This is a genomic window from Metapseudomonas boanensis, assembly GCF_042232855.1.
Lineage (GTDB): Bacteria > Pseudomonadota > Gammaproteobacteria > Pseudomonadales > Pseudomonadaceae > Metapseudomonas > Metapseudomonas boanensis.
In genome coordinates, this window is record NZ_CP113889.1 from 5,216,839 (window position 1) to 5,678,211 (window position 461,373).

Below are 461,373 nucleotides of genomic sequence, written 5' to 3' on the forward strand. Positions count from 1 at the left end.
AACTCGAGGTCAGACTGAATGAAGTTGGCCATTTTTTGAATCCTCAGTTCCTACAGCAAAAAGTCAGGCTGAATCACATCCACGCGGGAGCGATTCCACGTTTGAAATGGAGATGTTGTTCAGAAGACCGGATCGAATCCGCGAACGAACCCGCTGAACCCATACAAGGGCTCAGGTGTCAGGGGATGATTCGGATCGTTGGCGCGCCGCACTACAATTGGTGGCGGCCTGGCTCAGGCAGAGGGTGGTCCGTGGACCCGGGCGGAAATGAATGCGTGCATCGGCGGGTGTGTCCCCCTCCAATGCAAAGACGAGTCGATAGCCATGACGACGTTCTCCCTAGCAGATCAATCAGGCTAAGGCTGCAACGTCCCTTTTCGGATGCAGTCTGCCAAAAAACAGTCACGCTCACTTACATCCTGACTAAAGTTCCGACCCCAATTAGTGTCAAGTAACCGTCAATAAGTATTTCCAAATGTAACTGAATACTAAGTGCATGAAATTTGTAAAAAAACTTCACTTATCTGCGATGAACGGTTCGACATCCATCGCCATCCCCCCTCCCAGCGCCTTGAGACACACCTCGCGATGACACTGAAATGCCCGTTCTAGAGCTGCCTAAGCCAACCCAATCCACTTATCACAGGAAAACAACCGTTAGCTCATATGGTCAAATCGAGTTAATTGAAGGCATCGATCTTGCTTGTGGCGCAAACCAGCGCGCGTTCGAAACGGCGGAATGCTGACACATCGGTCGTTAGCAAGCCGGCAGGCAGGCAGGCAGGCAAGTAGCGAAGCAAAGCAACGGAGAAAACGCGGAAGGCCCCGTTCGCAAGCACAAATTCGGTATCCCTTTGCTCCTACAGAGACTCAAGTCCCGTCCGAAACCTGACGCAGGCAGAGCCAAAAGAAACGGGGTGAAGTGCCTGGCACTTCACCCCGTCAGGGGAGCTGGAGCTAATCAACCCGCCAGGATGAAGTCGCTCTGGTTGATGGTAGAGGCATCGGCAATACCCACCAGGGTGATGCTATCGGCGCCGATGGTGACCACGGTGCTGCCGGCTACTCCTGCGACGCCCACATTGGCGCCGAAGGTGGCCGCCGTGATCCCCAGGTTCTCGATATTGAGCCGGTCCTGTCCACCCACCGGATTGACGTCGAAGTCCGCGATCATGTCCTGGCCGAAGCCCGCACCGAACACGAAGATATCGTTGCCAGCGCCGCCGACCATGTAGTCGTTGCCGGTCATGCCGAAGATCGCGTCATGCCCCGCCCCGCCGACGATGGTGTTGTCCAGCGCGTTGCCCATGCCCACGTCGAAGTTGCCGGCGCCGCCGAAGAACAGCCCTTCGAGGTTCGCCCCCAACTCGAACACCGAGAGCGAGGTCGACACCGAGTCGATCCCGGCGCCGGCCAGCTCCAGGACCACATCCCCGGCCTCGGTCATCTCGTACATGTCGTTGCCCTGGCCGCCGGCCATGGTGTCGTTGCCCGCCCCCCCGATCAGCACATCATTGCCTGCACCGCTGACGAGGACGTTGTTCAGCGCATTGCCGATACCGGTGAAGTTGCCGCTGCCGCCGTAGAACAGCCCTTCGAGGTTCGGCCCGAGGACATAGGTCAGCAGCGAGGTCGACACCGTGTCATGCCCGGCTCCGCTCAGTTCGTTCACCACATCCCCGGCGTCGGTGACTTCATAGACATCGTTGCCCAGACCGCCGCTCATGGTGTCGGCTCCGCCACCGCCGATCAGCACGTCGTTGCCGCTACCGCCCACCAGGGTGTTGTTCAGCGCATTACCGCGGCCCGTGAAGTTGCCAGTACCGTCGTAGGTCAGGTTCTCGATATTGGCCCCCAGCGTGTAGCTGGCCAAGGTCGTTACCAGCGAATCCTGTCCGCCGCCGGCCGCTTCGATCACCACATCCCCGACGTTGTCGACGTTGTAGCCGTCATTACCCTGGCCGCCGGCCAAGGTATCGGCCCCGGCACCGCCGATCAGCACATCATTGCCGGCGCCGCCCACGATGACGTTGTTCAGCGCATTGCCGGTGCCGACGAAGTTGCCGCTGCCGCCGAAGAACAGCCCTTCGACGTTAGCCCCCAGGGTGTAGCTGCCGAGCGAGGTCGACACCGTGTCATGCCCGGCACTGCCCGCTTCGACCACCACATCCCCGGCGTCGGTGACTTCATAGATGTCGTTGCCCAGACCGCCAATCATCGCATCGGCCCCGGCCCCGCCCATCATCACGTCGTCGCCGCCATCACCGTTGAGGGTGTCGTCGCCCAGCCCCCCGAGCAGCGTGTCGTTGCCGTCGAGGGCATTGATCAGGTCGGCGCCGATAGTGCCGATCAGGTTGTCAACACCTGGCGTGCCAACGATCAGGGCGCCGACTACCGCCGTCACAGCAGACGCGAGCGAGTTGATCGTGCCGAAATCATCGGTGAAGGTGGCGATGACCCGCAGTTGCTGGCCGACCTGGGTCGCGGTCGGCGTGAAGCCACGGTTGGTCGCCCCGGCGATATTGGTGAAGGTGACGCCATCGCTCGAGGACTGCCACTGGTAGGTGAAGATCGCGGTGGTGAGGCCATCCGGATCGTCGATGGTACCGGGCGAGGCCGCCAGCGACAGCGACTGGGTCGGCGACATGTCGCTGATCGCCGGAGCGCCGGTAGCCGCGTCCGGGGCTGGGTCAGCCAGGATCGCTGCGCTCGGTGCCGAGAACGCCGTTTCCAGCACACCATTGGCGTCCTTGTAGATCGCCTTCACGCGGATCGACAAGCCGGCCAGGTCAGCCGTGGGTTTGAACCGTTCACCACTGGCACGCGAGAACGCGCCAGCAGCAATCGAGGTGATGTCGGTGAAGATTCCGGAACCCGGCGCGGTCTCTACTTGCCAGTAGTAAGACACCGGCCCGGTAACGCTACCACCTGGATTGTCGCCATCCGTGACCTGCGTAATGAAAGCCCTGAGACTTGAACCCACCTCAGGCGTCGCGTCATTGATCGTGACCTCACCCAGCGGTGAAGCATCCATTCCGGGAGTCAGGTCGAGCATGCCATCGGCAAACTGCAGTCGCTCGACATTGGTGAGACGGTCCACACCGTCACGGCCGGCTTGAAGGTCAGTCACTGTGACCGAACCATCGGCATTGAGGGCCACGTCGTACTCGGAGTTGAGTCCCGAGAAGACCGCAGTGTCGAAATCGGCCGCTCCCGTCAAAATCTCCCGCACGATGACCAACTGGCCGGCGTGGTAGGTGCCATTGAGCATCTGCGGCAGCATCTCGGTCATGCTGTTGAAGCTGGCGATTTCCGGCCCGCTACCATCCAGGTTCTGACGCACGCTGATGCGTACGTTCAGCCACTTGTCGCCGTCGATCAGGTCATCGCCGCCACGGCCCTCAAGGATGTCGCTACCGCTGCCACCCAAGATAATGTTGCCGCCATCGTAGAAGGTGACGCCGGCTCCCAGGAACTCCTGCAACCCTGCTATCAGCGCGATGTTGGTCAGGACGCTGCCCTTGGCACCTGCAGTGGGTAATGTCGTGGCATTGGCATTATCGCCCTGCAAAACATCGGCGAAGGACGAACCGGACAGCCCTTCGACGAAGTCGAAGCGCGTCAGCACCGAGGCACCGGAGCCCGGCACTAACGGTTGGTCGAAGAAGATACCATTGATATCGATGGTCACACCCTTGGTGTCATTCTTGAACGTGGCCCAGTCGTAGCCGGAAGCACCGATGTACCGGTCTCCCTGACCCGTACTGCCGGCCATGATGTCGTCGCCGCCTTCGGCATTGAACTTGTCGCCCTCACCGGCACCGATGTACACATCATTCCCGGCAATGGGGTCATTACCGGCAGGGTCGAAGTTGTCGCCCGGTGCCCCATCCGAGGTTCCGAACTCGATCCAGTCGTCGCCCTCGTTGCCCATGTCCTGCTCGTTGGCCTTGGACCCCAGGATGAAGTCGTTGCCCTGGCCACCGAAAGCCTCGCTGGCGTCTTCACCGGTGATGATGAAGTCGTTGCCGAAGCCGCCAAGGATCAGGTTGACACCGTTGCCACCGTGGATGACATCGTTGCCGTTGTCGCCCTTGATGTTGTCGTCCCCCCCAAGGTCCGTGATGATGTCGTCACCATCGCCCCCATTGAGGAAATCGTTGCCGTAGCCGCCATCGAGTCGGTCATCGCCGCCGTCCCCGTAGAGAGTGTCGTCACCTTCACTGGCGCGCAGGATGTCATTGCCCGCAGAACCACCGAGTACGACATGGTCCGGTCCGGAGTACTGGAGGTAATTGGTATCGGCGCCTGGCGTAGCCGGGTTGTCGCGGCTCACCAGCGCTAGCAATGGATCGACGCTGAGCGGGTCGGAATTACCGAGTATTCCGTCCGCGCCCGCCACGTCATCTGCAGTGCCCTGGATACCATCCAAACCTGGGTCATTGAGCCCTGTGTGCTGCAGTAGCGGATTGACCTCCAGCGTATAGGCCGGGGTCAGGAAGACGATGCCCGGGAGGTGGGTGGCTTGGGTATTCGCCATGATCAGCTTGGCGAAGGAGTTGCCTTCCAGCTCAGCGTTGAAGTTCAGGCCAGCGGTGCGCTCCAGGTAATAGAAGCGGTCACCATCCTGCAATTTCTCCAACTGGTTCTCGAACACGAAGTTGAAGGTCGAGCCGAGCATGCCGCCGAAGGGCGTGACCTTCTCGGCCAGGCCACCGATCCAGAAGTCGATGTTGTCGACCCCGGTCGTGGCTGCCGGTCCATTGAGGAAGTCCAGCCGGTCGGCTGGGGCGCCTGCCCCGCCGAGGACGATGGCGGTCGCTGCCGCACGCTTGTCGGCCAGCGTCGTGGCGCTGGTGATGGACGCGTGCGTGCCATAGGCCGCGATGAAGTTGATCACGGATTCCGCGTGCTTGAGATGCAGCACCAGGTCAGCCCAACTGGTGTAGGGCTTGAGGTTGATGTCGCCGGTCGCCTCATAGAACTGCGCACGCGCGTGGTTCAGTGAAGCCACGCCGGTGTCGCGGCCGCGGGCAATGTTCAGCGCCGCCAGGTCCAGTGGCAGCCCCACCAGGTTGTTGCGCAAAGCCTCGGTGACGAACTCATCGATCTCGTTGCCCACCGTTCGGGTCACGCCACGCACGATGGCGCTGGTGGCGTCTTCCGGAGTCAACCCACTGGCCGCGTAGGCCAGCGGGTTGAGGAAGGCAGCGATCAAACCCAGTTGCTGGTCGTTGGTCGGGTGCAACGGGTCGACCGTAATCGGATTGAAGCTGGCGTCAAAGCGATCGACCGTCTCGGTCAGCATCGAGTGGCCAAAACGGTAAACCGTGTGGGCGAACTCAGCGACGATCGAGGGATCGAGGTTCACGTCATAGACCTGGGTCGGCGCGAAGAACGGGTCGATGTTGGGCTGGATAGTCCGTGCAAACTCCTCGAACACCAGGTGCTGGTACTGCATTTCGGTGCCGAACTTCGCAGTCTGGAACAGCCGCTCGCCATTCCACAGCAGGGCATTGATCTCGGCCTGGGTGGTCGGGAATGAGGTGACGGGCGTAAGCAGCCACTCGTTGATGAAGGCCAGATCATTGCTGGCCAGCACCGTGCTCTTGGTCTGCTCGACCAGGCGATTGTGTTCGGAGTGGAAGATCGCATGCACGGCGGTCAGGCCGATGTTCTCGTTGACCCGGCCGTCACCGGCCATGTAGTGCGCATCCAGCAACTCGTTGTCATAGGTCCCCGCCGCCGGTGGGGTTCCGATGTTGATGATGGAGTCGAGGTCTGCCGTCAGGCCACCGGTAGGATCGGCGCTGTGGGCGATGTCGATGAGGAACTGGTGGCCAGTCCGCACTGCATCGGCCAGGTTGATACCCACGCCGCCATTGGCCGCCGGATCACCCTCCACCAGTACGTCGTCAGCGGTGCCAGGCAGACCGTCCGGACCGACCATCACCACCTGCGGGAAGCCGTTCGGCCCCTTGATGAAGTTGCCGTAGGCATCGGTCGCCAGCAGCGGAACGTCGAACACGTCGTCATCAGTCAGGTTGATCCCGAGGATGTCTCGGGCTTGGGCCTTGACCACTGCCCAGGTGGCCATGCCGCCGATTTCAACATCATCCGCAGTGCCGAACTGGCCATCAGCCCCCAGGTTGCGGTTGGTGATCAGCCCGCCGGTCGCCACCGGGCCATTCGGCGTCGAGATGTAGGCGCGGAGGAACACCTGGTGCGACGGGTGCGAGCTGTACGTCTGGTTCTGGTCGACGAAGGGCGAAGTAGTGTTCTCGTTCACCCCGGGCGCGCCAAGCTGGGTGGCGCGGGTCAGGACCATGAAGTTCGTCGGGCTGCCGGGAACGAAACGCGGGTCATCAGGCTGCAGAGGAATGAATACATTGCCACTGCCACCCTTGGTCACCAGGTCCAGGCCATGGTCGAAGAACTGACCAAAGAAGGTCATCCAGGCGTTGAAGGGTGCGGTCAGCCCGCCGTCCGGAGCGATGTTCGGGATGAAGTTCACCTGCTGGTCATCCGCCGTACCGAACAATCCGTCCAGGCCTGGACTGGTCACCAGGGTCGAACCATCGGTGCCCAACGCCGCGGCCACTACCGCCGGATTGTTGTTGGTCTGATCGACGATCAGATTAGAGATCGTGCGCGGATCGCTGTCCACCACGTCTACGGCGGTGTTGTAATCGGTATTGGTCACACCCAGGAAAGCGGCTTCGTCCAGCTCGTTGGTGAACTCCGCCGGCAACAGCCGCGGGAAGCTATTGTCCGCAGCGCCGAACTGGCTCTGGTCGATCCCGGAGAAGTTCACCAGGTTGTTGAATTCACCCGTGACGGTACGCAGACCGGCCGACGCCCGTACGTTGGGCACCAGCGACAGCAGGTCGGCGCCTGCTGCATGGGCTTCGGCGATGCGAATCTGGGCAAGGATGAAATCCAGGTCGGAACGCACCAGTTGTATGCCCCGCCCGCTTTGGGTAACGCCCGGCCCCGGGTCGACCGCTAGCGTCGGCGGGGGTGGAGTGAACGGGTCGACTGCCGCCGTGGGATCGGAGAACACCTGCTCGGTTACACCGTTGGCATCCTGATAGACGCCCTTGACCCGGATCGCCAACCCGGCAATGTCCGGAGTAATCCTGAAGCGTTCACCGTTGGCGCTCTGGAAGGCCAGGTCGCCTGCCGGTGCAGCGACGATATCCTCAAAGATACCCGTGCCCGGCGTGCGTTCGACCTGCCAGACATAGGTCACGTTGGTGAGGGTGCCCCCCGGATTGTCAGCATCGGTCACACCCGCGTTGGATACGGTCAGGAAGTCACCGACCTGGAACGTGCCACCATTGGTGTCGGTGATCGTCAGCTGACCGACCGGCTCGGCGTTCAAGCCTGGAACCAGCACCAGCGCACCATCGGCGAACTGGATGCGCTCGATGTTGGTCAGGCGATCCGAGCCATCGCGTCCGACCACCAGGTCGGTTACGGTGAATGAGCCATCACCATTGTCGACCACGTTGTACTCGGAATTGAGCCCGGTATAGTTCGCAGTGTCGAAGTCCACATTACCGGTCAGCACTTCTCGCACAGCGACCAGTTGACCGGGGTTGAAGGTGCCGTTCAGCATTTGTGGGATCAGGTCCAGCATGCTGTTGAAGGAGGCGATCTCAGCCCCGGTACCATCGGCATTGGCGCGCACGCTGATACGCACGTTCAGCCAAAGGTCGCCATCGATCAGGTCATCGCCACCACGCCCTTCGATGATGTCACTGCCGCTGCCGCCGAGAATGATGTTGCCGGCGCCGAACTGGTCGTCAGCCGTTCCGGTGATGCCGTCCGCACCGGCGGCCGCCGTGCCGAGGAAGGCGCGCAGGCCATCGACCAGGTCGAGGTTGCTCAGGATATTCCCGGTGATCGTGGTACCGGCAAGCAGCGCTGCGTCGGCATTATCGCCACGCAGGATGTCTGCAAAATCGGAACCTGAAAGCCCTTCCACCTCAGCGAAGCGATCGAAGATCGAAGCCGGGGACTGAGCGACAGGGAAGGCAATGTGGTCGCCCACTTCGCCAATGCCGAGGAAGTTTGCCAGGGTCAGATCAACAGTGACGCCCATGTTGTCGTTCTTGTAGGTAACCCAGTCGAAGCCGGACATGCCATCCATCTTGTCCTGGGCATCACTGCCGACAAAGATGTCATCACCACCTTCGCCGATGAACTCATCGAAGCCGCCACCTCCGATGAAGACGTCGTTACCGACCAGCTCGTCAGCCAACAACGGGCTGAAGTTGTCGCCCGGAGCACCATCCTGGGTGCCGTTCTCGATCCAGTCGTCGCCCTCGTTGCCGGTGGGCGGCAGGCTGGTCTTGGCGCTGTAGATGAAGTCGTCGCCGCGGCCGCCAAAGGTAGTGGACATGTCCTCGATGGTGACGATGAAGTCCTTGCCGTCGCCGCCAAGAATCAGGTTACCGGCGCCTGCCGCCATCATGTTGCCGACTTCGATCACGTCATTGCCTTCGCCACCTTCGATACGGTTGTCACCGCCCGCATCGGTGAGGATGTCGTCGCCGGCGCCGCCCATGATGACGTCGTTTCCGTAGCCACCTTCCAGTTGGTCGTTGCCGCCGTCGCCGTAGAGCGTGTCGTCGCCTTCGCTGGAAAGGATGATGTCATCGCCTTCGGTGCCAGCCAGCACCACATGGTCAGGCCCCGTATAGCGCAGGTAGTTGGTATCTGGCCCGACCGTATCCGGATTGTCGCGGATGACCAGCGGGGTCACCTCGACACCATTGATGAGGATGCCGCCGGTGGGGTCTGCACGACCGTCGACACCGAGGCCGGTATGCTGCAGCGCTGGATTGACCTCCAGCGTCCAGGTGGGTGTCGAGAAGATGGCATTAGGCAGGTGCGTGACATCAGTGTTGAGCATCACCAGCTTGGCGAAGGAGTTGTTTTCCAGCTCGGCACCGAAGTGCAGCCCTGCGGTCCGTGACAGATAGTAGAAACGATCGCCGTTCTGCAGACTTTCCAACTGGGTCTCGAAGACGAAGTTGAAGGTGGAACCGAGCATGCCGCCGAAAGGCATTTTCTCTTCAGCCAACCCACCAATCCAGAAATCGACCTGGTCCAGGCCGGTGGTGGTCACGCCATCCGCGCCGCTGGCCCAGGCACCGGTGCTGTGCAGGAAGTCCATACGGTCCAGCGGCTCGCCGGCGCCGCCAAGCACCAGCAGGGTCGCTGCGGCGCGCTTCTCGGCCAGGGTGGTCGCATTGACAATGCTGGAATGGGTGCCGTAGGCGGCGATGAAGTTTATCAGCGACTCCACGTGCTTCAGGTGATCCGCGAAGTCCACCCAACTGGTGTAGGGCGTCAGCTGTTCATCACCGGTCATGCGGTAGAACTCACGACGCGCGGCGTTCAACGAAGGAACACCGGTATCGCGCCCACGGGCGATGTTCAGCACGGCCAGGTCCAACGGCAGCCCCACCAGGTTGTTGCGCAAGGCCTCGGTGACGAACTCGTCGATCTCGTTACCGACCTGGCGGGTCAGCCCGCGAACGATGGCGCCGGCCGCTTCCTCTGCGGTCGGGCCGCTGGCGGCAAAGGCCAGGGGGTTGAGGAAGGCGGAGATCAGGCCCATCTGCTGGGCATTCGTCGGGTGGAGCGGGTCAGTGAGAACCGGATTGAAATTGACATCGAAGCGATCCACGGTTTCCAGCAGCATCGAGTGGCCGAAGCGGTAAACCGTATGGGCGAACTCGGCGACTATGGATGCATCGATGGTGGTGTCGTAGCCATTAGGTGCGAGGAACGCATCGACTTGCGGCTGGATGGTACGGGCGAACTCCTCGAACACCAGGTGCTGGTACTGCATCTCGGTGCCAAACTTGGCGGCCTGGAACAGACGCTCGCCGTTCCATTGCAGGGCGGCGATCTCAGCGGCGGTGGTGGGGAATACAGCCGGTGCGGTACCCGGCATCAACCAGGGGGTCAGTTCGGCCAGGATCCCAGAGGCGAGCAGTGTGCTCTTGGTCTGCTCGACCAGGCGGTTGTGCTCGGAGTGGAACACGTGGTGCACGGTGGTCAGGCCGATGTTCTCGTTGACCCGGCCATCGCCGGCGATGTAGTGCGCGTCCAGCAATTCGTTGTCGTAGGTTCCTGCCGGTTGCGGACTGCCGGCGTTGATCACAGTGTCGGCGTCGGCCACCAGGCCACCGGTGGGATCGGCGCTGTGGGCGATGTCGATGAGGAACTGGTGGCCGGTGCGCACGGCATTGGTCAGGTCGAGCGGGGCCAGCCGGTTGCCTTCCACGAGAACATCATCGGCAGTACCAGCAATGCCATCGAACCCCTTCATCACCACCTGCGGGAAACCATTCGGGCCCTTGATGAAATTGCCATAGGGGTCGGTGGCCAGCAGCGGCAGATCGAATACGTCGGCATCGGTCAGATTGATCCCGAGGATGTCGCGGGCCTGGGCCTTGACTACCTTCCAGGTGGCCATGCCACCGATCTCGACGTCGTCGGCCGTACCGAACACCCCGTCGGCACCGAGGTCACGGTTGGTGATCAGCTTGCCGGTAGCTTCCGGCTGGCCAGCCGCGTTCAGCTCATACGCGCGCAGGAACGCCTGGTGCGACGGGTGCGAGGTATAGGTCTGGTTCTGGTCGACGAAGGGCGAGGTGGTGTTCTGGTTCAGGCCCGGCCCGCCGAATTGGGTGGCGCGGGTCAGCACCATGAAGTTGGTCGTACCGCCAGGTACGAACAGCGGGTCGTCCGGCTGCAGCGGAACGAACACGACATCGTTGCCGCCCTTGGTCACCAGGTCCAGGCCGTGGTCGAAGAACTGCCCGAAGAAGGTCATCCAGGCGTTGAAGGGAGCGGATAGCCCGGCATCCGGCGCAACGTTCGGGATAAACAACGTCGAGGTGTCATCCAGAGTGCCAAAGATCCCGTCGAGACCGGGGCTTGCCACGGTACTGGAACCGGGTGTCTGCGCAGCTGCTGCCACAGCCGCCGGGTTGTTGGCAGTGAAGTCGACGATCAGGTTGCTGATGATCCGCGGCTGCGGATCGAAAACTGTGCCGCTGGTCTGCGCATAAGAGGTCGTCTGGACACCGGGGACGAAGGGGTTGTCACCCGCCGTTCGGAACACAGGATCGAGCAACCTCGGGAAAATGTTGTCTGCCGCACCAAACCCACTCTGGCCAAACAGCAGATTGTTGAATGAGCCATCGATGGTACGCAGTCCGAAGGGCACCTGGACATTCGGCAGGAGGTCAAGGAGGTCCTCGCCGTTCGCATGGGCCTCGGAGATGAGGATCTGCTGCAGGATGAAATCCAGGTCCGACAAGTTGAAGTTGGCCATTTTGCTGTTTCCTCATTTCCAAGCACACAAGGACCCGCGCGTGGCTGCCGGCATATGGCGCCACGTTTCGATTCTTATTGGGGGCTTTCAGGACACCGGCTTTGCTGCTGCGAAGCTCACACGCTCAGGTTGATCAGCGCAGGCCAGGCTCTCCCCTGACGACACCGCTAGAGGTTCAGCGGTCCGGCGGCCCGTGAATGGAAGTAAGGTGACTGGCGGCTGGCGGAGAAGCCTTCCGGAGGGTCAGACGCAAGACGGTACACATGGTGTTCTCCCTAGCTTTTATCCCCCCCGGACCAATGCTGCAGAGCCCTTAAATGCAGCCGACCCACATTTGAAATAATTTCTTACATAAGTGACTAAAGTTTCGCCAGAAAAGACTGTCAAGAGACCGTCAAATCACCAAATTCAAGGCAATTAGTGACATCAAGCCATTGATTAACAATGACTTGCGAATGAAACATATACTTACAAAAATGATGAAATGTGAACTATTCCGCTCTCAAGAGGCCCGATCAGTGGGACAGACCCATACTGAAACGCGCGGAATAGAGCCATCCCAAAAGACCAACCCCACTAGTCAGCTATTTGACACCGCCCGGAGGACGGAGCCAGAACTTGCCATTTTTGAGGTGCTGGTCTAGCAAAATCGCCAAAAACATGGCCCTCTGCCTGCTCGACAGCCCCCTTAATCCTCTCGCGGCGAAGGCGCAGGTCAAAGGGGATTGAAAACGGCTTGCCCGAAGGCAACTTGCTCGCGCCCTTCAATTACGGGCATAAAAAATGCGGTGCTCCGCGGGCAGGCGGATCACCGCAAGGGAGGAGACAGCAATCTGACGAAGTCGTTAGCAGTGAGCGTGATGTGCCCGACCCGGTCGATCTGGATATCTGCAGCAGTGTTGTTGACGTTACCCTCCACGTGGATGTGATCGATTCCCCCAGTTACACCCTTGAAACCTGAAACCTGAAACCTGAAACCTGAGCTTTGCCTGTTCGCAGAAATGTCTGCCAGTAGCATCTCAATCCTCCAGAAAGTTGAAGTCATGGTTGACGATCAAACCAGTTGCAGATTTCTGGACATCAGGTCACTGCCGACTCCACCGACCAAGACATCTCCGGCGGACCACTCGGGCACTACGTTCTAGGCTTAGTGCATTCATCGAGTCAGGCAACCAGCATGCCGCAAGCATTGGAGCCAGAGCGGCCGAACACCGCCCCACCATCGAACTCGTAGCCCGTGATGTGCGGGATGACAAACTGATCTGCTGCAGCAGCGAGCTAGTATCCTCCACATCAAACGCGAAGCTTCTCAGGCTATGCAGGCAGCTACCCCCTACCCTGATTCGGGCTGGCTACAGGGTTCGAGTAAAAGCATCAAGGAGATCAGCGAATGCCCATAGATGCGAAGGTCGAACCAAATCAGCTGACTTGCGGCCGGGGCTCTGACCCGACCTTGGTCCAATCCCCCCCTGGACCAAAGCCAGGACGGAACAGCAGCTGGTGGCGCCGCTTGTGCAATCGTGCAGGACGCCTGAAGCGCTCCACCCAATTCGCGATCGCGGCCGGCTTCATCCTGAGCCTGACCATGTCACTGGTCGGCAACCTGGTCGGCCAGCGCATCGAACGCGCCGCCGTGCAATCGGCAGCTGAGGCCGGCGCGCTTTACATGGAGAGCTTTCTGGAACCCTTTGTCCAGAACCTGGCTACCACCGGAACAATTCCTCCCGCCAGCGCTGCCGCCATTGATCAATTGCTGCAGAACAGCTCACTGAACCGCCATGTAGCCTCCGTGAAGATCTGGAGGCCCGATGGCACCGTCATCTACAGCACCGACAAATCGATGCTGAACCGTCAGTTCCCCACTGACGAGATTGACGAAGCCTTGCAAGGCCGGATCGTGACTGGGCTGGAGGATCTGGAGCAGGATGAGAACGTCTTCGAACGCAGTCTCGAAGTGCCGCTCTACGAAATCTACGCGCCCCTGCGTGAACACGGGACGGGCAAAGTGGTTGCAGTGGGCGAGTTCTACGAGCATGCCGACAGCCTGGAGCAGGAAATCAACACCGTGCGCCTGCAGGTCTGGGCCGTGGTTGGGTCGGCCACCCTGGCGATGCTGGGTTTGCTGTTCTTCGTGGTACGCCGTGGCGAACGCATCATCGACCAGCAGCAGGTAGCGCTAAAGCAACGGATGGTCGAACAGGCAATCCTGCATGCGCAGAACGCCCAACTGCAGCGCAGCATCACCAGTGCCAACCTGGAGTTTTCGCGGGTCAGCGAGCTGACTCTGCGGCGTCTCGGTGCAGACCTGCATGACGGTCCGGCGCAGTTGCTGACGCTGATCCTGGTGAGGATCGATGAACTGGCCCAACTCCGCGATCGCCTGAAGGAGCATGGGGAAGAGCTTGAGGGCGATGCATTGGAAACCATCAGGAAAGCCGGCCAGGATGCATTGCGTGAGATTCGTGACATTTCCCGCGGACTGGCCCTGCCGGAGATCGGAGAGCTCAGCCTCGAGCAGTTACTCCATCTGCTGGTACAACGCCATGAACAACGCAGCGGCACCTTTGTCGAACTGGACTTGGGGCCACTGCCGACGCAGGCTTCCATGTCACTGAAGATCTGCCTCTACCGATTCGTCCAGGAAGCCCTCAACAATGCCTTCCTGCATGCAGGAGGCAAGGGCCAGCGAGTCTCGGCACACCTGGCGAAAGGAGAGCTGGTGGTATGCGTGAAGGATGCTGGTGCCGGCTTTGCGCAAACGAGCACCGCCGAGGAGGAGCACGGCCGCAGGCGACTTGGCTTGGTGGGTATGCGGTACCGTGTGGAAGCCTTGGGCGGCACTTTCCAAATCGACTCCCGCCCCGGCGCAGGAACTCAGGTCACTGCACGCTTCAAGCTTCCCACCACTGAATCCGAAGCCCTGTAGCCGCTCTAGTCCGGCTTCTCCTGTGCATCGTGATCCGCCGACGGAGCACCTTCGACTTCCCACTGCCGGCGTGCGGCAGTAACCGCCTCCACGCGATTTCGTGCGTGCAGCTTCTGCATGACATTGGTCATGTAGTACTTGACCGTCTTCTCACTGAGACCGAGCTTGTTGGCCACTTCACGATTGGTCAGGCCCTGGGCCACCTCGCGGATGATCTGTTCCTCGCGATGGGTCAGCTCGATCCGGTGCCGCTCATGCTCTTGGAGCTGTCTCAGGCGGTTCAGCAAGCGGCTGGCGAAAGCCGGGGTTATGAAACTTTCGCCTCCCGCGACTTTCCGGATTGCCTGTACCAACTCCGGCCCGCTAACGCCTTTAAGCACGTAGCCTTGAGCCCCCGCTTCCAGCGCTGCGTAGGCATCGTCCTCGCACTCGGATACCGTCAGCATCATGACCCGCACCCCAGGAGCGGCAGAGCTGATGGAGCGAATGGCGCCAAAGCAATCACCCGGCATGTTGACATCCATCAGCAGCACATCCGGGGCGAAGCGTACGGCAATGTCGACTGCATCATCGGCACAGCTACCTTGCTCCACCACCTGGAAGTCCGAAATGCGCTTGAGCGCCGATACCACCCCCTGCCGCAGCAACGGATGGTCATCAACAATGCCGATCCTGATCTTGGCGACCAAGGCCAAATCCTCAAGGCTGAACAGGCTTGCCCCCCGCACCAACAAGAACGCATGGGGCGCTGATTCAGTATTAGCATCAACGCCGCCCCCAAGCTGCGACCAAGCGGCACATGACGTCGGACGAGGCTCTTTTCCGACCAATCGCGCGGGCCATTGCGGCCAAACGTCAGCCAGCCCTGAAAAAATCGACGAAAGCCCCTACGCCTGTCGCCCACCAACTGGTAAAACATCTCTCAGCACGCTCCGGAGACCGCGCTGACGCTATGTCCGGCCAAACGCACGACCGACTGATCGCCCCCTACCCGCCGCTGCTCGAACAGCCAGTTCAACTCACCCTCGCCGAATTGCACGCCTCGCTCGACGCCACCATGGCGCAACACCGTGGCGGGCCAGTCTGGCTGTTTGCTTACGGGTCGTTGATCTGGCGTCCGGAGTGCCCAGCCGTCGAAAGTCGCCGCGCGCGCATTCATGGCTACCACCGGGGCCTATACCTCTGGTCGCAGCTCCATCGCGGGACGCCGGAAACCCCCGGCCTGGTGCTGGGCCTCGATCGCGGCGGCTCTTGCGCTGGATTTGCTTATCGCCTGCCCGAAGAGGGGCTGGAACAACACCTCTTCGCCCTCTGGCAACGCGAGATGCCCGACGCCGCCTATCAGCCCAAATGGCTCAACTGCCAGTTGGCTGGCGGGGCAAAAGTGCAGGCACTCGGCTTCGTCCTGCGACGTGAACTGTCCTGCTATGCCGGCGCCCTGCCCGACCATGTGCTGCGCCTGGTCTTCACCCACGCCAGCGGCCATTACGGTAGCACCCGCGATTACGTCGAGAAGACCGTCAACAGCCTGCGCGCACATGCGATGCCGGATCGCAAGCTGGAAGATGCCCTTGTGCGCTGCTGCAAACAGGGCGTCTTCAGCTTCACTTGAATCGCACTCAACCTTCGCTGGTGCGATGCGTGAGGATGTTCAGCACTACGCCGTAGGGATCGCGAACGAAGAAGCGCCGCACGCCCCACGGTTCGTCGATGATCCCGTAGAGAATCTCCAGCTGCGCCGAACGTGCCCGCCGGTAGATCAGGTCGACGTTGTCGACCTCGATGGACAGGTCCGGTACCGGCGTGCCGGAGCCACCCTCTTCCGCCACATTGAGCTGCGGCACGGTGCTCGCGCCGGAGCCCAGGGTCATTATCCAGCCATGATCCATCACCAGATCGAGCCCAAGCAGTTTCTGGTAGAACTCGCGGGCGAGCTCCGGATCAGGGACGGCGATATTGGCCACGATGCGTAGGACGGTCATGGGCGCTCCGGCTTGTCGAAAGTGCTTGGACGGTCCAAGCATAGTCCAGCCCCTCGCCCGCTCCATGCCGGTCGTCGACCGTCCCACCCCTCAGGCCAGGTCGATCTCCACCGTTTCGCCGCGCAGGCGCACCGGCCAGACACGCAGGCGTTGCTCCGGGTACTCCAGGCAGGCACCGTCATCCAGGCGGTAATGCTGCTTGTACAAAGGCGAGGCGATCACCAGCGCACCACCCAAGTGGCCGACGATGCCCCGGCCAATCACGTTGGCGCCAGAGAGCGGGTCGCGGTTGTCCACCGCGAACAGGCGTTCGCCCTCCGCGTCATGCAGGTAGAACAGCGCCACTTGAGCACCGTCCACCCAGGCCACCACGCCGGAGTTCGGCACCAGGTCAGTACGACCGCAAAGGGCCCGCCACTGGCCGCCCTGGGCCAATTGATAATCGATGCGTTGCGCGCTTACTTGGGCCATCAGACCACCTCCTCGGCTACCGGAATCAGGTTGAGCTCTGCCGCTTTCACCGGGCGGCGCTGCCCGCGTTCGTTGACGAAATGGATGTCAGGGTCTCCGCGCTGGTCGTTGACGAAGGTGCGGAAGCGCTTGAGTTTTTCCGGGTCCTGGATGGCATTGGCCCACTCGCATTCGTAGCGGTCCACCACCGTCTGCATCTGCGCCTCCAGCTCCGCAGCCAGGCCCAGGCTGTCGTCAATGATCACCGCCTTGAGATAGTCCAGCCCGCCTTCCAGGCTCTCGCGCCAGACCGAGGTGCGCTGCAGCTTGTCGGCGGTGCGGATATAGAACATCAGGAAGCGGTCGATGTAGCGAATCAGCGTTTGGTCATCCAGGTCCGTGGCGAACAGTTCGGCATGACGCGGGCGCATACCGCCGTTGCCACAGACGTAGAGGTTCCAGCCCTTCTCGGTGGCGATCACGCCGACATCCTTGCTCTGCGCCTCAGCGCACTCACGGGTGCAGCCGCTTACTGCGAACTTGAGCTTGTGCGGCGAGCGCAGGCCCTTGTAGCGATGCTCGATGTCCAGGGCCATCTTCACGCTGTCCTGCACGCCATAACGGCACCAGGTGCTGCCCACGCAAGACTTCACGGTACGGGTGGACTTGCCGTAGGCATGGCCGGTTTCGAAGCCGGCGGCGATCAGCTCGCCCCAGATGTCCGGCAACTCGTGGAGCTGCGCGCCGAACAGGTCAATGCGCTGGCCGCCGGTGATCTTGGTGTAGAGGTTGTATTTCTTCGCCACCTCGCCGATGGCGATCAGGCCCTCCGGCGTGATTTCGCCACCAGGGATGCGCGGCACTACCGAGTAGGTACCGTTCTTCTGCATGTTCGCCATGAAGGTGTCGTTGGTGTCTTGCAACGGCACCAGCCAGGGCTCCTGGATCGGGCGGTTCCAGCAGGACGCGAGAATGGAGCCGATGGCCGGCTTGCAGATCTCGCAACCGACATGGCCGCGGCCATGCTTGGCGAGCATCTCCTCGAAGGTCTCGATGCCTTCTACACGGACGATCCCGTACAGCTCTTGCCGGGTGTAGGCGAAGTGTTCGCAGAGGCTCTTGTCCACCGCCACGCCACGGGCAGCGAGCTCATGCTCGACGACCTGCTTGAGCAGCCCCGCGCAGCCGCCGCAGCCGGTAGCCGCTTTGGTGCAAGCCTTGACGCCGGCCAGATCCGTACAGCCACCCTCGATGGCGGAGCAGATCGAGCCCTTGCTGACGTTGTGGCAGGAACAGACCGTGGCGGTGGCCGGCAACGCGTCCGCGCCCAGGGCCGGGGCCGCCTCGCCCAGCGGCAGGATCAGGCTGGAGGGATCGGCTGGCAGCGTGATGCCGTTCTGCACGTATTGCAGCAGCGTGTCGTAGTAGCTGTTGTCGCCAACCAGCACGGCGCCCAGGGCCTGCTTGCCGTCGGCGGAAACCACCAGGCGCCGGTAGCTGGAGGTGGCTTCGTCGATGAAGCGGTAGCTGCGGGCGCCCGGCAGCGCGCCGTGGGCGTCGCCGATGGAGCCCACGTCCACACCCAGCAGTTTGAGCTTGGTGGACATATCGGCGCCAATGAAGGGATCGGCGGCTTCGCCGCAGAGTTGCGCGGCCACGCCGCGGGCCATCTGGTAGCCCGGCGCAACCAGGCCGTAGATACTGCCATTCCAGGCCGCGCATTCACCAATGGCGTAGATGTCCGGGTCGCTGGTCAGGCACTGCCCATCGATGGCTACGCCACCACGAGGTCCCAGCTCCAACCCGCATTGGCGGGCCAGCGCGTCCTGCGGCCGGATGCCGGCGGAGAAGACGATCAGGTCAGTTTCCAGGAAATCGTCGCCGGCGAAGTTCATCCGGTAGCGGTACTCGCTGCCCGCGCTGATGGACTGGGTTCCCTTGGACAGGTGAACGCCCACGCCCAGCGCTTCGATCCGCGCCTTGAGCGCCTGGCCACCCTGATCGTCGAGCTGCACCGGCATCAGGCGCGGGGCGAACTCCACTACATGGGCATCCAGGCCGAGGGATTTCAGCGCGTTGGCCGCCTCGAGGCCGAGAAGGCCACCGCCCACCACCACACCACGTCGCGCCTTTTCAGCAGCCGCGCGAATGGTGTCGAGGTCGGCCAGGGTGCGATACACCAGGCGCGAATCGCCCTCAGCGCCCTCGATCGGCGGCACGAAAGGATAGGAACCGGTAGCAAGCACCAGCTTGTCGTAATTCACGCAACCCTCGGCGGTGATCACCTCGCGGCGCTCACGGTCGATCTCCAGCACCGGCACGCCCAAGTGCAGGGTGACGCCTGGGCGCTGATACAGCGCGGCTTCGCCCAGCGCCAGCGACTCGGCATCGCGTCCGCCGAAGTACTCGGACAGATGCACGCGGTCATAAGCACGCAGCGGCTCTTCGCTGAATACATGCAACCGATAGCGGTCCAGTGCACCGCGCTCGATCAGTTGTTCGACGCAATGGTGGCCGACCATGCCATTGCCGATGACGACCAGCGTTTGCACATCATTGAAGGTAGCGACGTTGGAGTTCATAAGTAGCACCCGGACCAAGCCAATCACGTTTTCGGGGGCAAAAAAAAACGCCTGGAACCAAGGGGTTCCAGGCGCCTTTGCCTGTTCGTTCTTGGGTGCCGCCGGGCCTCGCTGCCGGGCGCACCTTCAGGAGCCTGGGGTCCTGATGGGACCTGCGATCGCCATTGATCGTCCAGGCTGCCCAACCGCCTGTTCGGGGAGGGCTCGGTCAAGGCTATGCAGCGGTTGTGCCAGCTTTCGAAATACCTCGCCAATAGACCGGCCAGGCCTGTCTATTTCGGGACTTTCAGCACCGAATGACTCTATTCCAGGAAACAAGCAGTGCATCTCGGCAAGTCTACTGACAGGCCCCAAAAAAGTGCGAGCACGCTGCCGACGCCCCAACCTTGCGCCGAATCCAGCAGCCAGATCTGGTCACAATGAGCTTTGGCTCAAAGAAAGCTCAGTCGGCTAATCTGCATGGACCAATGGGTTCCGCGGGGGAACGCAATGTCATTCGTCGATGGGATAGTCGCCCAGGTTCTGATTCTGGAAACCGGGCTTTACCACGCTTACATGCGCCTAGCCGCTGGTACTGACGATGAAGCCCTGCATGACTTGCGAATCAATCTGCGCCGCTTGCGCAGCCTGCTTCGCCCGCTGCGCGGCAAGGACGGCGTGACAGATCTAGACCAGGCCGCAGCCGAGGTCGGCAAAATGACCACGCCCGTGCGCGACTTGGAAGTGCTGATCCAGGAACTCCGCCGCAAGGGGCTCAACGGCCCCGCCAATGTGCGCCAGGACACCCTGGCTGCCAGCTACGCCGCGATTATCGAGAGTTCGACACTCCAGCAATTCTTTACCTGCCTGGATGAATGGCCGACGGCATTCCGTGCGGCTGAACAGGACGGGGAACTGCGCGGCATGAAGAAACGCGTACTCAATCGCCTGGAAAAACAGGTGGAATCGCTGAAAGCCGCTTTGTCAGATCCGGCCCATGACCGGCACCAGATACGCTTACGGGTCAAACGCACTCGTTATGCCGCCGACGCTTATCCTGATCTTTCGCCAATCTCGACCGAAACAGCAGCTGCACTGAAAACCCTCCAGTCGGCGCTGGGCACCTGGCATGACCACTTCCAGTGGTGCCTGAAAGCCAAACAGGAACCGGACCTTCACCCCCTGCTCCACCGCTGGCAGACGGAAGGCAATGCCGCGTTGCTGCAGGCAGAAGCGGACCTGGTGCGTTTGGCCGAGTGCCTGGAATAATCCTGCCAGTTCAACCCAGACTGCCGGCGAACCGCTCGGCCAGGCGCTCGCGGGCAAAGTTCTCGGTGACGAAGTCGATGAACGCGCGGGTCTTGCCCGGTAGCAAGGTGCGGCTGGCATAGTAGATCGAGATCGACCCGGCATCCGCATACCAGCGCGGCAACAGCCGCACCAACTCGCCACGTTCCAGCCAAGGCAACACATCCGGCACCGCCAGCAGCGCGACGCCCTGATGCAGCAGCGCAGCCTCGCGCATGGCGGCAGGGTCGTTGAGCATGATGGTCTCGGGCAAGTGGGCGGCCACTTCCGCGCCAGCCACATCCCGCATCGTCCAGTGGCGGACACGGCCGGTGCGGGGCGAGCGCATCACGATGCCGTCAACGTCAGCCAGCTCCTCAGGGCTGGTCGGCACCGTACGGCCGGCCAGGTAAGCGGGTGAAGCGACGGCAATGATGTGAGCCGGTGCAACTGGCCGCGACACGATGCCCGAAGAGAGCTCGAAACCACCACCGATGGCCACGTCATAGCCCTCGGCGATCAGGTCCACCGAGCGGTTCTCCAGATGCCACTCCGGTCGCACCTGCGGATATCGCGCGCGGAACGCCGGTAGCAGCGGTAACAGGTGCGTCATGCCGAAGCTCGGCGCCATGCTCACCTTGAGCACGCCAGCCGGCTCGCCCTGATCGGCCCCCACGCTGGCAATGGCCGCCTGCAGCGCCTCCAGGTTGCCACCAATAGCTTCCAGAAAGCGCTCGCCCGCCTCGGTCAGGGTCAGCTTGCGCGTCGAGCGCTGGAACAACCGCACGCCGATGTTGCGCTCAAGCATCGCCACATTGCGGCTCACTGCTGCCGGTGTCAGGGCGAGGCGGCGTGCCGCGGCGGAGAAGCTGCCGGTCTCGGCACTGCGGACGAAGGACTCCAGGTTGGCGAGGGTTTCCATGGGCATCCTTAAACAAATGCTTGAAGATCATTCAATCCATTAGCGTCTAATCAAAGAGTAATCGACGAGCGATAGTGACTCCACCCCCAACCCATGGAGTTCATCGAAATGATCACTACCCTTCCCCTTGCCGGCAAGACCGCACTCGTCACCGGCGGCTCCCGTTCCATCGGCGCCGCCATCGCCAAGCGCCTTGCCGCTGATGGCGCCGCCGTCGTCCTGACCTACAGCGCATCGCCGGAAAAAGCCTTTGAGGTCGTACGCACTATCGAAGACGAAGGTGGCCGCGCCGTCGCCATTGCCGCCGACGCGGGTGACCCCTCCGCCGTACGTGCAGCTGTTGCCGCCACCGTCGAATCCTTCGGCGGTATCGACATCCTGGTCAACAACGCTGGCCTCGGCCTCGGTGGCCCCATCGAAGACATTCCCTTCGAGACCTACGAGCGCATGATCGCGGTCAATGTCACCGGAGTGTTCGTCGCCACCCAGGAAGCCGTGCGTCACATGAAGGCCGGAGGGCGGATCGTCCATATCGGCTCGTCCATGACCCACTACGCAGCCTTCCCCACCGCGTCGCTCTACACCCTGACCAAAGGCGCCGTCGCCGGCTTCAACCGCAGCCTGGTCCGGGACCTCGGCCCGCGTGGCATCACTGTCAACACCGTGCACCCTGGCCCGACCGACACCGACATGAACCCGGATGGCGGCCCGGTGAGCGAAATCGTCGGCCCCGGCATCGCGATCGGTCGCTACGGCAAGCCCCATGAAATCGCCAGCGTCGTCGCTTTCCTCGCCAGCCCGGAAGCGGCCTTCGTCACCGGCGCCGACATCATCGCCGACGGCGGTTTCACCGCCTGACCTACTGATTCCTGCCCCCACTGAAGGAGCATCACCATGAGCACCATCGGCATCATCGGCGCCGGCGCAATCGGTTCCGCCTTCGCCAAGGCCCTGGCCAATCAGGGCATCGCAGCAGTCATCGCCAATAGCCGCGGGGCGGAGTCCCTGGCGGATCTGGTTCGCGAACTGGGTCCCAGCATCAAGGCTGGAACACGTGAAGAAGCCGCCGCCCAGGACATCGTGCTGGTCGCGGTCAACTGGTCCAGGCTACCGGCAGCCCTCGACGGTCTGCCGGACTTCGGCGGACGCATAGTGATCGACGCCAACAACCCGATCGAAGCACCGCTGTTCAAACCCGCCGAGCTGAGCGGCCGGCTGTCCAGCGAAGCGTTCACCGACCTGGTGCCGGGCGCACGCGTGGTGAAGGCCTTCAACCACCTGCAACCACACCTGGTATCCGGTGACCCGAAAGCCGAAGGCGGCCGGCGCGTTCTGTTCTACTCCGGCGACGACGCCCGCGCCAAAGCACAGGTGGGCGGGCTCATCGAGCAGCTGGGCTTCTTCGGCATCGACCTCGGGGCCCTCAGCGTCGGCGGCAGCCTCGTGCAGTTCCCCGGTGGCCCGCTGCCGGGCCTCAACCTGGTCAAGTTCGGCTGAAACCCGACTGCGCCACCCTCGGCAACTATGCTTAACCTGCTGCCTGGCAGCAGGTTGGGAGGCGCTCGACATGCAACTCATCTCCGTGAAGATCGACAAGCCGGACGACACCAATTTCGTCTTTGGCCAGACCCATTTCATCAAATCCGTCGAAGACATCCACGAAGCGCTGGTGGGCGCCGTACCCAGCATCAGATTCGGCCTCGCCTTCTGCGAAGCCTCGGGTAAATGCCTGGTGCGCTGGTCCGGCACCGATAGCGCGATGGTCGAACTGGCCCAGAAGAACGCCATGGCCATCGGCGCGGGACACAGCTTCATCCTCTTCCTGGGCGACGGTTTCTACCCACTCAACGTGCTGAACACGCTGAAGATGGTGCCCGAGGTGTGCCGCATATTCTGCGCCACGGCCAATCCGACAGAGGTGATCCTTGCCGAAACCGGGCAAGGCCGCGCCGTGCTCGGGGTGGTGGACGGCCTGCGTCCTACAAGCATCGAAGGTGACGACGATATCCTCTGGCGCAAGGGCCTGCTGCGGCAGATCGGCTACAAGTTGTGAGGGCCAAGCCGAGCGACGGAATGTTTTTCCTGTAGGCGCGAAACCATTGGCTCTGTCTGAGCTAGCTGTTGCCAGGAATAGACCGTCGAGCGAAGCGTCTTGTAGCAGCAGGGGGACGCCGAGTCCTTGCTCGCGAAAAGGTCCGATTCGCGAGCGAGCTCGCTCCTACAGCAAATGCAGCCAGTTGCAACACATGACTGGGACATAGCCAATTCATTCACCAAGCTGGCCTGCCCATCGCCCACCACAAACACAGCAGCCCCCTCCGGTTACGCGTAAAATGCCGCACGCTCTTCCACAGACAACGAACCATGACCCCAGAAGCTCTCGGCACCCTCCTGCACCATCTCACCACCGCGCTCAGCACCGTCCCCGACGAGGCCCGACGCCTCTTCCATGGTCGCGGCCGACGCTGGGAAGGCCTCGAACAGGTCACTGCCGACTGGCTGCAAGGCGTCTTGCTGGTCTCCCTCTTTCGCGAACCCGCTGCCGACGCGTTGGCCGACTTGAAAGCCATGTTGCTGGCCTTGGCCAATTCCCCCGCCTGGAATCAGAGCAAGGCCCACACCCTGTTACTGCAGCACCGCTACCAACTGGACAGCACCACGGAATTCCTGGTGGGGGATGAGATCGAGGAGTGGCACATCACCGAGAGCGGCCTGCGCTTCAAGCTGGACATCGGCAAGAAGCAGAACAGCGGCCTGTTCCTGGACATGCGCTACGGTCGTCGCTGGGTACAGCAGCAGGCTAGCGGCAAGCGCGTGCTCAACCTGTTCGCCTACACCTGCGGCTTTTCGGTTGCCGCCATCGCCGGCGGGGCCGAACACGTGGTGAACCTGGACATGGCCAGGGCTGCCCTTAGCCGTGGGCGCGACAACCATCGACTGAACCAGCACGACCTTGGCAAGGTTAGCTTCCTCGGCCACGAGTTGTTCAAGTCCTGGGGCAAGGTCAAGAAAGAAGGCCCTTACGACCTCGTCATCATCGACCCTCCGTCGTTCCAGAAAGGCAGCTTCGCCCTGACCCGCGACTACCAGAAGATCCTGCGACGGCTGCCGGAGCTGCTGAGTGAAAATGGTGTGGTGCTGGCCTGCGTCAACGACCCCGCCATCGGCCCGGACTTCCTCATCGCGGGTATGGCCCAGGAAGCGCCGAGCCTACGTTTCGAACAGCGCTTGGAAAACCCGCCGGAATTCGCCGATGTCAGCTCCGACAGCGGCCTCAAGGCCCTGGTATTCGTCCAGGGCTGATCGCCTTTCCTTAAATGCAATCACTTTGCCTACCTGGCTGCATTGACAGCCGGGTACCGCCTACCCACGCCTTCCCTCCCACCCCGTAAACGGGCGCACAATCCTTTGCCCCCAGCCGTGCTTCGGTGCCCTGGAATTGTCCGATAAATTCCTCTTGATTATGGTTGTATAGACATGTTTATATGCGTCCATGCCCAAGCGGCAAATCCAACAACAACAGGCAACCAGTCTTCTCGGAGCCCACGATGAACAAGCCAACCCGTTTCCGTGATGTCGAAATCCGCGCCCCGCGTGGCAACCAGCTGAACGCCAAAAGCTGGCTGACCGAAGCGCCGCTGCGCATGCTGATGAACAACCTCGACCCCGAGGTCGCGGAAAACCCGAAGGAACTGGTGGTCTACGGCGGCATCGGCCGTGCCGCGCGCAACTGGGAGTGCTACGACAAGATCGTCGAGACCCTGAAAGAACTGAATGACGACGAAACCCTGCTGGTGCAATCCGGCAAACCGGTCGGCGTGTTCAAGACCCACGCCAACGCCCCGCGCGTGCTGATCGCTAATTCCAACCTGGTGCCGCACTGGGCCAACTGGGAACACTTCAACGAGCTGGATGCCAAGGGCCTGGCCATGTACGGCCAGATGACCGCCGGCAGCTGGATCTACATCGGCAGCCAGGGCATCGTCCAGGGCACCTTCGAGACCTTCGTCGAAGCCGGCCGCCAGCACTACAACGGCAACCTGACCGGTCGCTGGGTCCTCACCGCCGGCCTCGGCGGCATGGGCGGTGCCCAGCCGCTGGCCGCGACCCTGGCCGGCGCCTGCTCGCTGAACATCGAATGCCAGCAAAGCCGCATCGACTTCCGCCTGAAGACCCGTTATGTCGACGAGCAGGCCAAGGACCTCGACGACGCCCTGGCGCGCATCGCCAAATACACCGCCGAAGGCAAGGCGATCTCCATCGCCCTGCATGGCAACGCCGCTGAAATCCTGCCGGAACTGGTCCGCCGTGGCGTCCGCCCGGACATGGTCACCGACCAGACCAGCGCCCACGACCCGCTCAACGGCTACCTGCCGATTGGCTGGACCTGGGAACAGTACCGCGACCGCGCGCAGACCGAGCCGGCTGCCGTGGTGAAAGCCGCCAAGCAGTCCATGGCCGTGCACGTGCAGGCCATGCTGGACTTCCAGAAGCAAGGCATCCCGACCTTCGACTACGGCAACAACATCCGTCAGATGGCCAAGGAAGAAGGCGTGGCCAATGCCTTCGACTTCCCCGGTTTCGTGCCAGCCTATATCCGCCCGCTGTTCTGCCGTGGCATCGGCCCATTCCGCTGGGCCGTGCTGTCCGGCGACCCGCAGGACATCTACAAGACCGACGCCAAGGTCAAGGAACTGATCCCGGACGACGCCCACCTGCACCGCTGGCTGGACATGGCGCGCGAGCGCATCAGCTTCCAGGGCCTGCCGGCACGTATCTGCTGGGTCGGCCTGGGCCAACGTGCCAAACTGGGTTTGGCGTTCAATGAGATGGTCCGCTCCGGCGAGCTGTCGGCACCCATCGTGATCGGCCGCGACCACCTGGACTCCGGCTCGGTCTCCAGCCCCAACCGCGAGACCGAAGCCATGCAGGACGGTTCCGATGCCGTCTCCGACTGGCCCCTGCTCAACGCCCTGCTGAACACCGCCAGCGGTGCCACCTGGGTTTCGCTGCACCACGGCGGCGGCGTGGGGATGGGCTTCTCCCAGCACTCCGGCATGGTGATCGTTTGTGACGGTACCGACGAAGCGGCTGCGCGCATCGCCCGCGTGCTGACCAACGACCCTGGCACCGGCGTGATGCGCCATGCCGACGCCGGATACCAGATCGCCATCGATTGCGCCCACGAGCAAGGTCTGAACCTGCCGATGATTGGCAAAGGAGCTTGAGAATGAACCAGCTGAACCTGAAACCCGGACACCTGACCCTGGCCCAGCTGCGCCAAGCCTACCTTGCACCGCTGCAGGTAACTCTGGATGCCAGTGCCGCTGAGCCCATCGAGGCCAGCGTCGCCTGCGTCGAACAGATCCTGGCCGAAGGCCGCACCGCCTATGGCATCAACACCGGCTTCGGCCTGCTGGCTTCGACCCGCATCGCCCCGGCCGACCTGGAAAAGCTACAGCGCTCACTAGTGCTGTCCCACGCCGCCGGCGTGGGCGAGCCGCTGGACGATGCCATGGTGCGCCTTATCATGCTGCTCAAGGTCAACAGCCTGGCCCGCGGCTTCTCCGGCATCCGCCGCAAGGTAATCGACGCGCTGATCGCCCTGATCAATGCCGAGGTCTACCCGCACATCCCGCTCAAGGGTTCTGTAGGTGCATCCGGTGACCTCGCACCGCTGGCGCACATGTCGCTGGTACTGCTGGGCGAAAGCAAGGCTCGCTACCGCGGCCAGTGGTTGCCTGCCACCGAAGCCCTGGCCGTGGCCGGCCTGGAGCCGCTGACCCTGGCCGCGAAGGAAGGCCTGGCGCTGCTCAACGGTACCCAGGTATCCACCGCCTACGCCCTGCGCGGCCTGTTCGAAGCAGAAGACCTGTTCGCCGCTGCCACCGTCTGTGGCGGGTTGAGCGTCGAGGCCATGCTCGGCTCTCGCGCGCCCTTCGATGCCCGCATCCATGCCGCTCGCGGCCAGCGCGGACAAATCGACGTCGCCGCCGCCTACCGTGACCTGCTCACCGCCAGCAGCGAAATCGCCCGCTCCCACGAAAAATGCGACAAGGTGCAGGACCCTTACTCCCTGCGCTGCCAGCCACAAGTGATGGGGGCCTGCCTGACCCAGCTGCGCCAGGCTGCCGAGGTGCTGGAGATCGAATCCAACGCTGTCTCGGACAACCCGCTGGTGTTCGCTGCCGAGGGTGATGTGATCTCCGGCGGCAACTTCCATGCCGAGCCGGTGGCCATGGCCGCCGACAACCTGGCGCTGGCCATCGCTGAGATCGGCTCGCTGTCCGAGCGCCGCATTTCCCTGATGATGGACATGCACATGTCGCAACTGCCGCCCTTCCTCGTGGAAAACGGCGGGGTCAACTCCGGCTTCATGATCGCCCAGGTCACCGCAGCCGCCCTGGCCAGCGACAACAAGGCTCTGGCGCACCCGGCCAGCGTCGATAGCCTGCCCACCTCGGCTAACCAGGAAGACCACGTCTCCATGGCACCGAACGCCGGCAAGCGCCTCTGGGCCATGGCCGACAACGTGCGCGGCATCCTCGCCATCGAATGGCTGGGTGCCTGCCAGGGCCTGGACTTCCGCGAAGGCCTGAAGAGCTCGCCGAAGCTGGAAGAGGCCCGTGGTCAGCTCCGCGCCAAGGTCCCGTACTATCAGGAAGACCGCTTCTTCTCCCCGGATATCGAGACGGCCAGTGAACTGCTGGCCAGCGGCTGCCTGAACGGACTGATGCCGGCCAAGCTTCTGCCGAGCCTCTAACCCCAACTCAGTGAAACCCAGCCTGCTCCGGTGATGGATAAACCCACCGGAGCGGGATGGTGTCGCTCATCCATAAGAACAATGAGGAGAGCAGAAGGATGAAAGATCAAACAGGCCTGCAGCGTGGCCTGAGCGCACGCCATATCCGCTTCATGGCCCTGGGATCGGCCATCGGTACCGGGCTTTTCTACGGTTCGGCATCGGCGATCCAGATGGCGGGTCCGGCGGTTCTGCTGGCTTACCTGATAGCCGGCGCAGCGGTGTACATGGTGATGCGCGCCCTCGGGGAAATGGCCGTGCACAACCCGGTTTCCGGCTCCTTCGGCCACTATGCCAGCAGCTACCTGGGCCCTCTGGCCGGCTTTGTCACCGGCTGGACCTACGCCTTCGAGATGATCATTGTCGGCCTGGCCGACGTCACGGCGTTCGGCATCTACATGGGCTTCTGGTTTCCAGAGGTGCCCCGCTGGATCTGGGTGCTGTCGCTTGTCTTCTTCCTCGGTGGACTCAACCTGTGCAGCGTGAAGGTCTTCGGCGAGCTGGAGTTCTGGTTGTCGCTGCTGAAGGTCGGCGCCATCGTCGCGATGATCCTCGCCGGATTGGGCATCATGGTGTACGGCTTCGGCATAGCCGATACCGGCGCGGCCACCGGTATTCATAACCTCTGGGAGCACGGCGGCTTCATGCCCAACGGCATCAGCGGCCTGATCGCGTCGTTTGCGGTGGTGGTATTCGCATTCGGCGGCATCGAGATCATCGGCATCACCGCCGGAGAAGCCAAGGACCCGCAGCGGGTACTGCCCAAGGCGATCAACGCAGTGCCAGTGCGCATCCTGCTGTTCTACGTGCTGACACTCTTCGTGCTGATGGCGATCTTCCCGTGGCCGCAAATCGGCAGCAAGGGCAGTCCGTTCGTGCAGATCTTCGACAGCCTCGGCATCAGCTCGGCCGCTACGATTCTCAATATCGTGGTCATCTCCGCAGCGGTATCGGCTATCAACAGCGACATTTTCGGCGCCGGTCGCATGCTCTATGGGATGGCACGCCAGGGGCAGGCACCTGCCGGCTTCGCCAAGGTCTCGCGCCATGGCGTGCCATGGATGACCGTGGTGGTGATGGGTGTCGCCCTGCTGATCGGCGTGCTGCTGAACTACCTGATCCCGGAGAACGTCTTCCTGTTGATCGCCTCCATCGCCACCTTCGCCACCGTCTGGGTGTGGCTGATGATCCTGTTGGCCCAGGTGGGAATGCGCCGTTCGATGAGCGCTGACGAAGTTGCCGCACTGAAGTTCCAGGTACCGCTGTGGCCGGCAGCACCAGCCGCAGCCATCGCCTTCATGCTGTTCATCTTTGGTGTCCTGGGCTACTTCCCTGATACCCAGGCTGCACTTGGGGTCGGGGCAGTCTGGATCCTTCTGCTGGTAGCCGCCTACTGGCTCTGGGTGCGCCCCAAGAACCAGGGAGTGCCAAGCGCCGTGGCAAACCTGGCGGACTGATGGCTAAAGCCCGGCCACGTCGCCGGGCCTTAGCCCCACCCAGGTCGAGAGCCTGGGAGTACCCTTCTGCCCGGGTAGGTCCACACTTCAATTGGTACGGCCCTCCTCTAGCGGAGGGCCTTGGCTCGAATCAAGAGACGATACATGCCATCCCACATCCACGCTTCCGCGTTGCCGATCGCCAGAATGGCAAGGCAGCACTCGAGCCGGGAGAACTGAAATGAAGCATCTCTGGCATAACTGCCACGCCGCCACCATGAAGGACGGCAAGTACAGCATCATCGAGGACGCCGCTCTGGTGACCTACGCCGGCCGCATCGAGTGGATCGGCCCATACGAACAACTGAAGTCCATCCCCTACGACGTGGAGGTCGACCTCGACGGTGCCTGGGTAACTCCTGGCCTGGTCGACTGCCACACCCACCTGGTGTTCGGCGGCGACCGTAGCGCCGAGTTCGAGCAGCGCCTGCAAGGCGTCAGCTACGCCGAGATTGCCGCCCAGGGCGGTGGTATTGCCAGCACCGTGCGCGCCACTCGCGAAGCCCCCGAGGACGAGCTGTTGGCCAGCGCAACCCGCCGCGCAGAGCAACTGCTGCGCGATGGCGTCACCACCCTGGAAGTGAAGTCTGGCTACGGTCTGGACCTCTCCAGCGAACGCAAGATGCTGCGTGTCGCTCGGCGCCTGGGCGAAAACCTGCCACTGACGGTTCGCGCCACTTGCCTGGCCGCCCACGCGCTGCCACCGGAATACGCTGGTCGCGCCGATGATTACATCACCCACATCTGCGACGAGTTGCTTCCTGCCTTGGCCAGCGAAGGCCTGGTCGATGCCGTGGATGCCTTCTGCGAGCATCTGGCCTTTTCCCCAGCGCAGGTGGAACGGGTGTTCAAGGTCGCCAAGGGCCTGGGCCTGCCAGTGAAACTGCACGCCGAACAGCTGTCGTCCTTGCATGGCTCCAGCCTGGCCGCGCGCTACCAGGCGCTGTCCGCTGACCATCTGGAATTCATGACCGAGGAAGACGCCATCGCCATGGCTGCTGCCGGCACAGTTGCCGTGCTGCTGCCGGGAGCCTTCTACCTGCTGAGGGAAACCCAGCTCCCCCCCATCGACACCCTGCGCCGCCACGGCGTGCCCATGGCGGTCGCCAGTGACCTCAATCCCGGCACTTCGCCCGCCCTGTCGCTGCGCCTGATGCTGAACATGGCCTGCACCTCATTCCGCCTCACGCCGGAAGAGGCCCTTGCCGGGACAACACTGCACGCCGCACGTGCCCTGGGCCTGGCCGACAGCCACGGCAGCCTCGAAGTGGGCAAGGCCGCCGACTTCGTCGCATGGGACATCCAGCGCCCTGCCGAACTGGCCTATTGGCTGGGCGGCGATCTGCCCAAGCGGGTGATTCGACACGGAAAGGAGATCAACTTTGGCTAAGGTACTGACCTTCAATCGCGGCCGCGTGCCGCTGCTGATCAGCATGCCCCACCCTGGCACCCAGCTCACCCCGGCAGTAGAGGCCGGCATGGTTGCGGCTGGCCTCGAGCTGGCCGATACGGACTGGCACATCCCGCGCCTGTATGAATTTGCCGTCGAACTGGGAGCCAGCACCCTGGCGGCCGAGTATTCGCGCTATGTCATCGACCTCAACCGCCCGGCCGACGACAAGCCGCTCTACACGACCGCCACCACGGGCCTCTACCCGGAAACCCTGTTCGATGGCGCGCCGCTGTACCGCGAGGGACTGACTCCTTCTGCCAACGAGCGCGCACGCTACCTGGCCGAGATCTGGACGCCCTACCACCAGACCATCGTCGACGAGCTGGCGCGAATGAAGGCCGAATTCGGTTACGCGCTGCTGTTCGATGCCCATTCGATCCGCTCGCTCATCCCCCACCTGTTCGAAGGCCGCCTGCCGGACCTCAACCTGGGCACCAACGCCGGCGCCAGTTGCGATCCGAGCCTGGCTGAAGCACTGGTGGCCACCTGCGGCGAAGCTCGGGACTACAGCCATGTGCTCAATGGGCGCTTCAAAGGCGGGCACATCACCCGTCACTATGGGCAGCCGGAGCAGCACATCCACGCCGTGCAGCTGGAGCTGAGCCAACGCTGCTACATGGAGGAAGCCCCGCCCTACCCCTACGTCGAAGACCGTGCACAGCAACTGCAGGCTGTTCTCCGGAACCTGCTGCAAGCCATGTTGAGTTGGGGCCAGCAACGCTACGGCCGCTGATCCGCTACTCCCGGCAAACGCACTTCAACCGGCCGTCTGGCGGGTTGAAGTGCCGGGCCTTTTCAACCCGCCCCTCCATTCGGACTAGCCAGCCTGCATCAGGCGCGGAGCGGCGAGCCATGGCTTCATGACGCCCTATCGGCAGCTGGCACCGAGCGATCTCGCCCCAGCTGCCGCCACCACAAGGGACGCCATGATCGACATCCACACATCCAGAACCCAAGACCGCCTGCGCCAGGCCGCGCTGGACCTGTTCCTGGTCAACGGCTACCAATCCACCAGCCTGCGCGACCTCGCCAGTTCGATTGGTGTGCATGCCGGCTCCTTGTACAACCACATCGAGAACAAGCAGAGCCTGCTCTTCGAGTTGATCGAAGAGTGCATGGACGACCTGCTCAACCTGACCCGGCGCCGCCTCAAACGCGCACTTCCTGGCCAATCACGGGTTCATCTGTTCATCCAGGCGTTCATCGACTTCCAGGCCGGAGACAAGAAAAGACTGATTCTTCTGGGTCGAGAGAAGAACAATCTCTCCAAGGAGCAGCAGCAACGGATCTACAACCTGCGCGGTGACTACCTGGACTGCTTGAAGCGGGTGATCCATGCCGAGGCCGGTATCCCGGAACGGGAGGAGATCGAGCTGAGGTTCCTCGCCAGCAGCGTAATAGGCATGCTGGAGAGCTTTGTCCTGTGGGACCACAGCTTTCAGTCCCTGTCGAATCAGGAAGTGGTGGAGCGTTTTACCAACATGGTTGCCAGAGCGATATCCCCTCCTCGGGAACAGCGCTCTCACCTACCGGGCAACGAACCCACCAGGAAATCGCCTGCTTCTAGGCAGTTGCCGTCGCCAACGAGACACTATCCGCAAGCCGGCCCGCCGGGACGGGACGGCTGAACAGATACCCCTGGAACGCCCGGCAGCCGTGTTCCATCAGGAAGTCATCTACTCCACGGTTTCCACGCCTTCGGCCACGACGCTCACGTTCAGATTGTCGGCCATTGCCATGATGGTCCGCGTGATCGCCGCATCGTTCTCGTCCGTCGGCACGTCTTAGACAAAGGACTTGTCGATCTTCAACTGCTCCAGCGCCCTTGAGGAGCTCCGCATTTAACGTCAGGCATATCTCATTTCATTACAGATCGTTAACTCACGATCATTGGGACCAATGCATTCACATCCGTTGCGCAACCCTACTTTTTCAGAACAAACCAACGTCATCCACTACAGGCGCAAGTAAGCTCCAAACTCGAAGGGACCGCACGGCGGCTTTTCACCATCCATGATCGGGACCGTCTTGCCAACCGAGCCAGGTCGGGGCCAGAGTGCCCGCAAAATCATCGCGTAGAACCGCACACAGCGAGTATCTTCGCCAGCCTTTGGAATGCATGCGTTAAGGAAGTGTCGTCGCATGATGAGAACAACAATTCGAACCGCCATCATCTGCGCGATCGCACTGTGCTCGGCAACGGCTATCGCCAAGGTAGAAGTACAAGCCGTCCAGCATAAGACCATCGGCCTGGTGCTTGCGGCCAAGATTTCCGAAGACATTGCCCCCGGCGACTATGAGGCGCTGATCAGTGGCATCAGGGCCAACCCGGGCAAGTACGCGAAGAAGGTCGTGATCCTGGACAGCATTGGTGGCAGCGTGCCCGAGGCTATCAAAATGGGTCGCCTGCTGCGTGAGACAGGTTTCGATGCCCTGGTTCCCTCCAGCAGCGTCTGCCAGGGCACCTGCATCTACCTGCTGGCCGCCGGCCGCGAGAAAACTGTACGCGGGTATGTCGGCCTGCACCGACCGTACTTCCCGAGCGGCGACTCCGCCCTCGCCGACCTCACCCATAAGGGCGTGCGCTACAACCCGACAGACTACTTCCGGGAAATGAACATTCCCACGAGTCTGGTTGAAGAGATGCAGGCGATCGAGCCATGGAAAATGCGCGTGCTGACATCGGAGGACCTGGCCAGATATCGGCTCAACTAGATTGCAGCCGGGCGGGCCAGCTTCCCCGAGACCGATGCGCGCCTTTGCGCCGAAGTCTGCTGCCGCCGCTGTCCGCACCTATACTCGAAACACCGAGGTCGGACGTGCTGAGTGCTCCGCTGGAAAGATGGCTGCATCTCGTCTATCAGCGCACCGAGGCAGACTTCATCCCGTGATTCAACGGCGACTGGACTCAACTATGGCTGACCATGACGGTGGCTTGGTACAAGCTGAGCGGCAGTGGGGGCAACTCCGCCCCTTCTGCCTCATCACCACGCTGGTTGCTTCGCTGACGCTCCCAGGTTGCACACGCATTGGCCCCGACACGGTGACGCTGGATCGCTTCGACTACAGCTCTGCCATCGCCGACTCCTGGAAACAACAGACACTGCTCAACATCGTCAAGTTGCGCTACATGGACATGCCTGTATTTGTCGATGTCGCCTCAATCGTCGCCGGTTATTCGCTGGAAACCGGCGGCAGCATCGGTGGACAGATCTCGTCGGCCGATGCGATTCAAGGCAACAGCGTCGTGTTGGGTGCCAACGGCAAATACACGGATCGCCCCACGATTACCTACGTGCCGCTGACCGGTGAAAAATTCCTCATCGGACTGCTGACGCCCATCGATCCGAAGAATATTTTCTCCATGCTCCAGTCAGGCTATGCAGCGGATTTCATCCTGGGCCTGACTGTCGAGTCGCTCAATGGTGTACGCAATCGCTCGGCAATGGCGGGTGCCCTGCGCGAGGCTGAACCGGAATTCTTGCGTGCGCTGGAGTTGATTCGCGATATCCAGGCCGCCGGCGCCGTGGGCATGCGCGTAGAAGAGGACAAGGTCAAAGGCAGGACCGCTGTTCTATTCATGCGCCGCGATGATGTCGCTCCCGAGATTCTGGAAAAACAGAAAGATGTCCGTCGCTTGCTTCACTTATCGGAAGGTCGCGAGCGGTTCGTGCTCAAGTATTCACCGGCACGCGGAGAAGAGGACGAGCTGGCGGTGAACAGCCGTTCGATGCTGCAGATCATGACAGCGTTTTCCAGTTACATCGATGTGCCCCAAGAGCACCTCAACGATCAAAGTGCGGTGCCTACCGTCGAAAAGGGCAGTGTCGAGAATCGCGTGTCGCGAATTTTCATTCGCAGCGGCAAGGAAAAGCCCGAGCACGCTTACACGACGGTGCATTATCGTGATCACTGGTTCTGGATCGATGACACCAACTGGCAGGCGAAACGTGCACTGGCGGCCATCATGTTCTTCTTCACGCTGTCGGAAACCGGCAGCAATGACAAACTGCCGTTGATCACAATCCCAGCGCAGTGATTGGACGTGTCAGTACTGATTTATCCTGCGGTACGGCCAATAGGCTAAACCAGCACTTGGCGGGTGCTGGCAATCAGCTCATGGACCTGGCGCTCGACATGCGCCTCAATGGGTACTTCCGGACCACGGCCGCGGGGACATGGCAAGCTGGGGGTCGTCCCGAACAGTCGGCAGATCAGCGGGCGTTGATCGTACACTTCACAGCCGTGCGGGCCGAGGTGCACGCAGTTCCATTCGGCAAGCGCTGCGTCATGTTCAGCGTCGCTCTTCACGGGCAGTCGTGATAGCTCCTCGGACGACGCCGTTACCGGCCCGCAGCAATCATGGCAGCCAGGCACGCAGGCGAAGCTGGGGATCTGGCGGCGCAACTGGTCGATCTTTCGGCTGGTACAACTCATGGAACGGTCTCTCTTGTGATCGCCTGCATTCTAACTGCCAGCTGGCGAATGTCTCCTTCTATATTGCGCCGGTGCGTGAGGCATCTACATGGCCTCGACCATCCTGCACCTATCGGCCGCGACCGACTTATGCTGCCGCCGAGCGGTCTGCGCCTTGGGCGAACTATCGCAGTGACTTGTGGATGTGCCCTTCCCATTGGTGCCGACGGCTCTGGTTGTAGCCCAGAGCAAACCAGCGATCGGTATCATCGAGCGCACGACTGAAGGTTTCGAGCACTCGCCGAATCTTGGCTTCCCAATCGCATTATTGCGAGACCAGATCAGCTTCACGACGGTGTCGCTTGCGTCTGAACCCGAGTTCGTGAAGAACACCTTGCTCATCGGAACCGGCGTCATCTCGATCAATTTCTCTGCCAGCTCAATGCTTGGGCTATGCGCCTTGTGACTGAACAGGTGATAGAACGGAAGCTTCCGCAGCTGTTGATCAGCCGCCTTGATCAGGCGTTCGTTGCTGAAACCCAGCGCCACACCCCCAAATCCGACGTGGCCTCGATGTACTGCTTGCCTTGATCATCGTAGACGTAGACGCCCTCCCCTCGTTCGATGATCAATGGGCCTACTTCCTGGTGCAGCCGAGCATCCGTGTAAGGGTGTAGCTGATACTCAACATACTTTTGAGCGAGTGTGAGATCAGGCATGTTCATGATTGGGCACTCCCGTGAATTCGTGCCTACGGAGCAAGGCATTGTTGTCTATAGGCATGGCCTGCTCATTACAGCTTGATCCACGTGGCCTTGAGTTCGGTGTATTTGTCGAACGCGTGCAGCGACTTGTCGCGACCATTACCCGATTGCTTGAAGCCACCGAATGGTGCGGTCATGTCACCACCGTCGTACTGGTTGACCCAGACGCTGCCGGCACGAAGCGCTTTGGCGACCAGATGCGCTTTGGAGATATTGCTCGTCCATACAGCAGCGGCCAGGCCATAGGGCGTGTCGTTAGCGATCTGGATCGCCTCTTCGGCACTGTCGAAGGTGATAACGGAAAGTACGGGGCCGAAGATTTCTTCTCGAGCGATCCGCATGGAGTTCAAGACGCCTTCGAAGATGGTCGGCTCGACGTATACCCCGCCCGTTTCTTCCAGCACCCGCTTGCCGCCGATCAGCAGCTTGGCACCATCGGCATGGCCCGCCTCGATGTAGGAAAGGACGGTGTTGAGTTGCTGGGTATCGACCAGGGCACCGACATTGGTCGCCGGATCAAGGGGATTACCCGCTTTCCAGTTCTTGATCGCCTCGACAACCAGAGGCACGAAGTCGTCCTTGATCGAGCTCTCGACAAGCAGGCGCGAGCCAGCGGTGCAGACTTCACCCTGATTGAATGCGAAGGCCGCAGCTGCAGACTCCGCAGCTGCCTGAAAATCAGGCGCATCGGCGAATACGATGTTGGGACTCTTGCCGCCAGCCTCGAGCCAGATGCGTTTCATGTTCGACTGACCGGCATACACCAAGAGTTGCTTGGCGACCTTGGTCGAACCTGTGAAGACCAGGGTATCAACGTCCATATGCAGAGCCAGAGCCTTGCCGACCGTATGACCATAGCCCGGCAGCACGTTGAGAACGCCTTTGGGGATACCAGCCTCTACGGCCAGCTGGGCAACTCGGATCGCGGTCAGCGGGGACTTCTCAGACGGTTTGAGAATGACGGAGTTGCCTGTAGCAAGAGCCGGCCCCAGCTTCCAACAAGCCATCATCAACGGGAAGTTCCAGGGAACGATTGCGGCAACGACTCCGATCGCCTCCCGAGTTACCAGACCAAGCTGGTCATGGGGCGTGGGCGCCACTTCGTCGTAGACCTTATCAATCGCCTCACCACTCCAACGAAGAGCAGACGCGGAGCACGCCACATCAACATTCAGCGAGTCGCTGATCGGCTTGCCCATATCCAACGTTTCCAATAGGGCCAGCTCCTCGGCGTGCGCCTCGACGAGCTCAGCAAACCGGATCATGACCGCTTTTCGACTGGCAGGTGCAAGCTGCGACCAGACTCCGGAATTGAAGGTGGCACGAGCATTCACAACAGCACGATCTGCATCCGCCTGATCGCAGCTGGCGACCTCGGCGAGCAGACGACCATCCACCGGGCTTATGCAGTCCAACGTCTCCCCATCAGTTGCATTGGTGTACTCGCCATTGATGAATGCGCGACCTTCGATCTTCAGGGCCTTTGCTCTGGATTCCCAGTCGGTGCGGGTCAGGTTGATCATGTCGTTTCCTCTCATCGTATTGCTGCAACGCATGGCTAATTCTGGAAAAGCGCAGGCACAGGAGCTGATCCAGGTCCTTATTGAGGCAAGCCTCAGATGTTGTTCAAAAAGTCGCGAAGTAGCGCTTTGCAGTTGGCCTGGTTCTCGGGCTCTCGAGCCTGAATCTCGGCACGCATCCGCTCCGGCAGATCGCCAGCCGACGCAAGGAATCGCTTGCCTTCTTCCGTCCCATGCCAATAAGCCGTCCAGGTATCGAACATCTCCGTATCGATTTCCGGATGAAACTGGACCCCCATCGCCCGTCCTTTCCGATAAGCCTGGGGGGCGAGATCCGTCAGTCCCAGCAAGGTGGAGCCTGGTGGCGGAGTGAACGCATCGAAATGAAAGTTGAGCCATGGCCCTTTGTGTGCCCAGCCATCAGGCGTCTCAAGCGGCGTCCAACCAATCTCCGGAACAGCGTTTCGATAAACCTGTCCACCCAATGCTCGGGCCAGAAGCTGGCTGCCGAAGCAAATCCCTAATGTCGGAACACCCCTCGCCTGGACGGACTGGAGCCAGGTCAGTTCATTGGCCAGCCATGGCAACCGGTGATCGTAAGCAGACTCGGGACTGCCCATCACAACCGCCAGGCCGAGGCTATCTGGATCGGGCAAGCCTGCAGATACCGGAATGACCTCTAGCTGGACACCTAGATCGGAAAACAGATCCGGAAGGCTCCCAAGGACATCGGTATCCGAGTGAGTGATGGCGACAGCACGTTCGGGTCTCATGGGGCGCTCCTGAGGGGCAAGCAAATACTTATGAAACCATATCTTAAAGCTAATTAACTGCCAATCCCTCTTCTGCTAGACGCCAAAACCGGGCCGAGAGATCGCCGACGAGGGCAACAGAAAAGGTGGACTAGAGACCGAATCGGACAAGCGGGCGTAAAAATCCGGTTGAAAGATATGAAACCATATTTTAAATTGAAATCACCTCACTCCCTCGACAGGCGGCTACAGACAGCTTCCTCGGGAGAGACGAATGGCGTAGCGCAGGGCCTTGGGCTGTTGAGCCTCTGGCGAGATGTCCACTCAAGAAGCCTTTAACAAAAATCGGAGGTGTCTAAATGTCATCCAGTGTTCCAACTACGCTTGAGGCCGCCCCTTACCTAGATGTGGCTGACCCTTCATTTTCAATCCGCTCCCAGGCTGTAATCGATGCCCGTGAGGAAAGCTGGTTTGCGCGCACGCCCTACGGCATCGCGATTCTGCGATACGACGAAGTTAACGCTCTGATTCGCGATCAGCGACTGCGTCAGGGCAGTTACGCCTGGCCGGCGCACAACAAGGCGACCGGAAGCTTTGCGGACTGGTGGCTGAGAATGCTCCTGAGTCGAGAAGGCGCGGACCACTCCCGCCTTCGCCGCCTTGCGAATCCGGCCTTCTCCCCGAAGCTGGTCCGCAAGATGACCCCTGAATTCCAGGCAATGGCCAACGAGTTGATCGACAGCTTCATCGATGTCGGCCATTGCGAGTTTGTCTCCCAGTTTTCCGAACCCTACGCAACTCAGGTGATCTGCTCCCTGCTCGGCCTGCCTCGCAGTGAGTGGCGCGGGCTGGCAGAGCTCGCCGTCGATATGGGCCTGGCCTTGGGCGTCACGTTCAAGCAGGACGAGGCCAAGATCAATGCTGCGACCGACAAGCTGTTCGGCTATGCAGCAATGGCCGTCGAGAATCTCAAGAAGAACGGTCTGGGTGATGACTTCCTCAGCATGCTGGTCAAGGCCAACGAGGAAGACAAGGCAGCGCTGAGTGATCAAGAGCTGTACGACATGATTGTTCTCGCGATCTTTGGCGGGATCGACACCACGCGTAACCAGATCGCATTGGCAATGGACACCTTCATCCAGCATCCAGAACAGTGGAAGCTTCTGGGGGAACAGCCCGACCTGGCCCGAGCGGCGGTCGAGGAGGTCATGCGAGTTCGCCCGACTGTCACATGGGTAACCCGGGAAGCGCTCGAGGACTTCAACTTCCAGGGACTGGAAATCAAGAAAGGCACCACTGTCCACTTGTTCAGCCAAGCCGCCGGCACTGACCCCAAAGCCTTCGAGAACCCAGAGTTCGACATCACGGCCAAGCGCCAGCCGCACTTCGGCTTCGGCGCAGGCGCTCACCATTGCATCGGCCACTTCATCGCCCGAGGTGATATGACCGAAGCTCTTAGCCTGCTTGCCCAGCGACTGAAAGGCCCCTCCTACAACGGTGAAGTGACGTGGCTGCCTGATAGCGGCAATACCGGCGCCACTGCACTGCCGATCAAGTTCGACCGAGGGGTCTGATGATGGCGACTCCAACTGTGGCGATTGTGGGCACCGGCCCGTCGGGTTGCTACGTCGCGCAGGCGCTCAGAAAGGAGTGGCCTGAGGCAGAGGTCGTAATGATTGACCGACTTCCCGTGCCATACGGGTTGGTGCGCTATGGAGTGGCCCCAGACCATCCGGGAACCAAGGCAGTAACGCGACAGTTCGAAAGGTTGTTCGAACGGGAAAACATCCGATTCATCGGCAATCTCGAGATCGGAAAGGATCTTGCGCTGGATGAGTTACGCCAAGCGTATGACATTGTCGTTCTTGCAACGGGGCTCTATGGCGACCGCAGACTCGGCATTCCGGGCGACGACCTCACGCATGTTTACGGTGCAGGTCGAATCACCCGACTGCTCAATGACCACCCTGACGAGGTCGACTTCGCTCCCCGACTTGGCAAGCACACCGTCATTGTGGGGAACGGCAACGTCGCCATCGACCTGCTGCGTCTGATCGCCAAATCGCATGACGAGTTCGATGGGTCGGATATCTCGGATGAATCCCTGTCACACCTGCTGGCTGACCCAGTCGAGACCATCGACATTGTCGGGCGCTCGCCCGCTGCACTGGCGAAGTTCGATACGGTGATGATCAAAGAACTGGCCAAGCTCAGCAATGTGCGGTTCAAGATCGGCCCGGACTCGTCACTGACATCCGCCTCCAATCCGCTGGAGCACGCAAAAATCGAATCGCTTCTGGCTTTGCAAGAAATCCAAAGCGTTGCTGCCGGCCATAGGAAAATGGTGACCTTCCACTTCGGGTGGGCTCCCGAGGAGGTTCACGGCACGGATGAAGTCCAGTCGATCACCTTCGTTTGCACTGACGGTACCGGGAAACGCATTCAACTCAAAGCGGACAGCGTTATCACCGCCATTGGGTTCGAAGAGCGGAAAGGGACTGATCTGAGCAGGGATGCACTTACCAGCGCGGCATCACATATCGAAGCCGGCTATATGGACGCTGGTCTTTATTGTGCCGGCTGGTTCAGAAGAGGCCCGCGCGGAACAATACCTGAAAATCGAGCTGACTCTAAGCGTGTCGCGGACTCGATAGTTCAGGCAATTAGCGCCGGCACCCTCTCGATTGGCAAACCAGGATTTTCCGCAATCCCAACTCGAATAAAGGATCTCTTGGTTAGCTACGACGACTGGAAGCGTATCGATGCCAAAGAACTGCAAAGTGCTCCTGACGGAAGAGTTCGGCGAAAAACAAGAAGCAAATTTGAAATGTTGAGCATCGCTCAAGAGAACCCCCAGGGAGTCACCCAATGAAAATACAAGTACTTTTCGGCACCGAAACTGGCAACGCAGAAATGGTTTCCGATGACATCGTAGATGCTCTCGCTCATGAAATTGATATTTCTGCCGCAGACATGTCCAAGTTCCAGATCAGCGAACTGTCCCCTGAGAATTTCTACATTATCGTCTGCTCCACCTACGGCGACGGAGAGCTCCCGAACTCAGCGCAGCCTTTCTTCTCGGCCCTGGGAGCTCAAAAGCCCGAGCTCACAGGTCTGCGCTTTGCCGTCTTTGGCTTGGGTGACAGCTTCTACGCTACCTACAACCGGGGCAGCGAAATCATCTCCGAGCAGCTTGTAGAACTGGGTGCGAATCAGATTGGGAAGCGTGGCCTTCATGATGCATCCAGTGGCGAACTGCCAGGCGATATCGCCATGCAGTGGGCGAAGGAAATCCTCTCGGAAATCTAAAACTCATCAAGTTAAGTGCCGCCTCGGATTCCAATCTCAGGCGGCATGTTAATTTCTGAATCAACAGTCGGCGTCTGACCTCCCCTTGCCAAAGCTGCAATAAAGCCAAACAGCCGACAACCGATCAGAACTTCGCAGAAGGTAGAACATGAAATCTGAACCGCTCAAGATCTGCATCCTTGAAAATGGACTGACGCCCGCCGACCTGATTGATGAGTTTGGATCTTATCCTGCAATGATTGAACGCTGGATTTCTCCGTTCTTGCCAGGAGCGGCCTTTACCTACATTTCCCCAGTGCGGGGAGAAGCACTCCCCAACCTTGAAGCGTTCGACGGCTACATCCTTTCAGGCTCCCGCTACAGCACTTACGAAAAAGCTCCGTGGATGTTGAGCCTTATTGACTTCCTACAAGCGCTCAAGGAGAAACGAATCCCTGTATTTGGTATCTGCTTTGGCCATCAAATCATGGCTGATGCGTACGGTGGCCAGACGACAAAAGCCAAGAACGGCTGGGGTGTTGGGGCACAAGTCTATGAGTATGTGAACGGTGCGCCCCCTAAGGCAGCAGCCTCTTTCATTTTCCACCAGGACCAGGTCACAACCCTGCCTCCCAGTGCGTCGTGCATTGGAGGATCGTCCCACTGCACGAATGGAGTTCTAGCCTACGATTTCCCAGCCATCTCGGTTCAGTTCCATCCGGAGTTCACTACCGCGTACATTCAGGCCCTGGCAACCAAGTTCCGAGGCACATTGCTTCCGGAAGAAATCTCCAGCAAGGCGCTGGATAGCATTGAGAGTCTGGAAGTCGATAACAGCCAAATCGCACACTGGGCTGCATCTTTCTTCAGGAAACATGCGTATAGCATCCCCGTCTCTTGATCCCCGCTCCCTGAGTCACTAGGCCTCCGCACCCTGCGGGGGCCCATCCCCGCCCACCTCCAACTGCCATTCCACCAGGCGGAATGGCCGCGCTCTGCCCCAGCGCAGGACGCCAACCCTGCGATCTCAGCAGCCCCAACAGGGACCCCACCCATCGGTATCCAGAAAAAAATCTGTTGAAAGATATAAAACCATATTTTAAATTTAATTCGCCCCTGCCAGGTGCTTACGGCAAGCCGTTAGAGCAGGGAGTAACAAGAATTAAGCAGCTGCAGAGCCTTGCGAATGCTGCGCCAGAGGAGAACTCGAATGACAGCGTTAGACCTTCACAGAGAACACAACACCAGCTCCAGCACTGCACAGGAGCTTTCCGCCCGAATTCGTGAAGCTGGTGTGGAGTACCTCTACTACCAGGTGGTCACCCTTTCCGGCCGCGTCATCGCCAAGGTTGTCCCGGCCAAGCACCTGCTCCGCAACCTGGAAAAAGGCGTTCAGTTTCACCGCACCGCCATCTCCGATCTGCAAACAACGCGCGCTGGCGAACTCCTGGGCGGCGGAGCCCAGGCTGCAGAATTCACTGCGATGCCGGATATCGACAGCTTCCACGTCCTGCCGTGGGATCGTTCCATCGGCTCATTCTTCTGCCGCCTGTATGAGCCGGATCACCGCCTGGAAAATGGCGGTGATCCGCTGGCAACCGACGCTCGCGGCCACCTGATTCGTACCCACAAAGCGTTCATCGAAGAAACTGGCATGCGCCTGAAGTCGGGCTGCGAGCCCGAGATGACGTGGTTCGGCGAGAAGCTGGAAGTACAAGTCCGTCCTGGCGCCAGCCCTGCCTACCATCTGGGCAACCTGGAGCTGATGCGCCCGATCTACAAGCGCGTCATGGAGTACGCGAACGCAATGGGCCTCGACATGATCGAGGGCGATTACGAAGACCCGGGCCAGCTCGAGCTGAACTGGATGTTCGACTCCTGCGAGTTGACCGCTGATCGCCTGATGACTTATCGCCTGATCTGCCGCCAGGTAGCTCGCGAGTTCGGCGTCACTGCCAGCTTCATGCCGAAGCCGAGCACCGGCAGCATGGGCAACGGCTGCCACCACAACGTCAGTCTGTGGAAAGGCGACCGCAATGCCCTGGCCGAACCAGGCCGCCGTGAATTGCACCTGACCGATATAGGTTTGCACGCACTCGGCGGCATGCTTGCGCATGCTCCAGGTTCGATGATGATCATGGCGTCGACCGTAAACTCCTACAAACGCTTCTGGGACACCGGGCAGTTCGCTCCGACCCGCCTCAACTGGGGTATGGACAACAAGACCTGCACTGTCCGCCTCTCCGCGAACGGGCGCCTGGAATACAAACTCCCTGACGCCAGCGTGAACCCGTACCTGTCTCACTCCCTGTTGCTGGCCGCCATGCTCGATGGCTTGCGTAACAAGATCGACCCGGGCCCGTCCGAGAGCAAGGACAGCTATGCGCAAGGTGGTAACTCGGCGCGCCTGCCGCTGACCCTTGGTGAAGCCGTCCAGGCTTTCGACGCCGACGAAGTCATCCGTGCTGCGCTGCCGCCGGAGATGACGTCGCTCTATCGCGACCTGAAGGCTGACGAGTGGGCCCGCTCCTGCGGCGTGGTCACTGATTGGGAGCGCAAAATGTACCTGGACTACCTGCCATGAGCCTGATTAATCAAGAAGCACTGCAGGAGTTCCGGATCATTTGCGCCGACCTGCCTGCGCCCCCCCTGTTCTGGAAGGATGGCGAGGGCTACCGGCATGGGTACGAGTCAGATCTCGGTCGCCTTCTGGCAAACACGCTGGGGCGCTCCTGCAAGTTCGCCTATCAGAACTGGGCTGACTTCTACCCTGCACTGCAGGCCAACCAAGGTGAAATGATTCTGTGTGGCCAGGGCATATCCGACTACCGGAAGACGCTCGCGGACTTCACCGAGCCCTATGCGGTCTTTGACGAGGCCGTGATGGTGCTGCGTGGCAGCCCGGTACGAAGCCCTGCTGATCTTGTCGACAAAAAGGTTGGAGCCATCGCCAATAGCCTGAACATGGCACTGGCCGAAACCTTTACCGGTTGCATTTGCGTGCCGTTTGGCGGCGACAGCGATGACGTCCTGGGTGACATGGTTCAAGCCCTGCGCGAAGGCAAAATCGACGCGTTTGTCGACGATGACGTCGCGCTGGTACCTCTGGCTGAAGAGGCAGACCTGGGCATTGGTTTTAGCATGCCGACCCAGAACAAGTGGGGTATTGCCGTGAAGAAGGGAAACGGGCAGTTGCTCGCAAGGGTCAACGACGCCCTGGCGACAGTGAAAGCCAACGGGCAGTTGGAACAGATCTGGCGCAAGTGGATGCCTTCCCTTAGCTACCCGTTCGGGAACAACTGAGCGCAGCCCTCACCCTGCGCCCAGATGGTCAAAGCTCGTTTTGATCAGGCGGGCTTTTTGAGGCCGTTCCCGCAAGGAGGCGGCCTTTTTTCTTGCAAGTACAATCAAAACATCTGGAAAGAGGTTATAAGAGCGTGAGAGACGGCAAGTCTGATAAATTCCAACACGCTTCAAGCGTACAGAGAACGAGGATTAGCGCGGGGGAATGGTCACCTGGTCACAGGTGAAAGCACTTCAGGCCAACAGAATACGTATGAACGAAACTACGAGTGCACGGACAGCCACTTTCATGCGGCTGCGTCAGGAAGGGCGAACCGAAGAGGTGGTACGCCGACTGATCGAGGTCATCGACCTTGGACTTTTCGCAGAGGGAGAGCAGCTACCCAGCGAGAACGAGTTGGCGATGCAATTTGGCGTCGCGACCGTAACGCTCAGGGAAGCATTGGCCTACCTTCGGGAACGAGGCGTGATCGAAACCCGCCGGGGACGTAACGGCGGAAGCTTCGTCTGCCCTCCTGTCGAGATATCGGAAGACCTTCTGTTCTCTCGATTGAGTGAGATGAGCGCATTGGAACTGCGAGATCTTTGCGACGAGCACGTCGCTATCTCCGGTGCAGCTGCACGTCTTGCAGCAAGACGTTCATCAACGGAACACCACGCTCGCTTCGAGCACTACATCAAGGCACTAGGGGAAGCGACGACAAGACTGGAAAGGCGTCGCGCCGATGCGCGATTCCACATCGAAATCGCCGTAGCCGCCCAATCCGTGAGACTTACTCACGCAGAGATGAGCTTGCAAGCCGAGATTGGTGAGCTGCTATGGATTCCTGTCGAAGGCGCACAACGGCCCGAGGCCGTGCAGTACGAACATCGCGCGATAGCTGACGCGATCATTGCAGGTGATTCGAACCTGGCGGGAGCACTGGCCGAAGCTCACGTGACCCGTGGGATCAAACGTTTAATAGATCTGAGACTAAATCTTTTAGCGCAAGAAGAGGGGTGACTGGCACGTCACTTGCTCCCCGTTTCTTGAGCAAATCTGATCACGGTTTGTGTGTGAAACGTACCCACAATAACTAATATTCAACGACACGCAGCGGGACGCTAAGCCATGCCAGAAGATATTCTCCGAGACGAGCTTGATGAATGTGCAACACGCATCAACGCCTCGATCGGTAACGTATTTAGCCAACTGACCGCGCTCGCGGATGAGGTTGTCGACATCTGGAGGCGACTCAGCGCGGAAGGGAGGAAGCCTACCTCCAAGGATCTGGCCACGCTGAAGCCCAAGATCGACGCCCACCTCCAGGCCGAAAGAACCTCTGTACATGGCACGGGGGTTGTGATCGAGCCGGGAGAACTGGCCGATCAAGAAATGTATCTGGAGTGGTGGCGAGTGGGGGCGTCGGGCAAAGTCGTTCCCATGACCCTCAACTTCAACCGTCGAAGCGAAAGCTATTACAACTATCAAAGCATGCCTTGGTTCGCCCGCCCGAGAGACACAGGGCACAATATTGTCGTTGGCCCCTATGTCGATCTGTACGGCGCCGACATGTATATCCTGACCTTCTCCATGCCTATCTATGTCGACGGCCGCTTTGTCGGCATTGCTGGAGCGGATATAGCCCTGCACCGGTTCGAGCGCGTTCTGCTCTCAAGCCTGATGAAGATGGAGCACGAAGCCCTGATAGTGACGGAAGAAGGGCGAGTCGTTGCAGCCAACACCGCCAACTGGACGGTCGGGGAAATGGCACATCATGCGTTCAACCGCACAGAAGCGGACTGCAAGATAATCGAGCTCGGTGAAGCTGCGGCTCACTGGTCACTCATCCGGCGGCCCAATCGACGGAACATGACAGGGGCAGCATAAATCACTTTGGCTAGCTTGCGTCCGATGAGGGGCGAGGCTGCGATATCAGCACCTCACCACGAAGCTTCGGCGGGCTATTGAACCGACTCTAACGATACCCATGCCGCTTTGAGCGCCCCCTCTGATCCCTGGATAGTCTCTCCAGCAAATACAGCCCAGCTCTTCGCCTGGAACATCCAGATTCGGCAACAGCGCTATTGCCCTGATGATCTTGGGCAAGACTAGGAGTGAATTGCGTTGCCTTAGGATTTTGCACCGCACTTTTTGCCTCGAGCCTCGGCCTGTCGGTGCTGCCACGATCAAACTGCACAATGAAATATGCCCTTGAGGACAAGGGCATATTGGCATCCAAGAATAAGTGGAAGCAGGATCAGGCTTGGCGATTAGGCCGCATCCGCGCTCACCGCTCGAAAGGAACTGCCAGGAACGGCATCCCCATGCGGTGCATCGCTACGGTGATGGGGGCGAGAAAGCGCCATGTAAACGAAGCCGATTGCAATTACGGCTGCCGCCGAGAGCAGGACTATCCAGTTGTCGTACCAAGCAGCATCAGGAGTCCGAGGCCAGCAGATATTCACGATAGCTGCCACGCCGTACACCAGGGCACCAATATTGATCAGCAGGCCAAAGCGGCCAAGCTGATATTCACCGGAGGGCTTCCATCCCTTCAGACGTGCTCGCAGGGACGCAAGAATGACCATCTGGAAGGCAATGTAGATACCGACTGACGAGAAGGAAATGATCTTCAGCAGTGCATCAGCAGAAATCATCGAGCCCACGACGATGATGCCTGGAACGATTGCAGACAGAAGCAGAGCGTAGGGCGGTACATGCTTCTCATGAGAGAACTTCGCCAGCAGAGTGCTACCGAACACCATCTTGTCGCGGGCATAGGCATAGACCAGCCGACTGGCGGCAGCCTGCAGGCTCATCGCACAGGACAGGAAGGAAATCAGCACGACACCCAATACCATCCAGGCGCCGACGGTGCCGAATGCAGACTTCAAGACACCCGTGACCGGGTCACCCGCAGTGCCATCGATCACAGCGCGGAAGTCCACAACCGAAAGGGTCAGCGCCAGGCACACAAAGGTTGCTGCAGCGCCACCGATGTAGATCGTGCGACGCATGGATTTGGGGATACGAAGCCCGGGATTCGGCACCTCTTCGGCGACGTCACCGCAAGCTTCGAAGCCGTAATACTGGAACACGCCAATCAAGCTCGCCGCCAAGAACGCGCTGAGGTAGGTGCCACTCCCTTCAGCACCAAACGAGTCGAAAAGGACACTGAAGTCATGATGGCGCTCGAAGATCAGCAAGTAGCCGCCGACCACCAGAGCACCAAGGATCTCCGCCGTAAAACCAATGATGGCGGCCTGAGCCAAGATGCGAGTTCCCATCAAATTGATGATGGTAGCCAGCGCCAGCACAGCCAATGCACAAATTACCGTTGCTTCGGTGGTCGGCTCAAAACCAATGATTGAGGCGGTGTAGGGGGCAGCACCATAGACCACACCCGCAATGGTCGAAAACAGCGCCATCACATACACCCATCCGGTCATCCATGCCCACTTGCGCCCCCACAGGCGACGGGCCCATGGGTACACGCCCCCCGCCAAGGGGTACTGGGAAACGATCTCGCCAAACACCAGCGCAACCAGCATCTGGCCAAAGCCGGCCACGAAAAGAGCCCAGATCATCGGCGGCCCTCCCAGTGCGAGGGAGGTGGCGAAGAGGGTGTAAATGCCTACGACTGGCGAAAGGTAAGTAAAGCCCAGCGCGAAATTCGCCCACAGACTCATGTCCCGCCGGAATTCAGATTTGTACCCAAGCGATGCCAGGCGTGCGGCGTCAGCATCACCGGGGATGTTCTTGTGGTGATCAGTCATCATGCTACCTCGTGTCTTTTTTGTGCTTCTAGGCAGTGACGTAGTGGATAGAGCCCTTTCTATCGATACGCAGGCTTCAGGAGATGCGCAGGTGTTATTGCTGCACATCTTAGAAATATCTGCTTAAACATATTAGGTCAAATGAAATATTTTTTCTAACACCTAATCACTTATGCCCTGAAAGGATAGAAACCCTAGAGAAACGACGCAAAACAGATGACCAACCTCCTGGAAAAGCCGAAAGATTACCTACCAAGCCCTATAACCGACGTCGATTAATCATGTTATTCCATATTTTTATGGCTGAGATGCCGGTTGCTTCCTAGCCCCCTGCCCAACAAGCAGGCGGGCCAACAACTCGAGGCGTTTTATTAGCGCTGGTCTCGCCTCGCCCAATCGATAGGAGACAGCATTACTGGATCCAAGTGCCTTCGCAGGGAGTGATTCTGGCCGCACCGGTGCCCCACGTTGACCTCGCCTCCGGTGATCTTGAAGGCCACCGGCAATCCATGCGCATTCGATAGAGCCCCCTCAACCGTCCTGCGCAGATCCGGCTTGTAGTGAATGACTCGGCCCCAGCCATTTGCAACCATCCCAAAGCTGCCTGTCGTATCAGGCTGAAACCGGCCAGAATCCGACACACCTCTCAAACCGCAAATTTGTCCCCTTTGCCCGTGAACCTTGCGTTGCGGCCCGCAGTCTTACCCCGGCCTCGGAGTCCAGTTGCCAGCGACTCCAGCAAGTCGCGTCTCCGGTCATTCCTCCGCACCTTCGACGCCAATGCCACCCATCAGAGCCGTTCGCCGTCCATGCGCCAAACCGCCCGCACCTCCTGCTTTGTCTCGCTCTGCGTCGTTCCGTTGCTCCCGCTGTTCGCCACCCCCGCCCATGCCAGCGGGGAAAGGCAATTGCAGGCAGCAATCAACAGCTACCGTGCCCACCCCCAGCGCTGCGAGCGACGCACGGTCCAGGCGTTGGCGCCGCTGGCGCTGAAGACGAGCCTGGCCTTGCCGGTCGGCTATAACGGCCGTTTACGGGAGGAGTTGAAGGCTTCCGGATATCAGGCCGTGACGGTGCGCACCATCCGCCTGGTCGGGGCAGAGGACGCCGAGGCAGCCTTCAGCCAGCTCCGGAGCGGTTACTGTGGAGCCCTGCTGGATAAGCAGTTCACCGATATCGGCGTCAGTCGCAGAAGGAACGAGTGGCGGGTGGTGCTGGCGCGGCCAGTGCTCAATGAACATCTGGGCGATGCGAGAGCTTCGGGCAAGACTTTGCTGGCCCAGGTCAACGCAGCGCGAGCGAAGCCACGCATGTGCGGTCGTCAGCGCTTCGCCGCCGCACGGCCGCTGGCCTGGAATTCCGCCTTGGGGGCGGCGGCTCAGAAACACAGTCGGGCGATGGCCAACGGAAACTACTTCGCACACCGAGGCCACGACGGTGACTCGCCTGCGGATCGGGCGCGGGCCGCAGGCTATCGGGGCCGGCAAATCGGCGAGAACATCGCCGCCGGACAAGGCTCACCGAGCAAGGCGATGGAAGGGTGGCTCGCCAGCCCCGGGCATTGCGCGAACCTGATGAACCCGCGGTTTACCCAGGTTGGCGCGGCCTATGCGACGCAATCGCGTAGCGACGCGGGCATCTACTGGACGATGCTGTTCGGTGCGCCCTGAGTTGCGGCCGCGGATAGCCCGTGCGTGAGCAATTGCATGGCCGTTCGCGAGAACAGGACTTTTTCCAGAAGGTTCATGTCGACTCAGATCCAGTCATTCGCAACCGGCAGCACCGGCCCAAGACTGTCGGTGTCGACCAGTCGCGATCAGCCAGTAATGGAGATCCTGGTTATCAGGAGGCCGTTGACTCTTACAGTGCTTCCGTATTGAAGCGATCAGGCGTAATGTAGCTTTCTCAACATTTTATGTTTTGAGCTCTACATGAACGATTGGCTTGCACTCGTCATCGGCCTGCCCACCGCCAACGCCACCGCACGCATGCGTGCCTGGCGTGCCTTGAAGGCCTGCGGCGCTGCCGTGCTGCGAGACGGCGTTTACTTGCTGCCCAATAGCGCAACCTGCCACGAATCTCTGGTAGCCATCGAACGAGACATCCTTTGCATCAAGGGCACCGCTTATCTGCTGCCGATCAACGATCCCCAGGGCGAACGCTTCCTGGCGCTGTTCGACCGGGTCGAGGAGTACGCCGCGTTGCGGGTGGATATTGAAGAATGCCGTGAACAGCTGACTGCGGCGAATGCGCTGACCTCCACCAGGCAGATTCGCAAGCTGCGCAAAGCGTTTGCCCAGCTCTCCGCCATCGACTTCTTCCCAGGAGACGCCCGGCAACAGACCGATTCAGCTCTGCAGGAGCTGGAGGCCGCCGTCAGCAAAGCCTTGTCGGCGGACGAGCCAGGCAGCCATGACCTGCCGATCAAGGTACTTAGCCGTGGGGACTTCCAGGGCCGTCTCTGGGCCACCCGGAAGCGACCCTGGGTCGACCGCCTGGCCAGCGCCTGGCTGATCCAACGGTTCATCGACCGTGATGCGCGCATCCTCTGGCTCGATGCGCCCGGCGATTGCCCTGCTGATGCGTTGGGTTTTGATTTTGACGGCGCCGCCTTCAGCCATATCGGCCATCGCGTCACCTTCGAGACCCTGCAAGCCAGCTTCGAACTGGAGATGCTTGGGCTGGACCGGATCGCGGCCCTCGTCCATTACCTCGATGTGGGCGGAGCTGCGCCTGCGGAGGCGGCCGGTATCGAGCGGGTGCTGGCGGGGCTGCGTGAAACCATTGCCGATGACGATCAACTTCTGGCCGCGGCCGGCGCCATCTTCGATGGGTTGCTGGCCGCTTTCGTAAAGGATGAAAACTCCAATGAGTGAAACCACTGTGCCGCCAGCAGAACAGGGCCAATCAAGCACCGCCCCTGTCAGCCTGCTCCAGGCGTTCCTGTTCTGGCTGAAGCTGGGATTCATCAGTTTCGGCGGCCCGGCCGGGCAGATATCGATCATGCACCAGGAGCTGGTGGAACGCCGCCGCTGGATCTCCGAGCGCAGGTTCCTGCACGCGCTGAACTACTGCATGTTGCTGCCCGGGCCGGAAGCCCAGCAGTTGGCCACCTACATTGGCTGGCTGATGCACCGCACCTGGGGCGGGGTGATCGCAGGCGCCCTTTTCGTCCTGCCTTCGCTGTTCATTCTCATCGCTCTGTCGTGGGTCTATATCGCTTACGGTGATGTGCCTGCGGTGGCAGGCTTGTTCTATGGCATCAAGCCGGCGGTGACCGCCATCGTCGTCCAGGCGGCCCATCGCATCGGCTCGCGTGCGTTGAAGAACAACTGGCTGTGGGCGATTGCTGCAGCGTCTTTCGTGGCCATCTTCGCCCTCGATGTGCCGTTCCCGATGATCGTGCTGGGGGCTGCAGTGCTCGGCTATTTCGGCGGCCGGTTCGCGCCGACAAAATTCAGCGTCGGCGGTGGCCATGGTGCAGCGAAGCATTCCTTTGGCCCGGCGCTGATCGATGACGACACGCCGCCAGCGGCACATGTCCGTTTCCGCTGGTCACGCCTGGTGCTACTGCTGGTAGTCGGAGCAATCCTCTGGACCTTGCCCATGGGCCTGCTGACCGCGGTCTTCGGCTGGCAAGGCACTCTGACCCAAATGGGCTGGTTTTTCACCAAGGCGGCGCTACTGACATTCGGCGGCGCCTATGCGGTGCTGCCTTATGTGTACCAGGGCGCGGTGAGCCACTACGGCTGGCTGACCCCAGCCCAGATGATCGATGGCCTGGCGCTGGGTGAAACCACGCCAGGCCCGCTGATCATGGTCGTCGCCTTCGTCGGTTTCGTTGGTGGCTACGTGCAGCCGATGTTCGGAGCCGAGCAGCTCTTCCTGGCTGGTGCGGTGGCCGCGGCCCTGGTCACCTGGTTCACCTTTCTCCCCTCTTTCCTTTTCATTCTCGCGGGCGGCCCGTTGGTGGAGTCCACCCACAACGAGCTGAAATTCACCGCGCCGCTGACTGGCATCACCGCAGCCGTGGTCGGGGTGATCCTCAACCTGGCGCTGTTCTTCGGCTACCACGTGCTCTGGCCGCAAGGCTTCAGTGGTCGCTTCGACTGGCCCTCGGCGCTGATCGCGTTGGGGGCGGCCGTTGCCCTGTTCCGCTTCAAGCGGAGCGTAATCCAGGTGCTGGCCGGCTGTGCCCTGGTCGGGCTGGTGGTGCACCTGCTGCAAAACTGAGAGGTGGACGATGAGTCGTATCTCGATCTGTGAATTGGCGGAATGGCGGGCCGCCAGCCGAACCTTCACCCTGCTGGACGTGCGCCGCGCGAATGCGCGGCAGACCGACTCAGCCGAGATTGCCGGCGCGCAATGGCGTGACCCTGAGGCCGTGTTCAGTTGGAAAGATCAGATTCCGCGCGACCGGCCGGCGATTGTGTATTGCGCCCATGGCCGCGAGATCAGCCAGGGGATTGCTGCCACGCTGGAGGCACTGGGGCTCGACGCACGCTACCTGATTGACGGATTCGCCGGTTGGCGCGATGCCGGCCAACCCACCCAGAGCCTATCCACATAGGCGGCAGGTGCTTCACGAATGCTGCCCCGACGTCGCTCAATAAAGCCGCCGCGCCGCCGCGTTCAGTGCAGTGCACTACACCACTGCGCGCAGCAGATGCAGGGCCATCAGGTGCCCCGGGTAGAACAAATAGCCCCAGCGCTTCACGGGCCAGACGCTGAAGTTGGCCTGTTGGCGCAGCAGCCAGAGACCAAGGATAGGTGCCGCAAAAGGCGTGGTCAGGAGCAGCAGCGGGTAAAGCTGCAACTCCGCTACTCCGGTCAGCAGATGGCTCCGTGAGTTGATCAGCACGCACAACACAGCGGGCAACAGCCATAGCCAGCCAGGCTGTTTGATCGCCAGCAACAATGCAGCAGGAATCAGCGCACCGATGAAGCCATACATCAGCGGGGCACTCAGCATATAGGCCAGGACGGCGGCAGCCGAGGCCATCACGGCGCCGGGCAACGTCCGGTGATGGACGCCCCAGGCGATCACCAGCCCGAGTGCCAGAGTGGGTAACACGTTGAGTGAGGCCGAATGGTCGGAGTAGATCCGGTAAGGCACCTCGGACAGTGCCGCAAACACCAACAGCCACCCCAGATAGCGCGCATTTTGCGAGGTGAAGAGATCGCCAACGTTCGAGCGAGCGACATTCGCAGCGATGGCCAGGCAGAAGAACGGATAGGCAATCCGCCCCGGCACGAACAGGCCGCTCAACTCGGGCCAGACGTAGCGCAGGTGATCCAACGCCATGGTCAACATGGCGAGCCACTTCACCAGATCGAGGGTGCCGTTTCGGCATTGGACCTCAAGATGTCGATCTACCAGGGCGGTCATCCTGCCCAGCCCAGGGTCAGTGCGGTAAGCGCCACGTAGCGCGCCCCCTTGGCGAGGGTAACGATCATGAGGAAACTCCAGAGCGGCTCTCGCATGAAGCCCGCAACCACGGTGAGTGGGTCACCGATGATAGGCACCCAGCTCGCCAATAGCGACCAACGTCCGTACCGGTGGTAAGTCTGCTGGGCTCTGTCCAGGTTGCTTTCGCTGACGGGAAACCAGCGTTTGTGGCGAAAGTGCTCGACATAACGGCCCAGCCACCAATTCACCGTCGAACCCAGCACGTTGCCCGTGATTGCGACAGCCAGCAACACCTGGGCAGGATACTGGTCCGTAAGCAGCAGGCCGACCAGTACGGCCTCCGATTGCAGGGGCAACAGCGTGGCGGCACCGAATGCCGCCAGGAAGAGCCCGAAATAACCCGTTGGTTCCCACATTTGAAAGCAGTCCTGTGCGCTCAGCCCTATCCAGTCACGCGCGACTGTTTTCGATCATGGTGACGATGCAGCGCAACGGCCTTGTGTCCGACTACGCCATGACGAGGGTGTTGATGGTCGTGTTCCAGACTGTTAGCAGGCCGTGCTCTCTGTGCAAGACGGCTGACGGCCGCACACTATCCTTCTCGGAGGACAGGATCAATTTCGTCGTTCCTCTCGTTGGCCTCCTGGGGCACCGAATGCCCTGCTGTTGACAGACGCCCGAGCCTTGTACAAAGCAGCCTATGACCTCGCCCGGACAGGAGGCCATCCGCAGAAACTGCCGCTATGAACATGCCGTAAGGCGAAGTGCCACCAGGGCAGGAGGAACGATATGCGCCGGTCATACGAGGGAAGGGGCAATCCGCGTAATGGCTTCTGCCAAAGCCACCCAAACTCAACGGAGGCTCTTTCCATCCAGTAATTGCTGGAGTTCGTCGGCGATTGGCATCGGCGCGAAAGCGCTGACCCGCGCGCGCCCCGTATTTCCGGCCGGCACCCAGATTCTGGAAAACAACAGGGCGGCAACGATACGGGGTAACTGGCCTGCCACCTCCCGGTAATCACGGGCCTGCCAGCCCAACTGCAACATCATCCAATGGGACTTTGCGTGCAGGTAGGGCCGAGTCTGCGTGAGGATGTGGGCCCGCTCCAGCCAGCGAAAGGCATCGTCGCTCTGCTGTTTGCGCATCGAATGCCCGGCTTGCTCGAATGCTTCGTTGATCGCGGAGTGCAGTGCATCTTTCATAGTTACCTCTCGGTTCAAAGGCTGCAGAGAGCGCTCAAGGCGAGCCCCTCACAGTAAAAGTAAAAACCCTGTAGTTACTAAAGGGTCAAGAGCCCTGCCGCGAGGGGCCGCTTGCATCACGGCATAGCGATGCATACCTACCTTAAGGTTTCTTCAGAGTCCCTTAAGACTTCCTCCAGATACTGCCCACATTCCCACTGTTGCCTGGAGGGCAGTCATGAACAGTGTCGAGTGGCACGAAGCGTTCCCCTTTTCTTTCGGACATGAGCCACAACAGCACTACCTTTCCCTGATGCAGCCTAGTGACCACGGGCGCACCAACGTCGAATCCTTCATTCAAAACCGTTTTCGGCACGTGCACGGCGCAGATGTGCGCCAGTTCATGCCTGAGCTGCTGGCCATGCGTAATCACCATGGCGCACTGAATGCGGCGGTGGGCATCCGTCTCGCCGACGGCAACCCGCTGTTCCTCGAGCAATACCTGGAGTCTCCCGTGGAGAACCAGTTGTCCGCCTTGGCGTCCAGGCCGGTGGGACGTCATCAGGTAGTGGAAGTAGGCAACCTGGCGTCCATGAGTGCCGGCAATGCCCGGTTGATCATCGTCGCCGTGACCTGGCTGCTGGCCAGGCGCGGACTGGAATGGGTGGTGTTTACCGGTGCCACAACCCTGATCAACAGCTTCCGCCGTCTGGGTCTCGACCCATTGGTGCTCGGCCAGGCAGACCCGCAACGCCTCGGCCAGGAGCGCGAACTCTGGGGCACCTATTACGAGCAGCAGCCTCAGGTCTTTGCTGGCAACATCCTTTACGGCTACGCACAGCTGGAGCAGTGCGGGGTCTTCGACCGCCAGGGTTTCCCGCAAACCATGCTGGAGGCTGACCATGCGGCCTGAGCTTGAGCGCTTCCGTGAAACGCTGCATGAGCATGCACGCATGCGACCCAGCAGCCCAGCGCTGCGCGGCGAAACGGAGCGTTATGACTATGCTGCGCTGCTGGCCGAGGTCGAGCGGCGCGAACGCATGCTGCGCCAGGAGCCTGCAGGCGTATTCGCGCTGGGTCTGGAAAACGGCCCGCAAGTCGTCCTCTGGGACCTGGCCGCGCTGCTGGCCGAGCGGCCTTGCCTGATCCTGCCGCCGTTCTTCAGCCCGGCGCAACGCGCCCATTGCCTGGAGCAAAGCAGGGCCAACCTGCTGGTGGCCGGTCCGGAACTGGCCGACGAGTTGAAAGCCGCCGGCTACCAGCCCGACGGAAGCTTCTGGCGCAAGCCCGTTGAACCTGGCGATGGGCTGCCAGGCGGCACTGCAAAAATCACCTACACCTCTGGCACCACCGGCCAGCCAAAGGGCGTCTGCCTCAGCGCCGAAGCCCTGCTGCGAGTGGCGCGTGAATTGGAGAATGTCAGTCGCCCGGCCCAACCCCAGCAATATCTGGCCGTGCTACCTCTCGCTGTGCTGCTGGAGAATCTCGGGCTTTACGCGGCCCTGATCGCCGGCGCCACACTGACACTTTTGCCGCAGCGGCAAGTAGGCATCCAGGGCGCCAGCGGTGTGGATTGGCAACGTTTCCTGGGCACCCTGGTGCTCAGCGGTGCGCAGAGCATGATCCTGGTACCGCAACTGCTGCTCGGACTGGTCACCGCCCTGGAGCGCGGCTTGTTGCGTACCGACCAGTTCCGCTTCGTCGCCGTGGGCGGTGCGCGGGTATCGCCAGCGCTGCTGGCCCGCGCGGCCAAGCTGGAGCTGCCGGTATTCGAGGGCTACGGCCTCTCCGAGTGCGCCTCGGTGGTGTGCCTGAATCGCACTACTGCTAACCGCCCAGGCAGTGTCGGACAGCCGCTACCCCATGTGCGGGTGAAGCTGGCGAACGACGGCGAAGTGCTGGTCAGCGGCTCGCACCTGCTGGGTTACCTGGGCGAAACCCCGTTCACGGGGGAATGGTGGCCGACCGGCGATATCGGCGAGTTCGATGCCGATGGCTATCTCTACCTCAAGGGCCGCAAGAAGTACCAGTTCATTACCAGCTACGGCCGCAACGTGAACCCGGACTGGGTCGAAGCCGAGCTGACCCAGCGCGGCGTGATCGCCCAGGCATTCGTCCATGGCGAGGGCTTGCCCGGCAACCTGGCGTTGCTGCTGCCGCTGGACCCGACCTGCGATGACGACACCCTGGCTCAGGCCGTATCCCGCGCCAATGCCCAGCTTCCGGACTACGCGCGCGTACACGCCTGGCACCGGCTGAGCGAACCCTTCACTCCGGCCAACGGGCTGCTTACCGCCAATGGCCGACCACGTCGCGAGGCGATCCTCGCGCGTTACCGAGACACCCTTTTCGAACTTGAAACCAGTGAGGTTGCACCATGAATTTCTTCGACGAACTGCAAGCAGCCACCGCCCGCGAACGGGAAGCGCTGTTCAGCGTCCCGGTGATCCGCGAAGCACTGGCCGGTGAGGTCAGTCTGGAGGGCTATCGCGCCTTCCTCGCCCAGGCCTACCACCACGTGCGCCACACCGTCCCGCTGATGATGGCCTGTGGCGCCCGCCTGCCCGCGCGCCTGGAATGGCTGCGTGGCGCGGTGTGCGAATACATAGATGAGGAGTACGGCCATGAGCGCTGGATCCTCAACGATATCGCCGCCTGCGGCGGAGACGCCGAACAAGTCGCCGGCAGCCAGCCCACGCTGCCCATCGAACTGATGGTGGCCTACCTCTACGACTTGATCGCACGCGGCAACCCGGTCGGGCTGTTCGGCATGGTCAACGTCCTTGAAGGCACCAGTATCGCCCTGGCCACCCAGGCTGCCGGCACCATCCAGAAAAGCCTTGGCCTGCCCGAGACCGCCTTCAGCTACCTGTCCTCCCACGGCAGCCTGGATCAGGACCATATGGTCACCTACCGGAAGCTGATGAACCGTCTGGAAGATGAAGACGACAAGGCCGCCGTGATCCACGCCGCCAAGGTGGTCTATCAGCTCTACACCGAGATGTTCCGTGGCCTGCCGCGCGCTGTTCCGGTGACCGTCAACGAGGTGCGCCATGCAACTTGCTGATTGCCGGGTGTTGTTGACCGGTGCCAGCGGCGGCATCGGCCTGGCGCTGGCGGAAGCACTTTGCGCGGGGGGCGCGCGCGTGCTGGCTGTGAGCCGCAACCGCGACGCTCTGGAGGACTTGCTGCGTCGCTACCCGGACGCGATGTCCTGGGTTGGTGCGGACCTGCGGGAAGCGCATGAGCGCAAGCTGGTGGTGGACGCGGCGCGCCATCTGGGCGGAGTCAATTTGCTGATCAACGCCGCCGGGGTGAACCGCTTCGCCCTGCTGGAGCAGATCGAAGAGAGCGAAATCGAAGACATGCTGGCGCTCAACGTCTGCGCCACCTTGCAACTGACCCGCGCAATGCTGCCCATGCTGCGCCAGCAACCCCACGCACTGGTGGTGAATGTCGGCTCCATCTACGGCTCCATTGGCTATCCCGGCTATGCCGTGTACTGCGCCAGCAAGTTCGCCTTGCGCGGCTTCTCCGAAGCTTTGCGCCGCGAGTTGGCGGACACGACGGTGAACGTGCTCTACATCGCCCCACGGGCTACGCGCACCAGCATGAACAGCAGTGCGGCCATGGCCCTGAATGCCGAACTCAAGGTCGGCATGGACGAGCCGGCGTATGTCGCCCAGGCGGTCATCGCCGCCATCGAGAAAGACCTTTCCGAACTCTACCTGGGCTGGCCGGAAAAACTCTTCGTGCGGATCAACAGCATGCTGCCCGGGCTGATTGATCGAGCCCTGCACAAACAGTTGCCGATCATCCGTCGCTTCACCTCCCCTACTCATGCCAAGGAACACTCATGATGAAAAAACTGCTCTGCTCCCTGGGCCTCCTGCTGGCCCTCAGCGGCCCGACCTGGGCCCTCGACGGTGCAAACGGACAACGCCTGACGGAAATCCAGCAGCGTTGGGCCGAAATCCAGTACCAGACGCCCAAAAAGCAGCAAGCCGCCGAGTTCGAGAAGCTGGCTGCGCAATCCAACGCCTTCACCCGTAGCGCACCGAATGCCGCCGAAGCCTGGATCTGGCATGGCATTGTCACCAGCAGCTGGGCCGGTGCCGATGGCGGCCTGGGTGCCCTGGGCAAGGTCAAGGACGCCCGCGCCGCGCTGGAGAAAGCCATCCAGCTCGACCCGAACGCGCTGCAAGGCTCGGCCTACACCAGCCTCGGTGCCCTGTATGACCGCGTGCCGGGCTGGCCCGTAAGCTTCGGCGATGAAGATGAAGCGGAAAAACTGCTGCGCAAGGCCCTGCAGCTCAACCCCAACGGTATCGACAGCTTGTACTTCTGGGGCGACCACCTTTACCGTCAGGGCAATGACAAGGAAGCACGCGAAGCGCTGCTCAAGGCCAAACAGGCAGCCCCCCGCCCCGGCCGCGAACTGGCCGACCAGGGCCGGCGCCAGGAAATCGATGCTTTACTGCAGGAAATTCAAAAGTAAAAAAGGACTGCAATGCGACTCTTGCTCGTCGAAGACGATAACGCCCTGGGGGCCGGCGTTCGCGCCGGCCTGCGCCAGGAAGGCTACACAATCGATTGGTTGACTGATGGCGTCAGCGCCCTGCACGCTCTGCTCAATGAGAACTTCGACCTGGCGGTGCTCGATCTGGGGCTGCCCCGGCTCGATGGCGTCCAGGTGCTCCGGCAACTGCGTGCCAGCGGCTCGAACCTGCCGGTGCTGATTCTCACCGCCCGTGACGCCACCGATGACCGCATCATCGGCCTCGATGCCGGGGCCGATGATTACCTGGTCAAGCCGTTCGACCTCAACGAACTGAAAGCGCGCCTGCGCGCCCTGCTGCGGCGCAGTGCCGGGCGCCCACAGCTGCTCATCGAACATGCTGGCGTGACGCTCGACCCCTCCTCGCAACAAGTCACCTACGACGGTCAGCCGATACAGCTGACGCCCAAGGAATATGTGCTGTTGCACGAACTGCTCTCACAGCCAGGCAAGGTGCTGACCCGCGAGCGGCTGGTGCAGAGCCTCTACGGTTGGGACGAGGAAGCGGAGAGCAACACCCTGGAGGTGCATATCCACCACCTGCGCAAAAAACTCTTCAGTGAGCTGATCCGCACGGTACGGGGCATCGGATACGTGGTGGAAGCGCGCCCATGATGTCATTGCAACGCCGCATCCTGTGGCTGGTAATGTGCCTGCTGTTGCTCGGCAGCCTGCTGATCGCCCTGTTCAACTACCTCGACAGCAGCCACGAGGTGGCGGAAATCTACGATGCACAACTGGCGCAGAACGCTCGGATGCTGCAGGGCATGATGCACCTGCCCATGGCCAGTGCCGAACGTGAGCAGCTCTACGCCGCATTCAATGACACCTTGAGCAAGGTCGGCCCACATGAAGTTGGCCACCCCTATGAGAGCAAGCTGGCCTTCCACATCTGGAGCCTGGATGGCCAGAGCCTGGTGCGCTCAGCCAGCGCACCGGCCTTCAACACACGGCCACAACGGCCTGGCTTCCACGATTACACGCAGGGCAGCGAGCGCTGGCGCGGATTCGTCTTGCCGGACCCGGCCAAGGGCTTGCTGATCTGGGTTGGCGAGCGAGACGACGTTCGTCAGGAACTGGTGGAACGCATCGTCCGCCACACCCTGACGCCCAACCTGATCGGCGTGGTGATACTTGCCGCCCTGGTTTGGAAGGCCATCGGCTGGGGCCTACGCCCACTGCAGAACATGGCGGAAGTCATCCGCAACCGCAGCGCGGACTCCCTCGCCCCGCTGCAGATCGTGCCCCTGCCGAAGGAGCTTGAGCCCATGCAGGCTGCGCTCAACCGGCTGCTCGGGCAGATCGACCAGGTGCTGCAGCGAGAACGCCGCTTCATTGGTGATGCTGCCCATGAGATGCGCACGCCACTGGCCGTGCTGCGCCTGCATGCGCAGAATGCCCTGGAGGCCACCAGCGAAGAACAACGCAACGAGGCCCTGAAATTCCTGACCGTGGGTGTCGACCGCCTGGCACGGGTGTTCAACCAGCTGCTGACCATGGCACGGGTCGAGCCGGAACTGGCCTGGCAGAAATGGCAACCCATCGAACTGGGCTCGGTGGTACGCGAGCACCTGGCCGAGCTGACGCCGCTGATCTTCGACAGGGGCTTGGAGCTTTCCCTGGAAGTCCCCGAGCGAAACTTCAGGACGACCAGCGATGCCGCGGCCATCGGCATCGCCCTGCAGAACCTGATCACTAATGCCGCAAACTTCTCCCCACCCGGTGGGGAAGTAAAAGTCAGCCTGGCGGACGACGAGGCAGACCAGTTCGTGATCCGTGTCGAGGACCTGGGACCAGGTATCGACGAGAAGAAGATCGAGCGCCTGTTCGAGCGTTTCTACAGCCAGGACAACCCGCAAGGTGCTGGACTTGGGCTGGCCATCGTCGAGATGATCGCCACTCGCCTAGGCGGCAGCATCAAGCTGCGCAACCGCGCCGAAGGCGGACTCTGCGCTGAGTTGCGACTGCCGAAGCGGTCGCCCGGGTAGTAACGCGCCAGGAGTGCAGGAAGCGGCTTGCCGAAAGCCGGCGTCCCGGGGTCAGCCTGGCCAAGGGCAAAGCGCGTCATGTGGCCCCGCAGGAATCAAGCAGGAGTGCTTGCTGCAGGTACTCCATAACGCCATCAGCGGTGGCTCCACCGCCCATCTGAATGTTCTCCTCCCGGACGACGTGGCGCTGGTCGCGGCGTGATGCTGCTATGCGGCGAGCAGGCGGCCGCACCAGCAACATCTATATCGTCCGCAATCCCTTGAAGTTTTCGGGGTTTGCGCCGATCTGCTGAACGCCCGTTTGAATCGTTTCGTCACAATCACCCAGCCCAGCATGACATTTTCTTCACACGCCATCTGGCACTGTCCCCCACCGGCCCCGGTACCGACACATACCTGTAATATGTCCTGCCGTGAACCCGTCCGCCGTTCAGAGGCTTTCTCCCTCCGACAATGCTGGCATTTCGCCCGCCGGATTTTTTTTCAGTTGCTTTATGGATGTTTGATCGCATGACTGCCAAGGAATCAATCACCTCTCGCCCGACGTTGGCCCGTCAGGGGATCCCGACCGTCAAGGGACACCTGACGTTTACCCTGCTCAGCGCTGCTGCGCTGATGGTGATGTACAGCCTGCTGCGCCTGGCCCTGCTGGTTTACAACCGCGAGCTGATCGGTGATAGCCCGGCCTCGGTATTCGTCGAGGCATTCCTCAACGGGGTGCGCTTCGACCTGCGCGTGGTGGTGTTCGCCTGCATTCCGCTGATGTTGTCGCTGCTGAGCACGCGTGCGATGGCCGCCCGAAACCTGCACAAGCTCTGGCTTACAGCCTTTGCCAGCCTCACCCTGCTACTAGGCATCAGCGAACTGGACTTCTATCGGGAGTTCCACCAACGCTTGAACAGCCTGGTATTCCAGTACATGCAGGAAGACCTGGGCACCGTCGGCAGCATGGTCTGGAACGGCTTCCCGGTAGGTCGCTACCTGCTGGCCTGGGTCGTTGCCACCTGGCTGCTGTACCAGATGTTCCGCGGCCTCGACCTGCTTAGCCGCCCGCAGTCCAAGGCTGTATCGCACCACACTGCACACCATTCCCCCGCGCACTGGGCCGCACGTTCGGTCGTCTTCACCCTGTGTCTGGTGGTAGCCGTGGTCGCCGCCCGTGGTCACGTGCGCCAGGGCCCTCCGCTGCGCTGGGGCGATGCCTTCACCACCGAATCGATGTTCGCCAACCAGTTGGGTCTCAACGGCACCCTGACGCTGGTGGACGCCGCCAAGAACAGCTTCTCGTCCCACCGCGACAATGCCTGGAAGGCCACGATGCCCGATGAGGATGCACTGGTCGCCGTTCGGGAAATGCTGTTGACCCCCAACGATACGCTGGTGGACGCCGACACCGCGGCAATCCGCCGTGACTTCACCCCTCCGGTCGAAGCCACCCTGCCGATCCGCAACGTCGTGGTGATCCTCATGGAGAGCTTCGCCGGCCGCTACGTCGGCGCCCTCGGCAACACTGACGGCATCACCCCCAACTTCGACAAGCTGGCCAAAGAAGGCCTGCTGTTCGACCGATTCTTCTCCAATGGCACGCACACCCACCAGGGCATGTTCGCCTCCATGGCGTGCTTCCCCAACTTGCCGAGCTTCGAGTACCTGATGCGCACCCCCGAGGGTGCACACAAGTTCTCCGGCCTGCCGCAGCTGTTGAGCGCGCGCGATTTCAACGACGTTTATGTCTACAACGGCAACTTCCAGTGGGATAACCAGTCCGGCTTCTTCGCCAATCAGGGCATGACCCGTTTCGTCGGCCGTGAAGACTTCGTCAACCCGGTATTCATGGACCCCACGTGGGGCGTATCTGACCAGGACATGTTCGACCGCGCAGCTGTGGAGTTGGACAAGTTGCCCAGCGACAAGCCCTTCTACGCCTTGCTGCAAACCCTCTCCAACCACACGCCCTACGCCCTGCCCAAGGAGCTCCCAGTGGAGCCGGTCACCGGGCACGGCTCCCTGGATGAGCACCTGACCGCCATGCGCTATGCCGACTGGTCGCTCGGCCAGTTCTTCGAGAAGGCGCGTCAATCGCCTTACTTCAAGGACACCCTGTTCGTCCTGGTCGGCGACCACGGCTTCAGCAGCCCTCAACAGCTCACCGAGATGGACCTGTTCCGTTTCAACGTGCCACTGCTGCTGATTGGTCCGGGTGTGCAGGAGAAATTTGGCAGTCGCAACCATAGCGTCGGCACCCAGATCGACGTGGTGCCCACCATCATGGGCCGCCTGGGCGGCGACGTACGACATCAGTGCTGGGGGCGTGACCTGCTGAATCTGCCGGAAGGCGATCCGGGCATTGGCGTGATCAAACCGTCCGGTAGCGACCAGACCGTTGCGATCGTCAGCAGTGACCGCATCCTGGTGCAACCGAGGGACTTGCCGCCGCGCCTTTACCAGTACCAGCTGGGCGCCGATGCCAAGGCCGAGCGCGTACCTGGCGACAGCGACCCGCGCCTGCAGAAGTACTTGGAAGCGTTCCTGCAGACCGCGACCAAGAGCCTGTTGGATAACACCGCAGGCGTCGTGAACGGTGTGCCAGACAAGCAGTAAGGCCTGCGCGGCCACTTGCGAGTGAATTGACCCTCAAGGTCGAGGCTGCTCCACATGAAAAAGCCCCCGCTGCCTGACGGCACCGGGGGCTTTTCAATGGCCATACGCGCCGTTGCCAAGAGCCCCTACTCGGGTCGCACAACGCAAGGGGGGATGGTGACGCGTAACCCATACGGGCCTGGCCGCCCCCCGCAGCCGCTCGTCCACGGGAGAATTGCCGCTGAGGCCCCAGGGAAGGGGGTGGTCAGAACACCTGCAACAAGCGGATATTCACCCGGTCATCCTCCCGAAATCCGTTCTCCACCTCAAAGTCCCGCCCGTAGGTGGCCGCCACCTGCGTCTGAGGCAGGAAGAACCAGGAGAAACCCAGCGACCACTTGCCGTTCTCTTGCCGGTCATCCAGCCATTGTCGATCGACCTGGTTCTCGCCGCCGTCGAGCCACGAGAGGCCCGCGCGCAAGTCCAGCGTCGGGCTGAGCTGATAGCGCAGAAACCCCTGGTACTGGTAGCTGGGCTTCTGCCGATGGGTCCAGCGCCCGCTGCCGTAGTGGCGGTTGCGGCCGTAGAACATCGCATCAGCCGAAAGATCCAGCGATAGCTTCTCGGTCAGCCCGGTTACATAGCCGGCCTGAAGATTGAACTTCCAGCGATTCTCACCAAGATTCAACGGGTCATCGGAGTCATACTTTCCCAACGGCAGGAACAGGTACGGCGTGATACCGAAGTGGCGACGATTGTCGGGGTCGTTGACTAGCCAAAGCGGCATGGCGAGGATGGGGTCGGCCAGGCCCTCGGTATCTTCCAGGCCATTGCGCCCGTCGAGCCGGCCAAAGGGCACCAGCACCTGCGGCGCCACCCGGTAACCGGCAAGGTCGGTGTAATGGACCAGACGCAGGATGCCGATCTCCGAGTCCAACCCGGGCGAATCGGGAATGCGCTCTCCCTGCTGGTAGAGGTGGTCGCGTTCGGCGCCTTGAAGATAGAGCAGGCCCAGCGTGGTGCCGGCAGGTGCCGGGACGTAATCGCCGGCATCCAGATCCAGCGCACGGGCTGGCTGGAGGGCCGACAGGCAACACACCAACAACCCCAGGCTCCAGGCTGCAATCCAGGTTCTGTTTTCGATTGTCGACGGGCCAGCCAGGCTGGTCCCTTGGTAGACAGGCAGCATCGTGCATCCTCGTTTCTTGTTGTTCTACCCCGCCAGGGGGCCGGACAACCCTGGCGCAGGATGCGTGCCACGCCTTACCAAACACATCTATCCGATTGAATTTCATCATTTTTCCAAGATCAATCGGTGACAAAAACCTGCCCATGAACATCATTGGAAGTTACAGGTGTAAGGCCAGCTGTAAGGCCGCTTTACAACCATCGGGCAGGTGACGACCACGGTCTAAACTCGTAAGGTGTGGTCGAACGTGCCAGCCCGCTCCGCCACGCGCTGCCGCCGAACAAGAACAAGATCGTCATCACGGATACCGGGGACACCGCGTCGCCCGCTATCCGAGGAGGCTGCATGAGCACCATTTCGACTCCGAGCCTGCATATCGACACCGTGTTGTCCTACGCCGCCGACGCCATCGCCACGCAGCAAGGCCCGGGCCGCGAGCCCATCATTACTCGCTCGTGGAAGCGCTGTATCCAGGACTACGGCCTCGATCCGTCCAAGCCTGCACCACCTCGCTTCGTTCCGCGCCAGGTGCTGCGCGAGCACCAGGACCAGGCCGACGAGTTGATCAACGTCGCCCGCGCTGGTGTCGAGCAGCTGTACCGACACATCGCCGAGTTGGGTTACGTAATCCTGCTCACCGACAACCGCGGCATCACCGTGCAGTTCCTGGGCGACCCGCTGGATGAGGCCAGCCACCGCAAGACTGGGCTCTACCTCGGTGCGGACTGGAGCGAAGACCACGCTGGAACCTGCGCCGTCGGCACCTGCATCAAGGAGCAGCAGCCGCTCACCTGCCACCACCACGATCATTTCAGCGCCCACCACATCGCCCTGACCTGCACCGCAGTGCCGATTTTCAACCCCCAGGGCCAGCTGCTGGCAGTACTCGACATCTCTGCGCTCAACTCGCCTCCCTCGAAGGACTCCCAGCAATTCGCCCTGCAGTTGGTCAAGCAGTATGCGCGGATGATCGAGGATGCCTACTTCCTGCGGCGCTACCGCGAAAGCCACATCCTGTGCTTCGATCGCTCGCGCGAGTTCGTGTTGATCAATCGCCAATACCTGCTCGCGCTGGCCGGTGACGGCACGCTGCTCGCAGCCAATACCGCCGCCCGCAACCTGCTCGCCGAATGTGGCCTGGCGCTGCCCGAACGCGCCTCGGCGCTAGCGCGTCAAGTGCGAATCCAGGACCTGTTCGACTGCGAGCCGGATGATATTTTCAGCATTCCCCACGCCAGCCCCGACCAGGTACGCGCCTTTCGCACCCACCGGCATAATGCACTGTTCTTCGCCGCCCTGATGGAGCCCAGCCGGCAGCCGGTCGCGACTCTGGGCAACCCCGCGCAACAGGCGCTGTGCCCACTGGACGAACTGGCCGATGACGACCCGGCCATGCGCAAGATGCTCGCCCGAGCCAAGCGCCTGTGCAGCGAACCACTCAACGTGCTGCTCAACGGCGAGACCGGCACCGGCAAGGAGCGCCTGGCGCGGGCACTGCACGACAGCAGCAACCGCCGCAAGGCCCCCTTCATCGCCATCAACTGCGCGGCGATGCCCGAATCCCTCATCGAAAGCGAATTGTTCGGCTACCAGCCTGGCACCTTCACTGGTGCACGCAGCAAGGGCATGCGCGGACTGATCCAACAGGCCGATGGCGGCACCCTGTTCCTCGACGAAATCGGCGACATGCCACTGCACCTGCAAACCCGCCTGCTGCGCGTGCTGGCAGAACAGGAGGTGATGCCGCTGGGTGGCGAGAAACCGATCAAAGTCGACATCCGCGTCATTGCCGCCAGCCACCGCGACCTGCGGCAGATGATCGAGGCCGGGCAGTTCCGCGAGGACCTGTTCTACCGGCTCAACGGCGCTACCCTTCGCCTGCCCCCACTGCGCGAACGCGCCGACAAGGGTTATCTGATCGAACGCGTGTTCAGGGAGCTCTGCGAGCAGCGTCAGCGCATTGCGAGGATTCGCGGCGATGCCATGAGCGCCCTGCTGGGGTATGGCTGGCCAGGCAATATCCGCGAACTGCGCAACGCCCTGCAGTACGCCCTGGCGACTGCCGAAACGGAAGAAGTCACAGTCAACGACCTGCCCGACGAGTGCCTGCCCAGCGTCCATCCCCGCCAGGCCGAACGCCCCCTGCCCCGCCAGGAACAGCAGGGCAGCCAGGCCCGCGACCTTGAGGACACCCTGCGCCGTCACCGCTGGAACGTCAGCGCCGCGGCCCGCGAGCTGGGGATGTCGCGGCCGACGCTTTATCGCTGGATGAAGGTCTTCGGCATAGTCGCGCCCAACGCTCAGGATTGATTTTGATGCGCGTCATATTGCGGCCGGTTGGCCGCTGCTAGGCTTCGCGCCCATGACGCAGGAGAACGCATGAACGACTCACCCGATCACCGCTCCGTAGACGTATTTCCCTACCTCCAGCAGCTTTACGAGCGCGGAGGGTCCGACCTGTTCCTCAGCGTCGGCGCTCCGCCGCACATGAAGGTTGAAGGGCACAGCCAGCCAGCGGGCGAAGAGGTGCTCAAGCCAGGCGAAGTCCAGCTGATGGCCTACCAGCTGATGACCCAGAAGCAGATCGCCGAATTCGAGCGCGACCTGGAGATGAACCTCGCCGTCAGCGTGCAGCGCAGCGGGCGCTTCCGGATCAACGTCTACTACCAGCGTGGCGAGGTCGCCATGGTGGTCCGCCTGATCAAGAGCGACATCCCCAGCATCGCCGCACTCGGCCTGCCGCCGATCCTGGAGAAACTGTCGATGCAGGACCGCGGCTTGATCCTGGTGATTGGCGCCGCCGGCTCCGGCAAGTCCACCACCCTGGCGGCGATGCTGGACTACCGCAATCGCCACCGCAGCGGCCATATCGTCTGCATCGAAGATCCGATCGAGTTCCTCCATTCGCACCAGAAGTCCATCATCGATCAACGCGAGATCGGCCTGGACACCCACAGCTTCTCCGATGCCCTGCGCAACGTGCTGCGCGAAGCCCCGGACGTGATCATGCTTGGCGAGATCCGTGACCTGGATACCATGCAGCACGCCCTGCACTACGCCGAAACCGGCCACCTGTGCCTGGCCACCCTGCACGGCACCAGCAGCAGCCACGCCATCGAGCGCATCGCCCGTTTCTTCCCTGAAGAGGCGCGGCGCCAGGTGCTGGCAGACCTGTCGCAGAACCTGCTGGCGATGATCGGCCAGCGCCTGGTGCCAGGCCTGGCGCAGAAGCGGGTGGCGGCGGTGGAGCTGATGCTGGGCACACCGTACATCCGCGACCTGATCCAGCGCGATCAACTCGATGACCTCAAATCCGCCACTGAGCGGGCGCTGGAACAGGGCATGCAGACCTTCGACCAGCACCTCTACACGCTCTTCCAGACGGGGCGAGTCTCCCTGGCCGATGCGCTGAAGTTCGCCGATTCGCGCACCGACCTGGGCCTGAAGATCAAGCTTGAGCGCGGCTTCGGTGCCGCCGATGCGGAAATGAAGGTTCTGCGCGACGGTTGAGCCTTGAGCTAAACAGCCATGCTGGGTCCTTGACTCGGGGCACGTCTTGCCTGCTTCGCGTGTCCGCAACGCCATTGGTCGACCAGATGACCGGCTTTCACCTACGGCAGCAGGCAATGGGCACCCTGCTATCGTTTTTCAGGTAGTTTCATTGTCACGACTGCGGTCGTTGCCGGCCGTAGTCTTACCCGCAGCGGATCGCCGCCATGAAGCCAGCCCACCTCGCACACCTGGGTCGTTCAGCTACCCAAAGTACGCCCATTGCTTACAGACACCGCCACACGACAGGCAAGTACGGAAGCATCATCGCCCTGCTGATGCTGTTCACGGCCGGCAGCGCCTGTGCCGATCTCAAAGCAGAGTCCGACGTTCAACGCGGCCGCTATCTGATACAAGTCTCCGGCTGCAATGACTGCCACACTCCCGGCTACATGGAGACCGACGGCAAGGTCGACGAGAAATTCTGGCTCACCGGCAGCCAGCTCGGTTGGCGAGGCCCCTGGGGGACGACCTATGCCTCCAACCTGCGGCTGGTGGTGCAGAACCTCACGGAGCAGCAATGGCTGAGCCACGCACGCGGCCCATGGCGGCCGCCCATGCCCTGGTTCAACCTACGCAAGATGCGCGATGAGGACCTGATGGCGATCTTCCGTTACATCCGCCACCTCGGCCCCTCAGGCGCGCCGGCGCCCCTCTACTTGCCCCCGGACCAGATGCCGAAGATGCCCTACGCGCAGTTTCCGGGCGCGGTGCCCTGAGCGACGCTTGGACGATCGACATGCTCCAGGGCCTCCGATTTCGCTGCCGTCCGACGGCTCGAAAATAAAAAGGTTAGGCATTCCTCGAAAGCACAGGTATTGTGTCGGGCGCTGTGATGCATGTGTCGCCGGGAAATGGTCTGTACTCAAGCGGTCCCCTCTTCATCGGTTGCTGACCTTCTGCACTCAGTGACAGGCTGGAAAGATCCAGCCGAGCTTTAACTCAGTTTCTAGGAGACATTCCAATGTCCGAGCGCCAAACCGGCACCGTCAAGTGGTTCAACGATGAAAAGGGCTACGGTTTCATTACCACCGATAACGGTCCGGATCTGTTCGTTCACTACCGTTCTATCCAAAGCGCCGGCTTCAAAAGCCTGAAAGAAGGCCAGAAGGTCTCTTTCATCGCTGTGCAGGGCCAAAAAGGCATGCAAGCCGACGAAGTGCAAGTGATCTGATCACGCACAGAATGAAGAAACCGGCCTTCGGGCCGGTTTTTTTTTCCCGGATACCTTCCAGGGCTGCCCCATCACGGCGGGCCCGGAACGAGGATGTGACATGCGAATCAAGAACTCCCACAGCCGCACCCCGAAAGCACCGCCGGCAACGGCCACCAGCGAGTCGCTGGAAGCCCAGGTAGCGGCCTTCCTCAAGCAAGGCGGGGAAATCCAGGAAATCGCCAAAGGCGTCAGCGCCCAGGTGACCCCGAGCCGCCATATCCGCATCGGCAACAAGTAAGACGCTTGCGCGCCCCCGGGCGGAAGGGTGCAATGCCCCTCCGCCGGGCGCCAGGGCCGGGCTGAACCGGCCCACGTCTGCCGATGGGCAGGCGCCGCTTGACCAGCATCAGTCAGGGCTACACTTCCACGCAGGCCACATTGGCCGCAAGGGGACAAGCCAGTTGGGGGCTGGAAACAGCGAGATGGGAGGTGTGCCATGCAGCGGCATTACTACGTCAGCGACAACCTCAACGATCTGGAAAAGGTCGAAAGCGAACTCGAAGCCTGCGGCATCGATCACGAGCAGATCCACGTCCTCAGCGAACGCGACGCCGAAGTCGAAAAGCACCAGCTACACGACGTTTCGTCCGTCATGAAACGCGACCTTGTACATTCCAGCCTGATTGGCGTTGGCATCGGCCTGGCGCTGGCAGTACTGATGCTGCTGGTGGCCTGGTTCAGTGGCTGGACCGAGACCTCCGTCGGCTGGGTCCCATTCGTTTTCCTGGCTGTGGTCCTGTTCGGCTTCAGCACCTGGGAAGGTAGCCTGTTCGGGATCCAGACGCCCAATCCCATCGTCAAACGCTTCGAGCAACTCCTGCGCGATGGCAAGCACATATTCTTCGTGGATGTGAAGCCAACCCAGGAGGAAATCCTCACGCGCGTGGTCAGCCATCACCCAATGCTGAAACGGGCGGGTACCGGGCAGGCTACGCCCGACTGGGCCGAAGGGTTGCAGCACAGGCTGCATCAGCTGCGCCGGATGGTGTAAGCCTGGAGCGGATGACCGTCAGCCGCCTTCCCCCTCTGAATCCGGCCCGGCGCTGGCTCGGGCTTCGGCCGCCAGCCAATCGATCAATCGGCGGACCTTCTCCGCCGGTGTCGTTTTGCGGCTCCACGCCAGGCGGTACTCCCAGGGCGTGCGCAGCCTGCAGCGTTCCGCGAACGGCACCACCAGACGGCCATTGGCGATGTCGTCACTGGCCAGCGCCGTGGTGCCCAGAGCGAATCCCTGGCCGCTTACCGCGCCCTGGATCGCATGGCCGATCAGGCCGAATCGCATCCCCCCCGCCTGAGGCTCTGCTTCACCGACATAGGCGGCAAACCAGTCATCCCATCCCGGTAACCTCAAATTCGCGGCATTTCTCCAGTGCGTGTGGATCAGCCGCGCCTTTAGCAGGTCGCGCGGCGCGTCGAACGGCCCGAATTGTTCAAGGTACGCTGGGCTGCACACCGGAAAGAAGGTTTCGCAGAACAGCCGCTCGCTGGCCGGAGCAGGGGAATCAGCCGTGGTGAAACGAATCGCCAGGGTGGCCTCTCCGCGTTCCAGGTCGGTGAGCTGCTCTGTGGCTTCGAGGCTGAGGGTGATGTCCGGATTATCGGCGGCGTACTGATTGAGCCGGCGCATCAGCCAATGGCTGGCAATGGAGGGTGCACAGGTGATGTGGATCGGCCCGTCGTCTTGGCCCCGCAGCTCATCGGCACCGCGAATCAGCAGGTCGAAGGCCTGGGAAACGGTAGCGGCCAGCTTTCGTCCGTTTTCGTTGAGGCTGACCGTATTGCGCGTGCGGTCGAACAGGCTGACCCCGAGTTCGGCCTCCAACAGACGGATCTGCCGGCTTACCGCGCCAGGGGTGACGGACAACTCTTGGGCAGCTTCGGTGAAGTTACGGCGGCGAGCAGCCACCTCGAAGGTACGCAGGGCAATGAGGGACGGAAGACGCATGGCGGTTCGCTTTGAGTTTTGCTCAAAGCATAATGACAAAACATCGTTTGAATGCAAGGCACGGCAGTCCGATCCTGCGCACATTGGCCGCACCTGCGGTTTCCCTGCCTAGCGAGTTCATTGATGAAAGCTTCCCGCCTGCCCCTGGACTGGTTCGCCTGTGGCTTGATGTTCCTCCTCTGTATCTGCTGGGGATTCCAGCAGGTGGCGATCAAACTGGTGCTGGATGACGTACCGTCGATCCTGCAACTGGCGATCCGCTCCGGCGGCGCGGCCCTGGTGCTCGGGGCGCTGGTGCTGTGGCGTGAAGGCCGCAACGCTTTCAACGACGGCACATTGCTGCCCGGCATCAGTGTCGGGGCGCTGTTCGCGCTGGAATTCCTTTTCATTGGCCAGGGCCTGAACCACACCAGCGCATCGCACCTCTCGGTGTTCCTCTACACAGCGCCAATGTTCGCCGCCTTGGGCCTGCACCTGATGCTGCCGGAGGAGCGCCTGTCACCCTTGCAATGGGCCGGCGTGCTGGTTGCGTTTGGCGGCATCGCGCTGGCGTTCCTGGGACAATCGACGGATGCGCCCGGCAGCATGCTGCTCGGCGACGCCTTCGGGGTTTTGGCGGCGCTGGCCTGGGGCGCTACCACACTGGTGATCCGTGGCTCGTCCCTGTCGGACGCCTCGGCGGTGAAGACGCTCTTCTACCAATTGTTCGGTGCTGCCTTGCTGCTGTTCTCCGTGGCTTTCGCCACCGACCAGACGCAGATGATCTTGACCCAGGACGCCTTGCTCAGCCTGGGCTTCCAAGTGGTGGTGATCGCCTTGGTCAGCTACCTGGCCTGGTTCTGGCTCCTGCGCAAATACCTGGCCTCGCGTCTTTCGGTGTTGTCCTTCATGACGCCGCTGTTCGGCGTGGCCTTCGGTGTGCTGGTGCTGGACGAGAGCATCGAGCCCTCGTTTGCGATCGGTGCGGCCCTGGTGCTCGCCGGCATTCTCCTGGTGAGTGGAACCGAGCTTCTGCGTGAGCGCCTGGCGCGCCGGGCGGTTGTCGCATCCGAAGCCTGATGGGGCGATAGCCGCCATGAGCCGGCTGGATATCCACGGGTGCCGTCCCTCCACCGGAGCCAGCTTGCCGGCGAAGGCGCGGGGGGATTCGCGAGCAAGCGCGCTTCGACGCCAGTAGAGCCCTCAACGCCGCCGGATACGCTCCACCATTACCCTACCGTCACCACCCAAACGCCCTCGCACTTCGACGTAATCACCCACACCAGGGGACTTGTCGATCCGGCTGTCTGGACCGACCACCAGCGGCAGGCCATCGAGGGTCCAGCCCTCCCCCAGCATGCCCTGAAGGCGCACCCGTGAGCCGACCGGGTTGGATGCAGGGCGGCCCAGGGCGTCGCGGGCGCCTTGATCGACCCAGTCGACAATGAGCTGGATCTCCACCTCGCTGAGGTACGGTGGGCCGTCATAAGGCATCTGTGGCCGGGACTGGCCACGAATGCGTCGCACCAGCTCGCTGGCACCGGCCGAGCCCGGCACGATGCGCGCTCGCTCGCCGTGATCCAGGGCAGTTTCATAGGAGATCAGCAGGAAGCCTTCCGGCGCCGAGCCCATCAGGCCGTAACGCGAGTGGCACTTGGTGCAGCGCATGGCGAAGATCGGCGCGACATGCGCATAGGTGACCGGCTGCCCGGCCGCCGGGTACTGCAACGGCTGCGTCTCGACAGTGCTGGACGAAGGCCGTGAGCCTGGTTGCAGGCCCTCGGCTATCCAGCGCTCGAACAGGGCGATTTCCGCATCACTGAGAAACGGTGGTCCGGTCATCGGCATCCGTGGCAGGCTGATGCCCTTGAGGCGCCGGATCAGCTCACTGCCCGACGGATCGCCGCTGACCACCACCGGTCGAACCTTGCTGCCCTTGAGCAGGTCATCGAGGCTGGTCAGCCGCAATCCCAGAGGCGCCGCATCTCCCGCATGGCAAAGCACACAGCGACTTTGCAGGATCGGCTGGATATCGTCGAAGGTCGCCGCCGGCACTCGAGCGCCGCCAGCCAGGAGGGCAAGGAAAAACGGCAGCCACAGCAGTATCCGCCTGGTCATGTTGCCTCTCTCTCGCCCCCGAATATGTCGCTAAGCCTAGTGAAGCCATCCCATTCACGCAGATTCTCGGGAACCCTGCCCCGATCTCCCAGTCTGTCCTTCTGAGGCTGGCGGACGTCGGCCCCAAGCCCCGGGTTCGAATCAGTCGCCGCTGCGGACCTGGGGCTTTTCCCTGCCCGCCTTTCACGGAAACGTCTGCATACAGAATCCCAACCCTGGCTGGTTTTCCAGACGACAGGTCTAGGCAATGATGGCGACCGCGCCGGACAATGGCCGGTAGCTGAATGAGCTGCATACCGCATCACTGGAGAATCACTGCATGAAACCTGCTTCACGTCTTGTCGCCCTGGTCCTTGCAACGAGCCTGCTGGCAAGCCTCGCCGGCTGCGAGCTAGCTGAGGAATCTGCCGACAAGCTGGCGCGCAAGGCCGAGGAAGCCGCCCAGGACATCGCCCGGGAGGCGATCGGCGACGCCGTCAACGAGTTGAACAAGAAGGTCGATGAAGTCCAGGCCTCGGCCAAGGAGTTACTCAACGAGCCCCGGAAACAAGAGCAACGAAGGGACGAAGAGCCGCGCACCGAGCAGCACCGCGGCCAGGAAGACGAGAACATGATGCCGCCGTCCGGCGTCGAGACCTGAGCTGAATCACTCGCCGCGTAGCGCATCTACAGGATGCAGCCGTGCAGCGGCGCGGGCCGGCGCAATGCCGGCCATCACGCCAATCACCCCGGATAGCACCATCGCCAGGATCAGCACACCCGGGCTCAAGGCCAAAGGCAGCCCCGGCAGGGCGAGGTGCAGCCCGCCCAGCAAAATCCCCATCAGCACCAGTCCCAGGAGGCCGCCGGCCAGCGAAAGCAAGATTGCCTCCGCGAGGAACAGGCCCAGCACCTGTCGCGGGCTGGCGCCGACGGCCCGCAGCAGGCCGATTTCGGCGGTGCGCTCACCCACGGTGGTGGTCATGATGGTGAGGATGCCCACCGCCCCGACCAGCAGGGAGATGCCGCCCAGAGCGCCAATCGCGATGGTCAGCACTGAAAGGATGCGCCCGAGGCTGGCCAGCATGTCGTCCTGGGTGGTGATGCTGAAATCCTCCTCGCCATGGCGCTCGATGAGCGCGGCACGGATGCGTTCGGCCATCTGGACCGAGCCGATGCCGGCGTTGAACACCACATCGATCTCCATCAGCCCCTCCCGGTTGAACAGGCTTTGCGCCCAGTCCACGGGAATGTAGGCGATGTCGTCGAGGTCGAAACCGAGCAACTGCCCCTTCTTTTCCATGACTCCGATCACCCGGAAGCGCGTACCGCCGATACGCACGAGCTCCCCCAGCGGATTGGCGTCCCCGAACAGTTCGGTCCGGAGCTTCTGGCCCAGCACCACATAGGGAGGTGAGCGCCCGTCGCGCGCTGGCGGCAGGAACTGCCCCAACGCCAACTGGAAGCGCCAGGCCTCAGCGAGTTGGTGGCCGCCACCGATGATGTCGCTGCTACGGCTGAACTGCTGGAACTGGATGTCGCCGGTACCCTGAATGATCGGCACCACCGCTTCGACATGTGGTAGACGACCGAGCGCCTCCGCATCAGCCGGGGTCAACGGGCGCACGCTGCTGAGAATGCCACCCAACCCGCCGGTCTGCGTCTTCCCCGGGTGGATGGCGATGATCCGCGTACCGAACTGCGAAAAATTATCCAGTACGTAGCCGCGCAGCCCTTCGCCAATGGCCGTGAGCAAGGCTACGGCGGCGATGCCGATGGCCACTCCAAGCATCGTCAGCAGGCTTCGCAAGGGCCGGCTGGTAAGCGCCGAGGCGGTCAGGGCGAAGCCATCCTGGACGCGCATCATGGCTGTCATCGCCCCGCCTGCGGCCGCAAGGCATCTACCGGCTCCATCGCGGCGGCGCGGCTGGCCGGTAACCAGGCGAACAGCAGGGCCGTCACCAGGCTCAACCCCAAGGCGCTGGCCTTGGCCCACCAGGGCGCATGTAAGGGGAAGTCCCAGAGCTGGCGCCCCGCCCATAGCAGAACCTCCCCCAGCAGTAGGCCGCTCACTGCCCCTGCCAGGGCCAGCAAAGCCGCCTCGCCCAGGAACAGCAGACGCACCTGGGCAGCGGTAGCGCCTATGGCCTTGAGCAGGCCGATCTCTGCCGTGCGCTGGTTCACCGATATCCAGGTCACGTTCATGATCAGGATTCCAGCCACCATCAGGCTGATGGCCGCGATGCCTGCCAGCGCCAGGGTCAGGGCGCGGAGGATGTCGGCAAAGGCCGCAAGCATGGAGTCCTGCCCGATCAGGGTGATGTCCTCCTCCCCTTCATGGCGCTCGCGGATGGTCGCGCGGATCTGCTGCTTGCCGCTCTCCAGCAGGCCAGGTCCACGCATCTCGGCAAAGATGCGGAACAACCCCTCGCGGTTGAACAGGGCCTGGGCGCTGGCCACGGGAATGATGAGCATCTCGCCGAAATCCATGCCCAATGACTCGCCACGCTCAGCCAGGATGCCGACCACCCGGAAGCGCCGGTCGCCCGCGCGCAGCCAATGACCCAGCGCAGGCTGGGTACCGAACAGCTCGCTGCGCAGCTTGGCGCCTATGACGCAGACCGCCTGCGCCTCACCGAAATCGAGCAGCGGCAACACCTGGCCCTGGCTGACCTCCAGTTGCCGAATGGCGAAGAAATCGTGACTGGTTCCTAGTGTGAAAGCTTCGCGGTTGCGGCTGCCGACGTTGACCTCGACCTGCCCGGCCTGCAGCGGCGCTACCCGCAGCACTGACGGCAGCCGGGCGATGGCGGCTGCATCCTGCAGAGTCAGGTCGCGCGGCGCCAATCCGGTGATCGGGGGCATTCCACCACTGGTTTCCTTGCGCCCAGGCAGGACGATCACGGTGTTGCGCCCGAGCACCGAGAACTCACCCAGGATGTAGGTGCGCGCACCTTCGCCGAGCCCGGTGAGCAGACTTACGGCGATCACTCCGATGCCCACCGCCAGAAGCAGCATCAGGCTGCGTGAGCGGTGCCCGCGCAGCGCTCCGAGCCAGAGGCCAACCGCGTCGGCAGCACGCATCATTGCCGCCGGTCCTCGACGATGCGTCCATCACGCATCGCCAACTGGCGGCTGGCACGCGCCGAGAGCTGGCTGTCATGGGTCACCACCACCAGGGTCAGCCCTTCGCGGTTGAGTTCTTCGAGCAGGTCAATCACTTCGCCTCCGGACTGGCTGTCGAGGTTGCCGGTGGGCTCATCGGCCAGCAGCAGCGAAGGCGTCATGCACATGGCACGGGCAATGGCCACGCGTTGGCGCTGGCCTCCAGACAATTCGCCGGGGCGGTGAGCCAGACGATCGGTCAGGCCCAGCCGTTCAGCCAGGACGGAACTGCGGCGGTGCCGCTCGACCGGTTCGATACCCGCCAGGAGCATGGGGAGCTCGATGTTCTCCCGGGCATTGAGCCGAGGGATCAAGTGATAGGACTGGAACACGAAGCCGATCCAGCGGCTACGCAACTCGGCCCGGCGTCCTTCGTCCAACCCAGCCGTGGCTTCGCCACGCAGCCAGTACTCACCAGCATCCGGCACATCGAGCAAGCCGAGGATGTTGAGCAGGGTGGACTTGCCGGAGCCGGAGGGACCGGTAACGGCCAGGTACTCGCCAGCCAAGACGTCCAGGTCGACGGCATCCAGGCCCATCACCCGCTGCTCGCCCAACTGGAAGCAACGCGTCACTCCGCTCAGGCGGATCATGGCTCGGGCTCCACCGCCTCCTCTGGGACCACTGCCAGGCCATCAGCGAGTTTCTCCACGTCGAGGCTGGAGAGGATCCGCTGGCCCGGCTCCAGGCCGGCGGTGATCTCGGTCCAGCGCCAGTTGCCGAGGCCGGTCTTGACCTTGGTCTCACGCAGTACGCCGGCCTCGGCGTCGTAGCGATAAACGCGGCGGCCCTCGAATAATGTCTCGGTGGGGATGCGCAGCACCTCGTCTTTGTGCTGCAAAAGGATTTCCACGTCGGCGCTGTAGCCCGTCAGCAAGGTGACGCCGGACGGCACGCCGTCGAATTGCACCTCGACGTCCACTGTTCGCGCCTGTTTTTCCAGATCGCGAACGAAGGGGGCAATGCGGCTGACCCGTCCTTCGAAGTGGCGGTTGCGGAAAGCGTCCAGACTGATCCGGGCCGGCATGTCCAGCGCCACACGAGCAGCGTCCACTTCGTCGATCGGCGCCTCGACATACAGGCAACTGTCATCGATCAGGTCCACGGCCGGTGGCGTGGGAATACCCGGTGGCGAGGGGGTGACGTATTCCCCCAGCTCACCGTTGATCTGCGCCACGATGCCCGCGAAGGGGGCTCGCAAGGTGGCTTGGTCGAGCAAGGACTGCTGCAGAGCCAGTTGCGCCTCAGCCTCATGGATCAGGACATCGCTTGCATCACACACCAACTGCGCCAGGTTGGCCCGGGTTTCGGCCTGGTCCAGTTGATCGGCGGCGGCCAGCTTGCGCTCGGCCAGGTGACGCAATCGTTCCAGGTCGCGACGGTTCAGCTGGGCCTGCTGGCAACGCTGCTCGCGGGCATTGCGCTGGCCCGCCAGGCGCGACCGTGCTTCAGCGACGCGCGCCTGTCGATCATCCTGGCGCAAGCGCAACAGGACCTCGCCTGCCTGGACGCGCTGGCCCTCGTCGATCAGCAATTCGGTCACCTGCCCTCCCAGATTGAAGGACAGTCGCGAGCGCCGGCAGGACTTCAATGTACCGGCACGGGTATTGGCCACCAGGGTTTCAACGGTTCCTTTCTCGACCGTTACCAGTCGCACAGGCAGGGGCTGCGGGCGACTCCACCACCAGAGCAGCAAGCCCAGAACCGCCAGCGCAGGCACCAGAATCAGGAGTTTGCGCATGCCCTCCTCCCACGAAAGCTGATTCGATCAGCCTAGGTGCTGGGGCTGGATATGCGCCAGAGAAGACGTCGAAGGTGAGGCCGGAACCTGTTGGTTTCCAGTCTCATTGGTTGATGCGATGCGCCTCAGGCGCGCAGGTAACGCGGCAGTGGCTTGCGGTGCAGCACCTTGAGGGATTCAACCGGCGGCACCTCGCCAAACTCAAGCGCCAGGTCACGCTTCAGGGTGCTGATCAGCCAGTCCAGCTGGGCTGCGGCGCCGATGCGTGGCACGACCCGTTGAAAGGATTTGCCCTCCCGCTCCAGCGTCAGCACGTAGCCACCATCAGGGCGGGGCGCGGTGCTCAGCTCATAGTCAGGAAAGGCGTTGGCAAGTGTTCCGATGTCCAGGTTCATGTGTTTCTCCCAGGAAATAAGTGCTCCTGCACCTCGCTGCAGCATGCATGCCTGCGGTATGACAACGGAATCGCCAAATAAATCAGTCGCTTGCAAAACTTTTAAACAAATTTCGCAGTGCATTGCGCACGATTGAGGCGCTTGGCAGCGTGCAACCTGCAAGATCGAAACCTTGCAGGACCACGCAAGATGCGCTCAGACCAGTTCGATTCGGTCTTCGTGGATACGGATCAGACCCTGCTTGTAGAGCCCGCCGATGGCCTTCTTGAAGTTGCCCTTGCTGACGCCGAACAGCTTGCTGATCAGCTCGGGCGGGCTCTTGTCGCTGATCTGTAGCACGCCGCCTTCGCTGCGCAGCTTGTCGAGGATCTGTTCGGCCAGGCCGGTGGTTGCGCGCTCGCCGATAGGCTGCAGGCTGAGGCTGATCTTGCCGTCCGGGCGGATTTCCTTGATGTAGCCCTGCTCGCGCATGCCGCTGCGCAAGAACTTGAAGACTTCGTTCTTGTGGATCAGGCCCCAGTGCAGGCCATTGATGATGGCCTTGAAACCCAGGTCCGTCGCTTCGACAACCAGCAAGTCGACCGCTTGGCCGGGCTTGTAGCGTGGCGGGGTGTTGTCGAGGTAGCGGTCCAGTCGTGCAGTGGCGGTGATCCGGCGGGTGCGCTTGTCCAGATAGACATGCACGACGCAGTAGTCACCGACCTGGAGCGGGCGCTTCTCTTCCGAATGCGGCAGGAGCAGGTCCTTGGGCAGGCCCCAGTCGAGGAACAGGCCAACCCGGTTGATTTCCACCACCTTGAGGCTGGCGAAACCCCCGACCTGGACCTTGGGCGTGAGCGTGGTGGCGACGGGGCGGTCTTCGCTGTCCAGATAGAGGAACACATTCAACCACTCGCCAACCTCAGTGGGCTCGTCCTTGGGCACATAGCGCTTCGGCAGGAGGATCTCACCGTCCGGCCCGCCGTCCAGGTACAAGCCGAAGTCGGTGTGCTTGACCACCTGCAGTGAGTTGAAACGCCCGATCAGTGCCATATCCGCTACCTCTTTGAGTCGAGGCGGCATTCTACCCGTTGGCCACGTTCCAAGGGGACGGATGGTGCTTCCAGAGCGAAGAAATGCATTGGGGCGACGCGAATTTTCGCTCAGCGATGTGGTCTATCAACTCGGAGCACGATGATGTTTCAGTATCATGTCGCCATGCCGTGAAATTTAACCCGTGACCGTTATCGTCCGGATACTTACTGCCTGATTTCGGGAGTCCCTGTGCGCCCATCCAGCCGCTGGCTGCCACCATTCCTATCGCTAGCAAGCCTTGGCGTGCTCTTCCTGGTGATTCCCCTTGCCTGGCGCTATGCGCTTGGCTGGTCCGATCACTTTGGCTACCTGTCCGACCTTGTCGTGGGTAGCTTCCTGATCGCCCTGATCTACGGTCGCCCGTGGTGGCTGGGGCTACCCGTGATGGTGGCTTGGAGCCTGATGACCATGGGTAACATCGAGCTGGTAGGTGCCGTCGGGCGTATGCCTGAGCCCAGCGACCTGACCTATCTGCTCGATCCGCAATTCGTCAGCAACTCCACCCAAGGCGGTGGCGTAGGGCATCCGAAGCTGGCCATCGCCTTGGCCATCAGCGTTCTTGCCTGCCTGATCTGCTGGCGACGCTCGATAAATCCGCTGCCGCGCTATTGGTTCGGTGTACCAGCCGCCCTGCTGGCCGGGCATGTATTCCTGCAATACAGCCAGCCGAGCGACGCCGACCAGTGGCAGCAGTTCAACCTGCCGCACAAGCTCCTGGCCAGCATCGCCAGCACGGGGCAATTGGCATTCGAAGACTGGCTGGACGGCAATCAGCCGGATACCCCGCCAGACATCAGCGGTCTTGCCCGTCTGGACCTCGACGGTATGCCACTCCTGCCCGGACCGGGGCAGGCACGCAACGTATTGGTGATCACTCTCGAAGGCATTCCCGGCGCCTACCTGGCTGCCAACCGAGCAGCCATCAACAGCAGCTACGACGTCGCCATGATGCCCAAGCTCAGCCAATGGGCAGAGCGCGCCATGACGACGCCGGACTATGTCCTGCATAGCCACCAGACCATCCGCGGCTTGTATGCCATGCTCTGCGGCGACTACAGCAAGCTCGACTCGGGCACACCGAAAGGCCTCGAATTGCTGAACAACCCAGCTCGCGCCAAGGCCTGTCTGCCCGCGCAAATGCGCCAGCACGGGTTCAGCACGCACTTCCTGCAGGGCGCAGGGCTGCGCTTCATGGCCAAGGACAAGATCATGCCGCAGATGGGCTTCGACAAGACCCTGGGGCGCGACTGGTTCCCTAACAAGGCCTATCTGGAGTTCCCCTGGGGCATGGATGACAAGGCGTTCTTCGAGGGCGCGCTTACTTATGTGAAGCGACTGCGCCAGCAGAAGAAACCCTGGATGCTGACGCTGCTGACGGTTGGGACCCACCAGCCCTACTCCGCCCCGGCCGACTACCTGGCACGCTACCCGGACGCGAAACAAGCCGCCATTGCCTACCTGGACGATGCCGTGGACAGTTTCCTGCAGGGCCTGGAGAAGCAGGGTGTGTTGAAAAACACCCTGGTGATCGTCACCTCGGACGAGTCCCACGGTATCGACAAGGTGCGCCTTGCCTCGGCCTGGGGCTTCAACCTGGTACTGGCGCCGGAGCAGGCCGCGCTCCCGCCAATCAAGGCCGGTGTCTACGGGCACGTCGACCTCGAGGCCTCGATCCTCGACTACTTCGGTTATGAGGTCCCGCAGAACCTTGCTGGCCGCTCGCTCTTCCGTGAGTACGCAAGCGGACGCGAGATCATGTCCTACACCAATGGCAAGCTGCGCCACCATGACGGAAAGGACACCTTCACCGAGTGCGACTTCCGACAGGTATGCCGCCGTTACCAGAGCGAAGGCTTCATCGCCGACGAAGCTCGCTACCTCGGCAGTTTCAGCGGCAAGAAAGCCCGCCTGATGGCTCAGCGCGGTGCGCTGCTGGACCAATCGCTGCAGGGCGGAATGCTTGGCCAGGAGTACCAGTTCGCCACCCGCGAGCGCATCAAGCTGAAAGAGAAGTCCCGGGACGATTGGGCGGACAACCTGATCGGCGCGCAGTATATGGAGCTGCCGAAGAACAGCCGCACGCACGTGCAGCTGCAGATCCGCGTCCTGCGGATGGCGCGCGAGGGTGCCCAGATGCAGCTGAAAGCCAAGGAATTCGAGCGCGACGTTGCCCTCGCCATACCCGAGCTGCCCCGGCTGGTGCAGGGCAAACCAGTGAAACTCAGCTTCTCGTTCGATAACCCCGAAGCCCGCAAGGCCTTTTCGTTCCACCTGCTGGCCGAGGGTCGTGGCGTAATCGAGATCAGCGACTTCCGTGTGACCACCGAAGCCTTGCCGCCGCCAAGCGTTGGGACAGGCGAGCAATTGGCGGAGCAGAAACGCCCACTGAATCCGATCAAGAGCATCTTCGGCATGCTGGCCCGCAAGCAGGGCGGTCGGGCGGACGACTTGGAAAGTCCCGACGAGGAGCACACCGCAATTCCGGAAGGTAGGGAACTGCGCCTGCCGCAGTACCACTAATCACCGTGCCACCCACGCTATCGACGCGCGGGTGGCATCATCCGCTCAAGGCAGCACCGCTCTCACAACATTGCGAGTGTGCGCACCGAAGTGCTGGAGGAGGCGCACCAGTGCTTCATCCAGGCGAGAGTCGCGCAATGCTGGCCGCAAATGATTGCCCTGGCTGAAGCTCATTGGGGGGCGGTTCGCGCTTTCCAACCATTCGCCCAGGCGCTGGTCAAGGTCATCAGCCCCTTTCGAAGCCTCCAGGGAAACCACCCAGCGCAGGTAGCGACGGTCGTCGTAGGCAGGGTAATCACCATCACGCGACTGGTCGGCATAGGCGCGCATCAGCGGGCTCTCTGTGTTGCCATCACGCAGCAATTGGCCGAGTTCTTCCACCTGGTACTTCTCGAGCTCGGTGTGCCGCTTGGCGACCTGAGCCATGACCGCTTGCCGTTCGTGATCCAGGCCCACCACATCCTTCAGAGCGGCCCAGAGCAAGCGCGTGTCACTGTGCCCCGGCAGTGCCTTGGCATGGTAAGGCTGGGTGAGGTCCTGAACGTAGTGCAGTCCCCAGCCAAGGAAACGATAGCCCCAATAGGGATGACCACTTTCAAAGGCAAACCGGGCCAGACCGATGTACTGGAAAACGCGCATTTCAGGGTAGGTTCGTGTCAGGAACGGCGCACCACGATAGACCAGCTCTGACTCGTGGTAGTAACCCATGTGGAAAGGAGCCTGGGAGGAATACTCGTAACGCGAGTCACCGAACGGCTGTGGGCCGAAATTGTATCGGGCACCAGCCTCCCCCGGGTTGTCACTGAACAAATTGATATCGTGGCCGTAATCCGGCTCATCCGAGGCACTGGCCAGCACCGCCAGTGCCGGTAATCGTTCGCCGGGCTCGACACGGTAGAAATGCCAGGCAGCCCAGAGGTTAGGCTTGCTGAACACCATGACTTCGGAGGCATCCAGCGGCGCCCGGCCCTGCCAGTCCATTCCCGGCAGCGCCTGAACGAAATACGCGAGCCTGGTTTCCGGGTTCGCCCGCAGCGCCATGAGGAATGCTCGACGCCGGTCACCACGGTGCAGCGGCAGCCAATGCAGTTCATCGGGCCGAGCCGGGTAGCCTGGATAGGTCTCGCGCATGAATGCTTCTTGCTCATCCAGCAGCTGCTCCAACGCCACCCCCTCCTCCTCGAGAAAGGATTCCAGCGTCTCGACCTCAACCTGCGGAGCATCCTTGATCGACACCAGCTCGGCGAGTGCCAGGGCTGTTCCCAGAGCATGGTTGGACCAGGCGAGCGCAGCGGCCGGCAAACCGGCCAGGCTCAAGCCAAGGATGAATAGCAGATGCTTCATCGACCACTCCACTCAAGGTTCGGACAAGGCCGGCAGGCTACCAGCCGGGGCTGACGTCTCCACTGTCCAGCCAGGACAGGCGGACTCACCAATCGAGCCGTCACAGTTGCCTTTAGTGCAAGCGTCAATGAGCCCCAGCTGAGGAGCGGTGCAGATCGCCCGATCAATGCAACCCGGGCAAGAGCACAAACCCCACTCCCGCCGGGAGTGGGGTTGGTGTGCGGGATGATGGGCTGTCGTGTGATAGCCCCGAGAAGGCAGACGGCCGCCCACTGGGGGCGGCCCTTGGGTTCACTGGATGTCTTCGGGGGTCACCACCACCCAGTTCTTGTCGGCCGTCACCGGCAGACCCAGTTTGGCCTGGGCCTCGGCATTATCCTTCTGCATGCCGCTGATCTGGTCCATGTACTTGGCCTTGCGGTTGATCCAGAGGTTGATACCGCCTTTGCCGACGTCGGTACCGTGGAACATCATGTAGCCGTCGCTGATGGGCGTATCGCCTGCTACCAGGATGGGCTTCTTCCACTGATCGATGTAGGTGAGGACAGCAGCGTGCTTGCCCGACATCCAGGTCGCCGGGGTCCAGAGGTAGGGCGTCAGTTCAAGGCTCAGGTTGGCCTTGGGGTCATATTTGCCTTCTTCGATCTGCTTGCGACTGGTCGTCACTGCGCCGGTCTTGCGGTCCTTGAGCAAAGTAGTCACACCAATCACGTTTTCCGGTTTGACGTTGTAACCGTACTTCGGATCAGAGGCGACCATGCGTACCAGCTCCTCCAGCGCGGCGGTCATGATGTAGACCTCGATGCCGTTCTCGCTGAGCTTGTTCATCAACTCCTTCTGCCCACTGAACACCTTCGGCGGGTTGATCTCGATGGTCTTGACCTCATCGCCTTCGTAATAGGTGCTGGGCACGGGCTTGCCATAGGCCATCAGCTCGTCGACGTAGCCCTTGAGCTCGCGCAGGGTGAAGCCGGAGAAGACCTGGGCAACCCAGGGATAGCAGATCAGGTCATCGATCTCGCAGAGCCGGAAGTAATAGCTGTTGAGGCTTTCCTTGTGCCCATTCACATCCTTGAAGGGAATCAGCTTCAGCGAAGGGTCGAGCTTCTCGCGGGTCAGCACCCCCTTCATCTCCAGAAAGGGCAGCAATGACTCCTCGAGGTCATAGCGGTAACTGGTGTTGTCCATGTCGAAAACCGCAAAGTTGCCTTGGTTGGCATGCTTGGCGATCATCGCGTCGAGTTGCTTGGCGGCCGGTTCCGGCCAGTGCTTCAGTTCGGTCGCGGCCTGGGCGGCTCCTATCATTCCCAGGCACAGCACAGCAGACATCAGTGTCTTGGCGATCTTCATCTTCTTGTTCCTTTAGGGTGTGAATGCATCCAAGGAAGCTCGCGACTCCAGCTTCGCCGCCGACCCTAGCAAAGGCCCTGCCCGCCATCGCCACCAATACGACCTCCGCCATTCTCTCTGCGCCATCTGCCCCGTTGTGTAATCAGCCGGGTAAATAGCTCGCGATTCAGCCCATTGCGGGGTCAAGGCACTAGACTCATTCGTTTACCTGCCCAGGAGAAGCGCCATGCTCAAAGCCGAATACAGGACCCGCGGTCCGGTGCCGCAAGATGTGATCGAAGCCGTCGAGTTCCAACTGCCGCCGCTCAGCGCAGGTCAGGTTCTAGTGAAAGTGCTGGCCGCGCCAATCAACCCTTCGGATGTGCTGACCTTGACCGGCGAGTACGGCATGTTGCCGCCGCTGCCAGCCATTGGCGGCAATGAGGGCGTGGGCGAGGTCGTCGAAGCCTCTTCTGACGTGGCCCAGTTCAAACCCGGCCAGACCGTGCTACTCCCCGTTGGCTGCGGTACCTGGCGCACGCACCTGATCGCCGAGGCCAAGCAGCTCGTCCCACTGCCCAGCGCTGATCCGCAGCAACTGGCGATGCTGAGCGTCAACCCGCCCACTGCTTACCTGATGCTGCGCGATTTCGTCGATCTGCAGCCGGGCGACTGGGTGATCCAGAACGCCGCCAACTCCGGCGTCGGCAGCTACCTGATCCAGCTGGCTAAGATCCGTGGCCTGAAAACCGTCAATGTAGTCCGGCGCGAATCCGCCGTGGCCGCTATACAAGCCGAAGGAGGCGACGTGGTGCTGGTGGATGGCCCGGACCTGCCAAAACGCGCCCGCGAAGCCACGGGTGGCGCAGCCATCAAGCTCGGCATCGACGCCGTGGGCGGTGCCTCGACCGACCACCTCGCCTCCAGCCTGGCGGAGGGTGGCGTGCTGGTGAACTACGGACGCATGAGCGGCGAGCCCTGCCAGGTGAACGCAGCTTCCTTCGTCTTCCGCGATGTCACCCTCAAGGGCTTCTGGCTGGCCCGCTGGTTCCGTCAGGCGACGCCACAGCAGCAGATGCAGCTCTTCGGTGAGCTGATCCAACTGATCGCCAGCGGAAAGTTGAAGGCCCGCATCGCGGCCACCTACAACATCAGCCAGATCAAGGAAGCCATCGCCGCTGCGGCCAGTGGCGAGCGCGATGGGAAGATCGTGCTGGTGCCGTGAAAGGAGGCGTCCCCGCTCTGTAGGAGTGGCTTCGTTCGCGAAGGCAGGCCAGAGGCCTGCCCTGTCGCCCTCACCCAAAGCCCCGGCTCCGTAGAGTCAGCCGAACAGCCAGTAGCCCAGCACGGAAAGATGGACGGCCACGATCAGCCAGAACTTGAATTGATATGAGAGCTTGCGGTTCTTGTGGCGGATGAGGCGTTGCGCCAATAGACCGCCGGGCCAACCGCCCAGCAGCTCCAGAAGGTGCAGCCGGGTCTCGGGAGTCCGCTGCTGGCCGGCGATGGCGAATCGCTTGTCCCGCCAATACGCCACAAAGCACAGCAGGCTCATCAACGCGTACGCCAGCAGCAGGAGTTGCACAGCGCCAAAGCCGCTGAGCCAAGGCCCTAGCAACTGTTCAGGCCCCTGCCCCATGAGCTGGACAAAGTAGGCGGCGAGGCTCTGACTTTCAGAGGCGAGCGGCTGCGATGCCTGTAGCGAGGCGCAGCCACGGTCGCTGAACTGCACGACGCCATCTGGCTGCACGCAACGGTAGACCTCAGCCCGGAGCGCCTCCGAGAAGTACCAGGCCCCGGCCGCCAACACGGCCTTGCGCATCGGCGACATTCCTCCGCCCGCTCCTTTATTCCGCTGCCGGCTTCTTGCGCTTCAGCGGCGCCAGGCCATCGCTGCTCACCACCTGCGACTCTCCACGCGGCGCGCGGGAGGCGGCCGGCTTGCGCTTGGGCGCGGCGGACTTGGCGGACGGCTTCTTGTCGCCCTTCTTGTCGACCTTTTTCTTCTTCACACCAGCGGCCTTGCCGGAAGCTTTCACCTTCTTCGGACCGCTGTAGCTGCCCTTGAGCTCCTTGATCACCCGGCGCTCGAAGCTCTGCTTGAGGTAGCGCTCGATGCTGGACATCAGGTTCCAGTCGGTATGGCAGATCAGAGAAATCGCCAAGCCCTCGCCACCGGCGCGGCCAGTACGGCCAATGCGGTGCACGTAGTCATCGCCAGAACGTGGCATGTCGAAGTTGATCACCAGGTCCAGACCATCCACGTCAAGGCCGCGCGCGGCAACGTCGGTAGCCACCAGCACCTTCACGCCGCCCTGCTTCAGGCGGTCGATGGCCAGCTTGCGATCCTTCTGGTCCTTCTCGCCATGCAGCACGAAGGCCTTGAAACCACCCGCCACCAGGCGACCGTAAAGTCTGTCCGCCAGGACACGGGTATTGGTGAAGACGATGGCCTTCTGGTAGGTCTCGTTCTCCAGAAGCCAGTGTACCAGCCGCTCTTTATGGGCCGGATCGTCGGCGGTGATGATCTGCTGGCGGGTGCCCTCGTTGAGCTCGGCAATTGCATTCAGGCGCAGGTGCAGCGGGTCACGCAGGACGCTGGCGACCATTTCGCGCAGACCCGCTCCGCCTGTTGTAGCGGAGAACAGCAGGGTCTGGGCCCGATTGGAACATTCGCCTGCCAGACGCTGCACGTCCTCGGCGAAACCCATGTCGAGCATGCGGTCCGCCTCGTCCAGCACCAGTACCTCCACCTGTTTCACGTCCAGATTGCCAGCGTTGAGGTGCTCCAGCAGACGCCCAGGCGTGCCGATCAGGACATCCGGCACCTTGCGCAGCATGGCCGCTTGCACCTTGAAGTCCTCGCCACCGGTGATCAGGCCCGACTTGATGAAGGTGAACTGGGAGAAACGCTCTACCTCTTTCAGGGTCTGCTGGGCGAGTTCGCGGGTCGGCAGCAGGATCAGTGCGCGAACACGCACGCGCTTCTCGGCATCACCGATCAGGCGATTCAGTAGCGGCAGGACAAAGGCAGCGGTCTTGCCGCTGCCGGTCTGTGCGGTGACACGCAGGTCGCGCCCTTCCAGGGCTGGCGGAATGGCCGCCACCTGCACCGGAGTCGGCTCGACAAAGTTCAGTTCGGCAACGGCCTTGAGCAGACGTTCGTGCAGGGCGAATTGGGCAAACACAGGACTACCTCGGATCGAAAACGTAAATAGCTGCATAGGTTACCCGGTGTCGCGGCGGAAAGCCCGATTTCCGCACAGAGTGCTGACCTGGCGCAGCTCGAAACTGCGGTTAAGCTAAACGCTTGTCCCGGAGAACAACGCCATGAAGCCGACTTTGATCTACTACGTCGCCGCCAGCCTGGACGGCTACATTGCCCGCCCGGACGGCAGCGTCGACTGGCTGGAGGCTGTCGAGAACACCGATGAAGACCATGGCTACCAGGCCTTCTACGACAGTGTCGACGGCTTGCTGATGGGGCGGGCGACCTATGAGTCGGTCCTCGGCTTCGGTGGCGACTGGCCCTACCCTGGCAAGCCCTGCACCGTACTGACCCGAGCGAAACTACCGCGCAAGGCTCCAGAAGTCCGGATCAGTCATGCCTCGCCGAGCGACGCCCTTGCAGCACTCGCCAGGAAAGGCTGCAAGCGCGTCTGGTTGGTCGGGGGCGGTTCGCTGGCCGGAAGCTGCTATGCTGCCGGACTGCTCGACGAGTTGGTGGTCAACGTTATCCCACACTTGCTGGGCGCCGGTATTCCGATGTTCGCAACCGGCCTCGAACGCCGTCTCCAACTCCGCGAGCAACGTAGTTTCAGCACCGGCGTGGTGCAACTGCACTATCAACTCCTCCCCGAAGCCGAGGTCCCATGACCACCCTGAACATTGCTGCCGCCTGCTTGCTCGACCCGCAAGACCGCCTGTTACTGGTGCGCAAGCGCGGCACCCAAGCCCTGATGCTGCCGGGCGGCAAGCGCGAGGCGGGCGAAAGCGCCGTGCAAGCCCTGCTTCGCGAACTCTGGGAAGAACTGCAGTTGCGCCTGGATGCAGCGGCGCTGCAGCCACTCGGGCAGTTCCGCGCTCCGGCCGCCAACGAAGCTGGCACCTGGATCAACGCTGACATTTTCGTCGCTCGCCTGCCCCACCCGGTGGAAGCGGCGGCGGAACTGGAAGAACTGGCTTGGCTGGCACCCGGCCAAGTCCATCCCAGCAATCTGGCTCCGCTGCTGCGGGACCATGTGTTGGCGGCGTTAAAGCCCTTGCCGAGCCTGCTTGCGCAGTAACTTCGCACTGTCCCAGCCAATCAGCAACACGGCCAGCCAGATCGGCAGGTAGGTCCAGAGCTGAGCCGGATTGAATGCTTCGCCCAGGAAAATCACCGCCACGGCGAACAGCAGCACCGGTTCCACATAACTGAGGATGCCGAACAAGCCCAGCGGCAGCAGGCGGCTGGAGGCCATCATCGCGGCAAACGCCAGGGTGCCGAGTAGCCCCAGGCCAGGCAGCAGCCACCACAACTGCGGTACCAGGGTGAAGGCACCAGGCGGCGACCAGTTGACGATCATCCAGATCGCCAAGGGAGCCAGGACCGCCATCTCCAGGATGAAACCGGACAACGCATCCAGTCGCATCCAGCGGCGCAACATGAAGTACGGCGGATAACCCAACGCGGTAACCAGGGTCAGCCAGGAGAAGGCACGGGTCAGCCAGAGCTCGTGGAACACACCCAGCACGGCGCAGATAACCGCCAGCAGCTGCAGGGGGCGCAGGCGTTCGTTGTAGAACACCCTGCCGGCCAGCACCATCGCCAGCGGTAGGAGGAAGTAGCCAAGGGACACCTCGAGCATCCGCCCTTGCAACGGTGCCCAGAGGAACAACCCCCACTGCACGCCAATCAACACCGCAGCCAGCGGCAATGCTGCCAGCAACAAGGGTTCACTTCGCAAACGCCCGAGTACCCCGATGAACGCGGGCCATTGGCGCGTCAACAGCAACAGGGCCAGAACCGCCGGGATCGACCAGAGCACGCGCTGGGCGAATACCTGAACACCATCCAGCGGGGCCAGCGTTTTCACGTAGCCGGGCATCAGGGCGAACAGCACAGAGGCTATCAGGGACAGCACAACACCGCGTCCGGACAATCTCATGGCTGCCTCGGCGCGCGGGTTTTGGAATGAAACTGAGTCATCTCGGACCTCGAAAAGCAGCCGGCGAAAATACGCCTTCCTTGCCGCGGGAGGAAGCTTAACAAGGGGAAAAACTGACCATCTGGGCAGGGACGCCTTCGACATTGCGGAAAACGGCAGGTAAGAAAACCCCTCTGATCTGCGGGAGCTGAATCATTCTCAAGGCGGGCTGCTCCGCGGCCATCAAGGTCACGTCACCAACAAAAAGACCGGCCTGAACCATCAGGCCGGTCTGGCGTGCGCGCTCAAGGAGCCACGGCGCGCAAAGGGGAGCATTGGAGCGGAGCTGGAGTCAGGCCACCTTGGCCAGTTGCGACTTGGCGGCGGCCAGGCCTTTTTCCTGGAACTCGGCGCCCATGTTCAGGCCCTCGGCATGAATGAACGTTACGTCATGGATGCCGATGAAGCTCATGGCCTGGCGGAGGTACGGCTCCTGATGGTCGACCGGGCTACCGGCGTAGATGCCGCCGCGGGCCGTCAGGATGTAGGCGCGCTTGCCAGTGAGCAGGCCTTGCGGGCCGGTCTCGGTGTACTTGAAGGTGACCCCTGCACGCAGCACATGGTCCAGCCAGGACTTCAGGGTGCTGGGGATAGCGAAGTTGTACATGGGCGCCGCCATCACCAGCACATCTGCCGCCCGCAGCTCCTCGGTCAGCAGGTTGGAGAGCGCCAAGGCAGCCTTCTCGCTTTCGCTCTGCTGGTCTGCAGGCTTCATCCATCCACCCAGCAGGTCGGCATCGAGATGCGGCACCTGGTCGATCGCAAGGTCGCGAACCTGGATGTCATCGGCAGGATGGGCGGTTTGCCAACGGGCGATGAAATCCTGGGTCAGTTGACGGGACACGGAACCTTGCTGACGGGCACTGCTTTCGATGACAAGAATGCGGGACATGGTGACTACCTCCATCGGGGGTTGTTGTGCGTCGATGGGAGGCAGATTAGGCGGTCACATATCGATAAAAAAGCGTAAATATTCGCTACAAAACATCAGGAAAGTTGATTTATCAAAAGCTCGGCACTAGGCTGTTTTCTGTGCCCAAAGCCCCTGCCCCTTCACTTGGGGTTGCAGGTCAACTTGATCCGCAGCTTGATCACGGCACGGTTGAACTTGGCGGTGAGATAAGCGCTCTTGCCACCGTCGATCACAGCCTTGCGTACCCTTGGAGTTTCCGGCCCGTTGATGAAACGCACCGTGCACTCGGCGCGGGCCTCACCTAGGTTCTGCAGGTTGATCGCCGCCATGTTGCCGTCGATATCAGTGGTGTCATAGACGATTTCGGCACCGTTGTACTGCTTCTCCACCTCGATCGGGTAGGCAAGGGCGACAGCAGGTAGTAGAGCGAGCAAGGCACAGCAAAACTTATTCATAGGTGGTCTCCAGCGCAGAGGCCGCCAGCTTAGCAGAGCGCTGCGGCACGCAGCACGCCACGGGGGCTTGGGTCCTCGCGGCCCTGGCGACTAGAGGACCGATCTCGCATGAAAGCCCCCCGTGTCACGCTGGACCAGTGGCGAACCCTGCAGGCTGTGGTGGACCATGGTGGCTTCGCCCAAGCCGCAGAAGCGACGCATCGATCGCAATCCTCGGTGAGCTACACCGTAGCCCGGATGCAGGAGCAACTGGGCGTGCCGCTGTTGCGCATCGAAGGCCGCAAGGCTGTGCTGACCGAAGCCGGTGAGGTGCTCCTGCGCCGTTCACGGCAACTGGTCAAGCAGGCCAGCCAGCTCGAAGAACTGGCCCACCACATGGAGCAAGGCTGGGAGGCAGAAGTGCGGTTGGTGGTGGATGCCGCCTATCCCAATGCGCGCCTGGTCCGCGCCCTCTCCGCTTTCATGCCGCAGAGCCGCGGCTGCCGCGTTCGCCTGCGTGAAGAGGTGCTGTCCGGCGTCGAGGAAGTCCTGTTGGAGGGATCGGCCGACCTGGCCATCACCACTCTGGACATTCAGGGCTATCTGGGCGCCGCGCTCTGTTCTGTAGAGTTCATCGCCGTCGCCCACCCGGACCACCCGCTGCACCGACTCAACCGCCAGATCAACTTCCAGGACCTTGAAAGCCAACTGCAAGTGGTGATCCGCGATACCGGCCGTACGCAGCCGCGCGACGTTGGCTGGCTGGGCGCGGAGCAGCGTTGGACCGTGGGTAGCCTGTCGACCGCCACCAACTTCGTCAGCAGCGGTCTAGGCTTCGCCTGGCTGCCGCGTCACTTGATCGAGCGTGAACTCACCGAAGGCGTGCTCAAGCCGCTCCCACTCGAGCAAGGCGGCAGCCGCCATCCATCTTTTTATCTTTATGCGAACAAGGAGAAAGCCCTGGGCCCGGCCTCGCAGATTCTGGTCGAACTGATCAGGACATTCGATTCCGCGCCCCTGGATGCCCCCTTCGCAGCCCCGATGCCCAGTGCCTGACAGGAGGTCGTGCATGTCCTACTTCAATAACGACGGCTGCAGCTTGCATTACGAGGACTACGGCCACGGCACACCGTTGCTGCTGGTGCACGGCCTGGGGTCGAGCACCCGCGACTGGGAGTACCAGATTCCGGCCCTCAGCTCGCGCCACCGCGTCATTGTGCTGGACGTCCGCGGCCACGGTCGTTCCGACAAACCCCGCGAACGCTACAACATGGGCACGTTCGCCGACGACGTCGCCGCGCTGATCGAGCACCTTGGCCTGGCGCCGGTGCATCTGGTGGGCATCAGCATGGGTGGGATGATTGGCTTCCAGCTGGGGGTCGAGCGCCCGGAGCTGCTGCGCAGCCTGACCATCGTCAACAGCGGCCCCGAGGTGAAGCCGAAAACCCCGCGCGACTACGTGGAAATCGCCAAGCGCTGGAGCCTGTCGCGGTTGCTGAGCCTGGAAAGCATCGCCAAGGGCCTGGGCCGCCTATTGTTCCCTCACCCGGACCAGGCAGCCTTGCGGGCCAAGATCGAGGAGCGCTGGCCGCAGAACGACAAGCGCGCCTACCTCGCGGCCCTGGACGCCATCATCGGCTGGGGAGTGCGGGAACGCCTGGCGCGGATCACCTGTCCTACGCTGGTGGTCAGCGCTGACCGCGATTACACCCCTGTCGCGCAGAAGCAAGCCTATGTGAATGAGCTGCCCAATGCGCGGCTGGTCGTCATCGAAAACTCCCGCCACGCCACTCCGCTGGACCAGCCGGACCGATTCAACACCACCCTGCTCGACTTCATAGAAGAAGTGGAACGTACCTAGGACCCATGCTCATGCTGAAGAAACTCGCCCTGACCGCCAGTGCCCTGCTGTTCTCCCTGAACCTGATGGCCGCCGACAACCCACACGTGCTGCTGACTACCAGCGCCGGTGAGATCGAAGTGGAGTTGGAAGCCGAAAAGGCCCCCGCCAGCGTGAAGAACTTCCTCGAATACGTGGATGCCGGCTTCTACAACGGCACCATCTTCCATCGCGTGATTCCCGGCTTCATGATCCAGGGCGGCGGCTTCGATGCCGATCTGCAGCAGAAGGAAACCCGTGGTCCGATCAAGAACGAGGCTGACAACGGTCTGCACAACGTCCGCGGAACGCTGGCCATGGCCCGCACCCAGGAGCGCGACTCGGCCACCAGCCAGTTCTTCATCAACCACAAGGACAACGCCTTCCTCGACCACGGCAGCCGCGACTTCGGCTACGCAGTGTTCGGCAAGGTGGTGCGCGGCCTGGATGTTGTCGACCAGATCGCTTCCGTGCCCACAGGTAATCGCGGCATGTACCAGAACGTGCCGCTGAAGCCGGTGATGATTCTCTCAGCCAAGCGCCTCTAAGACCGCTGGCCCGGACAGGAAGTCCGGGCCATCAGCCTTCCGCGAAGGCAGCCTGAGCAAGGATGAGCCACTATGCTGTTCCGACGGTTTGAACGCCTGATCGATATCTTTCGCCAGGTGCCCGACGAAACGCCCCCGCGCAGCGTGTTGCACTTTTACGCCTACTATTTGCGCCAGGTCTGGCCGATCTTCAGTGCCTTGCTGCTGGTCGGTCTTATCGTCGCCTTGATCGAGGTGGCTCTGTTCAGTTTCCTCGGCCGCATCGTTGACCTGGCGCAAAGCACGCCCGCCAGCCAATTCTTCGAGCAGCACGGCCAGGAGCTGCTTTGGATGGCGCTGGTTGCCCTGATTCTGCGGCCGCTGTTCAACGGCCTGCACGACCTGCTGGTGCACCAGACCATCAATCCCAGCCTGACCAACCTGATCCGCTGGCAGAACCACCGTTATGTGCTCAAGCAGAGCCTGGGCTTCTTCCAGAACGACTTCGCCGGCCGCATTGCCCAACGCATCATGCAGACCGGCAACTCCCTGCGTGACTCGGCGGTGCAGTCGGTGGACGCACTCTGGCACGTGCTGATCTACGCGGTCAGCGCCCTGGTGCTGTTCGCGGAAGCGGACTGGCGCCTCATGGTGCCGCTAGCGCTCTGGATCGCTGGCTATCTCGCCACCCTCGGGTACTTCGTGCCCAGGGTCAAGCAACGCTCGGTGGAGTCTTCCGACGCGCGCTCACGCCTAATGGGCCGCATCGTCGACGGCTACACCAACATCACCACCCTCAAGCTCTTCGCGCACACCCGTGAAGAAGAGGACTACGCCCGCGAGGCAATCCGCGAACAGACCTACAAGACTCAGCTCGCCGCGCGGGTGGTGACCGCAATGGACGCCACCATCACCAGCATGAACGGACTGCTCATCGTCACCACCTGCGGCCTGGCCCTCTGGCTCTGGAGCCAGGGTCTGATCACCGTCGGCGCCATCGCCCTGGCCACCGGCCTGGTGATCCGCATCAACAATATGTCCGGCTGGATCATGTGGGTCGTCAACGGCATTTTCGAAAACATCGGCCAGGTGCAGGACGGCATGCAGACCATCTCGGTGCCACGCCAGGTAATCGATCGCACTGGCGCCTTGCCGCTACAGGTCAGGCGCGGAGAAGTACGCTTCGAGCGGGTCAACTTCCACTACGGCAAGGGCAGCGGCGTGATCCAGGGCCTGGATCTGCGCGTGAGGCCAGGCGAGAAAATCGGCCTGGTGGGCCCCTCGGGTGCCGGTAAGTCGACCCTGGTCAACCTCCTGCTACGCCTCTATGACCGGGAGGGCGGTCGCATCCTGATCGATGGCCAGGATATCGCCGAAGTGACCCAGGAGAGCCTGCGTGCGCAGATCGGCATGGTGACCCAGGACACCTCGCTGCTGCACCGCTCGATCCGCGAGAACCTGCTCTACGGTCGGCCCGGCGCCAGTGACGACGAGTTGCGCGAAGCCGTGCGCAAGGCCCGCGCCGACGAGTTCGTCCCGCAGCTCAGCGATGCCCAGGGGCGTCGCGGCTTCGACGCCCATGTGGGCGAGCGCGGCGTCAAGCTGTCCGGCGGACAGCGTCAGCGCATCGCCATCGCCCGGGTGCTGCTCAAGGATGCCCCCATCCTGATCCTCGACGAGGCTACCTCGGCACTGGATTCGGAAGTGGAAGCCGCAATCCAGGAAAGCCTGGAAACCCTGATGCAGGGCAAAACGGTCATTGCCATCGCCCACCGGCTTTCGACCATTGCGCGCATGGATCGGCTCGTGGTGCTCGACAAGGGCCACATCGTGGAAAGCGGCACCCACAGCGAGCTGCTTGAGCGAGACGGGCTGTACGCGCGCCTCTGGCTGCACCAGACCGGTGGATTCGTTGGCGTGGAGTGAATTTTCGAGCCGCCGCTAGACCATCTCAGCCTATTTCGCCTGGAAATCTCACGGCGTGCGACAAACGGTTTCACCACCTCAAGCACGGGTGATTGCGAGCAGCCAGCCCCCGTTCGAAACGGCCCCTCCCGGAGCGATGGTTGAACTAACCGCCTCAGTCGGGTCACATGAAGTCCCTTGAAAGCGATACCCAACAGAGGAACAAAAGCCTATGAAAATGGCCTCGGTTGTCAGCGCCGTGATCTCCAGTCTCGCGCCCAGCGTATTCGCCCAGGATGGCTTGCAAAACCACGGTGCGGGTCTACCCGTTGTGGAATACCACTACGGAATGGACATCGACGTTCAGAAGGTGCTGCACCGCACCGACACTTCCGACAAGACAGGCGTCGTGCCGGTCACCCTCGTCTATGAAGACAGCCAAGGCGAAGTGCACAAGATCCGCTTCCTCGAATGGGGCGGCACCACCACCGACACCAGCACACCGACCAGTATCGGCTGATTAGCCCTGGCGATAAGGAAGCAGGCCACGCGCCTCCTCGGCGTAGGCCTGTATCCCATCACGCTCCTGGCGCAAGAAGTCATCTACCGCGGCACGCAACCCCGGGTGGGTCAGGAAGTGCCAGGAGCGCGTGATCACCGGCTCGAAGCCTCGAATCAACTTGTGCTCCCCCTGGGCGCCGGCATCGAAACGCTGAAGCCCACTGACGATGGCCTGGTCGATGCCCTGATAGAAGCAGGTTTCGAAATGGAGTCGATCGAACTCCGCCAGGCTGCCCCAATAGCGGCCATAGAGCGTATCTCCACCTTGCAGTGAAAATGCCATGGCCACCGGCCGGGTACCTTGCAACGCCAGCACCACGCGGATGGCCTCAGGCATACGTGCCGCCAACAGACTGAAGAAAGTACGCGTCAGATAGGGGACTTGGCCGCGCACGCGGTAGGTATTGGCATAGCATGCATAGACGAAGTCCCACTCCGCCTCGCTCAACTCACTACCGGCGCGCCAGTCGAACGCGATCCCCTGCCCCGCCACCTGTTCACGCTCCTTGCGCAATTGCTTGCGCTTGCGTGAACTCAGGGCGTCGAGGAAGTCCTGGAAATCCCGGTACCCCTGATTACGCCAGTGGAACTGGCAACCCAGGCGCTCCAGCCAGCCGCGGCGACCGCACAGGTGAAGATCGGCAAAAGCATCAGTGAAATTGATGTGCACGCCCGACAGCCCATCTGCCGCCACGTCGCGCTCCAACGCATCAAGCAACTGAACGGCAGACGCATCGTCCACAGCCAATAGCCTGGCCCCACCTACCGGGGTGAAGGGCACCGCCGCCAGCAACTTGGGGTAGTAACCGATCCCGGCACGTTGGCAGGCATCAGCCCAAGCCCAGTCGAACACATACTCGCCATAGGAATGGCTTTTCAGGTAAACCGGCATGGCCGCCAGCAATTCGCCACCCGCTCCACGCAACAGGTGATGCACAGGACTCCAGCCGCTGTGCCCACCCACGCTGCCGCTCTCCTCCAGCGCACTGAGAAAAGCATGGCGCATGAAGGGCTGGGCATCCGGCAACAGGGCATCCCATTGCGACGGTGCAATATCGGAGAGACGAGCAAGGGTCTGGATTGGCATGTCGCAAGTCTGGCCTGCGGTGCCAAGGAAAGAAAGCATCCGAAGCCATTACTGGCAGTTCAGACGCGCCCCGAACACCAGCAATATGGGCACGGTTTGCTTGAAAACCGTGCCCAGGAAACGCTGGGCCACGCCCGAAGGAAAAGTGGTGCCCCTCCTTGTGGGGGTGAATTAATTGGCTCTGTACCTGTTAAGGATTGCATCCGGATGGATCTCTTGTAGGAGCGAGCTTGTTCGCGAAAAGATCGCGGTTCGCGAGCAAGAACTCGACGTCCCCAGTCCTACAAGGCTCTCAGCCCGGCCGTTGATTACTAGCAACAGCTAACGCAGACAGAGCCGATTCATTTGCCCCAACGTGCTCCTCAAAGCACCGCTGCGCGATGGGCTCGAACAGCGACTGGAAGCCTTTCTAGAGTGGTTCGACACCCGCCGCAGCGATGCCCGCCTTGAGCCGCCACTACCACCCGGACGAGGTGTTTGCCTAGACGCTTTCCGGAAAGTGGGACTACCTCGAACATGACTGCACCACCGCCGCCGGTTTCGCCGCCGACTGCTAGGGCCTGTCCATCGTCATGTGGATGAGTTGCGGCAGTGGACTTGCTCATAGCACGCAGCCAAGCATTGGAGCGGACAACACAAGACTTCTACAAAGCCCATTGACTTGTACAAATTTCGCGTTACTCTCCCCATCAAATTGTACAAATACAATTCCTGTACAAATATTCGGGAGTACCGAAATGCGTGCTTTCTTGCAAGATTTTGCGCAGACGTTCTCCACACTGGATGCGAGCCGCTTGGGCGCTCTGGAGGAGTTGTACACACCTGATGTTCACTTCCGTGATCCGCTACACAGCCTGAATGGACTCCCGGCGCTTCGGCGCTACTTCGGGCAGATTTACGCCAGCGTGCGAGATCTCCATTACGAATTCCAAGGCTTCGATGAAGTTGGTCCTGATCGAGGCTACCTTCGCTGGACCCTGCGTTTTCGTCACCCACGTTTGGCCGGAGGTGAAGTAATCCAACTGGAGGGCTGCAGCTACCTGCGCTGGCATGAACGGGTTTACCTGCACCACGACTACTTCGATGCCGGCGCTTTGCTTTACGAACACCTGCCATTGATGGGGCGACTGATTGCGTGGCTCAAGCAGAGGCTCGCATGAGTCGCATATGGCTGACTGGCGGCAGCAGCGGCATAGGGGCTGCGTTGGCGGAAATCCTGCTCGAAGAGGGCCATCAATTGGCACTGAGCGCCCGCCAGATCGCGCCACTGCAAGCAATAGCGGAGCGCTTTCCCACCCAGGTGTTGGTTGCCGCAGGCGATATCAACGATCGGCAGCACGTCGCAGAGATCGGCCGGCGCATCGAACACATGTGGGGCGCCCTGGATCTAGCGATCCTCAATGCCGGCACCTGCGAGTATCTGGAGCCGGGGCGCTTCGACGCAGAACTGGTGGAGCGAGTGGTTCGCACCAATCTGCTCGGAGCCAGCCACTGCGTGCAGGTAGCGTTGCCTCTGCTTCGCCGCGGCGAGCGCCCGCATCTCGCAGTCGTTTGCAGTGCGGTGACCTGGCTGGCGCTACCGCGTGCCGGGGCCTACGGCGCGTCCAAAGCGGCCCTGCGATATCTCATCGAGTCCCTGCGCATCGACCTTGCCGCCGAGGGCATCGACGTGACTCTGGTCAGCCCTGGCTTCGTCGACACCCCGCTCACGCACCGCAACGACTTTCCCATGCCCATGTGCTGGTCAGCACAGCGCGCCGCCCGACGTATAGCAGCTCACCTGCGGAAACGGCCTCTTGAGATTGCCTTCCCGCTGCCCTTCATCCTTGCCATTCGCCTACTCGGCAGCTTTCCGGCGCGCTGGCGCCTGGCACTGGGCCGACGCCTGGCACGGCCCCAACAAACGGATTGAAACGTGCGCATCGCGATCATCGGCAGCGGCATATCCGGCCTCACCTGCGCGTACCTGCTGGCGCGCCGCCACGAAGTGGCTGTATTCGAGGCCACGGACTGGATCGGCGGCCACACCCATACCATCGATGTCGAATGGCAAGGCCGAAGCTACGCGGTGGACACCGGCTTCATCGTGTTCAACGACTGGACCTACCCGAACTTCATCCACCTCTTGAAGCAGTTGGGCACAGCCTCACGGCCTACTGAGATGAGTTTCTCGGTGCACGATCCGGCCAGTGGCCTTGAATACAACGGCCGCGATCTGAACAGCCTTTTCGTGCAACGCCGCAATCTGTTGTCGCCTGCCTTCTGGAAAATGCTGCGCAACATTCTGCGCTTCAACCGCGAGGCCATGGCCGACTTGCAGGAACAGCGCATCGACGTTGCCACGCGGCTTGGCGAGTACCTGCACATGCACGGCTACGAGCAGCGCTTCATCGAGCACTACATCGTTCCCATGGGCTCGGCCATCTGGTCGATGTCGCGGGCACAAATGCTTGACTTCCCACTGCAATTCTTCGTGCGCTTCTTCCATAACCACGGTTTGCTCTCGATCAACAATCGCCCGCAATGGCGAGTGGTCGAGGGAGGCTCACGCAGCTACATCGAGCCGCTGTGCGCCGGTTTCCAGTCGGGACTACGGCTTAACTGTGCGGTACAGCGAGTCAGCCGGGACGTCGACGGAGTGCGCTTGCTCAGTGCTGCTGGATGGGAGCGCTTCGACAAAGTCGTATTCGCCTGCCATAGCGATCAGGCCTTGGCCCTGCTGGAGACCCCAAGCGTGCATGAGAGAAAGGTGCTTGGCGCCTTGACCTATGCCAGCAATGAGGTGGTCCTGCATACCGACGACAGCCTCCTGCCGCGACGGCGAAAGGCTTGGGCCAGCTGGAACTATCGGCTAGGTGGCCCACCCGAATCTCCGGCCACGCTGACCTACAACATGAACATCTTGCAAGGACTGGAGGCCCCGGTGACGTTCTGCGTCAGCCTAAACCAGGGCACGGCGGTCAACCCAGCCAAGGTACTGGCACGTTTCAAGTATGCACACCCTCAGTACACTCAGGCAGCGATTGCCTCTCAAGCCTGCCGGGAAAGCCTGCAGGGCTACCAGCACAGTTACTTCTGCGGTGCCTACTGGGGCAATGGTTTCCACGAAGATGGCGTGGTGAGCGCTCTCAAGGTCGCGGCCCATTTCGGAGAAACGCTGTGAACAGCAGCCTCTGCGACGGGTGGGTCAGCCATCGGCGCTTCGTGCCCTGCCCGCACACCTTTCGCTACCCCGTCGGAATGCTCTACCTGGACCTTGCCGAACTGGAGCGGGTACTGCGCATCTCGCGTCTGCTGCGGAGCTGGCGCCTGGCGCCGCTATGCTGGCGTGAGCGCGACTACCTACCGGCCTGGACTCGCTTCGGCGTTCCATTGGCCGAGGCTGTGCGTGAATTGCTGCGCGAAGCTTTGGGCGAGGCCCCCCAGGGCGCCATCCACCTGCTGACCCAGCCACGCAGCTGGGGTCTGTCCTTCAACCCGGTGAGCTTCTACTTCTGTCATGACGACACAGGGCGCCTGGCGGCGATCCTCTGCGAAGTGCGCAACACCCCCTGGCGCGAACGCTACAACTACGTGCTGCCAGTGCGCCCCGGAGAACCATCCGAGTTTCGGGTGGCCAAGGCCTTCCACGTATCGCCATTTCTGTCACAGGACATGGACTACCGCATGCGCTTCCTGGTCGAGGGCCCGCACCTACGCGTACACCTGGAGAACTGGCGCGAGGGGAAAAAGCTGTTCGAGGCCCACCTCAGCTTGCAGCGCCAGACACTCGACGCTGCGGGCCTGCGCCGGCACGTTCTGGCCTTCCCGTGGATGTCCCTGCGTACCTTGACCGCCATCTACTGGCAGGCCCTGCGGCTGCTGCTCAAAGGCACCCCCTTGCACGCCCACCAGGCCAGCGAGCGTCACCTAAGCGTCGGCCAACCCGCTAACGAGGACTCCAAGCATGTCCGACCCCATCCTGAGCGCTAGCAAAGCCGGCAACCTCGGTCCGCTCGCAGGCGGCCTTTTCAAGCAGGCCGTTCTCGCCCAACTGCGTCGCCTGCGCCATGGCCACTTACGGATACTGTTTCGCGGCGGGCAACTGGATTTCGGCGATCCAACCAGCTTGCAGCAGGCCCAAATCGAAGTCCTGGACGATGCGGTCTGGGGACTGGTCGCCAGCAATGGCTCGATCGGCGCTGGCGAGGCTTACATCCTGGGCTACTGGCGCAGCCCCGACCTGGCTGCAGTGACCCGCTTGTTTGTCTCCAACCTTGCCGTGCTCGACGCCATGGAGGGCGGCTTGGCGCGCCTGGGCCGTCCAATGTTGCGTTTGCTCCACTGGCTCAATCGCAACAGCCGAAACGGTTCGCGCCGCAACATCATGACGCACTATGACCTGGGCAACGCGCTGTTCGAACGCTTACTCGATCCCACCATGATGTACTCCGCCGCGATGTTCGAAAGCTCCGAGCAGAGCCTGAAAGAGGCTCAGTTGAACAAGCTCGAACGTATTTGCCGCAAGCTCGACCTGCGCCCAGGCAACCACCTGCTGGAAATCGGCACCGGCTGGGGCAGCCTGGCACTTTACGCAGCCAGCCGCTATGGCTGCCAGGTGACCACCACCACCTTGTCGGAGGCGCAATACGCACACACCGTAAAGCGTGTTGAGGCCCAGGGCCTGCAGCAACGTGTTCGCGTGTTGCGAGAGGACTACCGCGACCTCGAGGGGCGCTACGACAAGCTGGTATCCATCGAGATGATCGAGGCGGTCGGCCACCGCTACCTTCCGGAGTACTTCCGCCGTTGCGCTGAGCTGCTCAAGGATGACGGCCTGATGCTGCTGCAAGCCATCACAATCCGCGATCAGCGCTACGAACAGGCTCGCCGCTCGGTGGACTTCATCCAGCGCTACATCTTCCCTGGCGGTGCCCTGCCCTCGCTGACCGTGATGCTGCAGACCGCGAGCGCCGAAACTCAGCTCAACCTTCTGCACATGGAAGACTTCGGCCTGCACTACGCCCGCACCCTGCGGCTGTGGCACGACAACCTCCGGCAATCACGCCAGGCCTTGCTGGAGCTTGGTTACGACGAGACCTTCCAGCGCCTCTGGGAGTTTTACCTGTGCTACTGCGAAGGCGGCTTCGAAGAACGCTCCATTGGCGTCGCCCAGTTGCTCTGGGCAGGCCCGGCATCCCGAAGCGCTCCCTTGCTGGAGCGACCATAGGCCGAGGTATGGACCGGGCCTGGCTGATAGGCAACGCGCTCTGGCTGCAACTGGGCTGGTGGGGTTGCGTTCTCGGCGCACAGATATCCTGGTTACTGTTCGCAGTCGCCGCCGGGCTGTTCGCACACTTGGTGCTATGTCCTCACCCCCGGGCGGAGGCCGGTGCATTACTGCGCGTGGCCCTGGGCGGCTGTGCGATGGACACGACACTCGGCGCGATCGGTGTATTCGGCTTTGACCAGTCCCCTCTTCCGATCTGGCTTTTCCTGCTCTGGCTGGTATTTGCCTGCGGCCTGCGCCACAGTCTGGCCTGGGCCGCGCGGCCAGCCTGGCGAGGAATATTACTGGGGGGGATCGGCGGGCCACTGGCATACTGCGCCGGCGCGCCATTGGCTGAGGTTTCACTGCCGCTTGGCATCGCCGGTACAACGCTGGTGCTGGCACCGCTTTGGGGGGCTTGGATGCCTCTAGCATTCCGCCTGTCGGGCACGCGCTGAGCGGCAGCAACGCTCCGAGCCGTAGCGAACTTCGTCCCAACAGCGCGCCCAGCGCCTGTGCCGGAAGAACGGGCGACCACACACCGGGCAAACTTTGCTCGGCAGTTAAGCCTTCTTCACAGGGCCTCCCCGGCGTCCAGCTGCGCCAGCAGTTCCTCGCCACGCAACCAGAGTGCCTTGCGCCGCGGCTCATCCATGTTCAGCAAATTGCGGTAGACCATGGCCAGGCGCGGGTTTGACCCCAAACGATCGCGGTGGCGCATGAGGAAGTGCCAATACAACGCATTGAACGGACAAGCTTGTGGCCCCGTCGACTCGTCAACCCGATAGCGGCATCCCTTGCAGTAGTCCGACATTCGTTGGATGTAGCGGCCGCTGGCGCAATAGGGCTTGGAGCCAAGGTATCCTCCGTCCGCGTGCATCGCCATGCCCAGGGTATTCGGGAGCTCGACCCAGTCAAAGGCATCCAGGTAGACCGCCAGGTACCACTCGCAGACAGCCTTGGGGGCGATGCCGGCGAGCAGCGCGAAGTTGCCGGTAACCATGAGCCGCTGGATGTGGTGGGCATAACCCAACTCGAGGGTTTGGCCAATCACCTGGGCCATGCAGCGCATGTCGGTGGTGCCCGTCCAGTAGAACTCAGGCAACGGACGGTGATTACCGAATGCGTTGAGTTCGGCGTATTCCGGCATGCGCAGCCAGTAGATACCGCGCACATACTCGCGCCAGCCGATCAGTTGGCGAATGAATCCCTCGGCAGCATTCAGCGGCACCCGCTCTCGGCGGTACGCCTCTTCAACATCCGCGCACAGCTGGCGCACATCGAGCAGCCCAATGTTCAGCGCCGCACTGATTCTCGCATGGAACAGAAACGGCTCGTCGGTGGCCATGGCGTCCTGGTAATCGCCGAAGGCGGCCAGAGAGAAGTCGAGAAAGTGCAACCACAGAGCCTGTGCTTCGGCGTGGGTCACCGGGTAGTCGAAGGCAGCCAGGCCGCCGTAATGGTCGCTGAATCTCGCCCCGACCAACGCCAGTACCTCTCGGGTAATGGAATCCGCCTCGAAGCTCGCCGGAAAGGGACCACGTTGGCCACGCGGCAGTGCCTTCCGGTTCTCCGCGTCGAGATTCCAGGCGCCTCCCAGCGGGCTGCCGTCGGGCTCCAGCAGGAGTCCGCTGCGTTTGCGCATCCCGCGATAGAAGTGCTCCATCCGCAAGTGGCCGCGGCCGCCTGCCCAGCGCGCGAACGCCTCGCGAGAGCATAGAAAGCGGCGGTCGGGGTGCCACACCAGCGGCAGGCCGCAGCCCTTGAGCGCCTGCTCCAGGCGCCATTCACCACACTCAGTGATATGCGCCTCCTCAGCCCCCAAGGCCTCCATCCAACGACACAACTCACCGGGCAGGCTGCCGCTATTGTCTGCGTCGTCCAGGCGCACGTAGATCACCCGCCAGCCGCGCTGGCGCATGACCTCAGCGAAATGCCGCATGGCACTGAATATCAGAGCGATCTTCTGTGGGTGGTGAGCAACGTAACGCGCTTCGGCATCCACCTCAGCCATCAGCAATGCGTCCTGTCGGGCGTCCAGGGCGTCGAACAAGCTCAGGTCGAACGACAACTGGTCGCCGAGCACCAGCCCAAGGCGGCAGGCGGGCATCGTCATTGGGGGACCGCCTGCTGCAGGCATGCCATATCGCAACCGGCAACCAGCGACGCCATCTCGGGCTTGTAAATCCTCGGCCAGGCGTTCAGGTTGGCCAGCGCTTTCAGATTCATACTTCCTCCACGCTTACCAGGGCAGGCGCTCACCGTCGTATGCAAAGAAACCGCCGCTCTCAGCAGGCCCGAGGCGATCGATAAGGTCCAGCAGATCTGCTGCTGCCTGCCGCGCCGGACGCGCCAGCGCCGCACCTCGGAAAGGCTCGGACAGTTTGGAAATCACCGTACCGGGGTGCAGGCTCAGCAGGCGCGCCTGAGGTCGTTGGCGAGCCAGTTCGATGGCAGCGGTTTTCACCAGCATGTTCAGCGCCGCCTTGGAAGCGCGGTAGGCGTACCAGCCACCCAGGCGATTGTCGCCGATGCTCCCCACCTTCGCCGAAAGCAGCGCCATCGCCCCCCTTGCATGTAGCAACGGCAGGAAGTGGCGCAGGAGCAGCGCCGGCCCAATAGCATTGACCTGGAACACTGCCTGCATGGTGTCCGCTTCGATCGCGGCCAGGCACTTTTCCGGCTGCACGCCCGGACGGTGCAGCAAGCCGGCTGAATGCAGGATCAACTGATACGGTGCCTCGACTGAAAGCTCGGCCGCGGCCCGGGCGATGCTCGGCGGGTCTTCCAGATCAAGCCGAGGCAAGCTCCCGCGCCCTAATTCTCGCACTGCGACGCAGCGTGGGTCTTCTCGTAGCAGTTCGCAGAAGGCGGTACCCAATGCGCCACTCGCGCCAATCACTAGTGCACGGTAACCATCGTCCATCGACTTAAGACTCAGGGTTTCTCTCATACGCCCTGCCCGCCCGACTGCCGGCGGAAGAACAGGATCACCTGGCCTAGTTCTACACCGAGCTTGCTCATGTTCGATCGGTTGATGAGGGTGTCCTCGTCCATGAGGTACATCCAGTCGTCAAAGGTCACCTCGAGGGGCCGACCGTCCACAGGCAGATTCATTTGGTAGCGCCATTGCAACGCATTACCCGCCACTTCGCCGTACGCCTCACCAATCACATCGGCGGCACGGCCACGCCAACGTCCAGGAGCATCCGGAGTCAGGGTCCAGACCCTACGCTGTCGGAAGCCGTCGCTATAGAGGAAACGTTCATCGAGGATCAACTGGTCACCGTCGCGTCGGCTGGTGATCTGTGCCTGGAAGCACTTGACCACCTCGCCCGACCACGCCTGGAAGATCGCACAGGCTTCCACCGGAACAGCGAAGAAATGCACCAAGTCCTGGGACGGCTGGTCGCGGGCGTAGCGTTCGACGCTGGCGCCGGCGCAGCCGCCTAGGCACATCCAGGCCAAGAACAGCAGCATGGGCCTCATGAGCAAGCGCTTCATTCGGCGGCTACCTCAAAACCAAGCAGCCGGCGGCGCAGCTCGGGGTTGCGAGTGCGCGGGTCCAACCAGATTGCAAAGAAGGCGCGGGCGAAGTCCGGGTCCGCCACCTCCCGCCTAAGCTGTCCATCCACATAAAAGCGGCAGCCCCGGCCTGGCAAGTACAAGCCAGTAATGCTCTGGCCGGGGACCACATCGACAAATGCTTCATGCATTTCAAACGTCCACTGCGCCAAGCGCTTCGGGTCGAGCCCTTCGCCACCGAGCCGGCGTATTTCCTCCAGGCTGACCTCGACCAAGGTGTCACGCTTGAACTCGCGGTGGTAGGTCAGCTCCAGGGCGAAGGGCTGGTCCAGCGCTGGACTCACCTCCCGGCTCCAGAGCCTCGCCTCGTAGATTGCAATGCCGAACCATTTCAGCTCGCCGGTACCAACAGCACGCGCTCCTGGCAAGTCGTCACGCCAGTCTGCCAGAGCCGCTGTCGTGCCCAACAATAGCGCCAGGGCGAGACCGCTCACCTTGCTGAGCATGTGCTCAAGCACCCAGCCTAGTGCCACCTTGCTCCTCCGCCTGCCCGGCCTTGCGATCGCTACAAATAGTTGTACAATTGTTAATCTTGTACAGTTTATAGCGCGACCAGACTGCGCAGTCCAGCTGTGGCTGCTCCCAACCGATGAAGCAGCCAATCACCAGGGAATGGTTGGATGACGCTGTGCCAAGCTGGCAAGGACGTCGATGCCTCGATCAACCCGAGCCATAGGCAGTGCCCAGCTTGACGAGGCGTTGCTTGGGAGGGTGAAACAGCTATCGAGCTTTCACACAGAATTCCTCGATGCGAACTGGGGTAGAACCCGGCACGAATCCTTGTACCCATGCATCGCGACCGATGAGCTTCAACCGCCTCCACTGTGTGACCCATACGTTCCAGAGTGTATTGTCCATTCGAGTCAGTTCGGACGTGAATCCATCGGCAGGCGCAGGTAAGAAATCATGACTTGCCCTTCTAAAGCGCCCAAAACGCGCTGTTACTCCAAGAGAGAGGAAACGCCGATCCTGCACAGTTTTAGCGGACTCGCCCTCCCCTGACGCTTACACAATTGGCGATCAAGGGTTACTGTCTGGCCCTGTTGCTCTGATCAAGCGCGGCAACCTCCAACCTCCACATTTCCGCTGTTTAAGAACTGCCCGCCCGCAAGTTTGTCGCGGGCGGGCTGCCTTGGTGACGAGGCACTTTCGCTTACCTGTGACAGGCAAGATGAACGCCAGGCATCGCAGTGTCAGCCCGAGCGAACCTCAATGCGTCGGCCACGCACGCGCTCCTCCTTGGGCAGTTCGACACGCAGCACGCCGTTGCTGCATCTGGCTCTGGCTTTCTCAGCAATGACGGGTGCAGGAAGCTGGAAGCTGCGCCGGAAACTGCCGAAGGTGCACTGGCGGACTCGATAGCGCCCATTGCCCTGTTCTTGCTCGACCCGCTTTTCACCGCGGATGATCAGAACATCTCCCCTCACCTCTAGATCCAGATCCTCCTTCACCATGCCTGGCACCTCCAGGCGGACGACGATCTGCTCGCCGTCCTCGTAGAGATCGCCGGCCAGCAATCCCCAGCTTGAAGCAAGTGCCGGTGGCGAGTGAGCATCTTCCAGCGAGTTCCTGCTCCGGTTTACCGGCGTGAAACGTGTCAGCGCCTCGCTGGCGCGATCACGCAGCTGGCGCCAGCCCTCACCCAGCGAATGCCAGGTTTCCTCCAGGCCCTGCTTGAGTTCAGCTAGTTTGTCCATGGGGTCGACCTCCAAACACTCAAGGCCCTACTCGCTTTTCACGACGATCTTCCGAGGCTGGGCATGCGCATGCTTGGGGACACGCAGGTTCAGCACACCGTCCCGTAGCTCAGCATCGATCTGTGTAGTATCCAGCTCGGAACTCAAGGTGAAGGCTCGCCGGAACCGCGACAGCTGGACCTCGGCATAGACGGCCTCCAGGTGTTCGGACATCTCCGGCATGATCTCCCCTTCCAACAAAAGCGTGTCACCTTCCACATTGACCACGAGTCGCTCCCTGGGCACGCCCGGAAGGTCCGCAAACAATTGGATTCCGTTGTCATCTTCGAAGACATCGACACGCGGCAGCAGTGTTTGGGTTTCAGTCTCGCCGCGCACGACCGCTTGCTTGTCGTTCATGGTGATTCCTCCTTCAAACCGATGCTGTTACTGAATGGTTATGCGCCTGGGTTGCGCAGCCTCCCGCCGAGGTAGCGAGATGCGGAGAACGCCGTCGCAATAATGAGCTTCGACCTTGTCGGTATCGACCTCATCGTTGAGGCTCACGGTACGCTTGAAGCGTCCGGAATAACGCTCGTTGGCGTACACGGAGCAATTGCCATCCTCCGCGCTCCGTGCCGGCCGGCGCTCGCCGGATATCGATAGCAGACCTCGATGGATCTGCAGATCAAGGCTGCTCGGATCGACACCGGGAACGAAGGCATAGACTTCTATGCTGGACGGCGTGCTTCCCACATTGATCGCCGGGAAAGCACCACTGGCCAGCGCGCGAATGCTGCCTGGACGCCCCAGTCTTGTGCCTAGGACTTGTTGCAGTTCGCGCTGCAGCCTCTCGAACTCGGCAATGGGATCGCTCGACAGATTAAGAAGGGACTCGTACATGACAAACCTCCTTCTGGCTGACTGACATGATCTCGACCAGGAAGCCTCACAGTTGTTCGTATGGCCCCTGCGACAGGAAATATGCAAGCGATTTCAAGGTTTTCAAGTCCTGGCTTAGTCGATTATGGAATTAGATATTTCCACCCTTTTGCACGTTGAATCTTTGCCCTGGCCCCACTGGATGTAGCCCGGGGAACGGCTTAAATCCGGGCTTCTCGAGCTCGGTCAGGTTCGGCGGTGCAGCCAAACGCACCTCGCCTTCACTCGTCCGGTCCGGCCTAAAAGCCGGACGAGGCCGGCAAGAGTTTCAGGCCGGGCGGAAGAGGTGGCAAGGATGGCATGGACGGAGGGGACGGTAGGGTCGGCAAGGATCCAGGCGATGGCAGAGCCGAGGTGGACGGCAAGGATTGCGGCGATGGAGAAGTCGGAGGGGACGGCAAGGACGGCGGCGTCGGCAGGGGCGGAGCCGACGGCATGGACTTCGGTAGCTGACCCGCGCGCGGCTTGAGCCCGCCGACAACGGACTTGAGCTTCTGGGCGAGGATCTTGGCAACCGCTTTCTTCGCTTCCTCCGCAATCGCCTCACTCACGGCGCGGATGATCGCGGGCGGCGTGGCGCCATTTGTCGACGCGCCGATGTCGGTGAGATGCAGCGGAGGCAGCGGCACCACCAGCGCACCTCCAGGCAGGGGGACATCAAGAGAGATCGAGCCGCCCATGACGATAATCTCGCGGAGGATGATCTTGCGTGCGTGGCTGCCGGCCCGAATGGCGGCCGGGGTGGAGGAATAGGTCCTGGCTGTATTCTTGATGGTTTCCAGGTTGCTGGTGGCCGAGGGGCTCCGCGCTGAGTAGGTAATCTGCGGCGCGATGACGGTCACGGACTCAACGATGATCGGCCCATCACCGAGAAGGGAGCCGCGTTCCACCTGCAGGGCGACACGGTCCACGACTACGGCGTAGGGCGAAGCGAATTCGGTTGGGTTTCCCACGGTAAACCCATCGAGCCCGCCCAGACCGGTGAAGGGCGAGAACTCGACGCTGCCCACAAGCACCTGCGTCTGCGTGGCCAGGGCACCCTCGGTCTCGATGGCGGATTTGATGGAGGGCTCGAACTGGCCAAGCAGGGTCCACAGCGCAATAGCGACAACGGCAAGCAAGACGGTCAGGGTAAGCCCGAACATTTTCAGCATGGTGTTGATGCTCCAAAAATGGCGGAGGCGCGCAGCGACTGGTTGGCTGCCCGTCGAACGCAACTCAGCAATGTCGCGACCAAGCCCCGGCCTTGACTCGACGAAGGCTGATCGGACCTGATCAGCCTTCGTCGATGAGGTTGAGGCGCAGTGCCGCCGCGCCCGTCACTCAGGAATTGAGCGCGGCACCGGCCGTCACCTGCTGGTCACCGGCAGCCGCATGGCGGCGCACTTTGAACCAGGCGGCATACAGCGCTGGGACGAAGAAGATCGTCAGCAATGTCGCCACGGTGAGGCCGCCCATGATCGCAATCGCCATCGGCCCCCAGAACACGCTGCGCGTCAGCGGGATCATCGCCAGCACGGTAGCCAGCGCCGTCAGCATCACCGGGCGAGCCCGGTGAATGGCAGCATCCAGCACCGCATTCCACGGGTCGCGGCCCTGGGAGATCTCGATCTGCACCTGGTCGATCAGGATCACCGAGTTACGCATGATCATGCCGCCGAGGGCGATGATCCCCAGGATCGCGACGAAGCCCAGCGGCGACTGGAATACCAGCAGCGCCGGCACCACGCCGATCAGGCCCGGCGGCGCCGATCCTGTAGTTGCTTGGCATGGGATACTGTGAGTTCCGCAGGTAGAGCGACGGCGTTCTTGGCAGCGAGAACGTCCGCCATGACACTGACTGCGATTTCCGGCGGGGTCTTGCTGCCGATATAGATGCCGATGGGCCCGCGCAGGCGCTGCAGCGATTCCTGCGTCTCGCCAAAATGCTCGATCAGGCGAGCGCGCCGGCTTTCGCTGTTGCGCCGCGAGCCAATGGCCCCGATGTAGAACGCCGGGCCACGCAGCGCCTCCAGCAAGGCCAGATCGTCCAGCTTCGGATCGTGGCTGAGCGCGATGACGCAACTGCGGACATCCGGCGCAAAGGCTCTGACGACGTCATCCGGCATGTCCTGAATGCGCTGCACGCCAGCAACGCTCCAACTCTCCAGGTACTGAGGGCGAGGGTCGCAGAGGGTGACCTGGAACCCATTGAACTGCGCCATAGTGGCGACATACTCGGCCAGTGCGCCGGCGCCGATCAGCAACATGCGGTAGCCCGGGCCGAGCGTGCTGATCATCCGCCTGCCGTCAAAGATGAACTCATCCGGTGTTTCCGTGCTTTCAAGGCTCGTTCGCCCCGTCTCGATGTCCAGCTTGCGCTGCATCAGTTGCCCCTGATCGAGGCACCCCAGCAGTTGTTGCAGAGCAGTCAGGTCGGGCTCGAACTCCAGGATCAGCTCCAGCGTACCGCCACAAGGCAAGCCAAAACGGTGCGCTTCGTCAGCACTCACGCCGTAGCGAACCAGCTGGGGGCGAGCTTGTGGCAACCCTGTTCCGCCGTAGGCGGTGGTATGTCGATGAATGAGGTCATCCTCGATGCATCCGCCCGACACGCTGCCTACAACGCGGCCGTCGTTGCGCAGGGCCATCATCGAGCCCACCGGCCGCGGAGAAGAACCCCAGGTGCGCGCCACCGTCACCAGCATCACGCGTTCGCCTGCGGCCAGCCAGTCACGGGCGGTTCGCAGGACCAACAGATCGATACTTTCCATCCAGGCTCCGCAACCTCATTGCCCAGCCGGCACGAAAGCGTGCTCGCTGGCGGTGTCGTTCAATCGGATTCCCCGGCGCTGCAGTGAGTCCTCCAACGCCGTCCCCTGCACCTGTACGGTCCACTGCGAAGCGATCACCGGCCGCTGCGCCGCGGCGGAATAGGCTTCGACAAGACGTTGCCGCTCTGGCAGGTAAAGAGTCAGCCCATTGCCTTTCCAACCCGCAACCGAATAACCCAAGGCCTGGCAGATAGGCAGCTTCGATGCAGCATCGCGTCGATCCGCCTCGCGCGAATCCTCGATCAACGCCGCGAACTCGGGATTCACACGGCGGTCGGTGGCTATCAGCACTTCACTGTCGGCGCTGCCCCAGGATTCCGGCGGACAATCCTTCGCCGAGGGGTTCAACGGGATGAAAGGATTGATCTCCATCGGATAGATCCGGCAAACCAGGGGCCGCTCCGCATAGATTGCGCAAAGGTTATTTGCGCCCAGGTTAGGACACTGCGGCTGCGCCACGCCGGCGAATATGGCGATGACATTGAGGTCTGCAGAGCCCGACCTGCCGATGCCAGCGCGACCACTGTCATGGGCATAGCGTGGTTCATGGCTTCGCGCGGGCTCGAGCAGGAATGCTTCGAGCAGGATCGCCACCTCCCCACCCCGGGCAAGCCAGGCAAAGGCTTCGTCCTGGGGCAGCGGTACGAATCGGCCACGGCAGCAGGCACCGCATCCCACGCAGGCGAACTTCACTGCGCCGGCACCATACATACGACAGCTCCCGCGAGCAGCACGCTCGTATTCCCGACCATGACGCGGCGGTGCCTTATATGAAGCGGATTGCCCACGTGGGCGGCGCCAACCTTGACATGCATGGAGTTGAATATTCCTCACTTCAAGAAGGCTATTGTCTTGGCAGGCGCGGCTGATTCAGCACCCAATTCGCTGGATTACTTGCCTGATCCTCTGAGCGTGCAAATTTTGGCTATTGGAAAGGGCAGTAGGTCCCGACAGGGGTTTAAACCACCTTGCGCACCGGCAGGCTGCGCACCCGCTTGCCAGTAGCGGCAAAGATTGCGTTGCAAAGCGCCGGCGCCACCGGCGGGACCGGCGGCTCGCCGACACCGCCAGGCGGCAGGTTATGATCGTCGTTGACCAGATGGGTACGTATCGTGCGTGGTGAGGCGTTATGTCGTAACACCTCATAGTCGTGGAAGTTGCTCTGGACGACGCGCCCCTTCGCGAAGGTGATCTCGCCCAGTAGCGCCAGGCTCAACCCCATGATGGCGCCGCCTTCGAGTTGCGCGCGAATACGCTCGGGCTTGATCTGCGGGCCGCAGTCGATTGCCATATCGACGCTCAGCACGTGCACCTCGCCCTTGTCGTCCACCGCCACCTCAACCACGGTGGCGGTATAGCTCAGGAAGCTGTAGCAGAACGCCAGTCCCAGGCCGTGGCCTTCGGGCAGCTTGCGGCCCCACCCCGCGCCCGCGCATGCGGCTTCGATTACCGCGCGCAGGCGCCCGGTATCGTAGGGGTAACGCTCGGGCGACTCGGTGTAGTTCCAGGTGTCGGCCATCGCTCCCGGGTCGATCCGGCGCGCGGGGCCGATCAGGTCAAGGGCGAACTCTCGATGATCCTTGCCCGCTCGCAGGGCCAGTTCAGCGATAAAACACTGCGCTGCAAAGGCATGGGGGATGTTGGCCACCGAGCGGAACCAGCCGATACGAGCGTGAGCAGGAACCGCGGCAGTTTCCACGCGCACGTTGGGGATGCGGTAGGGCATGTTGATCGCCGACATGGCAGATTCAAAAATCTGCTGTCCCATCGCGTTCTGTGTGAACAGTGACGCAATGGTGGGCGCGGCACTGCGGTGCAGCCAGGACCTGACCTGCCCGCGGCTATCGATCACTGCCTCCAAGCGCTCGACCGAGACGGTGTGCAAATAGTCATGCCGGATGTCATCTTCCCGCGTCCAAACCAGTTTGACCGGGGTGCCCTCGGGCATTGCCTGCGCGACAACGGCGGCCTCGTCCACGAAGTCAGGCTTGGACTTGCGGCCAAAACCACCGCCCAGCAGTAGTACATTGACCCTGATGTTTTCCGGCTTGAGCTTCAGGCGCGCCGCAACCGCATCACGCGCCGCAACCGGATTCTGCACCGAGGTCCAGACCTCGGCCTTGCCGTCGTTTATTCGCACGGTGGCTACCGGCGGCTCCATCGAGGCATGTGCCAGATGCGGCACGTGGTACTCCGCAACCAGTCGTTGATTCTCGGGCGCCTGGCTCCACGCCTGCGCGACGTCGCCCTGGTTGCGCACCACCTTGCCAGACGTGCGGGCGGCGGCGGCCAGAGTCTGGCGAAATTCCCCGGAGTCGTAACCGCCATTGCCGCCGCCGTCCCATTCAATCTGCAGGGCGTCACGCCCCTGCCGTGCAGCCCAGGTATTGCGCGCGACCACCGCCAGGCCACCCAGTGGCTGGAAGGCCGGCGCGCCGCTCATGGCCGGTATCTCCACGACCTTCAGCACCCCGGCTACGGCCAGCGCCTTGCTGGCATCGAAGCGACGCAGCCTGCCACCAACCACAGGTGGCCGCGCCACGACGGCATACACCATGCCGGGCAGGCGCATGTCCATGCCGTAAGTAGCCTGCCCCTTGCCAATGGCCTCCAGGTCGACCAGGCGTACCTGATCCTTGCCGATATAGCGAAAGTCCTTCCGATCCTTGAGGTTGAGCACCTTGGCGTCAGGCACAGGCTGCTTGGCTGCATCGACTGCCAGCTCGCCGTATCGCAGGCGACGACCAGTGCGCTCGTGGACCACCTCATGCTGAATGGCCTTGACCTCGGACACGGGGACCGACCAACGTGCTGCCGCAGCAGCCTCGAGCATCTGCCGCGCCGCGGCCCCGACACGCCGCATGGGCATCAGGAAGTGCCGCACGCTGCGTGAGCCATCCACGTTCTGGTTGCCGTAGCGTATCTCGTCGGCCTCGGCCTGCACGACCCTGACCTGCTCCCAGCGGGCTTCCATCTCATCGGCAACCACCATCGGCAAGCTGGTGCGCACGCCTGTGCCCATCTCTGCGCGGTGCGCAACGATGGTGACAGTCCCATCGGCGGCGATGGAAACAAAGATCAGCGGATCGTCCACCGTTCCTCCCGACATGCCATCGGCGCCATATCTCGGGGTACCCTCTTCTGCCCAGGCGGCCGTAATCAACCCCTTAGCCGTCACTGCCAATGTCAGCGCTGCGATACTGCCTTGCAGAAAGCCCCGACGGGAGAGTCCAGAATTGATGCTCATCGCGGGTCTCCCTGCGCCAGTTGGCCGGCCGCCTGCTGGACGGCTGCGCGGATGCGCGGGTAAGTGCCACATCGGCAAATGTTGCCGCTCATTGCCTGGTCAATCTGCTCCTCACTGGGGAGCGGATTGGTCTTCAGCAGACTGACAGCCGTCATAATCTGGCCCGCCTGGCAGTAGCCGCACTGGGCAACGTTGTTCTCGATCCAGGCCTGTTGCACGACCTGACCGACAGGGTCGCGCTGCATGCCTTCGATGGTCGATATCGCTCGACCCGCCAAAGCCGAGATCGGCGTGACGCACGAACGAATGGCTACCCCATCCATGTGTACTGTGCAGGCTCCGCACATTGCCATGCCGCAACCGAACTTGGTGCCTGTCATGCCGAGCTCATCGCGCAACGCCCAGAGCAAAGGCATCTCGTCGGGCACATCAACGTCTGTCGATTGGCCATTAATTTGAAGACGTATCATGGGCGAACTCCTGTCAGGAAGACTGCATTGCTTTGAATGCAGACCAAAAAGATCGGGCTTTCACTGCCAATCCACCGCAACCGTCAAGCCAAGTGCAGGCTCCCGAGGGTGGTGAGCGGAAAGGCTGCCGCTCACGGGTAAACCGGCATCACGACGAAGCCTGCTCATTTCATTTCGTCTCAACGCCGATCAACGTTGCAGGTTCTTGGTGAAGAACGCGGTGATTGCGTTGAAGGGAATCTTGTCCAGGCGGTCGTATAAATCGACGTGGGTGGCATCTTTGACGATCAGAAGCTCTTTCGGTTGTGCAGCAGCCGCATAGGCGGTTTCAGAGAAGTAGCGCGAGTGAGCTTTCTCACCGTGGACGAACAGGATCGGCCGGGGAGAAATCTCCTGGATATAGCTCAGGATCGGCATGTTCATGAACGCCTGCGGTGTGGTGACCGACCAGGAGTTGCCTGAATTGACTGCCCGCGGGTGATAGCCGCGCGGAGTCATGTAATAGTTGGCGTACTCAACCAGGAACTGTGCTTCGCCGCCGCTCAGTTTGTTGTAGGCCGGTTGATAGGCAGGCTTTCCGCTGGCGGCATCTTCCCAGCGCTGCAGACTCATGTGCTCCAGCGCCTGCGCACGCTGTTCTGCAGTCATGCTGTCGTTGTAGCCTTTAGACATGACCCGACTCATGTCGTACATGGTGCTGGCGACAACGGCTTTGACACGTTTGTCAGCCGCCGTAGCGTTTAATGCCATACCCCCCATGCCGCAGATGCCGATTACGCCAATACGCTCGCGATCCACGTAGGACTGCAGCCCGATAAAATCCACCGCCGCCATGAAGTCCTCAGTGTTGATGTCTGGCGAGGCGATGTTGCGCGGCTCACCGCCACTCTCCCCTGTATAGGACGCGTCGAAGGCCATGGTAACGAAGCCACGTTCGGCCATTGTCTGCGCATACAGCCCTGCGGCCTGTTCCTTTACCGCACCGAACGGGCCACCCACCACGATGGCTGGCAGTCGTTGATCCCCACGGTTCTTCGGCAAGTACAGATCTGCGGCAAGCGTGATCCCGTAGCGATTTTTAAAGGTGACCTTCTGGTGATCAACCTTGCTGCTCCTGGGAAACGTCTTGTCCCACGTCTGGACCAGCTGTGCTGCGGTGACATCCGCACTCGCCTGGGCCTGAGCGGTGACAGACTGTACGCTCATCATCACTACAACACTTGTGATGATGCCGACTTTGAAAAGACGCGCGGGCGCGAGGCAAGAGGCCATGACCGTTCTCCTTCAAGTGCTGACTGTGTTGGGCTTGCCTTACAAGGCGCGCTTGAGAATGTCCGTGACGACATGGGGCGGGTAGGCATCCGCGATGCCGAACGCCTTGACGTTGATCTGGACGTTGTCGACGATGGCGGGCAGGTCCGACTCCGCAATATCCAACTGGTGGAGGCGAGTCGGCGTACCGATTTCATCGAACCAGCGCTCAAGCGCCGCGATGCCTTCTTCGGCCGACTCCAGGCCGAATACGGACTTCGCAAAGCGTTCGAATTGCGGTTTGTTCTGATCCTGATACCACTTCATCCAGGCAGGCATGACGACCGACAGCCCTGCCCCGTGCGGCACGTTGAACAGTGCCGACAATGAATGCTCGATCGCATGGTTGGGATAGCTGAAACCGGCACAACCGGAGAAGGTCAGACCGTTCTGCGCAAGCGTGGCGGCCCACGCGAACTCCCCACGTGCCGCCTCGTCGGCAGGGTTATCCAGCAATATCTGCGTGGTATCGATAACGGTATTGATCAGCGACTCCACCAGACGCGATTGGAGCCTGGGCTGAACCGTGGCGGTGAAGTACACCTCAATGAGGTGGGAGATGATGTCGGCGGCGGAATATACGAGGTAGTGACGTGATACGCCGGCCATTCTCGCAGGGCTGAGAATGGAGACTTTCGGTCGAGTGTGGTCGTTGCCGATCGACAGCTTTTCGTTGGTCGCCTCGTTTGTCACAACACCGTACGGGTTCATTTCGCTACCGGTTGCTGCGAGCGTCAGGATGGCAAACAACGGGAGTGCCGACGTCAGAGCTCCTTCGCCGATGAACAGATCCCATACATCCCCTGCGTACCTGGCTCCGGCCGCAATCGCCTTCGCACTGTCGAGGACAGATCCGCCGCCAACGCTCAGCACCGCACCGACGTCATGCGCACGGGCGAGCTCTACACCTTCACGAACTTTCGAGAGAACGGGGTTGCTGACGATGCCGCCCAGCGCCACGAACTCGATTCCTTGCCCCGCAAGGCTGTGGGCCACGACATCGAAAAGCCCGTCGTGCCTGATGCGCTCGCTTCCGTAGCAGAGCAGTACTTTACTCACGTTGCTGGCAGCAAGGTGCTCGCCAATGGTGGCTTCCTTTCCGGAGCCGAATTCGATTCGCGTTGGGTTATAGAAGCTGAACGGATTCATTTTGACTCCTTTTGAAACGTTGTATTTGTCGAAGGGAAAATACGAGCCGTGTCACGGCTCGCTCACCACAAGCGGGCCTGCAGGGCGGTTCTCAGCGTCTCCGGCAGCCTTGGCTGCCGAGCGACCTGCCAGGTAGGCAAGAACACTGGTGACCACGAGCAGCAGAGCACTCACTTTGAATGTTGCGCGGTAGCCAACCGAGTCGAAGATGATCCCGCCCACGGTGCCTCCAAGGGCAATCGCGAGCTGGCAGATGGCAACGAACAGACCACCGCCCGCCTCGACGTCGTCCGGAACAATGCGCGCAATCCAGGTGAACCAGGCCACCGGCGTCGCCGTCGCGATCAGGCCCCAGAATCCAAGCAACGTAGCTGTGGCAATGAGGGTGTCGCCGTACGCCACAAGCGCCATGGCGATCACCGCCATCACCACCGGAACGCCGACCAGAATTCGGAACAAGCCGCTTTCTCTGAGGAAGGCACCGATCAGGAACGTACCCACGAGACCGCATATCCCGATCAGTAGCAGCACGAAGGAAACCAGGGAGACGTCAAGCTGCGTCACGGTCTCGAGGAACGGACGCAGGTAGGTGAAGAGCATGAACTGGCCCATGAAGAAGCCCGCGACCGCCAGCATTCCCAGGGCAACCGGTGGCCTCTTCAGGAGCAAAAGAACATTGCCTGATCCCGACGATACGGGACGCGGCGTCAGCTTCGGCATGCTGATCATCAGCCAGGCGAGCGCCAGAATGGCAACCGGTACGACGATGAAAAACGCCCAGCGCCAACCGATGAAGGCGCCGAGGTAGCTACCCGCCGGCGCGGCGATCACCGTAGCGAGTGCGTTTCCGCCGTTGACCAGAGCCAGGGCACGCGGCACGTCCCGGGCAGGCACGAGACGGATCGCCGTCGCGGTGCTCAGAGACCAGAACCCACCGATTGCCACCCCGATCAGTGCCCGCCCGACCATGAAGATCTCGTAGTTGGCAGCAAACGCGACCACCGTCCCAGAGATGACCATGACCAGGATCATGCACATGAGCACTCGCTTGCGCTCCATCTTGGCGGCCACCGGAGCGATCACGAGCGCCACGAGCAAGGCGAACAGGCCCGATACGGAGATGCCCATCCCTGCCTGACCTTCGGAAATCCGCAGGTCACTCGCCAGGGGCGTAAGAAGGCTGACCGGCATGAACTCCGAGGCGACCAGGGCAAAGGCGGCAAGAGAAATCGCCAATACGGCGCCCCATGCTTGCCGTTCTTCGCCGCGATCATGTTGTGAAATGTTCTGTGGCAACACTGGTCCTACCCTCATGAATCGTGCCCGGGAACGCTGGAAACGCCCAGCGCGACAGGGCGATGTGATCCACCTGGCTGCTGGCAACGGGCTTTGCCCCATCGAGGCTCTGCTACCGGGCTGGGGCGTCCTGAATGCCCCATGTACTCATCGCCTTGGCAGACCGGGCTTATTGATCCTGTTTAGATGGGCATTTTGGAGGGAGGGCCTCTACGGCCAGTAGCGGATTTCTCTGCCTTACTTGCCTGATCCTATGAAAGTGCTGGTGTTTTGTAGGCTGGCGAAGCTCGCGCAGATACAGTGCTATCCAGACGGGAGGAGCCACATGAAATCTGCACAGACCGCTGGAAATCCAGTGGGTGATAACTTGAACGCGCTCATCAGGCATATCGGCAGGCGAACGCCTGATACCGGTGACTTCGGTACGGCAATAGCGAGCCTGGAACTCTTTCGTCGTAATGAGACGGCGCCCCCGTACAGCTGCATGGTGCCGCCGAGCATCGTCCTGGTCGTGGAGGGGGCGAAGAGGATGTGGATTGGGGGCGATGCCTATGACTACGACCCGTCGCGGTTTCTGGTGACCTCGCTCGACCTGCCTGCAAACTCCGAAGTAATCAAGGCGAGTCGTGATCGCCCGTGCCTGGGGCTGGCGTTCAAGCTGGACCAGCGCATCTTGGCCGAGCTCATTGCCAGCGGCACTTTGCCCCCGAGGAGGGATCGCGCAGCAACGGCCGGCGTCGGCATAGGCACGGTCACCGACGCAATACTGGGCCCGTTTTTCCGCTTGGTTTCCTTGCTGGACGAGCCCGAAGCTATCCCGACTCTCGCACCGCTCGTTCAGCGGGAAATTCACTATCGTTTGCTGATGAGTGACCAGTCTGACCGGTTAAGACAAATTGCCGCCGTCGATGGTCATGGATACCGAATAGCCAAGGCAATCGATTGGCTGAAGCTCAACTTTGCCTCACCGCTGCGGGTCGATGACCTCGCGAGCCGCGTTCAGATGAGTACGCCTTCGTTTCACCACCACTTTCGGCAACTGGCATCAATGAGCCCGCTTCAGTATCAGAAGTGGCTGCGCCTCAATGAGGCAAGGCGCCTAATGCTAAACGAGCACCGGGACGTTTCGACGGCAGCGTTCGAAGTCGGATACGAGAGTCCATCCCAGTTCAGCCGCGAGTACGCACGTATGTTCGGCGTTGCGCCGAAACGAGATATCACCGCGCTGCGCGAAAACGCGGCGAAGCCGAGCGGCTGACCGTAGTAGCTGCAGAACGCATTGCCCGACGACCATAGAGCGTCGTATTGGGTTGGAAGCTGCCTCTCGGCTAGGGCAGAAATCGGCCAAAAGCAGCCGTTTGTCATCGGCCCAATTCGCTCGAAAACAGACGGATCGATTCACTTGCCACTACGAAACCGACATCCCGTAATTGCTCCACCTCTTAGCCAACGACTAAACTCCCCTGCATGAAACGCCGCCTTCGGTTCCTCCTCGTCTTTCTGATCAGCCTGGCGCTTCCCCTGAGCGGGATGGCGGGCATCGAGGCGCCGGCCGAGGCCTGTCCGATGCAAGCCGCCGGCATGAGCCAGATGGCGGACATGGATATGGCCTGCTGCCATGACCTGGACAAGATGGCCGAGCATGGCAAGAAAGCCTGCAAGACGGGCCAGGAATGCAAGACCGGCAGCATGCTTCAGGTTTCAATCCTGAAACCACCGGTCACCCTGACCGGGCCTGTGCTCGCCGACTCCTACCCTGTAGCTGTTCCCGACCGCTCCCCTGCCGATCTCTGGCGACCTCCCTGCGTCTGATTCCTCTCCCTGTCTGAACTCCCCACCTGCATCGCTTCCGACTGCGGGAGGGCACGCGCCTACGCGCTGAATATTCAGAGGAATCGTCAGATGACTTCCTTGAGTCCTTGCCCCGGGCTGCCTGTTGCGGCCGCCCTGGCAATGATGCTGTTTGCCTTGCCAAGCCAGGCGGCCTCGCTGTCGCTGGACGACGCGTTGCAGCTGGCAGAGCGCAATGCACCGTCCTTGTCCGCTCAAGCGGCCAAGTTGGATGCGGCGAAAAATGCCGCGATACCCGCCGGCGAACTGCCGGACCCCAAGCTCGCCCTGGGCGTGCAGAACGTCCCCATCGAGGGCGAAGACCGCTGGAGCCTGGACCGCGACTTCATGACCATGCAGATGGTCGGCGTGATGCAGGAGATGCCCAATCGTGACAAGCGCAAGGCGCGGGTCGAAACGGCCCAGGCTTCGGTGGATCGGGCTACAGCCGAGGCGGAAGCCGAACGCGTGAAAGTCCGCCGGGAAACCGCCCTGGCCTGGATCGCGACCTACACCGAGCAGCGCAAACTCGCCCGATTCGACGACTTCTTCCGGGAAAACCGACTGCTGGCGGAGACCGTTCGGGCCCGCCTGGCGGGAGGACGCGGCCAGGCGCTGGACGCGGTCGAGCCCAAGCAGGAAGCGGCCCAACTGGCGGAGCAGCAGGACGATCTGGCACTCCAGGTGGCCCAGGCGCGAGCGGCACTTAAGCGCTGGGTCGGCCAGGAGGCTGCGCGGCCCCTTGCCGGTGACTTTCCGCACTGGCCCATCGATGCTTCCAGGTACCTGCACGCCCTGCATCGCCATCCCGAACTGGCGACCTACGAGCCGATGGCGCGAGAAGCCGAAGCCCAGGTGCGCGAGGCCGAAGCGGAGAAGAAATCCGACTGGAGCTGGGAGGTGGACTACCAGCGCCGTGGGCGCGAATTCGGCGACATGATGACCGTGCAATTCACCTTCGACCTGCCGCTTTTTTCCAGTACTCGCCAAGACCCGAAGATCGCTGCGCGACGGGCCCAGGTCGGTCAGCTGGAGGCCGAGCGCGAAGCCCTGCTGCGCGAGCACGCCCAGCAACTGGAAGCGGATCTGGCGGACTACCAGCGCCTGGATCGGGCGGTGGCCCGCAGTCAGTCCACCCTGGTGCCCCTGGCCGAAGAGAAGGTGGCGCTCGCCCTGGCGGGTTATCGCGCCGGGAATACCGAGCTGGCCAGTGTCATCGCGGCACGGCGCGAGCTTGTCCAGGCCCGACTCAAGGAGCTCGACGTGCAAGGCTTGAAAGCACTGGCTGGCGCCCGCCTGTACTTTACCTACGGGGAGGGCCGCCCATGAGCCGCGCAGCCTGGAAGGTACCCGCGCTGATGGGGCTGGTCCTGCTCGTAGGCGCGGCAGGCGGTTACTGGTTTGCCACCCAAGGGCGTCCGACGGGAATACCCGGGGTCGCCACCCCCGTCGACGAGCGCCAACCGCTCTACTGGTACGACCCGATGTTCCCGCAGCAGAAGTTCGACAGCCCCGGCAAGTCGCCCTTCATGGACATGCAGTTGGTTCCAAAATTTGCGGATGAAGCGAATGACAGCTCGTCTGTCCGCATAGAGCCGGGCATCCAGCAGAACCTCGGTGTGCGGTTGGCCACGGTCACCAAGGGGAAACTGGAGCAAAGCCTGCAAGTAAGCGGCGTCCTGGCCTTCAATGCGCGCGAAGTGGCATTAGTACAGGCGCGGGCCGGTGGTTTCGTCGAGCGCACCTACGTCCGCGCACCTGGCGATCTGATTGCGGCCGGCGAGCCCCTCGCCGACCTGTTGATTCCCGAGTGGGCCGCCGCCCAGGAAGAGTTTCTCGCGCTGCGCCGCAGCGGCGACCCGGCCATGTCGGCTGCGGCTCGCCAGCGTCTGCGCCTCCTCGGGATGCCGGCGGAGCTGATCACTCAGGTCGAGCGCGGCGGAAAAGCCAGGCCGGTCATGACGCTGACCAGCCCCATCAAGGGTGTGATTCGCGAGCTGGAGGTGCGCATTGGCATGACCCTGGCGGCCGGACAGACCCTAGCCCGGATCAACGGCCTGAAACACGTCTGGCTGGAGGCGGCCATCCCGGAGTCCCAGGCTGGGGCCTTGCAAATCGGGCAGACGGTCGAAGCGCGGCTGCCAGCCCTACCCGGCGAGGTGATCCACGGGGCGCTTTCCAGCGTGCTTCCCGAGAGCGACCCGCAAAGCCGTGCGCTGCGCGTGCGCATCGAGCTGGCCAATCCCGACGGCCGCTTGCGGCCAGGCATGAGCGCCCAGGTTCGGCTGAACCAGCCAAGCCAGACCGACCTGCTTCTGTTGCCCAGTGAAGCGGTCATTCGCACGGGCAAACGCGCGCTCGTGATGCTTGTGGAAGAAAACGGTCGCTTCCGCCCGGTTGAAGTCCAGCTGGGCCAGGAGAGCGAAGGTCAGGTAGCGGTGCTCGAAGGATTGGCCGCCGGCCAGCAGGTCGTCGCCTCCGGGCAGTTCCTGATCGATTCGGAAGCCAGCCTGCGGGGTATCGAGGCCAGGGCACTGGGCAAGCCAACGATGCCCATCGACCGGCCCACCCTGCATGAAGCCGAGGGCAGCATCGTCGAAGTCGGTGCCCAGGAGCTGACGATTTCCCACGGCCCCTTCAAGACCCTGGGGATGCCCGGCATGACCATGACCTTTCCCCTGGCCAGGCCCGAACTGGCGCGGGGCCTGAAAGCGGGTGACCGCATCAGCCTGAAAGTGCGAGAGGGCGATTCCGGGTTGCTGATCGAGCAGCTGGAGAAACTGGAGAGTGCGCCATGATCGAGAAGCTGATTCGCTGGTCAGTCGCCAACCGGTTCCTGGTGCTGCTGGCTACTCTATTTGCGGTGGCCTGGGGCATCTGGTCGCTGCGCAGCACCCCTATCGATGCCCTGCCCGACCTCTCCGACGTACAGGTCATCATCCGCACGTCCTATCCAGGCCAGGCGCCGCAGATCGTCGAGAACCAGGTCACCTACCCGCTGACCACCACCATGCTTTCGGTGCCCGGGGCCAAGACGGTCAGGGGCTTCTCGTTCTTCGGTGACAGCTTCGTTTACGTGCTGTTCGAGGACGGTACCGACCTGTATTGGGCGCGCTCGCGGGTGCTCGAATACCTGAACCAGGTGCAGGGGCGCTTGCCCGCCGCCGCCAAGCCCGCGCTGGGCCCGGATGCCACGGGGGTCGGCTGGATATTCCAATATGCCCTGGTCGACCGCAGCGGCACTCACGACCTGGCGCAACTTCGAGCGTTGCAGGACTGGTTCCTCAAGTTCGAGCTGAAGACCCTGCCCAACGTGGCCGAAGTCGCCACGGTGGGCGGCATGGTGAGGCAGTACCAGATTCAGGTCGACCCGATCCGCCTCGCCAACGTGGGCATCACCCAGGGCGAAGTGGTCGAGGCCATCGGCAAGGCCAATCAGGAAACCGGTGGTGCCGTGCTGGAACTGGGCGAGGCCGAGTACATGGTCAGGGCTTCCGGCTACCTGAAGACCCTCGCCGACTTCCGTGCCGTGCCGTTGAAACTAACGCCCGAGGGCACGCCCATCACCCTGGGCGATGTGGCGACGATCCAGCTCGGGCCGGAGATGCGCCGGGGCATTGCCGAACTCGATGGCGAAGGGGAAACCGTCGGCGGTGTGGTGATCCTGCGCAGCGGGAAGAACGCGCGTGACACCATTGCCGCCGTGAAGGCCAAGCTCGATGAGTTGCAGAAGAGCCTGCCCGAGGGCGTGGAGCTGGTCATCACCTATGACCGCAGCCAACTGATCGAGCGGGCGGTGCGCAACCTCAGCCACAAGCTGATCGAAGAGTTCATCGTGGTCGCCCTGGTTTGCGCCGCGTTCCTCTGGCACCTGCGCTCGTCCATGGTGGCCATTGTCTCGCTGCCAGTGGGGGTGCTGATCGCGTTCGCCATCATGCGCTACCAGGGCATCAACGCCAACATCATGTCGCTGGGCGGGATCGCCATTGCGATAGGCGCCATGGTCGACGCCGCCGTGGTGATGATCGAGAACGCCCACAAGCGCGTTGAGGCTTGGAACGCCAGCCATCCCGGCGAAACCTTGCGCGGCGAGCAGCACTGGCGGGTGATGACCGATGCGGCGGTCGAGGTCGGCCCCGCGTTGTTCTTCAGCCTGATGATCATCACCCTGTCGTTCATCCCGGTGTTCACCCTGGAGGCCCAGGAGGGCCGCCTGTTCGGCCCACTGGCCTTCACCAAGACCTACGCGATGGCCGCCGCCGCGGGTTTGTCGGTGACGCTGATTCCGGTGTTGATGGGTTACTGGATACGTGGACGGCTGCCAGCCGAGCAGCGCAATCCGCTCAACCGTGGGTTGATTCGCCTGTACCAGCCGGCGCTGGATGCCGTGCTGCGGTATCCCAGGGCAACCCTGGTGGTGGCCCTTCTGGCATTCCTGACCACGCTCTGGCCGGTTTCGCAGCTGGGTGGAGAGTTCCTGCCGCCACTGGACGAGGGCGACTTGCTCTACATGCCTTCGGCGCTGCCTGGCCTCTCCGCACAGAAGGCCTCGGAGCTGTTGCAACAGACCGACCGGCTGATCAAGACCGTCCCGGAGGTAGCTGGTGTGTTTGGCAAGGCCGGACGCGCCGAGTCGGCCACCGACCCAGCACCGCTGGAGATGTTCGAGACCACGGTACGCTTCAAGCCCAAGGATCAGTGGCGTGCGGGAATGACCAGCGACAAGCTGGTGGAGGAGCTAGATCGCGTGGTCAAGGTGCCGGGCCTGACCAATATCTGGATTCCGCCGATTCGCAACCGGATCGACATGCTGGCGACAGGCATCAAGAGCCCTATCGGGGTGAAGGTCGCCGGGACGAATCTTGCTGAAATCGACCAGGTGACCCAGGCCGTCGAGCGTGCTGCCAGGACGGTACCCGGCGTGACCTCGGCCCTCGCCGAACGCCTGACCGGCGGACGTTACATCGACGTCGACATCGATCGCCAGGCGGCCGCTCGCTACGGGATGAACATCGCCGACGTGCAAGCCATCGTCGCCAGCGCCATTGGCGGCGAAAACATCGGCGAGACCGTGGAAGGACTCGCACGCTATCCCATCAACCTGCGCTACCCCCGTGAGTGGCGGGACTCGGTCGATGCCCTGGAGCGACTGCCCATCTATACCGCCCAGGGCGGCCAGATCACCCTCGGAACGGTGGCGCGGATCCGGATCACCGATGGGCCGCCCATGCTCAAAAGTGAAAATGCTCGCCCTTCGGGTTGGGTGTACATCGACGTTCGCGGGCGAGACCTGGCCTCGGTCGTGGCGGATCTGCGCCAGGCCGTCGAGGCCTCGGTGACACTGGCGCCCGGCATGAGCCTCAGCTATTCCGGGCAGTTCGAGTTCCTGGAGAGGGCCAATGCCCGTTTGAAACTGGTGGTGCCGGCCACATTGGCGATCATCTTCGTTCTGCTCTACCTCACCTTCGGCCGCTTCGACGATGCCCTGCTGATCATGGCCACGCTGCCCTTCGCGCTGACCGGAGGCGTCTGGTTCCTCTACCTGATGGGCTTCAACCTGTCGGTCGCGACCGGTGTGGGTTTCATCGCGCTGGCCGGCGTGGCGGCCGAATTCGGCGTGATCATGCTGCTCTACCTGAAGAACGCCTGGACCGAGAAGCAGGATGCCGGGCACACGACAAACGAAGACTTGCGGGGCGCCATTCGGGAAGGAGCGGTACAGCGCGTACGTCCCAAGGCCATGACAGTCGCCGTCATCATCGCCGGCCTGCTGCCGATCCTCTGGAGTGGCGGAAGCGGCAGCGAAGTGATGAGCCGCATCGCCGTACCCATGGTCGGCGGCATGATCACCGCGCCGCTGCTATCCCTGTTCGTCATCCCGGCGGCGTACTGGCTTATGCGCCGTCGTACCCAACCCCACCCCACTTCGCAAACCACCCTTGGAGAAGTTTCATGAGAACAGCACTCACCACTGCATTTGCCCTCGTTTTGAGCTCGGCCCTACCCGCCCTCGCCGACGATATGTCCGGCATGAACATGGGCAACACGACAAAGGAGCCCGCCCAGGCGCAGGCGCAAACCGCCACGGCAAGTGGCACGGTCAAGGCAGTCGATCCAGCCAAGGGCACGGTCACGATTTCCCATGGGGCCGTGCCGAGCCTTAAATGGCCGGCGATGACCATGGCCTTCGCTGCCAGCCAGGAACAACTCGAAAGTGTTGAAGTGGGAGAGAAGGTCACCTTCGAGTTCAAGGCGGAAGGCATGAATGCCTCCATTCTGAACATCACCAAGGCGGAATAACGGTCAGCACCGTCGAGGAGTCCGATCTCAGTGCGAAAGTGCTGCTGCAAGACGGCTCCTCTTCCGAGAAGAAGAGTGTTCCCGCCATAGGGGACCAACACTCGCAATGGAGCGATGTTTGCAAGCTTTCAGCGGCCGCTATTGGCCGTTAGCGACCCTTGCATTCACTGGTCACCCTTGTCCTCCCTCATAGGGAGGACAAGCCATGAACACCATTACCACCAGCCATCAACCTTGGAATAAAGGAAAACTGGTCGGGCAGAAAGCCCCGCTTCGACTAAGAGATATCTGGGCCATCCGGGTACGGCTTCAGATCGCGGAGGGAACCAGGGATTTGGCTCTTTTCGATCTGGCAATCGATAGCAAGCTGCGAGCCTGCGACCTAACCAAACTTCGTGTGCGAGACGTTGCCCATGGTGAGCATGTGTCATCACGAGCCATCGTGATGCAGCAGAAAACTCAGCGGCCTGTGCAGTTTGAGATTACCGAGCAAACAAGGGCTGCTCTCGAAATCTGGATACATCAAGCCCAGCTTCACAGTGAGGACTGCCTTTTTCCGAGCCGGCTGCATACCTCAGACCACCTCTCCACCCGGCAATACGCACGAATCGTCAAAGCTTGGGTGAAATCCATTGGCCTTGATCCAGCGATGTATGGCACCCACACCATGAGACGCACAAAGGCATCGCTGATCTATCGCAGGACAAAGAATCTGAGGGCAGTCCAACTCCTGCTCGGCCATACGAAGCTTGAGAGTACCGTTCGATACCTAGGAATTGAGGTCGACGACGCCTTGGAAATGGCGGAACAGACAGAGGTTTGACCCTGCATAGCGACGGTCGAAGTGAGGCCGTCGCTAACCGGCCATTGGCTGCTATTCGAATCACCTCACCATCACTTCCCGCGCCATCGAGGGCACGGGGTAGCAGTGACTCGTGCGCCTTGCTAGTGACTTGAATGATTGGGCGACTCGATGCTGGGCACGAGTGATTTCAATCCACGACCTATTCCGCAGCGGTATCGGCGGCGAGGGCCTGTGAATGCTGTTTCGGCTTTGACTGAAGACGTCGCGCTTGCCCGCGCTGCCGCGAAGCCTGCCGCTTCGCATGCAGCGCCTGAGCCGCCGTCACCGTGCCAACTGCCTGACCGCTCAAGTCCAAGCGCGGCGCATTCTCCGTCATGCTTGCCCAGTATCGACTTCCCTGGCACCAGGTAGCGATGCCCAGCTTGAGTTGTTCTCTGGTGATCCCCAGCAGCTCCAGGTGTTGCTCGGCATCCTTGAAGATGCCCTCCTTGAGCGGAACCTTGGGGGCCGGATTGACCGGGAAGGCCAATGGGAAGTGCTTCTGCAATCGCCAGATCGCTTCCACCGCAGGGTCCTGCTCACGAGGCTTTGTTGGCGGGGCGGACTTCCGCTTGCGCGGCTTCGAGTTATCGGTCTTTGCCTGCTCTTTTTCAGCCCGCAGGCGGTCACGCAGCTCAGCTAGTTGTTCAAAACCCATCGTTCAGTTCACAGCGTCATGGTTGATTCGTGCCGCAAGGTTATCCCATACAGTCTTTTAGAACAGCCTAATCAGGCGTCGGCACGATCAAGGCAAGTGATCGCGGTATCCCAGTCGCTCGCCGACGAGCAATGGAGCGGCAGGGTATGCGGCAGTTCCGGTCTGATTGAGGACAAGGGGCTGCTTCGGGTCGGTTAGCGACCGTGTACCGCAGCTGATCCAGCTTTGTCCTCTCTCAACATGGAGGACAAGTCATGAACACCATTGCTACCTACTGGCTTTGATGGCAACAATTTGGAGCTGCGGCAGTCCTTCTTTCCTGATCGGCGTCCCAAGCCCAGCGCAACTGCGAGAGCGCATTGTCGCAAGTGTTCAGGAACTATTTGGCGATTCATCCCGGGACAGACCAGTGCCGGGCGTCTCGTCGGCATTGGACCGAGCGATTGACCGGGGGGCGCTACATCCGCCCCCACCGTTCCAGCGATGCTGACCCGTTACGGCAGCGTGAGCGATATGAGTGCCGACTCGAAGTTTCCGCTGTAGGTCGTGCTGCCGGCCGGTACGGACGCCCCGTGTGGCGGAATCGAAACTGTGCCTTGCGGATCCACGAGCGCTCCCGCAGGGGTCGCGACGGTGAATTTCGGCGCGGACAGTTTCAGCGATGCCGCCAGCAGCGAATACGGCGGGCCCTGGCTGGTCGTCGCCGCAAGCAGCACCGTGTTGTCGGCCGCAGCCGCGACCCCGCCGCCGCTCTCGAAGCCGGTGCCGCCCCAGGTTGCTGCATCCGTTACCTTCCTGCCGGTCGATTCCAGGCGCGCGACGAATGCATCCTGGAAGCCGACGCCCAACACCGTCGTCGTTCCGGCAAGAAGAACCGAGCCGTCGGGCCCCACCGCGATGCCTTCACCGGTGTCGCCGTCCTTGGTGCAACATCCCTTGCCGAACAACAAGCTGCCATCGGCCCCTATCTTCAGGACCAGCGCGGCGATGCTGACGATGCCGCCCTTCGCCGCCTGGATGGCACCAGCGGTGTATATGGACCCATCCGCGGCAGCGGCCATTCCGCCGCGCGCATCCACGACCTCGCCCGCCCCGTACGTCCGTGCCCAGACCAGGTCGCCCGCTGGCGTCAGCTTCAGCACCATCACGTCGAACTGGGAGAGATCGCTTCCCCGCAGTTTCGAACTGGCCGCGTAGATGCTGCCGTCTGGTGAGACAGCCATCGCCTCGAAGCCGGCGGCATTGTCCCAGAGCCGTTGCCAGACAAGAGTGCCCGTCGGATCGAACTTCAGGACGAACACCCCGGCGGAGCTCGGGCCGAAGCTGGTTGTCCGGCCCGCGACGTAGACGGAGCCGTCGCTGTGCGTCGCCACCGCGCCGGCGCTATCGGACTGGGTACCGCCCCAAGCCCGCACCCAGAGCAGGGTGCCGTTCGGATCGAATTTCAGCAACACGGCGTCTCCGCCTCCGTCTGCGGTGATGCCGGCCACGTAAACTGAACCGTCGGCAGCGACCGCCACTGACGCATCTGTCACCCCGACAATGGTCGGGCCGTTCCAGATCCGCTGCCAGACAACCGCTCCATTCGAGAGCTTGACGATGAACATTCGCGTCGCGGGCTGGCCGAACTGGTCGAAGGCAAAGCTATCCGTCGAGCCGACGAGGTACGCGCTGCCGTCGGCGGCCGTGGCGACAGCGGTTGCGACTTCGGCTCCAGTCCCACCCCATGTCGTCTCGGTGAGCAAGACCTGCCCGTGCGCCGGCCTTTCTGCAAGTGCCAGCAGGGCCAAAACCAAGCTTGCAAACAGCACCTTCCCTACCGCGATTCCACTCCGTTGTGCTGGTGAGGAACTGCCGATATGCGTCATGACGTTTCTCCTGTTTGGAGAGAACAAGGACATGGACGGCGCTGTTGGGATATAGCCGAACTACTCGAAGCGTGTCGTCGGCTACCCACTGCACACCGCGACAAAGGAGTACGAGCGGCACGAAGTTTTTTAAGTAGTAATTTTTAATAGTAGGGCAACCTGCAAGACTTTCCAGGTTTTCGGAGTAACAGAGTTCGGGGGTCAAGAACGGCAACGAGCGTTTGGTGGTGCTGAACAACGTGGCGAAATCCGTCATCGAGGGACAGCGTGGCCTGGACCCAGTTTGGGTGTTCCCTTACGGGATGCCCAAAGAGAACGGCAAGGCGATGCCATTACACCGGATGAACGATTCGGCCTGGAAGAAAACCAGGGGCCGGGCGGCAAAGAAATTCCAGGAGAAGTTTCTGCGCCCTGCTCCAGCCGGATTCGCCTCGATCCGCATCCACGACCTGAAGCACACCTTCGGTCGCCGGCTTCGGGCGGCCGGGGTCACGGAAGAGGACCGGCGAGCTCTGCTGGGACACAAGAACGGCAGCATCACCAGTCACTACTCGGCGGCAGAGCTGGGAAAGCTGATCGATGAGGCCAACAAGATATCGGCGACCGACTCCCGTGGGCCGGTGCTGACGATACTGAGGAGGAAGGCAGGATGAAGAGTCCCGCAAAAGTCCCTGAAACGAAAAAGGCCAGTCGTTTCCGAACTGGCCTAAGTCGCTGAAGAATATGGTCGGGACGGAGTGATTCGAACACTCTACCCCTTGCACCCCATGCCAGTGGTCGACCTCGTAACTCACTGATTTTTCTAAACTTATCTAGGGCGCTCGCTGCAACCGATGTCCTACGCTACCTGACGATTTTCAACGATTTCCCGCAAAAGTCCCTGACAGAACGGCCTCAGCCTGATGGGTCACTGCTGAGACACTGCAATGGAGAACTTCTTCCGTTCGCTGAAAGCCAAGCAGGTGTAGCTGACGCGCTAAACCACCTACCAGGAGGCGAAAACCAACCTGTTCGACTACATTCGCTTTTACAATCACCGCCGCCGCCATCCAGCTCAGGGGTATTCAAAAGCCATGAGCCGGGAAGCAATTTTCTGAATGCACAGCAACGGCTGCTCCTTCACCTCATGGCGCTCCGCCAGACATCAATCCCACACTAATTTTCTATATATAGATCCCGCCAGTTGACCACCGACTCACTGCTTATCATCGGTGGAACGTCCGTCACTACTTCTTTGAGATTGATGCGGCTTAGGCCGTACGCTACCGAGAGACGATCGTACTCAGCAGCCTTCAGACCGGGCGCCCGAAGACGGGCAGGTTTTTGCAACGGAAAAGGACGAGTCCCAAACCATGGGTACCCTGAAGAGCGCGACATCGACCGCTCGAGCTTGGAGTAAAAGGGCAGTCGCTTTCCACCGCCACAGAGGATCATGGGCATTCCCGCCATCTGATGCTCAGGCAACAAGTGATCAATCTTCAAACGCGCATAAGTCTGGTATCCAACCTGCTCGGAAGCTTTGCGATAGAAGACGCGATCTGGATGAGCTGACTGATCGCAGAACTGCACGTCCAGGCCGTTGAAGTAGCCCGTCAGCTCATCCGGCACGGGTGATTCAGTCCCTGTATCCAGGGCGATACGTTGAATTCCCTCCAGAAGGTCCGCTCGCTCCGGCGCGTTTGACTCCAGAGCCTGTTGCCACCACTGCATTCGCCGGCGATGCCAGCACATAACGCCATTTGGCTCCACCGTAGCACTGAAGGCTATGAAGCGATCACGTCCTCCCTGCCTCTCGATTCGGAATACGGACGCATCCAGGGTGCCGGCACCGATGTCGACCATGAGAAAGATATTTTGACCGTGCGGATCATAGGCGCCAGAGCTGACAAAGCCATGGATCTGAGCAGCCACCTCGGGGGCAAGTGCAATCTCAACCCCCGCTTCGTCAATGGCCTCGTCACTGCCCGGATCCAGTTGCTTTGCCCGCTCCAAAGCATTCCAAATCGTTTCCCGGGAAATTACGAGTTCACTGCTTCCGGCAGCCAGCCAGGCAGCGTAGCCGAGAACCTTATACAGCTCCACGATAGGTTTCTCACGCATGCTGGCCACGGGTAAACCGATGGATAGACCCCAGAGGATGTAGCTGCGTTGGTAGACCTTGCCGTGGGTGACGAACAGCCACCCTCGCACGTGGCGAATCACCCGAGCAAGAAACTCAACCACATTCTCTTGACAGTGCTGCGACCCCGGATTGGAAAGCAGCGCCATCTTCAAGTCATGAATTTGTTGCTCCCCCTTCTTAAGGGTGCTGGGTAGCAAATAACTCCCCACTCCTACCCCATCACGGAAAGGGACGGCATAAGAAATATTCTTGGCCTTGTCGGTTATCACAGCCTTCACTGAAGACGTACCAAAATCCAGGCCAATCGTCAGCTCTGCATCTTCAGAGGCGTTCTCAGCGAGTTGCAGCGCCCGCCCAGTCCAAGCAAACTCCGCCAGTGCCGGAACGGGGTTCGCATTGGATGGGCACCAGATCAGCGAAACCTCAGGGCCCATCTTCAAGCTATAGGGCGGCGCAGGCACCGGCTGTTTTACAGGCGGCGACTTTTCAACTTGCTGACGCGCCGGAGCCGTCCGCCCCTGACCTGAACGAGCCCTAGATTGGCGTCCAGGGGATGATGGCGTGCGCTTCTTATCACTTGGCGCCGAACGATATCCCTCATCTGTTGGGCTATCTGCCGATGTTGAAGATTTAGCATTTGGGGAGGTCTCCTGATCTGTACCAGGGCTTCCCTGCGGAAATGTCGGCGAAGGCAGGGGCGGCTCAACACCCACTTCCTTGAGCGCCTGCTTGAGCAACTTCCCCAGTGTCCCTACCTTCATCGTCGCCCCCTCTCAAATGACTTTGATCATGCCGCCAACCACTGGGGTATCCTCGGCATGCATGTTCCTCTTCTGCAGCAAGTCCTGCTTACGAGCGTCAAGACGCTCCCAGACTCGGTTGATCTTGCCGCTCGTCATTCGTACGACAGCACTCTTTCCCTCAGACTGGAGTCTCTGCATCAGGGTACGCAGCCTTGCTACTTCAGAATCGGCTCGATCCGTGGTCACTCGAATCATCAGGCTAATCCGGTCCTGATTTTCCTCACGCACTCTTTGCACTGTGTCTGTGAACAGCGTAGCCAACATTGCCCGACACTCATCAAAGCGCTCTGCGGCCCGTTCGGGATCAATATCTGCCTTCGCGCTCAACCAGTCTTCTCCATATAGCGCAGCCGCATTGACCAAGCTTTCGGAGTCCTCCGCGCTGAGAAAAACCTCCCCGTCCAGCGGGATGGCCAGATACTCAAGCTGCTCCCGAGTGACCGCGCCGGTGAACGACCAACGGAAGATGGCAAACGCATAAACACCAGGCCGAATTGCCGGAGTTCGGCTGCCATCCAGGCAAATTGCGCTAACCGGATAGGCCCCAGATAGCTTTCCGGGTTGCCTTTGGTAATTACTGATAAACCGAACCAACACATGGTCCTGGGCGACACGCTCGTAGTCTGCCGGCTTCAGGCCATGCATGTTCTCGAACTTTAAAGGTAGAGGTCGGCTGGATAGCAGGCGAGTGCTCCCCTGCTGCATGCGCTCCTGAATAAAGACGTCAAACTCAACGCGTGCTGCTGAGGACAGCTCACATTGGTAGAGAGATCCGCCCTCATCCAGAGGAATCAGACGGCTGCCCGGGAAGTGCCGCGCGAGGAAGTCATTGACATAGACGAAGATGTCTTCACCAGTAATGGTGCGATTCAGCTCCCGAGCGGCTTTGACTTTGTTCAGGATGAAATCGCCATGGGCGACCAGGTTGGGGGCTTCGGCCTCTAGCTGTTCTTCGCGACGCCGACGTTCTTCCAGCGCCAGTAGGTTGCTCTCAATCAAGGCCTGCTCTTCCTTGGCCGTCAAACGATGACGGAACAAGCTGAGCGTCATCTTCTTCACCACATCACCCAGCACGCTTTCCATGCGCCCAAGTGATTGTCTAAATACATCCAAACGATCCAGCAAGCGATCGTAAATGCGCTCATCGATGGTATCGGCGTTCATCAGATTCCAAATCAGAATCTTCTTCTCTGGCTGGCCGATACGGTCAATACGCCCGATGCGCTGCTCGATGCGCATCGGGTTCCAGGGTAGGTCATAGTTGATCAGCAGCGAAGAGAACTGCAGGTCGATACCTTCGGAAGCCACTTCGGACGACAACAGCACCTGCGACCCAGTGGGCAACTCGAACGTCTGGAGAATCTGCTGATTGCGCTGACGGCCGCCCCCGCCCTGAAGCACAACGCTGGTAATGCCATCCTCTGCCAACCGCTCGTGCAGATAGGCCAGGGTCTGGCGGAAGAAGGAAAACAGCACGATTTTCTTGTCGGGGTACTGACGCAGGTATTTCTTGAGGCTGTCACGCAACAGACCGTACTTGCTGTCCTCACGCTTGAGCTGCTCGTAGCTCCCAATCGAATGGGCAATCTCGACCAGCGCCCGCACCAAGCTCCCCATTTCATCTGGCTCGCAGTAATCCTGCTCCGGATCATCACCCTCCAACTCATAGAAGGTTTCGTCGATCTTCAGACCGTCCGCTCCTGTTATCCGCTGCTGCCAGGCACGACAGGCAGCTGCCATGCAGCTGGCCATCTGTCGTTGCGGAATAGTCAGGATAAAGCCCGTCAGCAGATTCTGCCTGTCGCAATACTGCCGGACCAGCTCGGTAACTTGATCATAGAACTGTCGCTCCAGAGGGGACAAGGTGGCACGGAAGGCTACTGGTTCGCGCTGCACCCGGTCTTCCTCGACATCGCGTTTGAGGGTGCGAGTCACCAACTTACTGAGCGGATGAATCCGGTCCAGGCGATTGGCGATCTCGCCACGACTGCGTACCTCCGAGAGAACCTGGTCACTGGGTGGTTCCTGCAACAGACCATGCAACTGCTGGCTGTCAGCGAGAAACCATTTCCACTCTGCCATCAACTCACGCAGCGTAGTGACAAACTGCTCCTGAGATACTCGACCGGCCATCACTTCGTCGCGCAACTGTAAGATGGGCTGCGCCAGCTGCAGGCTGAAATCAAAGCTGTGCTCGTCAGGAAAGACCGACTCATCAAGCAACTTGATCAGGCTGAAAAGATCGCTGCGCCGCAGCTGAATCGGCGTAGCGGAAAGCAGCACAATTCCATCGCTGACCTGCCGCAATAGCTGGCCCAGTGCGTTGGTCTGGGTTTCCGCATTGCGCAGGTAATGCGCTTCGTCGATCACCAGAAAATCCAGCAGCCGATCATCTGCCTCGGCAGCTTCACTTAGAAACCGCGCCAATCGAGCAGAGCCCTGCTGATTGTCCAGCGCCTCGTAATCTCGCGGTGGTCGCAACCCCTGCATACTGGCGACTAGAGCAAACTCCTGCCGGGGATTGTGCTGCGCCGCCTGCAGATACTCGAGTAACTCGCTGGCATCCACCAGCGCGGCACGAACACCAAAGCGCTTGAATAACTCGTCCCGCCACTTGTCACGCAACATCGCCGGACAAACCACCAACAGCCGACGTGCCTCAGCACGAGCACGCAGCTCGGTCCAAATCAGCCCAGCCTCGATGGTTTTACCCAGGCCCACCTCATCGGCAATCAGGATGCCATTGCAGGGGGACTCCAGGAACTGCAGCACCGGCTTGAACTGATGAGCGCGAAACAATGTGTTGGTGGTGTTGAGGCTGTAGATCAGGTTAGCCAGCCGACCGCTGAGGCGATAGTGCGTGACCATAGTCCGCAGATTCTGCACGCCGGCATAGTCGCCGCGGCTAATACAAGCTAGCGGCGCCATACTGAGCTGGCCATCACGCTCCAGCTCGCCCAGCAAGATGTGATCCTCGGAGCCATCGACAAAGTGGACCAGGACCTTCTGCCGACGGCCAGAACCGATCACCTCTTCGCCTACTGTTCCTGTGCGCGATGGATTGCGTTTGAGGCGCACCCTGCAGCCGGGTGCAATCTCGGCGGCGCTAGTCTCAGACATCAGCCACGCCCCTCCCTGGTACAGAACACCCTCCTCGGGAGGCAGTGATCTCCTGGCGAGGTTCGAAGGACAAGGCAATGCATTCGATCTCTGATTGCACCCTCACTCGAACGAGCATACGTCCTCCTGATATCAGAACCGCGTCAGTGAAGTTTATCCCTGAATTTTGGGTGCGCCACCATTTTGCCTTCACCGCCCCCAGATTAACTATCACAGGCTAGTTATTAGGCTCTGTGATCTGTCCTGGAGCTGGAGGACAGGTATTTAAGAGCTACTGCTCGCATAGCGCCGCTCAAACTCCATCGGGTTCAGATAGCCCAGCGTCGAGTGGCGACGGCGGATACTCGCCCAAGTCCTACACCTCGGACTAGCAGTTCCCAACTACGCCACAGTAGGTTGCTATCGGTGCCCACCGCTTTCCTGGACGAGTTGCAGCAAGTCGTAGGTCTTGATCATGTCGAGCAGGCCCGAGTGGCCAAATGCGTTGGGCGAAAAAGCAGGATCAGTTCGTTTCAGGTATTGCCCCAGCGCGCTCAGGGTGACCTTGCTCTCGCTGGTTCTCGCGGCGAGCAAGGACACTGCATCTACAACGAACCTCGGTCTGCCTTTGACGGCAGGCTTGGCGGGTTCCGGCTTGGTGGCTTCGGTCTTCAGGTTGGCGCCAGGCTTGACGGCAGGTTTCTCGGTCTGCTCCGCGTGCTCGTCACGACTCCACTCGAAGAACTGATCGCTGGCATTGCGAAGTGCGGCGGCCGTTTTGGACTCACCGACAATGCAGACCGTGGCGCCCCGCTCACGAAGCTGGCGGCAGAGGTAGGCAAAATCGTAATCGCTGGTGACCAGGCAAGGTGGAAAAGTTCGTGAACGATGCCGATTCGAGACTGGAAGGTGGCGCTAATGCACTCTACGATCAGCTACGAAGACAGGCCGCCACAGCAGTAACCCCCAACCTTGGTTACCCGAAACTCTGCACACCCTCAGATCTGAATTGAGCGCAGGCTTGAAGGCGAAATCAGCACAAGAAATTGTTGAGCAAGGAATTCTGTAACCATGGCTATTGCTGAGAAAGCTCCTCTGGATGCAGGCTGGGATGCAGATCAGCTCCGGGTGATCGAGGCGGATACGGATGCCCGGCTTGTCGTCGAGGCTGGCCCCGGAACCGGAAAGACGGCCGTCGCTTGCGCTCGCCTCGCCTACTTGATCACTGAAGAAGATCTCGAGCCCAGCAACACTTGGATGATCAGCTTCACGAGGACCGCAGTAGCGGAAATCCGTGCACGGCTGCACTCTTACGTTGGCGATGCATCCTTTGCCATCCGGATCGCGACCATCGACTCGCATGCGTGGTCCATCCACTCCGGGCATGACCCAAAGGCCAGGCTGACCGGATCCTACGAAGAGAACATCGCCCGAGTCATCGAACTGTTGAAGACTGACGAAGATGTGGCAGACGAGCTGTCGCAGATCGAGCACGTCGTGATTGACGAGGCGCAGGACCTCGTTGGGCAGCGAGCAGACCTGATTGAGGCTCTGGTGGAGCGGCTGCCTTCGGACTGCGGGGTCACGGTCTTCGCCGACGAGGCCCAGGCAATCTATGGCTTCTCGGACGACAGCATCGGACGTCGCAAGGTGGCAGAAAACGAACTTGGTAAGTCGCTGCTTGAGCGCTTGCGGACCGCGAAAACACTGGGCTTCGCTACACTGGTCCTGAAGGAGATTTATCGCACCTCCTCTCCCGGGCTTCGAAAGATCTTTTCGGAACTGCGCCAGGATATCCTCGACAAACAGAAGCACCGCGACGGATTGCACGCCGAGACAGCGGAAAGAATCCGAGAGCTGGCCGACAAGCGCGGGCTGAAGTGGTCCCAGATGAAGGTCGCCGACTTCACCAGCGACGATCTTCTGCTTTTCAGAACTCGTGCCGAAGTGCTAATGGCGTCTCAGTTCTGTGATCTTCCCCATCGTCTACGCCTGTCAGGATATGGCGTAACCCTACCGGCATGGCTTGCGATCTGTTTCTCAGACTTCGTTGAGCCATTCCTCGCAGAGCGGCGCTTTCTCGACCTCTGGGCGGCGCGCATCGAGAACAAGGCCGCACCTCGGTATGGGCCTGCCGAAGCTTGGCAGCATCTCATGCGCGTTGCGGGGCGCAAGGATGGCTCCATCGACATGCAGAGGCTGAGACGGCGGCTGGGCCAGACCCGCCCCCCGGTTGAGTTGACTCTCCCTGAGTACGGCCTTCTCGGACCGATTGTTGGGACGATTCACGCGAGCAAGGGTCGAGAGGCGAGCAACGTCGTTTTGCTGCTGCCGAACGGTGCGGAGTTCAAGAGCATCGAGGATGAGATAGAAGAGGCGCGTGTGCTTTTTGTCGGAGCCACGCGCGCGCGCGCATCCCTCATCGCTGGGGAGAACAACGCCGTTAGAGCGTCAACCTTGCCATCGGGACGAGTTCATCACTCCGCGAGAAACGGCAAATCGACGATGGTCGAGATCGGACGAGGCAGCGACATCACCGCGCGCGGTCTTGTTGGTCGCAGCGAGTTCAGTGCAGCCGATGCTTCGGCCGGGCAGGCTTTTCTGACTAAGGTCGCCGATGTTGTCACCACCTACAAATTGAAAGCCGATCCCGACCTGGATTGGCGCTACAGGATCCATACCGGTAGCGAAGGCCCCTGTGTTGGTGCCTTGTCGCGCCATCTCACGTACGACCTCTGGGCGATACTTGAGAACAGAAACCAGAAGCAAAGCCACAAGCCGCCGACCAACGTGAACCACGTGAGAGGTTTGGGCTGTGCAACGATCGTTCTGGCCCCCGACGACAATGATCTTGAGACTCTGAATGAGCCTTGGGCGTCCTCCGGTTTCGTCCTGACACCTAGAATTGCGGCATTCCCCCCCTTCTTCTTTTTCGAACGGAGATAGCTCCCGTGCAGGACAAATCACAGGACAGAAATCTCGTCGCCTGCAGGCTCGTCGAGGACTTGGTCGGGCCGCGTGCAGAGGACGAGCAGCTGACCGCACGTCCGTCCGATGTCTATCTCACCGGTATCCTCTGGCCCCGAAAGACCGCAATGTCGGGGGAAGATGATGACCGCCTCGGTACCGCAGGCGCCAGCTCGGGAGAGGAGAGCGACGGCGAGAGCGATGCGGTCAGAACGGGCTCGATCCAGAAGCCCTCGGTGGCAGGCATATCGTTCAGCGCTGCATCAAGCGGCACACCACAGGTGCGAGTCATCTGCAGCTTCGCCACGTACCGGGCCCAAAAGCGCGACGACGCCGATATCTGGGTTCGACAGCCTCACAGGGTCGAAATTGCAGGTCTCGATATTTCGCCCGGTCCGACGCGCGAGATTGCCCTTCCGGAACACGGCAAAGGAGTGCCTAACGTCTCACTCAGTGTCCGATGCATTAATGCAGGGGGCGCCGTCCTTGTCACTCTTACGCTCGTGAATTCGGTCGTTCCAGAGCAGGATCGAGACGAGATCGAGGCCGCATCGCTCTTCCAGACCGAGCTTCGCATAGAACCCTGTGAAGGCACCCTGCTAGTACCGAAGCCTCCCCGGCGAGCGACGTCGATGTACCAAGGGGGGACGGAGGGGACCGGCTCAGTCAGCGACGAGGAAAGCGGGGCACTGCTTTACAGGAATGTGGCGGAGTTCGCTGTCGGACACGTCTGCTCGGCTGATTGGGAAGCCGCGGACCACACAGCCGGAGGGCGCGCCAATGCCCGATGGGTTGGGACGACCTGGCTGCCATCTGCCATCGTTCAGAGCGTCGATCCGAATGGTCACGCCTTGTTTGCGGAGCTGGGAAAGGAGAGTGAGGCCTTCGATCCTCTCTCGGCCGAAGTGCTAGCCTACGCCGAGACCATCCCCCTCCAACAGGGACTGCAGCGCTTCTGCGACGCCTACAACCGCTGGGTACAGGTGCAGCGGAAGCGACTTGACGACGCGACAGATGTGAGCCCCGAGCTGAAGTACGTCGCAGAGGCGCATCTCGCCCGATGCGAGGAAGCGCTCGGGCGCATGCAGGCATCAGTCGCCGAACTCGGTGCCAATCCGCGGCTTCGGCGAGCCTTTCAGCTGGCGAACCTCGCCATGCACCTTCAACACTCATGGGATAGTTCCAAGAGCCGGCACGGCCCTCTGCGCTGGCGGCCGTTTCAGCTGGGATTCCTGCTTCTAAGTGCACCATCCTCGGTCATCCGCGAGCACAAGCACCGAGGAGTCATGGACCTCCTCTGGTTCCCGACCGGCGGCGGCAAGACTGAGGCATACCTCGCACTGATAGCATGCATCGCCGTGTACCGGCGCCTCTCGGATGATCCGAGTGACCATAGTGGTGTCTGCGCCCTTATGCGCTACACGCTTCGCCTGCTCACGACCCAGCAGTTCGCCCGCTCCGCAGCAATGATCGTGGCACTGGAAGCGATTCGATCCGGACGGGTAGCGCCTCCCAACGGCCTGCCGCTTCAGGGCAGCGAGCCGTTCTCGATCGGCCTGTGGGTTGGCGGAGACGCTACTCCCAACAAGCGTGCGGATGCGTTCGCTTCCCTTCAGGGATCTTTGGAGGTCGCGTCCCCGAAACAGCTCGCCCGCTGTCCCACCTGCGGCGAGAAGCTAAGATGGTCGATGACGAGCGCCACCTCCCCCGTCAACGCCGAATGCACGAATAGCGTGTGCACGATGTACGGGAACCTGCCTGTCTACACCGTCGACGAAGACGTCTACGACAATCGACCGACGCTGCTGATCGGAACGACCGACAAGTTCGCACAGATCGTTCGCGAGAAGAGAACCAACAGGCTGTTCGGTGTTTCGGATGGCTCTCCGCCTGACCTCATCATCCAAGACGAGCTGCATCTTATTTCCGGCCCTCTCGGGACGATCGCAGGGGCCTATGAGGCGGCATTCGATCTGATGTTCGCCGCGCGCGGGCACAGGGCGAAGGTCATCGGCTCGACGGCAACGATCCGCCGAGCGTCGGAGCAGGTACTGGCCCTGTTCGATCGCGAAGCATTCCAGTTCCCCCCGCCGGCGATCGATCATGATGACTCCGGTTTTGCAGTTCGAGATCGACGACCGAAGGCAGTGGGAAGACGCTACCTCGGTGTCACGACTGCCGGCCGATCGGCAAAGTTTACATTGCAAGCTGTCGCGGGCTCCCTGCTGCAAACGGCTTTCGGGGCATTCAGTGACGATGTTCGAAGGGACGCTTACTGGACGCTTGTCGGATACTTCAACTCGCTTCGCGAACTTGGTGGTGCGCTTGTCCTCATGCAGGACGACGTCACCGACAGTATCGCGCTCTATGCTGACGCACGCTGTGAAGAGAGAAGACCCCTCAGCAACGTCGAGGAACTTACCTCTCGGAGAACACAGGAAGAAATCCGCGAGATGCTCGACCTCCTCGACATCAAGGTCGGCTCCCCTGGCGCAGTCGACACGGTGCTCGCGACAAACATGGTCAGCGTTGGCGTAGACATTTCTCGACTGGGATTGATGCTGGTCAACGGGCAACCCAAGACCATTGCCGAATACATCCAGTCCACTAGCCGCGTCGGTCGGGGAGAAGTGAGTGGAATTGTGGTCGCTGTCCTCAACAACGCCAAGGCGCGCGACCGGTCGCATTTCGAGACGTTCTGCAGCTGGCACTGCACCCTCTACAGGGATGTGGAAGCAACCAGCGTTACTCCCTTCGCGTCACGTGCTCGCGACAGGGCGCTGCATGCAGCGCTGGTAGCTGCGGTACGTCATCTTGTTCCCGACATGCTCGACTCCCCACACATGGGAGATGACGAGGAAGACGAGGCGATGGACCTCATCGACCTGATCGTCGAGCGTGCGAAGCGGGTCGATCCCGAAGAGACCGCCGTCCAAAAAGAACTTGAACGCTGTCTTGATAAATGGAGAGCAAGGTCCCCAAAAGTGTATTGGAGCGACTACAAGGGAGGCGAATCCCTTCTCCAGAGCGCCGAGCGCGCCGCTGCTCGCCGGGCTGCCGGCCGCGATACCGGCGCCGCCTGGCCAACCCTCAACTCAATGCGAACCGTCGAGGCCGGAACCCCCTTCAGGATGGCCCCTGTCCTCAGGGCAAAGGATGACACCCATGAAGAATGATCTCCAGGATCTACGGCGCAGTGCAGTCGTTTCGACATTCGGTCCCGGCTCAGTGGTGGACTTCAGGGCAGATGGAGGAGCCGTTTCGGGTATCGCCGCCGGACTCGAGGAATGGGATCGCTCCTTTCCTCCGGCTGGCCTGGCTCACCCGCAGGTCATCCGTGAGACACGCTTGCAGAAGAAGCTCGGCGTAAAGGGCTTCAGGACACCTCCTGTTACGCTCGAGCGGCGGAAGGACGACGATCCAGATACCAGGCGTCTCGTCGTTGTGCGCTTCCCGAAATGGCTACAGTGCCCAAGCTGCGAAGTCATAAAGCCGGAACGGCGATGGAAGAGCGAGCCGGGCAAGGCCTATCGCTACTGCCCAACTTGCACAGAAAAATCCCATGGTGACAGCAAGGTCTTCGTGATTCCGGTCCGCTTTGTCATGGCCTGCAAGCATGGCCACGTAGACGAGTTTCCGTGGGATTGGTGGGTGGGGCACAAGCCGGATTGCCCGGTATCGAAGCGTGACAACCCGGAGCGTCATCCGGGTCTGATGCTGCGGTCCGAGAAACCTGGCCTTGCAGGCCTCATCCTCAGTTGCACGAAGTGCGGCGCACGCCGGTCGATGGACGGCGTTTTTTCGAAGAAGACTTGGGAGCGCGGTCCGAAATGCCGGGGGCATCGACCATGGCTGGCCGATGGCGACGAAACTTGCGGAAAGGAGCAGTACGCTGTTCAGCGAGGTGCTTCCAATCTGTACTTTGCGGTGACGGAGTCAGCCCTGAGTATCCCGCCATGGTCAGACCGTCTTCAGGAGGCTCTGGGCGATTGGTGGAGTTCCCTCACAAACCTCGACGACCTGTCAAAGCTGGAGGAGTACATCGGCTTCCTTGCGAAGGGTGATCTGGCGAGCATTCTGAGGGAGCTGGAGATGTCGCCGGCGGAGCTGGCAGAGGCGATCCGGGCCCGACTCACGTCGTACGGACAGCTACGAACCGACGACTTGCGCCCAGCAGAATATCGACAGTTCGTCACCGAGCCTGGTCGCAGTCGGACCACCGACATCGACTTCGAAACCCGTCGAGAAGCTGTATCCCCCGAAATAGCTCCGTGGGTCTCCCGAGTGGTACGGGCTGTGCGCCTCCGCGAGGTCCGTGCCATCAAGGGGTTCACCCGGATCAATCCTCCCGGCGATCCGGACTCGCCCGAGGTGGCACGGCTTTCGAAGGAACCGCTTGAATGGCTTCCGGCGATCGAGGTTCGCGGCGAAGGGATCTTCCTCGCACTGAATGAGGAACGGCTGACGACTTGGGAAAGCCGACCGGATGTCATTGCACGCGTCTCCGAGTGCGAGAATCAACACCAGGCGGACTGGAAGGAACGCTACGGCGACGACTCGAAGCCACCTCAGGATATAACCCCGCGTTACATGCTCTGCCACACCCTCGCGCACGCGCTCATGCGCCAGCTTACGCTGGAGTGCGGATACTCCTCAGCGTCCCTCCAGGAGAGGATCTATGCCGGGACTGGCGATGAGAAGATGGCCGGGCTCCTGATCTATACCGCGACACCGGACTCGGACGGGACCCTCGGCGGCCTCGAACGGCAGGGCAAGGCGGGGCGTATCGAGGGCATCCTGCAACGTGCGATCGACTCCATCGAGTGGTGCTCGTCCGATCCGCTTTGCATCACGGACATGATGGGAGCGATCAACAGCTACTCGCATTCAGTGTGTCACGCCTGCTGTCTCGCTCCCGAGACATCATGCGAGGCCTTCAACAGCTTCCTCGACCGCGGGCTCCTGACCGGTGACGGGACGGGTTCTGGCCTCGGATACTTTGAAGACATGCTTAGGAGCAGCTGATGGCAATACTCTGGCCAAGGAAGCTGCCCCGTTCGGTACTGGATGATCCACGGCGCTGGGCGGAGGTTCGCGTGTATAACCGCCTCGCCGAGGTTCTCGCCGATACCTTTCATGTCTTCTACTCGAGTCCATGGCTGGGAACCGACAGGTTGGGAAACGAGAAGGATGGCGAATGCGACTTCCTGATCGCACATCCTGACCACGGTATCCTTGCGATCGAGGTCAAAGGGGGGAAAGAGATTTCCTTCGATCCGAAGGACGCTCAGTGGCGCAGCACGGATCACGGCAATTTCGTCCACAAGATCAAGGACCCGGTAGCGCAGGCCCGAGGCGCAAAGCATGAGATCCTCAACCACCTCAACAAGTCAGCCAGATGGCCCAGGCGCTTCATACATGCCGCTCATGGGGTGATTTTCCCGAGCGCTGGCTCGCCCCGTGGCAACCTCGGAGCTGATCGTCCGGCCCAGATTTTCTGCTGTTCACACCAGTTTCAGCAGGGGCTGGGCGAATGGGTCAACGACCGTCTGAAGGCAGGGCAACGGCCTGACAACTGCGAACCTCTTGGTCGTGACGGCATCGCGGCGCTGGAAAGACTACTGGCGCATCCCTTCACCCTTAGCTTCCGGATCGGCGCTGCTCTAGCGGAAGCCGACACGGAGTTCCGCGTCCTTGAACCATCCCAGTACCATGTCCTGGACGTCATCGCCGATATCCCGCGGGCGCTAATCCGGGGTGGAGCAGGGACCGGCAAGACTGTGGTTGCGATAGAGGAAGCGCTCAGGTCCGCCGCGGCCGGGCGGAAAACCCTCCTGACCTGTCACAGCCGCCCCCTGGCATCGAACCTCGAGCGAAAACTGAAAGACGTTGAAAACCTTACGGTTGCCGGATTTCACGCGCTGTGCGGACGCATCTCACGTCAGGCAGGTGTCCCGACGCCGTCCGACATCAGTGAGCAGAATCTCTACGAGAGTGCCCTTCCAAACGCGCTCTACTGCGCGATGGAGATCCAGCCTGCGCTCAAGTGGGACACGATCATTGTCGATGAAGGTCAGGACTTCCGAGCTGAATGGTGGATCGCGATCGATGCCTGCCTGAACAGCAATGGAAACCTCCGTGTTTTCATGGATAGCAATCAGAGAGTCTACGACAGCGCCGGAAATGGCGTTCATGATCTGAGCGTCGTTCCGGTTCGGCTTTCCCGAAATCTCCGCAACACGAAGAACATCCACAATGCCGCTTCGGTGCATTATTCGGGCCCCGAGATAATCGCCGACGGGCCCGACGGTCTCGAAGTCTCTTGGATCAACGCCGATAATCCTAGTTCGAAAGTCGAAGCCGCATACAGGGAGCTTCGACGGCTCGTATACAACGAGGAGGTGGCTCCTGGTGATATAGCAGTCCTTGTCAACGGGCCCGCAGCCCGAACAAGCTTTCTCGAAAAAAGCAGCGGGACAAACACTCCGCTTACAGATGCCGAAACCATGGCGCTCGAGGACGTGGTCGTGGATACCGTACGGCGGTTCAAGGGATTGGAACGATCGGCAATAATTCTCATTGTCAGCGGCGACGAAATGGAGCGTCGCGAACTTGCCTATGTCGCGTTCTCGAGAGCGCGGGCTTTTTTGTGCGTTGTCTGTTCCGAAGACGACGCGCGGTGGCTTTCAGAAAGGGAAAAACGCGACGATTGACGTGCCCCAAATCGGATAGAGATCCAGCTCCGCCCTGCCAATGCAAATAGGACATCAGGTGAGAGCTGACCAGCAGCGAACGCCCCCCACCGTCAGTCAACTATTCCATTCATGACTTGTACCCGGGTCTCCTTAATCGGCATCATTAGGGCAGAAAGCCAGCACACAGATATTGCAGTAGACAGTTGAGCAACAGGGATATGGAAGAGACCGTGCAGGTGGTGGCGTCTGGCCAGGTAATAGACCGCATCACGCGGCCTCTGCAGTTGTCGGGAAACACGCTGACTGTTGCCTATAGAAAACGGATGTGGCCCGTTACGGACAGCAGCATTCACATAGATGGGACGAGTGAGCCTCCTGCGACACCAGAGGACTCCCATCCCGATGCTTGGATGCAGCTGGTTGCACGATTGCTTCCCTACCCTCTGCCAACAGATCAAGGGGAATGCGCCGAACGACTGCGCACCGATTTCAGAGACCATCTTCCGGATAGCACTGTCCGCGCGATTTCCCTCCTCGCCTCGCTGGGGCATGAAACTGAAGCTCGCGAGCTGCTTGTGGACTTTCTGGAGCAGATTCGCCATCCCGAGCGCGTTAGAAGACTGGTGGATCTTCTATTGCTGTTCCGAAGGGCCTCTCCATCCTCCCCCTCCCCCGCCACAAATCTTGACCAGCCGGAAGCCGATCCCGAACGTCCTGCGGCTGCCCACAGGGCTGAGCTCGATGAGGATGAGCTGTTCGCGCTAACCTGGCAGCCGGAGCAGGAGAGCAAGATTCCGACGGTGGATGACGTCCCCCTGAGAACCGAAGCAAGATCCATCCAGGAGCACATTGGAGCTCATGCCATGGAGGAAGGCGGTCTAGTCATCGAGGGTCTTGATGAGATGCCGGACGAGCAGCACTGGGAGCTTTCCGCTTCGGTCTCAGCGCCATCGAAACGCTCAGCCAGCGTGGAAGACAATTTGCTGCTACAGAGGATCATGAGCCTCGGCAGTATGGCCCTAGATGTCCTCAGGTACTTCGCAGACAACCCAGGGGACAGAGCCACGCACGTTGAACAGGTACTGGGATACCCACTGCCGGTCGTCAACAGCCTGCTCAGCGGGAAGTTGAGCCAGTACCTGCAGAGAAGCCCTTCGGGAGGCTGGGCCTGCCAGAGCTGGGTACCGGATGTTCTTGCGACTCTGGACAGCGAGTCTTGATTACCTGTCATTTCGCTTGGCCATCTGCCCTATTCCGAACTCTCCAGCTGGCCAAGCAGGGCTGTGAGCGCGGCCTCCGGATGCTTCAGCTCGCACTCCCAGATGGTCAGTACCCGCCACCCCTTGCGGAGAAGCTCCTCTTGAGCCCGCCGGTCCCTCTCAACATTATCCTTCAGCTTCTGAGCCCAGAAATCGGCGCGGGTCTTGGGCAACGTGGCGAATCTGCATCCTTTGTGGTGGTGCCAGAAGCAGCCATGGATGAAAATACAGGTCCTGAAACGTGGCAGCACAATGTCTGGACACCCCGGAAGATCCTTGCGATGCAGCCTAAAACGATAACCACGGGCATGCAGAAACTTCCGCACCGTTATTTCCGGCTTGGTATCCCGGCCCCTGATGCCGGACATCATTCGGGATCGCGTCGCACTGTCGACGATATCCATTCATACCCTCTTTCAACAGCGTGAGCTCATGAATCGTAGTTATCCCATCCAGGTCGTTGATCTCTTTGCAGGACCAGGAGGACTTGGAGAGGGCTTTTCCTCGCACACGAGCGGCGGCGAAGGGACCTTCGAGATCAAGGTCTCGGCCGAGATGGAGACCTCTGCAAGATCCACCCTGCGCCTCAGGGCATTCTACAGACTCCTGAAGCGGGAGCTCCCGGAAGCGCTGGAGGACTACTACAACTTCTGCGAAACCGCAGACGTAACCGAACCGTACACGAACAGAAGCCTTGCACTATGGCGTCAGGCCGACAGCGAGGCCCAGTTACTCGAACTAGGTACTTCCGAAGGCAACGCCCGACTGGATGCCCTGCTTGAGACGCGACTTGACGCTTCCAAGCCTTGGGTGCTGATCGGCGGCCCTCCGTGCCAGGCCTATTCCGTGGTAGGGCGGGCAAGAAATCAGGCCAAGTCGGATTACCGCGCAGAGAATGATCACAGGCATTTCCTCTATCGGGAGTACCTGAGAATCATCCAAAAGAAACGCCCGGCAGTCTTTGTCATGGAGAACGTGAAAGGCATACTCTCGTCACGTGTTGGCGGCCAACAAATGTTCCCGAAGATCCTGAGTGATCTGGCAGACCCGGATGCCGCCTTTGGAGAAAGAGGCAACGGACCGAAATACCGGATCTGTTCACTCGTCGCCGACGACATCTATGAGAGCGGAGCTGATCCCGACAGCATCGAGCCTGCCAATTACATCATTCACGCCGAAAGGTATGGCGTGCCCCAGGCCAGACATCGAGTGATCCTGCTGGGAGTGTCCGAGGAGTATCTGGGAGCCCTCGGGGACCACAAGCTCACACCGTCGTCCGGCCCGAGCATCGAACAGGTTATTGGCAATCTCCCACCACTGCGCAGCACCCTGACACGACAGGCAGACTCCCCTGATCTATGGAGTGACGTAGTCCGCCAACACCTCGGGGAGCTGGCCCATGCCTGCAGAGAGCAGGCTACAACCGATGCCGACAGGATAATGCTGGCCAGCCATCTGGGGATCCTGGCGAAGACTTTCAGCAGAAAGGCAGATAACAACGGCGGACTTCGCGTCCTGAAAAAGAGCGAATGGAGTGGAGAGACCGGCACCCATCTCGACGAGTGGCTACCAGACAATCGACTGAGGTACTGGCTCAACCATGAGGCCAGAGGCCACATGAGTTCCGACCTTAGGCGATATGTATATGCCGCAGTTTTTGCCGATGTAAGGAAGGGCTCACCCAAAGGGCATCAGGACTTCGACCTTCCCGGTCTGGAGCCCGATCACAAGAACTGGAAGAGCGGGAAGTTCAGTGACCGCTTCCGCGTACAGCGAGCCGGAATTCCGTCCACAACCATTACCAGCCACATCGCAAAGGACGGGCACTACTTCATCCACTACGACCCGACTCAGTGTCGCAGCCTGACAGTCCGTGAGGCAGCAAGACTACAGACCTTCCCGGACAATTATTTCTTCCTCGGAAACCGGACGCAGCAGTTCCACCAAGTGGGCAATGCCGTACCTCCTCTGCTGGCCAGAAAGATTGCCGATGTAGTGGCAAGGATTATCGGAGGGGGTAAATCCGCGGGTCAGCCCACAAGGCTTTCGGCGCGTCAATTCAGCATGTTCGAGCTGGAGAGCTAAGTTGACGTCATCGCCATTCAGGAGCAGGAACGCTCCTCCCAGAGCAAGCGCAATGGTGGAGGCCCTGCGTGGGCTGGGATACAACGCTCAAACCGCGCTCGCCGACATCATTGACAACAGTATTGCCGCAGGGGCCAACGAGGTTCGACTGGAATTCCTGTGGGCTGAGGAACAGAGTCGTATCCTGTGTCTGGACAACGGCCGAGGAATGTCCGCCGCGGAACTGGACAGAGCCATGAGACTGGGAGAACGGAGTCCGCTGGAGGAGCGTGCCGCCGCGGATCTGGGACGTTTCGGGCTGGGACTCAAGACTGCCTCATTCTCACAGTGTCGAAGGCTGACAGTCGCAACCGTGGGAGCAGATGACTTACAGTCCCTGCGATGGGACCTCGACTTTCTGGCAAACAGTCCCGACAACGGCTGGCATCTGCTGGAAGGCGCCCACCCGGGTTCGGAAGATTTTTTCGACAGACTATCCCCCGAGCAGTCCGGCACCCTTGTCCTATGGGAGGAACTGGACCGGATCGTAACGCCGGGAAGTACCTCCAGGGACTTTCTCAATCTTGCGGTCAGGGTGGAACAGCATTTGGGCATGGTGTTCCACCGGTATCTCGAAGGAACCAGGCCACGTCTTCGTATCCTGCTGAATGGACATCCCGTCAAGCCGTGGGATCCCTTCATGACAGATCATCCTGCGAAACCCTACAACCCTCCGACCTTCAGACACCCCACCTGTCGCGGCGTTGAGGCCGAATGCCATGTGCTTCCGCACAAGGACAGATTAAGCGAAGCGGAGTTCGAGCGCCTGGCCGGTCCGGAAGGATGGACCGCTCAACAGGGTTTCTATGTCTACCGCAACGAACGCCTTCTTGTTGCGGGCAGCTGGCTGGGGCTCGGCTCGGGCAGATCTTGGACGAAGGATGAGGCACATCGACTTGCCCGAATCCGACTGGACATTCCCAACTCTGCAGATGCCGACTGGAAGATCGATATTCGCAAGTCCACTGCCAGACCGCCGGTGTATCTCCGTACCTGGCTGACAACCCTGGCGGAGGAGACTCGTTCCAGGGCACGGCGCGCCTTTGCACATCGAGGCAAACCCATACTGATGGGCAATCGGCAGATAGTTGAGGCTTGGAAGGTGGAGAACCTTGCGAAAGGTATTCGCTATCGGATCGACAGCGAGCACCCGGCGATAAGAGCCGTCCTCGATGACGCAGGAACTCTACTGCCCCAGATCAAGGCCATGATGCGGGTGATCGAGGAGACCGTGCCGGTACAGCGGATCTGGATAGACACGGCAGAGAACCAGGACACACCCTGCACCGGATTCGACCAGGTTCCATCCGAAGAAGTCTCCGAAATTCTCAAAGTCATGTATCGCAACCTTGTCGAGAAGAAGGGCTATTCAAGCGCTTCCGCCAAGGAGCAGCTGCGCATAACAGAACCCTTCCATGCCTTCCCCGCGCTGGTGGACGCCCTACCCGACACCCTTTAAGGAGCTTTGCCTCATATGTCCGAGGAAAATAAATGGAGCGTGATCAAGTTCGTCCAGGAATTGTTGCTGGACGAGCAGGACAAGTCGGTCATCACCCCCGCCCTGATCGCCCAGAAGATCGACATGGTACTGAAGATCATGCCGAAGAAAGCCGACGGCCTTGATCGGGGCGCAGTGATCGAGGAACTCATCCGGCGCTTCAGCATATGGGTCGGAGATGAGGCGTCTCTGATCAACATGGAAGGACACATCCCATGGTTGACCAGCGAACGTAAACAGAACTGGCGATACTGGCAACGCTATCGTGAACTGCAGGAAAGAAAGCTTCCCTGGAAGGCCGTCGAGGCCCTCGACAGAACTACCGACAGTACCCTCTCGATGCTCGAGGATCCTCTGCGAGAAGGTGCATGGGACAGGCGCGGTATGGTGGTAGGGCATGTCCAGTCAGGCAAGACCGCGAACTATACGGGCCTGATCTGCAAGGCTGCCGATGCCGGCTACAAAATCATCATCGTGCTGGCAGGACTGCACAACAATCTCCGCTCACAGACCCAGATGCGACTGGACGAGGGATTTCTCGGCTACGAAACCAGCGCTGTAGCGGGAAAAGGCCAACGCCCGATTGGCGTGGGCCTGATTGATGGATCCCACGACCTGCGGCCCCAGTACGTGACGAACAGGACGGAAACCGGCGACTTCAATATTCGATTCGTCAGGAACTTGGGGATTGCGCCGGAAAGCAAGCCCTGGCTGTTCGTTGTCAAGAAGAACAAGGCGGTTCTGGCTCGACTGCTAAGTTGGATTCACAGGCATGTAGCCAACACCACGGATCCGGATACCGGACGCAAACTGGTCACCCACCTTCCCCTGCTAATCATTGATGACGAGGCAGACCACGCATCGGTAGACACTGGCGAAGAAGTAGTTGATGCCTACGGTAACCCCGACCCTGAACACGAGCCAACCGCCATCAACGGACTCATTCGCCGGATATTGCACTCATTCTCTCGAAAGGCCTATGTGGGCTACACCGCTACGCCATTCGCCAACATCTACATACACGAACGGGGCGAAACGACGCGGGAAGGCCCGGATCTGTTTCCGGCTGCTTTTATCACCAATTTGGCGGCGCCATCCAACTACGTTGGTCCGGCAAGAGTCTTCGGACTGGAAGCAGAAAATGGGCGAGTCGGAGATCTGGACCTCGTCCGAATCGTGTCGGACCACTGTTCAGAGGATGGCAAGAAGGGCTGGATGCCAGTCGGCCACAAAAGCACCTATACCCCGCCAGAGGAAATGCCGGCATCCCTGATCGAGGCGATCCATGCCTTCGTCCTCGCATGCGCCTTTCGGCAATTGCGGGGACAGGGTGCAGACCACTGTTCGATGCTCGTTCACGTCACACGCTTCAACCTGGTGCAACAGCATGTACACCGGCAGGTTGAAGATCATGTTCTTCATCTCAAGCATTGCCTCACATTCCGTATCAATCACGAAGCCACTCTCTGCGAGTTGCGCCGTCTCTGGGATAACGACTTCCTGACGACCAGTCAGCGAGTGGCAGAGCAAACGGCCGAGGATCAGTATCGCAACGCGCCCAACTGGGAGGATATCGAGGCACTGCTACCTGAGATTCTTGATCAGATTGACGTGCGGATGATCAACGGCACCGCCAAGGACGCTCTGGACTATGCAGACAGCGTGACAGGGCTCAAGGTCATTGCGATCGGGGGTGACAAGCTCGCCAGGGGGCTGACCCTCGAGGGTCTGTGCGTCAGCTACTTCCTGCGTGCCTCCAAGATGTACGACACGCTTATGCAGATGGGGCGGTGGTTCGGATACCGTCCGGGATATCTGGATCTGTGTCGTCTGTACACTACCGAAGATCTGGTCGAGTGGTTCGAGCACATAACGGATGCAGCCGAAGAACTGCGTGCCGAATTCGACTACATGATCGATAGCGGCCAGATTCCTCGTGACTACGGTCTCAAGGTCAAGTCCCATCCAGTGTTGATGGTTACCTCACCATTGAAGATGAGGGCGGCCAAGACACTGTATCTTTCCTTCAGCGGAGAGGTAGTCGAAACGGTCAGCTTCTACAGGGATGAGGACAAGCTCGAATCCAACCTCAAGGCTTTCAGGGAGTTCGTTCAGACCATGGGGACGCCCTCCCCAATTCCCTCACGCCAGCGCAATGCTCGAAAGGACAGCTGGAATGGCGCCAACTGGACCAAAGTCCCTGCCCAGCCTGTAATCGAGTTCCTTCGGGGCTACCAGACCCACCCGGACTCCAGAAAGGTTCGCGGGAACATGCTGGCGGACTTCATCGAGAAAATGAATCAGTCCAAGGAGCTCACCTCTTGGACCGTAGCCGTCATCGGCGGCGGGGTCGCTTCCCGAACGGAAGATATTTCCGGCATCCAGGTGCCTCGGATGAAACGGAAAAACAAGTCGCTGGATAGCGATGATAAGTACTCTATCGGCCGCCTGCTGTCTCCCCAGGACGAAGCACTGGACCTCGACGAGAGAGCATGGAGTGCAGCGCTCGAACTGACCCGGCGCGCCTGGAAACCCGATCCGGCGCGAGCACGGAATCGGGAGCTGCCTGATATTCCCAGTGGCCCGTTCATTCGACGTGTTCGCGGGCTGGGAGCCGATGGAATAGAGCCTCACCCCGAGCGCGGGCTGCTTCTGATTTCCCTTCTGGATCCCAAAGACTCGGACATCAAGGATGTCCAGCTCCCTGTCGTAGCCTTTGCTATTAGCTTCCCCGCCAGCAACACGGCCAAATCAGTGCCCTACATGGCCACCAACATTCTCTGGGAGCAGCAGTATGGCGGCAGTGAGTAACAGCGAGATCCTGAGTACCTGGCGAGCTCTTGCCGGCAATCTCGGTACGCCGGGCTGGAGATCCATCGACCTGCTTAAGGCCGGCAGCTGCCGGGTAAAACTGGCCAGACATTCGCCTGGCAACGAGGAAGCCATTCTGGTCGGGTTTTCCAGCACCCGATTGGCTCCGGCTTCACAGCTGCCGCAGGGACAGGGATTCCGGATGGAGCGGGCCTCTTTGGGCGAGGCAGGTGCCCCGCAACAATGGCTGGCGCTTGTCAGACAGCCAGCCGGCAGTCTTGAGCTGTTTGCCGCCGTGGTCGCCGATGTAGCGGCACTATTGAACACTCCAGGCGAACCACCAGAAGAGCTGCTGTATCAGCGCCTGCTCGGCAGGGTCCGCGGCTGGCAGGAATTCATGCACAGGGGCCGTGAGGGCCTGGGCAGAGAAGCCGAGCAGGGTCTGGCAGGTGAACTGTGTTTTCTTCGGGAAGTGGTCAACGCTGGCGTGCTGCAGTACTCAGCAGCCAATGCATGGAAAGGGCCTCTCGACGGATTGCACGATTTCCTGCTCGGATCGGGTGCCATAGAAGTGAAATCCACGTTGGCGACAGATGGTTTTCCCGTCCGTATCGTCTCGCTGGATCAGCTTGATGATTCTCAGGCCGCCCCCCTGTTTCTGGCAGCACTGCGGCTGGCAACAGACGACGTGGGTCTGACCCTGCCCGAACATGTTGCCGACATTCGCAACCGCCTTTCTGTTGATCCTGCGGCCCTGGCGATTTTTGAAAGCGCCCTGCATGAGGCAGGGTACTTGGACATGCATGCGGAAGCATACAGCCGGCGCTTCTCCGTCAGCGAGCTTCGGATCCTGCTAGTGGACTCCGAATTCCCCAGGCTGATCCCCTTCAATGTGCCGGCAGCGGTCCGCTGGGCACAATACGAACTTGACCTGTCATTGCTAACGGCTGACAGCCTGCAACTGGCAGAGGTTCTTCAGAAACTTGGAGTGATTTGATGGAGCTGGTCGATTTTCTGCGTGAAACACAGGACGCAATTCGGGAAGAGCTTGGCAAGGATCTCGCGCCGGGCAAGGTTCCCGTTTCCGCAGAGGAGCTCTTCACCGAGCAGGTGATGAACCACATGGCCGAGCAGGGCATCACCTTCGATACCAACGTCTGCCATTACGAGGCCAAGGTCAGTACTTTCAAGGTGAAGATCAGCGGCTATTCGGTTTCCGACACCACGGACGAGAATGGCTTCCCGGATCGACTGGATCTCTTCGTCAGCCTATATAAGGGGCTTGACGACATCGAGGCTCTCCCCGACCAGGAAGTGAGCCGCGCTGCCACTCAAGGCCTCCAGTTCCTGAGACTCTGCGCTAGAACCCAGCTCTCAAGGAAACTCGACGAGACCAATAACGTGTATGCCCTAGTCACTGAGGTCGAACGAATTTTCGGCAACTTGGACAGCATCAGGGTGTTCGTGATTACCGACGCCCGGGTCAAGACCAGGGACTACGCCCCTCAGGACGTTGAGGGAAAACAGGTCCGAGTCGAGGTCATGGACATCCAGAGACTGTTCAACCACTTGCAGCAGGGACGTCCCCGTGACGAGCTGGTGGTCAACTTCCATGACCTCTGCGGTTCGGCCTTGCCGAGCGTATGGGTTCCCGGATCGGATGAAGACGAATACGACTACGCGCTGACGGCCGTGCCCGGAAATGCCCTACGCGCACTTTACGAGAAGTATGGCCCCCGCATACTGGAGGCCAACGTCCGGTCCTTCCTCGGGGTGAACAGCAAGGGCGTGAACAAGGGAATTCGCGACACCCTGCGCGACACACCTGAGCGCTTCATGGCCTACAACAACGGTATTGTAGTCGTGGCCGATGCAGCAAAACTGGATCGTACACGGGATGGCTCCCTCGGCATCCTCTGGTTGCAGGGTATGCAGATTGTCAATGGAGGACAGACAACGGCATCCCTCTACTTCGCCAAGAAAAAGCAGGCGGACATCAATCTGGACAATGTCCGGGTTCCGGCGAAGATCATCGTGCTTAAAAGTGGTAGCTCGGACGCCGAGGAACTGATCTCGAATATTTCCCGCTATGCAAACAGCCAGAACGTCGTCAAACAGTCCGACCTGTCCGCGAACAAGCCATTCCACCGCGAACTCGAAAAGCTCTCAATGCGAACCTACTGCCCCGATGGGGTCGGCCGATGGTTCTACGAGCGCTCTGCAGGCAGTTACAAGGTGATGCTGGAAAAGGATGCAGCGACAGTCGCCCAGAAGAAGAAACTCCAGTCGGAAATTCCACCTGCCCGCAAGCTTACCAAGCCTGACTTGGCAAAATTCCTGTTTGCTTGGGACCAGAAACCGCATCTCGTAAGCCTTGGCAGCCAGAAAAACTTCCAAGCCTTCATGGACGAACTTGCAGAGCGAGAAGAGGCCGGCGAGAATGTGATTCCGGATGCTGACCAATACAGGGAAATGATCGCAAAGGCCATTATCTTCAAGTCCGCACATAGAACAATCCGCCCTCTCTTCCCTGCCTTCCAGGCCAATATCACTGCCTATACCGTTTCCATCTTGGCTCTCCAGTTAGGTGGGCGATTTAGTTTCGAGAAAGTCTGGCAGGAACAGGCTATATCGCTGCAGCTGCAGAAGCAGATAGCTATATGGGCACGTGAAGTGGATACAGTTCTGAGCGAGGGAGCAGGCGGAAGAATGATCTCCGAGTGGGCCAAAAAACAAGAGTGCTGGTGGCAGGTAAGAGATGCCCGCTACTCCGAAGCTCAGACAAACATTCCGGAACACTCTATTTCAGTTCCTCTTAAATAAGGAAAGATAGAAGCTATAACCTGAAGACAAACGCCGCATCTAACCATATGCTTATTTTACTGCACAGCCTCGAAGGAACCACCTGATGAAGTTCGAAGCATTGGACATTAAACGCGAGGACGGAGCAACCTGCCACCTGATAAAGTCCTCACTAAGCGAGTACCTATCCTCGCTGCCAGAAGATTACGCCTCCTATGATGTCCAGCGCGCCATTGTCGGAAACTCATACTTAGACAAACTGGTACTTACCATCCTAAACAAGAGGCACATTCCTTCCATAACATTAGTACTGGAAGATGGTACAGACCTGCAAACCGGAAATATTGAAAACTTCAAAATACTTGATGGATTACAGCGCACCCACAGGCTAAAAATAATAAATGATACGAAAGATTTGTTACTTCAAAAAATCTCCCTAGACCCTGATCAACTCTCCGAATTTCAGCTAAAAAGAAAGTACCGAAACGAGCTTGTCTCGATCGGATCATCTAGCTACATATTAATTGAGCTAAAGCGATTTCATGATCTTTACGGCAGTGCAGCCCTAGAAAACTGCTTTACTGAAAATTACCAGTGGTTTGAAGCCTGGAGTGGGCTTAGCGCAAGCGAACAAGTGCAGAAAATGCTTTTACTGAATGCCGGGCACAAGCCAGTAAACATACGACATCAGCTAGAGCTGCTTTTTAACAACACCTACTCCATGCTTACCGAAGTCAAGACTGGGCATATAAAAATCTCCAGAGAAAAAGAAATATCTTCAGCATCTCACAGCAAACAAAGAAATGTAGGAGAGTTCCACTTCTCGCATTTGATTTCCTCCATGATTTCTTATTCCGAAGGAAAACCCATATCTACAAATTCAAACTTTATTGAAAGCATTCAAAACGACAAAGAAAAATACTCAGAGCTAACAGAGGCATTTACTTATGAGTTCTTAGAGTCATTTGTGCGCGCCCTATACGAAATCGACTCTGCGGCAGAGAAGAATTTTGGATATGAAGGCGTGCAATGGATGGGGCGCGACACTTCTCTGAGCGGCATGTTTGCAGCTCTTGGCGCTAAATCCGAAACTCCTGAGCAATTCATCACTATATGCAAGCAGCTTGTACAAAACTTCCGAAATTGCGATATCCCTAACTATGAAGCAGCCCGAAAGAACATAGACCTAGCAAAGATCAATATCGGCGCTGTTAGCAAGAGAGTGATATTCAAGTCCTTCACAAGCCTGATTGAAGGCAATTTTTCCACGCCTATCAATTGGCATTCTGCTTTTGATGGGGTATATGCATGAGAAAGATTGACGCTGTATTTTCTCTGCTAATTTCGGAGACAAAAAGAATATATGAAGAACCCAATGAACCCTATTGGGAAAGCTTAGGCGAAACCGAAAAAAATCAATTCGACGCAATCTGCGACCAGCTAACGCAGATTAATTCATCGCTTGAGGATAGCCGTAACAATTTCTCCTCGACATATGATTTCCAGGAACTAAAATCTACACTTGAAGAATTTCATCGCATATTTCCCGACCACCCAGATTTCAATTTTAATAAATTAATATATCAAATCATCATCTCAGAAAAAATATGTACTTCGGTTGGAACAATCCCCGACGAAGACGTTACCGCTGTTTTTGATTTTTTTTCATGCTCACTAGCGTTCCCCGCTACAGCTTTTGTCTCAAACATCAACACCCTTAGCAGCAATCTTGCCTGGTTTAACCCAAGCCATCGAGAATCCTTGGACGCCCTATCTTCTTACGTAACCGATGTGGAGCTCTGGTATTACCTTGCTTGCATTTCTGAAAGAATAGACTTTTCACTTTCTACAGAAATATTAGTTTGCCCATTGCCGTGCCTGACTGCGAAGGGCAACGCAATTTCACTACTAAAGATATACATGCTGACAGAAGGCAAGAAAACTACCAAAACCATCGAATACTTGGCCGCACCAAAGAATTCTTCCATCAACAGCTACGACCCCCAGCTCAACTATGCGCAATTTAGTGAAGTCGTGCAAATCATGGGCGAATACGTTGACCGAAAAGACGTCCTCTCAAAGTATCTTTCGATTTATCACGTAATCGAGAACTTCATGTTCAAGTACCCAATAGTAAAACTAGAGCGCTCAAGAAATGGCGCAATGTTTTCTATACGAGAGTTCAAAAGCCTCTATAAGGCCGTAGAAACCAATGAACTGGATGCAGTGAAGTCTTTAATGAGGGCATCGTTCCCGCTTCAATTTAGCGCCTCCTCCATAGGGAATGAAGTCCATTCATTATGGCAAGCGTTTCTTGCCAGACACGCAGCTAAACTAGTCGACATCGATGAATTCCTAAATAAACTTGACGTCTCTAGGAATTCCGCCACAGAAATCAATTCATTCACAAATTTCTTCTCAACCGTCCTCTATCGTATTAGATGCTCAATCGTACACAACAAAGAAACGGAGTACCACATATCCAGTGAAAATTACACTGATGGCTGCCGCTTGGTTCTGGAGGACTTTTACTTGCCTGCGATGGAGGAATTAGTTTTCCTACTGCTTGCCAAAGAAAATAGCGTTGTTTGGTACAGGTCCGATTCTATTGCATTGTGGAATAGAACTGTATAATCAAAACGTGACGACCTCTTCAGCATTTTTCATCGACATCCATCGAAGCCAACCCCGAAGAGCTATAGGGGTGATAACCCTATAGCTCTTCGAGGAAGGAAAATACCGACCAAAAAGTCGACTACCATCTCTGAACAGCGCAGCCTTGACTGAAGGCCGTAGCCGAAATCCCGCTCCGGACAACTTAAACACACTTCGTCTAATGCAGGTAAGGCTTTCTTACGTATTTTGTTGAGTAGATCTTTCCGCCCAATCCTTCCCGCTTGGTAACCGTCAGTAAGCGAACGGGCATTACACCTTGCCGGCGGATACCCAGTTGTGCGGCAGCAGCTCGGCTAGAGCGCTGGCCTTCTGCGTCGGCAGTCGTGTCAGCACATCCTTGAGATAGGCATAGGGATCATGCCCATTCATGCGCGCCGACTGGATCAGGCTCATGATTGCCGCCGCCCGTTTGCCGCTGCGTAGCGACCCGGCAAACAACCAGTTCGAGCGTCCAAGGGCCCACGGCCGGATCTGGTTCTCGACCGGGTTATTGTCGATGGGCACAGCACCATCCTCGACATAGCGAGTCAGTGCCTGCCAGCGTTTGAGGCTGTAATCCAAGGCTTTCGCCGTGGCTGAGCCGTTGGGCACCCGATCACGCTGGGCCAGCATCCAGGCATGCAGCGCGTCGAGGATCGGTGAAGCCTGTTCCTGCCGTATTCGCCCGCGTTCTTCATCGCTCATGTCGCGCACTTGGCGTTCGACTTCGTACAGCCCAGCGATAGAGTGCAGCGCCTGTTCGGCCAGTTGGCTTTTGTTCGCCGCGTGCAGATCGAAAAACTTGCGGCGGGCGTGGGCCATGCAGCCGATTTCGGTGATGCCTTGCTCGAAACCGGCCTTGTAGCCAGCGAAGTCGTCGCAGACCAGCTTGCCATTCCACTGGCCAAGAAAATTGCGCGCATGCTCGCCGGCACGGCTGGGGCTGAAGTCGTAGACCACGGCCTTCAGATCGGCGAAGGGCGTGGTGCTGTAGGCCCAGACGTAAGCCCGATGGGTTTTCTTTTCGCCCGGCGCGAGCATTTGCACCGGGGTTTCGTCAGCGTGGATCACGCGTTGGCCCAGCACGGCTTCGCGCAGCGCATCGACCAGCGGCTGGAGCTGCACGCCGGTTTGCCCGACCCACTGCGCCAGCGTCGAACGAGCGATAGCCAGGCCGGCACGGCCGAAGATCTTTTCCTGCCGGTACAGCGGCAGGTGGTCGGCGAATTTGGCCACCATCACGTGCGCCAACAGGCCGGCGGTGGGGATACCCTTGTCGATCACCTGCGCCGGCACCGGCGCCTGGATCAGCGTTTCGCACTGGCGGCAGGCCCATTTCCCACGCACATGCTGCTCGACGGTGAACACGCCCGGCGTGTAATCCAGCTTTTCGCTGACGTCTTCACCCACGCGTTGCAGCTGGCAGCCGCAGGCGCACTGGGTGTTCTCCGGTTCGTGATGGATCACGGTGCGCGGGAGTTGCGGTGGCAGCGGTGCACGCTTGGGCTGCTGGCGTGCTTCGGCCGGCGCAGCCGGCGGATTGACCGCTTTCAGCTCCGCCTCGATGGCCACGATGTCGGTGTCGAGCAGGTCATCCAGCAGGCGGCCCTGGTCAGGGCTCAGTTGCTCGCTGCGCTTGGCAAACTTGTGCCGCTTGAGGATGGCGATTTCGTGGGTGAGGTTCTCGATAACCGTTTGGTCGCGGTGGATCTTCTTGCCCATCAGGTCGACCTGCGTGAGCAACTGCGCGGCCAGTGCGCGCAGCTGGTCAGGTGTCAGTTGGTCGAGATTGGGCGAGGCAGTCATGCCGCTGATTGTGCCAGAGCAGGCGGTCAGCGGAGATAAACCGATGGGCTAATGGCAGGTGCTACAGCACTGTGATCGCGCCGGCGGCACCGACCCGCTGCCAGGGTAGACCCAGTACCAAAGCCTGAAGTTGCTCGGTGTCGAGTTCGACTTCCGAGCCGTGCCGGATGCCTGGCCAGTGAAACTTGCCCTGGTGCAAGCGCCGCGCGGCCAGCCAGATACCCACACCGTCATGCACCAGGACTTTCATGCGGTTGGCGCGGCGATTGGCGAAGAGATAGGCACAGTGCGGCTTCGCCGCACCGAACACGGCCACCACACGGGCCAACGCGGTGTCGGTACCGGCGCGCATGTCCATCGGTTCGGTGGCGAGCCAGATGGTATCGATGCGGATCACGGGGTGAGCCCACGCACAAAGCGGGCGCAGCCTTCAGGATCGGAGGCTGGCCATTTCACCGTGACCGCTTGCTCGCCAAGGGACAACTCAATGATTGCGAACGCCTCAGTTGTTCGTTTAGGCGTGGCCCTCAATGGAACGAACGCCGGCAACGCCGCTGGTGGCTGATCTCGGTAAAGCGGCAGCCACTTGCGAATGACGTTGGCGTTGATGCCGTGGCTGATGGCAACGCTGGAGACGGTCGCACCAGGTTGCAGGCACTCCTGAACAACCTGGGCCTTGAACGGTTTGGGGTAAGAGCTTCGTTGGCGCATGGAAATCCCGGCGATAAGGGCTATCGCGTCCGCTTAAAAATACGCGGACACCATCGCCCTTAATGCGGGAGTTCGGAAGGTGACTTGGCTGGACGCTTACAACCGTCATCCCCATGGTAGGCTCCTACTGAGCATGGAAATAAGACACCACCACTGGAGTTCTGACGGCCACAAACAAAAAACCCGGCGCTTGGCCGGGTTTCTGTTCATTGTGTGGAAATCATCCTGCCTAAACCGGCACAGGGGCGTCAAGCATACTTCGAGATGAAGCGGGCCGAACCAACACAAGTTCATCCTCGGAAACCCCATCCTTCAAATAGAGTTCTGGAATTCTGGCCTCATCAAAGTCCTCCATCATCAAAACGGCTTTAGCCTGGTCAAATGCCCTAGGAATGGAGTGGCCGAAGCCGATCGCTGAGTAGAACTGTGACGCGAATATTCGTGCAGCCCTATCATCCACTTCATCGTTCATTCCGATAGCTGCGTTTACGTACTTGACGCATTCCTGAGCTTGGTTGTACGAGAAGCAGGTATTGAAGAACACCAGCTTTACACTGTCTGAGGCAACAGAAATCGTGTGAACGATTGCCTCCTTGCGAACGTGCTTTGGTTGGCCTTGGTCGTCCTGCAGAACCAGTTCGTCGCCCGGCGACCCGTGCCCGCTGAAGTGGACAACGGTGGGGCTTAACTCGTTAATCGCCTGAAGGATATCCATTGGCCTCACAGCCCAGCGAGATGCGAACTGCACGCTGTCTCGATGCTCAGACGCCCTGATCTTTTCACCGATCGACCGGGCCTCCTCATCCAAGGCGAGCTTGGTAGCTGACGCGCTACCAGGGTCTGCCGCAAAAAAAGCGACCACGATTTCCTCTGGCAACGCCATTAGAACCTCGATTTGCGATGCTGCTTCCGCATGCAGACGTTCATGCCGCGAGAGATCGGCGTGGATATTTCGCATGTGCCGCTCATGTTCACGGTCAGTGCGCTGCTGCTCCGCCAGCCTCTTCTTTCGCTCGCGAGTCAGTTCCTGATCCAGCCTGCCCTGTGCGGTAACGAGCTTCTTCTGTTCATCGGCGATCTTTTTTTCGATCCTGCCGATTTCCTGCTGCGCCTTAGCTTCATCCGCGGCATAGCGTTGAGCGTCCTTCAGCTTCGAGTTGATCGTGGAAATGCTCTTTGACCGATTCGCGGCCATGCTCGCTTCCAGAGAACGCTTGTTGGCCTGTGCCGCCTTCTCAGCAGCCCTACCTTTTTCCTGCTGTAGCTTGGCAATATTATTCTGATGCTGGACTACTTGTCTGCGGTAAGAGTCAACGCTCATGGGGGTACTCCTTGGCAATAGGCTCGATCCTATCAACGGGCGCCCGTGATTTCATGCTGTAATGATCAAACCACGCCCCCCGGAACCTGTGCCACCTGCGCCAACGCCTGCGCTGAATCTTCAGCCTCGTTGTAGCGGAATACGGGGGTCTTCCGGATCCACTCGATACCACCAACCCCTCCCGTCCTCCGTCCGACGGCTCTCTAGGGCTGTGCCGCTTCGTTCGAGCAATTCCTTGGGCAACAGCACGGAAATATCCTGGATGGTGTCTACTGATGAAACAATTTCATTAAGCTTCATACTTATTCAGCTGTTTTTTTCATGCTGCCAAGAAGCCCGCGCAGCGCGGGCATTTAGTAGCGGGACTGAGCGCGTGGGACTCCATGAAGGTTTCCCTTCCCCGGTGCAAGAGACTCGGACGTGGCAGGCCTCACTTCCTTTGCCGACGTTATTCGTTGATGGCCAGGCGCGCCACGTTGCCCCAATGCTCCCTGCGCCTTGAAAGTCCCGCTAGCACTCTTCCAATTGGCCGTCGCTTCCAGTGCCGGCTGCTGCCGTTCATTCAGCCGTGGTCCCGTGGCTGTTTCGCAGATAGTCGACGAAGATCCCTCCTAGCCCACCTCACTACGCCACAGTGGATTGCCTTCTCGAAACCCGCAGGCTAGAGTGCCTCCGTCGTGGTAAATCCCACGACCGGGCGTCAGAACCCGATTAATCGAGGGCGCGGTTGCGTCATATCTTAGCGGCAGCACGTATGTGCATCGTGATCGCTTTTTTATGGTGAACCGTGCGGGGCAGGCTTTTGCCTGGCCGGTTTCCTCGGTTACCGGATTCTGACCCCCGTACGGTTCGCCACCCTACTGCGTCAGAACGGTTGGTGGCGGCTCCTTAATCAAACCGAGGAGCATAAGGAAAATGCGCTACCTCCTTTTTACCCGAGAGCTCCGCCTTGGGATTTTGGTCTTGTTCACCTCTGTTCAGGAGGTGCGCCATGGCTGAGTTCGAAACCTGCGTTGTTCCCTTCCCGCGGCGGCCAAGTCCGCTACATGAATCCGGGCGCTCTCCCCTCCCCACCGAGGCTGCGGTCGAATTGCGCGCAACCATGCTCGGCAATCTGCTGGATCAAATTGCCGGGCCGAATGGATTCCAGCCGGAAAACCTTCGCCTACGGCTTACAGCCTACTCGGCCCAGGATCTGCTCGACGAGATGGTTGTGCTGTTCCGTCGTGCCCTTTCTGAAGCACGAGGAGGTGCTCGATGAGCAAAGGCATCATGACTTGGCTTCCACCTCACGATGGGCATCCAGGCATGGAGATCATCTGGGCCGAAGACTGCCGACAGGCATTCAATCAAGGCGTGGGGCTGGCCCAGACTTGGCTCGACAACGCCCGAAGCGGCTGGCTTTGGGCGATTATGATTGCCGAGCGTGATCTCTTACCCTGCGCGATGGAAAGGCGTGCCTTCGAGGTCGGTTTCCTGAGCCGCATTCAGCAGCGGCTGAGTTCGCTGCAGCGCAATGAGCAGCGGATCAGGGATCTGCCGTTGACGCTGTAGGCTAGAAACTCGAGCCGGTTCAGCCGGCTCGAGCTTTCTGCCTAGCGATGGAGTTTCTTGGAGACGCCCATTTCCTCTCCGGCCCCTTGGGCCTGCGCGCTTCGCTTGCCGTCCGTGCTGCATGAAAGTCCGGAGGGCGGTCTTGCTGTTTCCCTTCACCCTATCACGGCGTTCTCGCCGTCAAGGGCTGCGCGTGCGGAGCACGCTTGCGGCCAAGCCGGCTTTCGCCCCCTGACTGCTGCGCTGCGTCGTGCTGGTCCGGAATCGGGCAATTCCGCCCGAGCAACCGGAGAACGACCATGTCGCAACCTGTCCCAGCTATCGCTGCTACCCTGCTCGTGCGTGACGACCAAGGCTGCTATCTGCCGGCATCTGCCGATCAGATCCTCGAAGCCGCGCGCCAGGCCATCGATTGCAAGCTGCAGCGTGGTGCCAGCTTCACTTCGCCGGATGTGGTCAAGGACTACCTTCGCGCCAAGCTGGCCGGCTACGAGCGCGAGGTGTTCGCAGTATTGTTCCTAGATGCCAAGCATCGATTGATCCAGTACGTCGAGCTTTTCCAGGGCACTATCGACAGCACAGCGGTCTATCCACGTGAGGTCGTCAAGGCAGCTCTGCGTCTGAATGCAGCCGCGGCGATCATCGCTCACAACCATCCCAGCGGTAATCCAGAGCCCAGCGAAGCGGACAAGTCCATCACCCGGCGCATCAAGGAAGCCCTGGCGCTGGTGGATGTGCGTACGCTGGACCACATCATCATCGCAGGAAGCCAATCAGTCTCCTTCGCGGAGCATGGGCTCATCTGAGCCAAGGGGGCCTTGCCCCCTTTTTTGCAAGGCGGGGATCAGTTGATGACTTCGGGCGCGGCTTCTTCGCGTGCGGCAAGGCTCACGCTCCAGTGGCCACCGTTTTCTTGGACGAGCTGTAGCAGGTCGTAGGTCTTGATCATGTCGAGCAGGCCCGAGTGACCGTATGCGCTGGGTGAAAATGCTGGATCAGTTCGTTTCAGGTATTGCCCCAGGGCGCTCAGGGTCACCTTGCCCTCGCTGGTCCTGGCGGCGAGCAAGGACACTGCATCCACAACGAACCTCGGTCTGCGTTTGACTGCGGGCTTTGTGGGATCAGGCTTGGCGGGTTCGGTTTTCAGGTTGGCGTCAGGCTTGGCGGCAGGTTTCTCGCTCTGTTCAGCAGTTTCCTCGGCGTGTTCGTCTCGGCTCCACTCGAAGAACTGGTCGCTGGCGTTGCGCAGTGCAGCAGGCGTCTTGGACTCACCGACAATGCAGACCGTGGCTCCCCGCTCACGGAGCTTGCGGCAGAGGTAGGCAAAGTCCGAGTCGCTGGTGACCAGGCAGAAGGTGTCGACTCGATGATCGAAAAGGGCTTCCAGGGCATCGAGCGCCAACGCGATGTCCGACGTGTTCTTACCCGCGGCGTACTGGTACTGGAGACATGGCGTGAAGGCCAAGCGCACCAGCGCCTCCTGCCATTTGTTGGCCAGCGATCCGTGGTTTCCATAACCTCTGCGAAGCACCACACGCCCGAACTGGGCAACGACACGCAGCGCGTGTTCCAGAATCTCGGGAGATACGTTGTCGCAATCGACCAGGACCGCGACACGTGTTTCTCCAGGGGGAGTGAATACGCCCATCCCTGCTCCTTCTGCTGTCTATCCATTGCCAGGATTTGTGATTGTTGTGGAGTACCCAGACCATTCCTGGCCATCCTCAGACCAACTGAGTATGCCCAATGGCGAGAGCAGTAGGTACATCAGCCATTGCTTGAGCAACAAGCTTGTCTTTTAGCCACTACAGACACATCGGATCGATGTGGTCGGTCACCACAAGGTGTTGACCTTCTCTTCTTCCAGAGCAGGGGTTCTTGCCCCCTCAAAATCAAGAAAAATAGACGGTTTCCACCCGGCCGCTGCGCTGGGTGGAGCCTCCGCGATTTTTCCTGATTTTTTCACGACCGCCTTAGTCGCCCTAGTCGGCAGGGGTTCATGCGCGACGCAAGCGCAGAACCCTGAAGACGAAGGAGTGAAAGCCATGAGCGAAGAAATCAGGATCTACGTTGCCGACCTGACCGCCTACAACGCCGGTTATCTGCATGGTGTCTGGATCGATGCAACCCTGGACATGGATGACATCCAGGCGCAAGTCGACGCGATGCTCGCAGCCTCACCGGTCGAGGGCGCGGAGGAGTACGCCATCCACGACTTCGAGGGCTTCGACGGCTACCGCCTCGGCGAATACGAGGGGCTGCAAGCCGCCCACGAGATCGCCTGCTTCATCGAGGAGTACTCCGACTTTGGCGGCGCCCTGCTCTCCCATTTCAACGACCTGGAGCAGGCGCGCAGGGCCGCCGAGGAAGACTACTGCGGTTGCTACGCCTCGCTGGCCGACTATGCCCAGGAACTGACCGAGGAAACCAGCAGCATTCCCCAGCACCTGGCCATATACATCGATTACCGCGCCATGGCCCGCGACATGGAGATCGGCGGCGACCTGTTCACCATCGAGACCGGCTTCGAGCAGGTGCATGTGTTCTGGAACAGGTAGTGCGGGCTGTCGGGCACCGGGCTTGACCTGGTGCCCTTGCTTATTTGCGCCCCTGTCCATTCGGACACCCGCGCGCCCCACCCTGGAGGCTGATCGGGTGCTGCACGCACCCTGCGATCAGCCAGGGGCAGGCAAGCCGGATCTCAGCCGCAAATCAGGCATCCCCACGGCGCTCTTCTCTACCCACCGAGTCTTGAGACGATACGTCGCAAGAAAGCCATTTCAAGAACACGTTGTGCCCACATGTCGTCACCAGCGACACGAAAACAAAACATGTCGCCAGAATCAAAAAACAGCGACGCGTTGTGCATACGAGAAGAACCGAGCTGAATGCGAAGCGGCATTCATGAAGCCTCTGGCGACTGGCTCAGGGACGCCTCACTCGCCATATTAGTGAAAATATTGCTTCATTTTTTTTGTAAAAATTGAGTAATAGCTTTACCCTAGGATCCTCTCCTAGAGGAAAACGAGAGCACAGGTGCTATTATTCCTTCATCGAAAAATCTTTTCTGAAAGAATATTTTCCCAATGGCAAAGCGCACTGCCCCACTGCTGCCCGCATCTGATCGCCTCCTCGAGGCGCTCGGAGAGCGTCTGATGCTCGCGCGCAAGCGTCGCAAGATCACAGCCAAGCAGATGGCCGAGCGGGCCGGCATGTCTTTGCCGACCCTCAGGTCTCTTGAGCAAGGCAGCGCAGGCGTGACCCTCGGTGCCTACATGGCCGTGCTGCAGGTCCTGGGACTGGAGAAAGACATTGCTCAAGTAGCTCTGAATGATGAGCTTGGGCGCCACCTGCAGGATGCAGCCCTATCGCCGTCGAGGACGACTGCCAGCAAAAACAAGTCGGCCCCGCCAAGCCAGCCCACATTTCAACGAAGCGCCTCAAAACCGGCTGCGGGAGAGCTGAGCAAGTCAGCAGTCAGTGAGCCCAAGCGTCCTGCGACGACACGTTCCAAGACCATTGAGCAAGCCCCCTCCAAATCCAAATCAGCCCGAAAGAAAGTTGTTACTGGCGCCGACCTGGCGGCCCAGTTGATGGAGGAACTCAATGGCTAGCCAGATCCTGGTCTTCGCCGATTGGGTGGGGCTCGATGGTCCGCAGAGCCTGGGTACCCTGCATTGCCAGCGCACACGCGGTACCGAGCGGTTCGAGTTCGAATTCGCCGACGCGGCATTGGCTGGCCTGGCGCAACAAGCGCTGCTTGATCCGCGGCTCCAGCCATTCGCAGGGCGCCAGTTCTCCGCCCAGGGCGCCGCCACCTTCGGTATCTTCGCTGACGCCTCGCCTGACCGCTGGGGGCGTTTGCTGATGCGGCGTAGACATGAACGGGATGTACGAGCTGGAGCTGCCGTAGAGGGCTCGAAGCTATTCGAGTCCGACTATCTGCTGGGTGTCCACGATAGCTTCCGCGTAGGAGCCATACGCTTCAAGACGGATGTGAATGGCCCGTTCCTGGATGACCACCACGACATGGCGGCACCGCCCATGACCAGTATGCGCGAGCTTGAAGAGGCCTCCAGGCGCTTCGAACAGGGCGAGGACATGAGTGACGGCCGAGACTGGTTGAAGATGCTGATAGCGCCGGGCGGCTCACTGGGTGGCGCCCGTCCCAAAGCCAGCGTGGTGGATCCGGACAACGCCTTGTGGATCGCCAAGTTCCCCAGCAACAACGACGAACATGATGTCGGCGCCTGGGAAATGGTGGTCAATATCCTGGCCAACGCCTGCGGCTTGCGCGTGGCGGAAGCCACCGCGGGGAAATATGCGAGCGACCATCACTGCTTCATGGTCAAGCGCTTCGACCGCACCGCCACGGGCAAGAGATTGCACTTCGCCTCCGCCATGACCATGACGGAACATGTGGATGGCGATGACCATTCAACCGGCGCCAGCTACCTGGAAATCGCCGAAGTGCTGATACGACACGGAGCCACTCCAGAGGCTGATCTTCAGGAGCTATGGAAGCGCATCGTATTCAACATGCTGGTCAGCAACACGGATGACCACTTGCGCAACCATGGTTTTATCCTCGTCCCGGGCAAGGGATGGCAACTCTCCGCCGCCTACGATATGAATCCGGTGCCCTACTCCGACGGGCTGAAGCTGAACGTCTCGGAGTCTGACAACGCTCTCGATCTGGACCTGGCTATTTCTGTTGCCGGCTACTTCCGGCTCAAGCAGCAGGAAGCCCTGGAAATCATCGAAGACTTTCGCACGAAGGTCCGACTGCTCTGGCGGCCTGCGGCCAAAAAGCTGGGCATCAGCGCGAAAGAACAGGAACGAATGGCCTCGGCATTTCACCTCGCCGAGTAGATCCAAATCACCACTGGATGCCGGCCCCCATGGAGATTGGCGGCGACCTGTTCACCCTGGAAACCGGCTTCGAGCAGATGCACGTGTTCTGGAACCGATAGGTTGAATGGAGAGCAGTGGGGTGGCCCGGCGCCCTTGTTTCTTGCGCCCCTGGCCTGTCAGCCACCCGCGCCTCCCACCCGGGAGTCTGATGCTGGGGGACTAGCCCCTCGCGATCAGCCTGCAGCAACTGCGTTGCTGCGCCAGCAGATTCAGACCGTTGTGGTCTTACGTTTTTGCTCAAATCTGTCGATCCGCACCTACGTTTTTACGGATCTGTGGGGAAGCGGATTTACGCTTTTACGGAATTACGGAAATCCGCCAATGCGGTTTTCAGGTTTTGCAGAAAGCTGCAGATCCGTAAATCCGTAATGTTGCTCGCACAGATCCTTGCGCGTTTGTGTATTGCCAACGCTCGCCCGCAAAGGTGGACGTGCTTGGTCAGCGCCCAGACCGTTCGGGTATCAATTCGCGCGTCTCTTGCCTTCACATTCGCCCAGACCGAACCCGGCATGATCGAGCGCGACCGCTGCCGCACGGTGCTCCTCCCACGTCAACGGAGGACACACCATGTCGCACTCACCCGATCTCACTCATCACCGGCGTCGCATCGACCTCGACTCCCCTCTGCACCGGAAGGCCGGGCCAACGACACACGCGATGAGGCCCACAGCAGGGCCTACTGAGGCGCAAGCACCACAGGTCTCCCCTCCCCCTCGCTACCTCACCAACAACGAGGCAGCGGCCTTCCTGCGACTTTCTCCACGCACTCTGGAGAAGCAGCGGGTGATCGGCGGCGGGCCACGTTTCCACAAGTTTGGCCGCCGGGTGATGTATGCCCTGACCGATCTCGAGGCCTGGGCCAGTGAGCGCAGTTTCGAGACCACCTTCGATCCCGAGTACCTCGACCGCCACCCGGGAGCTGCGCGTGATGACCAGTGAAGCCCTTGCCCATGAATCGCGGCGTGCTCGATCAACCCGCACAGAGCGAGCAACTGGATCTGTTCCGCGCCCTGCCGGGCGACATGGCACCGCGCGATGCCCAGGACCTGATGGCGCATCCGTTCTTCTCGCTGGCCAAGTCGCGGCGCACCGTCCCGATCGATTTCCGCTCCGGCGGCGTGACGGTGCGTGTGGAGGGCACGCTGGAGCACGGCATCGCCACGATCTGGGATGCCGACATCCTGATCTGGGCGGCCAGCCAGATCGTCGAGGCGCGCGATGCGGGCATCCCCACGTCGCGGCTGATGCGCGCGACGCCCTACCAGATCCTGCGCTTCATCGGCCGCAGCACCTCGCTGCGCGACTACCAGCGCCTCAAGGCCGCGTTGGATCGGCTGCAGTCGACCAGCGTCGCCACCTCGATCCGCGAGACCACCGGTCGGCGCCTGCACCGCTTTTCCTGGATCAACGAGTGGAAGGAGCTGGCCGCTCCGGATGGCCGGCCGCTGGGTATCGAACTGATCCTGCCGGACTGGTTCTACAGCGGGGTGCTCGACCAGGCCCTGGTGCTGACCATCGACCCGGCCTACTTCCGCCTCACCGGCGGCATCGAGCGCTGGCTGTACCGCCTGGTGCGCAAGCATGGCGGCAAGCAGGAGGACGGCTGGCAGTTCGACTTTCGCCACCTGCACCGCAAATCGGGGAGCACGGCACGCTACTCGGACTTCGCCCTCGACCTGCGTGCGCTGGTGGCACGCCAGTCGATGCCGGGGTATCGCCTGGAGGTTGTTCGTCTGCCCCCGTCGACCGAACTGCTGGCCTTCCGGCCCGTGCCGTAGACGGCACGGGGATAACCTGCGGACAAGCTGTGAATCCCGACGTGCTATCAGGCGCAAGCGGGCACGTGCTATCAGGAGCATCGCCCTCGTGCCATCAGGCGCACGAACACCTCTGCAGGCGAAGACTGGCGCGGCTTTCAGCCGCCCTTAACTTAACTAACTTAAAAGCTCTAACTTGTTATTGGGCCAGCGCCCATTTGTGGACAGGCGCTGATGAGGGCTGCTTGGCCGGGGAGATCCGGCCATGATCGTCGCCCTGCTAAACCAGAAGGGCGGGGTCGGCAAGACCACTCTGGCTACCCACATCGCCGGCGAACTGGCCCTGCGTGGCCACAACGTGATTCTGCTCGATGCCGACCCGCAGGGCTCGGCGCTGGACTGGACACAGCGACGCAGTCAGCAGGGTTTGCCCAGGCTGTTCAGCGCGGTTGGCCTGGCACGCGAGACGCTGCATCAGGAAGCCCCGGAGCTGGCCCGACGCGCCGACCACGTGATCATCGACGGTCCTCCCCGCATTGCCGCGCTTGCCCGCTCGGCGCTGCTGGCGGCTGATCGCGTGTTGATCCCGGTGCAGCCCAGTCCCTATGACCTGTGGGCGAGCGCAGAGATGGTCAGCCTGATCCGCGAAGCGCAGGTGTTCCGCCCGACCCTGCGCGCGGCATTCGCCATCAACCGACGCATCAGTACCACGGTGATCGGCCGAGAAGCCCGCGGCGCCCTGGCCGACCAGCCGCTGCCCGCCCTGCAGGCCGAGGTGCGCCAGCGCATCGTCTTCGCCGAGAGCGTGGCAGCCGGTCGCCTGGCACGCGAACTGGCCCCGGATAGCGCCGCCGCACGCGAGGTCAGCAGCCTGGTGGATGAGCTGTTGAGGTGGTCGCCATGAGCGGCAAGCGCATCGGCATCGGTGCACGCCCGCTGGCCGATCCACAGGCCGAGGCCTGGATACGCCAAGGCGCGGCCATCGACAACGGCAAGGTCGAACGCTATACGGCACGGCTGACACTGGATATCACGCCGGCACTGCGTACGCGCATCAAGCTGGCGGCCTTCGACCGCGGCGTGACGATGGCGGAGATGCTGCGCGAGGTGCTGGAGCGGCAGTTTCCGGAGGCCACGCCATGACAGCGGGTACGCGTGGTGCGTGGCAGCCACTGGCACTGGTTGCTGGCAGCCTGATCTTCCTGGGATGGGCAGCGTGCGCGACATCGCCGCCGCTGCTCGTCTACAACGCCTCCGACAGCGTGCCCATCGGCTGGTACCGCATCGGGCCTGCCAGCTCGATTTCAGTTGGCAACCTGGTGCTGGTCCACCTGCCGCCCGGGGTGATGAGGCTGGCGGTACGACGGGGTTACCTGCCGGCGAACGTACCGCTATTGAAATCTGTGGCGGCCAGGGCACCGCAGCAGGTGTGCGTGCAGGGCAATCAGGTGCTCATCGACGGCGCGTTGGTCGCCAGGCAACTGCGCAAGGATCGACAAGGTCGCACGCTGCCGGCCTGGCAAGAATGCCGGCGCCTGACTGGCGATGAACTCTTCCTGCTAAGCACCAACCCGGAGTCATTCGACAGCCGCTACTTCGGGCCCGTCTCGGCTCGCGCGGTGATCGGTCGGGCGCAGCCGTTGTGGTTGGAGTCGCATCGATGAGCGGGTCGTTCCCACGCCGACCCAACCGCGGATGGTGTGCGCTCGGGGTGCGCAGTCGAGCGCCACCACCGTGCAGCTGGCTGCGCCCTCGCCTGCCGGCTGAGGTCTGCGCTGAGGCTCGGACAGCCCGACCTGGTGACCCACTTCAGAAGCGTCAAGGCAGGGGGAAAGCGGAGGGCAAGATAAAAGGGCGCAGCACTTCGTGGCGCTCGAAAGCAGTCTGCACGTGGGTTGGATGTGGCACAGCGCTGATGCGATCAGGTGCAGGCCTCGCGTTATCGGCGCGAAAACGCTGGCTCAGGCGCGTGCCTACCGCGCTCCACTACGATCGGTTTGGAGATCTCTCAGGATGAGCAAGGAACGCAATCAGGACAACGAGCATCGCTTTCGTCCCCAACCTGGGAAACCGAAGCAACGCGGACAGGCCTTCATCAACCAGGTGCTGCGTCAGGCCAACAAGGCTGGCAGCGGTAAGGCGGGCAAAGCTGGCCAGCAGCCTGGCGCTCGCCTCGGTCGCGGCCATGTCGCCGCACGTTTCAGCGCTCAGCAGCTGTCGCCTAACGCGCGTCGGGTCACCATCAAAACGCGCCTGGTCAACCTGCGCCAGGCCGGCAAGCGTTCGACACTCAGCCACCTGCGCTACATCGAGCGCGACGGCGTGAGTCGCGAGGGCGATCCCGGCAAGGCCTACGGCCCGCTGACCGACCAGGCCGACGTGGAAGCCTTCGACGCGCGCGGCCGGGAGGACCGACACCAGTTCCGTTTCATTGTCTCTCCAGAGGATGCCGAGCAGCTCGATGACCTGCGGACGTACACTCGTCATCTGATGAGTCGGATGGAGGCTGACCTGGGTACCCGTCTCGACTGGGTGGCGGTCGATCACTGGAACACTGACAACCCCCACACCCACATCGTCCTGCGCGGCAAGGACGACACCGGCAAGGACCTGATCATTGCCCGCGACTACATCGCTGAAGGCATGCGCAACCGCGCCGCGGAACTGGCCACGGAATGGCTTGGTCCGCGCACCGAACTGGAGATCCAGTGCGGCCTGCAGCGGGAGGTACAACAAGAGCGCTGGACCAGCTTGGATCGCACCCTCCTGCGCGAACGCCAGGCGGGCGTGCTCCACCTGAAGACCCTCGCCGACCATCCCCGTAGGCAGCCCTTACTCGGCCGTCTGCAGCACTTGCAGCAACTTGGCCTGGCGCGGGAGGATCGGCCCGGCCACTGGATCCTGCGCGACGATACCGAGGCGACCCTGCGCGCCATGGGCGAACGCGGCGATATCGTGCGCACGCTGCAACGCGCAATGGGTAGTGCGCAGCGGGATCTGGCGGTCTTCGAGCCAGGTGGCGGCGGCCCTGCCGTGGTCGGCCGAGTGGTGGCCAAGGGGCTGGCGGATGAACTGCACGACCGTGGCTATCTGGTGGTGGATGGCCTCGACGGCAAGGCTCACTACCTGGCGCTGCCGGCCCGGACGGAGCTGGCCGACTACCCCATCGGCGCCGTGGTGGAGACACGAAACTTAGGCGAGCCTCGCGCGCTGGATCGTTCGATTGCTTCGCTGGCAGCGGATGGCCTTTACCGCGCCGACCATCACCTCGCACTGGCCCGGTCTCAGGACGCCGAAGGACACGATCCCGAGGTGCTGGTCGAACGCCATGTGCGTCGTCTAGAAGCCCTGCGCCGGGCCGGTATCGTGGAGCGACTTGCCGATGGCGTCTGGCGGGTACCCGCCGATCTGCCCGAGCGAGCCCAGCAGCATGACGCCCGTCGGCTGGGGGATATCGCCGTCGAACTACGCACACCGCTTTCGGTAGGGCGACAGGTCCGTGCCATCGGTGCAACCTGGCTGGATCAGCAGTTGATCGGCGGCAGACGGGAGCTTGCCGACAAGGGCTTCGGCAGGGAGGTGCACGAGGCGCTCAAGCAGCGTGCGGACTTCCTGGTGGAACAGGGCCTGGCTGAACGCCAGGGGCAACGCGTCGTGCTCGCGCGAAACCTGCTGGCCACCTTGCGCGGACGCGAACTGTCGGCCGCCGCACGCGAGATCACAGCCGAGACAGGCCTGCAGTACCGGCCGGCGGCCGATGGCGAACGGATCAGCGGAACCTACCGGCGCAGCGTGCAGCTGGCCAGCGGGCGCTTCGCCCTGCTCGACGATGGCATTGGCTTCAGCCTGGTGCCGTGGAAGCCGGTGATCGAGCCGAAGCTCGGGCAGAGCCTCTCTGCCGTGGTACAGGGCAACAGCGTGTCCTGGCAACTGGGCCGCCAGCGCGGTCCCTCCATTGGTTAAACGGTCGGTGCTCCAGTCGCTTCGGGCGCCTGCTGCAGCCATTGCTCGAAAGCTCGACTCTCCCTCCTCCCCTCCTTGGCTGCGTAGTAGACCAGGCGCAGGTGCCGATCCTCATCGATGGTCAGCGTGGTGTGCTCGAACACCACCGGGCCGATCGGCTCGATCCGCAAGTCGCGAATGCCCTGGCACGGGCCATGGACGTCCTGCTGTTGCCACCAGTCCCTGAAGTCGGGCGAAGCCTTTACCAGGTCCTTCACCAGCGCGGCGATTTCGGGATCCTGGGTGGCCCGCACGAAGTCCCGCCGGAAGCTGGAAAGGATCTGCAGCGCCTGCTCCTCCCAGGGGTTGAACAAAACGCGCATGGCCGGGCTGGTGAACAACATCCACAGCAGGTTGCGCCGATCCGCCGGCAGCGCGGAGAAACCGAAAACCCGGTCCGCTGCGGCGTTCCAGGCCAGCACATCCCAGCGCAGGTTCAGCACATAGGCCGGGCGCGAAGGGATATCCGCCATTAGGCGATGAATCAGCGGCGGCACTACACACCAGGTCCGTCCGGGCTCCACCGGCAAGCGCTGATGGGCCAGCAGGAACAGATGACGGCGCTCGGTGGCATCCAGCTTGAGGGCCCGCGAGAGGTTGTCGAGGAAAGTGGAGGACACACTGATGTCCCGCCCTTGCTCGAGCCAGGTGTACCAGGACAAACCCACTCCCGCCAAAGCGGCGACCTCTTCGCGACGCAACCCGGGCGTGCGCCGTCGGCTCCCGGCGGGTAGCCCCACCTGTTCCGGCGAGATGCGCTCACGGCGACTACGCAGGAATTCGGCCAACTCTGCCCGGGTACGTTCGAGTGTTCGGGGCGCGCTCATCCGATTACCTCAAATAACAGTATAAACAGTCAAATTGTAACCCCCATAAATCCCAAGAAGAATACCCCCGCCTGGCCGCAAACGCGCGCCAGGGCACTTGCTTGATGAGGAAGCACACATCGACGTGTCATCAACTTGCTAAGGAGATAAAGGGATGTACCAAGCACTTCTTCGCGAACAACTGGAAACTTTGAAGTCCTCCAACCAGTACCGCACCTTCACCACCCTCAGCCGCATCTGCGGCCAGTACCCACTGGCCAAACTGGAAGGCCACGACCAGGAGCCTGTAGTCGTCTGGTGCAGTAATGACTACCTCGGCATGTCCCAGCACCCGGTCGTTCGGCAACGGATGCACGAAGCGCTGGAAACCTACGGCGCCGGCTCAGGCGGTTCGCGCAACATAGGTGGCTCGCACGAAGTATATGCCCGCCTGGAGGCCAGCCTGGCCGACTGGCACAGCAAGGAAGCGGCGTTGGTGTTCCCCACCGGCTTCGGTTCCAACGACGCGACCATCCAGTGCCTGCTGAGGCGCCTCCCCGACTGCGTGGTGATCAGCGATGAATTGAATCATGCCTCCATCGTCAACGGCATCCGCTCGACTCCGAACGCGCGGCAGATCTTCCGCCACAACGATGTTGAGCACCTGGAACAGATCCTCGCTAGCTATCCGCTGGACCACCCAAAGATCGTGGTGTTCGAATCGGTCTACTCCATGGACGGGGACATCGCGCCCATCGCCGCGATCGTCGAGGTAGCTAAGCGCTACAACGCCCTCACCTACCTCGACGAGGTCCATGCCGTGGGCATGTACGGTCTGCGCGGTGCGGGCATTGCCGCCGAACTCGGCCTGGCCGATCAGGTAGACATCATCCAGGGCACCATGGCCAAGGCCATCGGCGTGATTGGCGGCTACATCGCCTCGACCCAGGTGATCGTAGACGCGGTGCGCTCCTTTGCCACCGGTTTCATCTTCACCACCTCACTGCCCCCGGCCGTTACTGCCGGCTGCCTAGCCAGCGTCGAGCATCTGAAAGCCAGCAGCGGCGAACGCGATCGCCTGCACGCGCAGACGGTCAAGCTGCGCGAGCATCTCAAGGATTACGACGTCCCAGTCATGCCGTGTTCGCAGACGCACGTGCTGCCGGTGCTGGTAGGTGAGGTGAATCGCTGCAAGGCCGCTGCCGAACGCCTGCTGCATACCCACCGCGTGTACCTGCAGCCGATCAACTACCCGTCGGTGCCGGTGGGCACCGAACGTTTCCGGGTCAACGCCACGCCGAATCACAGCGATGCGCAGATCGAACACCTGGCGTCGTCGCTGCGCGAGACCTTCGAGCATTTCTCGATTCCGCTGGCGTCCCAGGCCTTTCGCACGGAGGTGGCCTGAGATGGATCAGTCCTTCCACACCGTGCGCCCGGCGACCCTGGCCGACCTGACTAGCCTGGTCGAACTGCGCGCGCACCTGCTGGACGGCACCTCGGCCAGCTACTCGAGCAAGACGCCGGAGGAGTCGGCGCAGTGGCGGGCGGCGTATCGCAGTTGGCTGAGCAACCGGTTGAACGACAGCGACTGCGTGCAGATCCTCGCCGCCGAGCACAAGGAGTCCGGCCAGGTGCTGGGGTGCGCGACCGCCATCATCGACCAGCGCGCCCCCGCCCCCGGCTGCCTGAATGGCCTGTCGGGCTGGGTGCAATCAGTGGTGGTGGAGCCTCAGTGGCGCAACCGAGGTATCGCCCGGCAGCTGATGCAGCATCTACTGCGCTGGTTCGCCAACCGCGGCGTCGGTTGTGTGGTGCTGCAGAGCACTGAGGCCGCCGGCACGCTTTACCAGGCCCTGGGCTTCGCCGTCAGCGACGAGCGCCTGCTGATCCGTCAGGAGGCCTCGGCATGAAGATCCTGATCATCGGCCTGGGCTACGCCGGCAATCGTTATCGCCGTACCTTCGAACACATCGCCACCAGCACCGGTATGCCGCTAACGCTGGCCTACGTCGGCCGGCGGCAGAAGTCCACCGAGCTGCCCTACTTCGACAGCGTCGGCCGGGCGCTGGAGCAGTTTGCCCCAGACATCGTCGTTGTCAGCGTCAACGACCACAGCCATGCGATCGTGCTCAAGCAACTGGCCGGCTACCGGGGCTTTGTGATCTGCGAGAAGCCCCTGGTCACTCCGCAAGACGAGCTGGCCGAGCTCGCAGCTGCGCTGAAGCACGTCAGCGGTTTCGCGCTGGACTTGGTGGAACGCTACTCGGAGGCCACCCGGCAACTGCGCGAGTGGGTCGAGCGGCACGATTGGCAACTGGTGCGCGCCAACTTCCACTGGGGCAAGGATCGTATCAACGACTACCGCCCCACGTGTGGCGTGACCAGCGAGGTGATCCATGCTCTGGATCTCGTCAGCTGGATCTACCCGCGCGCCGGCCAACTCAGGCTGCACGGCGTGCTTGGCGTGCGCTCGGACTTCTCGATCTCCGGGGTAGCAGTCCTCGACACCGTACAGCTCACCGCCAGCCTGGGTAATGCCCCGGTCACCGGCTACAGCAGCTTCGTCAACATCGTCCGCCAGCGCACGGTGGACTTCAGTTTCGTCGACCGCGACGCCCGGCTGATCCATGCGCGCTTGGTGTTCGACACACCACGCTGGGACCACGACCAGTTGCGAATCTGGACCCGTGGTGCCAACGGCGCAGAGGAACTGCTGCACGAGTTCGCGACGACCCCCGACATACCTGGGCTGGAAACCCTGCACAAGCTTTCACGGCTGTGCCTGCAGGCGGTACGCGCAGTAGCGCTCAAGGAAGCGCCACGCGAGCCATTTGCGGGCCTGGATACGGCCATGGCCCTGCAGTGCCTGCTCAACGACCTCGACACCCAAGCGCAAACCCCAGCGCCAGCACGCTACCTCCATGGCGAGACGCGCGTGCTGCTGGCCGAGGACAGCGACCTGGAAAGCCTCGGATAACCCAAGTTCACAAGGAGAAGACTATGTGTGGAATCGCTGGATGGCTGTCCTACAGCCAGAACATGGACGCGCAACGCGACACCCTGCAGCGCATGACCGACACCATGGCCCTGCGTGGGCCGGACGCAGGTGGGCTGTGGATCGACGGGCCGGTCGGCCTGGGCCATCGCCGCCTGTCGATCATCGACTTGGAAGGAGGTCGCCAACCGATGACTGCCATGCACGGTGGTCTGCGTGAGGTCGCCGCCATCACCTACAGCGGCGAGGTCTACAACTTCCGCGAGCTGCGTACCGAACTGCTGCGACTCGGCCACCGGTTCGAGACTCGCAGCGACACCGAGGTGGTGCTGCGGGCCTATGTGGAATGGGGTGAGGGCTTCGTCGAGCGGCTCAACGGCATGTATGCCTTTGCCCTTTGGGACCTGCGCACGCAGGAGTTGCTGCTGATCCGCGACCGCATGGGCGTCAAGCCGCTGTACTACTACCCCACCGCGGACGGCGTGATCTTCGGTTCGGAACCCAAGGCCCTGCTGGCCAACCCACTGGTGCCACGCAAGGTGCGCGCCGACGGTTTGCGCGAAATCCTGGAGATGGTGAAGACGCCCGGCCATGCCGTGTTCGACGGCATGCGCGAGGTGATGCCGGGTGAGATCGTACGGATCAACCGCCAGGGCCTGAGTCGCCGCCACTACTGGAAGCTGGAGGCCCGCGAGCATACCCACTCGCTGGACGAGACCATCCGGCATACCCGTGATCTGCTGGAAGACATCGTCGACCGCCAGATCGTCGCCGACGTGCCGCTGTGCAGCCTGCTCTCCGGTGGCCTTGACTCCTCAATCATCACCGCGCTGGCCTCGAAGAAGCTGCTGGCCGCCGGCAAGGAGAACATCCGCTCCTTCTCCGTCGACTTCGTCGACCACGGCAGCGGCTTCACTGGCGATGCCGTGCGCGGCACACCGGATGCGCCCTTCGTGCGCGACCTCGTGGAGAAGATCCGCTCCAGCCATCAGGAGATCGTTCTCGACAGCCGCGAGTTGGCCGATCCGGCATTGCGTGCGCAGATCGTCCGCGCCCTCGACCTGCCGCCAGCCTTCTGGGGCGACATGTGGCCGTCGCTCTATCGCCTTTTCCAGGAGGTGCGCAAGCACTCGACAGTGGCATTGTCCGGCGAGAGCGCGGACGAGGTATTCGGTGGCTACCGCTGGTTCCACGACCCGGAGGCGATCCAGGCCGACACCTTCCCCTGGCTGACCTCGGTGACCGGCAGGTACTTCGACGGCAAGCCCTTGTTCGACCCGGGCCTGCTGACTCAACTGGATATGCAGGGATTCCTGCGCGACAGCTACGCCCAGGCCATCGCCGAGGCACCGGTACTGCCGGGCGAGAGCGCGACGGACCAGCGCATGCGACAGATGAGCTACGTCAACCTGACGCGCTTCGTGCAGACCCTGCTGGATCGCAAGGACCGCATGAGCATGGCCGTCGGCCTCGAGGTGCGGGTGCCCTTCTGCGACCACCGTCTGGTGGAGTACGCCTTCAACATCCCCTGGGCGCTGAAAGCCTTCGATGGGCGGGAGAAAAGCATCCTGCGCGCGGCAACCCGCGACCTGCTGCCGGAGTCGATCAGCGAGCGGGTCAAGAGTCCCTATCCCTCGACCCAGGACCCGGCCTATGAGCAGGCACTGCGTGACGCCCTGACCGCCATCCAAGCGGATCGCAATGCGCCGGTGACGCCGCTGCTCGACAGCAGCCGCATCCAGCAAACCCTGGCTAAGCCACTTGGCAGCGTCTCGCCCATGTACGAGCGCATGGGCATGGAACTGGTGGTCGGCCTCAACACCTGGCTGAGCGAGTACGACGTCAGCCTCGAACTCTAGTCCCCAACCGGATGCAGCCCCGGCTCGGGGCCGCATCCTTCTGTTGTCCCATCAACGCGCTCCGCTGGAGTGCAAGCGAGCCTTAGCATGCACACACCCAACCAATCCCCCATCTACCTCATAGCGCTGGGGGCCTTCGCCCTCGGTATGGCTTCCTACGTCACCGCCGGGCTGATCCCGATGATCGAGGCCTCATTCGCGGTATCCGTCGCGGTGGCCGCGCAACTGGTGACCGCTTTCACCCTGGCATATGGCCTGGGCTCGCCGATCTTCGTCGCCCTTACCCCGGCACATCGCCAGCGCACCGGCCTGCTGCTGGCGCTGGGCCTTTTCGTCATCGCCAACGCCGCCAGCGCGCTGGCCCAGGACTTCACCACACTGATGGTCTGGCGTGCCGTTGCCGGCATCGGCGCCGGCGTCTACCTGGCCATGGGCATCGGCGCCTCGGCCGCGGTGTCCACCCCGGAGCGCCGCGGCAAGGCCATCGCGATCATCATGGGCGGCATGGCCAGCGGCGTGGTGCTGGGCGTGCCGCTCAGCCTGCTGGTCGCCGAGCAGATGGGCTGGCAAGCGGCCCTGTGGCTGGTCACCCTGCTCGGCCTGGTGGCCTTCCTTGGCCTGCTGCTGAAGCTTCCGGCACTGCCGGCGGCCACCGCCACGACACTGGGCCAGAAACTGGCGATCCTCGGCGACGGCCATGTGCTGGTGATCCTGCTGGTGTCCTTGCTGGCCGCCATCGCCAGCCTCGGCATGTACACCTTCATCGCCCCGCTGCTGGCTGATCCGGTCTATGGCGCGGTGCGTTCGGTTACGCCCTACCTGTGGGTGTGGGGCATCGGCGGCGTGCTGGGTAGCTTCCTGGTCGGCCCTCTGGTGGACCGCATCAAGGGACCGGTCCTGACCTTTGCCATCATGCTGATCCTTGCTGTATCGCTGCTTGTGCTGCCGCTTGCGGCCGCCCTCAGCACCTGGTTGGTGATGCTGCCCATCGTCCTGTGGGGTGCCGTTGGCTGGGCCCTGCAGGTGCCGCAGAACAATGAACTGATCCTGGCGCGCCAGCCCCAGGGCGACGGCAATCTGGCCATCGCGCTGAACGAGTCGGCGCTCTATCTGGGCAGCGCCATCGGCGCAGCGGCAGGTGGTTTCGTGCTGCTGTTGCAGATGCCCACCTGGACCCTGGCCGCTTGCGCTGGCGGTGTAGCCACCCTGGGCGCCCTGCTGCAGATCGTCAACCTGCGTCGCCAGCGCAGCTGGACCTGCGACGTGCAGGCCGAACCCTACAACTGAATCACCCAAGGGAGGAAAGGCCGTGGAACTGCGCCACCTTCGCTGTTTCATCGCCGTCGCAGAGGAACTGCACTTTGCACGTGCGGCCGCGCGTCTGCATATCGAACAGTCGCCCCTCTCCAGGATCATCAAGGAACTGGAGTACCGCCTGGGCGTACAACTATTCGAACGGACGACGCGTCGCACGCGCCTGACCTGGGCCGGCAAGGTGCTGCTGGAAGAAGCCCGCCGCGTGCTGGCGGTCGTCGACCAGGCCAAGGCCAGCGTCAAGAGCGCCGCGGCTGGATACCGCGGGCGCATTCGAGTTGCGCTATCTGACGGTATCCCGCAGTCACGCCTGGCCGCCCTGCTCGCTCAGTGTCGCGAGGAGGAGCCCGAAGTCGAAATCTGCCTGTCGGAAGTCACCTTCACGGAACAGGTCAGAGGACTCAACGACGACCTGTTCGATATCGGTTTGGCTCAATCGGCGGAAGTCGGCGAGGGTCTGGCGGCCGAGCCAGTCTGGTTCGACCCGTTGGTGGTGGCAATACCTGCCCGCCATCCCTTGTTGACCTACCGCCACGTGCCACTCGACGAGGTGGTCCGCTATCCGCTGGTACTCTGCGATCCGCAAGTCTGCGAAGGTTTCTGGCAACAGCTACAGCAAGTGTTGGGCACCGTGGACACGCGGCTGACCATCGCTGATCGCGTGCCGACGCTGGACCTGATGATGGCGCTGGTGGCTGCAGGGTATGGGCTGGGCTTCTCTAGCCTGGCGCGTATCACCGAGCTCAACAATCCCGCCGTAGTAGCCCGGCCTCTGGCCGGCTGCCACGCAATGCTGACCACCTACCTGGTACGGCGCGAAGGCGAGCCGGCCGAGCAACTGGCTCGGTTCATCGGGCGGGTGAGTCCGACTGAAAGCCAGGCATTGCTCTCCGACGAGTCCCGAACGGTAGAGATTGCTTGATGGGCAAAGCCATCGATTCGAGCAGGACGTGAACAGCGATCTGGCTAAACAGCCGAAGATGCTTTTTGAACACGAAGGAAAGGTAGGAGAAACCCCATGACCAAACGCGATAACTTTTCTGAACAGGTCGAGGATTTCGACGGCCTGGTCGCAGCACATGAGGGCAAATTGACCCCGAACCCCCGGGTAAGTCGAACACAAACCAAACAGACTCACCACAAGCACGGGGATCGTCGTGTTGGTAAAAAGCTGAAAATGTCACAGTGAGCTTTGGCGCAATTAGTAATAGCAGCGACAGCCAGCCTCCAAAGTAAACCTGACAACTTCAATATCTAACGGGGTCGATGTAGCAACGCCTCGGTATAGCCGCTGGGCTCACCGTATTCCTCAGCCGTTCGAGCTGGATGTGTTCCGGCCATAGGCTCAACACACGCAATCATCCGCCCATCCTGATTGAATAATCCTCCTGCGAAACCTCCCACCCCTCTGGGGTGGGCTATCAAACTCCGCAATCTGTTGAACTTTGCATGGCATACCAGCTACGCAAACACCCACCGGAGTGCTCCATGAATCTCAGAAGAATCGGCGTGATAGGTGCCGGGACCATGGGCAGCGGCATCGCCCAGGTCTGCGCTTCCGTCGGACTGCACGTGACCCTGATCGATATCAGCGAATCAGCCTTGGCCTTTGGCTTAGCGGCTATGAAAGAGAACCTGCAACGTCAGGTCCGCCGAAACAAGATCTGCGAGGCCACGCGGGATGCGACCCTGAAGCAGATCCGGACTAGCATCGATTACGCCGTTCTGTCAGACACTGACCTGGTGATCGAAGCCACCACCGAAAGCCTCGATCTCAAGTTGCGCATTCTGCGTCAGATTGAGGAGGTGGTTTTGGCAGACACGATTATCGCCACAAATACCTCATCCCTTTCCATCACCCAACTGGCTGCAGTATTGAAACGTCCGGAACGTTTCATCGGTCTGCATTTCTTCAATCCGGTACCGGTCATGCAACTACTGGAGCTCATACGCGGCCTGCAGACATCTAATCAGACCCATTCGGCGGTGGATAGCTTCGCCAGGACGATTGGCAAGACGCCGATCGATGTCCAGAACGCGCCTGGGTTCGTGGTCAATCGCATCTTGATCCCAATGATCAACGAGGCGGTGTTCGTGCTGCAGGAAGGCCTAGCCACTGCGCAGGACATCGACAATGGCATGCAACTGGGCTGCAACCATCCCATCGGTCCCCTGGCCCTGGCCGACATGATCGGCCTCGACACCCTGCTCGCCATCATGCAAGCACTGCACGAAGGCTTCGGCGATCCCAAATACCGTCCCGCCCGGCTGCTGAAGGATCTGGTTGCGGCTGGCCATCTCGGTCGCAAGAGCGGCCGCGGCTTCCACAGCTACTGAATTACCTGCGGAGGTTTCAATCATGAATGAATACAGCGCGCCCCTGCGCGATATGCAGTTCGTCTTGAACGAACTGGGATACCTGGGGCAGGTGAATGAGTTGCCCGGTTGCGAAGAACTGGGGGCCGATCTAGTCGATGCCATCCTGGTTGAGGCCGGCAAGTTCGCTCAGGGTGTGCTCTCCCCCTTGAACGTCGTCGGCGACCGCGAAGGCGCGCGTTGGCGTGAAGGGGAAGTGACCACGGCAACAGGCTGGAAGGCGGCCTACGACCAGTTCGTCGAAGGTGGTTGGAACGCCCTCTCCTGCCATCCCGAATTCGGCGGTCAGGGCTTGCCGCGCCTGGTTTCAGCACTGGTGGAAGAAATGTGGAATGGCGCCAACGTGTCATTCGGCCTGTGCCCGATGCTCACCCGCGGGGCCATCGAGGCCATCGAACTATGCGGGTCGTCCTACCTGAAGGAAACCTACTTGCCGAAGATGATCAGCGGCGAGTGGACCGGCACAATGAACCTGACCGAGCCGCAGGCCGGTTCTGACCTCGCCGCTGTGCGCAGCCGGGCCGAGCCCCAGGAGGACGGAACTTATCGCCTGTTCGGCCAGAAAATATTCATCACCTACGGCGAACACGACCTGACCGACAACATCGTGCACCTGGTGCTGGCCCGCGTCCCAGGCGCGCCTGACGGTGTGAAAGGCATCTCGCTGTTCGTGGTGCCGAAGCTCCTGGTGGAAGCCGACGGCAGCCTAGGTGCGCGCAACGATGTGCGCTGCGCCTCCATCGAGCACAAGCTGGGCATCCATGGCAGCCCCACCGCCGTACTGGCCTTCGGCGACAACGAGGGTGCCCTGGGCTGGCTGGTGGGCGAAGAGAATCGCGGGCTGGAATACATGTTCATCATGATGAACGCCGCGCGCTTCTCCGTCGGCATCGAAGGGATCGGCTTGTCCGAGCGCGCCTACCAGCGTGCGCTCACCTACGCCCGCGAGCGGGTTCAGGGCACCGAGGCCGGCGCGAAGAGTCGCGACAAAGTGGCGATCATTCGCCATCCGGACGTGCGCCGCATGCTGCTGTCGATGAAATCCCGTACCGAGGCGATGCGCGCCATCGCCTGCGAAGTCGCCGCCGCAATGGATTGCGCCGAACGCCACCCCGACCCCAAACGCCGCCAGGAATGGCAAGCCTTCGTCGACCTGATGATCCCCGTGGTCAAGGGTTGCGGCACCGAGAACGCAGTGGACATTGCCTCGTTGGGCGTGCAAATCCACGGCGGCATGGGCTTCATCGAGGAAACCGGCGCTGCCCAACATCTGCGCGATGCACGCATCACGACCATCTACGAAGGTACCACCGGCATCCAGGCGTCGGACCTGGTCGGCCGCAAGATCGCCCGCGATGGCGGCAAGGCCATCGGCCTGGTAACCAAGCGCATGCGCTCCGTGATGGAACGCCTTGTCTGGGCCGATGATCCGCAGCTGCAGGACATCGCCAGCGCTCTGGCCAGCGCCGTGGTGGCGCTGAACGCGGCGGTGGAGTTCATCGTGGCGAACTTCAACGGACAGGCGCCTCGCGTTCTGGCCGGGGCGGTGCCATTCCTGGAGCTGTTCGGCACCGTGGCCGGTGGCTGGCAGATGGCCCGCTCGGCGCTTGCCGCCCATGGCCAGCTCAAGGCGGGAACCACCGACCAGGACTTCTATCGCGGCAAGCTGCAGACCGCACGCTTCTATGCCGAGCATCTGCTGCCACGTGCCGAGGGGTTGTCGCGGATCGTGATCCAGGGCGGCGACGCGGTTTCGGAAATGGAAGATTCGTTGTTCTGAGATTCCGCCGCCCGCCCCAAGCGGGCGGCGGGAAGGGGCCGGTGGGTGTCGACCGCCGGAACGGAGCTTTGGGCCGTCCTTGTGACGGCCTTTTTTTGGTTCTTCGCGGATTCAGGGGGAAGAGCGAGTTGACAGTCAGGGAAGTGGGTAGATTGGCAGTCGCCAAACACACCACCCCCCACGCCCTGCTGTCGCCGTGCATCCTATTGATCTTGCTGCTTTCTGGCCAGGCTACGAGGTCGTCGCCTGTCCCAATCCACTCACGACACCCTGCTAATCAGTCTTGAGCCCCAGGCCGAGCGCTTACCGATTTGCAGCCGGTGTGCCAAACCCAACCCGTTGATCCACGAGCAGCACATCCGCCAGATGCGGGGTCGTGACCCGCTGGATCAGCGTGTGCTGCTGCAACTGCCGGTGCGTCGTGTCGACTGCCTGTACTGCGGACGCGTATCTGAGCGGATGGACTGGCTGGCGCCGGCTTCCCGCCTTCCCCGGAAAGCATGATGAACCCCCAAAGGCACCCTGCATGGGGACTGTCCGTGAACCAGGAATCGTTCTGTCGCATCAGCCTGCAACACCTCCTTGGCGGACTTGTCGGGCGGAGTGACACATCGAAGGCGCGCGAAACCTTGTAGGAGCCAGCTTGCTGGCGAATGGCGAATGTTCGCCAGCAAGCTGGCTCCTACCGCCTATCCGGCTGTCAACTCGCATCTCCCCCTCATTCCGCGAAGGACCATTTTTTTGCCTATACAGTCAGATGCAGGTGCCGTAGGTTGGCGTAGAGCGAAGCGAAACCCAACGATTCATGGCCAGACTGCGCGCTGGGCTTCGCGCAGCTCAGCCGCAATGTCTGCAGGCGCGCCATGTACTTCCAGCCGGACGTGATGGGCAGGCTGTTGGCTGTTTCGCCATCGCAGCTGCAGGATTGCACAGCAATGCAGCCATCGCTGCCCCGTTTCGCAATCATGTCGTTGAGCGTACAGGCGTCCTGCAAGTTGCGCTCGAACTAGCCGGCGGAGTTGTACACGCGGATGGACCGGAAGACGTCGACCAGGACGTCCTTGACCAACAGTCGAACGGGGATTGCTCCGTCGTTACGCGCCTGTGTCAGCAACGCATTCAGCATTTTCTTCAGGACCGCCTGATCCCAGGACGACATCTCGAAGCGCCTGGGACCGTTCTGCTGTGTTGCTGTGATGTCTCGGACGTCGATCAGTCGATGCGCTGGATTTTCGGTGCCTTCCAACGGCCATTGAGGGCTTCGGGCTTCGGCCAGTACAGGCGGCCAGCGATATAGAACGGGCCGTCCGGCGCGGGTAGCCAGTTGGCTTCATGAGCCCTGCCCGGCGACTGGTGCTGGATGTACAGGGTCAGGCCGCCATCGGCATCGCGCTTCAGTTGCGGCAGCATCGGCGAATTGATCAGGTAGCGCTGCAGCGGGTTGGCGACCAGCAGTCGCGAGGCGTCGTACAGGGTCAGCGACCAGAACGCGTTGACCGGGGGCAGTTGGCCGGGGGCGAAACGCAAGGTGTAGCGATGGCGCGAGGCATCCAGTTTCTGCCCTTCGGCGTCGAGGTAGAACGGCGGATAGATGGTCTCTTCCTTGTCGTTACCATAGAGGCCGGTGACCGCCGCGCGCATCCGGTACAAGTAGTTGTTGCCGAGGAATTCGCGGCTACCGAGGAAACGCGTCGTGGAGACTTCGCCTCGCGCGACCCGCTGGCCAAGGGCCTCGAAGTCCCGCCAGGCGTCGGCGATGCCGGCCGCGATGGCCTCGCGGATATCCGCCGACAATGCCTGAGCATCGAAGATCAGGCCAGGGCCGATGCCCAGCCGTGCGAAGCGCTCCATCAGGCCCCGTTCGGAAGGATGGGTCGGGCAGTAACCGAGAACGAAGTTCAACTGGTTGAAGATCTCCAGGCTGCTGCGCTCTGCTTCGGCGCTGAGCGGCACGCGGAAGTCGACGGCAGGTACCGCGGCCGGCGCCGGCTGGCCGAGGAACGCGGACAGCGGCTGTACTTTGTAACCGGCCTGCACCCTTTTCACGTTTTCCAGGTCGTCCGGGCCCTTCAGCTGGGTGCGGTAAAACACGAAGGCAAACTTGGTCTCGGAACGGAACACACGGTCGATACCGGGCGGGACAGTGCCCTGCCAGTCCGGCCCGGCGAGCAGGAAGGTGCCGCCGCCGTTACCGGTGGTACGGCTGCCGACGTAACCGAAGTTATGGGTGTACGCGTCGACGAACTGCGCCGAGTAATAACGCCCCTTCTCCACCGCTGGCATCGTCAGCACCAACGGTTCGCGGCGCAGGTCCGCGCCAAGTTGGGAGTACGGCGTATCGGCATTGGGCGTCGGATAGGCCTTGTCGTCCGGCGTGTAGATGCGCGCGGTGTTGTGCAGGGTGTTCCAGGGCGCCTTGAACTCCGGATGCTGCCGGTCCTGGAAGTAGGTGTATTGCACGCGGTAGTTGTCCACCAGAGGGAAACCGTAGATGTAGGCTTCCTTGGCGATGGCACGAGCCTCGGCGGGCGTCAGAGCGGTTGCGCTGGATACAGAGGCATGGGTGAGGAATGCAAGGAGTGCGACCACGAGGGTGCGCCTGAGATTGTTCTTGTTCACGAGGAACTCCTTGTAGCGAAACGGCAAGGCGCAGGCGCCCCGCCTTTTCATTTTTTTGGCCGGCGATCGGTAGGCCGCCATTCAAGGACGCGGAGTGCGGCATCGCCTTCCGGCCGATATGCATGACAGGTACCGATGGCCCAGTGGGTGGGCATCTCGAAGTCGGGGTCGCGGTCAGCGCGCTCGCGCAGACGCTTCTGCACCACGGGCGCCAGGGTCTGGATGGCGGTAGTGGCCATGGGACCGAGGAGTTCGGTGAGGTGAGTGCACCCCTTCATGCCGCCAACCCGCTCGGCCACTCGCTTCTTGAACCCCGGGCCGATGCTGATGCCCACCAATGCGGCGTAGGCCTGGTTGATATGGCTGCATACCGGAGTGGGTGCCTGTTCGGAAACGGCTTCGATCCGCTGGATCACCAGCTTGCGATCGAGCGTCATGCGGATACGCATCTGGTGCAGCACGCCATTGGCGGGAATGACCCCATAGGGGAACTCGGTGTCGACCCCCTTGGTATCCAGCAGCCGTCCCTCGACCTCGAACAGCCCGTCGTCACGTTCATAGCCGGTGCAGGTCACCTGGCGGGTATGCAGCAGACGACGGCTGACTGTTTTCTCTTCCATGCAACAGCCCTCTTGAAAGAAGGGGCGCCTATGCGCCCCGTCAGTCACCTCAGACGTTGCCGAGGCCGCCGCCGCAAACCAGAACCTGGCCGGAAACGTAGTCGGATTCCGGAATGCAGAACAGGTAGATGGCGCCTGCCGCTTCCTCGGGTGTGCCCGGACGGCTCAGCGGGATCATGGTCTTCGACTGCTCGACGATGGCCGGACTGATGCCGACCTTGATCTCGCGGCCTTCGATATTGATGTAGTTCGGATCGCCCTCCACCGGCTGGGTCTGGCGGGTCTCGATATGGCCGAAGGCCACGGCGTTGACGTTGACCTTCATGCGCCCCCACTCCTTGGCCAGGCATTTGGTCATGCCCAGCACGCCGGCCTTGGCGGTGGAGTAGTTGACCTGGCCCGGGTTGCCGCTCGCGGATACCGAGGACACGTTCACCACCTTGCGGTTGACCACGCGTCCCTCGGCGGCCTCTTTCTTGGCCATGGCGCTGATGATCGGCTGGGCGGCGCGCAGGATGCGGAAAGGAGCGGTGATGTGGCAGTCGATGATGGCGTACCACTGCTCGTCGCTCATCTTCTGGATCACGTTGTCCCAGGTGTAGCCGGCATTGTTGACGATGATGTCGATGCCGCCGTAGCTGTCCACCGCGCTCTTCACGAAGCGGTCGGCGAAATCCACGGCGGTGACGCTGCCGACGCAGGCGACGGCTTCGCCGCCGGCGGCACGGATTTCCGCGACCACTTCTTCGGCCGGGCCGGCGTCCAGGTCATTGACCACCACGCGGGCGCCATCGGCAGCCAGTTTCAGGGCGACGCTGCGGCCGATTCCACGGCCGGAACCGGTGACCAGGGCGACTTTGCCTTCGAGTTTTTTCATGGGTTGTTCCTTGTTCTTTTGGGGTTCAGGTGAGAGCCACGACGGCTTCGCCGATCAGTTTTTCTTCGCCGTACTGGTTGCCGCAGCGGATCGCCAGACGCACGCGCCGCTCGCCATCGGCCTCGAATTTCTCGATGACCTTGCCGCTGCAGGTTGGGATGTGGCCCAGCTGGGTGATGCCGGTGAAGCGCACCGAGAGGCTGCGGATCTGCGTTTGCGGCACCCAGGCGGTGAGCAGGCGGCCGAGGTAGGCCACCGAGAGCATGCCGTGGGCGAACACATCGGGCTGACGTGCCTTACGAGCAAAGTCGAGGTCGATATGCACCTGGTTGTGGTCACCGGATGCGCCGGCATACAGCGCCAGCGTGGTGCGGTTGATCGCGGGCAGCGTCAGCGGCGGCAGTTCGGTGCCGATCTGCAGCTCGTCGAATAGGGGAAGGCTCATTGCACGATCCTCAGCGCTGCACGAGGGAGGAACGGATATCGGCGATGTGCCGGCCGTCCTGGTTGGTGACCCGGGTCTCCTGGACCACGAAGGTCAGCGCCCCACCCTTCTTCTCGTAAACGTCCACCACCCGCGTATCGAAGGTCAGCACATCGCCGGCATAGGCCATGCCGTGATAGGTGAAGCCCTGCTCGGCATGCAGGATCCGGCCGAGGTCAAAGCCGAATATGCCTTCGACTATGTGGTTGGAGTCACGCCCTTCGGCTTCCAGGCACATCAGAAAGCTCGGCGGTACCGGCAATGAGCGGTGTCCGGCGGACCTAGCGGCGGCTTCGTCGGTGTAGACCAGATCGGTTTCGCCGATGGCCTTGGCGAAGAAGCGCAGGCGACCCTTCTCGACTTCGGTGGTGGTCACCCCCAGGGAACGGCCGATCAGACTCTTGTCTGCCATGTCATGGAGTCCTCGAGTGAGTTGAAACGCGCGCCCACCAGGGGCGCGCACTGGCTTCAGCCGCGACCGAAGAGGGTCACGATGCCGGCGCCACCCAGGCCCAGGTTGTGCTGCAGGGCGTGCTGCAAGCCTTCGACCTGGCGGGCGCCGGCCGTGCCGCGCAGCTGATGGGTCAGCTCATAGCATTGGGCAAGGCCCGTGGCGCCCAGCGGATGGCCCTTGGAGAGCAGGCCGCCGGACGGGTTGATCACCACTTGGCCGCCATAGGTGTTGTCGCCGTCCATCACGAACTTCTCGGCGCCGCCTTCCTGGCAGAAGCCCAGGCCTTCGTAAGTCAGCAGTTCGTTGTGGGCGAAGCAGTCGTGCAGCTCGCAGACGCGGATGTCTTCCGGGCCGACCCCGGCCTTCTCGTAGACCTCCGTGGCGGCCTGGCGGGTCATACCGACACCGACGATGCTGATCAGCGAAGGCGGGTCGAAGGCTTCCGGCTGATCGGTCACCAGGGCCTGGGCCAGGATGGTCACGTCGGTGCGCAGGCCGTGCTGCTTGGCGAAGCGCTCGGACACCACGATTGCCGCAGCACCGCCGCAGGTTGGCGGGCAGGCCATCAGGCGGGTCATCACGCCGGGGAAGATCACCTGGTCGGCCATCACTTCCTCGGTGGTTACCACCTTCTTGAACACCGACAGCGGGTTGTTGGCGGCATGGCGGCTGGCCTTGGCGCGAATGGCGGCGAAGGTTTCCATCTTCGTGCCGTACTTCTGCATGTGCTCAAGGCCCGCGCCACCGAAGAACTTGAGGGCGTCAGGCATTTCACGGCCCTGGGGGAAGATCGCATCGGCCACTTCGTGACCCTTGCCGTAGGTGATCGGGCGATCCAGCCAGTGGGACTTCAGCGCTCCCGGCTGCATCTGCTCGAAGCCGAAGGCCAGGGCGCAATCCACTGCGCCGCTCTCCACCGCCTGGCGCGCCAGGTACAGCGCGGTGGAACCGCTGCCGCAGTTGTTGTTGACGTTGATCACCGGAATGCCGCTCAGCCCGACCTCATAGAGGGCCGACTGGCCGCTGGTGGAGTCGCCATAGACGTACCCGGCATAGGCCTGCTGGACCTTGCCGTAGTCCAGGCCGGCATCCTGCAGCGCCAGGCGGATGGCTTGCGCACCCATCTCGATATAGGTACCGCTCTGGCCAGGCTTGGCAAACGGAATCATGCCGACACCGGCGACATAGACTTTCTGCGACATCACTTTCTCCAAGGTCAGGTGACAAGGTCTGGGATGCGCTTCTGCGCCCGATGGCGAATGCAGCACCCCTTGGACCGATGGTTGCCCAGCGACGAACAGCCACGCCCCCCCTCGTGGAGGGGGCGTGAACATGCGCGGCCAAGGGGGGATGGCGAGGGGTGCGACGGGAGGGGAAAATCCCCCCCTACTGGAGGGGGATGGGTGGGGGACACCGGGGATAGCGTGTGCTTGCGGTCCTGAAAAAAACAAGAAAGACTCCATAGAGGAACCAACACGTGACACACGCAAGACATGCAACCTCATTGAATCAGCGGGCGCCGGCCAGTGGTTCCCCCCGCGGCCTGGCGGCCTTCCCTCCCCGGCTCCTGGCGGCCGCGGTGGCCCTCGGCACCTGCGCCAACGCAGGGGCGGTCAGCTTCCAACTGGGAGAAATCGAAGGGCAGTTCGACTCGTCCATTTCCGTCGGCGCCAGCTGGGCGGTGCGCGGACCGGACCCGATGTTCATCAACTCCGCCAACACCCAGGGGCTGCGTGGCAAGTCAGCCACCCGGACCGCCGACGACAACCGCAAGAACTTCAAGAAAGGCGAGACCTTCTCGAAGATTTTCAAGGGTGTGCATGACCTGGAGCTGAAGTACGGCGACAGTGGCGTGTTCGTGCGTGGCAAGTACTGGTACGACTTCGAGCTTAAAGACGAGCACCGGCTGTTCTACGACATCGACGACAGCGGCCGTGACGACCTGGCCAAGGCCTCCGGCGCCGAGTTCCTCGATGCCTTCGTCTACCACAACTACAACCTGGGCGACCTGGCCGGCAACGTGCGCCTGGGCAAGCAGGTGGTGAGTTGGGGCGAGAGCACCTTCATCGGCAACTCGATCAACAGCATCAACCCCATCGACGTCGCCGCCCTGCGCCGTCCGGGTGCCGAGGTAAAGGAAGGCCTGATCCCGGTAAACATGTTCTACATCTCCCAGGGCCTGACCGAGAACCTCACTGCCGAGGCCTTCTACCAGCTGGAGTGGGACAACTCGGTAGTCGACAACTGCGGCACCTTCTTCGGCTCCGACCCCCTACCCCAGGGCTGCACCGACCGCCTGGTATTCGCCGGCCCTGACCTCGCCCCGGGCGTTGCCAGCAACACCGCGACTGCCAGGCAGATCCTCACCAACGCCGTGGTGGACGACGTCTACATGCCGCGCCTGGAAGACAACGACCCGCGCGACAGTGGCCAGTACGGCGTGGCCCTGCGCTGGTTCGTGCCCGAGCTGAACGACACCGAGTTCGGCTTCTATGCCATGAACTACCACAGCCGTAACCCTTACCTGAGCTTCAAGCAAACCACCGTGGCGCCGATTACCGCAGCACAGCTCGGCGCCCTGCCGCCGGCCGCACGCCAGGTCGCCGCCGTGCAGAACCAGTTCGACCGGGTCCGTGCCGCGCGCTACTTCGTGGATTATCCGGAGGACATCCGCCTGTATGGCGTGAGCTTCCAGACCACCCTGGGCGCGACCTCCGTGGGTGGCGAGCTCAGCTACCGGCCGAACATGCCCCTGCAGATCAACACCGCCGACCTCAACCTGGCCGCGATCCAGTCCACGGACACCGACTTCCGCACCCAGACCTCACCGGTCTTCACCAGCGGCGAGACAGCCCAGGCCCTCGGCGGTGACCTGCCAGGCTACAAGCGCATGCCGGTCATGCAGGCGCAGGTAACGGCCACCCAGTTCTTCGACCAGGTCATGGGCGCCAGCCGCCTGACCCTGGTGGGCGAAGTCGGCTACAACCGCATCAACGGCCTGGGCGACGCCGACGGCACCGACATCCGCTTCGGCCGTAGCCCGGTCTATGGCGCGGGCCAGTTCCCCGGCACCCAGAACACCACTGTCTGCGCCACCTCCACCAACCCCCAGAAGGAATGCAACAGCCATGGTTTCTACACCACGGATTCCTGGGGTTATCGCGTTCGCGCCAAGCTCGATTACCCGAACGTGATCGCCGGCATCAACCTCTCCCCCAACCTGGCCTGGTCCCATGACGTCGACGGCTGGGGACCGAACTTCGAAGAGGGCGCCAAGGCCGTCAGCGTCGGACTGGATGCCGACTACCTGAACACCTACACCGCGAGCCTCAGTTACACCGATTTCTTCGGTGGCAACTTCAACACCAGTACTGACCGCGACTTCGTCTCGCTCAGCTTCGGCGTGAACTTCTAAGCCGAAACCGGCAGAGGGTAATTCCATGAAAGCAAGCATGATCATCAAAACCGGCGCCCTGGCGCTGTCGCTGCTGGCCACCAGCGTCATGGCCGCTGTTTCCGAGCAGGAAGCGGCCCAGCTGGGCACGACCCTGACCCCATTGGGTGCGCAGAAGGAAGGCAACGCCGACGGCAGCATCCCAAGCTGGGACGGCGGCCTCAAACCCGGCGCCGCTCCGGTGGACGCCAAGGGCTTCCTCGGCGATCCGTTCAAGGACGAGAAGCCGCTGTTCACCATCACCGCGGCCAACGCCGAGCAATACAAGGACAAGCTGACCCCCGGCCAGCTGGCGATGTTCAAGCGCTACGCCGACACCTACAAGATTCCGGTGTACCCGAGCCACCGCACCGCCTGGGCGCCGTCGAACATCTATGACGCAGCGAAGAAGAGCGCCACTGGCGTGCAACTGGTCAGCGACGGCAATGGCCTGGGCAACTTCTCCGACTCGCGCTACTACGCCTTCCCGATGCCGAAGAATGGCGTCGAGGTCTACTGGAACCACGTGACCCGCTATCGCGGCGACAACATCCACCGTTGGGCGGTGCAGGCCGTACCCCAAGTCGATGGCGCCTACACCATCGTCGAGACCGAAGACCAGAACAGCTTCCCGCAGTTCATGGACGGCGTGAACGCGGAAGAAGCGAAGAACGTCCTCTACTACTACATCTTCGCCGTCAACGCGCCGGCACGTCTGGCCGGCACCGTGTCCATGGCCCACGAGACCATCGACCAGGTGAAGGACCCGCGCAAGGCCTGGACCTACAACGCCGGCCAGCGCCGCGTACGCCGCGCGCCCCAGCTCGCCTACGACGCTCCCGGTCTGGCCGCCGATGGCATGCGTACCTCCGACAACGCCGACATGATGAACGGCTCGCCGGACCGCTATGACTGGAAGCTGATCGGCAAGAAGGAGATCTACATCCCCTACAACAACTACAAGCTGCAGTCCCCGAGCCTGAAGTACGCCGATATCGTCAAACCCAGCCATATCAACCAGGACCTGACTCGCTACGAGCTGCACCGCGTGTGGCACGTGCAGGCCACTCTGAAACAGGGTGAACGGCATATCTACGCCAAGCGCGACATGTACTTCGACGAAGACAGCTGGGTGCTCGCCGAAGTGGACCACTACGACGGTCGCGGTCAGCTCTGGCGGGTGGGCGAGAACTACACCTACACCCACTACGAGAAAGGCCTGAACGCCCCCGCGGCCCAGGGCTTCTACGACCTGATCGCTGGCCGCTACATAGTCGCCGCCATGAGCAACGAATCGAAGCTCGCACCGCAGTATGGCCACCGCACCAAGATGTCCGAATTCACCCCCGCCGCCCTGCGCAACGCAGGTATTCGCTGACCTCGTGAGTTGAAGCAAGAACAACGCCCCGCACCTGCGGGGCGTTGTTCATTCTGCCGCGCAGCCTCCGGGGGATATCGACGAGCACGCTTCCGTAGGTTGGTGTAGAGCGCAGCGAAACCCAACAAACCAGCACGGGCCTTTCATGTTTGTGCGCCAGCCTGACACTGCCCCCGCCCTGCGCCCCAGCCTGATCGCTTCGCGCTCAGTCGTTCTTCGGCACCAGAAGCAGTACTTCCGAAAGCGTGCCTCTTCACCCCAGAGGTAGAGGGGTGACTCGCGCCGGCATCAGCTCAGCAATCCTGAAGCCCAAACCAGCCTGAAATGTTGTAAATCGGGTGGGGCGGCGACTTCGCCCCTTCAGGAGGCCGAGTGAATCATTTCAGCAGCATGGATGCCGCGAGAGGCATGTGGAGCCATGGATGGCCCCTCTCGCCGTGCCCCCGGAGCGACGATGGAGGGTACCCCTGCGCAGCCGGGGCCGGATGCAGGGGCAAGCGTTCTGGTTCCTTTTGGGCGTTTGTGTTTGCAAAAGGGACTCGCCCGGGAAGGCGAAACCAGAAACATCCGCAGAACTCGGCAATCAGCTTGGCTCAGGACTTTCTAGCAACACTTAACGCAAACATAGCCTCACTCGCGAACAGGAGGTGTGCACAGCTATGACCGCACTACAACCCGGAATACCGATCCATCAACTCGCCCATGCGCTCCAAGTACTCGCTGCGGCCCAGATGTAGGATGTGGTTGCCGGGGAACCAGTGCAGCGCGCTGCCCGGCCAGTGCCGCTGCAACAGGCGCAGGTGGCGCGGCATGGTCACCCGGTCACCAGCGCCGCCGATTATCAGCATGCACTGACCGTCCATGGGCGAGGCGTAGGTCAGCGGATTGTGCACCGCGAGCAGGCCACGCATCTCGGCGACCCCCACCCCCTGGCAGCGCATTAACCGTGACAACAGCAGGCCGGTGGGTTGCCATTCGAGGAACGTGTCGATCGGGCTGACCGCCGGCACGATCGGAATGCAGTACGCCAGGCGATCGTCGACGGCCGCCAGCAGCGCCGCGGTGTAGCCACCCAGGGAAATGCCCGCCACACCGATCCGCTCAACGCCGCGCTTCTGCAGGTAGTCGATGAACACGCGCAGGTCGTGGATCGCATGCAAGGGCGCCTCGTTGAAGGAAACGAGGCCGCTGCCGAACAGCCCCTGGCCGCTGAACCAAGAGCCCCGCTCGGCGCGCCGACCATGGTGCGGGTAGGTGAACAGCAGGATGTCGTAGCCGCGCTGGTAGAAATCGGCCAGCGACAGTGCATGAGAATTCAGCCAATGCGAGTCCGCCGCGAAGCCATGGATGACGATCAGTGTCGGCCGGGGCCGGTCACCGTGGCACCAGTGCTGGGCATGGGCGCGGGCATTGCACTGCATGGCCTCGAAGCGCGGCCGAGCGTAGGGATTCAACGGTTGGAAAGGACTGGCGAAGCTCAGCTGGAGTCGCCGGATTCCCTCCCCAGACAGCTCCCGCGCTTCGACGACGATTCCTCCGGATGGGGGCAGGAACACCCGCGAAGGGTCCCCCGCCCGCGCCAGCGGTTCGTAGAAGCGCAAGGCGTCGAACTCTTCCTGCATGCGGCTGCCGCCTTTCAGCGATGCCAGCATTGCGGCGGCGACCGTGGTCGACAGCGAAGTGCGCATGGCCCGCTCGACCGCCGCAGTGCCATGGACCTTCAGCGGGTGCATGGAATCCAGGGCGGTCCCGTCCGCATGCAGCCAGAAATCCTCCGGCAGCCGTTCCCACCAGGGGCTGCGCGAACGGTCCGCCACCCTCTCGCCTGCACACCTCTCTTCGTTCAACACGCGGATTCCCCCGGAAAAGTCCAGCCTATCGCCCCACCGACCGACACCGGGGCGTTCTACGGTGGCGACAGGTTAGAGGCAGGCCCGGCGCGCTCATCCCCCCGAATAAGGGGGGACGGGTTGCACCTGCGAACGATGAATATGGCGTACCCGGGTGAGGAGAGGCCTGACGCCTCGCTCGCCAGGTCGATTGATCCAGCCGCTGGATCAACCTCAGCCACCACCTTGCGGGTACCCCAACGATGAGCAAACTCAGCGGGCAAGATGCGCTGTTCCTGAAAGTCGACAGGCCCCATGCGGCCTCGCACTGCACCATGATCTACATCTATGACCAGTCCACCGTGGAAGGAAAGCGCCTCGGGTTCCGCGAGATCGTCCGGCATATTTCCGATCGCCTCGATGTTTCGCCGGTGTTCCGCCGCAAGATCGTCCAGGTCCCTTACGGGCTGGGGTATCCGTACTGGGTGGAAGACGACCTTTTCGACATCGACTTCCACGTCCGCCACTTCGCCCTGCCCAAGCCTGGCGACTGGCGGCAGTTCTGCATCCTCGTGTCGCGCATCCACGCCCGTTCGGTGGACCTGGCCCGCGCGCCCTGGGAGATGTATGTCATCGAAGGGCTGGACAACATCGAGGGTATTCCCAAGGGCAGCTTCGCCATCCTCACCAAGTCGCACCATGCCGCCATGGATGGCACCGCCGCGGCGGAGCTGACCTGGGCCCTGCACGACATCGCCGGCGCCCAGGGCAAACCCGTCGCGGTAGTTCCCGACAAGCCGGAGACTAGCCCCCACCGTCAACTCTGGGGACCGCTGGACACAGTCAGCCGCATGCTCACCGACAACATTTCCGCCTCAGCGCGGATGGCCCTGCCGCTGGCCCGGGTGCTGCCCAAGCTGGCGGTGGCTGGGCTGCGTTCGATGGCCCGTTCGGTGCTGACCTCCAGGAGTGGCGCACCCCGCACGCGCTTCAACACCAATGTCACCGCCGCCCGGGTCTGGAACTCGGTCACCCTTGACCTCGCAACGGTGAAGCAGATCAAGGCCCTGGTGCCGGGGGCGACGGTCAACGATGCGGTCCTGGCCATCATCGGCGGAGCGATGCGCCGCTACCTGGAGGCGAACGACGAACTGCCGGACAAGTCGCTGGTGACCCTGGCGCCGGTCAATACCCGTCAGGGCGGGGAAGCCTCCGCCAGCGGCAATACGATCTCGATGGTCACCTTCCCCTTGTGCACCGATATCGATGACCCGCTCCAGCGCCTGGGAGCGGTTTACGCGGCCACCTCGGAGTCCAAGGAGATCCAGCACGGGATCGGTGCCGAAGACTTGACCAACCTGCAGAAATTCGCGCCGCCGGCCACCCTCGGCCTTGCTGGCCGCCTGGCCACCCTGATGGGCGTCGGCGGCAAGGGGCCGGTGATCCTGCACAACTGCATGGTGACCAACGTTCCCGGCCCCAACGTGCCGCTCTACATGCTCGGCGCCAAGCTCGTCTATTGGTGCGGCGTTGGCCCGCTGGTGGATGGCCTTTCGCTGATCTGGAACCCCACCAGCTACTGCGGAAAGATGTTCGTCTCCCTGACCAGTTCGCCCAACGTGGTGCCCGACCCGGACTTCCTCGCGCAGTGCCTGAAGGACTCATACGAGGAAATGCGCGGGCTGGCGGCAATCAACGAAAAGCCGGCGGCTAAGAAGCGGGCGGCTCGGCGATCGTAGGATGGGTTGAGCCTGCGATACCCATCCACCATTCCTGATGGGTTTCGCCTCGCTCAACCACATCCTACGGAATCAGCAGGTAGCCCGTCATTGCTGCGAAAACAAAAAAGCCGATCCGGAATCCGGATCGGCCTTCTTCGTTGCCCGCACCTTACTCGAAAATCACCTTGCAACCGCTCTCGCCCCAGACGTCCACCTTGTCCTGGTAGCGGTCCTCGACCAGGTTGCGACGAATCTTCAGCGTCGGCGTGAGCAAGCCGTTGGCGATGCTCCAGGGCTCACGGACGACCACCAGGCACGCCAGTTGCTCATGAGGCTCGAACTGGGCATTCACCTCCGCGAGGAATACCTCCAGCTCGGTGGCCACGGCATCACGGCCCTCGGCGCTGGCCAGGGTGGCGCGGGTATCCGGCGACACGTTGAGAAGTGCCAGAGGCTGCGGCAGACCGACGCCAGTCACGCAGGAGGCCTCGACGCGCGAATGGTTGCCGAGCTTGGCCTCAATGGGCACAGGGGCGACGTATTTGCCCTTGGCCGTCTTGAACAGCTCCTTGACCCGGCCGGTGATGCGCAGGCGCCCTTGCTCGTCCAGTTCGCCACGGTCGCCGGTACGGAACAGACCGTCGGCGGTGTAGCTCTCGGCGGTCAGCTCGTCCTGCTTGTAGTAACCAAGCATCTGCGCGGGGCTCTTCACCAGGATTTCGCTGTTGTCGCCGATGCGGCACTCGACGCCTGGAATCGCGGCACCAACGTAGCCGACGCGCACCTGCCCCGGCAGGCTGAAATGCGAGGTGCCAAAGTTCTCCGACATGCCGTAGCCCTCGAGCAGTTCCAGGCCCAACTGGCGGTACCACTCCATCACCTTGACCGGCAGCGGCGCCGAGCCGGAGAGGCCGGTGTGCACCTGGTCCAGGCCCAGGGCGGAAAGGATCTGCGCCTTCATCAGTTCGCCCTCCACCGGATCGGCGAAGGCGGCAGCCTGGACAGCCGCCGGAATCCGCTCGTTGATGCCCTGGTAGAACTTGCCCCACAGGCGCGGCATGGACAGGAAGATGGTCGGGCGCGCACGGCGCAGGTCTTCGCTGAAGGTTTCCAGGCCGAAGTTGAAGAACACCCGGCAGCCGCTGAACAGTGACACAGCTTCCACCACTGCCCTTTCGGCGGTATGGGCGAGCGGCAGGTAGGACAACAGACGGTCGCCTGATTGTGGCCCCCGGCCCTTGTCGTACATGCAGCCGGTCACCGCCGGAGCGTTGTACATGCTGCCGAAACTGTGCATGACACCCTTGGGATTTCCGGTGCTGCCAGAGGTGTAGATGATGGTGGCCAACTCGCCCGGCTCCGACAGGACTACCCGTTGCAGTGGCGCGAAGGCAGCGACGATGCGTTCCCAGGACTCGCCCTCGCCGCAGGCCGACATCGGCAGGTCGATCAGCGGCAGGCCGGCGGGAACCCCTGCACGAATGGCGCTCCAGCCGGCGGTATCGCCATCCAGACGACCGACGAACAGCAAGCGCACCTCGGCATGTTGCAGAACGTAGCGCACGGTGTCGGTATTGGCGGTCGAGTACAGCGGGACGCTGATATGCCCAGCCATCCAGATCGCCAGGTCGGCGATTATCCAATGAGCGGTGTTCTTGCCGAAAATACCGATGGAGGATCGTGGCGGCAGGTCGAGGGAAACCAGGTAGGCGGCCATCCGCCGGGCCTGGTCGCCGACCTCACGCCAGCTGTAGTCGACCACGCTGCCGTCCGGCAGGGGCTGGGTCAGGTAGATGGCATCAGGCGTGCTGCTCTCCCAGCGGAGGAAGCGGTGCAACAGCGTAGGGTGCTCATTGTTCTTGTTCATGGCGTGTCCTGCGTCTGAAGGGTGATGTACCACCCATTGAAATTGTTCTGTTGGGCGGCGAAAGAAGCGCCGCGTCGGCTCACTCGCGCTGATAGAGGGTGGTCACCACCGTGCCGTCTGCCCCGGTCTGGTGCTGCAGGGCGATGCGCGCATCGGCGACCTGACGCCGGCCGGCGTTGCCACGCAGGTGATGCACCAGCTCGATGCATTGCGCCAGCCCGCTCACCGTCGGTGCCTGGCCCAGCGAGAGCAGGCCCCCGGAAGGATTGACGACCAGGTTGCCACCATAGGTGTTGTCGCCATCTTCGACCAGTTTTTCGGCGCTTCCCTCGGGGCAGAAGCCGAGTGCCTCATACAGCAGTAGCTCGTTCAGGGTACTGCTGTCGTGCAGTTCGCACACCTCCACCTCCTGCGGCCCCCTGCCCGCTTGCTCATACAACTCCCGCGCGGCGGCGACGTTGACCTCATAGCCGATGCAAGCGAAGGCTGATGCCGAACCGAAACCGGACACCTGAACAGGCGAAACGCAGGCCTGGGCGATGATCCGCACCACAGGACGATTGCCACGGCGACTGGCGAATTCGCTCGAACACAGCACAACGGCCGCAACGCCGGAGGTGGGCCAGGCGAACTGGGGATGGGTAAGCGGCTCGGCGATGGTGCTGGCGTCCAGCACGTCATCGAGGGTCAGCGGGGACGTGAACACGGCCAGGGGGTTGAACTCGGCATGCTGACGCGCCTTGACCGCAATCATGGCGAAGGTTTCCCGACGCGTCTGGTAGCGCGCCACGTACGCCCGCGCCGTCGCACCAAGGCGCTCAAGCACAGTGCCCAGGTCTGGCAGCGGTGCCGGTGCGCCCTGCACACCCAGCACCAGCACGCATTCGGCCAGACCCAGTTCGATGGCCTGGCAGGCCTGGTACAGGAGGGTGCTGTTTTCCTCGTCTTTCGGCAAATGCTGGAGCGGCACACGCCCCAGCCCCGTCTGTTCGAGAGCCCGCTGCAAGGTCCCGCCATCCATCAATCCCGAGGCGGAGAAGACGGTTCCAATATCCCGCGCGGACAATCCTGCATCCGCCAGCGCCTGCCGTGCCGTCTCGCCGACCTGGGCGGTCGGGTTGGCGCTCAGCGAGGCCGGGCTGAAGGGGGACATGCCTACGCCAATCACATTGACGCAATGTTGCATCGTGCTCTCCTGAAATAGAAAGCTGCCGCTTCCGGGGCTCGGAAGCGGCAGATGGCCAAGGGGTCAGGCCGGCACTTGCTCGAATATCTCGACCGAACCGCCCTTGAGCACTACTACGTCACGCTCAACGGCGCGGGTCTCGAACACGACGCGAGTCGGCGACTCGCGCCACATGCGGGTTTCCAGGGTATCGCCCGGCATCACGATGGCTGCGAAACGCACGCGGATGCTCTTGAACAGACGCGAATCGTTGTTGCAGAACGCCTTGATCACATGGCGACCGGCGTAGCCGAAGGTGCACAGGCCATGCAGGAAAGGCTTCTCGTAACCGGCCTTGGCGGCATAGTCCGGATCCACGTGCATCGGGTTCCAGTCTCCGCACAGGCGATACAGCAGCGCCTGGTTGACGTCAGTCTTCTCGGCGATCACCGCATCGGCTGCGCGCTCGGGGAGTGCCTCGGCCGGCGCGCTGGCTACCCGTTGCAGACCAGCGCCAGGAACACCTACGTAGAAGCTGGTGAACTCGTTGTAACACAGCGGAGTACCGTGCTCGTCAGTGGTATGGATTTCCAGCACGCTGACCGAACTCTTGCCCTTGTCGAGGGCCTGCTTCAGCCGCATGGTGTGCTTGAGCTTGGCGGCCGGTGGCAGCGGACGGTACATCTCGGTGTACTGCTCGCCGTGCAGTCCCTTGGCGAACGGTAGCTCCAGCCCTTCCAGAGTCGGTTTGCCGGCAAGGATCGCCTTGAGGAACACCTGGGTTGCCGGCAGCACTGCCATAGTCGGCAGCACTCGAAACTCCTCGCCCTTGAACTCGTTGATGTAGAGCAGCTCGGTGCGATCCAGCGGGTCCTTGGCGGCGCCAACGGCCAGGGCATAGAGCGCGGCGTCGGTCTGGGTGTACTCGGTTTCCAGGGTCGCCACGGCGTTGGCCGCGACTTCCATATCCACGTACTGGTTGCCACCGACGGCACGGGACTCCATACGCTCGAACAGCTCTTTGAAGCTTTCGCCGCCGTTGGCAGGGTGAACGCTGTGTTCGTCGAAACGGGTGATGCGCTCCCAGTTGTCGCGCACCAGCTCCGGGCTCAGCGAGTCGGTATGCAGGAAGCGGCCCTGGGAACGTTCCCAGCGGTACTTGGCGTGGAAGCCGCCACCGACTTCGAACAGGCCGCCGGTATCCTGGCAGTCTTCGCTGCACAGCCAACCCACCAGCGGTGCAACGTCTTCCACCTTCAGCTTGGCATGCAGCTCTTCAGGGAAGATGCCGCTGGCGATCACCATGCGCGAGGCGGCGATCGGCGCGATGGTGTTGACGCGGATGTTCTTGCTCGCGCCTTCGATGGCCAACGAGTTGGCGAAACCGATCAGGCCAGACTTGGCGGTGGAGTAGTTACACTGACCGAAGTTGCCGAAGATGCCGGCACCGGAAGCGGTCATCACGATGCGGCCGTAGCCCTTGTCGCGCATGATCGGCCAGACGGCGTGGGTCAGGCGGAAAGCACCCTTCACGTGCACATCCTGGATCAGGTCCCACTGCTCTTCGGTCATCTTGTGGAACGAGGAATCGCGCAGGACGCCGGCGTTGTTGATCAGGATGTCGACGGTGCCGAAGGCCTCCAGGGCGGTGGCGACGATTTTCTCTCCCTCGGTCACCGAGTTGTAATCGGCCACGGCCTCGCCGCCCAGGGCGCGGATTTCGGCGACCACCGCATCGGCGGCGGCGGACGAGCTGCCCACACCTTCGGTGGTCACGCCTAGGTCATTGACCACGACCTTGGCGCCACGAGAACCCAGCAGCAGGGCATGGGCACGACCCAGGCCGTTGCCAGCGCCGGTAACGATGGCGACTTTGCCGTCGAAGCGAATTTGTTGAGACACGTTTGCGCTCCTCTCCTGAAGAGATGGTTGTTATCGCGACGCAGGGCACCGGAGCCCGGCCGTCCTGCTGGACGAGCCGGCGCGGCTACCGATTGCGACCGCAGGTAGGCTGAAGGTCCCCCTCACAGGGTGCGGGCGATGATTTCCTTCATGATTTCGTTGGTGCCGCCCCAGATGCGGTTGCCCCGCGTGTCGAGGTAGAGCCTCGCAATGGGGTACTCGGTCATGTAGCCGTTGCCGCCGTGCAGCTGCAGGCAGGCATCGACAACCCGGCTGCTCAACTCCGCGGTCCAGTACTTGGCCACCGCCGCCGTTTCGGCGCTCAGCTCGCCGCGCAGCAACAGTTCCATGCAGCTGTCGATCCAGGAGCGGCCGATCTGCACTTCGGTCTTCAGTTGCGCCAGGGTGAAGCGCGAATTCTGGAAGTCGAGTACCGGCTTGCCGAAGACGATGCGCGTGCGGGTGTACTCGACCGTGTGCTCAAGGGCCGCCTCGGCCTGGGCCTGGAAGCCCACGGCGCCGATGATGCGTTCCCAGGCCAGGTCGTGCATGAGCTGGTAGAAGCCCTGCCCTTCAACCCCGCCGAGGACGTTCTCAGCCGGCACGCGGCAGTCGTCGAAGAACAGCATGCTGGTGTCCTGGGCGTGCAGGCCGATCTTCTCCAGTGGCTGGGAACGGGCGAAGCCCTCGCGCTCCTTTTCCACGATGACCAGCGAGATGTCCTTGGCGCTGCCGCTGTTGCCGGTCTTGCACACCACCAGCGCCAGGTCGCAGGAGGCGCCGTTGGAAATGAAGGTCTTGGAACCATTGAGGACGAACTCGTCGCCCTCGCGCACAGCGCGGGTCCTGACCGCCTGCAGGTCAGAACCGGTGTTGGGTTCGGTCATGGCGATGGCGCCCACCGCCTCACCGGCGATCATTCTCGGCAGCCAGGCCTGCTTCTGCGCCTCGGTGCCGTAGTTGAGGATGTAGAACGCCACCAGGCCGTGAACACCGAAGCCGATCAGGCCGGTGGCACCCACGCGCATGAATTCCTCGGCGAAGATCATGTCGAACAGCCGGTCGGCGCCGGGACCACCGTATTCCTCGGGCATGGAAGGCAACAACATTCCCAGCTCACCGGCCTTGCGCCAGACCTCGCGAGGGACGCACTTGTCCTTCTCCCACTGGGCATGGAAAGGCGCGACCTCTTCCTCCATGAACCGACGGCAGGCGCGGCGGAACTCTTCGTGCTCGGAGCTGAACAGGGTACGGGGGATCAGATATTCCATTGCGTATTCCTCTGCGACCCGGATCAGAGCGTGCGCCCGACCAGATCCTTCATGATGTCGTTGGCGCCGCCGGCGATGCGCAGGACGCGGTGATCGAGGTAGTGGCGGGCAACCGGATACTCGAGCATGTAGCCGTTGCCGCCGTGCAGCTGGACGCACTCGTCCACCACCTTGGTGTAGAGGTCGGAACACCACAGCTTGGCGGCGGCGGCCGCCTCGGGGCTGAGGCTGCGCGCCAGGCACTGTTCCATGCAGCGGTCGACGTAGTTCTGCGATACCGCCAGCTGCATCTTCAGGTCGGCCAATTTGAATCGGGTGTTCTGGAAGGCGAAGATCGGCTTGCCGAATACGGTGCGGCCCTTGGTGTATTCCAAGGTGCTCTCCAGCACCGCCTGGGCGCCGGCGACGCTGCTGATGGCGATGGACAGGCGTTCCCAGGCCAGCTCCTTCATCAGTTGGATGAAGCCCCTCCCTTCCACACCTCCCAGCAGGTTCTCCCTGGACACGCGAACGTCCTCGAAGAACAGCATGGTGGTGTCCTGGGCATGCAGGCCGACCTTGCGCAACGGCTTGGATTTGCTGAAGCCCATGCGGTCGGCTTCCACCAGGATCAGCGAGATATCCTGGGCGCCCTTACCCGAGGTGCCGGTCTTGGCAACGACGACGACTATGTCGCAGTTGGTTCCATTGGAGATGAAGGTCTTGGCGCCATTGATGACGTACTCGTCACCGTCCAGCACCGCGCGTGTCTTGACCGCCTGCAGGTCGGAACCGGTATCCGGCTCGGTCATGGCCACGGCGCCGATGGCCTCGCCTGCCGCCATCTTCGGCAGCCAGGCCTGCTTCTGTGCCTCGTTGCCGAAGTTCACCAGGTAGCCGGCGACGATGTCGTGCACACCAAAACCGATCAGGCCCGATGCCAGGCCCGCGCGGTAGATCTCTTCGGTGGCGACCATCGAGAAACGGCGGTCCAGTCCCAGGCCGCCATAGGCTTCCGGGGTGGTGGCATTGAGCATGCCCAGCTCGCCGGCGCGCTTCCAGATTTCGCGGGGAACCCGATGATCCTCTTCCCACTGCTCCAGCCGGGGAGCGCACTCCTCCGCCAGGAAGCGTCGCACGGTGCTGCGAAACTCCTCGTGCTCGTGGTCAAACAGGGTACGCGGAATCATGGGTGGTTCTCCTCGGCTCAATCGTTCTGCCCCCCTTGCGGGCGGCTCTGGATCGATCATAGGAGGAGGTATCCGGGGTCAGCCCCCTCAGGGAGGGGGGGATGGGAAAGGTGGCCAGGTGGTGCTGCAAACCCCTCGCGCCCCCTCGCGCGGGGTGGTTCCCGGGATGGCTACAGGGCATAGACTGGGCCGGCGAAATTCCAACGGACGGAGCGCATGGCGCGTCCACGCAACGCAGCATACCTCCGCCCCGTTGGCGATTTCGCCCTAGGAGGATGGGTTTCGCTGCGCTCTACACCATCCTACGGAGCGTTCCTTATTCGATCAGGCCGTGCTTGCGCGCCCAGGACACCGCGTCATAGCGGCTGGAAACGCCGAGCTTCACGTAGATGTTCTTCAGGTTCCATTTCACCGTTTCCAGTGAAATGTTCAGGGTCAGGGCCACGCGCTTGTTCGACATCGCCTGGCTGATCAGCTCCAGGATCGCCACTTCACGCGGCGTCAGCATCGACGGTGCGTTGTTCGACGACGACTCACTGGCGCGCCCGACATTTCCCGGCCCGAAGCGCTCCAGAAGTTGCTTCAGGTAGGCGCCTTCGTCATTGGCCAACGGCTTGGGTACCAAGGTTGCCAGCAACTTGCGCAGCACCTCGCCTTCATCGAGGAAAGTGCGCACCAGTCCCAGTCGACTACCCTGGGCGAGGGCAGCGAGCAGGTGTTCTTCCGCCCGCTCCGGCTGCAGCAAGTCGGAGTGGGCGATGGCACTCAGCAACTGTCCGGTAACCAGCAGTTGGCCGCGACGGAAGCGCGTGGCATAGGTGTGCAGGATATCCAGGGCCGCCAGGGCTTTGTCCGGGTAGTTGGTGGCCAGCAGCAGGCGCGCCCGCGCCAGCGCCGCCAGCGCCGGGATTTCCGCCTGGAATCCCTGGGCATCCCGGTATTGCAGTGCCAGCGGTTCCAGCCGGGCGACGCGCTCGGCGGCGTACGTACGGTCGTTCTCCAGCAGGGCGATGCGCGACTGCTCGGTGAGGCAATGCACCAACGCTCGGTCCTGGCCGATGCTGCGGAAGTGACGCTCCTGGCGTTCGAGGAAGGCCATAGCCACCGCGGCGGAATCCTGCAGCAGGTCCAGGCGTGAACGGCAGATGGTGGCATGCAACATGGTGTCGGGCATGGTCCACTGCAGCAGGCCACTGCGATTGGCGAGAATCTCCCGCGCCTCGTCGATCCGGTCCAGTTCGCGATACACCTCGGCCAGGGTTGCGGCGCCCAGGTAGGCGCTCGCTGCCCGATGGCCGTGGACCGCCACGGCACGGGACAGTTGCGCCGAACCGACACGTTCGGCTTCCCGGATGCGGCCTTCCTGCAGGTAGCAGGTGGTTCTCGCCCCTTCGGCCACCAGGGCCATTTCCGCATCCCGCTCGGCTTCGGGAATGGGATTCTCATCCAGGCAGCGCAGCGCTTCCTCGTGCCTTCCCGCCGCCGAATAGGCGATGGCCAGCAGCGCCGGGGCGCCGTAACGGGTCACCGTGTAGTCATCCGGCAAGGCATGGAAGCTTTCCAGCAGGCCGATGATCGGCTCGCTGCGATCGCGCTGGACCTCGATCGCCGCCTGCACCAGTGGCAGGCGGTAAGCTTCGTCGGCCTGTTGTGCGGCACCGCTGCGCTTGAACTGCTCCATCCATGCCTCGGCCTTGGCCGGACGGGCGGTCAGCGCGTATGCCAGGCAGCCCAGGAAGAACAGCCGCGGCCGAGAGAACAGGATGTCCTGCGGCAACTGGTCCAGCAAGCGTAACAGAGGACTCAGCTGGTCGAGGCTCCAGGTGGCCGGGGCCGCCCCTTCGACCAGTTGCGCGGCAAAGTCCAGGTCGCCGGCCTGGGTCGCATGGCGCACTGCCTCGGCCAGCAACTTGCGCTCGGCGAACCAGCGCGCGGCACGACGGTGCAGCTGATCCTGAGACTCGCGATCACGGCGGAGCAGACGCGTGGCAAGGAAATCACCGAACAGGGCGTGGAAGCGATACCAGGGTTGGCGATCATCGGCCTCGACGCGGAAGATCAGCAGGTTTTCCTCATCCAGCCGCTTGAGCATGGCCTGCGCCGACGCGCAACCGGTCACCGCCTCCGCCAGCGAGGCATTGAAACGCCGGAGAATGCTGACGTCCTCCATGAACGATGCCAACTCGGCCGGCAGGTGCACCATTACGTTCTCGGCCAGGTAGCTCTGCAGGTCGTCAGAACGCCAGCCCATTTCCCGCAAGGCGTCGCGCGTCGCGGGGTCGCTGCGTAGCAGGATGACCACCAGCTGCAGGGTGGCCGGCCAGCCGCTGGTGAGTTGGTGGATCTGGTGCAACTCCTCCGGGCTGAGCTTCAGCGCCGCCAGGCTCTGCTCGAGGAAGGCGCGGGTTTCCGCCAGATCGAACGGCAGCGCGGCGCAGTCCAGCTCCACCAACTGACCGCTGAGTCGCAGCCGGCTGAAACTGAGCGGCGGCCCGACGCGGGAAGAAATCACGAAATGCAGGTTGTCGGGGCTATGGTCCAGCAGCTTCTGCACGAGCTGGTGGGAGCGCGGGTCCGCCACATGCTGGTAGTCATCTATGACCAGGTACAACTCCTTGTTGATGCTGGCCGCGCCCTCGACTATTGCCGCCACCACGCCATCGATGAATTCCGGCCGCGTGCCTTCCGGCGGAATGCCGCTGTCCAGCGGAATCCCCAGGCGCTGCAGCGCGCCGCGCAGGTAAGCGAAGAAAATCGCGAGATGCTTGTCGTCGGTGCTCAGCGAAAGCCAGGCCACGTCCGCTCCGGAACGCATCATCTCCTGCCGCCACTGGGCCAGCAGCGTGGTCTTGCCGAAGCCGGGGCTGCCGGTGACCAGGCCGACACGGCATTGCGCCATGCGCTGCAGGTCCTCCAGCAGGCGCTGGCGCAGGATGGTCTGGGTGCCAATGCGCGGTGGCGCGAACTTCGTTGATACGAGCAGTTTGTCTGTGTGCATGTCCAGACTGGGTCTCCGATTCGCAAATGGCCTACCAAAACGCAGCGGGACAGGCATGCGCGGGTTGGAATCAGGGTGGATACGGCCATGTGGCAAGCCGCTGTTTTACCCGAAGCTTAGCCTCAGGTCAGTAGCAGCCATAGTACGGTACCGGGCACCCGGGCGACCGTTCCTGCAACAGATGGTGGAGGGGAAAGAGAGGGAGCCGCCCCCTCCAACCGAGGGGGTGGGACGACGGTGCCTGGACGGCACCGCCGGAGCGTATCAGAGGGTTCGTGCCACCAGCTCGCGCATGATGTCGTTGGCACCGCCGTAGATGCGGTTGACGCGGCTGTCCAGGTAGTGCCGGGCGACCGGATATTCCAGCATGTAGCCGTTGCCGCCATGCAACTGCACGCACTGGTCGACGACCTTCGAGTACAGCTCGGTGCACCAGAGTTTGGCCGCAGCTGCCGCTTCCGGGCTCAGCGCATGTTCCAGGATCAGCTCCATGCAGCGGTCGACATAGGTCTGCCCGAGGGCGATTTCGGTCTTGAGGTCAGCCAGCTTGAAGCGCGAGTTCTGGAACTCGATGATCGGCTTGCCAAACACCTTGCGCTCACGGGTGTAGTCAACGGTCTGCTCCAGCACCGCCTGGCTCGCCGCGATGGCGAGAATGCCGATGCTCAGGCGCTCCCAGGCCAGTTCCTTCATCAGCTGATAGAAGCCCTGGCCTGGCTCGCCACCGAGGATGTTAGCCTTCGGAACGCGTACGTCCTCGAAGAACACCATGGTGGTGTCCTGGGCGTGCAGGCCGACCTTGCGCAGCGGCTTGGATTTGCTGACGCCCGCGCGGTTGGCTTCCACCAGGATCAGTGAGATATCCCGGGAGCCCTTGCCGCTGTTCCCGGTCTTGGCGACCACGACTATGACGTCGCTGTTGGTGCCGTTGGAGATGAAGGTCTTGGCACCGTTGATGACGTACTCATCGCCGTCCAGCACAGCTCGAGTCTTGACCGCCTGTAGGTCAGACCCGGTGTCGGGTTCGGTCATGGCGACGGCGGCGATGGCTTCTCCATTGGCCATTTTCAGCAGCCACTCTTGTTTCTGTGCCTCGGTGCCGAAGTTGATCAGGTACCCCGCGCAGATGTCGTGCACATTGAAACCGTTCAATCCGGACAAGCCAGCACGAGCCACCTCCTCCACCGCAATCATCGAGAAGCGCCGGTCCAGGCCCAGGCCACCATAGGCCTCAGGCGTGGTGGCGTTGAGCATGCCCAGCGCGCCGGCGCGCTTCCAGATCCCGCGGGGGACAAGGTGATCTTCCTCCCACTGCTCGTGGAACGGCGTGCACTCCTCCGCCAGGAAGCGGCGGACGGTACTACGGAACTCTTCATGTTCATGATCGAAGAGGGTGCGCGGAATCATGGAAATACCCCTGGATACGGTTGTCTGTGCGGGCTCCGACCGTCCGGACGCCCTTCACGCCACATTAGGGCGACCCGCGCTCTCCCCGCCCCCTCGAAGCGGGTAGGCGCAGTCGAATCGGCTATGCGTCCGGGACCTTTGTCCCTCCCACTCCATAAGGGTGGGGGCGGCCTCGTCGGCAATTCGCTCTACTGGCAAAGCCCAATCCCCCGGCCGTCCGTCGGCCAACCAGTACAAGAGAACGAGATGACCGATTCGCTCCTGAACGAACGCGAACTGAGCTTCCAGCTCTATGAGCTGCTCGATACCGAGGCGTTGCTGCAGCGTCCCCGCTACGCCGAACACGATCGCGCCGTATTCGACGCCACGCTGGAAACCGCACGCGGCGTCGCGGCCGAATATTTCGCCCCGCACTACCAGAAGGGCGACGCCAACGAACCGACCTTCGACGGCGAACGCGTGACCCTGATCCCGGAAACCAAGGTCGCCTGGGACGCCTTCGCCCAGGCCGGCTTCCTCGCCGCCCACCACGATGCCGAGGACGGTGGCCTGCAGCTTCCCGAGGTCATCCTGCGGGCCAGCATGGCCTACTTCAACGCTGCCAACATCGCCACGGTGGCCTATTCCTTCCTGACCATCGGCGCCGCCAACCTGGTCAAGAGCTTCGCTGGCGATGCACTTCGCGAACGCTTCCTGCCGCCCATGCTCAATGGCCGCTTCAGCGGCACCATGGCGCTGACCGAGCCTGGCCAGGGTTCCGCCCTTGGCGACCTGCGCACCAGCGCTCGCCTAGCCAACGATGGCACCTATCGCATCCACGGCCAGAAGATGTTCATCTCCGGCGGCGACCACTCGCTGACCGACAACATCATGCATATGGTGCTGGCCCGCATCGACGGTGCGCCGGCGGGCACCCGCGGTATCTCGCTGTTCCTCGTGCCGAAGTTCCTGGTCAACCCCGACGGCAGCCTGGGCGCGCGCAACGACGTGGCCCTGGCTGGCCTGCTGCACAAGCACGGCTACCGCAACACCACCTCCACCGTGCTCAACTTCGGCGAGCGCGACGGCGCAGTCGGCTACCTGGTGGGCGAGGCCAACAAAGGCCTGTCCTACATGTTCCAGATGATGAACGAGGCGCGCATCGGCGTGGCGCTCGGCGCTTCGGCGCTGGCCTACCAGAGCTTCATCCACGCCCTCGACTATGCCCGCGAACGGCCCCAGGGCCGCCTGCCGGGCGCCAAGGACCCGCTGGCGCCGCAGGTGCGCATCGTCGAGCACGCCGACGTGCGCCGCATGCTGCTGCAGCAGAAGGTCTACGCCGAAGGCAGCCTCGCACTGTGCCTGTACGCCAGCAGCCTATTCGAGGATGCCCACACCGCACCGGACGAGACCCTGCGACGCGAAGCCGGGGAACTGCTGGACCTGCTGATTCCCATGGTCAAGTCGTACCCGTCCAAATACTGCGTGATGGCCTCGGACATCGGCATCCAGGTGCTCGGCGGCTCGGGCTACATCCGCGAATACCCGCTTGAGCAGTACTACCGCGACAACCGCCTGAACCCCATCCATGAAGGTACCGAAGGCATCCACGGCCTCGACCTGCTGGGCCGCAAGTTGCAGCAGAACGGCGGCGCCGGCTATCGCCTGTTCCTGGAGCGCGTGCGCGACACCCTGAAGGAAGCCGGGCACGACGACCGCTGTGCCCCGCTCGCCTACCTGCTGGCCGGCTCCCTGGACCGCCTCCAGGAAGTCACCGAAAGCCTGCTCGGCCAGGTCGCCGCCGACACCAACCTCGGCCTGGCCAATGCCACTGCCTACCTCGATGTGTTCGGCCGCGTACTGGTGGGTTGGCTGTGGCTGCGCATGGCGCTGGTCGCCAGCCGCGCCCTGTCTGCCGGCGCGGCTGGCAGCGAGGCGGATTTCTACCAGGGCAAGCTGCAGGCAGCCCGTTACTTCATGGACTGGGAGCTGGCATCCATTGATGCCCAGGCACGCCTGCTGGCCTCCGGTAACCGCAGCAGCTTCGACATGCAGGACCACTGGTTCTGACCCGTCTTCGGACTTCCAACCCTTTACAAGGAGCCACCATGAACGCCCTGGTTACCTATCAGGTTGAAGACAACCTGGCCCTGATCGGCCTCGCCCGCCCGCCGGTCAACGCCCTTGGCCAACCCCTGCGCGCTGCTGTTCTCGAAGCCTGCGAGCGCGCGGCGGCCGATCCTTCGGTCAAGGCGATCGTCCTCCATGGCACCAACGGCCTGTTCAGCGCAGGAGCCGATATCAGCGAGTTCGGTAGCGATGCGTCCTTCGCCGCCCCCGACCTGCCCTCCCTGCTCCTGCGCCTGACGCAACTGGACAAGCCGCTGGTTGCAGCCATCGGCAAACTCGCGCTCGGCGGCGGCCTGGAACTGGCCCTGGCCTGTGGCTACCGCATTGGCGAGCCCGGCACGCGCGTCGGCCTTCCTGAAATCAACCTCGGCCTGCTCCCCGGTGCCGGCGGTACCCAGCGCCTGCCGCGCCTGATCGGTGCCCAGGCAGCACTCGACATGATGCTCTCTGGCGCACCGGCGGGCGCCGACAGTGCGCTCACGCTCGGCATTCTCGACCGGCTTTCGGCAAGTGCCGACAGCCTGCTCGACGAAGCCCGCGCCTTTGCCCGTGAACTGGTCGCCAATCGGGCGCCCGCACGTCCCGCCGCGCCTTTCCCGGCGCCCGCCGAAGGCCTGCCCGAGGACTTCCTTGCCCACTTCCGCCAGGACAACGAGCCGCGCTGGAAGAGCCGCCTGGCACCGCGCCTGGTGCTTTCGGCGGTGGAAGCCGCCTGCCTGCTGCCGCTGGAGGAAGGCCTGGCCCGCGAGGTGGCGCTGTTCAAGCAGGCCGAAGCCTCGATCCAGTCCCAGGCCCTGCGTCACGTGTTCTTCGCCGAGCGCGAAGCCGGCAAGGTCCCGGGCATCGATAGCGGCACCCTGCTCCGCCCGATTCGCAAGGTAGCGGTGATCGGCGCCGGCACCATGGGCGGCGGCATCGCCATGAACTTCGCCAATGCCGGTATTCCGGTGACCTTGCTGGAGCGCCAGGGCGACGCCCTCGATCGCGGCCTGGCGCAGATCCGCCAGAACTACGGGATCAGCGTCAAGCGCGGCAAGCTGACCGAAGCCCGGCTGGAGCAGCGCATGGCCCTGCTCGGCGGCACGCTCGACTATGCCGACCTCGCCGACGCCGACCTGGTGATCGAAGCGGTGTTCGAGAAGATGGAGATCAAGCAGGAAGTCTTCCGCACCCTGGACCGGGTGTGCAAACCCGGCGCCATCCTCGCCACCAACACCTCGTCGCTGGACGTCGACCAGATCGCTGCGGTGACGTCTCGTCCGCAGGATGTGATCGGTCTGCACTTCTTCAGCCCGGCCAACGTTATGCGCCTGCTGGAAGTCGTGCGTGGGCGTGAAACCGCGCCGGACGTATTGGCCACCACGCTGAAGATGGGTCGCACCATCGGCAAGATGCCCGTGGTGTCCGGCGTCTGCTTCGGCTTCATCGGCAACCGCATGCTCGAACCCTACGCCCGCGAAGCCCATCGCCTGGTCCTGGAGGGCGCAACGCCGGCGCAGGTGGATGGCGTACTCACCGGTCTCGACCTGAACATGGGCGTTTTCAGCATGCTCGACCTGGCCGGCGTCGACGTGAACTTCCTGGTTCGCGACTCCAACCGCGCCGCTTTCGCCCATGACGAAAGCTACTGCCGTCTCGGCGACGAGCTCTATGCCCTGGGCCGTTTCGGCCAGAAGACCGGTCGTGGTTTCTATGCGTACGAAGGTCGCAATCGCCAGGACGACTACGAAGTGGTCGCGCTGGCCGAACGCCTGGCCGGCGAGCTGCACGTGCCCCGTCGCCCCATGGGCGAGCAGGAAATCCACGACCGCTGCCTGTTCATGCTGATCAACGAGGGCATCCAGTTGCTGGACGAGGGCATCGCCCTGCGCGCTGGCGACATCGACCTGGTGTGGATCAACGGCTACGGCTTCCCGGCGCACCTGGGCGGTCCCATGCACTACGCCGAGCAGCTGGGTCTGGACAAGGTACTGGCCGGCATTCACCACTTCCGCCAGTCCCTCGCTGAATACGGCGAGATGTGGTTCCAGCCGGCGCCGTTGCTGGAGCGCCTGGTGGCAGCCGGCAAGACCCGAATCGAGCGCATCTGATTGCACCTGGCAGGCGCTGAGTCCCTATTGGCGCCTGCCCATACCTTCAACAGGACAAGACCATGAAAGAAGCCGTCATCCTCTCAACCGCACGCACGCCTATCGGCAAGGCGTTTCGCGGTGCCTTCAACGCGACCACCGCCCCCACCATGGCCGCCTTTGCCATTCGCGCCGCCGTCGAGCGGGCAGGCGTCGAGGCTGGGGAAATCGAGGACCTGGTCATGGGCACCGGCATGCCGGCCGGTACTGCCGGCTGGAACCTCGGCCGCATGAGCGTGCTGGCCGCGGGCCTGCCGATCTCCGTCAGCGGCCAGACCCTCGACCGCCAGTGCGCCTCGGGCCTGATGGCCATCGCCACCGCCGCCAAACAGATCATGGTCGACGGCATGCAGGTCACCATCGGCGCCGGTCAGGAGCACATCAGCCTGGTGCAGAACCGTCACATGGAATGGGTCGGCAGCCAGCACGATGCGCAGGTGCTGCGCCTGATGCCCCACGCCTACATGCCGATGCTGCAGACCGCCGAGCTGGTGGCCGGCCGCTACGGCATCAGCCGCGAGGCCCAGGACGCCTACTCCCTGCTGTCCCAGCAGCGCACCGCGGCAGCCCAGCGCGCCGGTCTGTTCGAGGGCGAGATCGTCCCGGTCACGGTCACCCGGCAAATCGTCGACAAGGCCAGCGGTGCCATCAGCTTCGAAGAAGTCACCCTCGTCCGGGATGAGGGCAACCGTCCGCAGACCGTCCTCGACGACCTGGCCCGCCTCAAGCCGGTGATCGAAGGTGGCTGCATCACCGCCGGCAACGCCAGCCAACTCTCCGATGGCGCCAGCGCTTGCGTACTGATGGACGCGCGCCTGGCCGAGCAGCGCAACCTGGACCCCCTGGGCGCGTATCGCGGCATGGCCGTCGCCGGCCTGGCGCCTGAAGAAATGGGCATCGGCCCGGTGCTGGCCGTGCCCAAACTGCTCAAGCAGCACGGCCTGAAGGTTGACGACATCGGCCTGTGGGAACTCAACGAAGCCTTTGCCTGCCAGGCGATCTACTGCCGCGACAAGCTGGGCATCGACGACTCGCGCTACAACGTCAACGGTGGCGCGATCGCCATCGGCCATCCCTATGGCATGAGCGGCGCGCGGATGGTCGGCCACGCCCTGCTGGAAGGTAAGCGCCGTGGCGTGAAGTACGTCGTGGTAACCATGTGTGTAGGCGGTGGCATGGGTGCCGCCGGCCTGTTCGAGGTGTTCTGATGAGTGTCTTCGCCCCCTTCTCCCTGGCCAGCCGCACCGTGCTGGTCACCGGCGCCTCTAGTGGTATCGGCGCCCACCTCGCTCGCGTAGCCGGCCGTGCCGGAGCGCGCGTGGTCCTGGCAGCGCGTCGCGTCGAGCGCCTGCAACAGCTGGCCGACGCCATACGCCGTGACGGTGGCCAGGCGTTGCCGGTGGCCCTGGACGTCACCGACCGCGCCAGTGTGGAAGCTGCCTTCGATGCCGCCGAAGCGACTTTCGGACCAGTGGACGTGGTGCTCAACAACGCCGGCATCGGCAGCGGTCTGCGTGTGCTGGAAATCAGCGAAGAAGACTGGCGCGCCATGCTCGCGACCAACCTCGACGGCGTCTGGCGCGTCGCCCAGTGTGCTGCACAACGCCTGGCGCGTGCCGAGCGTCCAGGAAGCATCGTAAATATTGCATCCATGCTCGGCCTGCGAGTCGGCACCGGCTACAGCCACTACTGCGCGGCCAAGGCCGGCGTGGTCCAGCTGACGAAGTCCCTGGCGTTGGAACTGGCGCGCTACAACATCCGTGTCAACGCCATCGCTCCGGGCTACTTCACGACGGAGATGACCGACGGCTACTTCGACAGCGAGAAAGGCCAGGCCTACATCCGCGCCGCGGTGCCCATGCGCCGCCTCGGTCGGTTGGAAGAACTGGACGGTCCCTTCCTGCTGCTGGCCAGCGAAGCCGGTGCTTACATGTCCGGGTCGGTGCTGGCGGTGGATGGCGGGCAACTGGTGGGGAGCTTGTAAGGGTAGGAACCCCGGACGCCTGTCCGGGGCACTGCTAATCGCAAGCGAGTCGCCCCCTGGAGAGAGAAGTGCTCAAATCATTACCTCGCATGCTGCTGGCGATGGCCGTAGCCCTGCCATCTACCATGACATCGGCGGATGAAGGCGGGATCAGTTTCTGGCTTCCCGGCCAGTTCGGTGCCCTGGCGGCAGTACCCACCGCGCCGGGCTGGACCTTTCCGCTGATCTACTACCACGTCAGCGCGGACATCGGCGCGAGCGAGCCTCTGCCAAGGGGTGGGCGTGGCCAGATAGCCGCCGGCGTGGATGCCAAGGCCGACCTGCTGTTCGGTGGGCCGAACTACACCTTCGCTGAGCCCGTGCTGGGTGCCCAGGCGTCCCTCGGTCTGCTCGTCGGCCTGGGACGTTCGGAGGTCGATGTCGAGACCACCCTGACCGGCCCGCGCGGCCGCACGCTCTCCACCCAGGTCAACGACAGCCTGAAGGGCTCCAGCGACCTGTTCGCCATGGGCACGCTCAAATGGAACCATGGCGAACACAACTTCATGGTCTACGGCATGGGCAACCTGCCGGTGGGTGCCTACGACCCCGATCGCCTGGTCAACCTGGGGCTTGGCCACGCCGCGCTGGATGCCGGCGGCGGCTACACCTACTTCGACAAGCGCAACGAGTTCTCCGTGGTGACAGGTCTCACCTACAACTGGGAGAACAGTGATCTGGACTACCAGAATGGCATCGATGCCCACCTGGACTGGAGTGCATCGCACTTCGTCACCGACAGCACCCATCTGGGCCTCGTCGGCTACGTCTATCACCAGGTAACGGGCGATTCCGGCAGCGGTGCGGTACTGGGGGACTTCAAGTCCCGGGTCAGCGCCGTCGGTCCGCAGGTCGGCCACTTCTTCAAGGTGGGCAACGACCTCTGGTACGCCAATCTCAAGGGCTATCACGAGTTCGACGCGCGCAATCGCGCGGAAGGCTGGAACCTCTGGCTGACACTCACCATCCCGTTGTCAGGCGAGTAGCGGCCTCACCCGCAAACGTTGGGCGTCGCGCAGCTCAGCCACAACCTACGGTTCTCCCCAATCTCGTAGGGTCGAGGTCACTCTCCACACCTAATCTCCCATTTCCCCCCCTTTGGGGCGGGGTCACTCTCACAGCGCGTCGGTAGCATTCAACTCACGTGTGCAAACGATTGCACAGCGACTGAGGCATGCAGATGGCACGCAACACATCCCCTCCGGGTTCCTTCGTCCAGCAAGCCTATCCGGCAGGCGCACGAATCACAGCTGCGGACCTGGCGAAACGTATCGGCGTGGCCACCTCCACTGTCACCCGCGCCTTCGACCCGCATTCGCGCATCTCGGCCGAAGTGCGCCAGCGCATCCTCGCCATGGCCGACGAAGCGGGCTATCGGCCCAATGCCATCGCGCGGTCATTGAATCGGAGACGCACCGGCATCGTCGCGCTGGTGATGGGCGACATGACCAACCCCTTCTACCCCGCTGCCCTGGAGGAGTTCTCCCTGCAGCTGCGGCAAACCGGCCGGCAACTGTTGCTCTTCGTGGTGCCTCCGGGTGGCGACGCCGACGAACTGATGCCGCAGCTCTTGCAGTACCAGGTCGACGCCATCGTGGTGACCGCGGCGCGGCTCTCCTCGCACATGTCGGACCTGTGTGGACGCCAGGGTGTACCGGTGGTGTTCATGAACCGCCGCGTCGAGGACCCGACGGTCTGGTCGGTGTGCTGCGACAACGAGCGCATGGGGGCTGCGGTGGCCGAATACCTGGTGGGCAGCGGGCGCCGCGCCTGTGCCTTCGTAGCGGGTGACCCAAGCATCTCCACGACCACCGACCGCCTACTCGGTTTCGAGCGAGGCCTGGCCGCGCATGGCCTGCGTCTGGTCGCCTGCGAGCAGGGCGGATACAGCTACGAAGGCGCACGCGATGCGGCGGCCCGGCTGTTCGCAGCCGGCCAGCCCGGTATCGATGCGGTGTTCTGCGCCAACGACCTGATGGCCCTCGGCGTGCTCAGCCACCTGCGTATGAATACCGCCCTGCGCGTGCCCCAGGACGTGGCCGTGGTCGGTTTCGACGATATCCGCGCTGCGGCCTATCCAGAGCACGGCCTGACCACGGTGCATCAGCCGCTGCGCGAAATGATCGAGTGCGCCATCCGCCTGCTCGACGAAGGCCCTCCGGGCGGAAACCCCGCCGAGGCTCTGCGCGAGATTCCGGGGCGGCTCGTGCAGCGTTCTTCGGCCTGACCCACCACACCAATCACAACAACTACCAGGAGACCGGCATGGGCCCGACAGAAACCCCGGATGACCGCGCCATGTATCGAAGGATCAGTTGGCGAATCATGCCCCTGCTGCTCACGGCCTACGTGGTGGCCTTCCTCGATCGCATCAACGTCGGCTACGCGCAGCTCCAGATGAAAGAGACGCTGGCCTTCAGCGATGCCGTCTATGCCCTGGGTGCGGGCATCTTCTTCATTGGCTACCTGCTGTTCGAGGTACCAAGCAACCTGGTGCTGGAGAAGATCGGCGTGCGCAAGACGCTGCTGCGCATCATGGTCTGTTGGGGTGTCGTCGCCATGGCGATGATGTTCGTGCAGACGCCCACGCAGTTCTACGTGCTGCGCTTCCTGTTGGGCGTCTTCGAGGCAGGTTTCACCCCCGGCGCGCTGCTCTACCTCACCTACTGGTACCCGCCAGCGCGGCGCGCGCGGATGATCGCCGTGTTCCTGCTCGGCGCCATCTTCGCCAGCCTGATTGCCGGGCCGCTGTCGGGCGCCATCATGAAGTACTTCGACGGCCTCAATGGCTGGCACGGCTGGCAGTGGCTGTTCCTGGTACAGGGACTGCCCGCGCCGCTGCTGGGCCTGCTGGCCTGGTTCGTGCTGGTGGACCGGCCCGAGCAGGCGGGCTGGCTAAGTGCCGAGGAAAAACTCCGGCTGCGCCAGCAGTTCGACGCAGAGCACCAATCGGCGACCAAGGCCAGTCATGGTTCGCTGCGCGACCTGCTTAGCGACTCAAAGGTGTGGGTGTTGTCACTGGTGTACGTGCTGATGGTCGCGGGCACCTACACGATCGCGTTCTGGACACCGACCCTGATCAGGAGTTGGGGCGTCAACGACATGCTGGAAATCGGCCTCTACGCCACCCTGCCGCAGCTGTTCGCCGCAGCCGGGGTGATCCTGCTCAGCCGCAGCTCGGATCGCCGTCGCGAACGCCGCTGGCATTTCACCGCCGGCGCACTGACGGCCGCCAGTGGCCTGGCGATCATCGCCCTGGCGCAGGGGCAGCTCGGCGTCTCACTGGCCGGACTATGTCTGGCCATGATGGGCGTTGCCTCGGTGCCGCCGGTGTTCTTCGCGCTGACCTCCGAATACCTGCCCCGCGCATCGGTGGCGGTCGGCATCGCCCTGGTCAGCAGCATCGGCAACCTCGGTGGTGCGATCAGCCCCTCGGTCACCAGTGCCCTCAATGCCAGCAGTGGCGGCACCCTCTACAGCCTGTACTTCGTGATGAGCCTGTACCTGCTGGCCGCATTCATCGTGCTGACGGCCGCCCGGCCGACGGCCCCCACTCTGCAAGCCGCCTGAGGCGGTATCCCCTGGAGTCCTTAGGAAGTAGCCCATGATTCAACAACTCAAGAAAGGCCAGTCGGCCCAGGCCAAGGCCAGCAACCAGGTGCAGGTGCGCGCTACCGTCGAAGGCATCCTCGCCGACATCGAACAACGCGGCGATGCCGCCGTGCGCGAGTACTCGGCGAAGTTCGACCAGTGGGCGCCGGAAAGCTTCAGGCTCAGCCAGGAGCAGATCGACGCCTGTATCGCCAGCCTGCCGCAGCAGACCCTCGATGACATCCGCTTCGCCCAGGAACAGATCCGTCGTTTTGCCCAGTTGCAGAAGGACTCGATGCACGACGTCGAGGTGGAGACGCTGCCAGGCGTGGTGCTCGGCCATCGCAACATTCCGGTCAACTCGGTGGGCTGCTACATCCCCGGTGGCAAGTACCCACTGATCGCCAGCGCACACATGAGCGTGCTCACCGCCAAGGTGGCCGGCGTCAAACGCGTGATCGCCAGTGCGCCGCCCTTCGAGGGCAAGCCCTGCCCCGAGATCGTGGCCGCCATGCACCTGGCGGGCGCCGATGAAATCTACTGCCTTGGCGGTGTCCAGGCGGTGGCGGCCATGGCCATTGGCACAGAAAGCATCAAGGGCGTGGACATGATCGTCGGCCCGGGCAACGCCTACGTGGCCGAAGCCAAGCGCCAGCTCTTCGGCCGCGTGGGCATCGACCTGTTCGCAGGCCCCACCGAGACCCTGGTGATCTGCGACGACACGGTGGACGCCGAGCTGGTGGCCGTCGACCTGCTGGGCCAGGCCGAGCACGGCCCCACCTCCCCGGCCTACTGCGTGACCACCAGCAGGACGATCGCCGAAGAGCTGCCGGCCGCCATCGAGCGAGTGCTCGCCCGCCTGGACACCGCGCCGGTGGCCGGTGCCGCCTGGCGCGACTTCGGCGAGATCTACCTGTGCGACACCGACGAAGAGGCCCTGGAAGTCGCCGAGGGACTGTGCTCCGAGCATGTCCAGGTGATGACCCGGGACCCGGACTGGTACCACGAGCGCATGACCTGCTACGGCGCCCTGTTCCTCGGCCACCGCACCAATGTCAGCTACGGCGACAAGGTGATCGGAACCAACCACACCCTGCCCACCATGGGTGCGGGCCGCTACACCGGCGGGCTGTGGGTCGGCAAGTTCATCAAGACCCACACCTACCAGCGCGTGATGACCGACGAAGCGAGCGTGATGGTCGGCGAGTACTGTTCGCGCCTGTGCGGCTACGAGCATATGTCCGGCCACAAGGAGCAGGCGGACATCCGCGTGCGCCGCATGAAGGTGGAGGCCTGAGCCAATGAGCAAGCCCACTCCGGAAAGCCGCAGCGCCTATCGCTACTTCCGCGACATCACCACGCGCTGGATGGACAACGACGTCTACGCCCACGTCAACAACGTCGTCTACTACAGCTGGTTCGACACCGTGGTGAATGCCTGGCTGCTCGAACAGAAAGTCCTGGATTTCGCCGAGAGCCCCACAGTCGGCCTGGTGGTGGAAACCGGCTGCAGCTACTTCTCGTCCATCGCCTTCCCCGACATCGTGCGCGCCGGGCTGCGGGTAGCGCGCCTGGGAACCTCCAGCGTGCGCTACGAAGTCGGCCTGTTCGCCAATGACAACGACATCGCCTCCGCCCAGGGGCATTTCGTGCACGTCTACGTCGATCGAGTGACGCGCCGTCCACTACCGCTGCCGGCGGAGCTGCGCCGCGCGCTGGAAAGCATCCAGCTCGCGACCTGAAGCAGGCTCCAGGCCCTGCGCGCCCTCGGCGCCAGGGCATCCACAACCCACAACAAGAAGGAGACCACCATGAACGAACACATCGGCCGACTGCTGGTCCTGGCGGGCATGGCATGTGCCCTGCTCATTGCGCCGCTGGCGCAGGCCCGCCCGGACAAGCCCAACATCCTGGTCATCTGGGGCGACGACATCGGCTGGCAGAACGTCAGCGCCTACGGCATGGGCACCATGGGCTACACCACGCCGAGCATCGACAGCATCGGCCTGCAGGGCGCGCGCTTCACCGACCATTACGCCCAACCCTCGTGCACCGCCGGCCGTGCAGCCTTCATCACCGGCCAGTATCCGATCCGCTCGGGCCTGACCACGGTGGGCCTGCCGGGCGACAAGCTCGGCCTGCAGGCCGCTTCGCCGAGCCTGGCCGAAGTGCTGAAAGGCGCCGGCTACCGCACCGGCCAGTTCGGCAAGAACCACCTGGGTGACAACAACGCCAACCTGCCCACCGTGCATGGGTTCGACGAGTTCTTCGGCAACCTGTACCACCTCAATACCGAGGAACAGCGCGAGTACATCGACTACCAGAACTTCGCCAACGCCTACCCTGGCGGCCCGAAGACGTTCGCGAAGAAGTTCCAGACCCGCGGCGTGCTGCATACCTTCGCCAGCGACAAGGATGATCCGACGGTGGACCCGCGCTTCGGGCCGGTCGGCAAGCAGACCATCGAAGATACCGGCCCGCTGACGATGAAGCGCATGGAAGACTTCGACGGTGCCGAGGTAATCCCCATGGCGCTGGATTTCATGCGCAAGGCGCAGAAAGAGGACAAGCCGTTCTTCGTCTGGCTCAACACCAGCCGCATGCATCTCTACACCCACCTCAACGACCAGTGGCGCCACGCCGCCGCGAAGTACACCCACGAGGACGATACCCAGGGCAGCGGCATGCTGCAGCACGACCATGACATCGGCCAGGTGCTCGCCTTCCTCAAGGCCAACGGTCTGGAGGACAACACCATCGTCTGGTACTCCACCGACAACGGCCCGGAACACTCCTCTTGGCCCCACGGCGCGACGACGCCCTTCCGCGGCGAGAAGATGACCACCTACGAGGGCGGCGTGCGAGTGCCGTCGATGCTGCGCTGGCCGGGCGTGGTGAAGCCGGGGCAAATCCTCAATGGCATCCAGGCGCACCAGGACATGTTCACCAGCTTCGCCGCCGCAGCTGGCGTGCCGGACGTCGTCGAGCGCATGAAGCAGGAGAAGAAGCAGTACATCGACGGCATCGACAACCGCGACTACTGGACCGGCAAGTCGCCCGAGAGCAAGCGCAACAGCCTGCTGTACTACATCGAAAGCAAGCTGACCGCCGTGCGCATGGGCCCGTGGAAAATGCACTTCTCCACCAAGGAGGATTACTACGCGCAAGTCGTGCCGCGCTTCGCGCCGCTGATGTTCAACCTGCGTAGCGACCCGTTCGAGAGCTACGACAGCAAGGACTCATACGGCCATCTGATCCAGAAGTCCTCGTGGATATCGGGACCCATGGGCGAACTGATCGGCGCGCACCTGAAGACCCTGGCCGAGTACCCCCCGGTGCAGACCGCCAAGTCCTTCGACCGATCGAACCTGGTGCAGGACTTCCTGCACGGACAGAAGAAGGCGCCCTGAGGCTATTGGCAGGACCTGCCGTGGCGAGTTTCAGGCCACTGACTGCTTCAGGATGACTTGTGCCTCGCTAGCGCGAGTCACTCCTCTCCCTCTGGGAGAGGGGTGGGGTGAGGGAAGGTTCAGGTCGGCTCCGTGCCTGGCCATTTCGCGAATAAATTCGCTCCTACAAAAAGGCGGGCAGGACTGCGTCCTGCTTGGCGAATGAATTCGCCCCTACAGGATTGCGCCCAGACTGATCGCTGGCACGGACAGCCCCCTCTCCCTCTGGGAGAGGGTTGGGGTGAGGGAAGGTTCAGGTCGGCTCCGTGCCTGGCCATTTCGCGAATAAATTCGCTCCTACAAAAAGGCGGGCAGGACTGCGTCCTGCTTGGGGAATGAATTCGCCCCTACAGGATTGCGCCCAAACTGAACGCCGGCACGGACAGCCCACCTCTCCCTCTGGGAGAGGGTTGGGGTGCGGGAAGGTTCAGGCTGGCTCCGTGCCACGCCATTTCGCGAATAAATTCGCTCCTACGAAAAACGGGCAGGACTACGTCCTGCTTGGCGAATGAATTCGCCCCTACAGGATTGCGCCCAAACTGAACGCCGGCAAGGACAGCCCCTCTCCCTCTGGGAGAGGGTTGTATCAGCAGGCACGGAGGCGTGTTTGGCATGACCCCACGGCACCGATCCGCACTAATCCACCAGCTTGAGCAACGCGGATCGCACATGGTCGGGAATGGTGGTCGACTGGTTGCTGGCCCGGTCGACATACACGTAGACGATGTACCCCGCCGCGGAAGCTTCCTCTTCGTCGTTACGGAACAGCGCCAGCTCATAGCGAGCGCTGCTGTTGCCCAGTTTCGCGATCCGCATGCCGATGGTGATGCGGTCCGGGAAGCTGATCGACGAGAAGTAGGTACAGCAATTCTCCACGATCAGTCCGATGACCGGGCTGCTGGCGATGTCCAGGGTCCCCTGCTCCACCAGGAACAGGCTGACGGCGGACTCGTAGTAGGAGTGGTAGACCACATTGTTGACGTGACCATAGGAGTCATGGTCGCCCCAACGGCTGGGCATGCTGGTGAAGTGGCAGAACTGGCTGCGAGTGGGACGTGCGTGACTCATAGAACCTTCTCGTAGATGGAACGGATATCGTCGATGCCCAGTTCCCTGGGGTTGTTGCCGAGCAGGCGGGTCTGCCTGGCGGCATCACTGGCCAGGTCCTCGATGTCGGCCTGGCTGATGCCCAGCTCCCGCAGGCGCGTTGGCAACTGCAGCTCACCGGCCAGGCCGCCCAGGTAGTCAGCCAGCGCGTTGGCCTTCGCCAACGCGTCGCCACCAAGACCAGGCAGGACGATATCCGCCAGCTCCGCATACAGCGGCGCGACCGTTTCCAGGTTGAAGCGGAGCACCGGCTCCAGCACCAGTGAATTCGACAGTCCGTGAGGAATGTGGAAGCGCGACCCCAGCGGATAGGCCAGTGCATGGACCGCCGCCACCGGAGCATTGGCGAACGCCATGCCGGCAAGGCAGGCGCCCAGCAGCATGTTTTCCCGCGCCTCCAGGTTGGCGCCGTTGCGACAGACCTCATGCAGGTTGGCGCTGAGCAGGCGCAGGGCCTCACGGGCCAGGCAATCGGAAATCGGGTTCTTCAGGTGCCGGCTGGTATAGGACTCGATGGCATGGACCATCGCATCGATGCCCGTGGCAGCGGTGACGGCTGTCGGCAATCCGAGGGTCAGCTCGGCGTCCAGCACGGCGAGGTCGGGCAGTAGCAGCGGCGAAACCACCACATTCTTCTCACCGGCGCCGGTGGTCACCACCGACACGGCCGTGACCTCGGAACCCGTGCCCGCCGTAGTCGGCACCAGGATCAGCGGCAGGCGCGGCCCCTTGGCCAGGTTGCTGCCATAGATCTCGGCCAGAGACTCATCGCTACGCGCAAGCAAGGCGGTCAGCTTGGCGGCGTCCAGGGAACTGCCGCCGCCGAAGCCGATCACGCAGTCCGCCGAGCTGGCCTTGGCGGCCGCAACCGCCGCGAGGATCACCGACTCGGGCGGATCGGCCTGGACCTCGGAGAAGACCGTCACCTGCAGCCCCTCGCGCTCCAGTTCGAGCAACGCCGAGTCCAGCAGGCGCGCCGCCAGGACGCCAGGGTCCGTGACGATGAGTACCGATTGGCAACCCATGCTTCGTACAGGGGCTGCCAGGCGGCGCGAAGCACCGCATTCAATGAGGATGGATTTGGTCGTGTTGAACGCCAGGGTGCGCATGGAACGCCTCGCGAATTGTCCGGAAAGGTGGGAACCGCTGGAGCACCTTATTCGCGATCACGAGTGACGCTCCCCCCCTCTTATGAGTGGGCGCGCGGGAAGCGAGGCCCTGCCGGCTGGCCCCTCCCCAGACGGGAGGCGTTGCAACGCAAGGGCGTTCCTAGAATGCGATTTCCACCAACCAGAACAACAAACGGAGACCGCGATGAAGATGAACTTCGCCCGCATCATGGGCCAGACCGCCCTGCGCTTCGCCGACCAGGAAGCCCTGGTGAACATCGAGCGCAACCGGCGCTATCGCTTCGATGAGCTGCACCGGCTGACCAACCGCATCGTCAACATGATGCGCAGCCGCCTGGACCTGCACCGAGACGATACGGCTCTGTGCATCCTGGAGAACGACAACCTGTCGCTGCTGCATGCCTGGACCGCGTTCAAGGGCGAAGCGGCCATCGCCCATACCAACATCCGAGACTCCCTCGAAGAGCACCGCTGGCAGGTGGAGTTCATCCGACCCAAGGTGGTCTTCATCGAAACCGAACTCCTGGATCGCTACGGCGAGATGCTGCGCCAGAGCGGTACCCGGGTGATCTGCATGGACGTGCCGCCGGCGCGGCATTCCTATGCACGATACTTCTGGGACCTGCTCGAAGGCGTCTCCGATGCAGAACCCGATATCGAATCGGATGCACACCAGGATGTACTGATCTACCGCTTCACCGGCGGTACCACCGGCCGAAGCAAATGCGCCCGCTACACCATCGACAACTGGCTGGCAGCGCGGGACTCCATGTACGCCGACAGCGAGCAGGGCCAGGCTTTCAACGAGCGCACTCGGTACCTGCACATCGCCCCCATCAGCCACGGCTCGGGGCTCTCCCTGCTGCCCACGCTGTTCCGTGGCGGCTGCACCGTCACCCAGAACGCCGCCGACCTAAAGGCCTGGTGCCGCAACGTCGAGGCGGAACGCGTCACCACCGCCCTGATGGTGCCGACCCTGGTGGGCTGGCTGGTAGAACTGCCGGAAGCCACCCAGTACGACCTGTCCAGCCTGCAGACCCTTTACTACGGCGCCGCCCCCATGAGCCCGGCCAAGCTGGAGCAGGCCCAGGCTCGTTTCGGTAACATTTTCTTCCAGCTCTATGGCTCCACCGAATGCGCCCAGGCGGTCTGCACCCTGACCAAGGCCGATCATCTGACCGCCATCCAGACCGGCCGCCTGGCCTCCGCCGGACGCCCCACCATCGGCATCGAACTGATGGTCGTGGACGAAAACGGCAAACCGGTCCCGCGCGGCACCACCGGCGAGATCTGGCTGCGTGGCCGCGGCACCATCTCCGGCTACCACCACAACCCGGAAGGCACTGCCGCCGAGTTCCACAACGGTTTCTGGAAGTCCGGCGACCTGGGCTATCTGGACGAGGCTGGTTACCTGTTCATCGTCGACCGCAAGAAGGACGTGATCATCACAGGTGGCTTCAATGTCTATGCGGTGGAAGTGGAGGCGACCCTCAACGCCCATCCGGCCGTGTCCATGTCCGCCGTGGTCGGCGTGCCCCACGACAAATGGGGCGAGGCCGTGCATGCCGAGGTGGTGCTCAAGCCGGGCGTGACGATCACGGAGGAGGAGCTGATCGAACTGGTGAAGGCGCGCCTGGGTCGGTTCAAGGCCCCGAAATCGGTGACCTTCGTCGACGCGCTGCCCGTGAGCGCCGTAGGCAAGGTGCTGCGCCGGCAGGTGCGTGAGCGATATTGGAAGGACCAGGCGCGACGGGTGTCCTGATAGGATGCGGGTTGTACTGAGGCCCCGGTTGGATACCGGGGCTTTTTCATTTGAGCTCAGGAAGTCACGCCCTGAATCACCGGCTCTGCCTGCGACGATTCGAATGCACGAGCTAGCAGGATGATGCCGATACGGTAGGGTGCGCCGTGCGCACCAGCGGCTTGAAGGGTTGTCGAAAACGATCACGGAATCGGTGCACACAGCGCACCCTGCGGTCCAAGTCGGTCATCCTCGTCGACGCCTTGCCCCTGAGTGCCGTGGACAAGTTGCAGCGCCAGATGTCCGGCATCCCCCTGCGCCTTGCTCGCCGCCAAAGTGAGTAGAAGCTCCCAAACAAAAAAAAACGGAACCGACCAGGTCGGTTCCGCCCAACACTCCCCGTCCGGAGTTAACGAATGCCGGCACCCGCCAGGCTATCGGAGGTCCAGCCCTTGTCCGAGGTCAGCTTGTCGGCCACCACCACGCCAGCCTTGCCCGGCCAGACGTTGATGTAATAGGTCCCGGCAATCAGGTCGTAGTGACCGGCGGTGCTGTTGGTGCCGCCGACGTCATACATCTGGGTGAGGTAGCTGAAGCCAGGACGCCACAGTTGCCCGCGGCCGTCGTACTGGTCCACCGCCAGGGCGGTCCAGCTGTCTTCGTCGATGTAGTAGGTGCGCTTGGAGTAGATGTGGCGCATGCCCGGCTTGAGGGTCGCCTCTACCACCCAGACGCGGTGTCGTTCCCAGCGCACCAGGTCAGGATTGATGAACTTGGGACCGAACACCTCTTCGGGCTTCTCCGCATAGGTGAAGCGGTAAGTGTTGTACGGAACGTACATTTCCTTCTTGCCCACCAGCTTCCACTCGAAGCGGTCCATCCGGCCGTTGAACAGGTTGATGTCGTCGATGGTGGACATGCCCGAGGTACTGGCGTTCGGGGTGTCGTAGGACAGGTCCGGCGCCAGGCGCACGCGGCGTTGGCCGGGCAGGTACTGATAGGCCTTTCGCCCCCGCTCGGTAGCGGTGTAGTCGAAGGTCATCACCGCTTCCCCGGCACGACGTGCAGGGCCGGTGTAGTTGGCGCGGGCGCGGGTAAGCAGAATGTCGTCGCCACTCTTGGAGACGTCGTAGTACGGCATCTCGTAGGTCCAACGCCCCTGGGTGGAGGTCACCAGTTTGCCCGCCGCGTCGACATTGTAGGCGCCGTACTTGGGTGCGACCCAGGACAGGCCCTGGTAACGCGCCAGGTGGTTGAACATCACCTCGATACCGCGTTTGGGCATCGGGAACGGAACGCCGGCATGAGCCCCCTTGAGGGTCTCGTCGTTGTTGGTCAACGTGGCGCTGGTGGCGTTCTTCAGCGTGTTGTCCAGCACGAACTGCGGATAGCCCACGGTGCGATGCGTCGGGTAGACGTCGAGGCGGTAGCCCGGCAGTTTCTTGATCAGTGCCTTGGTGCCTTCGGTGAGTTTGTCGCCGTAGGTATCGACGTTGCTGGCGTCGATCGAAAACTGCGGTTTCTCTCCGGCGAAGGGGTCCGGGCGAATGCCCTTGCTCTTGTCGAAACCGGGTGGCGGCGTATTCAGGCCGCCGGTGTACGCAGGAATGGTTCCGTCGGCGTTGCCGGCCATTTCGGCCCCGACCGGGGTCAGGGAAGTACCCAGTTGGCTGGCTTCTTCCGCTGTCACTGCTGCATGGAGCACGCCTGCGTGCGCGGCCAGCAGGCTGGCTGCGATCAGGGTTCTTGTCAGTCTAGTCATGTCTCCACCCTCTGAGATTGTGGTTTTGAACGTCTCGTAAAGCGCGCCACGCCCCTTGAGGAACAGGTCGTTACCAGCTGGAACGACGGCCGACGCAGGTATGTCGTCGACCTACCTCAGGTCAATGCGGACTTGCCGTACAGGTCCAGGACCACCCCCGTTTCAAACTACCCCGGACCTGATGGCGCAGAGGCATTGCCTGGGGGTGCATTTCTTTCCCGGCAGCGTTTTTTTAACCAAGACTCCCCGCCCCTCGCCCCCCCCTTATTGGCGCATGGAGGGGGGGATGGACGGCCGGTACGAGATGGCGCAAAGAAGGCGCCTGAAGCAGAAACGCCACGCGGTACCCGAAGGCACGGCGTGGCGTTTCTGTACAGGAGAACGGGCTTGTGGCGGCGTTCCCTTCAGGCGGTGGCGACGCGCGTCAGGCGAATACCCGCAGGATGGTCTCGGCCACGCAGGCCGGCTTGGCCGCGCCCTCGATCTCCACGGTCATCTCGTAGGTGATCTGCGCGCCGTTGCCCTCCAGCGGCTCCCAGGACTGCACCTTGAAGTGCCCGCGCAGGCGGCTGTCCACCGGCACCGGCTGGACGAAGCGCACCTTGTTCAGGCCGTAGTTCACGCCCATTTTCACGTTGCGCAGCTCGAAGGCGTTGGTCATGAAGGTTGGCAGCAGGCTGAGGGTCAGGAAGCCATGGGCGATCGGCTTGCCGAAGGGGCCCTTGGCGGCGCGCTCGGGGTCCACGTGGATCCACTGATGGTCGCCTGTGGCTTCGGCAAAGGTGTCAATGCGGGTCTGGTCGATGGTTACCCAATTGCTGGTGCCCACGACTTCACCCACCAGGCCCTGAAGTTCGGCCAGCGTTTCGTAGCTTTTCATTGTTGTCTCCAGATGGTCTGAATGGCTTGGTCAGGCCCGCAGTTCGGCCTGAAGGGCTGTGGCACAGGCCGCCTCATGGCTGTCACTGCTGCCCAGCAGCAGGTCGGCGACCACGGCGCGCTTGTAGTAGTGCCCCACCAGGTACTCCTCGGTCATGCCGATACCGCCGTGCAGCTGGATGCCCTGCCCGCAGACGAACTTCGCCGCTCGGCCGATCAGCATCTTGGCGCCGGACAGTGTCTTGTGGCGCGTTGGTTCGTCATCGTTGGTCATGGAGGCCAGCGCGGCATGCAGCATCGAGCGCGCAAGCTCCACCTCCGCGGCCATGTCGGCCATGCGGTGCTGCAGGGCCTGGAACGAGCCGATGGGCACCCCGAACTGCTTGCGGACCTTGAGGTAGTCGGCAGTGACTTCGAGGGTCTTCTCCATGCCGCCGATCAGTTCGGCGCACAGTGCAACGATGCCGTGGGCCAGGCCTTCGCGCAGGGCCGGCAGACCTTGGCCCGCCTCGCCCAACAACCCGTCTGCGCCGACCTCGACGCCATCGAAATTGAGCTCTTGCACCCAGGTACCGTCATGCAGCGGCAAAGCCTGGCGCTCCAGCCCCACGGCGTCGGCGTCCACCAGCAGCAGACTGACGCCTGCAGTGCCTTCGATCCGTGCGGAAACGATGAAGGCATGGGCATCGTGCGCGCCCAGCACCAGGCTCTTGAGCCCACGCAAGATAAAGCCGTCGCCACTGCGTTCGGCGCGCAGGGTCACCGGCTCGGGCATGCCGCGTGAGCCGGGTTCACTATAGGCCAGGGCGATGCGGCAGGTACCCTCCGCCAGTTGCGGCAGCCAGCGCGCCTGCTGTTCGGGGTTGGCGGCAGCCGCAAGGGTCTGTGCAGCCAGCACTGCGCAGCCCAGATAAGGCTCCAGTACCAGGCCACGACCCAGCTCCTGGGCAATGATCGCGGTTTCCAGAGGCGAGCCACCGAGCCCGCCGTGTTCCTCAGGCAGCGCCGCCATCAGCCAGCCGTTGGCGGCGAACATGCCCCAGTTCTCGGCGCTGCCGTTCTTCCCGGCCTTCAGCAGGGCGGTGCGCGCCTCGAAGCTGTAGGCCTTGTCGATGTAACGGCGCACGCTGTCCTGCAACAGCTGCTGTTCCGAAGTGAGTTCGAAATCCATGCCGGTGTCCTGCTATCAGAGTTGGAACAACAACTTGGCGATGATGCCGCGCTGCACTTCGCTGGTGCCGCCATAGATGGTCGAGGCCCGGCGCAGGAACATGTCGTTCGAAATGCCGCGCGCCAGCCGTTGCAGCGGATATGGCAGCTCCGGGTCCGCCTCGTGTGGATGCGGATAGGCGATGGCGCCGTAGTCCCCCAGGGCCTCGATCTGCGTCTCGGTGATGCGTTGCTGCAGCTCCGTAGCGCGGACTTTGAGCATCGAACCGAGACTGTGTGAGGCCGGGTTGTGCTGCTGTTCCAGGCGAGCCACGCGCTGGACCAGCATTTCCATGGCCTGCAGCTCGGCATCCAGCCGCGCCAGCTTCAAGGCGAACTCCGGACGCTCGCAGAGCAGTTGGTCGCCCACGTGCAACGTGGCGGCGATCAGCCGCAGCTCGCGCATGTAACGCTTGAGCTCGGGCAGGTCGGCGGTGGTGGCGTGCTCGTTGTTGAGCAGGAACTTGGTGATGCTCCAACCTTGCCCTTCGGCGCCGATCAGGTTGCGCACCGGAACCCGCACGTTGTCGAAGAAGGTCTCGTTCAGGTGATGGGCATCGTCGATGCTGCGGATCGGGCGCACGGTGACCCCGGGCGACTTCATGTCCACCAGCAGGAAACTGATACCGGCCTGCTTCTTCACTTCCGTGTCGGTACGCACCAACAGGAAGATCCAGTCGGCTTGGTGGGCATAGCTGGTCCAGGTCTTCTGGCCGTTCACCACATAGTGGTCGCCCTCACGCACCGCGCGGGTGCGCAACGAGGCCAGGTCGGAACCGGAACCCGGTTCGGAGAAACCCTGGCACCACAGGCGCTCGCCGTTGAAGACGGCCGGCAAGTGCTCGGCCTTCTGCTCTGGAGTGGCGAACGCATTGAGTACCGGCCCGAGCATCTTCTGCACGAAGGCATCCTGGGTCGGCGTGCCGGCCGCACTGCATTCGTCATCGAAGACCAGGATCTGCGGAACCGACCAGCCGGTGCCACCGTGTTCCTTCGCCCAGTAGGGCGCGCCCCAGCCACGTTCGTTGAGCAGTTTCTGCCAGCGCATGATCTGCTCGCGCGGCGAGCGGGTGCAGCGCTGCTGGCCTTTCAGCTCATCCGGGACCTCCCGGAGGAACTGCCGGACCTCGTCGCGGAAAGCCGCGAGGCTGGCGTCAGGTTGAAAATCCATCAGGTTTCCCCTGTCAGTCCTTGCGGTACATGGTCACCACGCAGGCGCCACCGATACCGATGTTGTGCTGCAGGGCGATGCGCGCGCCCTCTACCTGGCGCTGCTCGGCCTGGCCGCGCAGCTGCTGGACCAGCTCGGTGCACTGGGCGAGGCCAGTCGCGCCGATGGGGTGCCCCTTGGACAACAGGCCACCGGACGGGTTGACCACATAGCGGCCGCCATAGGTGTTGTCGCCGTCGTCGACGAACTTCTGCGCACCACCTTCCGGGCACAGCCCCAGGGATTCGTAGGTCAGCAGTTCATTCTGGGCGAAGCAGTCGTGCAGTTCGACCACGTCCACTTCATCTGCACCAATGCCGGCCATTTCGTAAACCTGGCGAGCGGCCGCGCGGGACATCGAGAAGCCCGCCACATCACGCATGTCGCCGGACTTGAAGGTTTCCGCGCCATCGGTGGTCAGCGCCTGGCCGGCAATCGACACGCTGCGATCCAGCCCGTGCTTCTGCGCGTAAGCCTCGCTGCACAGCACCACAGCGGCAGCGCCACAAGTGGGCGGGCATGCCATCAGGCGGGTCATGACTTCCGGCCAGACCACCTGGTCGGCCATCACTTCCTCGGTGGTGACCACTTTGCGGAACACGGCCTTGGGGTTGTTCGCCGCATGGCGGCTGGCCTTGGCGCGAATCTTGGCGAAGGTTTCCAGCGGCGTGCCGAAGCGTTTCATGTGCTCGACACCGGCGCTGCCGAAGATGCGCAGGGCGGCGGGAATCTCGGCGGCACCGGGAATCGCCTCGTTGCACTGCTCGAGGAACAGCTCCAGCGGACTGGGTCGATCAGCGAAGGCGCTGTTGATGGCACCGGGAATCATCTGCTCGAAGCCGAAGGCCAGGACAATGTCCACCATGCCGCTGCTGATCGCCTGGTTGGCCAGGTACAGCGCTGACGAGCCGCTGGCGCAGTTGTTGTTCACGTTGAGCACCGGAATGCCGGTCATGCCCACGTTGTAGAGGACACGCTGGCCGCAGGTGGAATCACCGAAGACATAGCTGGCATAAGCCTGCTGGATAGACTCGTAGCCCACGCCCGCGTCCGCCAGGGCCAGGCGCACGGCCTGCTCACCCATGACCGCGTAGGTTTCGCTCTGGCCGGGCTTCACGAAGGGGATCATGCCTACACCGGCGACGACGACTTTCTGCCTCATGTCTTTCTCCTCATCTGTGGGTATCCCGCATGCGCCAGTGGCGCTCACCCGGCGGTGGCGCCGGACGGCAGGTTCTTGAGCATCAAGGATAGGCATCCCCTCCTGCGGCTCGCCCCTCCCCATTTGGATAGCCCTCCGGGCAGGCATCCCTCCCCGGCCGGGTTCCGTCGTGACAACCAGGTACGGATGAACCGGGGCATGTTAGCGGATGCGGGTAGCAGCAGCAGTGGCAATGGACGCCAGGCGTGGTGGTTTATGGCGCCGGGGACGGACGGTGCGAAGGCGTGGCCACCGTCCTGCAGGGACGAATTCATTCGCCAAGCGGGACACAGTCCTGCCCTGTGGGAGCGAATTCATTAGCGAAATGTCAGGTCGCTGGACGCACCGCGCCCCGGTAGGGCAACCCTTCCTTGGCCAGGAAACGGCGAACCGCCTCGGCGTGGTAGCGGCTCGCACCGCACAGCGACTGGGCAGCGGCCTCGAACTGGTTCATGGCCTGGCGGTCGGTCTCGAACGAACGGTTGAGCAATGTCTTGGCCATGCCCAGCGCATCCGCCGGGGCTTCGTCGAATTGCATGGCGAACTGCAAGGCGCTATCCAGCAACTGCCCTTCCGGAATCAACGCCTGGGCCAGGCCCAGCGCTACGGCCTGTTCAGCATCGATGGGACGTGCGGAGAAGATGATCTCCTTGGCTTTGGCCAGCCCCACCAGGCGCGGCAGCACATGCAACATGGACAGGTCCGGCACCAGGCCAAGACTGAGGAAAGTCGGCAGCAGTCTGGCTCGTGGCGTGACGAAGATGAAGTCCGCCGCCAGGGCCAGGGAGAACCCCGCCCCCACGGCGGCACCGTCCACTGCGGCGATGACCGGTTTCTCCATGTCGATCAGCCCACAGAACCAATCGTGAAAGCCCAGCACCAGGTTGCGTCCGGCAAAGGCCCCATCCTCCCCCTCTTCCAGGCTGCCCAGGTCGAAGCCGGAGCAGAAAGACCCACCCGCGCCAGTCAGAACCACCGAGCGTACCGAGCGGTCCTCCCGCGCAGCCTTCACGGCCGCCGGCAAGGCTCGGTTGATGGCCGCTTCGAAGGCATTCCTCTTCTGCGGCCGGTTCAGGGTGATTAGCGCCGTCTTGCCTATCTTCTCGTAGAGCACTGCACTGTCAGTCACGTCCATTTTCCTCCTGATAAGACGACGAGCCGTAGGAGCCAGCTTGCTGGCGAAAGGGTCCGTATTCGCTGGCAAGCCAGCTCCTACAGGAAGTTTCGATCCCGGCCTTACAGGTGGCGGGCGATGATTACCTTCTGAATATGGCTGGTGCCCTCGTAGATCTTGGTCACCCGGACGTCGCGACAGTAGCGCTCCACCGGGAAGTCACTGAGGTAGCCGTAGCCGCCATGGATCTGCAACGCATCGGAGCAGACCTTTTCGGCCATCTCGCTGGCGAACAGCTTGGCCATGGAGGCCTCCTTGGCGCAGTGCACACCCGCAAAGTGCAATCGGGCCGCATGCAGTGTGAAATGCTGGGCGACCTCGAACTGGGTGGCCATGTCGGCCAGGTCGAAGGCCACGCCTTGCAGGTTGATGATCGGCGAGCCATAGGCTTCACGCTCGTTGGCGTACCTCACGGCCGCCTCCAGGGCGGCGCGGGCGCCTCCCACGGCCACCGCGGCGATACCGATGCGGCCTTCGGAGAGGGTCGCCATGAGGCGCTTGTAGGCAGTGCCTTCATCAGCCAACAGGTTCTCCGCCGGCACCCGGCAGTTGTCCAGCTGGATCGCCGCCACATGGGCCGAGCGCTGGCCCATCTTGCTCTCCACACGGGTCACGGTGTAGCCGGGCTCGCGCGGGTCGATGATGAACATGCTGGGGCCCTTGCGGCCTTCCGGGGTCTCGGTCACCGCCGCGATGGCGAAGGCGATGCCGGCCTCGTTGCCGTTGGAGATGAACTGCTTGCTGCCATTGAGCACGTAGCAGTCACCCTCGCGGCGCGCGGTCGTGCGGAACGCGGCGGTGTCAGAGCCGGCCTGCGGCTCTGTCAGCAGGCCCGCGGCAATCAGCTCGCCGGAGATCATTCCGGCCAGGTATTTCTCTTTCTGCCGCTCAGTGCCGAAGCGATTGAGCATGTCGGTCATGCCGTTGTGGACATGAAGGATGGTGGCGAAACCGGCGTCGGCTGCAGCGAACTCCTGGATGGCCAGGCAGTACTCGGGGAAGGACATGCCCGAACCGCCGGCTTCCACGGGAACCTGCATGCCGAGGAAGCCGAGATCGGCCACCGCCTTCAGCTCGTCGCGGGGCCAGGCGCCAGTGCGGTCGCGCTCGGCGGCCGTGGCTGCCACCACTTCCTGGGCCACCTTGCGGGCGGCGTCGCGGATCATGATTTCCTGCTCACTCAGGAATGCTGCGGATGTATCGCTCATATGCTTCCTCTTGACCTGGGTCGAAGTTCCGATGCCTTGCGCTGCAACCGCCGCCGACCGGACGCCGCCCGGATCGATCCGGCGGAACGCGTCACGCGGACGGTCGCTACCTGGCGCAATGTCCGCAGCATGGAGGCGACGACTCCGCGTCCGCGCCTCCCCTCTCGGTAGGGGAAACTCGCCCGGGAGGACGTCCAGCTACTTCAGCAACCCCTGCTGGCGCGCCAGGGAAATGGCCGCATAGCGACTCGATACACCCAGCTTCGCGAGGATGTTCTTCACGTTCCACTTCACTGTGCCGAAGGTGATGTTGAGCGTCAGGGCAATGCGCTTGTTGGACATTGCCTGCGCCACCAGCCCGAGGATCTCCAGTTCGCGCGGAGTCAGGCTGGCGCGCGGAGCTTGGGCCACCACACGTGTCGGCAAGATCGACGGCAACGGCTCGGTGTCCGGCTCGTCGTGCGCAAGGAGGCGGTCCAGGTAGACGGCCACTGGGGCTTCGGGCGGACACTCAGCGCGCCATTGCAGCAACCGCTCGACCACCACCCGGCCTTCGTCCAGTACGGTACGAACCAGTCCGTGCCGGGCGGCAACTGCCATGGCGGACTGAAGGTTTTCATCGGCTTCACGTCGCTGGCCAAGCTCGTCATGGGCCAAGGCCGCGAGCAGCCTGACCTTGACCAGGGTACGCGCCCGCCCTGACTTCTTGGCGCACTCCCGTACCGTCGCCAGCCCCTCCAGCGCCCAGCCCGGATCGCGTCCGGCCAACGCCAGCCGTGCCCGGGCGAAGGTGGCAATCTGCGCGATCTCATTGCGCATTTCGGCGGTCGTCCGCTGGGCCGTTTCGAGATCGGCCAGGCGCGATACCAGCGCCGTGGCGCGACGCAGCTCTCCCTGTTCCAGGAGCATCCGAACCTGCTCGGCCAGCATCAGCGCCAGCAGACGATCCAGGCCCAGTACATGGAAATGCGCCGCCTGCGCCTCGAGGAAATCCAGGGCTGCCTGGAACGACTCGCGCTGCACCGCGATGCGGGCGCGGCAGATCGAGGCACGGGCCATCACATCCGGCATGGAGGAGCGCAGGATGCCGCTGCGATTGGCCAGCACCCGCAGGGCGTCGTCGAGGCGGTCCAGTTCGTAATAGGCATCGCAGAGCGTGGCGGCGCACAGGTTGGCGGATACTGAACCGCGCCCGTAGCTCTCTTCCGCCCGGGCGAGAATGCTCGACCCCAGGCGTTCTGCCTCCAGGGCATCTCCGGACCTGAGGCTCGTCAGGGCACGCGTGCTTTCGAAGACCATGGCCATGTCATTGTCACGGTCCTCGATATGGACCGGATGCTGTTCGTGCAAGCGGCGGGCGTCATCGAAGCGACCTACCGCCAGATAGGCGGTGACCAGACCCGAGAGACTGATGTAGTGCAGCGAATGGTTGTCCAGTGACACCTGGTGGGCCGGCTCCAGCAGGCCGATGACCCGCCGGGGCTGGTCCAGTTGCAGAGCGATCGCGGCATCCGCCAGGACCAGCTTCGACGATACCGCCGGATTGCGTGCCGCCTCCGTGCGGCGTATCTGCTCGAGCCAGCGCTGCGCCTTGTCCGGCCGCGCGGTGAAGGCGTAAGTCAGGCAACCCATGATGAACAGCCGTGGATGAGCGAAGAGGACCTCCTGCGGCAATCGTTCCAGCAGATGCAGCATCGGACTTACGTAGGCCATGCTCCAGGTGGTCGAGGCCGCTTCCTCCATGGCCTCCAACGCATAATCCAGGTCACCGCCCAGGTTGGCGTGACGCACGGCTTCCACCAGGTAGTCATGCTCGGCGAACCACTGGCTGCCGCGCCGGTGCAACGTTTGGACTTCAGCGGCCCCGTGGGTGGCCAGGCGTTGCACCAGGAACTCGCCGAACAGCGGATGGAAGCGATACCAGGGCGTGCTGTCCTCTGACTCGATGCGGTAGATCAGCAGGTTCTCGTCCTCGGCCCGCTTCATCAACTCCGGTACGCGCGAGCTCGCGGTGACGAACTCGGCGAGATCGGCATTGAAGCGCCGGAAGATCGAAACCTTCTCCATGAACCCGATCAGCTCGGGCGGCAGGCAGGCCACCACGTCCTCGGCCAGATAGGCCTGCAAGTCGCTGGACTTGGCGAGGATCGAGCGCAACTGAGTACGTTTCGTCGGCCGCGCCCGCAGCATGGTGGCGATCGGTTGCAGGCTGGCCGGCCAGCCACTGGTCAGGTCATGGATCAGGTGCTCTTCATCGGCGCTGAGCTTCAGGGTGCCGAGGTTCTGCTGGAAGAAGTCGCGGGTTTCGTCCAGGTCGAAGGGCAGTTCGGCGAAGTCGATCTCCGCCAGGTGGCCCTGCATGCGCAGGCGCCCGAGGCTGAGCGGCGGCGTCGTCCGCGACGCGATGGCGATATGCAGGTTGGCCGGACAGTGATCCAGCAGCTTCTGCATCAACCGGTGGGCGGCCGGCGCTTCCACATGGTGGAAGTCATCCATCAACAGGTGCAGTTCCCGGCCAACGGCTTCCGCAGCGCGAGTAACGATAGCCACCAGGGCATTGATCGATTGCTCGGTGCCATCGCTGTGCAGCCACTCCTGCTCAATGCGGATGCCCAGGCGCTTCAGGGCCGCCAGCAGGTAGACGAGAAAACTCGCGAACTGCCGGTCGTCAAGGCTGAAGGAGATCCAGGCCACATCCAGCCCGGACTTCATCAGTTCCAGGCGCCATTGAGCGAGCAGGATGGTCTTGCCGAATCCCCCGCCCCCGGTGATCAGGGTCGCGCTGCACTGCTGGGCCTCGCGCAGGCGGGCCAGCAAGTGCGCACGGGAAATGTGCCGGGCATTGAGGCGCGGGGGCGAGAACTTGGTCGCGACCAGCAGGTCGTCGGCATTGATGACTGATGTATGCATATTGGCTTTCTCCGCCCTTGTACTTGTTCGAGACGGTCCGGCCCTGCTCCAAACGGGACCAGGTGTGGGCTTCACCCGGCTTCAGGCATTGCCCGGACGTCGCCTGCATCCTGCTACAACCGGGTGGAAGTCGACCCCGTCCGCAACGGGGGGGGAGCTGCGCCGACGGCCTCGCGTAAGTTCGAATCCAGGCAGAAACGCCATTTGCATTGCTATCGAGGAGCTGAGATGAGCGAGTCCGTTTCTTTTGAGGTGAAGGGTCAGGTGGGTTGGATCACCCTGACGCGCCCGAAAGCCATGAACGCCCTGAACCGGGACATGCTGGAGGCCATGATTGCCCGCCTGCAGGCCTGGGAAGACGATGCCGGCGTGCGCGTGATTGCGCTGACCGCCACCGGTCCGGCCTTCTGCGCCGGCGCCGACCTCAAGGCCAGCGGCACGCCCCAGCCGGGCGAGCCCGACCTGCTGGACACCATCGTCGCCTTCTTCGACCTGCTGCGCGTCTATCCGAAGCCGGTAATCGCCGCCGTCAACGGCCTTGCGCTCGCCGGTGGCCTGGAGACCGTGCTCTGCTGCGACTTCGTTATCGCCGCCCAGAGCGCCCGTTTCGGCGATGCGCACTCCAACTTCGGCGTGTTCCCCGGTGGCGGCGGTGCCGCTGTGCTGCCGCGCAAGATCCCGGAAAACATCGCCAAGTACATGCTGTTTACCGGCGACTCCCTGCCGGCGCAGGACATGAAGCAGTACGGCCTGGTCAGCGAAGTGGTAGCCGATGCCGAGCTGGTGGACCGCGTGCAGGCCATCGGCGACAAGCTGGCCGACAAGAGCCCGCTGGTACTGCGGCGCATGAAGAAGGTCGCCAACGAAGCCGGCGACAAGTCGCGCGCCGATGCCCTGCGCCAGGAGCTCCTGGAGCTGCGCAATCACCAGCGCTCCTACGACATGGCCGAAGGCGTGCGCGCCTTCGCCGAGAAGCGCAAGCCGGACTTCAAGGGCTACTGATCCCCCCGCCCACAACCAGATAGCCATGATCTGGCGAGCTAGAGCAGTTATGCCGACGTGCAGCAGATCATGAAGGAGTAAAGATGGAAAACGTTTACATCGTGGGCGTCGGAATGACCGCCTTCGGCCGTCACACCGACAAAACCATCAAGCAACTGACCGCCTGGGCGGTGGAAGACGCCCTGAAGGACGCCGGTTGTGACCGCAAATGGGTCCAGGTTGGTTTCTTCGGCAACTGCACCCAGGGCCACTTCGATGGCCAGCACATGATTCGCGGCCAGGTAGCGTTGCTGCCGCTGGGCCTGGACGGCATCCCGATCTTCAACATCGAGGGCGCCTGCGCCTCTTCCAGCCATGCCTTCAGCCTGGCGGTCACCCAGCTGCGTGCCGGCGCCGCTGACGTGGCCATCGCCGTGGGCGCGGAAAAGATGTTCTACAGCGACAAGATGAAGATGTTCTCCGCCTTCGAGTCCGCCTGGGACATCGAGACTTTCGAGGAGAACAAGAACTACCTGGCCGCCATGGGCAAAGGCATCGTGCCGCCGCCCGGCTCCCAGTCGGAGAAGCCCTACAGCCCCTTCATGGACGTCTACGCGGCTCTCGGCCGTGGCGGCCTGATGGAGCGCTATGGCATCACCCAGCGCCAGCTGGCGGCCGTTTCCTCGAAGAACCACGGCCACTCGGTGCACAACGAACGCTCGCAGTACCGCAATGCCATGAGCATCGAGGAAATCCTCGCCGCGCCGCCGATCACCTACCCCATCACCCTGCCGATGTGCTCGCCCATCTCCGATGGTGCCGCCGCCGCTATCCTCTGCACCGAATCGGCGCTGAAGAAATACGGCTTCGACAAGAGCCGCGCTATCAAGGTACTGGCCAGCGTGGTGCGCTCGGCTTCGGCCCGCGCCGCCGAGGACTTCGACAAGGGCTGCACCCACCTGGCCGGCAAGGCCGCCTTCGAGCAGGCCGGCATTTCCCCACAGGACGTTGACGTGGCCGAGGTGCACGACGCCACCGCCATCGGCGAACTGCTCGCCATCGAGGCCCTGGGCCTCTGCGAGCCGGGCATGAGCGGCGTGATGGCCGAGCGCGGCGATTTCAGCCTGGGCGGCAAGCTGCCGGTCAACCCGTCGGGTGGCCTGGAATCCAAGGGCCACCCCATCGGCGCCACCGGCATCGGCCAGATCTTCGAACTGGTCGAGCAACTGCGCGGCGACTGCGGCAAGCGCCAGGTCGAAGGCGCCCGTATCGCCCTGCAGGGCAACGGCGGCGGCCTCTGGCGCGTCGAGGAATCGACCGAGCACGTCGGCATCTTCGCCCGCACCTGACCCTTTACGGAGATCGGCGACCAGGAGAATCCACGCGCTCTCCCCGCCGTTCTCCCTCCTACTACGCTTCAAGAGAGGATATACAGCATGACTATTCGCTTTGATGATCGCGTCGCCATCGTCACCGGCGCCGGCAACGGCCTGGGGCGCGTCCACGCCCTTGAACTGGCTGCCCGCGGCGCCAAGGTAGTGATCAACGATTTCGGCGGCAGCCGCGACGGTTCCGGTAGCTCATCCGACGCAGCCCTGGCCGTGGTCGAGGAAATCCGCCAGGCCGGTGGTACCGCCATTGCCAACGGCGCCAACGTGGCCGACTACGAGCAGGTCCAGGCGCTGGCCAAGCAGACGGTCGAAACCTTCGGCCGCGTCGACATCCTGATCAACAACGCCGGCATCTTGCGCGACAAGTCCTTCACCAAGATGGAGATGGCCGACTTCAACGCCGTGGTCAACGTCCACCTGATGGGTTCGGTGAACTGCACCAAGGCCGTCTGGGACCTGATGCGCGAGCAGAACTACGGCCGCATCCTGATGACCACCTCCGCAGCCGGCCTGTTCGGCAACTTCGGCCAGGCCAACTACGGTGCCGCCAAGATGGCCCTGGTGGGTCTGATGAACATGCTCGCCATCGAAGGCCGCAAGAACAACATCCTGGTCAACACCCTCGCGCCCATGGCCGCCACCCGCATGACCGCGGACGTGATGCCGGAAGAGCTGCTCAAGGCCAGCCGCCCCGAGCAGGTCACCCCGGGTGCCCTGTTCCTGGTCAGCGAGAACGCACCGACCAAGCTGATTCTCGGCGCCGGCGCCGGCGTGTTCTCTGCCGTACGCATGGAAGAAACGGCACCGGTTTACATCAACGACGCCGAGCTGTCGCCGGAAGCCATCGAAGCGCACCTTGCGCAGATCACTGACTGGAACAGCGCCGGCCCGCGCAACGACGCCAACCAGCAGGTGCAGTTGTTCGTCGAAGCCGCCATGAAAGGCATCAAGGGCGCCTGATCCCGCGCTGGACGAAGCCCCGCGGGCCTTGTACAAGGCCCGCGGGGCCTGCAGGCTAATCGCCGGATACCCGGCCCGTCCGGGGTACAGGAGGGAGAACAACAATGACGACAAAAATGAATTTCGCCCGGACCATGGGCAACCTCGCCTTGCGATTCGCCGACCGCGAGGCGCTGGTGAACATCGAGCGCAAACGCCGCTACACCTTCCGCGAGCTGCATTCACTCACCAACCGCATCGCCAATATGCTGCGCGAGCGCCTTGGCCTGCAGCGTGGCGACGTCTACCTGTGCATCCTGGACAACGACAACCTGTCCCTGGTGCATGCCTGGACCTCCATGAAGGGCGAGGCGGCAGGTGCCTACACCAACTTCCGCGACTCCCTGGAGGAACACCGCTCGCAGATCGCCCTGATCCGCCCCAAGGCCGTGTTCCTGGAGAACCCGTTGCTGGAGCGCTACTTCGACATGCTCCACGAGCAAGGCATCCAGGTGGTGTGCATGGACCCGCCGGCCCAGCCCCGTGACGGCCTCCTGTATTTCTGGGACCTGCTCGAAGGCGTCTCCGACGCGACACCGGACATCGCCCACGAAACCCAGAACGACGTGGTGTCCTATCGCTTCACCGGCGGCACCACTGGCGTCAGCAAGTGCGTGCCCTACACCATGGACAACTGGCTCGCGCTGCGCGACTCCATGTACATGGAGAACGAGCAGCCCTATCAGTCTGATACCCGCTTCCTACACATGGCCCCCATCAGCCACGGCTCCGGCCTCGGCCTGCTGCCAACCCTGTTCCGGGGTGGCTGCACCCTGACCCAGAACGTGCCGGACCTGGCCCAACTGTGCCGGAACATCGCCGCCGAGCGGGTCACCATGACCCTGCTGGTGCCGACCATGATCTACCGGCTGCTGGAAATGCCGGAAGCCACCGACTACGACCTCTCCTCGCTGCAAACCCTGGCCTACGGCGCCGCGCCCATGAGCCCGGCCAAGCTGCGCCAGGCCCAGGAACGCTTCGGCAACATCTTCATGCAGATCTACGGCGCCACCGAGTGCCTGCACGCCGTGGCCATCCTCGGCAAGGCCGACCACCAGGGCGCCTCCGACAGCCAGATCGGCTCTGCCGGGCGCATCGCCGCCGGTGCCGAAGTGATCATCGTCGACGACGACGGCAAGCCTCTGGAACAGGGCGCTACCGGCGAACTCTGGGTACGCTCCCGCGGCACCGTTTCCGGCTACTTCGGCAACCCGGAAGCCAGCGCCGCCGAGTTCGTCGATGGCTTCTGGAAGTCCGGCGACCTCTGCTACCTCGACGACCAGGGTTTCCTGCACCTGGTGGACCGCAAGAAAGACATGATCATCACCGGCGGCTTCAACGTGTACGCCGTCGAGGTAGAAGCCGCCCTCAATGCCCACCCGGCCGTATCCAACTCGGCGGTGGTTGGCGTTCCCCACGAGGAGTGGGGCGAGGCGCTGCACGCGGAAGTGGTGCTCAAGGCTGGCCAGGAAGTCTTGCCGGAGGTGCTTATCGAACACGTCAAGGGCAGCCTGGGCCGCTTCAAGGCGCCCAAGTCGATCCTCTTCGTCGAGGCGCTGCCGGTAAGCGTGGTGGGCAAGGTGCTGCGCCGCCAGGTACGGGAGAAATACTGGAAGGACAAGGCCCGCCGCGTGTCCTGAGGTCCGCCAGCGGTTTGAAGATTACCCTCGCTTGATGCCTCGATGTGTCCCCTTCCGAATAGGGCGCCATCGGGGCTTTTTTGTGGGTATTCATCGATGGGTATCGCAAGCTCGCGGAACATCGCCCGCCCCATCCACGGAACTGCCCAGCAGGAGCGAATTCATTCGCGAAATGGCAGGACACCATGCCAGCCGGTAACTACCCTCTCCCCCGGCCCCTCTCCCTGAAGGGGAGAGGGGTGACTCTGTGCCCACCCTCGGCATAGTCCTGTAGGGGCGATTTCAATCGCCAAGCAGGACCCAGTCCTGCCCTGTAGGAGCGAATTCATTCGCGAGATGGCAGGGCACCGCGCCAACCAATGGCAGCCCTCACCCCAACCCTCTCCCCGAGGGAGAGGGGGGTGTTCGTGCCGGCGTTCAGCCTGGGCACAGCCCTGCCCCTTCGGGACGGGAAGAAAAAGCGGCGGCCAATTGGCCGCCGCTTGGTACTTTCAGGATTCAGGTTGCGCTTCAGGCAATTTCCAGCTGCCGTCCAGGATCGCTTTGTCGGGCAGGTAGAAACGCACCATGTAGTTCCAGCCGGGCATGATCGGCAGGCAATTCTCCACCTGCGGCGTACAACCGCCGAAGCTTACGGAAGTGATACCGCCCTCGCCTTTCTTCGCAGTCAGACTGTTGAGGCTGTAGGCCTCCAGGGCATTGCGCTGGAAGCGCCCCGCCTGGTCGTAGACGCTGATGGACCAGAAGGCGCCCACCGGGACCGCGCCCACCTCCAGCCGGTAGTTAGTCAGGCCGTCGTTCTGCTCGGGGGTAACGATCTGATAGTAGGCGTCCTTCGCCGGGTTACCGCCCCAGGCGGTAGCACTGCCGATCAGGTGGCGCACCGGGTCGATCTCGCCTTCCTTGCCGAACATGCCACGGGAGTCATCCAGGGTTTCCCCCAGCCCAACCAGCGCCTTCCGTACCTTGGCACGGCTCGCTTCATCCCAGTCGGGCACATCGAAGCGCCCCGGTCCGCCGGGCTGCTCCACGGTGATGGCGTCCTGCAACGCCCGAACGCGGGTGAAATCCGCCGGGTCCGCAGGGTTGACCAGGGTGCGCACACCCACCAGCACGTAGCGGGTCCCCACCTCCGCCCTGTCGACCTTGTAGTGCCCCGCGCCGTAGTGCACCTCGGTGACGTGATGGTCCTGGTCGATGATCGCCAGCGACATGAAACGCGGGCCGGCATCGGGCAGGGACACGCTGACAGGCCCCGCGTCGAGGTCGAAGACGGCGGTGGAATAGAGGGTGTCGCGGTTTGGCCGCACCACGGTGGCGGCGCCCACCGGAACCAGCTCGCGCCAATGGGCGAACTTGCCGAACCCGCCTCGTTGCACGGTCAGGCCGAAGTAACGGTCAGTCTCGGCACGGACGAAATTGTCCGCGGTCACGCGCACGCCGGCCTCTGCCAGTTCCTCGCTGCGCGCAACGGGCAAGCAGGCCGCAAGCAGCCCGAGGGCCGTCAGGATCACTTTGAGTTCGTACATCATTCCAGTTCTCATCGAATTCACCTCAGAGCCTGGCCAGGGCCGGCGGGAAGTAATGTCCGCCGGCCACCGCGCCCTTGGCGCCGTAGTAGCGGAACATCAGCCGGAAGTTCTGCCCTGCCAGGGTTGGCAGCCAGTTCGCCTCGGCGACACCCGCCGGCGGCTGCGGGCCGAAGTAGAGGGTCAGCGAACCATCCGCGTTGTAGCGCAGGGCCGACTGGTTATTGAGCAGGAAGCTCCCCAGCGCGTTGGGCAATACCTTGAAGGTCTTGGCATCGGTGGCCGTGATCGACCAGAAATAGCGCGCGAAGCCGGACGGTAGTTGGTCGCGGGGGAAGGTCAGGGAATAGCTGCGGCTACCATCGAGGACTTCGCCATGGTCGTCCACGGCCCCACGGAAGTAATTGACCTCCTGCTGGGTGTTGGCCCAGATGCCGCCCAGGTTGACCAGGGTGCGCGTCAGGTAGTCACTGCCGTAGGCGCCGGATACGGCTGGTCGTACCCAACCGTTGAGAACCGTACCGGGACCGAGGGTCGGGGCAGCCTTGGCCAGGGCGGTGAAGGCCTGCTTCCGGATCACCGCATCCAGACGCGTGCGCTGCGCCGGATCGCTGGCCAGCTTGGCCAGCGCATGCACGCGGGCCTGCAGCGCCTCCATGCCGGGATTCAGGTCCGGCTCTTCCAGCGCCATCTCGGCGACGTCGAATGCCTCTACGCCCGGCAGTTGCTGCAACCTGAACAGGGGCACTTCGGGCACCTCGGGAAGCTGCGGCGAGCCGCTGGGGCGCATGCTGAACTGCTGCTGCAGGCGCTCCGCCTGCTGCGGGTCAGCGCCGAGTTCCACCCGCGACAGCACCCGTGCGGTACGGGTCGGCAGGTCCACGCGCTGGACGCCCTTCGGCAGCGTGACGCTGGCGCCCTTCAGGCAGACCGCGAAGTCTCCGCTGGGCTGCTTCGCGAAGGTGCGCTCATTGATGTTGGCCAGGGTCTCTCCCCAGCCATTGAGGAATTGCACCGTGTAATAGCGTTCGGAAATCTTCGGCACGCTGACCAGGGTGCAGCTGCGTTCGTCCAACGCCACCCAGGCTTCGGAATAAGCCACGTCCAGGTTGGGGTTGGGCCAGTCCACGGCGCCCGGCTTGCGGTGCACCAGCTGGTTCCAGCGCATGCCTTGCTGGAAGTCCAGTTGCTGCTGGCGCAGCACCAGCAGGCGCCCGAGCAGGTAAATGTAGGCATCGCTCACGTCCCGGTCCGAGTACATGGGCGCCTGCGGATCGGCGGCATGGGCAACCGATGGCGCAAGCGCAGCCATCAGGCAGGAAGTGGTGAAGGCGCCGCAGGCCAGCGCCAGACGTAATGAACACATTGTTGTTTTTCTCCGTCGTGAACCGTCCCTGAAAGGTTATGCCCGTTCCAGGAACAGATGACCCCTCCCCTTTGGGGTGGGCGCAGGCCCTGCATCACGCGGAGAGCCCCGACACAGCGGTCGGGGCGGTGCGACTGGTCGCCGTCAGACGCCTTTCAACGAGGCCATGTCGATCACGAAGCGGTACTTCACGTCATTGCGTTCCATGCGCTCGAAGGCCGTGTTGATGTCCTGGATATCGATCATCTCGCAACTCGGCAGAACCTGATGTTCGGCACAGAAGTCCAGCAGTTCCTGGGTCTGGGTGAGGCCGCCGATCAGCGAGCCGGCGATGGAGCGGTTGTTGATCGCCAGCAGCGCACCATGGATCGGTTCCAGCGGTTCCAGGGCGCCCACCAGCACCAGCTTGCCGTGACGACCCAGGAGCATCAGGTAAGGGTTGACGTTGTGCGTGCGCGGGATGGTGTCGAGGATGAGGTCGAAGCTGCTCGCCGCCCCCTTCATCGCCTGTGGGTCGGTGGACAGTAGTACGTGATGCGCTCCGAGCGCACGTGCATCCTCGGCCTTGCCCGGCGAGGTGGTAATGACCGTGACCTCGGCGCCCAGGGCGACGCCCAGCTTGACCACCATATGGCCCAGCCCGCCGAGACCGACCACGGCCAGGCGGGTGCCCGGCCCGGCGCCATGCTCGCGCAGCGGCGTCCATACGGTGATGCCGGCGCACAGCAGCGGGCCGGTAAAGCGCGAGTCCAGCGCCTCGGGCACGCGCAGTACGAACTGCTCGCGCACCACCAGGTGCTGGGAGTAGCCGCCGTAGGTGACCTCGCCGCTGATGCGGTCCAGTCCGTTGTAGGTGGGCGTCATACCCTGGCTGCAATGGGGCTCTTCATGCGCCTCGCAGGCCGCGCACTGCTGGCAGCTGTCCACCAGGCAGCCGACCGCGACCCGGTCGCCCACCTTGTAGCGGGTCACCGCAGGGCCCACCGCGCTGACCTGGCCGACGATCTCGTGGCCGGGCACGCAGGGGAAGCGGGTGCTGTTCCAGTCGTTATGGACGTAGTGCATGTCCGAGTGGCAGACGCCGCAGTAGGCGATCTCGATGGCGACGTCGTCGTCACGCAGTGCGCGGCGCTCGAAGCTCAGCGGCTTCAGCGGCGCATGGGCCTCAATGGCGCCGTAGCCGAGACAGGTAGTCATGGGGATTCCTCGCATATCGGGGGTGCACGGTGAAGCGCCCTGCCGAAGCAGGGCGCGTGGGATCAGATAGAAGGACGCTGCCAGGGCGCCGGGCTGGTTTCCGGCGAAGCGATCTGGTTGGAAATCCACTTGCCCATTCGCCGCATCGGCTCGATGGAGTCCTGGGGTGCCGCGAACTTCATGGCGGCCGCGTAGCCCAGCGAGACGATGCGCTGCGCGCCATAGAGCGGTAGCACATCCTTGAGCTGGTCCTTGATGCTCTCGGGATAGATGCCGACGGTCTGGGTATAGGCATCCACTGCATCGAGCATTTCACTCAACTCGTCCACCGGCACCAGGTTGGCGGTGCGGTCGTCGAGCAGCGTGGAGAAGGGCACCGGCTCAGGGATCTGCGAGCAGATGATGGCGCCCTCATCCCCGCCGATCACCTTGTACCACTCGTCATCCAGGCGCAGCGCGTCGACGTGGGCCTTGAGGTTCTTGTCATAGGACTTGGGTGTGGTGCTGAGTGTGTTGGGCAGTCCCAGCATGGCCTCGTAGACGTACTGGCCGAAGGTGTTCAGTCGCGCCAGGCCGTCTGCGTCAGTGCCGCTCTGCACATAGATCACCCGCGCGCACACGCAGCCTTTCTGGTTGATCGCACCGATGTCGGCCGCCAGGCGCACCGCCGCCTCGCGCATGCCGGCTTCGCTGGCGAAGGTGTCCTCGCCGATGATACTGGCGCTACGTTTGGGGTCCAGGGAGATCAGCTCGAGGCCCGGCTGGACATACTGGGTGACGTGCTTCATCGATGCGAAGCCGCCCCAGGCGACGATCTTCTCCAGGTTCTGCGGCTGGTACAGGCGCTGCTCGAGTGCCTGGTCGCCACCCTTCCAGTAGGCCACGGAGAGGTGTTTGGTCAGCGGGTGGTCCGGCGCCATGTCGACCATCGTGCGGGCGATGGCCAGGGCGGTGAACGGGTCGTTGGACGGTGCCTTGATGATGGCGTCGCTGCGCAGGACCATGTTGCGAATGATGGTCCATAGCGACAGCGAAACGGCGTTGCCGGCAACGATGTGCAGCGTGCGCGCGCCGAAGCAGCGGACTTCCAGCTCGGTGCCGTCCAGCAGGGTCTGCGGGACCCAGCCTTCGAGGTACCTGACGCCCACCGTGCTTTCCACCATCTCGGTGATGAACTCCCGCGAGAGCAGGTTCTGCAGCCCCATGTAGGAGCCCTTGACGATGCTCGGCGTGGTGGGGGCGGTTAGGTAGGACAGCTCGCAGGCTTCCTGCAGGTACGGGTTCTTGCTGAAGGCCAGGCGAGCGCCGAGTTCGACGGCATAGTCGAGGATGTCGTCGAAACTGAGCTGGTACAGGTCGGCCAGTTTGGCCGGATTGCCCAGGGGCAGGCGGTCGATGTACTTGTGCGCGTCCGGGGTGAGAAAGGCCAGGTCGCCGCCGCGCCCGCCCACTTCGATCAGGTTGTCGGTGATGACTTCGCCGCGGATGATCATCGGTGCAATGGGGTGGGTCATGGCTTCAGCCCTCCAGTGTGTTGAGGAAGTCCATGGCTTCCCGGTGAGATTGCTCGGACGCGGCGCAGGTGATCTTGTCGTCGCCGCCATTCTTCTCGCTGTAACGCTGGATGGCGCCCACCACATAGCGGCAGTGGCGGCCACACGTGCAAGGCTGGTCCCATTCCACGGTGATCTCGTCGCCGGTGATGAAACCGCCCCAGTGGATGTCCGCGCCCAGGTCGAAGAAGGCCGCGCGGCCCGTCTGGCGACCTGCACGAGGCAGCGGCTTGCCGGTTTCCGGATCGAGCAGGAAGGGAATGGCGGTCGGCGCGAAGTGGTAGTTGCCCTGCTCGCAGCGCAGGTGCGAACCACTGACCACTTCCGACATCGCGTAGGACTCGTTCAGTGCCTTGGCGCCGGTGAAGCGCTTGACGTCCTCGCGCCAGCCTTCAGGCTGCACCACGCCCTTGGCGCCGCCCGTGGTGATGATGTAGGAGTCTGGGTGGAAGACACCTTCCAGACCGCGCTCCAGACCGGCCTTGGCCATGTTGTGCAGCAGGTTCCAGGTGCCGCCGATGTAGACGCGCTTGCCCTTGAGGCGGCTGGCGATGTCATCGAAGAAGGCGGCCAGGTGCTGCGGCATCTCGGCCTGCTGCTGGTCGAACAGCTTTTTCTTGGCCAGCAGTTCCGGGGCTATCACCAGGCGGTCCAGGGTGCCTTTGGCATGGGCCGCGCGCAGCTTTGCGCCCAAATGCAGCACATCGCTGGACAGGGTGGAGGGATAGGCCGGGTGGAAATGGGATTCGTCCGGCAGCAGGACCTTGACCAGCGAACCGACCCCGCGAAGGTGGCTGAGGTAGCCCTTGCGGTAATACGGGTAGGCCGTGTGCATGTCCGGGTTCGGCGTGTCCGGGCCATTCATGTTCCAGGCATAGAGCTTGCGCACCTGCGAGGCCTTCTCGAACTCGCGCACGCTGCAGGGCAGGAACGACAGGGTGCCGGAGGTCCCCGAGGTGTGACTGAGGCAGAGTTCGGGGACGTCGCGGTCCATGGTCTCGAACCAGTCGTCCAGGCCCTTGCAGGCGCTGACGTCGACGGCGGCGATCTTCTCCGCGAGCTCCGGCGTCACCAGCTTGCCGAGCCACTTGTTGATCGCGGCGAAGTTGTTCTTCTCCAGCAGCGACGGCGGATAGGACTTGAACATAGTGTGCTCGAACAGCAGCGGCACCACGTCGTCCAGTTGCTCGATGCATTCGACGCCTTCGGCGTCCGCCAGCTTCTTCAACACGGGGATGCGCTCGCGCATTTCGGCGAAGCGGCGTTTCAGGCCAGCCAATTGCAGGATGTCGATCTGCTCTCGCGGCAGCTGAATCCAGTTCTGCAGGGAGTGGTCGGCCAGGGCCGCCGGATCGGTCAGCAGTAGTTCGACCTGTTCTTCTGTTGTTCTTGTCACGGGACGATCTCCTCGGATTCACCCTTTCGCGCCCTACCCGGCAGTCGCACGGGGGGTACGCATCACCCGGCCGTCGCGAGTCGGACGGCCTTCATGGCAAGGCCATTCTAGGGGTGGAAAGGGCTGAATCATTTCCGGATTCCGGCATCCGAAACTGACATACAACCTACTGATTTAAAACGTTTTTTATCATCAAAACAGGATCACGAAGTGGTGGTTTCCGCATCCGTGGTGGTCAGCAGCGCATGGAGCATGCGCGCCAGCAGGCGAACCGTATCGGGCTCCACCAGGTATTCCGGCTTTTCGATCAGCAGGGCGCGGGGCAATGCCGTCACGGCCTGGTAGGCGAGGAAGCCCGCTTTCTCGCGATTGCGCACCAGGACTTCGTCGGAAAAGCGCTCCACCAGGGCCGGAATCACCATGGAGATCCAGAAGCGCTCCGGCTTGACGATTTCCAGGCGCACCAGCTCGCCGTAATAGGCGGACTTGATGCTGAGCTGCGAGTCGATCTGCAACCAGCGGTGCAAGGCCGTGAGGCCAGTACGCAGGAGTACCTCGAGGCCGTCGTAGAGCGTCGCCGACGGCGGCAGTGCCTGGATGCTGGCGATCACCTCGAGACGGGCATCGGCCCGGTAGTCCTCGAAGATCGCGCCGACCAGCGATTCGATGGTGGGGAAGTACTCGTAAATGGAGCTGATCGCCACACCCGAGTAGTCGGAAAGGCGGTAGACGGACAGCGCCTCCCGCCCTTCCCCTTCCAGAATGTCGCGCCCCGCCACTTTCAGGGCGTCGACCAGGGCGACCGAGCGAGCCTGCTTCGGTCGCTTGCGGGGTTTGGCCGGGAGTTCCACCAGCACATTGTCATGGGCGCCCTGGCCACGGGCGGGCTTACCCGCCCCGCCCTCGTGACCTTGCACCTGTTCGAGTCGGCGCGTCATGGCGCTCAGGGTGTGACGACGTTGAAGGTCGCCTGGAAGCTGGAGAGCATGCCCAGCAGATCCTTGAAGCGAGCGGCGTCCCCTTCGAGCTTGATCTCACCTTGCTGGACGGCCGTAGCGAAATCGAGCTGGCGCAGGCTGATGCGGTCGAGTACTGCCTTGCTCATCTTCACCGTTGCATCCGGTTTGGCATGGCTCGTGTTCTCGCGGTAGGTCAGCACGCCATTGCTCAGGGTCAGGGCGAAGTGCTCGCCAAGGTCCTCGAAGTCCCAGTTGAGGGTCATGTCATGGCCCACGGCCTTGTCCGAATCCAGGCGCACGGCCAGCACGTCCATGAACATGGCCGGCGTCGCCGCCTTCACGAGGTCGGCGATGGCCCGCGCGCCCTGCTGCGGAGCGACCTGGCGCAGTTCCTGGGCACCGGTCAGGTACATGTTGCGCCAGATCGCCGATTCGCTGCGGTAACCCAACTGCTCCAGGGCGTCGGCCTGGGCGTCGCGTGCGGCCTTGTTGTCCGGTTCGGCGAAGACGAGGTTGTTGCCCAACTGCGCGGCCCAGCGGTAGTCGCCCTGCTCCATCGCGGCACGCATGAGTTGCAGCACCTTGTCTGCCCCACCCAGGGCTGCCACATAGCGCTTGCCGGACTCCACTGGCGGCAACGGATCGAGGTTGGCCGGGTTGCCGTCGTAGAAACCGAGATAACGCTGGTAGACGGCTCGGGTGTTGAAGCTGAGGGTTCCGTAGTAGCCACGGGTGTACCACTTGCGGTCGAGCTCGCCTGGCAGCTTCTTGACCGCATCGGCGATCTCCAGCGGAGTCAGGCCCTGGTTGAGCAGGTGCAGGGTCTGGTTGTTGATGAAGGCGTACATGTCGCGCTGGTCGGACAGCAGCGTACGGATACCCTCGCCGCCCCAGGTCGGCCAGTTGTGCTGGGCGAACATCACTTCGGCCTTGTCGCCATAGCGCACCAGGCTGTCATCGATGAACCTCGACCATGCCTTGGCATCGCGGACTTCAGCGCCACGCGGGGTGAGGACGTTGTGCATCGTCCTGGTGGCGTTCTCGGCCATGCACAGGGCATGCATCTGTGGCAGATAGAGGTTCATTTCCGCCGGCGCCTCGGTGCCGGGGGTCAGTTGGAACTCCACCTGGACACCCGCGATATCGTGGCTTTCCAGAGGCTGGACGATCAGGTCGGTCGGTGGGATCAGGCTGATGGTACCGCCCACGGGAGCGCCCTTGCCGATCCCGGTATCCAGTTGGCCACGCTCACTTCTCGGCACCATGCCGCCGCTCTGGAACATGCCTCGACGGAACATCGCGGTGCCGGCCAGGACGTTCTCGCTGATGGCGTGTTCCATGAAGCCTTCCGGGGCATAGATGCGGACCTTGCCTGCCTTAACGTCAGCTTCGTCGACCACACCGCGCACGCCCCCGAAATGATCGACATGACTGTGGGAATAGATGACCGCCACCACCGGCTTGCGCGGACGATGCTGGTAATAGAGCTCCAGCGCTGCCTTTGCGGTCTCGGTGACATACAGCGGGTCGATGATAATCAGCCCATCGCCGCCCTCGATGATGGTCATGTTCGCCAGATCGATCCCGCGCACCTGGTAAATGCGCTCGGTCACCTGGAACAGGCCGGCATTGACGTTGAGCTGGGCCAGACGCCACAGGCTCGGGTTCACCGAATCCGGGGCGTCCTTCTGCTGCAGGAAATCGTACGCATGGGTGTTCCAGACCGGCTTGCCATCGGCATTGCGAATCTCCCCCTCGAAGGGTGCCACCAGGCCACGGCGGGCCGCCTCGTAGTCGGCGCGATCACTGAACGGCAGTTTTTTCAGGACTTCCCGGTTCGTGGCGGCTGTCACGGGACTTGCCGCCTTCGCGGGGCTGGCCGGTGCGGTCTCGGCCGCCCAGGACTGGGCGCCGAGCAGGGAAATGGCAGTGGCAACGAAAGCTGTCGAAAGGCGCATAGGTGTTCCTTGAAGTGGACCCCGGTCCACGGTTACAGCAAGAACTCCGGCATCGGACGGAGTTCGTTCAATTGCAGGAAGCGGGTGGTCAGGCAAGCGCATTGATACCCGTAAGTTCCCGCGCGATAAGTAGTTTGTGGAAGTCGTTGCCGCAACCGGCAGCAGGCAGGGCGATGACCTCGCGCAGCAGACGCTCGACGTCCAGCGCGCCCGCCATTCCCGGCCACTCATGCAGCAGAGCCGCCGCCCGGCATGCTTCCATCGCCATTTCGGTGGCGAACCATTGCGCCATGGAGGCCTGCATCTGGCAGCGAAAGCCAGCGTCCATCATCGAATAGGCGCGGACACACAGGAGTCTGGCAGCCTCCAGCCGGGTCGCCATTTCAGCGATGCGCGCGGCCACCAGAGGTTGCGCGGCGGGCGGCTTGTCGACCCCGGTGGATTCCTGGGCGGCTAGGATGAGCACCTCCTGGGCAACGCGCATCAGTCCCACAGCCAGCAGGCCGCTGCCGGCATGGACCTTTTCCAGCAGCCTGGCTCTCGCCCCTGAACAATCGGCTTCGTCCCAGAACAATTGGCTGGCGGGCAACCGGACGCCGTGAAACGACACCCGCGCACCGCTGGCCCGCCCCACGCCCGATGGCTCGACGCCACGTGCTTCGTAGCCATGCTCGGCGCGGTCCACCAGCAGGTAGCAGCAAGCGCCGGACGCCATTCGCACCCGGGCGATGAGGAAATCGCAAAGGTGGGCATTGGTCACCGCGCCCTGTTCGCCCTCGATGACAAAGCTGTCCAGGACCCAGCTGGCCGCCACCGTGTCCGTCTCAGCCTCGCTCGTGCAGAAGCCAGCGAAGCTGCGCCCTGCCAACAGATCCGGTAGATAGCGCTCGCGCAGGGAGCCGCGGGCCTCGGGCAGCTCGGCCAGCGCCGCTACCGCCGCCAGATTGACCATCACGCAAGCGGCGATCTCCACCGAAACGCTGCAGAGCTCCTCGAAAAGCATCGCCTCGGTCACCGCGGATAACCCCATGCCGCCTAGCTCTTTGGCAAGGCTGGCCCCGGGCAGGCCGAACTCGGCGATACCCTGGGTGATTTCGCGCAGGTTTCCCCTCGGAATGGGCCGGTCACGGAACACCCGGACAATCGGCGCCACCTCGGAAAGGAGGAAGGTGCGGAAGCTGTTCACCACTAGGTGCTGCTCATCGCTTGGCAACTGCATCTGCATGTTCTTGTCCTGGGCGAATGTCGCGTACCCGAGTCGATCGTCCCAGGCAGGTTATGACCTGCTCCACAGCAGTGCCCCCCCTTCTTTGGAGGGGGCTCCTCTCAGATGAGGCTGCGGGCGATGATCAGCTTCTGGATATGGCTGGTGCCTTCGTAGATCTTGGTCACGCGAACATCGCGGCAGTAACGCTCCACCGGAAAATCGTTCAGGTAGCCGTAGCCTCCGTGGATCTGCAGCGCATCGGAGCAGACCTTCTCAGCCATCTCGCTGGCGAACAGCTTGGCCATGGAAGCTTCCTTTGCGCAGGGAACGTCCGCCTCGCAAAGACGCGCGGCATGCACCATGAATTGCTCGGCAACCTCCACCTGGGTCGCCATGTCGGCCAGGTCGAAGGCGACACCCTGCAGGTTGATGATCGGCGCGCCGTAGGCTTCGCGTTCCCGGGCATAGCCGACGGCCGCGGCCAGGGCGGCGCGAGCGGTACCGGTGGCCACCGCAGCGATGGCCACCCGGCCCTCCGACAGCGAGCCCATCACATTGCGGTAGCCGGAGCCTTCGGCTCCCAGCAGGTTGGTTACCGGCACGCGGCAATCCTCCAGCTGGATCTGCGCCACATGGGCCGAGCGCTGGCCCATCTTGTGCTCGACGCGAGCCACCACGTAGCCGGGGCTTTGCGCCGGATCGACCATCAGCAGGCTACTGCCCTTTTTGCCGGCAGCCTTGTCGATCACGGCCAGCACCAGGCCGAGGCCCGCCTCATTGCCGTTGGAGATGAACTGTTTGCTGCCATTGATCACATAGTGGTCCCCATCACGGCGGGCCAGGGTACGGAAGGCCGCAGTGTCGGATCCGGCGTGGGGTTCGCTGAGCAGGAAGGCGCCGATGCGCTTGCCGCTGGCGAGGTCCGGAAGGTACTTGCGCTTCTGCTCCTCGTTGCCCAGACGCGCAACGGTCAGGCCCACGGAGTTGTGCACGTGGATGAGGGTAGCGAAGCCGGTATCGGCGGCGGCGAACTCCTCGATGGCCAGGCAGTACTCGACGAAGCTGGCTCCGGCGCCGCCGTACTCCTCGGGTATCAGCATGCCGAGGAAGCCGAGTTCAGCCACGGTTTCCAGTTCGCCGCGTGGCCAGGCGCCGCTGCGGTCGCGCTCTGCCGCCGAGGGTGCAACGACTTCGGCAGCGACCTTGCGCGCCGAGTCGCGGATCATGATTTCCTGCTCGCTGAGGAACACTGCGGTGGTATCGCTCATGGTGCTTCCTTATGGATTCCTGGTTTCGTCTTGGCCAGGGCCCGCCTCATACGCAATGGGCGGCCGGGGTCTTGGATTCGGTGTGAGTGGGCTGCTCAACGACTGCCAGGGGCGTGGGAATCCGGCTACCGGATTCGCCGACGCCACGCAGCAGGAAGTGCGACAGCGCGGGGATGAGGACCAGGGCGCCGAGCATGTTCCAGAGGAACATGAAGGTCAGCAGGATGCCCATGTCGGCCTGGAACTTGATGGGTGAAAAGGCCCAGGTGATCACCCCGGCGGCCAGGGTCACGCCCACCAGCGCCACCACCTTGCCGGTGAAGCGCAGGGCATGGCGGTAGGCTTCGGCCAGGGAAGCGCCAGCGCGTTGCCGGGCCAATTGGATGCTCAGCAGGTAGAGCGCGTAGTCGACGCCGATGCCGACGCCCAGGGCGATCACCGGCAGGGTGGCAACCTTGACCCCCATGCCCAGCGCCACCATCAGCGCTTCGCAAAGCACCGAGGTGATCACCAGGGGTACCACGGCGACCACCACCGCGCGCCAGCTGCGGAAGGTGATGAAGCAGAGCACGATGACCGCCGCGTAAACGTAGAGCAGCATGGTGAAGTTGGCCTTCTTGACCACGATGTTGGTGGCGGCCTCGATGCCCGCGCTACCGGCAGCCAGGAGGAACTGGCGCTCGGGCGTGCTGTGGGCGGCAGTGAAGGATTCGGCAGCTTTCACCACGCGGTCGAGGGTTTCCGCCTTGTGGTCGGTCAGGTAGGCGACCAAGGGCATGACCGAGCATTCGGTATTGAACAGCTCCGGGTTACTGGTACTGGCCGTGCGGGCGGCGTAGTTGAGCACGTCCTGGTTCGGCGGGATCGACATCCATTTGGGGTTGCCTTCATAGGAACCGGCGGTGATCTTGCGCACCGCATCGGCCAGAGAAACGGTGCTCTGCACCCCTGGCACCTGCTGCAGGGTCCACCCCAGTCGATCGGTCTCGATCAGCGTCTGGTATTCGAGGCAGCCTTCAGGCCTGGTTTTGACGATCACCGCGAACTGGTCGGAAGACAGCGAATACCTGGAGTTGATGTAGGCGTTGTCCAGGTTGTAGCGCGAGTTGGGTCGCAGTTCGGAAGCACCGGCGTCCAGGTCGCCGATCTTCAGGTGGGTACTGACGATGAAGCCGGCGACCGTGATCACGGCAGAACACACCAGCAGGCCCGCTGCCCAGCGGCGCTGGGTAAAGCGCTCCAGGAGCCTCCAGGCGCCGGCGGCTTCCTTCTGCTCCGCGCGCAGGCTGCGCTCGGCAGCCTTACGACTGACACCGGAGTAGGACAGCATCACCGGCAGCAGAATGAGGTTGGTGAAGACCAGCAGGGCGACGCCGATCGATGCGGTGATCGCCAGGTCCTGGATTACCGGGATGTCAATCAGCATGAGCACCGCGAAACCCACCGCATCCGCCACCAGCGCGGTCAGGCCGGCCAGGAACAGGCGGCGGAAGGTATAACGCGCAGCCACCAGCTTGTGGGTGCCACGAGCCACGTCCTGCATGATGCCGTTCATCTTCTGTGCGCCATGGGAAACGCCGATTGCGAACACCAGGAAGGGCACCAGGATCGAATAGGGGTCCAGCTCGTAGCCCAGGCGGGCGATCAGGCCGAGCTGCCAGAGCACGGCGATGCAGGAGCAGCTCAGTACCAGCAGTGTGCTGCGCACGCAGCGGGTCCAGGCGTAGATGATCAACGCGGCGATCAGCGCCGCCACGGCGAAGAAGACCATCATCTGCTGCAGGCCGTCGAGCAGGTCGCCTACCACCTTGGAGAAACCGACGATGCGGATATTCAGGTCTGCACTGCCCTGCGGGCCGGAGAACTGGGCCCGGATGCTCTCCAGTTGCTTGGACAGTTGCCAGTAATCCAGCGGTTCTCCGGTGTCGCTGTCCTTGTCCAGCAGGGGCAGAAAAATCATGCTAGAGCGGAAATCGGTGCCCACCAGGTTACCCAGCAGTTGGGCGCGCCCGATGTTCTGGCGCAGCTCGCCGATGCTCTTTTCCGAGCCGGTGTAGTTATCGGGCATGACCGGCCCGCCTGCGAAGCCGTCCTCGGTCACTTCGTTCCAGCGCACCACCGGCATCCACAACGACTTGACGTTGGCCCGGTCGACGCCGGGAGTTAGGAACAGCTCGTCGTTGATCTGCTTGAGCGCCTGCAGGTAATCCGGGTCGAAGATATCGCCGGTGCGGTTTTCCACTACCACGCGCACGGCGTTGCCCAGGCCCTTGAGCTCGTTGCGGCTTTCCAGGAAGTTGCGAATGTAGGGATGGTTCTGCGGGATGGTTTTCTCGAAGGCGGCGTTGAGGGTCAGCCGGGTGCTGTCCCAGCCGAGCAGTACGGTCACCACGGCGCAGAGCAGGATGACCAGCAGGCGGTTGTTGAAGATCAGCCGCTCCAGGCGGCTGCCCGATCGCGGATCGAATTTTTTCAGGTCACTGATGGTCAGCAGGTTGTCGCTGAGGTCGTGGGTACCCATCTCGGCTCTCCGGCTTTCTTGTTATTGCTTGAAGTTCTGGATACGCACGCCGCCGAGTCCGGCCAGGGCAACCGCCCCGCCGACGACGGGTGCCATCGCAAAGTTGGGAACCACACGATCGACCTGGACGAGGCTGAAGGTGGCACCGCGGTCGGTGGAGCGCAGCAACTGACCGGTCTGGCCGGTCAGCACGACGGAACCGTCCTCGGCGATCACACCACCGGTGATGCCGGCCTCGATGCCGGTTTCGGCCCTGCTCCAGCTGGCGCCGCCATCAAGGCTGCGATAGGCATTGCCGCGCAGGCCGTAGACCAGGATCAGGTTGTCGTCGCCCAGCACACCGAACAGCGTGCCCTGATAAGGCAGCTCCAGGCTGGCGAAGCGCTGCCGGGCAGCATCCAATTTCAGCACCAGGCCCTGCTCACCGACCATGAACAGGCTGCCGGCAGCGGGACGCAGGCCATACAGGTGCATGGCCCTGGGGTTGTCGACGCGATCGAGCCAGGGCGTCCAGGTCTGGCCGCCATCCGCGGTGCGCAGGATCAGGTTGAAGGCGCCTACGACGAAACCGTTGCGGTGATCCTCGAACCACACGTCCAGCAGCGGTTTGTCTGCGCCCTGGGCGAGGAAAAGCTCGGCGTCCTGCTTGAGGCGCTGCGCCCCGGGGTCATCCGGGTTGGCCGGATTGCCGTAGTGCTTAACTAGCAGGTCGGCGATTTGCCGGCCGTCGAGCTGCTTGCTCCAGGTCTTGCCACCGTCGCCGCTGTGCAGGACCACACCTTCGTGGCCGACGGCCCAGCCCTGCTCGGTGCTGGGGAATGCCAGCGCAGTCAGGTCGGAACTGACCGGCACCTGGGCCTGGACCCAGTCCTTGCCATCGTCCGAGAAGAGGATATGACCGCGCTGCCCCGCCGCGACCAAGCGCTCACCGGCCCTTGCCAGCGCATTGAGCGGCGCACGGATCGCCTGCGCGCTGTGCTGCGCAGGTGTTTCCATGGGGGAGATGAACGCCTGCTGCGCAAGCGCCTGTCCCGCCATCAGGGCGAGCAGCATCGCGAGTTGCGGACGAATGAACTGTCTGAACACCTTGGTCACCTCACATCGGTCACGCCGGAGCGCGAATTGCGGAACGGAGCCCCGGTGGAACCGGGGCCGCCGTTCGTGGACTTGCAGGAACGGCGGTCGCCGCTCAGAGGGTGGTCTTGAAGGTGAAGAACACGGCACCACGGTCTTCCAGCAGCGATTGGCTGCCGCTGGGAGTCACTGCGGCGCCGGTGACCGGATTGGTCGAGTAGTCGCCGAAGTAGTCGACGTACTTCAGGTCGAAGCGATAGCGGCTGTAGAGATCGAGCGCGAGGCCCACGGCATAGCTGCCGGCATCCTCGTTACCACCGGAGGCCACTGCCGAGTTGCCCGACAGACCCACCGAGTAGCTCATCGGCATCGACAGGTCACCACCCGGGAACACCTGGAACCAGGTCGGAGTGAAGTTGACGGCCAGGCCATAGGCGTCGCGAGAGACTTCATCGATGTTGCTCGGTACAGCCTTGTAGGCCGACGAGCCCTTGAACAGGTTGAGCGGGTCGGAGTTGACCGACACCCAGCGGCTCCAGGTCAGCTCGGTGGACCAGCTGGCGCTGTCGAACAGCGGCGTTGGGCTGACGGTGCCGATGGCGTTGAGCACCCCGTGCAGGGTATCGCCGCGAGCACCGAGAATGTCGCCGTCGTCCGGCAGACGCGCGGCCGAGGTTACCCGAGCGGCGGAGCTGACCAGCGGCATGTTGCGGCGGTAGTTCAGGTCCAGGCCGACGCTGACCCCGGCGATTTCCTTCGACAGGCTGATGCCGTACATGTCGATGTCGTCGGCGTAGTTGAAGAAGTACTGCGGACGGGCGTTGGCCAGCAGGATGGTCTGCGGCAGGGTGTCGGAGAAATTGCGGACATAGAAGCCCAGGGTGCCGTCGAGCCATTCAGGGCTCCAGCGCGTCATCACGCCCCAGTCGCCGGAATTCTGCGGCTCGATGTCGTCACCGTGGGTGGCGCGCAGCGTCGGGCTGAGGATGAACGACTCGCCGCCCTGCAGATAGATGTCGGCAAATCCCAGGTAGGTGCCGCCCTCGGGCACACGCGACGGCCGCCACTCGAAGAAGTACTGCGCAGCGAAGGACAGTTCGGGCGTGACCTGCAGTTGGGCGGAGAACTGGTTGCGCGGCAGGTACAGCTCCTTGGCTTCGATGCCCGGCAGCGCCAGGGCCTTGCCCTGGTCCAGCGGAGCCTGGCCATAGGAAATGCCATGAATGGCACCAGCCCCCAACAAGGACTCGCCCCAGTTCACGGTGTGACGACCCAGGCGCGCCTTCAGCGGCATGTCGGCGATGTCGTACTCGCCGAACACGAACGCGTCCATCCACTCGCCGGAAGGACCTTCGTAGTAGCGGTCCGCATAGCGACTGAGGCCCAGGGCCGGGCGGCCATCGGAGCCGAGGTGGTTCGAGGTCGCCACATTGTCATTGTCGAGACTGCCGGCATATGCCGCGTCGTACCAGAGCGCGGCACTGACTCGTGCGCCGTACTTGCCCTTGTAGACGATGTCTGACTCGCTGAGGATGTCGAGGCGATTGTTGACCAGGCTGTGCTTGTCGAAGTTGCGATCACCGTCATCGTTGTTGGGGTTTTTCAGGATCGCATCGTCCTGCCCCTCGACACGCATGCCGAGGTTGTAGCGCAGGGTGTTGTCCCAGCGCAGCTGGATGTCTTCGTTGCCGGTATCGATCTCGAAAGCGTTGGCGCTGCCACAGGCTATCGCGCACATGGCGACCACCGTGGCGCGCAACGCATGAGAACTGGCGGGATGACTCTGATTCGATTTGTTCTTGTTATTCATCTGGGCGTCTCCTCCCCTTGGTTGAAACCGGGACCTCGCGCCGACCGCCGCCAGGTCCGGAAACAGCTCAATCAATGATCGAGTGGCCAAAGGGTGCCAGCAGCGCCTGTGTGTCCTCCCCCCCCTTTCTGAAAGGGGGGTGCCCCCCCTTCCCCCCCTCCGCTAGCGTGAACGCATCGAATCGCCCTCCCCGGTCCTGACTGGGACGAACAACTGATGGAGCACACAATGTCGGACGAGGCCTCCCCTGACCCCATGGGCACGGACATCCACTATCCCTGCGGAGCCCCGCCTGAAACGGGGGTTCCGCTGGAGATCGCACAAGGCGTGCACTGGGTCCGACTGCCGCTGCCGGCGTCGCTTGGCGCCATCAATGTCTGGCTGCTGGCCGACGACGACAGCCAAGCATTGGTGGATACCGGCATCTTCAGCGAAGACAGCGTGGCGCTCTGGGAGAAACTGCTCGCGGGGCCGCTAGTCGGAGGACGGCTGACACGGATACTCGCCACGCACCTGCATCCCGACCATGTCGGCATGGCCGGCTGGCTGACCCGACGGACCGGCTGCCGCCTCTGGATGACGCGCCTGGAGTACCTGCAATGCCGGATGCTGGCCGGTGACACCGGACGCGCAGCACCCGAAGATGCAGTCGGCTTCTATCACCGCGCTGGCTGGGACGATCAGGCACTGGCCGCATACGGCCGACGCTTCGGTAGCTTCGGCCGGATGCTTTCCCCCCTGCCAGACAGCTACCGACGCGTCCGCGAGGGCGAGCTCGTGCACATCGGCGAATACAACTGGGAGGTGGTGGTTGGCGCGGGCCATTCGCCCGAGCACGCCTGCTTGTACGACGCCCGGCGAAAACTGCTGATTTCCGGCGACCAGGTGCTGCCGCGCATATCCTCCAACGTTTCGGTGCATCCCACCGAGCCGGATGCCGACCCGTTAGGTGACTGGCTCCACTCGCTGGGCAAGCTGCGTAGGCGCGTGCCTGACGCGGTGCTGGTCCTGCCCTCGCACAACGAACCCTTTCACGGCCTGCATGCGCGCCTGACCCAACTGGAAGCCGACGCGCTCGATGCGCTCGATCGCTTGAGACGGGGGCTGACGGAGCCACGGCGAGCGGTGGATGTCTTCCCGCTGCTGTTTTCGGCGAAGCTGCGAACCGCAGACCCGAGCCAACTGACCCTGGCCACCGGCGAAGCCATCGCCCACCTAAACCATCTACTGATCCGCAATGAGATCAGCGTCAGCACGGATGAGTGTGGCGTGGCCTGGTATCAACACTTGTAGGAGCGAGCTTGCTCGCGAATCCCAAGCCCGACCTTTCGCGAGCAAGCTCGCTCCTGCACAAGAGCCGTGTTGCGCTTTTTCGATCGCCACTGTGAACGAATCCATCAGCATCGCTCGATGGGTATCGCCGCACCTGTAGGAGCGAGCTTGCTCGCGAATCCCAAGCCCAACCTTTCGCGAGCAAGCTCGCTCCTGCACAAGAGGTCGAAGGATCAGCGCACACCACACTGGATATCGAGGGTCAGCGCGTTCAGGTAGGCGTTCTCCACCACGTGCCGCACCAGCGCGGCGAACTCCCCCGGATGGCCCATGCGACGCGGGAACAGCAGGCTGTTGACGATGCTTTCGGACACCTTCGCCGGCATGCCCGCCGACATGCCGGATTCGAACAGGCCCGGCGCCAGGCTGACTACACGGATACCGTGCTCGGCCAGGTCACGGGCGATCGGCAGGGTCATGCCGATGACACCGGCCTTGCTCGCGCTATAGGCCGCCTGGCCCATCTGCCCTTCCCGCGCGGCACCGGAGGCGGTGTTGATGATGACGCCGCGCTCGCCGGTTTCTTCAGGGGTGTTCGCGGTCATGGCCAGGGCTGCATGGCGAATGATGTTGAAGCTGCCTGTGAGGTTGACCGCCAGTACACGGTCCCAGAGTTCGGAGGGGAACAACTGGCCCTTGGAGATCGTCTTGCACGGCCCGAGGATTCCCGCGCAGTTCACCGCGACGTGGACGGCGCCAAAGCGATCGACCACCGCATCGATGGCCGCCTTGACACTGGCTTCGCTGGAAACATCGACGGCGATGCCCAAAATGCCGTCGCCCAGTGCCGCGTCGAGCTTCTCCTGATCCAGGTCGAGGCCGACGACCCTGGCACCGGCCGCCGCCAGCGCATTGCAGGTGGCCAGGCCAAGACCTGATGCCGCGCCAGTGACAATGGCGACCCTGTCGTTCAGTTTCATATTGTTTCCTTCTCGCAAGCGCAGTGGATGGTCCGACGCGATCTTAAGGAAGCTGCCCGGTGCCACGTCCCCTCCCTTTTTGGGACGAAAGAGGCATCCAGCCATGGGGCGGGAATGCGCCACGAACGGCGCCCGGACTTTCTTGACGTGGCAAAGGCGCTTCGCTAGCGTCGCCGACCGAGTTCCATCCGATGGAAGGAGCAGCGGGCTGGCGCGGTTAGCTGAATCGGCAAAACCGATCCATCCTTTCGTACGTTCTATCCTTCGCAGACCGTGAACCGGGGACAAGAAATTGACAACAAAGACACCCAGGCACTTGGTCTCCACCAAGTTCTCGCCGCCGCGCATCGGCACGAGGCATGTGATGCGCGACAACCTGCTGGCACAACTGGAGCGCATGCACCACTGCCGGCTCGTGCTCATCACCGGTGCGGCGGGTTACGGCAAGACCACCTTGCTGGCCCAATGGCGCCAATCGAGGCTGCGGGCGGGGGCGGAAGTCGTCTGGGTTTCGCTGACGGCGGATGACAAGGGCTACGCGGCATTCTGCGCAGCACTGCTGGAAGCACTGCGGCGTCTGGGCATCGAAGTGGACATTGAGCTGCTGCGCGACGAAAACACGACCAGCGCGATGGATGCCACCGTCGCGGCCATAGTCGACGCCGCGGCAATGCTTTCCAAAGAGCTCTACCTGATCCTCGACGACTATCACCACATCGAAGCCCCCCTGGCGCACAAGCTTATCCAGAAACTCCTCGACCACGGTCCCGGCAACCTGCATCTGGTACTCGCCTCGCGGATCACGCCGCCGCTCAGCCTTTCACGGTTGCGGGTCATGGACCAGGTGGCCGAGATCGAGAGCGTCGAGCTGCCATTCGACATGGCCGAGACGCGCACATTCGTGGAAGAGAACCTCGGGGCCAACAGGATCAACGCGGACGAGCTGCGCCTGATCCATGACCTGACCAGCGGCTGGCCGTCCTGCCTGCAACTGATCGTGGTCATGCTGAAGAACCGCGCCGACAGCCGCGCCATCCTCCAGGACCTGGTCTGGCGCTCCAGCGATCTGCAGGCCTACCTGAGCGAGGAAGTGGTGGCGCACCTGCCAGCGGAGATGGTGGAGTTCACTGAGACTCTGTCGATCTTCCGCCGTTTCAGCGCCGCGATGGCCAAGGCCGTTACGGGCAATGCCCAGTCTGGCGACCTGATCAAGCGCATGGAGGACGAGAACCTGCTGATCTATCGCATGGATTCCGACGACCGCCAGGCCTGGTATCGCTTCCACCCCCTGTTCGGCGAGTTCCTCAGTACGCGCCTGGAACGTCGCGGCAGCGACCAGGTGCGCGAGCTGCACCGCAAGGGCGCCCGCTGGCTCGCGGAGCACAACTGCCTGACCGAGGCAGTGCGCCATGCCAGCCTTGGTGAAGATATCGAGCTCGCCACCCAGGTGATCGAACGCTCGGCACCCGCTACCTGGACTCTCGACTACTTGGCCCCCACGCTGCGGCTGCTCGAGCACCTTCCGGAAGAGGTGCTGTTCCGCAACCAGCGCCTGCTCTTCCTGGCCTGCGTGACCGTTTCCCTCACCTCCCGCCCGGGACGGGCGAAGTCCTGGCTGATCCGACTGGAAGCCAGCGACATGCAGGACCATCCGGAACTGGCCAACGGCCTGGCGCTGATCCGCGCCGCGATCGCGGTGCAGGATGACGATTCCGATCGCGCCGTACAGTTGCTGGAGCCGGTGCGCGATGCGCCGATGGAAAACCCCTTCTTGCGTTACATGCTGCTGGCCACCCTGACCGTTGCCTATTACATCGCGGGCCGTTACGCCGATGCGCGAAGGCTGTTCGACGTCCACCCCATCCCGCCGGAAGATCGCGGCAACGACATGGCGCTGGTGGCGGAGTCGGCGCAGGTCACCGCGCACATGCTGGCCGGCGATGTGCAAGAAGCCGAACGCCTGGGTTCGGAACTGCTCGAACGCTCGACGCGCGAGCACGGCCATCGCTCGATCTGCGCCAATCTGTGCGCCAGCATGCTGTCGGACGCCTTCTACGAACTCGACCGCATCGACGACGCCCGCGAGTTGATTGCCAACCGCTTCGGGCTGCTGCACTCCTCGGTGCCGGACGTGATCCTGCGCACCAACATGGTCCGCGCACGGCTCGACCTGTTGCAGAAAGGCCCGGACGCGGCGCTGGGCTTTCTCCAGCAACAGATCGCCCATTTGCGGTGCCTGGGGCAGCTCAGGCCGGTGGCCCATCTGCTCGCCGAGCAGATCCGGGTCTTGTTGATCAAGGGCAACCGCATTCGCGCGACCGAGCTGCTGGCGAGCCTCGAGGAACTGGCGCAAGCCCATGCCACTGAACAGGGCGCTCGCGCCGAATTGCCGGCCCTCGCCGCCCTGGCCCGGGCCCGCCTGCTGCGCAGCGTGGACTCGGAGCGCGCGCTGGAGGCGCTGCACGAGGTCCGCGACTACGCCGAGCGCTTCAATCGCGGGCGCTTTGCCGTATTGGCCGACCTGCTCCACGCCGACGTCCTGCACGATCTCAAGCGGCCCGATGAATCGGTCGCCGTCCTCACCGGCATGCTGGCGACCGCCCAGGAGTTCGGCCTGGTCCGCACCCTGCTGGACGAAGGCGCCCTGACGGAGAAACTGCTGCACCGGCTGACCGAGGAACACCCCCAGGAAGGCCCAATCGGCGAATACGTGGACGGATTACTCGTCAAGCTCACCGATCCCTGTTCGGCAAACGCTGCGATGCCCCGTCCACGCCGCGCGGCGACTCCCGAGCAACAGCCGGTGCTGACGCCGCGCGAACTGGAAATCCTCAGCCTGGTGGCCCAGGCAATGTCCAGCAAACGCATTGCGCATACGCTGGACATCACCCTGGAAACGGTGAAGTGGAACCTGCGCAATATCTTCGTCAAGCTCGGTGTTTCCAGCCGCTACGACGCCATGGTCTGGGCACGCAACCACAACCTCATCGACTGAAACCCACTCGCGCCCCTCCCCACGTGGGGGGCGGCTTGTCCCATTTCCTCCCCTACCCTGAGGTTTCCACACTCGTCACGGAACCCTCGCCATGAGCCACACGCGCACGCTCCTCCATACCCGCCACGTCACCTGCACCGCCTACCTGCGCGAGGACGGGTTGCTGGATGTGGAAGGCGAAATGCGCGATATCACCCCAGTTGATGCCGACATGCTGTTCCGCGTCGTGCCCGCCGATGGGGAAATCCATCACATGCACATCACCATGACCCTGGACCGGGAGCTGGTAATCCAGCAGGTGACGGCCAGGACCCATGCCGGCCCGACGCCCTACTGCGCACAGATCGAGTCCGCCTATGCCGCCCTGGCGGGGTTACGGATCGGACCCGGCTTCATGCCCAGGATCAAGGCGCGGGTAGGTGGCGCCAGCGGTTGCACCCACCTGACTGAACTCTTCGGTCCGATGGCCACCACTGCCTACCAGGCGCACTTCGCCCTGCTCCGCAAGCATGACAATCTCCGCGAGCGACTGGTCAGCGACCGTCCCCTGCCGCGTCCCAGCCTGATCAATAGCTGCCACACCTATCGTCTGGACGGCGAGGCCATCAAGGTCATCTGGCCGGAGGATCGCCAACTGGACGACACCATTCGCGCGGAAGCGATGGACGGCCCGCCCGCTGGAGCCTAGTCCGCGCGAAAAACCGGAAAAGCATCTGGAGTTCTGCGCATCAACAGGACTTATTCCACCTAAAATCAATCAGTTGAGCCCAATCAGAAATACGGAACATCCCGCCACGAGGCCACTCCATACTCGGCCCTGCGGCCTGCCGAGGCCCCACTACAACAACAATCCGGCTTTTCCGCAGGAGCGGTTCCATGAGCGATGCCATCCAGCCCTTCCCGGCCACCTCCGCAGTACCGGCCCAGCAACTCAAACGCACTTTCACCAAGGTCATCTGGCGACTGCTGCCCTTCCTGATGCTGGCCTTCATCATCAATGCCATCGACCGTCTGAATCTGTCGTTCGCCAAGCTGCGCATGGCAGAGGACATCGCCCTCAGCGATGCCGCCTACGGCATCGGAGCCGGCATCTTCTACCTGGGCTACATCCTCTTCGAGGTGCCCAGCAACCTCTACATGCAGCGCGTCGGGGCGCGCGCCACGCTGACGCGGATCATGATCCTCTGGGGCTTGATCACCGTCGCTACCGCCTTCGTCACCACACCTAACCAATTGATCGCTGCGCGCTTCCTGCTGGGTATAGCCGAGGCGGGCTTCTTCCCGGGGCTGATCCTCTACCTCACCTACTGGTTCCCCGCAGCCCAGCGCGGGCGCATCACTGCGTCGTTCTTCATGGCCGGCATGGTCGCGGGCATGGTATGTGGCCCACTTTCAGGAACCATCATGGCGCACCTGCACGGCTGGCTCGGTCTGCGCGACTGGCAGGTCCTGTTCATTCTCACTGGCCTGCCGGCGGTGCTGCTGGGGGTGATCGGACGTTTCTGGCTGACTGACCGCCCCGAACAGGCCACCTGGCTCGACGATGAGGAGAAACACCAGATCCAACAGGCGCTGGCCAACGACTCGACGGGCACCGCCAAGCACCACGGTTTCGCAGACGTATTGCGCGACCCGCAGCTTTATGTGGCAGGTTTCGTGTGCTTTTGCATCTACAGCGGCGCCAACACCGTGTCCTATTGGCTACCGACTCTTGTGCGCGGCTTCGGGATGGAAGACCTCAAGCTGATCGGCCTGGTCACGGCGTTGCCGTTCCTTGGCGGTCTCTGTGCCATGTACCTGCTTGGCCGCAGCTCGGATCGCCATATGGAGCGCCGCTGGCACCTGGGCCTGACCATGCTGGTGGCCGCCGCCAGCTTCTGCCTGCTGGACCTGGCGCATGGGCATGCGGTGTTTTCCATGGCGCTGATGAGCCTGGGCGCCGCCGCCGCGTTGTCGGCCATGCCGCTGTTCTGGACCATTCCGCCGGCCCTGTTGAGCAAGTCCGGCGCAGCCGGCGGCATTGCCATCATCAGCAGCATCGGCAATCTGGCCGGCGTGCTCAGCCAGACGGCGGTGGGCGCGGTGAAAACCGCAACTGGCAGCCTCTACCTGGCATTCGACCTCATTGCCGGGCTGTTGGTGGTAGGCAGCCTGTTGCTGCTTGTTTGCGTTCCTGCACGGCGCCTTGCGGCACCGCGTCCGACGGATCGCCCGATCACTGAAAGGATGTGAAGACAATGAGCGAAATGAACGGCGCGGAAAGCCTCGTAAAAACCCTGCTGGCCTCCGGCGTGGACACCTGCTTCGCCAACCCCGGCACCAGTGAAATGCATTTCGTCGCCGCCCTCGATCGCAATCCCGGCATGCGCTGCGTGCTGGGCCTGTTCGAAGGTGTGGTGACCGGCGCCGCCGACGGCTACGCGCGATTGGCCGGCAAACCTGCCGCCACCCTGCTGCATTGCGGCCCTGGTCTGGCCAATGGCCTGGCCAACCTGCACAACGCGCGACGTGCGCGAACCCCCATGGTGAACATCGTCGGCGACCAGGCGACCCATCATCGCCCATACGACGCGCCGTTGACCGCCGACACAGAGGGCTGGGCCCGCCCGGTCTCCGTCTGGACCCGCACGGCAACATCGGCCGGCTCCGTGGGCTTGGCTGCCGCCACGGCGGTGCAAGCGGCCTGCAGCGCACCGGGTGGCATCGCCACCCTGATCCTGCCCTCGGACGTCTGTTGGGATGCTGGCGGCGTGGTCGCCGCGCCTCTTGCGCCGATTACCACACCGAAGGTCGCCCCCGATGCCGTGCAGCAGGCCGCCCGAATACTGCGCTCCGGCCAACCGGCTCTGCTGTTGCTGGCTGGCAAGGCGCTGGGACAGGAAGCTCTGGCTGCCGCCCATCGAATCTCTGCCGCAACCGACGCGCGCCTGCTCTCGACGGTGTCCAACCCTCGCGTCGCCCGTGGCCGGAGCCGCTTCGCGGTGGAGCGATTGCCCTATTCCGGCGATGTCGCACGCGCGAAGCTGGCTGGCATCGCTTACATCATCCTGGTGGGTACACCCGCACCAGCGACGTTCTTCGCTTATCCCGGCAAGGGACCCCGTCCCTATCCAGAGGATGCCGGCATCCATGTCCTGGCCCGCCCGGAAGAAGACCTGCTCGACGCCCTTGAGCGTCTGGCCGAGGAGCTGGGCGCACCTCGGGTGAGCCCCTTCGAACGCACGACTGACGCTACGCTCGGACGTGGCAACATCACTCCGCAAGCGCTTGCGCAGTCGCTTAACGTCCTGCTACCCGAGCAGTCGATCGTGGTCGACGAAAGCATCACATTCGGCCCTGCCCTCTACGCCGGCACTCTGCATGCAGCACCTCACGACTGGCTGCAAGTGGGCGGCGGTGCCATTGGCGACGGCCTGCCACTTTCCCTGGGCGCAGCGGTGGCGGCGCCGGACCGCCGCATCGTCACTTTGCAGGCGGATGGATCGGGCATGTACACCGTCCAGGCCCTCTGGTCCATGGCGCGGGAACGCCTCGATGTCACGGTGGTGATACTGGCCAATCGCAAGTACGCGATTCTCCAGCACGAACTGGAAAACGTCGGTGCGAGCGCTGGCAAGACCGCGATCGAGATGCTGGGCATTGGCAACCCCGATCTCGACTGGGTGCGCCTGGCCAATGGCATGGGTGTGGAAGCGGACCGTGTCACCAGCATGGAAGGTTTCAACGAGCTGTTCAGCCGGGCCAACCGGACCCCTGGCCCCTTCCTGATCGAACTGGTCGTCTGAGGCGCAAGCAACACGCCATTGCGCCCAACGCGGCATCGGTGCCCCCGGAAGCGTTGGGCTCGGCCCGCTTCATTGTGCGAATTCATTCGCGATGTGGCTGCGCCACATGACATTGGCACCCAATGGCAAAACCATGGCGTGAGCTGGCAATCGAAATGCAGGCCGCCTCTGGCATGTTGGCCGACAAGGCCGCAAGGCATCACAACAAGCTCAGAGGTGTGGAAATGGGTGAAATGCAGAATGACGGTGTCAGCCGTCGCAAATTCCTGCGAAATGCCGGCGTGGTAGGTGCCGCGGGTGCCGTGGCGGTAGCCGGCAGTGCCTCGTTGACCGTCTCGGCAGCCAAGAAGCGCGAATCTGCCAGCAAGTTCGACGACTGCGACTATGACGTAGTGGTCATCGGCGGCGGCTTCGCAGGCGTGACCTCCGCGCGCGACAGCATGAAGAACGGCTACCGGACCCTGGTCCTGGAGGCGCGCAACCGCCTTGGTGGGCGCACCTTCAGCAGCGAGTTCGCCGGGCACAAAGTCGAGCTGGGCGGCACCTGGATCCATTGGACCCAGCCCTTCGTCTGGGCCGAGGTGCAGCGCTACGGCCTCGAGTTGAAAGAAACCCCCGAGCCCTTCGCCGAGCAGGCGCAGACCGTGCGCATCATCCACGAAGGCAAGGCCATCGAGCCCACCCTAGACGACTTCATGGCCATCGCCAAGGCGGTCAAGGAGTACTTCGCCGATGCGCCGAAGCTCTGGGAACGTCCCTACGACGCCAAGCACACCTGGCAGGACCTGCTCGCAGTCGACGGCATGAGTGGCTCCGACCGCCTCGACCAGTTGAAGCTCACGCCGCTGCAGCGCAACTTCGTGGACGCCTATGTGACCGGTATCGCGCACACCACCAGTGATCGCGCCTCCTATGCCGACGTGGCGCGCTGGTGGTCGCTGCCGGGCTGGAACATGACGGCCTTCGTCGATGCCCTGGGACGCTACAGCTTCAAGGACGGCACCATCAGCCTGATCAACGCCATGCTGGAAGAAGGCAAGCCGGATGTGCGGCTCTCGACCTCGGTGACGCGGGTGGAGCAACAGGGCGAGCGGGTCCTGGTCAGCACCCAGCAAGGGGAAGCCATTCGCGCCGCCGCGGTGATCGTGGCCGTGCCGATGAACGTGCTGCCCCGCATCGCCTTCAGCCCCGCGCTGGACCCGGCCCTGGTGGAAGCGGCGAAGGAAAAGCACTCCGGCAGCGGAATCAAGGTGTTCATGCGGACCAAGGGCAAGCTGCCGGGGGATGGCAAGCGACTGGGAGTTGCCGGCTCCGACCATCCGCTCAACCTGCTGGTCACCTACGCCAAGGCCGAGGACCACAGCATTTTCGTCGGCTTCGGCGCGGACCCGGCCAAGCTCGACATCCAGGATCGCGACGCCGTGCAGGCGGTGGTCAGCACCTTCTACCCAGACCTGGAAGTGGAGGAATGCTACGGCTACGAATGGACCCTGGATCCGTACTCCCTCGGCACCTATTGCAGCTACAAGCCGAAATGGCTGGGCAAGTACTACGACCACTTCCAGAAGGATCGCGGTCGGGTGGTGTTCGGCCAGGGCGATCACGGCGAAGGCTGGCGCGGCTTCATCGATGGCGCCATCAGTGCCGGCAGCAAGGCTGCATTGAGAACCCGCGAACTGCTGGGCTGACACGGGGTGGTTTCGTAGGAGCGAGCTCTGCTCGCGAAGGGTCCGAGCGCGATCGTTCGCGAGCAGAGCTCGCTCCTACAATTCGGCCAAGCGGCTTTACTTCTCGCCCTGCTGGCGGAACTCCCTGGGGCTCAGCCCGGTCCAGCGGCGAAAGGCGCGGGTGAAGGAACTGGCCTCGTTGTAGCCAAGCTGCTGGGCGATCTCGGTGAGGCTGCGGGGCGACTGGCGCACCAGTTCGATGGCCAGCGCCTGGCGGATCTCCTCGACCAATTCGGCGAACTCCAGGTCAAGCTCCTGCAGGCGCCGTTGCAGCGTGCGCTTGCTCATGCACAACTCGGTCGCCACCTGCTCGAGGCCGACTCGCCCGCTGGCCAGGTTCGCCTCGATCACCATGCCGATGCGCGTGGTCAGGTCGGTATCGGCGAGACGGCGGCGGCGCTCTTCCTCAAGGCCGGGCAGCAACGCCTGGTACAGCCTGAGATCGGCCGTGGCCAGCGGCTCGTCGAGCAATTCGCCGGGCCAGACCATCAGGTTGGCCGGCTGGCCGAACTTCAGCGGGCACTGGAATACCTTGGCGTGCAGGCTGATATCCGCAGGTTGTGGATGCTCGAACTCCATGCGCAGCGGCGCGAACTTCCCGAGGGTGTACTCGCGCAGGCGCGAATAGAGCGTCGCCATGGCGAATTCTGCGTCCTGGCGGCGGTGCAGGACGCTGGGGTCGGTCAGCCGGTAAGTGATTTACAAGCAGCCGCCGTGCAGGCGCCAGGTCAGGTCATTGGCTTGGGCGTGCACGACGATGAAGCGGCTGGCGCACTCCAGCATGGTCCTCACATCCGCCGCGCTGCGCGCCAGGTGGCCGACCCCGCCCATCAGGCTGCCCTTGAACGGCTCGCCGAACATGCCCAGACCGAGGCGCAGCCCCAGGAAGGGGTCGCCCTGTTTGCTGGCGACTTCGAGCAGCGCGTTGTACTGGCTCAGCGGAATCTTCGCATCTGGACGCTCCAGCACCTCCTCGCTCAGCCCGACCATGGCCAGATAGGGCCGAAACAGGGCGCTATGCTGCTGCAACAGGGCTTCGGCGTAGACGGTGTGCTTCAGGCGGGACATGGCGGCAGGGCTCCTGGGCCCGGATTCTTGTTGTCGCTCGATCGCAGCCAGGCCGCACAGGCGTTGCAGGTGGTACAGCATGGCGACCGAGGCAGACGGGAGAACCTAACAGACCCCGGACAGAGCGACAACAGACAGCGCACCGGTTGGCTGGCGGCCGCGTTATCGCTCGGCGCAAGACCGACGAATGGCGCGAAATGGCAAATGCCTGGCGCTCCCTGGCGATTCAACGCGCCCGTCCATCGGCCATGGTCGGCGGTACGCTGCCCCTCGTTCCCAAAGCCAACCGGCAGCACCGGAGATACATTGATGAAAGTTTGCCTGTCACCACTGGCACTGCTCGGGGCGTTGTTCACCGCGCCGCTGGCCTATGGCCAATCGGCGCCGCCGAACATCGTGGTCATGCTGTTCGACAACCTCGCCTATGGCGAACTGGGCAGCTATGGCGGCGGCGCACTGCGTGGCGCGGAAACGCCCCGGATCGACCGCCTCGCCGAGCAGGGCCTGCGCCTGACCAACTTCAACGTCGAGGCGCAATGCACCCCCTCGCGCTCGGCGCTGCTGACCGGCCGCTTCCCGATCCGTTCGGGCACCTACAGGGTGCCGCGCAGCGGCCAGCCGGACGGACTGACGCTGTGGGAGCAGACCCTGGCCGAACTGTTGTCCGCGCGCGGCTATGCCACGGGCATCTGGGGCAAGTGGCACCTGGGCAGCAGCGAGTCGCGCTTTCCGACCCGGCAAGGCTTCGACGAGTGGTACGGGGTGCCGCGCACCTACGACGAAGTCATGTGGTCCGGCAGCGACCAGGCCACCGACCTGACCCCGGCCTTGGGCAGCAAGCAGGGCTGGAATGAAAGCCTAGCGCCAGTCCAGTACATCTACGAGGCCAAACAGGGCCAGGCCCCACGCCAGGTCAAGCAGCTGGACCTGGCCAGCAAGCGCACCCTGGATGCCGAGCTGACCGAGCGCGCCACCGCCTTCATCAAGCGCAACGCCGGCGCCGGCAAGCCGTTCTTCGCCTACATCCCCTTCTCCCTGCCGCACATGCCGACCCAGCCCAACCCGGAATTCGCCGGCCGCACCGGCAATGGCTCCTGGGCCGACTCCCTGGCGGAAATCGACCATCGCGCCGGGCAGGTGCTCGATGCCCTGAAGGACGCTGGCGTGGAGGACAACACCCTGGTGATCGTCACCAGCGACAATGGCGGCGAGGCCACCCACCCCTGGCGCGGCGCCAACGGCCCTTGGCGGGGTACCTACTTCACGGCAATGGAGGGCGGGCTGCGAGCCCCGTTCATCCTGCGCTGGCCCGGCCATGTCCCGGCGGGCAAGGTGAGCAACGAGATCGTGCATATCGTCGACCTCTACACCACCCTCGCCCATGCCGCCGGTTCACAGGTGCCCACCGACCGCGTCGTGGACGGCGTCGACCAGATGCCGTTGTTCAGCGGCCGGCAGGCCAACTCGAACCGCGAAGGCTTCCCCGCCTATGTGGCGGACCGCCTCACCGCGGTGAAATGGCGCAACTGGAAGATGCACTTCATCCAGCAGGACGAGATGTACGACCCGCCGCAGACGCTGGCCTTCCCCCGTCTCTACAACCTGCTGGCCGACCAGCGGGAAGAGCATGACGTGATGCTGGAGAACACCTGGGCGCTGCAGCCGATGATGGGCGTGGTCGGCCGCTTCAAGGCCAGCCTGGAGAAGTTTCCCCCCATCGAGGCCGGCACCCCGGACCCTTACACCCCCGCTGCGCGCTGATTTCCCCGGGCCGGCCGGCGCCATCGCACCGGCCGTCGCCCCCTCGCAACACCGATTGGCATCGAATGACAAATCAATGGCGTAGCCCAGCGATTCGCGCCCTCACCCCGGCTGTCACCTTAGGGCCCACCTTAGCCAACCGGGGAATAACCAGATGAACCCTCCTTTGCGTATGGCCGCCGGCGCGTTCGCGCTCCTGCTCAGCCATTCCGCTTCCGCCCTCGACTGCGACCCCGCCGCCGGAGAAAAGGTCTTCCTGACCAAATGCAGCGCCTGTCATGCGCTCGACGCCGACCGCGTCGGCCCGCACCTGGCCGGCGTCGTCGGCCGCCCCATGGCGTCGGTGCAGGGCTACGCCTATTCGCCGGCCCTGGCCGGTGCCAACGACAGCTGGTCGCTGGAACGCCTGGAAACGTGGCTCAGCTCCCCAGCGCAGATGTTCCCCGACACCACCATGGCCTTCGGCGGCCTGCGCAAGGCCGAAGAGCGCAAGGCGGTGCTCTGTTTCCTGCAGAACCAACGCTGACCCACCCCTCCCGATCCGTAGCACAACCAGAACAAGGACAATCCCGTGCGTATCCGACACTTCAAGCGCTGTCTGCTGGCAGCCGCCGTTTCGGCATCCATCCAGCATCCGGCGTTCGCCGTTTCCTTCAACATCGGCGAACTCCAGGGTCAGTTCGACTCAGCCCTGTCCATTGGCGCCAGCTGGGCGACCTCCGATCCGGATTCGCACCTGATCGATGTCACCAACGGCGGCAACGGTTTCTCGTCCTCGGGCGACGACGGGCGCCTGAACTTCAAGAAAGGTGAGACCTTCTCGAAGATCTTCAAGGGCGTGCACGACCTGGAGCTGAGTTACGGCGACACCCGCGCCTTCGTGCGCGGCAAGTACTGGTACGACTTCGAGCTCAAGGACGAGAGCCGTCCGTTCAAGCAGATCAGCGACGACGGTCGAGAAATGTCGGCGCGCTCCGCCGGCACGCAGATCCTCGACGCCTTCGTCTCGCAGCGCTACGAGCTGGCCGGCAATCCCGGCGACGTGCGCCTGGGCAAGCAGGTGGTGAGCTGGGGCGAGAGCCTGTTCATCAGCAACTCGATCAACTCCATCAATCCGCTGGACGTCGCCGCGCTTCGCCGGCCCGGGTCGGAGCTCAAGGAGGGCCTGATCCCGGTGAACATGTTCTACGTCGCCCAGGGCCTGGGGGAGAACCTGAGCGTCGAAGCGTTCTACCAGCTGGAGTGGAAACCCTACGCCCTGGACAACTGCGGCACCTTCTTCGGCGCCGACCCGGTGGCCAAGGGCTGCAATAACAACCTGAACGGCGGCCTGGCCGGTGTGGCGCCGCTGGAACCGATCGCCGCCGCGGCGGGCCTGGGCTTCGGCATCAGCGATCCGGAAGGGGTGATAGTCCGCCGCGAAAGGAACAACGACCCGCGAGACAGCGGCCAGTAGGGCATGGCCCTGCGCTGGCTGGGCGACGGCGTGGAGTACGCCGCCTACTACCTCAACTATCACTCCCGCGCGCCGCGCTTCAGCCTGCGCACCGCCAGCGGCGTGGCCGACTTCATCAACAACGACCCGGGCTTCGCCGCCCTCGATCCCGACCTGCAGTTCGCACTAGGCCTGGCCACCGGTGCCGGCAACACCAGCTACTTCCTCGACTACCCGGAAGACATCCACCTGTTCGGCGCCAGCTTCGCCACCGAACTGCCCACCGGCACCGCCTGGAGCGGCGAGATCAGCTACCGGCCGAATGCCCCGATCGGCATCAACACCGCCGACCTCTTCGGCGGCGCGCTGAACCCCACCTTCCGCGCCCTGACCGGCTCCGACATCGAGCCCACCGTGGCCGCCGAGGAAGGCCAGGTCCTGCAGGGCTGGAAACGCAAGGAAGTCACCCAGGCCCAGACCAGCTTCCTGCACCTGTTCGATCCGGTGCTGGGCGCCACCTCCCTGAGTCTCGCGGTGGAGGTGGGCCTCACCCACGCCGGCGGCCTCGAGTCCCTGGAGACCCAGCGCTACGGCCGCGACTCGGTGTTCGGCGACATCACCCAGGGCGGCCGCCACGGCTACTACACCGCCAACTCCTGGGGCTACCGCGCGTTCGCCAACCTCAAGTACAGCGACGTGTTCGCCGGGGTGAACCTGGCGCCGAACCTGTTCTGGTCCCACGACGTCGACGGCTACGGCCCGGTGTTCAACGAAGGCGCCAAGTCCGTCGGACTGGGTGTCGATGCTGACTACCGCAACACCTACACAGCCAGCCTCACGTACACCAACAACTTTGGCGGCGACTTCAACACCGACGTCGACCGTGACTTCGTTTCGCTGAGTTTCGGCGTGAACTTCTAAACCTTCCCGAGGGCAAGATCATGAATAGAACCGTTCAGAAAGGCTGCATCCTGGCGCTGAGTCTGCTCGCTGGCCACGTGATGGCGGCAGTCTCGGCGAACGAAGCCGCCCAACTCGGCACAGTCCTCACCCCGCTCGGTGCGCAGAAAGAAGGCAACGCCGACGGCAGCATACCCGCCTGGACCGGCGGGCTGCCGCCGGACGCCGGCGCGGTTGCGTCCAACGGTTTCCTGAGCAACCCATTTGCCAATGAAAAGCCGCTGTTCGTCATCACCGCGACCAACGCCGCGCAGTACCGCGACAAGCTGACCGATGGCCAGATGGCGATGCTTCAGCGCTACCCGCAGAGCTATCGCATCCCCGTTTACCCTTCCCATCGCTCCGCCACCGTACCCGCGGCGATCCAAGAGGCCGCTCGCAAGAGCGCGCTGCAGGTTGAGCCGATCAACGGCGGCAACGGTCTGGTCAACTTCGAGAAGAGCGGTTACTACGCCTTCCCGATCCCCAAGAATGGCGTCGAAGTGCTGTGGAACCACATCACGCGTTATGTGGGAGGCAACTACTGGCGCAGCTACATTCAGGTCACCCCACAGGTGAATGGCGCCTACACCCCGGTACGCTTCGAGGAAGAGCAGGTGTATCCAGAGCAGGTCGTCGATTTCCCGTCGGACAAGAAGGGCAACATGCTCTACATGGTCAAGCAGCGGGTGACAGCCCCGGCGCGCCTGGCCGGCACTGTCATACTCGCCCACGAGACCCTCAACCAGGTTACCGATCCGCGTATGGCCTGGATCTACAACGCTGGCCAGCGCCGTGTAAGGCGAGCGCCCCAGGTCACCTACGACGGCCCGGGCACAGCCGCCGACGGCCTGCGTACCGCAGACAATCTGGACATGTTCAACGGTGCACCGGATCGCTACGAGTGGAAACTGGTCGGCAAGAAGGAGCTGTACATCCCGTACAACAGCTACGCGCTCGAATCGCAAACGCTCAAGTACGACGACATCGTTGCAGCCGGGCATATCAACCCCGACCACACCCGCTATGAACTGCACCGGGTCTGGGAAGTGGTCGGGACGCTCAAGCCCGGCAGCCGCCACGTCTATTCCAAGCGCCATATGTTCATCGACGAAGACACCTGGCAGATCGCCGAAGTCGACCATTACGATGGCCGAGGTCAACTGTGGCGCGTCGCCGAAGGTCATTCGCTGTATCACTACAAGCAGCAAGCGTCCTATCTCGCGGTGGAAGTCCTTTATGACTTGATGTCCGGCCGCTACCTGGCACTCGGCATGCGCAACCAGGAGCCCAGCACCACCCAGTACGGCCTACAGGCGAAATTCTTCGACTTCACCCCGGCCGCCCTGCGGACCGATGGGCTGCGTTGAGGGGTAGAACGACCAGCACCGTGCCGGTCCAGCGAAGCCCAACGAGGGTAGTCATGTCCTCCCGTTGGGCTTCGTTCCTCAGCGCCAACCTACGGCGGGTCTGCGACCCGCTAGGCGATTGAAATCGTCCCTACGACATCGGCGCAATCCCTGTCCCGGATGAAGTCCGGACTACGATTTGCCAGCGTCCCCCTCCATTGGGGAGGGTCTCCTCCCGAAAGGTCACGGCAGGATTCAGCCCACGTGTGCACACGTTTGCACAGTAGCCGAGGCCCTGACATGACCCGTGACATCCCCCCTCCCGACACCCCTGCCCGGAGCAACGCGCTGGCCGGCGGGCGCGTCACGGCCAGGGTTCTCGCCGAGCGCCTCGGCGTGGCCACGTCCACGGTCACCCGCGCCTTCGACCCGCATTCGCGCATCTCTGCCGAGGTACGCCGGCGCATCCTCGCCATGGCCGACGAAGCAGGCTATAGGCCCAATGCGATCGCGCGGTCGCTGAACCGGCGGCGCACCGGGATCGTGGCGCTGGTGATGGGTGACATGACCAACCCCTTCTATCCCGCAGCCCTGGAGGAATTCTCCTTACAGCTGCGACAAACCGGCCGGCAACTGCTGCTCTTCGTGGTGCCGCCGGGCGGCGATGCGGACGAACTGATGCCCGAGCTGCTGCAGTACCAGGTCGACGCCATCGTGGTCACCGCCGCGCGGCTGTCATCACACATGTCGGACCTGTGTGGGCGCCAGGGTGTACCGGTGGTGTTCATGAACCGCCGCGTCGAGGACCCGACGGTCTGGTCGGTGTGCTGCGACAACGAGCGCATGGGGGCTGCGGTGGCCGAATACCTGGTGGGCAGCGGGCGCCGCGCCTGTGCCTTCGTAGCGGGTGACCCAAGCATCTCCACGACCACCGACCGCCTACTCGGTTTCGAGCGAGGCCTGGCCGCGCATGGCCTGCGTCTGGTCGCCTGCGAGCAGGGCGGATACAGCTACGAAGGCGCACGCGATGCGGCGGCCCGGCTGTTCGCAGCCGGCCAGCCCGGTATCGATGCGGTGTTCTGCGCCAACGACCTGATGGCCCTCGGCGTACTCAGCCACCTGCGCATGAACACCAACCTGCGCGTCCCCGAGGACGTGGCCGTGGTCGGTTTCGACGATATCCGCGCCACCGCCTACCCGGAAAACGACCTAACCACGGTGCGCCAGCCGCTGAACGAAATGATCGATTGCGCCATCCGGCTGCTCGACGAGGGCCGCCCCGGCGGCAGCGTCGCCGAGGCACTGCGCGAACTGCCGGGGCGACTGGTGCTGCGCTCCACTGCCTAGAAAAGCCCTCCAATCAACCCGCATGCCGCCCAGGCGGCTATCTACCGCAACAGGAAGTCCCCATGATCCAACACCTCAAGAAGGGCCAGTCGGCCCAGGCCAAGGCCAGCAACCACGCGCAGGTCCGCGCCACCGTGGAAGCCATCCTCGCCGACATCGAACAGCGCGGTGACGCCGCCGTGCGTGAATATTCCGGGAAGTTCGACCAGTGGTCACCGGCAAGCTTCCGACTCAGCCAGGAACAGATCGACGCCTGCATCGGCAACCTGCCGCAGCAGACCCTCGACGATATCCGCTTCGCCCAGGAACAGATCCGCCGCTTCGCGCAGATCCAGAAAGACTCCATGCACGATGTCGAGGTGGAGACCCTGCCGGGCGTGGTGCTCGGCCACCGCAACATCCCGGTCAACTCGGTGGGCTGCTACATCCCAGGCGGCAAGTACCCGCTGATCGCCAGCGCGCACATGAGCGTGCTCACCGCCAAGGTGGCCGGCGTCAAACGCGTGATCGCCAGTGCGCCGCCCTTCGAGGGCAAGCCCTGCCCCGAGATCGTGGCCGCCATGCACCTGGCGGGCGCCGATGAAATCTACTGCCTTGGCGGTGTCCAGGCGGTGGCGGCCATGGCCATTGGCACAGAAAGCATCAAGGGCGTGGACATGATCGTCGGCCCGGGCAACGCCTACGTGGCCGAAGCCAAGCGCCAGCTCTTCGGCCGCGTGGGCATCGACCTGTTCGCAGGCCCCACCGAGACCCTGGTGATCTGCGACGACACGATGGACGCCGAGCTGGTGGCCGTCGACCTGCTGGGCCAGGCCGAGCACGGCCCCACCTCCCCGGCCTACTGCGTGACCACCAGCAGGACGATCGCCGAAGAGCTGCCGGCCGCCATCGAGCGAGTGCTCGCCCGCCTGGACACCGCGCCGGTGGCCGGTGCCGCCTGGCGCGACTTCGGCGAGATCTACCTGTGCGACACCGACGAAGAGGCCCTGGAAGTCGCCGAGGGACTGTGCTCCGAGCATGTCCAGGTGATGACCCGGGACCCGGACTGGTACCACGAGCGCATGACCTGCTACGGCGCCCTGTTCCTCGGCCACCGCACCAATGTCAGCTACGGCGACAAGGTGATCGGAACCAACCACACCCTGCCCACCATGGGTGCGGGCCGCTACACCGGCGGGCTGTGGGTCGGCAAGTTCATCAAGACCCACACCTACCAGCGCGTGATGACCGACGAAGCGAGCGTGATGGTCGGCGAGTACTGTTCGCGCCTGTGCGGCTACGAGCATATGTCCGGCCACAAGGAGCAGGCGGACATCCGCGTGCGCCGCATGAAGGTGGAGGCCTGAGCCAATGAGCAAGCCCACTCCGGAAAGCCGCAGCGCCTATCGCTACTTCCGCGACATCACCACGCGCTGGATGGACAACGACGTCTACGCCCACGTCAACAACGTCGTCTACTACAGCTGGTTCGACACCGTGGTGAATGCCTGGCTGCTCGAACAGAAAGTCCTGGATTTCGCCGAGAGCCCCACAGTCGGCCTGGTGGTGGAAACCGGCTGCAGCTACTTCTCGTCCATCGCCTTCCCCGACATCGTGCGCGCCGGGCTGCGGGTAGCGCGCCTGGGAACCTCCAGCGTGCGCTACGAAGTCGGCCTGTTCGCCAATGACAACGACATCGCCTCCGCCCAGGGGCATTTCGTGCACGTCTACGTGGACCGCCTGACCCGCCGCCCGGTGCCGCTGCCGGATGCCCTGCGCCGCGCACTGGAAAGCATCCAGGTGGCGTCATGAACAGGTTCGAGAACCGTGTGGCGGTGATCACCGGAGCCGCCTCGGGCTTCGGCAAGGCCTTTGCCGAGAAAGCTGCGGACCTTGGCATGAGGCTCGCGCTGGCCGATATCCAGGCGGAGGCGCTTGAAACCGTGGTCAACGGGCTGAAGGCGCGCGGCGCCGAGGTGATCGGTCTGCGTACCGACGTCTCCAGCCCGGCCCAGGTTCAGGCCCTGGCCGATGCGGCGCTGGAGCAGTTCGGCGCGGTCCACCTACTGTTCAACAACGCCGGCGTGCTCGCCGGCGGCCTGGTGTGGGAAAACAGCGAAAAGGACTGGGAATGGGTGCTGGGCGTCAACGTTCGCAGCGTGATCCACGGGGTGCGCATCTTCACCCCGCTGATGCTGGCGGCCGCCGCGGAGGACCCGGACTACGAAGGGCACATCGTCAACACCGCCTCCATGGCCGGGCTACTCAACGCCCCGACCCTGGGTGCCTACAACCTCAGCAAACAGGCCGTGGTGTCCCTCAGCGAGACGCTCTACCAGGATCTCGCCCTGGTCTCCGGGCAGGTGCACTGCTCGGTGCTGTGCCCGTACTTCGTGCCCACCGGCATCAGCCAATCCGCCCGCAACCGCCCGGACGAACTGGTCGATGGCAACGGACCGACACACTCCCAGCAGGTGGCCCTGGCGCAGAACCAGAAGGCCACCCATTCGGCTAAGGTCAGCGCCGAACAGATCGCCGAACTGACCTTCGAAGCGGTCCGGCAGCGTCGCTTCTACATTTACTCGCATCCCCGGGCGATGGGGGCGGTGCGCGAGCGATTCGAAGCCATGGTCGAACAGCGCAACCCGCCCGATCCCTACGCCGGTCACCCGGAACTGCGCGCACGGCTGGTCGCGGCGCTACGCGACTGAAGCGCCCGCCCCGGTCATCAGGCTCAACTCCAAGGAGACATGTTCATGATCCAACGTATCAAGCAGCTGGCCATCGCGGGCCTGGCCTGCGCGCTGCTCGTCGCACCGGCGGCGCAGGCCCGCCCGGACAAGCCCAACATCCTGGTCATCTGGGGCGACGACATCGGCTGGCAGAACGTCAGCGCCTACGGCATGGGCACCATGGGCTACACCACGCCGAGCATCGACAGCATCGGCCTGCAGGGCGCGCGCTTCACCGACCATTACGCCCAACCCTCGTGCACCGCCGGCCGTGCAGCCTTCATCACCGGCCAGTATCCGATCCGCTCGGGCATGACCACGGTGGGCCAGCCGGGGGACAAGCTGGGCCTGCAGGCCGCCTCGCCGAGCCTGGCCGAAGTGCTGAAAGGCGCCGGCTACCGCACCGGCCAGTTCGGCAAGAACCACCTGGGTGACAACAACCCCCACCTGCCCACCGTACACGGCTTCGACGAGTTCTTCGGCAACCTCTACCACCTCAATACCGAGGAGCAGCACGAGTACGCCGACTACCAGAACTTCGCAAAGGACTACCCCGGCGGCCCGGCGGCGTTCGCCAAGAAGTTCCAGACCCGTGGCGTGCTGCACACCTTCGCCAGCGACAAGGATGATCCGACGGTGGACCCGCGCTTCGGGCCGGTCGGCAAGCAGACCATCGAAGATACCGGCCCGCTGACGATGAAGCGCATGGAAGACTTCGACGGTGCCGAGGTAATCCCCATGGCGCTGGATTTCATGCGCAAGGCGCAGAAAGAGGACAAGCCGTTCTTCGTCTGGCTCAACACCAGCCGCATGCATCTCTACACCCACCTCAACGACCAGTGGCGCCACGCCGCCGCGAAGTACACCCACGAGGACGATACCCAGGGCAGCGGCATGCTGCAGCACGACCATGACATCGGCCAGGTGCTCGCCTTCCTCAAGGCCAACGGTCTGGAGGACAACACCATCGTCTGGTACTCCACCGACAACGGCCCGGAGCATTCCTCCTGGCCCCATGGCGCCACCACGCCCTTCCGAGGCGAGAAAATGACCACCTTCGAAGGCGGCGTGCGCGTGCCATCGATGCTGCGCTGGCCGGGTGTGGTAAAACCTGGACTGATCCTGAACGGCATCCAGGGGCACCAGGACATGTTCACCAGCTTCGCCGCCGCGGCCGGCGTACCGGACGTGGCCGAGCGGATGAAAAAGGAGAAGAGCCAGTACATCGACGGGGTGAACAACCTGGACTACTGGATCGGCAAATCCCCGCAGAGCGCGCGCACTAGCATCCTCTACTACATCGAAAGCAAGCTGACCGCAGTGCGCATGGGCTCCTGGAAGCTGCACTTCTCTACCAAGGAGGATTACTACGCGCAAGTCGTGCCGCGCTTCGCGCCGCTGATGTTCAACCTGCGCAGCGATCCCTTCGAGAGCTATGACAGCAAGGACTCATACGGCCATCTGATCCAGAAGTCCTCGTGGATATCGGGACCCATGGGCGAACTGATCGGCGCGCACCTGAAGACCCTGGCCGAGTACCCCCCGGTGCAGACCGCCAAGTCCTTCGACCGATCGAACCTGGTGCAGGACTTCCTGCAGAAGCAAAAGAAGGTGCCATGATGCCGAGGCTGCGCCGCCATTGCAGCACCGCGCAGGCGCGGGCCGCCCGCCATTTCCTGGCGCTCTGCCTGCTGCTCGTTTCCAGCGTGGGTAGCGGACAGGCGGAGCAACCCCCGGCGCTGGCCCTCGACCCGGTGGGCTACGCGCCCGCCGAAAGCTGCATCGGTTGCCACACCGGACAGGCCCAGACCTGGGAGGGCTCCGACCACCAGCGGGCCATGGCCAGGGCCAGCCCCGACAGTGTCTTGGGGGACTTCGCCGACGTCCGCTTCGACAAAGCGGGCGTGCAGGCGCGGTTCTTCCGCAAGGGCGATGGCTATTTCGTCAACACCGAGGGCGCCGACGGCAAGCCGGCGGACTTCCAGGTGCTCTACAGCTTCGGCCACTACCCCCTGCAACAGTACCTGGTGGCCTTTCCGGGCGGCCGCCTGCAGGCGCTGACCATCGCCTGGGACAGCCGCCCGAAGCAGGCCGGCGGCCAGCGCTGGTTCTCGCTCTACCCGGGCCAGCACTTCGCGCCAAGCGACCCGCTGCACTGGACCGGCCGCTACCAGAACTGGAACGCCATGTGCGCCGACTGCCACTCCACCAACCTGCAGAAGCACTACGACGACAAGACCGATAGCTTCGCCAGCACCTGGCATGAGCAGAATGTCGGCTGCCAGGCCTGTCATGGTCCAGGGCAGGCCCATGTCGACTGGGCGCGCCAGGCTCCGCCCGGCCAGTCCCCAGCCTCGTCCCGCGACATGGGCCTGGCGGTGGACTTCAAGGCCCTCGGCAGCAGGGGCCTGGTGGAGCAGTGCGCCTACTGTCACAGCCGCCGCCAGGGCCTGGGAAACGGCCAGCAGCCCGGCCAGGGACTGCTGGCGTCGGCGCTGCCCGCCAGCCTGCGCGCGGACCTCTACCACGCCGACGGGCAGATAGACGGCGAAGTGTACGAATACGCTTCCTTCGCCCAGAGCCGGATGTACGCCGCCGGGGTCGGCTGCACCGATTGCCACGACCCCCACAGCACGCGGGTGAAGGTGGAAGGCAACGGCCTCTGCCTGCAGTGCCATAACCCCACGCCCCCGGCGCGATTCCCCGGCCTGCGGGTGAAGGACTACGACAGCCCGGCGCACCATCATCACCAGACCAGTTCCGCGGGCGCGCAATGCGTCGGCTGCCACATGCCGAGCAAGACCTACATGGTGGTGGACCCCCGCCGCGACCACAGCCTGCGCATACCCCGCCCGGACCTCGCGGACAAGACCGCGAGCCCCGACGCCTGCACCGCTTGCCATCGGGACAAAGAGCCGCAGTGGGCGGCGCGCGCTATCGAAGGCTGGTTCGGCCAGCCGCAGCGCCCGCGGCACTATGGCGAGGCCTTCAACGCCGCGCGCAGCCAGGGAGCCGAGGCCCTGCCATTGCTGCGCAAGGTGCTTGAGGACATGGGCCAGCCAGCCGTGGTGCGCGCCAGCGCGGCCGCGCAACTGCTGCCGTTCGGCCCACCGGCATTGCCCAGCCTGAGCCAGGCCCTGGACGACCCCAGCGCCCTGGTACGCGCCTACGCCGCTTCCGCCTTCGCCGAGGAGCTGCCGGTGCGGAGGGTCGAGCGCTTGCTGCCGCTGCTGGACGACCCCGACCTGGCGGTGCGCGACGAAGCCCTGCGGGCACTGGCTGGCATTCCCTCGACGGCGCTGCCGGAACCCCGGCGCGCCGCCTTCAAGGCGCAGTTGGCGGACTACGAGCGGCGACTGCGCGGCAACGCCGACCTGCCCGGCAACCGACTCAACCTGGCGGTGTTCCTGGAACGCGAGGGACGCCAGTTGGAGGCCCTGGAAGAATATCGCCAGGCCCTGCGGATGGACCCCTACTTTTCCCCGGCCCGAGTCAACCTGGCGACTTTGGCCAACAGCCTGCTGCGCCAGGACGAAGCCGAGCGGACACTGCGGGACGGCCTCGCCCTGGCCGACCAGCCCGCGACGGACCACGGCAACCTGGCCTACATGCTCGCCCTGCTGCTGGTGGAGCATGGCCGGGCCGAGGAAGGTCTGCCCTGGCTTGAGCAGGCTGCCATGGTCATGCCCGGGGATTCCCGCATCCGCTACAACCAGGGCCTGCTGTTGCTCCGCCTGGCCCGCCCGGACGAGGCCCGCGCAGCGCTCGAAGCCGGCTTGGCGCAAAGCCCAGCCGATGGCGACCTGCTCTACGCCCTCGCCTACCTGCATGCCATCGCAGGACGGCGCGACCAGGCTCGGGAATACCTGCGCCAGCTGGAACATAGCGCCCCGGGCGACACCCGACTGGCGGGGATGAAACAGGAGTTGGACAGGCCTTGAAACCCGCTTCTGCGGATCGGCAAGCCCACCCGGCGTCCGCGCAAAAGGCATCCGCCCGTGCAGGAGCGAGCTTGCTCGCGAAGCGCCCTAGCATTCCGCCATTCGCCAGCAGGGCTGGCTCCTGCAAACGCAATCGCAATGTGCCCAGAGGTGCGCCTGGCCGCTTCGCCTCGAGGCCTGAATGGGGCAAGGTGGATGCCGGAAGTCCCGCCGGTGCGCGCAGCGAACCCCACCCGCTCAGCATCATCCAGCCTTCGGGATAGTGAAAAACCCGCTCCGGGGAGCGGGTTTTCTGTGCCGCAAGCCAGGAAGCGCTATTACAGCAGCTTTTCCAGTTCCGGTACGGCTTCGAACAGGTCAGCCACCAGGCCGTAGTCCGCGACCTGGAAGATCGGGGCTTCTTCGTCCTTGTTGATTGCGACGATGACCTTGGAGTCCTTCATGCCGGCCAGGTGCTGGATGGCACCGGAGATACCGACGGCGATGTACAGCTGCGGCGCGACGATCTTGCCAGTCTGGCCGACCTGCATGTCGTTCGGTACGAAACCGGCGTCGACGGCGGCACGGGAAGCGCCCACGGCAGCCCCCAGCTTGTCAGCCAGGGCGTAGAGGTGCTTGAAGTTCTCGCCGTTCTGCATACCACGGCCGCCGGACACCACGATCTTCGCGGCGGTCAGCTCTGGACGGTCGGACTTGGCCAGCTCTTCACCAACGAAGGCGGACTTGCCAGCGTCGGTCACGGTGCTCACGGCTTCGATGGCAGCGGAACCGCCTTCGGCCGCAGCAGCGTCGAAACCGGTACCACGCACGGTGATCACTTTCACGGCCGCCGATGACTGCACGGTGGCGATGGCGTTACCGGCGTAGATCGGGCGCTTGAAGGTATCCGCGCTTTCGACGGCGATGATCTCGGAGATCTGGTCGACGTCCAACAGGGCAGCCACGCGCGGCAGGTAGTTCTTGCCGTTGGTGGTGGCAGCGGCCAGCACGTGGCTGTAGCCCTTGCCCAGCTCAGCGATCAGCGGAGCAACGTTTTCCGGCAACTGATGGGCATAGGCAGCGTTGTCGGCTACCAGAACCTTGGAGACACCGGCGACTTTGGCGGCGGCTTCAGCTACGGCACCTACGCCCTGGCCAGCGACCAGAACGTGGATGTCGCCGCCGATTTTTTGCGCAGCACTAACGGTGTTCAGGGTGGCGGCTGCCAGAGCGGCGTTCGAATGTTCAGCAACAACCAGGATAGCCATCAGATTACCTTCGCCTCGTTCTTCAGTTTGTCGACCAGTTCAGCCACGGACTTGACCTTGATGCCGGCTTGGCGGGCAGCCGGCGCTTCGACTTTCAGGGTCTTCACGGTGGAAGCAGTGGAAACACCCAGGGCATCCGGGGTCACCACGTCCAGCGGCTTCTTCTTGGCTTTCATGATGTTCGGCAGCGACGCGTAGCGCGGCTCGTTCAGACGCAGGTCGGTGGTGACGATCGCTGGCAGGTTCAGCGCAACGGTCTGCAGACCGCCGTCGATCTCGCGGGTCACGTTGACTTTGTCGCCCGCCACTTCAACTTTGGAGGCGAAAGTGCCCTGGGCATAGCCGGTCAGGGCGCCGAGCATCTGGCCAGTCTGGTTGTTGTCGCTGTCGATGGCTTGTTTGCCGAGGATGACCAGCTGCGGCTGTTCTTTCTCAACGACTGCTTTCAGCAGTTTGGCCACGGCCAGGGAGTTCAGTTCGTCAGCGCTTTCCACCAGAATGGCACGGTCGGCACCCAGGGCCAGGGCCGTACGCAGCTGCTCTTGAGCGGTGTTCGGGCCGATGGTGACGACGACGATTTCACTCGCTACGCCTTTTTCTTTCAGACGGACGGCCTCTTCCACGGCGATTTCGCAGAAGGGGTTCATCGACATCTTGACGTTGGCGAGATCGACGCCGGAGTTGTCCGCCTTGACGCGGACCTTGACGTTGAAATCGACCACGCGCTTTACCGCAGCCAGTACTTTCATCTAGGACTCCTGTTGAACGGGACACTGCGTTCCCATTCCCCTCCAGAAGGGGTAAGTTTCAGGTGTATCAACTATCCAGCCGCTGCAGGTCGGCATGGTGGTCGAAGGGTTGGTAGCGCGCTTGCCGGTCGCGCATGACCTTGATCATCGCGATGCCGGGGTCGCGCGGCAGGAATAGACGCCCACCGTTGGCCACCAAATGGTCCAACAGGCGCTCCTTTTCGTCGATCAAGCATTCCGGGTTTCGATCGAAGGCGGTGGTCAGTTCGAGTCTGAGCCAGTGCATAGCGGGAACCAGGTCGCCGGCGAAGACGATGGGCCCGCCGGGCATGTCTATTTCCGGGAGCAATTGGCCAGGCGTGTAGCCATCGCTGACATGAAAACGCCAGCCCTCGCCCAGGAAATCGCCGTTCTGTTCATCCAGCAGCTTCAAGCGACCACTGCCTTCCAGTTGCCGAATGATCTGCGGCACAAACCATGCGCGGTCACGAGGATGCGGGTGACGGGCCCGCAGCCAATGGCGCCGTCCGGTCAGGTAGCGCGCCACGGGGAACAGTAGCCTGGGAGTGTTGCCCTCGCGTACCGCCTCTTCCACATCATGGGGAAGCACAGCATGCAGATGGGTCATCATCACGGCATGGATTTGCCCCTCTCCCAAGCCCAGACGGGCAAGACCGTCTAACAAACCGAGTGCTGCCGGCTGGCAACGGCAAGTGCGCGACGGCGGTGCGAGGAGCGCATCGGTCCCGGCCATGACTAGGATGTTCACACCGTCCTGCTGCACGAGCAGCGCACGGCTAGCCATCTCCACACGATTATCGTGGTCGGGGCTGAGCCACTCGAGCCAGTACCGCCGGGGCATACTGCCAAACAGGGCACCGCCATCGAGCTTACGGCTCCTGCCGCTTAACGTGGAAAGACTGCGGTTCACAACATTCACCTCTCTGGACAGGCCATCTCCGACGACTCGACGGCGCCCGATTGCCATTCAAAGCCTATTCAGGGCGAGAATTCCTCTCCCCCCTCCCGTTGGGTGGGTGTTGGATTGCAGGTGGAAGGCATAGTCCTGTCATCGGATTCTTTTTCTATGGAGTACTTATGCAGGATGTAGTTATCGTCGCCGCCACCCGCACCGCCATCGGCAGCTTCCAGGGTGCCCTGGCGGCCATTCGCGCCCCGGAGCTGGGTGCCGCGGTGATCCGCCAGTTGCTGGCCCAGACCGGCCTCGACGGCGCAGAAGTGGATGAAGTCATCCTCGGCCAGGTGCTCACCGCAGGCTCCGGCCAGAACCCGGCCCGCCAGGCCGCCATCCTCGCCGGCCTGCCGCACGCGGTACCGGCCATGACCCTGAGCAAGGTCTGCGGCTCCGGCCTCAAGGCCCTGCACCTGGCGGCCCAGGCTATCCGCTGTGGCGACGCCGAGGTCATCATCGCTGGCGGCCAGGAGAACATGAGCCTGGCACCGTACGTGATGCCAGGTGCCCGCACCGGCCTGCGCATGGGCCACGCCAAGCTGGTCGACACCATGATCCAGGATGGCCTGTGGGACGCCTTCAACGACTACCACATGGGCATCACCGCCGAGAACCTGGTGGAGAAGTACGGCATCAGCCGTGAAGCCCAGGACGCCTTCGCCGCCGCCTCGCAGCAGAAGGCCGTGGCCGCCATCGAAGGTGGGCGATTCGTGGATGAGATCACCCCTATCCTGATCCCGCAGAAGAAGGGCACCCCCGTTGCCTTCGCCACGGACGAGCAGCCGCGTGCCGGCACCACCGCCGAAGCCCTGGCCAAGCTCAAGCCGGCCTTCAAGAAAGACGGCAGCGTCACCGCCGGCAACGCCTCCAGCCTCAACGACGGCGCCGCTGCCGTGCTGCTGATGAGCGAGGCCAAGGCCAAGGCCCTCGGCCTGCCGGTGCTGGCGCGCATCGCCAGCTACGCCAACGCCGGCGTCGACCCGGCGATCATGGGCATCGCCCCGGTCTCGGCGACTCGTCGATGCCTGGAAAAGGCCGGCTGGAGCCTGGCTGATCTCGACCTGATCGAAGCCAACGAAGCCTTCGCCGCCCAGGCCCTGTCCGTCGGCCAGGAGCTGGGCTGGGATGCCGACAAGGTCAACGTCAACGGCGGCGCCATCTCCCTTGGCCACCCCATCGGCGCCTCCGGCTGCCGTGTGCTGGTGACCCTGCTGCACGAGATGATCAAGCGCGACGCCAGGAGGGGCCTCGCCACCCTATGCATCGGCGGCGGACAGGGTGTGGCATTGGCCATTGAGCGGTGCTGAATAACAGGTCATTTGTTCGAACCCCCATGCATTTTTTGGCCGAGCGGTGCCAGGAAAGGCGGCGCGCTCGGTTAAACCACTGTGATTAGACATTTCTGTTGGAAAGGCCAGAGCCTCTCGCTCTATCCGTGAAGTCCTGCCTGTAAGTCATGCTGCTCCTAACAGCCTGTTGAAATTCGCCGCCATGCTAACGGTCACTGCTTGTGACGGCGGTGGTCGCGGTCGCACGAGCCCTATTCAGGGCCTCGCGCGGGGCCAATAGCCCTGGCAGGCTGCGGGCGCACCATCCCCGTCAGCGCGCTCATACGGCTGTGCCGGCCGCCAGCAGCTTCGGCAGATGCACCAGGTTGCTTGCCGCCATGGCCAACTGGAACAGCGCTTGGACACGCTCAAGGCCCCGTTGCTTCACCTGGCGAATGCCTGCCGCGGCCTTGAGCCAGCCAAAGTGGGTTCGATCCAGACGCGGTTCCTTGAGCTCAGGGCATAGCCGGCGTGTCGCGTCGTGCAGTCGTCGATGGCGCTGCGCCGACCACTGGTGTTCTGGGCCACATGCGGTGTCACGCCGAGGGCGCGACAGGCGACCACGAAGTCGGCCGTGTCGTAGGCCTTGTCCGTAGCCAAGGTGCGCCGGCGACGACCACCGAGTTCGCCCAGCATCTCCAGTGCGGCTTCACGCTCGCCCCGGCCACTGGCCAGACTCACATCAGCACTGCGCACCAGGCCTCTGAGATGCTCCATCAGCACATACCCCATGTAGCTCAACTGTGCGCCAGTGTTATGGTTCTTGCGGTACAGCCGGGCGTCCGGATCGCTGATTGAAGTATGGGTATCGCTGCTGCGCTTCTGTCCCTTGAATTCCGGCTGGGCGTTGCGTGGGCCAGGGGGCTGGTCATTTGGGAGTCGTCCTTGGGGCGGAAGTTCTTCTGTGAGGCCCAGGCCTGCTGCAGCGTGCCGTCAACCGAGAATTGCTCATCGAAAATCAGCCCCTGCATCTCCGCCAGACGCACCACCTCGTTCAGAAGCTGTACGGCCACTGCCTGGGCATTCAGGCGGTCACGATTCTTCGAGAATACCGAGTGATCCCACTCCGGATCATTGATGGCCAGCCCAACGGAACAGCGGAACAGCGGAACAGCGGAACAGCGGAACAGCAATTTGTAGACCAGTTGCTCCATGAGCATGCGTTCGCTACGCAGCGAATAGAACAGTTGCAGCAGTTGCGCCCGCATCAACTTCTCGGGGCGATCGAGACGCACCCGGTGTCGGCATACAAAGTGTCGAGCAGGGCACTCAGCCGCCGCAGCGCTGCGTCTGCCAGCTTGCGGATGGCGCGTAGTGGGGGGTGAATCGCCGGCACGAAATCGTCGAGCCTGGCGACGGTGAACAGGGCTTCCTGAGTGGTATCCGCTCCACGCATGGCAGTCGAGGGTCCTGGCAGATTGGAGCCGACATCGCAATCTCTTTACCGCAAAGCCAAACAAGGCGTGGGCGAACTTCAACAAGCTGCTATCCGTTCCAATTCGGCCAACGACGCAGGTTCAGCGTCAGCCATGTACTTCATCTCCGCGCTACGACATACCCCGTTGCCCCCTCCCAAACCACAGTTAGATTTGTTGCGCGCTCACTCGTAGTCATCCTCGAATCGGTCTTTGACCCCTCCCCCACCAATGCCGAACCTCTCGCCCGCGGCACGCCTTCGTGCCGAGTGCTTTATCGGAGAGGCTGGGTTCAGGGATGCAAGCGACGACGGTACTGTACGGCCAGGTGCTGGTGGTGTTGGTCATTACTCTCTCTGGGGTATGGGGGGCGACTCAGTGGACGGCTGCCGCACTGGGCTACCAGGCTCGCCTGGGGGCGCCCTGGTTCGAATGGCTGGACACTCCGATCTATCACCCTTGGCGTCTGTTCGAGTGGTGGTTCTTCTTCGATGCCTATGCGCCAGAGGTGTTCAACGTTGGCGGCGGCATCGCTGCGTGCAGCAGCCTGCTGGCGTTGGTAGTGGCCATCGGCATGGCCCTCTGGCGTGCGCGCCAGGCTAAGCAGGTCACGACCTACGGATCGGCACGCTGGGCCGATGCGGATGAGGTACGCCAGGCCGGGCTGACCCGGCCGGCGGGCGTGTTCCTCGGCCTGTTCCAGGAGCAGTACCTGCGCCACGAAGGCCCTGAGCACGTGCTGGTCTTTGCGCCGACACGCTCGGGCAAGGGCGTCGGCCTGGTGGTCCCTACCCTACTCTCCTGGCCGACCTCGGCGGTCATCCATGACATCAAGGGCGAGAACTGGAGCCTGACCGCCGGCTGGCGCTCGCGCTTCTCCCACTGCCTGCTGTTCAACCCCACCGATCCCGCCTCGGCCGCCTACAACCCGCTGCTGGAGGTACGCCGCGGCACCCACGAGGTGCGCGATGTGCAGAACATCGCCGACATCCTGGTCGACCCGGAGGGCGCGCTGGAGCGGCGTAATCACTGGGAGAAAACCAGCCATGCGCTGTTGGTCGGCGCCATCCTGCATGTGCTCTATGCCGGCCAGGACAAGACCCTGCGCGGCGTCGCCAACTTCCTCTCGGATCCGGCCTGCACCTTCGAACTGACCCTGCACCGGATGATGACTACGTCCCATCTGGGCGACGCGCCTCATCCAGTCGTGGCTTCTGCCGCACGGGAGGTGCTGAACAAGAGCGAGAACGAGCGCTCCGGCGTGCTGTCGACGGCCATGTCGTTCCTCGGCCTTTACCGTGATCCGACGGTCGCCGAGGTCACCTCGCGTTGCGACTGGCGGATCGCCGACCTCATCTCGGCAGAGCATCCCGTATCGCTGTACCTGGTGGTGCCGCCCTCGGATATCAGCCGCACCAAGCCGCTGATCCGCCTGATCCTCAACCAGATCGGCCGGCGCCTGACCGAGTCGCTCGAGGGCGCCGACGGCATCGAGCGTCGGCACAAGCTGCTGCTGATGCTCGACGAGTTCCCCGCGCTGGGGCGGCTGGACTTCTTCGAATCGGCCCTGGCTTTCATGGCCGGCTACGGACTGCGCGCCTTCCTAATCTCGCAGTCGCTCAACCAGATCGATAAGGCCTATGGCCAGAACCACTCGATCCTCGACAACTGCCATGTGCGGGTGACCTTCGCCACCAATGACGAGCGCACCGCCAAGCGCATCTCCGAGACCTTGGGCACCGCCACCGAGCTGCGTGCGCAACGCAACTATGCCGGCCACCGGCTCGCGCCCTGGCTGGGGCACCTGATGGTGTCGCGCCAGGAGACCGCCCGCCCGTTGCTGACACCGGGCGAGGTGATGCAATTGCCCACCGACGAATCGGTGGTGATGCTCTCCGGCCATGCACCGATCCGGGCGAAAAAGCTGCGCTATTTCGCCGACTCCAACTTCCAGCGCCGGGTACAGCCGGCGCCGCAACTGCAGCCTGGACGTTATGCCGACGCACCCGCCGCACGACCGGACGATTGGAGTGCCTTGGCCATCCCCTCAGCCATTGGCGCTACGCAGACGGTACTGGCCGGCGGCGAGACCCTCGACGACGGCGGCCCTCGCCGCCAGCCCGAGCTGGCGGAAATCGCGCAGTTGCCTGCCCCCGACGAACTGGCCAGCGACCTGCTGCTGCTCGACGAGGACGACACCCCTGCCCTCTTCCCTACCCAGCCCGATCCGCGCCTGCAGCGTACAGCGCGGCTCGCCGCCCTCGACCCTGACGATGGAATTGCCCTATGAGCCGAACCCGCCTGAACCTGTTCATCCAACCCGAACACGCCAAGCGCCTGAACGAGCTGGCGATCACCAAGGGCGTGTCGAAGTCCTCGATCATCGCCGCGGCGCTCGCCTCCTGGCTGTCACCAGACTCCGGCGAGCAGCGCGAGGTGGCCATGGCCAAGCGGCTGGATCGCCTGTCGCGCCAGTTCGAGCGACTGGAGCGCGACCAGAACATCCTGATCGAGACCGTCGCGCTCTACGTGCGCTACTACCTCACCGTCAGCACTCCAGTGCCCGAGGCTCATCAGGACGCGGCGCGCGCGCAGGGCAAGCTGCGCTTCACCCAGTTCGTCGAGCAACTGGGGTGCCACCTGCAGCGCGGGCGCAGCTTGGTCAGCGATCTGCATGAGGCTGCTCCGTCAGAAGCCCAGGCCGCAGGGGAGCGTCCATGACCACAGCCTCCCCGATGCGAAGCGCAGTAGCAGCCTCCCTGGATCGCCGAACCCGCATGCTGCGCACGGCGATGGGCCCACTGATCGCCGCCGCCCTGGATGATCCGGATGTGGTCGAGGTCATGCTCAACCCCGACGGTGTGCTTTGGCTGGATCGCCTTTCCACCGGCCGCTCCCGATTGGGCACGCTGCCCGCCGCCGACGGCGAGCGGATCATCCGCCTGGTTGCCGCGCATATTGGCGCCGAAGTGCATCGGGGCAAGCCCCTGCTCAGCGCCGAGTTGCCGGAGTCCGGCGAGCGATTCGAAGGCGTACTGCCACCGGTGGCAGGCGGGCCGACCTTCGCCCTGCGCAAACGTGCCGCCAGCGTCATTCCCCTGCAGCAGTACGTGGCCGACGGAATCCTCGACGCAGCACAAGCCGACTACCTGCGTATCGCCGTGCGCGACCGGCAGAACATCCTAGTTGCCGGTGGCACCAGCACCGGCAAGACCACCCTGGCCAACGCCCTGCTGGCCGAAGTGGCCGGCACCGGTGACCGCGTGCTGGTCCTGGAGGACACAGTCGAACTGCAATGCCCCGCCCTCGATCATGTCGCCCTGCGCACTAAGCCCGGCGTGGTGTCCATAGGCGACCTGGTGCGCTCTACCCTGCGCCTGCGCCCCGACCGGGTGGTGGTCGGCGAGGTACGTGGCGGCGAAGCCCTGGACCTGGTCAAGGCCTGGGGCACTGGTCACCCGGGCGGTATCGCCACCCTCCACGCCGGCTCTGCCCAAGGCGCCCTGCTGCGCCTGGAACAACTGATCCTGGAAGTCGCCCTGACCGCGCCACGGGCTCTGATCGCCGAGGCCATCAACCTGGTGGTGTTCCTCGCCGGGCGCGGCCGCGCCCGCCATGTGCAGCAGATCGCTCGCGTCGTTGGCCACGACGAACGCGGCTATCAGCTGACTTCGATCGACGCCTTCCTTTCTCCGTCATCCACTAAAGGAAATCAGCCATGACTCTCCTCCATACGATCGTTGCTTTTCGTCGTCGTGCCGCCAGCACATTCGCGCTGGGCGCTCTCTGGTTGGGCGTGTGCGTTCCGGTGTTCGCCGCAGGCTCCGGCATGCCCTGGGAAGGGCCGCTGCAATCGATCCTCGACTCGGTTCAGGGCCCAGTGGCACGCATCGTCGCAGTGATCATCATCATCACCACCGGTCTGACGCTGGCCTTCGGCGACACCAGCGGCGGCTTCCGCAAGCTGATCCAGATCGTCTTCGGCCTGTCCATCGCCTTTGCCGCATCGTCGTTCTTCCTCAGCTTCTTCAGCTTTGCCGGCGGGGCGGTGGTTGCATGAACGGCGAGCGCGATCTCATCCCCGGTTTCGAAGTGCCGCTGCACCGCGCTCTGACCGAGCCGATCCTGCTCGGCGGCGCGCCGCGCAACGTCGCGATTCTCAACGGCACCCTGGCGGCGGTGGTCGGACTGGGCCTGCAGCTGTGGATTCCGGGCCTTGTGCTCTGGCTGGTCGGCCATTCGCTGGCCGTCTGGGGCGCCCGCCTGGATCCGCAGTTCCTGCAGGTCTTCGCCCGGCATATCAAGCAACGCCCGCTGCTGGACGTGTGAGGGGAGCCGCCATGCTGAACCTCACCGAATACCAGCGTCGTCCCGCGCAACTGGCTGACTGGCTGCCCTGGGCCGGCCTGGTTGCCCCGGGCGTGGTGCTGAACAAGGACGGCGCCTTCCAGCGCACCTTGCGCTTTCGCGGTCCGGACCTGGACAGCGCCACCCAAGGCGAACTGGTGGCCACCTCGGCGCGCCTGAACAACGCCCTGCGCCGCTTGGGCTCGGGCTGGGCGCTGTTCATCGAGGCCGAGCGAGTGGCGGCCGCCGACTACCCCGACAGCAGTTTTCCCGAGCCGCTGTCCTGGCTGGTGGACGAGGAGCGTCGCGCCGCTTTCGAGGCGCTGGGCAGTCACTTCGAGAGTACCTACCACCTGACGCTGCTCTACCTGCCGCCGGAGGAATCGCGCTCTCGCGCGGCCAGCTTGCTGTATGAGCATCGGGCGCAGTGCGGCGTCGACTGGCGCGAGCGGTTGGCCGCCTTCGTCGCCGAGAGCGATCGTTTCTTCGATCTGCTGGACGGGGTGATGCCCGAGCTCGCCTGGCTCGACGACAGCCAGACGCTGACCTACCTGCACGCCACGGTATCGACGCAACGCCAGCGGGTGGCCGTGCCCGAGGTCCCCTTCCACCTGGATGCGCTGTTGGCCGACTGCCCGCTGACCACCGGCCTGGCACCGCGGTTGGGCGAGCAGCACCTGCGCGTGCTGTCGGTGCGCGGCTTTCCCACTTCGACCTGGCCCGGGCTGCTGGATGACCTCAACCGCCTGGGCATCGCCTATCGCTGGTCGACCCGTTTCATCTGCCTGGACAAGGACGAAGCCGAGAAGGAACTGGTGCGTCTGCGCCGACAGTGGTTCGCCAAACGCAAGGGGGTCCTGGCGCTGCTGCGCGAAGCGCTCTTCCAGCAGGAAAGCCCCCTGCTCGACAGCGATGCGGCAAACAAGGCCAACGACGCCGACGCTGCCCTGCAAGAACTGGGCGCCGACCAGGTCGCCTTCGGCTATGTCACGGCCACGGTGACGGTGAGCGACCGCGATGCGCGGGTCGCCGAGGAGAAGCTGCGTCTGGTCGAGCGGGTGATCCAGGGGCGCGGATTCATCACCATTGCCGAGAGTCTCAATGCGGTGGAGGCCTGGCTGTCGTCGATCCCCGGCAACGCCTACGCCAATGTACGGCAACCGCTGATCTCGACGCTCAACCTGGCGCACCTGATACCGGTCTCGGCGGTCTGGGCCGGGCCAACGCGCAACGATCACTTGGACGGCCCGCCGCTGGTGGTGACCCGCACGGATGGGGCGACACCGTTCCGCCTGGTCACCCACGTCGGCGACGTCGGCCACACCCTGGTGGCCGGCCCTACCGGCATGGGTAAGTCGGTGCTGCTGGCGACCCTGGCCCTGCAGTTCCGTCGCTACCCGGGCTCACGCCTGTTCCTCTTCGACATGGGCCGCTCGCTGCGCGCGACGGTGCTGGGCCTGGGCGGCGAGCACTACGACCTGGGCGGTGATGGAGAGCTGGCCTTCCAGCCCTTGGCACGCATCGACCAGACCGGTTACCGCGCCTGGGCCGCCGAGTGGCTGGAGGCGCGTCTGTTGCAGGAAGGGGTTGCGGTCAATCCGGAGCAGAAGGCCGCGCTGTGGACCGCGCTGGACAGCCTGGCGGGCGCACCCGAGGCGCAACGCACGCTGACCGGTGTGTCCGTATTGCTGCAGGACAATGCCCTGCGCCAGGCGCTGCAGCCCTATGTGCTGGGCGGCCCCCACGGCCAGTTGCTGGACGCCGACCGGGACCGCCTCGGCACGGTCGATGTGCAGTGCTTCGAGATGGAGGAACTGCTGCACAGCAAGGCGGCGGTGGCAGCTGTGTTGAGCTATCTGTTCGCCCGCTTCGAGGAGCGCTTCGATGGCGCGCCCACCCTGCTGGTCCTCGACGAGGCCTGGCTGTTCCTCGACGACCCGCTATTCGCCGCCCGCATTCGCCAGTGGCTCAAGACCCTGCGCAAGAAGAACGTCTCGGTGATCTTCGCCACCCAGTCGCTGGCCGACATCAAGGATTCCAGCATCGCCGCGGCGATCATCGAGAGCTGCGCCAGTCGCATCTTCCTGCCCAACCCGCAGGCCAGCGAGCCGCAGATCCGCGGCATCTACCAGGGATTCGGCCTCAACGACCGGCAGATCGAGATCATCGCCCAGGCCACGCCCAAGCGCGATTACTACTACCAGTCGCGTCTCGGCAACCGCTTGTTCGACCTCGACCTGGGGCCGGTGGCGCTGGCCTTCGCTGCATCCGCCAGCCCGGCCGAGCAACGAGAAATCAGCCGGATCCTCCAGGAGTCCAGCCCAGCGGATTTCGCCGCCGTCTGGCTACGCCACCGCGGACTGGACTGGGCCGCCGACCTGCTCGCCTCTCATCCCTCACCACACAAGGAGTGCCTGCCATGACGCTTCGTACTTGCCGTTCCTCACACGCGGCCCTGTTGATGCTGGGCCTGCTGGCATTCCAACCGGCCAGCGCCCTCACCGTGATCGACCCGACCAACCTCGCGCAAAATACCCTGACCGCGGTGCGCACGCTGGAGATGGTCAACAACCAGGTCCGTCAATTGCAGAACGAGGCCCAGATGCTGCTGAACCAGGGTCGCCACCTGGCGACCCTGGACTACAACGTGGTCAATCGGCTGCGCATGAACCTTGCCACCACTTCGCGCTTGTTGGCCGAGGCCCAAGGGCTGGCGTACGACGTCCAGCGCATGGACCAGGAGTTTGCCCGCCTGTATCCGGCCGAGTACGCGAGCAGCGTCACTGGCGAACGTATGGCACAAGAGTCGCGCGAGCGCTGGAAGCAAGGGCTGGACGGCCTGCACACCGCCCTGCGCGTGCAGGCCCAGGTGACGCAGAACCAGGCCCAGGACGAGAGCGTGCTGGCCGACCTGATGCAGCAGAGCCAAGCAGCCGGTGGTGCGTTGCAGGCAGCCCAGGCCACCAACCAGTTGCTGGCTCTGCAGGCGAAGCAGTCGATCCAGGCCCAGCAACTGCAGATCACCCAGAACCGCGCCATTGCCCTGGAACTCGCGCGCCAGGCCGCAGCGACCGAGGAAGCCCGCGAATTGCGGCGACGCTTCTTGGGCAGTGGTACGCCCTACACTCCCTACCCCGTGCAGTTTTACCGGCAGTGAGGACGGTGCGATGAAAGCCTCCGCACTGCTGCCACTGCTGCCACTGCTGCTCGTACTGGCTGCCTGCGGCCAGGGCGATGACGGTGAAGGGACCCGGTCAGAGCTATCCCGGCAGGAGCGCTTTTACTCCGGTTGCGCTCGCCCCGGCGAGTTCCTCACACCCGAGAGCCTGCCCGCCATTCCGCCGAGCTTCGACGAGGGCATGTGATGAACGACGTCGGCGTGATCGACCGTTTCCTCGCGGTGTTCTCGCTCTACATCGACTCGGGCTTCGGCTTGCTCGGTGGCGAGGTGGCCTTTCTCAGCCTGACCCTGGTGGCCATCGACATGACCCTGGCCGGGCTGTTCTGGGCCATGGGCGGCGAGGATGTCAGCACCAAGCTGGTCAAGAAGACCCTCTACGTCGGCGCCTTCGCCTTCATCATCGGCAACTTCAACACGCTGGCCGAGATCGTCTTCCGCTCCTTCGCCGGACTGGGCCTGCTGGCCGCGGGCTCGGTGCTGAGCCAGGGCGAGTTCCTGCAGCCAGGACGGTTGGCCGCCATCGGCATCGACGCAGGCAGTCCCTTGCTAGAACACATCAGCCGCATGAGCGGGTTCCCCGAGGTCTTCAGCAACCTCCACAGCATTCTGGTGCTGTTCCTAGCCTGGCTGGTGGTGGTGGTCAGCTTCTTCTTCCTGGCCATCCAGCTGTTCGTCACCTTGATCGAGTTCAAGCTGACCACCCTCGCCGGCTTCGTCCTGGTGCCCTTCGCCCTCTGGAACAAGACCGCCTTCCTCGCCGAGAAGGTGCTGGGCAACGTGGTCGCTTCCGGTATCAAGGTCCTGGTGCTGGCAGTGATCGTCGGTATCGGCACCGGGCTGTTTGCCGAGTTCCAGGCCGTGCCGGACGAGCCCTCCATCGACCATGCACTGGTGGTCATGCTTGCCGCGCTGGCTTTGCTGGGCCTGGGCATCTTCGGGCCGGGTATCGCCACCGGCCTGGTTTCCGGCGCTCCGCAACTGGGGGCTGGTGCAGCGGCCGGTACGGCGCTCGGTATTGCGGGAATGGCCGCCGGTGCCGCCGCCCTGGCCACGGGTGTCGGCGGCGCCGTGCTAGCCGGCGCCCGCATGGCGCCCGGCGCGGCACGCCTGGCCATGGGCGGTGCCCAGCCGCTGGCCGCGGGCATGGCATCAGGTTCTGCGAGCGCAGGCACCGCGGTTAGCGGTACGGCCACAGCAGGCGGCCCAGCGACTGCGCCCGCCAAGCAACCCGACTGGGCCAGACGCCTGCAACGCAAGCAACAGCTCACCCAGGCCGCCACCACGGTCGCGCACGCCCTGCGCGGTGGCGATGGTGGCGGTTCATCCCCCGGGCCGCAGGTGCGCGACCCGTCGAGTTCGTGAAGGAGAACGAAGATGCGATTCAAGCGTCCCCGCGTGCGCTACAGCGACACCCCGCAACCGATAACGCCCTACCAAGCCGCGGCGCAGGCCTGGGACCAGCGCACGGGCAGTAGCCTGGTGCAGGCGCGCAACTGGCGGCTGATGGCCTTCGGTTGCCTGAGCCTGGCCTTGCTGATGGCCGGCGGGCTGGTCTGGCACTCGGCCCAGTCGATGGTCACGCCCTATGTGGTGGAGGTCGACAACTCAGGGCAGGTACGGGCGGTTGGCGAGGCCGCCAGTCCCTATCAACCCCAAGATGCGCAGATCGCCCACCACCTGGCGGGCTTCATCGAGTCAGTACGCTCGCTATCCATCGACCCGGTGGTGGTGCGGCAGAGCTGGCTGGAGGCCTACCACTCCACCACTGACCGCGGCGCCGCCACTCTCAACGACTACGCCCGCGCCAGCGATCCCTTCAGCCGGGTCGGCAAGGAGTCGGTGACGGTGGAGGTGACCAGTGTTGTGCGGGCCAGCGACAGCTCGTTCCAGGTGCGCTGGAACGAACGCCGATACGTCAACGGTGCGGCCACCGGACTGGAACGCTGGACGGCGGTGGTGTCGGTGGTACTGCAGGCGCCACGCACCGAGGAAAAGCTGCGCCGCAACCCGCTCGGCATCTACGTCAACGGCCTGTCGTGGAGCCGTGAACTGGACACTACGGAAGGAGCCAAGAAGCCATGAGAATCTCCCTGAACTTCTCCACCTGCCCTTTGCTGCTGGCCATGCTGGCCGGCTGCGCCAGTCAGGGCGAGCCACCGGTGATTCCCCTGGACGAACCAGTGGAGGCGCAGCGCCTGCCGGAGCCACCTAAGCCCATTGAGGTCGTGGAGATGCCCAAGCCGCTGGCCCTGCCGGCCCAGCTGAAACCCCTGCCAGAGGCCCAGGCGAGCAAGCCATCCATGGAACCGGCCGATGAGCGCGTGCGGGTCGCGCGCGCCAATCGTGACGCGCGGGTCGCACCGACCCGGGAGGGCTACATCAACGCGATTCAGATCTGGCCCTACTCAGACGGCGCGCTGTATCAAGTGTACACCAGCCCGGGCCGAGTAACGGCGATCAGCCTGCAGGCCGGCGAGGAACTGGTCACCGTGGCTGCCGGCGACACTGTGCGCTGGATCGTCGGCGATACCTCCAGCGGCAGCGGCGAGGAGTTGCGTGTCAGCGTGCTGGTCAAGCCAACGCGGGTCGACCTCAAGACCAACCTGGTCATCACCACCACGCGGCGTACCTACCTGATCGAGCTGACTGCCACCGAGCAAGCCTGGATGGCCTCGGTGTCCTGGGACTACCCCAAGGATCGCATGCTCGCCCTGCAGCGCCGCGCTACGGCCGCGAAGGCGGCGGCACCGATCGATGCCGGCCTCACGTTGGAACAACTGCGCTTTCGCTATGCGATCAGCGGCAGCAACCCGCCCTGGAAACCCCTGCGGGCCTTCGACGATGGACGTAAGGTGTACATCCAGTTTCCCGCCGGCATCGCCCAGAGCGAGTTGCCGCCGCTGTTCGTAATCGGCCCGGAAGGCGACGGCCAGTTGGTCAATTACCGCTTCCGCTCGCCCTACTACATCGTGGATCGGCTGTTCGGCGCGGCCGAGTTGCGCTTGGGCGCGGACAAAGGTGATGTGGTGCGGATCGAGCGCACCGATGGCGTGGCACGGAGGCCCTGAGCATGAGTACTACGGGCGAAAGCCAGGATGCGGCGCCATCGCCGCTACCGCCCAAGGAGGCACCGGAGTCCCTCGAGTTGCGCGCACAGCCTCGCCCGGTCACCCGCCTCAATCCACGCATGCTGGCCGTGCTCGCTGGTGGTCTGGCTAGCGCAGTGCTCGGCGCCATGCTGTGGTCGCTGCAACCTCAGCAGCGCCGTGACGGCGCGGAGCAACGAGAGCTGTACAACGTCGACCGCGTGACCCGCTCCGAGGGGCTGGAGCAGCTGCCGGCGGACTATTCGCAGTTGCCACCCCCCGTGGCGCCCGCAGTGCCGCAGCTGGGCCCGCCGCTGCCCGGCGACCTGGGAGGCCCTATCCTCAGAGCCGAGCAGGCGCAGGGCTACGACTACCGCCACTCTGGTCCCGACCCGGCCGAAGCCGAGCGCCTCGCCAGGCTCAAGGAGGCAGAGGAAGCCGCGCTGTCGTCGGTGTTCTTCCGGTCCAGTGGCGGGCGGACATCGGGCGCCACGCCTGCTGGTCCGGCGCTGGCCGGACCGGGGGGATTCGATCCCATGGCCACGGCTTCTGCATCGACTGCAGTTGCTGACGCAGCGGCTACTCAGAACCGGCAGGAGCAGAAAGAAGCGTTTCTCAGTAAACCCGCAAATGCACAAATCCGTAATTCCGGATTTCTGCAACTGCCGGATTCGCCCTACCAGGTCATGGCCGGCACCGTTATCGCGGCGGCTTTGGTCACCGGAATCAAGTCGGACCTGCCTGGCGATGTGATCGCCACGGTGACCGAACCAGTCTACGACAGCGCCTCCGGTCAGCATGTGCTGATCCCCCAGGGTTCGCGCCTGCTCGGCCGTTACAACAGCCAGGTGAGCTATGGGCAGAGTCGCGTGCAGGTGGTGTGGCAGCGGGTGATCCTGCCGGACACCTCGTCCTTCCAGCTCGACAACCTGGTGGGCAGCGACACCGCCGGTTATGCCGGCCTGGAGGATGGCGTCGACTGGCACTGGGACCGGATCGTCGCCGGTGCAGCCATGACCAGTCTGCTGGGCATCGGCGCCGAACTGGCGGCACCGGAGAACCGCACGGATGGCGATCGGATCATCATCGCCGGCCGCGACAGCCTGCAGGACACGGTGAACCAGGTCGGCCAGGAGGTCACCCGCCGCAACCTCGATATCCAACCCACGCTGACCCAGCGTCCCGGCCTGCCCCTGCGCGTGATCGTCAACCGCGACCTGGTGCTGCGCCCCTACCAGCCCTTATTCATCCCGCAGAGGAACCCGCAATGAGCACGAACAAGCTGCGCCTTGGCCCCTTGCCGAAAACCGAGAGCCTGAAGCTGACCTTCACCTGCCCGGCTGGCCTGAAGGCCGACCTCGAGCGCTACGCGGCGTTGCACTCGCAAGCCTACGGCGAAGAGGTCGATGCGCTTACGCTCATCCCGCACATGCTGGAGGCGTTCATGGCGAGGGACCGGGTGTTCAGGAGAGCCAACGGCAGGGGGGACAGGGGTAGTTGATCCTCTTCGTGTGCACTCCCCAGCAAACACCGGGCAAGCGGCAAATGCCGTAGCAGAGCAATCCTTTCGCGGTTGAAAACCGTGACCCAATACATCACACTTCATACCACGATCATCAGCTTCCGGCACAAAGGCCTGCGCATCTTTTACGAATCTGGTTCCACCAAAGGCATCCGAGCCGACCACGCCAAGCGCCTGGGCCGAATGTTGAGCTTCATGGATCGTGCCCGCGAGCCAGCTGACCTCGACATACCTGGCTGGCGGCTACATCCCTCAATGGGGAGCTGGAAGAATTCTGGTCACTCACGGTCAACGGCAATTGGCGCGTGATCTTTCGCTTCGTGGGTAACGACATAGAACTCGTCGATTACCTTGACTACCACTGAACAGGAGGGCGTACCCATGGTCATGTTCAACCCGCCACATCCTGGCGAAATGCTGCTCGAGGACGTGCTCCCCGCGCTAGGCATCAGCATTGCCGAACTGGCACGCCGTCTTGGTTTTGCGCGTGAAACCTTGTCGCGGATCCTGCATGGCCGAGCACCAATCAGCCCAGATCTGGCCGTTCGCCTGGAACTGGCCGGGATTGGCACTGCCCGCGTCTGGCTGGGAGTACAGACCGACTACGACCTGTGGCAAGCCAGGCAACGCGAACACCCCTACATCGAGCGCTTTGCCGCAATCGCTTAGCCCCTCCCCCAGCAAGTGACGGTAAACATCAACCTCATCAATCTCTGATCGTGGCCCAGATGAAAAAAGCTCCTGTCGGAAGTTCAAGCCCCCTGTCGACCTTTTTCAGATGCAATTCTGAAGCTGCCAAGCGCGCTGCTTATTTCACAGCAGCCGCACGCGCCATCGAGATCCAGCGCGAAGTGCTCGAATGAGCAAAAAGAATCAGCAAAAGCCGAGAAACTGCCTGAAGCGTGCCTATTGCCAGAAGCCGCCATTTTGGGGTGGCTTTCTACTAATTAGCTTCATTGAACCTGTCCCCGTCCTACGAAATCGCTCATGGCCTGATTAGACAGTGAGCCGAATAGCCGGCACAATCGGCTCACAAAATGAGCCGAATAGAGCCACTAATCGGCTCACTGATGAGCAAATGCGATGAAGGACCCATTCTGGATCTGGGAACAGGCTGACTGGCCCCAATTCACCTGGCAGGCCGAACCGCTGGCCTCTCTATTGCGCGCCTGCGCCCAAGCCCAGGGTCGATTACTTGGCATGCTCGGTGCGGTCGGGCGCGACACTGAAGTTCAGAGCTGCCTGGATGCCCTGCTGCAGAACATTGTCACCTCATCTGCCATCGAGGGTGAGCAACTCAATGTCGGTTCGGTGCGCTCCTCTCTGGCACGGCGCTTGGGACTCAGTGAGGAAGGCCGCACCACGATGCGCAGTGAAGGCCTAGCCGAACTACTGCTCGATGCCACCAGTGCACATCACGAGCCGCTCACGTTAGAGCGCTTGTTCAACTGGCATCGCTGGCTCTTCCCCAGTGACGACGGCTTACTGGCCCGCCCGTTGCGCATTGGTACGCTACGCGGCGAGGAGCCCATGCAGGTGGTTTCAGGCCGTATTGACCGACCCACCGTGCACTTTGAAGCCCCGCCACGCGCCGGACTTGAAGAGCAACTGGACGACTTCCTTGCTTGGTTCGAGCGCAGCCGCAACGATGCCAATCTCGATCCGCTGCTACGCGCTGGCATTGCTCATTTCTGGTTCGTCACCCTGCACCCCTTCGATGACGGCAACGGTCGCCTGACCCGCGCGCTTACTGATTTGGCCCTGGCGCAAGGTGAGCAACAAGCGATTCGCTTTTACGCCATGTCCGCGAGCATCCTCGACGACCGCGGCGGTTACTACCACATCCTCGAGACCAGCCAGAAAGGCACGCTGGATATCACCGCCTGGCTGCAGTGGTTTCTCACCACACTGCTCAAAAGCCTTGAACAGGCCTTGGCACGCATCGACCGCGTTCTGGCCAAGGCGCGGTTCTGGCAGGCACACCGCAGCCAAATGCTATCGGCCGAACAGATCAAGGTGCTGAATCGCTTGCTCGATGGAGGCAGCAACGGCTTCGAGGGGGGTATCAGCGCGACCCAATATCAGGCTGTTGCCAAAGTTTCCAAAGCCACAGCCACTCGCCATTTAGGCGACCTCGTTGACAAAGGCTACCTCATCCGCCTACCCGGGGGCGGACGCAGCACGCGCTATCAAGTTAACATCGACGGACCACCTTCTAACCCACGTGATACCAACGGCAGCTAGTGAGCGATGGGACCATTGCTCAATGCTCATCCTGATCAGACACCGGTATCAAACTGTTGTACTCAGGGAAGAAATCGTCCGCGCAACAAACTAACTCTGGAAAGTTGCCGCCAACGCCATCCTACAGCACTGACTTTTCAACAGGATCGGCCGGAAGCAGCCCATCATGGCAGGCAGAAGTCGGCCAAAAGGGGCGTTAGAGTAGGAAAAATGGATCTGTCCCCTTTCGTGTCCGTATTCGCAGCGGTGGAGAGGAATCATGTACAAGCTCTACGGCGTCAGGAGTTGGGGTTCGATGGCGGTCGAAGCGGTGCTCGCCCTGTGCGGCGTCCCCTATACAGCCGTCGATGTCGAGCAAGACACCGCGCGGCGCTTTCCGCCCTGGTTCATCGAGCTCAACCCCATGGGCCAAGTTCCGGTTCTGGTGCTTCCCGACGGCAGCGTGATGACGGAAAGCGCAGCGATGGCCATCTACCTCGCTGACGCTTTTCCAGACGCCCAGCTAGCGCCGGGCCTTGCCTCGCCGCTCCGCCCTCGCTACTTGCGCTGGATGGTGTTCCTTGCTGCCAATTCCTATATGACTGAAGGCCGATGGGACTTCCCTAGCGGCTACACCGACGATCCCAACGGCGCCCACGGCGCCAAGTCGGCGGCGATCCGGCTGATGGCCAAGGAATGGGACATCTTCGCCGAAGCCTTGGGCCACGGCCCGTTCATACTCGGTGCGGCGATGAGCGCAGCCGACATCTATGCCGCCATGATCGCCGACTGGAACAATGATCTGCCGGGCCTCCTCGCTAAGCATCCCAACTTGAAGGCCCTCCACAATGGCGTGACCGCCAATCCCGCCGTCGCCGCTGTTTGGAAGCGCCACGGTCTGTAGTGCGAAGGTCGCGTCAGTGGAGCGGCTTGTTAACCACGTTGTTGATCATTACGTGCCACTCCTCGGGGAGATGGCCCGAGCCGGGGTTTCGGGAATGGTAGCTTTCAGCATGTCGCGGCTGTGCTCGTGCAAGGCCTAGAGGGCGGCCCGTGCGGCGTGCTTTTGGTTCAGGGTCCAGCAATCTGAATACCTTCCTCTCTAGCTCGTGTTGCTGAAGATTGGCCGACGGATCAGAAGCTAAAGACGTCATCTACCGACTTCAGCGGATAGTGCTTCGGATACGGCAGAGTCGCCACGCCGGACTCGATCGCGGCTTTGGCAACGGCATCGGACACCACCGTAATCAGACGCTTGTCCATCGGCTTCGGAATGATGTACTCACGACCAAACTCCAGGGAAGCCACGCCGTAGGCATCGCAGACGTCCTTTGGCACCGGCAGCTTGGCGAGGTCACGCAGCGCCAGGGCAGCGGCAATCTTCATCTCTTCGTTGATACGGGTCGCGCGAACGTCCAGAGCACCACGGAAGATGAAAGGGAACCCAAGTACGTTGTTGACCTGGTTCGGGTAGTCGGAACGACCGGTCGCCATGATCACGTCGTCGCGGGTCGCATGCGCCAGCTCCGGAGCAATCTCCGGATCCGGGTTGGAGCAGGCGAACACGATCGGGCTCGGCGCCATGCGTTTGAGGTCTTCCGCGCTCAGCAGGTTGGCACCCGACAGGCCGACGAACACATCTGCACCGTCGAGCGCCTCAGACAGGGTGCGCTTGTCGGTCTCGTGGGCGAAAACGGCCTTGTACTGGTTCAGGTCGTCGCGGCCAGCGTGGATAACGCCTTTGCGGTCGATCATGAAGATGTTTTCGACCTTGGCGCCCATGCTCACCAGCAGCTTCATGCAGGAGATCGCTGCAGCACCGGCACCGAGGCAGACGATCTTGGCCTCGGCCAGGTTCTTGCCGGCGATTTCCAGCGCATTGAGCATCCCAGCTGCGGTCACGATGGCGGTGCCGTGCTGGTCATCGTGGAACACCGGGATGTCACACTGTTCGATCAGGGTGCGCTCGATCTCGAAGCACTCGGGCGCCTTGATGTCTTCCAGGTTGATGCCGCCGAAGGTGATGGAAATGCGCTTGACGGTGTCGATGAAGGCTTGTGGGCTTTCTGCGTCGACTTCAATGTCGAAAACATCGATGCCGGCGAAACGCTTGAACAGCACGCCCTTACCTTCCATCACCGGCTTGGAGGCCAGCGGGCCGAGGTTGCCCAGACCGAGAATAGCGGTGCCGTCGGAGATCACTGCCACCAGATTACCCTTGCCCGTGTACTTGTAGGCCAGCTCGGGATCGCGTGCGATTTCACGCACCGGCTCCGCGACACCTGGGCTATAAGCCAGCGACAGGTCGCGGGCAGTGGCAGTCGGCTTGGTCAGCTCGACACTGAGTTTCCCGGGACGGGGTTGAGCATGATACTCAAGAGCAGCAGCTTTAAGAGAAGTCATCTTTAAACACCATTGTTGAGCACAATAGACAATAAGTAATGTGCGCCGACAACTCTTCAGCTATCCAGCGAACTCACTTAGATCTATCTAGAAAACTTTAAGGTAGTTGGATTCGTCTAAGGCACCTCAAGGCCGAGAGGGAGCCTCTCACTTAAAAGCATGCGTGGCGCTTTTAGCCTTGAGATGCGGTTCAGGCGTGACTCAGAAGATTCGATCGCTGGCGACGTACTGTTGTACAACCTCGTTGATAGCCTGATAGGCGACGACTGGGTCATTTATACCCAATGCGTGATCCAAGTAGCGCATGTAATAAAGCAGTTGCTCCTTGTTCCTCTGAGCAAACTCCATGCTGAGAGCCTGGTCCTCATAGAGCAACACGTATGTACGGCAGAAGCCTGCGATCAAGAAGGCGGCTGCAGCTTGAGAAGGCTCATCACGAATGATCGCCTCGCAGTCGTTCTTGGCAAGTTTGAAAGACTCAGTTCCCGGTAATGCTTCCGCGAAGTGAGCAACCATTTCTGAGAACTTCATATATTTATTCACCAATTAGGCTGTCGGTTTTAAAACAACTACCTGGCGAACGTTAGCCGTTGCCCACGTACACCCGGATTCACCTCGCTCCCATCCCAGACTTGCTGGCCATTCACAAACGTAGCAGCAATGCTTGTAGAGAGCGTTACGCCATCGAATGGCGTCCATCCACATTTAGACAGGACTTCCGAGTTGGACACAAGATGCGGGCGCTGAGGGTCAATGAGCACCAGATCTGCGGCATACCCCTGACGCAGGAAACCTCGGCCCTGGACATCAAACAGCCTGGCCGGCGCATGACTGACAACTTCAACCACCCGCTCCAGCGTGAGGTCACCTGCAAAAACTCGCTCCAGAGCAGTCTGCAAGGCGTACTGGACCAGGGGGATGCCAGAAGGTGCGCTGCCATAATGATTCTGCTTCTCGGCCAACAAATGAGGTGCATGGTCCGTTGCCAGCACGTCGAGCCGACCGTCCGCCAGTGCCTTCACAATTGCCTGGCGATCGGATTCGCTTTTGATCGCCGGATTGCACTTGATCAGGAACCCAAGACGCTCGTAGTCGGTTTCGTTGAAATGCAGGAAATGGACACAGGTCTCAGCGGTGATCTGCTTGCCAGACAGTGGGCCCGGCTCGAACAACTCCAACTCTTCTTCAGTCGAGATGTGCAGCACGTGCAGGCGGGTGCCATGCTTGCGAGCCAGTTCGATCGCAAGCCGCGTGGACTTGATACAAGCCGCGCGGGAGCGAATGAACGGGTGCTCTCGTGCCGGGATGTCATCACCATAGCGCTCACGGACTTGAGCAAGGTTGGCGTCGATCATCGGCGTGTCTTCGCAGTGCGTAATGATCATCACCGGGGTATCTTGGAAGATCGCATCCAGCACATCGGGATTGTCCACCAGCATGTTGCCGGTCGAAGCCCCCATGAATACCTTCACGCCGGGCGTCGCTTTCGGATCGATTGCTCGGATTGCCTCCAGATTGTCGTTGCTAGCCCCCATGTAGAAAGCGTAATTCACGACAGAAGACTGCGCGGCCAACGCGTACTTGGCCTCCAGCGAGACCCGATCCAGAGCTGGCGGCTTGGTATTCGGCATCTCCATGAAACTGGTGATGCCGCCGGCAGCGCATGCACGAGACTCGCTGGCAATGTCCGCTTTGTGGGTCAGCCCCGGCTCGCGGAAGTGCACTTGGTCATCGATCATCCCCGGAAGCAGCCATAGCCCTTCAGCCGCCACGATCGATTCAGCAGCCAGGGACTCCAGATGCTGACCTATTTCAGCGATCAGACCGTCGCGAATGCGCAGGTCACCAACGAAGCGCTGCCCTTCATTCACGAGAGTCGCCCCCTTGATCAGCCAGTTGGACGTGGTCACAGCTTGAACTCCTTCGCGGCTTGATAAAGCACTGAGGTGGCCTGCACGAAGTCGTCTATCCGCATAGCCTCGTGAGGGTTATGGGAACCGTGCTGGTTACGGATGAACAGCATCGCACTCGGAATGTCGGCATTGGCAAACACAGCAGCGTCATGTCCAGCCCCGCTGGGAGTGAGGACGCCTTGCAACCCCTGCTCCCGGGTGATCGCCTGCAGGTGATCAACCCACGGACCATGCATGGAAGCCGGTTGAGTGTCGATGCGCTGGTCGAACTCGAAGGAAACCTTGCGGGCCTCTTCTATCAGACGTCTCTCTTGCTGGATAAGCTCATAGAATTCTGTGAGCGTCGCCTGGTGAAGACTACGCAACTCCAGGCTAAAGCTGACTTCGCCTGGGATGCGCGATACAGCATGGTGGGCCGTGTTGGTTCCTATGGTCCCGACAGTAACCACCAGGTCGCGACCTGACGCGACCCACTCGCCCCAACGCTTGTCGATCCGGGCAATCAGCTCACTCACGGCAAAAACCGAGTCGTGACGATCTTGTCGAGACACGGCTCCAGAATGACCATCTTCGCCAATGCAAATCACCTGGTTGTGACGTAGATTGCCTCGGATTCCAGGCACAACACCGAGCGCTTGACCTTGTCGCTCGAGAGATTCGGCCTGCTCGATATGCACCTCGACATACCCAGCTAGCTCCGACCTGTCGATGAGCCATTGCTGGCGACTGATAGCTTCGACGTCTGCACCAACGGCCTTCATCCTCTCCGCTAGCGTCCTCTTGTTGAAGCGATTGGTGAGGGTCAGGTCAGCGGGGCTCAGCCCTCCCATCAGGGCCCGGGAGCCCATATAGGACTTTCCAAACCAGGCACTCTCTTCTCCTCGTAGCCCAAGTACTCGGAAGGCTAGCGGCGTGGTTGCTTGTTCTTCGTCCAGTTGCTTGAGACACAGCAACCCCGCCACGACACCAGCCAAGCCATCGTAGTTGCCTCCCTGCGGCACAGAGTCGAGATGTGAGCCGCACCACAAGCTCGGACCTCCCAAGTCTGTTTTGCGCTGAAACACAATGTTGCCAGCACGGTCTGTGGAGACCTTCAGCCCGGCCTCTTGGGCGAACTGGGTCAGGTAACGAATGGCCAGGCTCTCGCCGTCACCATAGCTTTCACGGGTAATTCCGACTTCAGGATCACGCGTCAGCTCTGCAAGGTCGGCAAAGATCCGGGTGGATTGACTAGTCCAGAAGTGCTTCATGGCATCGCTCCAAACGGTTCGCCCAACGAGTCGTCGAGTCCGCCAATCAACGAACGCAGTTCCGTGATGTTCTTACGCAGGCAGAACGCCTCCAACTCCTTGATGATGTCGCTCATGGCCTTGGGCTGGATGAAGGTCGCAGTTCCCACCTGCACGGCACTTGCGCCGGCGAGCATGAACTCAAGCGCGTCATCTGCAGTGCAAACCCCTCCGCAACCAACGACCGGGATTTTCAGGACCTGTGCGCACTGGTAGGTCAGGCGCACCATGAGCGGCTTGATGACTGCGCCGGAAATTCCGCCCATGAAATTGCCCAAACGAGCACGACGCTTTTCGATATCAATCGACAACCCAAGCAGGGTGTTGCCGACCACCACGGCGTCAGCACCTTCCGCCTCGGCGGCCCGAGCCACATCAACTACATCCCCACTGTTAGGTGTCAGCTTGACCCACAACGGCAGCTTGGAGGACGCGCGCATCGCCTTCACCACCTGAGCAGTGCTATTGGCGTGCATGGCAAACGACTTGCCGTGGGATTCAATGTTCGGGCATGAGATGTTGGCTTCGATACCCGCAACTCCCGGCACGTCGGAGAGCCGGGCCATGATGTCGGCGAATCCCTTCACGGTCGGAGCCGAGACACTGACGATGAGGGGAGAGTCGAAGTCGCGATAGAAAGGTACAACCTTCTCAATGAAGACGTGTGCGCCTTTGCTGGGGATGCCAATGGCATTCATCATGCCATCGGGCAGTTCACACACTCGCGGCAGAGGATTTCCAGTTCGTTTTTCCTCGGTGATGGTCTTTGTGACCAGAGCGCCAAGTTCATTGAAGTCGAGTAGATGGCAAAGCTCTTCCGCAAAAGTGCCGGACGCAGGCATGACTGGATTCTTTAGGCGAAGGCCGCCGATGTTTACGCTGAGGTCAATCATTCCACCACCTCCGCCAAATCGAATACCGGCCCCTCTAGGCAGACGCGCTTGCCCACCTTCAGACCGTTCACTTCAAACACCTCTACACAGCACTGACACATGCCAAGACCGCAGACCATTTGTTGCTCCAGGGCGACCTGTCCCACCAAGCCATACTCGGCAGACAGACGCTTCAGCAGCCGGGTAAGGCGCTTGGAGCCACAAGTGAACATGGCGTCGGTCCCTTCGCGCGAGATCACTTCTCGCAGGATTGCCTCCATGCTTTCTGGAGAGCTGCTGCCGTCTTCATCAAGGGCGGTGATTACCTCGGCACCGAGCGATGCAAAGCGATCTTTCGAGAGCAGGCTCTTTTCGCTTCGCGCACTCAACACTGCGGTCAGTTTGATCCCGAGACCATGAGCTGCTTCTGCCAGAGGGGCTAATGTGGCCAGGCCAACGCCGCGCGCCACGATGATCATGTGCTTCCAGCCAAGCTGCAGGTGGAATCCCCTGCCCAGCGGACCGAGGATTTCGAGGGACTCCCCTTCACGCAAGGTTTGTAGGCCATAGGTACCTGCGCCAGTGACCTTGTAGAGGAACTCGACCTCCCCCTTTAGTGGATCTGCCTTATAGGTGCTCATCGGGCGCCGGAAGAATGGCTTATGCGCACCTTCCGACGGGCAAAGAAGGTTGAAGAACTGGCCTGGCTGCGAGTGACAGGCAGCACCCTCTGCTTTAAGCACCAAACGCTTGTATTCGTTGTTAACCCACTCATTAACAAGAACGACACCGCGAGTGTCATCCGGAGGAACAACTTCAACAGGCTTGGAACCATGACTAGAAATCGTTGTGCTCATTTCAGCCTTCCACGATAGGGATATCGCCGAGCTCGGCTCTTATTGTCGAAAGGTCCACTTGGATCGGGCTTTCGTTACCCTTCGTCGCAGGACCCGTGTCTCAAAGGGCGACCAGGATTGTCTAATTATTTAGACTTTCTTGCTAAAGAAAACTGGCTGAGTCGTGAATTGCTAGCGATTCAGCCAGAAGCCCTTTCATTTCCTATGTACCCTAGAGCTGATACTACGACTCCAAGGGGTCTTTGTCTAATTTTTTATACTGCCATTCATCGATGCGTCGAGAGCGAGAGCCATCATCTCGGCAGGATTACACGCTCATTTACCAGGCACCACGTCAGCCGATGTCGCTTGGTCGCCCAAGGCAGAGTCCATCGACTCGCCGCCATTGAGTTTCGGCAAGAGGAAAAGCGTGGCCGCCATCGCCAGTACGTAGATCGAGGCGAGCATCATGATGGCCACCGAGAACGACAGGCTGTAAGCCACTGCCCCTACTACCAGCGGGCCGAGGCCGCCGAAGCCGCGACCAACATTGAATAGCACGTTCTGCGCCGTCGCCCGGGCTTGAGCGGGATAGAGGTCGGAGATCAGGGCGCCATAGCCGCCAATCATGCCGTTCACGAAGATCCCCATGACACCACCGACGACCAGCATCACCATCGGATCCGTGAGGTTGGCATACGTCAGCACCATGATCGCGGCGCCGGCCTGGTAGAGCAGGAAGATCTTCCAGCGACCGAAGCGATCGGCCATCTGCCCGAACAGCCAGATTCCGAAGGTCATCCCGATCACGGTCACGGCGGTCCAGGTGCCGGAGGCAGTCAGCGAGAAGCCAAACTGCTTGGAGAGGTAACTCGGCATCCAGATCATGATCCCGTAGTAGCCGAAGTTCTGCACCGAGGTCAGGACGATGACACCGAGACTGGCCTTGCCGGTAGCCCGATCCTTGAACAGCTCACGAAAACGCTCGCCGAAGGAGATCGGATTCGCTGCAGCCCGGACGAACTCCTCCGGCTCACCCATGGTGTGGCGGATCACGAAGGACACCAGCGCCGGCAGCAGGCCAACCAGGAACATGCCACGCCAACCAATGTGAGGAAGCAGCAGCGGTGTCAGCACTGCGGCCGCCAGGACGCCGGCCTGCCAACCCATGCCGACATAGGACGACACCCGGTTGCGCTTATGCGCTGGCCACGCCTCGGCCACCAACGCCATGCCGATGCCAAACTCACCACCCAGGCCGAAGCCCGCCAGCGTCCGGTAGATCAGCAAGTCCCAGTAGCCTTGCGCCACCGCGCACAGGCCCGTAAACACCGAGAACAGCAGAATGCTGACGCTCAGCATCTTGACCCGGCCATAACGGTCGCTGAGCTGGCCAAAGATCAGTCCACCAGCTACCGCACCAAGCAAGGTCCAGGTGACGAGGGAGCCCGCCTCCGAGGAGTTCAGACTCAGGCCAATCGTGATCGCCGGGAGCATGAAGCCCAGGATTAGCAGATCGAAGCCATCCATCGCATAACCGGTAACGCTGGCGATGAGTGCTTTCCGGGGCGATGCGTCGGCCTTAGGCCTTGCCTTGCTTTCGAAATCATCAGACATTTTTTGATCCTCTTGTTGTTGTATAATTTTTTAGACAACGCGCTGCGCAAGACACGCTCGGCTTCGGGAGCTTCTACGATGAGAAGACTGAACCATCTCTGGTTATGGCCCCCCCCGTTAGCGGACACACCGTATCCTACGAACACCTGTCTAAATTTTGATACTACCATTCGTCACTAAACCTACCGATCCGTCGCCGACCACCTCAGGTGGATAAGAAGCCGTGAATTCGCTAGATCGATTCGGCCCTACAGACTCATGACAGGATCGTTGAACATTACAGATGCCACTCTAGGTTGAGGGAGAGTGCATCTGTGTCCACTCCCGGCTTGCCATGATTACCGAACTTGTTTCTCCAGTACTCATAACCCGGCCCGATCCAGAAGACGTTTTTGCCAGCGCCGAGCATCTGCCCCACATCTAGCATGAGCGAAGTTCTCATCAGTTGCTCACGTGCAGTTTCCACGTTCTGATAATCCTCCCCTTTCTTTCCATTCAGATTGTAAAATCCCTGAAATTTCATAGAGGCACCATTTACATCAAACGGAATCCCCCACGTCATATTTAGTTGATAGTAGGGGTCAAACAGAATCTCCGTGTGATTTCCTGGACGCCCGCATACATCTAGCCCACAATGATTCCACTCACGGGCATAGTAAAGGCTAACATCGAAGAAACCTTTCGGCAGAGCAAACTTAACAGTTGGCCCAAGAACCAGCATCCTTTTATTTGGCGCAAATTCGCTATTTTTTGTATTGTAATCGAAGCCCGCGGTTAGAGCCATGTCTTTGACAGGGCCGAACGCCAATGGCTGATCAAATATACGACCGTAGTGTAATTGGTTGCGATACGTCAGATAAGCCTCCGTAGCCCCGGTACCGCCACCTTTGGCAGGGTCGTTGCTGTCCGACTTGAAGATATCCAAGTTGAAGAAATTCTGTCCGTACCTGTAGCTACTTACATGAGTAAGCTGCAGAATATTCTTTGTAATATCCTCCTTCTTCCCGGGCTCCGTGTAATGCTGGCTGTAGCGATACCCAATAAAGGTGTCACTCCAGGATGCCTTTTCAGCAGCCTGAACCGCCCCCCCAAAACCGATCAATAGCACCCCAAATTTAAATGAACGCAGAATATTCATATATACCTCTTAATTGTTGTTTTCAAGGCAAACGGGACCACGACAAGAAGTTCGAAACAAAAACTTCCACCATTATGGAGTTGCGGGATTGCTGAATACCTAAAGGAAAATGTTTTCTTCGAGAACCTCCTAATACTTTTTCATGCTTCTTTTAGAAAAAATCTTTCATGCGCGGAGTATTGACCGCACACTGTCTTCATGATTTTTTCGATCTAGACCCGAAGCGGGTCATGAACTATCAGCAGTGGGGCTGAATGGCTGAGGCTCACCACCATTGAGCCTCGGCAAGAGGAAAAGCGTGGCAGCCATCGCCAACACGTAGATCGAGGCAAGCATCATGATGGCCACCGAGAACGACAGGCTGTAAGCCACTGCCCCTACTACCAGCGGGCCGAGGCCGCCGAAGCCGCGACCAACATTGAATAGCACGTTCTGCGCCGTCGCCCGGGCTTGAGCGGGATAGAGGTCGGAGATCAGGGCGCCATAGCCGCCAATCATGCCGTTCACGAAGATCCCCATGACACCACCGACGACCAGCATCACCATCGGATCCGTGAGGTTGGCATACGTCAGCACCATGATCGCGGCGCCGGCCTGGTAGAGCAGGAAGATCTTCCAGCGACCGAAGCGATCGGCCATCTGCCCGAACAGCCAGATTCCGAAGGTCATCCCGATCACGGTCACGGCGGTCCAGGTGCCGGAGGCAGTCAGCGAGAAGCCAAACTGCTTGGAGAGGTAACTCGGCATCCAGATCATGATCCCGTAGTAGCCGAAGTTCTGCACCGAGGTCAGGACGATGACACCGAGACTGGCCTTGCCGGTAGCCCGATCCTTGAACAGCTCACGAAAACGCTCGCCGAAGGAGATCGGATTCGCTGCAGCCCGAACGAACTCCTCCGGCTCACCCATGGTGTGGCGGATCACGAAGGACACCAGCGCCGGCAGCAGGCCAACCAGGAACATGCCACGCCAACCAATGTGAGGAAGCAGCAGCGGCGTCAGCACTGCGGCCGCCAGGACGCCGGCCTGCCAACCCATGCCGACATAGGACGACACCCGGTTGCGCTTATGCGCTGGCCACGCCTCGGCCACCAACGCCATGCCGATGCCAAACTCACCACCCAGGCCGAAGCCCGCCAGCGTCCGGTAGATCAGCAAGTCCCAGTAGCCTTGCGCCACCGCGCACAGGCCCGTAAACACCGAGAACAGCAGGATGCTGACGCTCAGCATCTTGACCCGGCCATAACGGTCGCTGAGCTGGCCAAAGATCAGTCCACCAGCCACCGCACCAAGCAAGGTCCAGGTGACGAGGGAGCCCGCCTCCGAGGAGTTCAGACTCAGGCCAATCGTGATCGCCGGGAGCATGAAGCCCAGGATTAGCAGATCGAAGCCATCCATCGCATAACCGGTGACGCTGGCGATGAGCGCCTTGCGAGGCGACGCGGAACGGTCCCTCAGCAACTTTTCACTGGAATAGGACATAGACGCCTCCAAGGCTTCATCAAGAGCCATTGTGGGCAAGAAAGGCTTTTAAAGCCGGCCAGCACCGGAGCACACAAGTGGAGCGTAGGTAGGAATGTCGCATTGTGCCCTCTCTTGTATCATTTATTGGACGCATGCCATGAATTTGTCTAAATTTTTATACTGGTGAGCGCAGGACGTCAAGAGATTTCACGGCACCGGGCGTCGACCTCATAGACCGAGGCTTCGCCAGTGACATCAGGGCTGAAGGACGCCAAAATGGCCGCCATTCTCAACCGGCAAGGGGGCCCTTTGTGAGCCGTATCGACTACACAGCCATCGGCGAGAGGCTTAGGGCCTACAGGATCGGGCGTCAGCTCAATGCTGATCAGGTTGCGGAGAAGCTAGATATCTCAAGGGCCGCGGTCTACCGCCTTGAGCGTGGAACTATCGTAAAACTAGATACTCTCGAGCGGATGGCCGATTTGCTCAAGGTCCCAGTCAATAGCCTGCTGGGATCAGAAACCGAGTATTTCGAGAACGCCCTCGGTTACTTCGAGCGCATGCGTCAATTGGAAGCAAAGTCTTTCAAGGTCGTCTCTTACTTTGATCCATTTTCCTACCTACTGACGTCACCTCAATACTCCGAATATTTCGTCACGATGTTAGAGGAAGCCAAACCTCGGTATTTCTCTAAGAAAGATGAGGATATGCAGCAACAGATCCTCGATATTCTGGATGAGCGCAAGCAAACATTCTCTAAGCAAAATTTTGAAGTACACTCAATTATCAGCCTACGTCAAATTGAGCGCTTCCTGCACATTGGCTTGGTAGGAAAGCTGGACCTACCATCAAGTCTAAGGATGGAGCGTGCGCTTCAGGCAAGGCGCGAGGTGGAGTATCTAATCGATCGAATTGGCGAGGAAAACTCCAAGCTGAATATCTACCTGATCGATGAACTTCTCCCTAATATGACGTTCCAGATTTTCCACCAAAAAAGCGCTTGCTATGTTGCAGTCAGCCCCTATCGCTTGGGTGAACTACCAAATATCCATTGTGGCATTGCAAGCGTCACCGCCTCAGTTGAGGCAGTAGAAATGTACAAGAATATGGCTAATGAACTATTGGAACGTTCAGTTTCAGGAAAGCGAGCAAAGCAGCAACTTACAGCCCTGCTTGCGAAGCTTTGAATCAACCGGCTTTCATCTACACTTTTCACACACCGCGATTCAGGCCTATTGCTGCCCAAGTCTCACACCTTTCTAGACCGTGTGATACCGCCGGCGGCAAGCGAGCAACAAGCCCCCCGCTCAACGTTCAGTAGGCCCCTTCCACTCCATTAGCGCCTTCAACGCATCCATCTCACCAATTAGCTCACGCGCCTGCATGAGCTTTTTCATTGCCAGGCATCGATCCTCGTCTACCAACTCAGAAACGGATGCCTCCGCATCACGGAAGAAAGCCTGTATCCGCTTGATTTCATCCCACTGCTGAATCGCTGAGAGCAAGTCTGAGCGCGCATTACGCCGGGCCTCGACCTGTCGCCTGAGTTCTTGCTTCTCCTCAAGTCGGCGCAGCTCTTCCTGCCATTCCTGGCGCCGAATTCGTGCCCGCTCCTCACCCTCCTCCACCAAGCGAGCAATCACAGGGGCCGCATCTGTGAGTTGCTGGACGATCTCATCCAACTGGCCATGCAGCCGGCTCCCCTTGCTCTCCTTCCAACTGCGGCTCCAATCTGCATTGGGATAGGGGCAAAAAGCCCTTAGGCACAGGCGCCCGGTGGCGAAATCCATGCGCGTGGTCCAGTTAAGAGTCGGATGCAGTCGCCGCTGCTGCTGCGCTGGAATCTTGGAAACCGGAATGTACCCACGGTCGACATAGCGAGCTTCGAGTTCCTCGGTCATTTCGAACAGGGTCAGTCCGATGGCCACCGTTCCCACGAACACCACCGTGGGCTTGGAGGGTGACCACAGCGCAGGATAGCGATGCCGCGGCTTCCTGGGTGGATGCTCATGCTCATCTATCGGAGCCCGGGAATACACTCGATCACTTGGGGCAAACATGACGCGATGACCGGCGGCTTCGAGTTTGAGAAAGAGCTGATTTGCAACTTTCAGGGCCGTTTCGAGCTGTTGCTTGGTTACCACGATATCGACCAGGCGCTGCTTTCCTGGTTTGAGAAACCCCTGATCGATCACCCGTCCCTGTTCAAAGATTTCGTACGCTCCGACAACTGTTGGGTGCTGCTTGGAGCGCGAGACTCTTAGTTGCTCAGGATGAACTACCCGTGGACTCGGTGCCTTTGGAAGTGGCCGAGATATCGGTCCCAGGACATCGCCGCGGCGCCAAACCTGCAGATCACCCGGGCTTGCCTCAGGCAATGGTGGCTGAGGACTTGGTTTTCCATTCTCCAGTTTTGCCCAGTGCCCACGCGGTGGACGAGGTACATTCATTTGCGTGCACACACGCGCCATAAAGCTGGAGGAGACGCCGTGATGCTCAGCGATCTTGGTCATCGGGCGTTGCCAAACCTCTGCGTACAACTCCTCACGAGTGACCGGCCCGCCAGGGCTTGAATTTGGTTGTTCGAACACCTCTGCAGAAGACATACATCGATCCTTAAGCCCCGTTATGACCAGGCCCGCCAAGCCAACAGATGGCAAGTCGGCCCGAAACCGCCAGGGCACCAATTATCCAAGTGCCCCTGTTGTACCAAACCCTCCACGGCCCTCTCCACCGCGTTGTTTGCCCAATGGGTAGCAGCCAGCATCTGCACGTGGAACAGGGCAACGAGGAGAAGGACAGCCATGCCCGCAACAACCGAGCAACGCCCTGCCCGCTTGATCGCTTGCATGCCCCGAATACTTCGGGCCAATGCGGCACCAGCCTACCTCGGCATGTGCCGTACTGAGTTCAACAAGACTGTTCGCCCCTACGTCCGGGAATTCCGTATCGGGGTGCAGGGCATCGGCTTCGATCGAGAGGAACTGGACGCCTGGGCCGACACCTACATCGACCAGGCCAGCATTGAAAAGGAAGGTGCCACGGGACATGATCACCCCCGCAGCGAGCGCCAAGGAGAAAAACCATGGCGCAAAAAACCATTAGCGGCCTCTACCAAAGGAACGGGATCTGGCACATCGACAAGGTCTTCAGAGGTCAGCGAATTCAGGAAAGCACTGGATCAAGCGACAGGAAGGAGGCAGAGCAATACCTGATACACAAGCTGGAAAAGCTGCGCGAGCAGAAGATCTACGGCGTACGCAGGATCAGAACCTGGAGGGAAGCAGCCACTCGTTATCTGGTTGAGTACAAAGACCAACCCTCGATCGGACTTACTGCCATCTATCTGGAGCAGTTGGATCCGTATATCGGGGACACCCCTGTCACTCACATCGATGATGAAACGCTGGCCCCGTACATCAGGGATCGCCTGAAACCCAGCAAGACCAGCGACGGCAAGGTGAAACACGGGGTTTCCTACCGAACGGTGAACATCGCCCTGGAGCGTGTCATACGCATCCTCAATCTCTGCGCCAGGAAATGGCGTGATGAGCAGAAGCGTCCCTGGCTCGATGTAGTGCCGATGATCACCAAGCTGGAGGAAAAGAAAACCAGGCGGGCGCCCTATCCGCTGTCCTGGGAAGAGCAATCGATTCTCTTTGCCGAACTGCCTGATCACTTGCGCCGCATGGCCCTTTACAAGGTCAACAGTGGCTCACGCGAACAGGAAGTCGTGAAATTGCGCTGGGACTGGGAAATACAGGTTCCAGAGCTCAAGACCAGCGTCTTCCTCATACCTGCCGATTTTGGTGGCCGGCATGAGAGTTCGGGGGTCAAGAACGGCGACGAGCGTTTGGTGGTACTGAACACCGTGGCGAAATCTGTCATAGAGGGACAGCGTGGCCTGGACCCAGTTTGGGTGTTCCCTTATGGGATGCCCGACCAGAACGGGAAGGCAATGCCAGTACACCGGATGAACGACTCGGCCTGGAAGAAAGCCAGGGTACGGGCGGCAAAGAAATTCCAGGAGAAGTTTCTGCGCCCTGCTCCACCCGGATTCGCTTCGATTCGTATCCACGACTTGAAGCACACCTTCGGGCGCCGGCTTCGGGCGGCCGGGGTGACGGAAGAGGACCGGAAGGCTCTCTTGGGGCACAAGAACGGCAGCATCACCAGTCACTACTCGGCAGCAGAGCTGGGAAAACTGATTGATGAAGCCAACAAGATATCGGCTACCGACTCCCGCGGGCCGGTGCTGACGATACTGAGGAGGAAGGCAGGATGAAGAGTCCCGCAAAAGTCCCTGAAACGAAAAAGGCCAGTCGTTTCCGAACTGGCCTAAGTCGTTGAAGAATATGGTCGGGACGGAGTGATTCGAACACTCGACCCCTTGCACCCCATGCAAGTGCGCTACCAGGCTGCGCTACGCCCCGACATTTTAACCTTGCTCCCGGTCACCCGAAAGCGGAACGAACTATACAATAAGCTTTTGAATTGTGGAAGTTTTTTTTCAGGAGGGGCGCTTATTTGCGCAAGACCAGGAGAACATCCTCTAGCTCGGTGATCATCTGCCGGATCAACTGCTTGTACTGGGTAGAGTCGTCCTTCGCTTCATCGCCGGTGAGGCGCTGGCGTGCCCCGCCGATGGTAAAGCCCTGATCATAGAGCAGCGCCCGGATCTGCCGAATCATCAGCACATCCTGGCGCTGGTAATAACGCCTGTTCCCTCGCCGCTTGACTGGGTTGAGTTGAGGAAACTCCTGCTCCCAGTAGCGCAGCACGTGGGGCTTGACCGCGCAGAGTTCACTGACCTCACCAATAGTGAAGTAGCGCTTGCCTGGAATGGGCGGTAACTCGTCGTTATGACTTGGTTCCAGCATAAGCTTCGACCCTGGCTTTGAGTTTCTGCCCTGGACGGAAAGTGACCACACGGCGAGCCGTGATTGGGATTTCCTCTCCTGTCTTCGGATTTCGTCCAGGGCGCTGACGCTTATCGCGCAAGTCGAAATTGCCGAATCCGGACAACTTCACCTGTTCGTTATGCTCCAGCGCCTGACGGATTTCCTCGAAGAACAGCTCCACCAATTCCTTGGCTTCCCGTTTATTCAGGCCAAGCTCTTCATAAAGACGTTCAGCCATCTCAGCTTTCGTCAGAGCCCCCATACGCTACTTCCTTAACGTGGCATTGAACCTGTCTTCCAGCGAGGTGACGATGTTTTGCGTTGTGTTATTCACCTCATCGTCAGTAAGAGTGCGCGATGGATGCTGCCAGGTCAAGCCGACGGCCAAGCTTTTTCTATGCGGATCAATGCCTTTACCGTGATAGACGTCAAATAGCCTGAGGTCTGTCAGCCACTCACCCGCCCCTTCGCGGATCGTGTTGAGGACAGCCTCGGCGGCTACTTCACGATCCACCAGCAAGGCCAGGTCGCGGCGCACCTCAGGGAAGCGCGACAGTTCGCTGAACTTCGGAAGCCGCCCTTGCATCACCTCAGCCTGCACCAGCTCGAACAAATAGACGGGCTGGTCGATATCCAAGGCCTTGGCAAGCTCCGGATGGAGGGCACCGAGGTAGCCCACAAGACGGCCGTCGCGCTCGACGCGAGCTGTCTGGCCCGGATGCAATGCAGCGTGCTCACCCGGAACGAAGTCAAAACATTCAAGTGCGCCAGCGGCGCCCAGCAGAGCCTCGACATCAGCCTTCACGTCATAGAAGTCCACGCCATCGCGACCATGGGCCCAGCCTTCAGGTAGGCGCGAGCCGCAGACCACGCCAGCAAGCATGACCTCCTGCTTCAGCCCTTCCAGCTGACCGACGAAGCGAAGACCGCTTTCGAACATACGCACACGGGACTGCTGGCGGTTGAGGTTGTGCTGCAGCGCCTTGACCAGGCCCGGCCATAGGGACGAGCGCATCGCCGACATATCAACGGAGATAGGGTTGGCCAAGGTGAGCGGCTTGACGCCGGGGCTGAACAGCTCGAACAACTTGGGATCGATGAAGCTGTAGGTGATGGCTTCCTGGTAGCCGCGCGCGACCAGCAAGCGGCGCAGCGCAGGCAGCTCGACGGCGGACTCGGCATTCGCCTTGGGCGCTAGGCGGGCCTGGGGATAGCGAACCGGCAGGCGATTGTAGCCATAGAGGCGACCCAGCTCCTCGATCAGGTCGACTTCAAGGCTGATGTCGAAGCGGTGACTGGGCACGCCTACGAGCCACTGACCAACACCTTGCGCTGTGACCGTGAGGTCCAAGGCGGTAAGCAGGCGCTCGACTTCAGCCGCGTCCATCTCCATGCCCAGCATCTGCGCGATGCGCTCGGCACGCAGCGTGACAGGTGCAACGCTGGGCAGACTCGCTTCACTCACGCTCTCGATGATGGGGCCAGCTTCGCCGCCAACGATTTCCAGCAGCAAGGCGGTGGCACGTTCCATGGCTTCGCGAGCCAACTGCCAATCCACGCCACGCTCGAAGCGGTGGGAGGAGTCGGTATGCAGGCCATAGGAGCGGGCCTTACCGGCAACTGCGATGGTGTCGAAGAACGCACTTTCCAGGAACAGGTCACGGGTTTTTGCGCTGACACCGCTGTGTTCGCCACCCATGACGCCAGCAATTGCCAGGGCGCGCTGATGGTCGGCGATCACCAGGGTATCGGCACGCAGACTGACTTCCTGGCCGTCCAGCAAGACGAGCTTCTCGCCCTCCTCAGCCATGCGCACACGGATGCCGCCGTTGATTTCGGCGAGATCGAACGCGTGCATCGGCTGGCCGAGCTCGAGCATTACGTAGTTCGTGATGTCGACCGCTGCGTCGATGCTGCGCACATCGGCGCGACGGAGACGCTCGACCATCCACAGCGGCGTCGGCTTGGACAGGTCTACATTGCGAATGACTCGACCAAGATAGCGCGGGCACGCAGCCGGCGCAGTCACTTCGACAGGGCGAACCTCGTCATGACTGGGTGCGACGGCATCGATTTTCAGGCGGGAAACAGGGGTGGCATAGAGCGCACCGACTTCTCGGGCCAGGCCGGAGAGACTCAAGCAATCGCCGCGGTTGGGAGTCAGACCCAGCTCGATGATCACGTCATCGAGGCCCAGATAAGCGCGAATGTCCTGACCTACCGGCGCGTCGGCCGCCAGCTCCATAAGGCCATCGTGGTCGTCGCTGATCTGCAGCTCGGAAGCTGAGCACAGCATGCCGTTGGACTCGACCCCGCGGAGCTTCGCCTTCTTGATCTTGAAATCACCGGGCAACTCGGCGCCGATCATTGCAAACGGAATCTTCAAGCCAGGGCGCACGTTGGGTGCACCACACACTACCTGGAACGATTCCGCACCATTGCTGACCTGGCAGACGCGCAGTTTGTCGGCGTCGGGATGCTGCTCCATGCTGAGCACCTCACCCACTACCACGCCGCTGAACACGCCAGCGACCGGCGTAACGCTGTCCACTTCGAGGCCAGCCATCGACAAACGAGCAACCAGCTCGTCGCGGGAAACCTGCGGGCTTACCCAGCTCCGCAGCCATTGTTCACTGAATTTCATCCTGCTCTCCTAAGGGATTCGTTTCTGACGTGACGACCTAGCGGAATTGCGCGAGGAAGCGCAGGTCGTTGTCGAAGAACAGGCGCAAATCGTTGACGCCATAACGCAGCATGGCCAAGCGTTCCACGCCCATCCCGAAGGCGAAGCCCTGGTATTTCTCCGGATCGATGCCGGACATGCGCAGTACGTTCGGGTGCACCATGCCGCAGCCCATCACTTCCAGCCAGCCGGTCTGCTTGCACACGCGGCAGCCTTTGCCGCTGCACATCACGCACGACATGTCGACTTCGGCGGATGGCTCGGTGAAGGGGAAGAAGGATGGACGGAAGCGCACGCCAAGGTCCTTTTCGAAAAAGACGCGCAGGAACTCTTCGATGGTGCCCTTGAGGTCGGCGAAACTGATGCCCTCGTCGACCAGCAGGCCTTCGACCTGATGGAACATCGGCGAGTGGGTGATATCGGAGTCGCAGCGATAGACGCGGCCTGGACAGACGATGCGGATCGGGGGCTGCTGCGACTCCATGGTGCGTACCTGGACCGGCGAGGTATGGGTGCGCAGCAACATGTTCGCATTGAAATAGAAGGTATCGTGCATTGCCCGGGCTGGGTGATGGCCGGGAATGTTGAGCGCTTCGAAGTTGTGGTAGTCGTCTTCGACTTCCGGGCCCTCGGCGATGCCGTAACCAATACGGGTGAAGAACTGCTCCACACGCTCCAACGTGCGCGTGACCGGATGCAAGCCACCCGAGGATTGGCCTCGACCGGGCAGGGTCACATCAATGCGCTCTGCCGCGAGCTTGGCGCTAAGTGCTGCCTGCTCAAGCGACTCTTTGCGGCTGTTCAAGGCATCCTGAACGCGCTCCTTGGCCGCATTAATCAAGGCGCCGACTTTCGGACGCTCTTCGGCCGGCAGGTCGCCCAAGGTCTTCATCACCTGGGTCAACTCGCCCTTCTTGCCAAGGTAGTGAACGCGAATCTGCTCCAGGGCATTCACGTCTTCAGCTTGTTGCACGGCCTCAAGCGCTTGCGAGACCAGCGCATCCAGATTTTCCATGTACAGACTCCAGATACGAAATAGGGGAAGAGCGCAAGGCCCTTCCCCTATCGGTGACGTTCAGCACCGGGCGAACCCGGGATTGTCGGGGACTTAAGCCAGGACGGCCTTAGCTTTCTCGACAATCGCAGCAAACGCCGCTTTTTCGTTCACTGCCAGGTCGGCCAGAACCTTACGGTCGATCTCGATGGCAGCTTTTTTCAGGCCAGCGATCAGGCGGCTGTAGGACAGACCGTTCTGACGAGCACCAGCGTTGATACGAGCGATCCACAGAGCGCGGAACTGACGCTTCTTCTGACGGCGGTCGCGGTAGGCATATTGGCCAGCCTTGATTACCGCCTGCTTGGCAACACGGAACACGCGCGAGCGAGCACCGTAGTAGCCTTTGGCGAGTTTCAGAATCTTTTTGTGACGCTTGCGAGCGATGACGCCGCGCTTAACACGAGCCATGAGTAATTTCCTCTAGAATCTTGACCGATTAACGAACGCGCAGCATGCGCTCCACTTTTGCAACGTCGGACGGGTGCACCAGGGTGCTACCACGCAGCTGACGCTTACGCTTGGTGGTCATCTTGGTCAGGATGTGGCTCTTGAAAGCGTGCTTGTGCTTGAAGCCGGAAGCAGTTTTCAGAAAACGCTTCGCAGCACCACTCTTGGTTTTCATCTTTGGCATGTTCGGATACTCCGCATTCAGTCAATACACATAACCGCAAGGCCTGCCAGTGCCCTGGGGGTTATTTTCGCTTTTTGGGGGCGATGACCATCATCAGCTGGCGTCCTTCCAGCTTAGGATGCTGTTCAACGGTGCCGTATTCGGCAAGGTCAGCTTCGACCCGCTTCAACAGCTCCATGCCCAGCTCCTGGTGGGCCATCTCACGACCGCGGAATCGCAAGGATACCTTGGCCTTGTCCCCGTCACTTAGGAAACGTACCAGGTTGCGTAGTTTTACCTGGTAATCCCCTTCTTCCGTCCCTGGACGAAACTTGATTTCTTTTACCTGAATCTGCTTCTGGTTCTTCTTCGCGGCCGCAACCTGCTTCTTCTTCTCGAAGATATGCTTGCCGTAATCCATGATCCGGCAGACAGGCGGTACGGCATCGGCGGAGATTTCCACCAGATCCAGCTTTGCTTCTTCAGCGACACGCAGCGCTTCATCAATCGAGACGATGCCAATCTGCTCGCCGTCAGCACCAATTAACCGAACCTCGCGTGCCGAGATATTCTCGTTGATCGGGGCTTTCGGTGCAGTTCGTTTGTCCTGTCTCATTTCACGCTTAATAGTGATTACTCCAATTCTTGGCGACCACGCCGGGAAACCGCTTGCGCGAGCGACACCGCGAACTGGTCCAAGGGCATGGACCCAAGATCAATGCCTTCACGGGTGCGCACTGCAACGGATCGTGTCTCAACCTCCCGATCTCCGATAACCAAGAGATAGGGAACCTTGAGCAAGGTATGCTCGCGGATTTTAAAGCCGATCTTTTCGTTTCTCAAGTCGGACTTGGCACGAAACCCGCTTTGATTCAGGGTTTTTTCCACTTCCAGGGCAAAATCGGCCTGCTTGTCGGTGATATTCATCACCACCGCCTGGGTTGGCGCCAGCCATGCCGGGAACGCCCCGGCGTAGTTCTCGATCAGCATGCCGATAAAGCGCTCGAAGGAGCCAAGAATTGCACGATGCAGCATCACAGGGCGCTTGCGGCTGTTGTCTTCCGCGATATAGGCGGCATCCAGACGCTCCGGCAGGTTCGGATCGTACTGCAGGGTACCGCACTGCCAGTTACGGCCCAGGCAATCTTTCAGGGTGAACTCAATCTTCGGTCCATAGAATGCACCCTCGCCCGGCTGATATTCCCAAGCAAGACCGGACTCATTCAGCGCATCGGCCAAGGCGCTTTCAGCACGATCCCAAAGCTCGTCGGAACCCACCCGCTTAACCGGACGAGTCGACAGCTTCATCGAAATATCAGTGAAGCCGAAGTCGCCATACACCTGCAGGGTCAGCTTGATGAAATCGGCAGCCTCCTGCTTGACCTGATCTTCGGTACAGAAGATGTGGGCGTCATCCTGAGTGAATCCACGCACGCGCATGATGCCGTGCAGAGCACCGGACGGCTCGTTGCGATGACAGGCGCCGAACTCAGCCAGGCGCAGCGGCAGGTCGCGGTAGGACTTGAGCCCCTGATTGAAGATCTGCACGTGGCACGGGCAGTTCATGGGCTTCACCGCGTAATCGCGATTCTCGGACGAGGTAGTGAACATGTTCTCGGCATAATTCGACCAATGCCCGGACTTTTCCCAGAGAATACGATCGACCACCTGTGGAGTGCGCACCTCGACGTAGCCATTCTCGCGCTGCACCTGGCGCATGTACTGCTCCAGCACCTGATACACGGTCCAACCGCTCGGATGCCAGAACACCATGCCCGGCGCCTCTTCCTGCAGGTGGAACAGATCCAACTGCTTGCCGATGCGCCGGTGATCACGCTTCTCAGCCTCCTCAATACGCTGAACGTAAGCAGCCAGCTGCTTCTTATCCGCCCAGGCAGTACCGTAGATCCGCTGCAGTTGTTCGTTCTTGGAGTCGCCGCGCCAGTAAGCACCGGAGATCTTGGTCAGCTTGAAGGCCTTGAGGAAACGAGTATTAGGCACGTGCGGACCACGACACATGTCCACATATTCCTCATGGAAATACAGCCCCATGGCCGGCTCATCCGGCATGTCATCGACCAGGCGCAACTTGTATTCCTCGCCGCGATCCTTGAACACCTCAATGACCTCGGCACGAGGCGTCATTTTCTTGATGACGTCGTAATCCTTCTCGATCAGCTCCTGCATGCGCTTCTCGATCGCAGCCATGTCTTCAGGCGTAAAGGGACGCTCGTAGGAGATGTCGTAATAAAAGCCCTCTTCAATAACAGGGCCGATCACCATCTTGGCAGTCGGATAGAGCTGCTTGACCGCATGACCAATCAGGTGAGCGCAGGAGTGGCGAATGATCTCCAACCCCTCCTCATCCTTGGGCGTGATGATCTGCAGCACGGCATCCGTATCGATCAGATCACAAGCATCAACCAGCTTGCCATTGACTTTGCCAGCCAATGTGGCCTTGGCCAGCCCCGCACCGATGGACTGGGCCACCTCAAGCACGGAAACGGACTTATCGAACACACGCTGACTGCCGTCGGGAAGAGTAATGATGGGCATGGCGCCTCCTCTCCTAGTGGTGACCTCTACCAAAGGCCACATGGGTTGGGATGAGCCAGTAAGCGATCCGGAGGTATACCCGCCATACAGTGGCAGGAGCCCTTGAGGCCAACCAGAACCGAACCAGAGTCACTGGAGGTAATAAGGATGCGGGATGCTTCCAGAAAGCCACGCCCCTGACAAGCGCCCAATAAAAAAGGGTCACATGAGTGACCTTTTTATCGAATTTGATAGGCACAATTGGACTCGAACCAACGACCCCTACCATGTCAAGGTGACTGCCGGAAGCACCTAAATGCTTGATACCAAAGGAAAAATGGTAATTCTAAGGCACCACGAAAGCACGCAGTCTACCACAATAGAATCAATAACTTAGCGTTGTATTTTCATACAGTAGTCGGCCTGCCCACGAGACATCACTCCGATACCCCCTGGCAGATGCCACCACCTCCTCTTCAAAACCCATCTGCTGCTGGTCGACGTTTACCCCGAGTCAAGCCCCGAATCTAACAGGCTCGAGCGCAGGGCAAATGCATCCCTTCTCATCTCCTCATAACGAGGATCAGCCCGCCAGTAAGCTTGGAATCGCCATGTACTTCTGGTTGACCTCAGCCCCTGCCGATCTTGAAAGCGACCAAACAATCAAAAGGGATCCGATCAACCGCTCGCTTCTGCCTTATAAGCTGCTGCGAGCACCATGCAACGGGCATTTTCCGAATTACAAGGCGGATTTCCTCTGTGCTGCCCTGCAAATGCCGGAGCGCTATTCACAGATTCGACCGCGCGAACAACGTGACCATCTGCGCCGCATTCTTGCCCCCACGCTCACCTTCACGTAACCGAACTGCCCCTAGATCACATAGATGCTCGACCTTCGCCTGCCCCCCAGGCTTCTGTTCGCGGCCGACACCGCCGAATCATAGTTGCGACTCATGAGGACCGATCTTTCCGCATGCGCTCGCCTCGCAAGTAGGCGACCCAGTACACGCCGGCTACTAACAAAGTGCCACCAACTACATTGCCCGCGGTCACCGCGAGAATGTTCTTACCGACCCCGGCGATCGACACCTCGTCTTGTGCATCCACTGCGAGCCCGAACGGCAGAAAGAACCAGTTCGCGATTGAATGCTCGAAGCCGATGGCCACGAAGGCAGTGATGGGGAAGAGGATTGCCAGGATCTTGTCGGTCACACTACGCGCGCCTATCGCCAACCACACGGCCAGGCAGACAAGCGCGTTGCACAGAATCCCCCGCACGAAGGCCTCACCCAAGGGAAGATTCGCTTTGGCACGTGCGATGTGCACCACCGTCTCCCCTACAGCCCCGTTGCTTAAACTGGCAATGTCGGCCCACACGACAAACAGAACCGTTCCCAGGCAACCAATCACATTACCAACGTAGGCGAGAAGCCAGTTCCGCATAACCTCACGGGTGCCGATCAGGCGGCTGGCCCAGGCCATCGCGATGAGGTTGTTACCAGTGAACAACTCGGCGCCAGCCACCACCACAAGAATCAATCCGAGACAGAAACTCAAGCCGCCAAGTAAACGCGTGGGGCCGAAGCCAAGGCTGGACTCCGTAACCACAACACTGAACAGCAGTGCACCAAGCGAAATGAAGGCCCCAGCAAGTACCGCCAGAACGAGCAATGTGAGGGGATCCGTGCGCGCCTTCGCAACCCCAAGGCGCTCAACCTTCCGAGCAATTTCGTGCGGCGGGTACGCGTCGCTCAGGTAAGGTTCTTTATCCATAGAGCTTGAGCTCACTAACGTTCCGACTGAGCGTCCGAAGGGGCGCGGAGCAACCCAAAGGTCGACTCAACCGGTTGCTTGGCAGCAGCCTGGGCAAGCCTGCTGAGCGGGATACTTTTTCTGCGAATGCCCCCGAATGATTTCTCTTACGAGAATAGCCGCTTGATAGAGCACCTCTCCTTCTATTCGCGCACGTAACGTCAACTTTTCAGCAAGCTCTACATTTTCGCGCAAGCATTGATAGCGTCTCGCCATCGCGTTGGTGTGGGCAGGAGGGCTACGCATCGGATGCGAGCTTCTCGCCCCACCGAAGGCACGTAGCTCAATTGGATAGAGCTACCTGAGCGTAGCAATTCGGGGCGAAAGCATTGGGCCCCACCTTAGCTAGACGACGGATTCCCCAGGAGGATCAATAGGTTAGCTACCAGCTTTGACACTGAGAGCTGTGAAGGAAGGGATTTGGAGGTAGTGAAACCAGCCGCTCACATTGCCCCGTATGAACGAGACCTGTAACTTGTGAAAGTTTTCCAGGGGGAAAAAAGGGAACCCCTCGGATTCCCCCCCTCTGCCGCCCGCGCAATGCGGCGCTTCGATAGCACGCGGTCAACCCCAGAGGAATTAATAGCTTAGCGTTGGATTTTTATTCAGTAGTCGGCCTGAAATCACCGTTCAGAACTCCAACCACAGTACCCTTCCGCGACATTTGCTTACGATATCCACCGGGGTCTAAAGGGGCGCCCAAGGCTCGCAAACCGGGGATGCCAGGGGGCGACAGTTGCCAGCCCCGCCACTCCGATGGCAGGCACTGACCTTCCATTCTATGATGGCACAATGACAGGACGCGCACCGGGCAGGATGCCTCTTCCCACCTCTCACCCGCGCTCCGTGGCCTCGAGGACGCGACGTGAACAAGTACTGGATGCTGGCCCTTTTTCTTGCTGCAGCGGCGGGCTGGTATTACCAGCATCAGAATGCCCCTGGCCCCGCCTCCACTCCACAGGTCCAACCCAGCCCCCATCAGGAGCCCAGGACGGTCAGCCTGCCCGAAAAGCCCCAGCTCGGTGTATCGAGTAACTGGATCATCCGCAGCACCAGTCGGGACACTGGAATCACCGCCGCCGGCCAGATCTTCACGCCGCCGACAGAGGCACCGACACTTATCCGGCTGGGCTTCCAATTCCATCAGTACAACCGTAATGGACTTCAATCCGATGTCAGGTTCCAGGTCATCCTTGCGGAATGGCAGGTTGACCACCCCTCCCCGGTTGAGCTCTGGGCCAGCGAAATTCGCACGCTGCCCCGCATCGCGGAAACGTACAAATACAGCTGGCAGGACTTCGACGTTCCGCCAATCAAGCTGGCCGCCGACAGGGAATACATCGCCTGGGTAACCCTAAGCGATCTGGGCAATCCGCCGGACACCGCGGTCGGAATCCCCGACATGGGGCCGACTTACAGGACGTCCCCAGTCACCGATCCCAACGCCACGCCCATCCACAATTACGAGCGTGGGCGCTCTGCGTTCTTTCGTGAAGCGAACCCGGGCGGAATCCGGGATCACATGACCGGATACCCATGGGAGGTGCGCGACTCAGGCCGGAACATCGCCTTTCGAATGCTGTTTGCAGAAACCCCCTGACTAACACCATCTAAAGGGAGCATTACATGCATCCAAGCTTCTTCCTCGCGGCCTTCCTGGCGCTTGCAGTGTCCGGTTGCGACCAGTTTCTCGGGCAGAGCCAGCCTAATTGGGCCTTGGTCAACAAGCCCAGGATCCAGTCGGCCATCAGCGATACCATCAAGCAGCGCAACCCTTATCCAGCTGAACTGGACAACGACTACAAGAGCCAGCTACGGGAATATGAACGAACCAACCAGCAGATTTCCGAGCTGAAACGCGGCGGTATGCAACGGTGCATGAACCTGCACACTCGTGAGCCGAACAAGAGCGAGCGGCTCGCTCCCCCCGCCCCCATTTCCATGTACGGCATTCCCATGGGGACCGACCGGCCCACCGCCGAAGTAAAAGCCTGCATCGAGGGCGTCGAGAAGGACCAGTTGATCCTCGACCTGAAGGCCAAGGCAGCGGTGTTCAACGAGTTGCAGCAGCGGCGCCGCGAACACGACGTACAGGTACAGAAGATCATGGATAAAACCATCGATTTGGCCATCGAGAGCTATGCCCGCGCCAACGGCTTCAACCTGATCGTCACCAACGAGTCGAGTATCGCCTACAACCAAAGCCAGCAGGTGCTAGACATCACCAGCGGTATAATCAAACAGATCCAGAACCCGCCACCGGCCCAGTGATTCCACTTAGGCCGCCTCTTGCGGGGGGGGAACGGGCAATTTTCACGCGTCTCCCCGCATCAAGACTGCGCTTCTTCAGTCGATTTCGCCTTCCCGGATCTTCGCTCAGAGACTTTCCGTATAGAGCCTAGAGACCTTTCAGCGCCTCAATCAGGCCGACCTTACCGGCAGCGCACTCCTTGTAAAGTCCCACCCACTCGCTATCCAGGAGCAGCAGCTCGCCCATGTCCCGCTGCGCCGGTAACCGCGAAGCTGCCCTGACCCAGCAGAACCGCGAACTGGCCGTCCGCGGCGCCGGCATCAGCGCCATCAGAATGCACCTCCGCATCGACAACCGCCGGATCCAGCGCATTGCTGAGCAGTAGAGCATCACCATCGGCAAGGCCTACAGCAACCAGCCTCGCCATCTCGGCAATAAAGCCCGCCAGGCCGTATCCGATGCCGGCCGCCGGCGACGCGAGAAGCTGGCAATTAAGATCGGCGCACTCGCTGCTCGCGGCCTGACCATCGCCGAGATGGTTGCCGAGGCCGAATGCAGCAAGCCCACCGTCCTGCGGGTTCTCGATGAGTTCAACATCGAGCGTGGCACACGCATGGCGATGGAAGCCTGATCATGGCCAAGGACCAGCAGCAACGCTCTGCCGAAACGGCAGAAAGACGCAAAGAGCTCGAAGAGAAGGAGTTGCGCCATCGGGTGCGGCCCAGCACCAGGGCGAAGCTGGAGGAGCTGATGGCCTGGCACGGCATCACCGAGATCAGCAAAGCGGTCCAGTTACTGATCATGAATACCCACGCACTAGGGCCAGCAGGCTCGGCTTCAGCCCTCGCTGTCCCGCGCCACAATTTCACGACCAGCGAAAACGTGGCGCTGGAACTTTACGCAGAAGGCACGCGGATCGCCGGCAAGCGGGACCGAGAAGACGCATAAAGGGCAGGCATCAACCGTCGTCACGGCCCTCGCACTTCACCTCTTTCTTGTATTCGTCACGCTTTGCTTCGACTTTTACCCGGCACGGACCGTCCCAGTACTCGTCCTTCCATTCACCCCGGGCCCAGGTCCTGCCACGCCCATCCGGGCATTTAACTTCCAGCTTGTAGTCGCCCTTGTCAGAGACCTCTTTGACGCGACACGGGCCGTCCCGGTACTCGTCTTCCCACTTGTCATCGCGATCACCCGCGACAGCCAAGCCAGCAACGGAAGCGAACATCAGAAACGCGCCCACGAAAGGCTTTATGCCCATCACACACCCTCAACAACAAGCCTCGATTAAAGCCCCGCATCAGCTGAGGGGCGCCAGATATCCCTAAGACACTGGCGCGATCGCTTTTGCTCAACGGCGGCTACGCGGCTTGTCGTAAGGTCGCCCGCCCCATCTCACCGACCCGCCAGCCGCACAAGCGGCATGGCACCGTTCGACATGGAGAAAGCATGACCACATACGGATCCGTGCGCAGCGGCATAGAAGCCGCCAGCGTGGCCTGGCACCCGCTGGGGTGGCATGCCAAGTGGTTCGCCGAGATCGAGCCCTTCCGTTCCGCCGTCCTCGCCTACCGCTGGCCGGATGCCCCAACCTGGACGACATGACCAAGATCGCCCGCCAGGTGCTGGTGGGCAGTATTCCGGCGCCGGATGTCCTAGTCGGCGGCACGCCCTGCCAAGCCTTCAGCGTGGCCGGCATGCACGAAGGCCTGGCCGACCCGCGCGGCGCCCTTACCATCAAGTACGCGGAGTTCGCAGATGCAGCTGACCTTGTTAGAGCCAGAGCGGATAAGCCCCCCCATCATCGTCTGGGAGAACGTCCCCGGCGTCCTCTCCGACAAAGGCAACTCGTTCGGCTGCTTCCTCGGTGCCCTGGTGGGCGAATCCGATGCGCTCCAGCCGGCAGGGGGCAAATGGGCGTACGCTGGTTGTGCGTATGGAACCACGCGAACAGCCGCATGGCGGATGCTGGATGCCCAACATTTCGGCCTGGCCAAACGACGCCGCCGTGTGTTCGTTGTCGCAAGTGCTCGAGCAGGATCGATGCTGCAGCGGTACTTTTTGAGTTTGAAGGCCCTCGCCGGGATAGACCGCCGAGACGGCCGGCGGAGCAGGCACTTCATCCCACTCTCACGGCTCAGGGAGACGGCGCTCTCGATGACCGAGAGGCATATGTACTGAACGCCGAAGGGGTCAGACGCACGAGACCTCGCGAGTGGGAGCGCTGCCAAGGCCTCCCTGACGACTACACCCTGATCCCCTGGCGCAGAAAGCCTACGGAGGAATGCCCGGACGGCCCGCGCCACAAGCGTTATTGGCAACAGCAAGGCTATTCCAGCGGTGCGTTGGATTGGCCGGCGGATCCAGCGGCAACTCGACTGCTAGTCGCCGGCGTCAAGCCCTCTACTGCCGCCTCCTGTCAACGAATGCTCGTAGTGCTCTTTGAAAGTCTCTGCGGCCACAATCGCAGCGCTTTGGAGCTCCCAATAGTCGAGCCGCACATCTTCGTCACTGAGATCGGGCCCAGAGCTGAGAAAATCCCCAACTGCGTTGAACGTTTTGGCAGCCTCGCGTGCGAGTTGCTCAGCTTTCTGCCAGTAGTTTTCACCCGCCATACTCGGTCCTCCGGGAATTGGGCTCAAAGAGTTAGGCACAGCAGAGTGCAGTGCGCCACCCTCCCCGGCCTCTCTGGTCGGAGAGGTCGTCGCGCACACTACTCCGAACACATCCTGGCGTGCTCGTCGGCCCAACGGTGAAGTACGTCTTCCGGGATGCAGTGAGGCGATTCCACTCGCGCCTTGAGCTTCTCAGCGAATGAGATCGCCGATGCTTGATCCTTGAACGACACTGCCATCCCGCAGGCTTCCACTTGCCATACATCTCGTCCTTGGTCTGTGAGTCGCTGAACCGTTATGTCCATGGACATCCTTCCAAGTGAAAGGCCAATCAGCCTCATGAGCACCACCAAACGGCGGGCAAAAAAAAGCCAACCACTCGGGCTGGCCAACCAACAAAGTATAAGCGCCCTTAAGCACTGGGGTGCTGTGTCGCAGGATCAGGCTAGGCCTGAAATGTGACCGTTTGTGACGCCACTCGCGCCCTGGTGATCACCAGAACGCAGATAATGAATCGGGTGATCTATGCGCACGCCTCCAAGTGCCCGATCTGCTGCACCGCCGAGTCCGGCGCCGATCTGGTCGCAGCCGGCGCCGGGGGGGATTTCGATGCCGCTCAGCATTACCTGGGTTTTTCCTGCATTGGCAGGTTCACCGGCGCCGGCGGCCAGGTGAAGGCCACACCACCTGGAAAAAGTTGCAACTGGACACTGGGTGGCTTGTTCCAGATGCACGAACTGGAAGTGATTACCGAGGACGGCGAGCGCCACCCGCTCTTCGAACCTGCGTCTCCGACCGAAGCGCAGGCACACCAGAAGACCAAGTCATGACCCGAATCATCCTCTGCCGGAGCTCAGGGCGCCCGGCCCCTTGCGGCTGCCTCCGCTGCATCGCCGCTCCACCCAAGTTCTGATCCATCCCTTACTCCCCACAGCTTGGCGTTACTGCCAGGGAGGGCAAACCATGACCGAACGAGCACCACGCCTTGGTGGACTTCCAGCAGCACCAGCAACAGCTTTGGGTTGTCCTGGAAGAGAATCACGAGAAGTGACTGGCCGCGAAAACCCAGTTACTCGCTGAACGTGAGGCGCTGATAGCCAGGTTCGTGAATGCCACATGTGCAGAAAGCGTAGGACCGCGAATGCGAAAGGCAGTCGAGGCAGCCCTCGCCACCCACCGCGAACAGCACTGCCCTGCCCGACCAGCATCCTTGCCCGATGCACTCGGTCGGGAGGGCAGCGAGGGATCAGTGAAGCACAGCGCTGCTTAACCGGCACTGCAGCACATTGCCCCATCCCCACACGTCAACCGGAACACCCCTCGCGCGCTGCGCTGGGCGGCGAGGTATTGTCTATGGCACGAGTGATTGCCCAGATGACCGTTCAGTTGCCGTGCCTCATGGAGATCGGCGAATACAGGAAGCTGCGCTATGCCGGCAGGAAGCCCAGCCTGCAGCAACTCACGAAATGGGTCGAGGACGGAACCGTGGTCGGCGAGACCAAAGGCGATATGTACTTTGTAGACCTGCAGACTGAGCTAACCGGATCCAGTGATCCCCTGCTGGCCAAGATGCTGGAGTTTGGCTGACGGCTCCGCACCGCAAACGCACCAGCAAAAACCGCAGCCTGCCGGACAACCTGTACCCTAACGGGGAAGTACTGGCAGTCCCGCAACCCCACCCCAGGCAAGAAGACCAGCATCAACAAGCTCGCCCGGGCGGCCAACGCCAAATTGGCCCCACTCATGGCTGAGGACGGCACCCTGCTTGCCTTGCTGACTGGCGAGAAGACCCCAACTGTCGATCACCTGCTGGGCCGGTTCGAAGAGGAAGGCTGCCGCCCCGCAGCTATTCCGAGCGCACCCTGCCGGAAATCAAGTTCAAGCTGGCCAGGTACCGGGCCGACGTCGGGACGCGAATGGTTGGCCAACTGGACGTGCTGGCCGTGGCCGAGTACCTGGACCAGTTCGCAACAACGCCTACACGAAGCACCGGGGCCTGATGGTGCAGGTGTTCGCCGTCGCCAAGGGCCTGGCTGAGCGCAACGTCGCAGAGCTGACCCTGGTGAAGGTCGAGGCCGAGAAGAAACGCCAACGCCATACCAAGGAAGGTCTGCACGCCATCCTGACCTATGAGTGGACTCCGGAGTGGCTGCGGCGGGGAATCCGGCTTGCACTGGTGAGCCTGCAGCGGAGGGAGGACATCGCGACCCGAGAGAAGGCCGCGGTCGACCTGGAGAAGAACACCATCCGCGTCTCCCCGGGCAAAACCCAGAACTATGACTACCCGGTGCATCTGGAGATCGTCATGAGTGAAGCGCTGCGCGCCGTCGTAAAGGAGAGCCTGGCCTCGCCGGTCGTCTGCCCCTACCTGATCCACTACTCGCCCAAGGCCCGTAAGCGGGAGCAGCTGGACGTGAAGCGGCACCGGAACGCAGTGACCGAGGATTAACTGCCGAAGGCCTTCAGCAAGGCGCGGGACGATTCAGAAGCCTATAAGGCGATGCCGAAGGACGAGCGACCAACCTTTCACGAGATCCGGGCGCTGGATGCCTGGCTGTATGAGCAGCAGTGCTGTCTGCAGGAATACATCCAGGCGCTGATGGGCCATGCTGACGTGAGGATGACTGAGCACTATCAGGCCGGTCACGAAGGGAAGGAGGTGCAATACCTGACGGTGGGCGCAGACCTGAAGCTCTAGGCTCGATAGTCATTTTCCCAAAATTTTCCCAAAACAAAAAAGGCGACCCTTTCGGATCGCCTTCTAAGCCCCGCGTGACGCGGGTTCGATTTGGTAGGCACAATTGGACTCGAACCAACGACCCCCACCATGTCAAGGTGGTGCTCTAACCAACTGAGCTATGTGCCTTCGATGGGTGCGCATTCTACGGACTTACTTTTCTCTGTCAACACCTTTTTTCGCTAACTCTCTGAAAAAGTGGATTTTTTACTGTTCACCGCTCCGTTAAATATTTTGCACAGAGACTAGCCGACCCGACTCAACTCAGGTAGCATCATCCCATCTGTAAAAAATAAAAAACAGAGATTCCATTATGACGCACACTCCCTACCCCCAATCCTATTACGCCTTTTCGGCCAACCCCGTCCCGGCTCGCCCGGAACTCAAGGGTGAGACCGAGACTGATGTCTGTATCGTAGGGGCTGGATATACCGGTCTCTCTACCGCCCTGTTCCTTCTGGAGAATGGTTTCAAGGTCACCATCCTGGAAGCGGCCAAGGTGGGCTTTGGCGCGTCCGGTCGTAACGGTGGCCAGATCGTCAACAGCTACAGCCGCGATATCGACGTGATCGAGCGCACCTCCAACGCCAAGCACGCCCAACTGATGGGCCAGATGGCATTTGAAGGCGGACGCATCATTCGAGAGCGCATCGCCAAGTACAACATCCAGTGCGATCTGAAGGACGGCGGCGTTTTCGCTGCGTTCACCAAGAAGCAGATGGAGCACCTCGAGTCGCAGAAGAAGCTCTGGGAACGCTACGGCCACACCCAGCTCGAGATGATGGACGCCAAGCGCATCCGTGAAGTGGCGGCGACCGACAACTATATCGGCGGCATGCTAGACATGAGCGGCGGCCATATCCACCCACTGAACCTTGCCCTTGGCGAAGCCGCTGCCGTGGAATCCCTGGGCGGTATCATCCACGAGCAGAGCCCGGCCGTTCGTATCGAGCGCGGCGCGAACCCTGTCGTGCAAACACCGCAAGGTCGAGTGAAGGCCAAGTTCGTGGTGGTAGCCGGTAACGCCTACATGGGCAACCTGATCCCAGAACTCGCAGCCAAATCGATGCCGTGCGGCACTCAGGTGATTACCACCGAGCCGCTGTCCGAGGAGATGGCCAAGTCACTTCTACCGCAAGATTACTGCGTAGAGGACTGCAACTATCTGCTGGACTACTACCGCCTCTCTGGCGACAAGCGCCTGATCTATGGCGGCGGCGTCGTCTATGGCGCGCGCGACCCGGCGAACATCGAAGCGATCATTCGTCCGAAGATGCTCAAGACCTTCCCGCAGCTGAAGAACGTGAAGATAGACTTCGCCTGGACCGGCAACTTCCTGCTGACCCTGTCGCGCCTGCCACAGGTTGGCCGGATTGGCGACAACATCTATTACTCCCAGGGCTGCAGCGGCCATGGCGTGACCTACACCCACGTAGCGGGCAAGGTCATCGCGGAAACCCTGCGCGGCCAGGCCGAGCGATTCGATGCATTCGCAAGCCTTCCGCACTATCCGTTCCCGGGCGGCCAGGTTTTCCGCGTACCGTTCACGGCACTGGGCGCTTGGTACTACAGCCTGCGTGACAAGCTGGGCGTCTGACCCCTATGCAATACGACAACGGCGCCCTGAGGCGCCGTTGTCATTTACCCAATCAAGGCATCTGCCGCCGTGCAATGCTGGCCGCTTCAGTCTGCCCTGCGGCATCCAATTCCTCAGCTCCTTTCAACCAGCGCCCGCGCTCAACCGCAGCGGGCAACTGGTCTGGGGATTGCAGCAACACAGCCCATCGGCTAGCAGCGTCCCATCCGGCCTCGAACTCACCAAACCCCATTTGCATGCGACGCTGATGTCCACTACGCAGCAGCAGCGTCCGATTATCCAGGTCATAGCCCACCAGCAAAGCGAAACGCCAGCTGGGCAGCAAACCATAGCCCTGCTTCACGTACACCATAATGGGATTACCCGCCGCAACCTGCTCAAGCAGATCGTCGAGCCCACTACCGAGCGGATAGACCAGCAGGCCATGCTGACGTGCGACATCCGCGATGCTGCGTTGCAGGCTCTCCTCCTGCTGCGGCAGGCGCAATTCCGATTCGAGCAGCCCAGGCGTGACGACCTCGCCTTGCTGGGTCAGCAAGGCAGCGAGCGCAGCAGGCGCACTCTGGTAGGCGTTCTGGGCGAAGAAAGGAACGCCGCTCAGCTCGACAGCCTCGGGCAGGGCACTGACTCTGGGAGAGCGTGGATGCTCTGCGCATGCGCCCAGGAAGACGAGACTGCAGGCAACAGCGATTGGCTTGATGAGGCGGCGGGGTAAAGGCACGGCATCACTCTGATTACGACAGGATTGAATGACCGGCGATCATACTGCCGCCGATCTTCTCGGTATATCGTCCAGGCTTGGCAATACCGCCTGGACGATTGCCAAGGCGCGAAAGCCTGCAACACCCGCCCCGCAGATCTCATGAAACCGTTAGCCGAAATCCTCCTGATACGGGTCACTCGTTCATTTCAGCGACAATTACTTAGCTTTTAACGACGCGCTGTGACTTATCGGTTTCGTTCGGTCATCCACATTCATGACGGTGTCATAAAGCCCGATGGGCCCCTCCGTCACCTTCATTGGGCACAATATGGAGAGACTGATCCCATGAACGCACCTCTGCGATTCAACGAAGCATTGATCATTACAGGCCGAGCCTTCAAACCATTCCAATGCGTTGCCTGGGCCCCCCAGGACGGCACCGGTGAGCTGAGCATCAGCGTCATCGATCGCACCAGCACTCGCCTGCTGGGGCGCTCGAAAATCCCGAGCAGCACCTATTCCGATCCTGAGCAACTGGCCATTATCCTGTTGCAATCCCGCGAAGAACTGAGCAGCAAAGGTTACAGCCTCGACCCCTGGAGCATGCCGGAGTAAAACTCCCGCTCCGTGCCCAATGGGCGGCGGGCAGCATCAATTGCCCGCCGTGATGATCCCGTTCTCCCTCCCCTGCAACCTTGCTGCGCATTGGTCATTTGGCAATATCTGTGCGGCCATTGTCATTGTTGCCACCCTCCCGACCGATCAAACTGGCATCACCTTCAACCGGGGAAGATGCCCATGGAAACCGTTCGCCAGATCGCCTGCCTGGTGTTTGCCGATGCGATGAGCCTGGATATCACGGGCCCACTGCAGGTTTTTGCCTCAGCCAACACGGAACGCCAGCGACAAGGACTGCCTTCCTGCTACGAGATTCACCTGCTCGGCAATGAGGCCGGTCCGATCACCCTTTCTGCCGGCTTCGCACTGGTCGCAGACCAATCCTGGCACCAAGTGTCAGCAGCCGACTTCGACACCCTGCTGGTTCCCGGCGGTGCCGGAGTGGAAGCCATGCGCAAGAATGAGGCGCTACTCGACTGGTTGCGCCACGCCGAACCCAGGGTTCGTCGGCTCGGGTCGATCTGCTCGGGCGCATTGATCCTCGCAGCCGCAGGACTTCTGGACGGGCGCCCTGCCACGACTCACTGGGCCGATGTTCCAGCGCTTCAAGCACATCCCGGAATCATTCTCCAGGGTGAGCGCCTGCATACCTTCGATGCCAGCGGCCAGGATGGTGATGCCCACGTTTTCACCTCTGCCGGTGTCACGGCCGGAATCGACCTGGCCCTGGCCCTGATCGAGTCGGATCTGGGACGTACGATGGCTCTGGCAGTGGCCCGCCGACTGGTGCTGTTCCTGCGTCGTCCGGGCGGCCAGGCACAGTTCAGCGCCTTGCTCACTCCAGAGCCTTGCCGGACTCCCAAACTGGCGGCGCTGCTCGACTGGATCCCCGCCCACTTGGGCGACGATCTCTCACTCGACGCACTGGCCAGCCAAGCCGGCATGTCCCCCCGCAGTCTGTCGCGCGCCTTTGTGCAGGAACTAGGAGTAGGGCCCGGCAAATATGTCGAGCGAGTACGACTCGAAGCCGCTCGCGCGCTCCTGCAGGACGCGCAGGCCTCCATCGGCACCGTTGCGCGACTGACCGGCTTCGGCCATCCGGAGAACCTGCGCCGCAGCTTTCACAAATACTTGTCCGTGAGCCCGCAGGAATACGCGGAGCGGTTCGGACGAACCATAAGCCATTGAGGGAATTGCCATGCTGGAGCTTCGCCCTGGCTGCGAATGTTGCGACCGCGACCTTCCGCCCGACTCGCCGGACGCCCTGATCTGCTCGTTCGAATGCACCTTCTGCCGCGACTGCGCCGGCCAACGCCTGCACGGAATCTGCCCGAACTGCGGAGGAGAGCTGGTGAGACGCCCGATCCGTCCCGCCGGAAAACTGGATAGGTTCCCCGCTTCGACCGAACGCATCCACAAACCATCTGGCTGCCAGCCCATCGCCTGAGACAAGACGACCATGCTCACCTTCTTGAAGAAGTTCCGGGGCGATGCCATCACCCCACCCCCTCGCCCCAGCGTGAAGCAGATCGCCATCGCCTGGTTGGGTGGCATACTGGCAATCGCCAGCATCGCCAGCCTCGGCGACATGCTCTCCCTGACATTGTTACTGGGATCATTCGGCGCGTCCTGTGTGCTGGTTTTCGGGTTTCCCGATGTGCCCTTCTCGCAACCGCGCAATATCCTCTTCGGCCATCTGCTCAGCACGCTGACTGGCCTTGCCGTTCTCCACAGCCTGGGCCCGCACTGGTGGGCCGTCGCACTAGCCGTGGGCACCGCTATCGCCCTGATGATGGCAACCCGAACAGTGCATCCACCGGCCGGCTCCAATCCAGTGATCGTGTTCCTACTGCAACCCAGCTGGGACTTTCTTCTTTACCCCACACTGACCGGCGCGCTGCTGCTGGTGGCCGTGGCACTTCTCTTCAACAATGCGACACGTGAAAGTCGCTACCCGAAATATTGGTAAGCCTGAGAATCAAGGACGAATCATGCTGCTCGGTAACCCCACCATCCGTTTATAGATCGCCGCCCAGGCGCTTTACTGGAGTTGCGCCATGCTCGGCGTAACCCTTATGGCACTGGTCGGCCTGCAACTAGCCCCGCTTACCGCCCTCGCAACCCTGCCGCTAGGCCTGCTGGTACTCGGCAACCTGCTGGCTGCTCAACCGCTGTCGTTGTTCATGTAATGCCATGGCCGCAGACCGGGCCTGATGATCGGCGCCACCTGTAGCATCGCAGGCGGGCTGCTCAGCGCGCTCGGGCTCTTGCTGGGTGATTTCCCGCTGTTCTGCCTCGGCGCCCTACCCATCGGAGCCTACCAGGCTTCGACCATGTATTACCGCTTTGCCGCACTCGAAGCAGTGGACGATCAGCAAAAAGAGCACGCCGCAGGCTATGTGATCGGCGGCGGCCTTTGCGCGGCACTGATTACTCCGAGCCTCTCGCTCTGGTCTCGCAATGCGCTCGAGACGCCTTTCGCAGGTGCATACCTACTGATATCAGGACTGGTCCTGCTCGCACTGCTGCTGATGGCGCGATTGCCGGAAGGTTTGGCACCCAAGCCTGCCAAGGCCGGCTGGGCCGAAGCCCGCGCCCTGCTGAAACGTCCACTGGTGAGAGCGGCGGTGGCAACGACTGCAGTCGGGCACGGTCTGATGATTCTGATCATGAATGCCACCCCGCTGGCGATGAGCGGCTGCGGCCTTTCCCTGGAGTTCAGCGTGCAAGTCATACGCTGGCAAATGCTCGGCATGTTCCTGCCCGCCTTCGTTGCCGGCCCCCTGGTGGACAAACTGGGCAGCCGGCGGGTCGCACTTCTGCGCAGTCTGGTGCTATTGATCAGTGCCTTTGTGGCATTGAGCGACCTTGAGCAGATGCACTTTCTGGTCAGTTCATATCTGCTCGGATCGGGCTGGCACCTGCTGCTGGCCGGCACCACCTTGCTTGGTGAAGGCCATGACGCCCCTGAGCGTGGCCAGGCCCAGGGACTGATGGAACAGTGCAACAGCCTGGTTGCGGTTTGTGGCTCGTTCGCGTCAGGCGCGCTGATCACCGGAGTGGGCTGGGGGGCCGTGAATCTGGGCATGCGGCCTCTGCTCGCCGTAGCCTTGCTGATGCTCTGGCCAGCGCGGCGTCGATTGGCATCGAACCAGTAGAGCGCAACTCGACAGTCAAATGAAAAAGGCGACCCCTGGGTCGCCTTTTTCAGTACGATCACGCCTTAGTAATAGGCGTTCTCGCGATTGCTGTGGTCAGTGACGTCACGCACGCCCTTCAACTCGGGAATTCGCTCCATCAGGGTCTTCTCGACACCGTCCTTCAACGTCATGTCGACCATGCCGCAACCCTGGCAGCCACCACCGAATTTCAGCACAGCGATGCCTTCCTCGACCACGTCGACCAGGCTAACCTGACCGCCATGGCTGGCCAGACCCGGATTGATCTCGGTCTGCAGGTAATAGTTGATGCGCTCATTGAGCGGGCTCTCTTCATTGACCATCGGCACTTTCGCATTCGGGGCCTTGATGGTCAGCTGGCCGCCCATGCGGTCGGTGGCGTAATCGACTATTGCATCTTCCAGGAACGGCTCGCTGACGCCATCGATCCAGGCCGTGAAGGCAGCCAGCGCAAGGGCGCTGTCTTCCGGTTTCTGCTCACCCGGTTTGCAATAGGCAATGCAGGTTTCAGCGTACTGGGTGCCCGGCTGGGTAATGAAGACGCGAATGCCGATGCCCGGGGTGTTCTGCTTCTCCAGCAGATCCGCCAGGTAGTCCTGGGCGGCTTGGGTGATGGTGATGGCGCTCATGGAAACTCCTCGCAAACGTAGGCGCAGTGTACGCCAAAGGACAGTCCAGGATAAAGGCCTACCAAATTAGTAGGAATAATTCGCGTCAAGCCTGGATTCACAGGTTCTGGTATCGGTTCATGTCCAACACACCCGCCTCAACCGGCTCGGTTTCCCCGATGTAACGGGAAAGGTCGTGGAAGTAGAACCAGAACTGCGGATGCGAACGGCGGATGCCCCAGCGCCGCACTATCTGCTCGAACGCCTCCTGGTCCCGCACCTGCTGCAACGCCGCGACAAAAACGGGCACTTCGTCGCCCCGGAGATTGAACATGAAGTTCGGGTAGCTGCTGAGAACGCCCGGATAAACTGTCAACGTATCCAGGCCCGGCTGATAGCGCAGCTCTTCCCCTACGATGAAGGCCACATTGCTGTGCGCACGGTTGCGTAACAGGCTATAGACCTCGCGCCTGCCATCCGGCAACTCGACGCGCAGCAGGGTCGCCTCGGGCAGCAACTCGATCACCTTCAGCCCCGCCGCTGGCCGGCTGACCAGTTGGCTGAATGCCTGCTCGGCCTCCTGCAGCAGCGGCGCTACTGCAGACCTTGAGCAATGTGCGCCAGTGCAGCGGTTAATCGGGTCGGGGCGCGCATTCAGTCCGGCATAACGCTCCAGCAATGTATTGGCGAACGTACGTTTCGGGTCACTGCCGACAAGTGCCAAGCCAGTGGGCGTTTCATGGTCGATAGCCTGATAGTCCAGCCACATCTTCAGCTTGCCGCTGTTCTGGTACCAATCGTTGAGTATCTTCGCTCGGGCCTCTGCTGGCATCAGACGGAGGAAGTTCACCTCAGCGCCATTGCGGATCAGGTCGAAGTACAAGCGCGTCTGCGCCTGGTGCGAGACATTGCCGAATACGTCGAAATTGACCACCAGCTGGTAATAGGTGCGCTCGAAGAGCGGATAGTCCATCCACCAAAGCGTCAGCGGGACATCCCCAATCAGGCCTTTGCGCACCGAGGCACTGTCGTGCTGGCGGAAGATCGACAGCAACGCATTGTCGCTGCCGGCCCAGATATGCGCCCAACTGGCTGGAGGCGCCTCGGCGTAGGCTTCCATGCGCAGCGCTTCGTATTCATTGCGTTTGTCACGGTAGGTGCGCCAGAGGCCCAACAGGTCACCGATCTCGTCGAACTGGCCCGGCATCGCCAACAGCGGCGTCGCAGCCTCGCGGTACTCGGCGTCAGTGATGTACAGGTCATGCGCTGGGTCCTGAAACAGGGTCCAGAAGTTGTCTCGGATCACGTCGGTGGCGATCTGCCCCCGGCAAACCGGACCGCGAATAAAAGTGCGTACGAAGTACTCGGCGTTATCCAACATGAACTGATAGCGCGCCCGCGCCGGGATGGCGCGGAACGTTTCGAACGGGTTGGCACGACGTTGTGCGCCGTAGCCGGGCACCTGCTCTGCTACCCAGTCGCCAGAGAGGAACAGCTCCCTGACCCGAACCAGCTTCTGCGCGCTCAGCGGATAAGTAATGTGCGTCTTGTGCACGATCACGCCCTGGATCGGCCTGAGACGGTAATAGAAAGTGCTGCCGGGGTCGTCATTGGGCCGACGCGTAGCGATGGGGTCGATTGGCTGGCCACTGGGCGTACGTGAGCGAACCACCTGGAAAAAGTGGCCAGCCTCCCCGTTCTCGAAGTAGAGATGCGCAAGAAACAGGTGCTCGAACAGCCAGCGCCCCACCAGCGCCTCACGGGCACCCGGGGCATTCAGCAAAGCCTCCCATTCGGCAACCTGGCGGGCCTCGGCGGCGCTCGGTTGCACGACCGGCTCTGCCACTGGCGCCCCCTCGTCCAGCCAGCGCTGCAAGGTCTGGTACTCCGTCCCACTGAGCCCCGTCACCGCAAATGGCATGCCCGCTTGGGCATGCTGCTCGGCGTAAGCCTCGAATTCGTCGGGCCGCGGACACTGGTTCTTGCGGCCGATGCTGATATCCAGCCCAGCCGGAAGCTTCGCATTGGGCACGAGCGGATGGGACTTGCCCAGCTCCAGCATCCGCGCCATGAGCGCAGCCTGGCCGCCATTGCCCTCCAGCACCGACTGGAAGCCCTTGCGTTTCCAGGCCTCTGCGCCATGCGCATCGAAGTAGAGCCGCGTGGTTTCCTGCGCCTTAGTCCGTGCGCCGTCATAGACCGGCACTTTGCTCGCACCGCGCGCAGCGCCCTCGGCACTCCCCAGGTTGAGCTGACAGGGAGAGTCGTAGCAGGCGTGGCAGGCCACGCACTTCTGGGTAAAGATCGGCTGAATGTCGCGGCTGTATGACAGCTCCTGTGCCAGGGCGGGAAGGCTCGGCAGCATGAGCAAGACGAACACGATATCCAGCTTTCGCAGCGACATGACTCGATCCCTGTAACCCAAAACGTGGATTCTACTGGCTTGCGGGCTATCTCGGTGAACCTGAAAAGCCCGCAACATGAACAGAATTCATGAAAACAGCGAACAAGCTAAAAAATACTAAGGTTTTGTTATCATCGCTGCCTTTGTTTCAACCACTCTCAGGTAGTCCCCATGTCCGACCGCACCGCCCGCCAGCAAGCCCTGCAACAGGCGCTGACCCAGCGCATCCTGATCCTCGACGGCGGCATGGGCACCATGATCCAGAGCTACAAACTGGACGAAGCGGACTACCGCGGCCAGCGTTTCGCTGATTGGCCGAGCGATGTCAAAGGCAACAACGATCTGCTGCTGCTGAGCCGCCCGGATGTCATCCAGTCCATCGAGAAGGCCTACCTTGATGCTGGCGCCGACATCCTGGAAACCAACACCTTCAACGCCACCCGCGTCTCCCAGGCCGACTACGGCATGGAAGAACTGGTGTACGAGCTCAACGTGGAGGGTGCGCGCCTGGCCCGCCAGGTAGCCGATGCCAAGACCCTGGAGACCCCGGACAAGCCGCGCTTCGTCGCCGGCGTGCTCGGTCCGACCAGCCGCACCTGCTCCATCTCCCCGGACGTGAACAACCCCGGCTACCGCAACGTCACCTTCGACCAGCTGGTGGAAAACTATACCGAAGCCACCCGTGGCCTGATCGAGGGCGGTGCGGACCTGATCCTGATCGAGACCATCTTCGACACCCTCAACGCCAAGGCAGCGATCTTTGCCGTGCAGGGCGTGTTCGAAGAGTTGGGCATCGAGCTGCCGATCATGATCTCCGGCACGATCACCGACGCTTCCGGCCGTACTCTGTCCGGGCAGACCACCGAAGCCTTCTGGAACTCGGTGCGCCACGCCAAGCCGATCTCCGTCGGCCTGAACTGCGCCCTTGGCGCCAAGGACCTGCGCCCATACCTGGAGGAGCTGGCCAACAAGGCCGAGACCCACGTCTCCGCGCACCCCAACGCCGGCCTGCCGAACGCCTTCGGCGAGTACGACGAGACGCCGTCGGAAATGGCAGCGGTGGTCGAAGAATTTGCTGCCAGCGGCTTCTTGAACATCGTTGGTGGCTGCTGTGGCACAACCCCGGCGCATATTCAGGCGATCGCCGAAGCCGTAGCCAAGTACCCGCCACGCGTGATTCCGGACATCCCGAAGGCGTGCCGACTGTCAGGTCTGGAACCCTTCACCATCGACCGCAACTCGCTGTTCGTGAACGTCGGCGAGCGCACCAACATCACCGGTTCAGCCAAGTTCGCCCGCCTAATCCGCGAGGAAAACTACACCGAGGCCCTGGAAGTGGCCCTGCAACAAGTGGAAGCTGGTGCCCAGGTGATCGACATCAACATGGACGAGGGCATGCTGGATTCGAAGGCGGCCATGGTCACCTTCCTCAACCTGATCGCTGGCGAGCCGGACATTTCCCGCGTGCCGATCATGATCGACTCCTCCAAGTGGGAAGTGATCGAGGCTGGCCTGAAGTGCATCCAGGGCAAGGGCATCGTCAACTCCATCTCCATGAAGGAAGGCAAAGAAGCCTTCCGTCATCACGCCCGGCTGTGCAAACGCTATGGTGCCGCTGTTGTGGTCATGGCCTTCGACGAGGCCGGCCAGGCCGACACCGCAGCGCGCAAGAAGGAAATCTGCAAGCGCAGCTACGACATCCTGGTCAACGAAGTGGGTTTCTCGCCGGAAGACATCATCTTCGACCCGAACATCTTCGCCGTGGCCACCGGCATCGAGGAGCACAACAACTACGCCGTGGACTTCATCGAGGCCTGTGCCTATATCCGTGACGAGCTGCCCTATGCGCTCTCCTCCGGCGGCGTATCCAACGTGTCGTTTTCCTTCCGCGGCAACAACCCGGTCCGCGAGGCTATCCACTCGGTCTTCCTCTACCACGCGATCAAGAACGGCCTGACCATGGGCATCGTCAACGCCGGCCAGCTGGAGATCTACGACGAGATTCCGGCAGAGCTGCGCGAGAAGGTCGAGGACGTGGTGCTCAACCGCAATCCCGACTCCACCGAAGCCCTGCTGGCCATCGCCGATAACTACAAGGGTGGCGGTGCGGTAAAGGAAGCTGAAAACGAGGAGTGGCGCAGCTACCCGGTGGGCAAACGCCTGGAGCACGCCCTGGTCAAGGGCATCACCACCTTCATCGTCGAAGACACCGAGGAATGCCGCCAGCAGTGCACGCGCCCCATCGATGTCATCGAAGGCCCGCTGATGGCCGGCATGAACGTCGTTGGCGACCTGTTCGGCGCGGGCAAGATGTTCCTGCCGCAAGTGGTCAAGTCCGCCCGCGTGATGAAGCAGGCGGTGGCCCACCTGATTCCCTTCATCGAAGCGGAAAAAGGCGACAAGCCGGAAGCCAAGGGCAAGATCCTCATGGCGACGGTCAAGGGCGACGTGCACGACATCGGCAAGAACATCGTCGGCGTGGTGCTCGGCTGCAACGGCTACGACATCGTCGACCTCGGCGTGATGGTCCCGGCGGAGAAGATCCTGCAGACCGCCATCGCCGAGAAGTGCGACATCATTGGCCTCTCCGGCCTGATCACCCCGTCGCTGGACGAGATGGTCCACGTCGCCAAGGAAATGCAGCGCCAAGGCTTCACGCTGCCGCTGATGATCGGTGGCGCCACCACCTCCAAGGCCCACACGGCGGTGAAGATCGACCCTCAGTACAGCAACGATGCCGTGATCTACGTTACCGACGCCTCGCGTGCAGTCGGCGTGGCCACCCAGTTGCTGTCCAAGGAGCTCAAGGCTGGATTCGTCGAGAAAACCCGCGCTGAATACGTCGAGGTTCGTGAACGCACCGCCAACCGCGCCGCCCGCACCGAGCGATTGGCTTACTCCGACGCACTGGCCAACAAGCCACAGTTCGACTGGGCCAGCTATCGCGCATCCAAGCCGAGCTTCACCGGCGTGCAGATGCTGGAGGACATCGACCTGGCCGTGCTGGCCCAGTACATCGACTGGACGCCCTTCTTCATCTCCTGGGACCTGGCCGGCAAGTACCCGCGCATCCTCACCGACGAGGTGGTGGGCGAAGCGGCCACCGCGCTGTTCAACGATGCCCAGGCCATGCTCAAACAGCTGATCGACGGCAAGCAGATCAAGGCCCGCGCGGTATTCGGCTTCTGGCCTGCCAACCAGGTTGACCACGACGACATCGAGGTCTACGACGACCACGGCAAAGCCATGGCCAAGCTGCATCACCTGCGCCAGCAGACCATCAAGCCCGACAGCAAGCCTAACTTCTGCCTGGCAGACTTCGTGGCACCGAAGGAAAGCGGCATAACCGATTATGTGGGCGGTTTCATCACCACCGCCGGCATCGGTGCCGAGGAGTTGGCCAAGCAGTACGAGGCCAAGGGCGACGACTACAACGCCATCATGGTCAAGGCACTGGCCGACCGCCTGGCTGAGGCCTGCGCCGAATGGCTGCACGAGCGCGTGCGCAAGGAATACTGGGGCTACGCGGCTGACGAGCACTTGGACAACGAGGCGCTGATCAAGGAGCAGTACAAGGGCATCCGCCCGGCTCCCGGCTACCCGGCCTGCCCGGACCACACAGAGAAAGGCACCCTCTTCCGCCTGCTCGACCCGCACAGCACCTCTGGCGTAACGCTCACCGAGCACTACGCGATGTTCCCGGCCGCAGCCGTCAGCGGCTGGTACTTCGCCCACCCGGAAGCGCAGTACTTTGCCGTGGGCAAGATCGAGCGCGACCAAGTGGAGAGCTACAGCAGGCGCAAGGGTCAGGACCAGGCCGTCAGCGAACGCTGGCTGTCGCCGAACCTGGGCTACGAAAGCTGATTGGCTGGCGCCCCTCAGGGCGCCTCGCGAATGAATTCGCTTCACGGATGATGCGCATCACCGGAGCCCGGCCCTCAGCCCGGGACACCAGAAAGGCCCGCCAATACGGTAACGCTGTGCATTCAAGAAAAACGCCGCGATTCCGTGACGGAATCGCGGCGTTTTTCTGGCCTGCCCTCTAGTCTCGGAGAACGCATTGGACAGCGCCCCCCTGTTAAGCACAAAAACCCGACGCCAGATAGCTGGCATCGGGTTTTCGGGTGGGCCCGCTGAAACTCAAATACTTATGTGGACAGCATTACCGCTGATGCGGATCTTTTTCATGCTTGCAGAAATCAGCTACCCGAACCCGAACGGCGAACGAACTTGATCGAATAGGTCATGGTTGGTTTGCGCGTCACACTGATGGCGCGGCGGGTCACGGTGTCGAGCGTGACATTCCAGAAGCCCGTGCTGGGCACCACAATCTTCGCTGGAAAGCGATCGAAGGCGCCGCCGTGGTAGCTGTGTCGGCCACCATTCTTGAAGCTGCGAAAGTTCGCGTCGTTCATCAGACGGATATTGCAGGTTTGCGAGCACTGGATGATGACCAGATCACCCTCATTGAGGTGCTCGCGCTGATGGATGAACTTCATGAACCGCTCCCAAATCGCTCGATAAAACAACGCGCCACAATAACACGAGGGTGCCTATCACATCTCGCAAACACCCGACGAGACTCCGACAACGCCTGGACTCTGGCGTCGACTGAGGTTCAGGCAGCAACTTCACAAGCTTGGCCTAAGCTGAAAATGCCTAAGAAGGCTGGATGAGTCTTTTCCGCCGAGCTCCGAATTGCCTTGGGCCGGGAGGATGCCATTCATGAAATCCACGAATTCCGGATTCATTTCATCAAGGTAGATATGCCATGCCCAACACCAAACGAGCTTGCCTTCTCCTTCTCAGCCTTGCATTGGTCAGCTCCTGCAGCAGCCAGGCCCAGAATGATGGGCTAAGCAGTAGCACCAGCAGCGCCGAGGTGCATGCCCAAGGCGTTCCTGGCGGCGTTACCGCCGAGATGGAGCAGATAACCGCGGTGATCAGTGACATCGACTACAAGAAACGAACCTTTACCCTGCAGGATCAGCAGGGCCACCGCCAGACTTTCCAGGCAGTTCCGGAGATACGCAACTTTCCCCAGATGAAGGTGGGGGATCGCGTAACCGCTACTGTCACGCGCGAGCGGGTGGTGTACCTGCGCGAACCCGGCGAATCCAGGGAGGATGGAGCCGCCGGGGTGCTGGCCACTGCGCCAGAAGGCGACAAGCCCGGCATAATGGCGGCAGACACCGTCGAAGTGACTGCTGTCGTCAAAGCGATCGACGCGGCCAAACATACCGCCACACTGGAGTTCGCCGATGGTAGTCGCAAAACCGTAGCGGTCCGGCCCGATGTCGAACTCAAGCCTTCCTACGTCAATCAGGAAGTGGTCATTCGCCTGACTTCAGCCGTGGCGATCACTGTCGAGGCCCCCTGACAGTCTTCAACCGGTCCATCGGAGCAAAGCCGATGGACCTGCCACCTCCATGGCGAGAGTGGTAGGATGCGCGCCCCATGCGCATCACCGATATCCATCAGCACCTGGCCGAGCTCGGCGCCAAACCTGCCCATAGCGGACGGGTCGTACGCGCCTGGCTGCAGGGCAAGCCACTGAACGCCGGCACACGCCGCCAGCACACTGAGCACTTCCTGCCACTGAGCGTACGCGATGGGCTGCCAGCCCTGGCGGAGCGACTCGAGGGCCTGGTCCGTCTGCGTTCCGAACATCCGGGGGCAGACGGCTCTGCGCGCCTGCTGGTGGAACTCGCTGACGGCCAGATGGTGGAAAGTGTGCTCCTGCCGCGCGACGGTCTGTGCGTCTCGACCCAGGTGGGCTGTGCTGTCGGCTGCGTATTCTGCATGACCGGCAAGAGCGGTCTCCTGCGCCAGGTCGGCAGCGCCGAGATCGTCGCCCAGGTCGCCCTCGCCCGCCGATTCCGCGCAGTGAAGAAAGTGGTGTTCATGGGCATGGGCGAGCCAGCCCACAACCTCGAGAACGTCCTGGAGGCCATCGACCTACTTGGCACTGACGGCGGCATTGGCCACAAGAACCTGGTGTTCTCCACCGTGGGTGACCCAAGGGTCTTCGAACGCTTGCCACAGCAACGGGTCAAGCCGGCCCTGGCACTATCGCTGCACACCACCCGCGCCGACCTGCGCGAACAGCTGCTGCCGAAGGCTCCACGCATCGCCCCGGATGAACTGGTGGAACTGGGCGAGCGCTATGCCCGCACCATCGGCTATCCGATCCAGTACCAATGGACGCTGCTCAAGGGAATCAACGACAGCGTGGAAGAAATGGACGGCATCCTTCGACTGCTCAAGGGCAAGTACGCGGTCATGAACCTGATCCCTTACAACAGCCTCGACGCCGACGACTACCAGCGCCCTGATGGTGACCGCATCGTGCAGATGGTGCGCTACCTGCACAGCCGCGGCATCCTCACCAAAGTACGCAACTCTGCTGGCCAGGACATCGACGGCGGATGCGGGCAACTGCGCGCTCGTGCGGTAGATGTGGTGAACACCAAGCGACTGCAACGTCCAGCTCGCTAACGGCAGTAACCCCCCGGCCTGCTACGCTGATGCCAGGAGGTGTCCTATGGACGACAAGGAAAAAGAAAAGCCCCTGAGCTTCCGCGAGATGCTGCAAAGTGTGCTGGCTGCTGCCTTTGGCGTGCAGAGTGGGAAGAACCGGGCACGCGACTTCAGCCGTGGCAAGCCCAGTCAATTCATCCTGCTCGGCGTGATTTTCACAGCAGTCTTCGTGCTGCTGATCTACGGGGTGGTCAAGCTGGTCCTGCACCTCGCCGGGTTGTAAGCATCAATCAAGCAGCGGCTGCAGGGAGAACTTGTAGTCACGCTGCTTTGGCGCATGCAGCAAGCTGTAGGACTTGAAATTGATTTTGTAGCCACGCTGCTCGACATGGGTGAGCAGGCGAATGGCCTTCTTCTTGTCCAGCGCCATGAACAAGCGAACTTCGCGGTCCTTGCCGCCATGTTTGGCGAAGTCCAGACCGGCATCGTAGTCATGCAACAACACCAGCGCCCAGCCGCCCAGGGTGAAGTGCCCGCTGACCAACGCACTCACCTGCCCATCCAGATAAGCCCGCAACACTTCAGGTGAATTGTTCAGGGCGGAGAAGTGCAGATCCTGTCCTGGCTTGCGGCCTAGCGCGGTTGCCGCCGCCATCGCCCCGAATGCCATCTCATCATTGGCCGACCAGACTACCTCGACCTTGGGATAGCGCACGAACAACTGCTGTGCCTGGGCGTGGGCACGCTGACGGTTCCACTCTGCATACACCAATTGTCGCAACCGCGCTTGAGGATACGCCGCCAACGCGCGATGCAGGCCCTTTTCGCGGCGCTTCGCTGCAGGAGTCTGCTTGTCGCCGGAAAAGGCCACCAACTCGAATGGCCGGCCCGCATTCAGATGCTGCTGTTGCGCCAGCAGCGACCTGGCCATCAGGTAACCGGCCTCTTCATCGTTGGGAACCATGCTGCCGATCCAATCCGGGTACTGTTCGCGCGTACCGCCAACCAGCGCCTGCTGATCTGGTGTCAGTGTGCTATTGACCGAGAACAACTTGACACCGCTGCTACGGGACAGCCGAAGGATTTCGGGGCCAGCGTACTGCTCGTTGACGAACATCAGGTAATCCGGCCGAGTAGGGCCCAGCAGCACTTCACGGGCCTGTTGAAGCATGCGCTCCTTGTCCCGCTCGGCAAACAGGATCTGCAGGTCCATGTCGAGGTCCGCTGCTGCGGCTTGCATGAACTGCGCATAGCTGACCCAGAAGGGCTCGTCGGACCTCCCGGGATTGAGAAAGACGACCGAGGCGGCGTTGGCAATGGCACTGCTAACCAGGCAGCAGCACAGCAGAAGGCAGGACCAGAACCCTTTCACAATCCATTACCCGGAAAAATGGCGGCGAAGTATAACCGCTTCCAGGCTTGTCTATCGTTGCAGGAGCGAGCCGCCCGACCGGAACGCTCGGGCGGCAGGTGGAGATGAACTACTGATGGCTAACCCAGAACACTGCAGTGGCCACTGCAATGAGGATCAGGGAAAAGATCGCCCAGGCATCAACGCTGCTGTCATGGGTGGAGTGATCGGAATGGTCTGTCATGGCTGCCCCCTTGTTGTGGTTATAAGTGCTCCGCACTTCGAGTTAAGACCAGGAGCGGCCCCCTCTCAAGCACACTGGTTATGCGTAACCTTGAAGCAATAACTTTTCGTTCTTTACATATATTCAAACATCACTTTTGCGCATAACCCTGAGCTGGTATCTTCCTCCGGCTCCGCGGGGAGTGCGCGGCCGTGCGCGCAGAAAAGCTGTAAGCAGCCTGACAACAGGACATTTCATGTACGTATACGACGAGTACGATCAACGGATCGTCGAGGACCGCGTCAAGCAGTTCCGCGATCAGACCCGCCGCTATCTGGAAGGCGCGCTCTCGGGTGAGGAATTCCGCCCCCTGCGCCTGCAGAATGGCCTGTACATCCAGCGCTACGCGCCCATGCTGCGCGTGGCTGTGCCATACGGCCTGATGTCGTCCACCCAGGTGCGCAAGCTGGCCCAGATCGCTCGCGACTACGACAAGGGCTATGCCCACATCAGCACCCGGCAGAACGTCCAGTTCAACTGGCCTGAGCTCGAAGACGTGCCGGAAATCCTGGCGGAACTGGCCACCGTGCAGATGCACGCGATCCAGACCAGCGGTAACTGCATCCGTAACACCACCACCGACCAGTTCGCCGGCGTTGCCCGCGATGAAGTGGTCGACCCGCGTCCCTGGTGCGAGATCATCCGTCAGTGGTCCACCTTCCACCCGGAGTTCTCCCATCTGCCGCGCAAGTTCAAGATTGCCGTCAACGGTGCCGTGAGCGACCGGGCGGCCATCGAAGTGCATGACATTGGCCTCGAGGCGGTAAAAAACGCTGCTGGTGAGCTGGGCTTCCGCGTATCCGTCGGCGGCGGCCTGGGCCGTACCCCGGTGGTCGGCAGCTTCATCAACGAATTCCTGCCTTGGCAGCACCTGCTGAGCTATCTCGACGCCATCCTGCGCGTGTACAACCGCTATGGTCGTCGCGACAACAAGTACAAGGCGCGCATTAAAATCCTCGTCAAGGCACTGACTCCTGAGGTCTTCGCTGAGCGCGTCGAGGCCGAGTGGGCCCATCTGAAGGACGGCCCCACCACTCTGACCGATGCCGAAGTGCAGCGCGTCGCCAGTCACTTCGTCGACCCGACCTACAAGGCCCTGGACGACCAAGACGCTGCGCTGGCGCAGCTGGATGCCGAGCACCGGGGCTTTGCCCGCTGGCGTTCGCGCAACGTCTTCGCCCACAAGAAACCTGGTTATGCGGCCGTGACCCTGTCGCTGAAGCCCACCGGCGTGGCCCCGGGCGACGTCACTGACAAACAGCTCGACGCCATCGCCGACCTGGCCGATCGCTACAGCTTCGGTGAAGTGCGCAACAGCCATAACCAGAACATCATCCTGGCCGACGTCGAGCAGTCCCAGCTTTTCACCCTATGGGGCGAACTGCGCGAACTCGGCTTCGCCACCCCGAACATCGGCCTGCTAACCGACATCATCTGCTGCCCGGGCGGTGACTTCTGCTCCTTGGCCAACGCCAAGTCGATTCCGGTGGCCGAAGCCATCCAGCGTCGCTTCGACGATCTCGACTACCTGTTCGACATCGGCGAACTGGACCTGAACATCTCCGGTTGCATGAACGCCTGCGGCCATCACCATGTCGGCCACATTGGCATTCTCGGTGTCGACAAGAAGGGCCAGGAGTTCTACCAGGTATCGCTTGGCGGCAGTGCCAATCGTGACGCCAGTCTGGCTCAGATCCTCGGTCCGTCCTTCGCCCAGGATGAAATGGCCGACGTGATCGAGAAGCTGATCAACGTCTACGTCGAACAGCGCACTGAGGAGGAAAGTTTCCTCGACACCTTCCGCCGTATCGGTATCGACCCGTTCAAGGAGCGCGTTTATGCAGCGAATCATTAAGAACGGCCAGGTCATCGACGAAACCTGGCACCTGCTGGACAAGGACGCCACCCTCGACGGCATCCCCAACTGCGACGACATCATCGTTCCGCTGGCACTGTGGTGCGACCATGCGCACGCGCTCAAGGCCCGCGATGGCGGTCTTGGCGTGTGGCTCGACAGCAATGAGGAAATCGAAGAAATCGCCGACCAGCTGGAGTACTTCCAGGTTATCGCTCTGAACTTCCCGGCGTTCACCGACGGCCGCCACTCCTCCACCGCCTACCTGCTGCGCCAACGCTATGGGTACAAAGGTGAAGTACGCGCCATAGGCGACGTGCTGCGCGACCAACTCTTCGCCCTCAAGCGTTGCGGTTTCGACGCCTTCGCCCTGCGTGCGGATAAAGATCCCTACGACGCCCTCAAGGCGTTCGAGGATTTTTCCGAGGTGTATCAGGCCTCCAGCGACCAGCCCCTGCCGCTGTTCCGCCGCCGCTCTGCGTGAGTGACGCCCAACAGAAAGCCCCGCACCAGCGGGGCTTTTTGCTTTTCGCAAACCAGCGGAAGTTCCGTAGCGAGGCGGAGTCATTGGCTCTGTCTGTGTTAGCCGTTGCTCGTAATCAACGACCGGACTGAGAACCTTGTAGGAGCGGGGGACGCCGAGTTCTTGCTCGCGAACCGGATCCTTTCACGAGCAAGCTCGCCCCTACAAAGGATACCGCCACTTGCAACACTTGGGACTGAGCCGACTCATTCGCCAAGCGCAGCGCAGTCGCCCCCACAGTCATCCAGCCCAGGCTTTACCGAGATCGAACGGCATCCCAGGCCACCTGCATGAACAGCTCGCGGCAGTCGGCGAGGGTGGTCCGCGTGCGTCCGGCCAGCCAGTTGCGGGTGAAATCCTGCGCCGGACCGATCACCACGGAGCTGAAGCAATCTCGCGGCATCTCCCGGAAGGCCCCCGCCTCGCGATAGGGTCTGAGCGCCTCCTCGATGCGGCCATGGTGCACCCGGTTTGCATCGCGTAACTGCCCACCCAGCTCGCTCGCCTCCACCCGGCCACGGCTATGAAGAATAAAGCGCGCCCAATCCGGGTTCGCTGAAACCCAGTCGATGTAGCAAGCCACCAGTAGCTTGATGCACGCCTCAGCACTCTCCGCCGTGGCAAATCCCGCCTCCAGCAGCCGCGCGTAGCCACCCACACCCTCCAGATACAGCGCGGCGATGATCCGCTCCTTGTTGCCGAAGTGATGGTAGAGACTGCCGATACTGGCACCGGAGCGATCGCGGATCATCTCGATGGTGGTGGCATCCACACCGTGTTCGCTGAAGCAGGCCAATGCGGCCTGGAGAATCTCGTCTTTGCGTGAGGGACGGCCCATTGGAATCCTTTGCTTGCTACTAGAATACTTTTCTAGAATAAATTTCTAGGCTGCGTATACTGCCTGGGTTCGCGTTACTCCAGAAGCCCTTTCCACCGCAAGGACGGATGCAATGATCAGCCCGACAGAAACTCGGATCGATAACGGCAACGGCCACTCCGTCAGCGCCACCTGGTACCGCCCTGATCGCGAGTTCCTGGCTGCGGTGCTGATAGTGCCCGCCATGGGTGTCCCTCAGCGCTACTATGCAGCTTTCGCCAACTGGCTGGCGGAGCGCGGCTACCTGGTCGCCACCTTCGACTACGTAGGTATGGGCCAGTCACGCAATGGCCACCTACGCGACCTGGACGTCGACATCCTCGACTGGGCCCGCCACGACTGCAGCGCGATGCTGGACGCGCTGGCACACGCGGCCCCAGGCAAACCTCTTTACTGGATCGGCCACAGTCTCGGAGGGCAGATCCTGCCCTTCGTGGACGGAGGCCATCGCATCAGCAAAGCCCTGACCATTGCCACCGGCAGCGGCTACTGGCGGGAAAACTCCGAGCAGCTTCGCCGTCGCGTCTGGCTCCTGTGGTTCCTGGCCGCTCCCCTGCTCACTCCGCTGACTGGCTACTTCCCGGGCAAGCGCCTGGGTATGGTCGGCGACCTGCCCAAGGGTGTGATCCGCCAATGGCGGCGCTGGTGCCTTGATCCGGAATATGCGGTGGGCGCTGAAGGCCCTGAAATCAGGCAGGCATTCTCGGCAGTTCGCACGCCGATTACCGCCATTTCCTTCACCGACGACGAGATGATGTCGGGGCGCAATACCGAGTCGCTGCACAGCTTCTATAGTCAGACCCAACAACTGCACAAGCGCATCGCCCCCCGGGAGGTGGGAGCGAAAGCCATCGGCCACTTCGGCTTCTTCAAGCCGCAGTTCGAACGCAGCCTCTGGCAGGACATTCTGCTTCCTGAACTGGGTTAACCCGCAAGGGTCAGCCCGACTTCATTGCCAGAACCGCTGCTGGTTGAGCCGGGTCCACCAGTTCAGCAGCAGACGGTCAAGCGCCACACTGGCAGCCAAACCAACGCGCTCCTGCAAACTCTTGCGAGCGACATAGTGCAAATGGAACAGCTCGGCTTCCCGGGCGCGCTCGGCCAGGTATTCATCGCTGGTCCGCAACTCGTCCACCAACCGCTTGTTGAGGGCAGCAACCCCCAGCCATACCTCGCCAGTGGCGATCTCATCCATCGCCAACTGCGGCCGGTAGCGACCTACGAAGTCCTTGAACAGCACATGGGTGGTTTCCAGGTCTTCCTGGAACTTCTGCCGACCCTTCTCGGTGTTTTCACCAAACACCGTCAGGGTGCGCTTGTACTCTCCGGCGGTGAGCACCTCGAAATCGATGTCATGCTTCTTCAGCAGACGATGCACATTGGGCAATTGCGCGACGACACCAATGGAACCGATGATGGAAAAAGGCGCCGCGAGAATCTTCTGACCAATGCAGGCCATCATGTAGCCGCCACTGGCTGCCACCTTGTCCACACATACGGTTAGTGGCACACCCGCATCGCGGATACGCGCCAGTTGCGACGAGGCCAAACCGTAGCTGTGCACCATCCCGCCGCCGCTCTCCAGCCGCAGCACCACCTCGTCCTTCGGCGTCGCCATGCTCAGCAGCGCTGTGACCTCGTGGCGCAAGTGATCGGTGGCCGAGGCCTTGATGTCGCCATCGAAGTCCAGGACAAAGACCCTGGATTTGTGCTCACCGGCCTTCTTGGCCCGTTTGGCCGCCTTAGCCTCAGCCTTGCGTGCGGCCTTCAAATGCTCCTTGTCCAGTACCGCGTGCTCGAGGCGCTCGCGCAGCTCCTTGAAGAAATCATTGAGCTTGCGGACATCAAGATGCCCCGCGCCAACGCGCCGATTGCGACTACGCAATGCAGCGATGGCAGCCAGTATCACCAGAATGGCCACGACCAGCGTTACCGTCCTGGCCAGGAAGCCCGCGTACTCGGCAAAAAACTCCACGAAATCCCCCTCGTTTCCTCTACAGGCGCCTGCCTTTTGGCGGCGCGGACAACGAACAAGCATACCGGCGCGTTCCCATAGCTGCCAGCGGCGGGAAAGTGGGCCCATAAATGCCGGGAATGCATTCAAACAAGCGTATGTTTTTTCGTTGACAGGCCTTGGGCTTCCTCATAACCTCGCGAAACTTTCAACCTTGCGGGACGCCAGAACGTGGGCAGCATCTACCTGATTCGACACGGCCAGGCCTCGTTCGGCGCCGACAACTACGATGTGCTGTCGGCACTCGGCATCCGCCAGGCTGAGATACTCGGTGCACACCTAGCCCAGTTGGGTCTGCGCCTGGATCGTTGCTACAGCGGCGGACTCTTTCGTCAACGGCACACCGCCGATGCAGCCCTGGCGCAGTTTCGTGCAGCCGGCCTGAACGTCCCAAGCGTCGAAATCGACCCGGCCTTCAATGAGTTCGACGCTGACGCGGTGATTCGAGCCCTGTTGCCCGAACTGCTCCCGGACGAGCCCGAAGCCCTGAACATCCTGCACAACGCCGCGCAGCACCGCGCAGAGTTTCAGCGCCTGTTCTCCAAGCTGATCCTGCGCTGGGTTTCCGGTGAGCATGATAAGCCTGGCCTGCAGAGCTGGCAGGACTTCGTCAGCCAAGTGCAGGATGGCCTCGAGCGTATCCTGACTCAGGCCCAGAGCAAGCAGAATATTGCCGTGTTTACCTCCGGCGGCACGATCACCGCCCTACTCCGCCTGATTACTGGCATACCGCCGGAAAGTGCTTTCGAACTCAACTGGCAGATCGTGAACACCTCGCTGAGCCGCCTGAAATTCCGCGGCAAGGAGGTGTCGCTGGCTTCCTTCAACAGTCATGTGCATCTGGAACTGTTGAAGGCGCCGGAGCTCATCACCTACCGCTGAGCCCGGCCCACTGCGGCCGGATCGGCCGCTAGAAAAACCCTAGAAAAAAAGGAAATGACCATGACCAACGTTGCTGACATCGTCAAAACCATGCAGTCCAAGTTCAACGCCGGTGCCGCCGCTGGCCTGGACCTGGTGTTCCAGTTCAACATCGAAGATGGCGACAACCACTACCTCGTGGTCAAGGACGGCACCTGCGACGTGCAACAAGGCGACGCCGCCAACCCGAACGTCACCCTGATCATGGACACCGCCACCCTGGTAGGCATCATGAGCGGCGAGACCGACGGCATGCAGGCCTTCATGGCCGGCAAGCTGCGCGCCGAAGGCGACATGATGCTGGCGATGAAGCTCGGCGAACTATTCCCGGTCTAAGGGCTTGCCCTGGATCTGTTGCGTTTCGGCGATGGGCCGCCAAGTACAGCCACGCTCTAGCTCGCGCGATCCAGAACACGCTCTAAGCTTCGACAACGAAGCCATGCACCGAAAAACCGGAACCTCCTGGGCTCCGGTTTTTTTTCGCCCGACGCCGGTGCTCCTGGCGAATCAGGCAGCCTGATTGTGCTGCAACACCTTTGTCTATAACGGCCCGTTCAGCTTGTTACGTCCCAAGCCTGGAATTAGATTAGCGAATAGTCTCGGGCCCCCATCATAAACAGAAGGGATAAGCATGACGCTTACTGACCAGTCCACCCGCATCCGTGAAGGCGAAGAGCTCGACGCCGCCATCATCGACTCTTACCTCAAGGCGCACATTCCCGGCCTGGAAGGTAGCCCGCGCATCAGCCAGTTTCCCGGCGGCGCCTCCAACCTGACCTACCTGCTGGAGTATCCGAACCAGGAGTTCGTCTTGCGCCGCCCACCGTTCGGTCACAAGGCGAAATCCGCCCATGACATGGGCCGCGAATTCCGCATCCTCAACCAGCTCAATGCAGGCTTCCCGTATTGCCCCAAAGCGTATGTGCACTGCACCGACGAGTCGGTGATCGGCGCCGAGTTCTACGTGATGGAGCGGGTCAAGGGCATGATCCTGCGCGCTGACTTGCCGGCCGACATGAAGCTCGACGAGGCCCAGGCCCGCGCACTCTGCCTGAACTTCATCGACAAGTTGGTCGAGCTGCACAATGTCGACTACAAGGCCTGTGGCCTTGGTGACCTGGGCAAGCCGGAAGGCTATGTGCAGCGTCAGATCGCCGGTTGGAGCGATCGCTACGAGAAGGCCCTGACGCCCGATGCCCCCACCTGGGAACCGATCAAGGCCTGGCTCCAGGACAAGAAGCCCGCCGACCACCACAAGCCGGCCATCGTCCATAACGACTATCGCTTCGACAACGTGATCCTCGACCCCGCCAACCCGATGAAGATCATCGGCGTGCTGGACTGGGAGCTGACCACGATCGGCGACCCGCTGATGGACCTGGGCAACACCCTGGCCTACTGGATCGAAGCCAAAGACCCGGCCCCGGTGCAGTTGATGCGCCGCCAGCCGAGCCACCTGCCGGGCATGCTGACGCGCCAGGAATTCGCTGACTACTACGCCGAACGCGCTGGTCTGCCGCGTATCGACAATCTCGATTTCTACTACACCTACGGCCTGTTCCGGCTGGCGGGCATTGTGCAGCAGATCTACTACCGCTACTTCCATGGCCAGACCCAGGACAAACGCTTCGCGCAGTTCATTCACATGAACAAGTTGCTGGAGCAGATGAGCCTGCAGGTCATCAACCAATCACGGCTGTAAACCGGCTTACAACAAGGGGAACCCCATGTCCAAGACCACTCTGTTCGACCTCGACGGCAAAATCGCCTTCGTCTCCGGTGCCAGCCGCGGTATCGGTGAGGCCATTGCTAAACTGCTGGCCCAGCAAGGGGCCCATGTGATCGTTTCCAGCCGCAAGATCGAAGGCTGCCAGGAAGTAGCCGATGCGATCAACGCAACTGGCGGCAAGGCCACCGCGATCGCCTGCCACATTGGCGAAATGGAGCAGATCCAGAGCGTGTTCGCGCAGATCCGCGAGCAGTTCGGTCGCCTCGACATCCTGGTCAACAACGCCGCCACCAACCCTCAGTTCTGCAACGTGCTGGATACTGACCTGTCGGCCTTCCAGAAGACCGTTGACGTCAACATCCGTGGTTACTTCTTCATGTCGGTCGAGGCCGGCAAGCTGATGCGTGAGCACGGCGGCGGCAGCATCATCAACGTAGCCTCGATCAATGGCGTGTCCCCGGGCGAATTCCAGGGCATCTACTCCGTGACCAAGGCGGCGGTGATCAACATGACCAAGGTGTTCGCCAAGGAATGTGCGCAGTTCGGCATCCGTTGCAACGCTCTGCTGCCGGGCCTGACCGACACCAAGTTCGCCTCTGCCCTGGTGAAGAACGACGCCATCCGCAACGTCGCCCTGCAGCGCATTCCGCTGAAGCGCGTCGCCGACCCGAGCGAAATGGCCGGCGCGGTACTCTACCTGGCCAGCGATGCGTCCAGCTACACCACCGGAGTGTCGCTAAACGTTGATGGCGGGTTCCTCTCCTGAGTGATCCTCGGACAGGAAAATGGGAGCCTTCAGGCTCCCTTTTTCATGGGACTGATTTTCTGATGGATATCGCTGCGATCAGCGGAGCGCCGCCCGCTCCATCCTGGGCTCCTCTGGCTCATCGCCAATCCTTCAGCGCCTCGACGGCCGACTGATTCAATGGCTCGGCCAGCAGGCCGGTGGGCGACAGGCTCACCGAGAAGACCGCTCCATCAGCCATCGGTAGATACGTCACCCGCTGGGCCTCAGGCAGGAACAGGAAAAAATCTTGCTGTGTGAGACGCAGCCAGCGCCACACATCCACTCCATAGGGACTCTCGGCCAGCGGGGCTCGGGAATGCTGCGCCAGGGCCTGTTGCTCGATCGCCAGGTACCGCCCCGACAGCCGCTCCAGGCGGTAGCCAGGCTGTAGCCCGAGCAAATCACCCAAGCCCTTCCATTTGAATAGCCGTGCATCGAGCTGCCAGAGATCGCCATCGAGCAGCACCTCCTGCTCACGCCCCCCCTCCAGCAGGGTGACCTGGAACCGCTGCGCCTCCAAGGCCTTGAAGCTCAGGGTCGCCAAAGGGCGATCCTGTGGCAACGCGTCATAACTCGATAGATCCCGCGCAACCAGTGCAACGAGCACCGCCAGAGCCAGGAATGCCAAGCCGCAGGTACCGCGCAACCACCCCAGGAACCAGCTGCGATCGAACAGGATCCGCCCAGCCGCCACTGCCACCAGCAATGCGAGCAGAGCCATTGCCCACGCCAGGCCGTCGTACTGCATCGAGCCCATTCCTTCTGCGAAAATTTGCCGGCATTATGCGCAACTCCCCCGACCGCAGCCACACGCTACGCGGCGCTCGTTGACATGGATCTCGTTCTCTATGCCTTTTCCTTTCGAGATGGCGGTCGATCCCGCTACCCTCGCAATTCTTGCAGCCGTTGCCTTTCTTGCGGGCTTCATCGACGCCATCGCCGGTGGCGGCGGCCTGCTCACCATCCCTGCCCTGCTGACTGCCGGCCTTCCGCCACACCTGGTGCTGGGCACCAACAAGCTGTGTGCCACTTTCGGTTCAGCGACTGCGAGCTACACCTTCTACCGACGCAAGCTCTTCACCCCAGCCAAATGGCGTAACGCACTGCTGGCCACGGCCGTGGGGGCGGCATTGGGCGCGATCATCGCGCACTGGCTGCCAGCCGCCTGGCTCAACCAGATGCTACCGGTGGTGGTGTTCGGCTGCGGCCTCTACCTGCTTTTCGGCAAGACGCCAGACGTCGCGCACAGCGAGCACGCACCGATCGCTCGTGGCCGACAATGGCCGCAGGGCTTGGGGCTCGGCTTCTATGATGGAGTTGCTGGCCCCGGTACTGGAGCCTTCTGGACCGTCAGCAGCCTGTTGCTCTATCCGCTCGACCTGGTGCGCGCCAGCGGTGTGGCACGCACCATGAACTTCGTCAGCAACGCGATGGCACTCGCGGTGTTCATTGCCGCAGGCCAGGTTGCCTGGGCGCTGGGGATCAGCATGGGCTTGGCGCTGATGGCGGGGGCATTTCTGGGCGCGCGCACGGCAATCCAGGGCGGCGCCAAGTTCATCCGCCCGGTGTTCATCCTGGTCGTACTGGCGCTGACCGCACGCTTAGTGTGGCAGCACTGGATCGGCTAGCCCCTTGCACCTTGCCACGTAGAGATCGATGAGGTAGCGGGCGATCGAGCGCGGCGCCGGCAAAGGCGGCAAGGCATGGACGGAAAACCATTGAGCATCTTCGATTTCGCCCGGCTGCGGGACGATCTCACCGCTGCGGTATTCGGCATGGAAGCCCAACATCAATGAATGCGGAAACGGCCAATTCTGACTGGCAATGTACTGGATGTTGCGAATTTCGACGCCAACTTCCTCCCGCACTTCCCTCGCGACACACGCCTCGACCGACTCCCCTGGCTCCACGAAGCCGGCCAGGGTGCTGTAGACCCCGGTAACGAAGCGTGGTGAACGAGCAAGCAACAGTTCGTCCCCCCGGCTGACCAGCACGATCATGCTCGGCGAGAGCCTCGGATAATGGTGGACGCCACATTCCGGACAATGCATCGCGCGCTCACGAGCGACAGGCTCCATCCGCACCCCGCAACTACCGCAGAAGCGATTCTGCAGCGCCCAGGTACCGATCTGGCTAGCGTATCCCAGCAGCCTGAACAGGTCGGCATCGCCCTGGAGCATGAACTGTCGGAGCCCTTGCCAATGACAGCCCGACACCTCGGCAGGGTAGGCCAGTTCCAGCAGGTAGATGGGGTCGCCGTCGAAGTGCCCGATTCCCTGCTCGCTGAGCACAGGAAGCTCCTGGCGCTTCAGCCACTCCCGAGGAAAGAGCACACCGTTGCTATCAGCAAGGAAGTTCTGGCGTGTGTGGGCCACGGCCCATCCACCCGACTGGGCCACATCGAGCAGCCCTGGTTGCCAACGTTCACTCGTCATTTCAGGCCGCCACCTTTAGACCAAGGGTCTGCACACTGTTGGCTGCGAGGTCGAGAACATCAGACTGGAACCCACGATGCATTGAGGCACCGCCTTCCATGTAGTACTCGAGGCTGGTCAAGGCATCGGCCAGCGCCTCTAGCATGGGTTCCGATGGCATTTGCGAAGTCTCCAGCATCTGGCCCTGAATATAGTCGGCGCAGGCGCCAACCAGTGCCGCCGCACGCTCCTGCCCAAGGAACCACAAGCCACCGCGCACCGCTTGCAGGCTCAGCGGCACGTTGGCCAGGTGCAGTCGCTCGCCATTGGACTCCAGATAGGAGGTGATGGCGCGCTTTGCCAGAGCCAAGCCCGCTTGCGCCTCATCCAATACGACAATTCTAGCCTCCGCCAATTGATGACTGGCGAAGCTGTCCACTTCACGGCCAGGCTCCGCGAGCTGCTGGCGAGATGGCCGTCGATCACCCTGTTCCAGATTGGCCACCGTGCTCTCGACGTAAAGCACGGCATCGGCCAGCTTCAGCAGGGCCGCGGGGTCGATAGGTTCGTCAGCACTCCAGAGCGCGACCATCGGTACTTGTGCCAGCAAGGCATTGCCTGGCGAATTGAGGCCAACCATGAGCAGTGTCTTGGCAAGCTTGCTCAGCTGCCCCTGAAGGCCGCCGTAGGACTCCGCAGCGGCCGTCCCCCGCTCGATCAGGTCAATCAGGTCCTTGACGCCGGCAAGCTCCTCTGAAATCGCAGTAGACAGCGAACGCATCACCGACTGGCCCGGCCCGGAGAGGTGCTGATACTCCTGGTCGAGTAGTTGATCGGTGAAGGGCAATGCAGGCATGCCGAAGACCTGGCGCACTTCCCTGGCTCGCCGACCGTTGCTATCAGCCAGCGCCACCAGATAGAGCAGCTCCTTTTGCAAGTTACGCGGCGCTTCGTACTGAGCATTGCCGAGCATCACCTTGAGCTCTCGGTCAAGCCGCGAGAACAGCTGCTTGCGGGGTTTGAGCGGCAACAGCTGCCCTTCGATCAGCGACTCGATCGCCGCAGCTCCAATCCAGCAAAGTCGTCCGCGGGAATCGTTGGCGAAAATTCGCTCGAGGCCGCCCAGCGCCCGCTCCATCAGTCGCAGAGCGGAAACGCTGGTCTCATTGCGAAGAAAGCCCAGTAGACCCTGCTGGAAGACATGGCGTAACCGACGCGCCAAGCCATCCCGATCAATGCCTTCCTTGAGCGACACCGCGCCTTCAGCCCCACGTGGCAGGTCGAGCCTGACACTGAAGAAATAGCTTTCAGGCAGCGGTGCCTGGCTGCCCGTCTTACGCAGCTCGTTGATAGCCGGCAAGAGGAGCTCCGGCATCTCCTGGCGATGCAGGTCAAGGTTTTCCAGGTATCGCCGCAATACGTACAGGGCACTACTGAGGGCGGACAGCTGATCGTCGCGCTCTTCCCCCGCGCCTGTCGGAATATCCGTAGCCTGGTCCAAAAGCTCCTGGGCCAGCAACTTGGCACCGGTCAGCTCAATCAGGTCAAGCGTGCCACGCACTTGATGCAAGGCCTCCACGGCCTGTTGCAGCAGGCTGCCATTCTGGCGTTCGGCTATGAAATGCTCGAGGCTCTGCTCGGCCTGCTCCATGGTGGCGAACAGCTCGTCGCGTACCAGGCCCAGTGATGTAACTCCAGTAACCATGCCTAGTGCGCCTCCCGCGCGGGTTTGCGGCAACGCATCAGTCAGCAAACTCGGGCATCTGCTTGCTCATGTGGGCCGCCATGGCGACGCGCAGATCAGCAGACTGCAGCATCGCGGCGTTCCAGGTAGCGACATACTCGAGCCCATCGTCGACCCGGTGATCGCGCATGTAGCGGATCATCTCCTTGGTCCCTCGCACGGCGATCGGTGACTTGGCGGCGATTTGCCGGGCAACGTCCAAAACGCCATCACGCAGTGCGGCAACGTCGGCGAACGTGCGATTGACCAGGCCTAGTCGCTGGGCTTCCTCGCCATCGATGGTCCGCCCTGTGTAGGCCAATTCGCGCATCATGCCGTCGCCAATGATACGCGGCAGGCGCTGCAGCGTACCCACGTCTGCCGCCATGCCAATGTCGATCTCCTTGATCGAGAACTGCGCATCGACCGTGGCGTAGCGCATGTCGCACGCGGAAATCAGGTCGATTGCCCCACCCAGGCAATACCCCTGGACAGCGGCGATGACTGGCTTGCTGCAATTGTCGACAGCGTTGAAAGAGGCTTGCAGCTCGAGGATCTTGCGCCGCAGGGTCCGCGCATTACGGCCGGCGTCCGGGCCCAGTTGGCTACCGACAGAGGCCAGGAGCATGAGGTCGATACCGGACGAAAAGTGCTTGCCGGCTCCAGACAATACCACCACGCGAACCTCATCGTTTTCTTCGATCCAGCAGAAGATATCGACGATCTCCGACCAGAAATCGGCGTTCATCGCATTGATCTTTTCCGGACGGTTGATCTCCACATGGGCGATCTTGTCTGCCAACTCTACGCGGAAGGCTTTGTAGTCGGACATGGGTATCCTCGGCGGGGCGCGATAGAAAAAAAGGGGAAAGCATGGAGCTCGGCAACTATAACAAGCGCTTGGTAAAAGTCGATGCCGACCACTGTGACGCAGGCCACGCCTCTCACTGACCAATCCACTTCGATTTCCCGGCTCAAACACTTGATCTACGGGGACCCTAACTGGCACCTTTCCGGCCCGCTACAACGACCATAACAATCAAGGACCCACCGATGCCCACCTCGCTCACCGCGGCTTTCGGCCACAACTTCCTGGGCCACTCACCTCGCTGGTACAAACTGACGATCATCGCGTTCCTGATGTTCAACCCGTTGGCGCTGTGGCTGATGGGGCCGGTGTTCTGCTCCTGGCTGCTGGTAGCCGAATTCATCTTCACCCTGGGCATGGCACTCAAGTGCTATCCCCTGTTGCCGGGCGGGCTGCTGGTAATCGAGGCCCTGCTGCTGGGCCTGGCGACGCCTGATGCCGTCTATGAGGAGCTCAAGCACAACTTCCCCGTGCTGCTCCTGCTGATGTTCATGGTGGCGGGCATCTACTTCATGAAGGACCTGCTGCTGCTACTGTTCTCGCGCCTGCTGCTGGGCGTGCATAGCAAAGCGCTGCTATCGCTGCTGTTCTGCATGCTGGCGGCATTCCTTTCTGCGTTCCTCGATGCCCTGACCGTCACCGCAGTGATCATCAGCGTCGCATTGGGCTTCTATGCTGTTTACCACCGAGTTGCCTCAGGCAAGGGTATGCGCGATGACCACAGCCATGACTCGGACCACGAAGTCACCCACCTGCATCGTGAAGACTTGGACAACTTCCGGGCCTTCCTCCGCAGCCTGTTGATGCACGCTGCGGTGGGCACCGCGTTAGGCGGGGTTTGCACCCTGGTGGGTGAACCACAGAACCTGTTGATCGGTCATGAAGCAGGCTGGCACTTCAAGGAGTTCTTCCTGCGCGTGGCCCCAGTCTCCATGCCGGTGCTGGTCGCCGGCCTGCTGACCTGCGTGCTGCTGGAGAAACTGCGCTGGTTCGGTTACGGCACCGAGTTGCCCGCCAGCGTGCGCCAGGTGTTGGCCGACTACGCCCACGAAGAGAATGCCCGGCGCACCCCGGCGCAGCGTACAGCGCTGCTGGTCCAGGCCGCCGCCGCGCTGATCCTGATCTTCGCCCTGGCCCTGCACGTCGCCGAGGTAGGGCTGATTGGCCTACTGGTGATCGTGCTGATCACCAGTCTCAACGGCATCTCCGATGAGCACCAGATCGGCCGTGCGTTTCAGGACGCCCTGCCCTTCACGGCGCTGCTGGTGGCGTTCTTCGCCGTGGTCGCAGTGATCCAGCAACAGCACCTGTTCACGCCCATTATCCAGGCCGTGCTGGCACTACCGACCGACCAACAACCCGGCATGCTGTTCATCGCCAACGGTTTGCTTTCGGCCATCAGCGACAACGTCTTCGTCGCCACCATCTACATCACCGAGGTGAAGCAGGCGCTTGAAGCGGGCAACATGACTCGGGAACATTTCGACACCCTGGCAATCGCCATCAACACCGGTACCAACCTGCCCAGCGTTGCAACACCGAACGGCCAGGCGGCCTTCCTGTTCCTGCTGACGTCATCAGTGGCCCCGCTGGTGCGCCTTTCCTACGGCCGTATGGTTTGGATGGCCCTGCCCTATACGCTGGTGATGGGTACACTCGGTTGGTGGGCGGTCAGCCATTGGCTCTGACGCCTGGTGTAGAGGGGAATGCCGCCCATCAGCAGCCCGGAGCTAGGCCCGTTCGCCGGCGCCTCGCTCCTATTGGTTCTGGCAAGCGATTCAGGGAGCAAGCCATCGCGCCTCGTCGCCATCGACACCCTCGGGCGGCCTACTCCTTTATGCAATCCACGCTATAGGAGCGTCCATCCTGGCTGTCCTGATAGTGCAGGCCGTGCACATCAGCATCAAAACCCGGGAAGCTCAGATCGAAGGTCCGGGCGAACTCCAGGTAGTCGATGATCGAGCGAGTCTGATCGGTGAATCGTTCCCCAGGCATGATCAGGGGGATGCCTGGTGGATAGGGCACTAGCATGACAGCAGCAATACGCCCTTGCAGGCGATCCAGCGGCACGGCCTCGACTTCGCCACGCACGAGTTTGTCATAGGCATCGGCAGGCTTCATCGCCAGCTCCGGCAGCGTGGTGTACATGCACTTAAGCGCCTTGGGCGTGGCATTGTCGCGGTAACAGGCGTGCAAGGCGTCACACAGGTCACGCAGCCCCATGTTGGCGTAGCGAGCCCCGTGGGCCGCGGCGATCGAGGGCAGCGCCTGGTTCAGGGGCTGGTTGGCGTCGTAGCCGCGCTTGAACTCCAGCAACTCGGTGAGCAACGTACTCCACTTGCCCTTGGTAACCCCCATGGAGAACAGCACCAGGAAGGAGTAGAGCCCGGTTTTCTCCACCACCAGCCCGCGCTCCCAGAGGAACTTGCTGACCACTGCGGCCGGGATGCCCTGCTCGTCGAGCTTACCGCCCGCGGTCAGCCCTGGCGTGACCAGCGTCACCTTGATCGGGTCCAGCAGGACATAGTCTTCCGCCACCTCGCCGAAGCCATGCCAATCCGCCTGCGGCTGCAGCAGCCAATCTTCGGTGGCGACCGCTTCAGCGCCATCGACCAGTGGCGGTTGCCAGATGTCGAACCACCACTCACCCGGCGCCAGGTTCTGCCGCACGTTGGCCAAAGCGCGGCGAAAACGCAGCGCTTCGTCGAATGTTTCCTGGATCAGCGAGCGGCCGGCTGGCCCCTCCATCATCGCCGAGGCCACATCCAGAGACGCGATGATGCCGTACTGGGGAGACGTGGAGATGTGCATCATGAACGCTTCATTGAAGCGGTGGCGGTCGAGCTGGCGATCGCCTCCATCCTGTACGTGGATCATCGACGCCTGGCTGAACGCCGCCAGTAACTTGTGCGTGGAATGGGTAGTGAATACCAGCGGAGCGCCTGGGCCACGGCTAGTGCACATGCCATAACGACCGGCATAGAACTCATGGAATGCAGCGTACGCATACCAGGCCTCGTCGAAGTGCAGCACTTCGACCCGGTCGGCCAGTGCCTGCTTGATCAGCTCGGCGTTGTAGCACAGGCCGTCATAGGTGGAGTTGGTCACCACGGCCAGCTTGATCTTCGGCTCGCGCCCCCTGGCCAGCGGACTGGCGTCGATCTTGGCCTGGATCGACTCGCGGCTGAATTCGCTCAGCGCAATGGGGCCGATGATGCCCAGCTCGTTGCGTTCGGGCGTCAGATAGAGCGGGATGGCCCCGGTCATAATAATGGAGTGGAGGATGGACTTGTGGCAGTTGCGATCCACCAGCACCAGGTCGTCCCGCCCCACCATGGAGTGCCAAACGATCTTGTTTGCCGTCGAGGTTCCATTGATCACGAAGAACGTGTGGTCTGCGCCGAAGTTGCGCGCGGCCCGCGCCTCCGCCTCTGCCAGTGGACCGGTATGGTCGAGCAGCGAGCCCAGCTCAGGCACCGAGACCGAAAGGTCCGAGCGCAGGGTGTTCTCCCCGAAGAACTGATGAAACGCCTGTCCCACGGGGCTTTTGCGGTAAGCCACGCCGCCGCCATGACCAGGCGTATGCCACGAGTAGTTGGACTGTGCAGTGTGTTCCACCAATGCCCGAAAAAACGGCGGTAACAGCCCCTCCAGATAGCCTCGGGCGGCACGGGCCACCTGACGGGCAAGGAAGGGCACGGTGTCTTCGTAGAGGTAGAGCAGCCCGCGCAATTGGTTGAGATCAGCCATGGCCTCGGCCGGAGCGTTCTCGATGGTCACCTGCTCACCGAGGGCGAAGATCGGTAGCTGTGGCGCGCGCACTCGCGCGACGCGGATGAGCTCCACCATATCCTGCAGCAGCCGCTGATTCTCCCCGGCCCCCTCGGCCGCCACCAGGATGCAGGCCAGTCCGTGGTGCGTGGAGGCGACGATGCGCCCTTCGGCGGAGCTGGCAGTGGAAAGTATGGTGAAGCCGTCCTGCTCGAGCTCACGGGCAATGCTGCGCACGCGCTCGCCCGCGACTGTGTCGGCCTTGATGTCGCGGTGGACGATTAGGACAGGGAACTTGAGTTCTTTGTACATTCTGATGCCCTGAGGATGGCGAGACTGCCCGCCGATGCCCTCAGGGTAGAAGCTACCAAGCGGGGGCGGAACCCCCGCTGCGTCAGGCTGTACGTAAAGGTCGCAATTCGGAAGCGACGACTCAGGACTCGCCGGACTCCATCTGCACCCACAGCGCTGGCGCGCCGGCAGACTTCTCGATAACGGAAAGGCGAGCGGCGTGAGCCGCCAGTTCATCCTCGTCAGCACGGATGACGCGGGTCCGGACACGTTCAGCAGCGAGCCTGCGAATCGGGCTGGCCTGCTGGCGGCCGGTACCGTCGTTATCGCTCCCCTCGCCCGCCAGCGACAGGTTGGTCTGGCCACCGGTCATCGCCAGGTAGACGTCGGCAAGGATCTCGGCGTCCAGCAATGCGCCGTGCAGGTCGCGGCCGGAGTTGTCTACGTCATATCGCTTGCACAGGGCATCGAGGCTATTGCGCTGGCCCGGATGACGTTCCCGGGCCATCAGCAAGGTGTCGAGTACCGAGCAGTACTCGTTGACGTCGCTGCGGTCACTTTGACCCAACAGGGCGAACTCGTTGTTGATGAAGCCGACGTCGAACGCCGCGTTATGGATGATCAGCTCGGCGCCCTTGATGAACTCGAAGAACTCATCGGCTACATCCTTGAAGCGCGGCTTGCCGACGAGGAACTCATTGGTGATGCCGTGCACTGCGATCGCGCCTTCATCCACCTCACGGTCAGGCTGCAGGTAGACATGGAAATGACGGCCGGTCAGACGGCGTCCCTCCAGTTCGACACAGCCGATCTCGATGACCCGGTGGCCATCGGTGACCGGCATGCCGGTGGTTTCGGTATCCAGTACTACTATCCTGTTAGTAGTGTTTTTGTAAACCGTCATCGCTTTCTCCCCTGTAAATGCGCGCCAGATCTTAACATGCCGGCCGAAAACCATCGCAATGACCGATGATCAGGTGTAAACAGCGCCAAGCCTTCTCTTCAAGTTCGTCAAAAAGTAAACGTGCCCAAGGCGACTGTAAGATGTGGGCAATTGGCGACTCGTACAAAATGCGCTTTAGTGACTGGTGATGATGTAGCGCTCAAATCTGCTTGTAGTCAGAAAATCAGCTAGCGAAGCTTAGCCAACTTGATGATGCCGAATGAGGCAGCTCTGACATACGGATGCCAGAGGCAGTTGCTCGCCTTAAGGGTAACTAGCTGAAACGCTGAAAAGTCAGGCCTCGATCTTATGTAGGATATTCGCAAGCCCATACAGCAACTAGGCCTATCCAGGAATTCGCCAAGGAACTCTGCCCAACCATAATCCCGAAATCCCGCGGAGCTCTCTATTTCCTTTATCACCTTGGCAGGTATCCAAGGATAATTCTCGTCTCTCGCAGTTTGGAGCCACATGGCAAACAACACATCAACATCAAATCTCCCGTTGAACAAGCCCACCATGTTCTAATCTCGGCTTTTCCAATCGAGCGTTTTTGGTGAATCCTTGATATTGAAAGAAAGTTCATTCAGCACGCTCGAGGCAAGCATGTAGTCGAGCGGTGTGCTTGCCATTCGATGATGACGGGGCAAGGCCAACGGTAGGACTCGGTCGATAAAGTGTTGCAGTAGAGGAAAACCTATCTTCAGAGCATGAAGCTCAAAAACCATCATCGTCAGCACTTTGTGCAAGCTTCTCCCAATATCGCCAGTGCTACTGCATTTATTTTCCGTCGCTTCTCGTAGTAGCCAGGTCAGGCAGGCCAATGCATCTAGATCGGCTATGAACTCCAGCTTTTTGAGGAGAGTTCGATTAACAGGCGTCCGCTCCATATACTTGAAGATACCGACCTGCTCTGCCCTAAAAAGAACGACCTGAAGCACCGCAGACAGCCGATTCAGGAACCCCTCTCCCTCCATGACTTTTTCATTGTCGAAATCAAGCACTTCCCAGAAAGGGTGATAGAAAATACGCATTGAACCTGGTGCGTTCTTCTCTACCATTTCCACGGTATGAGCCATTCCCTGTACAGCTCTCAGCACCTGCACATGGGCGCGAGTACGGCCGAATCGGAGGATCGAGATGCACGCGCAATGACCAATCAGCAATCGCGTCATTGGCGTAATGGAGCAGTACGGGCGATTCAAACCTTCAGGACGCCACCCTCATCGCCCTGTAATGCCTGCACCTTGGCCAGGCTCATGACCTCCACGACTAGCAACGTACCATTCATGCGACCGTTACCGCTGTCCAGGGTCGGCCCGCCCAGGCGCACCACCACCCGGTGCGGGTACCGGTTTCTTCCGGTACGGCGAAGGAGTCAAAACCCGCGTTGGTCCAGTCTCGCCGGATGCTCACGCTGATCGAATTCCTAAAGGAGCGCGCCAGCGATGCGCCAGCCTGGGACCGGCCTCTGCTAGAGCATGGGTGGGTGCGGGAGTAAAGCGGGGCTTGCGCAATTCCCAGGCCCTGGAAAGACAGAAGGCGCCACAGGGGGCGCCTTCTGTCTTTCCAGGGAATGCATACATCGTGATTGCCTGCCTCTACCTGCTCCGGGATCAGCCGATGCGTTCGGCACCGGTGCGGTCAGCGCCACCTTCGGCCACACGGAAGGCACCGGTGCGGTCAGAACCGCTTTCCGCCACATCGAAGACTTTGGTGCGGTCGGAGCCACCTTCGGCGACGCGGAAGGCGTTGGTGCGGTCGGAACCGCTTTCAGCCACATCGAAGGCTTTGGTGCGGTCGGAGCCACCTTCAGCGATGCGGAAAGCATTGGTGCGATCAGAACCGCCTTCGGCAACATTCAGGGACTCGGAGCGCTCGGCATCACTTTCGGCTGCGCGGTAGAGGCTGGTGTGGTCAGAGCCGCCCTCAGCGACGGTGAGCGCAAAAGTAGAGGCTGCCAGCTGGTAGCCTTGGGGCAGTGCCTCCACGGCGAAAGCGCTCGAGGCCAGGTTCATGCCACCAACGAGGGCGACAGCGATCAGGCCAATACGAGTCTTGGTCGAGAACTGGTTACGGGACATGGTGTTTCTCCGGATGCTGTGCGCGGCGGTGACGCGCAGGTCATGCCACAAGGGTGTTGGAACCCTGGAGCGAAGCGCCATGGCTGCCTTCGCTCGGGTGTGGCCATTTCGCCCTAATCATGTATCCGAGGCGTATCGGCCAGCAGGCGCATTTGTATGCCCGTTCCCGAACATCCGATCTGGATACATCGAGATACTTCAGCGCTCACCGCAACGACCAAGCCGCAGTGTGATTTCCCCGGCAGAACCAGCACCTGACAACTCGGCCAGCAGCCACGATGCGAGGCGTTATAGAAGCAGATCAGTTGCTGTTGAGAAGGCAAACGACATGGTCCCCTCCTCTACCCCCGCCACTCGTACCGGAAGAGGCTCATTCCTTGCCATGGCCCTAGGCAAAAAGAAGTCCGGTAGGGATTGACTCTGAACCGGTGATGGTGGCGCGGTTCAGCACCTCATCGTAGGGCAGTCCGGTGATCGCGGCAGCGCGCTGCAGGCCATTCTTGGTGGCGGCATTGAGATCCTCACCACTACCGATGAAGGTGATCGGTCCGTTGCGCTCGACTTCGTGCTGACCCCAGCGCGCCAATCTCGCACACCTTGCCACGCTGATCGCCGGTCATCGGGCGCACCATGGGCGGCAGATCATCGAGGTTGTGCAGCAGGATCGGACCGTCGAGCGTCAGGTGCTTGATGACCTCAACCGTCACCTCCGTTTCCCCCGATACATCCGTGGCGTGCCCAGCGATCTCGCCGTTGCCCTGCTGGGCGCGCATGTCACCCATGTACACCCCGGCGTCGCGCACGACCCAAGCATCTGACAGCGCTTTCGAGCTTCATGTGACCAAGCAGGAGTCGGACTGACTATGAGTCCTCGATCAAGGCTGAACGTCGCGTACCGAGCTATTTCTCACGGCCTCTGAGCAGGGCTGCATGCGACAGCTTCCAGCCTGCCGACTGAAAACAGCAGGTGTATTAGCACAGCCAGTGCGAAGGGGTATATCGACAAGGAAGGGGTGGATGGCTGATCCCTTCATAGCCCTTGCGGGACGCCTCGGGCATGGGAGCAATTTCGGGGCAATGCTGAGTTGAAGCCATCAGCGCTACTTCACTCCCAGCCTGGCACAGAGGACAACTGAGGGCGTGAATCCCAATCAGGCGGAGCCTGGCTGGCGGGGCACGTATTCCTTTGTATCTGGTTCTGCTCCGTGTCGACTCGCTTACAAATGTTTCCTGCTCTGGATACGTCGCGGATACATGGCTGCGGCGAAATGGCCACACCCGAACGAGGACAGTTCAGACGCCTCGATCAAGGGTCAAGAAGCCCCCCTGCGGCCTAGCCGCTACCCATTTCCGGAGAAAAACCATGTCCCGTATCCAGTTTCCGAACAAGACCCGCATTGGCCTGATCGCCGTCGCCCTCGTTGGTGGCATGAACCTGGCCACTTCCACCGCCTTCGCCGTCGAGGCGCTGCCCCAGGGTTACCTGCAGGCCGCCGCTGACAAGGCCGTCGAAGGCAAGTGTGGTGAAGGTAAGTGCGGTGCGGCCGAGGCCAGCGACAAGGCCAACAACGCCGAAGGCAAGTGCGGAGAAGGTAAGTGCGGTGCCGCCGAAGCCGGCGGCACCAAGGCTACTGAAGGCAAGTGTGGTGAAGGCAAATGCGGCGATGCCTCCTTTGCTCGCACCGACACCGACGATGACGGCCTGGTTTCCCGCAAGGAGCTGCTGACTGTGGCATCCAATGGCGAAGCGGAGTTCATCGCCATGGACACCAATAAGGATGGCTTCCTGTCCGAGGGCGAGGTCTACAAGTTCCGTAGCAACCAGTACACCTCCAACGGCAAGAAGGTCCCCACCGAGCTGTTCACCAAGATGAGCCAGGCCAAGCAGTAAAACCTGCCGCTTGCCTCGCCCTCCCTGTGTCGCGGGCCAGGGAGGGTATTACCGCCTCAGGAGAACACCGTGACCACTGCTGCTTTTCCCTCTGGTGCAGGACTTGGCCTGCGTCGCGCGCTATTGCCCGAACTGCTGTCGATGGATGTCAGTGCCGTGGACTTTCTGGAGTGCACGCCGGACAACTGGATCAACGTCGGGGGCCTCCAAGGTGATCGCCTGGCCCAGCTCGCCGAACGCTTCCCGATGGCCTGCCATGGTCTGTCGCTATCTCTCGGCGGACCGGCGCCGCTGGACCTCGAACTGCTGCGACGTACCCGCGAATTCCTCGACAACCGCAACGTGGCCTTCTTCAGCGAGCATCTGAGTTACTGCTCGGACGACGGCCAACTCTACAACCTGTTGCCGCTGCCCTTTACCGACGAGGCGGCGCGCCATGTCGCCTCGCGCATCCGCCAGGCTCAGGACGTCCTGGAGAGGCGCATCGCCGTGGAAAACATTTCCTACTACGCGGCGCCATACCAGGCGCTGCAAGAGATCGACTTCCTCCGCGCGGTAATGGCGGAGGCCGACTGCGATCTGTTGCTGGACGTCAACAATCTCTACGTCAACTCGATCAACCACGGTTACGACGCTGCTGCATACCTCGCTGCGTTGCCGGTGGAACGGGTGGTGTACATGCATGTGGCCGGTCATTACGACGAAGCGCCGGACCTGAAGATCGATACCCACGGGGCGACCGTCAAGGCTGATGTCTGGTCCCTGTTGGAACAGGCCTATCAGCGATTCGGTGCTCTGCCGACCCTGCTGGAGCGCGACTTCAATTTCCCGCCCCTGGCGGAACTGCTGGGCGAGGTGGAGCAGATCCGCGCACGGCAACATGCCGCCATTGCTTGGCCGGAGGTGCGCCGTGCATGAGGTCCTGCATGACCAGCTGCTGAGCATGGCGCGCTACGTGCGCGACCCGCAGAACAGTATGCCGCCCCCCGGTATCGAGACGCGGCGCCTGGCGGTGTACCGGCAACTGTTCTTCGGCAACATGGAGTCGCTGCTGTCTGGTGGTTTCCCGGTGATCCGCGCCAGCCTCGGCGCGGAAAAGTGGCGGACGCTGGTCGACACCTTCTACGCGCGGCACCGCTGCCAGACGCCCTTGTTCACCGAGATATCCGGGGAGTTTGTCGACTTTCTAGCGGAAGGCGGGGGCGGCAGCCTGGACCTGTCGCCCTGGGTGGTGGAGCTGGCCCATTACGAGTGGGTGGAAGCTGCACTGCTGCTGAACGACAGGCGTGAACCCGCCCATGATCCCGAGGGCGACCTGCTCGCAGGGGAGCCCTTACTGTCGAGCCTGGCCTGGCCGCTGGCATACCAGTGGCCGGTGACTGAAATCGGCCCCAACTACCTGCCGCAGGAAGCCCCCGAGCAGCCGACCCTAGTGCTGGCGCGCCGAGGCGCTGACAAGAAAGTGCATTTCTCCCGCCTGGCGCCCCTGGCCCATGCACTGTTGACGTCGTTACAGGAGCGTAGCTGCTCCGGCCGGCAGCACCTGAATGCCTTGGCCGAAGCCATTGGCGTCGAACCCGAATCGATCCTACCGCAAGGCCTGGCCCTGCTGGAAAACCTACGCGCCCAAGGCGTGGTGCTTGGCACCCGCGCCTGAAGCGAAACCCATTGCCGGCGCTGACCGGCTCTTATACCTAGTGGAGTTCAATGATGACTGCAATGCTGGAAAAGACCCTCTACACCGCCCAGACCCGGACCACCGGGGGCCGCGACGGCCAGGGTAAGTCCTCCGACGGTGAACTCGCCGTGCGCTTGAGCCCGCCGGGCTCAGGGCGACCGGGCACCAACCCGGAGCAGCTTCTGGGCGTGGGCTGGTCGGCCTGTTTCATCGGCGCCCTGCGCCGCGCCGGCCAGAGCCAGTCGATCCGCCTGCCGGAAGATGTGGCAGTGTCCGCTGACATCTCTCTGGGCAACACCGCTGACGGCGGCTTCGCCCTGGCGGCGAAACTGACTGTCGAGCTCCCTGGCCTGGCAGCCGACGACAAGGTCCGCCTGGTGGAAGCAGCACACCAGATCTGTCCGTATTCCAAGGCCACCCGGGGCAATATCGAAGTGACCTTCGACATTCCTTGATCCGCTATTGCTGACAAAAAGCCCGCGCACCTTTTCGAGGTGTGCGGGCTTTTACTTGGGTATTCCTCATAGCGATTACGTTACGTAGATGTCCTGTAAGCGGATTGCCACCAAGGCCAAAGAAATGTCCACTGCCAGGCAGGAGCGCTCACCGAGTGTCTACGAAATCAGAGGCGATTTAGTAGAGACCAAAAGCGGCAATCACAAAGTCCTAAAGGCCTGGAAAGAAAAATCCAGAGCTGCGAAGGTAGACAAGTGGCTACAGTAAAAGTAGCAAAGCGTTTTCATCCCTAGGGGCAGGGAAAACAGATCCGGCAGGCGCCCCGCTTCGCCCTGCGGAAATTGGGCCATACGGGAGTTCAAAATTACGAGAATGGCCGGAATGTAGCTCTTCCCTCCCCCGTCTCCTGCACATCCCGGGGCGCGGTTGCCAGGTATTCCTAAGTGGTGTTACTTGGGCAACCCGGCCAGCCGCAGTCCATCGGCAAACAGCGCAAGATCCTCCGCTCGTTGAATCGGCAACCAATCCTTCAGCCGCGATATACGCAAAGAGGGATCCAGCTCCTGCAGCCGCTGCATCGCCAGCTTCGCCTTGTCCATTCGACCGCTGTGCGCATGACTGGCCGCCAGCAGCGCAACAGCAGGCAGGAGACTGGGCAGATTCCCCAGCGCCTTGTCCGCCCAGTCTAAAGCGGAATCGAAGCGCCCGGCGAAGAAGTGCGCGATCGCCATCCCCACCTGCATCCTGAACATCTCCGGATCCAGCGGACTCAAGCGCATGGCATGGGTCAAGTTTTCGATTGCGGCGTCTGCTTCACCGCGCAGAGCCCGCAGGATACCGCCCAGGTACCAGGCCGGTGCGAGGTTGGGATTGAGCAGGCGTGCCCTGTCAAGCAGCGCGATACCGCCATCGAGGTCGCCAGCGAGATGGCCCAGTGCATGTCCGCCGCGGGTCAGCGCCACCGCGTCGTCGCGACCAAGCGCCACCGCCAGACGCGCGAGCCTCGTCCCCTCGGCGATCTCTAGCGTTCGGTCGCTCATCCAGCCATTCAACTTGCGCCAGAAGTGGCACCAGGCAGCCATGCCATAGGCCGAGGCAAACTCCGGATCGAGTTCAATGGCCTTGTAGAACAACAGCAGCGCCTCCTCGATGGCGTCCCGGGTGCCATTATTCAGTTTCGCGGTACCGCGCAGGTAATAGTCGTACGCGTCCAGGCTTTCCGTGGGTTTGCGCTTGGCGCGCTCGATTTCGACTCGTTCGAGCTGCGGCGCGATTGCGCCGACGACGCTTTCGGCGATCTGGTCCTGCAGGTCGAAGATGTCGTCAAGCAAGCCTTCGAAGCGCTCCGCCCAGATATGCGTACCGGTCGTCGCCTCGATCAGCTGCCCAGTGATGCGCACCTTGCTACCGGACTTGCGCACGCTGCCTTCCAGCACGTAGCGCACGCCGAGCTCCTGGCCGATATCCTTGACATCCACCGCCCTCCCCTTGTAGGTGAAGCTCGAATTGCGCGCGATGACGAACAACCAGCGGATACGCGACAGGGCGGCGATGATGTCCTCCACCACGCCGTCGGCGAAATAGTCCTGCTCCGGATCGCCGCTCAGGTTCTGGAAGGGCAAGACGGTAATGGAAGGCTTGTCCGGCAGGGCGAGCACGGATGGAGGCGTTTCCTTCGGGTCGACGAGCGCGAGTTCGTCGACGCCTGGCCCGTCGGACTGTGGCGCTTCGCCGATCTCGCCGACGAAGCGATATCCCTTGCGGGCGACCGTCCGAACAAGGCGCTGCTCTTCTCCGGTGTCGCCGACAGCCTTGCGCACCGCATTGATGTGGCTGGTGATCGTCGATTCCGAGACGATCCGGCCACTCCACACCGCCTTGAGCAACTCGTCTCTGCTGACGACGCGCTTGCGGTTCCTGACAAGATGCAATAACAGATCGAAGACCTGCGGCCCGACGGTCACGACTTGCCCGCGCAAGGTCAGTTCCCGGCGCCCCTGATCGAGCACATAGTCGCCAAACATGAATTGCAAAATCAGTATCCCCTGGACGAGCGCCTTCGGTTCCGTGTCCCCGACGGCTAGCGATTAGTGGCTGATCTTGATAATACGGCAGCGCGCGACTGGCAGGTCCTTCATCGACAAGGGGCAGTCGAACAGCTGTTTCATTGGACGAAAATCCAAGCTTCTCCGAAGGGTAATTCAAGGCCGGCACAAGGACTTCCCTGGAGCGCGAGCGCACTCTCCATCTACACCGACAGCAATGGTTGCCGTCGATAGAAGCGGAGAGAAACCATGAAGATCGTCGTCATCGGAGGCACCGGCCTCATCGGTTCGAAGCTTGTGAAGCACCTCCGCGAGCGCGGCCATGACGTGCTCGCGGCCTCGCCCAGCACGGGCGTGAACAGCATCACCCGCGAGGGCCTGGCCCAGGCGATGGATGGCACAGACATCGTCGTCGACGTGGCCAATGCGCCGGTGTGGGAGGACCAGGCCGTTCTCGACTTCTTTGAAACCTCCACCCGCAACCTGCTGGCGGCCGAAGCCGCCGCCGGCGTCCGCCACCACGTCGCCCTTTCGATCGTCGGCACTGAGCGCCTGCCCGACAGCGGCTACTTCCGGGCCAAGGTTGCGCAGGAAAACCTCATCAAGGCCTCCGGCATCCCCTACACCATCCTGCGTGCCACGCAGTTCTTCGAATTCGTCGGCGGCATTGCCGAATCCTTTGCCGTCGGCACGGAGCTGCATGTGTCGCCGGCGCTGATCCAGCCGATCGCGTCCGATGACGTAGCGGCAGTCCTCGCCGACGTCACCCTCGAAGCGCCGGCCAATGGCACCGTCGAAGTCGCCGGCCCCGAGGCTTTGCCTATCGACGAACTGATCCGCCGCTTCCTGCGCGGCACGCAGGACACCCGCAAGGTCGTGCCGGACGTACACGCCCGCTACTTCGGCGCCCTGCTCGACGATCAGTCGCTGACCCCCGGCAAGAACCCACGCCTCGGTGGGATCCATTTCGAGGACTGGCTCGCTCAGTCAGTGGCCCAGGCAGGGCGCTGAGGCTCACAAAGGCAAGTCGCCCCCAAGGGCAACTCAGGAAGGCGTAGACCCCATATAGGTCGCGCCTTCACAGCACATACACGCGTAGGAGAATGGTCATGTTCACAAAAGTCTTCCTGGCCGCTGCCTTTGCAGCACTCTCGATCACCACAGCGTCTGCCGGCGACCGGCCGCCGGGCAAGGTGACGGTGGTATTCGATCGCCCCATTCCGAACATTCCCGGCAAGAGCATGAGGGGCGTGCTCGTGGAGTACGGGCCCGGCGCCGGGTCACCGTCCCACACCCATCCGAAGTCGGCCTTCATCTATGCAACGGTCCTTGAGGGCGCCATTCGCAGCAGCGTCAACGGCTCCCCGGAAAAGGTCTACAAGGCCGGGGAAAACTTCGTCGAAGAGCCTGGCTCCTTTCACGGCGTAAGTGCGAACGCCAGTGACACGGAACCGGCACGCCTGCTGGCCGTGTTCGTCCTCGACAGCAACGAGAAGGAGCTCGTCACGCCCGCCAAGAAGTAACCGATCAACGGGCTGATGGGATCCCGACAGCTCCAGGCTCGGTCCGCCTGGGGCTGCTGGAGGTCAACGGAATTAAACAGGTAACGAGAAATGAATGCGCGTGAGCACAAGGTCGCCAGCACAACCGGCGAAAGCTCCAGGACCGGTGTCGCATCGTCGCGGCCAAACAGGAAAAAGGTGGTCGGCTTGCTGCTGCTTACAAGCGCCATCCTGGTCGTGATCGCCGGATCGATCATGGCGTTTTCCAGTGGCGCGAGGTCAACCGACAACGCCTACGTCCGTGGCGACGTCACCTCCCTCGCCGCCAAGGTCAGTGGCTATGTCACCGAGGTCGAAATCCAGGACAACCAGGCCGTCACGGCAGGTGATGTCCTGTTCCGCATTGACGATCGGGACTACCGGGCGCGGTTCGCGCAGGCAGTGGCCAACGTCAAGGTGGCCGAGGCGCGTCTGACCAATGTCGAGGCGGAGACCCAGCTTCAGCGGGCCCTGATTCGGCAGGCCGAAGCCCAGAAACGCTCGGCCGTGGCCGAGATGAACCTGGCGATCAAGACTCACGACCGCAGCCACAAGCTCATCCGCAGCAACGCGGTGAGCCAGGCCCTGGTCGACGAGAGCGATTCGGCGCGCTTCAGGTCCGAGGCGGCGGTATCGGCCGCTTCCGCAACGGTAGAGGCCCAGTATCAACGCATCGCTGTCCTCGTGGCGCAGCGAGAAGCTGCCATGGCCGCTGTGGCGCAGGCACAGGCAGCGCTCGAAGTCGCCCAGATCGATCTCGACAGCACCGTCGTGCGCGCCCCTGTCGATGGCGTCGTCGGCAACCGCCAAGTCCGCGTTGGCCGCTTCGTCACGCCAGGCGTTTCCCTGCTCGACATCGTCCCGGTCCAGGACGTGTGGGTGGTGGCGAACTTCAAGGAAACCCAGCTTGAATACATTCAGCCCGGCCAGAGCGTGCGCATCACCCTCGACGGCTACCCGGACGGGACGCTCGAAGGGGTAGTCGACAGCTTCGCACCCGGTAGCGGGTCGGCGTTCACGCTGCTCCCCACGGACAACGCCACCGGCAACTTCGTCCGTGTCGTGCAGCGCGTTCCGGTGAAAATCCGCTTCGTCAGCAATCCGCTGCCAGGCCGCATCGTGCCGGGCCTCTCCGCGCGGGTCGAAATCGAAGGGCGAAGCGGCTCATGACAACCGTTGCCACCATTTCGAGCCGCGTAGGAGCCCGGACCAGCATTGCTCTGCTGGTAGGCATCGTGCTTGCCACGCTGACGGAAGCCATTGCCAGCACCGTTCTCGCCCTGGGGCGCAGCGACATCATCGGCGACACCTACGCAACGCCGGATGAGTTCGCCTGGCTGGATGTCGGATACACCGCGCTGAAGCTCATGGGGTTCATGACCGCCCCCTGGCTGCTGAGCCGTTTCCCGCCGCGCAATGTGGTCATCGGCGCAACCCTGGTCATGGGTCTGTCATGCGGATTGGCCGCCATCACCGCCCGGTTGGACCTGCTGATCGCGCTTCGCATCATTCAGGGCTTGGCCGGCGGCAGCCTGCTGGTCGCAGGGCAGACGCTCATCTTCTTCGCCTATGCCCGGCACCAGCAGCCACTCCTGCAAGCTCTGTTCGCCATGGGCGCCGTCGTCGCATCCGCCACCTTCGCGCCGGCCCTGCAGGGCTGGTTGATCGACAGCCAGTCCTGGACCTGGATCTTCCTTAGCGCCGTCCCGCTTGCCCTGGCATCCGTCGGCCTTCTGCTCATTGCAGACACCCCGGAGCCCGCCAAGGCGCGGCGGCGGCCATTCGATTGGCTCGGCTCCACGTTGCTCGCCACCGTGATTCTCTGTTTCACCTACGTCCTGAGCCAGGGCAGCCGCTGGGACTGGTTCGAAGAGCCCCACATCGTCTGGCTGACCCTGACCGGCCTGGCCGCCCTGCTGGCCTTCCTCGGTCAACAAGTGCTCGCCAAGGGCCGAGGCCTGCTCGACTTCACCCTGTTCGAATCGGAAGACTTCACCTTCGCCTTCATCGTCAGTTTCGTGGCTGGTGCCGCCTTGTTCGGCAGCGCGTTCCTGATCCCCGCGTTCGCCCTGTCCGTTCTCGCGTTCACCCCTACCGATGCCGGCCTGTTGCTGTTGCCCAGCGGCGCGCTCTTCATCGGCGCGCTCCTGTTTGCCGCCTTTCTCATGCAGGCCCGGCGCGTTCCCCCAGTGGCCACCGTGCCCTTTGGCATCCTGATGATCATGGCGGCGATGTGGATGCTGTCCGGCTCCACCAACGAAAGCGATACGGCCGACATGATGTCGGCCATCCTGTTGCGTGGCCTGGGCCTTGGCTTCCTGTTCCTGTCGATCACCCTGATTGCATTCAGCAAACTCAACAGCCGAAACCTTGCCTCCGGCATTGGCCTGTTCAATACGGGCCGCCAACTGGGTGGTCTTATCGGCGTCGCGGCACTCCAGACACTGATCGAGCATCACGTCGTCGCCAATCGCGTGATACTCGGCGCCAACCTCACCGCCGGGGGGACGCCCGTCATCGAACGGCTGACGACCACCACAGCCATGCTCGCGGCGAAAGGGATGGATGCGGCGGCTGCCAGCCGCACAGCGATGAGCCTTCTGGGCCGGGGCGTGACAAGTCAGTCCACCGTGATCGCCTTTGACACCGCGTTCAACGCAGTCGCCCTGCTTTTCGTATTCGCCGCCCCTGTGTTGGTCGGCATCAAGATCGGGCTGTCGAAATACGCGAAACGCCGGGCTACGCGAGGGCGCGCGTGAGTCAGCATCTCTTGGGCGATGCATCGAATCGCGCCGCACGCCCTTAGTCGCGCACTTTGGCCACGATGAGGGTGGGTTCGCTACCGGACACACGCTTGACCCACTCTGCCGGCGGGCAGCCCACCAAACCGGTGAACACCCTGGAGAACGACGCCTGGGAGCTGTAACCGACCGCAGAAGCGATCACCTTGATCGGCACGCCGTCACGCAGCAGGTCCTGGGCGACCTTCATGCGCCACTGGGTGACGTAGCCCATTGGGGAGGTGCCCATGATCTCGGTGAAGTGCGCCGAGAACCTGGACCTGGACATGTTCGCCAGACGCGCCAGCTCCTCGACGCACCACGCGGCCTCAGGCTCGTCGTGGACTCGGCTGAGCACCGCTGCCAATCGTCTGTCCTGCAGGGCGAACAGCAAACCGCTGGAAATCCGCCCCTCCTCCACCGCACGCCTGACCAGCAGCACGAACAGGTATTCGAACAGCAGGTTCAAGGCTTTCGAGCGGCCCGGGGCCCGTCCCTGGAACTCGGTTACCAGCGAGCCCATCACCGGAGCCAGGGGCTCCAGCGTGTCGAGCGGAAACACCAGGGTTTCCTGTAGCCCGAGGTGCAACGGCCCAGGGGAGTTCCGTCCGAACAGGAAGGAGGCGCAAATCAGTTCCGCAGGCTGCTGCGAGCTGGACCGCAACTGGTATCGGCAACTGCTTGGACAGAACAGCACCGCAGGCTCGCTGATCGAGATCTTCGGCACCCCGGGCTGGACCATATCAATGCCACCCCGCTGGACGACATGGATGAACGCCATGTCCTCCGGCTTGTCCAGCACCAGCGTCCCTTCCACTGGCCCCGCGAAGAACAGCCGGCCCTGCAGGTTGGTGCGTTCGAAGAATTCGGAGAGAACATCCATAAAGGGACAACCCGCAAAAGATTTGGTACGTCCTGGCAAAAGCCCGATTCGACGCGGAATTAGGATTCAACCGTCGCCGATGGTAACCACGAGCCCTCCAGCCCGCCACGGCGAAAACGAATTCCCCTACCGCCGACCGGAGTCCCGTCATGAGCCGTGAGACCAGATCCATCTACACCGACCCCATTGAGCCTGCCTTGCCCGATCCGGGCATGCAGCTCGACCTTGCCAAGGCTGCACTGGTGGTCATCGACCCGCAGATCGACTTCCTCAGCCCCGAGGGCGTGAGCTGGAGTGTGTTCGGCAAGAGCATCACCGAGCACGATACCGTCAAGCACATTGGCCAACTCTTCGCTGCCGCTAAGGCAGCCGGTATCACCGTCGCCGTTTCCCCGCATTACTACTATCCGTGCGACCACGAGTGGCAGTTTGGCGGCCCGCTGGAGAAGGTCATGCACAGCATCTGCATGTTCGACCGCAAGGGACCGCTGACCCTCGAAGGCTTCGAGAACTCCGGTGCCGATTTCATGCCCGAGTACAAGCCGTACATCCTCGACGGCAAGACCATCATCGCCTCCCCGCACAAGGTCTATGGCCCGGAGACCAACGATCTGGCGCTGCAACTGCGCAAGCACGGTGTATCCCAGATCATCCTGGCCGGCATGGCGGCGAACCTGTGCGTGGAATCGCATCTGAGAGAACTGCTGGAGCAGGGCTTCGAAGTGGCCGTGGTGCGCGACGCGACTGCCGGACCCACGACGCCGGAAGGCGACGGTTACCTCGCCGCGCTGATCAACTACCGCTACATCGCCAATGCGCTGTGGACCACGGCGGAAACCCTGGAGCGCCTGAAAGGCCATTGAATGCCAATGCAGCAGGACCGCGCCGTCAGTGGCGCGGTCCTTCATCGAGAGCCTGTTCGCATGCGCAAGATTTCCTACCGCTATCGCCAACACGCCGCGGGCGTCATCCAATCAGCGATCACCTGCGCCGTGGCCGCAGCCATCGCCAGCCCGATGAACCTGCCCTTCGCCGCGCTGCTGTCGTACTGGATGAACAGCTGGCTGCTGTCCTGGCTCACCATGCTCCCCATCGTCGTGCTGGCCACCCCCTGGGTCAGGCGATTGACAGCCGTTCTCGTCCAGGACGAATTGCCGTGAAGCGGCTGGGGCGCTCGATCACCTCTGTTTTCGCAAACCCGTTCAAGCATTCTGATGGGCCGGCAGGGTGAATTGGACCACCGCACCTCGGAGCTGGTTGTCGCTTGCCCATAACCGGCCGCTGTGACTTTCGATGATGGAGCGGCAGATGGATAGACCCATGCCCAGGCCGGTGGGTTTGGTGGTATAGAACGGTGCGAAGACCTGCTCGGCCGACTCGGAAGCGAACCCCGGTCCCGAGTCGCTCACCGTTACCTGCACACAGCCGGTACTGTTCAGCGCTGTACTGATCCGCAGCTGCCGTTCCCCTTCGTCCACGCTATCCATGGCCTCCAGCGCATTGATGATCAGATTGAGCAGCACCTGTTGCAGCTCGACCCGGTCGCCCTCGATCAAGGGCAATGCACCCACCAGCTGCGTATGCACCTGAACGCCATGCTTGCTGGCCGGGCAATGGGTGAACTCGACCATCTCGCGGATGGCCTCGTTGATATCCACCGGTTCTTTCTGCTGGGGCGCCTTGCGGATCATTCCACGAATCCGACCCAGCACATCCGCCGCTCGGTTGGCGTCCCTGATGATGTTGCCTAGCACCTGCCCCACCTCCTCCAGGTTCGGTGGCTGGGCTCCCAACCAGCGCTGCGCAGCATGGGCGTTCGTGACGGTGGCGCCGATAGGCTGGTAGATTTCGTGGGCGATAGAGGCGGCGAGCTGCCCCATGGTGGCAACGCGGTTGGCGTGAGCCAGTTCCGTCTGCACTTCGCGATAACGCCGTTCGCTTTCACGCACCTTCGCTTCGGCTTGTTTCCGCTCGGTGAGATCGAGGACGAAGGCTACGCCCTCCTGGCGGCTGGCCTCAAAGGTGGCCACACCGACGATCACCGGCAGTCGACTTCCATCCTTGCGAACGTACTCCTTCTCAAAGGGCTGCGCCCAGCCGACCTTGACGGCGTCCTTCATGGCCTGCTCGGTGACCCCGAACAGCTCCACTGGTGTCAGGTCCCGCCAGCCGATACTGCCGAAAACCACGTCTTCCCTCCGATAACCCACCATGCGCAGGAACGCGTCATTGGCCTCGGTGATCTCGCCATCATTCCTCCAGAGAACGATGCCAATGATGTTGGAATCCATCAGGCGGCGGATCTTGGTTCCGCGTTCCACCACGTCGCGGTACAGGCGAGCGTTTTCCAAGGAAATCGCCGCCTGGGAGGCCACCAATTTCAACACGGCGGTCCGAGCTGTTGCGTACCCGCCTGGGCTGGCGCGGAGAGCTACGCGCAATCGGCGACGTGCTGCGTGACCAGTTGGCGCATATGCGCCGCTGCGGTTTCGATGCCTTCGCCGTGCGCGCCGACAAGTCGGTGGAGGACGCGCTCAAGGGGCTGGCGGGCTTGAGCGTGCTGTACGGCCGCTCGGCCATCGAACCGCGGCCACTGTTTCGCCGTGGGCGTCTCGACGCCGACGCCGAACCGACGTGATGCTGTGTGGTCTGTTCTGGCTGGTGCTGCTGCAACCTTTGGTGCCGAGCGGCGATTACAAACTCGTCTCGACCACATGTACTCAGACGATATAGCCGGAGACGCCATCCCACAGAAGCTTAAGGGCTGTCACCGCCAGCAGGCCATAACAGGCACGGTACAGCTGGCGCTGCTCCAGTCTTGCGTGAAGGCGCCAGCCAAGCCACACACCGCAAGGAATGGCGAGCGAGCAGATAGCCATCAGACTCAATACGTTGCCTGTAGGCCCGGCCACGAGCAGCCAGGGCACTGCCTTGAGCAGATTGCCCACGGTGAAGAACATGCTGGTGGTTCCGGCATAGACCTGCTTGCTCAGGCCGAGCGGCAGTAGGTACATCGCCAGCGGTGGCCCGCCGGAATGCGCGACCATGGTCGTGATGCCCGATGTGATGCCCGCGGTCACCGCCTTGGGCGATGAGCGCGGCTGTACCCCAACTTCACCACCGGCCTTGAACCAGAGTCCGACAAAAATCAGCGTGACTGCTGCCATCACTATGGCAATCGCGTGGTGATCCAGCATGCGGAAGAGCAGGTAGCCAAGGCCAATACCGACGACAAGCCCTGGCACCAGCAATTTCAGGTCTGGTTTTGACCAGGTCGAGGGTTTCCAGTAACGCAGGCCGTACAAGTCCATTGCAATGAACAACGGTGCGAGCAGGCCGCCAGCTGTGATGGGGTCCATCACCAGCGACAGAAGCGGGATGCCGATAATGGCAAAGCCACCACCAAATGCGCCCTTCATGAAACAGATCAGAAAGACGCCGGCGAACGTCACTAGGATCGTGCTGGTAGTCAGTTCCAGTTCCAAGGTCTGGTCCCCCTGTTCTGGTTGGCCTGAAGAGTACCCGGATGTGCATCCGGCCGCGGACAAAGGGCTGCGAGTGGGGCTGTGGTCATAATCCGCTTGCCTCCTGCATGGCCGAGGCAAGGGCTTCGCGGCCGGCGCTCACTGGATGCGTGATGCCTTGTCAGCAGTGCCAAGCTGCGCCGGAGGAGCTCGGGATCAAAGGGAATGCGGCCATAAATCTCGGAGTCCCCGGGCGCCACGAGAATACCCAGCGGATTGCCGCGGATGATTCGGCACAGCTGTGCTGGACGGCGCTCGGCAAAGTGCTCGGGAATGTACATCGGGGTTTCACTTCGGGCGGATGAGTACCCATAATCTCGATCACGACCTGCACAATAAAAAGTGCCAGTTTTGAGGTATTTCCATGGGCCAGTTTCCAGCCCAGCCAGATGCATCCTCCCGCGGTGCGCAACGCCGCATCTATGCCAAGCTACGCGCACAGATAGAGGACGGCACGCTTGCAGCGGGTACGAAACTCGTTTCAACACGAGCAATGGCGGCCGAGCTCGGCGTGTCGCGAACCACGGTGACGGCAGCTTATGAGCAACTAGCTGCCGAGGGATTTGTCACGACATCGACGGGGAAAACCGCCAGGGTAACGGACGGGATGATTAGCCTGTCTGGGCGTGCTCACGCGGGCTCGGCGCAGGTGGATCTGCCGCCTGCGCTATCCCTGTATGGGCAACGCGTTGCCGCTCTGAAGCCTTACAGCATGGCGTCTCCGCTTGCGCGTATCGACTTCAAGTACGGTTCGGTTGCCTCGCGTGACTTTCCCACCCTGGGCTGGCAGCGCGCCTATCGAGCCGAACTGGTCAAGCGCGGGCTGAGCCTCTATTACGGTCAGCCCGAAGGTGAAGGGCGATTGCGCAGCGCAATCCAAAGCTATCTGCGCCGCGCGCGAGGTCTGGAGTGCGATACGGAACAGATTCTCGTCGTGCATGGCTCGCAGCAGGGACTCGACCTGTGTGCTCGGCTTCTGCTGAACCCGGGAGACGCATTCGTCTTCGAGGAGCCGGGCTATCGCATGGCCAGATATTGCTTCGAGGCAACGGGCGCGACCGCGTTGCCAACACCTGTCGACGCATCCGGGTTGGATACCAGCGGTCTACCAGAAGATGATCGCGTGCGGTTGGCCTATGTGACGCCGTCTCACCAGTTCCCGATGGGCGCGGTGCTTTCCATCGCGCGCCGCCACGAACTGCTGGAATGGGCAAGTCGGCAGCGCGCGTGGATCATTGAGGATGATTACGGCGGCGAGTTTCGCTACGGCCAGCACCCTATCGATGCACTGCAATCCATGGACACGGATGCTCGCGTCATCTATGTCGGAACGTTCTCCAAGGCACTTTCGCCTCAGCTTCGACTGGGTTACCTGGTCCTACCGCATCAGTTGGTTCCCGTTTTCAGGGAAGCCAAGCGGTTGACGGATCGTCACTCGCCGAGTTGGGAGCAAAACGTGCTCGCTTCATTGATCGAAAACGGTACCTATGAGCGCCACGTTCGTCGCCTGCGCCGGGAGAACGAACGGCGGCGGAAAGCGCTGCTAGAGGCCGCTGAACAGCATCTGGCGGGGCACGGCCACCTGGTCGGCATGGCCGCGGGACTGCATGGCGTGCTGCTGTTGCCGGCCCTTCGCGCCCAGGATGAGCACAAGTTGCAGGCGGACTCGCTCGCACGCGGAGTCGGCGTCTACCCACTCTCGCCGCTGTTTGCCTGCCCCGCATCGGCAGCCAACGAACGACCGGCAGGGCTAATTTTGGGCTATGCAGGCCTGACGACGCAGGAGATTCAAGAGGGAATTCATGTCCTCGCTGAAGTGATTCAGGACCTTGTCGAAGGGCTTCGATAAGTTTCTCGCCTCATGCAGGCTCCTGCGCGCCGTGGATTCAAGCTGGCGGCGGATCAACCCACGTCCTACAGCGGCTCCAGGCTGGATGACCCATCTGGCGGCGAGGCTGGCTCAAGAATGGCGCCGCACTGCCAGAGCCTGTCAGTCATCCCCATTGATGGCCACCCGAGTCCCCTTCCCCACCTTTTGTAGCTCCGTAGGCCTCCTCCACCCTGGGCATTCAATTAAATGACGATCGGCATATATACAACTCAATAAAATTATGACCATCATATCTCAGGCGCTCAGTAATCCGCCCTTGGCCGCTCCAGAGGACCGCATCATGAATTACACCCAGCTTGCCCTACTTGCCTTGATCCCCTTGGCCATAAGCGGCTGCAACAGTCAGGCTGAAACCGTGATATCAGCCCCCCAAGCACGCACGGTGCTTGCGGCCGAGGTGCGGTCGGCTGCCCAGCAGAGCGCGCTGTATACCGGCGTGGTGGCGGCCCGCACCACCAGCGACCTGGGCTTTCGTGTCGGCGGCAAGGTGATCGCCCGCAAGGTGGACCCGGGCACCCGCGTCAAGCAAGGTGACGTGCTACTGGTGCTGGACAACACCGACTTCGAGCTGGCCCTGCGCACGGCGCGCAACCGGGTGACCGCCACCGCAGCCGAGCTACGCCAGGCCCGTGACGATGAAGCCCGCTATCGTCGCCTGACCGGAACTGGAGCGGTCTCTCGGCAGATCTATGATCAGGCCAACACTCGTCTGCGGGTGGCCCAGGCCGAGCACGCCGCCGCCACCTCGGAAGCGGCTCAGGTGGAAAATCGCAGAACGTACTCCACCCTCAAGGCCGACGGAGACGGCGTGATCACCGATGTACGGGTGGACCGCGGCCAGGTGGTCGCCGAAGGCCAGATCGTCGCCAGCCTCGCCCACGACGGTGCCCGCGAGGCGGTGATCGATATTCCGGAAACCCAGCGCCCCCTGGCCAACCATCCGGCCCGAGCCTATCCCTACGGCGCCTCGGGCGTCGCTGTGCCCGCCACCCTGCGCGAACTTTCTGCCGCAGCGGACAACACCACCCGCACTTTCCGCGCCCGTTACACCCTGGGGGACGAATCTCCGGCCCTGGCTATCGGCTCCACCATCACCCTGCGCCTCGATGGCACGAGCCAGCAGCAGTTGATGCGTGTCCCGCTAGGTGCCCTGCATGACAAGGGCCAAGGCACCGGCGTCTGGGTCATCGGTAACGACGGCAAGGTCGATCTGCGCTCCGTCAACGTGGTGCGCCTGGAGCAGGAAGAAGCGGTACTGCAGGGTGGCGTGCAACCGGGCGAACGCATAGTCGCCCTCGGTGCCAACCTGCTCAGCCCCGGCGACAGTGTGCGTGAACTGCCAGCACCATCCCTGGCCCTGGAGCACTGAGATGAGCCGCTTCAACCTCTCCGCCTTCGCGGTGCGCAACCGGGCAATCACCCTGTTCCTGATCCTTGCCACGCTGGCCGCCGGAGCCATCGCCTTTAGCAAGCTGGGGCGCGCCGAAGATCCGTCCTTCACGGTCAAGACCATGACCATCACCGCCGCATGGCCGGGCGCCACCGCGCGAGAAATGCAGGAGCAGGTGGCCGACCGCCTGGAAAAGCGTCTGCAGGAGCTGGACCTCTACGATCGGGTGGAGACCATAGCCCAGCCCGGCTTTGTCTCCATGAAACTGCAATACCAGGACTCCACCCGCCCGGCTGACATCCAGGCACTTTTCTACCAGACCCGCAAGAAGCTCTCCGACGAGGCCAAGCGCCTGCCCCGTGGCGTCATCGGGCCGTTCTTCAATGACGAATACTCCGACGTCTATTTCGCCCTCTACGCTCTGGAAGCCGGGCAAATGCCCCACCGCCAGCTGGTGCAGATGGCGGAGGATCTGCGCCAGGGCATGCTGCGCCTGCCCGGCGTGAAGAAGGTCAACATTCTCGGCGAACAGTCCCAACGCATCTTCGTCGAGTTCTCCTACGAGCGCCTGGCCACCCTAGGCCTCAAGCCGGAACAGATTTTCGAAGCCCTGGGCAAGCAGAACGGTGTGGCCCCGGCTGGATTCGTCGAAACCAGCGGGCCGCGCGCCTACATCCGCCTCGACGGTGCCTTCGACAGCCTGAAGCTGATCGAGAATGTGCCGATCAATGCGGGCGGCAAACTGCTGCGCATCGCCGACGTCGCCACGGTGCAGCGCGGTTACGAAGACCCACCGACCTACCGCATTCGCCACCAGGGTGAACCCGCGCTGATGCTCGGCGTGATCATGGAACCGCACTTCAACGGCCTGGAACTGGACAAGTCACTGCAAGCTGAAGAGGACCGCATCCACGCCGAATTGCCGCTGGGTGTGATGTTCGACAAGGTCTCCGACCAGGCCGAGAAGATCCGCATCGCGGTGAACGAGTTCATGCTCAAGTTCTTCGTCGCCCTCGGCGTGGTGATGCTGATCAGCCTGCTGGCCCTGGGGTTCCGCGTTGGTCTGGTGGTGGCCGCCGCCGTGCCGCTGACGCTATCCATCGTCTTTGTGGTCATGCTGATGAGCGGCCGCGAGTTCGACCGCATCACCCTGGGCGCGCTGATCCTGTCCCTCGGCCTGCTGGTGGACGACGCCATCATCGCCATCGAAATGATGGTGGTGAAACTGGAAGAAGGCCTCGACCGCATCCAAGCCGCCACCTTTGCCTGGACGTCAACAGCCGCGCCCATGCTTACCGGCACCCTGGTGACCGTGATCGGCTTCCTGCCGGTGGGCTTCGCCAAATCCGGAGCCGGGGAATACGCCGGCAACATCTTCTGGATCGTCGGCTTCGCCCTGCTCGCCTCCTGGGTAGTGGCGGTATTTTTCACGCCCTACCTGGGGGTGAAGATGCTGCCGAAGATCCAGCCGGTGGCTGGCGGTCATGATGCGCTCTACGCCACTCGTCTTTACCAGCGCCTGCGCGCCCTGATCACCTGGTGCGTAAACCACCGTAAGACGGTTACCGCCTTGGTGGTGGCGGCCTACGTCGTCAGCGGCCTCGGCATGGGGGCCGTGAAGAAACAGTTCTTCCCCAACTCCGACCGTTCCGAGCTGCTGGTGGAGGTCTACATGCCGCCGGGCAGCGCCTTCAAAGCCACCGAAAGCGTGGTCGCCCAGGTGGAGAAGGCACTGCTGGAGGAGCCCCAGACGAAACTGGTGGACGCCTACGTGGGCGGCGGCGCGCCGCGCTTCTTCCTCTCCTTGAACCCCGAGCTGCCGGACCCGGCCTTCGCCAAGATCATCGTGCAGACGGCGGACTCCAAGTCCCGCGACGCCCTGCGCGAGCGCATGCAGGCACGCATCGCCGCCGGTGAATTTCCTTCCGCGCGAGTGCGAGTCACCCAACTGGTGTTCGGCCCGCCGGTGCCCTTCCCGGTAGTGTTCCGCGTGTCCGGCCCGAATCTGGAGCAACTGAGGCAAATCAGTGAGGACGTACGCCAAGTTGTAGCCGCCAACCCTATGACCCGCGACACCTTCGTCGACTGGGGCGAGCGTGTCAGCTCCTATCGCCTGGTGCTGGACCAGGATCGCCTGCGCTTGCTCGGTTTCACCCCCGATGAGGTGAAGAGCCAGCTCAACGCCCTGCTCACCGGCAACCCGGTGACCGAAGTTCGCGAAGGTACCCGCACCGTGGCGGTGATGGTGCGAGCGCAGAATGCCCAGCGGGAGAATCTCGGCGGCATCGAGGGCCTGACCATCACCAACGCCGCCGGCGTTTCGATTCCGCTGGAGCAGGTCGGCCGCTTCCAGCCGGTGATGGAGGAACCGATCCTCAAGCGCCGCGACCGCGACCTGACCTTCGAGGTGCGCGCCGACATCATCAAAGGCACCCAGCCGCCGGATGTGGAAAAGGCCGTGTACGCCGACCTGCAACCGCTGATCGCCAAGCTGCCGATTGGCTACCGGGTGGCTATCGGCGGGCCGGTGGAAGAAAGCGCCAAGGCCAACAAGGCCCTCGCGGTCCTGTTCCCGGTGATGATCCTGCTGACCCTGGTGGTGATCATGTTCCAGGTGCGTTCCTTCGCCCTGATGTTCATGGTCTTCGCCACCGCACCGCTTGGCCTGATCGGCGCGGTTCCCGTGCTGCTGCTGTTCAATCAGCCCTTCGGGTTCAACGCCATCCTGGCGCTGATTGGCATTGGCGGCATCCTGATGCGCAACACCCTGATCTTCACCGACCAGATCGAGCAAGAGCAGGCCCACGGCCGCCCCCTGCGCGAGGCGATCATCGAAGCCACGGTGCGCCGTGCCCGGCCGGTGCTGCTCACTGCCCTGGCCGCCGCACTGGCATTCATCCCACTGACGTTCTCGGTGTTCTGGTCGTCCCTGGCCTTTGTGCTGATCGGAGGAGTACTGGTGGGCACGGTGCTAACTCTGTTGTTTCTACCGGCACTCTGCGCGCTGGTGTTGGGCATCAACCGCGGGGCCAAGGCCAGCACCGGGCCTGACTGGGAGAAGCTAAGCGCGCAGCAGCAGGCGCCTCTGGAAACGCACTAACGTGCGTAACGCCGCACCGCCCGGGCCTGGCGTGGGGCTCCGAGGCATTGCGGCGGCCGGACGCTCGAGCTGGTGAACAACCTTACCGTCTGTGCAGCCCCTGGTGGTTACTACCGAGGCACTGCTGCCTCATAGCTGGACACGCTGCACTATGCCCCGCAGGGTTAAGCTGCTGGAGGAACTGGCCGAAACCCGGGGCGAGTCTAGACAAGAGTCCCGCCGGATCATTCGTAGCGCAGGTCGCTGATGTCGATGGATACCAGCAGTTGCGCCTCGATGGCACGGCCTTGTTCGTCACGTCGATAGGCCCACCGTTTGCCGGGCAGGCGCAGGCCCTGGGCTTCGATGTAGTCATACATGTACTAGGCAGCGGGCAAGCCTGCGCTGACATCGACCTGATAGTCGTGGCGACGCAGCAGGAAATCCGCCCCGAAGTAGAAGTCCTGCACCGTACAGTGGGTCGCCACGCTGACCGGGAAGTGCACCCGCAGCCTGCGCCAGTGCTGGCCGCCCTCCTCCCACGGTGCCAACTCCTCAACCCTGACACCCGGCAGGGTGAACAGGAACGACATGGTCAGGTAGGACCAGAGCGCATAACCATTGAAGTAGGCCCGGTTAAGCGGGTCCCAGGGGGGTGGTTTCCCCGTGGCCATCGAATGACACCCTCGGGTCCGCGCGTTCGGCCACCACGTGCCCGCTGGTGGTTTCGATGGCGATGCGCCCGGGCGAGTATACGGTGCGCTTGTCCGGCGCCCCGAAGGGCATGACCGACGCGCGCCGCTAATGCAGCCAGACACTCATTTCCCGCGGCGCGCTGTCCTGGGTCAGCCCCTTCATGCCCCACAAGGATCCGCCGGTCACGATACTGACGTGCACCGCGCTGAAGTTGTTCCAACGCTCCAGGCCGCCGTGGGCGGTCAACACTTGCGCCAACAATTCGCAGTTCGCATCACTCATGGCGGCAGTCCTCTGTACCCAACTCTGGAGGTTAGTTATAGGCCGCGCCCGCCAGCGGCGGCTCAGTGGGCGACCAGCGAGCGGTCCTGAGGGTCGCCGCTGGCTCCAGCTTCGGCCGACTTCGGTGAAAACTTCTTGCTGCTCAATGGAGTCGTCTGGAAACAAACACCGCTGGAATTGCGGTGGTTCTCGGTGGCGGCGTTGCTGTGCACGGCAACGCCAGCCAGCGAAAAGACGATAGACGTCAGCAGGCTCTTCAGGGTCTTCATCGAATGGCTTCCGCTCGGGTTGTGGGCATCATTCCGGACCACCTTCAGTCATCTCGGCTGCCAAGGGTGGACGGACTAAGTCTCGAAGGACCAGATGTCTCACGTGTGTTGGCCTGCGGCCGATTTGCATGCGAATGTGTACACAGGCGCAGAGGTACGGAAGGTTACAAACCGAGCTAGGCACCCCTTCACCCCGTCACGCCACGGGCATCCCGCCGCACGGCCTGGGGTGGCACGCCGAAGCCACGGAGGAAAGCCTCCCGCATGTGGCGGCGGTCGCGAAACCCGGTTTCCCTGGCGACCACGTCCAAGGAGTGGCGGCTTTGTTCGATCATCAGCCGCGCCGCTTCCAAGCGCAGCCCCTCGATGGCTTTGGCCGGGGAATGACCGGTTTCGTTGGTGAATACGCGGGTGAACTGACGCGGGCTCAGGTGCACGACTTCTGCCAGCTCCTCGACGCTGAGCGAGCGACTCAGGTGGTTGCGCGCATAGTTCAGCGCGTTCTGAATGCGGTCGGACTTGGGTGCCAGGTCGAGCATCTCCGAATGCTGGGACTGCCCGCCGAAGCGCCGCTGGTGCATCACCAGCTTGCGGGCGACCGAGCGGGCCGCATCCGCGCCCAGGTCCTTCTCCACCATGCCGAGGGCGAGGTCGAGCCCTGCGGTCATGCCGGCGGAGGTCCAGATGGGCCCGTCGATGAGGTAGATGCGGTCGTCCTCGACTTCGATGTCCGGATAACGCTTGCGCATTTCATGGGCAAAGGCCCAATGGGTCGTCGCACGGCGCCCGGCCAACAGGCCCGCCTCGGCCAGCACGAAGCCCCCGGTGCAGACGCCCACCGTACGCCGTGCCTGGCTGCCGGCCTGACGCACGAAGTCGAGGGTAGCCTCCGGAGTCGGCGCTGCCAGCGGGTCATTGACCCCGATGACCATCCAGGTGTCCGCCAGGCGGGGCGCGTCCAATGGGCGCGTCTCGACGGCCAGCCCCAGTGAGGAGCGCACCAGTCCGCCAGCCGGAGAGAAGTTCTCGATGCTGTAGAAGGGTTCCTTCGCGGCGAGGTTGGCGTACTCGAATACGGTCTGGGTGGCCAACGAAAGCACCTGGAAACCATCCATCAGCAGGTAGCCGATTCGATGCATGTGCGCCTCCGAGGATGACCTAAAACATAACTCTAAATGTCATTTAAGACATAGTAAAAGCGCCGCACTCTGCTCTCCAGTCCCACCCCACCCTGGAGAAACGACATGACCCACTCCCATCCCGGTACCGCACTCATCACGGGCGCCTCGTCCGGCATCGGTGCGATCTACGCCGACCGTCTGGCTCGCCGTGGCCACGACTTGATCCTGGTCGCCCGCAATCGTGAGCGCCTCAATGCGCTGGCCAAGCGCCTGAGCGACGAAACCGGAAGAAACATTGAGGTTGTGGTTGCCGACCTTGCCAACAAGGCTGATCTGGCACGGGTCGAAGACATTCTTCGCAAGGATTCCAGCATCACGACGCTGGTGAACAACGCCGGCGTCGGTGCGACCCATCACTTGCTGGAGTCGAACGTCGACGAGCTGGAGAACCTGCTCACCCTCAACGTGAACGTGCTGATGCGCCTGACCTACGCGGCCGCGCCGGGCTTCGTCGCCCAAGGTGGCGGCACCATCATCAACATCGCCTCGATCGTCGCCATCGCGCCGGAGAAACTAAATGGCGTGTATGGGGGTTCCAAGGCCTTCGTCCTCGCCTTCAGCCAGTCCCTACACAAGGAACTGCACGACCTAAACGTCAGGGTCCAGGCCGTACTGCCCGGCGCAACCGCGACCGACTTCTGGGCTGCGGCCGGCACACCTGTGGAGTACTTGCCCAGCGCCATCGTCATGCAGGCGGATGCCATGGTGGATGCTGCACTGGCCGGCTTCGACCAGGGCGAGTTCGTCACCATTCCCGCCCTCCCGCACATCGCGGATCTTGAGGCTTATGAAGCTGCGCGGCAGAAGCTGATGCCGTACCTGTCCTTGAACGCCCCAGCCGCACGCTATTCCAAGTGAGTACCAGCGCGTCTCAGCCGATACCGCAACAGATGCAGGAGCGAGCAGCGCTCGCTCCTGCATACGGCCTATTAGGTGGCACTGACGTCCTTCTCCGCTGCGTCCCGCTCCTGCAGCAGCTTCTGGATGATCGCTTCCTGCTCCTTATAGTCGCCTTCACCGATGTGCAGGTGACGAACCCGGCCGTTGGCATCGACGAAGTAATGCGCCGGCCAGTACTGGTTGGTGAAGGCATTCCAGATGCGGTATTGATTGTCGATCGCCACCGGATGCTTGACCCCCAGGCGGACGGTCGCTTCGCGCACGCTGTCGATGACCCGCTCGAAGGGGTATTCGGGCGTGTGCACGCCGATCACCACCAGCCCCTTGTCCGCGTAGCGCTGCGCCCATTGGTTCACGTAAGGCAGGCTATTCCTGCAATTGATGCAGTCGAAGGTCCAGAAGTCCACCAGCACCACCTTGCCACGCAGCTGCTCGTTGCTCAGCGACGGGGAGTTGAGCCACTGGTTGGCGCCCTCCAGCGATGGCATCGAGCCCAGGTCAGGCAGTTGTCCAACTCCCTCGGCACGGGCGTTGTTCACCAGCTTATCCATCAGCACCGGAACACCGTCGATCACCTTGCGCTCCAATTCGGCCGCGAGGCGGGAGTCACTAACGCCGGCCAGGCGATCTGTGATACCGGTGGCGATGCCGACGACCGCCAGCAAGGCCAGGGCGCCGGTACCGCGGCGCAGCCATTCCACCGCACGCAGCGACAGCTTGGCTCGCTGATACGCCCTACGCCCGAGGAAAATCAGTACGCCCATCGCCACGGCGCTGCCAAGGCCAAAGCAGAGCAACAGCAGGCTGGTGGAGGCGCTGGCACCGTTGAGCATCGCCCCGGACAATATCAGGCCCAGGATGGGGCCGGCACAGGGCGCCCACAGCAGGCCGGCAGCAAACCCCATCAGCCAGGCCGAGAGCGCCGGAGGCAGGCGGCGCGCCTCGCCGTGCAGACGATCCCCCAACCACAGCCAGGGGCGCGACACCCAGATGCCAAAACGACTGGACAGCAGGGCCAGCGCCGAAACGGCCAGCAGCACCAAGGCGAGGTTACGCCCCCACTCGCTGGCATGGATCACCCACTCGCTGGGAACCACCGCCAGGCTCGCCAACACGGCAAAACCCGAGGCCAGGCCGGCCAGGGTCAGCAAGGGCGACCAAGCCGGCCCTCCGGCACGGGAGAACAACAGGGGCAGGACAGGAAGGACGCAGGGACTGAACAGCGTCAGCACCCCGCCAAGAAAGGCGACAATATACATGGGCACCTCATTGAAGAGCGGGCCCCAAAGGCCCTGGGCATTCGACCCACGCCGTCACGACGCGGGAAGGCATGTGGTGGCTCAATTTTGGTTGGCGCAGGTGTCGGCAAGCTTGCGATACGCCAGGCTGCGCAACTGGCCGTTGGAGTCCAGGTACTCCATGCGCGCATCGACCACCTGGCACAGGATGGAGGCCTCTTCGTGAACCCCCACCACTTTCCTGATATCCAGGTGCATACCGTAGTGGTAACGCTCGGGCGCGACGCTTTCAGCGGCCTGAACCACAGGACTTGCAAAGTTGTAGGTGGTTGCCAGCAGGCAGGCGGCGCCCAGGGACAGGATTTTCATGACGTTTCTCACCAATGGGAAATAGGACGGATGCACCACTGCATCCGTTGGGTGCCTATTCCACCGGTGGGAGGTATCGCCGATATGTCCGCAGCTGCCCGCCATTACCCGACCAGGTATCTCCAGGCGATCCTGATACAGAGGGATACTTTCAGGCCACTGTGCAATCGCAGGTATCAACGGGGCGCTGGATACACTGCAATACAAAAGGCAGCGGGCAAGCACCGCGTTGACCGATACATTAAGCCGCGCATTCATCAGAAAGAGGTATGTCCATGGACCATGTCGATCACATCCTTATCGTCGACGACGACCGGGAAATCCGTGAGCTTGCCGGCAACTATCTAAAGAAGAACGGCCTGCGCGTGAGCCTGGCCGCCGATGGCCGGCAGATGCGCGCCTTCCTCGAAGGCAACGCGGTGGACCTGATCGTGCTCGACATCATGATGCCCGGCGACGACGGCCTGAAGCTGTGCCGCGAGCTACGAGTGGGCAAGCATAAGGCCACGCCGGTGCTGATGCTCACCGCGCGCAACGAGGAGACCGACCGAATCGTCGGCCTGGAGATGGGCGCCGACGACTACCTGACTAAGCCCTTCTCCGCCCGCGAGCTGCTGGCGCGGATCAACGCCGTGCTGCGGCGCAGCCGCATGCTGCCGCCCAACCTGCAGATCAGCGAGAGCAGCCGGCTGATCGGCTTCGGCAACTGGCGCCTGGACACCACTGCCCGGCACCTGCTGGACGAGGCCGATACGGTGGTCGCTCTGAGCGGCGCCGAGTATCGCCTGCTGCGCGTCTTTCTCGACCATCCGCAGCGGGTGCTCAGCCGCGAGCAGCTACTCAACCTCACTCAGGGTCGCGAGGCGGACGTGTTCGACCGCTCCATCGACCTGCTGGTGAGTCGCCTGCGCCAACGACTGCAGGACGACGCCCGCGAATCAGCCTATATCAAGACGGTCCGCAGCGAAGGCTATGTCTTCTCGCTGCCCGTGCAGCTGATCGAGCCGACGACATGATGTCCCTGCTCCGCTGGCCGAGCACGCTGGCCACACGTCTGGCGCTGATCTTCCTGACCGGGCTGGTACTGGCCTATGGGTTGTCCTTCGCCTCGCAGTTCTACGAGCGCTACCAGACCGGTCGCGACGTGATGCTCGGCAACCTGGAGCATGACGTCAGCACTGCCGTGGCCCTGATCGACCGCTTGCCGGCGGATGAGCGCGCTACCTGGCTGTCGTTACTGGCGCGGCGCAACTATCGGTACCGACTCGACGAAGGGCTACCAGGCGTCCCCATGGACATGGACCAGCCCTATATGGCGGCGGTTTCCATAGAGCGGGCCATCGGCGAGCGCTATCGCCTGCGCTTCGAGAACATTCCCGCCCCTACGCCCCACTTCCAGGTGCACCTGATACTGAGCGACGGCAAGCCACTGACAGTGGACGTCACCCCCGGCCCGATTCCCGTGGCGCAGTGGCTACCGGTAGTGCTGATCCTGCAACTGGTGGTGCTGCTCGTCTGTACCTGGCTGGCGGTACGCATGGCCATCCGCCCGCTGACTCGCCTGGCCCACGCTGTCGACCACCTTGACCCAGACGCTTCAGGCCCGGTACTGGACGAACGCGGACCTCAGGAGGTCGCCTACGCCGCCCGCGCCGTCAACGAGTTGCAGGGGCGCATCGGCGCCTACCTGAAGGAGCGCATGCAGCTGCTTGCGGCGATTTCCCACGACCTGCAGACCCCCATCACCCGCATGAAGCTTCGCGTCGAACAGATGGAAACTTCAGTTGAGCGCGACCGACTGTGGAGTGACTTGAACGAAATGCAGCATCTGGTGCGCGAAGGCGTGGCATACGCCCGCAGCATGGACGGCGCCAGCGAAACCCTGTGCCGTATCGACCTCGACTCCTTCCTCGACAGCCTGGTCTGCGACTACCAGGACAGCGGCCAGGCGGTGAGCCTTTCCGGCTCCAGCGGCCTGCTGCTGGAAACCCGCCCCCATGCGTTGCGGCGCGTACTCAGCAATCTGGTGGACAACGCCCTCAAATACGGCGGAGGCGCTCGGGTGGACGTACAACGGGATGTACAGGGCAAGGTTCGGGTGCAGGTGCTGGACGAGGGGCCAGGCATAGCCGAAGAAGAGCTGCAGGAGGTGTTCAAACCCTTCTACCGGGTGGAGAGCTCGCGCAACCGCAGCACCGGCGGCACCGGCCTAGGACTGGCCATCGCCCTGCAGCTGAGCCAGGCGCTGGGAGCCCGCCTGATCCTGCGCAACCGCGAGCACGGCGGCCTGTGCGCCGAACTGGAACTCAATGTAACGGGCTGAGGCGACGATACAGAGCGATACAGGACAGCCCCCGGCAGACACATCCGGGACACGCCGGCCGGCGAGCATGACACGGACAGCGCGGTGGCATTCCGCCGACCGCGCCCCGTTTCCAGGAGTTCGCCCATGAATCTGCCCGTTGCACCCGCCAGCCTGCATGGCTGGCGCCTGTTCAACCTGCTAGCGCTGCTCGTGCTCGTCGCCACCGCGCTGGCCTTGCTCTGGCAGCCACAGCTGGTGGAGGCGCTGCGCAGCGCCATCCGCGTCACCGCCCGTACCTCCTTCGCCCTGTTCCTGATCGCTTTCCTCGCCTCGTCGCTGGCCATCCTGCTGCCCAGCCCGACGACCCGTGCGCTGCTGCGCGAGCGACGCTTCTTCGGCCTGGCCTTCGCCTTCTCCCACCTGATCCACGGCGTGCTGATCCTGACCTACGGGAAGCTGTTTCCCGAGGTGTTCTGGACCGGACGCTCGGTGGCCGCCAACATCCCCGGCTCGGTGGGCTACCTGTTCATCCTGCTGCTCAGCCTCACCTCCTTCCCCAGCGCCATGAAGGCCCTCGGCGGCCGCGGCTGGAAGGCCCTGCACAGCAGCGGCAGCTGGGTACTGGCGGCGATCTTCTGCCTGTCGTTTTACAAGCGTATCCCGATGAGTCCCTGGTATGTGCTGGGCTTCGCCCTGATCTTCTCCGCCATCGTGCTCAAGCTCACCGCCAAGCTGGCCCAGCGCCTGCGCCGCAATGCCCAGTCGGCCCGCGCGCCGCTCGCCACCGCCCGCTGATTCGAGGTCACCATGCACTACCCTGCACTCGCCCCACTGAAAAACGCCTTCACCCACCTCAATCGCCTCGGCACCTGGAGCGCCGACTTGCCCCTGCGCCTGTTCCTGGCCTGGGAATTCTTCGAGTCCGGTCTGGAGAAATGGAACGGCCAGAACTGGTTCGTCGATATCCAGTCCGCCTTCCCCTTCCCCTTCAACGTGCTTCCGGCCGACCTCAGCTGGCAGATGTCCATGTGGGCCGAACTGATTGCCCCCTTGCTCCTGCTGCTGGGCCTCGGCACCCGATTCGCAACCTTCGTACTTATGGGGCTGACTGTGGTCGCCATCTCCGCCGTGCACTGGCCGGAACACTGGTCGACCCTGTCGGAACTCGCCCAGGGCTACACCATCAGCGACAAAGGCTACGGCAACTACAAACTGCCCCTGATCTACTTGATCGCAGCCATGCCCTTACTGCTCAACGGCTCCGGGCGCTTCAGCCTCGACCACCTGTTGTTCCGCCGCAAAGCCTGATTTGGCTGCAGCACAAAGCCCACATATCCGGGTGGATACGTGGGCTTTTTTGTGGGGGACGTGCTCGTACCCACTTGACCAACCAATTGCATCAGATTTGACCAACAGGCAGGCGCCCATAGGTGAGCAATACAGCTTCGTGAAATGTCTGCTTGCGGCAGATTCTGTTGAAAATGGCGGTTTTGTGGTGGCCAGCCGGCCAGGTGCGCCAGCATCAAAAAACTGGCTGCGACCTCGGTCGACCGGCTGGGCCTGTCAACCAAGGTCGCTATGGCCATAAAAGCCAATGTGGCGGTCATCGAAACGCTCAATGCGCAAAATGACGGGTTGGAGCGACACCTGCTGCACAGTAGCCAGTTGCGCGCCGAATTTGCCTTGTTGAAGTCGATGCCCGCTGCGTGGCCAGCGCCCACTATTCGAATGGTAAGAAAAAGAGCGAAGGCAACACCAAGAATGGCAACGTCTATCTGATCTGGGCCTTCATGAAGCGGCAAACTATGCCCGACGCTTCAGTGACGACCCGAGCGGACGCCCCGGCGAGAACAACGCCCGAGTCGTGAAAGACAATCAGGCCACCAAGCTACTCGAAGGGATGAAGTTCGACGGCCCGGTCGGTACGCAGGAAGGATTTCGACTCAGACCCCGATTTCGCCTATCGAGGACGACTCGGAGAAGCATGTAAACGAAAGCTTGAAAAAACAGCCTTTCGTTTACATTTTTTCCTGAAAAATGGGTGACACCTACCGGCAACCTCAGGCCAGGCGCCACGTCTAGTCTTTTACAGACCTGACGAGTGGGTAGAAATCTGCGACGTAACGCATGTTCAGAGCCCATGAATAATGTTGCCCGCTGTACCGCAGCGAAATTTATCGAGCGTTCAACTCGCTGACACCCCGGTTGGCCAACTGGTCGGCACGCTCGTTGCCCGAGTGGCCAGTATGGCCGCGCACCCATTGCCAACGCACTTGGTGACGGTTCACCTGCTCGTCCAGCAGTTGCCAGAGGTCAGCATTCTTGACCGGCTGCTTGGCGGCCGTCTTCCAGCCGCGCTTCTTCCAGTTGGGCATCCACTCGGTGATGCCCTGCATTACATACTGGGAGTCGGTGATCAGCTTCACCTCGCATGAGCGCTTCAGCGCCGCCAGCCCTTGGATAGCCGCCATCAGCTCCATCCGGTTGTTGGTGGTTTCACGTTCACCACCCCATAGCTCCCGCTCGGCGCCCTTGTAGACCAGCAATGCCCCCCATCCACCGGGACCGGGATTGCCCTTGCAGGCACCGTCGGTGTAGATCTCGACCAGTTCGCTCACTTATGCCTCGTGTTTGGAATCGCACCGGCTGACTTTCGCCACCGGCATCGGCACCAGCTTGCCCATCGGCTCGCGCCGGGCCTGACGCAGCGGACGCAAGCCGACCACCAGCTTACGCGCCACTAATAGATAGAAGCCTGCGCCGAAGCCCTTTCCGGCGGCGCCCCAACGCTCCATTCCAGCCAGTCGGGCTTGCCAGGCGGCTGAAGCGAGCGGCGGACGATAGCACCCGAAGCGGCGTTTCTCCAGCGCAAAGCCCAGCAGGTTGAGCCAGTCGCTTACACGCAGCGGCGAGATGCAGCGGGCCTGACGCAATGCATCGTGGGCGAAGAAATGCCTCACACCCCAGGCACTCCAGGGATTGACCCCGACGATTACCAGATGCCCGCCCGGTCGCACGCTGCGCGCAGCCTCGCGTAGCAGGCCGTGGGGCGACAGGCAGAAGTCGAGGCCGTGTTGCAGTACCACCACATCGGCGGCATGTTCGCTGAGCGGCCAGGCATTCTCTTCGCAGGCGATCTCGACACCTGGCAAAGGCGCCCCCAGATGAACGCTGCGCTGGATCTGTTTTGCGCCCGGCGGCAATTCCGCCCGCGGACCGTAATGCACCAGGTAGCCACCGAAGTATCGCGCCAACTCATCTTCGAGCAGGCGTTGCTCTTCGAACAGCATCATTCCGCCCAACGGACCGGACAGCCAGTCGCGGGCATCTCCTATGAGCTCCAGCCAGTTGGCATCGGCCTGAGCAAATGCTTTCTCGGTCATGGCAATCTCCTGCGTTAGAGCCCTAAGATGCGCCAATGCTTCCCGATTGGCGACACCCGACATGATACAAATCGATGCTCTTCCCGCTTTTTCCGACAATTATCTGTGGTTGCTGCAGGATGACGAAACCCGCCGCTGCGCCGTGGTCGACCCGGGCGACGCCGCGCCTGTACTCGCCTGGCTGAACGCCCATCCGGGCTGGCAGCTCAGCGACATCCTCGTTACCCATCACCACGCCGACCACATCGGCGGGGTCGCACGGCTGAAGGCAGCCTGCAGCGCCCGAGTCATTGGCCCAGCACGGGAAAACATCCCCGCCCGCGATCAGGCCCTCTCGGATGGTGACCACGTCAAGGTGCTCGGGCTGGACTTCCAGGTACTCGAGGTGCCAGGCCACACGCTGGGTCATATCGCCTACTTTCACGCCGACGCGACCACGCCACTACTTTTCTGCGGCGACACCCTGTTTGCAGCGGGTTGTGGCCGCCTCTTCGAGGGGTCGCCCGAGCAGATGCACCATTCCCTTAGCCGCCTCGCGGCACTGCCCGGCGAGACGCAGGTCTACTGCACCCACGAATACACCTTGAGCAACCTGCGCTTCGCCAAGGCCGTCGAGCCGGGCAACGAGGCGACGGCCAAGCGCTTTACCGATGTGCAGCGCCTGCGCGAGGCAGGCGGCATCAGCCTGCCATCATCCATAGCACTGGAACGGGAAACCAACCCGTTCTTGCGAGCTAGCGAAACATCCGTTAAACAAATGGCCGACGAGCGGGCTGGCAAGAAAAACCGCACGCCCACCGAGGTTTTCGCGACGTTGCGTGCCTGGAAGGATCAATTCTGAGCTTATCCGGGGAAGATGCCGACTGGTGAAAACTTGACCAGCCTCAGGTCGGTTTCTAGAATCGCCCGACCTTTTCCCCCGGATACCCCCCTCAGCCAATGTTGTCTTCGCCGATCCGAATCTTCGACCTGGATGCATTGGCACGAGCCGCACGAGCCCTCGTGGTGGTCTTTGCAGCCATCCTCGCCGGCTGCCAAAGCACGGGGCAGAGGGACGAGGACCAGGGCGTGGACACCGACCCAGCCTTAGCCATGAGCCAACAGCCTCAGTGGCTGGAAGACGCAGTAGAAGAGCGCGCACCCCAGGATATCTGGGAGCGCATGCGCACCGGTTTCAAATTGCAGGATGAGATCGGCGTCAACCCGCGCGTAGAGCGCCAGCGCCTCTCGTTCGTCAGCAATCCGTCCTTCATCGAACGTGCAAGCTCGCGCGGCAGCCTCTATATCCACTACGTCGTGGAGCGGCTGGAAGAGCGCGACATGCCCCTTGAGCTCGCGCTGCTGCCTGTGATCGAAAGCGCATACAACCCCTTTGCCTATTCCCGCGCCCACGCTGTGGGCATCTGGCAATTCATCCCATCCACCGGCCGCCACTTTAATCTGCGCCAGACGAACTGGTACGACGGCCGCCGTGACATCACCGCCTCCACTAATGCCGCACTCAACTACCTGAGCCGGTTGCACGACATGTTCAATGGCGACTGGCTGCTAGCGCTGGCTGCTTACAACGCAGGTGAAGGCACTGTCAGCCGCGCGATGGAGCGCAACCAGAAGCTGGGCCTGCCTACCGACTACTGGAACCTGCCGTTGCCGCAGGAAACCCAGGACTACGTGCCCAAGCTACTCGCCCTGTCCCAATTGGTGATGGCGCCCGAAGCCTACGGCGTGAACCTCAGCCCCATCGCCAACGAGCCCTACTTCGAAGTGGTCGAGGTCAAGCAGCAGCGTCTTGACCTGTCTCGCGTCGCCGCCATGGTGGACGTCGACGAAGACGAGATGTACCAACTCAACCCGGCCTTCAAGAAGCGCATCACCATGGACGGCCCCCAGCACCTGCTGGTGCCGACGGACAAGGCTGAGCTGCTGACAGCCAACCTGGCAATGATGAAGCCCGTTGAACTGGTGGACTGGCAGAAATACCGCGTACGGAACGGCGACAGTCTGCATGGCATCGCCAACCGCTACCACGTGACCGTCAAGACCCTTAAGGACATCAATGGCCTGTCCGGCAACCGCCTGCGCGTGGGCCAGCAGCTGAGCATTCCGGTCGAGCCGGGCTTCAAGCCTCAGCAACCGCTGTTCCAGAATGTCGCTAGCAATCAAGCCCCAGCGAGGGCGCAGAGTCACAAGGTAAAGAGCGGCGAAAGCCTGTGGCAGATCGCCAAGCAGTACAAGGTCAACGTCAAAGATCTGAAGCGCTGGAACTCGCTCTCCGGCAACAGCGTCAAGGCCGGCCAGACCCTCGCCCTGCAGGGCAGTGCCACCACCTCCGTCACCCGCAGCAAGAAAGCAAACAGTCGCGATGCGGTGACCTACTACAAGGTCAAGCGAGGCGATTCACTGTACCTGATCGCCAAGCGTTTCAATGTTGAAATGGAACACCTGCAGCGCTGGAACCCCCGCAGTGGCAGCCTCAAGCCTGGTCAAACGCTTACCCTTTACCTGCGCTAACCCTTCAATACCATCGCTTTCTGGCAGCGCCTTGCCAATTTCGCGAAGCGTTGGAAGACCACGAACCTCTCGTGATTGAGTGCACGCCCTGGATATCCCGGCGTAGATCACTTCCGATCCCGCGCCGCGCTTGCCCGCCAGCAATAGGGCCAGGAAGAACATCCTCCGCCCCAGCCAATCGCGCACTGGTTGCGTTACCAGGTCGTTCAGCGACTAGCTGGCGGACACGCCCATCCAAAGTGTTTCAAGCGTCCGTATCACGTAATTGAGCAGATTCGGCTGCTCAGGCACCGCAGCCAGCGTAGCCCCATTTAATCAACGAGCAATTCCCTCCCCCACAACCTGGCGCACCTTGAGACAACTGCGCTGGTCGTTCAGCACGCATCATCATGCGTATCAAGCCGCTACCCTGGCTAAGGCCGTTGAGCAACGCTTCCAGTACCAGATTGATGTCCGCACGCTGCAAAACCAGCCACTAGGCCCTGCAAGATCTACCTGCTCGTTGGGCTGCAGCAAGCGCTGCCTGGCGCAGCTCGCGGTGCAAGCGGATCTGTTCGGGATCGGTATGGGGAATCAGGTCGCCGAGCCTGCTCGCCCCTAAGGTGGCTGACTGTCAGGTCGATCAGTCTGACATCGACGAGCCCGATCAATACGATGGCCCGCGAGATGGTCCTGATGGGTTCCTGGGAAGGGTTGCAATGCACGCTGTTGGCAACGCGCAGGACCTTGGACGTCAACGTTGCATCAGGGATGCAGGACGTCAGCCAATTGCTGCACAGATGATTTATCCATCTGCGCCAACTGGTGAAGATCGTGCACCATAGCGACCTACGTGGGGAGTCTCGCCTGATTGAGAGGCTCGCCCCACGACTGCAAACCATGGCGGCATTCACCCAAGTTGGGCATTCCTGTACATGGGGCTCAAGTCGGGGGCCTGAATGACGGTCACTCCTTGGCGGAGAAGCCCTTTTTCCTGCTTATACAAGCTGTTACTGTACCTTTCAGCCGTCATAGCTGATATCTGACGCATGTGACGAACGAAACAATTCTGCAGGCCCTTGCGATCGCCCGAGGCCCATTGCCGCGAGGCCAGCGCCCAAATGCCCGACAAGTTAGCCATGGATCGGACACTCGCCTGATGCGTCGTCTCCTCACCCTGCTCATCGGCCTCCTGGCGCAGCCCTGTTTCGCCACCATTGTCGAAAGCCACGGCTACGCCCAATTCGGCTCGCTCAAGTACCCTGCCAACTTCAGCCACTTCAGCTGGGTCAATCCCGACGCGCCGAAAAAAGGTACGTTACGTGTCATGGCGTTCGGGACTTTCGATACGCTCAACCCCTATACCTTCAAGGGCACAAGCCCAGTCGCAACGCCCAACTTCGCCCAATACGGCGTAACGGAGCTCAACGAGCCGCTCATGGTCGGTACAGGGCAATACGACCCGTCAGGCGACGAGCCTGCGTCCAGCTACGGCTTGATTGCCCAAAGCGTCGAATACAGCGAGGACCGCAGTTGGGTGGTTTTCAATCTGCGCGAAGAGGCCCGCTTTCATGATGGCCAGCCAATCACCGCCTACGACGTGGCATTCTCGTACCGCACGCTGGTCAAGGACGGTCACCCCCAGTACCGCACTAGCCTCAAGGAAGTGAAGCGGGTCGATATCCTCAACCGTCACCGCATCCGCTTCGTCCTCAAGCGCGCCGGCAACCCGCTGCTGATCCTGCGCCTCGGCGAGTTGCCGGTGTTGCCGCAGCATTACTGGAAAGGCCGGGACTTCAAACGCACCAGCTATGAGCCCCCCCTGGGCAGCGGGCCGTATCGGCTCACCGAGGTCAGGCCTGGCCGCGGGCTGGTGTTCGAGCGCGTCAAGGACTGGTGGGGCGAAAAGCTTCCAGTGAACAGGGGCAAGTACAACTTTGACCGCGTGGAGGTGGAGTTCTATCGCGACAGCAATGTCGCGTTCGAGGCCTTCAAGGCGGGAGAATTCGACTTCTATATCGAACACCAGGCGAAAAACTGGGCTAACGGCTATCGGTTCCCAGCGATCGCCCGAGGTGACGTGATCCGCGCGGAAATCCCCCACCAGATTCCCACGCAGACGCAGGCGCTGTTCATGAACTCACGCCGCGCCGCATTCCACGACCGGAGGGTCCGCGAGGCCATGGGCCTCATGTTCGATTTCGAGTGGACCAATCGCACCTTGTTCAACAATGCCTATATCCGTGCCGCCAGCTACTACCCGAACAGCGAATTCCACGCCGCCGGAAAGCCGGAAGGCCACGAATGGCTGTTGCTTTCGCCGTATCGCAAGCAACTTCCAGAGGCCTTGTTCAAGCAGCCTTTCAATGTCCCGACAACGGAAGGCCGCGGCATCCCGCGGGAAACCTTGCGCCGCGCTCTGGGTCTGTTGGGAGACGCAGGCTGGAAGCTCTCGGGTCAACGCCTGCTGAACGCCAATGGACAACCACTGCGCTTCGAGATTTTGCTGGTCAACCCGAACCTTGAACGTATCCTCCAACCGTATCGCGAGAACCTGGCCAGCATCGGCATCGACGTCAGCCTGCGCACCGTCGATCGCGCCCAGTACAAGCAGCGCCTGGACCAATTCGACTACGACATGATTCTGATGACGCTGCCTCAATCCTTGAGCCCTGGCCTGGAGCAAACACTTTACTTCCATTCCAGCCAGGTCGACGTGAAAGGAAGCAAGAACTATGCAGGGGTCGCCAACCCGGTAGTCGACGCAATGATCGACAAGCTGCTCGGCGCCCAGAGCCGCGACGAGCAGGTGGCAGCCGCGCGGGCGTTAGACCGCGTCCTGCTCTGGGAGCATTACAGCATTCCCAACTGGTACATCAACTATCACCGCCTGGCGTACCGTAACCGGTTCGCCTTCGTCGCCACGCCGCCCTATACCCTGGGCCTGCGCGCCTGGTGGCTGAAGCCTTCGGAGAACGCCCGATGAACATGACGCTGCGCAACCGCTGCCTGAAAGGCTTTGGCGCCCTGCTCCTGGCCTTCGCCGGCCTAGCAGCCGCCGAGCCCAAGCATGCGATAACACTGTATGACGAGCCTGCCAAGTATCCACCAAATTTCACCCATTTCTCCTGGGTCAACCCGGATGCTCCCAAGGGCGGCGGACTACGCCTGGCAGGTCTCAACGGTTTCGACAGCCTCAACCCTTTCATCCCCAAGGGCAATTCAGCAGACCAGTTGGGGCTGATCTACGACAGCCTGACCTTCCACTCGCCTGACGAACCCTTCACCGAATACGGCCTGCTCGCCGAACAGATCGAGAAAGCGCCGGACAACAGCTTCGTGCGCTTCTATCTGAACCCCAAGGCACGCTTTCACGACGGCAAACCAGTCACGGCCGAAGACGTGGTCTTCACCTTCAATATCCTGACCGAAAAGGGCGATCCGATGTATCGCCACTACTATGCCGATGTCTCCAAAGTGGTGGCAGAGGACAGCCAGCGGGTCCGCTTCGACTTCAAGCATCCAGGCAACCGGGAACTGCCGCTAATCCTTGGTCAGCTCCAGATCCTGCCCAAGCATTGGTGGGAAACGCGCGACTTCGGCAAGACCAGCCTGGAACCGCCTCTGGGTAGCGGCCCCTACCGCATCGCCAAGGTGGACGCCGGCCGTTCGATCCGCTACGAGCGAGTCAAGGACTGGTGGGCCAAGGACCTGCCCGTCGTACGTGGCTATTACAACTTCGACGTCATCACTGTCGACTACTACCGCGACATGTCCGTCGCCTTGGAAGCCTTCAAGGCCGGGCAATTCGACTTCAACCTGGAATACTCCGCCAAGGATTGGGCCACGGGTTACGACAGCCCGGCCCTGCGCGCCGGCAAGATCGTCAAGGAAAGCATCACCAACCATAACCCCACAGGCATGCAGGGCTTCGCCTTCAACATCCGTCGCCCCGTCTTCCAGGATCGTCGCGTGCGCGAGGCCATCGCGCTGCTATTCGACTTCGAGTGGGCCAACAAGCAACTCTTCTACAGTTCCTACAAACGCACCGGTAGCTATTTCGAAAACTCCGAGATGGCGGCACACCAACTGCCAGATGCCGCTGAGCTGAAAATCCTCGAGCCGCTGCGCGGGCAGGTTCCGGACGAAGTCTTCACCCAGGTCTTCACCCCACCGGTCAGCGACGGTAGCGGCATCATCCGCGAGCAAAAGCGCCGCGCCTACCAACTGCTCACCGAAGCGGGCTTCAAGATCGAGAACGACAAGATGGTCGGCCCGGATGGCAAGCCGCTGGCATTCGAGTTCCTCATCGCCCAGGCCAACCTCGAACGCGTGATCCTGCCGTTCAAACGCAACCTGGCTGAACTCGGCATCGACTTGCAAATCCGTCGCGTCGATGTTTCGCAATACATCAACCGTCTCCGCTCCCGCGACTTCGATATGGTCCCGGCCACCTGGGGTCAATCCAACTCGCCAGGCAACGAGCAGATGGAGTTCTGGCATTCGCGCAGTGCAGACAGCGCTGGCAGCCGCAACTTCATCGGCCTGCGTGACCCGGCCATCGACAAGCTGGTCGAGGGTCTGATCCGCTCCGACTCCCGACAAAGCCTGATCAAACATGCCCGCGCTCTCGATCGAGTGCTGCTCTGGGGTCACTATGTGGTGCCCAATTATTACGTCGACACCTGGCGCGTCGCCTACTGGAACCACTTCCAGCGCCCTGGATCCACGCCGCTCTACGACTACGGTTTATTCACCTGGTGGGTAAAGCCGGGCATGGAAACTGCTAGCCAGTCCGGGCAGAACCAACTTGAGCCGGATTCCCAGTAAATGCTCGCCTACATACTGCGTCGATTGCTGCTGATCATTCCCACGCTGTTCGGCATCCTGCTGATCAACTTCCTCATCATCCAGGCCGCTCCCGGTGGTCCGGTCGAACAGATGATTGCCAAGCTCGAGGGCTTCGACTCCGCCGCAGGAGGTGCCACCGGGCGCATCTCCGGTGGCGGTGCCGAAGTAGCGGTGGCGGGTTCCAACTACCGCGGCGCCCAAGGCCTTGACCCTGAGCTGGTCGCCGAGATCGAGAAGATGTACGGCTTCGACAAGCCGGCGCCGGAACGCTTTTGGCTGATGATCAAGAACTATCTGCACCTGGATTTCGGCACCAGTTTCTTCCGCGATGCCAGGGTCACCGACCTGATCCTGGAAAAGCTGCCAGTGTCCATATCATTGGGGCTCTGGAGCACCCTGATCATGTATCTGGTGTCCATTCCGATGGGCATCGCCAAGGCAGTTCGCCACGGCAGCGCGTTTGACGTCTGGACCAGCTCCGCCATCATCGTCGGCTACGCGATCCCCGCCTTCCTGTTCGCCATCCTGCTCATCGTGCTCTTTGCCGGTGGCAGCTACTTCGACTGGTTCCCTCTGCGCGGGCTTACCTCGAACAACTTCGACGAACTCAGCCTGGGCGGGAAGATCCTGGACTACTTCTGGCACCTGGCCCTACCGGTCACAGCTCTGGTGATCGGTAACTTCGCCACCCTTACTCTGCTGACCAAGAACAGCTTCCTGGACGAGATCAACAAGCAGTACGTGGTGACCGCCCGCGCCAAGGGTCTCTCGGAGCACCGGGTCCTTTACGGTCACGTGTTCCGCAACGCCATGCTACTGATCATCGCCGGGTTCCCTTCAGCATTCATCGGCATCTTTTTCACAGGCTCGCTGCTGATCGAAGTGATCTTCTCCCTCGACGGCCTGGGCCTCCTCAGCTTCGAATCCGCCTTGAACCGCGACTATCCGGTGGTTTTCGGCACCCTGTTCATCTTCACCTTACTGGGACTGATCGTGAAACTGATCGGCGACCTGACCTACACCCTGGTCGATCCTCGCATCGACTTCGAAAGCCGGGAGGGTTGAGCATGGAACTCTCCCCCATCAACCGCCGCCGCTTTCAGCGCTTCAAAGCCAACAAGCGCGGCTGGTGGTCGCTCTGGTTGTTTCTGGCCTTGTTCATCCTCAGCCTCGGCGCAGAGCTGATCGCCAACGACAAGCCACTGGCAGTCAGCTACGACGGTCAGCTTTACTTTCCGATTCTCAAGCGATATCCGGAAACCACCTTCGGCGGCGAGTTCCCTCTGGAAGCCAACTACAAGACGCCATACATCCGCGACTTGATCGAGTCCAAGGGCGGCAGCATGATCTGGCCCCCTATCCCATACAGCTACGAAACCATCAACTACGAACTCAAGGTTCCGGCTCCCGCACCGCCCTCCGCCGACAACTGGCTGGGCACTGACGACCAAGGCCGCGATGTGATGGCGCGGGTGATCTACGGCTTCCGCGTCTCGGTGCTATTTGCCCTAACCCTGACTCTGCTCAGCTCGGTCATTGGCGTAATTGCCGGGGCGCTGCAGGGTTTCTATGGCGGCTGGGTCGATCTGGTTGGCCAGCGGTTCCTGGAGATCTGGTCAGGGCTGCCAGTGCTCTACCTGCTGATCATCCTGGCCAGCTTCGTCCAGCCCAACTTCTGGTGGTTGCTGGGCATCATGCTGCTGTTCTCCTGGATGAGTCTTGTGGATGTGGTACGCGCTGAGTTCCTTCGTGGCCGCAACCTGGAATACGTCCGCGCAGCCCGGGCATTGGGCATGCAGAATGGCGCCATCATGTTCCGTCATATCCTGCCCAACGCCATGGTCTCCACCATGACCTTCATGCCCTTCATCCTCACCGGTGCCATTGGCACCCTGACCGCGCTGGATTTCCTCGGATTCGGCCTGCCCCCTGGAGCGCCCTCGCTGGGCGAACTGGTCGCTCAGGGCAAATCCAACCTGCAGGCCCCATGGCTGGGCATCTCCGCCTTCCTGGTACTGGCACTGATGCTAACCCTTCTGGTGTTCATCGGCGAAGCCGCGCGTGACGCCTTCGACCCGAGGAAGTGAGATGAGCGAAAACCTGATTGAAATCCGCGACCTGGCCGTCGAATTCACTGCGGGCGACCAAATCCAGCGCGCGGTCGAGGGCGTAAGCTTCGATATCCGCAAGGGTGAAACATTGGCCCTGGTGGGCGAGAGTGGCTCGGGCAAGTCGGTCACTGCCCACTCCATCCTGCGCCTGCTGCCCTACCCCCTCGCTCGCCACCCGAGCGGGAGCATCCTCTATGAGGGCAAGGACCTGCTCAAGCTGCCTGAAGCCAAATTGCGCAGCATCCGCGGCAACCGGATCGCTATGGTCTTCCAGGAGCCGATGACCTCGCTCAACCCCCTGCACAGCATCGAGAAGCAGATCAACGAAGTACTCGGCTTGCACAAAGGCCTCACCGGCAAGGCAGCCACCAATCGCACGCTGGAACTGCTGGAGATGGTCGGCATACCGGAGCCACACAAGCGGCTGAAAGCTTTCCCGCATGAACTGTCAGGCGGCCAGCGGCAGCGAGTGATGATTGCCATGGCGCTCGCCAATGAACCGGAGCTGCTGATCGCCGACGAGCCCACCACTGCGCTGGACGTTACCGTTCAGCTGAAGATCCTCGAACTGCTCAAGGAATTGCAGGCGCGCCTGGGTATGGCCCTGCTGCTGATCAGCCACGACCTGAACCTCGTTCGGCGAATCGCGCATCGCGTCTGTGTCATGCAGCGCGGTCGCATTGTCGAACAGGCGTCGTGTGATGAGCTGTTCCACGCACCACAGCACCCCTACACCCGGGAACTGCTTGGCGCAGAACCGTCTGGCCGCCCAGCAGACACCCCACTTGGACCGCCATTGCTCGAAGTCGATGACCTTCGCGTGTGGTTCCCGATCAAGAAAGGGTTGTTGCGACGCACCGTAGACCATGTGAAAGCCGTGGATGGCGTCAACTTCAGCCTGCTCCAGGGACAAACCCTCGGCATCGTTGGCGAAAGCGGCTCCGGCAAATCCACGTTGGGTCTGGCGATCCTTCGACTGCTCGGCAGCCGGGGAGCGATCCGCTTCCAGGGACAGTCCCTGGACGGCCTGACACAGAAGGAGGTGCGCCCATTCAGGCGACAGATGCAGGTGGTTTTCCAGGACCCCTTCGGCAGCCTAAGCCCACGGATGTGCGTTGGCCAGATCGTCGGCGAGGGTTTGAACATCCACCACATGGGCACTGAAGCGGAGCAGGAGCAGGCCATCATCGACGCACTCCTGGAGGTAGGGTTGGACCCGGAAACCCGACACCGCTACCCTCACGAGTTTTCCGGCGGGCAGCGGCAGCGGATTGCCATTGCCCGTGCATTGGTGCTGAAACCAGCCCTGATCCTGCTCGACGAGCCGACCTCAGCACTCGACCGAACGGTCCAGCGCCAGGTGGTGGAATTGCTGCGGTCTTTGCAGAAGAAATACGACCTGACCTACCTGTTCATCAGCCATGACCTGGCCGTTGTCAGGGCGCTGAGTCATCAGCTGATGGTGATCAAGCAGGGACAGGTGGTCGAACAGGGTCCAGCCGATGCCATCTTCGCCGCCCCGCAGCACACCTATACGCAGCAATTGCTCGAAGCCGCCTACCTGGCTCCCGGTACTGCCCGTTAACAACAATAGGATGAATGCAAATGGGTTTTCTCTCCGGTAAGCGTGTACTGATCGTTGGCGTCGCCAGCAAACTCTCCATCGCGTCGGGCATCGCTGCCGCGATGCACCGCGAAGGTGCCGAACTCGCCTTCACCTACCAGAACGACAAACTGAAAGGCCGTGTAGAAGAATTCGCCGAGGGCTGGGGCTCCAGTGCGGAGTTGTGCTTCCCTTGCGACGTAGCCGAGGACGACCAGATCAAGGCCGTGTTCGAAGCTCTAAGCAAGAAATGGGACGGTCTCGACATCATCGTCCACTCCGTTGGCTTCGCCCCAGGCGACCAACTCGATGGCGACTTCACTGAAGTCACCACTCGTGAAGGCTTCCGTATCGCCCACGACATCAGCGCCTACAGTTTCGTGGCGCTGGCCAAGGCCGGCCGTGAAATGATGAGGGGCCGCAACGGCAGCCTGCTGACCCTGTCCTACCTGGGCGCCGAGCGCACCATGCCGAACTACAACGTCATGGGCATGGCCAAGGCTAGCCTGGAAGCTGGCGTCCGCTACCTCGCCGGGAGCCTCGGCCCGGAAGGCACCCGTGTCAACGCCATCTCCGCCGGCCCGATCCGCACCCTGGCAGCCTCAGGCATCAAAAGCTTCCGCAAGATGCTTGCCGCCAACGAGAAGCAAACGCCCTTGCGTCGCAATGTCACTATCGAAGAAGTCGGCAACGCCGGCGCCTTCCTCTGCTCCGACCTTGCCTCCGGCATCAGTGGCGAGATCCTCTATGTCGACGGAGGCTTCAATACCACCGCGATGGGCAATATTGAAGACTGATGGGCAAAGAAAAGGCCGCATAATGCGGCCTTTCCGTTCCATCTTGCGGATTAGAAGCGTTCGACTTCTGCCTTAGCTTCCAGTTGACGGCGGTAGGCTGCGAAATCCTGTTGACCACTACGCGAAGCCAGGAAGCGGCTGTACATCGCCTTCTCCTCGTCCGACAACTTGGCCTCGGGCTGATTGACGCCATTCAGGCGAATCAGCACATAGTTGCCATTGCCGAGCGCGACGCCCGTGAACTCAGGCTTGTCCGCGGCCGCAGGCTTGGGCATGCGGAACAGCGCTTGCAGCAACACGGGTTCAACACCCTCCTGACTGCGAGTAGCGGCTTCCACCACCTTCCAGGCCTGCCCTTCCTGAGCTTGGGAAACCGGAGTCTTGCCTTCACGCAGACTTGCCATCAGGGTCTCGCCCTTGCTCTTTGCCGCTTCGCTGGCTTTCTGCTGCACCAGGTGCTGGCGAATGCTATCACTGACCTTTTCCAGCGGCAGTTGCTCAGGCTTTTTATGCTCCTTGACGCGCAGGACCACAACTGTTTCTGGATCCAGCTCGATGGCGGAGCTGTTGGCTCCATCCTCTAGAACCTCGGGACTGAAGGCAGCCTGCAGGACCTGACGATTGGCTGTCAGCCCTTCGCCGCCCTCACGACCAAAGGGGGCGCTGGTTTTCACCGCAAGACCCAACTCCTGGGCCGGCTGAGCCAGATCGGAAGCCTCAAAAGCTGCGTCTTCAAGCTCCTTGCTGACTTCAACAAAACGCTGTTCAACCTGCTGCGCCTTGATATCCCGCTCCAGCTTGTCCTTCAGACTGGCGAAGGTCGGGATCTCAGGTGCTTGCACACCGAGCAGCTTGATCAGGTGCCAACCGTACTGTGTGCGGACCGGGGCGGACACGTCGCCTTGTTTGAGGCTGTAAAGTGCCTCTTCAAAAGGCCCCTCATAGACACCAGGACCTGCGAAGCCGAGGTCACCGCCATTGGAAGCGGAACCCGGATCATCAGAGAACTCCTTGGCCAAAGCGGCAAAGTCCTCACCCTTGTCCAGGCGTTGCTTGATCTGCTCGATCTTGGCCTTGGCCTGCTCATCATTCAGCTTGTCGTTGACTTCAACCAGAATGTGGCCAGCCTGACGCTGTTCGGCGAGGTTGCTGATCTCCTTCTGGTACTGGGCCTGAAGATCCTCCTCCTTGGCCTCGACCTGATCGAAGAAGGAATCCTTCTTCAACTCAACGTACTCGATGACAACCTGCTCAGGGCTCATGAATTGGTCAACATGGCCGTCATAATAGGCCTTGAGCTCCTCGTCAGAGACTTTGACCATCGCCGGGTCTGCCTTCAGAGTCAGCGTGGCGAAGTCACGCGTCTGCTTCTCCAATCGGGCAAACGCCTCAACCTCAGCATCGGTGACAAAGCCGCTGCCAGCCAAGCCGGCACGAAGTTGGCCGATAAGCATCTCCTGCTCGAGCATCTCGCGGAATTGCAGACGGTTGTAGTTCATCTGGCGGATGACCTGATCGAAACGATCAGCGTTGAACTTGCCGTCAACCTGGAATTCCGGTGTCTGCAGGATGAGTTGATCAACAGCACTTTGGGAGAAGGCGAAGTCAGCCGATTGAGCGCCCTGCAGCAGCAGCTTGCGCTCTATCAACCCTTTGAGAGCTGCCTCACGCAGCAATTTCTCATCAAGCAGCGAGGCATCGAAATCCTTACCTAGTTGTTGTTGCAACTGACGACGCTGAAGATTCACCGCCTCGCTCAGCTGATCCAGGCTGATCTCCTCGCCGTTGACCTCGGCGGCATTCTGGCGGTTGCTGGTAGCGTTGAAGATCGCATCGAAGCCAGTCAATGCGAGCAGCACGATGATGACGCCGATAATGGTTTTGGCAATCCACCCCTGTGAATTGTCCCTGATGTTCTGCAGCATGCATCCCCCAGAAGCGGCCGAACGGATTGTGCAGCCGTGTAACGCGGGTAGTGTCCAAATATGAGAAAGGCGCATCCGAGGATGCGCCTTCTCGTAGTTTGCGGAGCCTTGGGGTTATCCCCCTCCTGCAACTGACGGATCATCCTCCGTCGCTGCTAATTAGCCTCCGCTACGGGCAGAGCCCGAAAGACGCTTAGTTTACGGCGTCTTTCAGAGCTTTGCCTGCCTTGAAGCCTGGGATCTTGGCAGCATCGATTTTGATCGGCTTGCCAGTCTGCGGGTTACGGCCGGTACGAGCAGCGCGCTCTTTGACAGCAAAAGTACCAAAACCAACCAGCACCACGGAGTCACCAGCCTTCAGAGCGCCAGTGACGGATTCGATTACTGCGTCCAGCGCACGGCCGGCAACAGCTTTCGGGATATCAGCAGATGCGGCGATAGCATCAATCAGTTCCGACTTGTTCACTCTTAAGTCCCCTTATTTCTGTTGAGTTGTTTCTTAATTGTTTGGCGTAAGCAAAGCGGGTGCTGGACGGCCCGCTAACACATAAGAGCCGCTTTATAACAAGGGCCTGAAAAATGTGTCAAGGAAGCCCCCCGGCTAATGCGTGCTGATTCGCTCCTTGGAATCAGTCTCGCGCTTGTCATCCTTTGCAACCATCTCCGGAGCCGCATCGGGCAAGGGCTCCGGGGCGTATTGCAGCGCAATTTGCAGGACTTCGTCAATCCATTTAACGGGTTTAATGGCGAGGTCTTGCTTGATATTTTCGGGAATTTCTTTCAAATCCCGCACATTCTCTTCGGGAATGATCACCGTCTTGATTCCACCACGATGTGCGGCCAGTAACTTCTCTTTAAGGCCACCAATCGCCAGTACCTGGCCCCGCAGCGTAATTTCGCCAGTCATTGCAACATCCGCCCGCACCGGAATCTGAGTCATCGCAGAAACCAGCGCCGTGCACATCCCAATACCTGCGCTCGGGCCGTCCTTGGGAGTAGCGCCCTCGGGCATATGGATGTGAATGTCGCGTTTTTCGTGAAAATCAGCAGGTATTCCCAGACTTTTCGCACGGCTGCGCACAACTGTCAGAGCCGCTGTGATCGACTCGGCCATGACATCACCCAGAGAACCAGTCTTGGTCAGCTGCCCTTTTCCGGGAACGACGGCCGCTTCAATCGTCAGCAACTCGCCACCCACCTGGGTCCAGGCAAGGCCGGTAACCTGGCCAATCTGGTCCTGCTGCTCAGCGAGACCATAGCGATACTTACGCACGCCAAGGAAGTGCTCAAGGGATTCAGCAGTAACCTGCACCTGGAAACGCTTCTCCCGGGCATGCTCTTTCACCGCCTTGCGGCATACTTTGGCAAGCTGACGCTCCAGGCTACGCACGCCGGCCTCGCGCGTGTAGTAACGAATGATGTCGCGTATCGCCGCTTCATCGAACTCCACCTCGCCCTTCTTCAGTCCATTGGCCTTGGTCTGCTTGGGCGCCAGGTACTTGACCGCGATATTGACCTTCTCATCTTCCGTGTAACCCGGCAGCCGAATCACCTCCATGCGGTCCAGCAGGGGAGCTGGAATGTTCATGGAGTTGGCGGTGCAGAGGAACATCACATCCGACAAGTCGTAGTCGACCTCTAGATAATGGTCGTTGAAGTTATGGTTCTGCTCGGGGTCGAGCACTTCCAGCAGAGCCGATGCTGGATCACCACGCATATCGCTGCCCATCTTGTCGATCTCGTCGAGGAGGAACAGCGGATTGCGCACACCAACTTTGGTCATCTTCTGGATCAGGCGACCCGGCATCGAACCGATATAGGTACGGCGATGGCCACGGATTTCAGCCTCGTCCCGCACACCGCCAAGCGCCATACGCACGAATTTCCGATTGGTTGCCCGCGCAATGGATTCGGCCAACGAAGTCTTGCCGACGCCGGGCGGACCAACGAGGCAAAGGACCGGGCCCTTGACCTTTTTCACACGCTTCTGGACAGCGAGGTACTCCAGGATACGTTCCTTGACCTCCTCCAGCCCGTAATGATCTGCATCGAGAATGTCTTCGGCCTTGGCCAGATCGAGACGGACTTTGCTCTCCGCCTTCCACGGTACATTGACCAACCAGTCGATGTACGAGCGCACAACAGTCGCTTCGGCAGACATCGGTGACATCTGCTTGAGCTTGTTGAGCTCGGCAATGGCCTTGGTCATGGCCTCTTTGGTCAGGCCTGCATTATCGATTCGTTTTTTCAGCTCCTCGACTTCGTTATGGCCTTCGTCGATATCGCCCAGCTCTTTCTGAATGGCCTTCATCTGCTCATTCAGGTAGTACTCCCGCTGACTGCGCTCCATCTGCTTCTTGACGCGACCACGGATACGTTTCTCGACCTGCAGCAGATCGATTTCTGCATCCAACAGAGCCAGAACGTGCTCAACACGCTCAGAGAGCTCAGTCAGCTCTAGAATCTCTTGCTTTTGCTCGATCTTCAGCGCCATGTGGGCCGCCATGGTATCAACCAGGCGACCAGGCTCATCAATGCTGTTCAGCGAAGAAAGGACCTCGGAAGGCACCTTCTTGCCCAGTTGGACATACTGCTCAAACTGACTGAGCAGGCTGCGAATGAACACTTCAGACTCGCGTTCGCCAGCATCAACCTCATCGATCAGGCTGACTTCTGCGCGGCAATGGCCATCGACCTCGATGAATCGATCGATGGCACCACGTTGCTCGCCCTCGACCAGCACCTTGACGGTGCCATCGGGCAATTTCAGGAGTTGCAGCACAGTCGCCACGGTACCCATGCGATACAGGGCATCTTCGCCTGGATCGTCATCAGCCGGATTCCGCTGTGCCACCAGAAGAATCTGTTTGTCCCCGGTCATCGCGGCTTCCAGCGCCTCGATCGACTTCTCACGCCCCACGAACAGAGGGATGACCATATGCGGATAAACCACAACATCACGCAATGGCAGGAGAGGTAATTCGACGGTTGTCTTCATGGTATCAGCTCTACGGCGGCCCTCGGGCCGTAAACAGATGGGAGAACCCTTGGCCCTAAGATGGGGTTAGGACCAAGAAAAAACAAGCATTGCGGCAGGAAATACAAAGGGGCCCGTAGGCCCCTTCGTTCCATCAAGCGTCTGGCGCCGCCTTGGCAGGCTGCTCGTTGTTCTCGTAAATCAATAATGGCTTGGAAGAGCCCTCAATCACGCTCTCATCAATAACCACTTTGCTTACTTCTGTTTGCGAGGGAATTTCGTACATGGTGTCGAGCAGAATGCCCTCAAGAATTGAGCGCAGGCCACGGGCACCCGTCTTGCGCTCAAGCGCACGATGGGCTACGGCCTTCAGCGCATCTGGACGGAACTCCAGATCCACGCCCTCCATCTCGAACAGCTTGGCGTACTGCTTGGTCAGTGCATTCTTGGGCTCGGTGAGAATCTGCATCAGGGCAGCTTCATCAAGCTCATCCAAAGTCGCAATGACCGGTAGCCGGCCAACGAATTCCGGAATCAGGCCGAACTTGACCAGATCTTCCGGCTCGACTTCGCGCAAGGCTTCGCCAACTTTCTTGCCAAGGTCCTTGCTGCGGACTTCGGCGTTGAAACCAATGCCGCCCCGGGTGGAACGATTCTGGATGACCTTTTCCAGGCCAGCGAACGCCCCACCACAGATGAACAGGATGTTTCGAGTGTCGACTTGAAGGAATTCCTGCTGAGGGTGCTTGCGCCCGCCTTGCGGAGGGACAGAGGCCACAGTGCCTTCGATCAGCTTCAGCAGCGCCTGCTGCACGCCCTCTCCCGACACGTCTCGAGTAATCGAGGGGTTGTCGGACTTACGGGAAATCTTGTCGATTTCGTCGATGTAGACGATACCCATCTGGGCCTTTTCGACATCGTAATCGCACTTCTGCAGGAGCTTTTGAATGATGTTCTCGACATCTTCGCCGACATAACCAGCTTCGGTTAGCGTGGTAGCGTCAGCGATGGTGAACGGGACATTGAGCAGCCGAGCGAGTGTCTCAGCAAGCAACGTTTTACCGGAGCCGGTAGGTCCGATCAGCAAAATGTTGCTCTTGCCCAGTTCGACATCATCTTTCTTGTCGCGCTGATTGAGACGCTTGTAGTGGTTGTACACCGCTACCGCCAGCACCTTCTTTGCACGCTCCTGACCAATGACGTACTGGTCAAGGATGGTACGGATTTCTTTGGGCGCAGGTAGCTTGTGCGCGCTGCTTTCTGCCTGGGCCTCTTGCACCTCCTCGCGGATGATGTCGTTGCACAGGTCCACGCACTCGTCGCAGATAAAGACCGAGGGGCCGGCAATCAGTTTGCGTACTTCGTGCTGGCTTTTGCCGCAGAAGGAGCAATAAAGCAGCTTGCCGTTGTCCTCGCCATTGCGGGTGTCAGTCATTCGATCGATCCAATCGGGTAGGCATGAAACACAAGATGAAGGCAAATGCGGGCATTTTCAACCCCGCGAAGCGGCCGGATATTTCCGGCCGCGGCATTGCGGAAGGACTTAGCCGGCCATTTGGCGCTTGCTGAGAACCTGGTCGATGAGCCCGTACTTGACGGCGTCGTCGCCACTCATGAAATTGTCACGGTCCGTGTCGCGGGCAATGACGTCGATCGGCTGGCCAGTATGGTCGGCCAGAATCTTGTTCAAGCGTTCGCGGATAGTGAGAATTTCACGGGCATGGATCTCGATATCCGAGGCCTGCCCCTGGAATCCGCCCAACGGCTGATGAATCATCATCCGCGAGTGCGGTAGACAGTAACGCTTGCCGGCAGCACCACCAGCGAGTAACAACGCCCCCATGCTGCAAGCCTGACCGATACAGATGGTCGAAACATCAGGCTTGATGAACTGCATGGTGTCGTAGATCGACATGCCAGCCGTCACCGAGCCACCGGGTGAATTGATATAGAGATGGATGTCCTTGTCCGGATTCTCGGCCTCGAGGAATAGGAGCTGCGCGACGACCAAGTTGGCCATGAAGTCCTCCACGGGTCCAACCAGGAAGATCACACGCTCCTTCAACAGTCGCGAATAGATGTCGTAGGCGCGCTCGCCACGGGCAGACTGCTCAATGACCATCGGCACAAGGCCGCCGGCAGCCTGGATGTCAGGCATTTGCTGCATATAAGAATTGCGGGACATGTCCTGCGATCACTCCCTAACTAAATAGTCATGTCTCAAAGACGCATAAGCCAGCTCGAGGCTGGCTTATGGTGTATTCGAACGAGGTGAAACACTCAGTCGGCTACTGGAGCTTCCGCCGGCTTGACTGCATCTTCGTAGGAAACCGCTTTGTCGGTTACGTTGGCCTTCTGCAGGACAGTATCTACAACTTGTTCTTCCAGCACAACCGAACGAACCTCGTTCAGTTGCTGGTCGTTCTTGTAGTACCAGGCCACGACTTGTTCCGGTTCCTGATAAGCAGACGCCATTTCCTCGATCAGCTCACGCACACGAGCTTCGTCAGGCTTCAGCTCGAACTGCTTGACGACTTCAGCCACGATCAGACCCAGCACGACGCGACGCTTGGCCTGCTCTTCGAACAGTTCAGCTGGTAATTGTTCAGGATTGATGTTGCCACCAAACTGCTGAACGGCCTGAACTCGCAGACGGTTCACTTCGTTACCGATCAGAGCCTTGGGTACTTCGACCGGGTTGGCAGCCAGCAGGCCGTCCATTACCTGATTCTTGACCTTGGACTTGATGGCCTGACGCAGCTCGCGCTCCATGTTCTTGCGAACCTCGGCGCGAAAACCATCCAGACCGCCTTCCTTGATACCGAACAGAGTGAAGAACTCATCGTTCAGCTCAGGAAGCTGCGGCGCAGATACGCTGTTCACGGTAACGGTGAATTCAGCGGTCTTGCCGGCCAGATCCAGGTTCTGGTAGTCAGCCGGGAAGGTCGGATTGATCACGCGCTCTTCACCAGCCTTGACGCCAACCAAGGCATCTTCAAAGCCCGGAATCATGCGGCCAGAGCCCAGCACCAGCAGGGTGCCCTTGGCAGAGCCACCAGCGAAGGCTTCGCCATCGATCTTGCCGACGAAGTCGATGTTCAGCTGGTCGCCGTTCTCGGCGGCACGCTCAACACCTTCGAAACGGGTGTTCTGCTTGCGCAGGATTTCCAGCATGTTGTCGACATCAGCATCCCCAACTTCAGCCTGCAGGCGCTCGATGGCGATACCGTCAAAGCCAGCAACCTGGAATTCAGGGAACACTTCGAAGACGGCAACGTACTCCAGGTCCTTGCCCTTCTCGAACACTTTCGGCTCGACGGCAGGCTGGCCAGCCGGATTCAGCTTCTGCTCGACGACTGCCTCATAGAAGGAAGACTGGATCAGGTCACCCAGGACTTCCTGACGAGCGGAGTCCTCGAAGCGCTGACGAATCACGCTCATCGGTACCTTACCCGGACGGAAACCGGCAACCTTGGCGCGACGGGCAGTCTGCTGCAGGCGCTTGGTCACTTCGTTCTCGACGCGCTCGGCCGGCACGCCGATGGTCATGCGGCGCTCAAGAGCGGAGGTGCTTTCTACAGAAACTTGCATGGATATTCCTCGTTGCACAGACGTTAGCCGGCCGTTCCGGCCCCAGAATCAAGGGCATGCATTCTAGTGGGTCGAAATGAAGAAGTCACCCAGCAGAAACAGCCGGCAAAACGAAGAGATAAGAAGATGAGAAAGATGGTGCGGACGGAGAGACTCGAACTCTCACGCCTTGCGGCGCTGGAACCTAAATCCAGTGTGTCTACCAATTCCACCACGTCCGCGGAGGCAACGCTTGAAACGAAAGCGCCAGGCCCTAGGCCTGGCGCTTTCTCGAATATGGGGTGGACGATGGGAATCGAACCCACGACACCAGGAGCCACAATCCTGTGCTCTACCAACTGAGCTACGCCCACCATATTGCGTTTGCTTGAGCCTAAGCTGCCAAATGGCACGCCCGGCAGGACTCGAACCTGCGACCATCCGCTTAGAAGGCGGATGCTCTATCCAGCTGAGCTACGGGCGCTTAAATCTGCAGGCAGACTATAAAGCATCGGCTTCGAAAGAATCAGGAGATTCAGTCTTGCCGTCTTACCCAGCGACTGGCTGTGCTCGACAAGCGGGGCGCATGTTATCGACACACCCACACCCCGTCAACAGAAAATTTAAAAAAAATCAGAAAGATAAAGGAGTTACGGGAAAATGCTGACCAGCCGCCTTTGCCCGCAGGGCCCGCCATGCGAGAATAAGCGCCCTTTTTAGGCCTTCCCGATGGTTAATCTAGCGTCATGACCGCACAACTGATCGACGGCAAAACGATCGCCGCCCGCCTCCGCCAGCAGATAGCCCAACGCGTCATTGAGCGCCGCCAGCAAGGTCTGCGCATCCCCGGACTCGCGGTAATCCTGGTTGGCAGCGATCCCGCCTCGCAAGTCTACGTTGCCCACAAGCGCAAGGATTGCGAGGAAGTCGGCTTTCTGTCCCAAGCCCATGATCTCCCGGCCAGCACCGGCCAAGCAGAACTCCTCGCACTGATCGACCGACTCAATGAGGACCCCGCCATCGACGGCATCCTCGTGCAGCTTCCGCTGCCCGAGCATCTTGATGCTTCGCAATTGCTGGAGCACATTCGCCCCGACAAAGATGTCGACGGCTTTCATCCTTATAATGTTGGCCGACTCGCCCAGCGCATACCGCTGCTGCGCCCATGCACCCCCAAGGGCATCATGACCCTCCTGGAAAGCACCGGCGCGAACCTTTATGGAATGAACGCCGTGGTAGTGGGTGCATCGAACATCGTTGGCCGCCCAATGGCTCTGGAACTGCTGCTGGCAGGCTGTACCGTAACCGTCACTCACCGCTTCACCAAGGACCTGGCCGGCCACGTGGCCAATGCTGACCTTGTGGTAGTGGCCGTAGGAAAACCCGGCCTGGTCAAAGGCGAATGGATCAAGCCTGGCGCGATTGTCATTGATGTCGGCATCAACCGCCAGGAAGATGGCAAACTGGTTGGCGACGTGGAGTACGATATCGCCGAGCAGCGTGCAGGGTGGATTACCCCGGTTCCAGGCGGCGTTGGCCCGATGACCCGCGCCTGCCTGCTAGAAAACACCCTCTACGCAGCCGAAACGCTCCACACGTGACGGGATAAGCACCACAAAATGGCCGCTGGATGCGGCCTTTTTTAGTGCCGACGGATTACTGGGCAAGGGAGCTTTGATCTTCTTGAAGCTGGAGTCACTGCCCCAGTAGGCGCAGAAGATCCACTCATCACCGTGATTCGATTGTTTATGCCCTTTGCACAGACCAATGCAAACAGCTGAGGGTGCCGTACCAATCATGCAAACGGCGACACAGCGCGATAGACGATCGAGTTATGTCTGGATCTTCCGAAGCATAAGCGGGGTTCTTCGTCCTGGGCCCTAGGCTGGAGAGGCTGTTTTTGTAGGGATAAATGCTTCCTCCAAGCGCCCCATCAGGACGCCCGGAAGAAAGGCATGATAGGAAAACGACCCCCGAACTCCAGGTGAAGACGCCTGCGGCGCTGACGGGTCAGTCGTCCAGGCCGAGAGCAGCGAAGGCTTCCAGGATCTTGTCCTGAACCTCGTCGATGCTGAGATGGGTCGAATCGAGGATGACAGCATCGGGAGCCGGCTTGAGCGGAGCTACCGAACGCTGGCTATCACGCTCGTCACGCTCCTGGATTTCCTCCAGCAGCGAGGCCTGATCCGCCTCCATACCCTTGCCTTTCAGTTGCAAATAGCGACGACGGGCACGCTCTTCGGCGCTGGCAGTGAGAAATATCTTCAGCTGGGCCTCAGGAAAGACCACGGTCCCCATGTCACGGCCATCAGCCACCAGCCCAGGCGCCTCGAGGAAGGCGCGTTGGCGCTGCAGCAATGCCTCCCGAACGGCAGGTAGAGCGGCCACCTGAGAAGCACCGGCACCTACCTGCTCGGAGCGAATGATGTCGGTGACATCCTCACCCTCCAGCACGATGCGCTGGCCACCGCCAACTTTGGCGCTGAACTGCACATCCAGGTGCGCCGCCAGCACCTTGAGCGACTCCTCGTTCGTCAGGTCGACGCCATGGTTGCGCGCTGCGAATGCCAGCAGCCGATACAGCGCCCCGGAGTCGAGCAGATGCCAGCCCAGTCGCTTCGCCAGGAGGCCCGCAACTGTGCCCTTGCCCGAACCGCTGGGTCCGTCAATGGCGATCACGGGCACATTGTTGCTCATGGCTTACCCTCTTCAGATACGCGTATACCGGTCTGGCCAGCCAACCCGAGGAAGTTCGGGAAGGAGGTAGCGACGTTGGCGCAGTCATGAATACGGATAGGCGCGCTGGCACGCAGGGATGCGACGCTGAACGACATCGCGATACGGTGATCGCCGTGGCTCCAGACTTCGCCACCACCCATCGGGCCGCCCTCGATTACGATGCCGTCCGGGGTCGGTTCGGCCTTGACCCCCAGGGTTTGCAAGCCGTCGGCCATGACCTGGATGCGGTCGGATTCCTTTACCCGCAGCTCCTCGGCACCACGCAGCACAGTGCTGCCTTCGGCGCAGGCCGCAGCGACGAAGAGCACGGGGAACTCGTCGATGGCCAGCGGAACCAGGTCTTCAGGAATGTCGATGCCTTTCAGCTTGGCTGCACGAACGCGGATATCCGCTACTGGCTCGCCTCCGACTTCACGCTGGTTTTCCAGGGTGATATCCCCGCCCATCAGGCGCAGGATATCGATCACCCCGGTACGGGTCGGGTTGATACCAACATGCTCCAGCACCAGTTCAGAGCCCTCGGCAATGCTTGCCGCCACCAGGAAGAAGGCCGCCGAGGAAATATCAGCCGGAACTTCGATATGCGTGGCGCTGAGCTTATGGCCACTTTCGACCGTGGCGGTGTTGCCGTCGACATTTACCGGGTAGCCGAACCCCTGCAGCATTCGCTCGGTATGGTCGCGGGTTGGCGCCGGTTCGCTCACGGAGGTTTTGCCAGCCGCGTAGAGGCCCGCCAGCAGCAGGCAGGATTTGACCTGGGCGCTGGCCATGGGCATTTCGTAGCTCATACCAGTGAGACACTGGCCACCGCGGATGGTCAGCGGCGGACGGCCTTCGGGACCAGTCTCGATCACCGCCCCCATCTCGCGCAGCGGCTTGGCCACACGGTTCATCGGGCGCTTGGAGAGGGACGCGTCTCCGGTCAGGGTGGTGTCGAACGACTGCGCGGCGAGCAGGCCACTGAGCAGGCGCATGGAAGTACCGGAGTTCCCCAGGTACAGCGGACCGGGCGGAGGCTTCAGGCCGCCCAAGCCCACACCGTGGATGGTCACGCGACCGTGGTGTGGCCCCTCGATAACCACACCCATGTCGCGGAAAGCCTGTAGGGTCGCCAGGGCATCCTCACCCTCGAGGAAGCCCTCGACCTCGGTAGTGCCCTCAGCCAGCGAGCCGAGCATGATCGAACGGTGGGAAATGGATTTGTCGCCCGGCACGCGAATGCGCCCGGAGAGTCGGCCACCCGGCTGGGCCAGGTAAATCAGGTCATTGTTGTGCATGGCGTCCACATAGGCCCGTCGGGCCAGGATTTTGCTGAAATGCTCGCGGGCGAAGCGGGCGCGCGTGAACACGCCCAGTAATTCATGCCCATCCCCAGCGTCGACCGCGCCGCGCAGGGCGTCGAGGTCAGCGCGAAAATCGTCCAGGATGCGCAGCACCGCCTCGCGGTTGGCGAGGAAGATGTCGTGCCACATCACCGGGTCGCTGCCGGCGATCCGCGTGAAGTCGCGGAAACCGCCCGCAGCGTAGCGAAAAATCTCCAGGTTCTCGCTGCGCTTGGCCAGCGAGTCGACCAGGCCGAATGCCAGCAAGTGCGGCAAATGGCTGGTCGCGGCAAGCACCTCGTCGTGATGCTCGACCTCCATGTGCTCCACATCGGCGCCGAGCTCACGCCAGAGCAGGTCGACGAGGTCCAGAGCAGCCTTCTCGGTGTTCTCCAACGGCGTGAGGATCACTTTATGGCGACGGAACAGGCTGGCGTTGGCCGCCTCCACTCCGCTCTTCTCCGAGCCAGCGATCGGATGGCCAGGCACGAAACGGGGAGGCATACCATCGAAGACCCACCGCGCCGTCCGCACCACATTACCTTTGGCACTGCCGACGTCGGTTAATACCGCCTCGCCCAGGTCCAATTGAGCCAGCTCGACCAGGAGCTTCTCCATGGCCAGGATTGGCACGGCCAACTGGATCACACTGGCACCTCGACAGGCTGCGGCAAGGTCACTTTCGCAACGGTCGACCACCCCAGTCTCGACGGCGATGCGGCAGGACTCCTGGTCCTTGTCGACCCCAACCACTTCGGCAAATAGACGCTTCTCGCGCAGCCCCTTCGCAAAGGAGCCGCCGATCAGACCCAGCCCGATTACGACCAGACGCCCGAAGATAGGTGCACCTTGTTGCGCCGAGATGACATCAGGCACGGTCAAGCACCTTGGCCAGCGCTGCCAGGCAGCGCGCGTTCTCAGCCTGCAGACCAATGGAGACGCGCAGGAAGTTCGGCATACCGTAGCCGGCCACTGGACGCAGGATCACGCCTTCGCGCAGCATGGCTTGGTTGATCGGTGCAGCATCGCGACCGAAGTCGACAGCGATGAAATTGCCCCTGGACGGAATCCAGCTCAGGCCCAGCGCGCGGAAGCCCTCTTCCAGCTGTGCCATGCCGGCGTCGTTGATACGACGACTCTCCACCAGGTAGTCGGCATCGTCCAACGCCGCGCAGGCAGCAGCCAGGGCCAGACTGTTGACGTTGAACGGCTGGCGCACCCGGTTCAGCACATCCGCCACTTGAGCCGTCGAGATGCCATAACCAACGCGCAGCGCAGCCAGGCCGTAGGCCTTGGAGAAGGTGCGCGACACTAGCAGATTCGGGTAACGGGCCAGGTACCGAAGGCCATCGGGCAGATCATCGCCTTCGGCGTACTCAATGTAGGCCTCATCCAGGACAACCAGAACGTTTTCCGGAACGCGGGCAAGGAAGTCCCCCAACGCCGCGGGACCAAACCAGGTTCCAGTGGGGTTATTCGGGTTGGCGATGAAGACAACGCGGGTGTTGGCATCGATGGCTGCCAGCATCGCCGGCAAGTCATGGCCCCAGTCCCTCGCCGGAACGACTTTGCCCTGCGCACCGACGGCCTGGGTGGCGATTGGGTAAACGGCGAACGCATATTCGCTGAACACGGCATTCAGGCCCGGCGCCAAGTAGGCGCGTGCGACCAGATCAAGAATATCGTTGGAGCCGTTGCCGAGGGTCACCTGAGTAGGAGTAACACCGCAGCGATCAGCCAGACGACGCTTGAGCTCGAAGCCATTGCCATCGGGGTAACGGGTCAACTCGGCGAGCTCGTTACGGATTGCCTCTAGTGCCTTGGAGCTCGGGCCCAGAGGATTTTCGTTGCTGGCCAGCTTGACGATGCTGGCAGGATCCAGGTCCAGCTCGCGAGCCAATTCATCCACCGGCTTGCCGGGCACGTAGGGCGAAAGCTTCTGCACGCCCGGCTGGGCCAGGGCGAGGAAATCACAGCTCATAACAAAGCCTCAAGCTTGAAGCTGCAAGCCGCAAGCGAAGCCAGGCGTCGATACGCTTGCAGCCTGTCGCTCGCAGCTTGTCGCTGTCGTTAAAGTACGGCCTTCGGATAGGAACCCAGCACCTTCAGGGCCACGGCTTCCTGGTTGATCTTCTCCAGCACATCCTTGATCAGCGGATCACGGTGATGGCCGACAAAGTCGATGAAGAACACGTAGGTCCACTTGCCACTGCGCGACGGACGGGTCTCGATACGGGTCAGGTCGATGCCATTGTTGTGAAAGGGCACCAGCAACTCGTGCAGCGCACCAGGTTTGTTGCGCATGGAGACGATGATGGAAGTCTTGTCGTCGCCCGTCGGCGGCACTTCCTGGCTACCGATTATGAGGAAGCGCGTGGAGTTATCCGGCCGGTCCTCGATCTTCTCGCACAGCTTGGTCAGACCATAGAGATTGGCGGCCATGTCGCCAGCGATCGCCGCCGAGTTCCACTCGCTCTTGACCCGCTTGGCCGCATCGGCATTGCTGGAAACCGCAACACGCTCGACGTTCGGGTAGTGCGCGTCCAACCACTTACGGCACTGCGCAAGCGACTGGGCGTGCGAATAGATACGGGTGATGCGGTCGGTCTTGGTGGTATCGCCCACCAGCAGATGATGGTGGATTCGCAGCTCGACCTCGCCACAGATCACCATGTCATGCTCAAGGAAGCTATCCAGCGTGTGGTTTATGGCGCCCTCGGTGGAGTTCTCCACGGGGACCACGCCGAAATTGACTGCGCCCGCGGCCACTTCACGGAATACTTCGTCGATGGCGGCCATCGGCACGCTAATGACGGCATGGCCGAAATGCTTCATCGCTGCCGCCTGGGAGAAGGTTCCTTCCGGACCGAGATAAGCGACTTTGAGTGGCTGCTCCAGCGCCAGGCACGAAGACATGATCTCGCGAAACAGCCGCGCCATCTCCTCGTTGTCCAGCGGACCCTGGTTACGCTCCATGATGTGCTTGAGGACCCAGGCCTCACGCTCGGGGCGGTAGAAGACCGGCTTCTCGCCTGCCGGCAGCGACAGCATCTTCACGCGGGCCACGTCCTGTGCGCAGCGGGCACGTTCGCTGATCAGCTCGAGAATCTTCTCGTCGAGACTGTCGATGCGCAGGCGCAGGGCCTTCAGTTCTTGTTCGGACATCAGCCGTGCTCCTTCTCGAACTCCGTCATGAAGGCCACCAGCGCCTCGACAGCATCAAGACCGACGGCGTTATAGATGGAGGCGCGCATGCCGCCCACCGAGCGGTGGCCTTTGAGGTTCAGCAGCCCGCGCGCGTCGGCGCCTTCGAGGAATGCCTTGTCCAGGCGCTCGTCCGCAAGGCGGAACGGCACGTTCATCCAGGAACGGGCATTGGAGGCTATGGGGTTGGTGTAGAAATCGCTCTTGTCGATGTAGCCGTAGAGCAGGTCCTTTTTCGCCTTGTTGAGCTTCTCCATGGCCTCGACGCCGCCCTGCTTTTTCAGCCACTCGAATACGAGGCCGGAGAGGTACCAGGAGAAGGTGGCCGGCGTGTTGTACATCGAGCCATTATCCGCCGCAATCTTGTAGTTGAGCATTGTCGGGCAGATGGAACGTGCACGTCCCAGCAAGTCTTCGCGAACGATGACCACCACCAGCCCGCTCGGGCCGATATTCTTCTGAGCACCGGCGTAGATCAGGCCGAAACGGGAAACATCCAGCGGACGCGACAGGATGTCGGAAGACATGTCCACCACCAGCGGGACATCACCCACCTCGGGAACCCAGTCGAACTGCAGACCACCAATGGTCTCGTTGGAGGCATAGTGCAGGTACGCGGCGTTCTTGCTCAGCGCCCACTCGTTCTGGCCAGGGATGGCGAAGTAGTCATAGGCCTTGGCGCTGGCAGCAACGTTGATGTTGCCAAAGCGACGGGCCTCCTCGAGGCTCTTCTTCGACCAGATGCCGGTTTCGACGTAGTCAGCTACGCCGTCTTCAGGCAACAGGTTCAGGGGAATCTCGGCAAATTGCTGGCTGGCGCCGCCCTGAAGGAACAGCACCTTGTAGTTGGAGGGGATGGCAAGCAGATCGCGCAGGTCCTGCTCGGCCTTTTCTGCAATAGCGACATACTCGTCGCTGCGGTGGCTCATCTCCATCACCGACAGGCCCTTGCCCTGCCAGTCGAGTAGTTCCGCCTGGGCGCGTTGCAGAACAGCTTCCGGAAGCGCGGCCGGGCCGGCGCAGAAGTTAAAGGCTCGCTTGCTCACATCCACTCTCACTAGGTAGCGCGGAGGACGCCATCGCCCGTCCGCCGATTATTCCAACCGAATGGACAGGCCGGCGCCGGCCTGCCCATTCAGTTCACGCTTACTCTTCGCTGGCAGGCCCTGCATCGTCAAGCTGGACTTCGTCCACGACGACCTCATCCGCAACATCCATACCCTGCTCTTCGCCTTCCAGCTCATCAGCTTCGCCGTCGTCGGATGGCTCCTGCACGCGCTCAAGACCAACAAGGGTCTCATCCTTGGCCAGCTTGATCAGGGTAACGCCCTGGGTGTTGCGACTGGAACTGGAGACTTCGTCGACACGGGTACGCACGAGGGTGCCCTGGTCGGAGATCAGCATGATCTCCTCGCCGTCCTGCACCTGGACTGCGCCGACCAGCTTGCCATTGCGTTCGTTGGTGACCATCGCGATTACGCCCTGGCCGCCACGACCACGACGCGGATAGTCTTCCAGCGGAGTGCGCTTGCCATAACCACGCTCGGAGGCAGAAAGGATCTGCGCGCCCGATTCCGGAATCAGCATGGAGATCAGGCGCTGGCCTTCCGGCAGGCGCATGCCGCGGACACCACGAGCGATACGACTCATGGTACGCACGTGCTTCTCCTTGAAGCGGATGACCTTGCCGCCATCGGAGAACAGCATCACTTCCTTGGCGCCGTCAGTGATGGCGGCGGCAATCAGGGTGTCACCCTCTTCCAGCTTCAGGGCGATCAGGCCGCTGCTACGCGGGCGGCTGAATTGCACCAGCGGGGTTTTCTTCACAGTACCGAAGGCAGTGGCCATGAAGATGTAGGCCCCGGTCGGCTCGTCCTGCTCGTCGTCAGAGACCTCGGCGTCGCTTTCGTCACCGTTCTCGGCCTCGACTACTTCACCTTCGATCACCACGCCTTCGCCCTCGTCCAGCTCCTCGTCGGCACCTGCGCTCTGCTGCAGGGCTTCCAGGTCAATCTGGAGCATTGCGGTAATGCGCTCGCCTTCATCCAGCGGCAGCAGGTTCACCAGCGGGCGGCCGCGCGCAGTACGCGAGGCTTCGGGAATCTCGAAGGTACGCAGCCAGTAGACCTTGCCTTTGCTCGAGAACAGCAGCAGGGTCGCGTGGCTGTTGGCAACCAACAGGTGTTCGATGTAGTCCTCGTCTTTCACGCCGGTGGCCGACTTGCCCTTACCGCCACGACGCTGGGCCTGGTAGGCGGCCAACGGTTGGCTCTTGGCATAGCCACCGTGGGAAATGGTCACCACGCGCTCTTCTTCGGTGATCAGGTCCGCGATGGTCAGGTCGACCTGGGACGCGACGATCTCGGTACGACGGGCGTCACCGAACTCTGCCTTGACCTTTTCCAGCTCCTCGCGAATGACTTCCATCAGCCGCTCAGGATTGGTCAGGATACGGATCAGCTCGCCGATCAGAGTCAGGATTTCCTGGTATTCGGACAGCAGCTTCTCGTGCTCGAGGCCAGTCAGGCGGTGCAGACGCAGTTCGAGGATGGCCTGGGCCTGTTCCGGCGACAGGTAATACTTGCCTTCGCGCAGACCGTATTGCGGATCGAGGTCGTCCGGGCGGCACGCGTCCGCACCAGCGCGCTCGACCATCGCCTCGACCGCACTGGACTCCCAGGGAGTCGCGATCAGACGCTCCTTGGCCTCGGCCGGGGTCGGCGAAGCCTTGATCAGCTCGATCACCGGGTCGATGTTCGACAGAGCGACCGCCTGGCCTTCGAGGATGTGGCCGCGCTCACGGGCTTTGCGCAGCTCGAATACGGTCCGACGGGTCACCACTTCGCGACGGTGACGGACGAACACTTCGAGCATGTCTTTCAAGTTCATCGTGCGCGGCTGGCCATCGACCAAGGCCACGACGTTGATGCCGAATACGCTCTGCAACTGCGTCTGGGCGTAGAGGTTGTTGAGGATGACCTCGGGCACCTCGCCGCGGCGCAATTCGATGACCACGCGCATGCCGTCCTTATCGGACTCGTCGCGCAGCTCAGTGATGCCTTCGAGCTTCTTCTCCTTCACCAACTCGGCGATCTTCTCGATCAACCGTGCCTTGTTCAACTGGTAAGGCAGCTCGGTAATGACGATCTGCTGGCGACCGCCGACCTTGTCGATATCTTCGATTTCGGCGCGCGCGCGGATGTAGATACGGCCACGGCCGGTGCGATAGGCCTCGATGATGCCCGCGCGACCATTGATGATACCGGCGGTTGGGAAGTCCGGTCCCGGGATGTAGCGCATCAGTTCATCGACCGTGAGCTCCGGGTTATCCATCAGCGCCAGGCAACCGTCGATGACTTCGCTCAGGTTGTGCGGCGGGATGTTGGTCGCCATGCCAACGGCGATACCGCTGGAACCGTTGACCAACAGGTTGGGGATCTTGGTCGGCATGACCGCCGGGATCTGTTCGGTGCCGTCATAGTTCGGCACCCAGTCCACGGTTTCCTTCTCCAGGTCGGCCAGCAGTTCGTGGGCCAGCTTGGACATGCGGACTTCGGTGTATCGCATGGCCGCGGCGTTGTCGCCGTCCACCGAACCGAAGTTGCCCTGACCATCGACTAGCATGTAGCGCAGCGAGAAGGGCTGAGCCATGCGCACGATGGTGTCGTAGACGGCGGTGTCGCCGTGGGGGTGGTACTTACCGATGACGTCACCGACCACACGGGCGGATTTCTTGTACGGCTTGTTCCAATCGTTGCCCAGTTCGCTCATCGCGTAGAGAACGCGACGGTGTACCGGCTTCAGGCCGTCGCGCGCGTCCGGCAAGGCGCGCCCGACGATGACGCTCATCGCGTAGTCGAGATAGGACTGTTTCAGCTCGTCTTCGATATTGACCGGGAGGATTTCTTTGGCCAGTTCGCCCATGAGAAGCCTGGTTCCTTTTTCTGGTGAAGCTCCGCCCCACTCGTCCTGAGCGGCGCGAAGCTCGTCGCTGTGGCTTGAAACCACAACGACTCACGACAAATCAACGAGTTAAGCCAAGGATCTGTGCAATTCGACCGCCTCTTCAGGGCAGCCTCGATAACTGCCGGAGCTTACCACAGTCACCGCCTCGCACCTACCCCGCTACCTGCCGACCAATAGCTCAATGCAGGCGCTTGCGGCACATCAGCTGGGCCATCTTGGCTGCATCCGGACGCTCCACCACGCCACGCTCGGTCACAATTGCATCAATTAAATCAGCAGGAGTCACGTCGAAGACCGGATTGACCGCATGGACATCAGCGGCCACGCGACGCCCCCCCAGATCCAGCAGCTCGGCACCGTCACGCTCCTCGATCGGAATGTCGTCGCCGCTTTCCAGGGACATATCGATGGTGGAACTGGGCGCGACGACCATGAAGCGGACGCCGTGGTGCATGGCATTGACGGCCAACTGGTAGGTACCGATCTTGTTCGCGACATCGCCATTGGCGGTAATGCGATCGGCGCCGACGATGACCCAGGTGATGCCCGCCGTCTTCATCAGGTGCGCGGCCGCAGCATCGGCATTCAAGCTGACCGGAACACCTTCATTGGCCAGTTCCCAAGCGGTGAGCCGCGCCCCCTGGAGCCAGGGTCGGGTTTCGTCGGCATAAACTCGCTCCACCAACCCATCCAGATGAGCTGCGCGGATCACACCAAGCGCCGTACCGAAGCCACCGGTCGCTAAAGCACCGGTATTGCAGTGAGTCAGTAAGGCCTGCGGACTCCCCTGATGCTTGCGAATCAGCTCCATGCCGAGTTGAGCCATGGTCAGGTTGGCCTCCCGATCGCTGAGGTGGATGGAAATCGCCTCGGCCTCCAGCGCCTGCAGCGGCGCCTCACCCGGCTTGAGACGTCCCAGCCGCTCACGCATGCGATTCAGTGCCCAGAACAGATTGACGGCAGTCGGTCGCGACGCTGCCAGAATACTGAAATCCGCCTCCAGCGCCTCACGCCAGTCCCCCCCGGCAGCCAGACGGGCACGCGCGCCCAGAACCACGCCGTAAGCGGCGCTGATGCCGATGGCCGGAGCGCCGCGCACGACCATCTGACGGATGGCGCTGGCAACCCCTTCTGCCGAGTCATAGGCGAGCCAGATTTCCTCGGCGGGCAACAGGCGCTGATCGAGCAGATGAAGGGATCCGTCTCGCCAATCGATCGCCTTGACCTTCTCGGCTGCTAACAGTTGTTCACGCATCACCCACCTCACCACCCGTAACTCGCGGAAAAACCGCAGATTATAGCGAGCCGGACCGTGTCTGGCTCGGGTATACTGCCGCCACCCTATTTTGCGCCCAGGATGCGCCTCCATGCCCACTGCCAATGCCCCGCTCGACCTGCTTCTGCTCCCGACCTGGATTGTCCCGGTAGAACCCGCCGGCGTGGTACTTCGGGATCACGGCCTGGGCATCCGCGACGGCCGCATCGCACTGCTGGCGCCACGCGAGCAAGCCCTTCGCCATCCGGCCCACGAGTGCCGCGAACTTCCCGGCATGGTGCTGACCCCTGGACTCATCAATGCCCACGGCCACGCCGCCATGACCCTGTTCAGAGGACTGGCCGACGACCTGCCACTGATGACCTGGCTACAGGAGCACATCTGGCCAGCAGAAGCCAAGTGGGTCGACGAAACGTTCGTCCGCGACGGGACGGAACTGGCGGTAGCCGAGCAGCTCAAGAGCGGCATCAGCTGTTTCTCGGATATGTACTTCTACCCCTCGCAAGCCAGTGAGGTCATCCATGGCACTGGAATCAAGGCCCAACTGGCCATTCCTGTGCTGGATTTCCCGATTCCCGGCGCCAGCGATGCGGCCGAGGCAATCCGCCGAGGCGTGGAGCTGTTCAGCGACCTCAAGCACCACCCGCGGATCAAAGTGGCCTTTGGCCCCCATGCACCCTACAGCGTCAGCGACGACAAGCTCGAGAACATCCGCGTCCTGGCTGAGGAGCTGGACGCAAGCATTCACATGCACGTTCAGGAAACCGCGTTCGAAGTGCAGCAGAGCCTCGAACAGCGTGGCGAACGCCCGATGGCGCGGCTGGCCCGCCTTGGCCTGCTGGGGCCGCGTTTTCAGGCCGTCCACATGACCCAGGTGAGCGATGAAGACCTCGCCCTGCTGGTTGCCAGCAACACCAACGTGATCCACTGCCCCGAGTCGAACCTCAAGCTGGCCAGCGGCTTCTGCCCCGTGGAGCGCTTGTGGCAGGCAGGGGTCAATGTCGCCATCGGCACCGACGGCGCCGCCAGCAACAACGACCTGGACCTGCTCGGCGAAACCCGCACTGCGGCACTCCTGGCCAAGGCTGTTGCCCACTCCGCCAGCGCCCTGGATGCCCACCGGGCATTGCGCATGGCCACCCTGAATGGCGCACGGGCGCTTGGACTCGACCAGGACACCGGCTCACTGGAAGTCGGCAAGGCCGCCGACGTGGTCGCCTTCGACCTGTCGGGCCTCGCCCAGCAGCCGGTCTACGAGCCGGTCTCCCAACTGATCTATGCCACCGGGCGCGATGCAGTGCGGCACCTGTGGGTCGATGGCAGGCAACTGCTCGACCAGGGCCGTCTGACCCGGCTGGATGAACAACGCCTTGGCGCCGTCGCCCGTAGCTGGGGCGAGCGCATTGCCGGCCGCTGAATTCTGTCTTGAGGAAATCCCATGACCAACGTCGACCACGTCGAAATCGCCAAGTTCGAGGCCCTCGCCCACCGCTGGTGGGACCGTGAGAGCGAGTTCAAGCCTCTGCACGACATCAACCCGCTGCGTGTCAACTGGATCGATGAGCGGGTCAAGCTGGCCGGCAAGAAGGTGGCAGACATCGGCTGCGGCGGTGGCATCCTCAGTGAGTCCATGGCCCAGCGCGGCGCGACCGTCACTGGCATCGACATGGGTGAAGCGCCACTGGCCGTCGCCCAGCTCCACCAATTGGAATCCGGCGTACCAGTGGAGTACCGACGCATCACAGCCGAAGGGCTGGCCGCCGAGATGCCCGGCCAGTTCGACGTGGTCACCTGCATGGAAATGCTCGAGCACGTTCCCGACCCCGCCTCGGTCATCCGCGCCTGCTACACCTTGGTCAAGCCCGGCGGGCAAGTCTTCTTCTCGACCATCAATCGCAATCCCAAGGCTTACCTATTCGCCATCGTCGGCGCCGAGTACCTCATGCGCCTGCTGCCGCGTGGCACCCACGACTTCAAGAAGTTCATCCGCCCCTCTGAACTGGGCGCCTGGAGCCGCGCCGCAGGCCTGCAGGTCAAGGATATCATCGGCTTGACCTACAATCCGCTGACCAAGCACTACAAACTGGAAGCCGACGTCGACGTCAATTACATGATCCAGACCCTGCGCGAGGAGTGACCAGCATGCGACTCAGAGCAGTTCTTTTCGATATGGACGGCACCCTGCTGGACTCTGCGCCGGACTTCATCGCGATCTGCCAAGCCATGCGAGCGGAGCGCGGCCTGCCGCCGCAGGATGAAAAACAGATCCGTGATCAGGTCTCCGGAGGTGCGCGCGCCATGGTCGCCACAGCATTCAGCATCGACCCCGAGGCTGAAGGGTTCGAAACGCTGCGCCTGGAGTTCCTGGAGCGCTATCAAAGCCACTGCGCCGTCCTGACCCGCCCCTTCGAGGGCATCGATGAGCTACTGCAAGACATCGAACGGGCCAATCTGATCTGGGGCGTGGTGACCAACAAGCCGGTGCGCTATGCCGAACCCATCATGCAGCAGCTTGGCCTGGCCGAACGCTCTGCCGTGCTGATCTGCCCGGATCACGTGAAGAACAGCAAGCCTGACCCCGAAATGCTACTACTGGCCTGTAGCCAGCTGAACCTGGACCCGGCCAGCGTGCTTTTCGTTGGTGACGACCTGCGTGACATCGAATCCGGCCGCGCCGCAGGGACGCGCACTGCCGCCGTGAGTTACGGCTATATCCACCCAAACGATAATCCGACGCAGTGGGGCGCCGACGTTGTGGTCGACCATCCGCTCGAGCTGCGCACGCTGCTCGACTGTGCGCTTTGCTCTTGATGAGCAGCCGGCTCAGGCCGGAACGCTTCTGGTACAGCTGAAACCAGGCGTATAGCCTCAAGCTTCACGAAGGAGTTTCCATGTTCCAATATTCCGCTCGCCCTGACCTGCTCAAGGATCGGGTCATCCTGATCACCGGCGCTGGCCGTGGCATCGGCGCTGCTGCCGCCAAGACCTTCGCCGCCCATGGCGCCACCGTGCTGCTGCTGGGCAAGACCGAAGCCAGCCTGAATGCCGTCTACGACGAGATCGAAGCCGCCGGCCATCCGCAACCAGCGGTAATCCCCTTCAACCTGGAAACCGCCCAGCCGCACCAGTACGACGAATTGGCCGCAACGCTGGAGGCCGAGTTCGGCCACATTGACGGACTGCTGCACAATGCTTCGATCCTTGGTCCGCGCACGCCGATCGAGCAGCTCTCCGGCGACAACTTCATGCGCGTCATGCAGGTCAACGTCAACGCCATGTTCATGCTGACAAGCACCTTGCTACCGCTGCTGAAACTGTCGAGTGATGCCTCGGTAGTTTTTACCTCCAGCGGCGTTGGCCGCAAAGGCCGGGCCTATTGGGGCGCCTATGCCGTCTCCAAGTTCGCCACCGAAGGCTTGATGCAGGTGCTGGCCGATGAGGTGGACGGCGTGGCGAATGTCCGCGCAAACAGCGTCAACCCGGGCGCCACGCGCACCAGCATGCGCGCCCAGGCATACCCTGGAGAAAATCCTGACAACAATCCGGAACCCGCCGACATCATGCCTGTCTACCTTTACCTCATGGGGCCAGACAGCACCGGTGTAAACGGCCAGGCTTTCGACGCGCAATGACCGCCCTCCGCGGCGGTCATTCGACCGCCGCAACCTCCGCCAGAATTCCGGCAGCCATATTCCGTGAACGGCATCACATTGCCATGCTTTTGCCAGTATCCCGGCAATGGCTTGCCTCAAGGCACCCTGCGAACATTGTAACCATTTGAAATTCAATGGTTTTCCAATAGATATCAACGACTGGCACGAAAATCGCTCTAAGTCCGTAGTCGCCGCTTACTGCGCCAGAGGTTCAACTGAATGGCTCCTCCCAACCGGACCAACACCATCGATTTCGACGCCGCCAAACTGCAGCGCCTGGGCTTCACCGGCAAACGACAGCCGAAGCTCAAGCCGGTCAGCCTGGCCGAATTGCATCGCCAGCTCAACCTGCAACTGCAGACCAGCCTGGACGTCGAGCGCATCGTAAACCTGTTCTTCACTGAAGTTCAGCGTCTGGTGTCTCTGGATGCCCTCACCTACCTCCATCAGAGCAGCGACGTTCGCCTGGAGTTTGGCACTCTCGCCAGCCATTCAGCCGGGTACCGACTAAGCAATGAAGGCGAATACCTTGGCGAACTGATATTCCGACGCAACCAGCGCTTCGACGAACAGGAGCTGAACCAGCTGGAATCGCTGCTTTCCAGCCTGCTCTTTCCCTTGCGAAATGCTCTGCTCTACCGAGCCGCGGTGCAAAGCGCATTGCGCGACCCCCTCACCGACACCGGGAATCGCATCGCCATGGAGCAGACGCTTCAGCGCGAGGTCGACCTAGCGCGACGCAGTCTTCAGCCAATGTCGGTCCTGATGCTGGACATCGACCACTTCAAACGCATCAACGACCAATACGGCCACAGCACCGGCGACGAAGTGCTCAAGGCCGTGGCAACGACCCTCAAGGGCAAACTACGCAATGTCGACATGGTGTTCCGGTTCGGCGGCGAAGAATTCCTGGTGCTGCTTTCCGGCACCTGCCGTGAAGCGGCTGCCATGGTAGGTGAGCGACTACGCCTGGGCATACTGGAATTGCAGTATCTGGTCCAGGGCCGGCCGCTGGATCTTTCCATCAGCCTGGGGTGCGCAACGTTGCTCCCGGCCGAGTCGGTGGAGAGCCTGCTGCGCCGGGCGGACAACGCACTGTATGTGGCCAAGCGGGAAGGCCGCAACCGGCTATCCATGGCGGGCTGACCCGCCACCCGCCTCTGGGGCGCAGAGCCCGTAGAAGCTTCTTTATTGTTTTCACTCCCTCTGGTTGCTGTACCACTGAGCAACCAAATCCCCAGAACCCCATCAAGTAGGTCGGAGTCACACGGCCGCCCGTTCAGGTATGAGGCGAGGTCTCCCTAGGCAAGAGTGCAATCCTTCACCGCACGGCCGCCGGATGCACGCCGCCCCCTTGCAAGGTGTGCAGGGAACTCCACCTCCAAGCGAGCGCGCCCTGCCGGGCGCACAAAAAAAGCCCCGCCGAAGCGGGGCTGAGCACTAACTCATAGAGGCGTGATGCATCACGGGATGCAGACACCATGCTGGCCGCTCTGGGCCAGGTCCATCAGCTCACGATTAGCCACCGCATACATCGCATAGTCGGTCGCAGTCGCGGCACGCAGCTCAACGAGCATCACCTTCCAGCGCTCCACCAGCGCACGATGCTGGTCCAGCCACAGGGCAACTCGCTCTTCGATGTCTGCCGGGCCATCGTTCATCTGCAGGACAGAGACGGTGATGGCACGCTGTTGCCAGTCCAGATCATCACGGAAAGCTTCCCGCGCCAGCGCCTGCCAGTTGTTTTCCACCGGCAGACTGGTGATCTGCTGCAGGTACCAGGACAGGTCCAGTGCCCCGCCAACGGCGAAGTAGGCGGCGGCAACTTCTGCCGTGTCCTTGCCGGTGACGTCCGAGGCTTCGATGATCGGCAGCAGGGTGTAAAGGTGGGTGGTGCCCGCCACTACGCGAGCAAGTTCCTCCGGCGCACCGGCTTCGACATAGGTCTGGAAGCGCGCCAGCCACTGCTCGCGCGACGGTCCTTCGAGTAGCTCGTCAAGGCGACCAGCCAGCTCCGCCACACGCGGGGCGAAGTGACCGACGTCACGGGCAGCGTCCAGGTCCTCGCGGCGACTGCGCAGGAACCAGCGGGTCGCGCGGCGGCCCAGGCGCATCAGCTCGTCCATCAGGGTCAACTGCAGCTCAGCCGAGACCTTGTAGTCCAAGGCCTCAATCTGCTTCCACCAGTGCGGCAGACGGAACACGTCGCGCACGATCACATAGGCGCCGGCCACGTTGGCGGCACTCATGCCTGTGGACTCCTTCAGGCGCTGCACGAAAGTGATGCCCATGTGGTTGACCAGGTCATTGGCGATCTGGGTGCTGACGATCTCGCGCTTCAGGCGATGACGACGCATGGCGTCACCAAATTTCTCCGCCAGGAGCTGCGGGAAGGCGGTTTCCATCTCGCGGGCCAGGTAATCGTCATCCGGCACCAGCGATTTGAGCAACGACTCCTTGAGGTCGATCTTGCTGTAGGAAATCAGCACCGACAGTTCCGGACGGGTCAGGCCCTGTCCGCCGGCGATACGCTCGTTCAGCTCCTCGTCCGTAGGTAGGAACTCCAGCGCGCGATCCAGCTTGCCGGCGGCTTCCAGCGCGGCGATCAGGCGTTTGTACTCGCCGATCTTTTCCCGCGCGCGGCGCTGCGCCAAGGACAGGGCCTGGGTCTGCTTGTAGTTGTTGCCCAGCACCAGGTTGCCCACGGCGTCGGTCATCTCGGCCAGCAGCTGGTTGCGCTGCTTGCCGGTCATATCCCCTGCGCCAACGATCTCGTTGAGCAGGATCTTGATGTTGACCTCATGGTCCGAGCAGTCCACGCCGCCGGCGTTGTCGATGAAGTCGGTGTTGCTGGCGCCACCGTTGAGGCCGTACTCGACGCGACCCAGCTGGGTCATGCCAAGGTTGCCGCCTTCGCCCACCACCTTGGCACGTAATTCACGGCCATCTACGCGCAGGGCGTCGTTGGCCTTGTCGCCCACGTCAGCGTGGCTTTCCTTGCTGGATTTGACGTAGGTGCCGATACCGCCGTTCCAGAGTAGGTCGACCGGTGCCTTGAGCAGTGCATTGAGCAATTCGGTCGGGGTCAGCTTGTCCGCGTCGATCTCGAAGCGCTGCTGCATCTGCGGACTCATGGCGATGCTCTTCGCACTGCGCAGGAAAATGCCGCCGCCTTCGGAGATCAGCTTGGTGTCGTAGTCGGCCCAGGAGGAGCGCGGTAGGTCGAACAGACGCTTGCGCTCATGGAAGCTGGAAGCCGCATCCGGATTCGGGTCGATGAAGATGTGCATGTGGTTGAAGGCCGCCACCATCTGCAGCTTGTCCGACAGCAGCAGGCCGTTGCCGAACACGTCGCCGGCCATGTCGCCGATGCCGATGACGGTGATGTGGTCCTTCTGTACGTCGATGCCGCGCTCACGGAAGTGGCGCTGCACGGATACCCAGCCGCCCTTGGCGGTGATGCCCATGCCCTTGTGGTCGTATCCCGCCGAGCCGCCGGAAGCGAAGGCGTCACCCAGCCAGAAGCCGTACTCGAGAGCGATGCCGTTGGCGATGTCGGAGAAGGTCGCGGTGCCCTTGTCAGCCGCCACCACCAGATAGGGGTCGTCGGCGTCGTGGCGTACCACGTTGGCCGGCGGCACTACCTTGCCTTCTTTCAAGTTGTCAGTGATGTCCAGCAGACCGCTGATGAAGATGCGGTAGCAAGCGATGGCCTCGGCCTGGATATCGTCACGGCCACCACCCACTGGCAGACGACGTGGGATGAAGCCGCCCTTCGCCCCCATAGGCACGATCACCGCGTTCTTCACCTGCTGTGCCTTGACCAGGCCCAGCACTTCAGTGCGGAAGTCCTCTTCACGGTCCGACCAGCGCAGCCCGCCACGAGCCACGTCGCCAAAGCGCAGGTGCACGCCCTCGACTCGCGGCGAGTAGACGAAGATTTCGAACTTGGGTACCGGGCGCGGAATCTCTGGGATCAGGCGCGGATTGAGCTTAAAGCTGAAGTAGGACTTGTGCTGGCCGTTGGCATCCGTCTGGTAGAAGTTGGTGCGCAGGGTCGCCTTGATCAGGTCCAGATAGCGGCGCAGGATGCGGTCTTCGTTAAGCACGGCGACGTTGTCCAGCTCACCAAGGATGGCCTGCTCCAGTTTCTGCTGCTTGTCTTCCAGGTCTTCGCCGGCCAGCTTGCGCGCCAGGTAGAAGCGCGTCTTGAACAGACGCACCAGTTCCTTGGCGATATTGGCGTGGTTCAGCAGGGTGCTGGCGATGTAGGAGAGGTCGAAGCCCAGGCGGATCTGCTTGAGGTAGCGCGCATAAGCCCGCAGCAGAGCCACGTCGCGCCACGGCATGGAGGCGGTCAGCACCAGGCGGTTGAAGGCGTCGTTCTCCGCATGACCGCCGACGATGTTGACGAAGGCATCCTGAAGCGTGTCGTTCAGCTCTTGGATATCGACTTCCTGGCCGAGGGCGCTGGTGAAGGCGAAATCGTGGATCCAGTATTCGCGACCGTCCTGGCGGGTGAGGCGGTAAGGGAACTCGCCGAGCACGCGCAGGCCGAGGTTCTCGAGGATCGGCAGGACATCCGACAACGCCAGCGGCGAATCGGCGTGGTAAAGCTTGCAGTGCAATTGCTGCTCGCCCTGGGCCAGCGGCTGGTAGAAGCTCATCACCAGCTGGCGGCCATCGGATAGGCTGTGCAGGTGCTGCATGTCGACCACCGCCGAGTGCGGGGCGAAGCGCTCGCGGTAGCCGGCCGGGAAGCCTTTCGGGAAGTCGGCCAGCACGCGGTTACCCTGGGCCTCGCCGAAACTCTCGACGATCAGGTTGGCGTAGTCGTCCTTCCAGGAACGGCAGGCCTGAATGACTTCCTTCTCCAGCAATGCGATATCGACCGGGACCTTGTTTTTCGGGTCCAGACGCAGGATGAACTGCACGCGCGCAAGCACCGACTCGGAGAAGAAGGTCCAGAACTCGCAATCGCTCGCCTTCAGGCGCTCCATCAGGATCTGCTGGATCTTCACGCGGGTTTCGGTGGAGTAGACATCACGCGGCACGTAGGCCAGCGCATAGGCAAAACGCCCGTAGGGGTCACGGCGCAGGAACAGGCGGATCTTGTTGCGTTCCTGCATCTGCACGATGGACATCGCGGTGGCGAAGAGGTCGTCCACTGGCGTCTGGAACAGGTCGTCACGGGGCAGTACTTCCAGGACCTGGGACAGCTCCTTGCCCAGATGGGCTTTCGGCGCGAAGCCCGAGCGACGCTGGATTTCGGCGACCTTGCGGCGGATGTAGGGAATCTGCTCGACGCTTTCGGCATACACCGACGAGGTGTAGAGGCCCATGAAGCGGCACTCCTTGACCACCTTGCCCTTGGCATCCAGCGCACGAATGGAGACGAAGTCCGGGTAGGCCGGGCGATGCACGCGGCTCGGCTCGGCGGCCTTGGCGAAGGAGAGCAGCATCGGTTCGCGCAGATAAGCCAACGCCTCCGGCCCGATGTGCACGTCATCCTTCTTCAAGCCACCGCGACGCAGGACTGAGATGCCCAGGAGGGATTTCTCGTCGTATACCAGGCTCCCACCGTCGGCCTCGTCGACAACGGTGAACTCTTCATAGCCCAGGAAAGTGAAGTGATCGTCCAGCAACCACTCCAGGAATACCTTGATCTCACTGAGTTCTTCAGTATCGACCTTGAGCTTGGCCTTGCCGAGCCAGGCCAGCAGCTCTTCGGCCTTGGCCTTCATCGGGTGGAAGTCGGCGACGGCAACCCGTACCTCGCCCAGCACTTCCAGCAGCGCCTTCTCCAGGGTCTTCTGCGCCCCCACATTGGCACAGCGATCGATCTCCAAGAACATCAGCGACTCTTGGCGCACGTCCTTGCCCGGGGTGCCCTTGGGCAGGACTTCCAGCAGTTCGCCCTTGGCGTTGCGGCGCACGCTGAGCACGTTGTTCTGCAGGGTGTGAATGCTGTAACCGCGACGGTTCAGCTCCATGCGTACCGAATCCACCAGGAAGGGGATATCCGGGTGCAGCACTTCAACGGCGGTGTGGGTCGACTGCCAGCCGTGTTTCTCGTAGTCGGGGTTGAACACCCTGACCTCGGGACTGGCAGGATCGAAACGCTCCAACAGACGCCAGGAGGACAGTGTGCTGCCGGCCAGGTCGGAGAGCCGGCGCTGGGTCAGCTCGTCGAGCGCGATGATGCCGAAGAATTGTTCGGCGAACAGGGCTACTTGTGGCAATGCCTGCTCGTTGACGTGCTGCGCCAGAACCGCTTGCAGTTGGTGCTGGAAGTCGGCTTTGCTGGCCGCGGTGAAGAACGCCATGGTAGTGCTCCGCTTGGCTCGTTTTATTAGGGGTTAAGCGTAGATCGCTTGAACGAGGACGAAGGGCCGCAAGTCGATCCAGGCAGCGCGCCCCTTCTCCGGGTGTCATGCCGGGAACAACTGCGACCCGGCGGTCACCATTGCCGCGAAAGCTTAACGAGGGATCGCTGCTGCGCGCTTACCGTGCTGCGACATATTCGTTCAACGCCGGCCCTTTCCAAACCACTCGAAAATACCGCCCAGCTCACGGAACCAAAGTTCGCCAGCAAGCTCTCCTAGGTCCCAAGCCCGTGCGTACATTAAAGTGATGCCCCATAATCGGAGGCGTTTGCAGCCACCCTTCCCCACCCGAACGAGTTCAGCGATGGAACACCGTGAAGCGCTCGTCGCTCTTCGAAACTATCTTTCCACCCAGATTCTCGGCCAGGAAAAGCTCATCGACCGGCTACTGATCGCCCTGCTCGCCGACGGACACCTGTTGGTGGAGGGGGCGCCCGGGCTGGCCAAGACCAAGGCAATCAAGGACCTGGCCGACGGCGTGGAGGCCGAATTCCATCGCATCCAGTTCACGCCCGACTTGCTGCCCGCCGACATCACCGGCACCGAGATCTATCGCCCCGAAACGGGCAGTTTCGTGTTCCAGCAGGGGCCGATCTTCCATAACCTGGTGCTGGCGGACGAAATCAACCGGGCGCCTGCAAAGGTGCAATCCGCGCTGCTGGAAGCCATGGCCGAGCGGCAAGTCTCCATTGGCCGCTCCACCTATGACCTGCCGCCGCTGTTCCTGGTGATGGCAACCCAGAACCCGATCGAACAGGAAGGTACCTACCCGCTTCCGGAAGCCCAGCTCGACCGCTTCCTGATGCATGTTCGCATCGGCTTCCCGGATGCCTCGGTGGAACGCAAGATCCTCCAGCAGGCACGAGGTGAAGCGCTGCATGGCGAAACCCGCGCTGAACACCAGGTGAGCCAGCAGGCCATCTTCGCCGCGCGCAAGGAAATCCTTGGCCTGTATATGGCCGACGCGGTCGAGGAGTACCTCGTGCATCTGGTCATGGCCACCCGCACCCCGGCCAAGTTCGACAGCGAACTGGCCGAGTGGCTGGCCTGGGGCGCCAGCCCCCGCGGGTCCATCGGACTGGACCGCTGCGCGCGCGCACATGCCTGGATGGCGGGCCGCGACTTCGTCAGCCCGGAAGACATCCAGGCGGTGCTCTTCGATGTGCTGCGTCACCGCCTGATCCTCTCGTTCGAGGCAGAGGCAGCCGGCATCGATCAGGATCGTGTCATCCAACGTATCCTCGACGTGGTGGCGGTGGCCTGAATGCGCCTGCGCGCTGCGAATTGGAAGCTCCGGATCAAGCGGCGCAAGGTCGCGCCATCCAGTTTCGAGCCGCCGGCCGCGAGTGCATCGGGTATCCACGTCAGCCTCGCCGAACTGATCGAAATGCGCCATCGCGTGCGCGAGGTCCATCTCTTCTCTACCCCGGCCCGGCGCAGCCCATTGATTGGCCTGCACCACTCCAAGCTACGCGGGCGCGGCATCGACTTCGACCAGGTGCGTGTCTACCAGCCGGGTGACGACGTGCGCACCATCGACTGGCGCGTCACCGCGCGAACCCAGGAGCCGCATACCAAACTGTTCCACGAGGAGCGCGAACGGCCAGTGTTCATCATGGTCGAGCAGAGCCAACGCCTGTTCTTTGGCTCGGGACTGGTCTTCAAGTCTGTCCTCGCTGCCCAGGCCGCCAGCCTGATCGGCTGGGCAGCGCTGGCCCACAACGATCGCATCGGCGGGTTGGTGTTCAGCGATCAGGAACACCACGAGATCAAGCCGCGCCGCAGCAAACAGAGCCTGCTGCAACTGCTCAACCGACTGGCCCGTGCCAACCAGGCACTGGGCACCCAGGCCGGCGCCCCTCGCGAAGGGCTCAGCCTGGCGCTGCGCCGTGCGCGCGAAGTGCTGCGCCCGGGCAGCCTGGTGGTGCTTCTCTGCGATGAGCGCACGCTGTCCGATACCTCGGAGCAGCAGATCACCCTGCTCGCCCGACACACGGACCTGATCCTGTTGCCAGTTTCCGATCCGCTCGACCACGCTCTTCCCGCGGCGGGTCTGTTGCGCTTCTCCGAGCAAGGCGCCCAGTTGGAACTGGACACCCATAACGCCGAGCTGCGACGTGCCTACCGTGAACTGGGCGAGGCCCGCACGGAACGTTGGGAACGGCTGGCGCAGAAACTGGGCGTGCTGTTGATGCCTCTGAGCACACAGGAAGGAATGATCGAACAGTTGCGCGACTACCTGCAGCACAAGGAGGGGTCGCAATGAACCCGCTGGACGCCCTCGAGCCCCTGATCGCACCGCCCCCCATCCCCTGGTGGCCGCCTGCCCCCGGCTGGTGGCTGCTGCCACTGCTGCTCGCGGGACTCGGCTGGGGCCTTTGGTCACTGGCTCGACGGCACCGTGGCGAGGCTCAACCCGAGGCCGAACAGCCCCTGGATCCGTCACGCCAGGCTGCACTCGCTGAGCTTGCCAGCCTGGTCAAACCCTATGACGGCGCGCCCGCCGGTACTTGGCTGCAGGAGCTCAACGGCCTACTCAAACGGTTGTGCCGCATGCACTATCCCGACGACCACAGCCATACGCTCAGCGGTCGTGCCTGGCTGGCCTACCTGGACAACCGCTGCCCCGCAGCCGGCCTGACCCGCTGGATGATCTTGGTGGAAGGTGCCTACCGCCCCCAATGCAAGCTGGACGACAAAGCCATCAACGGCCTCTACCAGGCAGTCGACACCTGGATCCGCAAGCATGTTTGAATTCACCTGGCCTTGGGCCTTCCTGCTCACCCCCCTGCCCTGGCTGCTGCGACTGCTGCTGCCTGCAGCCGACAGCGGCGAGGCGGCGCTGAAAGTCAGTTTCCTTTCCGATCTGGAAGGCCTGGTCGGACGCCGCGCCCGGGCCAATCTGCCGGCATGGCGGCAGCAGGCGCCCTTTATCCTGCTCTGGCTCCTGTTAGTGTCCGCGGCCGCTCGTCCGGAGTGGGTCGGCGAACCACAGCCGCTGCCCACCAGCGGCCGCGACCTGCTGCTGGCCGTGGATGTGTCCGGGTCCATGGACTACTCCGACATGCAATGGGAAGAGCAGGAGGTCAGCCGACTGACGCTGGTCAAGCACCTGATGGGCGAGTTCATCGACGGCCGACAGGGCGACCGGATCGGACTGATCCTGTTCGGCAGCCAGGCTTACCTACAAGCCCCGCTGACGCTCGACCGGCAGACGGTGAAGACCTGGCTGGACGAGGCGCTGATCGGCATCGCCGGCAAGAATACCGCCATTGGCGATGCCATTGGCCTGGCAGTGAAGCGCTTACGGCAACAGCCAGCCACCAGCCGGGTGCTGGTCCTTGTCACGGATGGTGCCAACACCGGCGGTGAGATCGAGCCGCTCACTGCAGCCCGCCTGGCCGCTGAAGAAAGCGTGAAGATCTACACCATCGGCATTGGTGCCGACCCGCAACAGGGCAATGCGCTCGGCATCCTGGGCCTGAACCCCAGCATGGACCTGGACGAACCCACCCTTACCGCGATTGCCGAGCAGACCGGTGGCCGATACTTCCGCGCACGCTCCAGCAAGGAACTTGCAGAAATCGAAGAAATTCTCGATCAACTGGAGCCGGTGGCGCAGCGTCCGAGCCAGGCGCGCCCGGCCCTCGCGCTGTACAGCTGGCCCCTCGCTGGCGCCGTCCTGATGAGCCTGCTGCTAGTCTGCCAGGCCCTCTGGCCGCACGCCCTGCGACAACGGCCACAGCTAAGCAAAGGTTGGCGGAGGCGCACATGAGCGAACCCTGGCCTTACTTGCTACGCCCCGGCTGGCTGCTGCTCGTTCCTTTGTTCGGCTGGCTGCTCTGGCAACTCTGGCATCGCGAGCGACGCAGTGGCCGCTGGGAGCAAATCCTGCCCGTTGCATTCCAGCCCTGGCTGTTGAACGGTGCCAGCCAGCGCCACAATCGCCTGCCCTGGTTGGCCCTTGGCTTGGCCTGGCTGCTGGCCCTGCTGGCCTTGCTGGGCCCAAGCTGGCAACGGGTCGAGCAGAGTACGCAAAAACGTGCGGATCCATTGGTGGTCATCCTGGAGCTGACCCCAAGCATGCTCGCCACCGACGTTGCGCCAAGCCGGCTGGAACAAGCCAAGCGCAAGATCAGGGACCTGCTCAATGCCCGGCATGATGCGCAGACGGCGGTGGTCGTCTATGCGGGCAGCGCCCACAGCCTGGTGCCGCTCTCGGACGACCTGATGACCACATTCAACCTGCTCGATGCGCTGAAGCCGTCGATCATGCCGAGTCCCGGCCAGCGTGCCGATCTCGCCGTGGACAAGGCACTCAAACTGCTGGAACAGGGCGCCCGGGGCCAAGGCCGGCTACTCCTGGTCACCAGCGGCCTGGACGAGGCAGAAGAACGGGGTATCAACAAAATCCTCGGCTCCAAAGGCGGGCGCCTTGCCATCCTGGGCTTAGGCACCGCTGCAGGTGCGCCGATCGCCCAGGAGGACGGTGGTTTTCTCAAGGACTCTGAGGGTGCGATCCTCCTGCCTAAGCTCGATGGCGCAGGGCTCCGTCGATTTGCCAGAGAATTGGATGGACGCTACGCCAGCGCCCAACTCACTGACGGTGACCTACGCAGCCTGGGCCTGCTCAATGGGGCAGAAAGCTTTCGTGAAAGTGGCGAAATTGCCCAACTGGCCACCTGGGCGGACCAGGGCCATTGGCTGCTTCTGCCCCTGCTCCTGCTTGCCGCCTGTGCCGGACGTCGAGGCTGGCTGTTCTGTCTGCCACTGCTCTTCGTCCTACCAAGCCCGGCAATGGCCTTCGAGTTGGAGGACCTCTGGCTACGTCCGGACCAGCAAGGCCAACGCCTGCTCCAGGCCCAGCGTCCGGCGGAAGCAGCGCAGCGATTCATCGACACGAACTGGCAGGCCTTCGCCCTGTATGAAGCAGGCGACTATGCAGCCGCCGCTGATCGTTTCTCCCAGGGCGACAATGCAGCCGACCATTACAACCGCGGCAATGCCCTGGCCAAGGCTGGCGAGCTTGAAGCTGCTGTGGACGCTTACGACTCGGCCCTGCAACGCCAGCCTGAACTACTGCCTGCGCAAAAGAACAAAGCCTTGGTCGAATCGCTGCTACGCCAGCGCCAGGAGCAGTCCTCGCAACAGCCCAGCGAAGACCAGCAATCTGCTGAGACTCAATCGCAAGCCAACCAGAGTAACGCCAGTACTCGCCCGGACGAAGCCGCTGACACACGGCAACCCGATGGCCAGACAGCCAAGCCCGACGAGGTGCAGACTGGACAGACCTCACCCAGCGAGGCAGCTCCGGGGAAGCCCGGCGAAGGCCAGGCCGAGCAGGATCTCGCTCAAAGCCCAACGGCCGGGACCGAGTCTATGGCTGACGAGCGCCGCCAGGCACTGGAGCAATGGCTGCGCCAGATTCCGGACGACCCAGCAGAACTGCTTCGCCGCAAGTTCTGGTACGAACAGCAACAGCACCAGGAAGACTCGCAATGATTCGCCTGCTTTGTGTCCTCCTAATCAGCTTCTTCGCCTTGCACGCCAGCGCGGCAGGCGTTACCGCCACGATCGACCGGACACGCCTTAGTGAAGGCGAAACGGTCGAACTAACCCTCGAGTCGGCGGACCCAACCCTGTT

382 protein-coding genes, 5 tRNA genes and 16 pseudogenes (2 of these 403 cut by a window edge) are annotated in these 461,373 nt (G+C 61.9%); 223 read left to right on the plus strand and 180 right to left on the minus strand.

Going from position 1 to position 461,373, the window contains the following annotated elements:
- The 3 genes from OXH74_RS24300 to OXH74_RS24310 all read right to left on the minus strand — a co-directional run.
- Positions 1–32, minus strand: partial view of a peroxidase family protein gene (locus OXH74_RS24300; RefSeq protein ID WP_375739225.1) — the 5' end (the start) only. The gene continues 10,270 nt to the left of window position 1, outside the view; 32 of the gene's 10,302 nt are visible here — the first part of the coding sequence; the start codon lies at positions 30–32; its stop codon lies beyond the left edge, outside the window.
- 929 nt (positions 33–961) lie between these two features.
- The gene (locus OXH74_RS24305) at positions 962–11,359 is read right to left on the minus strand and encodes a peroxidase family protein (protein ID WP_375739226.1); all 10,398 of its coding nucleotides are present in this window, start codon (positions 11,357–11,359) and stop codon (positions 962–964) included.
- A gap of 808 nt (positions 11,360–12,167) precedes the next feature.
- Positions 12,168–12,377 carry a hypothetical protein gene (locus OXH74_RS24310; RefSeq protein WP_375739227.1) on the minus strand — a complete coding sequence of 70 codons (210 nt, stop codon included), beginning with the start codon at positions 12,375–12,377 and terminating at the stop codon, positions 12,168–12,170.
- Between the two features lie 372 nt (positions 12,378–12,749).
- Here OXH74_RS24310 and OXH74_RS24315 point away from each other — a divergent pair, with 372 nt between their 5' ends.
- Positions 12,750–14,285: a sensor histidine kinase gene (locus tag OXH74_RS24315; RefSeq protein ID WP_375739228.1), complete on the plus strand. Its 1,536-nt coding sequence runs from the start codon at positions 12,750–12,752 to the stop codon at positions 14,283–14,285.
- 5 nt (positions 14,286–14,290) lie between these two features.
- Here the strand turns inward: OXH74_RS24315 and OXH74_RS24320 are convergent, their stop codons facing one another.
- Positions 14,291–14,974 carry a response regulator gene (locus OXH74_RS24320; protein ID WP_375739229.1) on the minus strand — a complete coding sequence of 228 codons (684 nt, stop codon included), beginning with the start codon at positions 14,972–14,974 and terminating at the stop codon, positions 14,291–14,293.
- A 263-nt stretch (positions 14,975–15,237) separates the two neighbouring features.
- Here OXH74_RS24320 and OXH74_RS24325 point away from each other — a divergent pair, with 263 nt between their 5' ends.
- The gene (locus OXH74_RS24325) at positions 15,238–15,897 is read left to right on the plus strand and encodes a gamma-glutamylcyclotransferase (protein WP_215373459.1); all 660 of its coding nucleotides are present in this window, start codon (positions 15,238–15,240) and stop codon (positions 15,895–15,897) included.
- 7 nt (positions 15,898–15,904) lie between these two features.
- On the opposite strand, the gene OXH74_RS24330 is transcribed toward OXH74_RS24325, so the two are convergent.
- The 3 genes from OXH74_RS24330 to nirB all read right to left on the minus strand — a co-directional run bounded on the left by OXH74_RS24330 (position 15,905) and on the right by nirB (position 19,299).
- A complete protein-coding gene (locus OXH74_RS24330) occupies positions 15,905–16,267 on the minus strand; it encodes a VOC family protein (RefSeq protein WP_215373461.1) in 363 nt (120 codons plus the stop codon).
- A gap of 90 nt (positions 16,268–16,357) precedes the next feature.
- Complete coding sequence (nirD, locus tag OXH74_RS24335; protein WP_375739230.1) at positions 16,358–16,738, minus strand: nitrite reductase small subunit NirD; 381 nt, start codon at positions 16,736–16,738, stop codon at positions 16,358–16,360.
- Positions 16,738–19,299 carry a nitrite reductase large subunit NirB gene (gene nirB / locus OXH74_RS24340; protein WP_375739231.1) on the minus strand — a complete coding sequence of 854 codons (2,562 nt, stop codon included), beginning with the start codon at positions 19,297–19,299 and terminating at the stop codon, positions 16,738–16,740. The genes nirD and nirB overlap by 1 nt, the downstream gene beginning before the upstream one ends.
- A 489-nt stretch (positions 19,300–19,788) precedes the next feature.
- Here nirB and OXH74_RS24345 point away from each other — a divergent pair, with 489 nt between their 5' ends.
- The gene (locus tag OXH74_RS24345; protein ID WP_375739232.1) at positions 19,789–20,547 is read left to right on the plus strand and encodes a CHAD domain-containing protein; all 759 of its coding nucleotides are present in this window, start codon (positions 19,789–19,791) and stop codon (positions 20,545–20,547) included.
- Between the two features lie 10 nt (positions 20,548–20,557).
- Here OXH74_RS24345 and OXH74_RS24350 read toward each other — a convergent pair whose 3' ends face one another.
- Positions 20,558–21,487, minus strand: a complete 930-nt coding sequence (locus OXH74_RS24350; RefSeq protein WP_375739233.1) for a LysR substrate-binding domain-containing protein — start codon at positions 21,485–21,487, stop codon at positions 20,558–20,560.
- A 108-nt stretch (positions 21,488–21,595) separates the two neighbouring features.
- Here OXH74_RS24350 and OXH74_RS24355 point away from each other — a divergent pair, with 108 nt between their 5' ends.
- The 12 genes from OXH74_RS24355 (at position 21,596) to OXH74_RS24410 (ending at position 35,277) form a co-directional block, all read left to right on the plus strand.
- Positions 21,596–22,345: an SDR family NAD(P)-dependent oxidoreductase gene (locus tag OXH74_RS24355; protein WP_375739234.1), complete on the plus strand. Its 750-nt coding sequence runs from the start codon at positions 21,596–21,598 to the stop codon at positions 22,343–22,345.
- A gap of 36 nt (positions 22,346–22,381) precedes the next feature.
- Complete coding sequence (locus tag OXH74_RS24360) at positions 22,382–22,984, plus strand: NADPH-dependent F420 reductase (protein WP_375739235.1); 603 nt, start codon at positions 22,382–22,384, stop codon at positions 22,982–22,984.
- Between the two features lie 70 nt (positions 22,985–23,054).
- Positions 23,055–23,540, plus strand: coding sequence for an adenosine-specific kinase (locus tag OXH74_RS24365; RefSeq protein ID WP_375739236.1), 486 nt, complete (start codon positions 23,055–23,057; stop codon positions 23,538–23,540).
- Positions 23,541–23,851: 311 nt separating this feature from the next.
- A complete protein-coding gene (locus OXH74_RS24370; protein WP_375739237.1) occupies positions 23,852–24,790 on the plus strand; it encodes a class I SAM-dependent methyltransferase in 939 nt (312 codons plus the stop codon).
- A gap of 245 nt (positions 24,791–25,035) precedes the next feature.
- The gene (gene hutU, locus OXH74_RS24375) at positions 25,036–26,715 is read left to right on the plus strand and encodes a urocanate hydratase (protein WP_375739238.1); all 1,680 of its coding nucleotides are present in this window, start codon (positions 25,036–25,038) and stop codon (positions 26,713–26,715) included.
- 2 nt (positions 26,716–26,717) lie between these two features.
- The gene (gene hutH / locus OXH74_RS24380; RefSeq protein WP_375739239.1) at positions 26,718–28,250 is read left to right on the plus strand and encodes a histidine ammonia-lyase; all 1,533 of its coding nucleotides are present in this window, start codon (positions 26,718–26,720) and stop codon (positions 28,248–28,250) included.
- A gap of 98 nt (positions 28,251–28,348) precedes the next feature.
- Positions 28,349–29,746: an amino acid permease gene (locus tag OXH74_RS24385; protein WP_375739240.1), complete on the plus strand. Its 1,398-nt coding sequence runs from the start codon at positions 28,349–28,351 to the stop codon at positions 29,744–29,746.
- A gap of 220 nt (positions 29,747–29,966) precedes the next feature.
- Positions 29,967–31,175, plus strand: coding sequence for an imidazolonepropionase (gene hutI, locus OXH74_RS24390; RefSeq protein WP_375739241.1), 1,209 nt, complete (start codon positions 29,967–29,969; stop codon positions 31,173–31,175).
- Positions 31,168–31,971, plus strand: a complete 804-nt coding sequence (hutG, locus tag OXH74_RS24395) for an N-formylglutamate deformylase (RefSeq protein ID WP_375739242.1) — start codon at positions 31,168–31,170, stop codon at positions 31,969–31,971. The genes hutI and hutG overlap by 8 nt, the downstream gene beginning before the upstream one ends.
- Before the next feature lie 193 nt (positions 31,972–32,164).
- A complete protein-coding gene (locus OXH74_RS24400) occupies positions 32,165–32,866 on the plus strand; it encodes a TetR/AcrR family transcriptional regulator (protein ID WP_375739243.1) in 702 nt (233 codons plus the stop codon).
- A gap of 514 nt (positions 32,867–33,380) precedes the next feature.
- Entirely contained in the window at positions 33,381–33,953 is a 573-nt protein-coding gene (locus OXH74_RS24405) for a hypothetical protein (RefSeq protein WP_375739244.1), read from the plus strand.
- Positions 33,954–34,152: 199 nt separating this feature from the next.
- Complete coding sequence (locus tag OXH74_RS24410) at positions 34,153–35,277, plus strand: hypothetical protein (protein ID WP_375739245.1); 1,125 nt, start codon at positions 34,153–34,155, stop codon at positions 35,275–35,277.
- Positions 35,278–35,321: 44 nt separating this feature from the next.
- Here OXH74_RS24410 and OXH74_RS24415 read toward each other — a convergent pair whose 3' ends face one another.
- The 5 genes from OXH74_RS24415 to OXH74_RS24435 all read right to left on the minus strand — a co-directional run bounded on the left by OXH74_RS24415 (position 35,322) and on the right by OXH74_RS24435 (position 38,711).
- On the minus strand, positions 35,322–35,675 hold the full coding sequence (locus tag OXH74_RS24415) for a YkgJ family cysteine cluster protein (RefSeq protein WP_375739246.1): 354 nt from the start codon (positions 35,673–35,675) through the stop codon (positions 35,322–35,324).
- Between the two features lie 84 nt (positions 35,676–35,759).
- Positions 35,760–36,203 (minus strand): aminotransferase class III-fold pyridoxal phosphate-dependent enzyme, encoded by a 444-nt coding sequence (locus OXH74_RS24420; RefSeq protein WP_375739247.1) that lies wholly within the window; start codon positions 36,201–36,203, stop codon positions 35,760–35,762.
- Positions 36,173–36,379, minus strand: coding sequence for a hypothetical protein (locus OXH74_RS24425; RefSeq protein WP_375739248.1), 207 nt, complete (start codon positions 36,377–36,379; stop codon positions 36,173–36,175). Before OXH74_RS24425 ends, OXH74_RS24420 begins: the two co-directional genes overlap by 31 nt.
- A gap of 68 nt (positions 36,380–36,447) precedes the next feature.
- The gene (locus OXH74_RS24430) at positions 36,448–37,941 is read right to left on the minus strand and encodes an aldehyde dehydrogenase (protein WP_375739249.1); all 1,494 of its coding nucleotides are present in this window, start codon (positions 37,939–37,941) and stop codon (positions 36,448–36,450) included.
- Positions 37,942–38,033: 92 nt separating this feature from the next.
- The gene (locus OXH74_RS24435; protein WP_375739250.1) at positions 38,034–38,711 is read right to left on the minus strand and encodes a type 1 glutamine amidotransferase; all 678 of its coding nucleotides are present in this window, start codon (positions 38,709–38,711) and stop codon (positions 38,034–38,036) included.
- A 338-nt stretch (positions 38,712–39,049) separates the two neighbouring features.
- Here OXH74_RS24435 and OXH74_RS24440 point away from each other — a divergent pair, with 338 nt between their 5' ends.
- The 8 genes from OXH74_RS24440 to OXH74_RS24475 all read left to right on the plus strand — a co-directional run bounded on the left by OXH74_RS24440 (position 39,050) and on the right by OXH74_RS24475 (position 47,151).
- Positions 39,050–40,264, plus strand: a complete 1,215-nt coding sequence (locus OXH74_RS24440) for a cytochrome P450 (protein ID WP_375739251.1) — start codon at positions 39,050–39,052, stop codon at positions 40,262–40,264.
- Between the two features lie 2 nt (positions 40,265–40,266).
- Positions 40,267–41,562, plus strand: coding sequence for an FAD-dependent oxidoreductase (locus tag OXH74_RS24445; RefSeq protein WP_375741673.1), 1,296 nt, complete (start codon positions 40,267–40,269; stop codon positions 41,560–41,562).
- Positions 41,559–41,999, plus strand: a complete 441-nt coding sequence (locus tag OXH74_RS24450; RefSeq protein ID WP_375739252.1) for a flavodoxin domain-containing protein — start codon at positions 41,559–41,561, stop codon at positions 41,997–41,999. The genes OXH74_RS24445 and OXH74_RS24450 overlap by 4 nt, the downstream gene beginning before the upstream one ends.
- Positions 42,000–42,147: 148 nt before the next feature.
- Complete coding sequence (locus OXH74_RS24455; protein WP_375739253.1) at positions 42,148–42,879, plus strand: type 1 glutamine amidotransferase; 732 nt, start codon at positions 42,148–42,150, stop codon at positions 42,877–42,879.
- A 309-nt stretch (positions 42,880–43,188) separates the two neighbouring features.
- Positions 43,189–44,562 carry a glutamine synthetase family protein gene (locus tag OXH74_RS24460; RefSeq protein WP_375739254.1) on the plus strand — a complete coding sequence of 458 codons (1,374 nt, stop codon included), beginning with the start codon at positions 43,189–43,191 and terminating at the stop codon, positions 44,560–44,562.
- The gene (locus OXH74_RS24465) at positions 44,559–45,281 is read left to right on the plus strand and encodes a substrate-binding periplasmic protein (RefSeq protein WP_375739255.1); all 723 of its coding nucleotides are present in this window, start codon (positions 44,559–44,561) and stop codon (positions 45,279–45,281) included. The genes OXH74_RS24460 and OXH74_RS24465 overlap by 4 nt, the downstream gene beginning before the upstream one ends.
- Before the next feature lie 253 nt (positions 45,282–45,534).
- Positions 45,535–46,284 (plus strand): FadR/GntR family transcriptional regulator, encoded by a 750-nt coding sequence (locus OXH74_RS24470; RefSeq protein ID WP_375741674.1) that lies wholly within the window; start codon positions 45,535–45,537, stop codon positions 46,282–46,284.
- Between the two features lie 108 nt (positions 46,285–46,392).
- Positions 46,393–47,151, plus strand: coding sequence for a cache domain-containing protein (locus OXH74_RS24475; protein WP_375739256.1), 759 nt, complete (start codon positions 46,393–46,395; stop codon positions 47,149–47,151).
- 383 nt (positions 47,152–47,534) lie between these two features.
- On the opposite strand, the gene OXH74_RS24480 is transcribed toward OXH74_RS24475, so the two are convergent.
- Positions 47,535–49,040 carry an APC family permease gene (locus tag OXH74_RS24480; protein WP_375741675.1) on the minus strand — a complete coding sequence of 502 codons (1,506 nt, stop codon included), beginning with the start codon at positions 49,038–49,040 and terminating at the stop codon, positions 47,535–47,537.
- An 809-nt stretch (positions 49,041–49,849) separates the two neighbouring features.
- On the opposite strand from OXH74_RS24480, the gene OXH74_RS24485 reads away from it, so the two are divergent.
- The 4 genes from OXH74_RS24485 (at position 49,850) to OXH74_RS24500 (ending at position 53,610) form a co-directional block, all read left to right on the plus strand.
- On the plus strand, positions 49,850–50,710 hold the full coding sequence (locus OXH74_RS24485; protein ID WP_375739257.1) for a CAP domain-containing protein: 861 nt from the start codon (positions 49,850–49,852) through the stop codon (positions 50,708–50,710).
- A 261-nt stretch (positions 50,711–50,971) separates the two neighbouring features.
- Positions 50,972–51,916 (plus strand): chromate resistance protein ChrB domain-containing protein, encoded by a 945-nt coding sequence (locus OXH74_RS24490; protein WP_375739258.1) that lies wholly within the window; start codon positions 50,972–50,974, stop codon positions 51,914–51,916.
- Positions 51,909–53,273: a chromate efflux transporter gene (gene chrA, locus OXH74_RS24495; protein ID WP_375739259.1), complete on the plus strand. Its 1,365-nt coding sequence runs from the start codon at positions 51,909–51,911 to the stop codon at positions 53,271–53,273. Before OXH74_RS24490 ends, chrA begins: the two co-directional genes overlap by 8 nt.
- 10 nt (positions 53,274–53,283) lie before the next feature.
- On the plus strand, positions 53,284–53,610 hold the full coding sequence (locus tag OXH74_RS24500; protein ID WP_375739260.1) for a rhodanese-like domain-containing protein: 327 nt from the start codon (positions 53,284–53,286) through the stop codon (positions 53,608–53,610).
- A 75-nt stretch (positions 53,611–53,685) separates the two neighbouring features.
- Here OXH74_RS24500 and OXH74_RS24505 read toward each other — a convergent pair whose 3' ends face one another.
- From OXH74_RS24505 to OXH74_RS24515, 3 genes are all read right to left on the minus strand, one after another.
- Positions 53,686–54,429, minus strand: a complete 744-nt coding sequence (locus OXH74_RS24505) for a TraX family protein (protein ID WP_375739261.1) — start codon at positions 54,427–54,429, stop codon at positions 53,686–53,688.
- The gene (locus tag OXH74_RS24510; RefSeq protein ID WP_375739262.1) at positions 54,426–54,866 is read right to left on the minus strand and encodes a YqaA family protein; all 441 of its coding nucleotides are present in this window, start codon (positions 54,864–54,866) and stop codon (positions 54,426–54,428) included. The genes OXH74_RS24505 and OXH74_RS24510 overlap by 4 nt, the downstream gene beginning before the upstream one ends.
- 436 nt (positions 54,867–55,302) lie before the next feature.
- Entirely contained in the window at positions 55,303–55,653 is a 351-nt protein-coding gene (locus OXH74_RS24515) for a DUF3703 domain-containing protein (RefSeq protein WP_375739263.1), read from the minus strand.
- A gap of 217 nt (positions 55,654–55,870) precedes the next feature.
- Between OXH74_RS24515 and OXH74_RS24520 the strand changes: the two genes are divergently transcribed.
- The 8 genes from OXH74_RS24520 to OXH74_RS24555 all read left to right on the plus strand — a co-directional run bounded on the left by OXH74_RS24520 (position 55,871) and on the right by OXH74_RS24555 (position 64,779).
- Complete coding sequence (locus tag OXH74_RS24520) at positions 55,871–56,545, plus strand: thermostable hemolysin (RefSeq protein ID WP_375739264.1); 675 nt, start codon at positions 55,871–55,873, stop codon at positions 56,543–56,545.
- Positions 56,535–58,013: an AMP-binding protein gene (locus tag OXH74_RS24525; protein ID WP_375739265.1), complete on the plus strand. Its 1,479-nt coding sequence runs from the start codon at positions 56,535–56,537 to the stop codon at positions 58,011–58,013. The genes OXH74_RS24520 and OXH74_RS24525 overlap by 11 nt, the downstream gene beginning before the upstream one ends.
- Positions 58,010–58,699, plus strand: a complete 690-nt coding sequence (locus OXH74_RS24530; protein ID WP_375739266.1) for a TenA family transcriptional regulator — start codon at positions 58,010–58,012, stop codon at positions 58,697–58,699. The genes OXH74_RS24525 and OXH74_RS24530 overlap by 4 nt, the downstream gene beginning before the upstream one ends.
- On the plus strand, positions 58,686–59,492 hold the full coding sequence (locus tag OXH74_RS24535) for an SDR family oxidoreductase (protein ID WP_375739267.1): 807 nt from the start codon (positions 58,686–58,688) through the stop codon (positions 59,490–59,492). Before OXH74_RS24530 ends, OXH74_RS24535 begins: the two co-directional genes overlap by 14 nt.
- The gene (locus OXH74_RS24540) at positions 59,492–60,130 is read left to right on the plus strand and encodes a tetratricopeptide repeat protein (RefSeq protein ID WP_375741676.1); all 639 of its coding nucleotides are present in this window, start codon (positions 59,492–59,494) and stop codon (positions 60,128–60,130) included. The genes OXH74_RS24535 and OXH74_RS24540 overlap by 1 nt, the downstream gene beginning before the upstream one ends.
- Before the next feature lie 12 nt (positions 60,131–60,142).
- Positions 60,143–60,805 (plus strand): response regulator, encoded by a 663-nt coding sequence (locus tag OXH74_RS24545; RefSeq protein WP_375739268.1) that lies wholly within the window; start codon positions 60,143–60,145, stop codon positions 60,803–60,805.
- Positions 60,802–62,178 carry an ATP-binding protein gene (locus OXH74_RS24550; protein ID WP_375739269.1) on the plus strand — a complete coding sequence of 459 codons (1,377 nt, stop codon included), beginning with the start codon at positions 60,802–60,804 and terminating at the stop codon, positions 62,176–62,178. The genes OXH74_RS24545 and OXH74_RS24550 overlap by 4 nt, the downstream gene beginning before the upstream one ends.
- A gap of 510 nt (positions 62,179–62,688) precedes the next feature.
- Positions 62,689–64,779, plus strand: a complete 2,091-nt coding sequence (locus OXH74_RS24555; protein WP_375739270.1) for an LTA synthase family protein — start codon at positions 62,689–62,691, stop codon at positions 64,777–64,779.
- A gap of 244 nt (positions 64,780–65,023) precedes the next feature.
- Here the strand turns inward: OXH74_RS24555 and OXH74_RS24560 are convergent, their stop codons facing one another.
- The gene (locus OXH74_RS24560; protein WP_375739271.1) at positions 65,024–65,947 is read right to left on the minus strand and encodes a transporter; all 924 of its coding nucleotides are present in this window, start codon (positions 65,945–65,947) and stop codon (positions 65,024–65,026) included.
- Positions 65,948–66,292: 345 nt separating this feature from the next.
- Between OXH74_RS24560 and OXH74_RS24565 the strand changes: the two genes are divergently transcribed.
- The 6 genes from OXH74_RS24565 (at position 66,293) to OXH74_RS24590 (ending at position 71,703) form a co-directional block, all read left to right on the plus strand.
- Positions 66,293–68,257 (plus strand): sigma-54-dependent Fis family transcriptional regulator, encoded by a 1,965-nt coding sequence (locus OXH74_RS24565; protein ID WP_375739272.1) that lies wholly within the window; start codon positions 66,293–66,295, stop codon positions 68,255–68,257.
- A 69-nt stretch (positions 68,258–68,326) separates the two neighbouring features.
- Complete coding sequence (locus OXH74_RS24570) at positions 68,327–69,457, plus strand: PilT/PilU family type 4a pilus ATPase (protein WP_375739273.1); 1,131 nt, start codon at positions 68,327–68,329, stop codon at positions 69,455–69,457.
- Positions 69,458–69,663: 206 nt separating this feature from the next.
- Positions 69,664–70,215, plus strand: a complete 552-nt coding sequence (locus OXH74_RS24575; protein WP_375739274.1) for a cytochrome C — start codon at positions 69,664–69,666, stop codon at positions 70,213–70,215.
- 245 nt (positions 70,216–70,460) lie between these two features.
- Positions 70,461–70,670, plus strand: coding sequence for a cold-shock protein (locus tag OXH74_RS24580; protein WP_044871522.1), 210 nt, complete (start codon positions 70,461–70,463; stop codon positions 70,668–70,670).
- A 100-nt stretch (positions 70,671–70,770) separates the two neighbouring features.
- Positions 70,771–70,950 (plus strand): hypothetical protein, encoded by a 180-nt coding sequence (locus OXH74_RS24585; protein ID WP_215373569.1) that lies wholly within the window; start codon positions 70,771–70,773, stop codon positions 70,948–70,950.
- A gap of 198 nt (positions 70,951–71,148) precedes the next feature.
- Complete coding sequence (locus OXH74_RS24590) at positions 71,149–71,703, plus strand: magnesium transporter (RefSeq protein WP_375739275.1); 555 nt, start codon at positions 71,149–71,151, stop codon at positions 71,701–71,703.
- A gap of 18 nt (positions 71,704–71,721) precedes the next feature.
- Here the strand turns inward: OXH74_RS24590 and OXH74_RS24595 are convergent, their stop codons facing one another.
- Positions 71,722–72,657, minus strand: coding sequence for a LysR substrate-binding domain-containing protein (locus tag OXH74_RS24595; RefSeq protein WP_375739276.1), 936 nt, complete (start codon positions 72,655–72,657; stop codon positions 71,722–71,724).
- A 123-nt stretch (positions 72,658–72,780) separates the two neighbouring features.
- Here OXH74_RS24595 and OXH74_RS24600 point away from each other — a divergent pair, with 123 nt between their 5' ends.
- Positions 72,781–73,716 carry a DMT family transporter gene (locus OXH74_RS24600; RefSeq protein ID WP_375739277.1) on the plus strand — a complete coding sequence of 312 codons (936 nt, stop codon included), beginning with the start codon at positions 72,781–72,783 and terminating at the stop codon, positions 73,714–73,716.
- 123 nt (positions 73,717–73,839) lie between these two features.
- Here the strand turns inward: OXH74_RS24600 and OXH74_RS24605 are convergent, their stop codons facing one another.
- Positions 73,840–74,754, minus strand: coding sequence for a c-type cytochrome domain-containing protein (locus OXH74_RS24605; protein ID WP_375739278.1), 915 nt, complete (start codon positions 74,752–74,754; stop codon positions 73,840–73,842).
- Positions 74,755–75,073: 319 nt separating this feature from the next.
- Here OXH74_RS24605 and OXH74_RS24610 point away from each other — a divergent pair, with 319 nt between their 5' ends.
- Positions 75,074–75,394 (plus strand): hypothetical protein, encoded by a 321-nt coding sequence (locus OXH74_RS24610; RefSeq protein ID WP_375739279.1) that lies wholly within the window; start codon positions 75,074–75,076, stop codon positions 75,392–75,394.
- Between the two features lie 6 nt (positions 75,395–75,400).
- On the opposite strand, the gene OXH74_RS24615 is transcribed toward OXH74_RS24610, so the two are convergent.
- From OXH74_RS24615 to OXH74_RS24640, 6 genes are all read right to left on the minus strand, one after another.
- Positions 75,401–76,597 carry an ABC transporter permease gene (locus tag OXH74_RS24615; RefSeq protein WP_375741677.1) on the minus strand — a complete coding sequence of 399 codons (1,197 nt, stop codon included), beginning with the start codon at positions 76,595–76,597 and terminating at the stop codon, positions 75,401–75,403.
- A gap of 8 nt (positions 76,598–76,605) precedes the next feature.
- Positions 76,606–77,817 carry an ABC transporter permease gene (locus tag OXH74_RS24620; RefSeq protein ID WP_375741678.1) on the minus strand — a complete coding sequence of 404 codons (1,212 nt, stop codon included), beginning with the start codon at positions 77,815–77,817 and terminating at the stop codon, positions 76,606–76,608.
- The gene (locus tag OXH74_RS24625; RefSeq protein ID WP_375739280.1) at positions 77,817–78,491 is read right to left on the minus strand and encodes an ABC transporter ATP-binding protein; all 675 of its coding nucleotides are present in this window, start codon (positions 78,489–78,491) and stop codon (positions 77,817–77,819) included. The genes OXH74_RS24620 and OXH74_RS24625 overlap by 1 nt, the downstream gene beginning before the upstream one ends.
- A complete protein-coding gene (locus OXH74_RS24630; protein ID WP_375739281.1) occupies positions 78,488–79,639 on the minus strand; it encodes an efflux RND transporter periplasmic adaptor subunit in 1,152 nt (383 codons plus the stop codon). Before OXH74_RS24630 ends, OXH74_RS24625 begins: the two co-directional genes overlap by 4 nt.
- A 125-nt stretch (positions 79,640–79,764) precedes the next feature.
- A complete protein-coding gene (locus tag OXH74_RS24635) occupies positions 79,765–80,034 on the minus strand; it encodes a DUF3509 domain-containing protein (RefSeq protein WP_215373585.1) in 270 nt (89 codons plus the stop codon).
- A 195-nt stretch (positions 80,035–80,229) separates the two neighbouring features.
- Entirely contained in the window at positions 80,230–81,066 is an 837-nt protein-coding gene (locus OXH74_RS24640; RefSeq protein WP_375739282.1) for a S1 RNA-binding domain-containing protein, read from the minus strand.
- Between the two features lie 231 nt (positions 81,067–81,297).
- On the opposite strand from OXH74_RS24640, the gene OXH74_RS24645 reads away from it, so the two are divergent.
- On the plus strand, positions 81,298–83,628 hold the full coding sequence (locus OXH74_RS24645; RefSeq protein WP_375739283.1) for an LTA synthase family protein: 2,331 nt from the start codon (positions 81,298–81,300) through the stop codon (positions 83,626–83,628).
- Between the two features lie 45 nt (positions 83,629–83,673).
- On the opposite strand, the gene OXH74_RS24650 is transcribed toward OXH74_RS24645, so the two are convergent.
- Positions 83,674–84,972, minus strand: coding sequence for a phospholipase (locus OXH74_RS24650; protein WP_375739284.1), 1,299 nt, complete (start codon positions 84,970–84,972; stop codon positions 83,674–83,676).
- A 291-nt stretch (positions 84,973–85,263) separates the two neighbouring features.
- Positions 85,264–86,301 carry a haloacid dehalogenase-like hydrolase gene (locus tag OXH74_RS24655; RefSeq protein ID WP_375741679.1) on the minus strand — a complete coding sequence of 346 codons (1,038 nt, stop codon included), beginning with the start codon at positions 86,299–86,301 and terminating at the stop codon, positions 85,264–85,266.
- A 247-nt stretch (positions 86,302–86,548) separates the two neighbouring features.
- Between OXH74_RS24655 and OXH74_RS24660 the strand changes: the two genes are divergently transcribed.
- Positions 86,549–87,526 (plus strand): zinc-dependent alcohol dehydrogenase family protein, encoded by a 978-nt coding sequence (locus OXH74_RS24660; protein ID WP_375739285.1) that lies wholly within the window; start codon positions 86,549–86,551, stop codon positions 87,524–87,526.
- 96 nt (positions 87,527–87,622) lie between these two features.
- On the opposite strand, the pseudogene OXH74_RS24665 reads toward OXH74_RS24660, so the two are convergent.
- Both OXH74_RS24665 and OXH74_RS24670 read right to left on the minus strand, forming a co-directional pair.
- Positions 87,623–87,874 (minus strand): annotated as a pseudogene (locus OXH74_RS24665) (DUF1294 domain-containing protein); the annotation flags it as partial.
- A gap of 274 nt (positions 87,875–88,148) precedes the next feature.
- Positions 88,149–89,504 (minus strand): DEAD/DEAH box helicase, encoded by a 1,356-nt coding sequence (locus OXH74_RS24670; protein WP_215373840.1) that lies wholly within the window; start codon positions 89,502–89,504, stop codon positions 88,149–88,151.
- A 127-nt stretch (positions 89,505–89,631) separates the two neighbouring features.
- On the opposite strand from OXH74_RS24670, the gene OXH74_RS24675 reads away from it, so the two are divergent.
- Together OXH74_RS24675 and OXH74_RS24680 are read left to right on the plus strand one after the other, a co-directional pair.
- Positions 89,632–90,177, plus strand: coding sequence for a dihydrofolate reductase family protein (locus tag OXH74_RS24675; RefSeq protein ID WP_375739286.1), 546 nt, complete (start codon positions 89,632–89,634; stop codon positions 90,175–90,177).
- On the plus strand, positions 90,174–90,587 hold the full coding sequence (locus tag OXH74_RS24680; protein WP_215373605.1) for an NUDIX domain-containing protein: 414 nt from the start codon (positions 90,174–90,176) through the stop codon (positions 90,585–90,587). The genes OXH74_RS24675 and OXH74_RS24680 overlap by 4 nt, the downstream gene beginning before the upstream one ends.
- On the opposite strand, the gene rarD is transcribed toward OXH74_RS24680, so the two are convergent.
- From rarD to OXH74_RS24695, 3 genes are all read right to left on the minus strand, one after another.
- On the minus strand, positions 90,555–91,451 hold the full coding sequence (gene rarD, locus OXH74_RS24685; protein ID WP_375739287.1) for an EamA family transporter RarD: 897 nt from the start codon (positions 91,449–91,451) through the stop codon (positions 90,555–90,557). The two genes, OXH74_RS24680 and rarD, sit on opposite strands and share 33 nt — an antisense overlap.
- Before the next feature lie 331 nt (positions 91,452–91,782).
- Entirely contained in the window at positions 91,783–92,382 is a 600-nt protein-coding gene (locus tag OXH74_RS24690) for an FMN-dependent NADH-azoreductase (RefSeq protein ID WP_375739288.1), read from the minus strand.
- Between the two features lie 161 nt (positions 92,383–92,543).
- Complete coding sequence (locus tag OXH74_RS24695) at positions 92,544–92,858, minus strand: 3-phosphoglycerate kinase (protein ID WP_215373614.1); 315 nt, start codon at positions 92,856–92,858, stop codon at positions 92,544–92,546.
- 108 nt (positions 92,859–92,966) lie between these two features.
- On the opposite strand from OXH74_RS24695, the gene OXH74_RS24700 reads away from it, so the two are divergent.
- The 5 genes from OXH74_RS24700 (at position 92,967) to OXH74_RS24720 (ending at position 97,668) form a co-directional block, all read left to right on the plus strand.
- A complete protein-coding gene (locus tag OXH74_RS24700; protein WP_375739289.1) occupies positions 92,967–93,893 on the plus strand; it encodes a LysR family transcriptional regulator in 927 nt (308 codons plus the stop codon).
- Between the two features lie 13 nt (positions 93,894–93,906).
- A complete protein-coding gene (locus tag OXH74_RS24705) occupies positions 93,907–94,698 on the plus strand; it encodes an alpha/beta fold hydrolase (RefSeq protein WP_375739290.1) in 792 nt (263 codons plus the stop codon).
- An 11-nt stretch (positions 94,699–94,709) separates the two neighbouring features.
- Complete coding sequence (locus OXH74_RS24710) at positions 94,710–95,264, plus strand: peptidylprolyl isomerase (protein WP_375739291.1); 555 nt, start codon at positions 94,710–94,712, stop codon at positions 95,262–95,264.
- A gap of 72 nt (positions 95,265–95,336) precedes the next feature.
- On the plus strand, positions 95,337–97,169 hold the full coding sequence (locus OXH74_RS24715) for an ABC transporter ATP-binding protein (RefSeq protein WP_375739292.1): 1,833 nt from the start codon (positions 95,337–95,339) through the stop codon (positions 97,167–97,169).
- Positions 97,170–97,380: 211 nt separating this feature from the next.
- Positions 97,381–97,668, plus strand: a complete 288-nt coding sequence (locus tag OXH74_RS24720; RefSeq protein ID WP_215373625.1) for a DUF2790 domain-containing protein — start codon at positions 97,381–97,383, stop codon at positions 97,666–97,668.
- Here OXH74_RS24720 and OXH74_RS24725 read toward each other — a convergent pair whose 3' ends face one another.
- Entirely contained in the window at positions 97,669–98,796 is a 1,128-nt protein-coding gene (locus tag OXH74_RS24725) for a GNAT family N-acetyltransferase (protein WP_375739293.1), read from the minus strand.
- A 737-nt stretch (positions 98,797–99,533) separates the two neighbouring features.
- Here OXH74_RS24725 and OXH74_RS24730 point away from each other — a divergent pair.
- Genes OXH74_RS24730 through OXH74_RS24755 form a run of 6 tightly spaced genes read left to right on the plus strand, consistent with a single transcriptional unit; the run spans position 99,534 to position 104,502 of the window.
- A complete protein-coding gene (locus tag OXH74_RS24730; RefSeq protein ID WP_375739294.1) occupies positions 99,534–99,956 on the plus strand; it encodes a nuclear transport factor 2 family protein in 423 nt (140 codons plus the stop codon).
- The gene (locus OXH74_RS24735; protein WP_375739295.1) at positions 99,953–100,708 is read left to right on the plus strand and encodes an SDR family NAD(P)-dependent oxidoreductase; all 756 of its coding nucleotides are present in this window, start codon (positions 99,953–99,955) and stop codon (positions 100,706–100,708) included. Before OXH74_RS24730 ends, OXH74_RS24735 begins: the two co-directional genes overlap by 4 nt.
- Before the next feature lie 3 nt (positions 100,709–100,711).
- A complete protein-coding gene (locus tag OXH74_RS24740; RefSeq protein ID WP_375739296.1) occupies positions 100,712–101,959 on the plus strand; it encodes an NAD(P)/FAD-dependent oxidoreductase in 1,248 nt (415 codons plus the stop codon).
- A complete protein-coding gene (locus OXH74_RS24745) occupies positions 101,956–102,768 on the plus strand; it encodes a DUF1365 domain-containing protein (RefSeq protein ID WP_375739297.1) in 813 nt (270 codons plus the stop codon). The genes OXH74_RS24740 and OXH74_RS24745 overlap by 4 nt, the downstream gene beginning before the upstream one ends.
- Complete coding sequence (locus tag OXH74_RS24750; protein ID WP_375739298.1) at positions 102,743–104,005, plus strand: class I SAM-dependent methyltransferase; 1,263 nt, start codon at positions 102,743–102,745, stop codon at positions 104,003–104,005. Before OXH74_RS24745 ends, OXH74_RS24750 begins: the two co-directional genes overlap by 26 nt.
- An 8-nt stretch (positions 104,006–104,013) precedes the next feature.
- Positions 104,014–104,502 carry a DUF2878 domain-containing protein gene (locus OXH74_RS24755; protein WP_375739299.1) on the plus strand — a complete coding sequence of 163 codons (489 nt, stop codon included), beginning with the start codon at positions 104,014–104,016 and terminating at the stop codon, positions 104,500–104,502.
- On the opposite strand, the gene OXH74_RS24760 is transcribed toward OXH74_RS24755, so the two are convergent.
- The 17 genes and pseudogenes from OXH74_RS24760 to OXH74_RS24840 form a co-directional block, all read right to left on the minus strand.
- Positions 104,473–104,607, minus strand: coding sequence for a DUF2256 domain-containing protein (locus OXH74_RS24760; protein WP_251702009.1), 135 nt, complete (start codon positions 104,605–104,607; stop codon positions 104,473–104,475). The two genes, OXH74_RS24755 and OXH74_RS24760, sit on opposite strands and share 30 nt — an antisense overlap.
- Positions 104,608–104,618: 11 nt before the next feature.
- Complete coding sequence (locus OXH74_RS24765; RefSeq protein ID WP_375739300.1) at positions 104,619–106,160, minus strand: cryptochrome/photolyase family protein; 1,542 nt, start codon at positions 106,158–106,160, stop codon at positions 104,619–104,621.
- A 126-nt stretch (positions 106,161–106,286) separates the two neighbouring features.
- Positions 106,287–106,997 carry an SDR family NAD(P)-dependent oxidoreductase gene (locus OXH74_RS24770; protein WP_375739301.1) on the minus strand — a complete coding sequence of 237 codons (711 nt, stop codon included), beginning with the start codon at positions 106,995–106,997 and terminating at the stop codon, positions 106,287–106,289.
- Positions 106,994–107,533 carry a DUF3833 domain-containing protein gene (locus tag OXH74_RS24775; RefSeq protein ID WP_375741680.1) on the minus strand — a complete coding sequence of 180 codons (540 nt, stop codon included), beginning with the start codon at positions 107,531–107,533 and terminating at the stop codon, positions 106,994–106,996. Before OXH74_RS24775 ends, OXH74_RS24770 begins: the two co-directional genes overlap by 4 nt.
- Positions 107,534–107,544: 11 nt before the next feature.
- Positions 107,545–108,075 carry a chalcone isomerase family protein gene (locus tag OXH74_RS24780; RefSeq protein WP_375741681.1) on the minus strand — a complete coding sequence of 177 codons (531 nt, stop codon included), beginning with the start codon at positions 108,073–108,075 and terminating at the stop codon, positions 107,545–107,547.
- Positions 108,076–108,822: 747 nt separating this feature from the next.
- Positions 108,823–109,326, minus strand: a complete 504-nt coding sequence (locus tag OXH74_RS24785; protein WP_375739302.1) for an Hsp20/alpha crystallin family protein — start codon at positions 109,324–109,326, stop codon at positions 108,823–108,825.
- A gap of 27 nt (positions 109,327–109,353) precedes the next feature.
- Positions 109,354–109,725, minus strand: coding sequence for an Hsp20/alpha crystallin family protein (locus tag OXH74_RS24790; RefSeq protein ID WP_375739303.1), 372 nt, complete (start codon positions 109,723–109,725; stop codon positions 109,354–109,356).
- A 27-nt stretch (positions 109,726–109,752) separates the two neighbouring features.
- The gene (locus OXH74_RS24795; protein ID WP_375739304.1) at positions 109,753–110,208 is read right to left on the minus strand and encodes an Hsp20/alpha crystallin family protein; all 456 of its coding nucleotides are present in this window, start codon (positions 110,206–110,208) and stop codon (positions 109,753–109,755) included.
- A gap of 278 nt (positions 110,209–110,486) precedes the next feature.
- Complete coding sequence (locus OXH74_RS24800; protein WP_375739305.1) at positions 110,487–111,401, minus strand: hypothetical protein; 915 nt, start codon at positions 111,399–111,401, stop codon at positions 110,487–110,489.
- Positions 111,402–111,570: 169 nt separating this feature from the next.
- Positions 111,571–111,999, minus strand: a pseudogene (locus tag OXH74_RS24805) (efflux RND transporter permease subunit); the annotation flags it as partial.
- A complete protein-coding gene (locus OXH74_RS24810) occupies positions 111,981–113,000 on the minus strand; it encodes an XdhC family protein (RefSeq protein ID WP_375739306.1) in 1,020 nt (339 codons plus the stop codon). The pseudogene OXH74_RS24805 and the gene OXH74_RS24810, both read right to left, overlap by 19 nt.
- 15 nt (positions 113,001–113,015) lie before the next feature.
- Entirely contained in the window at positions 113,016–113,771 is a 756-nt protein-coding gene (locus OXH74_RS24815; protein ID WP_375739307.1) for a YkgJ family cysteine cluster protein, read from the minus strand.
- A 247-nt stretch (positions 113,772–114,018) separates the two neighbouring features.
- Entirely contained in the window at positions 114,019–116,307 is a 2,289-nt protein-coding gene (locus tag OXH74_RS24820) for a molybdopterin cofactor-binding domain-containing protein (RefSeq protein ID WP_375739308.1), read from the minus strand.
- Positions 116,304–116,777 (minus strand): (2Fe-2S)-binding protein, encoded by a 474-nt coding sequence (locus OXH74_RS24825; RefSeq protein ID WP_375739309.1) that lies wholly within the window; start codon positions 116,775–116,777, stop codon positions 116,304–116,306. The genes OXH74_RS24820 and OXH74_RS24825 overlap by 4 nt, the downstream gene beginning before the upstream one ends.
- Before the next feature lie 189 nt (positions 116,778–116,966).
- A complete protein-coding gene (locus OXH74_RS24830; protein ID WP_375741682.1) occupies positions 116,967–117,986 on the minus strand; it encodes an alpha/beta hydrolase in 1,020 nt (339 codons plus the stop codon).
- 102 nt (positions 117,987–118,088) lie between these two features.
- The gene (locus OXH74_RS24835; RefSeq protein WP_375739310.1) at positions 118,089–119,237 is read right to left on the minus strand and encodes an iron-containing alcohol dehydrogenase; all 1,149 of its coding nucleotides are present in this window, start codon (positions 119,235–119,237) and stop codon (positions 118,089–118,091) included.
- 51 nt (positions 119,238–119,288) lie between these two features.
- Positions 119,289–120,551 (minus strand): MFS transporter, encoded by a 1,263-nt coding sequence (locus tag OXH74_RS24840; RefSeq protein WP_375739311.1) that lies wholly within the window; start codon positions 120,549–120,551, stop codon positions 119,289–119,291.
- 307 nt (positions 120,552–120,858) lie between these two features.
- Here OXH74_RS24840 and OXH74_RS24845 point away from each other — a divergent pair, with 307 nt between their 5' ends.
- The 7 genes from OXH74_RS24845 to OXH74_RS24875 all read left to right on the plus strand — a co-directional run bounded on the left by OXH74_RS24845 (position 120,859) and on the right by OXH74_RS24875 (position 129,486).
- Positions 120,859–121,791: an AraC family transcriptional regulator N-terminal domain-containing protein gene (locus OXH74_RS24845; RefSeq protein ID WP_375739312.1), complete on the plus strand. Its 933-nt coding sequence runs from the start codon at positions 120,859–120,861 to the stop codon at positions 121,789–121,791.
- A 209-nt stretch (positions 121,792–122,000) separates the two neighbouring features.
- Positions 122,001–122,345, plus strand: a complete 345-nt coding sequence (locus OXH74_RS24850; protein ID WP_375739313.1) for a hypothetical protein — start codon at positions 122,001–122,003, stop codon at positions 122,343–122,345.
- Between the two features lie 90 nt (positions 122,346–122,435).
- Positions 122,436–123,692, plus strand: coding sequence for a TolC family protein (locus OXH74_RS24855; RefSeq protein ID WP_375739314.1), 1,257 nt, complete (start codon positions 122,436–122,438; stop codon positions 123,690–123,692).
- Positions 123,689–125,161, plus strand: coding sequence for an efflux RND transporter periplasmic adaptor subunit (locus OXH74_RS24860; protein WP_375739315.1), 1,473 nt, complete (start codon positions 123,689–123,691; stop codon positions 125,159–125,161). The genes OXH74_RS24855 and OXH74_RS24860 overlap by 4 nt, the downstream gene beginning before the upstream one ends.
- Entirely contained in the window at positions 125,158–128,319 is a 3,162-nt protein-coding gene (locus tag OXH74_RS24865) for an efflux RND transporter permease subunit (RefSeq protein WP_375739316.1), read from the plus strand. The genes OXH74_RS24860 and OXH74_RS24865 overlap by 4 nt, the downstream gene beginning before the upstream one ends.
- Positions 128,316–128,663: a copper-binding protein gene (locus tag OXH74_RS24870; protein WP_375739317.1), complete on the plus strand. Its 348-nt coding sequence runs from the start codon at positions 128,316–128,318 to the stop codon at positions 128,661–128,663. Before OXH74_RS24865 ends, OXH74_RS24870 begins: the two co-directional genes overlap by 4 nt.
- Before the next feature lie 205 nt (positions 128,664–128,868).
- The gene (locus OXH74_RS24875) at positions 128,869–129,486 is read left to right on the plus strand and encodes a tyrosine-type recombinase/integrase (protein WP_375739318.1); all 618 of its coding nucleotides are present in this window, start codon (positions 128,869–128,871) and stop codon (positions 129,484–129,486) included.
- Between the two features lie 181 nt (positions 129,487–129,667).
- Here OXH74_RS24875 and OXH74_RS24880 read toward each other — a convergent pair whose 3' ends face one another.
- Both OXH74_RS24880 and OXH74_RS24885 read right to left on the minus strand, forming a co-directional pair.
- On the minus strand, positions 129,668–130,165 hold the full coding sequence (locus tag OXH74_RS24880; protein ID WP_375739319.1) for a ProQ/FinO family protein: 498 nt from the start codon (positions 130,163–130,165) through the stop codon (positions 129,668–129,670).
- A 494-nt stretch (positions 130,166–130,659) separates the two neighbouring features.
- Positions 130,660–132,033 (minus strand): hypothetical protein, encoded by a 1,374-nt coding sequence (locus OXH74_RS24885; protein WP_375739320.1) that lies wholly within the window; start codon positions 132,031–132,033, stop codon positions 130,660–130,662.
- 188 nt (positions 132,034–132,221) lie between these two features.
- On the opposite strand from OXH74_RS24885, the pseudogene OXH74_RS24890 reads away from it, so the two are divergent.
- Together OXH74_RS24890 and OXH74_RS24895 are read left to right on the plus strand one after the other, a co-directional pair.
- Positions 132,222–132,686, plus strand: a pseudogene (locus OXH74_RS24890) (tyrosine-type recombinase/integrase); the annotation flags it as partial.
- Positions 132,687–133,022: 336 nt separating this feature from the next.
- Positions 133,023–133,130, plus strand: a pseudogene (locus OXH74_RS24895) (hypothetical protein); the annotation flags it as partial.
- A gap of 58 nt (positions 133,131–133,188) precedes the next feature.
- Here OXH74_RS24895 and OXH74_RS24900 read toward each other — a convergent pair.
- The 3 genes and pseudogenes from OXH74_RS24900 to OXH74_RS24910 form a co-directional block, all read right to left on the minus strand.
- The gene (locus OXH74_RS24900) at positions 133,189–134,916 is read right to left on the minus strand and encodes a hypothetical protein (RefSeq protein ID WP_375739321.1); all 1,728 of its coding nucleotides are present in this window, start codon (positions 134,914–134,916) and stop codon (positions 133,189–133,191) included.
- A gap of 12 nt (positions 134,917–134,928) precedes the next feature.
- On the minus strand, positions 134,929–138,078 hold the full coding sequence (locus OXH74_RS24905; RefSeq protein ID WP_375739322.1) for an SNF2-related protein: 3,150 nt from the start codon (positions 138,076–138,078) through the stop codon (positions 134,929–134,931).
- Between the two features lie 399 nt (positions 138,079–138,477).
- Positions 138,478–138,948, minus strand: a pseudogene (locus tag OXH74_RS24910) (NYN domain-containing protein); the annotation flags it as partial.
- A 180-nt stretch (positions 138,949–139,128) separates the two neighbouring features.
- Between OXH74_RS24910 and OXH74_RS24915 the strand changes: the two are divergent.
- The 5 genes from OXH74_RS24915 to OXH74_RS24935 all read left to right on the plus strand — a co-directional run bounded on the left by OXH74_RS24915 (position 139,129) and on the right by OXH74_RS24935 (position 148,939).
- Positions 139,129–141,003, plus strand: coding sequence for a UvrD-helicase domain-containing protein (locus OXH74_RS24915; RefSeq protein WP_375739323.1), 1,875 nt, complete (start codon positions 139,129–139,131; stop codon positions 141,001–141,003).
- Positions 141,004–141,008: 5 nt separating this feature from the next.
- Positions 141,009–144,200, plus strand: a complete 3,192-nt coding sequence (locus OXH74_RS24920; RefSeq protein WP_375739324.1) for a helicase-related protein — start codon at positions 141,009–141,011, stop codon at positions 144,198–144,200.
- Positions 144,190–146,049, plus strand: a complete 1,860-nt coding sequence (gene drmB / locus OXH74_RS24925) for a DrmB family protein (protein ID WP_375739325.1) — start codon at positions 144,190–144,192, stop codon at positions 146,047–146,049. Before OXH74_RS24920 ends, drmB begins: the two co-directional genes overlap by 11 nt.
- Positions 146,049–147,737, plus strand: coding sequence for an NERD domain-containing protein (locus OXH74_RS24930; protein WP_375739326.1), 1,689 nt, complete (start codon positions 146,049–146,051; stop codon positions 147,735–147,737). Before drmB ends, OXH74_RS24930 begins: the two co-directional genes overlap by 1 nt.
- Before the next feature lie 200 nt (positions 147,738–147,937).
- Positions 147,938–148,939 (plus strand): hypothetical protein, encoded by a 1,002-nt coding sequence (locus OXH74_RS24935; RefSeq protein WP_375739327.1) that lies wholly within the window; start codon positions 147,938–147,940, stop codon positions 148,937–148,939.
- A 29-nt stretch (positions 148,940–148,968) separates the two neighbouring features.
- Here the strand turns inward: OXH74_RS24935 and OXH74_RS24940 are convergent, their stop codons facing one another.
- Positions 148,969–149,382, minus strand: coding sequence for a very short patch repair endonuclease (locus OXH74_RS24940; RefSeq protein WP_375739328.1), 414 nt, complete (start codon positions 149,380–149,382; stop codon positions 148,969–148,971).
- A gap of 28 nt (positions 149,383–149,410) precedes the next feature.
- Between OXH74_RS24940 and OXH74_RS24945 the strand changes: the two genes are divergently transcribed.
- The 7 genes from OXH74_RS24945 (at position 149,411) to OXH74_RS24975 (ending at position 160,847) form a co-directional block, all read left to right on the plus strand.
- Entirely contained in the window at positions 149,411–151,063 is a 1,653-nt protein-coding gene (locus tag OXH74_RS24945) for a DNA cytosine methyltransferase (RefSeq protein WP_343577787.1), read from the plus strand.
- A 52-nt stretch (positions 151,064–151,115) separates the two neighbouring features.
- The gene (locus tag OXH74_RS24950) at positions 151,116–152,561 is read left to right on the plus strand and encodes an ATP-binding protein (protein ID WP_375739329.1); all 1,446 of its coding nucleotides are present in this window, start codon (positions 151,116–151,118) and stop codon (positions 152,559–152,561) included.
- A 15-nt stretch (positions 152,562–152,576) separates the two neighbouring features.
- Positions 152,577–155,411 (plus strand): Z1 domain-containing protein, encoded by a 2,835-nt coding sequence (locus OXH74_RS24955; RefSeq protein ID WP_375739330.1) that lies wholly within the window; start codon positions 152,577–152,579, stop codon positions 155,409–155,411.
- Positions 155,395–156,408, plus strand: coding sequence for a PD-(D/E)XK motif protein (locus OXH74_RS24960; RefSeq protein ID WP_375739331.1), 1,014 nt, complete (start codon positions 155,395–155,397; stop codon positions 156,406–156,408). The genes OXH74_RS24955 and OXH74_RS24960 overlap by 17 nt, the downstream gene beginning before the upstream one ends.
- The gene (locus OXH74_RS24965; protein ID WP_375739332.1) at positions 156,408–158,234 is read left to right on the plus strand and encodes an AIPR family protein; all 1,827 of its coding nucleotides are present in this window, start codon (positions 156,408–156,410) and stop codon (positions 158,232–158,234) included. The genes OXH74_RS24960 and OXH74_RS24965 overlap by 1 nt, the downstream gene beginning before the upstream one ends.
- Positions 158,235–158,319: 85 nt before the next feature.
- Positions 158,320–159,525: a hypothetical protein gene (locus tag OXH74_RS24970; RefSeq protein ID WP_375739333.1), complete on the plus strand. Its 1,206-nt coding sequence runs from the start codon at positions 158,320–158,322 to the stop codon at positions 159,523–159,525.
- Positions 159,522–160,847, plus strand: coding sequence for a hypothetical protein (locus OXH74_RS24975; RefSeq protein ID WP_375739334.1), 1,326 nt, complete (start codon positions 159,522–159,524; stop codon positions 160,845–160,847). Before OXH74_RS24970 ends, OXH74_RS24975 begins: the two co-directional genes overlap by 4 nt.
- A gap of 291 nt (positions 160,848–161,138) precedes the next feature.
- On the opposite strand, the gene OXH74_RS24980 is transcribed toward OXH74_RS24975, so the two are convergent.
- From OXH74_RS24980 to OXH74_RS24995, 4 genes are all read right to left on the minus strand, one after another.
- Positions 161,139–162,674 (minus strand): IS66 family transposase, encoded by a 1,536-nt coding sequence (locus OXH74_RS24980; protein ID WP_375737726.1) that lies wholly within the window; start codon positions 162,672–162,674, stop codon positions 161,139–161,141.
- 61 nt (positions 162,675–162,735) lie between these two features.
- Positions 162,736–163,071 (minus strand): IS66 family insertion sequence element accessory protein TnpB, encoded by a 336-nt coding sequence (gene tnpB, locus OXH74_RS24985; protein ID WP_155688131.1) that lies wholly within the window; start codon positions 163,069–163,071, stop codon positions 162,736–162,738.
- Positions 163,068–163,385 carry a transposase gene (locus OXH74_RS24990; RefSeq protein ID WP_375737727.1) on the minus strand — a complete coding sequence of 106 codons (318 nt, stop codon included), beginning with the start codon at positions 163,383–163,385 and terminating at the stop codon, positions 163,068–163,070. Before OXH74_RS24990 ends, tnpB begins: the two co-directional genes overlap by 4 nt.
- Positions 163,386–163,614: 229 nt before the next feature.
- Positions 163,615–164,706 (minus strand): hypothetical protein, encoded by a 1,092-nt coding sequence (locus OXH74_RS24995; protein WP_375739335.1) that lies wholly within the window; start codon positions 164,704–164,706, stop codon positions 163,615–163,617.
- Positions 164,707–165,697: 991 nt separating this feature from the next.
- Here OXH74_RS24995 and OXH74_RS25000 point away from each other — a divergent pair.
- The 3 genes from OXH74_RS25000 to radC all read left to right on the plus strand — a co-directional run bounded on the left by OXH74_RS25000 (position 165,698) and on the right by radC (position 167,066).
- A complete protein-coding gene (locus OXH74_RS25000) occupies positions 165,698–165,967 on the plus strand; it encodes a hypothetical protein (RefSeq protein WP_375739336.1) in 270 nt (89 codons plus the stop codon).
- A complete protein-coding gene (locus tag OXH74_RS25005) occupies positions 165,964–166,260 on the plus strand; it encodes a LasR-specific antiactivator QslA (RefSeq protein WP_375739337.1) in 297 nt (98 codons plus the stop codon). Before OXH74_RS25000 ends, OXH74_RS25005 begins: the two co-directional genes overlap by 4 nt.
- Before the next feature lie 299 nt (positions 166,261–166,559).
- The gene (radC, locus tag OXH74_RS25010; protein ID WP_375739338.1) at positions 166,560–167,066 is read left to right on the plus strand and encodes a DNA repair protein RadC; all 507 of its coding nucleotides are present in this window, start codon (positions 166,560–166,562) and stop codon (positions 167,064–167,066) included.
- Positions 167,067–167,104: 38 nt separating this feature from the next.
- Here radC and OXH74_RS25015 read toward each other — a convergent pair whose 3' ends face one another.
- On the minus strand, positions 167,105–167,908 hold the full coding sequence (locus OXH74_RS25015; protein ID WP_375739339.1) for an NYN domain-containing protein: 804 nt from the start codon (positions 167,906–167,908) through the stop codon (positions 167,105–167,107).
- A 397-nt stretch (positions 167,909–168,305) separates the two neighbouring features.
- Between OXH74_RS25015 and OXH74_RS25020 the strand changes: the two genes are divergently transcribed.
- The 9 genes from OXH74_RS25020 (at position 168,306) to OXH74_RS25060 (ending at position 176,894) form a co-directional block, all read left to right on the plus strand.
- Complete coding sequence (locus tag OXH74_RS25020; protein WP_375739340.1) at positions 168,306–168,818, plus strand: antirestriction protein ArdA; 513 nt, start codon at positions 168,306–168,308, stop codon at positions 168,816–168,818.
- Positions 168,819–169,346: 528 nt separating this feature from the next.
- Positions 169,347–169,874, plus strand: coding sequence for a helix-turn-helix domain-containing protein (locus OXH74_RS25025; protein ID WP_375739341.1), 528 nt, complete (start codon positions 169,347–169,349; stop codon positions 169,872–169,874).
- Positions 169,867–171,132 carry a type II toxin-antitoxin system HipA family toxin gene (locus OXH74_RS25030; RefSeq protein WP_375739342.1) on the plus strand — a complete coding sequence of 422 codons (1,266 nt, stop codon included), beginning with the start codon at positions 169,867–169,869 and terminating at the stop codon, positions 171,130–171,132. The genes OXH74_RS25025 and OXH74_RS25030 overlap by 8 nt, the downstream gene beginning before the upstream one ends.
- Positions 171,133–171,741: 609 nt before the next feature.
- Positions 171,742–172,113 (plus strand): helix-turn-helix transcriptional regulator, encoded by a 372-nt coding sequence (locus tag OXH74_RS25035; protein ID WP_375739343.1) that lies wholly within the window; start codon positions 171,742–171,744, stop codon positions 172,111–172,113.
- An 11-nt stretch (positions 172,114–172,124) separates the two neighbouring features.
- The gene (locus OXH74_RS25040; RefSeq protein ID WP_375739344.1) at positions 172,125–172,952 is read left to right on the plus strand and encodes a replication initiator protein A; all 828 of its coding nucleotides are present in this window, start codon (positions 172,125–172,127) and stop codon (positions 172,950–172,952) included.
- Between the two features lie 244 nt (positions 172,953–173,196).
- Positions 173,197–173,835: a ParA family partition ATPase gene (parA, locus tag OXH74_RS25045; RefSeq protein ID WP_375739345.1), complete on the plus strand. Its 639-nt coding sequence runs from the start codon at positions 173,197–173,199 to the stop codon at positions 173,833–173,835.
- Positions 173,832–174,074, plus strand: a complete 243-nt coding sequence (locus OXH74_RS25050; protein WP_280284109.1) for a hypothetical protein — start codon at positions 173,832–173,834, stop codon at positions 174,072–174,074. Before parA ends, OXH74_RS25050 begins: the two co-directional genes overlap by 4 nt.
- Complete coding sequence (locus tag OXH74_RS25055; RefSeq protein ID WP_375739346.1) at positions 174,071–174,595, plus strand: S26 family signal peptidase; 525 nt, start codon at positions 174,071–174,073, stop codon at positions 174,593–174,595. Before OXH74_RS25050 ends, OXH74_RS25055 begins: the two co-directional genes overlap by 4 nt.
- Positions 174,596–174,944: 349 nt before the next feature.
- A complete protein-coding gene (locus OXH74_RS25060) occupies positions 174,945–176,894 on the plus strand; it encodes a DUF3363 domain-containing protein (protein WP_375739347.1) in 1,950 nt (649 codons plus the stop codon).
- Here OXH74_RS25060 and OXH74_RS25065 read toward each other — a convergent pair.
- Positions 176,891–177,760, minus strand: a complete 870-nt coding sequence (locus OXH74_RS25065) for a helix-turn-helix transcriptional regulator (protein ID WP_375739348.1) — start codon at positions 177,758–177,760, stop codon at positions 176,891–176,893. The genes OXH74_RS25060 and OXH74_RS25065 overlap by 4 nt on opposite strands.
- A 154-nt stretch (positions 177,761–177,914) precedes the next feature.
- On the opposite strand from OXH74_RS25065, the gene hemA reads away from it, so the two are divergent.
- The 9 genes from hemA (at position 177,915) to OXH74_RS25110 (ending at position 188,066) form a co-directional block, all read left to right on the plus strand.
- Positions 177,915–179,147, plus strand: coding sequence for a 5-aminolevulinate synthase (gene hemA / locus OXH74_RS25070; protein WP_375739349.1), 1,233 nt, complete (start codon positions 177,915–177,917; stop codon positions 179,145–179,147).
- Between the two features lies 1 nt (position 179,148).
- Positions 179,149–179,652, plus strand: coding sequence for a GNAT family N-acetyltransferase (locus OXH74_RS25075; protein WP_375739350.1), 504 nt, complete (start codon positions 179,149–179,151; stop codon positions 179,650–179,652).
- A complete protein-coding gene (locus OXH74_RS25080) occupies positions 179,649–180,719 on the plus strand; it encodes a Gfo/Idh/MocA family oxidoreductase (RefSeq protein WP_375739351.1) in 1,071 nt (356 codons plus the stop codon). Before OXH74_RS25075 ends, OXH74_RS25080 begins: the two co-directional genes overlap by 4 nt.
- Positions 180,720–180,742: 23 nt before the next feature.
- Positions 180,743–182,596: an asparagine synthase (glutamine-hydrolyzing) gene (gene asnB, locus OXH74_RS25085; protein WP_375739352.1), complete on the plus strand. Its 1,854-nt coding sequence runs from the start codon at positions 180,743–180,745 to the stop codon at positions 182,594–182,596.
- An 87-nt stretch (positions 182,597–182,683) separates the two neighbouring features.
- Positions 182,684–183,883, plus strand: a complete 1,200-nt coding sequence (locus OXH74_RS25090; protein WP_375739353.1) for an MFS transporter — start codon at positions 182,684–182,686, stop codon at positions 183,881–183,883.
- Positions 183,884–183,905: 22 nt separating this feature from the next.
- Positions 183,906–184,832: a LysR family transcriptional regulator gene (locus OXH74_RS25095; protein ID WP_375739354.1), complete on the plus strand. Its 927-nt coding sequence runs from the start codon at positions 183,906–183,908 to the stop codon at positions 184,830–184,832.
- Between the two features lie 96 nt (positions 184,833–184,928).
- Positions 184,929–185,099 (plus strand): hypothetical protein, encoded by a 171-nt coding sequence (locus OXH74_RS25100; RefSeq protein WP_375739355.1) that lies wholly within the window; start codon positions 184,929–184,931, stop codon positions 185,097–185,099.
- A 299-nt stretch (positions 185,100–185,398) separates the two neighbouring features.
- Positions 185,399–186,247: a 3-hydroxybutyryl-CoA dehydrogenase gene (locus OXH74_RS25105; RefSeq protein WP_375739356.1), complete on the plus strand. Its 849-nt coding sequence runs from the start codon at positions 185,399–185,401 to the stop codon at positions 186,245–186,247.
- 22 nt (positions 186,248–186,269) lie between these two features.
- Positions 186,270–188,066, plus strand: a complete 1,797-nt coding sequence (locus tag OXH74_RS25110) for an acyl-CoA dehydrogenase (protein WP_375739357.1) — start codon at positions 186,270–186,272, stop codon at positions 188,064–188,066.
- Between the two features lie 1,006 nt (positions 188,067–189,072).
- Here the strand turns inward: OXH74_RS25110 and OXH74_RS25115 are convergent.
- From OXH74_RS25115 to OXH74_RS25145, 7 genes are read right to left on the minus strand one after another with little or no spacing between them, the layout of a single operon-like run.
- Complete coding sequence (locus OXH74_RS25115; RefSeq protein WP_375739358.1) at positions 189,073–189,225, minus strand: hypothetical protein; 153 nt, start codon at positions 189,223–189,225, stop codon at positions 189,073–189,075.
- 53 nt (positions 189,226–189,278) lie between these two features.
- On the minus strand, positions 189,279–190,685 hold the full coding sequence (locus OXH74_RS25120) for a DUF1254 domain-containing protein (RefSeq protein ID WP_375739359.1): 1,407 nt from the start codon (positions 190,683–190,685) through the stop codon (positions 189,279–189,281).
- Positions 190,686–190,732: 47 nt separating this feature from the next.
- A complete protein-coding gene (locus OXH74_RS25125) occupies positions 190,733–191,305 on the minus strand; it encodes a DUF2889 domain-containing protein (protein WP_375739360.1) in 573 nt (190 codons plus the stop codon).
- A gap of 49 nt (positions 191,306–191,354) precedes the next feature.
- A complete protein-coding gene (locus OXH74_RS25130) occupies positions 191,355–192,182 on the minus strand; it encodes an SDR family NAD(P)-dependent oxidoreductase (protein ID WP_375739361.1) in 828 nt (275 codons plus the stop codon).
- A 25-nt stretch (positions 192,183–192,207) separates the two neighbouring features.
- Entirely contained in the window at positions 192,208–192,627 is a 420-nt protein-coding gene (locus OXH74_RS25135; RefSeq protein WP_375739362.1) for a MaoC family dehydratase, read from the minus strand.
- Between the two features lie 10 nt (positions 192,628–192,637).
- Positions 192,638–193,078, minus strand: coding sequence for a MaoC family dehydratase N-terminal domain-containing protein (locus OXH74_RS25140; protein ID WP_375739363.1), 441 nt, complete (start codon positions 193,076–193,078; stop codon positions 192,638–192,640).
- Positions 193,079–193,134: 56 nt separating this feature from the next.
- A complete protein-coding gene (locus OXH74_RS25145) occupies positions 193,135–194,322 on the minus strand; it encodes a lipid-transfer protein (protein ID WP_375739364.1) in 1,188 nt (395 codons plus the stop codon).
- A gap of 302 nt (positions 194,323–194,624) precedes the next feature.
- On the opposite strand from OXH74_RS25145, the gene OXH74_RS25150 reads away from it, so the two are divergent.
- Entirely contained in the window at positions 194,625–196,535 is a 1,911-nt protein-coding gene (locus OXH74_RS25150; protein ID WP_375741683.1) for a DUF1302 domain-containing protein, read from the plus strand.
- A gap of 25 nt (positions 196,536–196,560) precedes the next feature.
- On the plus strand, positions 196,561–197,931 hold the full coding sequence (locus OXH74_RS25155; RefSeq protein ID WP_375739365.1) for a DUF1329 domain-containing protein: 1,371 nt from the start codon (positions 196,561–196,563) through the stop codon (positions 197,929–197,931).
- Between the two features lie 668 nt (positions 197,932–198,599).
- Here OXH74_RS25155 and OXH74_RS25160 read toward each other — a convergent pair.
- Positions 198,600–199,748 carry an alpha/beta hydrolase family protein gene (locus OXH74_RS25160; protein ID WP_375739366.1) on the minus strand — a complete coding sequence of 383 codons (1,149 nt, stop codon included), beginning with the start codon at positions 199,746–199,748 and terminating at the stop codon, positions 198,600–198,602.
- A gap of 275 nt (positions 199,749–200,023) precedes the next feature.
- Between OXH74_RS25160 and OXH74_RS25165 the strand changes: the two genes are divergently transcribed.
- Positions 200,024–201,499: a wax ester/triacylglycerol synthase family O-acyltransferase gene (locus OXH74_RS25165; RefSeq protein ID WP_375739367.1), complete on the plus strand. Its 1,476-nt coding sequence runs from the start codon at positions 200,024–200,026 to the stop codon at positions 201,497–201,499.
- A 151-nt stretch (positions 201,500–201,650) separates the two neighbouring features.
- On the opposite strand, the gene OXH74_RS25170 is transcribed toward OXH74_RS25165, so the two are convergent.
- The 7 genes from OXH74_RS25170 to OXH74_RS25200 form a co-directional block, all read right to left on the minus strand.
- Positions 201,651–203,348, minus strand: coding sequence for an AMP-binding protein (locus OXH74_RS25170; RefSeq protein WP_375739368.1), 1,698 nt, complete (start codon positions 203,346–203,348; stop codon positions 201,651–201,653).
- Between the two features lie 79 nt (positions 203,349–203,427).
- Positions 203,428–204,534, minus strand: a complete 1,107-nt coding sequence (locus OXH74_RS25175; protein ID WP_375739369.1) for a lipid-transfer protein — start codon at positions 204,532–204,534, stop codon at positions 203,428–203,430.
- Between the two features lie 63 nt (positions 204,535–204,597).
- A complete protein-coding gene (locus OXH74_RS25180) occupies positions 204,598–206,415 on the minus strand; it encodes an SDR family NAD(P)-dependent oxidoreductase (protein WP_375739370.1) in 1,818 nt (605 codons plus the stop codon).
- Positions 206,416–206,537: 122 nt separating this feature from the next.
- Positions 206,538–207,677: an acyl-CoA dehydrogenase family protein gene (locus OXH74_RS25185; protein ID WP_375741684.1), complete on the minus strand. Its 1,140-nt coding sequence runs from the start codon at positions 207,675–207,677 to the stop codon at positions 206,538–206,540.
- Between the two features lie 32 nt (positions 207,678–207,709).
- A complete protein-coding gene (locus tag OXH74_RS25190; protein WP_375739371.1) occupies positions 207,710–208,855 on the minus strand; it encodes an acyl-CoA dehydrogenase family protein in 1,146 nt (381 codons plus the stop codon).
- A gap of 316 nt (positions 208,856–209,171) precedes the next feature.
- Positions 209,172–211,853 carry a LuxR C-terminal-related transcriptional regulator gene (locus OXH74_RS25195; RefSeq protein WP_375739372.1) on the minus strand — a complete coding sequence of 894 codons (2,682 nt, stop codon included), beginning with the start codon at positions 211,851–211,853 and terminating at the stop codon, positions 209,172–209,174.
- Positions 211,854–212,117: 264 nt separating this feature from the next.
- Positions 212,118–213,260, minus strand: coding sequence for an acyl-CoA dehydrogenase family protein (locus OXH74_RS25200; RefSeq protein WP_375739373.1), 1,143 nt, complete (start codon positions 213,258–213,260; stop codon positions 212,118–212,120).
- 246 nt (positions 213,261–213,506) lie between these two features.
- Between OXH74_RS25200 and OXH74_RS25205 the strand changes: the two genes are divergently transcribed.
- The 10 genes from OXH74_RS25205 (at position 213,507) to OXH74_RS25250 (ending at position 226,522) form a co-directional block, all read left to right on the plus strand.
- Positions 213,507–215,309, plus strand: coding sequence for an acyl-CoA dehydrogenase (locus OXH74_RS25205; protein WP_375739374.1), 1,803 nt, complete (start codon positions 213,507–213,509; stop codon positions 215,307–215,309).
- 38 nt (positions 215,310–215,347) lie between these two features.
- Entirely contained in the window at positions 215,348–217,459 is a 2,112-nt protein-coding gene (locus OXH74_RS25210) for a 3-hydroxyacyl-CoA dehydrogenase NAD-binding domain-containing protein (protein WP_375739375.1), read from the plus strand.
- Between the two features lie 62 nt (positions 217,460–217,521).
- Positions 217,522–218,706, plus strand: coding sequence for an acetyl-CoA C-acyltransferase (locus OXH74_RS25215; protein ID WP_375739376.1), 1,185 nt, complete (start codon positions 217,522–217,524; stop codon positions 218,704–218,706).
- Entirely contained in the window at positions 218,706–219,482 is a 777-nt protein-coding gene (locus OXH74_RS25220; protein ID WP_375739377.1) for an SDR family NAD(P)-dependent oxidoreductase, read from the plus strand. Before OXH74_RS25215 ends, OXH74_RS25220 begins: the two co-directional genes overlap by 1 nt.
- A 68-nt stretch (positions 219,483–219,550) precedes the next feature.
- Positions 219,551–220,507 carry a transporter gene (locus OXH74_RS25225; RefSeq protein WP_375739378.1) on the plus strand — a complete coding sequence of 319 codons (957 nt, stop codon included), beginning with the start codon at positions 219,551–219,553 and terminating at the stop codon, positions 220,505–220,507.
- A gap of 194 nt (positions 220,508–220,701) precedes the next feature.
- The gene (locus OXH74_RS25230; RefSeq protein WP_375739379.1) at positions 220,702–221,748 is read left to right on the plus strand and encodes a LacI family DNA-binding transcriptional regulator; all 1,047 of its coding nucleotides are present in this window, start codon (positions 220,702–220,704) and stop codon (positions 221,746–221,748) included.
- 38 nt (positions 221,749–221,786) lie between these two features.
- On the plus strand, positions 221,787–223,091 hold the full coding sequence (locus OXH74_RS25235; protein WP_375739380.1) for an MFS transporter: 1,305 nt from the start codon (positions 221,787–221,789) through the stop codon (positions 223,089–223,091).
- Between the two features lie 34 nt (positions 223,092–223,125).
- Positions 223,126–224,409, plus strand: a complete 1,284-nt coding sequence (gene hisD, locus OXH74_RS25240) for a histidinol dehydrogenase (RefSeq protein ID WP_375739381.1) — start codon at positions 223,126–223,128, stop codon at positions 224,407–224,409.
- Between the two features lie 4 nt (positions 224,410–224,413).
- Positions 224,414–224,854 (plus strand): acyl-CoA thioesterase, encoded by a 441-nt coding sequence (locus OXH74_RS25245; RefSeq protein ID WP_375739382.1) that lies wholly within the window; start codon positions 224,414–224,416, stop codon positions 224,852–224,854.
- Between the two features lie 69 nt (positions 224,855–224,923).
- Positions 224,924–226,522, plus strand: a complete 1,599-nt coding sequence (locus tag OXH74_RS25250; protein ID WP_375739383.1) for an arylsulfatase — start codon at positions 224,924–224,926, stop codon at positions 226,520–226,522.
- A gap of 675 nt (positions 226,523–227,197) precedes the next feature.
- On the opposite strand, the gene OXH74_RS25255 is transcribed toward OXH74_RS25250, so the two are convergent.
- Positions 227,198–227,629: an acyl-CoA thioesterase gene (locus tag OXH74_RS25255; protein ID WP_375739384.1), complete on the minus strand. Its 432-nt coding sequence runs from the start codon at positions 227,627–227,629 to the stop codon at positions 227,198–227,200.
- Positions 227,626–228,777 carry an iron-containing alcohol dehydrogenase gene (locus OXH74_RS25260; protein ID WP_375739385.1) on the minus strand — a complete coding sequence of 384 codons (1,152 nt, stop codon included), beginning with the start codon at positions 228,775–228,777 and terminating at the stop codon, positions 227,626–227,628. The genes OXH74_RS25255 and OXH74_RS25260 overlap by 4 nt, the downstream gene beginning before the upstream one ends.
- A gap of 205 nt (positions 228,778–228,982) precedes the next feature.
- Here OXH74_RS25260 and OXH74_RS25265 point away from each other — a divergent pair, with 205 nt between their 5' ends.
- The gene (locus OXH74_RS25265) at positions 228,983–230,560 is read left to right on the plus strand and encodes an AMP-binding protein (protein WP_375739386.1); all 1,578 of its coding nucleotides are present in this window, start codon (positions 228,983–228,985) and stop codon (positions 230,558–230,560) included.
- A 388-nt stretch (positions 230,561–230,948) separates the two neighbouring features.
- On the opposite strand, the gene OXH74_RS25270 is transcribed toward OXH74_RS25265, so the two are convergent.
- From OXH74_RS25270 to OXH74_RS25305, 8 genes are all read right to left on the minus strand, one after another.
- Positions 230,949–232,301 carry a DUF1329 domain-containing protein gene (locus OXH74_RS25270; protein WP_375739387.1) on the minus strand — a complete coding sequence of 451 codons (1,353 nt, stop codon included), beginning with the start codon at positions 232,299–232,301 and terminating at the stop codon, positions 230,949–230,951.
- Between the two features lie 424 nt (positions 232,302–232,725).
- Positions 232,726–233,181, minus strand: a complete 456-nt coding sequence (locus OXH74_RS25275) for a MaoC family dehydratase (protein ID WP_375739388.1) — start codon at positions 233,179–233,181, stop codon at positions 232,726–232,728.
- Between the two features lie 30 nt (positions 233,182–233,211).
- Positions 233,212–234,351, minus strand: a complete 1,140-nt coding sequence (locus OXH74_RS25280; RefSeq protein ID WP_375739389.1) for an acyl-CoA dehydrogenase family protein — start codon at positions 234,349–234,351, stop codon at positions 233,212–233,214.
- A 15-nt stretch (positions 234,352–234,366) separates the two neighbouring features.
- Complete coding sequence (locus OXH74_RS25285; RefSeq protein WP_375739390.1) at positions 234,367–235,560, minus strand: acyl-CoA dehydrogenase family protein; 1,194 nt, start codon at positions 235,558–235,560, stop codon at positions 234,367–234,369.
- 13 nt (positions 235,561–235,573) lie between these two features.
- Positions 235,574–236,761: a lipid-transfer protein gene (locus tag OXH74_RS25290; protein WP_153919613.1), complete on the minus strand. Its 1,188-nt coding sequence runs from the start codon at positions 236,759–236,761 to the stop codon at positions 235,574–235,576.
- A 367-nt stretch (positions 236,762–237,128) separates the two neighbouring features.
- Positions 237,129–237,929: an enoyl-CoA hydratase/isomerase family protein gene (locus OXH74_RS25295; RefSeq protein ID WP_375739391.1), complete on the minus strand. Its 801-nt coding sequence runs from the start codon at positions 237,927–237,929 to the stop codon at positions 237,129–237,131.
- Positions 237,930–238,036: 107 nt separating this feature from the next.
- Positions 238,037–239,182, minus strand: a complete 1,146-nt coding sequence (locus OXH74_RS25300; RefSeq protein ID WP_375739392.1) for an acyl-CoA dehydrogenase family protein — start codon at positions 239,180–239,182, stop codon at positions 238,037–238,039.
- Between the two features lie 198 nt (positions 239,183–239,380).
- Positions 239,381–242,092: a LuxR C-terminal-related transcriptional regulator gene (locus OXH74_RS25305; RefSeq protein WP_375739393.1), complete on the minus strand. Its 2,712-nt coding sequence runs from the start codon at positions 242,090–242,092 to the stop codon at positions 239,381–239,383.
- A gap of 228 nt (positions 242,093–242,320) precedes the next feature.
- Between OXH74_RS25305 and OXH74_RS25310 the strand changes: the two genes are divergently transcribed.
- The 4 genes from OXH74_RS25310 (at position 242,321) to OXH74_RS25325 (ending at position 247,103) form a co-directional block, all read left to right on the plus strand.
- Entirely contained in the window at positions 242,321–243,094 is a 774-nt protein-coding gene (locus tag OXH74_RS25310) for an enoyl-CoA hydratase/isomerase family protein (protein WP_153919601.1), read from the plus strand.
- A gap of 83 nt (positions 243,095–243,177) precedes the next feature.
- Positions 243,178–244,422: a thiolase family protein gene (locus tag OXH74_RS25315; protein ID WP_153919597.1), complete on the plus strand. Its 1,245-nt coding sequence runs from the start codon at positions 243,178–243,180 to the stop codon at positions 244,420–244,422.
- Between the two features lie 87 nt (positions 244,423–244,509).
- Complete coding sequence (locus OXH74_RS25320; RefSeq protein ID WP_375739394.1) at positions 244,510–245,424, plus strand: SDR family NAD(P)-dependent oxidoreductase; 915 nt, start codon at positions 244,510–244,512, stop codon at positions 245,422–245,424.
- A 104-nt stretch (positions 245,425–245,528) separates the two neighbouring features.
- Positions 245,529–247,103 carry a class I adenylate-forming enzyme family protein gene (locus OXH74_RS25325; protein ID WP_375739395.1) on the plus strand — a complete coding sequence of 525 codons (1,575 nt, stop codon included), beginning with the start codon at positions 245,529–245,531 and terminating at the stop codon, positions 247,101–247,103.
- 491 nt (positions 247,104–247,594) lie between these two features.
- On the opposite strand, the gene OXH74_RS25330 is transcribed toward OXH74_RS25325, so the two are convergent.
- The 12 genes from OXH74_RS25330 to OXH74_RS25385 all read right to left on the minus strand — a co-directional run bounded on the left by OXH74_RS25330 (position 247,595) and on the right by OXH74_RS25385 (position 264,941).
- Positions 247,595–248,635 (minus strand): DUF1254 domain-containing protein, encoded by a 1,041-nt coding sequence (locus OXH74_RS25330; RefSeq protein ID WP_375739396.1) that lies wholly within the window; start codon positions 248,633–248,635, stop codon positions 247,595–247,597.
- A 22-nt stretch (positions 248,636–248,657) separates the two neighbouring features.
- Positions 248,658–249,998, minus strand: coding sequence for a DUF1214 domain-containing protein (locus tag OXH74_RS25335; RefSeq protein WP_375739397.1), 1,341 nt, complete (start codon positions 249,996–249,998; stop codon positions 248,658–248,660).
- Between the two features lie 144 nt (positions 249,999–250,142).
- Entirely contained in the window at positions 250,143–251,195 is a 1,053-nt protein-coding gene (locus tag OXH74_RS25340; protein ID WP_375739398.1) for an NAD(P)-dependent alcohol dehydrogenase, read from the minus strand.
- A gap of 62 nt (positions 251,196–251,257) precedes the next feature.
- Positions 251,258–252,709 (minus strand): acyl-CoA reductase, encoded by a 1,452-nt coding sequence (locus tag OXH74_RS25345; RefSeq protein WP_375739399.1) that lies wholly within the window; start codon positions 252,707–252,709, stop codon positions 251,258–251,260.
- 4 nt (positions 252,710–252,713) lie between these two features.
- The gene (locus OXH74_RS25350) at positions 252,714–254,144 is read right to left on the minus strand and encodes a hypothetical protein (protein WP_375739400.1); all 1,431 of its coding nucleotides are present in this window, start codon (positions 254,142–254,144) and stop codon (positions 252,714–252,716) included.
- Positions 254,145–254,347: 203 nt separating this feature from the next.
- Positions 254,348–255,082, minus strand: coding sequence for a TetR/AcrR family transcriptional regulator (locus tag OXH74_RS25355; RefSeq protein WP_375739401.1), 735 nt, complete (start codon positions 255,080–255,082; stop codon positions 254,348–254,350).
- Positions 255,083–255,087: 5 nt separating this feature from the next.
- Positions 255,088–257,061 (minus strand): alkyl/aryl-sulfatase, encoded by a 1,974-nt coding sequence (locus tag OXH74_RS25360; RefSeq protein ID WP_375739402.1) that lies wholly within the window; start codon positions 257,059–257,061, stop codon positions 255,088–255,090.
- Positions 257,062–257,149: 88 nt separating this feature from the next.
- Positions 257,150–258,286, minus strand: a complete 1,137-nt coding sequence (locus OXH74_RS25365; protein WP_375739403.1) for an acyl-CoA dehydrogenase family protein — start codon at positions 258,284–258,286, stop codon at positions 257,150–257,152.
- A gap of 101 nt (positions 258,287–258,387) precedes the next feature.
- Positions 258,388–259,518, minus strand: a complete 1,131-nt coding sequence (locus tag OXH74_RS25370; RefSeq protein WP_375741685.1) for an acyl-CoA dehydrogenase family protein — start codon at positions 259,516–259,518, stop codon at positions 258,388–258,390.
- A 64-nt stretch (positions 259,519–259,582) separates the two neighbouring features.
- Entirely contained in the window at positions 259,583–262,057 is a 2,475-nt protein-coding gene (locus tag OXH74_RS25375; RefSeq protein ID WP_153922142.1) for an RND family transporter, read from the minus strand.
- Between the two features lie 21 nt (positions 262,058–262,078).
- Positions 262,079–263,110, minus strand: a complete 1,032-nt coding sequence (locus tag OXH74_RS25380; protein WP_375741686.1) for a YCF48-related protein — start codon at positions 263,108–263,110, stop codon at positions 262,079–262,081.
- A gap of 136 nt (positions 263,111–263,246) precedes the next feature.
- Positions 263,247–264,941, minus strand: a complete 1,695-nt coding sequence (locus tag OXH74_RS25385; protein WP_375739404.1) for a DUF1302 domain-containing protein — start codon at positions 264,939–264,941, stop codon at positions 263,247–263,249.
- A 228-nt stretch (positions 264,942–265,169) separates the two neighbouring features.
- Between OXH74_RS25385 and OXH74_RS25390 the strand changes: the two genes are divergently transcribed.
- Positions 265,170–266,234, plus strand: coding sequence for an MBL fold metallo-hydrolase (locus OXH74_RS25390; RefSeq protein ID WP_375739405.1), 1,065 nt, complete (start codon positions 265,170–265,172; stop codon positions 266,232–266,234).
- 212 nt (positions 266,235–266,446) lie between these two features.
- Here the strand turns inward: OXH74_RS25390 and OXH74_RS25395 are convergent, their stop codons facing one another.
- A complete protein-coding gene (locus tag OXH74_RS25395) occupies positions 266,447–267,193 on the minus strand; it encodes an SDR family NAD(P)-dependent oxidoreductase (protein ID WP_375739406.1) in 747 nt (248 codons plus the stop codon).
- A gap of 364 nt (positions 267,194–267,557) precedes the next feature.
- On the opposite strand from OXH74_RS25395, the gene OXH74_RS25400 reads away from it, so the two are divergent.
- The 5 genes from OXH74_RS25400 to OXH74_RS25420 all read left to right on the plus strand — a co-directional run bounded on the left by OXH74_RS25400 (position 267,558) and on the right by OXH74_RS25420 (position 275,661).
- Positions 267,558–270,188 carry a LuxR C-terminal-related transcriptional regulator gene (locus OXH74_RS25400; RefSeq protein ID WP_375739407.1) on the plus strand — a complete coding sequence of 877 codons (2,631 nt, stop codon included), beginning with the start codon at positions 267,558–267,560 and terminating at the stop codon, positions 270,186–270,188.
- Between the two features lie 91 nt (positions 270,189–270,279).
- Positions 270,280–270,876 (plus strand): DUF2889 domain-containing protein, encoded by a 597-nt coding sequence (locus tag OXH74_RS25405; protein ID WP_375739408.1) that lies wholly within the window; start codon positions 270,280–270,282, stop codon positions 270,874–270,876.
- Between the two features lie 188 nt (positions 270,877–271,064).
- A complete protein-coding gene (locus tag OXH74_RS25410) occupies positions 271,065–272,420 on the plus strand; it encodes an MFS transporter (protein ID WP_375739409.1) in 1,356 nt (451 codons plus the stop codon).
- Positions 272,421–272,425: 5 nt separating this feature from the next.
- A complete protein-coding gene (locus tag OXH74_RS25415; RefSeq protein ID WP_375739410.1) occupies positions 272,426–273,973 on the plus strand; it encodes an acetolactate synthase large subunit in 1,548 nt (515 codons plus the stop codon).
- 224 nt (positions 273,974–274,197) lie between these two features.
- Positions 274,198–275,661, plus strand: coding sequence for a flavin monoamine oxidase family protein (locus tag OXH74_RS25420; protein ID WP_375739411.1), 1,464 nt, complete (start codon positions 274,198–274,200; stop codon positions 275,659–275,661).
- A gap of 96 nt (positions 275,662–275,757) precedes the next feature.
- Here OXH74_RS25420 and OXH74_RS25425 read toward each other — a convergent pair whose 3' ends face one another.
- Together OXH74_RS25425 and OXH74_RS25430 are read right to left on the minus strand one after the other, a co-directional pair.
- On the minus strand, positions 275,758–276,189 hold the full coding sequence (locus OXH74_RS25425; protein WP_375741687.1) for a helix-turn-helix transcriptional regulator: 432 nt from the start codon (positions 276,187–276,189) through the stop codon (positions 275,758–275,760).
- A pseudogene (locus OXH74_RS25430) lies at positions 276,166–276,849 on the minus strand (AraC family transcriptional regulator); the annotation flags it as partial. The gene OXH74_RS25425 and the pseudogene OXH74_RS25430, both read right to left, overlap by 24 nt.
- Positions 276,850–277,077: 228 nt before the next feature.
- On the opposite strand from OXH74_RS25430, the gene OXH74_RS25435 reads away from it, so the two are divergent.
- The 10 genes and pseudogenes from OXH74_RS25435 (at position 277,078) to OXH74_RS25480 (ending at position 290,251) form a co-directional block, all read left to right on the plus strand.
- Positions 277,078–278,529, plus strand: coding sequence for an arylsulfatase (locus OXH74_RS25435; protein ID WP_375739412.1), 1,452 nt, complete (start codon positions 277,078–277,080; stop codon positions 278,527–278,529).
- 154 nt (positions 278,530–278,683) lie between these two features.
- Entirely contained in the window at positions 278,684–279,055 is a 372-nt protein-coding gene (locus OXH74_RS25440) for a c-type cytochrome (protein WP_375739413.1), read from the plus strand.
- A 45-nt stretch (positions 279,056–279,100) separates the two neighbouring features.
- Positions 279,101–280,885: pseudogene (locus tag OXH74_RS25445) on the plus strand (DUF1302 domain-containing protein).
- 20 nt (positions 280,886–280,905) lie between these two features.
- Positions 280,906–282,273 (plus strand): DUF1329 domain-containing protein, encoded by a 1,368-nt coding sequence (locus OXH74_RS25450; RefSeq protein ID WP_375739414.1) that lies wholly within the window; start codon positions 280,906–280,908, stop codon positions 282,271–282,273.
- A 279-nt stretch (positions 282,274–282,552) separates the two neighbouring features.
- Complete coding sequence (locus OXH74_RS25455; RefSeq protein WP_375739415.1) at positions 282,553–283,599, plus strand: LacI family DNA-binding transcriptional regulator; 1,047 nt, start codon at positions 282,553–282,555, stop codon at positions 283,597–283,599.
- Positions 283,600–283,661: 62 nt separating this feature from the next.
- On the plus strand, positions 283,662–284,945 hold the full coding sequence (gene hisD / locus OXH74_RS25460; RefSeq protein WP_375739416.1) for a histidinol dehydrogenase: 1,284 nt from the start codon (positions 283,662–283,664) through the stop codon (positions 284,943–284,945).
- A gap of 4 nt (positions 284,946–284,949) precedes the next feature.
- Positions 284,950–285,390: an acyl-CoA thioesterase gene (locus tag OXH74_RS25465; protein WP_375739417.1), complete on the plus strand. Its 441-nt coding sequence runs from the start codon at positions 284,950–284,952 to the stop codon at positions 285,388–285,390.
- Positions 285,387–286,289: an SDR family oxidoreductase gene (locus OXH74_RS25470; RefSeq protein WP_375739418.1), complete on the plus strand. Its 903-nt coding sequence runs from the start codon at positions 285,387–285,389 to the stop codon at positions 286,287–286,289. Before OXH74_RS25465 ends, OXH74_RS25470 begins: the two co-directional genes overlap by 4 nt.
- Positions 286,290–286,334: 45 nt before the next feature.
- Positions 286,335–287,930, plus strand: a complete 1,596-nt coding sequence (locus OXH74_RS25475; RefSeq protein WP_375739419.1) for an arylsulfatase — start codon at positions 286,335–286,337, stop codon at positions 287,928–287,930.
- A complete protein-coding gene (locus tag OXH74_RS25480; protein WP_375739420.1) occupies positions 287,927–290,251 on the plus strand; it encodes a tetratricopeptide repeat protein in 2,325 nt (774 codons plus the stop codon). The genes OXH74_RS25475 and OXH74_RS25480 overlap by 4 nt, the downstream gene beginning before the upstream one ends.
- A 317-nt stretch (positions 290,252–290,568) precedes the next feature.
- Here OXH74_RS25480 and OXH74_RS25485 read toward each other — a convergent pair whose 3' ends face one another.
- From OXH74_RS25485 to OXH74_RS25495, 3 genes are all read right to left on the minus strand, one after another.
- The gene (locus OXH74_RS25485) at positions 290,569–291,498 is read right to left on the minus strand and encodes an electron transfer flavoprotein subunit alpha/FixB family protein (RefSeq protein WP_375739421.1); all 930 of its coding nucleotides are present in this window, start codon (positions 291,496–291,498) and stop codon (positions 290,569–290,571) included.
- Positions 291,498–292,247 carry an electron transfer flavoprotein subunit beta/FixA family protein gene (locus OXH74_RS25490; protein ID WP_375739422.1) on the minus strand — a complete coding sequence of 250 codons (750 nt, stop codon included), beginning with the start codon at positions 292,245–292,247 and terminating at the stop codon, positions 291,498–291,500. Before OXH74_RS25490 ends, OXH74_RS25485 begins: the two co-directional genes overlap by 1 nt.
- A 67-nt stretch (positions 292,248–292,314) precedes the next feature.
- The gene (locus OXH74_RS25495) at positions 292,315–293,178 is read right to left on the minus strand and encodes an MBL fold metallo-hydrolase (protein WP_375739423.1); all 864 of its coding nucleotides are present in this window, start codon (positions 293,176–293,178) and stop codon (positions 292,315–292,317) included.
- A 167-nt stretch (positions 293,179–293,345) separates the two neighbouring features.
- Here OXH74_RS25495 and OXH74_RS25500 point away from each other — a divergent pair, with 167 nt between their 5' ends.
- The gene (locus OXH74_RS25500) at positions 293,346–294,527 is read left to right on the plus strand and encodes an acetyl-CoA C-acetyltransferase (RefSeq protein ID WP_375739424.1); all 1,182 of its coding nucleotides are present in this window, start codon (positions 293,346–293,348) and stop codon (positions 294,525–294,527) included.
- A gap of 301 nt (positions 294,528–294,828) precedes the next feature.
- On the opposite strand, the pseudogene OXH74_RS25505 reads toward OXH74_RS25500, so the two are convergent.
- Positions 294,829–295,944 (minus strand): annotated as a pseudogene (locus OXH74_RS25505) (IS5 family transposase).
- A 317-nt stretch (positions 295,945–296,261) separates the two neighbouring features.
- On the opposite strand from OXH74_RS25505, the gene OXH74_RS25510 reads away from it, so the two are divergent.
- The 17 genes and pseudogenes from OXH74_RS25510 to OXH74_RS25590 all read left to right on the plus strand — a co-directional run bounded on the left by OXH74_RS25510 (position 296,262) and on the right by OXH74_RS25590 (position 311,226).
- Complete coding sequence (locus OXH74_RS25510) at positions 296,262–298,253, plus strand: conjugal transfer protein TraG (RefSeq protein WP_375739425.1); 1,992 nt, start codon at positions 296,262–296,264, stop codon at positions 298,251–298,253.
- Positions 298,250–298,684 carry a CopG family transcriptional regulator gene (locus OXH74_RS25515; RefSeq protein ID WP_375739426.1) on the plus strand — a complete coding sequence of 145 codons (435 nt, stop codon included), beginning with the start codon at positions 298,250–298,252 and terminating at the stop codon, positions 298,682–298,684. Before OXH74_RS25510 ends, OXH74_RS25515 begins: the two co-directional genes overlap by 4 nt.
- Positions 298,681–299,685, plus strand: a complete 1,005-nt coding sequence (gene trbB, locus OXH74_RS25520; protein WP_375739427.1) for a P-type conjugative transfer ATPase TrbB — start codon at positions 298,681–298,683, stop codon at positions 299,683–299,685. Before OXH74_RS25515 ends, trbB begins: the two co-directional genes overlap by 4 nt.
- On the plus strand, positions 299,682–300,023 hold the full coding sequence (locus OXH74_RS25525; RefSeq protein WP_375739428.1) for a TrbC/VirB2 family protein: 342 nt from the start codon (positions 299,682–299,684) through the stop codon (positions 300,021–300,023). The genes trbB and OXH74_RS25525 overlap by 4 nt, the downstream gene beginning before the upstream one ends.
- Positions 300,020–300,292, plus strand: a complete 273-nt coding sequence (locus tag OXH74_RS25530) for a VirB3 family type IV secretion system protein (RefSeq protein WP_375739429.1) — start codon at positions 300,020–300,022, stop codon at positions 300,290–300,292. The genes OXH74_RS25525 and OXH74_RS25530 overlap by 4 nt, the downstream gene beginning before the upstream one ends.
- Positions 300,293–300,303: 11 nt before the next feature.
- The gene (trbE, locus tag OXH74_RS25535) at positions 300,304–302,733 is read left to right on the plus strand and encodes a conjugal transfer protein TrbE (protein ID WP_375739430.1); all 2,430 of its coding nucleotides are present in this window, start codon (positions 300,304–300,306) and stop codon (positions 302,731–302,733) included.
- Entirely contained in the window at positions 302,730–303,467 is a 738-nt protein-coding gene (trbJ, locus tag OXH74_RS25540) for a P-type conjugative transfer protein TrbJ (RefSeq protein WP_375739431.1), read from the plus strand. The genes trbE and trbJ overlap by 4 nt, the downstream gene beginning before the upstream one ends.
- Before the next feature lie 10 nt (positions 303,468–303,477).
- Positions 303,478–303,675, plus strand: a complete 198-nt coding sequence (locus OXH74_RS25545) for a hypothetical protein (protein ID WP_375739432.1) — start codon at positions 303,478–303,480, stop codon at positions 303,673–303,675.
- Positions 303,675–304,853: a P-type conjugative transfer protein TrbL gene (gene trbL, locus OXH74_RS25550; RefSeq protein ID WP_375739433.1), complete on the plus strand. Its 1,179-nt coding sequence runs from the start codon at positions 303,675–303,677 to the stop codon at positions 304,851–304,853. The genes OXH74_RS25545 and trbL overlap by 1 nt, the downstream gene beginning before the upstream one ends.
- A gap of 12 nt (positions 304,854–304,865) precedes the next feature.
- Positions 304,866–305,573, plus strand: coding sequence for a conjugal transfer protein TrbF (gene trbF / locus OXH74_RS25555; RefSeq protein WP_375739434.1), 708 nt, complete (start codon positions 304,866–304,868; stop codon positions 305,571–305,573).
- Positions 305,570–306,559, plus strand: coding sequence for a P-type conjugative transfer protein TrbG (gene trbG / locus OXH74_RS25560; protein ID WP_375739435.1), 990 nt, complete (start codon positions 305,570–305,572; stop codon positions 306,557–306,559). Before trbF ends, trbG begins: the two co-directional genes overlap by 4 nt.
- A gap of 2 nt (positions 306,560–306,561) precedes the next feature.
- Positions 306,562–307,848 (plus strand): TrbI/VirB10 family protein, encoded by a 1,287-nt coding sequence (locus tag OXH74_RS25565; protein WP_375739436.1) that lies wholly within the window; start codon positions 306,562–306,564, stop codon positions 307,846–307,848.
- Positions 307,845–308,078 carry a DUF2274 domain-containing protein gene (locus OXH74_RS25570; RefSeq protein ID WP_375739437.1) on the plus strand — a complete coding sequence of 78 codons (234 nt, stop codon included), beginning with the start codon at positions 307,845–307,847 and terminating at the stop codon, positions 308,076–308,078. Before OXH74_RS25565 ends, OXH74_RS25570 begins: the two co-directional genes overlap by 4 nt.
- A 111-nt stretch (positions 308,079–308,189) precedes the next feature.
- Positions 308,190–308,464: pseudogene (locus tag OXH74_RS25575) on the plus strand (type II toxin-antitoxin system RelE/ParE family toxin).
- 16 nt (positions 308,465–308,480) lie between these two features.
- Positions 308,481–308,768 (plus strand): HigA family addiction module antitoxin, encoded by a 288-nt coding sequence (locus OXH74_RS25580; RefSeq protein ID WP_375739438.1) that lies wholly within the window; start codon positions 308,481–308,483, stop codon positions 308,766–308,768.
- A gap of 414 nt (positions 308,769–309,182) precedes the next feature.
- Positions 309,183–310,343, plus strand: coding sequence for a Fic family protein (locus OXH74_RS25585; RefSeq protein ID WP_375739439.1), 1,161 nt, complete (start codon positions 309,183–309,185; stop codon positions 310,341–310,343).
- A gap of 259 nt (positions 310,344–310,602) precedes the next feature.
- Positions 310,603–311,226, plus strand: a complete 624-nt coding sequence (locus tag OXH74_RS25590) for a glutathione S-transferase family protein (RefSeq protein WP_375739440.1) — start codon at positions 310,603–310,605, stop codon at positions 311,224–311,226.
- A 230-nt stretch (positions 311,227–311,456) separates the two neighbouring features.
- Here OXH74_RS25590 and OXH74_RS25595 read toward each other — a convergent pair whose 3' ends face one another.
- The 9 genes from OXH74_RS25595 to OXH74_RS25635 all read right to left on the minus strand — a co-directional run bounded on the left by OXH74_RS25595 (position 311,457) and on the right by OXH74_RS25635 (position 321,872).
- Positions 311,457–312,725 carry a malic enzyme-like NAD(P)-binding protein gene (locus OXH74_RS25595; protein ID WP_375739441.1) on the minus strand — a complete coding sequence of 423 codons (1,269 nt, stop codon included), beginning with the start codon at positions 312,723–312,725 and terminating at the stop codon, positions 311,457–311,459.
- Positions 312,726–312,926: 201 nt separating this feature from the next.
- Positions 312,927–313,256, minus strand: coding sequence for a hypothetical protein (locus OXH74_RS25600; RefSeq protein WP_375739442.1), 330 nt, complete (start codon positions 313,254–313,256; stop codon positions 312,927–312,929).
- A 38-nt stretch (positions 313,257–313,294) separates the two neighbouring features.
- Positions 313,295–314,635 (minus strand): dihydroorotase, encoded by a 1,341-nt coding sequence (locus OXH74_RS25605; RefSeq protein WP_375739443.1) that lies wholly within the window; start codon positions 314,633–314,635, stop codon positions 313,295–313,297.
- On the minus strand, positions 314,632–315,888 hold the full coding sequence (locus OXH74_RS25610; RefSeq protein ID WP_375739444.1) for a hydantoinase/carbamoylase family amidase: 1,257 nt from the start codon (positions 315,886–315,888) through the stop codon (positions 314,632–314,634). Before OXH74_RS25610 ends, OXH74_RS25605 begins: the two co-directional genes overlap by 4 nt.
- Positions 315,885–316,820: a dihydroorotate dehydrogenase gene (locus OXH74_RS25615; RefSeq protein ID WP_375739445.1), complete on the minus strand. Its 936-nt coding sequence runs from the start codon at positions 316,818–316,820 to the stop codon at positions 315,885–315,887. Before OXH74_RS25615 ends, OXH74_RS25610 begins: the two co-directional genes overlap by 4 nt.
- Positions 316,817–317,656 (minus strand): dihydroorotate dehydrogenase electron transfer subunit, encoded by an 840-nt coding sequence (locus OXH74_RS25620; RefSeq protein WP_375739446.1) that lies wholly within the window; start codon positions 317,654–317,656, stop codon positions 316,817–316,819. Before OXH74_RS25620 ends, OXH74_RS25615 begins: the two co-directional genes overlap by 4 nt.
- A gap of 315 nt (positions 317,657–317,971) precedes the next feature.
- Positions 317,972–319,252: an MFS transporter gene (locus tag OXH74_RS25625; protein ID WP_375739447.1), complete on the minus strand. Its 1,281-nt coding sequence runs from the start codon at positions 319,250–319,252 to the stop codon at positions 317,972–317,974.
- Positions 319,253–319,529: 277 nt separating this feature from the next.
- Positions 319,530–320,390, minus strand: coding sequence for a hypothetical protein (locus tag OXH74_RS25630; protein ID WP_375739448.1), 861 nt, complete (start codon positions 320,388–320,390; stop codon positions 319,530–319,532).
- A 228-nt stretch (positions 320,391–320,618) separates the two neighbouring features.
- Positions 320,619–321,872 carry an MFS transporter gene (locus OXH74_RS25635; RefSeq protein WP_375739449.1) on the minus strand — a complete coding sequence of 418 codons (1,254 nt, stop codon included), beginning with the start codon at positions 321,870–321,872 and terminating at the stop codon, positions 320,619–320,621.
- Between the two features lie 293 nt (positions 321,873–322,165).
- Here OXH74_RS25635 and OXH74_RS25640 point away from each other — a divergent pair, with 293 nt between their 5' ends.
- On the plus strand, positions 322,166–323,041 hold the full coding sequence (locus tag OXH74_RS25640) for a helix-turn-helix domain-containing protein (RefSeq protein WP_375739450.1): 876 nt from the start codon (positions 322,166–322,168) through the stop codon (positions 323,039–323,041).
- A gap of 120 nt (positions 323,042–323,161) precedes the next feature.
- On the opposite strand, the gene OXH74_RS25645 is transcribed toward OXH74_RS25640, so the two are convergent.
- Complete coding sequence (locus tag OXH74_RS25645) at positions 323,162–324,460, minus strand: hypothetical protein (protein ID WP_375739451.1); 1,299 nt, start codon at positions 324,458–324,460, stop codon at positions 323,162–323,164.
- 479 nt (positions 324,461–324,939) lie between these two features.
- Here OXH74_RS25645 and OXH74_RS25650 point away from each other — a divergent pair, with 479 nt between their 5' ends.
- Positions 324,940–326,139: a tyrosine-type recombinase/integrase gene (locus tag OXH74_RS25650; protein ID WP_375739452.1), complete on the plus strand. Its 1,200-nt coding sequence runs from the start codon at positions 324,940–324,942 to the stop codon at positions 326,137–326,139.
- 71 nt (positions 326,140–326,210) lie between these two features.
- Here the strand turns inward: OXH74_RS25650 and OXH74_RS25655 are convergent.
- From OXH74_RS25655 to thrS, 9 genes are all read right to left on the minus strand, one after another.
- Positions 326,211–326,287 (minus strand) — tRNA-Pro (locus OXH74_RS25655).
- A gap of 90 nt (positions 326,288–326,377) precedes the next feature.
- Complete coding sequence (locus OXH74_RS25660; RefSeq protein ID WP_215373669.1) at positions 326,378–326,734, minus strand: MerR family transcriptional regulator; 357 nt, start codon at positions 326,732–326,734, stop codon at positions 326,378–326,380.
- Positions 326,715–327,017, minus strand: coding sequence for an integration host factor subunit alpha (ihfA, locus tag OXH74_RS25665; protein ID WP_003282572.1), 303 nt, complete (start codon positions 327,015–327,017; stop codon positions 326,715–326,717). The genes OXH74_RS25660 and ihfA overlap by 20 nt, the downstream gene beginning before the upstream one ends.
- Before the next feature lie 3 nt (positions 327,018–327,020).
- Positions 327,021–329,399, minus strand: coding sequence for a phenylalanine--tRNA ligase subunit beta (gene pheT, locus OXH74_RS25670; RefSeq protein WP_375739453.1), 2,379 nt, complete (start codon positions 329,397–329,399; stop codon positions 327,021–327,023).
- A 37-nt stretch (positions 329,400–329,436) separates the two neighbouring features.
- A complete protein-coding gene (gene pheS / locus OXH74_RS25675; RefSeq protein ID WP_215373674.1) occupies positions 329,437–330,453 on the minus strand; it encodes a phenylalanine--tRNA ligase subunit alpha in 1,017 nt (338 codons plus the stop codon).
- Positions 330,454–330,546: 93 nt separating this feature from the next.
- Positions 330,547–330,903 (minus strand): 50S ribosomal protein L20, encoded by a 357-nt coding sequence (rplT, locus tag OXH74_RS25680; protein ID WP_215373677.1) that lies wholly within the window; start codon positions 330,901–330,903, stop codon positions 330,547–330,549.
- 28 nt (positions 330,904–330,931) lie between these two features.
- Entirely contained in the window at positions 330,932–331,126 is a 195-nt protein-coding gene (gene rpmI / locus OXH74_RS25685) for a 50S ribosomal protein L35 (RefSeq protein WP_215373679.1), read from the minus strand.
- A 61-nt stretch (positions 331,127–331,187) separates the two neighbouring features.
- Positions 331,188–331,739 carry a translation initiation factor IF-3 gene (gene infC, locus OXH74_RS25690; RefSeq protein ID WP_215373853.1) on the minus strand — a complete coding sequence of 184 codons (552 nt, stop codon included), beginning with the start codon at positions 331,737–331,739 and terminating at the stop codon, positions 331,188–331,190.
- The gene (gene thrS, locus OXH74_RS25695) at positions 331,739–333,661 is read right to left on the minus strand and encodes a threonine--tRNA ligase (protein WP_375739454.1); all 1,923 of its coding nucleotides are present in this window, start codon (positions 333,659–333,661) and stop codon (positions 331,739–331,741) included. Before thrS ends, infC begins: the two co-directional genes overlap by 1 nt.
- Before the next feature lie 590 nt (positions 333,662–334,251).
- Here thrS and OXH74_RS25700 point away from each other — a divergent pair.
- Complete coding sequence (locus OXH74_RS25700) at positions 334,252–334,500, plus strand: hypothetical protein (RefSeq protein WP_375739455.1); 249 nt, start codon at positions 334,252–334,254, stop codon at positions 334,498–334,500.
- 91 nt (positions 334,501–334,591) lie between these two features.
- Here the strand turns inward: OXH74_RS25700 and OXH74_RS25705 are convergent, their stop codons facing one another.
- Entirely contained in the window at positions 334,592–335,413 is an 822-nt protein-coding gene (locus OXH74_RS25705) for a formate/nitrite transporter family protein (RefSeq protein WP_375739456.1), read from the minus strand.
- A gap of 904 nt (positions 335,414–336,317) precedes the next feature.
- Between OXH74_RS25705 and OXH74_RS25710 the strand changes: the two genes are divergently transcribed.
- The 4 genes from OXH74_RS25710 to OXH74_RS25725 all read left to right on the plus strand — a co-directional run bounded on the left by OXH74_RS25710 (position 336,318) and on the right by OXH74_RS25725 (position 338,651).
- Complete coding sequence (locus tag OXH74_RS25710; protein WP_375739457.1) at positions 336,318–337,052, plus strand: hypothetical protein; 735 nt, start codon at positions 336,318–336,320, stop codon at positions 337,050–337,052.
- Positions 337,053–337,078: 26 nt separating this feature from the next.
- A complete protein-coding gene (locus tag OXH74_RS25715; RefSeq protein WP_375739458.1) occupies positions 337,079–337,723 on the plus strand; it encodes a hypothetical protein in 645 nt (214 codons plus the stop codon).
- Between the two features lie 224 nt (positions 337,724–337,947).
- Positions 337,948–338,088 (plus strand): hypothetical protein, encoded by a 141-nt coding sequence (locus OXH74_RS25720; protein WP_375739459.1) that lies wholly within the window; start codon positions 337,948–337,950, stop codon positions 338,086–338,088.
- A 248-nt stretch (positions 338,089–338,336) separates the two neighbouring features.
- Positions 338,337–338,651, plus strand: coding sequence for a hypothetical protein (locus OXH74_RS25725; RefSeq protein ID WP_375739460.1), 315 nt, complete (start codon positions 338,337–338,339; stop codon positions 338,649–338,651).
- Positions 338,652–338,661: 10 nt separating this feature from the next.
- Here OXH74_RS25725 and OXH74_RS25730 read toward each other — a convergent pair whose 3' ends face one another.
- On the minus strand, positions 338,662–338,964 hold the full coding sequence (locus OXH74_RS25730) for a hypothetical protein (protein ID WP_375739461.1): 303 nt from the start codon (positions 338,962–338,964) through the stop codon (positions 338,662–338,664).
- Between the two features lie 188 nt (positions 338,965–339,152).
- On the opposite strand from OXH74_RS25730, the pseudogene OXH74_RS25735 reads away from it, so the two are divergent.
- Positions 339,153–339,805, plus strand: a pseudogene (locus tag OXH74_RS25735) (DNA cytosine methyltransferase); the annotation flags it as partial.
- Positions 339,806–340,084: 279 nt separating this feature from the next.
- On the opposite strand, the gene OXH74_RS25740 reads toward OXH74_RS25735, so the two are convergent.
- Entirely contained in the window at positions 340,085–340,318 is a 234-nt protein-coding gene (locus OXH74_RS25740) for a hypothetical protein (RefSeq protein ID WP_215373692.1), read from the minus strand.
- Positions 340,319–340,827: 509 nt separating this feature from the next.
- Between OXH74_RS25740 and OXH74_RS25745 the strand changes: the two genes are divergently transcribed.
- The 4 genes from OXH74_RS25745 to OXH74_RS25760 all read left to right on the plus strand — a co-directional run bounded on the left by OXH74_RS25745 (position 340,828) and on the right by OXH74_RS25760 (position 343,016).
- Entirely contained in the window at positions 340,828–341,148 is a 321-nt protein-coding gene (locus OXH74_RS25745; RefSeq protein ID WP_375739462.1) for a VVA0879 family protein, read from the plus strand.
- Positions 341,149–341,671: 523 nt separating this feature from the next.
- The gene (locus OXH74_RS25750) at positions 341,672–341,905 is read left to right on the plus strand and encodes a hypothetical protein (RefSeq protein WP_375739463.1); all 234 of its coding nucleotides are present in this window, start codon (positions 341,672–341,674) and stop codon (positions 341,903–341,905) included.
- Between the two features lie 412 nt (positions 341,906–342,317).
- Positions 342,318–342,767 carry a hypothetical protein gene (locus OXH74_RS25755; RefSeq protein ID WP_375739464.1) on the plus strand — a complete coding sequence of 150 codons (450 nt, stop codon included), beginning with the start codon at positions 342,318–342,320 and terminating at the stop codon, positions 342,765–342,767.
- Positions 342,768–342,818: 51 nt separating this feature from the next.
- The gene (locus OXH74_RS25760; RefSeq protein WP_375739465.1) at positions 342,819–343,016 is read left to right on the plus strand and encodes a tyrosine-type recombinase/integrase; all 198 of its coding nucleotides are present in this window, start codon (positions 342,819–342,821) and stop codon (positions 343,014–343,016) included.
- Positions 343,017–343,107: 91 nt separating this feature from the next.
- On the opposite strand, the gene OXH74_RS25765 is transcribed toward OXH74_RS25760, so the two are convergent.
- Positions 343,108–343,184, minus strand: a tRNA-Val gene (locus OXH74_RS25765).
- Positions 343,185–343,368: 184 nt separating this feature from the next.
- Here OXH74_RS25765 and OXH74_RS25770 point away from each other — a divergent pair.
- The gene (locus OXH74_RS25770; RefSeq protein ID WP_215373694.1) at positions 343,369–344,652 is read left to right on the plus strand and encodes an FAD-binding oxidoreductase; all 1,284 of its coding nucleotides are present in this window, start codon (positions 343,369–343,371) and stop codon (positions 344,650–344,652) included.
- Between the two features lie 52 nt (positions 344,653–344,704).
- Here the strand turns inward: OXH74_RS25770 and OXH74_RS25775 are convergent, their stop codons facing one another.
- Positions 344,705–345,373, minus strand: coding sequence for a PA2778 family cysteine peptidase (locus tag OXH74_RS25775; protein ID WP_375739466.1), 669 nt, complete (start codon positions 345,371–345,373; stop codon positions 344,705–344,707).
- A gap of 327 nt (positions 345,374–345,700) precedes the next feature.
- On the opposite strand from OXH74_RS25775, the gene OXH74_RS25780 reads away from it, so the two are divergent.
- The 5 genes and pseudogenes from OXH74_RS25780 (at position 345,701) to OXH74_RS25800 (ending at position 349,131) form a co-directional block, all read left to right on the plus strand.
- Complete coding sequence (locus OXH74_RS25780) at positions 345,701–345,970, plus strand: hypothetical protein (RefSeq protein WP_375739467.1); 270 nt, start codon at positions 345,701–345,703, stop codon at positions 345,968–345,970.
- Positions 345,971–346,153: 183 nt separating this feature from the next.
- Positions 346,154–347,161: a GlxA family transcriptional regulator gene (locus OXH74_RS25785; RefSeq protein ID WP_375739468.1), complete on the plus strand. Its 1,008-nt coding sequence runs from the start codon at positions 346,154–346,156 to the stop codon at positions 347,159–347,161.
- 10 nt (positions 347,162–347,171) lie between these two features.
- Complete coding sequence (locus OXH74_RS25790) at positions 347,172–347,420, plus strand: DUF1272 domain-containing protein (RefSeq protein ID WP_375739469.1); 249 nt, start codon at positions 347,172–347,174, stop codon at positions 347,418–347,420.
- Between the two features lie 12 nt (positions 347,421–347,432).
- Complete coding sequence (locus OXH74_RS25795) at positions 347,433–347,942, plus strand: HPP family protein (protein WP_375739470.1); 510 nt, start codon at positions 347,433–347,435, stop codon at positions 347,940–347,942.
- Positions 347,943–347,997: 55 nt separating this feature from the next.
- Positions 347,998–349,131: pseudogene (locus tag OXH74_RS25800) on the plus strand (MFS transporter).
- Between the two features lie 65 nt (positions 349,132–349,196).
- Here OXH74_RS25800 and nfuA read toward each other — a convergent pair.
- The gene (gene nfuA / locus OXH74_RS25805) at positions 349,197–349,781 is read right to left on the minus strand and encodes a Fe-S biogenesis protein NfuA (protein ID WP_375739471.1); all 585 of its coding nucleotides are present in this window, start codon (positions 349,779–349,781) and stop codon (positions 349,197–349,199) included.
- A 97-nt stretch (positions 349,782–349,878) separates the two neighbouring features.
- Positions 349,879–352,164 (minus strand): fatty acid cis/trans isomerase, encoded by a 2,286-nt coding sequence (locus OXH74_RS25810; protein ID WP_375739472.1) that lies wholly within the window; start codon positions 352,162–352,164, stop codon positions 349,879–349,881.
- 171 nt (positions 352,165–352,335) lie between these two features.
- Between OXH74_RS25810 and metH the strand changes: the two genes are divergently transcribed.
- Positions 352,336–356,028, plus strand: a complete 3,693-nt coding sequence (gene metH, locus OXH74_RS25815; RefSeq protein WP_375739473.1) for a methionine synthase — start codon at positions 352,336–352,338, stop codon at positions 356,026–356,028.
- Positions 356,029–356,363: 335 nt separating this feature from the next.
- Here the strand turns inward: metH and OXH74_RS25820 are convergent, their stop codons facing one another.
- Complete coding sequence (locus OXH74_RS25820; RefSeq protein ID WP_375739474.1) at positions 356,364–356,663, minus strand: DUF1883 domain-containing protein; 300 nt, start codon at positions 356,661–356,663, stop codon at positions 356,364–356,366.
- Between the two features lie 272 nt (positions 356,664–356,935).
- On the opposite strand from OXH74_RS25820, the gene OXH74_RS25825 reads away from it, so the two are divergent.
- The 3 genes from OXH74_RS25825 (at position 356,936) to OXH74_RS25835 (ending at position 358,927) form a co-directional block, all read left to right on the plus strand.
- Entirely contained in the window at positions 356,936–357,544 is a 609-nt protein-coding gene (locus tag OXH74_RS25825; protein ID WP_375739475.1) for a hypothetical protein, read from the plus strand.
- A gap of 77 nt (positions 357,545–357,621) precedes the next feature.
- Positions 357,622–358,662 carry an RNA methyltransferase gene (locus OXH74_RS25830; RefSeq protein WP_215373740.1) on the plus strand — a complete coding sequence of 347 codons (1,041 nt, stop codon included), beginning with the start codon at positions 357,622–357,624 and terminating at the stop codon, positions 358,660–358,662.
- Positions 358,663–358,708: 46 nt separating this feature from the next.
- The gene (locus OXH74_RS25835) at positions 358,709–358,927 is read left to right on the plus strand and encodes a DUF2970 domain-containing protein (protein ID WP_215373742.1); all 219 of its coding nucleotides are present in this window, start codon (positions 358,709–358,711) and stop codon (positions 358,925–358,927) included.
- A 3-nt stretch (positions 358,928–358,930) separates the two neighbouring features.
- On the opposite strand, the gene OXH74_RS25840 is transcribed toward OXH74_RS25835, so the two are convergent.
- On the minus strand, positions 358,931–360,016 hold the full coding sequence (locus tag OXH74_RS25840) for an ABC transporter substrate-binding protein (RefSeq protein WP_375739476.1): 1,086 nt from the start codon (positions 360,014–360,016) through the stop codon (positions 358,931–358,933).
- Positions 360,017–360,474: 458 nt separating this feature from the next.
- On the opposite strand from OXH74_RS25840, the gene OXH74_RS25845 reads away from it, so the two are divergent.
- Complete coding sequence (locus OXH74_RS25845) at positions 360,475–362,133, plus strand: nitrite/sulfite reductase (RefSeq protein WP_215373744.1); 1,659 nt, start codon at positions 360,475–360,477, stop codon at positions 362,131–362,133.
- A complete protein-coding gene (locus OXH74_RS25850) occupies positions 362,117–362,617 on the plus strand; it encodes a DUF934 domain-containing protein (protein ID WP_375739477.1) in 501 nt (166 codons plus the stop codon). The genes OXH74_RS25845 and OXH74_RS25850 overlap by 17 nt, the downstream gene beginning before the upstream one ends.
- A gap of 295 nt (positions 362,618–362,912) precedes the next feature.
- On the opposite strand, the gene OXH74_RS25855 is transcribed toward OXH74_RS25850, so the two are convergent.
- Positions 362,913–363,494, minus strand: a complete 582-nt coding sequence (locus tag OXH74_RS25855; RefSeq protein ID WP_375739478.1) for a TetR/AcrR family transcriptional regulator — start codon at positions 363,492–363,494, stop codon at positions 362,913–362,915.
- A gap of 112 nt (positions 363,495–363,606) precedes the next feature.
- On the opposite strand from OXH74_RS25855, the gene OXH74_RS25860 reads away from it, so the two are divergent.
- Positions 363,607–364,461, plus strand: a complete 855-nt coding sequence (locus OXH74_RS25860; RefSeq protein WP_375739479.1) for an alpha/beta fold hydrolase — start codon at positions 363,607–363,609, stop codon at positions 364,459–364,461.
- 21 nt (positions 364,462–364,482) lie between these two features.
- Here the strand turns inward: OXH74_RS25860 and sohB are convergent, their stop codons facing one another.
- Positions 364,483–365,508, minus strand: a complete 1,026-nt coding sequence (gene sohB / locus OXH74_RS25865) for a protease SohB (protein WP_375739480.1) — start codon at positions 365,506–365,508, stop codon at positions 364,483–364,485.
- Between the two features lie 210 nt (positions 365,509–365,718).
- Here sohB and OXH74_RS25870 point away from each other — a divergent pair, with 210 nt between their 5' ends.
- From OXH74_RS25870 to OXH74_RS25885, 4 genes are all read left to right on the plus strand, one after another.
- Complete coding sequence (locus OXH74_RS25870; RefSeq protein ID WP_375739481.1) at positions 365,719–366,429, plus strand: histidine phosphatase family protein; 711 nt, start codon at positions 365,719–365,721, stop codon at positions 366,427–366,429.
- A 60-nt stretch (positions 366,430–366,489) separates the two neighbouring features.
- A complete protein-coding gene (locus tag OXH74_RS25875) occupies positions 366,490–366,804 on the plus strand; it encodes an SCP2 sterol-binding domain-containing protein (RefSeq protein WP_375739482.1) in 315 nt (104 codons plus the stop codon).
- Positions 366,805–367,099: 295 nt separating this feature from the next.
- Positions 367,100–368,170, plus strand: coding sequence for a phosphotransferase family protein (locus OXH74_RS25880; protein WP_375739483.1), 1,071 nt, complete (start codon positions 367,100–367,102; stop codon positions 368,168–368,170).
- Positions 368,171–368,195: 25 nt separating this feature from the next.
- On the plus strand, positions 368,196–368,963 hold the full coding sequence (locus OXH74_RS25885) for an SDR family oxidoreductase (protein WP_375739484.1): 768 nt from the start codon (positions 368,196–368,198) through the stop codon (positions 368,961–368,963).
- Positions 368,964–369,081: 118 nt separating this feature from the next.
- Here OXH74_RS25885 and OXH74_RS25890 read toward each other — a convergent pair whose 3' ends face one another.
- The gene (locus tag OXH74_RS25890) at positions 369,082–369,732 is read right to left on the minus strand and encodes a hypothetical protein (RefSeq protein ID WP_375739485.1); all 651 of its coding nucleotides are present in this window, start codon (positions 369,730–369,732) and stop codon (positions 369,082–369,084) included.
- A 100-nt stretch (positions 369,733–369,832) separates the two neighbouring features.
- On the opposite strand from OXH74_RS25890, the gene OXH74_RS25895 reads away from it, so the two are divergent.
- Positions 369,833–370,612 carry a TSUP family transporter gene (locus OXH74_RS25895; RefSeq protein WP_375739486.1) on the plus strand — a complete coding sequence of 260 codons (780 nt, stop codon included), beginning with the start codon at positions 369,833–369,835 and terminating at the stop codon, positions 370,610–370,612.
- Here the strand turns inward: OXH74_RS25895 and nudC are convergent.
- Genes nudC through OXH74_RS25910 form a run of 3 tightly spaced genes read right to left on the minus strand, consistent with a single transcriptional unit; the run spans position 370,586 to position 373,953 of the window.
- The gene (nudC, locus tag OXH74_RS25900) at positions 370,586–371,419 is read right to left on the minus strand and encodes an NAD(+) diphosphatase (RefSeq protein WP_375739487.1); all 834 of its coding nucleotides are present in this window, start codon (positions 371,417–371,419) and stop codon (positions 370,586–370,588) included. The genes OXH74_RS25895 and nudC overlap by 27 nt on opposite strands.
- Position 371,420: 1 nt before the next feature.
- The gene (locus tag OXH74_RS25905; protein WP_375739488.1) at positions 371,421–373,103 is read right to left on the minus strand and encodes a ferrous iron transporter B; all 1,683 of its coding nucleotides are present in this window, start codon (positions 373,101–373,103) and stop codon (positions 371,421–371,423) included.
- A 37-nt stretch (positions 373,104–373,140) separates the two neighbouring features.
- Positions 373,141–373,953 (minus strand): crotonase/enoyl-CoA hydratase family protein, encoded by an 813-nt coding sequence (locus OXH74_RS25910; protein WP_375739489.1) that lies wholly within the window; start codon positions 373,951–373,953, stop codon positions 373,141–373,143.
- Between the two features lie 221 nt (positions 373,954–374,174).
- On the opposite strand from OXH74_RS25910, the gene nhaB reads away from it, so the two are divergent.
- Entirely contained in the window at positions 374,175–375,677 is a 1,503-nt protein-coding gene (gene nhaB / locus OXH74_RS25915) for a sodium/proton antiporter NhaB (protein WP_375739490.1), read from the plus strand.
- 139 nt (positions 375,678–375,816) lie between these two features.
- Here the strand turns inward: nhaB and OXH74_RS25920 are convergent, their stop codons facing one another.
- The 7 genes and pseudogenes from OXH74_RS25920 to OXH74_RS25950 all read right to left on the minus strand — a co-directional run.
- Entirely contained in the window at positions 375,817–378,072 is a 2,256-nt protein-coding gene (locus tag OXH74_RS25920) for an Orn/Lys/Arg decarboxylase N-terminal domain-containing protein (protein ID WP_375739491.1), read from the minus strand.
- A 121-nt stretch (positions 378,073–378,193) separates the two neighbouring features.
- Positions 378,194–378,955: a DNA polymerase III subunit epsilon gene (gene dnaQ, locus OXH74_RS25925; RefSeq protein WP_375739492.1), complete on the minus strand. Its 762-nt coding sequence runs from the start codon at positions 378,953–378,955 to the stop codon at positions 378,194–378,196.
- A gap of 563 nt (positions 378,956–379,518) precedes the next feature.
- Positions 379,519–380,073 carry a hypothetical protein gene (locus OXH74_RS25930; RefSeq protein WP_375739493.1) on the minus strand — a complete coding sequence of 185 codons (555 nt, stop codon included), beginning with the start codon at positions 380,071–380,073 and terminating at the stop codon, positions 379,519–379,521.
- A gap of 143 nt (positions 380,074–380,216) precedes the next feature.
- A pseudogene (locus OXH74_RS25935) lies at positions 380,217–380,354 on the minus strand (YciI family protein); the annotation flags it as partial.
- An 11-nt stretch (positions 380,355–380,365) separates the two neighbouring features.
- Positions 380,366–380,410, minus strand: a pseudogene (locus OXH74_RS25940) (hypothetical protein); the annotation flags it as partial.
- A gap of 200 nt (positions 380,411–380,610) precedes the next feature.
- Positions 380,611–381,078 (minus strand): hypothetical protein, encoded by a 468-nt coding sequence (locus OXH74_RS25945; protein WP_375739494.1) that lies wholly within the window; start codon positions 381,076–381,078, stop codon positions 380,611–380,613.
- Positions 381,079–381,490: 412 nt separating this feature from the next.
- Positions 381,491–381,881: pseudogene (locus OXH74_RS25950) on the minus strand (acetamidase/formamidase family protein); the annotation flags it as partial.
- A gap of 560 nt (positions 381,882–382,441) precedes the next feature.
- Here OXH74_RS25950 and OXH74_RS25955 point away from each other — a divergent pair.
- The 5 genes from OXH74_RS25955 (at position 382,442) to OXH74_RS25975 (ending at position 385,370) form a co-directional block, all read left to right on the plus strand.
- Positions 382,442–382,969 carry a hypothetical protein gene (locus tag OXH74_RS25955; RefSeq protein WP_375739495.1) on the plus strand — a complete coding sequence of 176 codons (528 nt, stop codon included), beginning with the start codon at positions 382,442–382,444 and terminating at the stop codon, positions 382,967–382,969.
- Between the two features lie 69 nt (positions 382,970–383,038).
- A complete protein-coding gene (locus tag OXH74_RS25960; protein ID WP_375739496.1) occupies positions 383,039–383,887 on the plus strand; it encodes a DUF692 domain-containing protein in 849 nt (282 codons plus the stop codon).
- Positions 383,880–384,626 carry a DUF2063 domain-containing protein gene (locus tag OXH74_RS25965; RefSeq protein WP_375739497.1) on the plus strand — a complete coding sequence of 249 codons (747 nt, stop codon included), beginning with the start codon at positions 383,880–383,882 and terminating at the stop codon, positions 384,624–384,626. The genes OXH74_RS25960 and OXH74_RS25965 overlap by 8 nt, the downstream gene beginning before the upstream one ends.
- A 53-nt stretch (positions 384,627–384,679) precedes the next feature.
- Positions 384,680–385,102, plus strand: a complete 423-nt coding sequence (locus tag OXH74_RS25970; RefSeq protein ID WP_375739498.1) for an organic hydroperoxide resistance protein — start codon at positions 384,680–384,682, stop codon at positions 385,100–385,102.
- A 124-nt stretch (positions 385,103–385,226) separates the two neighbouring features.
- On the plus strand, positions 385,227–385,370 hold the full coding sequence (locus OXH74_RS25975; protein WP_375739499.1) for a hypothetical protein: 144 nt from the start codon (positions 385,227–385,229) through the stop codon (positions 385,368–385,370).
- A 182-nt stretch (positions 385,371–385,552) separates the two neighbouring features.
- Here OXH74_RS25975 and OXH74_RS25980 read toward each other — a convergent pair whose 3' ends face one another.
- Positions 385,553–387,136, minus strand: coding sequence for a winged helix-turn-helix domain-containing tetratricopeptide repeat protein (locus tag OXH74_RS25980; protein WP_375739500.1), 1,584 nt, complete (start codon positions 387,134–387,136; stop codon positions 385,553–385,555).
- A gap of 261 nt (positions 387,137–387,397) precedes the next feature.
- Between OXH74_RS25980 and OXH74_RS25985 the strand changes: the two genes are divergently transcribed.
- The 4 genes from OXH74_RS25985 to OXH74_RS26000 all read left to right on the plus strand — a co-directional run bounded on the left by OXH74_RS25985 (position 387,398) and on the right by OXH74_RS26000 (position 391,448).
- Positions 387,398–388,159 (plus strand): SDR family oxidoreductase, encoded by a 762-nt coding sequence (locus tag OXH74_RS25985; RefSeq protein ID WP_375739501.1) that lies wholly within the window; start codon positions 387,398–387,400, stop codon positions 388,157–388,159.
- A gap of 98 nt (positions 388,160–388,257) precedes the next feature.
- Positions 388,258–388,671, plus strand: coding sequence for a cupin domain-containing protein (locus OXH74_RS25990; protein ID WP_375739502.1), 414 nt, complete (start codon positions 388,258–388,260; stop codon positions 388,669–388,671).
- Positions 388,672–388,761: 90 nt separating this feature from the next.
- Positions 388,762–389,859 carry an HlyD family secretion protein gene (locus OXH74_RS25995; protein ID WP_375739503.1) on the plus strand — a complete coding sequence of 366 codons (1,098 nt, stop codon included), beginning with the start codon at positions 388,762–388,764 and terminating at the stop codon, positions 389,857–389,859.
- Positions 389,856–391,448: a DHA2 family efflux MFS transporter permease subunit gene (locus OXH74_RS26000; protein ID WP_375739504.1), complete on the plus strand. Its 1,593-nt coding sequence runs from the start codon at positions 389,856–389,858 to the stop codon at positions 391,446–391,448. Before OXH74_RS25995 ends, OXH74_RS26000 begins: the two co-directional genes overlap by 4 nt.
- A 43-nt stretch (positions 391,449–391,491) precedes the next feature.
- Here the strand turns inward: OXH74_RS26000 and OXH74_RS26005 are convergent, their stop codons facing one another.
- A complete protein-coding gene (locus tag OXH74_RS26005) occupies positions 391,492–392,352 on the minus strand; it encodes an AraC family transcriptional regulator (RefSeq protein WP_375739505.1) in 861 nt (286 codons plus the stop codon).
- Positions 392,353–392,501: 149 nt separating this feature from the next.
- Here OXH74_RS26005 and OXH74_RS26010 point away from each other — a divergent pair, with 149 nt between their 5' ends.
- Positions 392,502–393,215, plus strand: coding sequence for a cysteine hydrolase family protein (locus tag OXH74_RS26010; protein ID WP_375739506.1), 714 nt, complete (start codon positions 392,502–392,504; stop codon positions 393,213–393,215).
- 60 nt (positions 393,216–393,275) lie between these two features.
- Positions 393,276–393,512, plus strand: a complete 237-nt coding sequence (locus OXH74_RS26015) for a DUF2798 domain-containing protein (protein ID WP_375739507.1) — start codon at positions 393,276–393,278, stop codon at positions 393,510–393,512.
- A gap of 42 nt (positions 393,513–393,554) precedes the next feature.
- On the opposite strand, the pseudogene OXH74_RS26020 reads toward OXH74_RS26015, so the two are convergent.
- A pseudogene (locus OXH74_RS26020) lies at positions 393,555–394,760 on the minus strand (sensor histidine kinase); the annotation flags it as partial.
- On the opposite strand from OXH74_RS26020, the pseudogene OXH74_RS26025 reads away from it, so the two are divergent.
- Positions 394,751–394,990: pseudogene (locus OXH74_RS26025) on the plus strand (DUF934 domain-containing protein); the annotation flags it as partial. The pseudogenes OXH74_RS26020 and OXH74_RS26025 sit on opposite strands and share 10 nt — an antisense overlap.
- Positions 394,991–395,072: 82 nt before the next feature.
- On the opposite strand, the gene OXH74_RS26030 reads toward OXH74_RS26025, so the two are convergent.
- Entirely contained in the window at positions 395,073–395,837 is a 765-nt protein-coding gene (locus OXH74_RS26030) for a sulfite exporter TauE/SafE family protein (RefSeq protein WP_375739508.1), read from the minus strand.
- Complete coding sequence (locus OXH74_RS26035) at positions 395,822–396,271, minus strand: FMN-binding negative transcriptional regulator (protein ID WP_375739509.1); 450 nt, start codon at positions 396,269–396,271, stop codon at positions 395,822–395,824. Before OXH74_RS26035 ends, OXH74_RS26030 begins: the two co-directional genes overlap by 16 nt.
- On the opposite strand from OXH74_RS26035, the gene OXH74_RS26040 reads away from it, so the two are divergent.
- From OXH74_RS26040 to OXH74_RS26050, 3 genes are all read left to right on the plus strand, one after another.
- Positions 396,241–397,725 (plus strand): PLP-dependent aminotransferase family protein, encoded by a 1,485-nt coding sequence (locus tag OXH74_RS26040; protein ID WP_375739510.1) that lies wholly within the window; start codon positions 396,241–396,243, stop codon positions 397,723–397,725. The genes OXH74_RS26035 and OXH74_RS26040 overlap by 31 nt on opposite strands.
- 322 nt (positions 397,726–398,047) lie before the next feature.
- Positions 398,048–399,136 (plus strand): efflux RND transporter periplasmic adaptor subunit, encoded by a 1,089-nt coding sequence (locus OXH74_RS26045; protein ID WP_375739511.1) that lies wholly within the window; start codon positions 398,048–398,050, stop codon positions 399,134–399,136.
- A gap of 1 nt (position 399,137) precedes the next feature.
- Positions 399,138–402,257, plus strand: coding sequence for an efflux RND transporter permease subunit (locus OXH74_RS26050; RefSeq protein WP_375739512.1), 3,120 nt, complete (start codon positions 399,138–399,140; stop codon positions 402,255–402,257).
- A 224-nt stretch (positions 402,258–402,481) separates the two neighbouring features.
- On the opposite strand, the gene OXH74_RS26055 is transcribed toward OXH74_RS26050, so the two are convergent.
- The 5 genes from OXH74_RS26055 to OXH74_RS26075 all read right to left on the minus strand — a co-directional run bounded on the left by OXH74_RS26055 (position 402,482) and on the right by OXH74_RS26075 (position 404,622).
- Complete coding sequence (locus tag OXH74_RS26055; protein ID WP_375739513.1) at positions 402,482–402,616, minus strand: hypothetical protein; 135 nt, start codon at positions 402,614–402,616, stop codon at positions 402,482–402,484.
- A 3-nt stretch (positions 402,617–402,619) separates the two neighbouring features.
- Positions 402,620–402,910 (minus strand): hypothetical protein, encoded by a 291-nt coding sequence (locus tag OXH74_RS26060; RefSeq protein ID WP_375739514.1) that lies wholly within the window; start codon positions 402,908–402,910, stop codon positions 402,620–402,622.
- A gap of 127 nt (positions 402,911–403,037) precedes the next feature.
- On the minus strand, positions 403,038–403,214 hold the full coding sequence (locus OXH74_RS26065; protein WP_375739515.1) for a hypothetical protein: 177 nt from the start codon (positions 403,212–403,214) through the stop codon (positions 403,038–403,040).
- Between the two features lie 62 nt (positions 403,215–403,276).
- Positions 403,277–403,483 carry a hypothetical protein gene (locus OXH74_RS26070; protein ID WP_375739516.1) on the minus strand — a complete coding sequence of 69 codons (207 nt, stop codon included), beginning with the start codon at positions 403,481–403,483 and terminating at the stop codon, positions 403,277–403,279.
- Positions 403,484–403,671: 188 nt separating this feature from the next.
- Positions 403,672–404,622, minus strand: a complete 951-nt coding sequence (locus OXH74_RS26075; protein ID WP_375739517.1) for a GlxA family transcriptional regulator — start codon at positions 404,620–404,622, stop codon at positions 403,672–403,674.
- Between the two features lie 105 nt (positions 404,623–404,727).
- Between OXH74_RS26075 and OXH74_RS26080 the strand changes: the two genes are divergently transcribed.
- Positions 404,728–405,522, plus strand: coding sequence for an SDR family NAD(P)-dependent oxidoreductase (locus OXH74_RS26080; RefSeq protein WP_375739518.1), 795 nt, complete (start codon positions 404,728–404,730; stop codon positions 405,520–405,522).
- Between the two features lie 71 nt (positions 405,523–405,593).
- Here the strand turns inward: OXH74_RS26080 and OXH74_RS26085 are convergent, their stop codons facing one another.
- Both OXH74_RS26085 and OXH74_RS26090 read right to left on the minus strand, forming a co-directional pair.
- Positions 405,594–406,823, minus strand: a complete 1,230-nt coding sequence (locus OXH74_RS26085; RefSeq protein ID WP_375739519.1) for a cytochrome c biogenesis protein DipZ — start codon at positions 406,821–406,823, stop codon at positions 405,594–405,596.
- Between the two features lie 81 nt (positions 406,824–406,904).
- Complete coding sequence (locus tag OXH74_RS26090) at positions 406,905–407,171, minus strand: DUF2790 domain-containing protein (RefSeq protein WP_375739520.1); 267 nt, start codon at positions 407,169–407,171, stop codon at positions 406,905–406,907.
- 275 nt (positions 407,172–407,446) lie between these two features.
- On the opposite strand from OXH74_RS26090, the gene OXH74_RS26095 reads away from it, so the two are divergent.
- The 4 genes from OXH74_RS26095 (at position 407,447) to OXH74_RS26110 (ending at position 410,784) form a co-directional block, all read left to right on the plus strand.
- Positions 407,447–408,187 (plus strand): response regulator, encoded by a 741-nt coding sequence (locus OXH74_RS26095; protein WP_375739521.1) that lies wholly within the window; start codon positions 407,447–407,449, stop codon positions 408,185–408,187.
- Positions 408,184–409,494: an ATP-binding protein gene (locus OXH74_RS26100; protein WP_375739522.1), complete on the plus strand. Its 1,311-nt coding sequence runs from the start codon at positions 408,184–408,186 to the stop codon at positions 409,492–409,494. Before OXH74_RS26095 ends, OXH74_RS26100 begins: the two co-directional genes overlap by 4 nt.
- Before the next feature lie 126 nt (positions 409,495–409,620).
- The gene (locus tag OXH74_RS26105; protein WP_375739523.1) at positions 409,621–410,271 is read left to right on the plus strand and encodes a hypothetical protein; all 651 of its coding nucleotides are present in this window, start codon (positions 409,621–409,623) and stop codon (positions 410,269–410,271) included.
- Positions 410,272–410,283: 12 nt separating this feature from the next.
- Positions 410,284–410,784, plus strand: coding sequence for a DoxX family protein (locus OXH74_RS26110; protein ID WP_375739524.1), 501 nt, complete (start codon positions 410,284–410,286; stop codon positions 410,782–410,784).
- Positions 410,785–411,650: 866 nt separating this feature from the next.
- Here the strand turns inward: OXH74_RS26110 and rnhA are convergent.
- Positions 411,651–412,094, minus strand: coding sequence for a ribonuclease HI (rnhA, locus tag OXH74_RS26115; RefSeq protein WP_215373782.1), 444 nt, complete (start codon positions 412,092–412,094; stop codon positions 411,651–411,653).
- Entirely contained in the window at positions 412,095–412,859 is a 765-nt protein-coding gene (locus OXH74_RS26120) for a methyltransferase domain-containing protein (protein WP_215373785.1), read from the minus strand.
- A 61-nt stretch (positions 412,860–412,920) separates the two neighbouring features.
- Here OXH74_RS26120 and gloB point away from each other — a divergent pair, with 61 nt between their 5' ends.
- Both gloB and OXH74_RS26130 read left to right on the plus strand, forming a co-directional pair.
- On the plus strand, positions 412,921–413,700 hold the full coding sequence (gene gloB / locus OXH74_RS26125) for a hydroxyacylglutathione hydrolase (RefSeq protein ID WP_375739525.1): 780 nt from the start codon (positions 412,921–412,923) through the stop codon (positions 413,698–413,700).
- Positions 413,701–413,798: 98 nt separating this feature from the next.
- Positions 413,799–415,370 carry a LysM peptidoglycan-binding domain-containing protein gene (locus tag OXH74_RS26130; protein WP_375739526.1) on the plus strand — a complete coding sequence of 524 codons (1,572 nt, stop codon included), beginning with the start codon at positions 413,799–413,801 and terminating at the stop codon, positions 415,368–415,370.
- A 491-nt stretch (positions 415,371–415,861) separates the two neighbouring features.
- On the opposite strand, the gene OXH74_RS26135 is transcribed toward OXH74_RS26130, so the two are convergent.
- Positions 415,862–416,251, minus strand: a complete 390-nt coding sequence (locus tag OXH74_RS26135) for an HDOD domain-containing protein (RefSeq protein ID WP_375741688.1) — start codon at positions 416,249–416,251, stop codon at positions 415,862–415,864.
- 257 nt (positions 416,252–416,508) lie between these two features.
- On the opposite strand from OXH74_RS26135, the gene OXH74_RS26140 reads away from it, so the two are divergent.
- The 6 genes from OXH74_RS26140 to fabI are packed head-to-tail and all read left to right on the plus strand — an operon-like array spanning position 416,509 to position 424,711.
- The gene (locus OXH74_RS26140) at positions 416,509–418,335 is read left to right on the plus strand and encodes an extracellular solute-binding protein (RefSeq protein WP_375739527.1); all 1,827 of its coding nucleotides are present in this window, start codon (positions 416,509–416,511) and stop codon (positions 418,333–418,335) included.
- 2 nt (positions 418,336–418,337) lie between these two features.
- Positions 418,338–420,179, plus strand: a complete 1,842-nt coding sequence (locus OXH74_RS26145; RefSeq protein WP_375741689.1) for an extracellular solute-binding protein — start codon at positions 418,338–418,340, stop codon at positions 420,177–420,179.
- Positions 420,180–421,265, plus strand: coding sequence for a microcin C ABC transporter permease YejB (locus OXH74_RS26150; RefSeq protein ID WP_215373801.1), 1,086 nt, complete (start codon positions 420,180–420,182; stop codon positions 421,263–421,265).
- A 2-nt stretch (positions 421,266–421,267) separates the two neighbouring features.
- Entirely contained in the window at positions 421,268–422,287 is a 1,020-nt protein-coding gene (locus tag OXH74_RS26155) for an ABC transporter permease (protein ID WP_215373803.1), read from the plus strand.
- A gap of 1 nt (position 422,288) precedes the next feature.
- The gene (locus OXH74_RS26160) at positions 422,289–423,896 is read left to right on the plus strand and encodes an ABC transporter ATP-binding protein (protein WP_375739528.1); all 1,608 of its coding nucleotides are present in this window, start codon (positions 422,289–422,291) and stop codon (positions 423,894–423,896) included.
- Positions 423,897–423,916: 20 nt separating this feature from the next.
- Positions 423,917–424,711 (plus strand): enoyl-ACP reductase FabI, encoded by a 795-nt coding sequence (gene fabI / locus OXH74_RS26165; protein WP_375739529.1) that lies wholly within the window; start codon positions 423,917–423,919, stop codon positions 424,709–424,711.
- Positions 424,712–424,761: 50 nt separating this feature from the next.
- On the opposite strand, the gene OXH74_RS26170 is transcribed toward fabI, so the two are convergent.
- The 9 genes from OXH74_RS26170 to OXH74_RS26210 form a co-directional block, all read right to left on the minus strand.
- Positions 424,762–426,636: a SurA N-terminal domain-containing protein gene (locus OXH74_RS26170; RefSeq protein WP_375739530.1), complete on the minus strand. Its 1,875-nt coding sequence runs from the start codon at positions 426,634–426,636 to the stop codon at positions 424,762–424,764.
- Between the two features lie 193 nt (positions 426,637–426,829).
- Positions 426,830–427,102: an HU family DNA-binding protein gene (locus OXH74_RS26175; RefSeq protein ID WP_004422505.1), complete on the minus strand. Its 273-nt coding sequence runs from the start codon at positions 427,100–427,102 to the stop codon at positions 426,830–426,832.
- Positions 427,103–427,237: 135 nt separating this feature from the next.
- Positions 427,238–429,634, minus strand: coding sequence for an endopeptidase La (gene lon, locus OXH74_RS26180; protein WP_375739531.1), 2,397 nt, complete (start codon positions 429,632–429,634; stop codon positions 427,238–427,240).
- Positions 429,635–429,767: 133 nt separating this feature from the next.
- Positions 429,768–431,048, minus strand: coding sequence for an ATP-dependent Clp protease ATP-binding subunit ClpX (gene clpX, locus OXH74_RS26185; protein ID WP_215373814.1), 1,281 nt, complete (start codon positions 431,046–431,048; stop codon positions 429,768–429,770).
- A 108-nt stretch (positions 431,049–431,156) separates the two neighbouring features.
- Positions 431,157–431,798 (minus strand): ATP-dependent Clp endopeptidase proteolytic subunit ClpP, encoded by a 642-nt coding sequence (gene clpP / locus OXH74_RS26190; RefSeq protein ID WP_375739532.1) that lies wholly within the window; start codon positions 431,796–431,798, stop codon positions 431,157–431,159.
- A gap of 95 nt (positions 431,799–431,893) precedes the next feature.
- Positions 431,894–433,204 carry a trigger factor gene (gene tig / locus OXH74_RS26195; protein WP_375739533.1) on the minus strand — a complete coding sequence of 437 codons (1,311 nt, stop codon included), beginning with the start codon at positions 433,202–433,204 and terminating at the stop codon, positions 431,894–431,896.
- Positions 433,205–433,340: 136 nt separating this feature from the next.
- Positions 433,341–433,425 (minus strand) — tRNA-Leu (locus OXH74_RS26200).
- 56 nt (positions 433,426–433,481) lie between these two features.
- Positions 433,482–433,557: transfer RNA gene (locus OXH74_RS26205), tRNA-His, on the minus strand.
- Between the two features lie 33 nt (positions 433,558–433,590).
- Positions 433,591–433,667, minus strand: a tRNA-Arg gene (locus tag OXH74_RS26210).
- A 262-nt stretch (positions 433,668–433,929) separates the two neighbouring features.
- Here OXH74_RS26210 and folD point away from each other — a divergent pair.
- Positions 433,930–434,784 carry a bifunctional methylenetetrahydrofolate dehydrogenase/methenyltetrahydrofolate cyclohydrolase FolD gene (folD, locus tag OXH74_RS26215; protein ID WP_375739534.1) on the plus strand — a complete coding sequence of 285 codons (855 nt, stop codon included), beginning with the start codon at positions 433,930–433,932 and terminating at the stop codon, positions 434,782–434,784.
- A gap of 409 nt (positions 434,785–435,193) precedes the next feature.
- On the opposite strand, the gene cmk is transcribed toward folD, so the two are convergent.
- From cmk to mtnA, 7 genes are all read right to left on the minus strand, one after another.
- On the minus strand, positions 435,194–435,880 hold the full coding sequence (gene cmk, locus OXH74_RS26220) for a (d)CMP kinase (RefSeq protein ID WP_375739535.1): 687 nt from the start codon (positions 435,878–435,880) through the stop codon (positions 435,194–435,196).
- Complete coding sequence (locus OXH74_RS26225; RefSeq protein ID WP_375739536.1) at positions 435,877–438,120, minus strand: bifunctional prephenate dehydrogenase/3-phosphoshikimate 1-carboxyvinyltransferase; 2,244 nt, start codon at positions 438,118–438,120, stop codon at positions 435,877–435,879. Before OXH74_RS26225 ends, cmk begins: the two co-directional genes overlap by 4 nt.
- Positions 438,113–439,225 carry a histidinol-phosphate transaminase gene (gene hisC, locus OXH74_RS26230; protein WP_375739537.1) on the minus strand — a complete coding sequence of 371 codons (1,113 nt, stop codon included), beginning with the start codon at positions 439,223–439,225 and terminating at the stop codon, positions 438,113–438,115. Before hisC ends, OXH74_RS26225 begins: the two co-directional genes overlap by 8 nt.
- Positions 439,226–439,314: 89 nt before the next feature.
- On the minus strand, positions 439,315–440,409 hold the full coding sequence (gene pheA / locus OXH74_RS26235) for a prephenate dehydratase (RefSeq protein ID WP_375739538.1): 1,095 nt from the start codon (positions 440,407–440,409) through the stop codon (positions 439,315–439,317).
- Positions 440,409–441,494, minus strand: coding sequence for a 3-phosphoserine/phosphohydroxythreonine transaminase (gene serC, locus OXH74_RS26240; protein ID WP_375739539.1), 1,086 nt, complete (start codon positions 441,492–441,494; stop codon positions 440,409–440,411). The genes pheA and serC overlap by 1 nt, the downstream gene beginning before the upstream one ends.
- A 100-nt stretch (positions 441,495–441,594) precedes the next feature.
- Positions 441,595–444,372 carry a DNA gyrase subunit A gene (gyrA, locus tag OXH74_RS26245; protein ID WP_375739540.1) on the minus strand — a complete coding sequence of 926 codons (2,778 nt, stop codon included), beginning with the start codon at positions 444,370–444,372 and terminating at the stop codon, positions 441,595–441,597.
- A gap of 220 nt (positions 444,373–444,592) precedes the next feature.
- Positions 444,593–445,669, minus strand: a complete 1,077-nt coding sequence (gene mtnA, locus OXH74_RS26250; RefSeq protein ID WP_215381511.1) for an S-methyl-5-thioribose-1-phosphate isomerase — start codon at positions 445,667–445,669, stop codon at positions 444,593–444,595.
- A gap of 112 nt (positions 445,670–445,781) precedes the next feature.
- Between mtnA and OXH74_RS26255 the strand changes: the two genes are divergently transcribed.
- From OXH74_RS26255 to OXH74_RS26275, 5 genes are all read left to right on the plus strand, one after another.
- Entirely contained in the window at positions 445,782–447,107 is a 1,326-nt protein-coding gene (locus OXH74_RS26255; protein WP_375739541.1) for a TRZ/ATZ family hydrolase, read from the plus strand.
- Positions 447,108–447,128: 21 nt separating this feature from the next.
- The gene (ubiG, locus tag OXH74_RS26260; protein ID WP_215381507.1) at positions 447,129–447,827 is read left to right on the plus strand and encodes a bifunctional 2-polyprenyl-6-hydroxyphenol methylase/3-demethylubiquinol 3-O-methyltransferase UbiG; all 699 of its coding nucleotides are present in this window, start codon (positions 447,129–447,131) and stop codon (positions 447,825–447,827) included.
- 5 nt (positions 447,828–447,832) lie between these two features.
- Positions 447,833–448,501: an N-acetylmuramic acid 6-phosphate phosphatase MupP gene (mupP, locus tag OXH74_RS26265; protein ID WP_375739542.1), complete on the plus strand. Its 669-nt coding sequence runs from the start codon at positions 447,833–447,835 to the stop codon at positions 448,499–448,501.
- Between the two features lie 80 nt (positions 448,502–448,581).
- Positions 448,582–449,322 (plus strand): YciK family oxidoreductase, encoded by a 741-nt coding sequence (locus OXH74_RS26270; RefSeq protein ID WP_375739543.1) that lies wholly within the window; start codon positions 448,582–448,584, stop codon positions 449,320–449,322.
- A gap of 240 nt (positions 449,323–449,562) precedes the next feature.
- Positions 449,563–450,489, plus strand: a complete 927-nt coding sequence (locus OXH74_RS26275; protein ID WP_215381500.1) for a GGDEF domain-containing protein — start codon at positions 449,563–449,565, stop codon at positions 450,487–450,489.
- A 317-nt stretch (positions 450,490–450,806) separates the two neighbouring features.
- Here the strand turns inward: OXH74_RS26275 and OXH74_RS26280 are convergent, their stop codons facing one another.
- Entirely contained in the window at positions 450,807–455,669 is a 4,863-nt protein-coding gene (locus OXH74_RS26280; RefSeq protein WP_375739544.1) for an NAD-glutamate dehydrogenase, read from the minus strand.
- Between the two features lie 364 nt (positions 455,670–456,033).
- Between OXH74_RS26280 and OXH74_RS26285 the strand changes: the two genes are divergently transcribed.
- The 6 genes from OXH74_RS26285 to OXH74_RS26310 form a co-directional block, all read left to right on the plus strand.
- Positions 456,034–456,993 (plus strand): MoxR family ATPase, encoded by a 960-nt coding sequence (locus tag OXH74_RS26285; protein ID WP_215381489.1) that lies wholly within the window; start codon positions 456,034–456,036, stop codon positions 456,991–456,993.
- A gap of 123 nt (positions 456,994–457,116) precedes the next feature.
- Positions 457,117–457,995 carry a DUF58 domain-containing protein gene (locus tag OXH74_RS26290; protein ID WP_375741690.1) on the plus strand — a complete coding sequence of 293 codons (879 nt, stop codon included), beginning with the start codon at positions 457,117–457,119 and terminating at the stop codon, positions 457,993–457,995.
- Complete coding sequence (locus OXH74_RS26295; protein ID WP_375739545.1) at positions 457,992–458,483, plus strand: DUF4381 domain-containing protein; 492 nt, start codon at positions 457,992–457,994, stop codon at positions 458,481–458,483. Before OXH74_RS26290 ends, OXH74_RS26295 begins: the two co-directional genes overlap by 4 nt.
- Entirely contained in the window at positions 458,476–459,504 is a 1,029-nt protein-coding gene (locus OXH74_RS26300) for a VWA domain-containing protein (protein WP_375739546.1), read from the plus strand. The genes OXH74_RS26295 and OXH74_RS26300 overlap by 8 nt, the downstream gene beginning before the upstream one ends.
- Positions 459,501–461,231: a VWA domain-containing protein gene (locus OXH74_RS26305; RefSeq protein ID WP_375739547.1), complete on the plus strand. Its 1,731-nt coding sequence runs from the start codon at positions 459,501–459,503 to the stop codon at positions 461,229–461,231. The genes OXH74_RS26300 and OXH74_RS26305 overlap by 4 nt, the downstream gene beginning before the upstream one ends.
- Positions 461,228–461,373 carry the beginning of a BatD family protein gene (locus OXH74_RS26310; protein ID WP_375739548.1) on the plus strand. It continues 1,495 nt past the right edge of the window, so 146 of the gene's 1,641 nt are visible here — the first part of the coding sequence; its start codon is at positions 461,228–461,230; its stop codon lies off the right edge, out of view. The genes OXH74_RS26305 and OXH74_RS26310 overlap by 4 nt, the downstream gene beginning before the upstream one ends.

What these genes read in the sequence shown, in the direction of transcription:
- OXH74_RS26170 (WP_375739530.1), bottom strand. Translation starts at nt 426,636, where the DNA reads ATGCTGCAGAACATCAGGGACAATTCACAGGGGTGGATTGCCAAAACC.
- OXH74_RS25885 (WP_375739484.1), top strand. Translation starts at nt 368,196, where the DNA reads ATGTCCAAGACCACTCTGTTCGACCTCGACGGCAAAATCGCCTTCGTC.
- OXH74_RS24345 (WP_375739232.1), top strand. Translation starts at nt 19,789, where the DNA reads ATGTCATTCGTCGATGGGATAGTCGCCCAGGTTCTGATTCTGGAAACC.
- OXH74_RS25850 (WP_375739477.1), top strand. Translation starts at nt 362,117, where the DNA reads ATGCAGCGAATCATTAAGAACGGCCAGGTCATCGACGAAACCTGGCAC.
- OXH74_RS25625 (WP_375739447.1), bottom strand. Translation starts at nt 319,252, where the DNA reads ATGTCTGATGATTTCGAAAGCAAGGCAAGGCCTAAGGCCGACGCATCG.
- OXH74_RS25620 (WP_375739446.1), bottom strand. Translation starts at nt 317,656, where the DNA reads ATGAGCACAACGATTTCTAGTCATGGTTCCAAGCCTGTTGAAGTTGTT.
- OXH74_RS25705 (WP_375739456.1), bottom strand. Translation starts at nt 335,413, where the DNA reads ATGGATAAAGAACCTTACCTGAGCGACGCGTACCCGCCGCACGAAATT.
- OXH74_RS25115 (WP_375739358.1), bottom strand. Translation starts at nt 189,225, where the DNA reads ATGTCGTCCTGGGATCAGGCGGTCCTGAAGAAAATGCTGAATGCGTTG.
- OXH74_RS24950 (WP_375739329.1), top strand. Translation starts at nt 151,116, where the DNA reads ATGGTGGAGGCCCTGCGTGGGCTGGGATACAACGCTCAAACCGCGCTC.
- hemA (WP_375739349.1), top strand. Translation starts at nt 177,915, where the DNA reads ATGTACCAAGCACTTCTTCGCGAACAACTGGAAACTTTGAAGTCCTCC.
- OXH74_RS25470 (WP_375739418.1), top strand. Translation starts at nt 285,387, where the DNA reads ATGAACAGGTTCGAGAACCGTGTGGCGGTGATCACCGGAGCCGCCTCG.
- OXH74_RS25230 (WP_375739379.1), top strand. Translation starts at nt 220,702, where the DNA reads ATGGCACGCAACACATCCCCTCCGGGTTCCTTCGTCCAGCAAGCCTAT.
- OXH74_RS25910 (WP_375739489.1), bottom strand. Translation starts at nt 373,953, where the DNA reads ATGTCCGACTACAAAGCCTTCCGCGTAGAGTTGGCAGACAAGATCGCC.
- hisC (WP_375739537.1), bottom strand. Translation starts at nt 439,225, where the DNA reads ATGAGCTGTGATTTCCTCGCCCTGGCCCAGCCGGGCGTGCAGAAGCTT.
- OXH74_RS25310 (WP_153919601.1), top strand. Translation starts at nt 242,321, where the DNA reads ATGAGCGAGTCCGTTTCTTTTGAGGTGAAGGGTCAGGTGGGTTGGATC.
- OXH74_RS25195 (WP_375739372.1), bottom strand. Translation starts at nt 211,853, where the DNA reads ATGCACACAGACAAACTGCTCGTATCAACGAAGTTCGCGCCACCGCGC.
- OXH74_RS24550 (WP_375739269.1), top strand. Translation starts at nt 60,802, where the DNA reads ATGATGTCATTGCAACGCCGCATCCTGTGGCTGGTAATGTGCCTGCTG.
- OXH74_RS24785 (WP_375739302.1), bottom strand. Translation starts at nt 109,326, where the DNA reads ATGGACAAACTAGCTGAACTCAAGCAGGGCCTGGAGGAAACCTGGCAT.
- OXH74_RS24500 (WP_375739260.1), top strand. Translation starts at nt 53,284, where the DNA reads ATGAGTCGTATCTCGATCTGTGAATTGGCGGAATGGCGGGCCGCCAGC.
- OXH74_RS24820 (WP_375739308.1), bottom strand. Translation starts at nt 116,307, where the DNA reads ATGAGCATCAATTCTGGACTCTCCCGTCGGGGCTTTCTGCAAGGCAGT.
- OXH74_RS25650 (WP_375739452.1), top strand. Translation starts at nt 324,940, where the DNA reads ATGGCGCAAAAAACCATTAGCGGCCTCTACCAAAGGAACGGGATCTGG.
- OXH74_RS26100 (WP_375739522.1), top strand. Translation starts at nt 408,184, where the DNA reads ATGATGTCCCTGCTCCGCTGGCCGAGCACGCTGGCCACACGTCTGGCG.
- OXH74_RS25135 (WP_375739362.1), bottom strand. Translation starts at nt 192,627, where the DNA reads ATGAGCCTTCCCCTATTCGACGAGCTGCAGATCGGCACCGAACTGCCG.
- OXH74_RS25215 (WP_375739376.1), top strand. Translation starts at nt 217,522, where the DNA reads ATGAAAGAAGCCGTCATCCTCTCAACCGCACGCACGCCTATCGGCAAG.
- OXH74_RS25455 (WP_375739415.1), top strand. Translation starts at nt 282,553, where the DNA reads ATGACCCGTGACATCCCCCCTCCCGACACCCCTGCCCGGAGCAACGCG.
- OXH74_RS24490 (WP_375739258.1), top strand. Translation starts at nt 50,972, where the DNA reads ATGAACGATTGGCTTGCACTCGTCATCGGCCTGCCCACCGCCAACGCC.
- cmk (WP_375739535.1), bottom strand. Translation starts at nt 435,880, where the DNA reads ATGAGCAACAATGTGCCCGTGATCGCCATTGACGGACCCAGCGGTTCG.
- OXH74_RS24860 (WP_375739315.1), top strand. Translation starts at nt 123,689, where the DNA reads ATGAGCCGCGCAGCCTGGAAGGTACCCGCGCTGATGGGGCTGGTCCTG.
- OXH74_RS24635 (WP_215373585.1), bottom strand. Translation starts at nt 80,034, where the DNA reads ATGAACCTGGACATCGGAACACTTGCCAACGCCTTTCCTGACTATGAG.
- trbF (WP_375739434.1), top strand. Translation starts at nt 304,866, where the DNA reads ATGCGATTCAAGCGTCCCCGCGTGCGCTACAGCGACACCCCGCAACCG.
- OXH74_RS25490 (WP_375739422.1), bottom strand. Translation starts at nt 292,247, where the DNA reads ATGAAAGTACTGGCTGCGGTAAAGCGCGTGGTCGATTTCAACGTCAAG.
- OXH74_RS24675 (WP_375739286.1), top strand. Translation starts at nt 89,632, where the DNA reads ATGAAGCCGACTTTGATCTACTACGTCGCCGCCAGCCTGGACGGCTAC.
- OXH74_RS25015 (WP_375739339.1), bottom strand. Translation starts at nt 167,908, where the DNA reads ATGGGCGTATTCACTCCCCCTGGAGAAACACGTGTCGCGGTCCTGGTC.
- OXH74_RS24885 (WP_375739320.1), bottom strand. Translation starts at nt 132,033, where the DNA reads ATGACGCATATCGGCAGTTCCTCACCAGCACAACGGAGTGGAATCGCG.
- OXH74_RS24400 (WP_375739243.1), top strand. Translation starts at nt 32,165, where the DNA reads ATGATCGACATCCACACATCCAGAACCCAAGACCGCCTGCGCCAGGCC.
- OXH74_RS25040 (WP_375739344.1), top strand. Translation starts at nt 172,125, where the DNA reads ATGAATCGCGGCGTGCTCGATCAACCCGCACAGAGCGAGCAACTGGAT.
- OXH74_RS25415 (WP_375739410.1), top strand. Translation starts at nt 272,426, where the DNA reads ATGAGCGAAATGAACGGCGCGGAAAGCCTCGTAAAAACCCTGCTGGCC.
- OXH74_RS25990 (WP_375739502.1), top strand. Translation starts at nt 388,258, where the DNA reads ATGTTCACAAAAGTCTTCCTGGCCGCTGCCTTTGCAGCACTCTCGATC.
- OXH74_RS24975 (WP_375739334.1), top strand. Translation starts at nt 159,522, where the DNA reads ATGAGAAAGATTGACGCTGTATTTTCTCTGCTAATTTCGGAGACAAAA.
- OXH74_RS24660 (WP_375739285.1), top strand. Translation starts at nt 86,549, where the DNA reads ATGCTCAAAGCCGAATACAGGACCCGCGGTCCGGTGCCGCAAGATGTG.
- OXH74_RS25920 (WP_375739491.1), bottom strand. Translation starts at nt 378,072, where the DNA reads ATGTACAAAGAACTCAAGTTCCCTGTCCTAATCGTCCACCGCGACATC.
- OXH74_RS25740 (WP_215373692.1), bottom strand. Translation starts at nt 340,318, where the DNA reads ATGGCGGGTGAAAACTACTGGCAGAAAGCTGAGCAACTCGCACGCGAG.
- OXH74_RS24835 (WP_375739310.1), bottom strand. Translation starts at nt 119,237, where the DNA reads ATGAATCCGTTCAGCTTCTATAACCCAACGCGAATCGAATTCGGCTCC.
- nirD (WP_375739230.1), bottom strand. Translation starts at nt 16,738, where the DNA reads ATGGCCCAAGTAAGCGCGCAACGCATCGATTATCAATTGGCCCAGGGC.
- OXH74_RS25250 (WP_375739383.1), top strand. Translation starts at nt 224,924, where the DNA reads ATGAACGAACACATCGGCCGACTGCTGGTCCTGGCGGGCATGGCATGT.
- OXH74_RS25375 (WP_153922142.1), bottom strand. Translation starts at nt 262,057, where the DNA reads ATGGGTACCCACGACCTCAGCGACAACCTGCTGACCATCAGTGACCTG.
- OXH74_RS24880 (WP_375739319.1), bottom strand. Translation starts at nt 130,165, where the DNA reads ATGGGTTTTGAACAACTAGCTGAGCTGCGTGACCGCCTGCGGGCTGAA.
- OXH74_RS25140 (WP_375739363.1), bottom strand. Translation starts at nt 193,078, where the DNA reads ATGGCAGACAAGAGTCTGATCGGCCGTTCCCTGGGGGTGACCACCACC.
- OXH74_RS24460 (WP_375739254.1), top strand. Translation starts at nt 43,189, where the DNA reads ATGACAGCGTTAGACCTTCACAGAGAACACAACACCAGCTCCAGCACT.
- OXH74_RS26000 (WP_375739504.1), top strand. Translation starts at nt 389,856, where the DNA reads ATGACAACCGTTGCCACCATTTCGAGCCGCGTAGGAGCCCGGACCAGC.
- OXH74_RS24765 (WP_375739300.1), bottom strand. Translation starts at nt 106,160, where the DNA reads ATGACGATGCCCGCCTGCCGCCTTGGGCTGGTGCTCGGCGACCAGTTG.
- OXH74_RS26120 (WP_215373785.1), bottom strand. Translation starts at nt 412,859, where the DNA reads ATGACCGAGAAAGCATTTGCTCAGGCCGATGCCAACTGGCTGGAGCTC.
- OXH74_RS26105 (WP_375739523.1), top strand. Translation starts at nt 409,621, where the DNA reads ATGAATCTGCCCGTTGCACCCGCCAGCCTGCATGGCTGGCGCCTGTTC.
- OXH74_RS25880 (WP_375739483.1), top strand. Translation starts at nt 367,100, where the DNA reads ATGACGCTTACTGACCAGTCCACCCGCATCCGTGAAGGCGAAGAGCTC.
- OXH74_RS26040 (WP_375739510.1), top strand. Translation starts at nt 396,241, where the DNA reads ATGGGCCAGTTTCCAGCCCAGCCAGATGCATCCTCCCGCGGTGCGCAA.
- OXH74_RS25820 (WP_375739474.1), bottom strand. Translation starts at nt 356,663, where the DNA reads ATGAAGTTCATCCATCAGCGCGAGCACCTCAATGAGGGTGATCTGGTC.
- OXH74_RS25050 (WP_280284109.1), top strand. Translation starts at nt 173,832, where the DNA reads ATGAGCGGCAAGCGCATCGGCATCGGTGCACGCCCGCTGGCCGATCCA.
- OXH74_RS25635 (WP_375739449.1), bottom strand. Translation starts at nt 321,872, where the DNA reads ATGTCCTATTCCAGTGAAAAGTTGCTGAGGGACCGTTCCGCGTCGCCT.
- OXH74_RS24850 (WP_375739313.1), top strand. Translation starts at nt 122,001, where the DNA reads ATGAAACGCCGCCTTCGGTTCCTCCTCGTCTTTCTGATCAGCCTGGCG.
- OXH74_RS25220 (WP_375739377.1), top strand. Translation starts at nt 218,706, where the DNA reads ATGAGTGTCTTCGCCCCCTTCTCCCTGGCCAGCCGCACCGTGCTGGTC.
- OXH74_RS25610 (WP_375739444.1), bottom strand. Translation starts at nt 315,888, where the DNA reads ATGAAGCACTTCTGGACTAGTCAATCCACCCGGATCTTTGCCGACCTT.
- OXH74_RS24595 (WP_375739276.1), bottom strand. Translation starts at nt 72,657, where the DNA reads ATGCGTCTTCCGTCCCTCATTGCCCTGCGTACCTTCGAGGTGGCTGCT.
- rpmI (WP_215373679.1), bottom strand. Translation starts at nt 331,126, where the DNA reads ATGCCAAAGATGAAAACCAAGAGTGGTGCTGCGAAGCGTTTTCTGAAA.
- OXH74_RS25110 (WP_375739357.1), top strand. Translation starts at nt 186,270, where the DNA reads ATGAATGAATACAGCGCGCCCCTGCGCGATATGCAGTTCGTCTTGAAC.
- OXH74_RS24825 (WP_375739309.1), bottom strand. Translation starts at nt 116,777, where the DNA reads ATGATACGTCTTCAAATTAATGGCCAATCGACAGACGTTGATGTGCCC.
- OXH74_RS26140 (WP_375739527.1), top strand. Translation starts at nt 416,509, where the DNA reads ATGCGTCGTCTCCTCACCCTGCTCATCGGCCTCCTGGCGCAGCCCTGT.
- clpX (WP_215373814.1), bottom strand. Translation starts at nt 431,048, where the DNA reads ATGACTGACACCCGCAATGGCGAGGACAACGGCAAGCTGCTTTATTGC.
- OXH74_RS24980 (WP_375737726.1), bottom strand. Translation starts at nt 162,674, where the DNA reads ATGACTGCCTCGCCCAATCTCGACCAACTGACACCTGACCAGCTGCGC.
- OXH74_RS26155 (WP_215373803.1), top strand. Translation starts at nt 421,268, where the DNA reads ATGGAACTCTCCCCCATCAACCGCCGCCGCTTTCAGCGCTTCAAAGCC.
- OXH74_RS25435 (WP_375739412.1), top strand. Translation starts at nt 277,078, where the DNA reads ATGAAAGTTTGCCTGTCACCACTGGCACTGCTCGGGGCGTTGTTCACC.
- OXH74_RS26305 (WP_375739547.1), top strand. Translation starts at nt 459,501, where the DNA reads ATGAGCGAACCCTGGCCTTACTTGCTACGCCCCGGCTGGCTGCTGCTC.
- OXH74_RS25265 (WP_375739386.1), top strand. Translation starts at nt 228,983, where the DNA reads ATGAAGATGAACTTCGCCCGCATCATGGGCCAGACCGCCCTGCGCTTC.
- OXH74_RS24585 (WP_215373569.1), top strand. Translation starts at nt 70,771, where the DNA reads ATGCGAATCAAGAACTCCCACAGCCGCACCCCGAAAGCACCGCCGGCA.
- ihfA (WP_003282572.1), bottom strand. Translation starts at nt 327,017, where the DNA reads ATGGGGGCTCTGACGAAAGCTGAGATGGCTGAACGTCTTTATGAAGAG.
- OXH74_RS25285 (WP_375739390.1), bottom strand. Translation starts at nt 235,560, where the DNA reads ATGGATTTTCAACCTGACGCCAGCCTCGCGGCTTTCCGCGACGAGGTC.
- OXH74_RS25970 (WP_375739498.1), top strand. Translation starts at nt 384,680, where the DNA reads ATGACTGCAATGCTGGAAAAGACCCTCTACACCGCCCAGACCCGGACC.
- OXH74_RS25405 (WP_375739408.1), top strand. Translation starts at nt 270,280, where the DNA reads ATGAGCCACACGCGCACGCTCCTCCATACCCGCCACGTCACCTGCACC.
- hutI (WP_375739241.1), top strand. Translation starts at nt 29,967, where the DNA reads ATGAAGCATCTCTGGCATAACTGCCACGCCGCCACCATGAAGGACGGC.
- OXH74_RS24465 (WP_375739255.1), top strand. Translation starts at nt 44,559, where the DNA reads ATGAGCCTGATTAATCAAGAAGCACTGCAGGAGTTCCGGATCATTTGC.
- OXH74_RS26295 (WP_375739545.1), top strand. Translation starts at nt 457,992, where the DNA reads ATGAACCCGCTGGACGCCCTCGAGCCCCTGATCGCACCGCCCCCCATC.
- OXH74_RS24870 (WP_375739317.1), top strand. Translation starts at nt 128,316, where the DNA reads ATGAGAACAGCACTCACCACTGCATTTGCCCTCGTTTTGAGCTCGGCC.
- OXH74_RS25330 (WP_375739396.1), bottom strand. Translation starts at nt 248,635, where the DNA reads ATGATGTACGAACTCAAAGTGATCCTGACGGCCCTCGGGCTGCTTGCG.
- pheA (WP_375739538.1), bottom strand. Translation starts at nt 440,409, where the DNA reads ATGTCCGAACAAGAACTGAAGGCCCTGCGCCTGCGCATCGACAGTCTC.
- OXH74_RS24520 (WP_375739264.1), top strand. Translation starts at nt 55,871, where the DNA reads ATGAACAGTGTCGAGTGGCACGAAGCGTTCCCCTTTTCTTTCGGACAT.
- OXH74_RS25355 (WP_375739401.1), bottom strand. Translation starts at nt 255,082, where the DNA reads ATGACGCGCCGACTCGAACAGGTGCAAGGTCACGAGGGCGGGGCGGGT.
- OXH74_RS25760 (WP_375739465.1), top strand. Translation starts at nt 342,819, where the DNA reads ATGCCGAAGGACGAGCGACCAACCTTTCACGAGATCCGGGCGCTGGAT.
- OXH74_RS25360 (WP_375739402.1), bottom strand. Translation starts at nt 257,061, where the DNA reads ATGCGCCTTTCGACAGCTTTCGTTGCCACTGCCATTTCCCTGCTCGGC.
- dnaQ (WP_375739492.1), bottom strand. Translation starts at nt 378,955, where the DNA reads ATGACGGTTTACAAAAACACTACTAACAGGATAGTAGTACTGGATACC.
- OXH74_RS24840 (WP_375739311.1), bottom strand. Translation starts at nt 120,551, where the DNA reads ATGAGGGTAGGACCAGTGTTGCCACAGAACATTTCACAACATGATCGC.
- OXH74_RS24970 (WP_375739333.1), top strand. Translation starts at nt 158,320, where the DNA reads ATGAAGTTCGAAGCATTGGACATTAAACGCGAGGACGGAGCAACCTGC.
- OXH74_RS24475 (WP_375739256.1), top strand. Translation starts at nt 46,393, where the DNA reads ATGCCAGAAGATATTCTCCGAGACGAGCTTGATGAATGTGCAACACGC.
- OXH74_RS24455 (WP_375739253.1), top strand. Translation starts at nt 42,148, where the DNA reads ATGAAATCTGAACCGCTCAAGATCTGCATCCTTGAAAATGGACTGACG.
- OXH74_RS24540 (WP_375741676.1), top strand. Translation starts at nt 59,492, where the DNA reads ATGAAAAAACTGCTCTGCTCCCTGGGCCTCCTGCTGGCCCTCAGCGGC.
- OXH74_RS25565 (WP_375739436.1), top strand. Translation starts at nt 306,562, where the DNA reads ATGAGTACTACGGGCGAAAGCCAGGATGCGGCGCCATCGCCGCTACCG.
- OXH74_RS25855 (WP_375739478.1), bottom strand. Translation starts at nt 363,494, where the DNA reads ATGGGCCGTCCCTCACGCAAAGACGAGATTCTCCAGGCCGCATTGGCC.
- OXH74_RS25825 (WP_375739475.1), top strand. Translation starts at nt 356,936, where the DNA reads ATGCCCAACACCAAACGAGCTTGCCTTCTCCTTCTCAGCCTTGCATTG.
- OXH74_RS25810 (WP_375739472.1), bottom strand. Translation starts at nt 352,164, where the DNA reads ATGTCGCTGCGAAAGCTGGATATCGTGTTCGTCTTGCTCATGCTGCCG.
- OXH74_RS24690 (WP_375739288.1), bottom strand. Translation starts at nt 92,382, where the DNA reads ATGTCCCGCATTCTTGTCATCGAAAGCAGTGCCCGTCAGCAAGGTTCC.
- OXH74_RS26005 (WP_375739505.1), bottom strand. Translation starts at nt 392,352, where the DNA reads ATGGATGTTCTCTCCGAATTCTTCGAACGCACCAACCTGCAGGGCCGG.
- OXH74_RS25745 (WP_375739462.1), top strand. Translation starts at nt 340,828, where the DNA reads ATGAATCGGGTGATCTATGCGCACGCCTCCAAGTGCCCGATCTGCTGC.
- OXH74_RS25930 (WP_375739493.1), bottom strand. Translation starts at nt 380,073, where the DNA reads ATGGCTCATACCGTGGAAATGGTAGAGAAGAACGCACCAGGTTCAATG.
- OXH74_RS26055 (WP_375739513.1), bottom strand. Translation starts at nt 402,616, where the DNA reads ATGTATGACTACATCGAAGCCCAGGGCCTGCGCCTGCCCGGCAAACGG.
- OXH74_RS24875 (WP_375739318.1), top strand. Translation starts at nt 128,869, where the DNA reads ATGAACACCATTACCACCAGCCATCAACCTTGGAATAAAGGAAAACTG.
- OXH74_RS25155 (WP_375739365.1), top strand. Translation starts at nt 196,561, where the DNA reads ATGAAAGCAAGCATGATCATCAAAACCGGCGCCCTGGCGCTGTCGCTG.
- OXH74_RS25715 (WP_375739458.1), top strand. Translation starts at nt 337,079, where the DNA reads ATGCATCCAAGCTTCTTCCTCGCGGCCTTCCTGGCGCTTGCAGTGTCC.
- OXH74_RS24560 (WP_375739271.1), bottom strand. Translation starts at nt 65,947, where the DNA reads ATGCTGCCTGTCTACCAAGGGACCAGCCTGGCTGGCCCGTCGACAATC.
- OXH74_RS26080 (WP_375739518.1), top strand. Translation starts at nt 404,728, where the DNA reads ATGACCCACTCCCATCCCGGTACCGCACTCATCACGGGCGCCTCGTCC.
- OXH74_RS25020 (WP_375739340.1), top strand. Translation starts at nt 168,306, where the DNA reads ATGAGCGAAGAAATCAGGATCTACGTTGCCGACCTGACCGCCTACAAC.
- OXH74_RS24525 (WP_375739265.1), top strand. Translation starts at nt 56,535, where the DNA reads ATGCGGCCTGAGCTTGAGCGCTTCCGTGAAACGCTGCATGAGCATGCA.
- OXH74_RS24610 (WP_375739279.1), top strand. Translation starts at nt 75,074, where the DNA reads ATGAAACCTGCTTCACGTCTTGTCGCCCTGGTCCTTGCAACGAGCCTG.
- OXH74_RS25660 (WP_215373669.1), bottom strand. Translation starts at nt 326,734, where the DNA reads ATGCTGGAACCAAGTCATAACGACGAGTTACCGCCCATTCCAGGCAAG.
- OXH74_RS25065 (WP_375739348.1), bottom strand. Translation starts at nt 177,760, where the DNA reads ATGAGCGCGCCCCGAACACTCGAACGTACCCGGGCAGAGTTGGCCGAA.
- OXH74_RS24995 (WP_375739335.1), bottom strand. Translation starts at nt 164,706, where the DNA reads ATGAGCGTTGACTCTTACCGCAGACAAGTAGTCCAGCATCAGAATAAT.
- rplT (WP_215373677.1), bottom strand. Translation starts at nt 330,903, where the DNA reads ATGGCTCGTGTTAAGCGCGGCGTCATCGCTCGCAAGCGTCACAAAAAG.
- OXH74_RS24930 (WP_375739326.1), top strand. Translation starts at nt 146,049, where the DNA reads ATGGCAATACTCTGGCCAAGGAAGCTGCCCCGTTCGGTACTGGATGAT.
- OXH74_RS24305 (WP_375739226.1), bottom strand. Translation starts at nt 11,359, where the DNA reads ATGGCCAACTTCAACTTGTCGGACCTGGATTTCATCCTGCAGCAGATC.
- OXH74_RS25090 (WP_375739353.1), top strand. Translation starts at nt 182,684, where the DNA reads ATGCACACACCCAACCAATCCCCCATCTACCTCATAGCGCTGGGGGCC.
- OXH74_RS25190 (WP_375739371.1), bottom strand. Translation starts at nt 208,855, where the DNA reads ATGATTCCGCGTACCCTGTTTGACCACGAGCACGAGGAGTTTCGCAGC.
- OXH74_RS25700 (WP_375739455.1), top strand. Translation starts at nt 334,252, where the DNA reads ATGTACTTCTGGTTGACCTCAGCCCCTGCCGATCTTGAAAGCGACCAA.
- OXH74_RS25390 (WP_375739405.1), top strand. Translation starts at nt 265,170, where the DNA reads ATGTCGGACGAGGCCTCCCCTGACCCCATGGGCACGGACATCCACTAT.
- OXH74_RS24450 (WP_375739252.1), top strand. Translation starts at nt 41,559, where the DNA reads ATGAAAATACAAGTACTTTTCGGCACCGAAACTGGCAACGCAGAAATG.
- OXH74_RS24370 (WP_375739237.1), top strand. Translation starts at nt 23,852, where the DNA reads ATGACCCCAGAAGCTCTCGGCACCCTCCTGCACCATCTCACCACCGCG.
- nfuA (WP_375739471.1), bottom strand. Translation starts at nt 349,781, where the DNA reads ATGAGCGCCATCACCATCACCCAAGCCGCCCAGGACTACCTGGCGGAT.
- OXH74_RS24640 (WP_375739282.1), bottom strand. Translation starts at nt 81,066, where the DNA reads ATGGCACTGATCGGGCGTTTCAACTCACTGCAGGTGGTCAAGCACACC.
- OXH74_RS26060 (WP_375739514.1), bottom strand. Translation starts at nt 402,910, where the DNA reads ATGGCCACGGGGAAACCACCCCCCTGGGACCCGCTTAACCGGGCCTAC.
- OXH74_RS24695 (WP_215373614.1), bottom strand. Translation starts at nt 92,858, where the DNA reads ATGAATAAGTTTTGCTGTGCCTTGCTCGCTCTACTACCTGCTGTCGCC.
- OXH74_RS24800 (WP_375739305.1), bottom strand. Translation starts at nt 111,401, where the DNA reads ATGCTGAAAATGTTCGGGCTTACCCTGACCGTCTTGCTTGCCGTTGTC.
- OXH74_RS26015 (WP_375739507.1), top strand. Translation starts at nt 393,276, where the DNA reads ATGCGCAAGATTTCCTACCGCTATCGCCAACACGCCGCGGGCGTCATC.
- OXH74_RS24815 (WP_375739307.1), bottom strand. Translation starts at nt 113,771, where the DNA reads ATGTATGGTGCCGGCGCAGTGAAGTTCGCCTGCGTGGGATGCGGTGCC.
- OXH74_RS24410 (WP_375739245.1), top strand. Translation starts at nt 34,153, where the DNA reads ATGGCTGACCATGACGGTGGCTTGGTACAAGCTGAGCGGCAGTGGGGG.
- OXH74_RS25025 (WP_375739341.1), top strand. Translation starts at nt 169,347, where the DNA reads ATGGCAAAGCGCACTGCCCCACTGCTGCCCGCATCTGATCGCCTCCTC.
- OXH74_RS24325 (WP_215373459.1), top strand. Translation starts at nt 15,238, where the DNA reads ATGTCCGGCCAAACGCACGACCGACTGATCGCCCCCTACCCGCCGCTG.
- OXH74_RS24505 (WP_375739261.1), bottom strand. Translation starts at nt 54,429, where the DNA reads ATGACCGCCCTGGTAGATCGACATCTTGAGGTCCAATGCCGAAACGGC.
- OXH74_RS24630 (WP_375739281.1), bottom strand. Translation starts at nt 79,639, where the DNA reads ATGCGCAAACTCCTGATTCTGGTGCCTGCGCTGGCGGTTCTGGGCTTG.
- OXH74_RS24700 (WP_375739289.1), top strand. Translation starts at nt 92,967, where the DNA reads ATGAAAGCCCCCCGTGTCACGCTGGACCAGTGGCGAACCCTGCAGGCT.
- OXH74_RS25320 (WP_375739394.1), top strand. Translation starts at nt 244,510, where the DNA reads ATGACTATTCGCTTTGATGATCGCGTCGCCATCGTCACCGGCGCCGGC.
- hutU (WP_375739238.1), top strand. Translation starts at nt 25,036, where the DNA reads ATGAACAAGCCAACCCGTTTCCGTGATGTCGAAATCCGCGCCCCGCGT.
- OXH74_RS26065 (WP_375739515.1), bottom strand. Translation starts at nt 403,214, where the DNA reads ATGAGTGATGCGAACTGCGAATTGTTGGCGCAAGTGTTGACCGCCCAC.
- OXH74_RS24730 (WP_375739294.1), top strand. Translation starts at nt 99,534, where the DNA reads ATGCGTGCTTTCTTGCAAGATTTTGCGCAGACGTTCTCCACACTGGAT.
- trbL (WP_375739433.1), top strand. Translation starts at nt 303,675, where the DNA reads ATGAACGACGTCGGCGTGATCGACCGTTTCCTCGCGGTGTTCTCGCTC.
- OXH74_RS26280 (WP_375739544.1), bottom strand. Translation starts at nt 455,669, where the DNA reads ATGGCGTTCTTCACCGCGGCCAGCAAAGCCGACTTCCAGCACCAACTG.
- OXH74_RS26145 (WP_375741689.1), top strand. Translation starts at nt 418,338, where the DNA reads ATGACGCTGCGCAACCGCTGCCTGAAAGGCTTTGGCGCCCTGCTCCTG.
- OXH74_RS25260 (WP_375739385.1), bottom strand. Translation starts at nt 228,777, where the DNA reads ATGCGCACCCTGGCGTTCAACACGACCAAATCCATCCTCATTGAATGC.
- OXH74_RS25615 (WP_375739445.1), bottom strand. Translation starts at nt 316,820, where the DNA reads ATGATTGACCTCAGCGTAAACATCGGCGGCCTTCGCCTAAAGAATCCA.
- thrS (WP_375739454.1), bottom strand. Translation starts at nt 333,661, where the DNA reads ATGCCCATCATTACTCTTCCCGACGGCAGTCAGCGTGTGTTCGATAAG.
- OXH74_RS25395 (WP_375739406.1), bottom strand. Translation starts at nt 267,193, where the DNA reads ATGAAACTGAACGACAGGGTCGCCATTGTCACTGGCGCGGCATCAGGT.
- drmB (WP_375739325.1), top strand. Translation starts at nt 144,190, where the DNA reads ATGAAGAATGATCTCCAGGATCTACGGCGCAGTGCAGTCGTTTCGACA.
- OXH74_RS25945 (WP_375739494.1), bottom strand. Translation starts at nt 381,078, where the DNA reads ATGTCCCGTAACCAGTTCTCGACCAAGACTCGTATTGGCCTGATCGCT.
- OXH74_RS25270 (WP_375739387.1), bottom strand. Translation starts at nt 232,301, where the DNA reads ATGACTAGACTGACAAGAACCCTGATCGCAGCCAGCCTGCTGGCCGCG.
- OXH74_RS24990 (WP_375737727.1), bottom strand. Translation starts at nt 163,385, where the DNA reads ATGCGCCAACGAAGCTCTTACCCCAAACCGTTCAAGGCCCAGGTTGTT.
- metH (WP_375739473.1), top strand. Translation starts at nt 352,336, where the DNA reads ATGTCCGACCGCACCGCCCGCCAGCAAGCCCTGCAACAGGCGCTGACC.
- OXH74_RS24905 (WP_375739322.1), bottom strand. Translation starts at nt 138,078, where the DNA reads ATGTCTGAGACTAGCGCCGCCGAGATTGCACCCGGCTGCAGGGTGCGC.
- OXH74_RS25725 (WP_375739460.1), top strand. Translation starts at nt 338,337, where the DNA reads ATGGCCAAGGACCAGCAGCAACGCTCTGCCGAAACGGCAGAAAGACGC.
- OXH74_RS25080 (WP_375739351.1), top strand. Translation starts at nt 179,649, where the DNA reads ATGAAGATCCTGATCATCGGCCTGGGCTACGCCGGCAATCGTTATCGC.
- OXH74_RS25790 (WP_375739469.1), top strand. Translation starts at nt 347,172, where the DNA reads ATGCTGGAGCTTCGCCCTGGCTGCGAATGTTGCGACCGCGACCTTCCG.
- OXH74_RS26150 (WP_215373801.1), top strand. Translation starts at nt 420,180, where the DNA reads ATGCTCGCCTACATACTGCGTCGATTGCTGCTGATCATTCCCACGCTG.
- OXH74_RS25830 (WP_215373740.1), top strand. Translation starts at nt 357,622, where the DNA reads ATGCGCATCACCGATATCCATCAGCACCTGGCCGAGCTCGGCGCCAAA.
- OXH74_RS24900 (WP_375739321.1), bottom strand. Translation starts at nt 134,916, where the DNA reads ATGAAGGTAGGGACACTGGGGAAGTTGCTCAAGCAGGCGCTCAAGGAA.
- chrA (WP_375739259.1), top strand. Translation starts at nt 51,909, where the DNA reads ATGAGTGAAACCACTGTGCCGCCAGCAGAACAGGGCCAATCAAGCACC.
- tig (WP_375739533.1), bottom strand. Translation starts at nt 433,204, where the DNA reads ATGCAAGTTTCTGTAGAAAGCACCTCCGCTCTTGAGCGCCGCATGACC.
- OXH74_RS25125 (WP_375739360.1), bottom strand. Translation starts at nt 191,305, where the DNA reads ATGGAAGAGAAAACAGTCAGCCGTCGTCTGCTGCATACCCGCCAGGTG.
- OXH74_RS25030 (WP_375739342.1), top strand. Translation starts at nt 169,867, where the DNA reads ATGGCTAGCCAGATCCTGGTCTTCGCCGATTGGGTGGGGCTCGATGGT.
- OXH74_RS25280 (WP_375739389.1), bottom strand. Translation starts at nt 234,351, where the DNA reads ATGGATTTCGAACTCACTTCGGAACAGCAGCTGTTGCAGGACAGCGTG.
- OXH74_RS24360 (WP_375739235.1), top strand. Translation starts at nt 22,382, where the DNA reads ATGAGCACCATCGGCATCATCGGCGCCGGCGCAATCGGTTCCGCCTTC.
- OXH74_RS25175 (WP_375739369.1), bottom strand. Translation starts at nt 204,534, where the DNA reads ATGCAACATTGCGTCAATGTGATTGGCGTAGGCATGTCCCCCTTCAGC.
- OXH74_RS24750 (WP_375739298.1), top strand. Translation starts at nt 102,743, where the DNA reads ATGTCCGACCCCATCCTGAGCGCTAGCAAAGCCGGCAACCTCGGTCCG.
- OXH74_RS25895 (WP_375739486.1), top strand. Translation starts at nt 369,833, where the DNA reads ATGCCTTTTCCTTTCGAGATGGCGGTCGATCCCGCTACCCTCGCAATT.
- OXH74_RS25365 (WP_375739403.1), bottom strand. Translation starts at nt 258,286, where the DNA reads ATGCAGATGCAGTTGCCAAGCGATGAGCAGCACCTAGTGGTGAACAGC.
- OXH74_RS24570 (WP_375739273.1), top strand. Translation starts at nt 68,327, where the DNA reads ATGAACGACTCACCCGATCACCGCTCCGTAGACGTATTTCCCTACCTC.
- pheS (WP_215373674.1), bottom strand. Translation starts at nt 330,453, where the DNA reads ATGGAAAATCTGGATGCGCTGGTCTCGCAAGCGCTTGAGGCCGTGCAA.
- OXH74_RS24855 (WP_375739314.1), top strand. Translation starts at nt 122,436, where the DNA reads ATGACTTCCTTGAGTCCTTGCCCCGGGCTGCCTGTTGCGGCCGCCCTG.
- mtnA (WP_215381511.1), bottom strand. Translation starts at nt 445,669, where the DNA reads ATGCGTGAACAACTGTTAGCAGCCGAGAAGGTCAAGGCGATCGATTGG.
- OXH74_RS26070 (WP_375739516.1), bottom strand. Translation starts at nt 403,483, where the DNA reads ATGAAGACCCTGAAGAGCCTGCTGACGTCTATCGTCTTTTCGCTGGCT.
- OXH74_RS24435 (WP_375739250.1), bottom strand. Translation starts at nt 38,711, where the DNA reads ATGAGACCCGAACGTGCTGTCGCCATCACTCACTCGGATACCGATGTC.
- OXH74_RS25275 (WP_375739388.1), bottom strand. Translation starts at nt 233,181, where the DNA reads ATGAAAAGCTACGAAACGCTGGCCGAACTTCAGGGCCTGGTGGGTGAA.
- OXH74_RS24725 (WP_375739293.1), bottom strand. Translation starts at nt 98,796, where the DNA reads ATGCCAATCCAGACCCTTGCTCGTCTCTCCGATATTGCACCGTCGCAA.
- nudC (WP_375739487.1), bottom strand. Translation starts at nt 371,419, where the DNA reads ATGACGAGTGAACGTTGGCAACCAGGGCTGCTCGATGTGGCCCAGTCG.
- OXH74_RS25305 (WP_375739393.1), bottom strand. Translation starts at nt 242,092, where the DNA reads ATGCATACATCAGTCATCAATGCCGACGACCTGCTGGTCGCGACCAAG.
- OXH74_RS24350 (WP_375739233.1), bottom strand. Translation starts at nt 21,487, where the DNA reads ATGGAAACCCTCGCCAACCTGGAGTCCTTCGTCCGCAGTGCCGAGACC.
- OXH74_RS24405 (WP_375739244.1), top strand. Translation starts at nt 33,381, where the DNA reads ATGATGAGAACAACAATTCGAACCGCCATCATCTGCGCGATCGCACTG.
- OXH74_RS25645 (WP_375739451.1), bottom strand. Translation starts at nt 324,460, where the DNA reads ATGTCTTCTGCAGAGGTGTTCGAACAACCAAATTCAAGCCCTGGCGGG.
- OXH74_RS25325 (WP_375739395.1), top strand. Translation starts at nt 245,529, where the DNA reads ATGACGACAAAAATGAATTTCGCCCGGACCATGGGCAACCTCGCCTTG.
- OXH74_RS26130 (WP_375739526.1), top strand. Translation starts at nt 413,799, where the DNA reads ATGTTGTCTTCGCCGATCCGAATCTTCGACCTGGATGCATTGGCACGA.
- OXH74_RS25785 (WP_375739468.1), top strand. Translation starts at nt 346,154, where the DNA reads ATGGAAACCGTTCGCCAGATCGCCTGCCTGGTGTTTGCCGATGCGATG.
- OXH74_RS24655 (WP_375741679.1), bottom strand. Translation starts at nt 86,301, where the DNA reads ATGTCTGCTGTGCTGTGCCTGGGAATGATAGGAGCCGCCCAGGCCGCG.
- parA (WP_375739345.1), top strand. Translation starts at nt 173,197, where the DNA reads ATGATCGTCGCCCTGCTAAACCAGAAGGGCGGGGTCGGCAAGACCACT.
- OXH74_RS24945 (WP_343577787.1), top strand. Translation starts at nt 149,411, where the DNA reads ATGAATCGTAGTTATCCCATCCAGGTCGTTGATCTCTTTGCAGGACCA.
- OXH74_RS24965 (WP_375739332.1), top strand. Translation starts at nt 156,408, where the DNA reads ATGGAGCTGGTCGATTTTCTGCGTGAAACACAGGACGCAATTCGGGAA.
- OXH74_RS25000 (WP_375739336.1), top strand. Translation starts at nt 165,698, where the DNA reads ATGGCTGAGTTCGAAACCTGCGTTGTTCCCTTCCCGCGGCGGCCAAGT.
- hisD (WP_375739416.1), top strand. Translation starts at nt 283,662, where the DNA reads ATGATCCAACACCTCAAGAAGGGCCAGTCGGCCCAGGCCAAGGCCAGC.
- OXH74_RS25410 (WP_375739409.1), top strand. Translation starts at nt 271,065, where the DNA reads ATGAGCGATGCCATCCAGCCCTTCCCGGCCACCTCCGCAGTACCGGCC.
- OXH74_RS24510 (WP_375739262.1), bottom strand. Translation starts at nt 54,866, where the DNA reads ATGTGGGAACCAACGGGTTATTTCGGGCTCTTCCTGGCGGCATTCGGT.
- OXH74_RS25245 (WP_375739382.1), top strand. Translation starts at nt 224,414, where the DNA reads ATGAGCAAGCCCACTCCGGAAAGCCGCAGCGCCTATCGCTACTTCCGC.
- OXH74_RS26085 (WP_375739519.1), bottom strand. Translation starts at nt 406,823, where the DNA reads ATGTATATTGTCGCCTTTCTTGGCGGGGTGCTGACGCTGTTCAGTCCC.
- OXH74_RS24565 (WP_375739272.1), top strand. Translation starts at nt 66,293, where the DNA reads ATGAGCACCATTTCGACTCCGAGCCTGCATATCGACACCGTGTTGTCC.
- OXH74_RS26090 (WP_375739520.1), bottom strand. Translation starts at nt 407,171, where the DNA reads ATGAAAATCCTGTCCCTGGGCGCCGCCTGCCTGCTGGCAACCACCTAC.
- OXH74_RS24580 (WP_044871522.1), top strand. Translation starts at nt 70,461, where the DNA reads ATGTCCGAGCGCCAAACCGGCACCGTCAAGTGGTTCAACGATGAAAAG.
- OXH74_RS25515 (WP_375739426.1), top strand. Translation starts at nt 298,250, where the DNA reads ATGAGCCGAACCCGCCTGAACCTGTTCATCCAACCCGAACACGCCAAG.
- OXH74_RS24775 (WP_375741680.1), bottom strand. Translation starts at nt 107,533, where the DNA reads ATGAGGCCCATGCTGCTGTTCTTGGCCTGGATGTGCCTAGGCGGCTGC.
- OXH74_RS25975 (WP_375739499.1), top strand. Translation starts at nt 385,227, where the DNA reads ATGTCCACTGCCAGGCAGGAGCGCTCACCGAGTGTCTACGAAATCAGA.
- OXH74_RS25210 (WP_375739375.1), top strand. Translation starts at nt 215,348, where the DNA reads ATGAACGCCCTGGTTACCTATCAGGTTGAAGACAACCTGGCCCTGATC.
- pheT (WP_375739453.1), bottom strand. Translation starts at nt 329,399, where the DNA reads ATGAAATTCAGTGAACAATGGCTGCGGAGCTGGGTAAGCCCGCAGGTT.
- OXH74_RS24315 (WP_375739228.1), top strand. Translation starts at nt 12,750, where the DNA reads ATGCCCATAGATGCGAAGGTCGAACCAAATCAGCTGACTTGCGGCCGG.
- OXH74_RS24470 (WP_375741674.1), top strand. Translation starts at nt 45,535, where the DNA reads ATGAACGAAACTACGAGTGCACGGACAGCCACTTTCATGCGGCTGCGT.
- OXH74_RS25290 (WP_153919613.1), bottom strand. Translation starts at nt 236,761, where the DNA reads ATGAGGCAGAAAGTCGTCGTCGCCGGTGTAGGCATGATCCCCTTCGTG.
- OXH74_RS24955 (WP_375739330.1), top strand. Translation starts at nt 152,577, where the DNA reads ATGTCCGAGGAAAATAAATGGAGCGTGATCAAGTTCGTCCAGGAATTG.
- OXH74_RS25420 (WP_375739411.1), top strand. Translation starts at nt 274,198, where the DNA reads ATGGGTGAAATGCAGAATGACGGTGTCAGCCGTCGCAAATTCCTGCGA.
- OXH74_RS24735 (WP_375739295.1), top strand. Translation starts at nt 99,953, where the DNA reads ATGAGTCGCATATGGCTGACTGGCGGCAGCAGCGGCATAGGGGCTGCG.
- OXH74_RS25770 (WP_215373694.1), top strand. Translation starts at nt 343,369, where the DNA reads ATGACGCACACTCCCTACCCCCAATCCTATTACGCCTTTTCGGCCAAC.
- OXH74_RS25105 (WP_375739356.1), top strand. Translation starts at nt 185,399, where the DNA reads ATGAATCTCAGAAGAATCGGCGTGATAGGTGCCGGGACCATGGGCAGC.
- OXH74_RS24915 (WP_375739323.1), top strand. Translation starts at nt 139,129, where the DNA reads ATGGCTATTGCTGAGAAAGCTCCTCTGGATGCAGGCTGGGATGCAGAT.
- fabI (WP_375739529.1), top strand. Translation starts at nt 423,917, where the DNA reads ATGGGTTTTCTCTCCGGTAAGCGTGTACTGATCGTTGGCGTCGCCAGC.
- OXH74_RS24330 (WP_215373461.1), bottom strand. Translation starts at nt 16,267, where the DNA reads ATGACCGTCCTACGCATCGTGGCCAATATCGCCGTCCCTGATCCGGAG.
- OXH74_RS24310 (WP_375739227.1), bottom strand. Translation starts at nt 12,377, where the DNA reads ATGCTACTGGCAGACATTTCTGCGAACAGGCAAAGCTCAGGTTTCAGG.
- OXH74_RS24865 (WP_375739316.1), top strand. Translation starts at nt 125,158, where the DNA reads ATGATCGAGAAGCTGATTCGCTGGTCAGTCGCCAACCGGTTCCTGGTG.
- OXH74_RS25060 (WP_375739347.1), top strand. Translation starts at nt 174,945, where the DNA reads ATGAGCAAGGAACGCAATCAGGACAACGAGCATCGCTTTCGTCCCCAA.
- OXH74_RS26045 (WP_375739511.1), top strand. Translation starts at nt 398,048, where the DNA reads ATGAATTACACCCAGCTTGCCCTACTTGCCTTGATCCCCTTGGCCATA.
- OXH74_RS25720 (WP_375739459.1), top strand. Translation starts at nt 337,948, where the DNA reads ATGTCCCGCTGCGCCGGTAACCGCGAAGCTGCCCTGACCCAGCAGAAC.
- OXH74_RS25595 (WP_375739441.1), bottom strand. Translation starts at nt 312,725, where the DNA reads ATGACTTCTCTTAAAGCTGCTGCTCTTGAGTATCATGCTCAACCCCGT.
- OXH74_RS25485 (WP_375739421.1), bottom strand. Translation starts at nt 291,498, where the DNA reads ATGGCTATCCTGGTTGTTGCTGAACATTCGAACGCCGCTCTGGCAGCC.
- OXH74_RS24755 (WP_375739299.1), top strand. Translation starts at nt 104,014, where the DNA reads ATGGACCGGGCCTGGCTGATAGGCAACGCGCTCTGGCTGCAACTGGGC.
- asnB (WP_375739352.1), top strand. Translation starts at nt 180,743, where the DNA reads ATGTGTGGAATCGCTGGATGGCTGTCCTACAGCCAGAACATGGACGCG.
- OXH74_RS25380 (WP_375741686.1), bottom strand. Translation starts at nt 263,110, where the DNA reads ATGCTGCTCGCCCTGATGGCGGGACAGGCGCTTGCGCAGCAGGCGTTC.
- OXH74_RS24485 (WP_375739257.1), top strand. Translation starts at nt 49,850, where the DNA reads ATGCGCCAAACCGCCCGCACCTCCTGCTTTGTCTCGCTCTGCGTCGTT.
- OXH74_RS26095 (WP_375739521.1), top strand. Translation starts at nt 407,447, where the DNA reads ATGGACCATGTCGATCACATCCTTATCGTCGACGACGACCGGGAAATC.
- OXH74_RS25475 (WP_375739419.1), top strand. Translation starts at nt 286,335, where the DNA reads ATGATCCAACGTATCAAGCAGCTGGCCATCGCGGGCCTGGCCTGCGCG.
- OXH74_RS25035 (WP_375739343.1), top strand. Translation starts at nt 171,742, where the DNA reads ATGTCGCACTCACCCGATCTCACTCATCACCGGCGTCGCATCGACCTC.
- OXH74_RS25300 (WP_375739392.1), bottom strand. Translation starts at nt 239,182, where the DNA reads ATGAGCGATACATCCGCAGCATTCCTGAGTGAGCAGGAAATCATGATC.
- hutH (WP_375739239.1), top strand. Translation starts at nt 26,718, where the DNA reads ATGAACCAGCTGAACCTGAAACCCGGACACCTGACCCTGGCCCAGCTG.
- OXH74_RS24385 (WP_375739240.1), top strand. Translation starts at nt 28,349, where the DNA reads ATGAAAGATCAAACAGGCCTGCAGCGTGGCCTGAGCGCACGCCATATC.
- OXH74_RS24515 (WP_375739263.1), bottom strand. Translation starts at nt 55,653, where the DNA reads ATGAAAGATGCACTGCACTCCGCGATCAACGAAGCATTCGAGCAAGCC.
- OXH74_RS25450 (WP_375739414.1), top strand. Translation starts at nt 280,906, where the DNA reads ATGAATAGAACCGTTCAGAAAGGCTGCATCCTGGCGCTGAGTCTGCTC.
- OXH74_RS26275 (WP_215381500.1), top strand. Translation starts at nt 449,563, where the DNA reads ATGGCTCCTCCCAACCGGACCAACACCATCGATTTCGACGCCGCCAAA.
- OXH74_RS25055 (WP_375739346.1), top strand. Translation starts at nt 174,071, where the DNA reads ATGACAGCGGGTACGCGTGGTGCGTGGCAGCCACTGGCACTGGTTGCT.
- OXH74_RS24445 (WP_375741673.1), top strand. Translation starts at nt 40,267, where the DNA reads ATGGCGACTCCAACTGTGGCGATTGTGGGCACCGGCCCGTCGGGTTGC.
- gloB (WP_375739525.1), top strand. Translation starts at nt 412,921, where the DNA reads ATGATACAAATCGATGCTCTTCCCGCTTTTTCCGACAATTATCTGTGG.
- OXH74_RS25165 (WP_375739367.1), top strand. Translation starts at nt 200,024, where the DNA reads ATGAGCAAACTCAGCGGGCAAGATGCGCTGTTCCTGAAAGTCGACAGG.
- OXH74_RS25235 (WP_375739380.1), top strand. Translation starts at nt 221,787, where the DNA reads ATGGGCCCGACAGAAACCCCGGATGACCGCGCCATGTATCGAAGGATC.
- OXH74_RS25255 (WP_375739384.1), bottom strand. Translation starts at nt 227,629, where the DNA reads ATGAGTCACGCACGTCCCACTCGCAGCCAGTTCTGCCACTTCACCAGC.
- OXH74_RS24960 (WP_375739331.1), top strand. Translation starts at nt 155,395, where the DNA reads ATGGCGGCAGTGAGTAACAGCGAGATCCTGAGTACCTGGCGAGCTCTT.
- OXH74_RS24590 (WP_375739275.1), top strand. Translation starts at nt 71,149, where the DNA reads ATGCAGCGGCATTACTACGTCAGCGACAACCTCAACGATCTGGAAAAG.
- hisD (WP_375739381.1), top strand. Translation starts at nt 223,126, where the DNA reads ATGATTCAACAACTCAAGAAAGGCCAGTCGGCCCAGGCCAAGGCCAGC.
- OXH74_RS25860 (WP_375739479.1), top strand. Translation starts at nt 363,607, where the DNA reads ATGATCAGCCCGACAGAAACTCGGATCGATAACGGCAACGGCCACTCC.
- OXH74_RS25955 (WP_375739495.1), top strand. Translation starts at nt 382,442, where the DNA reads ATGTCCCGTATCCAGTTTCCGAACAAGACCCGCATTGGCCTGATCGCC.
- OXH74_RS24415 (WP_375739246.1), bottom strand. Translation starts at nt 35,675, where the DNA reads ATGAGTTGTACCAGCCGAAAGATCGACCAGTTGCGCCGCCAGATCCCC.
- OXH74_RS25995 (WP_375739503.1), top strand. Translation starts at nt 388,762, where the DNA reads ATGAATGCGCGTGAGCACAAGGTCGCCAGCACAACCGGCGAAAGCTCC.
- OXH74_RS25500 (WP_375739424.1), top strand. Translation starts at nt 293,346, where the DNA reads ATGCAGGATGTAGTTATCGTCGCCGCCACCCGCACCGCCATCGGCAGC.
- OXH74_RS25545 (WP_375739432.1), top strand. Translation starts at nt 303,478, where the DNA reads ATGAAAGCCTCCGCACTGCTGCCACTGCTGCCACTGCTGCTCGTACTG.
- nhaB (WP_375739490.1), top strand. Translation starts at nt 374,175, where the DNA reads ATGCCCACCTCGCTCACCGCGGCTTTCGGCCACAACTTCCTGGGCCAC.
- OXH74_RS25875 (WP_375739482.1), top strand. Translation starts at nt 366,490, where the DNA reads ATGACCAACGTTGCTGACATCGTCAAAACCATGCAGTCCAAGTTCAAC.
- OXH74_RS25315 (WP_153919597.1), top strand. Translation starts at nt 243,178, where the DNA reads ATGGAAAACGTTTACATCGTGGGCGTCGGAATGACCGCCTTCGGCCGT.
- OXH74_RS25205 (WP_375739374.1), top strand. Translation starts at nt 213,507, where the DNA reads ATGACCGATTCGCTCCTGAACGAACGCGAACTGAGCTTCCAGCTCTAT.
- OXH74_RS24770 (WP_375739301.1), bottom strand. Translation starts at nt 106,997, where the DNA reads ATGAGAGAAACCCTGAGTCTTAAGTCGATGGACGATGGTTACCGTGCA.
- clpP (WP_375739532.1), bottom strand. Translation starts at nt 431,798, where the DNA reads ATGTCCCGCAATTCTTATATGCAGCAAATGCCTGACATCCAGGCTGCC.
- OXH74_RS24425 (WP_375739248.1), bottom strand. Translation starts at nt 36,379, where the DNA reads ATGAACATGCCTGATCTCACACTCGCTCAAAAGTATGTTGAGTATCAG.
- OXH74_RS25590 (WP_375739440.1), top strand. Translation starts at nt 310,603, where the DNA reads ATGTACAAGCTCTACGGCGTCAGGAGTTGGGGTTCGATGGCGGTCGAA.
- OXH74_RS25005 (WP_375739337.1), top strand. Translation starts at nt 165,964, where the DNA reads ATGAGCAAAGGCATCATGACTTGGCTTCCACCTCACGATGGGCATCCA.
- OXH74_RS25100 (WP_375739355.1), top strand. Translation starts at nt 184,929, where the DNA reads ATGACCAAACGCGATAACTTTTCTGAACAGGTCGAGGATTTCGACGGC.
- OXH74_RS24430 (WP_375739249.1), bottom strand. Translation starts at nt 37,941, where the DNA reads ATGATCAACCTGACCCGCACCGACTGGGAATCCAGAGCAAAGGCCCTG.
- OXH74_RS24810 (WP_375739306.1), bottom strand. Translation starts at nt 113,000, where the DNA reads ATGGAAAGTATCGATCTGTTGGTCCTGCGAACCGCCCGTGACTGGCTG.
- trbE (WP_375739430.1), top strand. Translation starts at nt 300,304, where the DNA reads ATGCTGAACCTCACCGAATACCAGCGTCGTCCCGCGCAACTGGCTGAC.
- OXH74_RS26300 (WP_375739546.1), top strand. Translation starts at nt 458,476, where the DNA reads ATGTTTGAATTCACCTGGCCTTGGGCCTTCCTGCTCACCCCCCTGCCC.
- OXH74_RS24625 (WP_375739280.1), bottom strand. Translation starts at nt 78,491, where the DNA reads ATGATCCGCCTGAGCGGAGTGACGCGTTGCTTCCAGTTGGGCGAGCAG.
- OXH74_RS24680 (WP_215373605.1), top strand. Translation starts at nt 90,174, where the DNA reads ATGACCACCCTGAACATTGCTGCCGCCTGCTTGCTCGACCCGCAAGAC.
- OXH74_RS26050 (WP_375739512.1), top strand. Translation starts at nt 399,138, where the DNA reads ATGAGCCGCTTCAACCTCTCCGCCTTCGCGGTGCGCAACCGGGCAATC.
- OXH74_RS24440 (WP_375739251.1), top strand. Translation starts at nt 39,050, where the DNA reads ATGTCATCCAGTGTTCCAACTACGCTTGAGGCCGCCCCTTACCTAGAT.
- OXH74_RS24795 (WP_375739304.1), bottom strand. Translation starts at nt 110,208, where the DNA reads ATGTACGAGTCCCTTCTTAATCTGTCGAGCGATCCCATTGCCGAGTTC.
- OXH74_RS25750 (WP_375739463.1), top strand. Translation starts at nt 341,672, where the DNA reads ATGGCACGAGTGATTGCCCAGATGACCGTTCAGTTGCCGTGCCTCATG.
- OXH74_RS25730 (WP_375739461.1), bottom strand. Translation starts at nt 338,964, where the DNA reads ATGGGCATAAAGCCTTTCGTGGGCGCGTTTCTGATGTTCGCTTCCGTT.
- OXH74_RS25525 (WP_375739428.1), top strand. Translation starts at nt 299,682, where the DNA reads ATGACTCTCCTCCATACGATCGTTGCTTTTCGTCGTCGTGCCGCCAGC.
- OXH74_RS24790 (WP_375739303.1), bottom strand. Translation starts at nt 109,725, where the DNA reads ATGAACGACAAGCAAGCGGTCGTGCGCGGCGAGACTGAAACCCAAACA.
- radC (WP_375739338.1), top strand. Translation starts at nt 166,560, where the DNA reads ATGTCGCAACCTGTCCCAGCTATCGCTGCTACCCTGCTCGTGCGTGAC.
- folD (WP_375739534.1), top strand. Translation starts at nt 433,930, where the DNA reads ATGACCGCACAACTGATCGACGGCAAAACGATCGCCGCCCGCCTCCGC.
- OXH74_RS25465 (WP_375739417.1), top strand. Translation starts at nt 284,950, where the DNA reads ATGAGCAAGCCCACTCCGGAAAGCCGCAGCGCCTATCGCTACTTCCGC.
- OXH74_RS25755 (WP_375739464.1), top strand. Translation starts at nt 342,318, where the DNA reads ATGGTGCAGGTGTTCGCCGTCGCCAAGGGCCTGGCTGAGCGCAACGTC.
- trbJ (WP_375739431.1), top strand. Translation starts at nt 302,730, where the DNA reads ATGACGCTTCGTACTTGCCGTTCCTCACACGCGGCCCTGTTGATGCTG.
- OXH74_RS24780 (WP_375741681.1), bottom strand. Translation starts at nt 108,075, where the DNA reads ATGCTCAGCAAGGTGAGCGGTCTCGCCCTGGCGCTATTGTTGGGCACG.
- OXH74_RS24615 (WP_375741677.1), bottom strand. Translation starts at nt 76,597, where the DNA reads ATGCGCGTCCAGGATGGCTTCGCCCTGACCGCCTCGGCGCTTACCAGC.
- OXH74_RS24830 (WP_375741682.1), bottom strand. Translation starts at nt 117,986, where the DNA reads ATGATGAGCGTACAGTCTGTCACCGCTCAGGCCCAGGCGAGTGCGGAT.
- OXH74_RS25440 (WP_375739413.1), top strand. Translation starts at nt 278,684, where the DNA reads ATGAACCCTCCTTTGCGTATGGCCGCCGGCGCGTTCGCGCTCCTGCTC.
- OXH74_RS24600 (WP_375739277.1), top strand. Translation starts at nt 72,781, where the DNA reads ATGAAAGCTTCCCGCCTGCCCCTGGACTGGTTCGCCTGTGGCTTGATG.
- lon (WP_375739531.1), bottom strand. Translation starts at nt 429,634, where the DNA reads ATGAAGACAACCGTCGAATTACCTCTCCTGCCATTGCGTGATGTTGTG.
- OXH74_RS25835 (WP_215373742.1), top strand. Translation starts at nt 358,709, where the DNA reads ATGGACGACAAGGAAAAAGAAAAGCCCCTGAGCTTCCGCGAGATGCTG.
- OXH74_RS24605 (WP_375739278.1), bottom strand. Translation starts at nt 74,754, where the DNA reads ATGACCAGGCGGATACTGCTGTGGCTGCCGTTTTTCCTTGCCCTCCTG.
- OXH74_RS26135 (WP_375741688.1), bottom strand. Translation starts at nt 416,251, where the DNA reads ATGGTTTGCAGTCGTGGGGCGAGCCTCTCAATCAGGCGAGACTCCCCA.
- OXH74_RS25795 (WP_375739470.1), top strand. Translation starts at nt 347,433, where the DNA reads ATGCTCACCTTCTTGAAGAAGTTCCGGGGCGATGCCATCACCCCACCC.
- OXH74_RS25780 (WP_375739467.1), top strand. Translation starts at nt 345,701, where the DNA reads ATGAACGCACCTCTGCGATTCAACGAAGCATTGATCATTACAGGCCGA.
- OXH74_RS25130 (WP_375739361.1), bottom strand. Translation starts at nt 192,182, where the DNA reads ATGAAAAAACTCGAAGGCAAAGTCGCCCTGGTCACCGGTTCCGGCCGT.
- OXH74_RS25400 (WP_375739407.1), top strand. Translation starts at nt 267,558, where the DNA reads ATGCGCGACAACCTGCTGGCACAACTGGAGCGCATGCACCACTGCCGG.
- OXH74_RS25425 (WP_375741687.1), bottom strand. Translation starts at nt 276,189, where the DNA reads ATGGTCTGGCCCGGCGAATTGCTCGACGAGCCGCTGGCCACGGCCGAT.
- trbB (WP_375739427.1), top strand. Translation starts at nt 298,681, where the DNA reads ATGACCACAGCCTCCCCGATGCGAAGCGCAGTAGCAGCCTCCCTGGAT.
- OXH74_RS25510 (WP_375739425.1), top strand. Translation starts at nt 296,262, where the DNA reads ATGCAAGCGACGACGGTACTGTACGGCCAGGTGCTGGTGGTGTTGGTC.
- OXH74_RS24575 (WP_375739274.1), top strand. Translation starts at nt 69,664, where the DNA reads ATGAAGCCAGCCCACCTCGCACACCTGGGTCGTTCAGCTACCCAAAGT.
- gyrA (WP_375739540.1), bottom strand. Translation starts at nt 444,372, where the DNA reads ATGGGCGAACTGGCCAAAGAAATCCTCCCGGTCAATATCGAAGACGAG.
- OXH74_RS25630 (WP_375739448.1), bottom strand. Translation starts at nt 320,390, where the DNA reads ATGAATATTCTGCGTTCATTTAAATTTGGGGTGCTATTGATCGGTTTT.
- OXH74_RS25570 (WP_375739437.1), top strand. Translation starts at nt 307,845, where the DNA reads ATGAGCACGAACAAGCTGCGCCTTGGCCCCTTGCCGAAAACCGAGAGC.
- OXH74_RS25905 (WP_375739488.1), bottom strand. Translation starts at nt 373,103, where the DNA reads ATGGTTACTGGAGTTACATCACTGGGCCTGGTACGCGACGAGCTGTTC.
- OXH74_RS24555 (WP_375739270.1), top strand. Translation starts at nt 62,689, where the DNA reads ATGACTGCCAAGGAATCAATCACCTCTCGCCCGACGTTGGCCCGTCAG.
- OXH74_RS25145 (WP_375739364.1), bottom strand. Translation starts at nt 194,322, where the DNA reads ATGTCGCAGAAAGTCTATGTCGCCGGTGTCGGCATGATTCCGTTTGCC.
- OXH74_RS26110 (WP_375739524.1), top strand. Translation starts at nt 410,284, where the DNA reads ATGCACTACCCTGCACTCGCCCCACTGAAAAACGCCTTCACCCACCTC.
- OXH74_RS24845 (WP_375739312.1), top strand. Translation starts at nt 120,859, where the DNA reads ATGAAATCTGCACAGACCGCTGGAAATCCAGTGGGTGATAACTTGAAC.
- OXH74_RS24650 (WP_375739284.1), bottom strand. Translation starts at nt 84,972, where the DNA reads ATGAAGCATCTGCTATTCATCCTTGGCTTGAGCCTGGCCGGTTTGCCG.
- OXH74_RS24480 (WP_375741675.1), bottom strand. Translation starts at nt 49,040, where the DNA reads ATGACTGATCACCACAAGAACATCCCCGGTGATGCTGACGCCGCACGC.
- OXH74_RS25340 (WP_375739398.1), bottom strand. Translation starts at nt 251,195, where the DNA reads ATGACTACCTGTCTCGGCTACGGCGCCATTGAGGCCCATGCGCCGCTG.
- OXH74_RS25985 (WP_375739501.1), top strand. Translation starts at nt 387,398, where the DNA reads ATGAAGATCGTCGTCATCGGAGGCACCGGCCTCATCGGTTCGAAGCTT.
- OXH74_RS25075 (WP_375739350.1), top strand. Translation starts at nt 179,149, where the DNA reads ATGGATCAGTCCTTCCACACCGTGCGCCCGGCGACCCTGGCCGACCTG.
- OXH74_RS24355 (WP_375739234.1), top strand. Translation starts at nt 21,596, where the DNA reads ATGATCACTACCCTTCCCCTTGCCGGCAAGACCGCACTCGTCACCGGC.
- OXH74_RS25600 (WP_375739442.1), bottom strand. Translation starts at nt 313,256, where the DNA reads ATGAAGTTCTCAGAAATGGTTGCTCACTTCGCGGAAGCATTACCGGGA.
- OXH74_RS24715 (WP_375739292.1), top strand. Translation starts at nt 95,337, where the DNA reads ATGCTGTTCCGACGGTTTGAACGCCTGATCGATATCTTTCGCCAGGTG.
- OXH74_RS26270 (WP_375739543.1), top strand. Translation starts at nt 448,582, where the DNA reads ATGTTCCAATATTCCGCTCGCCCTGACCTGCTCAAGGATCGGGTCATC.
- OXH74_RS24545 (WP_375739268.1), top strand. Translation starts at nt 60,143, where the DNA reads ATGCGACTCTTGCTCGTCGAAGACGATAACGCCCTGGGGGCCGGCGTT.
- trbG (WP_375739435.1), top strand. Translation starts at nt 305,570, where the DNA reads ATGAGAATCTCCCTGAACTTCTCCACCTGCCCTTTGCTGCTGGCCATG.
- OXH74_RS25335 (WP_375739397.1), bottom strand. Translation starts at nt 249,998, where the DNA reads ATGTGTTCATTACGTCTGGCGCTGGCCTGCGGCGCCTTCACCACTTCC.
- OXH74_RS25385 (WP_375739404.1), bottom strand. Translation starts at nt 264,941, where the DNA reads ATGAATAACAAGAACAAATCGAATCAGAGTCATCCCGCCAGTTCTCAT.
- OXH74_RS26285 (WP_215381489.1), top strand. Translation starts at nt 456,034, where the DNA reads ATGGAACACCGTGAAGCGCTCGTCGCTCTTCGAAACTATCTTTCCACC.
- ubiG (WP_215381507.1), top strand. Translation starts at nt 447,129, where the DNA reads ATGACCAACGTCGACCACGTCGAAATCGCCAAGTTCGAGGCCCTCGCC.
- OXH74_RS25530 (WP_375739429.1), top strand. Translation starts at nt 300,020, where the DNA reads ATGAACGGCGAGCGCGATCTCATCCCCGGTTTCGAAGTGCCGCTGCAC.
- OXH74_RS24720 (WP_215373625.1), top strand. Translation starts at nt 97,381, where the DNA reads ATGAAAATGGCCTCGGTTGTCAGCGCCGTGATCTCCAGTCTCGCGCCC.
- nirB (WP_375739231.1), bottom strand. Translation starts at nt 19,299, where the DNA reads ATGAACTCCAACGTCGCTACCTTCAATGATGTGCAAACGCTGGTCGTC.
- OXH74_RS25585 (WP_375739439.1), top strand. Translation starts at nt 309,183, where the DNA reads ATGAAGGACCCATTCTGGATCTGGGAACAGGCTGACTGGCCCCAATTC.
- OXH74_RS25845 (WP_215373744.1), top strand. Translation starts at nt 360,475, where the DNA reads ATGTACGTATACGACGAGTACGATCAACGGATCGTCGAGGACCGCGTC.
- OXH74_RS24530 (WP_375739266.1), top strand. Translation starts at nt 58,010, where the DNA reads ATGAATTTCTTCGACGAACTGCAAGCAGCCACCGCCCGCGAACGGGAA.
- OXH74_RS24365 (WP_375739236.1), top strand. Translation starts at nt 23,055, where the DNA reads ATGCAACTCATCTCCGTGAAGATCGACAAGCCGGACGACACCAATTTC.
- OXH74_RS26290 (WP_375741690.1), top strand. Translation starts at nt 457,117, where the DNA reads ATGCGCCATCGCGTGCGCGAGGTCCATCTCTTCTCTACCCCGGCCCGG.
- OXH74_RS25890 (WP_375739485.1), bottom strand. Translation starts at nt 369,732, where the DNA reads ATGCAGTACGACGGCCTGGCGTGGGCAATGGCTCTGCTCGCATTGCTG.
- OXH74_RS24710 (WP_375739291.1), top strand. Translation starts at nt 94,710, where the DNA reads ATGCTGAAGAAACTCGCCCTGACCGCCAGTGCCCTGCTGTTCTCCCTG.
- OXH74_RS26255 (WP_375739541.1), top strand. Translation starts at nt 445,782, where the DNA reads ATGCCCACTGCCAATGCCCCGCTCGACCTGCTTCTGCTCCCGACCTGG.
- OXH74_RS24535 (WP_375739267.1), top strand. Translation starts at nt 58,686, where the DNA reads ATGCAACTTGCTGATTGCCGGGTGTTGTTGACCGGTGCCAGCGGCGGC.
- OXH74_RS24940 (WP_375739328.1), bottom strand. Translation starts at nt 149,382, where the DNA reads ATGGATATCGTCGACAGTGCGACGCGATCCCGAATGATGTCCGGCATC.
- OXH74_RS24935 (WP_375739327.1), top strand. Translation starts at nt 147,938, where the DNA reads ATGGAAGAGACCGTGCAGGTGGTGGCGTCTGGCCAGGTAATAGACCGC.
- OXH74_RS25200 (WP_375739373.1), bottom strand. Translation starts at nt 213,260, where the DNA reads ATGATTCCGCGCACCCTCTTCGATCATGAACATGAAGAGTTCCGTAGT.
- OXH74_RS26010 (WP_375739506.1), top strand. Translation starts at nt 392,502, where the DNA reads ATGAGCCGTGAGACCAGATCCATCTACACCGACCCCATTGAGCCTGCC.
- OXH74_RS26035 (WP_375739509.1), bottom strand. Translation starts at nt 396,271, where the DNA reads ATGCATCTGGCTGGGCTGGAAACTGGCCCATGGAAATACCTCAAAACT.
- OXH74_RS24620 (WP_375741678.1), bottom strand. Translation starts at nt 77,817, where the DNA reads ATGCGTGCTGCCGACGCGGTTGGCCTCTGGCTCGGAGCGCTGCGCGGG.
- OXH74_RS25345 (WP_375739399.1), bottom strand. Translation starts at nt 252,709, where the DNA reads ATGACCCACCCCATTGCACCGATGATCATCCGCGGCGAAGTCATCACC.
- OXH74_RS25480 (WP_375739420.1), top strand. Translation starts at nt 287,927, where the DNA reads ATGATGCCGAGGCTGCGCCGCCATTGCAGCACCGCGCAGGCGCGGGCC.
- OXH74_RS25580 (WP_375739438.1), top strand. Translation starts at nt 308,481, where the DNA reads ATGGTCATGTTCAACCCGCCACATCCTGGCGAAATGCTGCTCGAGGAC.
- OXH74_RS24705 (WP_375739290.1), top strand. Translation starts at nt 93,907, where the DNA reads ATGTCCTACTTCAATAACGACGGCTGCAGCTTGCATTACGAGGACTAC.
- OXH74_RS26075 (WP_375739517.1), bottom strand. Translation starts at nt 404,622, where the DNA reads ATGCATCGAATCGGCTACCTGCTGATGGATGGTTTCCAGGTGCTTTCG.
- rarD (WP_375739287.1), bottom strand. Translation starts at nt 91,451, where the DNA reads ATGAGATTGTCCGGACGCGGTGTTGTGCTGTCCCTGATAGCCTCTGTG.
- OXH74_RS26160 (WP_375739528.1), top strand. Translation starts at nt 422,289, where the DNA reads ATGAGCGAAAACCTGATTGAAATCCGCGACCTGGCCGTCGAATTCACT.
- mupP (WP_375739542.1), top strand. Translation starts at nt 447,833, where the DNA reads ATGCGACTCAGAGCAGTTCTTTTCGATATGGACGGCACCCTGCTGGAC.
- OXH74_RS25170 (WP_375739368.1), bottom strand. Translation starts at nt 203,348, where the DNA reads ATGAACAAGAACAATGAGCACCCTACGCTGTTGCACCGCTTCCTCCGC.